This is a genomic window from Paenibacillus amylolyticus (assembly GCF_051136285.1).
GTDB lineage: Bacteria > Bacillota > Bacilli > Paenibacillales > Paenibacillaceae > Paenibacillus > Paenibacillus amylolyticus_F.
In genome coordinates this window covers 5,937,340-6,398,712 of sequence record NZ_CP194938.1, presented here as the reverse complement: position 1 = coordinate 6,398,712, position 461,373 = coordinate 5,937,340, and the positions used below count along the sequence as shown (strand labels likewise).

Below are 461,373 nucleotides of genomic sequence, written 5' to 3'. Positions count from 1 at the left end.
TTTCCGTATAGCCGCTTTCAGTGGGTCTTCCGGGATATGCACCGACAGTTGTCCACACACTTTAGCCTGACACGAAAGTCTTGTTCCATCCTCAAGCAACAGTCCCAGCTTCCGCTTCTCAGCATCCGTAGGTGGAAGCAGCGCATGCAGCTCGTCCTGCCCCACCTTCACCTTACACATCAGACATGCTGCTTTGCCATCACACCGGGTTGATATTTGAACACCTGCCCTGCGTGCGGCCTGTAAAATAGTTGTTCCCGATTGGACTTTAATCGATTTGTTCATCGGTAAAAATGTAATAACCTCTTGCATCATTGTTCCTCCCTCGCTTCTTCCGACCAAGTAAACCCAACCAGTTCTTCAACTTCTGCTCTAAAGCGGGATGTCCATATATTATGTTGACTTAAGGCCATCATTGCAGGTTGATGAGCTTCCGGCTCTTGACGAATTCGCAATGAGATTGGCACATACCGATCTTCACGTCCACGGAGCAGATTAAATAACAACTCATGCGCAAGCGGCATCAGCCGCAAGGGGTACGTATCCACCTGAGCTTCAGACGCATAGAGAGCAAGTACATGTTCGATCTGGGTACGATACCAGCTTCCACGTGCCCATACTTCAAAGCCGCCTACCAATTCCAGTGAACATGCTCCTACTTGATAATGACTCAGCAGCGAAGCATATGGCCCTGTTTTGTCTACTCCAGGCTCGTCCAGACTATTCCCCGGAGCACAGACATGCAGACTCTTGGCTGCAGCAATATCTGCATACACATCAATATCTCTAGGTGCTTGTTGCAATTCCACCCCTTGAAGCAGCAAACCGCAACTACCTCCCAATAACCAGGTATGAGGCTGACTATTCCAGGCTTTTGCCGTATCCAGCAAAGCCTTGTGTAATTCCGGATAACGCGCAGTCCAACCCTCCGTCTCATGCGGTTCCATAGGTACGCACTCCTCCCATCCGTCTTTTCATTGTGTCCGTTCTTATGATGCGCTTATGCGGATGTTCTCTCTCTCCCCTAAGGAAATCTAAGTCAGAGAAGCTATTCCACCAAAAAAACCGATGAGCATAATTAAAAAAGCAATGATCGAAAGAATGCCCCGCACGAAACCTCTTGTTTTGGCACGAGCAAATGTAATCAAAAATACAGATAATCCCATTATGAGGACGGCAACCAAAGACAGCCACATCTTGTCCATAGCGTTCATAACCCAGCAGTCTCCCCTTCAACCCGATATTCATCACGAAATTGTGACAATTGCAATTATTATAACATGAAATCGGGTGTATTTTTCCAATAAAAAGACAAAAAAGCAAGCCAGCATGTGCTGGCTAACTTTCGTTATACTCGATCCCTGTGTGAGCAGGTACGATCTATTATTTTTTCATCATCATCTTCATCAACGATTCCATATTGTTTGGATTCAGTCCGCTCTTCTTGACTGCATTCACAATATCCTGAACCGTATCCTCAGATACCGGTATTTTCGCCATAGCGGATACTTGTTTGATCAACTGGCGCAACTGAGCCTCATTCTGCATCGTTGTTGGTTTCACCGTGCTTGCCAGCTTTTTGACGGCTCCTTCAGTGATCGTTTTGCCTGTTTTTTTGTTGATGGCTTTCAGCGCTTCTTTCGAAATGTTGTTACCCATTCGTCTCCCCTCCTCCGGCAATACTCATGTGTATCATATGAGCCTGCTGCGGAAAAGGTGATAAGCTGCATCATTTAAAAACTAGGCTTTTGAAACGATATTAAAATGCTCAACTCAAGAATGCCATTGCTCCCAAGTTTCCAGCTTCATAACTTCCATCTCCGTTTTTGGGTCACGTCCCATCAAAGCTTCAACAGCATCACGCGGCTGCCGATTCTGGAACAACACATGATATAATTGATCCGCAATCGGCATCTGAACACCATATTTCTGTGATATAAAATAGGCGGCCTGTGTTGTTCGAATCCCTTCGACAACCATGCCCATAGACTGAAGTACATCATCCAGCTTCTGTCCTTGTCCCAGCATCGAACCCGCTCTCCAGTTCCGGCTATGCTGACTTGTAGCTGTTACAACCAAATCACCAATTCCCGCTAGTCCAGAAAACGTTAATGGATTCGCTCCCATCTCTACACCAATACGTGTAATCTCGGCGAGCCCGCGGGTTAACAGTGCTGCCTTCGCATTATCCCCAAACTGAAGGCCATCAGACATGCCTGCCCCAAGCGCGATGATATTTTTGAAGGCTCCCGCAAGTTCAACACCGAGCATATCCCGGTTCGTGTACACGCGAAAATAGGCATTCATAAATAATCCCTGAACTGCCTCAGCAGATGATTTATCCAGTGAAGCCACAACAACGGTTGTTGGACAGCGCTTCACCACTTCCTCCGCATGACTTGGCCCAGACAATACGACGATACGCCCTTCTTCACATTCAAGTTCTTCGGAGATGACACTAGACATCCGTTTCAGACTTTCCGTCTCAAAACCCTTGGTTGCATGAATGATCAGCATGTCAGGTTTATAAAATGGTTTAAATTGATGTGTAACCGCACGCATCGCAGACGAAGGCGCAACAATTAACACAGCTGTCGCACCTGCAACCGCAGCTTCCATATCACTGGTCGCTCGAATGCGAGGAGACAGCTCTGCACCAGGAAGATATCGTGCATTCGAATGCTGTATATTTATTTCAGCTGCCTGTTCTTCACTACGTGTCCACATTACCACATCTAGCTCGTTTGCAGCGAGTACACTGGCCAAAGCAGTTCCCCAGCTACCTGCAACCAGTACAGCAACTTTTTTAGACAACGCGCTTCCCCCCTCCAGGGTTCTTCGATCCCAGTTTATTTTCCTGTCCTTTGGCGAGCTTCGCAATGTTTGTACGATGTCTCCAGAATGCAAACAGACAAATAATCAGACTGCCCCAGAAGATACTCATGGAGTACCCCGGCAGGATCAAGATGAAAACAGGAGTCAATGCTACAAAAATTAAAGAGCCGAGCGAAACATAACGTGTCAGAACGATGGACAGAATGGCAATGACACCGGCACAGATCGCAGGCAGAAAAGCTAAGCTTGCCAATACACCAATCGCGGTAGCAATGCCTTTACCTCCACGAAAATGGAAATAAAGCGGCCAATTATGACCTGCTATGGCAGCGATACCGCTGAATGCAGCAATCCAAGGAGACCCTCCACTTAACCATATGCCAATCCATACTGCAGCAATACCTTTGATTACATCAAGCAAAAGAACTGCAATAGCTGGCCCTTTACCCAGAATACGTAACGTATTCGTTGCCCCGGCATTGCCGCTCCCATGTTGACGTATATCAATCCCCCGTATTGCTTTTGCAAGAAGAACACTAAAGCTGATCGAACCAAGCAGATAACTCAGTATGATCGCTGCGATTGATAAAATCACAAACTTCTCCCCTAACCTTCGTCGGACTTCCTCCGAGTAAATATGCGAATTGGTGTACCTTCGAAATCAAACGCTGCCCGGATTTTATTCTCCAGATAACGCTCATACGAGAAGTGCATCAACTCAGGGTCATTCACAAAGATAACCATAGTCGGCGGTTTAACCGCTACCTGAGTCACATAGTTGATTCTCATTCTCCGCCCTTTGTCGGTTGGCGGTGGATTAATCGCAACAGCATCCGATACAACATCGTTAAGCAGATGTGTCTGAACGCGCAGAGTATGCTGTTCTGCTACTCGTTGTACCACAGGCAGCAATTTTTGTAAGCGTTGTTTTGTCAATGCTGACAAAAAGACAATTGGAGCGTACGTCATAAAGAGGAAGTGATCCCGAATCTTCGTCTCAAATTCCTTCATCGTTTTATCCGTTTTCTCCACGACATCCCATTTGTTCACCACAAACATGGAGGCTTTACCCGCTTCATACGCATAACCCGCGATATGCTTGTCCTGCTCAATGATACCTTCTTCACCGTTAATGACAATCAGAACTACATCGGCACGTTCAATAGCACGCATCGCACGCATCACGCTGTATTTTTCTGTCGTTTCATATACTTTACCGCGCTTCCGCATACCCGCTGTATCAATCAGCACATAGCGTTGCCCGTCTTTTTCGAAAGGAGTGTCAATTGCATCACGGGTTGTCCCGGCTACATCACTGACAATAACACGTTCCTCGCCCAGAATTGCATTCACCAGTGAGGACTTGCCCACATTAGGTCGTCCAATCAGAGCAACACGAATTACATCCTCATCGTATGTCTCTTCCTCAAGCTCAGGTAATTTCTCCACAATCGCGTCAAGCAAATCACCGACACCTGTACCGTGACTACCAGATACCCCGATCGGATCGCCAAAACCGAAGCCGTAAAACTCATAAATGAGCTCACTACGTCCAATATTATCCACTTTATTTACAGCTACAACGATGGGTTTGCCAGAACGGTATAACATCTCTGCAACCTCTTCGTCAGCCTGCGTAATGCCAGCTTTGGCATCACACATAAATACAATAACATCCGCTTCTTCAATCGCAAGTTCTGCCTGCATGCGGATGGATTTCATTATGACGTCTTCGCCATCAATTTCGATACCACCAGTATCAATAATACTGAATGCCTTTCCGTTCCATTCACCGATTCCATAAATCCGGTCACGCGTAATGCCCGGCTTGTCTTCCACAATGGCCAGTCTGTCGCCAATAATCCGATTAAAAATGGTGGATTTACCCACGTTCGGTCGGCCGACAATTGCCACAACTGGTCTTGCCATACATCCCACTCCTCCTGTCCATACTTACGTTACTCATCATAGCAAAAAAGATATGTCTTGGCTAACGTTTCGTAACGAATTTCTCGCAATAACAACAATCGGCGAACCCGCTGGGGCTCGCCGATCTTGCTTTATTTATTCAGCAAAATATGCAGTATTTAACTAAGAACCATGCATGTATAACTTATTTGAATTTGCTGAGTTTGTCACCAAACAGTTCGCCAAGTGTAGTGCTCATACCTTGGTTGTTCATGGAAACGTTTGGATTATTGATTTCTTCACGTGGAGCGTTGTTTCTTGCTGGACGCTCTGATTTTTGTGGTTGTGCAGGAGCTTCTTCTGTTTCTTTGATGCTCAAGCTTACACGTTGCTCAGCAGGGTTCATGTCCAAGATTTTCACTTGTACTTCTTGCCCTTCTTTCAGTACTTCATGCGGAGTACCGATATGTTTGTGGGAGATTTGTGAAATGTGTACAAGTCCCTCAACACCAGGAGCGATTTCAACAAATGCACCGAAATCAACCAAACGTTTTACAACACCTGTTACGATGTCACTTGTGTTGAATTGGTCACCGGCTGTTTCCCAAGGACCTGGTTGAACAGCTTTCATGCTCAGGCTGATTTTGCCTTTTTCAGGGTCAACTTTCAGCACTTTAACATTTACTTTGTCGCCTTCAGACAGAACATCGGATGGTTTTTCAACGTGAGTCCAAGCCAGCTCGGATACGTGTACCAAACCGTCAACTCCGCCTACATCAACGAAAGCACCGAATTGAGTCAAACGTTGAACTGTACCTTCGATCACTTGACCTTCTTGCAAACCAGCCATAACTTGGATTTTGTTTGCTTCGAATTCTTGCTCCAGAACGTCTTTTTGGGAAAGGATCACTTTGTTGTTCTCACGATCGATCTCTTTCACTTTAACGCGCAGTGTGCGCCCTTTGTAGTCACTGAAGTCTTCAACGAAATGACGCTCAACCATGGAAGCCGGGATAAATCCACGAACGCCCACGTCTGCAACCAGACCGCCTTTAACAACATCGCCTACAACAACTTCGAATACGTCTTGGTCTTCAAAATGCTTTTGCAATTGCTCCCAAGCGTTCTCACTGTCAATGGCACGTTTGGACAAAACGAGCTTTTCTTTCTCGTCGTCGATGCTAAGTACTTTAGCTTCAACTTCTTGTCCAACTTCTACTGCATCAGACGCGCTGTCTACGTGGAGCGAAGACAGTTCACGAACTGGAATAACACCGTCATATTTATATCCAATGCTTACATAAGCTTGGTTATCTTCCAATTTGACGATGGTACCTTTTACAGTATCTCCTTTTTTCAAGGAAACGAATTGATCCAACTCATCTTGGGTTGCTTCTTGATTTTTCATTTCTTCCGACATGTCAAATACCCTCCTCAATTCAAAAACCCCATTATATTCAAACCTGCCTTAGCAGAGTTCAAAACACTTTCATGCGAATGCACTTCACTAGTTTTCCTCAAAAAAATGGAAACATGCACTCCCTGCAGACTGCCTTATTTACTAGGCATTCCTGTTTTCACCATTTCATTAATTTTGGACATAATTTTCTCGGTCGCTCTTTCCAAAGCATCTCCGGAAGTATCTTCCTTGAACTCGTCCAAATTAACCGGTGCGCCGTAAATTACTTTCATCTTACGAAACGGCGTGTAGTTGCCGATAATAGCAGTAGGAACAACAGTAGCACCACTGCGGAGAGCAAAACTCGCTGCTCCCTTTTTACCAATTCCCCCATCATTGTGACGGCTTCCCGCCGGGAAAATACCAAGTACTTCACCACCACGCAAAATATTGAGTGAAGTTTTGATGGATTCTTTGCTGACGCCTCCGCGTTTCACCGGGAAGGCACCTACAGCTTTGATGATTGGGCCTAATACCGGAACATCAAACAGTTCGCTTTTAGCCATGAATCTCACTTGACGGCGAATTTTGATGCCAACGGTTGGCGGATCAAAGTTACTAATATGATTGGAGCATAAAAGTACGCCGCCGTCTTTCGGGATGTTTTCCCGTCCAACTGCCTCCAGACGAAAAAGAATGGTATAAATGATCCGCAGTAATGTTTTGCAAAAGGTATAAATCATAGACTGCTCTCTCCTCTGACCATTGTGCAATAAGATACGATTTTGTCAACCACTTCATGGATATTCATCTTCGTTGTATCCAGGACAATGGCGTCCTCTGCACAACGCAGTGGGGAAACTTCCCGGTTCTCATCCAATTTGTCGCGGGTGGCAATATCTCGCTCCAGTTGCTCCAACGTCAGCCCTTCGGATGGTTCCAGTTCTTTGAAGCGGCGAAGCGCACGCTCCTGCACACTGGCAGTCATGAAGATTTTCACTTCCGCATCGGGCAATACAGTTGTTCCGATATCGCGCCCATCCATTACGACGCCCTTGCGCAAAGCCATTTGCCGCTGAGTATCCACTAATTGCGTACGCAGCCCCTCGATTTGCGCATATCGAGACACGATTCCCGTTACTTCACGGGAGCGGATTTCCGAGGTGACATCCTCCCCATTACATAACACTTTCTGTCCACCCTGATCCGGTTGTAAATCAATAACCAAATCTTGGGCTTCCTGAAGTACCTGAGTCATATCATCCGGAGATATACCTTTCCGAAGCATATGCCAAGATACTGCACGGTACATCGCGCCTGTGTCAACGTAAATGTATCCGAGTTCCTCTGCAACCAATCGGGCCACCGTGCTTTTTCCGGCACCAGCAGGTCCGTCAATTGCAACGTTCATCTTCCCGTTTTCTGATGTGTTCTGGCTAGCCAACGGGGCATTCCTCCTCAAACGATAAACCTCAATAAAAAAACAGGCATGGCCTGCATCGTGAAAATTATACCACACTCTACACATGGATGCAAAAACAGACAAATCAGCCAATGTGCTCTTTGGTGTTGGTTTGCATATGAATCGGTGTCCCCTCAAGCCGATCAATTGTTGTCATTATTTTCTTCAAATCAGGTACCAGAAGTAACAACTGGCAGAGGATAACGAGGATCAGGAGCACCCCAATGAATAGCAGCGCTCTCTGTTCTAACCGTTTAGAAAACATAAAGTAATTGTGTTCAAATCCCCGTGCATCCGAACGTTTATCCATAGCAACATTCTCCGTTTTTGCCTTACGTTGCCCAGTATAGAATCGATTTATGCTTATACACGCTTATTTCATACGATAATCCAGTTGCCGCTCAAAACAAAATTTGATCACTTTCTGACGTTCCGAATCTGTAATCTGCGAAAACTTCAGCATGCCCAGCTCACGACCTGATTCCAGTTCCTTAATACGCACCACCTCAGCCTCAAATTGCACATGATCAATGGCGCCATTGCGATAAGGAACGAGCAGCCAGCATTTCAGCTTTTGTTCTTCTTCCACTTTTAAATCAGGCTCAATGTAAATGGACAATCCACCGCCTCCAATATCTTCAGTCAGCACAACTGCACGTGTCATGTCTTCACATTGAAATGCCAATTCGAGACTGGCATGAACACGAAGGAAACTGCGGCGCTGAATTTTGGAAATCTCGTCGGGAAGCGGTTTTCGAATGCGAACCAGACGAACGACATCTTCCTCAAAACCTGTCACATAGGTGTTAAAGTAATGCCGTACACCACTCTCGTTGATATAGGATATGGACAATTCTTCTCCGAAAAAAAGTCTTTTCAAGCGACTGTTTCCCTGCTGCATCGGAACTTCAATCAGAAAACTACTTTCATCCGTATCTGCGATACGCGATTTGTATTCTTTATGTTCCTCTTTTTCGTCAGCCGATGCGATTTGGATATACAATACTTCGTTTATTTTAGGAAACAATCGGTTCACCGCCACTTATGTATTTATCTTCGTATTTTACAGGACTATTATACCATGACCTTTCTCACATGGAATAAGAAAAAACAGACCATTACCATGGTCTGTTTTCACATCTTTTTTTCTGAGTATACACGCGTTGTTATGTCGCTTCTAAGAAGTTGCATTAACCGGTTTGATCTCCTCAACGGCTTCTTCCATTCCTGTATTCGCATTAATGTAGATCCGGTAACGCGAGCCATTAATTCGTCCACCGAATTCATAACAAAGCACTTCTTTACTGTAGTCATTCTCAATCAAGGATTTGCGCACATAATTTTCCTTGAAATCGGAATTAAGTTTTTCACGCGCCTGCTCGGCCGTAAGTTTTGCTTTTGGAATCTGACGTTTGTCGTTATGCTCATACACGTAGTCGCTTGCCTGAAAGCCAGTAACTTCACCCGTATCGAGACCTACACGCACAGACATTTTTTCGGGGTATATCAATGTGTCTCCTTGCTTTCGCACATACGTAAGGTTTGCCAAATTACCGAACTCATCGTAATTGACAGCTTTCATATCCTTATATCCCTTATTTACAAGAAACTGATCCGCCTGTTTCATCGCCTCTTGGCGGGAGACTTTTTTGGCTCCAACCGTTCGAGTGTCACTGTACGAGATAAGCTTTCCGCCATTGCGTGTAAAATCCATCATCAGCTTTCCGTTTCTGGCATGTTGAACGGTCGCTGTATATGACTCCCAGTCTGTCCCTTTGCCATTCTCCTGAATCTGAATCTTGCCGCTCTCCACATCTGAAAATTTGGCAGCCTTCTCTTGAATCTGCTCTTTGGTTACAGGTAACCCGCTAAGCTTCTTCACGGAACGTTTGGTAAACATATTGGAGACAGAAGGGCCCCAATCCAGTTCAGGATACTCCTGAACCTTTTTATTTACCATTCGGAAGCCATCCACGATGGAGTTATCATTGGTTTGATCCTGAGTCGCCATAACGGTTTCAGCATCCATCCAGCGCAGACGATCGGACAATACTTTCTGCTGCACTTCCTTCAGACTACTCTTGATCTCTGAAGAATTTTGATACAGCGTCTTCAGATTACCCATTTCCTTTTTACTGAGCGGCTCGTTTGTCAAGTCACGCATGGATGCCTGGTACGCAAATTTTGAGATCCGTGAAAGGAACTCCTCCGTCTCATTGAATGGAAGCATACCCAGCGGCAGCTGATTGATTTCATTCTGCGCTTCGCTAGTAAGCCTCCATACATTCATTAACCCTTTGCGATGCATGCCTTGTGAGCTTGAATGAACAGCCAACGTGTTCCCAATCTCCGAATGTAATTTATCCATATGGAATGAGAGGTCATGAAACGCACGTTGGTATTGGTTCTCCGCCTTAATCAATATCGCATTCTTCTCCTGATTCTCCTGATAACCCCACACAAGTGCGCCGACCAGGAGAACTGCAAATATCGGAAACATGACTGAACTTAATCGTTTATACACGGTAGATTCTCCTTTCTTCTAACCACTGCCTTTATTGTGGATCGAAGAAAGACCTCTTATGCATGCGATTTCCAGTTGGAACGAAATTTGCCTTTAACTAATAAGCCTCAGCTTATATTCTGCCAGAGGTGCAAGGCATTATCTAATTTAACAGATAGCCCGTGGCCATACCTTCTTCCTCAATGTCAAATTGGTCCTTGTTATCACACAGACACTGTTTAAAGCCCGTATCAATGCGCCCTCGTTCTTTCCTGCCTCTCAACGTAAACCGTTCACCACATTGCTTGCATCTAATTTTTATTTTGATTCTTGTCATCTTACATCCCCGTTTCATATCGTCGTTCCCCGGGTATCTGTAACACACAAAAAAACACACCGGGGTCTGCGTTTAACACGCTTCATGTCCACCAGTGTGTCCGTATTTTTTATAATTTAATCTCTTCCTCTCGTTTCACGAAACGGAAGGGCGAACGGTTGTTAGCCCGTGTAATTTTGCCTATTGCTCCATACCACAGACCCGCCATCAGAGGCGCGATGAACCATAACCAGTGATTCACCATCATATTCATAATGACATCGTACAATGCATGCCAGAAAAATGGAAGTATCAGAGACAAGCTGAGATACCACCGCTTTTTCTTAGTATCATCAATAAACTTGGCCTTACCCATGTAATACCCCATAATAACAGCAAACATCGCATGGCCTGATACGGGCAGAAGGGCCCTTAGAAACATTCCTGATACGGAGGCATTGCCTGCAAAAGCATATAGCACATTTTCCACCGTTGCGAAGCCCAATGATACAGCTACGGAATATAATATCCCATCATAAGGCTCATCAAATTCGGTGTGATTATAAATAATGTGATAGATCACAAACCACTTAACAAACTCCTCAACCCCGCCCGAGATCAAGATAGATTCAAGAAGAGGGTTCTCTCCAAACCACAGCATCATACCTCGTTGAATAATCATCACGGGCAGAACAATCAGAAAACCCATAAGAAATACTCTTAAAACGATGTGAAGCGGTTCATAATCGTAGCGGTCTTTAAGATAAAAGTATGTTAACAAGGCGAGACCCGGAGCAACTGCTGCAGCTAGTAGCGAAAACAAAAGCACCGAAATTCCCTCCTCTGACTAGTGAAACGAATATTACAGAAGTTTACTCTTGACGTTTGAAGTGGGTGCAGATGACATCAATCGCTTGTTCCGGAATAACTACCTTTCCATACTCTTCCATGACTGCTGGTGTAACCGAAGAACCTTCCCCAAACTCGGCGAGCAAGGCAATCAATGCTGCATGTTTGGTGGAGTCCACATCATCCGGTTCAAAATGTAAGAACCATTTATTTTTGTAAGAATACAGTTTCCCCGCATCCGTAACATGTTGACGTAACATATGGGCGGCTTCAATCAGCACCTCAAAATCCTTAAATGCGTATACGATGGAGTCACTTTGCTCCAGTGTAACTTCCATTTCATATACTTCTTCAGGAAGATCATCTTCATGACCTGAACCATATTGTTGCGGATCATATTTTCCACGAGTAACAATGACAACCATCCCTTGAGCGGGAAGTGCGAATACTTCAACAGCCAGCGGACCTGTAGCATCAAAGCCAAGTTCAGAATAAGCCTGGTCCATCATTTCAGTGAACAGTTCATGTACCTTCGGTAACTCCTGCCACATATCTTCTTTTTGTATTCCGCGCTCGCTCAGATCGTCAAAGGTCAGGAAAATCCGTATCTTATCGTGACTTAGTCGTTCTATTTTCATACAGGATCTCCCCTTTATAAGCAAGTCTTATAACAGATTATGAAGCACAAAACAATATGTGCTGAAAATAAATCTATGTAGTTATGTTATCATTTTATACCTGTAAATGCACGAAGTAAAATCAACAAAAAAAAGAATCAATCCACATCAAATCAAGACTGTGGATGATTCTTAATGGATGATGAGGGTTATAAACCCGGTACCGTTGTATTTGTTTGACTCAAAATTTGCTCCACTTCATGTTTAACATCCGGGTTGGTCCGAATAAAATCTTTAAGCATGTTCATATTTTCTTCTTTTTCTCGTGGAGAGATCGTTCTACCGGCTTTCGCTGCCGTCTTATGGGGTTCTACATGATGATCCGGTTTGTTGCTGAAGCTATCCATACCCGGAAATGTCATCTCCATCATTTTATGTTTGGCCTGGTCAACCATGTTTCGGGACGAACCTGAAGACAACATAGGCATTCTGCCCTTAGCTAACCAAGAACTGGCTGCAACGCCAACGACAATACCCCAGAAAAAGGATGACGCCTTCATTACACCAACCTCCTTTAAGTGTTAAAATCAAAAGTAGTGTTTGCTGTAGAAGACAATCTCATTCCGTATAAATACAGGAAAGTGAGTTGAAAAAATATTGAAACATGCCATTTCATTGTTGCTCATCGTAAGTATGTCGCTGTCTGCGTGCAGTTCGCAGAACCAATCTTCACCTGAGCTTGAGGTTAGCAAAGAAGAAACTGCTGTAATCCATTCTGAGGAAAAGAACGAATCAAACGTAAGTACCGAGCCCCAGGTCGATCATGCTGAGACGGATACATTAAATCATCCGCTGGAGGAAACGAATACAGAAAAAGCTGGTTCACAGCATATTACTCCCTCCACAGATGAAACTCCAAGAGAAGTACTCGTTAAGAAAACATATCATATGAATTCGAATTATGTTATTAAACCCAATGATGAGTCCAGCCCTGCTAAAGTTGTCTTGTTAACTTTTGACGATGGGCCAAAGGACAAAAAAATGATCACATCACTTATCGATACATTGGATAAACATCATGCCAAAGCGATATTTTTCCTTAATGGTAACCGAGTGAAACGTCAACCTGAATTGTTGAAAGTGATTCATGAACGCGGACAGATTATCGGGAACCACGCTTGGGACCATGAGGATTTGAAGAAAATGTCAAGTTCAGAAGCCAAGAAACAGGTCACTGACGTTCAACAGATTGTGAAAGATACCATTGGAGAGGAACCTCGGTTTTTCAGACCACCTTTTGGTTCCGGGAATGATGCACTGAAAGATACAGTCAAAGAACAAGGCATGTTGTATATGACATGGTCCAACGGCTCGCTGGACTGGGATAAGACCACCAAAAACAAACCGGATAAAGTCATCCACAATGTTCTGGATCAGCTCCATCCTGGAAGTAATATTTTAATGCATGAATTACCTTGGACAGTCGAGGCTCTGGATGGGTTGTTAACAAAACTTGAGAACAAGGGTTATTCTTTTGTTGATCCTCGTGCAATCGAGCTGCAGACCCAATAAAAAGCCAAATAAATAACTGGCTCAGGCGATAACTGTTATACGATAAAAAAAGGGGCTGTCTCATAAGTCATAAAAAGACTCGGGATAGCCCCAGTTTTCAAATTTACACAACAAAAAGAAGCCTTTCCTTGGTAAAATGGAAGTGTCGAGCAACCACTTTAAGGAGGGCTTCTTTTGTACATTCAATATACCATGGATCAACTGTTCTTGCCAATGGATTTGGAGACAGATATCCCCGAAAATCATCTTGTGCGTGTCGTGAATGACGCAGTTAACCGCCTGAGCGACTCCATTTTCAACACCGCATATCCTGGTGGTGGCCGCCACAGCTATCATCCCAAAATGCTCACTAAAATCATCATCTACGCCTACACCCAGCGCATCTATTCTTCCCGGCAAATCGCCAAGGCAGTTCGCGAAAATATCATGTTCATGTGGCTCGCCGCACGCCAAAAACCAGATTTCCGTACCATCAATCGCTTTCGTTCCGAGCGGATGAAAGCAGTGCTCGAAACCGTGTTTGCCCATGTGCTGGAGCTGTTGGTTCAGGAGCAATACGTATCCTTGGATCACTATTTTTTAGACGGAACCAAGCTCGAAGCGAATGCGAATCGCTATACCTTTGTGTGGAAAAAAGCCGTCGTCAAGCACCAGGCCAAGCTGCAAGAAAAAGTACCTACCTTGTTTCAAGCCATCGAAGAGGCAGAAAACGAAGAGGATGCCGTCCATACCGGGGCCGACCTGCCTGAACTTGGTGAAACCTCGGCGCTCACGGCGGAAAAGCTGGAGCAAGCCGTGAAGCACTTAGAAGAAAAACTCAGCGAAAAACCCAAGGACAAAACCCTCAAAAAAGCGGTGCGCCAGTTGCGGAAGGACTTGCTGCCCCGGTTGCAAAAATATGAGCATCAGCTTCAAACTGTTGGCGAGCGAAACAGCTACAGCAAAACCGACTCGGATGCGACGTTTATGCGAATGAAAGAAGATCACATGCGAAATGGTCAATTGAAGCCTGGATACAATGTACAGATCGGAACAGAAAATCAGTTTGTTTTAGGCTACAGCGTCCACCAGCGGCCTACGGATACCAAATGTCTGAAGCCCCATCTGGATCATCTGGAAAAAATGCTAGGCTAGAAACCCAAGACCGTCATTGCCGATGCGGGGTATGGTAGTGAGGAAAATTACAGTTATCTGGAGGAAAAAAACATTCAGGGTATCGTGAAGTACGGGACATACCATAAGGAAAAAACAAGGACTTTTCAGCGAGCTATGGGTAAAGTAGACAACTGGAGTTACAACGAAACGTCAGATACGTGGACCTGTGCGGCTGGACAAACATTACATTTTCGCGTGGAACGTCAGACAGTGACAGAGAGCGGCTACCCGATTCGCACCCGTCATTACCTGAGCGAAGATTGTAGCCAGTGCCCCATGAAATCGATATGCACCAGGGCCCAAGGAGATCGGGAAATTGCCATAAGCCTGACCTACCTGCGGCAAAAAAACGAGATGCGAGAACGCCTGCGCAGCGAGGAAGGATATCGTCTTTCCGTTCGGCGCATGATCGAGCCTGAAAGTGTGTTTGGACAAATGAAAAACAATCGGGGATTCCGAAGATTCCTGCTTCGCGGCTTGCAAAAAGTAAGCCTGGAGGTCGGGTGGCTTTGCCTTGCCCATAATCTGCTCAAAAAAGCGACAATGGCGGAAAAACGTAAACGAGACCAAGCAGGATGAACCTCTGCTTGGTCTCGTTTGGACGTATCGATGTTCCTTCTCTTCACCGATGTTCTTTTTTAAAGGCTTTTGAGACAGCCCCTTTTTGCTGTAGAAACACGAAGTGTGATGAGATGTATCTCTGCGGGACAACATAACCTGAGCGGAAGATGGTTTGTACCAAACCCCCGACTTACAAGTAATTTGCCATCTCGAAAATCATCATGACTACGTTTCAAGGAGAACCAGCCGCTCCGTACGGCACGATAAGCCTTACTCAGTAATATTGGCCCCAACAATGGCAAGACCAGTTGTCCTCCATGAGTATGACCGCTTAGTACAAGGTCAACATTGAGTTCTAATCGCAGTGCTTCCAAAGGATCGTGAACCAATACGATTGTAGAACAGCTACCCTCAGCATTCTGAAGCAATAACTCTCCCTGTTTAGACCGGTAATCTAAACCAACCAACCGGATCTGTTCCATTCCCTTTTGCAAATATACAGCTTTGTCTTGAAGGAGCAGCACGTTGGAATCTTTCAACAGCTCAGACAAAGAAGTGATGCCGGCCTTTTTGTCATGATTTCCATAAACAGCAAAGGTCGGAGCCAGACTCGACAAAAGTCTCATATTATGTCTGACAATTGACCAGGAAATCCCCTCTTCAGCAAAATCGCCCCCGATGAATACCCAATCCACTCTTCCCCTCAACTTCTCTATATCTGTTGTCTTGAGCAAGCGTTCATGTGTATCTGACAAATAAACAATCGTTGCTCCATCGAATGAAGCCGGAAGATGTGAAAGTTCCACTTCATCCTCTGTTATTACAGTGGTGTGAGCCTCACGCCACATATGCAGGAAAAGCATCATGGCTCCCGCTAACATGACAAGACCTGCAGTAGCTAGCATTACCACGGTAATGGAAGGAATGTGTTTAGCGGAGGAGCTCCTTTTATCCCCCACCACACCAGACCAACCGTTAACATGAAGAAAATAAAAATGAGCGAGTTAACAAATCTTTTGCTCAATCGCAAACGCCGCGAAGGATACAATTCGGTTCGAGTGGGTAAAGAACTAGCCTCCGAAACTGAACTTTCCTTTTGATTTGCCGTTTTTTTGGAGCGACTTGGCGCTCGCTGCGGTAATACCGGACTTTCCAGTGAGGCAGCATTAGAATGCCGTTGTGACCGCGGTAACGAAACGGAAGTAATTGGCGGAATTCCTACTGTTTCGGCAGTTGCTGCCGTTTCAACAACCAGACTGGTTTGAGAAAGTGTGCGCCGCTCTCTTTTCTCTTTATTGTCCGAGTTTCGATGACGCTGGCTGCCGTATGTTTTCATCCTACTTAATGGCTGACTCATGATCCCCTCCGAAAACGTATCGCTAATCCGGATACCAGGTCAATAATAAAATGACACAGAATAGGTGCCCATAACGTACCAGACTGTAAATAGATATATCCCAAGCCATAGCTCGACACAAACACCCATCCTGTTGGAATCCAGTGGCGAAGATAACGAATGTGAATAACTGCAAATAAAATACTCGTCCAATATGGACCGATCGCATGTTGTATCGCGCCGCGGAACAAGAGTTCCTCACATACAGCTACCAAGGCAGCTATGCATACAATGTGCCAGATCGGGCGTCCGCGAAACAGTAGCTCGTTAATCCCCCCATCATCCATGCTTTCCTGAGGAATCACATGGGACAGTACCAAATCCATGATAAGCATAATAGCAGCAAGCCCCAGACCCCACCATAAAAATTGAAGATGATCAGGCAAAGCCAGAACCTCAAATAAATCCCTTTTCTGCAGCAGAATCCATACGATCCCTATGATCAAAGTTAACCCCTGAGTGAAGTATAAATTGATCAACAACAACCGTTCAGTTAATTGCTGCGGTTCTGCCTTCTTAATTTTAAACTTCGGAAATTTCTTTTTTTTCATTGCATGCGTCTGTCCTCTTGAGTTATTTGATAAGAATAAATATTTCATTGAACAATCCCATAGTATACTAAATGATAGCCAAAAAACCAATCTGGTTCAAGACCTGTCCCAAGTCCCGGGTGATTACCCCGAAACGTTACTTCATTAATGCGGTGAATTTCCTTTCATGAAACAGCTTATTTAAGCGGTTTAATCTATATACAGATTCATTTTAAAGCAGAATAAATACACGTTGGGTGTGCGTTGGCACGTTCAGATTAAAACATTTAAGCCTATTGACATGCTCATGTAAGCCATGATACATTATGAAAAAATTAGTCACGTAAAACACGATGATGGAAAAAAGACGTTGCTTTGTCTTTCAGAGAGCCGATGGTTGGTGGGAATCGGTGGCGGGCAGATGATCTTGAGCGCTCCTGAGTTATTGCATTGAAATTGGAGTAGGTGCAATCGGTTTAGACCCGTTATCCTCTTCGGTCTTCATTGACCGCTAAGACTGTCGTTGCGAAACGGCGGTGAATTAGGGTGGTACCACGACAACTCTCGTCCCTTATTGCGCAAGCAGTATGTGGATTGAGAGTTTTTTGATTATTTTCGATAAAAGAATCCTGTGGAACCATCCTTTTTGTTCACCCTACCCCTCTGCTACGACACCGCGTTGTTGGAGGGAAGAATCATTGGTTTTAAGGAACGTCTCTAGTCGGAGACCAGACCTTGACGATTATAGATATACAAACCTAAGGAGGAAGAAACCATGTACAAAGTGTTAGTATCGGATCCAATCAGTGATCTGGGAATTCAGCAGTTGGTGGATGCAAGTGATGTCGTTGTCGAGAAGAAAACCGGACTTAGTGAAGATGAACTTGTTGCCATTATCGGTGATTATGATGCTCTCCTCGTTCGTAGCCAGACCCGTGTTACTGAACGTATTATGACCGCTGGCACCAATCTTAAAGTGATTGGACGCGCAGGAGTTGGTGTGGATAATATTGAGCTGGAACCTGCTACACAACGCGGAATTATTGTAATTAATGCTCCTGACGGCAATACAATTACGACGTGTGAGCACACCTTTGCCATGATGATGGCACTCGCACGACACATTCCGCAGGCATATGCAAAAACCATTCAAGGTACATGGGATCGGAAAACCTTCCTTGGTGTGGAACTAAGAAATAAAACTCTCGGTGTACTTGGTATGGGAAGAATCGGCAGCGAGGTTGCTAAACGTGCCAAAGCATTCGGAATGGATATACTCGCTTATGACCCGTTCCTCACTGAGGAGCGTGCTGAGAAACTTCAAGTGAAGCTGGCTAGTGTTGATGATATTATCCGGAATGCGGACTTTATGACTGTTCACACTCCACTTACTCCAGAAACACGCCATATGATTTCCCGTCCTCAATTTGAAGTGATGAAAAAAGGCATGCGCATTATTAACTGTGCACGCGGCGGTGTAGTTGACGAGATGGCGCTTGTCGAAGCGATTGATGAAGGAATTGTTGCTGGCGCTGCATTCGACGTATTTGAAAGTGAGCCACCTGCAGCCGATCATCCATTCCTGAATCACCCAAGCATTATTGTTACGCCTCACTTAGGTGCATCAACTGTAGAAGCTCAGGAAAATGTAGCTATTGACGTATCTGAACAGGTTCTTCACATTCTTCGCAATGAACCGTTCAAAAATGCAGTAAATATGCCAGCTGTCGCACCAACAGTTATGAATAAACTGCAGCCATACTTTAAACTGGGTGAAACGCTGGGAAGTTTTGCAGCACAAATCACTCAAAATGCAGTACAAGAGATTCGCATTGATTATGCAGGTGATCTGTCGGAAGTGGATACATCACCACTGACTCGTTACATTGTAAAAGGGATTCTGGCTAGACATTTGGGCGGAGAAGCCAATATCGTCAATTCCATGCACCTGGCTAAAATTCGCGATCTGAATGTAGTTGTAAGCCAAACCTCGGCTACAAAAGGATTCACAAACCTGATTACCGTAACACTCGTAACAACTCAAGATGCTGAAGAACGCCGCGTGGCAGGTACACTTCTCGCAGGATACGGTGAGCGGATTGTTCGTCTTGACAAATTCCCGGTAGATATCGCGCCGGAAAGTCACCAAATTTTGATCTCACACAACGATAAACCGGGTATCATTGGACGTGTAGGTACTTTGCTTGGTCAAAATGATGTAAACATTGCATCGATGCAGGTTGGTCGTAAAATTATTGGTGGTGCTGCGATCATGATTCTGACTGTTGATAAAGAAGTTCCAAAAGATGTACTGGTTCAGCTCACAGCACTACCTGAACTGAATACAGCTGTAGAAATTGTGCTAGGTTAATACGAAGGATTTATTAAATGTTACAAAAAAGAGACGGGAACGACAATGCTCCCGTCTTTTTTACGTTCTGTGGAATTAAGGATTGTTAACTTAATTGAATAATCGTTAACGTTGCACCTGGTGGTGAAAGTACAGCCGTGGCCACAAGGCCGAAAAGCTGAAGTTGAATGTTCGAACCCGCAGTAACCGAGACGATGAATTCTGTTTGCAACTGACTCAAGGATAACGCAGGCGAGACAACACTCGCTGGAATCGCTGCGCCATTGAGCAAAACCCGAGACTGTATTAGAGCTGCAGCAGTTAAACTGATTTTGTAAGAAATAAAGTATCTTCCTGTGTTAGCCAAAGTAAACGTATCGTTAGATCCATTGACCGTAATACCTGTTCCGATGTTTTGATTGTTTGGCAATGGGATCAATGTACCGCCCAAAAGAACTAGGATCGTACCACTCGTATTTTCAGCAAAAGCTGAGGTTGCCGTTACGGACGTACCTGTGGCTCCGGTCACCCCGGTTTCACCCGTCGCACCCGTGGCTCCCGTAATGCTTACACCGGTTGCTCCTGTGACCCCGGCTGTTCCCGTGGTTCCGGTCACCCCGGTTTCACCCGTCGCACCCGTGGCTCCCGTAATGCTTACGCCGGTTGCTCCTGTGACTCCGGCTGTTCCCGTGGCTCCGGTCACGCCCGTTTCACCGGTCGCACCCGTTTCTCCCGTAATGCTTACGCCGGTTGCTCCTGTGACTCCGGCTGTTCCCGTGGCTCCGGTCACGCCCGTTTCACCCGTGGCTCCCGTAATGCTTACACCGGTTGCTCCTGTGACTCCGGCTGTTCCCGTGGCTCCGGTCACGCCCGTTTCACCGGTCGCACCCGTTTCTCCCGTAATGCTTACGCCAGTCGCTCCTGTGACTCCGGCTGTTCCCGTAGCTCCGGTCACCCCGGTTTCACCCGTGGCTCCCGTAATGCTTACACCGGTTGCTCCTGTGACGCCAGCTGTTCCCGTGGCTCCGGTCACGCCCGTTTCACCGGTCACACCCGTTTCTCCCGTAATGCTTACGCCGGTTGCTCCTGTGACTCCGGCTGTTCCCGTAGCTCCGGTCACCCCGGTTTCACCCGTGGCTCCCGTAATGCTTACGCCAGTCGCTCCTGTGACCCCAGCTGTTCCCGTAGCTCCGGTCACCCCGGTTTCACCCGTCGCACCCGTGGCTCCCGTAATGCTTACGCCAGTCGCTCCTGTGACCCCAGCTGTTCCCGTGGCTCCGGTCACGCCCGTTTCACCGGTCGCACCCGTTTCTCCCGTAATGCTTACGCCAGTCGCTCCTGTGACTCCGGCTGTTCCCGTAGCTCCGGTCACCCCGGTTTCACCCGTGGCTCCCGTAATGCTTACACCGGTTGCTCCTGTGACGCCAGCTGTTCCCGTGGCTCCGGTCACGCCCGTTTCACCGGTCACACCCGTTTCTCCCGTAATGCTTACGCCAGTAACTCCTGTGACTCCGGCTGTTCCCGTAGCTCCGGTCACGCCCGTTTCTCCTGTTGATCCTGCACCTGCAAGTAATGTGTAGTCTGGTGACGTCCCTGGCGTTCCTGTTGGCGAGGCAACATTAGTGATATACGTACTACCATTGAAAGTGATCACCTGACCTGCGGGATACGTTGGCGCCACAGCAGGATCAAAAGCCACAATGCCGGTTAAACCTATGCCTGTCGCTCCCGTGACTCCCGCTGTACCGGTTGCACCCGTCACGCCCGTTTCCCCAGTTATGCCGGTAAATCCTGTTGTACCTGTCACACCAATTGCTCCTGTTACCCCTGTGGCTCCTGCACTTGCCAATAATGTGAAGTCTGTCGAGGTTCCCGGTGTTCCTGTTGGTGAAGCCACATTAGCTACATACGTACTACCATTAAAGGTGACTACCTGACCTGCGGGATACGTTGGCGCCACAGCAGGATCAAATGCTACAATGCCCGTCAAACCTGCACCTGTTGCTCCCGTTACTCCTGCCGTACCAGTTGCACCGGTGGCTCCTGTTGCACCAGCTGCAGCGATCAACGTGTAGTCCGAAGAAGTACCAGGTGTACCAGTCGGACTAGCCACACTTGTAATATAAGTACTACCATTAAAAGTAACGACTTGACCAGCAGGATAACTCGGTGCAAGAGCAGGGTCAAAAACAACCGCTCCAGATAGCCCCACACCCGTTGCACCTGTTGCCCCCGTAGTTCCAGCTGCCAGTAAAAGAGTGTAATCTGGTGAACTTCCTGGGACACCTACCGGCCCATTCACATTGGCCACATAAAGACTGCCATTATAGCTTACTACCTGACCTTGTGCATACGATGATCCAGTCGCAGGGTCAAAGGTTGTAATGTTATTCAACCCTACACCCGGAGTGCCTGCCGGCCCTTGTACTCCCTGTGGCCCTACTGGACCAACCGGTCCAGCTGGCCCTACTGCACCTGCTGGTCCCGCAGCCCCTCTCACTCCAGGAACTCCTGGAACTCCCGGAACACCGGGAGGACCTGCTGGGCCTGTGTCCCCCCCAGCGCCCAATGCCGTTGAAGCTCTACTTAAGGAAATGGATATAGATCGAATTAATCCTACCAGACGATCCTTCACTACAGGAGGTATCTCTAAAAGCAATATTACACTTAACAAATCATCCAGTAGACTTTGCAGATTTCCCGCAAAATTAATCAGTGGGACAGGAACAACCTCAGAAGAAGCGATGGTCAGCTCTAATACAGATTGAAGTTCTGCCTTTACCCCGGCCCGGAACTCCGATTCGTTCACAAAGCTAAGTAGTTGACGTAATCCGTTCTGTAATGCAAGTATATTTGATGCACTCGGCTGACTAATTGCGGTAGGAATTGTTACACTGAGAGAGCGAAGAATAGATTCAAATTGCTCAAGTTCACTAGCAGTTATCGGAATAAATGGCGAACCTGCTCGAAAGGATCCCCCTTCTAAAAACGCTTTAATGTCAACTCTTTTTCGTCCATCGGACATGCTTGAATCACTCCTCCTTTAAAACCTACTTGTTCAATCTTATGAAGGAAGAGATCAAAAATTATCTTGGACATTTTTTACGAACGAAAAATTGATACGATGTTGTTCCACGTTGAACAAGATTAAACGGAATACTTCAACAAAAAACACCCTCCATAAGAGGGTGTTTCGGCATTTTTTGTTTGAAATCAGCCTATTTCGAAGAATCTACAGGAAATTGTAAAATAAACTCCGTGCCTTCACCAAGCACACTGTTGACATGAATCGTGCCCTGATGCGCATCCACGATGTTTTTTACGATCGCCAGACCAAGTCCTGTCCCCACGGTTTCTCCCCGAACGCGAGCTTTATCTGCTTTGTAGAAACGTTCAAAAATAAAAGGCAGGTCTGAAGTGGGAATGCCCACGCCCTGATCTTTTATACTTACCTTCGCGAAAGGAGCACGCAGGTGGGTGACAAGCTCAGCAGAAATCTTTACACTTTTACCACCAGGTGTGTGTCGGAAAGCATTATCCAGTAAATTCGTGAATACCTGCTCCAGCCTGTCTTCATCTGCCTGTTGAAGTGGGATCGTCTGTTGCTTGCATTCAAACTGAAGCTGAATCTCCTGTTCCTTTGAGCGAACCATAAATTTTCGATAGACGCGTTCAAGAAGTTCACCAAGCTCAACTTCCTTCATATTCATATCAGTATGTCCTGCATCCATACGGGCAAGATCAAGTAAATCTTTGACCAGTCTACCCATCCGCAGTGACTCATCGTGTATAACTTGGATCAGCTCTTCGCTTTCTTCCGGTGATGTTGCCATCCCGTCAAGTAACGCCTCACTGTATCCCTGCATCATCGATAACGGTGTACGAATCTCATGAGATACATTGGCAACGAAGTCACGACGCATCTTCTCCATTTTCACTTCTTCAGTAACGTCTCTCAAAACCGCAACAGCGCCCCGCACCACACTATCAGCATATAAAGGGGCCATCTGAACAGACCACACCCCTTGTTGCACATGAACATTGGAATTCTGGTCGCCACCTTGCTCCATTACCAATCTGAATAAGGGAACCAGCGGTTCCGGAACATCTCGGGACGGATTGGTAGAAGGATATCCATCCAGTCCTTCATCCTCCTGAGCCCAGTCGAGGGCGTACCAGGCCTGCATGATTTTTTCACCAGGCGGATTCGTCAAGATCACCTTACCTTCACCATCAAAAGTAATCACGGCATCCGTCATGCTTCGCAGCACACTCGCCAAATGTTCCTTCTCATGATTCAGATTTCGAATGGTATCTTCCAGTTGAACAGCCATGTGGTTAAATGTGTTCGCAAGTTCACCAATTTCGTCATTGGTACGAAGAGAAAGTCTCGTTCCATAATTCCCTTTGCGGATAGCATTGGCTGCTTGAATTAATTGCTGCATGGGCTGTGTAATTTTGGTGAACAGAAATAATGCAAAAAACGTTGTTAGACTGAATCCGACAATGCAGATATAAGTAAACAGCTTTTTGATGTCCCTGGATTCAGACTCAGCAAAGTTAGTATCAATATAGGGTAACAGAAAAAGACCCAGCGCAATAAGTACGCAACCCACAAGGCAAATAATCGTTATCCATAATTTTCCAACCAATGATCTCCAGAAAGCAAAGTTATTTCGGTACTTCCAGTTTATAACCCACACCCCACACGGTTGTTATCATCGCTGCCGATTCAGGGGACACTTTGTTCAGCTTCTCACGAAGACGCTTCACATGTGTATCCACGGTACGAAGATCACCAAAAAATTCATAATTCCATACATCTTTAAGCAGTTCTTCTCTGGAGAAAACTTTGTCAGGTGATGTTGCAAGATAATGCAGCAATTCGTATTCTTTCGGCGTTAGACTGATCTCTTCGCCACCCGCGGTCACACGGTGAGCATCATGTTCAATAACCAGATGCGGAAATACAATATTGTTGCTTGAGTTGCTTTCCTTAGAAAGGTATGCCGTTGCCGAAGAACGACGCAAAATGGCCTTCACCCGGTATATTACTTCACGCGGACTAAATGGCTTCACTACGTAGTCATCTGCGCCTACCTCAAAACCTTGCACACGATTAATCTCTTCCCCTTTTGCCGTGAGCATTAATACAGGGGTAGATTTTACCTGACGAAGTCGGGTACACACTTCAACACCATCCATGCCTGGAAGCATGACATCAAGCAAAATCAGACCATAGTCACCGGCCGTTGCTTTACGAAGTGCTGTTTCTCCATCTTCCGCTTCATCAATTTCATAACCTTCTTTTTCAAGATACATTTTAAGCAGTCTGCGGATTCTTTCTTCATCATCCACGACCAAGATACGATTCTCATGTTCTGACATGCCCACTCAAGCCCCTTTACAATACTCCTCATCACTTCTATTATGTTCGATCTTGCGAACAATATTTGAATACCCTGTTTTCGTGAAGGGTACATCATGGATTTATCGTTGTTTTGCCCACGATTTTGAATGCACTTTACTAGTCTGCTCCCGCATAGGAATGTAATCCCGCGATAATCAGATTTACGCCAACCAGTGTAAACATGACGACCAGGAACCCAAGCACGGCGAGCCATGCAGACTTCTGACCCTGCCACCCTTTGGATAAACGCAAATGCAAATACACACTATAATACAGCCATGTAATCAATGCCCATACTTCTTTGGGATCCCAGCCCCAAAAACGACTCCAGGCAATCTGTGCCCAAATCATGGCAAAAATTAAAGCTCCCAGCGTGAAAATCGGGAATCCGATCGCGATAGCTCGATAACTGATCTCATCGAGGTCATCCGCATCTATTCCATTCATCATCGGCTGTAACGCTTGTCCAAGCGGTCTGCGAACAATTAAACGAATAAGTCCATAAAGGATTAGACCCGTAAAGATAGACCAAACAACTGTATTCAATTTACGTCCTGCATTTACACCTTTCATCCAGGAAGGCGTTTCAAGTAAAGGCTCTTTCATGCCGAGAAACGGTTTAATGCTCTCTACTTCACTATTATATGGAGCAAAAATAGGAGGCATGCGATAAATCACTTTCTCTATTGTACTATTTTCCTCTCCCTTTGTGTCAATGCTGACTGTTTTCTGCGTAAACACAGCTTCATAGCCAGCTGCACGGAAGGCAAATACCGTTCCAATAAATCCGATGACTACCACTATCGTAATGAGAGTAAATTCAACCCACCCGCGCTGACGGCGAGAAGACTTGTCTTTTCCACTAAAATCAACCGTACGAAGCAGATACATGAATCCCGCGGCAAAACCTACAGCGAAAAATGCCTCACCTAAAGCTGCCAGCGTAACATGAATTTTCAACCAGATCGATTGTAATGCTGGAATCAAGGGCTGAACTTCCTGTGGAAATACGGCTGCATAAGCCATAATGATAATGGTGAGTGGAAGTGCAAACAAACCCAGCAGTGATTTCCGATAAATCGCGTACACGACAATAAATGCTACCATGATCATCATGGACAAAAAGGACATAAATTCGTACATGTTACTAACCGGAATATGACCTGCACCGATCCACCGGGTTACGAAGAAAACAAAATGCCCAGTCAATGCCACAGTAGATGCTATGAAGGCGCGTTTTCCCCAACGGTTCATATGATCCAACGGATCACGATTACTCCATTTCTTGCCCATAACGGCAACGGCATATAATAAAAATGCAGCACAATACAGAAAAAAAGATACGATAAATGCATCGCTGCTGAAATCGAGTATACTCATGCTTGGTTCCCTCCGTTATCCAACGACTTCTCATCCACTTCCAGGTTCATCTGTTTCAAAATACCGGCAACTTCTCGCCTGAAGCCGAACCAGTTTTTGTTCGTGTGCCCGCCGAGCGTAATTCGCTCATTATCGAATCGAATCCAAATCCGACGATGATGCCAATAAAAGCCCATGACAAGACCCAGCATGACAATACCAGCCCCAACCCATACAAATGGCATCGCTTTGTCCACGCGTATATTCAGGTAACTTACCGACTGTATAAGGTCAACCTTGTCCATACTGTCAACCTCCAGTTGCAAAGGAAGCTCCCCTCCTACAAGCTGACGATTGATTGCATCTTGCTGAAAACGTTGCTTGTCAATTTGTTTGGCAAAATACAAGTATTGAATTCCCTTCTCGGGAAGATCTGGCCCTTTAATATGGAAGAGAAATGCAGGTGCATTGGGTGAAGGTGATTTTGATTTGGGTTCGCCTTTATCATCCAGCGCAAAGTCCATAAACTTCTCCTTGACAGTCAATGTATAAGGACCGGCCTCAAAGGAGCGCTGCGTATCCATCATATCAATCTTTAAAGCGCCGTAAACTTCCCCAGTCTTCGTATTGACCAGATCCGGTGTGACCGAGCGTATAGTCGGCGTAAGATCATAGTCAAACTGGTATGCCTTCAGACCTTGGTAATTCAGAGGATGATTCACTCGAACATCATGTCTTGCAACCTCTTCAAGCTGAGGTTTTTTGGACAGATCCGAGCAATCTGCTGTGCATTCATATAAAACGACCTTGGTTTCAAACAACTTGGGAACCGTTTTATTCAAATTTTTGAACTGCTCCGGCACTTCATCTTCACTGTAAAACTCTACACTAAACTTTTCGTTTTTCAGATACATGGACGTGTTCGGAATTTTTTTGATTTCCCCTTCGGGAAAAGCCACATGCTCGTCCAGATTTAAACCTGGAAGTCCACGTGCGAGTACAGCGAGCAGGAAAATTATAAGTCCAATATGAATGACATAAGGACCCCAGCGGCTGAAACGCTGCTTCTCAGCAAGCAATGCATCCCCTTGTGTATGAACACGATACCCTTTCTTACGCAGCGGCGTAACCGCTTTCTTAATCCACTCTTCAGGCGCCTCATCGACGGAACCTTGATACACGAGACGTTGTCTCGTCAGGAATTGTAAATGTTTCCGAATACGCTGCTTGTTCAGCGCTTTATAAAGCGGAAGCACCCGATCCAGACTACAGATGACTAGTGAAGCTCCAATCATCACCAGTAGCGAAATAAACCACCAAGATTCATATGTATGAGATAGACCCAGAAGATAATAAATATGGCCTAACTGACCATAGGTTTCTTTGTAATAAACGGAAGGATCCATATTCAGAAACGTACTCTCTTGCGGGTAGATCGTGCCCAGCATAGAGCCAACAAGTGTAAGAACGATCATATAAACTGCAATCTTGACAGATGAAAAAAAGTTCCATATTCGATCAATAACATTCGGATTGCTGCGCTGTGAACGCCGCGCCATGCCATCATAACGCATCTCCAGCACTTCATTCGATTGAACCTCTTCTTCCAGCAGCGGCTTACCGCATGCCTCACATAATACGGTTCCTACGGGATTCTGATGACCACACTCACACTTCGTATTTTGGAACACAAGTAGACCTCCTGTCAGGGCTGCTTCGTCAGCTGTGAGATTTGAGTGTCAAGTGTGTCCAAATCCAATTGTCCGATATGAATAGTAGAGATTTTGCCCGTTTCGGACACAAAAAATGTTGTTGGCATGGGTGAGATTCCATAATCCCGAACCGAGTTCTTGTCCCGGTCTAACATAATCGGGAATTTAACGCCCACCTGCTGCACAAAATTCTCTACTGTCATCTGATCTTCTCCAACGTTGATCCCAACAAACTGAACACCTTTATCTTTCCATTTGTCAGCCTGCGCTTGAAGTGCAGGCATCTCTTTCACACAAGGTTCACACCATGTGCCCCAGAAATTGATAACCATCGCTTTCCCTTGATACTCATCAGACGTATGAACTTGACCATCCAGGCCCAGCAGTTCAAAAGAAGGGGCTTGATCCCCTTCCTTTGGCTTGCCATTCGAGCCGGATACCGATGTTGTAATCGCGTATCCGCCCAACACCAGGATCAAACACAAAATAACGATTTGCACCGTTCTTCTTGATTTCCCCATGTGCTGCTCCCCTTTAAAGTGACGATTTCATTAACTAGCCTTCTTGTTATAGAACAGAAACTGTGAACATCCTATGAACAATTATAGCGAATTTCGTCACAAATCTGCGGCGGTTTTATGAAAATTATGTGTCCTCACATTACCTTTTTTTCATTTTTTTGGCGGGTTCGGATTTTGCGAGCGTAATCAGATTGTTAACTTCCTCTTTGGTCAGGTTACGAGTAAGTCCGCGTTTCAGATTTTGCAGCAGAATACCCCCAAACGAAATCCGTTTCAGACGAGTTACTGGATGGTTAATCGCTTCGAACATACGTCTTACCTGGCGGTTCCGTCCTTCATAGATCGTAATGGAGATCACAGCTTCATTGGTAGCAGTGTCCACATCCTTGTACTCCACTTCTGCTGGAGCGGTCATACCATCCTCAAGCATAATACCGGTCTTGAGCTTCTCCAGAGCTGAACCATGTGGTACACCTTTAACCGTGGCCAGATATGTTTTAGGTACGTGATGCTTGGGATGTGTCAGCAAATGCGCAAATTCGCCATCATTGGTCAGAATGAGCAGCCCTTCTGTGTCATAATCAAGACGCCCTACCGGATAGACACGTTCCTTAACACCTTTCAGATAATCGGATACAATTTTTCGGCCTTCAGGGTCTGATGCACTTGTAATAACCCCTTTAGGTTTGTTCAGCATCAAATACACTTTTTTCTCACTGCGGATCGGCTTGCCATTTACCGTAATCATATCCTCTTCGGGGTTCGCTTTCGTACCCAGTTCGGTTACGACCTCCCCGTTAACTTCCACTTTGCCGGACAGGATCAGTTCCTCACTTTTTCGGCGGGATGCAATGCCTGCCTGTGCAATAATTTTTTGTAATCTTTCCATGTTTGTCATGTCACCTCACACTAATGATACCCATCCAACCGGGAAATCACAAGGATTATCCGATGTTTTTGTGAACAAGCAGGCTATATCGCTAATTTGTGTGTTAAAGAATTAATATTTTCTTCGTCCGGATACAAAAAAGCTTACCCCCGCAACGTCTACTTTCAATCAGACCGCGCAAAGGTAAACCTTCAACATTTCTATATATATTTCATTTTAATTTGAAACTTTGCCTGCAACCACAATCGGCTTTTTCGCCGGAGCTGCAGTTTCTTTCACAAACGTCTGCAATGTCTTTGATGTAATATAATACGTCCGTCCACCATACACAAACGTCATCATGCCGATTACCCGATTATTCTGATCAAGTACAGGTCCGCCTGAATTGCCTTGTGCCATGGCTTTAACGATGCTTCCAATGCCTTTTTTACCCGGCACATCCGCAGCCTGCGAACTAAACACCCGACTCTTGGCTATCGTGTTATATTTCGAAGGGAAATCATCATCCAAAATCACGAGATCTCCGGACGGATTTTTAGGAAATCCAATGGTGTAAACCACCTGATTATCTCTGGCATCGGCAAACTTCACCGGTTCAGCATTAATCGGTTTGTCCAGCTTCAACAAAGCCATATCCGTTACCGGATCGGTTTTGATAATTTGAGCTTTAACTGCCTGATTGAGCGCGCCAGGGCTCGCAACCGTTAATGTTCCTTTATCCGCACCAGACAGCTCAGCAAATTCCTGAACAACATGATAATTGGTTAATACTTCATCTTTGGATATTAGAATAGAAGTTCCTACATCATAATAAACCATATCCGGCTCATCTGCTTTGACCAAGCGTACGTTCACAACAGGAAAAGAATCGGCTGTGACCGCCATTTGCGCACGCAATGATTTGTCAAAGTATCCGGTAAAATGTATCGTCTGCTCAGCCTGAGCACCTGCTAACCCCGTTGAACCTGCAAGGATCGTCATGGCAAGCATACTTGTCAACCCGTAACGGAGCATTCGTTTCCAACTCTTCTGCATGTCCCACTCTCCTCCGTTATTATTCTAGCATAACTAGTATATCGGAAGGAAAGGAGCATTCGGTTAACCAAAAACGATCAAACAAATCGCCAGTGCAGCAATAAATCCAACGACGTCAGAAAACAATCCAACTTTGAGAGCATACCGCCCATTCCGTATGCCCACTGCTCCAAAATATACGGTTAGCACATATAACGTTGTATCTGTACTCCCTTGAATGGTAGATGCCATTCGGCCAATCATAGAGTCTGGGCCATATGTTTTGATCAGATCCGTGGTGAACGCAAGCGAGCCTGTCCCAGTTAGTGGACGTAAAATGCCTAACGGAAGCACTTCTCCAGGCACACCCATCCAAGAGACGAGTGGGGTGAAAAAGTGAATCACAAAATCTAAAGCCCCCGAGGCACGAAAAACACTAATGGCAACCATCATGCCCACAAGATGTGGGATGATGCTGATTGCAGTCGAGAAGCCATCCTTGGCCCCATCAACAAAGGACTCGTAAACTGGGACCTTTTTGGTAAACGCATATAATGGAACAAACGCGATAATAACCGGGATGGCCCAGACGGAAATCCAGTTAATGAAGGTTAACAAGGCTGCTCATCCTTTCATGCCAGGATTACCGCTTGGAGATATATGCGGTGATCTGCGGAGAGTTCTGTTTCGATACCAGCGATCTGCCATAATAGCAGCAAGCGTAGCAATAATCGTAGCCATCAAGGTGGTCCCTACAATCTCTGTAGCATTCGCAGAGTGATAGTTCAACCTGATCGCAATCAATGTTGTCGGAATAATTGTAATACTGGCTGTGTTCAGTGCCAGCAACGTACACATGGCTGGAGAAGCGGTCTGCTTGTCAGGATTCAGTTCCTGCAACTGTTGCATTGCCTTGATGCCCATTGGAGTAGCTGCATTCCCAAGCCCGAGCAAATTAGCGCTCATATTGGACAGTATGTAACCCATGGCGGGGTGATTTTTCGGCACATCGGGAAACAGAAATCCTACAACCGGCCCAAGCAGCTTCGCAATCCGCCCGAGTAGTCCGGCTTCTTCCGCCATTTTCATCATTCCCATCCAGAATACCAATACACTAATTAGGCCGAAACATACCGTCACCCCGGTTGCTGCACCATCAAATGCAGCCTGGGTGACCACTTCAATTTTCCCGTTCACTGCTGCAAAAACAAATCCGATCAAGATCATCATCAACCAGATCAGATTGATCACTGGAATCCCCCCCCTTTCCTTAACCTCCAAGCACAAATTTTATCAACTATATTGGATCAGGGGGATAACAGTCGGCTTAACACCGTTTTCCACGCTGAAATCCATGTCGTGGCATCTCTGAAGCTGCCCAGTGTAACATCTTCCATTTTGGGCTCTGGTGGAATGTAGCTGCCTTTGTAATACACAGGTATAGAACCGATCGTTTCGCCTTTCAATTGCATATCAATTCGCCCTGCCAGTCCAAACGAAGCATTACCTGACTGACCACTCTCGGCTATATTAGTTTGTGTACGTTTATCGCGCAGAACCAACTTTTTGGTCAGTTCGTCTTCTTCCCCCTTGGCCAGTGGGTACTTAAATCCACGCCCCGTGACAAGTTCCATATTCTGTACAGGCTGTTCCTGCCTCGCAATCTCAACCAGCGGGAAATTTTCAAAACCAAAATTCAACATCCTCGCATGATCATTCCAGTCATCGCCATCATTAAGCGTCACTGCTGCCAGTTGTTGCCTATCCCGAGTCGCCGAACTGACAAGACAGCGGAATGCCTTCTTGGTATATCCGGTTTTCACCCCATCCGCACCTTCATATAAACGAAGCATTTTGTTTTTGTTGTGCCACGAATATTCCCAGCTTTCATTGGGATTGGGAGCCGATTTATTCTCGGTTGCAACGATGCGTTTGAACACTGGGTTATGGAGTGCGTAAGCCGTTAACCTCGCCAGATCATTCGCTGTGGAGTAATGCCCCTCTGCATCAAGCCCATGTGGGTTCATAAAATGGGAATGTGTCAAACCGATTTGCTCTGCCTTTTTGTTCATGAGCAGAACAAAACCTTCCTCCGAGCCGCCGATATGTTCGGCGATGGCAGAAGCCGCATCATTGCCTGAGCGCAGCATGAGACCGTATAACATATTTTCGAGGGTCATTTCCTCACTCAACTTGAGGTACAGCGAAGATCCCTCTTTGGCAAAAGCAGACGGCGTTACCTTGACTTTTCTATCTAACTCTCCTGCTTCAATCGCAACGATGGCAGTCATAATCTTGGTCAAACTTGCAATTCGTAGCTCCTTGTCCCCATCCTTACTGTACAGAATTCGCCCAGATGTCACATCGATAAGTGATGCACTTTGCGCATGGGTAGACGGCCCAGCAATCGTTGCCTGAACGGAAGGTGTACCCATCGTTGAGAACAGCAATACAGGCATAAACATACCTAGAATAGCTTTCATTAATTTTCGCATCCACATTCCTCCGGGTCGCTTGGAATCTTGTACTATCCTATGTTCGGACAACCTGGAGTATGTCCCGCACAGATAAAAAAACAGCAAAAACCCCTCTTACACCGCAGTGTCGGAGGGATCTGTAATAACGACTCAGCTCTAACTGGCTCCATATTTCTAATGATGTTCTATATGTACTTTTTATTAGACTGATTCAACATCTTAGCTACTTTTCTCATAATTCTGGACACTCTCATCTGACTAATATCTTCCATGTCGGCTGTTTGTGTTTGGTTGAATCCGTCTACACGATGTTTCAGCACCGCAGCCTCTTGTTCACTAAGCTTACGCTTCACCGAATCAAGCACAGCATCAACGTACATTTTATCCAAAACATTCTCTTCAATATTCTCTCCACTATAGATGGTATCTATCAACGTAACCGATTGAGGATGCTGATCATCTGACCCTACAGGCTCATCCAGATACTTCACACCCTTGCCCACTTGAAGTGCCTTGTTCACTTTTTCTTCTTCTTCATCAAGTAGAACAGCAATTTCATGTGGGGCCGGAAGATATCCCATATCATGTTCCAAACGATTAATACGGTAAATTAAATCTGTGGCAGTGCGTGTTGGACGAATGATATTAGCACTATCTCTCAGAAAACAACGGATCTCTCTAACAATAGCAGTGACCGCAAATGAACTGAATTTCACACCACGAGAGATATCAAATGCTTTAACTGCTTTGAAGAATCCCATACGGCCCAATTGCAGAATATCATCTTTCTCCACACAGTGAATTTTAGTCAACATTTCAGGTTTACCAATGTACTTGTGTACGGAGTGCCAAATTAGATTTTCGTTGACTAAAATACATTCTCCAAGAAATTGCTCGTCGGACTGACAGCGTTCAATATTATGTATATCATCCATGCTGTAATATTTCTTGTTTTCTTTTAACTTACTATGAATTTGTTCCGAAAATTTCACCATCTGGATCTCCCTATTTCCGAATCTTTATATATTTACTATCAAGTACCTCACACATCTTTTTTTGAAGATGCTTATTAAATTCCTTACAATACCAAATATGTGCTTTACCTCGATCCACATAGCCTTCTCCATGAAGATTGATGTGTGTTATGATTACCTGTCCCCTTAACAAAATTATTTTCTGTACATGCTCTATACGTAGTATTTAAAACAAGGTTAAGGACTGCTTCTCAAATATGTAAGTGTTAAATCTAACGTTATTTTTCCAAAACTCTATTTAAGGCTATAAATTGCCATTATAATATTACAAAGCTTCGTATTTGTTACGAATCCCTTTCCATATTTGTGATATTCGTGCTTTGGATACTCCCTGTATGACTGCAATCTCTACAAATTCATATCCATACGTTCTAAGTTTAAAAATCTCCTTCTCTCGATCATTCAGACTCATGTTCTCCATAATATCCGTAAGAAATTCGAAGTTTTCATACGCAAAACCAGTATGTCCAAGCACTGGAGTCATAACTTTACCCGTTCCTTCTTCTCCCCCATGATCCGTAGTCATAATCTGAGCAGCGTTGACTACACTAAGATTTTTTTCAGACATGCATTTACGATACATATCCTTAATTTTGTTATCGATTAAATGATCCACAAATGTCGACATTTTAGCTTTGTCCGCATCATACTTATCCAGTGAATTCACCAGTTTGATTAAAATTTCCTGAGTAACATCTTCCTTCTCCATTCCAGCGAACGTTTTACCTCTCAACTTGTAACGACATTTCTCCTGTGCCTTGTTCAGGAACATATCCATATCCTCAATCTCAAATAACTGATCAAATCCCATAGCTGTTGTAGCAAACATCATACTTTTCCCCCATTAATAAAATAATAATAATAATAATCAGGATACCACCTTAGCTTCCTATGCATGCTTGTAAACTTAGTATTCATGTTACTCCAAAAATCTTAATAGATACGTTTAGTTCTTCAGCTATTCACATACAAACCTATCCAACACCCTCTTCCATTAGATTACATTCAGGATAACAAATACGAACTAATGTTCGCAAGTTATTTTTTTGCATTATGTTCGGCCTCATTTACATCCTATATACGAAACATCTTGATGAAGGTAAAGAGGATTAAATAAAACTAAAAAGACCAACACAGATCACACCACTGAAAAAAACAGAATGGTGGAATGTGTCGGCCTTGGTCTGACTTCTTATTTCGTTCCAATTACCGAGAGTATGGTCTACAAATGCGTAATACAATTATAGGCTTCATCAAGATTATTAATCTATCCAATCGCCATAAGGGTAGTATAAGGAAATATGTAGGATAATGTCAACAAGAAAAATACTTCCCAAGAATCCAGTTTGGTTGCACAAGCATCCTTGTAGTTCTTAAGGCATGTTTATCTCATCATTTTTCAGCAAAACTTCAATATCCTTGTTCATCTTAAAAACCGTCACTTGCTCTGTAAAGTCATGTCCGAAAAATGTGGTTTCGATGTCTTCAATTTTCAGTCCCATATGGATATAAGAGAAAACAGGATTGAAATTCTCTTTCATCAAAAGTGCAAGCTTCATTTTATACTCCGTGAAAACTTGACTTGAGTGTGATTGCATATGTTCGAGCATGAAAGCTTCGGGCTTCGTGAACTTTGCTGTAAACTTTAAAATGATGAAATGATTCATGATGGAGACCCTGGTATCTACCGGCCCGCGCTCCGTTATGTTTTTTCTGACTCTAGATGCCAGTTTGGCGAGTTCTCTTTCCAAGTCCTTTATCTCAATGTTCCCATCGCCTCCTGCCTAACCTCCCGGCCTTGTACTACCCCTGGATACATGAATCCAACCTAATTTAATCAAAAGTCCTTATGCAAGACAAGTTTCCTGTGAATCAGAGAACCAGTTTCCGCCTACCTTTACACGAAAAAGGATCAGCCCCCAGATCTAGGCTGAGTTTCGATTGTTCTTCTGGTCTCATGTCGATGCAGCATATACACAAATGGAAAGCTCAATCCGAGGGCTGAGAATCTGTTGATAAAATAAACTATCTGCCTTATTATTGTTAAGACTCCTAATCTAACCTGGTTTAGACTTGCATCATGAGGAGTTCTGCTAAGATTCGAACTGTTGGAGGGAAAATAATGGCGTACTCGCAGTCAAAGACCGAAACCGTAGCAAATCATTTAAGAACAAGATTTATGGAAGGTAATGTAGAGGGACACGAGATCGTCGTTGCCTTAATTAGTATGGTAAAAGCCGAAAAAATTGACCTGGACGAGGTAGCTCCCATTCTTCAAACTGTTTTTTTTGAACAGCCTCAAGGAATCTTGCTGGCTCTGGAAAAAGCAAGTACGCTGATCGATGATCAATTGATTGATTCCATCCTTCAGGAAGTGAACGAGTAGATTTATTTTTACATACCAACCTTAAAATTGGCGAAAGATTTATATTTTCACAAAAGGGAACTTATTCTTGTCTCATCTTCCCGTTAGTTTATTTCTCCCCCGGACTTACTCTAATCATATGGAAAGTCACTTTCAATAGAAACATATTTGAAGTCCTTCAATATCAAGAAGTAGATCAAACAGAGCTTGTAGAATCACTGGTCTTGTCAGGATTCAATCCTACGATACTTCTTCATGAAACGAATACAATTAGAGCGTTCCAGAAAATATGCAAACCCTTTGCTGATCTTCAGCTTACCGATAACGATCTTGCTACTTTTACACAACCGGATGCTCCTGCTTCTTCGTTGGAGTAGATCAAATTTAAAAAGCAGAACCACACGTCAACAATCAATGTGTGGTTCTGCTTTTTATTTGTTTGGGATTAACTTTAGAAGATAGAGTTCGTATAACGGTAAAAGGATCGGGCTTTCATCTCCAGTAGCTCCGAATCAGTTCAGTTGTACACAGAAAGGTTGATTGTACTATTGCATTCTATCACACCAAACGAGAAACGAACCATGGATTCCCACTCCGTAATCGGAACAATTGAATCTTCTTCTATTTATCTTCGATATGAACTGGAACATCCAGAGCGCATCGTAATTATACAAGATTATTACTTCCTGAAAGATGCCGCTCACTTCAACGCTTGGTTAACAAACCAAGTTGAATCTACCATAGTCCTGTGTTAGACATTTGGGCTCTGAAGCAGAATGCTTCCCTCCTTCTCGATTCACATCTTAATACCTACAGTACTGTTATTAGGATAACTCCCGAGTTGCTCAAAGCTTCTAATATTTAGGTTAGCCCGTTCACAGACTTCTGTCTCAACCAAAAAAAATCCCTCTTGCACCGCAGTGCCGGAGGGATCAGGGTCAACATTATGGCTCAGCTATACGTCGTATGATCAGGAGTATCCCGGATATCATTTTCCGTTGTTCCATGATTACGGTGACGGAACATTTCCTGAATGCGATCAAGCACATACGGTGTCGAATCAATCAGTTTTTCGAACAAATGCGTCGAATTATCAAGCGGCACGATGTGCACACCTTGTTTGCCAACGACCAGAAAAGCAATCGGACGGATGGATACACCGCCGCCGCTACCGCCACCAAACGGGGAAGCAACTTTCGCGGAATGAGCATGCTCCGTTGTGCTTGATGTACTGTTTCCTTTTCCATCACTTACGTTAAAATCACTCCCGCCTGCAGCAAAACCAAATCCCACTTTACTGATCGGCAGAATGACCGTACCATCCGGTGTCTCAACAGCATCGCCAACAATTGTATTGACATCCACCATGGCCTTGATATTTTCCATTGCAGTTTCCATTAAGCCTTGAATTGGATGATCTGACATGTGTATTCCCTCCAGTTTCAATATAAGCTATATCCGTTGACTAAAATAATTAACACAAACATGCTGTGCCAATGCGAAGTTCAACTTATATAGGATTCTGATCTAACCATATCATCTCCAAACTTTCGGAGAGTTATGTAATCCATGCACGGAATCCCGGCGTATGCAATCTCGAATCGTAACGACATGTTCGATTAAACCATCCGGAAGTTAAGTTCCTGACTTGCGAGCTTCTTTATCCACGATTTTCCTGTGCTTCTTCTTTTCCTTGAACTTGCGCCGCTGCTGATGAAGGAGCCTAAACCACATTCGCCATCCTCCCTCAACTTGCAGCACACGTGTAAGCAGCCTCACTCCTGCAGCCACAATGGCCATCACCCGAATACGCAGTTTAAAATCCAGTTCCGTTCGGAATTCCATCTCATCAGACCAAACTGGAATCACTTCAAGGTCAGGCACCGTTCTGAACCGCACTTGGTACGTTAAGAAACCAACAATCATCGACTTGATACTCCACAACCAGCCTGACAGCATCGCTGTATATGCGGCGTCTCCCACGCCAACCGCAGTAGACCAGAACAGATTCGTTATATACACACGACTTAACGTCTGTTTAACCCATACTTTCAGAGCTTCCGTTGCTCTAAGCATCACTTTAACTTCTTTTGCCCAGTTTTTTACTTTTCGTTTGTTCACCTGCTGACTTCCCAATACCTCTCCTCGGGAATGGTTCATGGACTGTTCTGTTTTAAGCAGGAAGCCTTCTTTCATATTTCGAAAAACAATGCTCGGAATCTCGTAATTCATTCGCACGAAGCCGTACAGCAGCCGAACATTGATATTCGCATAGTCATCGCTTTTATGTTTACGAAATATAATATGCACATGAACATTTGAGATGAGGACTGCGGTAATCAGCAGTGCGACGAACAAACCGATTCCTCCAAGCCAGATCCACACAGGCCTTACCTCCAAGCCCTCAATTCTTTTCATATCTAGTATGGCATTCCTTACTGGAAAAAATTCACGATCCCAATGAATTACTCCAATTTTTACCGAAGATTGCTATAGAAGTTGAGCTAAAGATAAACAAAATCACAAAAAGGACAAAGCGGATACCTCTCCACTTTGTCCCTGAAATTTCTTACCGTCGCCTAGAATTACGAGGATGAACCGGGCAAATCATCCTCTGGATCAAGCATGATATCTTGCTCCGTGTCAACCGTTTCCTCTTCAAATTCAAACGTACGCTGCACATCACTATCCCCGGTACCTGGATGCTGCATATCCAGCTTGTTGAATAATAACTGCGTTTCTTCCTCCAGATTCTCAGAATCTTCAAACAACCCTGGTTCTGGAAGATCTTTAATCGAGGCCAGTCCGAAATAATCCAGAAATGACTTCGTCGTTCCATACAAAATGGGGCGTCCAATCGCTTCCGCTCTCCCCACTTCAACAATCAGATCCTTGTTCACCAATGTATGAATCGCACGTTCGGATTTCACTCCACGAATCTCCTCGATCTCAACCCTAGTGATAGGCTGACGATAAGCGATGATAGCCAGCGTCTCCAATGCCGCTTGAGACAGTGAAGTACGTGCAGGAGAATAGGCCAGCTTCTCAAAATACGCTGCATGTTCCGGTAGCGTTCCAAGCTGAACAACACCTGCAAGTTTCATAATCTGTACGCCTCGCCCCTGCCGGGCAAATTCACCTATCATCTCCTCAATAGCATCCGTAACCAGCTCGACACGCTGATCAACAATTTCAGCAATTTGTTTGACACTCAGACCTTCTTCTCCGGACAAAAACAGCAGGCCCTCAATAATCGACTTCAATTTCGGAAAATCCATGGTTCGTTGTTTCCCCTCTCCACTCCATAACGATATCCTCAAACAAGCGCTCCTGATAACAAACAATCTGTTTCATCTTCATTAGCTCCAGCACTGCTAGAAACGTCACGACGATCTCATGTCGATAGATCTGATCATCCATCAATTTGGAGAACAGCAATCGGCCTCCAGGCCCTAATTGTTTAAGCGAACCGATGACATCTCGTATCCGGTCTTTGACCGAGATTTCGTCCCGTTTAATCCGTGTGACCGTTGTCCGCTTCTCAGCCTTCCGTAATGCTTTCTGAAACGCCGCAATGAGATCAGAGGTATGCAGACCCTGCACCGGATTGGTTTGCTCCTGGACAGGCATATAGGGGCGTAAATCCTCGGGCTCTTTGGAAAAAATAAGACTGCGCTCCCATTCACGTTCATGGAGATGCCGCGCAATTCCTTTATATTTGCGATATTCGATAAGACGTGCAATCAGTTCGGCACGCGGATCATAATCTTCATCTTCCATGTAATCATAATCCTCGAAATCCTCGATTACCGGTGGTTTGGGCAGTAAAAGTTTGCTCTTGATGGACAGCAACGTTGCTGCCATCACCAGAAATTCACTTGTAATATCCAGTTCCAGCTCCTGCATGGAATGCAGATACGCCATGTATTGATCGGTAATATCGCTGATGGGAATATCCTGGATATCAATCTCAGCCTTATCAATCAAATGCAACAATAGATCCAAAGGCCCTTCAAAAGACTCCAGTTTGTATGTAACTACCGTCACTAGACGAATCCTCCCGCCAGAAAAATAAAAACCCTGCCAGCCGTTCGAAGCCAGTCTCCCGATTTCGTCTGCGCAAAGCAGGGCACTACTATTAAATAAGCACTATTTTAGCTGTTTCGTCAAGTTCGCCATTTCAATCGCAGCTGTAGCTGCATCCCAGCCTTTGTTGCCTGCCTTCGTTCCCGCACGCTCAATGGCCTGTTCAATGTTCTCTGTAGTAACCAGTCCAAAGATGGTGGGTACGCCCGTTTTCAGGTTAATTGCCGCTACCCCTTTCGCCATCTCGTTGCAGACATAATCATAATGTGTTGTTGATCCGCGGATAACCGTTCCCAGTGTGATGATTGCATCATACTTGCCGCTTTCGGCCATTTTCTGCGCGATCAGCGGGATTTCGAAAGCTCCCGGTACCCAGGCTACATCCACTTCATTGTCCTGCACGCCGTGACGTTTGAATGCATCCAGCGCTCCGCTGAGCAACTTGCTCGTAATGAATTCATTAAAACGTCCAACAACCACGCCATATTTTAAACCTTCCGATACCAAATGTCCTTCAAAATAGTTAGGCATTATCGTCATCTCCCTGTCGATATATGATGTTACAGGTTCTGCAATGGCCCCTGTAAAATACCCAATATTTACATATCAGATACCAGCATGATTAGCTGTAATTATTGTTCATTCTGCTCGATATCATCAAACTTGAGCATATGCCCCAGTTTGGCTTGCTTGGTGTGAAGGTAAGCTGTATTATCTTCATTTTCCTTCATCTGAATGGACACACGCTCTACCACTTCCAGACCATAACCTTCCAAACCCTTGATCTTACGCGGATTATTCGTTAACAATCGAATCTGACGAACGCCAAGATCCTTCAGAATCTGAGCGCCTATACCGTAATCACGCAGATCAGCAGCAAAACCAAGTTTCAGATTGGCATCTACCGTGTCGAGACCTTCCTCTTGCAACTTGTAAGCCTTAAGTTTATTAATCAGACCGATCCCGCGGCCTTCCTGTCTCATATAAAGCAGTATGCCGTTACCCTCATCATGAATCTGTTTCAGAGCCGCATCAAACTGCGGGCCACAGTCACAGCGATGAGAGTGGAAAACGTCACCAGTCAAACATTCGGAGTGCACACGCACCAATACAGGCTTTGATCCGTCAATCTGCCCTTTGACCAAGGCAACATGTTCTTTATTGTCTACCGCATTGGTATAAGCCACCGCCTGGAATTCTCCGAAATCCGTTGGCATACGCACGGATACCTCACGCTGTACCAGCTGCTCTTTCTCATTCCGGTAACGAATCATGTCCTGAATACTGATCAGCTTCAGATCATGCTTGCGTGCAATCTCCTGCAAGTCCGGAAGTCTGGCCATGGTGCCATCTTCCTTGATCACCTCACAGATAACACCTGCGGGGTAAGAACCGCACATGATCGCCAGATCTACTGCCGCTTCCGTATGTCCAGCACGACGAAGTACACCGCCGTCTTTGGCAATCAGCGGGAACATGTGACCTGGTTTGCGAAAATCACTGCTTTTGGCATTCGAATCAATGAGGCCTTTAACTGTAATCGAGCGCTCATGTGCCGAGATGCCTGTTGTTGTATCCTTGTGATCTACAGAGACCGTGAAAGCAGTCCCGTGAAAATCTGTATTTTGCTGAACCATTGGTTTCAGATTTAATTCGTCTGCCCGCTGCTGCGTAATGGGAACGCAGACCAAACCTCTACCTTCGGTAATCATAAAATTAATGACCTCCGGTGTCGCCTTTTCTGCCAAAGCAATAAAATCGCCTTCATTCTCCCGATCTTCATCATCTACCACAATCACGGGTTTCCCCCGCATCAAATCATATATTGCTGCCTCGATTGAGTCCAGAATGGATTGTTCTGACATCAGTCCACCTCCTGTAACCATTGTTGTTATAAAAACGTTCATCAGAGACATTCATTTTCCAATTAAGCAAATCCGTGATTCGAGAGGAATTCTTCACTAATGCTGCGCGGCTTGCCTTTACTCGTTTCTGCATGGCCCTTACCGTACTGCAACAGATGGTCTACATATTTGCCCAGAATATCACACTCAATGTTGACGGTATCTCCCGTTTTTTTGATGTTCAGCACAGTTTCTCCAATCGTATGAGGAATAATCGAAACCGTGAAGGAAGTTGGAGTCGTCTGCACCACCGTGAGGCTAATCCCATCCAAAGTGACCGAACCTTTTGGAATCAAATATTGGAACAACTCACTCTCATCCGGCCTGATTTCAAATACAACCGCATTCTGATCCCGTGTGATGCTGCCAATGACCCCGGTTCCATCCACGTGTCCCTGTACAATATGACCACCAAATCTTCCACCGGACAACATGGCCCGTTCCAGATTGACTTTGCTACCAGATTGAAGCTGGCTGAGATTCGTGTGACGATATGTTTCAGGCATGACGTCCGCTGTGAAACCTCCGCCCTCCAGTGTTGTTGCTGTAAGACAAACCCCGTTAACCGCAACGCTGTCACCAATCTTGAGATCATCCATAATGACAGAAGCTCCGATGTTCAGTACCAGGGCTTCGCCTTTACGGCCAATGCGCCGGATCTGACCTACTTCTTCTACCAAACCCGTAAACATGCTGCCGCCTCCCTAATCTAAAGCTGTGTACATATCGTCTTGTTTACCTTAATTATTTATCATGCTGCACCGTCTTGGTTCCAGAGCAGTAACGTCCTATTCTGGCCAAACGGGAATGCCGCCTATACTGATATTATCTCCAACTTGTTCAATTTCCAGCTGATGCAATTGGACAGCCTGACTCATACGCTCTACGCCTTCGAATCGGAAACTTCCAGGTGTGTCATATCCACCTACAATCTTCGGAGCGATGAACATAAGCAACCGGTCTACCAGCCGCGCTTCCAGCATCGCACCATTTAATGTGCCGCCGCCTTCGAGCAGAATGGAACCAATATCCCGCTCTCCTAGCTTGCTCAGCCCATGCAGCAAATCTACGCGTGGCCCAGGGCCGCAGCGGATCACTTCAACACCATAAGCTTCAAGACGCTCTGCTGCTTCCTGGCTAGCCTCATCCGTCGTGAGTACCCATGTTGGTGCAAGACCATCCTTGACCATTTTGGAGCCAACTGGCAGACGCAGCTTGGAATCCACTACGATCCGTACCGGACTGATGCCCTCTACTTGCAAACGAGTGGTCAGCTCCGGATTATCGGCAATAACCGTATCCACGCCAACCATTATGCCTTGATGACGATGACGTAGCGCATGCACAATTTCACGAGCCGGCTCGTTGGAGATCCATTTGCTGTCTCCGCTGCGCGTCGCAATTTTGCCATCCAGCGTAGACGCCGTTTTCAGGGTAACGAAAGGCAGGCCTGTTGTAATAAACTTGATAAACTTTTCATTCATACGTCTTCCGCGTTCGCGCAAAACTCCCACTTCAACCTCAATGCCTTGTTGACGAAGCATACTGATGCCTGTGCCAGACACCTGTGGATTCGGGTCTTCACAACAAACGACGACCCGTTTAACCTTCTCATGAATCAATCGTTCACTACATGGCGGAGTTTTACCGTAATGACTGCAAGGTTCAAGCGTTACATAAACGGTGCTACCCGCTGCGTCACTTCCAGCCATGTTAAGAGCATGTACTTCTGCATGTCCTGTACCTCTCTTCAGATGACTTCCCAGGCCAACAACCCGTCCATCCTTAACGACGACACATCCCACGACAGGATTAATTCCAGTCTGTCCTTGTGACCGTTCTGCCATATCCAGTGCTAACGCCATATAAAATTCATCATTGATCATTTCCATATATTGTTCACCCCACGGTTATAATCTTGAACTAAAAAATCCCCACCGAACAATCCGTTCCGGTGGGGATGATGAGAGACTACTGTCATCTACAGGAGTGAATGTTGTACAACCATACCGACACACTTTTACCGTATAACAGGCAAGTGAAAACAAACACATACCTTGTTGGATACAACAAACAGGTAAAGAGTTTCTATATGACGGTATTATGTAACAGAAAACTTATTAAAAACAAGTCTTCCCGCACAACATCAGATCCATTGCTGAATGCTGTGCAACATCACTCCTGCGGAGTGCAGCCGCTTGGCATGCACCCACTCCTTCTCCCATCCAGACTATACTGTCGGTTCTGGAATTACACCAGATCAGCCATCTGCCACAGGCAGACAGGTCACGGACTTTGCTATATCGATGGAATCCTCGACATCATGCATCACCGCCGGTAGGGAATTACACCCTGCCCTGAAGGATCGCTTTCGTTATTAATTGGATGTTAGCACTTTAATGTCAAAAAATCAATTCATTTTTGTTTCTTTTTGTCACATACTAACTTTTAATAAGCATTTGTGTCATAAATTCTGCATTTCACACGAAACATGGATCGGATCTTAATTAGCCATACAAAGACAGATTCTAAAGGTCAGGAAAACACCAGCTTGCCATATGCTTCAAATCTTTGGCAGAGTGGAATGGAACACGATCCGGTTTTGGCTGGGAAGCAGCAGGAGTAGGCAAATCTCTGGCGACCCTTCTAACCCAGCTCGTAGAGTCGATCCCGATGGCCGAACACTGCCAGCGTTCATCTGGTCTTGGACGAACGGTCAGAATAAGTTCATCTTTTCCTGGCATCTCAGGGAACACACCCTCCAAATATTCTACGATAACACGTTTGTCCTTCACTTCATGACAGTATACGGTAACCCAGGCACCACTAAGTACTTTCACAGCATATACGTCTCCTGGTTGCACCTCACCTGTACCGGCATCTGGAGATTTTTTCGGTACCTTGGCTTTGGAACCAACACCTCGTCTGCTTTCAAACGCACCAACAACGGTCTCCATTGCTGGTGGATTCGGTTCAGGTTTGTCCTCAAGCGACACATCACTATAATCGTAATCAGCGAAAATTTTGGACAGATTGTGCTCGTTTATTCCTACAGATGAATCCCACCATGCCAAGGGAGCTTGTACTTCAACGCGGGTATTAGGTCTCTTATCGCGTTCAGCATACGAAGTGAAAGCCGTAATCATTCCTGGCTGTTCTGGTGTGTCCAGAATACCGATCAGTGCCAGCGTTTCAAGCAGATCACGATACACATATATCTTTTTGGAGGGCAGCAGTTGTGCTTTTTTGAGTGCATCCGCTGCCTTGCTGTACCGAGTTTTGGGCGGCAAATTTCGCAGTACCCTCATTACGGCGCGCAGCGTCCAACGATCGTACTCATTCGGAACAGGAAGCTCCTGCGAAGCGGCCATCTCTTTCAGAGCCAGAACATGTCCAAAAATATCTCCATCCAGCGGTGTGCCGTTTGTCATCCGCCAGTACCATTGAAGCGATGTATCCACTCCATCGTCAACGGCAACACCACAGATTTGGCACGTCGAACTGGATGGGTACGGTGTATATTCATGATCCGGCATGCTGCCTGCAATCAGTTTACCTGCAAGAAGTGAACGCCAGATCATCGGAGCTGACCATAACGAAGCCACAAAAGCCTGAGCAGCGTCCTGAAGTGTCCAACGCTCAGCCAACGCTCTCAGTTCGTTAATGGTCTTCTCATGCTGTGGACTCACAAAACGATTGGGTTCATGTCCAGCTGCCTCTAAAGCCTGCAACTGCTCAGTAGTTACATCCTCAGGCACGGTGTGTCTGGAAGCACGCAAGTCCTTGTCCCAAATCGTATTTCCACTATAAAGGTGCTTAAGTAATTTAAGCTGCTGTACATAATCCAAAGTTAACAACATCCTTTCAACATGTTGATGAAAGTAAATAAGAACAGATACACTACTCTCCATTGTGCCGTCAAACCTCATGTATTCGGTTTCAACAGTCTGCACCTAGCCAGAATAACCCAAGATCACTTGGCTCGCCAGTTTCTTTAAGCTTATTTTTGACAAGACGATCTGAGGCAATCATACAAAAAGGCTGCAAAATGCACAAAACCCCTGGTACTTCTGTAATAGAAGTATCAGGGGTTAGATAACTGTGTCTGATCTGTTGCAGTTTGAATTAAACTTCTACAACTTCAACCGTTTCCATTTTATCGCGACCTTCGAATGCATCAACAAACTCCATACCTTTGCTTACTTTACCAAATACGGTATGTTGTCCATCCAAATGTGGCTGTGGTTGGTAGCAAATATAGAACTGGCTTCCGCCCGTGTTGCGACCAGCATGTGCCATCGCCAGCGTTCCACGCTCGTGTTTGTTCGGATTGATCTCACAGTTGATTGTGTAACCAGGGCCACCTGTACCGGAACCACTAGGGCATCCGCCTTGAGCTACGAAACCCGGGATAACGCGGTGGAAAACGAGACCGTTATAAAAACCGGAGTTTGCCAGCTTTTCAAAGTTTGCTACTGTATTTGGAGCTTCTTGATCGAACAGGTCGATCACTACTTCTCCACCGTTTGCCAATTTAATTTTCGCTTGTTTCGCCATATGTAAATGACTCCTTTCAATTTTGAGCATAGTAAATTGTGACGCAACACCAAACTTGGGGTCAAGCATTACAGCACTTTTCTTAGTGTACACCGAAAAGAGCTGAATCGCAAAAGGATAAGATAAAATAGGATGAAGTTTTTAAATTTAAGTTGAATCAAAATTTAAATTTCTTCCAATCGATCTGATTAAATGCAAGTATAGTTAGAAAACAATTGTTGATAATATTAGAGAAATTAAAAGTAGCGCTCTGTTCATAAATGAGTCCAGAAACATTGATTATAACAAAAACCAGCAAATAGATTATATTAATGTGCGATTTTAGTAAATCATAATTATATTCTTCAGAAATTTTTTTTTGATTCATGATCTTTTTTATAAAAAACTTATTTAATTTAACTCCTGTTAATTGAAAGATAATTAAGAATGCTGTTACTAAAGTATATAGAAATATAGATGGGTTGACTTGAAAGTTTAGGCCGAAAAATTTAACAACTAATAATAATATGAAAAGGTATATGTATGATGTTACTATAAGAGTTGTTATTGTTGAATAGAACTTAAAAATTATCACAACTATACCAAATACTATTAACTCAGCCAAAAAAGTCATAATAATATTTCTTGTAAAATCACTATACATACTTACACCAATCAATACTCCTAAAAAAAGAACCATACATAATATTACAGCAATATTTTTAAAATTAAAATGTGCAAGAATCAAAATTAGTCCTAAAATTAAGCCTGTCGAGCCAAATACAACAACTATAATCTGCTCTAACGAGTTGTATGAATTCTCGATATTGAAATTTGAAATCGTCTGACTACTGTAGTAATAAGATAAGACAAAAATTGCTATCCCTATTAAGCTAGAAATCCCTTTAAATTTGGTTGTAGTTACTGAATTAAAAATTTGACGTTTGATATGTATCACTCCAATAAATATTTTTTCAACCGAATATTAAATATTAGCATAACAAAAAGGTGACCTAATTTCAGTCACCTTTTTGTTATGCTGGATTGTTTTTAGCGAGTAACCGGCTGCTTGCCAATACGCGCTGGAACGAGGTCATTTTGGATAATGTCTTGATACGACTCACGGCGTACGACCACATCACCTTGACCGTCTTTGACAAAAACAACAGCTGGACGACGAATCCGGTTATAATTGCTCGCCATCGAATAGTTATATGCCCCTGTGCAGGCTACGGCAAGCAAGTCCCCGCTTTCCACTTTTGGCAAGTCGAGATCCCAGATCAGCATGTCGCCACTCTCGCAACATTTTCCGGCTACAGAAACGGTTTCTGTTGCTGCTTCGTTTGCACGATTCGCCAGTACAGCTTCATACTTGGATTCGTACAGGGCTGGACGCGGGTTATCCGTCATGCCGCCATCTACGGCTACATATTTACGCACGCCTGGGATATCTTTGCTTGTTCCAACGGTGTAGAGCGTTGTACCTGCTTCACCCACGATACTACGGCCTGGCTCAACCCAGATTTCAGGCACAGCATAGCCGATTTGCGCAAAATGATTTTTCACCGCATCCGTAATAGCTTTTACGTACTCAGCCACTTCAAGAGGCGTGTCCCCGTCGATATAACGGATTCCGAATCCTCCGCCAAGGTTTACGACTTTGAATGCCACATTCAGGCGCTCGTATACACTTGCTGCAAATTCAGCAACACGTTGAACTGCCATCTGGAACCCTTCAACCTCAAAGATTTGCGAACCAATGTGAGAATGCACACCGAGCAGTACCAGATTTGACTGTTTGGATGCGAGCTCAATCGCTTCGAATGCTGTACCATTACCGATATCAAAACCGAACTTGGAATCCGTTTGCCCTGTCGAAATATATTCATGTGTATGTGCCTCAACACCTGGAGTTACGCGAAGAAGAACATTCACTTTACGATTTTTGTCCGCTGCAACCGCTTGAAGCAAATGCAACTCGTTAAAGTTGTCAACCACAAAACATCCGATCTCTGCATCAAGCGCCATTTCGATTTCTTCCAGCGTTTTGTTATTGCCGTGGAAATGAATACGATCTGCAGGGAAATCTGCTTGCAATGCTGTGAACAACTCTCCGTCAGATACGACATCCAGCGAAAGACCTTCCTCTGCTGCTAGGGCACACATCGCCATAACACAAAATGCTTTGCTCGCATACGCAACCTGGAAGCCCAGACCGGAAGCGCGGAATGCCTCCATATACTCTCTGCAGCGCTCGCGAACCAATTGCTCGTCCACAACATAGAGCGGTGTTCCGAATTGCTCTTTCATATCTGTAACGTCTACTCCACCAATTTCCAGATGACCTTGCTCATTTATTCTACTTGTACCGTGTAAATACATCGTCTGCATTCCTCACTTTTTATATACTGGAACAATTATTATTCCATTGATTTTACACCAGTATATCAAATTAAGCCGGGAGATGAATGGATTTTTCGGCACATCATTTGTGTTTTTTACTTTTTCGCAGCTCACCGTCTGGATCATCCGACATCTTGGTATTGTCACGTGTTTTGTTGAACGATGGACGTTTCTTGCTGACAAGCAATGGAACCCTAAACAAGAAGTTGCCAAATGCCTTTGCATTAAACGGTATAAATGGCCACAGATACGACGAGTTGTATGAACGGTGAATGGTCAATGCCACAATCAGCAACGTTGTTCCGACCACCAGACCAGGCACCTTAAATATTGCAACCGCAAGCAACAGCATCAATCTGACTAGTCGATTCGCCAGCCCTAACTCGTAACTCGGTGTAGCAAACATTCCAATAGCTGCAATCGCCATGTAGAGCACAACCTCATTGACAAAATACCCCGTTTTCACGGCGATATCTCCGACTAATATCGCAGCAATCAGACCCATGGCTGAAGCAAGTGGTGTCGGTGTATGAACAGCTGCCATCCGTAACAAATCCACACCCAGCTCTATGAGTAGAAACTGCAAGATAATCGGCAATTTTACATTTTCCTGTGGGCCGATAAAATCCAGTCCGATTGGTTTGAGTGAAGGCTCGATGACCATCAACATCCACAGTGGCAACAGAAACAACGAGATCAGAATGCCTGCAAAACGTACCCAGCGCAGATAGGTTCCCATAAGTGCGGTTTGCCTGTTCTCCTCCGCATGCTCGCACAAATCAAAAAATGTCGTGGGTAAGATCATCACACTGGGCGACGTATCAACAAATATGACTACTCGTCCTTCCAGCAGATGGGAGGCTGTAACGTCCGGACGTTCCGAATATCGGACGAGGGGAAACGGATTCCATCCTTTGTTGATGATCGCTTCCTCCAGCTGTTTGTCGGCAGCCGGAATACCATCGATATCGACACGTAATATTTTTTCGCGCACCGAGTCAACCTGCACCTTATCCACAATATCGTCAATATACACCACACATACATCGGTTTGTGTTCTTCGCCCAACCTGCATGATCTCAAACTTCAGTCCGGGGTCTCGTATCCTGCGACGTACCAGTGTTACATTCGTCAGTAGTGTTTCGGTAAAACCATCCCGCGAACCACGAACCACACGTTCAAGCGAAGGCTCCTCGGGGGATCGAACCGGATAACTCCGGGTATCCATAATGAGAACAGAGCGGTCTCCCTCAACAAACATGGCACTCATTCCGGTCAGTACTTTACTGATGACAGCACTCATTTTCTCCACACGTTCCACCTGGATATGGGGGATGTAACATTCGAAATAGGACTTAAGCGCATGTTCGGATATCTGATCGGGTGAAAGGTAGGTGAGCCTTTTTAACACTTCGAGCAGAATTTCGTCCTTGGCAAAACCACTTAACATCAGCAGCCCTACATGCTTGCCGCCAAGCACCATCTCCCTCAACGTAACATCAAAAGACTCACCAAGACCGAGCACTTGCTTGAGTGTATTTTTGTTATCACTCATGCGAGGGGAAATGTCATCGTTGTGCTGCCAATACTGTACGGATTCCTCAATGCTGTCGGACATCTCGTTTTGTTTTTTCTTCTGATGTCTTCTCTTCTCTTCTTCCTGCTGGATCTCATAAGCCGACTTGCGCATGATATCCTCGGTAATTCCCTCACCTTGTTCATGACCTGTTTGATCCGTATGTTTGTCCATATCCATCCTCCTTTGAACCTATCATGCCGCTTTATCTCTGGTATATAAAAAAGTCAAACAACGAACCTGTCATTTTCCCTAAAATCATCGCGAGTAGAAGCCCAAACAAGTAAGATCTCATGCCCAGCCTTTTCGCCAGAACGGGCAACACATTTAATACTTCCGTTAGCGCTGCAGCCAGCAAGCCAATAAATACACCGCAGAACAGTCCAACAATGGGACTGAGCAACATGACACCATGCATTTTCCAATGCCAGAAATCAGCCACCGTGCCCAGCAGCGAACCTCCGATGAGAGCCCCCTCGTACCAATGCGTTTTGTCATAGGACTGCGTAACTTGCGCCAGTCTGGGAATCATGTCCAGGACAAGGATGAGGGCAATAACACCACTCCCTACGGCGATCCCTCCGGCAATGCCAAGCACAATGCTGATTGCTCCGTTAAGCACGCTCATCGTCACTCAGCTCCCTGCCATTCTGCTCATGCATGCGCTCACTTTCTTCAATCACGACATATTGATCTACATTTTGCTGGTAAAGAAACATCTCCACTTCGAGCGGCGTAGGCTCCTCATTCCATTTTTTCTTGAACAGATGGTTAAAAAAAACAGCCATGCCGAAGCCGATTCCCAGGGAATAAGCGAGCTGGAATAAGTATGGATGCTCGTCCCGCTCCCCAGTCAGCATCTCCACAATGCGAATCTGTACTTCCTGCATATTCACATCTGCATGAAAATTCATAATAGTCAGAGCTGACCCAAAGAACAACAATAGCCACACCAGAATAAACAGTGATTTCGAGGCCTGACCATTACCTACGATCACCTCAACTAACGTATGCCCTGACCCCATCAATTCCACGTTGACGTCTGGCAGCAACTGCCGGATTCGGGGAATAATCTGCAAGATGTCAATGAGGATCAGGTTGCCGTCCTCCGGTCCGGGCCGCAGCAGTTCCAGCTCCAGCAGCCTGTCCTCCTGATCCTCGGATGAGGCCAGTACGTGGGCAATATCTCGCAGTTTGACTGCTCGCCCTCTCTGGATACGAATGCGGCTGCGCATGCGAACATAGACCGTTGGAGTGGGTGTCTGAGACATCCAAAGCACTCCTTTACTGCGTAATTTAGGTTAGTATTTGAAGATTGTGCAAATTTATTACATTTAAGTTGGAAAAGAGGGTTGAGGGCGGTGGGGCGCTCCGGGATGGATCGGCATCGGGCGCTGGTTATCCCCGGATTTCTGGTTCTCTCCTTTTCAAGGAGGAAATCCTGTGATAAACGCGCACGCTTCGCTCCTTTACCGATTCCATCCCTCCGCTGGCTTGCCGCCCTCTCTTTTCCAAACCAAATGTAAGAAACCTGCGGGGAGGGGCAGGGGGAAAGAGCTTGGAAGCTTATCCGCGGAAGGGAAAAGACGTAGTTTGGCAGGGGGCGCTCCGGGATGGATCGGCATCGGGCGCTGGTTATCCCCGGATTTCTGGTTCTCTCCTTTTCAAGGAGGAAATCCTGTGATAAACGCGCACGCTTCGCTCCTTTACCGATTCCGTCCCTCCGCTGGCTTGCCGCCCTCTCTTTTCCAAATCAAATGTAAGAAACCTGCGGGGAGGGGCAGGGGGAAAGAGCTTGGAAGCCTATGCACTAAAGTAAACACGATGGGGAATACTTCTCGCTTTGAGAGGAAGGGAAAAAAATCTGGGGGCGCTAGAGAGGTAGCAACTTCACTACATATCATGGATAGAACAATGAATCTTTTGATTCTTTTCATTCAAATTAAAACAATTATCAGTCCATATCCTTCTTGACTCCCTTCTCCTGTAAAAATTAAAAACGACAATTAACCCCATCGCCAACATGCGCGAAATGAGGTTGTTAGTTGTCGTTTATTGAAGAATTTACACACACAAGGATGACACTTAGCCATCGCAATACACTACATCACTGCGCGATTTGATCGCGGATGGATTGCAGTATTTTTTTCTCCAGACGTGAGACCTGCACCTGGGATATACCCAGCCTGCTAGCCACTTCGGATTGTGTTTGATCTCGATAATATCGCAGATACACGATAAGTCTTTCCCGCTCACTGAGGCCGCCGATCGCTTCATTCAGCGCGAGTTTGTCAAACCACTTCTCCTGAGATTCATCCGCGATCTGATCCATCAGTGTAATCGGATCACCATCATTTTCGAATACCGTCTCATGAATGGAGGTCGGCGGTTTGTTCGCTTCCTGGGCGAATACAACTTCCTCCGGGGTAACACCGAGTTCAGCGGCAACTTCCTTAATTGTGGGCAGTCGATCCAGATGTTTGGACAATTCGTCCCTCTTCTTGCGAACTTTATTGGCCATCTCTTTCAGCGAACGACTAACCTTCAAGGTTCCGTCATCCCGCAGGAAACGCTGAATCTCACCAATGATCATCGGTACCGCATACGTCGAGAACTTCACGTCATAACTGAGATCGAACTTGTCCACTGACTTGAGCAGGCCGATACAACCAATCTGGAACAGATCCTCCGGTTCATATCCCCTGTTCATAAAACGCTGCACGACGGACCAGACGAGTCTGATGTTGCAGTTCACCAGCGTATCCCGTGATACATGGTCACCCGACTGACTGAGCGCAATCAGCCGTTTGACCTCGGCATCGTCCAAATAGGTCTGTGAAGATGGTTTCACTTCAGCATCCATAAGAACACCAACCCCTAATTATACAATGCTTTCTTGGATTCAATCCTTTTTTTCATCTTGATGGAGGTGCCTCTGCCGGGCTCACTGCTGACTTCGAATTCATCCATAAAATTTTCCATAATCGTAAAGCCCATGCCCGACCGCTCAAGTTCGGGTTTGGAGGTATATAGCGGTTGTTTGGCCAGATCAAGATCCTCGATGCCTTCGCCGCGATCCTCTACAATAATCGTGATCATATCATCACGAATCTCGGCCTGAATGGTCACAACACCTTCCGGATTGTTATTGTATCCGTGGATGATGCTGTTCGTCACCGCTTCGGAGACAACCGTTTTCAGATCACTGAGCTCGTCCATCGTTGGATCAAGCTGAGAGATAAAAGCTGCAACGGCCACCCGCGCAAACGATTCATTCTCCGACTTGGCCGCAAATTGCAGATTCATGAAATTTGTCCCTGTTCCTTCATTCATGAGACGACCTCCAGACCTGAGAGAGCAGTTCCCTCATTTTCGTATATCGGCATGATCTTGAACAATCCCGACATTTCCAGCAAACGGTATACTGGCGGATTCACATCACAGACAACCATTTTGCCACCTTTATTTTTGATCAACTTGTATCTTCCCAAAATAACACCCAGGCCTGAGCTGTCCATAAACTGCAGGTCTTTCAAACTCAGCACCAAATGCTCACATTGTCTGCGCTGTATCGCTTCATCCATCTGCATTCGTACCATGTCAGCTGTATGGTGATCCAGCTCCCCGGATAATCGCACAATCAAAATCCCGCGGTGATGCTCCATGTCCACATTCAAGTTCACGTTTGCCCACTCTCCTCCCTGTCTTGAACAAGGATTTCTACGTTGCCAAATGCTTTTCCTGCCCCCCGACAAAACTAGAAGAAAACCCCTATTTAACTACAAAAACCGTTCGAGTCACAAGGAGAAAGGCGTATCTTGCCGCTTAGTCAAACAAGCTTGAGGTTGTACGCTTGAACAGCTTCCACCAGCCTGCTTTACCCACGTCCTGCGGAGCCTGAATGTCGAATTCTTTAATTACTTCGTTCCCTTGATAGACGACGAGTTTACCTACACTTTGACCCGCCTTGACCGGAGCTTTCAATTCTTTGGCTACAATCAGTTCATGGCGGATATCTGTTGACTTCGCACCTTTGCGCATCAAAACACTGTAGTTCTGAGCAGCATTGAGCGGAAGCTCGGCAACATCCCCTTTTTCAATCTTCAGACTACCCAGCAGATCTCCTGCTTTGTATAGTGCCTTCATGGTGTATTGACCAAAAGCATAATCAAACATCGAGGATACTTCACTGTTCCTTGTTTTCGTATTCGGCTCACCAAGCACAACCGCAACGACACGTAACCCATCTTTGGACGCCGTAGCCGACAGACAGAATTTTGCTTCGGACGTGTACCCCGTTTTCAACCCATCTGCTCCCTGATAAAAACGCACCAGCTTGTTCGTATTTACGAGCCAGAACGGCTTCTCGGAGTCTTTACGCAGGTAATCCTGGTAAGCACCCGTGTACTTCGTAATACCTTGATATTTCAGTAATTCACGGCTCATCACCGCGATATCATGTGCAGAGGAATAATGATTAGCAACCGGCAGACCGTTCGCGTTGGCAAAACGGCTATCCTTCATACCCAGTTCTTGTGCACGTTCATTCATCATCTGTACAAAAGCCTCTTCCGAGCCGCCGAGTTTTTCGGCCATAGCAACAGACGCATCATTGCCTGAAGCCATTGCGATGCCTTTTAACATATCATCCACGGTCATCTCTTCACCGGGCTCCAGAAAAATCTGTGAACCGCCCATTGAGGCCGCATACTCACTCGTTCTTACCTTATCCGTTAACTTCAGCTTGCCTGAACTAATCGCTTCCATGGTGAGCAGCATCGTCATAATTTTCGTAATACTCGCCGGAGGCAGCTGATCATGGCTGTTTTTTTCATAAATAACGGTTCCCGTATCTGCATCCATCAATATAGCCGAACGTGCTGATGGAGCCAAATCCGTTCCTCCAGCAGCTTTAGGTGCTTCCTCAGCCAAAGTCGGTGAAGCCATTAAGGGCAGCAGAATACAAATGGTCATGAACGATGCCATTATTCTTTTTTTCACTAGGTTCCCTCCTCAAATGAATAGCTCGGTGGTTATTCCTCGCATGTACTGCTAACCATTGTCGGCCCCTTCGCAGTAAATTATTCCATTCTCCACAGGTTTTCCCTAATTTTTTTTATCCAAAGAGAAGATAGATGGATATTCGTACGTATTTATCTCATCTGCAACGGGTACAAGCTGATGAGAACATTCTTTATAGGATTTACCTATGTATGTAATCGTTTATATATATTTCTCCAATGAATGATGTTGACTTATGATGTATATGTCACAATTTAAATATTTAAGGAGGAGGCATCTTCAAATGTCTTTTGATGATATGAAAGTCCATTTCATTGATGGTAGGCCAGCGGATTTAACAATATACCGAGGGAAAGTACTTCTTGTTGTGAATACAGCCAGTAAGTGTAGCTACTCTCGTCAATTTGCGACTCTTCAACAATTGTACGAAAAATACTAGCGTTATGGTTTCGAAATTCTGGCCTTTCCGTGTAACCAGTTTAATGAGAAGGAGCCAGGAGACAATTCAGAAGTAAAAGCTCACTGTGAAAATCAATTGAAGTTAACGTTCCCGTTATTTGAGAAAATAGAAGTCAGGGGGAGAAACACCCATCCCCTATATCAGTTTTTAACCTTACAAGCGCCATTCCAAGGTTTTGACATGGAAACGGCCAGCGGGAAGTGGATGAACGATTTTCTAAAGGAGAAATTTCCTGATATTCATAAGGATGACGGAATCAAGTGGAACTTCACTAAGTTTTTGATCGATCAGAGCGGTCAGGTGTGCGGAAGATTTGAAACAACCACTGAGCCATTTGAAATCGAGCCAAGTATTACCTCATTACTTACGATGTAATTGACCATGAATAAACGTACGTGTCTGGTCCTTGATCTGAAGATAATACACTCATCTCATGCGTCATATTATAAAAAAGGAACAAATCATTGAGCAAACATCATTCAATGATTTGTTCCTTATTCAATGTGTCAAACAACATCCATTCAGCTCATTCTTCTATGCCTCATTACATCTTAGGAATAACAGCCAGCACCAGGGCCAAAAAGGCTTCACGAACACGCTCTGTGGTTTCCATAACCTCGTCATGGGACAGAGGCTGATCCAGTATGCCCGCTGCCATGTTGCTAATACAAGAAATACCGAGAACTTCAATACCTGCATGACGAGCTACAATAACCTCGGATACAGTGGACATGCCGACAGCATCTGCACCCAGGGTACGAAGCATTCTGATCTCTGCTGGAGTTTCGTAGTTAGGTCCGAGCAGACCGGCGTACACACCCTCTTGCACATTAAAACCTTGAGTTGCTGCCGTATCCTTGGCAAGGGCACGCAGACGACGGCTGTAGGCTTCAGACAAGTCAGGGAAACGTACACCCAGTGCGGCATCATTTGGTCCAATTAACGGGTTTTTGCCTGTCATATTCAAATGATCCGAGATGAGCATCAAATCGCCCGCTTGATAAGATGTATTTACGCCCCCAGCTGCATTCGTTACCAGCAGGCTGCTTACGCCCAGCTCTTTCATGACACGTACCGGGAATGCAGTCAATTCGGGTCCATACCCCTCGTACATATGAAAGCGACCTTTCATCATTACAACCGGGCGGCCTTGGATGGTACCGATCAGCAATTCCCCTTCATGTCCTTCTACCGTGGACACCGGAAAATGAGGAATATCCTGGTACGCAATGCTCACGCCATTCTCAATTAGTTCGGCAAGTACGCCTAGGCCTGACCCAAGAATCAAACCTACTTCCGGCTTGATGGAGCTTTTACTTTGAATATAAGATGCCGCTTCTTTGATCATCTGTTGGTTTAGTGCTGTCATACGATGTTGTCCTCCTTGAGTAGTAACGATCCGTTCATGATTCAACAGGGGTGCACTGCCTACGCCTGTGTTTGGCGCAAAAAATCAGGCATTCAAACATGCAGCCCGCGTATGTATAACGGCGTTTTAATGGTTTTATTTTGCCCGTGGATGATGAGTCTCATAAATTTCTTTCATCGTCTTACGCCCATGCTGGCTATACTGCTGCCCTGGCTGTTCGACATGGCCAAGCATGTCCTGTACCGCACGAGTGTCGGCTCCGCTGGCAATCAGGTGGGCTGCAAATGAATGACGTAACGTATGCGGCGTAATTTCTCCCGAAATGCCCGCATCCACGGCGGATTTTTTCAGCAGCTTCCAGAATCCCTGCCGGGTTAAACGTCTGCCTGATACATTCACAAATAGTGCCTGCTCGTCCGTTCCAGCCTTGAGCAATTGATTACGGAACCCGTCCATATATACACTCGCCCAGTGAGCAGCTGGTGCACCAATCGGTAAAATGCGTTCTTTCCCCGCCCCGCCGCAACGAATGAAGCGCAAGGACGGCTGTACGTCCCGTACATCAAGTGCAATCAGCTCTGACACCCGAATACCCGTAGCGTACAAGAGCTCCAGCATGGCCCGATCTCGAACGCCTTGCGGAGAGCTGACATCAGGAGAGGCAAGCAGCAGTTCGATCTCCTCAATAGTAAGAACTTGAGGCGGTGTCTTGTCAGCCTTGGGTGCTTCCACATCAAACGTAGGGTCCTGTACAATCTCGCCACGCCGCATCAGAAAATGGAAATACGATCGCAAAGACACGATGCTGCGGGCTATCGTTGCATTCGCCCGACCATCTTGCTTAAGTTGACCCACAAACAATACAACATGCGTTCGTCTAACCTCTCCCGCTTCGCGAATACCATATTCCTTTTTCACAAATTCCACGAACTTGTCCACATCTCGCAGATAGGATTCCAGCGTGCTGCTCGACATGCCCTTATCTTCCTCCAGGTATAAAGCATAGGCGTGTATGGTTTGGTTCATGTACAACACTCCTCATCTGTCAGCAATGCCAACCGGCAGGCTGCTTCCGTATTTGCATCCCTGGCTGCCGGAGCTACTCTCCGTGCTAGCAGCTATTATTCCCCGTACCAATAGAAGAGGCGAAGCCGCTCAGCCATTGTAGGACGTGCTTCTCCCATGCCTGACCAATCCGTTTCCTGAAATACTTTAACCGCATTGCCAGTCGGCATCTGATACTGATCCACGGGTGAGATCCAGCCGTTAAACAGATCCAGTACATGATAGAACAGATAAACCAGCGCAGCAAAGAACACAATGAATCGTATCAAACGGAGCCCTCTCCGCACAGAGATAATCATTGGAATTGTCCCCTTCCCTATTCAAGTCCAGTATGGTTCTTGAAACAGGGTATGTCCGTGCATCCGGGAATATGCCTTGGCGGGCGAACCTCAAATAGGGTTCGGGACCAAAAAAGCTCCCCCGTCAAAACCGCCGGTGAGAGCTTGAAGATAGGCTATGTTATTCTTCTTCTTTGGGCTTTTGTTCATTTTTAGCTTTGCAACGATAACAAATTCCATGAAAGTCCAGTCGGTGATCTACTACCGAAAAGTTAAATTCCCGCTCCAGTCGTTCTTCAAGCGGTCCAAGCCAGTCTTCACGTATTTCATCCATACTTCCGCATTGCACGCAGATTAAGTGATGATGGTGATGCTTGGATGTATCTCCGCGCAGATCATAACGCGCTACACCGTCGCCGAAGTTGATTTTCTCTACAACATGCAGCTCACTCAGCAGTTCGAGGGTACGGTACACGGTTGCCAGACCGATTTCGGGAGCCTTTTCTTTAACGAGCATGAATACATCCTCTGCACTGAGATGATCTTCTTCATTCTCTAAAAGTACTCTTACGGTGGCTTCCCGCTGGGGCGTTAATTTATAACCTTGGGACTGTAGTTGCTGCTTAATTTTATCAATCCGTGCTTCCATTTTCTCCCTCCCCCTAGGAAATCACTGCACACTGCAACTTAACCCACTCTTTTCATTATAGGGGGAGTTCAATATTAAAGTCAACATTTTAGGACATGCAGTGCAAGCTAGGCAGGAAGCAGCATCGGCGTGACCCAGCGCATCATTGCGGGGGTAACCCAGGTTTCAAACGAAGCTACCCCAAGCAGCAGTACCGCCATCACTATCGTCAAAATAACATAGGAAGCAAACGGCCTTTGGCGGCCTGGTGCACGGTACATCAAAACACGATTACGAATGATATATAACGAGAACGTCATCGCAGCCACACTACAGATCAGCAGGATCGGAATGACGAACAGATTATGCGGCGCTACGGATACAAGTGCAAATAACAACCCTTTCCACGAATACTGTCCAACAAGGTAACCTACGGTAAAACCGATCAGCACCCCTTTCAGAAAATCCAGAACCAATATACCCGGTAAACCTACAACGGACAAGCCGAGAATAAAGATCAACCCGACCCATTTCAGATGAAGCATGGCAATATCCCAATAGGCGGTGTTGTCTGTTCCTTGCGAACTATGCTGCACCGTCATAAAGAAATTTCCCAGATAGGCTTCAAGATCCTGGCGCTGTTCCAGAGACAGAGCATTGACCATCAATGCCCCGAAGATAACACCGACGAGAAACAAGACAGCCACGAATACATATAACGAAGTTTGCCCTTTGAACGTAAAATAGGAAGAACGCATACAGGTACGAGTCCCCTTTCCGGTTATGCTGCTGAAGGAGATACTTCAAACTTTAGACTTGATCATCCTTATAATTCAGCTTATGAACCGGGGTTCGTCCGTATGACTTCTTGTCCGAATTGTTAAACCTTGCTTGTCTTGCTAGCTTTACTATTTCTGTTCTTTCACCGCAACCTTGCCGTATGTGCCTCCACCGCCAGAGGCTAACGTCAATTCACCCTTGCGAGCCGCTACGATCAGTTCGGCGAGTACCGGACCAACCACCTCGGCTAGTTGAGCTTCATCTGTACGGTGCAAGACAGCCATCTCCGTACCAAAACGATCCAAGAGTTGACGCAGTTTGGCTTTCCCAAGACCCGGAATGAACTCCAGTGGAACCTGATAATAATAGGGTGGCCGGTCTGCAGGAAGCTCCGGTTGCTCTCGGTCTGCAATAGCCAGAATACGATCCAGCACCCCCTGAACCAGTTTCTGACTGCCACAAAGCGGGCAACGCTCTGCAGAGAGATCATGTTCGTCCATAACGCTACCGCAAGCTGCACAATACGTCCGGTGATATTTACCCAGTCTTGGATTCAAGCCATAATTGGCCGCAACCCTTCTTCCTTCTTCCCCTTTAAGTGCCAGTTGAAATTCGTCAAAGGAAGGAGATGCCATGTGCAGTTCATTGTATTCTCGTCCAATTTTACCTAGCGAATGTGCATCTGAATTCGTCAGAAATGGAACCTGATCCAACTCCCGAATGTAACTCGCCATCGACGAGTCCGAGCTAAGCCCTAGCTCAATCGCATCCACAAGGCTTGTGTCCAGCACATCCGCCATACGTGGCGCTGTGCTGCCGTAAATGCCCTTGTGCGGTGTGAACACATGAGCGGGTACAATCAACCCGCCGCGTGCCTTGATCTCCGCTTGCATCTCAAGAGCAGGTACGTATACTCGCTGGGAGCTGAGGTTTACATTTTTCATATAACGTGTCATCCAGGTTGTAAAAGACTTCATTGTATCCAAATCCCGGAAGTAGGCCAGCATATGGAACTCACGCATCTCGGGCTCACGCAGCTCAATTTCGGTTCCCAGCAGAATGGTTGTATCCTGATACGCAATACCGCCACCCTCAACCTCAGACATCGTACCGTTATCCAGCAGCTCCTCAATATCTCTCTGCACAACTGGTGAATGGCAATCGATAACCCCAAGCAGATGAATCCCTTTACGGGTGGACGCCTCACGGGCAATATTCTCAAACGTTAAGTCGCGGCTACCGCTGATTTTAACTGCCTCACCACGGGACGTGCGTCCGATGTGGATATGCAGATCCGTATAACACGGCTCCCACAGCGGCGGCGTTCCCTTTTGATTTGACATGATTAAAACCGTCCTGTTGTTTTGTAAATATCCCACGCGTATACAGCCATCATCGTTTTGGCATCACTGATCCGATTCTCATCCATCAGTTTGTAGGCTTCCTCCAGCGTAATTTCGGATACTTCAAGAAATTCGTCCTCGTCCAGGGCCATATCTCCGGCTTCCAACTCTTCGGCGATATACAGGTGAATGATCTCATCCGCGAAACCTGGTGAGGTGTAGAAAGACCTCAAATGACGCAGCGACTTGGCTGTATATCCCGTTTCTTCCTTCAATTCACGGGCTGCTGCAATTTCAGGCTGTTCACCCGGGTCAAGCTTCCCAGCAGGAATTTCTACCTCGGTACGTCCCATCGCCTGACGGTACTGGTCAACAACCAGCATGCGATCTCCCCTTAACGCCAGCACCGCTACCGCTCCCGGGTGTTTGATGATCTCCCGGCTTGCCGTCTGCCCGTTTGGCAGTTTTACGGTGTCTACCTGAAGTGAGATCACTTTACCTTCAAAAATTGGCTTGGTGGATACGGTCACTTCATCAAGCTTGGGATTCGCAGGTTGCGGCGCATAGATGGATTCAGCAGATGTTCTGGATTTCATGTGTACTTCAGCTCCATTTCATTTGTGATGAGTTCAAGTGAACCGAGCTAATTTACACAGACACTCCGATGACAGAGTAAACTTTCAATCGCTGTTATCCCCAGATTTTTTGATTCTCCTTTTGCAAAGGTAAAAAATCCGGTGATTAGCATATGCTTCCGAAGCAGCTTTCTTTCAGAAAGCTTTTAGGCGAACGCTTCGCTTTTCCAGTTTTTTCTGTCCTCTCCGTTGATGTGTAAAAAATTCGTTCAATTGAACCGAGATGTATAAAACTGTGATTCAGGGCATATGGTGAGCCTATAGGAATTTTATCGTGTGTACAAGTCTAAGGTGTACTGCGAGAAACAAGGGGGACTTACCAAGTGAAAAGTTATCTCACACCTCAATCTGCATGTGTGGTCGGACAAGCCAAACAAGTACAGCTTATTCTCAAACAATGGATACGTGAATGGGGACCTGAAACCAAATTAAGCGACATGCTCGCCGGGCGGAAGGGCTAGCCCCACCGTTGTTCAAAAAGTCCGAACCCGGCGTGAACCGAATTCGGACTTTCATTTTCTTTTTTAGCCAACGCTTCGGTTACATGATAACATGACCAACTTATTTTACCTTTGCGTTTTCTTGCACAATCGCAATGACAACTTGAGACAACTTCACAATATCCGCTGCTCGAATGCGCTCTTTGGTCGTATGAATATCCTCATATCCTACAGCCAGGTTAGCCGTTGGAATGCCAAATCCGTTAAAAATATTCGCGTCACTGCCACCGCCAGAAGCAAACGTGCTTGTTTCCAGACCGATACTACGAATTGCCCGCTGCGCAAGCTGTACAACCTCATGATCGTCATGGAAGCCAAAGGCAGGATACTTGATTTCACTGCGGAACTCTGCTGTTGCGCCGAATTTTCGACATGTCGTTTCGAGTGCTTCACGCATTTGGGCAATTTGCTGCTCAATTTTCTCCTGCACAATACTGCGAGCCTCCGCATCAATCTGAACAAAGTCACATACCACGTTCAGTGCAGAGCCCCCTTGGAACTTGCCAATGTTCGCTGTCGTCTCGTTATCAATACGTCCAAGCTTCATGGCTGCAATCGCTTTGGCTGCAACCTGGATCGCACTAATTCCATCTTCCGGATTTACACCGGCATGTGCTGACTTTCCATAGATTTTCATCTGAATTTCAGCTCTTGATGGAGCAGCCACGCAGATCGTACCCACCGCTCCGTTGGAATCCAGCGCATAGCCAAATGTGGCATCGATATCCTGAGGATTCATGGCACGAGCACCTACAAGACCGGACTCCTCACCCACCGTGATCACGAACTGAATTTTACCATGCGGAATGTTGTTCTCCTGAATGACACGAATGGCTTCAAACAGGGCCGCAATGCCCGCTTTATCGTCCGCACCAAGAATCGTTGTTCCATCACTGCGAATCCATCCGTCCTCGCTTAGCTCCGGTTTGATCCCCTGCCCGGGGGTTACCGTGTCCATATGACATGTAAAGAGCATCGGCTCTACACCTTCCACTCCTGCAGCTTCCAGTGTAACGATCAGATTGCCCGCACCATGACCGGTTTTGTCCATCGTATCGTCCTCGTAGACGTGAAGGCCAAGACCCTCGAATTGTTCTTTTAACACCTTGGATATATTTTGTTCATTTTTTGTCTCACTATCAATCTGTACCAGTTCCATAAACTGCTGAATAACACGCTGCTCATTAATCATTAGACTTTCCTCCCTATCGTAGATACGGTACAATACAGATACTATGGCTTGTTCAAAAGGTCTGAAAGGAGTTCTCTCTTCATGCAAAAAAAGAAATGGTTCAAAATTGTGATCTATCTCATGCTGGCCGCCATGATTGGCTCCACCCTTTTCATTGCGCTGGAACCGTTGCTGTTTGGATAGTCACCTGACCTGAAGCCCTTCTAACGCGTTGTTTACAGCCGCTGGAGGGCTTCTTCTTCTGTACTCCAAGTCATGTCATACGGGAATATATGTTGAAAATAAGGCACGATATCCCGGGCGACCTGCTCCACTGCGTATGACTTACCCGTGATATCCTCCAAAGAGGTCACACCATACTGTTCAATTCCGCACGGTACAATTCCTTGAAACCCGGCATGCTGAATACCTGAGGTAATGTTGAAGGCAAACCCGTGACTCGTCACAAAACCACGCCGATGCTTACACCGGTTAAACTTGATGCCGATAGCAGCGATCTTCAGATCACCGATCCATACGCCTGTGTACCCTTCTTTACGACTGGATTCAACACCCTGATCCGCCAGATAATCAATCATCACCTGTTCCAGCTTGCGTAAGTAACCATGCAGATCCAGTTCCTCATCCCGACCAAGTACTAATAAAGGATAACCTACCAATTGACCCGGTCCATGATAAGTAATATCACCGCCTCGGTCAATTTGAAACAAAGAGATTCCCTGTGTTTTCAACTCTTCCTCGCTCCAAAGCAGATGCTCTGGATGATTCTGTGATCCAATCGTATAGGTTGGCGGATGCTGTAAAAGCAACATCTGTTCAGGGCCTTCGCCTTCGTCCAGTTGCTGCACAATTGATTTCTGAAGATTCCATGCCGCTTCATAATCCAGCATCGGTATGTATGCCACATTCAGCGGTTTGCCCATGTTCCCCACATCCTTCTGCCCATGGTTTAATATATGAAGATACGTCTGTATCTAGACAGCCAGAAAAGTGCACGGCCTGAGGCACATACACTTTCCCGTCTTTCTATAATAAACTTAATACACTTTCGTTTCCATGTTGTACCCTTCCAGGTTCTCTTTAACCCGTTGCAAGAATCGGCCGCAGATGACGCCATCCAGAATCCGATGATCGAGGGAAAGACACAAGTTAGCCATGGACCGAACACCGATCATATCGTTAATGACCACTGGTTTCTTCACAATAGATTCAAATGTAAGAATGGCTGCCTGTGGGTAGTTAATGATCGGTTGAGACAAGATGGAACCAAATGAACCTGTATTGTTCACCGTAAATGTACCACCCTGCATGTGATCCAGTTTCAGCGTGCCTTCACGTGTTTTGCGAGCCAGATCATCAATCTCACGAGCCAGACCTGCAATATTGCGCTGATCCGCCTGTTTGATTACCGGTGTAAGCACAGAATCCTCTGTACCAACAGCCATGGACAGGTTAATGTCCCGCTTCACGATAATTTTATCAACCGCCCATACCGAGTTCATGATGGGGTAATCTTTAATCGCATTCACGACACCCTTCATCATGAAGGAAAGATAGGTCAGGTTAATGCCCTCTTTCCGTTTGAACTCATCCTTCAGCTTGTTGCGCAGCATGACGAGATTCGTTACATCCACTTCAATCATCGTCCATGCGTGAGGGATTTCGGATACACTTTGACGCATATTCCGTGCAATTGCATTACGGACAGGGGTCACATCGATAAAGTATTCCGATCTTCCCTGTCCGCCGCCCTCCACTTCAATCTGCGGAATTTTGGGACTTTCGGTCAGATGAATACCAGAATGACGCACAGGAACCCCCACATCGGAAGCAGGAATAGTCTGCCCGGTTACACCGCTTGCAGCGACGGAACCTGTAGTTATACCTGTATCCCTGATTCCACTGAATGGTGAAGACGATGTTGACTGTACCGACTGATTGGCCGCAGCAGATGTTTGTGCAGACGCTGATGATGCACTCGCCTGACCACCTTGCGCAACATAGGCGAGTACGTCTTTACGTGTAATTCGACCGCCAGCACCTGTTCCCTGAACCTGCTGCAGATTCAGTCCATGTTCTGCTGCCAGGGACTGTACTGCAGGAGAATACCGATGACGCATCGGCTGATTCGGATCAAATGCAGCTGCACTTGAACCTTTAGCTATAGCAGGAGATTGCCCAGCATTCTGCTGAACTTGAGCTTGCTGAACTGGGTCCTCCTGATGTGCAGCAAGTGTTACCTGTTCAGCTATATCTTCATCCGAAGCAGCAACTTGCATGCGGCAGATGGCTTCACCTACAGCAATTGTTGTTCCTTCTTCCACCAAAAGATCACCCATAATGCCATCCACCGTAGATGGAATCTCGGCATTGACTTTATCCGTGATGACTTCACAGATCGGCTCGTACTGTTCCACACGGTCACCCGGTTTTTTCAACCATTTGCCTATGGTAGCCGAGACCAACGATTCCGCGAGCTGCGGCATAATGACCTCGATCCATTTCATACGTTCAGCCATTGATTTATCACTCCAAACTTTAATCTATCTTCATCTATCAATACTCTGCAAGTTCGCGCATGGCTGCTTTGGCTTTATCCTTGCTCAGCATATAAAATTTCTCCAGCGTTGGGCTGATTGGCATGGCTGGTACATCCGGACCGCACAGACGCTGAATAGGTGCATCCAGATCAAAGAGACATTCCTCACTGATGATGGCCGCCACCTCTGCACCCACACCACCGGTTTTGTTATCTTCATGTACGATGAGCACCTTGCCTGTCAACCGCGCAGAAGCGATGATCGCTTCACGGTCGAGCGGCTGTAATGTACGCAGATCCAGTACATGTGCCGTGATGCCCTCTTCCCGTTCCAACTCTTCAGCGGCTTGCATGACAAAATGCAGTGGCTGACTGTACCCGATAACTGTAATATCCGCACCTTCACGAAGCACATTGGCCTTACCAATTGGAACGATGTAATCATCCTCAGGCACATCTTCCTTGATCAGCTTGTAACATTTTTTATTTTCAAAAAAGAGTACAGGGTCCGGGTCGCGGATAGCCGCTTTAAGTAATCCTTTGGCGTCATACGCCGAGTAAGGAGCAATAATTTTAAGCCCCGGTGTACCAAAGAAAATCGATTCCGGACACTGGGAGTGGTAAAGCCCACCGAAGATACCCCCGCCGATTGGTGCACGAATAACAATTGGACAGCTCCAATCATTGTTAGAGCGATAGCGGATCTTGGCAGCTTCACTAATAATCTGATTCGTTGCCGGCAACATAAAGTCCGAATATTGCATTTCAGCAATCGGCTTCATACCGTACATGGCTGCACCAATCGCTACCCCAGCGATTGCAGATTCGGATAAAGGCGTATCCATGACACGCATTTCACCAAATTGATCCTGCAACCCTTTGGTTGTGGTGAACACGCCACCCTTTACACCTACGTCCTCACCAAGAATAAAAACATTCTCGTCCCGTTCCATCTCTTCTTTCATCGCGAGACGGATTGCATCAATATATTCCATCATAGCCATGATTACCGTCCCCCTTCTTCGCTGTCCGCATAAACATGCGTCAGTGTATCCTCAGGTTTCGGATATGGCGCGTTGTCTGCATATTCAGTTGCTTCCTTCATTTCCAGCGCAAGCTGGGAAGCCAGATCAGCATCCTGGGTTTCATCCCAGATGCCACATTCGATCAAGTAATTTTTCATGCGAAGCACGCCGTCTTTCTTCCAGTTTTCCTCAACTTCTTCCTTGGTCCGATAGGCCAGATCATTATCCGAAGTGGAGTGTGGGGACAGACGATACATCATCGCTTCAATCAGTGTTGGTCCTTCTCCTGCGATGGCACGCTGGCGCGCTTCCTTCACGGCCGCATATACCTCAAGTGCATCATTGCCATCGACACGCAATCCTGGGAAACCATAACCCAGCGCACGATCAGAGATTTTGCCAGCAAGCTGCTTGTGAATAGGAACCGATATTGCATATTGATTGTTCTCACACATGATGATAACTGGCAGCTTTTGCACACCTGCAAAGTTTGCCCCTTCGTGGAAATCGCCCTGGTTGCTCGAACCTTCACCAAATGTAACAAAAGAAACGAAATCTTTCTTCTGCATTTTGGCAGCAAGAGCGAATCCTACCGCATGAGGAACTTGTGTAGTAACCGGACTGGAGCCGGTAACGATACGCAGCTTCTTGTGACCGAAGTGACCTGGCATCTGCCGTCCACCGCTGTTCGGGTCTTCCGCCTTTGCAAATGCAGACAGCATCAGCTCACGCGGCGTCATGCCTACCGCCATAACGAAACCGTAATCGCGATAATAAGGTAAGTAAAAATCGTGATCTCGATCCAGACCAAAAGCTGCGCCGACTTGAGCAGCCTCCTGACCTACACCGGATACGTGAAAGTTAATTTTGCCAGCTCGCTGTAAGAGCAAGCACCGCTCGTCAAACTTGCGTGCAAGCAGCATGTATTTGTACATATCCAATACTTCTCCATCGCTAAGTCCCAGCTGTTGATGCCGATGAACCGCGTCTGCAGTACCTTGTGAACTCATATGAGGTACCTCCTTTTAATCAAAGCCTTTGCAAGTCCTACTACCCGATCTTATAACCTGGTACTAAGACTTGGCTTAACCTTATTATAATCCCTTTTACCCAAAAAAGGAAAGGACCTTTCTCACTAGGGGTGTCCGGCTTACATTCCAATTGCTTTTCCATCCACAGCCAGCATAGCTTCGCCCATGATTTCTGACAGTGAAGGGTGCGGATGAATGGTCTGTCCAACCTCCCATGGCGTTGCATCCAGCATCTGTGCCAATGAAGCTTCAGCAATCAGTTCCGTAACGTGGGTGCCAATCATATGTACTCCCAAAATATCATTCGTTTTGGCATCCGCAATGACCTTCACGAATCCGTCACGACTTCCGTGAATCAGGGACTTGCCGATTGCCTGGAACGGGAACTTGCCGGTTTTGATCTCGTACCCTCGTTCTTTGGCTTCCTTCTCGGTAAAACCGATACTAGCCGCTTCCGGACGTGTATATACGCAACGCGGGATACGATGTGCCTCAACCGGATGCGCGCTCTCGCCAGCAAGATGATTCACTGCCAGTATGCCTTCGTGACTTGCGGCATGTGCGAGCTGTAATCCGCCAATGCAGTCACCAATCGCATAGATATGGCCTTCCCCAGTCTGCAGATGTTTGTTGACCGCAATAAAGCCGCGTTCAACTTTTATATCCGTGTTCTCCAGTCCGATATTTTCTACGTTAGCCTGACGTCCTATAGACACGAGCATTTTTTCAGCAGTCAGCGTTTCTACCTTATCTCCCGCAAGCTGCACATCGATGTTCACGTTCTGATCTTCGGTACGGTAGCTATCCGTCATCAGTTTAGCACCAGTAAGGAAACGCACGCCACGTTTGCCCAGTAAACGCTGCATTTCTTTCGCTATATCTTCATCTTCTGCAGGGAGCACATGAGCTGCCGCCTCAACTACCGTCACACTCACGCCAAAATCATTCAGCATGGAGGCCCATTCAAGGCCGATGACTCCACCACCCACAATGAGGATTGAAGTAGGCAGCTCGTCCATGCGAAGCGCTTCATCACTGCTCATAATATATCTTCCATCCGGCTCAAGGCCCGGCAGCACACGCGGACGGGAGCCCGTAGCTATAATCAGGTTGGTTGGAACAACCGTGTCCATCTCACCATCCTCGAATTCTACCGCTACTGCTCCACTCTGCGGTGAGAAGATGGAAGGCCCGATTACACGTCCTTTGGCGTGTATAACCTCAATTTTATTTTTTTTCATCAAATACTGAACGCCCTGATGAAGTTGCTCTACAATTGCATCTTTACGTGCCTGAACTTTCGGGAACACCAAGGTTGCTCCAGTCGTCTCAATCCCATAGCTCTCGCTGTCCTGAATTTCGGCATACATCTCGGCACTCTTCAACAACGCTTTGCTCGGGATACAGCCACGATGCAGGCACGTTCCACCAAGCTTGTCCTTTTCAATAATAACGACCTTTTTTCCAAGTTGCGCGGCACGGATGGCAGCAACGTATCCTCCCGTTCCTCCGCCTAGTACAGCAACATCACATGGTATTGGCATCTCTATGTCTCCTCTATATACTCATTTTTTTGAATATATAATTTGAACTAAAGCTTTACACAGCCCACTACGATGACAGAATAACCTTTCAATCGCTGTTATCCCCAGATTTTTTGATTCCTTTTTCAAAAAGAGAAAATCTGGGGATAAGCGTATGCTTCCGATGTAGCTTTCTTTCAGAAAGCTTTTAGGCGAACACTTCGTTTTTCCAGGTTTTTTCTGTCCTCTCCGTTAATGTGTAAAAAATAGTTCAACTTATATAAATAATAATAAAATGATTGTTGGCACCTTAATATATTGCATACCCTCTATATACCATTGTACTCTCCTTGCGCAGTCAACTCAAAGTTTGACCATTCTCGCATGGACAAGTTGATACATTCCAAGCTATGATATAAGCAGGGATTCCCTGTAAGCGTAACCTTTATTTTATGTCTACTCTGGCAGAAAGGGTATAATGCTCATGAATACAAAAATAGTCTTTGCGCGATTCCTCGCGATAATTGTACTTGTCATTCCCGGATTAATGGCCATGAAGGGTTTTCTGATGATGAAAGATGCCCTGTTTCTATATTACGCTGAGCACGGTAACGACCTGGCTGCTCCCGGCTTCCAGTGGCTTTCCTTCCTGGGCGGGCTTGTGCTTTTTGCGGCAGGCATGAGTTTTCTGGGCGGCTGGATTCTGTTTCGTGACCGCAAACGTAATTATGTTGGCCCCCGTTTCCGCTCGAAAAAACAACCTGAACAGATTGAAACACCCGGAAGCAGTTCATGATTCCGGGCTTTTTATTTTTTCCATAGTATATTCATTTTGAAGATAAAAGAAGACGCGGAGTAATTTCCGCATCATTGGCAAAATTCATTCATATAAAGCATCCCGCAATTTAGTGGACATACGTGACTCTTTCGAAGAGGATTTCAGAATCGTTCTGCGCAGCGTGAGATTGCTCGCCTGCAGCCGTTCAGCTTCTGTCAACAGCTCCATAAATAAAGCCTGTGCGGCCTCATCCAGCTTGCCCTCTTTGTTCAGGTCTTCATAACGCTGCTTCAGTGTGGATAATGCTTCGTTCATTCGTAACACCTCTTTTCAGATAACTCCTTGGACTCCAACTTTCGGAACCTACATCGTAACAATCCATATAGTAACACAAACTGCTTCATATTAGTTCTGGCTCTTTCCAAAGAAGATGTGGTAATCTGTAATGGTCGCTTTTTTTGAATTCCGTATGCGAGAGGGGTAGCAACACCGTGCAAACTGGACGTATTACCGTAATTACTGGACCCATGTTCAGTGAAAAATCCGGTGAACTTATTCGCCGTTGTCAAAAACTTATTCAATTTGGCCGTAAAAAGGTCGTTGCCTACAAACCAGCCGAAGATGATCGTTTCGCTCAGGATGAGATTGTAAGCCGAATCGGCTACAGACTACCCGCCCATTCCATTCCTCGGCAATTAACGCCGGAATCCGTGCAGACAATTCTGAACCAAACCATAGATGCCGATGTTGTTGCCTTTGATGAAGTTCAATTTTTCAGCAGTGCGATCATGGAACTTGTCTCCGAACTGGCATACTGTGGCAAACATGTGATTGTTGATGGACTGAACATGGATTATCGCGGAAAAGAATTCGGATATATCGGCGGCCTGCTCGCCATGGCCGATGATATCGAGAAACTATCTGCGTTCTGCGCAGTCTGCGGCAGCCCGGATGCTGCTTTCACTCAGCGGATTGTCAACGGGGAGCCCGTTACTTTAGGTCCAGTTGTCATGATTGGTGATTCGGAGGCTTATGAGCCCCGCTGTCGATGCTGCTTTATTCCTCCTCACAAAGTGGAATGTTCGTCATAAAGCACTACCCAGTTTTACAGCAAAAGCCCATATTGGGCTTTTTTTATTGCAATAATATCATCAACATTTCCATGACTTCCACTGTTATTCAAGGAGCAGGCACAAAAAAGCACCGCTGTATGCGATGCTCTCCATATCATTTCCCGCTAGTCACGAGAAACAAAATATTTGTTGGTCATGTAATATGCGTCGCCACGAGACGTTTCAACCATTCCTTTTTTTGCATCCAGGAATACGATCTCTTTACATTTCGTGCAATACCATTTCGTACGCTTATAAGGAGATTCCGTGACGTAGGCCGTGCCGCATTTACAATCAATTTTCATCAATAGCTCGGTGGATTTATAAGCACTGGACAGACGTTCCAAGTTATCCTGCTGCTGCGTAGGCATAATCGTTTGCTGATAATCGGATAAATGATTTTGAACCTTAAAGTCTGCGACCAAGCTTGCATTTAATCCAAAAAACTCTTTGCCGATCTCTGTTACGAAGCGTCTCTCATTTCGATAACAATCGAGCCATTCAACAATCTGCTTATTTGACAGTGGAACCGTACCCTTGATACCGCTGTTTAAGGTGTAGGTCATGATGTATAAAGTATCGTCTTGTCTTCCTGAGTACATTAGAATCCTCCTTCGAATACATTTGCTAATGTACTACAAAAACGCGCATAAATCAAAGTAATGTTGTTTCGTGAGCGCATTTCTTCTTATTAAATGGGAAACATACCTCTCTCGTCCGCTAAAGACTTACAAGAACTGCATACACCTGTAACATTTCCCTGAGGAGCTGTATAATAAATAACACTTTTCACATCTTTCCTGCAAATGGAACAGTAGTTCCTCCTTTCCTTTTTTGGAGTGTAGTCCGATAGCTTCACTACGTTTTGCTGCCGTCGAAACCTTCGTAAGAAGCCCAGCCACTTCAAGTTCGCCTCACTCTTTCTTGTTCGCCTACCTTGTAGTCGTTTTTCTTGACCTGGGGAATTAAGTTACCTGTTATGTATACGATTCCAAGTTGTGCGCGCCCATCTCATATTTTATTCGACGTTTTAAGTGTTTTTCCTGTTTTAATCTCAGTACATATTAAAAAAACCGGCCAAATCTGTCCTCTCACGCTTGAGAAACAGCTGCCCAGCCGGTCTTTTTTATGATTTCATTTATAAAATGTGCCCAGTACTTCCAGATCGGATGAATGCTCGATCCGAAATGGGTAGATGAAGCCCTGCTTCAGTTTAGTAAACCTTCGCCCCCACAGATCCAGTCCGGATGTAAACTTATAGGCCTGGTATATAAATTTGGAGCAATAATTTCGCTCGATACTTAGAAGGTTCGTTTGCAAACGATAAAACTTCACCTGCTCATAATGCTCCTGAACCCATTCCGCTGCGCGAGTTCCAACCTGACAAAGCTTGGAGCGAAACACGATAAAACGATCTCCTTCATAAAAACGGGTAAGATACCATTCGAGTGTATCGGCAAAAACCGGTCCATAAGGATGTACATGATACACCTTTCCATCCAACCCAATAATACCCATGTGTCCAGCATAATAGGTTGACTCCGAGCTTGGCGTATAGACGATGTCCCCTGGCTCAAGTCTCATCGACGTCAATGCGCTGAGAGGCATGTCTTGCTGCATTCTTTTCACGGCTGAACGTTTACGACGCCCCTCTACCAATAAACGATGAAGTGCTCCGGCTGTGGCAAGATATACTTCCGACCATTTAATCCGTTTCATATTCGCGCGATGAAGCAAGCGCTGAATAAACGTAGCAGTTTTTTGCCCAGATGGTGAACTTTTTTTCATATGCTGCACTCCACTCTTGTCGAATTGTAATCTGGTTGCAGAGTCTTTGGATCCGTTTATTCAAGCTGTGAAAGCTTTCATTAGTCGTGTTAGTCTGTTATAGATTTTGATTATAATCTGTTTGGGGCTGCTCTTCAAATCAAGACTATTCTATCTTGTGCAAACCTCCCTCTTCATACCCGCATGATACAAAAAATAACCCCGGAAAATTTCCGAAGTTATCCTAAGACCTGCAATATAACTTATTCCACAACACCAAGTGCTTTATTTTTCTCTTTGAAACGACTGTTATGAGAAGAGACATAGGCTACTTTCTCTGCTTCCGGGTCCATATACAGCTTTGCACTGTTAACAGCCAGAGCAGCATCCGTAAATGTGCCGGCGATCAAATACAGCTTGCTTCCATAATCTACGAAATCACCTGCAGCAAAAATGCCAGGAATATTCGTCTGCAGCCTTTCGGTTGTGCTGACATGCCATTCTCCTAAATCTAATCCCCAATCACGAATAGGACCAAAATCACTCTTCATCCCATGATTGACGATCACTGCATCCACTTCAAGCATCTCGCTCTCTTCAGTTTCCATATGTGTAATGGTTACCTGTTCGATCATATCACCGCTCAAGCTATGAAGCTTCTCAATAGCGTAGGGCGTACGTACGTCAACTGAGGATTCTTTCATACGCAGCACGTTCCGTTCAAGTCCTCCAAAATAGTCGCGTCGATGCACTACCGTCACCTGTTCGGCCAAGCTCTCCAGCTCGTTCGCCCAATCCACAGCCGAATCTCCCCCGCCCGAAATCAGGATACGTTTGCCGCGAAAAGGCTCAAGTTCCTGCACCGTATAATGCAGATTAGACACTTCATAACGGTCCGCACCTTCAATCTCCAATTTGGCCATTTTGTAAATCCCGTATCCAATTGCCATAATGACGGTACGTGTCCAGTGCTGCTCCCCTGTAGCAGAAGTGAGTATAATGGTGCCATCCGGCCTACGTTCGAATCCTTCGATCTGTTGTTCAAATACGATTGTTGGTTCAAATGTGCGCGCTTGCTGTTCAAGCTGTCTAATCAAGTCTTCACACAAGATCGGAGTCACACCGCCAACATCCCAGATCATCTTTTCCGGATAAAAGAGCATCCGTCCGCCCAGTCTGTCACGCGCCTCAATCAATTTTGTCTTCAAATCACGCATACCGCTATAAAAAGCAGAGTACATGCCCGCCGGGCCGCCTCCGATGATCGTTACATCATAAAGTTCCAATTCTTGATTCATCTTTATAGGACCTCCATCCATTCGACCCCTAACGTCGACTATATGATATTGATTCTCATTATCGTTTAAGTCTAATGGAAATTGATTCAAATTACAATGGCTATATCATTTTCGCTCCTATATAATCTTATGTGCTTGATTCCCTCTATAATTAGCGTGCTCTGGGAGCGGCCAACAGTTTATCTACAACAAAATCGAGTTGTTTATTAATGGAATAGATATCTGAATAATAAAAGAAATCAAAATCAATTTCGATCAGACGGCCTTCTTTGACCGCCGTAATGTTACGCCATATCGGATTATCTGTTAGATTGTCTGCTCCTTCATACACGGAGCGAAACACATAGTCACCTATATATTCCGGGAGAACTTCCATCGAGATCGAAGAGCCCGCGGCGTCCGATACTACATCAATTTTGTTTTGCACTACTGTAGGAGCTTTCATTTCCAGATATTCATAGATCGCCTGAGACCCCCGACCAAATTGCTTGCTCTCCACAACGACCATCCCTTTTAGACCACCTTCAATAATGGAAATGGTTTTGTCTAATATGCCTGCATTTGCAAGAGTTTTTTTACCCTCTTCCACTTTGCTGTTAAGGTTGTTAATCAAGACTTCAGCTTCCTTCTCTTTGCCAAAAATGCTGGCTATGCTGTGAAGTCGTTCTTCTGTTGTCATTTTCTCATATGGAATATACACCGTTGGTGCAATATCTTTTAAAGTGTCATATGTCTCTTCTGAGGGAACAATAATGAGATCCGGATCAAGATCAATCACCGCTTCAGGATTCGGCTCAAACCAGGTTCCTAGTGAATTTACACCTACAAGCTCGCTCTTGTAAGCTGCGCCGCTGTATACATCTGAAGTAGCGATTGGCTTAACTCCAAGTGCAACAACATCACCTTGGAGATACAACACCACAACCCGTTTAGGATTTGCTGGAACAACAACATCTCCTTTAACCGTCGAGACGGTGCGTGTTTCATTGTCTTTGTTCGTCTGGCTTCCTGTGTCTGATGACACTGCCGTACTGCTGTTATTGGAACTGGCACCCGTTCCTTCGCCAGCTGCTGGTGTTGTTGCTGTACCTGAGGAGCAGGCTGCGAGGAGCATCGTTATGCTCAATAATGCAATCATAATCATACTTGAACCTGTTTTTCTTCTTTTCATTGGTGTAGACCCTCCGTCTATATATTGATAATGATTCTCATAATCAATATATCCCGACTTCCATCTTCGGCCAATGGACGATTCAGATATTTGCAATGGATGATCTTCTTTTCGTCCCGCTTCTCTCGTCTTCCGTTGATATAAGATCGGAGAGATTCCCACATGTTTTTTGAAGATGCGACTAAAATAATACACATCCGAATATCCCACTTCTGCTGCAATTTCACTCAGTGTTGCATCAGATCGTACAAGCAGAGTACGAGCCTTGGCGATCCGAGTCTGAATTAGATAATCAATTGGACTGTAACCCGTTTTTCGTTTAAATTGCATGGAGAAATGACGAGAACTGTAGTTAAATTGTTCAGCCAGAGAATCAAGCGTGATCTGTTCCCTGTAATGGTTCTGTATGTAACGAAGTGATTGTTTCACCGGATCAGCATGTTCTGTTTTGATCTCTTGCTCTGTTAGCTGAACCATCAATTCATGAATGAATTGGTAAAATAAACTTTTCGTATGAAGCAGATCCAGACTTCCAGACTGTACCCATGCATCTTCAATCTCATCCAGATAACGTAACAGTCTAAGCGGACTACTTGGTGTAAAGCCATATTGCAAAGAGAACGGTGCAACCTCAGACTGTGTCAATAACCACTTTTTGCGATAACTAGGAAAGGCAAGAAATGCTCTGTAATAGAGCAGAAGATATTCGAAATCTTCGTTGGCTTGGATATCCATTGAAGACCCTTTGGCCCCATGAAGCATGTAAAATCGCTCTGCCTTGTATGCTCGTCCATCCAATAGGAGGTCAGCCGACCCTCGAATCGTATATATAAAACCATTTGCCGGAAGTGTATAGGAACTCAGTTGTTCACCTGCCTCCATAACGATCCGGCGTATATCCAGAACCTTAACAGCAGCAAGATTCCAGCATTTCATCTGTTCGTCTAATTGCATCAATTACTCTCCAATCCTAGCCTCAAACGGAACAAAGGCCTTACAAGGTCATCATTCTTCCACACATCTGATAACATATGCGTAGCAGAGTTTCACTATTATACCTTATTATAAATGATAATAATTTTCATTATCAACTGTAATTTTAGAGTGGAATTGGATTTCATCTCATTAAGTGTTACGCTTATTTTGTTTCAGAGATCTTCGTAAACCACGCGGCCAATTCCTCTGTTTGATCCAATGTTGCAATCGGATCAAAGTACCACGAACGATCCGGACTCCAGATAAACACACGATCATTTTTAACCGCATCCAATGAGCTCCAGACCGGTTTGGATTTCAACTCTTCCAGTGTCAGATTATCTGCTGTTAGAATAATGTAGTCACCGGCAAATTCAGGAATCGCTTCCGATGATACTTCAACCAGTTGATCCTTCATTAAAATCTCTTTTTTATCTGCAGGAGGATTCAAACCAAGCGCATTGTAGACTGCCTGACCTCCCCGACCAAAATTATCACCAAAGGCCAACGGTCCTTTATCATAGAACTGCATGACCGACACCTCGGCTGCTGGATCAATTGCCTCACCGACGCGTTTTTTAGCATCTGCAATTCTTGCGTCATAATCGGCTAACCAGGCCTTGGATTCTTTTTCTTTATTCAGCACTTCTCCAAAGTAGGCGATCTCTTCATGGGTGTTTTTCAACTCCCCATAAGGAACAACCAAGGTAGGTGCAATTTTACTAAAGGAATCAAATAAATCAGGATTACCTGTCACAATCAAATCTGGTTCAAGTTCCAACACCTTTTCGAGAGAAATGGTTTCATATTCACCAATATTTTGCACACCCTCAAGTGATTCGATAAAATAAGGATTCTTCAGGTTCATCTCCGGTGTACCCACTGGTTTGATTCCCAGAGCAATCAGGCTTCCCAGATACAAGTCAACCACAATCCGTTTAGGTTCAGTGGGGATTGTAATATCTCCTTTAACTGTTGAGATTGTACGCGGTTCCGATTTTTTGCTTGGATTCTCCGCCGTTACTATCTTCGTTGAACTTGACGAACTGTTGCTTCCGGATGCATCTCCGCTTGAATTACTGGCAACTCCTGTAGAGCAGGCACTTAACAGTAATGTAAGACTTAGTAGAATACTCAGCAGCATTCCCGTTCTTGTCTGTCTGTTCATATTGATTGACCCTCCATGCTTATATTGATAATGATTATCACCATCAGTATAAACATACCTTCCACTTCCACCTCTGAAAATGTCATTTCGCGCCATATCTGATGTCAGATCAGGCCAATATAGGGGAGCTGAGGTCTTTTCTTTGAATTGCAAAGGAGAAAGACCTGTACGTTTCTTGAACATACGTCCCAAATAATATCCATCAGGATAACCGATGCCGGCGGCAATCTCATCCAACGTGGCGTCCGTTTGCAGCAACATCTCCTTGGCTTTGAACAAACGAAACTGAATCAGATAATCAATGGGACTGGTTCCAGTCGACTGCTTGAACTTGCGTGACAAACTTCTTGGGCTGGTGCCAATCATTTCTGCCAAAGTATGAAGCGTAAGTGGCTGGGTGTAGGAAGACTCTACAATTTCAATGACTTTGCTGACCTGATCCGTAATACTTGGATAGCGATTGGATACCCGAGGAATCTGTGATGATACCTGCTCCACAAAGGGATAGAACAAACTCTTGGCCTGAAAGTGCTGAATGGGGTTCTTTTGCTCCCACAAAAAGTACATCTGTTTCAGTTGCTCATATAAAATGGTTGGCATATTGGGTGTAAAGCCATAGTTCATTTGGAACGGATTGGTACGCTCCATTAATCTTCCCAGATCATTTCTCCCTCCACTAGGCAGGTTTGCTTTATACATCAAGTAATATAAGTGCAATCCGGATTCGCCTGCTTGTATGACCAACTTACTCCCTTTTCCTCCATGGAGAACATAAAAACGACTCACTTCATACGTTTGGCTGTCAATCGTCACTCCCGCTTCACCTTGAATGGTGAGTACAAAGGTACTTGTTGGAAATTTATATTTCATCTCTTCATATGCCTCTAATTCCATGTAACGGATATCTGTTATACTCACCGCAGCATAGTTCCAAAGGATATAATAATCATTCCACATTTTGCTAACCCATCTCCGTATACATAGATTGTGTCTGTACTCTACTCACTTATTGATAACCATTATCAATTATTATGACAAGATACGCAATACAACCGATGTAAATAGAACCATGATAAAGAGAGAAGGAAAACGAGGATATGAATTCAATCTCATCTGCAACCAAAAGTAGTTTCACTCCTTTATTTCTGAATTTAACTGTTATGGGTAGAGAGGAAATGCTTAAGCTTCTGAAGAAGCATGCTTACAGAATGCTTTTAGACCAACTTCTTCAGGTTCCTTCTGTCCTCTACGTTCTCGTATACATGTGTATTTTACTTCTAACATGGATGACTGATGGTATCATTTGCACAGATAATGCTGCCGGCAATCGCTTTACAACTTTTTTTGATCCGTGTGACCTCATCAATAATCTGATCTATGTTTTCATATTTTTGCTTCCTGTTGGTAACAACGGCGATGGATACTGACACCAGAGGAATAGGCCGCATCAGCCCGGAACGTCCTTCCCCCAGAACATATTGATTATGCCAATCATGTTCGTTGTAGAACGACTTTTTCATTTCCTCAAAACCTGAGATGACTTCTTCACTAATCTGTTGATAATCATGGTGATTCAGGATTGTAATAAAATCATCACCACCGATATGTCCAAGAAAAGCTTCAGGGAAACCAAAAAGCTTGCGAAGCAAGTTAGCTGTCGACTGAATAAGCAGATCCCCCATTTTGAAACCGTAGCTATCATTGTAGGATTTGAATTGATCGAGATCAACGTATAGTACGCTAAAATGGTCCATCTGAATCGCCTGATATAGCCGTTCGTCAATGATATGGTTTCCTGGAAGACCTGTCAGCGGGTTCATAAAAATCGCCATTTCAGCCCGCACATCAGCAACAGCAAGCAGTAAACGGCGAATACTCACAGCTCCATAAAAACTTTCCCCTGACGTGACCAGTACGAGATCATATATTTCCCCTTCATCTCGGTCCATTGCTAGAACACTGACATCTGTGATCTGTTCCGAGTAATCCAAGACCAGAGCCTGCGTGTTCATCACCAGTTCAACTGGGCGTCCCATATACAGGTTATAGCCATACTGGGTGCCAATCTGTTGAAAGAATCGAGGGCGCATCATCAATGACACACCCTTCTCCCCCATAACAGCTATACCTTCCAGACTGGGATTGGACTTGAAAAGATGATAGACAATATCACATTTTGTATCAGATTGTACTACAGGAATTGGTGCAGCAATCTCGCCTATTTGCGTAAACATACTATTCTACTCCTCTGTTCGTAGCCTCGAATCCATACTTTTAAATATATATGTAGGTCTTTGTCAATGGTCACATCGTACCACTTTCTACTTGAAAAAGCGTTAACTGGAGGTAAAAATTCATGAAATATTTCCTTTTTCTGAATTTTACTATAGGGTGCTTTCTTTATTGCTTAATGTGAAAATTTGAAAACAATCATGCAAAACTAAATTTCATCATTATGACCTTTGTTATTTCGTTATGCGAAAATACCGTCATTTACTGGATATATCTTAAATCCAATAAATAACGGTATTCGTTGGCACATATTACAGAAGTTAATCGGCTTGAAATGAACCAATTCAGATATAGGCCGCCAAAATTCATTTGGCTAGAATCGAATCTGAATTTTAAAATTTCCATTGCCGGATCACTGCTCCGGATCCTTTCAGCTAACCTTATGCTCAATTCTCAGCTTGTCAGCAACCATCGCGATGAACTCGGAGTTCGTTGGTTTCGACTTGCTGATGTTGATCGTGTAACCGAACAGGTGGCTGATGCTGTCGATGTTGCCACGTGTCCAAGCCACTTCAATGGCATGACGGATGGCACGTTCGACGCGGGACGGCGTTGTTTTGAATTTTTCAGCAATTGCCGGATAGAACGTTTTCGTAATCGCTCCCAAAATTTCGATATTGTTGTATACCATTGTAATGGCTTCGCGCAAATACTGATATCCTTTAATATGCGCTGGAACTCCGATTTCATGTATGATTGACGTGATGCTTGCATCCAAATTTTTGTGTTTGCCCATTGGTACAACATTGGACTTGTTCATAAACATAGAGGAAGAGCTGCTGCTTGTAGACATTGTTGTTTGCGTTCCAACAAGCTGACGTACCCGATTTGCTAATACTTCCATGTCAAACGGCTTAAGAATGTAATAAGAAGCCCCGAGTTGCACGGCACGCTGAGTGATGTTCTCTTGGCCGAATGCAGTAAGCATTATTACTTTAGGCTGCGGGGACAGATTCAGACCGCGCAGACGCTCCAGCACACCGAGTCCATCCAGATGAGGCATGATAATATCCAGAATCAACACATCCGGTACATCCCGAGTTTGTTCCAGCAATTGCAGTACTTCTTCACCATTGTATGCAATACCGGTTACTTCCATATCTTCCTGCTCGGATATATATTCGGCAAGCAAATTCGTAAATTCACGGTTATCATCGGCCAGCAATACCTCAATTTTTTGCAAAACGGTATCCTCCTTTTAATTAAAACCTTTTCTTTTACAATTACGTACATTTCCTTACACGTTAAATTTTCGACACGCCAAGTGAAATTCCTTCTGTCGAAAATTATTTTTCTTTATTTTTTTTTCTTGATCCTTTATAATAAATATTTTATTTCAACAAACGATATAATATGTTCACTTTCGACAAAAAAACCTTAAAGCTGTTTATCCAGCTTTAAGGTTTTTTGCTTGATCTTTTTTCATCATTACACCGGCATCCTGCAGCATCCACTCAATAAAGCATCCATAACCTGATTTCGGATCATTCACAAATACATGGGTCACTGCACCAATCAACTTCCCCTCCTGAACGATTGGGCTGCCACTCATCCCTTGAACAATGCCGCCCGTCTTATCGATCAGCTTAGGGTCTGTAATACGGAGTACAAGCCCTTTTGTCGCTGGCTCCGATTGATCGGCAACATGCACAATATTGATCGAGAAACGTTCTATCTGCTGCCCATCCACCACAGTGAGAATTTCGGCCGGCCCTTCCTTCACTTCATGTGAAAAAGCAACGGGAATGCCTTGGGAATACAAACTGTGGTCCGGGTTTTGAGACATTTTACCGAAGATGCCAAACGCCGTATTACGTTCAATATTGCCTAAGATTTTGCTTTCCTTAAGAAAATGGGCTCTTTTTTCACCCGGATCACCATTCTCACTTTTCGCAATGGATGTCACATTAGACTGTACAATTTGACCACTACCCACAACGATGGATGTTTGAGTATTCATATCCGTAATAACATGACCTAACGCCCCATATACCCCTTGATCAGGTGCATAGAAGGTAAGCGTACCAACACCAGCCGCTGAATCCCGAATGTACAATCCAAGTCTCCACGCTTTATCTTCTGCATCGTACGCTGGAGTTAACTTGGTTTTAATCGTTTCGTTGCCACGTTTTAGAACGACATCAATCCCCTGATTACGTTTGCCTGCAAGTTCGACGGCCTCGGATACACCAGCCACACCATCGAGCCGTTTGCCATCCATATGAGTGATCAAGTCACCCAATTTGATACCCGCAGCTTCACCTGGGGATTTTTGTTCATCCGGATTAGAACGTACCAGATGATGTCCAACAACCAGAATACCTGCAGATTTAACTTTAACGCCAATGGTTTGACCCCCGGGAACGACACGTAAATCAGGAATCACTTTTACATTTACGGTTTTGACAGGAATTTTCCCCCATAATTTCAAGGTTAATTTGGCATGTCCCGTCTGTTGAGGATGAAGATGCAAGGGTTGCTGCCGAGTGAGCTTCGACGCAGATTGATGATCCAGTCCAACGATATCCGGTCGATCAACGACTGCGCTTGAACCGGCAGGTACTGCCAGCCTGACGTCTGCTTGCCTGCCTGCGAATACCTGAACTTCATCAGGCAAGGAAGCATAACTTTGCATCGGCTGAATAACCTGGCTGAGTACACATAGAAAGAAAGCAAATAAAAGACCTAGCAATTTTCTCCTGAGGGGGGAATTCAATGGCTGTCACACTCCCTTTGCTTCTTTCGCTTGACGAAAGGTGGTCGCCAATTGCGTACCTTTAAGATAACCCTGCCCCCAGGCTTTTATTACTGTCAAACATTACGCCAGCCGTTCGTTTCACCCTTTTTTGGCTTCCGCCAAATTCAGCATTTCCTGTGCATGATGCAATGTTTTTTCTGTAATTTCCACACCACCAAGCATACGTGCCAATTCCTTCACTCGTCCTTCATCAGACAGCGATTCCACTTGAGTCATCGTACGTCCGTCATAAACATGCTTCTCAATCAGATACTGATGATCAGCCATACAAGCCACTTGTGGCAAGTGGGTAATGGAGAACACCTGGCACGTTGAAGACAAACGGTGAAGCTTCTCTGCAATGGATTGTGCTGCCCGGCCGCTAACCCCTGTATCCACCTCGTCAAAAATCAATACCGGAATCCGATCATGTCGAGCAAAAATACTTTTCATCGCCAGCATCATTCTGGATAATTCTCCACCCGAAGCGATTTTGCCTAATGGACGGAGTGGCTCTCCCGGGTTTGGTGAGATCAGGAATTCCGCACTGTCGGCACCATGGCGGCTTAATCGAATTCGGCGTCCATTCCATTCAATGCCTTTTGTATCTTCAGCCGGCACAATCTGAACCCGAAGTGACGTTCTCTCCATCTGTAAGTCCTTTAGTTCGCTCTCCACCTGAGCAGCCAGTTCCTCTGCACATTGCTTGCGTACTTTACTAAGCTCCTCAGCCGATTCCATCACAAGCAGCAAAAATTTATCTCGTTCTGAACGGAGCTTCTCCAATCGTTCATCCTTGTTTTCGAGCTGGTCGGTTTCATAGCTGATCTGTTCATAATAATTCATAATAAGTTCTACACTGTCCCCATATTTACGCTTCAGTCCAGAGAGAAGATTCAATCGCTGCTCGACTTCCTCTAATCTGCCAGGATTGAATTCGATGCGTTCGCGGTAATCCCGCAACTGAAACGCGGCATCCTCCAGTTGATAAAAAGCAGACTGTAATTGCTCCAGAATAGGCTGCAATCCTTTGCTGTCATATCCTGAAATATCCTCAATTCGGGATAAAGCGATACTTACCGCCTCTAACCCTCGTTGACCACTCAGCAGCTCATATGCACCAGCAACGCTGTCCATCATTTTCTCGCTATGGGATAGTTTGACCCGTTCTTCGCCGAGTAATTCATCCTCCCCGCGGGTAAGGCCAGCAGCAGCAATCTCTTCAAGTTGAAAACGATACATGTCGAGCAGCTGGTAAGCCCGCTGGCTTGACTCCTGAAGTGCGCGCAACTCTTTCTCGGCCGCGATAAATTTGTTGTATCGCTCCTGATATTCGGCTTTAACCGGACCGATGATATCGGAGCCATACGTATCCAGTAGTCCGAGATGACTTTCTGCACGCAGCAGACTCTGATGCTCATGCTGACCATGTATGTTGATCAGCTTCTCGCCCACTTCTCGTAGCATCGTTAAGTTTACAAGCTGCCCGTTAATCCGTGATGTACTTTTGCCTTGTGTGTTCAATTCACGCCGAATCACCAGATGCTCTTCAGGCTCACAATGAATACCCAGCTTTTCTAACGTGCTCCACACCGGATGACTAGGTTCCATCTCGAACAGCGCTTCCATCTCTGCCTTGTCACATCCATAACGGATCAGATCGGCTGAACTTCGTCCCCCGGCAATCAAACCGAGAGCGTCTATAATAATGGATTTACCTGCACCGGTTTCCCCGGACAACACATGAAATCCCGGATGAAAGACCACATCCACTTCTTCCACCACGGCGAGATTGCGAATCGATAACGTAACTAACATCTGCAAAAACACCTCCGGCTGATTTAAGCAATATATCCCATGATGCGCTCAATAACAGTGACACTGTTTTCTTCTGTACGGCAAATAATAAGGATGGTATCATCTCCACAGATCGTGCCCATCACTTCAGTCCACTCAATATTGTCAAGCAGTGCAGCAATGGAGTTCGCTGTTCCCGGCAAACATTTCATGACCACGAGATTGTTTGTGTGATCAATGTGAAGAAAGTTATCCACGAGAGCACGCTTGAGCTTTTGAATCGGATTATAGCGTTGATCAGTGGGCAAGGAGTACTTATATCTCCCGTCATCCATTGGAATTTTGATTAACAGGAGTTCCTTGATATCCCGAGATACTGTTGCCTGTGTAACCTGAAAACCCGATTTACGAAGCGCTTCAACCAGATCATCTTGGGTTTCTATTTCATTTTGGCTAATAATTTCACGAATCTTAATATGTCGTTGTCCTTTCATATATACCTCCATTTAAAATATATTGCAATTCAGCGGCAATTGCTCTACAGCAATGCTTTTCAATCCAGTATTTTTGCTTACTATATATTAGTCCAAGTCCTCTCCATCATACACGTCTTCCTGATAATCCATAAGCCTGATTACAATAATATCGGAATCTTCAAGGTCTACATACAGCAATCCTTCACATCCGGGATATAATAACAAATACGGAAGGAAACGATCCCTGATCGCAGGCCCGCTCAGTTCGAGCGGCTGTCTGCGACGAGATGTTTTGACCAAGTATCTGGCATCTTCCCGCTCCGCAACATAATCAATAAATAACCTGCTGTATAATACAGAATCATCCGCTTCAAAGGCTAGTGGTACTTTCATTTTCCCGCTGATCACGTCATACCCATTTGCTTCAAGCAAAGACAGGGCTGGAGAGTCTTGAATGTTCTCATTGAGCTGCAATTCTGCCAAGCTTACCGGAATGGGCCGATTCATCCAACTACGCAATCCGAAAAACAACCATACGATTAAACAGACAGCAAAAACACCAATAACGATGGTGTCATATTGACCATTCATCACGGCTCACCTCGATGACATATTCGAGATCGAACAACCGTTTTCCTTTATCCCAAAACATCTTTCCAGCGAAAAGAAACCCATCCTATGATGAGTTTCCCGTAAAAGTATGTGCGGCTTCTTTGGCCACTTGCTCTGCAAGTGCATCAAGTGAAGCCTCGTCGTTCTCTGGTTGTGTTGCCTCTGGTGCTTCCAGACGCCAGTGTGCGAGAAATTCGATATTGCCTTCCCCGCCTGTAATAGGGGAGAACGTCAGACCTTTCAAATTCAACCCGAGTTGATTCGCAAAATGTAACATCGTCTGCAAAACATCTTTGTGCACCTTTGGATCACGAACAACTCCGGATTTCCCCACTTTATCTCGCCCAGCCTCAAACTGTGGTTTAATTAACGCCACAATATCCGCAGGTTGCTGCAACAAAGCTAGCAGAGGTGGAAGTATAATACGCAAGGAAATGAAGGATACGTCAATGCTTGCAAAGTTTGGCACAGGACCATTTAAATCCTCAGGTGTGACATAACGAAAATTCGTACGTTCCATAACGGTGACCCGCTCATCATTACGTAGAGACCAGTCCAGTTGGTTATATCCAACATCAATAGCGTATACGTGGGATGCACCATGCTGAAGAGCACAATCTGTAAAACCACCGGTGGATGAACCGATATCCAGCATGACAAGATGATTCATATCCAGGCTGAAGTGACGGATTGCCTTTTCAAGCTTTAGTCCACCTCTGCCTACATAAGGATGCACCGAGCCTTTTACCTTCAGTTCAGCATCCCTGGGAATTTTCATGCCCGCTTTTTCAATCGGTTCATTATTGGCGTAAACAAGTCCAGCCATAATCGCAGCCTTTGCCTTCTCACGGCTTTCGTAGTAACCCTGTTCCACCAACAGCACATCAATTCGTTCTTTCGGGAGTGACATGTCTTTCTCCTATCCGCTAATAATTCATTACGTTTGATACCATGATTAGGAAGGGAACCGTGTTTTGGACATTCCGTATGAAGATTGAACCGCCATTTTGCGCAGTTCGGCGCATACATTCTCCACCGTAAGACCCACTTCTTCACGCTGTTCCTTGATGCTGCCATGCTCGATAAAACGATCCGGGATGCCCATCAGATGCACATGAACATCATGCATTCCTTGCTCAGCATAAAACTCCAACACCGCACTTCCCATACTTCCCGCTTGAGAGGTCTCTTCAAGTACAATCAGTTTTGTCCCCCGGACAGCCAGATCACGCAGCATTTGTTCATCTAACGGCTTGAGGAAACGTGCATTGATTACGCCAGCATTCATTCCATCACGCTTAACTGTATCTGCTACTTCCTCAGCCAGCTGAACCATCGATCCTGATGCTATAATGGCATACCCTTCTGCTGGCCGTAGCTGTTCCCAAGTTCCAATTGGAATTGGCACCAGAACATCGTCCAAAGGTACACCCACCACATTATTACGTGGGTAACGATACGCAATCGGACCTTCATTATAATCAAGCGCCGTTTTCATCATGTGGCGCAGTTCATTCTCATCTTTTGGCATCATTAGTACGATATTCGGGATGTGACGCATAAACGCAACATCGTATACCCCTTGATGTGTCTCACCGTCCGGCCCAACGAAACCTGCACGATCAATTGCAAATATCACATTTGCATTATGGCGACAGATATCATGAACGATCTGGTCATATGCACGTTGCATAAACGTAGAGTAGACGGCATAAACCGGTTTCAGCCCTTCCATTGCCAGTGCGGCGCACATTGTGGCTGCATGCTGCTCAGCAATTCCCACATCAATCATGCGATCCGGAAACTCTTTGCTGAATGGAATCAAACCTGAACCTGTAGGCATAGCAGGTGTAACGGCAACAATACGTTTATCCTGTTTGGCAAGTTCAATCAGTGTCTGACCAAACACTTCCGTATACATCGGTTTACCAACCGCTTTAAGCACTTGACCTGATTCAATTTTGTATGGCGAAATACCGTGCCACTTATGAGAATCGGCCTCAGCAGGCTGATAACCTTTGCCCTTGGTAGTGAGCACATGAACCATCACAGGACCATCTACATTGTCAGCCTGTTTGAATGCCTCAACTAATTGTGATATGTCATGACCGTCAATTGGTCCTAAATACGTAAAACCCAGTTCTTCAAAAAGAACACCGGGAACCATCATATATTTGACGCTATCCTTAATCCAACTTGCTGACTTCGCCAGACGATCACCAATGGCCGGAATCTTTTTGAGAATTCCTTCTACATCATCTTTTGCTTTCAAATAATGACGATCTGAACGAATTTTACTCAAATATTTGTGCATAGCTCCTACATTTGGTGCAATGGACATTTCATTATCATTCAAAATAACCATCAGCTTCCGCTGTTCATGACCGATATGATTCAAAGCTTCAAACGCCATACCACCCGTAAGCGCTCCATCACCAATGATCGCGATAACTTGATTATCCTCACCTTTTAGATCACGAGCGAGAGCCATACCCATAGCAGCTGACAAAGAAGTGCTGCTGTGTCCGGCTTCCCATACGTCATGTTCACTTTCGTTCCGTTTGACAAATCCGCATAATCCGTTCTGTTGGCGCAAGGTATCGAAGCGATCCATTCGCCCCGTCAGAACTTTATGCACATATGCCTGGTGCCCTACATCAAAAATCATTTTATCCGTTGGACTATTGTAGCAGTAATGCAGGGCCACCGTGAGCTCAACCACTCCTAAGTTCGGCGCAAGATGCCCACCTGTAACAGACAGCTTCTCAATTAGAAACTGCCGGATCTCTGCTGACAAAAGAGCAAGATCATCCTGGGACATCACCTTTAGATCACTGGGTTGTTTAATTTGTGGAAGCAGCACGAGAATCTCCCCGCTTTCCTAGAATGTTTGTTTATTGGATGTATATCATTTATTATGCGTAATGGATTGAATAACATTGAATCATTATACCATAAAAGAACAAGAATCATAATTTACAGCCCATTACATCCGATTACGAGTTATTCGTTCACGGATCATATCCGACGCTCTGTACTATGTATTCTTGAATGATGTGAAAAAGCTTGCGTTTTTATGACATGAAAAAGGCCATTACTATCATTACACCGCTCATTTCACATTGAATCAGCTGACTTCGTCAAATCTTAATGATCACGACTCATTAAGTAGTCGGCAATCTCCATTAACCGTGAAGCATCCTGCAATTGCGCTCGTTCAAGTGCATCTTTAGCAGATTGCGTGAGTGATTTCACCTCGGCGATTGAAGCTTCCATCCCAATAAAGTACGGATAGGTTACCTTCTGCTGATTGACGTCACTTTGCGTTTTTTTCCCCATCTTCTGCTCGTCGCCTGTCAGATCCAAAATATCATCCTGAATCTGGAATGCCAGCCCTAAGTCACGCCCGAATACTCGCAGCGCCTCAAGTTGACCTTCTGTCGCTCCACCGATTCGGGCACCTGCAAGAAGTGAAAAAACAATCAAATCGCCTGTTTTATGCAAATGAATGTACTGGAGCTGTGATAGATCCGTCATCCCCTGCTCACCTTCCATATCAGCAACCTGACCGCCAACCATACCTCTGGCCCCCGCAAGTTCTGCCAAATCCTGGGTAATAGCTAACACTGCCTCAGCACTTACCCCACTATGAAGCCCCGCCTGAACAATGCTGTAAAAAGCATGAGTCAACAGTGCATCACCTGCAAGAATGGCTGTAGCTTCGCCATAAACTTTGTGATTCGTTAATTTTCCCCTACGGTAATCATCATTATCCATAGCAGGCAGGTCATCGTGGATCAAAGAATACGTGTGAACCATCTCCACGGCGCAGGCTACCGGCATCGCAGCTGTCCGCTCCGCTCCGAAGGCTTCCGCCGCGGCAACGACCAGAAGTGGACGAAGACGTTTACCGCCGGCCATCAAGGAATACTGCATGGATTCCGTTAGCGAACGCGGCACATCCCAGTGTTCAGGAAGGATATGCTTCAGCGCTTCGGTGACTTCGCCAGTAATCTCCTGAAGATAAGCTTCGAATGATACACGGTTACTCATGAATCACACCGCTCTCATCGTCAGCCGTGCCAAATGGCTTCTTGCGAAGCTCTCCATCTTCTTCTACGATCATCTCGATCTTACGTTCCACTTGTTCCAGCTTCAGACCGCATAACTGGGAAAGTTTCATTCCGCGCTGAAACAAATCAATCGCCTGCTCCAGAGGAACATCCCCATGTTCCAGTTGACCTACGATTTCTTCCAGTGCCGCCATTGCCTCTTCAAAATTCAGTTCCGGTTCATTCGCCATGGTTGTTGTCCTCCTTCATTCCCCAGACCTGACAGTCCAGCTGTCCGTCCGCTAATTTGATCTTCACCGAGTCACCCGGCTGTACATCATTTATGGATTTGACCAGTTGCTGTTCGTGCTCATCGTAGACGAGACTGTAACCACGTGACATTACTTTCAGCGGACTAAGCGCATCAAGATGCCGAACTACTGATTTCCATTGTTGCTGCTTGCTACGCGTGATCGACCTCATCGCAAGTTCAAGCTGCTTTCGCGCCGCCGTATTATCCCGGCGAGCTGTGTTCACCTGTTCCCGAGGATTGAAGCGCTGCAAAGCTGCTCGCAACCGTTCTTGCTTTTCCACTGTCCATTTCATACGAGTATCCACACTACGTTGCAAGCGTTGATGAAGCATATCCAGTCGTTCCGTGTGCTGCATCAACGTCCTGCGCGGGTGCACCAGTACTGGCGAGCGCTGGAGACGAGTTAACCGTTCACGATGATATACAGCACGTTGCTTTAGACTGTTTTGTAACTGACGCTGTCTTCGCTCAATCTGTTCCAACAACTCAGCACGATTCGGAACAGCGAGTTCCGCTGCGGCCGTTGGCGTTGCAGCACGCAAATCGGCCGCAAAGTCTGCGATGGTAAAATCTGTTTCGTGACCAACCGCAGAGATCACCGGAATCGTCGATGCTGCAATTGCGCGAGCTACCAACTCTTCATTAAAGGCCCACAACTCTTCCAGTGAACCCCCGCCCCGGCCAACGATAAGTACATCTGCTTCCCCCATGTGGTTCAGATGATCTATCGCTTTAACGATGGATGGAGCTGCTCCCTTGCCTTGGACGAGTACAGGATATAATACAACTCTAGCCGATGGGTATCTCCGCTGGAGTGTGATCATGATGTCACGAACCGCAGCTCCTGTAGGGGACGTTATAACACCGATCGTTTGTGGATAACGCGGAATAGGTTTTTTGCGAGCAGGAGAGAACAAGCCTTCATCCTCAAGTTTCTTTTTCAGTTGTTCATAGGCCAAATACAGACTACCTATACCATCTGGCTGCATATGTGTCGCGTAAAATTGATACTGTCCGTCCCGTTCATACACCGAAACATTGCCACGCGCAATAACCCTTGCACCCTCCTTCGGTACAAAGGGTAAACGCTGATTATGGGATGCAAACATGATCGATTTAATCCGGCTGTCCTTGTCTTTTAACGTAAAATACATATGGCCGCTGGAGTGATGCGTGAAATTGGAAATCTCTCCACGCAGCCAGACGTCCGACAGAACCTGATCCGATTCCAGCTTCATCCGGATATATCGGTTCAAGTCTTTGATCGAATAGATTTTCTGATCTGCCACAGATAGATACCTAGGCCAATTCGTGAGCGCGCTTCGCGGCGATCAAGGTGTTCTTCATCAGCATTGTGATGGTCATTGGACCCACGCCACCAGGAACAGGAGTAATTGGACCAGAGACTTCTTTTACACTTTCAAAATCCACATCACCTGCGAGTTTTCCGTTATCCAAACGATTCATGCCCACATCGATAACAACAGCGCCTGGTTTTACATAATCTGCATCCACAAAATTGGCACGACCAATCGCGACGACAAGAATATCAGCCTGACGTGTAATTTCTTTCATGTTGGCCGTACGGGAGTGACACATCGTCACGGTTGCATTTTCACGCTGTAGCAGCAAGGATACCGGTTTACCTACAATGTTACTGCGACCGATAACAACTGCATGTTTACCGGACATTTCCAGTCCTGTGCGTTTAATCAGTTCGATGACACCTGCAGGTGTACATGGCAGCAAGCTGTCATCACCAATAACCAGGTTCCCTACATTGACAGGGTGAAATCCATCCACGTCCTTCTCTACAGCAATCGCATCGATAACCGCTTTTTCTTCAATATGGCCTGGCAGTGGAAGCTGCACCAGGATACCATGGATCGACTTCTGATTGTTCAGCTTGTCCACAAGAGCAAGCAAATCAGTTTGAGATGTACTTGCATCCAAACGATGCACTTCGGAATAAAACCCGAGGTCTTGACATGCTTTTTCCTTATTACGCACATAAACTTGAGATGCCGGATCTTCACCAACGAGCACAACAGCCAGACCAGGTACTACCCCCTGTTCGCTAAGCTGTTTCACTTCTGTAGTCATGCTTGCGCGGAGCTCTTGGGATACTTCTTTACCGTTAATAATAGTTGCTGTCATTGTACTCTCTCTCCCTTATATGAACATATATTAGATAAAACGATCTAGATACATTCTTACAGAAAAGCTCATCTGCCTACTCTACTTTATCGAGGACGTTCCCTTAGGATAATTTTTGCTTGATACTATCCACTTCTTGAATCATACGGCCAAGAACACCGTTGACGAACTTTCCAGACTCATCTGTACCAAAATATTTCGACAGGTCAATCGCTTCGTTAACCGATACTTTGGCCGGAACATCGTCACGGAACACCATTTCATACGTAGACAAACGTAAAATTTGACGGTCTACACGAGACAAACGGCTGAGCTGCCAGCCTTTCAAATAATCGACAAGCAAACCATCAATCGCTTCCTTATGACTCCAAGTACCTTGTACTATTTCAGTAACATAACTACGCATGACTTCTTCATCACGAATGACAACTTCTGTTTCATTATCCTCAGCCGCTTCTGTAATCAGCATGTTCACCGCTTCTGCTGCGCTTACTTCGTTCATTTCCATCTGATACAGACTTTGTACTGCAATTTCCCTCGCCAAACGTCTTTTCATGTCCTGCCTCCTGCAGCGCTCTATCCAGAGCGTCATCATGCTTATTTTAAATTCAAGAAACCACTTCATTCCCCTACCCTATACAGGATACCCATGGCTCTTTCAGATATTGCGATCTCTTTTCACAAAAAAACCTGCAAAACGTTTCCTCCGAAAATCGGGCAACTCAAACTACAGTTCTATTTTCGGAGGAAACATATTGCAGGGTTCTGATAGGTTTATTTGAACGGACGCCAACGATCCCCGAGCCATTGCCGTAACTCCCCCCAGGGAATAAACGAACCAAGCTTCTCATCGCTTCGTCTGCCAAATGTATAACCAATGAACACCAAGAGTGCAAAGAACAACATATCCCAAAAACCGATCCATACATAAAGAAATCCTAGCAGGATACCAAAGGCAACGCCAAGAATCCTTCCCTTGTAGCTATCCCAAATCTCTCTCCACAACATCAGTGAAACTCACCTCATTCCACGCGACTCTTGTAGTTAGGCGACTGGGTCACATTAGCGATATACACTGTTACAAAAGAAACCGGAATCCCTGTAATCTCCTGAACATGATCGTGTATCGCCTTTTGTAGATCCGTGGTCAGTGCCGGAATAGGTGTCTCCCCATCCACAACGGCCCGAATCTTAATTTCCAGTCCTGACTCAACCACGCGAATGCGCGCTTTGACGTCACGTACTCCACGAAAGCGGGATGTTGCCTTCAGACAGAGGTTCTCAATCGTCTCCATCGAAATCTGCACATCCCCGAACTCGGTACGTTGATCCACAGACGGCAACGAGCCGCGCTCACGCCGAATCGAGATGTAGAAAAAACGTAAACTCAGGACAAACAAAATCGCAGCTGCGACAATGGACGCAACAATGACATTTTGTTCCTGCTGGTAATTCAATTCGTATGGCAGCACACCGCTAATCAGTAAGATGACAGCTGCCGATATTGCTCCTACGCTTATGCTGTATATAAACAACAGAAGCCGATCCAGTATTTTAGCCACGAACTGCACAGCCTCCCTTGCTCACTCACATTGCTTAACTTGCTGAATGGCATAACGTTCATTACCTTGTCCAGCCGAAGTGGATAACCAAAGACCTGTCCAAGACGGGATAACCCCCGACAAGAGTGCCGGGGGAAATCTGTCTTTTTTATTTTACACGTTGCGTGTTCAGGTCGATCTCTTCCACTTTTTCAGCACTCTTGAACTGAACGTCGTGGATGTGTACATTCACTTCATTCACGTTAAGTCCTGTCATGTTCTCAATGGAGCGCTTCACGTTTTGTTGGATTTCAGTAGCAACCTGTGGCAGACGATATCCATACTCAATAATAACGGAAACGTCCACTGCAGCTTCGCGTTGACCTACTTCAACTTTAACCCCTTTTGAAAGGTTTTTGCGGCCCAGCAGTTCTGCGAATCCACCTGCGAATCCACCGCTCATTCCTGCTACTCCTTTTACTTCCACTGTTGCAAGTCCAGCGATCACTTCGATCACTTCAGGTGCGATCTGGATTTCACCGATATCCGTACGTTCAAATTCTGTCGGTAGTGTACTCATAATGTTTAACACACCTTTCGCGAGATAAGTTTGCGGCCATCCGTCAGGGCGCCGGTTCATTTTCATAAACGCTAGAACCCCTCCGGTCCGGCTTTACCGGAACTCCTGCAGCCCTCCGCTGGTGTGCGGGCTTATCCGATGCAGGAGACATGCGCTCTTATTATTCATACTATATCATTTGGGCTGCTTTATGACAAACAAGCCCAATATGACTATTAAATCTCGTTTTCCTCAAGGAATTTGATGTCAAAATCTCCGCGGATAAACGTTGGATGCTCCAGAAGTTTCTGATGGAAAGGGATCGTTGTAGAGATACCTTCAATCGCAAACTCTGCCAAAGCTCGCTTCATTTTGGCAATCGCTTCATCACGGTTTGCACCCCAGACGATCAATTTCGCAATCATGGAGTCATAGAATGGTGAAATCGTATAACCAGGATAAGCTGCGCTATCCACACGAACCCCCGGGCCGCCCGGTGCAAGATAAAAACCAATCTTGCCCGGTGCAGGCATAAAGTTACGATCAGGATCCTCAGCATTGATCCGGCATTCAATCGACCATCCATTGATGACGACGTCTTCCTGACGGAAAGAGAGCGGGTTCCCTTCGGCAACAGAGATCATTTCACAGATCAGATCCACGCCCGTTACCATTTCGGTTACCGGATGCTCAACCTGAATACGTGTGTTCATCTCCATAAAGTAGAACTCGCCATTTGGGCTAAGCAGGAATTCCAGTGTACCCGCTCCGGAGTAATTCACCGCGAGGGCAGCGCGGACAGCAGCGTCACCCATCTGGCTGCGCACTTCCTCGTTCAGCACAGGGCAAGGCGCTTCCTCAACGAGCTTCTGACGACGGCGCTGAACGGAGCAATCACGCTCACCAAGATGCACAGCATTGCCATGTTTGTCAGCCATAATTTGAATTTCAACGTGTTTCATACCAGTCAGGAATTTTTCCAGATACACACCGGCATTACCGAATGCTTTCTGAGCCTCCTGCTGCGCAGCTGTAATCTGTTTAACCAGTTGATCTTCGTCTTCAGCGATCCGAATCCCTTTACCTCCACCACCAGCGGTAGCTTTGATAATGACAGGATAACCGATATCACGGCCAATCATAATCGCTTCTTCCGTTGTTTCTACAAGGCCGTCTGATCCAGGAATTACAGGCACGCCTGCATCTTTCATGGTCTGTTTGGCTACAGCCTTGTCACCCATTTTAGTGATGGCTTCCGGTGAAGGGCCAATAAATGTAATGTTGCAGGAATCACAGATTTCCGCAAAATCAGCATTCTCGGCCAAAAAACCGTATCCCGGGTGGATGGCATCACATTCCGTCAAAGTAGCTACACTCATCAGGTTGGTAAAGTTAAGATAACTGTCCTTGGACAGCGTTGGTCCGATACAGTAAGCCTCGTCTGCCAGACGGACATGCAAGGAGTCCTTGTCCGCTTCCGAGTAAACAGCCACTGTCGATATGCCAAGCTCGCGGCAAGCACGAATAATGCGCACAGCAATCTCGCCACGATTGGCAATCAATATTTTATGAAATTTCATTTCGTTATTGTCCTCCTTCGAAGCTCATGCGGCTGCTGTTAACCAGTTATACCGTTATTCCGGTTTTACAAGGAACAGGGGTTGTCCATATTCAACAAGCTGTCCATTTTCAACCAACACCTCAACGATTTCTCCCTTGATGTCCGCATCAAGCTCGTTCATCAGCTTCATAGCTTCGATGATGCATACCGTTGTTTTCTCAACAACTTTATCACCCACGCTCACAAAAGAACCTGCTTCCGGTGAGGAAGCTCTGTAAAATGTACCTACCATCGGAGATACAATTTTATGTAAATGACTTGTTGTATCGGCTTGTGGAGCAGACTCACTCACAACTGCAGCAGCAGGTTGCACCTGTGGAGCAGCAATGACTTGCGGTTGCATAGGAGCAGCTTGTACAAACTCCGTTTTACCCGGTTTGCGGATCGATAGACGCGATCCTTCATTTTCAATTTCCAATTCCTGAACGGAACTTTCATCAACCAATTTGATCAATTCTTTAATTTCACTCAATTTAAACATTTCCATTATTCACTCCTTCGGCATCATGCCAGTCTCACTAGGACGGTCATATGGCTTTTAGTATTATATCATAATCATTAAAAATGGAAAGAGCCCGAGAGTCGAACAAGCTCCCGGGGCTTCCTTATCACATTTCTACTTACTGTTCCGTGACATATTGCACGCTAATTTTGTTCTGTGATACAGCAAGTTCCTTCATGACCAGATCCACAATGGAAACTGCCTGTTTTACGTCCAATTTATCACTCAAAACCACTACTTTATACTTATCCGCTTCCTCCTGAACGATTGCATTTGCGTACTGTTGGGAGAGCGTCTCTTCAATACCTGTAATTTTGGCCTGTTTATCTTCCAGAACTCGTAACTGCTCTGTCGCTTTTGCATTTTCTTGCGGTGTTTTACTCAGATCACCTGCAACGGTCATCAATTCCTCATATTTGCGGTTGTTACTCTCCTCACGTTGCCACTGATAATTTTGGAACTGACTGCTTGCGGACACAGCGGTATTTTGCTGTTCCATCTCTTTGAGCACTTCCTCGTCCGTCTTGGCAGCCTCGCCCCCTGTTTTCCCTTCGGTTTTCGGCGTGGTCACTGCTCCTTTTTCCGCACTATTCTCTGAATTTTTGTCGGTTTCCCCTTCTTTTGTGCCTGGCTCAGCTACAGGTGTTTTTTCAGCATTTCCTGCTTCCTGTCCTTTCGCACCCGTCGTATTTTCAGCCGGATCGGCTACACCCGAATCACCCGTTACTTCTCCGCTATTCACAACTTCGTTAATGACCAAACCCTCAGTTGGATCGACAATACCAGCCGTTTCCTTCGCTTCTCCCTGTTTCATACCATTCACTTGCTGACTATCAGCAACAGGTGGATTGATGGGACCCGAATCTTCAGTAAACAGATAATATGCGGACAAAATAACCATGAGACTCAGCATGGAGACGAGCCATATCGTTTGACGTTTGTTATTCATTTAGTACATCCTCCTCAAAATAGGGTTGACTCTGGCAACACTTTTCATGTGATCCGTCGTGAATGATTGCTTCAATCCTGTTTGCGTGGAACGACCGAGATCCGGTACGCAGCAACGTTTAAACCTTTTTCAACAGCATCTGTAATCAGGTCTTTCACAACCTTGTTCTCTGCACCTTTTGCCACGACGAGTACACCACGAATCTGCGGTTTTAGTTTTTTCGTGACAATCGGCGTCTGATTTCCTGATAATTCATACGTAATGATCTCTCCGTCACGGGTATATTGGGTCATATGTCGTTTGCCACCATTGGCATCCGTCTCTTCGGTAAGCTGCTGTGAATCTTTTACGTTCCGCTGCACCACCAGTTCTTCCGTGGAATCCACGGTGACCATCACATCAACGGTGCCTACACCAACGATATTTTCCAGCACCCCTTTGATCTTGTCTTCAAATGCAATTTCGATCGCCTGAAAAGGATTCTCCTCCAATAAATTATTCTGGATGGCTGACATGGAGGACGTTTGTTCCGGTGGTTCCCGACCGATGTTTTCGGAATCTATTTTCTTGACGTTGACAAAAGAATTAAACAACATGATGCCCACGCCGATCAGTCCCAGAATGATTAACCACCGCAAGGTTTGACTGCGCTTTGCACCACCTTCACCGCCGCCCATCCAGGTTTCCAGCTTTTTGAACCATTGTTTCATCGGATCCCCTCCTTCTCAGAGCACTTCTGCATTTTTCGTCTCAGTCACCTGAACTTGACTGGCATCAATCTTCCATTTTTCTTGTAGCAGTTTAATAATCTGTACAGCATGTTCAGACCGTGAAACACTTGTTTTCTCTGCGTCGGAATGTTCACTATCGCTGCGTGTAACAGGTGATTCGGATAAAGGATTAGCAGATAATTGATCCTCATCTGTATTCGACTGCTCACCGTTCGACTCAATCTGTACATTAGCAATTTCAATTGGATCAATCTGGATCGATGGAGCACTCCGCTGGTTTCCATCCTCTTCTGCAGGTTCTTTTGTTTCTGATATCGGATGACTATTGACAGGTTCTGCCCCTCCTGAATCCGGTTTGGATGTAGCCGGCTTACCCGCCATCTTAACCACAACTTGCTGAATGACAGGCAGTTCAACAGAAGTAGTTGCTCCAGTATCCACATCTTGTTTTTTCATTGCCAACTGCACCTCAACAGACTGGACTTTAGCGCCGATCATTTCTTCAATCTGTCCTTTCATGTTGCTTGCCACTTCCTTGGCCGTCCACTTCAAAGACTGCTGCTGCTCGCTCGCTTGCATTTGCTTCCCCTGAGCAAGTATCTGTTCTAGTGTTGCGTGGCCATCTGACGGAGCATCCATGGCTGTCATGGCTCGTTTCAGTTCGCCTACCGGATCACTTCGCAGCAGTTTGGTGATGGGGGATAATAGAGTCAGCAGGATGAGAAGGCTCAGCACAAGCTTGACGTACCGTTCCATAGAACGATTTGGAAGCAGCATATCTACAAACGTTGCGAGTAGAACGATCATGATCAGATCCTGCAGCCAACTGCTCAGCCACCCCATCCTCTCCAGCTCCTTTCTCATGGAAGCACTAACGCATCATAACGGTCAGGTTACCCGCGGTCAGCAGAATTGTAATCGCCAGGAAAAACATGAGTCCAACCGCAGCTAGCGCAGCGAATACATAAATCATGCTTTTACCAATCGCTTGCAGGCACTCTACGATCGGAGTATCTCCCAATGGCTGCATAATCGCTCCGGTCATGTTGTAGATCAAAGCTAGAGCCAGAATCTTGATGGCCGGGAAAGCACACAGGAACAATATAATAATGACGCCCGTCAGTCCGATCGCATTTTTCACAAGCAGTGATGCCGTGATGACTGTATCTGTTGCATCTGCAAACGTCCTTCCTACAACAGGCACAAAGTTTCCTGCGATGTATTTGGCTGCTTTCAAACTGACACCATCGGCAACAGATCCCGATGCGCCTTGTACTGAAATAACACCCAAAAACATCGTCAGCAATATGCCCAGCAAGGCTACGCTAATGTTGCGCAGCAAGTCTGCCATTTGTGTCAATTTGTATTTATCAGAGAGTGAACTCACCAGATGCAGTACAGCCGAGAAGAAGAGTAGCGGGAACACCAGCAGATGGATCAGTGTACTTACGAGATGAATCATGAAAATAATCAACGGATGTGTCACCGACACGGTGACGACATTTCCCATCGAAGCTAGCAATGTGAATAGAAGCGGAACCATCGCCATCATAAAGTTGATCATGCTGGATATCGCTTCTTTCGCGTACCCTATCGCCACGCTGAAGCTGTTGATAGCAAGAATGATAATGACCATATAACAGATAGAATAGGCGATTTTACTAATATTATTTTTCTCAAATGCGGTCTGTAGTGTCTCCAGAATCATACTCAGCACGGTTAACATGACGATGGTAACCAGAAGTTTGCCGTTATACAAAACCTCGTGTAGCGCATACGTACCAACCGCAGTGAACACTGATTTCAGACTGAATCCTGCATTTCCGGGAATTAACATATCCATGAAGGATGGCGTTTTTCCTTCTGGAAAAAAACCACCATATTGTTTCATCAACTGGTCCCAATATTTCTCCACCTGATCCTTCGGCAGCTGATCTGCCTGTTGCTGCATCCACTCATTTGACGGGGGACTAGCTGCAACCTGTCCAATTACAGCAAACATTAAACAAACCATCAGCACAATCATGAGACGCCAGCGCGGCTTGTCATGCAAGTATTTCATCTGTTATCCGCACGCCCTTTCTACACCGGCATCAGTTTCATGACCGTTTCGATAATGATGCTGATAATCGGGATGGCAAGTACAAGAATCAACACCTTGCCGGCCAGTTCAATCTTGGATGCGATGCTCTCTTGTCCTGAATCCCTGACAATCTGTGCACCGAACTCCGCAATGTATGCAATGCCTATAATCTTCAATACTGTTTTTAGATAGATGCTCTCCATACCGGAATTTTCAGCAAGACGTTTCAACACCTCGATCACTGCACCGATCTTGCCAATCAAGAGCATAAAGATTACAACACCGGTTGCTGCCGCGATCAGAAAAGCAAACATTGGCTTCTGTTCCTTAATCACTAGAATCAATACGGTAGCAATAAGTGCCAGACCAACAACTTGAATAATCTCCATGGGTCACCACCATCCGGCTTCATGACCATTTTTATTGAAAAAGAAATATGGATTTAATCTCCTGTAGCAGGCTGTCCAGCATCCGGACGACCATGAACAGTACAACGACAAATCCGATTACGGTCACCCAGTGAGCCATATCTTCCTTTCCCATTTGTTTCAGCACGGTATGAATCATCGCTATAATGATCCCTATGCCCGCAATTTGAAAGATTGCGTTCACTTCTAAATTCATGACCTTGGCACCTCGCTATCCCGGCTATTTCAGAAGATCAGAATGACGATTAACGCTCCGACTAGCATCCCCAGGCTGCGGCTCATTCGTTCGTATTTCACTTGGTCGGCCTGTGCGCGGGATTCCTCATGCATGAGTTGCTGAATGGCTAACGAAATATGTTTCGTCTGATCCTGACGATCACTGGTGCCAAGGCTGAAACTCAACTGCAGCATAACTTCCCGCTCGTCTGACTTCATGGCAGATCTTCCCCACGTGTGTTCTACACCGGCCTGGAGACTCTCTCGGGCAGTAAGGCCAAGTGGAGGTTCCATCTGTGCAGCTGCGTGCAAAAAAAGGGTCTTTATCGGGTCTTTGGTCTGAGCTCCCATCTTCTTCATCGCATCAGGGAGCGGTGTTAAGCCATAATTAATCTCTGTCATCAACCGCTGCAAGGCAGCAATCAATTCACGCAGCTGTCTGGGTCGCAATGCATATTGTCTGGCTTTGTAAAAACCGGCAAGTGTGCTCGCTAACATAATCAGCAGCGCGCCAAGCATATTAACCAAAGGCTTCACCTCCAGCTCCGGTTTGCTGCAGTCCGCGCATTTTACTGTCCGCCAGTCGGAAGCTCATACCTCGGCTCGTCCTTTGCAACATTACATAGCGCTGAAACATTTGCTCTGTAATCAATGTTCTCAGAGCAGGTCTTGCAGACAGTTCGGCTAGATCCCTTCCATGGGCAGTGGCAATAACGGATACCCCTGCATGCAGAGCTTCCATCACAGCTTCAGCATCCTCCGGGCGGCCAATCTCGTCCACAATCAAAACATCCGGTGACATGGAGCGAAGCATCATCATCATGCCTTCTGCCTTCGGACATCCATCCATGATGTCTGTTCGTGGACCTACATCGAAACCAGGGACACCTCTGTAACTTCCAGCAATTTCGGAACGTTCATCCACAATTGCAACTTTTAGCCGAGGACGTAAGCCTTGTTTCCATTCTTCGCCGCTAGACAGCTTATTGCCATTGCTGATCTGTCTTGCCAAATCTCGCAGTAATGTTGTCTTGCCATGCTGAGGTGGGGACAGAATCAGCGTATGCAGCACCTGTCCGCTTTTCATATCCAGCAGATATGGAAGGATTGGATCTGCAATTCCCTGCACTTCTCGTGCAACACGGACATTAAAACCGTTGATGTCCCGTAAATATTCTACACGCCCTCCGCTGAGTACCGTCCGGCCAGCAAGCCCGATTCGGTGCCCCCCCGGGATCGTGATGAATCCCTTTCGCAGCTCTTCTTCCAAGGTATAGAGCGAGTGATTGCTTATCAGATCAAGCAGTCTGTGCGTCACTTCTTTTTGAGGAACATACGCTTCCTCAGGTTTTCCTGTGGCTACGCCTTCTGATGTAAGAAAGTGATAATTGTTCCCTGCATTAATTTCCAAGGGCCTGCCTTCTCGAATACGGACTTCTTCCACTTGTTCCAATAGAGCGGGTGGCATTCTGCCCAAGATGGTTCGGATGGGTTCCGGAAAAAGATCCCTCCATTTCACTTTCATGAGTAGGCTCCTCCAACTTTATAATTCATCATGATTGCATCTCTGATCTTGTTCATATCTCAAGTTTATGCCTATACATTCATTTTATGACGCTGAAATCTATCATTTCTTCAACACGGGGGTGAGAGCCGAATTCATAGACACCTGTGATCTAGGCACCTGTCTAGGCATGCATGCATATAGTGCTTACAGACAGATTGGACTGTTCCGGTTGAGAAGCAGGTGCATCACTACCTGGGACAGAAAGGAGTTGTGGAGTGTGCGTGTCGACGTTGTAGGGAATGTGAATGAAGTGCGTACTATAGATATTGAGGGTCGGAGTGTGGTAGTGATTGATGTTTTGCGGACGACAAGTACGATTGTGACTGCCCTTGCCCATCAGGCCGCAGGTGTTATTGCTGCTGAGACTGTTCCGCAAGCCAAGCGGATGGAGGTACGGAACAGCATTCGAGGTGGTGAACGTTTTGACAAAAAAATTACCGGATTCGAGGCGGGTAATTCCCCCTATGAATATATGAGCCCTGACATTGCGCACAAAGTCATCATCTTAACCACAACAGACGGTACAAGAGCTCTGATCAAGGCATCCAGGGCCAGACATATTCTTGCCGGGGCTTTATTAAATGCAAAAGCTGTTGCTTCCGCTCTAATTGAGTTGCAACGGGATGTATTGTTATTGTGTGCAGGTGAGCAGGATGAGTTTGCATTAGAGGACGGCTTATGTGCTGGATGTATTATTGAAGAGTTGTATCGTCAGACCCGTTCTCCGCTGCAACTGAATGATCTTGGTATCATTCTTCATCAAGCCGTATCTCAATGTCAGGATCGAATTACCGATTTGGTTCGAACATCATCCAGTGCGCAAAGGCTCGATAAGCTGGGGAAAATGCATGATGTTACCTACTGTTCCCAATTAAATCTATTGGATTGCGTGCCGGAGATGCGGGGAGGGAATGAGTTAAAGCCTTACCGTAAATTACGAGGAGGTCATATGTGCAAACAGCTGTAGTTACAATAAAAGAGGTGGACTGCGGCCCAGTTGGCAACAGTACACCTCTTTATATTTATGACTATATATCTTTTATCTGCGAACTTGTGGTCCACCAATGACAGCTTGCTCTGCAGTATCCAGATCATACGCTGTATGCAGTGCTTTAATTACATCGTGAAGCTTCTCTCCATCAATAACACAGGACACCTTGATCTCGGACGTGCTGACCATCTTGATGCTCACGCCTTCACCAGAGATAACCTTAAACATTTTGGCAGCCACACCTGGATGACTCACCATACCTGCACCAACAATCGAGATTTTAACCAGGTTCTCTTCGGAAGTCACTTCACGGTAAGGCAAACGGCTGTGCAGACCTTCGATGACACGAAGTGCCTTCTCACGATCAGACAACGCAACCGAGAAGGAGAAGTCTGCTTTGCCATCCTGTACTCCGCTCTGAACGATGATATCTACATCCAGCTGCTCGGACGCCAGTTCGCCAAATACTTCAGCGAGAACACCCGGGACATCCGGCACACCCAGAATACTGATGCGAGCTACGTTTTTGTCATAGGCAATGCCACTTACTACTACCCCTTGTTCCATTGTTGCTTCCTCCTTCACAACCGTTCCTTCATTATGGTTAAAGCTTGATCTAACAATCAGAGGCACACCGGAATGCTTCGCGTACTCTACAGCACGAGGATGCAATACCGCTGCTCCCAGGTTCGCAAGCTCCAACATTTCATCGTAAGATATTTCCTTTAGTTTGCGTGCCACTTTGACGATTCTCGGATCTGTAGAATAGATACCGTCCACATCCGTGTAGATCTCACAAGCGTCAGCTTGAATGGCTGCTGCGAGCGCTACAGCTGTTGTATCCGAACCACCGCGACCCAGAGTAGTGATCTCACCATCTTCTGTCATGCCTTGGAAACCGGCAACAATAACAATATTGCCTTCAGCCAGAGCTGCATTGACACGCTCAGGACGAATATCCTGAATCCGAGCTTTACCGTGCACCGGCTCTGTTCGGAAACCGGCTTGCCATCCTGTAAAGGATACGGCCTTGCGCCCAAGTGACTGAATTGCCATGGACAGTAATGAGATCGAAATCTGTTCCCCTGTCGTTAGAAGCATATCCATTTCACGAGCAGGCAAATCACTGTTCAGCAGCTTCGCCTGATCAATCAACTCATCTGTAGTATCCCCCATGGCCGAAACCACAACGACACATTGATGTCCTTCATCCGCTTTTTCCACAACACGTCCGGCCACACGCTTCATGCGTTCTGTATCTCCGACCGAGCTGCCCCCAAATTTCATGACGTACAATGACAACGCAAATCCACTCCCTACCTTGTGCAGTATGCATCAATTGATATCATTCGTCATTATTCTCTACGAGAAATGACTTTAACCCAGTATATTACGAAAGCGCCTCTTAGGCTAATCTTTTTTCAAAAAAACCCTTTGCCATATGCATGGCAAAGGGTTTTCATTCGCACCTTCAAGCTTACAGCGAGTGAAAGTTACGCACGGGAAGAATATTTACCTTCACGTGTATCAATCAGAAGCACATCGCCTTCATTGATGAACAAAGGAACTTGTACATTCAGACCTGTTTCTACTTTTGCATTTTTAGTAGCACCTTGTGCAGTGTTACCTTTAACGCTTGGCTCAGTTTCAATAACTTTCAACTCAACGCTTGTAGGCAGGTCGATACCCAGGATTTCACCTTTGTAGCTAACGATTTTCACGTTCATGTTTTCTTTCAGGAAGTTCAATTCCCATTCCAACTGCTCACTTGTCAAAGTGAACTGATCGTAAGTTTCGTTGTCCATAAACGTGTGCTCTGAACCACTTGCATACAGATAAGATACACCACGATTTTCGATAATTGCACGGCCAATCGTTTCACCTGCACGGAATGTACGCTCAACGGTGTTACCGTTACGCAGGTTTTTCAATTTGGAACGTACGAAGGCAGCGCCTTTACCTGGTTTTACGTGTTGAAAGTCAATTACAGTGAAGATGTCTCCATCTACTTCTACGGTCAAGCCTGTTTTAAAATCGTTAACTGAAATCACAAAAAATCCCTCCTGAATATAAATAAAAATTAGCTGGTCTATTTACCCAATAACGGTGAACTTTTTGTCCGATTTCGTAAGAATATGGATACCTGTCTCGGTAATCACAACGTCATCTTCAATCCGCACGCCGCCAAGTCCATCGATATAAATCCCCGGTTCAACCGTAACCACCATGCCCGGTTTCAATACATCATCGCTAAGCTTGGACAGACGCGGAGCTTCATGAACTTCCATGCCCAGGCCGTGGCCTGTGCTGTGTCCAAATTGTTCTCCATATCCATAACCTGCAATGATATCTCGAGCAAGTGCATCCGCTTCCCGTCCGGTCATACCTGGTTTCAGGTTCTCCAGCGTATGTAACTGTGCTTCCAGTACGATGTCATAAATCTTGCGCAGCTCAGGTACAGGGTTACCCGTTGCAATCGTACGTGTCAGATCTGAACAGTATCCGTCCAGCAACGCACCAAAGTCAAACGTAATCAGTTCGTCCTGTCCAATCACCTTGCTACTTGCTACACCGTGAGGCATCGCAGAACGTTCGCCTGAAGCGACAATCGTGTCAAAAGAAGAGCTGGTCGCCCCATGCTTGCGCATGAAAAATTCCATTTCCAGATCGACTTCACGTTCAGTCATACCCGGTTTGGCAAATTGCAAAACGTGGCTGAATGTGGCATCTGCCAAATCTGCAGCTCGCTGCATTACTGCAATTTCGTCTGCATCTTTGAACATACGAAGCTGCTCAACAATGCCGGATACTGCGGTAAGTTTAACCGATTGCAACGATTCCGCATAAGAAGCATGCGTACCGAATGTGACTGAATCCTGTTCAAAGCCAACCTCGTTGATATTCGCTTTAACCAGTAAATCACGTACGGAATCCATCGGTTTTGCACCGTGTTCCACAATGTTGAAACCTTGAGCTTGTGAGGATGCCTGTGCCATATAACGGAAATCAGTAAGCAAATAAGCTTCCTGCTCTGTGATAAGCACATATCCCGCCGAGCCGGTAAATCCCGTCATATATCGACGGTTAATCGGGTTCGTAATCAGCATTGCTTTGAGTTCACGCTCAGCCATTGCCTCGCGCAACTTGTGTACTCGTTTGTTTTCCATCGGTAACCCTTCTTTCTCTCACATTCCCGGGTTTCCGGCTCAGGTTTGTTTGTCCAGATGACGCACGAGAGCCAGCAATCCCAGTTCATAGCTTACTTCGCCAAATCCGGCAATCTGCCCGATCGTTTCCGCTGCAAGTACTGAATGATGTCTGAACGCTTCGCGTGCATGAATGTTGGATAGATGAACCTCCACGGTAGGAACTTTTACGGCATTGATTGCATCACGTATAGCATAGCTGTAATGGGTAAACGCCCCGGCATTTAACATAATCCCGTCGGCCTCACCCATTGCGGCATGAATGCGGTCAATAATGTCCCCTTCATGGTTGGATTGATAAAAAGCGATGGAGACTCCCAGTTCTTCAGCCTGTCTGCGAATTTTGCCTTCAATATCCTTCAGACTAAGCGTTCCATAAATGCCCGGTTCACGTACGCCAAGCATGTTTAGGTTCGGGCCATTGATCACAATAATTCGTTTCATCGCTGCTCCACCCTCTCTGCAAATAACCATCTGCTATTTTAACACAGCCATGACCGGATTGAGAAGCTTTTTTGCGTCTAGGCGCCTACGTGCTCCGGCTCCCGCTTCCGCTCGTCGGTATACTCCATCGCTACGGTATAACCGATGAACAGTCCCCAAAGAAGAAAGAAACAAATTTCTGTGAAAATTGAATCCCATGTCAAATGGTTTAGCGTCTTCATCATACCCAGTTTGGGACCGAGCAATATAAAGAGGATGATCCACCAGACGATCCCGTACACCATTCCAGGGAACGGCCCTTTTAATTTTCGGATGGTAAAGGTATATAACAGCGAAGCAAAGATCGAAAACACGATAAAACATAACCAGCCCGTTAAATGACCTGCCGGAGTATAGATATATTTATGTTTGAAGAACGGCTCCGCCAGAAAACCGACAGGTACTACGGTAAAATGCAGCAGATGGAACAGCCAGTGGATTCCGCCCCAGATCAAACCGGCAAAGAACCCCAACTCTAGTGCAAAGGAAAACCGGTTCGTATAATAGTGAGCATCCCCCTGCTTTGGTGCGGAGCGCCGCTTCATCTCTTTATCGTCACGTTCTTGCGAGTGTTGCCCATATTTATGCTGATCTGATTTTTCTTCGTGATTATCATTCGTGGATACTTCCTCATGATTATGATCGTTCATCACTAACGTCCCCTTCTTCGCCAGATGATCTCGCAGGCATGCCAGATATTTTCTCACAGTTCTAGGCCGTAGTATGTTCAAAACAGGACAATCTTAACAGCTTCTCCTGCGGATTGGTCTCTAAACTAGAAATTGCTCTCCAAATTCGATACAATAAGGATATTAAACTGCCTTTCACTGTAAAGGCTTAGAACAGAATAGGAAGGTGAATAATTTGCCTCAACAATCCAAGCCTGTCAGCTACGGGGGGCAAGCCGTTATCGAAGGTGTAATGTTCGGCGGTAAACACGTCAATGTTACGGCTGTTCGCAGAAAAGACGGCGAAATTACGTATCTGGAAGTTCCCAAGCAAGACAAGACCTGGGTCATGAAATTGCGGCGGATTCCTTTACTGCGCGGAATTGTCAGCATTATAGATTCAAGTGTCAAAGGCAGCAAACATCTTAACTACTCTGCTGACGCTTATGCTGATGATGAACTGGAACCGGAAGAAAAATCCAAACAAGAGGAGAAGCAAGGGTCCGGCTGGAGCCTTAGCATGATTATTGGGGTAACGGCTGTTGCCATTCTGTCCTTCCTTTTTGGCAAAATTGTGTTGACGCTGCTTCCTGTCGTGATCGAGGACTTCTTATTTAAAAATGTATTCGACAATCAATTTTTGCATAATGTATTGGAAGGCATTATCAAATTAATCTTGCTACTCGCTTATCTGTGGTTAATCTCGCAGACGCCGATGATCAAACGTTTGTTTCAGTACCATGGGGCAGAGCATAAGGTCATTAGTGCATATGAGGCTGGAGAAAAGTTGACGCCGGAAAATGTTCAGAAGTACAGCAGATTGCATTACCGTTGTGGAAGCAGTTTTATCATGTTAACCGTTATTATCGGTATATTCCTGTATTCCGTGTTCACCTATGATAATTTATGGGAACGGATGGGACAGCGTCTGCTGTTGCTGCCAGTCGTGCTGGGTGTTTCGTTCGAATTACTCAAGATTACGAACTCGCTTCGTGATATTCCTGTTCTTCGTTATTTGGGGTATCCGGGCCTGTGGCTACAATTGCTTACAACAAAAGAACCAACCAACGCTCAAGTGGAAGTTTCCATTGCATCGTTTAACCGCATGCTTGAACTGGATGCCAAGCTTGCCAACGTTTCATCGACAACTGAAGTTCCTGTAGCTACATTTGATCCTGTGAAAGGGTGAATGATATGAATAAGCAGGCTATTGTATTTTGGGCATTCATTGTACTGGCTGCTCTTGGAGTCATCAGTTTTTTGACTAGAGCCTCATTGACCAGTATTCTCATCCCTCTGATTGTGTTCGGAGTGGTGTTCCTGTTGTACAAATATCCGCCTGCCCGTTGGTCGCGAAAAGCAAAGACACCAAAGATCAAACCTTCGGCTAAAACGATGGCTAAAATGAATGCACAGAATAATGTCCAGGCCAGAAAAAGCAGTTCGTCCAAGAAACGAAAGGACTATCCTTTCCAGGTGATTCAAGGCCAAAAAGGGAAAAACAACGACGAGGACATTCCCAAGTATCACTAAGTTTTCATCGTGCTGAAGGCGCTGTTCCAGTTTTACAGTAAAATAAAACCCAAAAAGCAATTCTCCTCAGCAAAGGAGAATTGCTTTTTTAGTCTTTATACTGAAATCAGCGGCGGTACATCCGCCTGTTTCTTACGAAGTTCTTTTCGCTGCTTCTCCAATTGCTCGTTATAGATCTTCGTATTCCACGTGTTGAAAAACTCCAGGCCAGAGGCAACGCCAGACCGATATAAGTTAGTACTGTCCTGAACGGAAAGATTAAACTGGGTCGGTTTAATGCCAAGCGTCGGAATCTTGACTGTACGGAACCGGTTAATCTGCTCAATGTAACGCTCATCGTGAGCGGTCAGCATTGTCTCGACAAGCGCTTGTAGCATAGTTAGCGGCCCTTTGATCCGCGTAGGCTCCACTTCGGTTTTGCCTACCATCTTGAAGCCGACTACCGGAATGATAGCACCGCCTGACTCTGAGCGTTCTCCATCAAACAACCAGAGCGGAAAATTACTAAGCAGCCCCCCATCCACGACATACACAAACTGATCCTGAAAAGCTAATCCCTTCGACATGATCGGTGATTTCCGGATAATAACCGGATCGAAAAAATAGGGAATGCTGCAGCTCATCCGTACCGCCTTGGCAACCTCAAGTTTCGTCGGTTCGATCCCAAAGCGCCGGATATCATCAGGCAGCACAAGAATGTTGCCATTAGTAATGTCGGAAGCGGTAATCAGCAACTTACCGGGTGGTAAATCGGCGAAGGTTCGTATTCCTTTTTGCGCCAGCATCTTGCTTATCCATGATTCCAGCGCTTCTCCCGAATATAGACCTTTTTTCAAAAACAGCCTTGCTGCCGGGCCGATCCAGCGGGTATTAAATATAGGTGACCGTTGCAATAGTGAAGCAAACGGCGTGCTCTCAATAATCACTTTCATCTCTTCAGCCCGATATCCCGCAGCCAGAAGCGCAGCAACAATCGAACCGGATGATGTGCCGGCAACCCGATTAAACTGCATTCCGCAGTCCTGTGCTCCCTGTACAGCCCCTGCAAGTGAGATTCCTTTCACGCCTCCACCCTCAAATACTCCGTTAATTAACATACCAAAAACCCCCGTTCTCCAGGCAGCCATGCTTGCTACTGCCACTGTATGAGAACAGGGGTTGGTCATATAACTATGATGTGATGAATAAGACAATGTTTATACGGAAACGTTAACGTGCGCCCCTACATTCCATAGTAGGCTTTCAGTCGGTCGATCAAACCCAGCGGGTTTTTGGTAAGATACTGGGAACTGAAATAGATATCTCCACCGATGGATGGATACTTCTTATTATAAGTCAATTGATCAATGATCTCTTGGGAGGTCTGCCATCCAATCTCTGGTGTGCCCAGTTTATAAGGAGAATGGCCGATGTACAGTTTTACATTGGTATTCGCTACCTCATTAACCCACCAATCTACAACCTTATCGTATCTTGCAGCACTTAGCGTCATACTCCAATACACTTGAGGTGCCACGTAGTCGATCCATCCTTGTTTGATCCATGTCCGAACATCTGCATTCATGCTGTCATATGCCGTCACGCCTGCTTTGGTGTCTGATCCCGTAAAATCATTTGCTTTGTTACGCCATACACCAAATGGACTGATCCCATACTCTACTTTCGGTTTCACTTGATGGATGCTCTGTCCAAGCTGTTGCACAAACTGATTAATATTGTCACGACGCCATGCTGCGCGGTCTGTAGTCTTTAACGTATTATACATTTTGTAGGCAGCATCATCATTGAAGGTAACATTTGATGGGTAGAAATAATCGTCCAGATGTACACCATCAACATTATACTTATTCACAACTTCCATAATGGTATCCATAATATGCTGCCTTGCTTCTGGAACACCTGGATTAATATATAATTTGCCTGATGCATTTACAATCCAATCTGGATGCAGCTTAGACACGTGGTTTGCTGCCAGATTAGTTGTTGCTGCCGAGTTGGTTGCCCGGAATGGATTGAACCAAGCATGGAATTCGAGCCCGCGCTTGTGTGCTTCCTCGATCATAAAAGCCAGTGGGTCGTAGCCAGGGTCTTTACCTTGCGTGCCTGTCAGGACACTATTCCAAGGTGCGAGGCTAGAAGGATAGATGGTGTCAGCATTTGCTCTAACTTGTACAAATACAGCATTGATACCCACATCCTTCAATTGATCCAGTTGACTCGTATACTCCTGCTTCTGTTTCTCTACATTACCTTTTGCTCCAGAAGAAGGCCAATCGCCATTAACCGTCGAAATCCAGGCTCCACGCATCTCTTGGGTTACTGGCGTTACATTCCCTCCTGGCTCTGCCGGAATTGCTGGTGTTGGTTCAGGTGTTGACGTTGTTCCATCTCCAGTATACAGATCAATCGTCTGAGCAGCCTGATTCCAGCTCACTTGAATCCCCAAATTCTCACTTACAAAACGAATGGGAACCATGACACGCCCCTGTTTTAGTTGTACAGACGCATCCAGATTAACCATTGTGTTGTCGACGGTCGCTTGCTGGCGTCCACTCGTCATCGTAATCGTTGAATCCGAATTCTGAATCGTCACCGTCCGGGTTGCCTGAGACCATAACACAGAAGCACCCAATCCTTCACTGATGACACGCAACGGCACCATCGTGACATTCACCTTTGGTAGAATGTACGGTGAAACATCCGATTCCAGACGCTGACCATCCAGAAAAATAGAAATCTCTTTCGGAGATGCCGCCTGTGCAGTCAAACCTGCTGTCTGCAGACCAAGGACAAAAATAAGCAGAAGCAATAAACCTTTACGCAATTTCATCAATACAATCCTCCAACATCATTAAATTTGCGGTAAATTCTACTAGTTTAATAGACGCTTGGGAGACCGGTTTAGTTGCGATATTGACCAATTATTGGGCGGATTTAATTAGCAAGACAAAAAAATGCTCCTCACCTTAGCACTGGGTAAGAAACATCTCTCTGTTTGTTAACGTATGAATTCAAAGTTCAAGAGTCCGTGTTGCTCATGATATCCTGAAGGTTTTTGAGATCTTGAAGGCGACTCTCATCCTGACGGAAATATTCCACAAGAGTCTCTATACAAGTAATGGAATCCCAGCTCAAATGATGCTCAATACCTTCTACATCATTGTAAATGTTCTCTTCCTGCACACCGATGGTAGTTAAAAACTGCTCCAGCAGATGATGGCGTTCCATCAACCGTTTGCCCATCTTTTTTCCTTTTGGTGTCAACACCAGTCCGCGGTACTTTTCATAGATCAGGTACTCGTCCTTGTCCAGCTTTTGGATCATCTTCGTCACGGATGAAGGATGCACTTCCAGTCCTTCAGCTATATCAGACACACGAGCATAGCCCTTTTCATCAATCAATTTGTATATACGCTCCAAATAGTCTTCCATACTGGGCGTTGGCATCTGCTTCCCTCTCTTCTCTCTGACCGGTTCTACGTACCTGGTCCCTATCTTCTAATGATACATGTTATCAATACGCATTGGCAAGTCCTGCCGAATTCAGGCCATACAGCACACAAGGATTTGGCAGGCGTGACTTCTCTTCAAACGAGGCAAACTAATTTCAGATTGTACTGAAAGGAGTGATTCTGTGAGCACAAGCGTTGCCCAGCCCCCTGTTCGAAAAGCAAAGGGTACTAAACCCTTTATTCCCGATTTGGTGTATTTTGAACCCGGAGCGCTTGAATATGATAAAGGCAAACGGATTATGGCATGGGTGACATCTCAAAATATTCCTTATCAGATGACCACATCGCACAATCGTATCACAAACCTGCCAGGAGAGACGGAACAGGAGAAATATCGAATGGCCAAACGAACTTTGGTTGTTGGCGTACGCAAAACGCTTAAATTTGACCAGTCCAAACCTTCAGCAGAGTATGCTATTCCGGTCTCAACGGGTTGCATGGGTCATTGCCATTATTGTTATCTGCAGACCACTTTGGGCGCCAAACCTTATATCCGCGTGTATGTAAACACGGAAGAGATTATTGAAGCTGCCAAAGGATACATCGAGGAACGCAAACCTGAAATCACCCGTTTCGAGGCAGCTTGTACATCCGACCCTGTTGGTCTGGAACATATTACGGAAAACCTGAGCGATCTCATTCGTTTTATGGCTGATGAGGAATACGGCCGTTTACGCTTCGTTACGAAATATCATCATGTTGATCCGCTGCTTGACATCAAGCACAATGGTCACACGCGTATCCGGTTCAGCGTCAATTCGGACTATGTTATCAAAAATTTCGAACCAGCAACTTCCCGTTTTGAAGAGCGAATTGAAGCTGCAGGCAAAATTGCCCGTGCCGGTTATCCGCTTGGTTTCATCATAGCTCCCATCATCTGGTACGATGGCTGGCAAAAAGGTTATGCGGAATTACTGCAAAAGCTGGCAGAAACCTTACCTGAAGAAGCTACCAAAGATCTTACGTTTGAGATGATCCAGCACCGTTTTACCAAAACGGCGAAAGCCACCATTGAGAAGCGATATCCTAAAACGAAGCTGGAGATGGATATTGAGAAACGAAAAATGAAATGGGGCCGCTGGGGTCAATACAAATACGTTTACAAAGATGATCAGCAGGATGCTCTGCGTGAGTTCATTACAGAACGCATTTTTGAACATTTCCCATTAGCTAAGATTGATTATTTCACCTAACTGAGGAGTGCTCCCGTTTCTCATGAGATTAAAAAGCAGGTCGCATATTCCAGAATCGTTCTGGTTTATGAGGCCTGCTTTATGTACTTTATTGAAAATTAGTCCTTCGTATTTCATCTCACATGAAATCTCACATGATTAGTGTTAAATGATCATCCACTGCGGTGTAATTTCCTGAAGCCATATGGTTATTTTGGTCATCTGATTCGTGAACAGCAATATGCCCATTAACAACATTAATGCTCCGCCAATCTTCATCATGATATTTGAATACCTTAGAATCCATCGTGTAGATCCGATGAAAAAAGCCAGAACGAAGAATGGTAGCGCAAATCCAACGGTATAACCTGTGATTAGTTTAAGCCAAGTTGATGGTTCGCTCGCAGCCAGCGCAATAATAGTTGCAAGGATTGGTCCAATACAAGGCGACCACCCAGCTGAAAAACCGATACCAAAAATAAAGGAACCTACATAACCGGCTGGTTTCCACTTCATGTCAAGTTTTCGTTCTTTCATCAAAAACTGCGGTTTGAAAATGCCTAACAGAAACAGGCCCATCAACATAATCAAAATCGCCGACAATTGACGAATCAAATCACGGTTATCGTTAAAGAATTGACCAAACAATCCTGCGCCAAGACCAAGCGAATAAAATACAACCGAGAAACCGAGAATAAACGCCAGTGTATGCGTTAACGTCTTGAACCGTACTTCACGCTGATTACGATCATCCTTCAACTGCTTCACGGTCATTCCCGTGATGTACGAGAGATACGAAGGATACAGCGGAAGACAACATGGAGATATAAAAGAAGCGAGGCCGGCTACAAAAGCCAGCCATACATTAACATCAGGCATGAGGCAATGTCTCCCTTCCTTGGGCTCACTTGCTCGTTAATCGTTAAATGTTAAACATTAGAATATCAGGCACGAAAGCCTTTTTTTGCAATCATCGTTAGAATCAACATGCCAATCAGTAGCAGCACAATCGTTGCTCCCGGCGCCAGGTTCCAGATTCCCGCCGTAACCAGTCCAATCACAACAGCAATCTCTCCGATCATGACAGACAGAATGATCGCTGATTTGAAGCTTCGAGCCAGGAGCAGACTGACGGCTACGGGAATAGTCAACAATGCAGATACCAGCAAAGCACCCACGATTTTGATCGCCGTACTGATCACTAATGCTGTCATAACCGTAATTAACATATTCAGCATTTTGACTGGCAATCCCGTCACTGCAGCTGCATCCTCTTCAAAACTCAGCAGGAAAAACTCCTTATGTAAGAAGGCCACCACAATAACAACGATCAGTGTCACGACTCCAACCAGCTTCAGATCCGTTGCATCCAGCGTGTAAATACTGCCGAACAAATAACTCATAACATCCGCGTTATACCCTTTACCCAGTGTGAAAAATAGCGAAGCCAGCGCTACGCCTCCAGACATAATAATTGCAATAGACAACTCTGCATAAGTTTTATATGCTTTACGCAGCTTTTCGATGGCAAATGACGCCAGTACCGCAAAAATCAAACCTACACCAATGGGGTACACCTCTATCAGAAAACCTAGCGCTACTCCCGCAATCGTTACATGGGACAAGGTGTCCCCGATCATCGACAGTCTCCGCAACACCAGAAAAAGTCCGATCAGCGGAGCGGTGATGCCGATAAGCAATCCGCCTGCAAGGGCACGCTGAAAAAAATCACTCCATAATATTTCCAAAACAAACACGACTCCTTCAGCCTGGTTAATCTAATGGCGTGTACAAACAAAACTAGCGAACCTGTGCGGTAGTAGTATGCTGCAGGTTAGTTTCTGCACAATCCTCGATCTCATGCGAATGACGCACATGGAAATGGATGTTGCCATTCGTGAGGGCCGCTTCCGCGCCCAGATAACTCTCCATTCGATCCATATCGTGAGACACCATCAGGAACGTCATTCGATGATGTTCATGCATGTGGGTAATCAGTTCAAAAAAACTGGCTTGTGACTCTGCATCAATCCCTACGGTAGGTTCATCCAGGATCAAGAGATCCGGGTGATTAATTAACGCACGAGCCAAAAAGACACGTTGTTGCTGACCGCCGGACAGTTGTCCAATACGTTTATGCGCAATATCCTCAATTCGCATCACCTGCATCGCATCAATGCACTGTTGCTGCCCTTGACGAGAGATACGGCGAAACATGTTCTTGTTGTTATATAAGCCAGACATGACAACTTCACGAACAGTCGCCGGGAACAGCGGATTAAACGCATTTTTTTGGGGCACGTATCCGATCCGGTTCCAATCCTTGAATCTGCGAATCGACTGTCCAAACAGCTTGATATCTCCTTGTGCAGGAGGCAGCAGTCCTACCAGCATGCGAAGCAACGTTGTTTTCCCCGCTCCGTTCGAACCGATAATCCCTACAAAATCCCGCTGCTGAACCATAAAATTGAGATTTTGAATCACACGCTGGTCCCCGTAGGAAAAAGACAGATTCTCAATCTCGATAATCGGATCATGACATAATGGCATGATTTGCTGCATGGCAAAGCCGCCCTTCGTAATAAATAAATGTACGTAAATATACTGCTGAACATTTCAAAAGTCTTCGCCGATGGGACAGCAAAGACTTCTGGATGTTTACCTTCATTCTTCTTATTTTAATGCGATCAGCAGATTTTGCAAATTTTTCTCCATCAGGGTGAAATAATCATCTTTGTTGTTAACCTGTTCTTGGGTTAAGCCCTCCACCGGGTTTAACACCATGGTTTCAACCCCTGCTTCGCTGGCAAGCGTTTTGGCTAATTTGTCCGATACAAGCTCTTCAAAGAAAATATACTTGATCCCTTCATCTTTCACCAGCTTAGCAAGCTTCACAATATCTTGCCCTGTTGGCTCAGCGTCTGGGGAGAGCCCCATGATGGCATGTTGCTTCAAACCATAATCACGTGCGAGATAACCGAACGCCTGGTGTGACACCACAATTTCCTTCTTTGGTACTGACGCCAATTCATTGGTAAAATGCTGGTCAAGTGCTTCAAGTTTTGTACGAAGCTCCTCGTAACGCTTCTCATAACCTGCCTTGTGCGCCGGGTCGACTTCCGTCAAACTATTCTTAATATTTTTTGCCATAATTAATGCAGATTTAGGGCTCACCCATGTATGAGGATCGATATGATGGTCAGCGACCTGTTCCTCGTTGCCATTCTCGTCTGCATGGTCATCTGCATGTTCCTCACCATGTCCGTGACCGTCATCCCCTTCTGCCGATAAAAGCTTGACACCTTCGCTAACCGCAACGGCTTTGACCTTGCTATCACTGTTCAGCGATTTCAGAAAGTTCGGCACCCATCCTTCCAGTCCTGCGCCATTGTATAGGAAAAGCTGTGCTTTGGACGTGTTCACGATGTCTTGACTCTTCGGTGTCCAGTCATGCGGTTCTACCCCTGTAGGCAGCAGGTTAATGACATTGGCATCCTCCCCGCCAATCGCCGCAGTGAATGCATATACCGGGTAAAATGTCGTCACTACATTCACTTTGCCTTCCACAATCTTCGCTGTATTCTCGCTGTTCTGTCCACAAGCGGACAATACCAGCAAACTGAGTATCAGCAAACCGCTCCAAAGCAGCTTCATTGTGCCCCGTTTACTGCGTTTGTTGGATCGATCCAATTGAATCTGTCTCTTCTTCTTAACCAGTGTCATGTATAATTCACTCCGCATCACTTAATCGTAATTATTACTGAAAGAATTATAGGTAACATCTCTCTGCTTGTCAAGGTCACGCCCTATTCATTCTTTCCTGAAGTCCGGAGTTCATAACAATATATGCTTGTTCTCTTGCCAACAGATCTTTTTTTTCGGCATAAAAAAAGCGGTCCGAATCACTTCGGACCACCCTTGGTTCCAACTTGTGACAATCTCTGTAAGATTGATCACCCTAATTGTGTTATCCTGCTCTTGGGAGCTGTTATTTCACTTGCGCGCCGTTAGGCATGCTGTCCGGTACGGTAGCCAAGGTTAACTGATCCCCATGCGAAGCTGCCAAGATCATACCTTGAGACAGCTCTCCACGCAGTTTTACTGGTTTGAGGTTGGTCACACAGATGACTTTACGTCCAACCATCTCTTCTGGGGAATAAAACTTCGCGATACCAGATACAACCTGACGTTGCTCATAGCCAAGATCCAGTTGCAGTTTGAGTAGCTTATCTGCCTTTTTAACAGGTTCACAAGCGATAACTTGGGCCACACGTAGTTCAACTTTGGCAAAATCATCAATACCGATCTCTTCCTTGCCTTCAGGTGCAGTTACCGGTTCTACTGCAGCCGAAGCTTCCGATCCTGCTTCTGGCTGGCTTGCATCGGGCTGTGCAGCCTTTTGTCCACCTGTCATCGCCTCTGAGATATAAGCAATCTCCTGTTCCGCATCCAGACGCGGAAAGATTGGCTCACCTTTGTGCAATGCGTTACCTGCAGGCACGATGCCCCATTGCTTCGCTGAATCCCAAGCGGTAAGTTGCCCTTCCTGGATACCCAGCTGCTCCCAGATCTTACGCGGCGCACGAGTCAGGAACGGCTGCAACAGAATGGAAGCAATACGCAAGCTTTCAATTAGATGAGACATTACGGATGCCAGTTCCTCACGTTTCGCTTCATCACGTGCCAGAGCCCATGGTTGGGTCTCGTCAATATATTTGTTACTGCGGCTAACAAATTGACTGATGGCCGTAAGCGCTACAGAAAACTGCAAGTTCTCCATCGCCTGCTCCACTTTTTCCACCGTTGCATGCCCTGCTTCTTCCAGCGAAGCATCAAACTCGGTTACATTGGAAGCAAAAGCAGGGGCTTTCCCCTCAAAGTACTTATCTACCATCGCTACGGTACGATTCAGCAGGTTGCCCAGGTCGTTCGCAAGATCGGAGTTCACACGCTCTACGAAGCTTTCCGGTGTAAATGTACCATCCGAACCAAACGGTACTTCACGCAGCAAATAGTAACGAAGGGAATCCAGACCGTAACGATCGATCAGGGTTACCGGATCTACCACATTCCCTTTGGATTTGGACATTTTGCCATCTTTCATCAGTAACCAGCCATGAGCAAATACTTTTTTCGGCAAAGGCAGATCTAGCGCCATCAGCATGATTGGCCAGTAAATTGTATGGAAACGAACAATCTCTTTACCCACCAGATGAACATCTGCAGGCCAGAACTTGTCATACAATGAAGCATCCGAAGAACCGTAGCCCAGTGCTGTAATGTAGTTGGACAACGCGTCAATCCATACGTAAACGACGTGTTTCGGATCGCCTTTAACTTTGACACCCCACTCAAAGGTTGTACGCGATACAGCCAAATCCTCAAGTCCTGGCTTGATGAAGTTGTTAATCATCTCGTTTTTGCGGGATTCCGGTTGGATAAAACCAGGGTTCTCTTCGTAATATTTCAACAAACGATCTGCGTATTTACTCATACGGAAGAAGTAGGATTCTTCTTTGACAAGTTCAACCGTGTGGCCGCTATCCGGACTTTTGGCCGAGATAATCTCACCTTGTTCATTTTTTTCTACATCCACCAGTTGTGTCTCTGTGTAATAAGTTTCATCTGGAATGCTATACCAGCCTTCGTACTCACCCTTATAGATATCACCCTGCTTCAGCAAACGGTCAAAGATATCCTGTACAACCGTTTTGTGACGCTCCTCGGTTGTACGAATGAAGTCATCATTGGAGATGTCCAGCTTGTTCCATAGTTCCTTGATACCTACTACAATCTCATCAATAAAAGCCTGTGGCGACAGACCTTTCTCTTGAGCTTTGCGCTCAATCTTCTGACCATGTTCGTCGGTACCTGTCAGATAACGCACTTCGTATCCACGTAAACGCTTGTAACGAGACATTGCATCCCCCGCTACCGTTGTATATGCATGCCCGATATGTAGCTTGTCGCTTGGATAATAAATCGGTGTTGTCAAATAAAATGTTTTTGGGTTCGTCATGAATAACTTCTCCTCCTTTAATTGCTCTCATAAATACATGCAATGACTCGAATGGTTACCTGTTCCTGATCTGAAAATGAACACAAAAAAACTCCCGCCCTGTATGGGACGAGAGTATCTCTCACGTGTTACCACCCAAATTCCCCGCATTTCTCACAAAACACAGGCTCTTCCGGTCCTTCGACCGCCCATTAACGCTGGATCACGCCTCAAGCTTACGACAATAGCGACAATTCGCTAATTGCACGCTCGAAAGAGGTTCCTCCGGGACCATTTTCCATCCTCCTCCCAGACCGGTTCTCAGCTACTCCGGCTCTCTGCACTGGGGGTGTGTCTGTACTTATCCCTTCAATGGAAAATCATATACAAAAAATATACTGAAATGCTGACCTTGTTGTCAAGTATATCGACGATCAGAGCGGAGTTTCCCGATTCCAATTACATGCCCTTTAAACACCTTGATCAGTTAATAAAAAATGAAAACCAGGCTCGTCTGCACGTTACGGTTCAGATATCACTACATTTTTCTCCACCTTGGGTGGAACCAGATCTACACCGCCTGGATGAAACGGATGACATTTGGCAATCCGTTTCGCCGTTAGCAGCGAGCCTTTAAGTGCACCATGTACTTCTATTGCCTCCATCGCATACGCCGAACAGGTAGGATAGAATCGACATGTCGGCGGTTTTAATGGAGAGATATAATCGCGGTACACCCGGATCGGAGCTTGCACAATTCTACGCGAAAGTTTCATCTTCAGTTCTTCCCGTGGCTGTGCACATGCTGGTGTGCAGATGTCTTCTTGGCTGGAGCATGTTCGGCACAGTCCTTACAGTAACCAAACACTTCAAACTTGTGATCCACGACCTGAAACTGCTCTGGCGCATCAGCAAGCTGCATCGGGCAAAAAACGATGGGATATGTCTTCTGACACTTCAGACAGATCATGTGATGATGATGGTGGCCCTCACTGCAATGCGCTCTGAATTTCACACCATCTTCAAAGATAACCTGCTCCAGCACACCCAGTTCCTGCATTACACGCAGGTTCCGATACACCGTGTCAAAGCTTAATCCGCTATAAGTCTTGCCCATATATTCGTAGACGTCCTTGGGTGTAAGATACCCTGGAGACTCGGCAAATAACCGCGCAAGTGTCTTGCGTTGGTCCGTTATACGAAGTCCCTGTGAGGACATGGTTGTTATAATCTGTTCTGTCGACAGCATGATTTAGAGCACCTCCTGTCATACAAACCTTTTGCATTTCTCATCATGCGACTTTCTTTTGGCAAAAGCTTCTGCTTCTGCTTTTTTATCTACTACTAATAATGCATGAAATGGAGATCAGAGTCAACGAGGCATAGAGCCCATTGGCATTTTGACGTAATCCTAATAAACAAAGGACCCCATAAACATGGAGTCCTTCGTTGACGATTCAAAAGATGGATCATACAGGTGACTTTTGGGGTGAACGGGTATATAAGATATAAGCTTTCACTCCAGGCCTTTCGTTGTAATTCAAAAAAAATTATTTCTCAGCCGGAAGTGGTGTAAACAGAATGTTTACCGGCAAGTTGCTGCCCGGAGCAGCAGAGAAAACAATGGTTACACTCTCACCGTAAGACCCTGTGCGGTACAGCACATTTTGTTCATTCGGTGCACTCAGGGATTGGTTGTTATTCGACAACTGTACCAACTGTCCGTTCACAAGTGCTGAACCATAATACTTGCCTCCACGAGGATTGAACGAAATCAGTGTACGCGGAGCAACATTGTTCAGCGTGATTTTGTACAGCACACCGAAGTTACCCGCGTTAGAAGCGCTTGTGAAAGCCATCGGATCTGTGCCGTCGAGATTTGGATCACTTGCATTATCTCCTAATGGGAGACGAGAAGGCTTCGTGCCGACTTCCTGATCATACGTGATGATCCGAGTAGCATTCGGATAAGTCCCTCGGTTATGGACCCCGTCGCGATCCAAAACTGGCAATGAGGACAGTACGGCCATCGGATCTTTGTTTTCTTCAATCATGACAATGTTGTAGTCAAGTGTGTAGTCACTGAAAGTATCCGAATAAAGGGAAATAACCTGTCCTTCTTTCATCGAAATATTGTTCAGTTCTGTCAGAATCAGCTTACTTTCTCCGGGCTGGATGTATACTTTCTTCTGATCTGCTCCAGTTTGCATGGATTTGAACCATTTATCAACGGACAGTTTACCCGCCACAGTAGCAAATGGAGTCGGTCCTGCAAAGCCCATATTCTGCTGCTCGAATACAGCAGTGTATGGATTATTATTGGTCGCAATCACATACATTTTCACTTTTTTTCCGGTATTGTTGACATGGTGAATCATGAAACGCGTCTGTCCAAAGGATGATTCCTTATAGACGATACCTTCCTGATTAACGGTCTCCGGGCTGTTACTGCGAATAAGCAGGCTTGGCTCATCCGTGTACGTAAATGGTACTTTCTCCATAGCAGGTACTTCCCCGCCATTGAATGTAAATTTGTCACCTACCGGTGTGAACAACTTATTGAAATCAGACAGACTGTAAAGCGTCTCGCCTGTAATATTAATTACTTTGGTATACGTGTCGCTCAGGCCATGTTTATCTGTAACAGTAAGGGATACGGTTTTGGGTCCTGGAACGAAAAATGCTAACGCATTGTTGGTCCAATCTCTTTTTTCGATCGCATCCTCATCATCTGTACTTTGGTCGACGTAGGAGATTTTTTCACCCATTTTGTATTCTTCCTTGTCCGTTGTAAACATTGCTACTGGTGGAAGATTAGGGCGATCTACCTTGATGGTAAGCGTATACGGGTTACTCCACTGGCCGCTGGCATCTTGAACGGTGTAGGATACTGTGTAAACCCCTGGCTGATCAAAGGAATCTTGACGTCCAGTCCAGCGTTCATCCACAATGGGAAGGCCATTCGGCGAGCTGTTTTTGGTCGTGTAAATCACTTGATCCCCTGCAAAAATTTCCTTTTGAACGGTAAAGCTAGCTACTGGCTTTGTATTAAGCTTCAACACAACCGTCTTCGCAGACTGATCGACAGTATATGTGATATTCAGCGCCTGTGTAATGGAAGTCAGTGGAATCATGAAGGTGTTTTTTTCTTGATAAGCTGCACCTTTCATCATTCTGGATTCACCGTTTACGGTGTACATTTTGCTGTTTGTTTTGAAACGAAGTTCGTCCGTACCACTTTGAATGATCGTCTCTTTGGTTGTATTATCATATTTCACGTTATAACCTACACGATCCACCAGAGCCCGAATGGCTACGTATGATACGCCATTTTTCACGGCCATAGGCTGTCCAGCCACATAGGTTTTTCCATCCTGAACCATCTTGTTGCTGTTCATATAAAGCGTCAGGTCTCCGCCAGATCTTACCGTTGCAGACGTTCCACCTGTCGTTGGCTGTTGAACTACAGCAGGTGTTGGTGTAGTTGTCTCCCCACCTGCCCCTTGCTCCCCATTTGCTCCTGTTTCAGGATTAACGGGTGCCGCTTCTGTTCCAGAAGGAGATGTTGTTCCCGGATTGGTCTCTATTGTGCTTTCATTGTTTGCGGGTGGTGTGTTGTTGGATGGATTGTTAGCAGAATCAGCCGCTGCTCCTGATTTCACTTCGGACTCAGCGATCGTCTGTTCTTTCTTCACAACCTCAACGGATTTCACTTTTGCGGTATTCACTTGCGTAGTTTCGCTTGATTCTGCTGCTTGTACATTCGCAGGAATAATTGCAAACGCTTGAAAAACAGCTAAAGCGGTAAGTATGGACAACTTCTTCTTCAAATTCATTCTTTGTCTTTGGCTCCTTCTGCTCCCATTTTATTAGTATCCCCTCTAAAAGTCATATGATTAGACGCTCAAAAACGGGAAAAGTTGCTAAAAATAATGAATAAGAATTGTAAACTTTTAATAGAAGTGAAAAACTATGAAAATAGTTATCTGTTAATATGAACAAGCTTTGCTGTAAACGAATACGTTCAGAAAGCTCATCTTTTGTATTCAGTATCTTTTAACAGCCTCACTCTCGAAAAAAATAAAAAAACAGTCCTTACGACACAAGGTTCGTAAAGACCGCTTGATAAATAAGTGCTTATTTCCCTGAACAAGCCATGCCTGCTGTTTCCGCACGCCCCTGCTCAATCAGGCGATATGCCCGTTCAACTTCTTCTTCGGTTGGTGAAGGCACACCATCCAGCGGATAAACTTTCCCCAGTGCCTCCCATTTGTAGATCCCCATTTGATGATAAGGAAGAATTTCGAACTTCTCAACCCCGTTTAACGTCCCAATGAAACGTCCAAGATTCAACAAGTCCTCCTCCTGATCATGAATGCCAGGTACATACACATGTCTGATCCACATTTTGCGGCCATTGTCCGACAACCACTTTGCCGTTTTTAAAGTACGTTCATTCGATTTTCCCGTCAGCTTGATATGTTTCTCATCATCAATATGTTTCAGGTCCAGCAATACAAGGTCTGTGTTATCGAGCAGCTCATGAATGCGATCCGGTTCATTGAATCCGTTGCTATCCAGTGTCGTATGAAGACCCCAGCGACGCTTTACTTCCTTGAACACCTCAGCGACAAAGTGCGCTTGCAGTGTGGGTTCACCGCCAGATATAGTAAGTCCGCCGCCAGAGCTGCGGTAGTAGGACAGGTACGGCTGAATCTCAGCCAGCACCTCCTCCAGTGTCATCTCTTTCCCACCATCCAGTGCCCAAGTGTCAGGGTTATGGCAATATTGACATTTGAGAAGGCATCCTTGCATAAAAAGCACGAAGCGGATGCCTGGGCCGTCAACCGTCCCGAAAGTTTCGAGTGAATGAATATGTCCGTTAACCATGCTGCCTCTTCCTTTCTTTTCGCATCCGCTATGCGCCTGATTTTTATTTGGAGTCAAATACCTGTCTGGATTACTGCAAAAGTGACTTACATCGAGCCGTGGAATGTACGGTTAATAACATCCAGCTGCTGCTCACGTGTCAATTTAATGAAGTTAACCGCGTAACCCGACACCCGTACCGTCAATTGCGGATATTGTTCCGGGTGATCCATCGCATCAATCAGTTGCTGACGATCAAATACGTTCACGTTCAAGTGATGCGCGTTTTGACCGAAATATCCGTCCATCATTGCTGTCAGATTGGATTTGCGTGTAGCATCTTCTTTACCCAGTGCTTTAGGCACGATGGAGAAAGTGTTGGAAATACCATCAAGGCTGTGTTCATACGGCAGTTTCGCTACAGAACCGAGGGATGCCAATGCACCTTTTTTGTCCCGTCCATGCATTGGGTTGGCTCCTGGTGCAAATGGTTCGCCTGCTTTACGTCCATCTGGTGTTGTTCCTGTTTTCTTACCGTACACGACATTGGAAGTGATCGTCAGTACCGATTGTGTTGGCACAGCGTTACGGTAGGCTTTGTGTTTGCGAATCATACTCATGAAGCTTTCCACCAGCTCTACAGCAATGCTGTCTACACTGTCATCGTTGTTGCCGTAACAAGGGAATTCACCTTCGATTTCAAAGTCAACGGCAATGCCTTGTTCATTGCGGATCGGTTTTACTTTGGCATATTTGATGGCACTGAGTGAGTCCGCTGCAACCGACAGTCCCGCAATACCGCAAGCCATCGTACGCAGAATGTCACGGTCATGAAGTGCCATTTCGATCCGCTCGTAGCTGTATTTATCATGCATGTAGTGGATCACATTAAGAGTATTCATGTACAGTTTAGCCAGCCACTCCATCATCGGTTTGAAACGTTTCATGACTTCATTGTAATCCAGCACTTCACTTGTAATGGCAGGATACTCCGGACCAACCTGTGCTCCCGATTTTTCGTCACGTCCACCGTTGATGGCGTAGAGCAACGCTTTTGCCAAGTTGGCACGTGCTCCGAAGAATTGCATCTGTTTACCGATCTTCATTGCAGATACACAGCAGGCAATACCGTAGTCATCGCCGTAGATCGGACGCATCAGATCATCGTTCTCATACTGGATGGAGCTGGTTTCAATCGATACTTTACTGCAATAATCTTTAAAGGCTTCAGGCAGCTTCGTGGACCACAATACAGTCAAGTTTGGCTCCGGTGCAGGTCCCAAGTTGTGCAGTGTGTGAAGGAAACGGAAACTGTTTTTGGTTACGCGTGTTGCACCGTTAACGGACATCCCGCCGATGGATTCAGTTACCCATGTTGGATCACCGCTGAACAATTCGTTGTAATCCGGCGTACGCAGGAATTTGACAATCCGCAGTTTCATAACAAAGTGGTCAACCAGTTCTTGAGCCTGTTCTTCTGTGAGGATGCCTTCTTGCAAATCACGCTCAATATAAATATCCAGGAATGAAGACACACGTCCAAGGGACATCGCAGCACCGTTCTGTTCTTTGATTGCTGCAAGGTAGCCGAAGTACAACCATTGGAATGCTTCTTTGGCCGTTGTTGCTGGCAATGAAATATCGAAACCGTGCATTTCACCCAGTTGTTTCAGTTCTTGCAATGCCCGAATCTGCTCGGACAACTCTTCACGCAGACGAATAACATCTTCATCAATCACGTCTACTTCCAGTGCATTAAGTTCACCTTTTTTGTTACGAATCAGGAAGTCTACCCCGTACAGAGCAACCCGGCGATAGTCACCAATGATCCGTCCACGACCGTAAGCATCTGGCAGACCCGTGATAATACCTGCTTTACGTGCTGCACGCATATCGGAAGTGTAAGCATCAAATACACCTTGGTTATGCGTTTTACGAATGTTTGTAAATATATCAATGACACCTTGAGGCATTTCGAAACCATATGCTTCACAAGCATCAATCATCATGCGAATTCCGCCGAATGGTTGAATGGAACGTTTGAATGGTGCGTCTGTTTGAACCCCGACAATCTGCTCTTTGCTTTGATCCAAATAACCTGGTTGGTGGGAAGTAATGGTCGCTGGCGTATTCACATCAACGTCAAGCACACCACCGTTATCCCGTTCTTTTTTGGTCAGATCGGATACAATATCCCACAATTCTTTGGTATTTTGGGTTGCACCTGCAAGGAACGCCTCATCACCATAGTATGGGGAAAGGTTATGTTCCAGAAAATCATTCACATTAACCGTCTTGGTCCATGTTCCTTTGGTAAAGTTTCTCCAGCCTGTTTGTTGTTTAACATCTTTTTCGATCACCGACATCATAATCCCTCCGCTATTTTGGATTTCTGGACACATTATATTGTTGCAATAGACGTATCATCGTGTGTCCAAAGCCGCGATTTATGTGAATTGTTTCACATAATCCGGAACACGTTCTCTCTACTAGGGAACCGGAACCGCGGAATGAATGTTTTTCTTATATTTTCAGTATACGTCGTGCTGCTTTCATCATCTGTGATTTTTGTCACAAAGTAAGCAATCTATGTCACTCCAGTTGGGTGTTGTCTTATTGCACGATACGAGGGTTGTTCACACTTGACCACTCCGCGGGCAGAACAACTTCAGATCGCCGTTATCCCCAGATTTTTTCGATTCACTTTTCCAAAGTGAAAATCCGGTGATAAATGCGAACGCTCCGCTTCTTCCGTCTGTCCTGCCCGCTCCGTTATCGTGTGAACCACTATTGTGCAAACAGCCGCCTCCCTCCTCCGTTCCTACCATTTTGGGGAACCATTGCTCCGCTATGCCCGGAGCAACTTCAGGATTGAAGGAGGTTCCTGAAAAACGGATGCTTCGCTCCTCCGTTTTTCTGCCCATTTTTTTGCTGCTTACGCGGGCTTCGCCTTGGCTACAGCTCCACTGGTGCGCTGTCGTGTTGTCCTCGTTCATACAAACGGCTAGAACGTTCCTGAAAAACGGACGCTTCGCTCCTCCGTTTTTCTGCCCATTTTTTTGCTGCTTACGCGGGCTTCGCCTTGGCTACAGCTACACTGGTGCGCTGTCATGTTGTCCGCGTTCATACAAACGGCTAGAACGTTCCTGAAAAACGGATGCTTCGCTCCTCCGTTTTTCTGCCCATTTTTTTTGCTGCTTACGCGGGCTTCGCCTTGGCTACAGCTCCACTGGTGCGCTGTCGTGTTGTCCTCGTTCATACAAACGGCTAGAACGTTCCTGAAAAACGGATGCTTCGCTCCTCCGTTTTTCTGCCCATTTTTTTTGCTGCTTACGCGGGCTTCGCCTTGGCTACAGCTCCACTGGTGCGCTGTCGTGTTGTCCGCGTTCACGCAAACGGCTAGAACGTTCCTGAAAAACGGATGCTTCGCTCCTCCGTTTTTCTGCCCATTTTTTTGCTGCTCACGCGGGCTTCGCCTTTGCTACAGCTTCACTGGTGCGCTGTCGTGTTGTCCGCGTTCACGCAAACGGCTAGAACGTTCCTGAAAAACGGATGCTTCGCTCCTCCGTTTTTCTGCCCATTTTTTTTGCTGCTTACGCGGGCTTCGCCTTGGCTACAGCTCCACTGGTGCGCTGTCGTGTTGTCCTCGTTCATACAAACGGCTAGAACGTTCCTGAAAAACGGATGCTTCGCTCCTCCGTTTTTCTGCCCATTTTTTTTGCTGCTTACGCGGGCTTCGCCTTGGCTACAGCTCCACTGGTGCGCTGTCGTGTTGTCCGCGTTCACGCAAACGGCTAGAACGTTCCTAAAAAATGGATGCTTCGCTCCTCCGTTTTTCTGCCCATTTTTTTGCTGCTCACGCGGGCTTCGCCTTTGCTACAGCTTCACTGGTGCGCTGTCGTGTTGTCCGCGTTCACGCAAACGGCTAGAACGTTCCTGAAAAACGGATGCTTCGCTCCTCCGTTTTTCTGCCCATTTTTTGCTGCTTTCGCGGGCTTCGCCTTTGCTACAGTTACACCGCGTTGCCGTGTTGCCATCGTTCTTGCAAACGGCTACAACGTTCCTGAAAAACGGACGCTTCGCTCCTCCGTTTCTCTGCCCACCCTGCCTCACCTCCTACGCTATTCTCTCCATGCTCACGTTCACTTCCCCTCTTTCTCACCTCCTTTCCTGTTTCTCATTTCCTTTCCCTTATCTATACGGCAATCGGGGCTCCCCAATGTGGGGAACCCCTGAATCTATTGCCTCAACCTGAAATGGTTATTTATTATTTATGCTGCTTGTTATTCAAACTTGCCGTAGAAAGCATTGCGGTACACATCGGCCAGTTCTGTTACCAGCGGCAGTTTTGGATTCGCTGTTGTACATTGGTCTTCGAAGGCACGGTCCGCCAGGTAGTCTACACGCGATTCGAAATCTTTGGCGTCAAATCCGATTTCCTGGAACGATTCCTCGATGCCCAGTTTTTTGTTAAGATCACGAATGGCTTTGATCAAGCTATTCACGCCTTCTTCGGTTGTACGTGCCGGCAATCCGAGAATACGGGCAATTTCGGCGTACCGCTCATCGGCTACAAAGTGCGAATATTTCGGGAACGATGCAAATTTCGTCGGTTTTTTCGCATTGTAACGAATTACGTGTGGCAACAGAATGGCATTGGTGCGTCCGTGTGCAGTGTGGTACTGACCGCCCCATTTGTGCGCCAAGCTATGGTTAATGCCCAGGAACGCGTTGGCAAAGGCCATACCGGCAATCGTGGAAGCATTATGCATTTTCTCACGTGCCAGTTTGTCACCTTGCAGTGACGATTGCTCCAGGTATTGGAACACCAGTTGGATCGCTTTAATCGCCAGACCATCGGTGTAGTCATTTGCCATGACGGATACATATGCTTCAATCGCGTGAGTCAGTACGTCCATACCGGTATCGGCTACTGCCGTTTTTGGCAAACTGTATACGAACTCTGGGTCTACGATTGCCACGTCCGGTGTCAGCTCGTAATCAGCCAGTGGGTATTTCGTATTGCCGTGCTCTTTATCTGTGATTACCGCAAACGATGTTACTTCTGAACCTGTACCGGATGTTGTCGGGATCGCTACGAATTTCGCTTTGACTCCAAGTTTTGGATATTTGTAGATCCGTTTACGAATATCCATGAATTTTTGTTTCAAGTTGTTAAAATCGGTGTCTGGATATTCATAGAACAACCACATCGCTTTGGCAGCATCCATTGGTGATCCGCCGCCAAGTGCGATAATACAGTCTGGCTGGAAACGTTCCATCATGGCTTTACCACGGTCTACTGTTGTTGTTGATGGATCTGGCTCAACTTCAGAGAACACTTCAATTGCTACAGGTGTTTGACGTTGACGCAGATAATGCTCTACTTTTTCAACATATCCGAGTTTGACCATCACCGCGTCTGTAATAATCGCTACACGAGTAATATCCGGCATTTTGGCAAGGTATTGTGTTGCCCCTTTTTCGAAGTAGACTTTGTTCGGCACTTTGAACCATTGCATATTCACGGTACGGCGAGCCACCCTTTTCACATTGATTAGGTTCACAGCAGTTACGTTAGAAGATGTTGAGTTACGTCCGTACGATCCACAACCCAGAGTCAATGACGGCATGTTGGTATTATAGATATCCCCGATGGCGCCATGTGTGGATGGTGAGTTCACGATAATCCGTCCCGTTTGCAAGCGATCCGCAAATTGGTTAATTACTTCCTCATTGTTGGAGTGAATAACGGAGGAGTGACCCATTCCGCCAAAAGCAACCACTTCTGCTGCACGCTCGATACCATCTTTTGCAGATTTCACTTTGTAACATGCCAGCACCGGACTCAGTTTCTCGGCGGACAATGGGAATTTGGTGCCTACGCCTTCAATCTCGGCTACCAGAATTTTAGTGCCTGCCGGTACTTCAATGCCGCACATTTTTGCAATGTTCACAGCGGACTGACCTACGATGGATGGATTAACCGCACATTTCTCTGCGTTGATTGCACCTGCAGTCAATTTGACGGCTTCCTCTTTGTTTACAAAGTAACAACCGTTTGTGATCATTTTCTTTTTCACTTGGTCGAAGATCGGTTCTTCAATAATGACCGCTTGTTCGGATGCACAGATCATACCGTTATCGAAGGATTTCGACAGGATCAAATCCGTTACAGCCTGATTGATATCTGCGCTTTTTTCGATAAAGCAAGGCACGTTCCCTGGCCCTACACCCAGTGCCGGTTTACCGCAGCTGTACGCTGCCCGTACCATCGCTGATCCGCCTGTCGCCAGGATGAGAGCAACATCATTGTGGTTCATCAGTGCGTTGGTACGATCCATGGATGGGTCATCAATCCATTGGATACAGTCGGCTGGAGCACCGTTTTTCACAGCAGCTTCATGCAAGATTTTCGCTGCTTCGCGGCTACAGTTCTGTGCAGAAGGGTGGAAGCCAAAGATAATCGGGTTACGCGTTTTAATCGCAATCAGTGCTTTAAACATCGTTGTGGATGTCGGGTTGGTTACCGGTGTGATCCCCATGATAATCCCAACTGGCTCCGCAATTTTCTGGAAGCTGTCGTACTCATTGTCTTCAATAACGCCTACTGTTTTTTCGTATTTAATGCTGTTATAAACATACTCTGTCGCGAATATATTTTTAATAATTTTATCTTCATACACACCGCGTCCCGTTTCTTCTACAGCCATCTTGGCGAGCATCATATGTTTATCCAGTCCCGCAAGCGCCATAGCCTGCACAATCCGGTCAATCTGCTCCTGATCCATGGACATGAATGCTGCGTGTGCTTTGTTCGCTTTGTCAATCAACGTTTGAATATACTGACCTGCTGTCGGTTCTTTTGTTGGGGCGACTTCATTCTTTACAGCCATCTCCCTCATCCTCCTAAAGGTTCGTATTGGTTTGTCTCTCTTCTTTACATCCACATCGTATCATGGGGAAAATATATATTATGTGATTTTTTTCACAAAGTATAAAAAATTTTAGTTAAGTTTTTAACATCCCTTTTTAGACAGTAAATCTCGTTCTATTTAAAATAGTAGATCAACAGCCTCATCCTTCCCCTGTAAAAGTGAATTTAATCACAATGTTTGGAATTTCGCCATTTTTAAAGGCTTTCCATGCCCCTCAAACGGTAAGTTTAGGTATATACTGAACTTAAAAATTGAACCACCGCAATTTGTACCGTACCTCCACACGGCCGAGATGACCAGATCAGGATGGCACAGTTTGCGGCAAACCTCGGGGGCAACTTGTAGCTAGACTTGCCTGACCGGGGAGACAAAGGGGAGATCAACGTATGGGAGAACTAACAAACGTACTGGAAAAACGCGGAAACACTAACTGCTTCTCAGAAGTGAATTTTAATCATCTGCTCGTGACGATGAAAGACCGAACTTACCCGGAAGGAACACATCTGTACTGGGAAGGTGACGTCTCTGACAAACTTTATTATATGAAACGGGGACGTGCCCAGATCACCAAATCGACCGATGAGGGTAAGGAACTGATTATGTACATGTACCAGTCGGGCGACATGATTGGTCAGGCTGATCCGTTCTTCGGTTCCAGGCACAGCTTCTCGGCGGAAGTTCTGGAGGATAGCGAGATTGGTGTGCTGGAACACAAGGACTTGGAAATGCTGATCTGTCAGCATTGTGACTTTGCGATTGATTTTATGAAATGGATGGGCATTCACCATCGTTTGACCCAAACCAAATTCCGGGATCTGATGTTGTACGGCAAACCTGGGGCACTCTGTTCTACCCTGATCCGGCTGTCTAATTCCTATGGAGAAGCGCATGGAGACCATGTGATCATTCATAAAAAAATTACCCACACGGACTTGTCCAATATGATTGGAGCTACCCGTGAAAGTGTAAACCGCATGCTCAGCGATCTTCGCAAAAAAGATGCGATCGAGTATGATAACGGCATGATTGTCATTAAAGACCTGAAGATGTTGCAAGGGATCTGTCACTGCGAACTATGCCCAAATGAAATCTGCCGCATCTGAGGTCAAACCGCCTCCAGACTATAATCGTGTCGTGCAAGCAACTTGCACAACTGACTTAAAAAGATATCCTTACACGTAAAAAAAAGCCCAAATGTACTGAATCAGCATTGGGCTTTTTGTGCTTTATTTATATGCTCAAGATGCATTAATTAGCTCAAGCTTCACTGCATCACGAGGACTTAATTTCATATCCAATCCGTTCTCCATTAACTCTTTCTCATTCACCTTGATCACCCAACGTTCGTTCATACGGGGCATTACGTTCTCGACTGCAACAACAAATTTGTTATTCTCCGACAACCGCACAACCCCGCTGGATTTTAATACGTCACGAACAGTACACTCCTGCACATAAATACCAGCATATTGCCGATTTAAATTCGGTTTGATGCTGCCTCCGCTCACCTTAAGCAGGGTTGTCTGATATGCGACACCTTCTCCCCCGCTGTCAGCAGCTTTGACGTATATAATAACCTCATCTTTGGCGTGAAGCTCGGTACCCCAATTTTCCGGTTTAATATCCTTACCATTTAACTTTACTGCCCAGGTCAGAGATGAATCAAGAGAAACCTCACCCACCGACTGTATCCGTTTGCCATCTGCGGTTAAATCAACCAGGCCGCTGTTTAGCAAAGCTTTCCTGAGCGTCAATCCTTCACTGAAATCCCGTTTGATGGACTTAGTAGCATCGGGTAAAAAGGTGCTGCCATCAATGGCAACGGTAATCGTATTGGCTGAATCTTTCTCTGAGACAACCGGTTGTTCGGAAGGCTGTATCTCTCTGGTACACCCCGTCAAAATGACAAGAATTAATAAACATAGACCTATGTAACCGGGAATTTTCTTCATCATGTAGGTAACACCACCCTGCGTAAAATCATTCACCATGTTGTCCATACCCTTTATTATGGCACATTCTTCGATAAAAAACAGTGTCAAAGCCGTTACTTTTACCCGTTTCCTTGCTTGAGCACCTATTGATCAAAAAAGGAGAGCCTGCAAGTGGGCCCTCCTGTTCAAGCCTTAGTATCCTTTTTGTCTAAACCATTATTGAACAAAAGCTTGCATATAGGTACGGCCTCCGTCGCCGTCCTTCACATACGGATTGAGTCCAAACGTTTGGTTGTCTGATACAAAAACACCAGTAAGCAAACGACCTTCGAGCAATGCACCGTCTACCTGTACGCAGCAGGAGGGAGCATCCACGTATTCCTGATATATCGGAATATGACCGTATGGCTGATGGATTTTGAACAGTTTGCCCTGCTCATGTAGTGGCCGATCCGAAAAATACGTTGGTACAATATACCGTGCGATAACATCCAGTTCATCCGCTGTATAGAATGGCTCATCACCAAGCCAAGGTGCGAACATGCGGATTTTTTCATATTGTGACCAGACGACAGCTTGAATGAGCATCTCGATCTGAACCAACTTACCGTTACCTGCCTTCAGACAAATTCGGTCGTTGTACGTTTGTTGTTTTACATGCGATACACGATCTGGTAACCGCAGCTCACAGCCGATACATTTCCAGCCACTGGGCGCTTGAATCCACTTCTGCAGCACCGCCGGAGACGATCCTGAGCCAGCGCTGTTCAACAAAAAATCCTCTAATTGAAGCGGGTGATCACTACCCGAATGTGAATCTGCTGAACGTTTGAACAGTTCCGCCGTTTTCTGATAGATCAGATGTACCTGAATGGATGCGCTCTCAAGTTCTGCAATATCTTTTTTGCCGTAGCGTATTTCACGGGATAAGCTTTCTTCTCTCATGACAAGTGGCCTCCTTCGCTCCGGCCTTCTGCGGCCATTTTCTATAGATTATACTACATCTCATGACAACATGTGCACAGGAAGCAAGGAAAAGTAACAAGTAAACCGCCCCAGAAGACAAAAAACTCCTGATTTCATAGGAAATCAAGAGTTTTTGTGATTACTGCAAGCCGAATACGCCTGGGTTTATTCCACCCAATGCTCCGCCCAGTCTTGAATCTGATTCATAACAGGCTGCAATGCCTTGCCCTTCTCGGTGAGCTCATATTCGATTCGAACCGGCGTTTCCGGATATACATGACGCACCAGAATGCCTTCACTCTCCAGGTCCTTCATCCGTTCAGATAACATTTTGTCACTCATGGACGGTATCAGATTAGAGATGTCCTTGAATCGCTTTGAACCACTCATCAACGTTTGAATAATCAAACCGTTCCAACGCTTGCCCAAAAAAGAAAACGCCGTCTCAAATCGCGGACACATCCGGATATCTTGATCTTCCACTTTCATCACCTCTTTTAGAGATCACTCTACTTACGTTTTGTTAGTATATTTCATAATAACACATTTGGGCTTCAAAGAAAATGCCTGCCGCAAAAAACTTCAAATTATAGATTCAAGAGTTGCAACTAAGCGTTATATATTCAGTATACAACACGTCATGGCAGGTAACCATACGAAATATCGTTTAACAACTAATATCATTATATTACCCAAAAAGAACCCTTCTACCACAGTCAGACGACCTGGAGAAGGGTTCCCGATATTACTTAATTACGAATTTGTCCATGAGCGAAGCTACAGCTGCTGCCGTTTAGACCAGCACGCCACCAATTGGTCTTACAGGTTCACTCTTGCCATATTGTGGCTTCGAGCTACGGGCAGGGTAGGCCCATTTTACAGCGTTGCTGATCACTTTCAAAATTTCCGGCTTGTAATAAGTCGGGTACGTCTCGTGACCGGGACGGAAATAAAAGATTTTACCTTCGCCGCGACGGAATGTGCATCCACTACGGAAAACCTCTCCGCCCTGGAAGTTACTCACGAACACCAGCTCATCCGGTACAGGAATATCGAAGAATTCACCGTACATCTCTTCTTTTTCCAATACAATCTTACTGTCGATCCCTTCGGCAATCGGGTGGGATGGATTGACACACCATACGATCTCTTGCTCATCGGCTACACGCCACTTGAGATCACAGCTTGTGCCCATTAGCGCCTTGAATGGCTTCGAGAAATGACCCGAATGAAGCACAATCATGCCCATACCATCCAACACGCGCTGTGTTACCTTCTGTACAATCTCATCCCTAACGCGATCATGTGCCATATGTCCCCACCATATAAGTACATCTGTGGAATTCAGCACCTCATCACTCAAACCGTGTTCAGGCTGATCCAGTGTAGCTGTACGAATCGCAAATCCCTCGCCGCCAAGTCCATCAGCAAGCGCACGGTGCAGACCGTCCGGATAAACTTCCTTGACTTCATCATGTATTTTTTCATGGACAAATTCATTCCAAATGGTGACGTTAATCATAATCAATTTCCCCCTAGTATGGCTCTAAACCCACCACATATCGCCCAGCGGTTCCTCAATCAATACTTGCTGGAGATTTTGTACGGCTTTAGAGAATCCTTCTTCAACCGACATCAGACCGTCTTCATGTTCAATACTCACAACATAATCATATCCAACCAGACGCAAGGCACTCATAATGTCTGCCCATGTTTTGTTATCATGTCCGTAACCCACAGAGCGGAACTGCCAAGCCCGATCCAGCATGTTGGTATAGTCTTGCATATCTGTTACACCGTGTTTGTTCACGTTTACCGGATCAATCGTTGTATCTTTGGCATGGAAGTGATGGATTGCATTTTCCCGACCCAAAATGTGAATCGCCTGTACCGGGTCAATGCCTTGCCACCACATGTGGCTTGGGTCAAGGTTCGCACCAATGACTTCGCCTGCAGCTTCACGCAGTCTCAGCAAGGTTGCTGGCGTATGCACGGAGAAGCCACCATGTAGCTCCAGACCTACTTTTACGTTACGATCCGCAGCAAATTTGCCCCACTCCGTCCAGTAAGGGATCACTTTGTTTTCCCATTGCCATTTCAAGATTTCCTGAAAATCATTCGGCCAAGGCGCAACAGGCCAGTTCGGATACTTCGCATCCTCGTGGTCTCCCGGACAGCCGGAGAATGTATTAACAACAGGCACTTCCAGCTTTTCAGCCAGCTCTACCGATTTTACAAAATCATCATGGAAGCCCTTTGCAATGTCTTTTTGCGGGTGCAACGGGTTACCGTGGCAGCTCAGAGCGCTGATCGTCAGACCGCGGGATTCTACTGCATTTTTGAAATTTTTAAGTGCTGTAGGATTGCTTAACAATTCATCTGGTTTACAGTGAGCGTTCCCTGGATGTCCACCTGTTCCGATCTCTACTGCTTTGAGTCCCTTGGAAGCTACATAATCAAGGGCATCCTCCAATTTACGTCCACCGAATAGTACCAAAAATACGCCGAGTTTCAAGTGCAATTCCTCCCTGATTTAGATAGTGTATGATTGCTGTGTTTTGCTCTCCTATACATGTTGAACTAAAGATCTTTACACGGAGCACTTCGATGAAAGAATAACCTTTCAATCGCTGTTATCCCCAGATTTTTTGAATCCCTTTTTATAAGGGGAAAATCCGGTGATAAAGGCGAAGTATATGCTTCCGATGCAGCTTTCCTTCAGAAAGCTTTTAGCTCCGCTTTTCCAGGTTTTTTCTGTCCTCTCCGTTAACGTGTAAATAAAATGTTCAAACTATATAGTTTATCAAACCTGTCGCTGTTCCGTTCTCATGCTTGTTTAGTTATTGTGGAAAAACAAGCATGATTCTATCCCGAAAATTAAATGTGGCCACTAATGGATATCCAGACCTGAAACGCCATTAGTGAGATTCAACTGCCTCGTTTTCAGACTGGGTTGTTACAACGGTGTCATAAGTGCTCTCTAGATGAATGTGCTTGCCTTCGAGTGAAGAACGCTGAAACGCATGCATGGCCTCAAGCACATGATATGCCAGCTTACCGCTTGCTTTGTGCTCACGTCCGGCACGAATGGACTCCACCATCTCGGTCACACCGATACCTCTCTCGTTGTGCCCACTTTCAAAATCCGGCTTGACCGTCTCCCATGTGTCTTGACCATAACGGCGAAGCTTCACTTCACCATTAAAGAAGTTGGGATCAGGTACACTGAGCGTACCTTCCGTACCATAGATTTCGATACGTGGCAGATCCGAAGCCCCGCGGATATCAAAGCTTGTAATCATCGTCACGATGGCACCATCTGCAAAATCAATGGTTCCAGCCAAATGGGTCGGTGTTTCAACACGAAGCGTGGTCCCCTCTTTGGCGCCTGAGCCGATCTTGCGATCCGCGATCTGAATACCTGCAGATGCACTGATCCTGCGAATTGGACCAAGTAATGTAATCAGAGCCGTCAAATAATACGGTCCCATATCAAACATCGGCCCGCCCCCTGCTGCATAGAAAAACTCTGGATCAGGGTGCCATGCCTCAGGCCCTCCACCCATGAAAAAGGACGTTGCCGCAATCGGCTTGCCAATCAAGCCTTCTTCAATCGCTTTACGAGCAGTCTGGATGCCTGAACCCAGGAACGTATCCGGCGCAGAGCCAACGTACAGTCCTTTTTCCTCGGCAAACTCAACTACTTTTCGTCCATCTTCCAGTGAAATAGCCAGCGGCTTTTCAGCATACACATGCTTGCCTGCCTCCAAAGCAGCCAGATCGGTAATCGCGTGACTGCCAGGAACCGTCAGGTTCAGCACAAGCTCAATCTCCTCATGTTGTAACAACTCATCTACATTGTAAACGTTTGCGATATTAAATTCATCTGCCCGTTCCTGAGCACGCTCACGGATCAAGTCAGCGACCGCCACAATTTCGATATACGGATTCGTTTTGAAATTTTCCAAGTAAATTGCACTGATATTACCGCATCCAATGATGCCTGCTTTCATTTTCTTCACAATGATGCTCATCTCCTTACGCGCATGTAAGAGTCATGTTCAGCTGTTTAAAATGCTTGTTGTAACCATTGTTCGTTTATGTTGCTTAACACTAAGTCTATGGTATTCTGTTTACGCTTCAATTAAAATGAATAATATGATTGAAACATGAACTATCTGGTCATAATTTTGAAATCACACAAGGAGTACACTTATGCCTACAGACTTTTCCTGCCAAGTTCTTACAGCTGGATTTTCATTCCATCGTAAACCTTATAGTATGGTTCAACTGGACGGGGTGAAGAATTACCTGATGCGACTGCAAACGGATGGACGGTGCCGTGCTCGTATCGATGGATCCATGTCGATGGTGGACGCAGGAGATTTGCTTCTTTTTGACCCGGATGAGCCTTATGAACTGAGAATAGACAATGAGTACAATCCTATGGGGGAGCGGCTTGTCGAGAGTGGGGACTATCATATTTTCTTCAACGGTTCCTGGGTGGATGAATGGTGGACACGCCATAAACGGCCTACTCGCATCAAGGTTGAGTTGTCCGAGAGCCTGTTAACCTTGTTCAGGCAGCTGACTCTGGAGCAGCGTCGCCTGTCCAATCCTTATCCTGAGATTTCAAGTTACTACATGCGTATTCTGTGTCTTGAAGTGGATCGATTGTTATCGGAGCACCCAACCAATACAAAAACAAATTATGTGGCTCACGAAATTAAAAATTATATTGAGGAAAATGCTTCTTCACTGTTTAAACTGGACGATGTGGCAACACATCTGGGGATCAGCGTCTCGCGTGGGGTGCATCTCTTTAAAGAAACATTCGGCAAAAGTATCATGCAATATACGCTGGATGTGCGGCTTAATATGGCTAGAGAACGGATTATTTTCAGTCCGATGACTCTGGAACAGGTCGCTGAATCCTCAGGCTTTAACAATTATACATACTTCCATCGAGTATTCCGCTCCCGGTTCGGCATGTCTCCGAAGGAATTTCGCCTGATTCACCGGGAACAGATGTAACGGTATCCTTGATGTGAGAAGTATAATCTCGAATCTAATAATAATCAGTTCCATGTATATACCGTATTGGTAATGCAATAGTATATCACATGAAACTATTTGCGCGCGGCGATGGCCTCGGATACTACCATGGCGAGGTCTTCGTTGCCAAACATAGAAAGCACACCAAGCACCGTATCGTCCGGAATATCTCCGGCTTCTTCTTTGGATACAATCAGCTTCTGTACTTGTTGTAAACGCTCATTGCTGTGCTGATCCGGGTACGCTTGCCGGTACATCTCTTCGGGGTCAAGTTCGTTGTTCACACACCACTGGGCAAAGACCAGAATCATCATCTCTTCTTCCTGCTTGTATGTCTCAATGACGGCTTCCTCAATCTGTTTGTTGCGTTCCTTCTGATACTCATCCATGCGGTTCCGCACTCCTTTACCTGATTAAACTAACTTGCCTTATATAAAATGAACCCTGAAACTTATTCGAAAATAGACTGTACTTCTCTAATGTTACTTGAATTTACTCCTTAATCAGCCGTTCAGCCAGCTCATGGCTGTCCATCACATAACTTGCACTGATCTGGCAATCATCCGATGTATCCAGACATGCAAGGAAATGATCTACAGCTCCGGCAAAACCTCTGCGTGCCAGCACCGTTTCCCAGCTTCCAAATGTCTCTTTTGTTTCCAAGTTTCCCTGTTCTGCATAGAAAACCGTATCCATATTCACAACTTCTACCGATCTTCCCCCGCCGTGCATCTCTACCTTCTCCAGATCCACACCTGCGGCACGAATCATTTCAAATCGGGCGAGCGCAGTCTTCCCTTGCTTGACCGTTCCAGCCGCATGCATCAATCGGCCCTGATCATCTTGGCGAAGCCAATTGTGCACCAGTTGCACATCGTTATCTGCGTACCATAACATCAGATCTAGCATATGGATGAGATCATCATAGATCGTCTCGGCAGCCGGGCGATCCTGTATGCTTGTGCGGTGTTTGGTCAGGCTGAGTGTTTCGTAACCCTTTCCGCCCTGCATCCATTCTTTTGCTTTTTGATACATCGGTGCGAACCTGCGGTTGAATCCGACAGCGAGCAGCAGCCCCTGTGCCTCTGCAAATGCAGTCATCTCTTCCGATTCCCGAAGTGTGTAGGATAATGGTTTATCTACATAAACCGCCAGCCCCTGTTCCAAGCACGCCATTACAATCTCAAAATGAGCTTCCGTTGCTGTATGTACAAATACCGCATCCAGTTCCCAGGACAGCAGCTCTTTCAGGTCGGTTGTGCCTCGTTTAATTCGATATGCCTGCCCAATCTCCTTTACCGGTTCAGGTGACCGGTTCATGATACCAACAATATCTACAAGCGGATGAGCAGATAACAGTGGCAAATATACTTTACGTGCGATTCCTCCGAGTCCGATAATGGCAATTCGGGTACGCTTGATCGTTTCCATAATGAGCATTCCACCTTCAACTAAATTCATTCTTCAGCCTGATTTCGAAATCCGACCTATGACTTTCCACGTCCTATAGTGTAACCTCTCCGTCTCTAACTTGCCAGTGATCCGCGGTAAAGGTTGTCTGCATTGTTCACAGGATGGCCTGGCGTGGTAAACTTATGAAGGACAGCAAAACCGGATGAGACTTGGTGTCATCCAAGGGTCTGAACCGAAAGGAGCGTTTGACTTTTGCGAAAATGGTTATGGCTCCTCGTTTATGTTTTACTTGCCGGAGTCACGTTTATTTACAGATATGAACTGCTGGCATGGGCCGATGACCATCAGTCCATCCCGCTTTTACTTGCCATGGCGACGCTGTTCGCCCTCGTACCTGTCATTCCATACAAGATCGTTATTATCGCTTTTGGGTACAGTTACGGAATAATCATGGCGGCCTGGATTTGCTGGCTCGGCACAACGCTGGCGGCAATGCTTGTCTATGCCGGGGCAAGAACCATTTTCCGGGAACAGGCTCGGGGCTATCTTGAACGTATTCGTGGGTTGAATCGTTTTACCGCCTGGATGGAGGCACACCCATTCACGGGCGTCATGACGATGCGTTTGCTACCCGTTGTGCCTCAGATGGCCGTTAATATCTATGCAGGTATAACATTCACCCCCTTCTGGGTGTTCATGGCCGCGACAGCGATTGGCAAAATGCCCGCAATCTTTGTATTTGCCTACGCAGGTGCACAAGCTGGATCATCGATCTGGCTGAGTTTGGGGATACTGGGCGGATATATGATTTTTATGGCCGTGATCCTCTTATTGTTCCGTTACCGGTCACGTAAAAAAGCCTGAGTAATGGCTGGCCTTCTCCAGTCTGATTCATGCTTGCTACGTGGTCCCGCTTGGTTGACTTGACCATTCGGGATATAATAGAAGAGTAAGTCAAAACTTTATATTTCAAAATTTAAATATAACGAGGATTGCTGGAGCGCATCTTCGAATTTGAGCGAATGTTTTGGGGTATGTATACAAGCGAAGCAGCGCAATAGTTCGAGTGCAAGCGCCAGATCTTCGTCAGAAATGGAGTGAAAATCGCATGGAACAACAATCATTGGACAAAGCAACATTTGCAGGTGGATGCTTCTGGTGTATGGTATCCCCTTTTGAAGAACTGCCCGGTATTCATAAGATCGTTTCGGGTTATACAGGTGGACATACCGAGAATCCAACCTATGAGGAAGTCTGCTCGGAAACGACAGGTCATGTGGAGGCGGTACAGATCACATTTGATCCCTCCATTTTCCCTTATGAGAAACTGGTCGAGCTCTTCTGGCAGCAGGTTGACCCGACCGATGCAGGCGGACAGTTCCATGACCGCGGATCATCATATCAAACAGCGATCTTCTATCACAATGAAGAACAGCGCAAGATCGCTGAAGCTTCCAAAGCTGCGCTGGAGCAGAGCGGGCGTTTTGACAAACCCATCTTTACTCCGATCCTGCCAGCCAAACCGTTCTATGATGCAGAAGAGCATCACCAGAATTATCATCGCAAGAACCCTGCTCATTACAAACGTTACAGCAAAGGTTCAGGCCGACAGGACTTTATTGAGCGTAACTGGTCGGGTAACGTGGACAAAAGCGGGCTGAAGGAGCGTCTGACTCCGCTTCAATATGAGGTAACACAGAACAATGCCACGGAGCCTGCGTTTCATAATGAGTTCTGGGATCATCATGGCGATGGCATCTATGTAGATATCGTATCCGGGGAGCCCTTGTTCAGCTCCACTGACAAATACGATTCCGGCTGCGGCTGGCCAAGCTTCACACGTCCGCTTCGGGACTACAATGTGAAGGAAAAGACGGATCTAAGCCATTTCATGATTCGTACCGAAGTACGAAGCCGTGAGGGAGATTCCCATCTCGGACACCTGTTTAATGATGGCCCTGCTGAAGCTGGTGGTATGCGTTATTGCATCAACTCTGCGGCACTTCGTTTTGTACCGAAAGAGGATTTGCAAAAAGAAGGCTACGGCGAGTACACCGTCCTTTTTCAATAAGAGTAATTCAAAAAAGAGCAGTGGGATGATGTTCCCGCTGCTCTTTTTATATACATCCTTATCTAAATAAAATGCAGAGTTCCCATAGTCAAACACTTACGTTACGGGGGTCCTGCATCATGGATGAGGCTAAGATGCTTAATGCTGTGGCCTCCTCTACACGCAGACTTATGTTCTTGTTACACATTATAATCACTCATTACACGGGTGATCTGCTCCGTGATCCGGTTATACTGCTGATGAATGAAGAAGTGATCCCCCGGATAGACACTTAGCGTACAGCTCCCCTTCGTTACTTGCTTCCATGCATGCATGTGTTCCATGGGAATCGAGTCGTCAGCCCCGGCAAGAACGGTTATATCTGTATTTAGCGGTTCTCTCGTCCGTGCCCAGTGGTAGCCCTCCACGATCTGCAGATCTGATCTGAGCAAAGGAACAAAGATTTCTGCTAATTCTTTATTTTCAAATACTTCTCGTGACATGCCGCCAAGTTGAAGCATTTCCTGTACAAACTTATCGTGAGGCAATGCATGTAGTTCTTTTTTATGTCTTGTTATATGCGGAGCCTTTCTCGCGGCCACAAAAAGATGCGCTGGATCTCTGCCCTGCTTTTCCTTGATATAATGAGCCAGTTCATAAGCAATAAGACTTCCCATACTATATCCAAATAAAACGATCTTCTCCTCGAACAAGTGGGACGGAATTGATAAATACGCATCCTCCACAGCCTGTTCCATGGATGTGTACAGAGGTTCATTCATTCTTCGGCCTCTCCCGGACAATTCAACCGGATGTAACTGAATATGAGAAGGAAGGTTATTACGCCAGCGGTAATACATCATGGATGAACCCCCGGCATAAGGAAAGCAGATGAGATGTATACAATTCATGAACTTCCTCCAATTTTCTAGTCTACGGCCTGATGTGCAACTTCCGAATTCAAGGTGTTCACAGGAGTATTTTGTTTACTGCCAAATTGAATTCTCATACCTGGAAGAATACTCAGTATCATCACGGTAACCGAGATGATATAGACGATAAATAAGGATGTACTATTCATAATTACACCCGCCATGGAAGAACCGAGGAGCATGGCTCCCATAAATAATGGGGTGATGGTACCATTAACCCTCCCAATCAAGCGCTCATCAATCTGGGTAACTAAATATGTGGAGATAATGACGTTGATAAAAGCAAGACTAATGGAACTCAGGAAACTTATGACCAGAGTCAGCCAGAACCAACTGGATAATACCTCGCCCATGGTAGTTACTACCAGACACATTACACCTACTATAAGTGTTAGTGTTTGATTCAATTTGCCACTGAAAGCAGCAGCAATTCCTCCACCGATTAAAAGTCCCAATCCAGATACACCAGACAAAAACTGTAACGACGTCTGTTCCAATCCCAAACGTTCAGTGATCAGAAATATTTCTAGTGGGCTGATGAGACCTGAGGAGAGTCCTACACAAATGAATACCAAACTGAGCATTTTTAATGAACGGGATTGCCCGACATATTGCCAGCCCTCCTTGATATCCGCTAGTAATGAAGTGTCCGTTTCCTGCTGAGCTGAATCCTTCGGCAGAAACGTAAGAAGAATAGCAGAAGTTATAAACAAAATAAGTAATGCATACATTGAAGTTTGAATCCCCATAACGGTATATATAAAAGTTCCGACGATAGGGCCGAGAATCAGGAAAAGTGATTGACCACTCTGTGTAATGGCAATTGCGGACTGCACATGCTCTTCCTCTACATTACGCTTTACAATTTTAACTGATGATGGCTGTGAAAACTGACTAACGATAGAGGATACAAAAGTGGCAACATATAGAATCTGCCAATAACCGGAAGATAAAACGGCAATGATCATAACAATCGATAGTGCACTAAGGATGTCACCTAGTATCATTGTACGTTTAGGATTCCAACGATCAGCAAGTGCACCGCCAATGATGGAGAAAACGAAAATGGGCGCATATTCAAGTACAGTAATTAGTGAGACCGCTATCGGATTGCCCTGAGTTTGGTCCATAACATAATAAAGGATTGCCATATTCCGTATCCATATAGCCAGATTCTGCAGTAGATCAGACCCCGTGACAATAAGAAAAGCTTTGTTCCTGAATAATGTGCTCATTCTCCATCTCCCTTTAAACCGACTGTCCGGTTTATTAATTTTCAAAAGAAAAACTGATTATACATCAGCTTTTCATGGTTGAAGTTGTTGGATGCCCACTAACATACTGGCAATCCCTTTTTTGTAGAGACGTCTGATATCGTTCAGATCCTTCTCATAATAAAGGGTGCTTAATCCGTTAAAAAGACCGTTAATAATGTGCATTAAATCCTGTGGATCCTCCGGTTTCAATTCGCCATCCTCAATACCTTTTGAAATGATCCGCTCATACGTCATATAAGGAATACGGATCAGAGACAGCATCTCATCGAGCATCTCTTGACTGACCACCTGCCCTGAGACAAACTCGTTAATTGAATGATTGAGCGGATTCGCCAAATCGTCAACATAATGATCTGCAAGGCCATATAGTTTATCTACGGATGTCTCATACTGATGTTCCTTTTCGAGCCATGAATCCATCCACTCTTCGTTATTGAGTTTGATGAGATACATGAAAAGTTCTTCCTTACTTTTGAAATGATAGTATATACTGCCTTTACTTCGATTGTTAATCGTACATATGTCCTCCATGGAGGTTGCACCATATCCCTTTTGAGCAAATAACTCTTTTGTATTACGAGCAATATCTTTCTTGATCTGAGCGACATCTTTTCTCCGTTTGACTTCGATTGAAGACCCCTCCATAAAAAGACTGACCATTCAGTCTAATAGTATCACACCCAAAATTTTCCGTCAATGCACTTTATGTATGTCCCCTCTTACATATCTCATATTTTTCTAAGATTTGCAAGAGGGGAGGTTAGGAAAAAATAAAATTATTATTAATCCGTTATTTTTTACTTCTCATCTTCTTCTTTGAAGGCGTCACTTAATTCCTGTCTAATCGTCTCAGGCAGCTTTTCTGTTGCTTCCACCAATTCATTGATCTCTTGAGGCACCTCTTCGTCCCTTACAACTCCGAATTTGAAAAATTTGTTCATCTTTTTCTCCTCCTATGAATGGTTTATATTAGTGTATCACAGAATCTCTCCAATGGTTGATTTGATTCAGTTCATCAATAAGAATATGAGGCTTCTCCAAAATATGTTCGAATAATTTACGATACTGATTGGTAAACTGCTCCATTTCTTCCCGGCTGAAACTTTTTACACGATAGTCAAAATGGATACTGAAATGTTCTTCAGTTTTTTGAGCGGTAACATAGACCTCATACTCACTGAACTTCCATTCATACTTGAATGGAGTGATCTGAATTTCAGAAGTTTCTACAGAGCGATCAACAAAATTATTCATGTTAAACATAGTATCAAACAACAATTGTTCATCGGGTTCAGAAGAGTAGCCTGCATCTTCAAGCATTCTTTCAAATGGATAATTCTGATGATCAAATGCCTGCAATTGGTTAGCCTGAATCTTAAGGAGATATTCATAATACGTATCGGCTGTTGATATTATATTTCGCAAGGGAATTGAATTAATAAATAAACCAACCGTGTCCTGTAATTCAGGTCTACTTCTGCCAAATGCATACGTTCCAACAATCATATCCGTTCTCTCCGTCTTCTGATGCAACGTAAGCAGATATACCGAAAATAAAATAGCATAATCCGTTAAACTTGAATCATGGAGTTTTTCTCTAAGTTGTTCGAGATGACTAGCAGGTAGCTTTACAACTATCTGATCTCCCTCATAAGAAGTGATGTCCTCTTGATTTATAGGCTTGCCTCTTACCGTAAACGGATGGTAGCCCTGAAGTGTTTCCTTCCAAAAGATTTGAGATTCGGCATATCCTCCCCGATCAAGTCTCTCTTTTTGCCAAACAGCATAATCTTTATATTGTAACTGAACAAGAGGAAGTGTTGTCCCCTGATAGAGTTGAACCAATTCATTCATCAAAATGCCCACGGATGTGCCATCAGATATGGCGTGATGCATATCCATCAGAAGCACATGATCCTCTTCTCCCATTTGCAGAAGCTTCGCACGAAGAAGTGGTGGTAGCTTTGTATCGAACGGTTGAATGAAAGATTCCATAATACGTATTCTTTCCGACTCTGACTCAACCTTTTCCTGAATCAGATCAAAATGAGTGCTTTTGTGAATACACTGGACAACTCGTCCTCCCTCTTTGTGCAAAGAGGTACGAAGAGCTTCATGGCGTTCTATTAGAGTCCTAAAGCTATGCTCCAGCCGCTCCGCCTGAAGTCTTCCATTGATACGAAATGCCATTGGCATATTCCAATGATTATTACCCTCGCTTGCTTCATAACCGTAAGCTTGATAAGGCGTTGCAGGATAGATGCGCTGTTCAGGTGCAGGCTGAATACGCTCATATTTATCATGATAAAAATTTGCTCCTTGCTGCTGAATATAAGCGGACAACATCTTAATTGTCGGATACTTAAATACATCCTGCAGATCTATCCGGATATGAAGCTGCTCTTGTATAAGCGTATTTAACATCATGGCTTTCAGTGAATGTCCACCATGTTCAAAGAAATGATCCTCTGTACCTGCACGCTCAATACCCAGTACCTCTGCCCAGATTAATGCTAACTCCTGTTCAAGTGTATTTTGAGGCGCACAATAACCAGTTGTCAGTTGATTGCTTGGTTCCGGCAAGGCTTTGCGATCTATTTTTCCATTGGAGTTACGCGGCAGATTACTCAAAAATTCAAATCTAGACGGGATCATATACTGTGGAAACATTGAACTTAACTCTTGCCTGATATGAGCCAATTGTTCCTTTCCAGCCTGTTGCTCCCGCTGCATTACAACGTAGGCCACAAGGTAGGAATGACCTTGTGTGTCCCGTTTGGGAACAACTACAGACTCTCGCACTTCAGGTAGTGATATCAAGCGATCCTCAATTTCCGAAAGTTCAATGCGATTTCCACGAATTTTGACTTGCTGATCCAGACGATCCAGATACTCCAAATTCCCATCAGGCAACCATCTGACCAAATCACCAGTACGATAAATAATCTCTCCAGGTGTAATAACACTTTCAATAAATCGTTCTGATGTCAGGACAGGCTGATTGAGATATCCCAAAGCCAGGCCATCTCCACCAATATAGAGTTCCCCCGGAACACCAATCGGCTGTCGTTGTCCCCAACGGTTAAGCACGTAAACTTTGGTATTGTGAACTGGGCGCCCAATAGGTACATTTCGTCTATCTCTTAGTGTTTCATCCACAGTATAGGTTGCAGCAAAGACGGTCGTTTCTGTAGGTCCGTATCCGTTAGCCAATCGGTGTGGACCCAGATAATCCAGAGCCTTTAGAACATGACTTCGTGAAGCTGCTTCGCCGCCGAAAAACAGTTTGCGAACATGTTTCAGACAAGTCACATCATAATCTACAAGGGTATTGAACAGTGAAGCTGTCATAAAAGCAGAGGAAATCCGCTCTTTAATCAGCGTTCTGCCAAGTTCGGCTGTGTGTACAACGTCCTCCATGGGAATCAGTATCAGGACAGCACCATTGAGCAAAGCACCAAATATTTCATAGGTAGATCCATCGAATGCATAGTTAGACAACTGCAACACCCGATCTTCCGGCCCCATATCCATGAACCCATTATTAACACTTGTTCTCATGATATTCCGATGCGTAGTCACGACTCCTTTGGGTGCACCAGTCGATCCAGATGTATACATGACATAGGCAGGCGAATCAGCCGTCCAGGTCTGAACCTGATCTGACACAGCCTGCTCCTTAACCTCTTCACTCCATAAATGTTCGTCAAGCATTATCGTTGGACCCTGAAAATCAGATATGCCCAGATTAGCTTCAGCTATCAATAGTTGGGCTTGGCTATCTTTCAACATGTAAGCTAACCTATCTTCCGGAAATGTTGGATCAAGCGGCACATATGCGGCTCCCACCTTCAAAATCCCCATAATGGAGACGATCATACCTATAGAACGATTAGCCAGTAATCCTACCACTTCACCCGGGACGATTCCCTTCAGTCTGAGTAGCTCTGCAATCTGATTGGCCTTTATCTCCAACTCGCCATAGGTTATCACCTCTGAACCCATCACAACGGATGGACGGTCCCCATATCGCAGCACTTGCTTGTCAAACCTTTGAGATATCGTTTCTTCCCTCGGGTAGTCTACCATCTCTCCTTCGAAACTTGCCAGGTGCAGTCTTTCCTCTGGAGTACATATCTCAATCTGCATGACTTGCTCATAAGGACGAATCACCATTTGCTGCAGGATATGTTCATAATGATGCATCATGCGCTCAATCGTTTCAGAAGAGAAGAGATTTTCATTATACTCAACAGTCAGGCTTATGCCTCCGGCGTGCTCAACACTTCCCCATGTCATATCGAACTTCGGCTCACTGGATCCAGAAGGTACCTGACGGACGGAGATCGAACTCGTTTCAGGTGAGGAGTGCTCCATGTTCTGCAATACAAACATCGTATCAAATAGCGGATGTCGGTTCAGTTCTCTTGGCAATGCCAGTTGTTCAATCAGCTCCTCCAGAGCATATATCCCGTGTTCGTAGCCCTGCATCAACTGGGCATGAACTTGTTGAATATAATTCTGAACTTCTTTCTCTCCCACTGGCCTCAATCTCAATGCCAACGTATTTACAAACATGCCAACTATGGATGCAGTATCCGCATGTTCCCGTCCGGCTGTAGGGACACCGATAACGATATCCTCCTGTCCGGCATATTTGGACAACAGGATGGAATAGCCTGCCAACATTACCGTATACAACGTTGTTTTGTACTCTTCTGCCTGAATCCGAAGCTGCTTAGTCAGTTCTTCATTAAGCTGAATTTCTACCCGTGCCCCAGTAGCTCTATGGGTTCTACCATAAGAATCATCATAAGGTAGATTTAACATCGAAAGTTCACCTTGGAATTGATCTAACCAGAATTCCCCACTACTTTGATAGCTTCCCGCCTTCTTATATTCCTGTTCCCAGACAGCATACTCCTTGTACTGAACTGAAAGCGGCTCAAACTTTTGTTGTTCATACAACTGAAACAGTTCAGTGAAGATAATACTGGTCGATGTGCCATCAGAAACAATGTGGTGAGTATCTACAACCAAAATATGCCTTTCTGATGAAGTACTTAACAAGCCTGCACGAATAAGCGACTTGTGAGCTTTCAGATTGAAGGGACGAACGAACGAATGAACATACGTCTCTATATCAACTTTTCCCTTCCCTTCAGCAAATGTATACTCCATCCCCCATTCCAGATCTCCCGCAGGCCATATACGCTGTCTCAGATCACCTTGAACAAGTTCAAAAGACGTACGCAACGCTTCATGTCTATGGATCAGGGAAATAAAAGCTTCCTCGAGTCGGTCAGCAAAGAGGCGACCTTCAATTTCAAATATCATTGGCATATTGTAACTGGTGCTCTGCTGATCCATATGTTGAATGAAAAATAATCTCTTCTGCGCTGACGATGCGGGATAGGTATCTTGAACCGCCACAGGTTGCAAAGCTGCATAACGATGGAATCTGGTAGCTTTCTGAATAAATTTGGACTGATCCATCACGGAAGTGTAGGTAAACACATCTTGTACCGTCAACTTTACATCAAAAGCTTTATGAATCTGGGCAATAAGGGACATAGCCTTGAGAGAATGTCCTCCAAGTTCAAAGAAATGGTCGTGAATACCTACTTTTGATAAACCCAGAACACTACTCCAAATCTCAACTAATTCAGCTTCGAGCGAATTGGTTGGTGCAACATAACTTTCGGATACAAGGGGCTGCGGCTTCGGAAGCATCCTTTTATCCACTTTGCCATTACTTGTGAGTGGAAAAGAGTCAAGCAAGGTATATGTGGAAGGCACCATATAATCTGGAAGAACGTGAAGCAACTGTTCCCGAATAATTCCCACCAGCCGAGGTTTGGATGTCGAATGAGGAACGATATATGCTGAGAGAAAGGAGTGACCTTGTTCATCCCGTCCAGATGTTACCATCGCCTCTTTAACTTCCGGCAGAACCAGAAGTCTGCCTTCGATCTCTGTCAGCTCTACTCGATTGCCACGAATTTTGACCTGTTGATCCAAACGGTCCAGGAATTCCAAGTTTCCATCAGGTAGCCACTTCACCAAATCCCCTGTACGATAGAGTTTTGTTCCTGATTTCAGCGGACTCTCGCCAAACCGCTCTGCCGTCAACACTGGTTGATTCAGATAACCCTGTGCCAATCCTTCTCCCCCGATATAAAGTTCTCCGGGTACCCCAACTGGCTGTCTCTTTCCCCACGGATTAAGCACATATACCTGTGTATTGTGAACCGGACTGCCTATTGGCACATTGCTTCTGTCCCGCATACTCTCATCCACCGAGAATGTTGTTGCAAAAACAGTCGTCTCCGTTGGACCGTAACAATTAATAATGCGATGGGGACCCAGATAATCCAACGCTTTCAGGACATGTTTTCTGGAGCCTGGCTCCCCACCGAAAAATAGTCTTCGCATATGTTTTAGACAACTCATGTCGTAGTCTACGAGCGTATTGAACAATGCTGTCGTCATGAAGACAGTTGTAATTCGCTGTTCATCCAATGTACGAGCAAGTTCTGTAATATGCAGCATATCCTCTCTGGGAATCAAGATTAGCGCTGAACCATTCAACAAGGCTCCGAAAATGTCATAAGTCGATCCGTCAAAAGCATAATTGGACAATTGAAGAACCCGATCCGTAGGCATCATGTCAATAAACCCGTTTTGGATACTATTCTTCATAATGTTGCGATGTGTCGTTACGACTCCTTTGGGCTTCCCGGTTGAACCCGAAGTATACATCACATAAGCTGCATGATCCGGACGGATTTCTCGCTCTTCCCCAAGCTCTTCATTAAGAGTTTCACTCCAGCACTGTTCATTTAAGACCATCGTTTTCCCTGAGAATCCTGAAACTGCTCGACCTTGTTCAGCAATGAGCAATTCGGCCTGGCTATCTTCAAGCATAAAGACAAGGCGCTCTTGCGGAAAGCCCGGATCAAGTGGAACATACGTGGCTCCGGATTTCAAAATACCGAGAATGGACACGATCATTCCCATAGAGCGATCCGTTAACAATCCGACTCTGTCTCCCGGACGAACTCCTTCGTGTTTTAACGTTTCAGCCATTCGTTTAACATTCATACCCAGTTCACTATAGGTCATGCTCAGGGAGCCCATGATCAACGCAGGACGATCTGCATGCTGTCTCACTTGTTTTTCAAACCGCACGGGTATTGTTTCTTCTCTTGGATATTCGACAACTTGTCCTTCATTCTTCTCAAAGTACAGGGTTTCTTCCAATGTACACAATTCAATATCGTTGAGGGTCCGATGGATATCGTTGACCATCTGTTCAAGAATATTCGCATAATGGGAAGACACTTGTTGAATCCTGGCATGGGAAAATAAGCCGGTATTATATTCAATCGTCATGGAGATGTCTTCTTTCAACTCATGTCCAGCCCAAGTCATCTCAAACTTGGATCGCCCTGTTGTTGTCTCCATCTGATTAATAGTAAGCTGATCCGCCTTTAGCTGAGTCATGTTCATGTTCTGTAGTACAAATAATGTTTCAAAAAGGGGATGACGACTCGGCTCCCTGACCATTTGCAGATGATCCAGCAGCTCTTCAAGTGGGTACAGCGCATAATTGGAGCAATCCAGTACACGTTGCTTTAATGAAGCCAAGTACTCTGCAACCGTAAGTTCCGGCATGATTTTGCTGCGCAAAGGTAAGGTTTTAACAAACATCCCCACCATGGAAGCCGTTTCGGCATGATCTCTGCCTGCGATCGGTGTACCCACAATGATATCTTCCTGTCCGCTATATTTGGATAGCAGAATGTAATATGCAGCTAACAGCAGTACATACAAGGTTGTATCGTGGCTCGCCGCCAGTTCGGTCAAGCGCTTGGCAAGAACGTCACCCAGCAGGAATGTATGTTGTGCTCCTTCATAGCGCTGTACTCGTGGACGCACGTACTCCAGAGGGAAGTCCAATATCGGCAGCTCACCCTCATACAATCGATGCCAATAATCTCGAGCAACACTGTAGGCTTCCGTTGATTGCTGTAGCTGCTCATAGGCAGCGTAATCTTTATACTGTTTATGCAGAAGCGGTAGCTCTTCATCTTCATATAATCTGAATAACTCATCGTACATAATCGCTGTTGATATCCCATCCGATACGATATGGTGAACATCCAGCAATAATAGATGCTGTGTATCCGATTGCTTGCGGATATACGCTCTAAACAAGCTAGGAGCTGACAAATCAAAAGGAATAATACATGATGCAACCCATGACGCCTCATCATGATCGATAGACCCGTATTGTAATGTGCCATTATTTACTTCTGTCAGATCCAGTTTCCAGTCCAGTTCGCCCAGCGCGTGTACCTGTTGTCTAACCTGATCATCTTCCAACAGAAAAGAAGTTCGTAAGGACTCATGACGCTCAATCAACTGAAGCAGAGCATTTTCGAGTCGTTCCATACTCAGATGACCTTCGATTCGTAAAACCATCGGCATATTATAACTGGTACCCATATTTTCATTTTGCTGAATAATATACAATCTTCTCTGAGCAGAAGTCACATTATAACTTGTATCCTGATTCACAGTAGGCAGGGAGACATAACTGTGAAGCTTATCGTGCCCTTGAATAAGCATTGCCTGCTCCCGAATGGTAGAATGGCTGAAGATATCTTGAAGACTTAGCTTTACATCAAACATCTGATGTATTTTGGCCACCATGGTCATCGCTTTAAGCGAGTGTCCTCCAAGATCGAGAAAGGATTCCAGCATGCCTGGATAATCCTTCCCGAGAACTTCGGACCAGATATGCTGCAACTGTTCTTCATACGGGTTTTCAGGCTGTATGACCTCCACTGTATTCCATTTAGCCGAAGGCTTGGGAAGATTAGCATGATCCACCTTACCATTGGATGTCATCGGTATGGTGTCCACAATGAGAATAAATGCAGGAATCATATATTCCGGAAGTGACTGTCTCAATTCACTCTTCCACTTAGAAACCAGATCGGAGCTGTCCATCTTCTTCATCACAAGATCTTCGGGTACTACATATGCACAAAGAAGAGAACCTTCGCCACGCTCCTCTTTACGTGCCACTAACACTGCTTCATTTACGGATGGGATTTCTTTCAATTTGGTTTCAATCTCGCCAAGCTCGATCCGATTGCCTCGAATTTTGATCTGATTGTCCATTCTTGCCAAGTACTCCAGTTGACCATCCTCTCTCCAAACTACCAAATCCCCTGTCCGATATATCATTTCTCCAGGGACAAATGGATCTGGAACAAAGCGTTCTTCCGTTAAATCAGGCTGGTTCAAGTATCCTTTCGATACACCTTCCCCACCGATGTACAGTTCACCCGGAATCCCTATAGGCTGCAATTGGCTCCACCGATTAAGCACATATAGTCTTGTATTGTTTATCGGAAGTCCGATGGGAACCCGAGAATATTGATACAAGCTGTTTTCGACCGAATACGTCGCTGCAAAAACAGTCGTTTCTGTTGGTCCATACGCATTCACTATACGATGCTCGCCCAAGTAATCCAGTGCTTTCAGTACATGCTTAATCGATGCGTTCTCGCCACCAAAGAACAATTTCCTTACATGCTTGAAGCACGTAACATCATAGTCAACCATGGTATTAAATAACGTCGTCGTCATAAAAGCAGATGTGATTTGTTCTTCATCCATCGTTCTCGCTAGCTCGGCAGCGTCGAGTAAAGTATGTTTGGTAATCAATAGAAGTGTTGAACCATTTAATAGTGCCCCAAAAATCTCATAGGTTGAGCCATCGAATGCATAATTGGATACTTGGAGTACCCGATCGGTAGCGGACAGTTCACTGTAGCCATTGTGAATAGCCGTCTTAATAATATTTCGATGACTGGTCATCACTCCTTTGGGCTTACCTGTCGAGCCTGAAGTATACATCACATACGCTGTCGCTTCCGATGGGATCGCTGGCAATTTCCAATTCCTGATTTGTCCCCTCGTCCTTGCTGCCTCTTGAAGTATTGCTTCAAGTACCAAATGCTGTGCAGTACTCCCGGTCATGGTCAACTCATTGGCTGTGATCAGCCAATTGGCATTGCTGTCTTCCACAATGAAGCGCTTGCGCTCTTCAGGAAAAGAAGGGTCAATAGGGACATACATAGCACCTGTCTTGAGAATCCCGAAAATAGCTATGATCATTCCCATAGAACGGTCAGTCAATAGACCCACCACATCTCCTTGCTTCATTCCTTTTTCCATCAGTACCCGTGCATATTGGTCTGTTACTTCGTTAAATTCCTTGTATGTTAGACTCTGATCCTCATTAATAACCGCAATCTGATCAGGAGTTCGGGCAGCCTGCTCCTGCATTACTGATGAAATGCTGGATTGACGCGGATATTCTGCCTGTGTTTCATTGCAAGTTAGCATGGCGGATTTCTCTTCGTTCGTTAACAAATGGATTTCCTTCAGCCTCATGGAGCAGACGTTCCCCATTTGCACAAGGATGTTTTTGTAGTGATCAATCATCTTCAGTATGGTAGATTTTTTGTAGATGGAGGAAGCATACTCCACTGTCCAGTTCAAACCATGGCGATCCTCCTGACATCCCCATGTCATATCGAATTTGGCATAATTCCAGTCCCACTCCGCTGCAGTAAAGGTAGTTCCCGTCAGTTGGATTGGTGGAATATCCATATTTTGCAGTACAAAAAGGGTATCAAACAACGGATGTCGACTTAGATCTCTGGACAGTTGAAGATGCTCAAGGAGATCCTCAAGAGGGAACTCTCCATGCTCTTGTGCCTCAACAAAATTGGACTTCAGCCGACCTATGAATTCATCCACTGTGAGTTCACCTGGCACCTCATTACGTAGGGCCAGCGTATTGACGAACATGCCAACCATAGGCTGAACATCTTCGTGATACCTTCCTGCAATTGGTGATCCGACCACAATATCCTCTTCTCCAGTATACTTGGATAACATGATATTATAGGCAGCAAGCAAGACCACATATAATGTGGTTTTGTGCTTAGCAGCAAGGCTTTTCAACCGATTCGTGAGCTCCGTTTCAAGTTGAAATGAGATCGAATACCCCTCATAAGATCGAACCGAAGGTCTGATATAATCGGGTACAATCTCCGTGCTCGGAAGTTCATCTTTGAATTGGGCACACCAGTATTTTCGATTTTCCTCATATCTCTGACTCGTCCGCTCATTTTGTTCATATACGGAGTAGTCTTTATAATGTAGGTTTACAGGTGACAGCTCTTCTCCCTCATATAATTGGGTCAGTTCCTTATAAATAATTCCGGTGGATACACCATCAGACACGATGTGATGAGTATCAATGAACAAGAAACTATGATTGGATGTAACTTCAGCAAGAGCTGCACGGATCAGCGGACTGGTTGATAGATCAAATGGCTGTACAAATTTCTCAAGATATGAAGCAATCATCGTTTTTTGTCTATTCAGAACATCAGTGCCGTAATTCGTTGCCCCTTGTTGCTCTTGCATCTCATAGTTAATTAAACTCCAGCTTAGTTCCGAGGGTTCCAGAATATGTTGCCGCAAGTGTTCACCAGACCAGATGAAACGTGTTCTGAGAATCTCGTGCCGTCGTATAAGCTGTATGAAGGCCTTCTCAAGCTTAGCCCGGTTAACCTTACCTTCAATCTTCAGTACCATCGGCATATTGTAGCTGGTCTCTAATGGAGCCAGCTGTTGTGCAATGTAGACTCTTTTTTGCGATGCGGACACTGGGTACGATTCTTGTACTTCCACGGCAGGAATAGCCTTATATACACTTTTGCGAGAATTTTCTATGCATAGTGACATTTCCCGTAGTAGTGCTGCACGGAATACTTCATGCAAAGAAAGTTTTACGTCCATCTCTTTATGTATTTTGGCTACCAGCATCATAGCTTTTAACGAATGGCCCCCAAGCTCAAAAAAGTGATCTCCGGCACTTGGTTTGATGCCCAATACGTCTTCCCAGATCTGGGCCAGCTTCTGTTCGGTTTCTCCAGACAATGGCAGATTTTTGTTTTGATCCATCACCTTAGGAAGCGGTAGGTTTTTTCGATCGATTTTGCCGTTAGAATTAAGCGGAAATACCCGAAGAATCTGGAATGTAGCAGGAATCATATACTCAGGTAAACGGGTTTTCAACGCCAACTTCCATTCCTGAATTTGCTTATCCTGCTCTGCATGAGCCTCTGCATATTGAATAGGGATGATATATGCACTTAAGTTAGAACTTCCCTGGGAATCCCGCCATGTCGTAACAAGAACATCTTCCACTCCGGGAAGAGCTCTCATCTTCCCCTGCACCTCTCCCAGCTCAATGCGGTGACCCCTGATTTTGACCTGATGATCCTTCCGCCCCACAAATTCCAAATTCCCATCAGGCAGACGTTTAACCAAATCTCCGGTTTTATACATTTTCTCACCGGGAGCATGCGGGTTATCAACAAAGCGTTCTCGCATCAACTCTGGAGCATTCAGGTAACTAGCCAAACCTTCACCGCCAATGTATAACTCTCCCATCACACCGACAGGCATTGGATTATGTTTGGAGTTCATGACATAAGCAGTGGTGTTATGAATTGGTTTGCCTATGGGTGCCACATCAGGCTGTGTAACCGGATAATATGTTGCATACACCGTCGTTTCTGTTGGCCCATACATGTGTAATAACCGTTCTGGTCCCAAAACATCTAATGCCTTATTCAGATGCCGGATTGAAGCTTGCTCCCCCCCAAACAAAAGATGCCTTACCTTACTGAGACAGTTCGGGTCCCAGTCTACCAGCGTGTTGAATAACGCAGTTGTCATAAAAGCGACCGAAATCTCTTCCTCGGCGAACATATCAGCAAGCGCAGCTACACTCTGCATCTTTTCTTCAGTAGTAAGTACGAGCGTTGAGCCATTTAACAATGCCCCGTATATGTCGAAGGTTGCCCCATCAAAAGCATAATTCGAAATTTGCAGAATCCGATCTTTGGAGTTCAATTCCACATAGCCATTATTTCGCACGGTCTTGATAATATTTTGATGGGTTGTAACCACACCCTTAGGTTTTCCAGTAGAACCTGAAGTATAGATAATGTAAGCGGCATCCCGTGGACCTGACAGGAAATCAACCTCTTGGTATTGGTTCGTCCTGGATGAACGTTCATGCACCATCCACTTGTCCAAGGTTAAGATCTCTCCCTCAAAATGGGGCAATTCTAATTCAGTGAACCGAAGCAGGAATCGTGCACCACTATCGTGAAGCATATGGGTCAATCTTTCGGCCGGAAATGTGGGGTCAAGTGGAATATAGGCGGCACCAGCCCGAATAATAGCCAACATACCTGCAATCATCTCCATAGATTTCCCCGCAACCAGCCCTACCCTGTCTCCTGGCTGAATGCCATGCCATTGTATAGCTTTGGCCCAATCTTCAACCAGAGCATGAAGTTCTGCATAAGTCCATGTCTGGTGTGCTAATTGAATGGCTGGATGATCAGGATATAACTCGACCTGTTGAATAAATAATTCTGAAATGGACTGATCCCTCGGATAGTCTGCTGTGGTCTCGTTCCCTTTCACCAGCATGCTGTTTTCTTCCGGGGTTAGGATCCGAATATCTGCAACACTTATTTCCGGTTCTTGCGCAATTAATAGACAGGCTTGCTTCAGGTGAACAAACAATCGTTTAATAAAAGAATCCGAATATACCTGCTCGTTGTAATTGATCTTGACCCGGATCTCTTCACCTGGGCCTATGGAAATGTTCAGATCATAATTGGTATGTTCATATGCTTCAATAGAGGTAATATCAAATCCAAGTTCAAACTGTTTGGTATCAAACATGCTGGTACTGGACGGGTAGTTTTCATACACCATGATATGGTTAAAAAGCTGACCATTCTGACCCGCCTCCGCTTGCACTTCAGCGAGAGAAAGATAGCTAAATTCCTCAGACAGAATGGCATTTTGATGTGTATCTTTCAGTAATTGGGCAAACGATTGTTTCTCTTCCGACGTTATTCTTACGGGCACAGCGTTAATGAACAAACCTACAATTTTCTCCACATTTGGTATGGTAGCCGACCTTCCAGATACTACAGTTCCAAAAACCACATCGTCAGAATTGCTATAGTATTGAAGTACTACTCCCCACAACGTCTGAAAAAGACTGCTCATCGTGACCTGATATTTACGGCTAACATCCATTAATTGCTCAGTCAGCACCTTGCCCAAATTAAACGTTATCTCCTGAATTGATGATGGTTCCGCCGAATCCGAAGTTATTTCCACAGGGAAGTCCGCTCCCTGCTCATAACCAGAGAGATAATTCTTCCAATAGGTTCTGGCCTCGATCTCCTGCTGCTCACCCAACCATTTAATATATCTTTTATAGGGAATGACACGATCCAGTTGTGCAGGTGTTCCATGAATCTCCTGCTTGTAGAGGGAGAACCACTCCTGGAAAATGATCCCCAGGCACCATCCGTCAATTAGAATATGATGATTGCTCCAGATTAGCGTATATGCTGCCGGGCCAGTTTGGATCATTTGCAGGCGTAACAGGAGATCTTTGGACAAGTCAAAAGACCGCTGGCGATCTTCTTCCGCTATCTGCCGGATCATCTTCCTCTGCTCGTTCGGATCAGGCTCAGTCAATTGAATGTATTCCAATTCAACTTTTCTGTTTCGTAACACGATTTGTCTTGGCTTGTTGATTTTGTCGTGAATAAAGATTGTCCGAAGCGTATCGTATCTCTCGATAACTTTGTTCATGGAGCGTTCCAGTGCTTTAACATCGACGAACCCATCAATCGTAAAAATCATTTGCTCGAAATATACGTCTCCCTGGTCGTAAAGCGAATGAAACAGCAATGCTTCTTGCATTGGAGATAATGGATAAATATCAGCAATTTCCGGTTTGTTCATCATCCCTTATGTCCTCCCCTTAAATCTATAGATAGCCGAAGGAGCCCCGGAGATCCCCTTTTCATTCTCAGAAATCTCCGGAATGCTCACAGCTTGCCAATGATATCCGAGATATCATCAAGCTCGTCCAACGTGAGGTCTGCATCGCTAAAGTCGCTCGGTGTAAATTCCTCGGCTTCACGAGTCAGGCAATGTACAATCAATCTCTCCAGATTCGAGCCGTAGCGGGCTACTTGCTCCATAGCTTCTCTCTCATCCATTCTTGAAGGATCATAACGAAGGATCAGTTGGAATTTCCCCTGATCGACAACACAGTTCCACTCTTCGAAATGCGACATTCTGTTAAGTGGACTGATCAATTCTCCCATAGGCATAGGTGACATGGTGAACGACTCGCCTTGTGTATCTCCTCCGAATTGCCCCAGATAATTAAAGACGATATCGGGATTACACGCCCCCCCTTCAAAAGTGAACCCGGTAGTCAGATATTTCAGGATTGAATACCCGCTCCCCTTGCCGGGAATGCCACGAAGCATTTCTTTCGTATGACGCAGCGCTTCACTAAGTTCTTCATGAGTTGTACGGAGAAGTACAGGATAGATCGCGGTAAACCAACCTACGGTCCTTGTGGTATCCACATGGTCCAGTATTCCTTCTCTCCCGTGTCCTTCAAGATCGATAACAATGTCTTTTGCATACGTCATGGAAAGAGCCGTCAACAGAATATCCATGACTTCGGTGTGATACGCACGATGAACTTCAGTCAATAGCTGGCGTGTTCTGTATGGTTCCAGTTCCATAGTCACTGTCTTGCTTTGTTTGAGTAAACCAGGTTTATCATGACGATCGCCAAGTTGTAGCGCTTTCTGATTTAGCTTGCGCCAGTAGGCATGTTGACGCTTCATCTCTTCCGCTGTGGCTACGTTCTGAAGTTCACGACTCCAGAAGGCATAGGAATCCGTCTTCTCAGGCAACTTCACCGTCTTGTCACCCAGGAGAATAGCCTGATACATACAGTGGAAATCTTCCAGCAGAATTCGCCATGATACGCCGTCAATAATAAGGTGATGCATTGCAATAAGCAGATGGTCACCTTCAGGTGTTCTGAACAAACCAAGCTGAATTAAGTCATGTCTCAGGTTCACCCTGGATTGAATCGCTGTAGCAAGACATTCTAGGTGGGCATCGTCCCAGTCAGCTTCTACTTCATGTATTTCCACAGGGAAATCCTTATCCTTGTCTATTGAGGAAACACGCTGTACCACACCATCGGGTTGGATATCGAATCGGATACGTAATGCATCGTGGTGTTCACAAAGTTTATGGAAGACCTCTTTTACCGTGTCCGTATCCCACCCTTCTGGATTGTATAACATCATCGATTGATTCCAATGATCCATGTTGCTGTAACCTTGTGCAAAGAACCATTGTTGAATTGGCGTGAGAGGGATGTCTCCTTCAATGAGTTCTAGTTGCTCTTTCCTCATTTCCATAGGTTCCAAAAACTCGGCACACTCCGCAATTGTCGGATACAGCATTAAATGCTTGACCTGTAGTCTGAGCTGATAACGAGCGAGTCTTGATGCGATCTGTATGGATTTAATGGAATCCCCTCCGAGGACAAAGTAGTTGTCATCGATTCCCACACGTTCCACACCCAGTATTTCTGACCAGACTTGGGCCAATATTTGTTCTTCTTGAGTTACAGGTGGACGATAATCCCCTTTTATGCTGTTCAGATCCGGTGCCGGGAGAGCTCCTCGATCCAACTTGCCGTTACGCGTTACCGGGAGCTTGGCAATCGGTACAAAATACGACGGCACCATATATTCGGGCAAACTGTGCTGAACATATTTTCTGAGCTCTTGTTCTTGGAATCCTTCGGATGAAACGATATAAGCACACAGATAATGTCCTGTATCGTCCTGTCGAGGAACAACGACCGCTTCCTGTACGTCAGAATGCTGTATCAGCCTAGACTCAATCTCTCCCGGTTCAATTCGGTGCCCGCGAATTTTGACCTGATGATCGATCCGTGTAAGAAATTCAATATAGCCATCAGGCATCCATCGAACTCTGTCCCCTGTCCGATACATTCGTTCACCAGGACAGAAGGGATCTTCCAGAAACCTTCTCTGCGTCAGATCCGCATCCCCGACATATTTCTCTGCTACACCCTCACCGGAAATGTACAGTTCACCAGCTATACCGACAGGTAAAAGATGGCCTTGCGCATCGAGTACATAGGCTTTTGTATTATGAATGGGTCTTCCAATAGGAACCGAGCCATGACCTGCCAAATTACGCCCAACATTATATGTCGTCGCAAAAACGGTTGTTTCGGTTGGACCATACCCGTTCGCGATCCGATCATCTCCAAGATATTGATGAGCTTGCATGACATGCGATTTAGAAAGTGCCTCTCCTCCGACAAATAATCGATGCACATGTTGCAGACAGGTTACATCATGATCAACTAGCGCATTAAACAGTACACTGGTTACAAAGGCAGATGTAATCCGTTGCTCCTTCATGATGGAGGAAAGCTTGTTGATATCCAGCATGTCTTCTCTACTGATCAGTACAAGCGTTGCCCCGTTTAATAATGAACCGAAAATCTCATAAGTTGATCCGTCAAAGGCATAGTTGGAGAGCTGTAACATTCGATCCTCTTCACGGATATCAATAAATCCATTATTCATTGCAGTCTTTATAACATTTCGGTGTGTAGTGACCACACCTTTCGGTAATCCGGTCGATCCCGAAGTATACATAATGTACGCTGGCAGGGTCGCTTCATCCGGTAATGTCGTTGAACTACTTTCGTATTGAACAGACAATGTGTTCTTCTCTAATTGGCTTCGACTGGATTCTTCCAGTGGAACCACAAACCCTTTGAACCCAGGGAGAGGTCTATCCGATGGAGCAACGAGCATACTTGCATGACAGTGCTCCAACATATAGATCATTCTCTCTTGTGGATAGGATGGATCCAGCGGAACATATACGCCTCCTGCTCGCAAGATTCCCAAAATCGACACAATCATGTCAATCGAACGGTCTGCCAACAATCCGACAGCATCTCCACGGCGTAAGCCGCTCTGCTCAAGATAACTTGCAAGCTTACAGACCTTCTGGTTAAGCTCCTGATAAGTTAACGTCTCCCCATAAAAGTGCAACGCCGTTTGATTCGGACGAAGCAACGCTTGGGTTTCAAACAACTGGCTAATCGTACGATCACGCGGATACTCTGCGTAAGTGGTATTGAACCGCCCCAATATCTCCTGCTCTTCCGAGGGAGTAATCAGCCTGATCTCGTCCAGTAATATGTCTGGAGAGGTAGACATTTGCCTTAACACATGCTCATAATGAAGCGCCATATTTTCCATCTGAGAATGTTCGTAAAGATCTGTCGCATATTCTATGGTCAGTTTAAGAGATTTCTGATTCTCGTGAACTACCCAAGTCATATCGAATTTAGAAGTGTTACTCGTCCAATCCAGAGGTTCAATATTCAACTCTTGCAGTTCTACCGTTCGGGGTTTGGCATCTTGTAGAACAAACATGGTGTCAAATAACGGATTGCGCTCTGGATCTCTTGTGATTTGCAGCTTCTCAATAAGTTCATTCAATGGGTACTCTCCATGTTCATAAGCCAGCAACGTGTCCCTGCGTACATGACCGATCCACTCGTGAATCCGAAGATCACCACACAATTCTTGTCTCAGCGCCAAAGTGTTCACGAACATGCCTGTAACGGAAGAGATATCCGTATGTGTTCTTCCCGCAAATGGAATGCCCACAACAATATCTTTTTCCCCCGTGTACTTGGACAGCAGAATGTTATACGCTGCCAACATCACCATGAAGAGCGTGGCATCTGTCTGTTGCGCTAACTGTTTCACTGCACTACTCAGCTCAACACTCAGTTCAAACGTATGGGAAGAACCTGTGAATTGTCGCCTGCTTGGGCGACGCCCCTCTGTGAGGATGTCCAATACGGTGATGTCTTTCTCGTACCGCTTGAGCCAGTAATTTTCACTCGTCAGGTAGGACGACTTATTCTTTTGTTCATTCATCCACACGGTGTAATCCTTATATTGAACTGTCATCCCATCAAGAGAATGTCCCTGATAGAGCTGGATCAAATCCTGATACAGAATTCCGGTCGTCACTCCGTCCGACACAATGTGATGTATGTCCACGACCAGCACATATTCTCTGTCTGAAAGTGTACATAAGCCTGCTCTCATAAGCGGTGCACATCCAAGATCGAAGGGACGGACAAATGTGCCAATATACCGAGCAATTTGTTCATCTCTCTCAAGAACTGCAAAAGTTTCAGGTTCGGCTCTGTGTTCCAGTTTCCAATGCATGTCTTTCAGTTCATGAATGAGCTGTCGCAGTTCACCATCAACCATTCTGAAGGAGGTTCTTAGCGATTCATGCCGACGAATAAGTCCTTTAAGCGCAAGCTCTAACCGGATCACATCGGGTTTCCCGTTTATCCTCAGTACCATGGGCATGTTGTAACTTGTGCCGGTATCCTCAAACTGTTCCACCAAATATAATCTCTTCTGTGCCGACGATACGGGATAATCCTCTTGCTCATTGACACGCGGGATACGAGCATGATTCTGCTTATCCCCTTGGTCAATCGATGAAGCCATCTGTTTCAGCGTTGGAGCATCAAATAAATCCGGCATGCTTAATTTGATGCCCCATTTCTCCTGCACTTTCGCTATGAGTACCATTGCTTTTAGTGAATGACCACCCACTTCAAAAAAATGATCATGCAAGCCCGCTTGTGTAAGGTCCAGAACCTCAGTCCACAATTGCGCCAGTTCCTTCTCCGTATGTGTTGATGGAGCCACATAATTTGAAGACAATCTTGCAATGTCGGGTTTAGGCAGCGCTTTTCGGTCCAGCTTCCCATTCCGTGTAAGCGGTAAGGATGAGAGCTCGATGAATACAGATGGAATCATATACTCAGGAAGTGTTTCTTTTAAAATTTTTCTCCAGTTTTCGGCTTGATGTTCGTTTTTCATTTCAGGTTGGGCAAGTACATTTGCAGAGTCAATTACAACGTACGCCACCAACATGGAATGCCCCTGGTCATCCCGATGTGCGGTAACTACAGTTTCGTTAACCTCTTGTAGAGCAAGGATGTGATCCTCAATCTCTGCCAGCTCAATCCGATTTCCACGGATTTTCACTTGCTGATCCAATCTTCCCAGATATTCTATGGTGCCATCCTTTAACCACCTTACGAGGTCTCCTGTGCGATAGATTCTATCTTCCCCTTGCATGTGCCAGGCTAAAAACCTCTCTTCCGTCAATTCCGGTTGTCCCAAATATCCGGCAGCCAGACCCTCGCCTCCGATGTACAATTCTCCAGGAACCCCCACGGGTTGGGGCTGGCCCCATGTATTCAATATATAGAGCCTTGTATTATGAATAGCTCGGCCAATGGGAACACGCCCGGTTTCCCTTATGCTCTCATCAATAGAGTACGTTGCTGCAAATACGGTCGTCTCGGTCGGACCATAACCATTTACAATCCGATGTCCTCCCAACACATCCAGCGCTTTAATGACATGCTTCACCGAGGCAGCTTCTCCCCCAATAAACAGTTTCCTCATACCACGCAGGCTGTGTACGTCATAATCAACTACCGTGTTGAACAGAGAGGTTGTCATGAAGAGACTCGTGATCCTCTCTTGTCTTAATGTGCGTGTAAGATACGACACATCATAAACGTGTTGATTAGGCATTAACACGAGCGTTGCTCCATTAAGAAGTGCTCCAAAGATTTCATACGTGGCGCCGTCAAATGCATAATTGGACAACTGTAACATCCGATCCTCTCGCCCAATTTCAACAAATCCGTTATTGATACAGGTTTTCACTACATTGCGGTGACTGGTTACCACACCCTTGGGCATTCCGGTAGAACCCGAGGTGTACATGATATAGACTGGCTGCTCTGCTGAATATGAGATTGATGTGTAACTCGTGCTCCCCTCTGCATAAACTTGTGGTTCGAGCAGTGGGATGATTGTTCCCGTGTAGGAGTCAAGGGTCTGATGCTGCTCCATGATGAGCCACTGCGCTCCACTGTCCCGTAAAATGTAAGTTAGTCGCTCTTCCGGGAATTGGGGATCGAGGGGGACATACGCTCCTCCTGCTTTTAATATCGCCAGAATGGCAATGATCATCTCCGGTTTACGATGCGTTAACAGTCCAACATAGTCACCAGACTTAATTCCACGTCGTTTGAGTAATGCCGCCATCCGGTTTACACGTTCGTTCAGTTGTCCATAAGTCACCATCTCTGTACCGTACAAGAGTGCCTCGTGTTCAGGTTGCTCTGATACCATGAATTCAAATGCATCCGTAACCGTCCAGTCTCTTGGATATTCAGCATCGGTTTTATTAAGCTCTCTAAAATACTGTTTTTCTAGCGGGGTAAGCAGCTCCAGCTCCCGAAGTTTCGTATCCATGCTGTTTAATAGTTGTTCCAGCAAATGAACATAATGACGAGTCATTTGTTCGATGGTAACCCGATCCCATAGATCTGAACTGTATTCAACCTCAGCCACGAATTCATCCCCATCTTCATGCCATACCCAGGACATATCGAATTTGGCCTGCTGTCCATGCCAATCCAACTTGCGAACAGATATATCCTGAAGCGTTTTGACAGGAAGCGTCATATCCTGCAGTACAAACAATGTGTCAAATAAGGGATTTCGGTTAGGTTGAAAAGAAAAATGAAGTTTGTCCAATAGATCACTGAGAGAACATATGCCTCGTTCATTTACTGCCAGCATATATTTTTTGACATGCTGGATATAATCACCGACCGTCAGATCAGCAGCCAGATTAAGCTTCAAAGGCAGCGTGTTTACAAACATCCCCACAATGGGCTCCACATCTACATGTTCTCTTCCAGCAATCGGTACCCCTACGGTGATGTCTTCATCCCCCGTATATTTAGATAACATCAGGCCATACACTGATAAAAGAAGGATGAATGGAGTAGCGCCGTAACCGGCAGCTGTTCTTTTCAACTCCTGTACCTTTTTACTTGGCAAACCAAATGTATAGGATTCCCCATTGTACGATCTGATGGCAGGGCGTGCACGATCCATTGGAAGTTCTGCCGAACTCTCAAATTCTGAGTACTGATCCAACCAGAACTGCTGTGCTTCCTCATAGGTACGACTCATCTGCTGTTTCTGTTTCCACATTACATAATCCTTGTAATGGACACGTATCGGATCAAGTTCCCGTACCTGATAAAGATCAAACAGTTCATCATATATCAGTTGAGTAGACACCCCGTCAGAAACAATGTGATGTGTATCCAGCGCCAATACATACCGTTCCTTATCAATTTCAATCACACTAGCCCTGATCAGCGGTGCTTCTGCCAAATCAAACGGCTTAATCCAAGTGGACATTACGCCAGACATTGAATATGTTTCAGTTCCATCCAATTCCTTGATCGAGGACTCCAATGAATCCATAGTCCACCTTTCAAGCCTCCATTCCACTTCTTCTATTGAATGAATGCGTTGAACTAATTCGCTATTTTCCATATCAAATGAAGTCCGTAGGATTTCATGGCGTGCGATGAGCCGTCTAAAACATGCTTCCAGACGAGCTATGTCTAATGCTCCTGATATTTCAAATAACATTGGCATGTTATAACTTGTTCCACTGTTTTCATACTGCTGGGCGTAGTAGATTTGCTTCTGAACTGATGTCACAGGATATGATTGCATCACTGGAGCCGGATCGATGGCTCTATACTGATTTCGAGCGGCCCTCTGGATCCATCCAGCCATGTCCCGAAGAATGGGGGTCTGGAATACATCCAGCAAGGTAAGTCTGACATCAAATTCCTGGTGAATCTTGCCTACTAGTAACATGGCTTTCAGAGAGTGTCCACCCAATTCAAAGAAATGATCCTGTATTCCTATCTTCTTAATACCTAGAACGCTTTCCCATATTTCAATCAAGCCCTGTTGGACTGGATTCTCTGCTGGAACATATTGCTGCCCTCGTACAATTGTCGGCTTCGGAAGTTTCTTCCGATCAATCTTTCCATTCGAAGTAAGCGGTATCTCATTCAAAATAGAGAAGAGGGTTGGGACCATATATTCAGGCATTTGTTGCTTGAGTTCCTGCTTCCACATCGTTACCAGTTCTTGAAAAGACTGCTTCGCTTCTCCATCCTGAAATAAAATGTATGCGTATAGGTAGGAGTGACCCTGATCATCACGATCTGCCATCACTATCGCCTCATGGATACCTGACAGTTTACGCAGGCGTCCCTCTACCTCCCCTAGTTCAATCCGATTGCCACGAATCTTCACTTGATGGTCTATTCGATCAATGAATTCCAGATTTCCATCTGGCAGCCATTTAACCAAATCTCCAGTCCGATATAGACGTTCTCCCGAAACAAATGGGCTAGTTATAAATTTGTCACGAGTGAGCTCCGGTTGTCCCAAATATCCTTGGGCAAGTCCTTGTCCACCTATATACAACTCGCCAGGAATACCAACAGGTAGTCGCTTGCCTTCCTGGTTCAGCACATACACTTTTGTGTTATTCGTTGGCTGACCAATTGGGATGTAATCACCAGAAACGATGGAGTAAAATGTGGCAAATACCGTTGTTTCTGTCGGGCCATATACATGTATAAGTCTATGCTTACCAAGCAGATCAACGGCCTTTTTGACATGTGTTCCGGATACTTTCTCACCGCCAAAGAGAATTTTCCTAGTTGTGTTCAAGCATGCTGGATCCAGATCTACCAGCGTGTTAAATAGGGCCGTTGTCATGAAAGCAATCGTGATATGTTGTTCGCGAACGGCCTTGGCGAGAGCATTCCCATCCAACACCTCTTCCCGTTTCAACAACACAAGTTCAGCACCGTGTAACAGGGCACCATAGATATCGAAAGTTGATCCGTCAAACGCATAATTAGATATCTGTAGCAGACGGTCCTCAGGGGTGATATCTACGTATCCATTATGAATTACCGTCTTGATCACATTGCGGTGTGTCGTGATTACTCCTTTTGGAGTGCCGGTGGAACCAGAGGTGTACATGACATATAAGGGATCTTCCGGGCCAGGAGACCGGTCATCTCCACTGTTATTCATATGATTTCGGTCAAGAACCGGATTCCGATTGGACTCTTGTGCCCAAACATTTTCATTAAAAATCAGAACTTCTCCCTCATAGTGAGGGATCTGATCAGGATGATCTGCAATCAACCACCTTGCCCCGCTATCCTTCAACATGAATGCTTTCCTGTCCGCAGGGAAGCTCGGATCAATAGGGACATACGCCCCACCGCTCTTGACGATGGCGAGCATTGCAACAATGACCTCAATGGAGCGGTCCATGATTAACCCGACACATTGCCCAGCCTGAACATTCTGTGAAATAAGGTATTGTGCAAGACGATTCACACGATCATTTAGCTCCCCATACGTAACACGGTACCCACCCATCTCGACAGCCGGACTCTCGCTACCGAGCTCAACCTGCTGTTCAAACAGCTCAACAACGGAAGCATCTTGAGGATAATCTGCAGTGCTGTTATTCCATACATCTATCTGTGCCATATCAGATTCGGTTACAAGCTCCAGTTCCCCGATTTTCAGTTCTGGAAACGCCACAATCTGATTCAGTAAATTTACATAATGCTTTAACATCCGTTTTATGGTATGTGATTCCCACAGATCCGTTCGGTATTCAACAGATAACGTCATAGCCTCTTCCGAATATGTGCAGACCCATGTCATGTCAAATTTTGATGTATGATGATCCCACTCGGCATACTGGACCTCAAGCCCTGGTATATGCTTCTCTGCTGTTACATGATCCTGTAGCATAAACATTGTATCGAACAATGGATGTCGACTGGAATCAAACGGCAGCGACAAGCGATCTATCAGGTCTTCCAGTGGGTATCGGCCGAATTGATATGCTGCCAGCGTAATTTCTCTCATTTTCTCCAGATATATGCTTACCGTCAGTTCTGCTTTGGGTTCACTTCGAAGTGCCAGCGTATTAGCGAACATGCCTACCATTCGTTCATGCTGGATGGTATCTCTGCATGTGAAAGGAGTGCCAACTATAACATCTTCTGCCGCTGAATATTTGGACAACAGAATCTGATAGGAGGCCATCATTAGCATAAATAAGGTTTGTTGATTGGTCTTGGCCGCTTCTTTTAATTGACTCACAAGAACAGGATCTAACGTTACATTCACCCGACTTCCCTCAAATCTGCGGATCGGCGAGCGCAGTTGGTCTGTTGGTATTTCAAGAACCGGGACTTCGGCTTGGTACAAGGACAACCAGTGCTCCTGACTTTTGCTGTATGCCTCTTGTTGAAGATATTTCTCCTGTTCCCAGACCGCATAGTCCTTGTACTGCACGCTCATGTCCGAAAGAGTCTGCCCCTGATATAACCGAACCCAGTCCGATATTAGAATCTCTATTGATCGTGCATCCGAAATGATATGGTGCAGGTCAAGCAATAGCACATGACTCTCCTCATTCATCCGAAGTAAACCTCTTCGGAACAAAGGAGCTTCTCCCAGATCAAATGGCTGGATGAATTGTTCAGCAAACAACTGGATAGCCGATTCTTCCGTCTCTGCTAATGCAGCTTCTTCGAGGCGCAACGATTCAAGAAATATCTGATCAGGTCTGTGAATACGTTGTCGCAGTTCACCATGGTGTAACTCAAATGAAGTTCTCAATGTCTCATGTCTCTGAATCAGCATCTGCATTGATTTCTCCAAGGCGTTTACATCCAGCTTGCCATTTAATCGGAGCAGAAAAGGCATGTTGTAGCTTACAGCTGCATTTTCCATTTGCTGAACAATGTACATCCGTTGTTGAATGGAAGACGCCGGATACGTGTCTCTGTAGGGTACAGGCACAAGTTCCTCACCAGGCTTGTCTGTCGAGCGTGCTGTCATGATCCACATGGCCATCTCCCGAATCGTAGGCATGATGAATACATCCTGTAGTGAAACCTTTACGCCGGTTTCCTTCTGCACTCTAGCCACAAGCATCATAGCTTTAAGTGAATGCCCTCCGATTTCGAAGAAATGCTCCTCTACTCCCACGCTTTGTATATCCAGAATCTCTTCCCAGATATGTGCTAATTTCTCTTCAAATACATTAGCCGGAGCAACGAAATGGTTGGTCTGTCTTCTCGTCGGCTTGGGAAGTGCCTTCCGATCGAGCTTACCGTTCAGTGTCATGGGGAAGTTTTCCAGTGTAACGAACGTATTGGGAATCATATATTCAGGCAAGGTCTGCCTCAACTCTTTTTTCCAGTGCAACACAGGAGTTTTGTTATCACTTGGGACGATATACGCGCATAAATAGGTATGTCCCTGCTCATCCTTCTCTGTCATGACCACAGCATCCTGAATCGATTCAATCCTGGACAACCTGCTCTCAATTTCGCCAAGTTCAATCCGATTTCCACGAATCTTCACTTGCTGATCCAATCTTCCCATATACTCGAGATTTCCATCCGGCAACCAGCGAACGAGATCGCCTGTTTTGTACATTCTTTCTCCAGAAAAACCGATTACAAAACGTTCTTCGGTTAACTCAGCCTGATGCTGGTAACCTGACGCAAGTCCATCACCGGAAATATACAACTCGCCGGGTACTCCAACAGGTTGAAGTTGTCCCTTTCGATTCATTACATGAGCCTGGGTATTGTGAACAGGTCTTCCGATGGGAACTGTTTTATAATGTAGCAAATGTTGATTGACCAGATAAGTCGCTGCAAAAACGGTCGTTTCGGTTGGACCATATCCGTTAGCAATCCGGTCATTCCCCAGAATCTGCAGAGCCTTCTCCACATGCTTTTTGGATCCAGCCTCTCCGCCAAAGAAAAGCCTTCTCACATGTTTCAAACATTGAACATCCCACTCCACAACGGCATTAAAAAGTACAGCGGTCATAAAAGCTGAAGTGATTCGTTCATGCTCCAGCGTATCAGCAAGCTCCGATACGTTGAGGACTTTTTCTTTGGGAATCAGTACAAGTGTAGCTCCGTTTAGTAAAGCACCGAATATTTCATATGTTGAACCATCGAATGCATAGTTGGAGAGCTGTAACATCCGGTCCGTCTCATGAATATCCATAAAACCGTTATTGATTACGGTCTTCACAATATTACGATGTGTCGTTTGCACACCCTTCGGTTTACCTGTAGACCCTGATGTATACATGATATAGGCTACATCTTCAGCAGATCTGTGGCATTTCGTGAATATGTCCACAGCTTGCCGCTCGCAGTCACTATGCAACTGTTCTTGCTGGATCAGATTGATCTGCTTGCCTTCATAGCCACTGATGAACAGATCCTTTTCAGCGATAAGTACAGCCACATCACTATCTGAAAGCATCGTACGAATTCGCTCAGTCGGGAACTCTGGATCCAGCGGAACATAGGTACATCCTGCTTTCAAAATGCCGAAAATGGTCGTTATCATCTCTATGGATCGCCTTGAAATAAGTCCAATATTTTGTCCGGGTTCAACGCCAGACTCAAGCAACTGAATGGCAAACTGATCCACTCGCTTACCGAATTCTCGGTACGATAACTTCTCCTCCCCCATGATAATTGCGGTTCGCTCAGATTGCTGTATGACCTGCTGCTCGAGCAGTTCCACAACGGTTGCCTCATAAGGATATTCGGCAGTTGTATCATTGTAAGTTTCGAGTAACTTGAGTTCTTCCTCCGTGATAATATCGGCTGTATCGATCTTCTGTTCAGGTTTGGTAAGCAAGCAACCAAGAACTCTTAGATATACCTCAAGCAGCCGATCTGTGAATGCTGTTGGATAAGATGACACCATTTTGACGGACAACTCACCCAGAGTTACTGAAATACTGAAATCAAGGAGTGTGTTTGTTTTCTCATAGCTATAAGACTTAAATTCAAACATTCCTTGTTCCACAGACTCATACACATGAAAATCAATATAGTTAAAGGCGATATCAAATAGCGGATTTTCTCGGCTGCTTTGCTCCCCAATTGCATTTAGAATCTGAACAAGGGACAATCGGCCATATTTTTTGAGTGCGGCTTGTTTACGATACACATCTTGAGTAATGTCTCCCCAATTCACTAGAGAGTCAAATTGCGTGCGCATAGGAACAGTATTTAGGAAACAGCCCAATATGCGTGCGCCATCCTCATGGACAGGACGTCCATTTTCGACAAGCCCGATCAGGATATCATCCTCATAGGACAACATATATAATGAAGTGACGAATGCAGACAGACACAAGGATTTAACCGTAACACGCTGATTACGTGCCGCTTCTTTTAACTGGGTGTACAGTTCCGATGGAAGGAGAGTCACGCTTGAGTTGGCTACTGAATTGCCATGATGAATCTCGGACTGTTCCGGGAATGAGTATTTTCGATAATCCAGCAGTTCTTCACGCCAATACTTCATAATGGACGTATTTCTAGATTGGGCCATCTGATCTATAACATAATCTTTGTAGCTCGTTTTTAACGGATCAGGCACTGACTTCCCCTCCTTTGAGAGCACCGTACAAGTTCAGTAATTCCGACATGAAGACGGCAACGCTCCATCCATCCAGAATGGCATGATGAAAGATCCACCCCACATATGACTCCTCCGTGGAATTGAAAATCACCAGACGCCAGAGTGGAGCATGCTCGATATCAAATGGTCGCTTCCGATCAAGCTCCATATAATTCCGAATTTCCTGTTCTATTGATTCACTATCCCGATGATCCAGCACGACCTCCTGAATTTCAAAATCTATACGTTCACAACTATATTGGACAGGTACGGGAAAATCAGAAATATTAAAACCAGTCCGCAGAATGGGATGCCTGCTTATGAGTTCATTCATAACAGTTTGAAGATTCAGCACCTGAATTCGATGCCCATGAATCTGATATATAAACTGATCGTGATATACGCCCAGCCCTTCATTCTTCATGTAATGGAACACCATTCCCTGCTGAATATCGCTCATGGGGTACACATCTTCCACATTGGAGGGTAACAAGGCTCGTAATGTCGGGTTCGCAAGCCACTCTGTACGCATCTGTAATAACTCCATCTCTATCTCTTTCCGGACGTTATCGGGTGCATGAAGAGTACTACGATGTCTAGCCAATTTGCGAATCGTTGGATAATCATACACATCAGAAATTTGGATATGTAGTCCAAGCTCTCTGTTCATTCGGCTGATCAGTTCAATGACACGAATGGAGTCTCCGCCAAGCTCAAAGTAGTCACACTCTACACCCATATTGCGGTTATCCAGCATTTCCTGCCAGATGTTCAGCATCTGCCATTCCAGTTCATGGCTTGGCATAACCAAATCGGTAACATCTGTTGGAGTCACACTGTTGCTAGGAGCGGGAAGTGCTCTAATATCGACTTTGTTGCTCAGTGTCATTGGCAGAGTCTTCATTTGAGTATAATGAGCAGGCAGCATATACTGTGGCAGATGTTGAGACAGTCTTGTTCGTAAATCTTTGCTCTGCTGAAGTCGATCAGAGACGTAATATGCACAGAGAACACTCTCTCCTGTATCCCCTTCCCTGACCGTTACAACCGCTTGCTGTACTCCATCGATTTCCAGAAGTCTGGATTCGATCTCACCAAGCTCGATTCGGAAACCCCTGATCTTCACTTGATGATCGATCCTTCCCAAATATTCAAGTTCGCCATTCATCTGCCAGCGTGCGAGATCTCCAGTTCGATATAACCGCTGTGAGGCGGCAAAGGGATGGGGAACAAACCGTTCAGCGGTCAGTTCTTCTCGGTTCAGATATCCCCTGGCCAAGCCTTCACCACCAACATAAATCTCCCCTTCCACACCAATCGGAACCAGTTCCCGCTGTTCATCGAGAATATAAATTTGAAGCGTAGGGATGGGTTTTCCAATGTTGCTTGTTTTGCCTTGGATATCATCCCATTCCATTTCCTTATATGTCACATGAACCGTTGTTTCCGTAATGCCATACATATTAATGAGTTGAGTTTGAGGATATTTCTTCTTCCATTCCAGTAGTTGTATAGGTTGAAGAGCTTCTCCCCCAAAAATCACCTTTCGAACAGCCAGCGGTGTATGCAAGTCTGACTGTACTTCCAATTTAGCGATTCGGTAAAAGGCCGTCGGAGTTTGGTTCAAAATGGTGACCTGTTCATTCTGCAGTAACGATAAGAATTGTGCTGGCTCTCTTGTTACATTCAGAGGAACTATAATCAATCTGGCACCATACAATAACGCCCCATACATCTCCCACACCGAAAAATCAAAACAGAATGAATGAAACAGTGTCCACACATCTTCTTGAGTGAAGTCAAACAAGTTTCGGTCATTAAAAAGCAGCCTGACCACATTGGAATGTTCAATCATAACCCCTTTGGGTGTGCCCGTTGATCCTGAGGTGTAGATGATGTATGCCAAATCCGATGGTTGATTCACTTGTTTCGGATTAGTTGCGTAGATGCCTTCCATTCCATCGTCATCCAGTAGATCGGGAACGATTGTTTTAATTGACACTTCTTCAGGCAGATACTCCTGCTCTTCCGTGATACAGAATTGTGCTTTACTATCTTCAAGCATGTATTGAATACGTTCTTTGGGGTACTCGGGATCAATCGGCATATAAGCTCCACCTGCCTTAAGCACGGCAAGAATGCTGATAACCATTCCAGGTGAACGTGAAAACAAAATGCCTACAACCTGATTTGGTTTCACACCTTGCTGTCGAAGCAATATCGCCAAAAGGTTGGCCTTACTATTTAATGAGGCATATGTCATCTCTGTATGTTCATAACGTAAGGCAATTCGTGCACTGCAACGTTCCGCCTGTTCCTCAAACAAACTGACGAGTGTTGCTTCTAACGGGTATGTGGTCTTCGTATCATTGAATTGCTCCAGAAGCATATGCCTCTCGGTATCAGGCATTGTATTCAGACTCGACAGCTTAATGCTCAACAACCCCTTCCAGCATGGTGATATAGAATTCAAGAAGCCTCTCGATGGTCTCCATTCGGTACACATCCGTGTTGTATTCCATACGCAGCTTAAGAATATCTGACTCCTCATATACATGTAGAATCAAGTCATACTTGGATGTACTTCCTGCTTCAATCATCAACTGTACAGATAAGTTCTCAAGCTGATAGTGGTGTGTGAATTCATTTTGCAATGTAAACATGACTTGAAAACCCGGTGTTAATCCTGGTGCCATATGATACGAAAGGTCAGGTAGCAGCATTTCTATAGGTACTTCCTGATGTTGATAAGCATCCAAGGATATATCTTTAACCTGTTGCAGCAGATCATCAAACGTCATATTTTCACTAAACTCGACGGGTAAAATAACGGTATTTGCTACAAATCCAATGAGCTTCTCCACCTCGGCACGGGTCCTGTTGGACATTACGGTACCAATAGGGATATAGGGCTGTCTGGTAAAACGATGGATTAGGTAGCCGTACACCGCGAATAAGAGCATAAAGAGTGTAACCCCTGACCGGTTTGCCTTCGCTAATGTCCGGGAGGTTAATCGGGAGTCTACGATGCGTTCGAGCGTATTTCCTTTGTACGTTCTAACCTCAGGATATGGAAAATCATAAGGTACTTGTATGATGGGTAATGTTCGGTTTAGCTTACTGGTCCAGTGGTCTTTTAGTTCCCACAGGGCAGAATCACTGCCCTGCTCCATGGAAGATTGCCACAGCACATAATCGGAGTAGGATACAGAAGATGGCGTTAACATTTGATGTGAATCTTCCAACCCCGATTTATACAATTGAAGCAACTCGTTGGTGAAAATCTCTACTGACCAGCCATCAGAGATAATGTGATGCATGGATACAATCAGGATATGTTTGTCCGGGCCGCAATCAATCAGGCACAACCGGAGACATGCATCGTTCACAAGGTCAAACCGCAAGTTTGCTTCCTGATCAATCTCCATCCTAATTCCAACATGTCTTTCATGTTCCTGTAGCTGGGAAAGATCTACCCGTCTAATTTCTATCTCAGAACCTGGCTCCTTAACATATTGATAAGGTTCCCCATCTTGAATACCATAACGGACACGCAAAGCCTCATGCCTCGTAATCAGTGCTTGTACAGCATTCTGAAGTTTGTATATATGAAAAACACCCGTAAAGTGAATTGAAAATGTATTGGTATAAAAGGCGCTCTCTGGAGCAATCATGTGCAGGACCCATTGACTTTTTTGTTTCATGGTAAGCGGGAGTTTCTCCGTCCGTTGCTGCTGTACCGGGATAGGAGTATGGTTATTTAAAGGTTCCGCATTCTGCAATTCCTGAAGAATTCCGTTGATGGTTGCATGTCTGAAAAAACGCTGTATCGGAATACGCACCCTATACTCGGAAGCAATCATCGCGAGTAGACGAGTCATGCGAAGGGAGTCGCCACCTAATTGAAAAAAATCATCATGGTTGGTCACCTGGGTCAATCCCAAGACGGATTGAAATGCCTTTTTAAGAAATGGATAGTAATCAGAAGAAAGTGACGCTCCTTCACCTATATGAGGTTGTCTATACACTTCAATTCGGTCAAGAAGTACATTATGTTTCTTTACATATTCACGTACTTTGGTGTACACCAGAGCCTCATGGCAATGATCCTTCTCTGATGTGTAGTGAATAATGCAGCACTTGTCCTGCTGGATCTGTGCTTCTCCGGAATCCTCTTCTACCGACTGTACACAAGCATCCTGTTCACCAGAAGTTGCTGCAACCTCTTCTTCCATCATCTTTTGAGCCTGTTGACGTTCATGCAGCATACACTCTATTTGGTTGAGCTTTTCGTCAAATTGGCCATCCAGTAGTAAATCTACAAGTTGTAGTCGCTGGATTTTACCTGTAGGTGTACGCGGGAATTCCCTTTTGCTCACCGGAACGATATACCTTGGATTTACGCCAAACTGTCTCGATATGTTACCTCTCATCTCCTGAATGACGAATATATCTAATCCTTCATCGTCATTCCGAGGTGAATAAAATAACAACAGCTGGTCATTGCCGGACTCTCCACCAGAAATTCCTGCTGCTGCCACGTAATCAGCATCAACACCGTATACTTGCTTCATCACGGCTTCAATTTCATAGTTGTAAAGATTTTTTCCGTTCATGATCAGCACATCTTTTTCTCTGCCTGTTAATGTCAACATTCCACCTTTAACAAAACCGAGATCACCGGATTCGAACCACCCATCGTCAGTCAATGCGTTGTTAGTCGCTTCCTTGTTTTTGAAGTATTCCGTTATGATTGAATCTCCCTTGAGCTGAACTTTTCCCACATGAGCTTCGGGAAGCGGAACATTACAATCATTTACTATACGCAGACTTACTCCGGGGATTACCTCTCCAATCTCGACAAAAGCTATTGTTTCTTCCGTATTGGAGGAATCTGAAAAGATTAATTTTCGATCCAATGATCCCTTCACAATATGCTGAATTCCACCGGTCTCGGAACGATCAAACGTTCTGCTGAAGCAGAGACTGCCCGAAAACTCGGTCATGCCATATGCAGGAACAATGCTATTAGCGTTAAGTCCAAGTGGAACTAACTGATGTAAGAATTCTTTGCCTGTGTGAGCTGAGATCGGCTGACCTACGTTCAATATGGTTCGAATCGATGACAAGTCCCCTGACCTGGCATGGATGGCTTGATGCTGATTCAGCTGTGCATAGGCAAAATTAGGAGCCCAGGTGAATGTGACTTGATGCTCCTCTATATCTTCCAGCCATGAAGTGGGAGAGTTTAAAAAACGCTCAACAGAACTTAACACTTGCTCACTACCCAACACAACTCCGAGGATATGATTGGTTAACAATCCACCAGCATGATAGAGAGGCATCCAATTCAAGGTGATCTCTTCAGAAGTCAGGCCCAAATGTTGTTTGATACCTATAATATTCGCAAGGATCTGGCGATTTTGATACCGGACACACTTCGGAGTACCTGTTGTTCCTGATGTAAAGAGGGTAAGGACAGGGTCATGGGGCGCACTACTGTGCCTATTCGGGGAACGGTCATGCTGCGATAGCTCGTTTACCGAAATTACTGTTCCTTCACGTTTGCCCTCCTCCTCAAAAATTCCAGCGGAATCTCCTACAATGAGCGGATAATCCAATAACTCCCACACCTGCTTCAGCTTGTGGTGATCCACGTGATCGGTTGGCAAATGAAGAGCTGGCTTCAGTGGCGCCGGGTTCATACCGCCAAGTATACAAGCCCAGATTGCAGCTACGAAGTGATCTATACGTTCAATTTGCAAAATGACAGAGTCCCCCGGTTGGACACCTTGTTGACTTAGCCCTTGAAGAATGCTTTCAGCATTCTGTGACAAATCCAAATAATCTGATATTCGGACTTCCCCATTTTCCATCTTATAATGTAATTTTTTCTTTGGATGATTCCTTACGGTCAGATCAAAGGCCTCAGCAAGCGTCCGGGGATGTCCCGAATAGTCAAGTGTTTTTCCGATCAGGATTGCTGGTTCCCCAGCCGATAGATTGGATTGTGAATCCCACAGTTTCGGTCTCTGACCATATTTGAAATGTTCCTGCGTCTTTAATGCGGCAGAAGCAGTGGCTGGGATATTACGTTCATTCCAAGTGCCATAAGAGGTCGTTGCCCGCATGGATATTGAAAGTTGTTGATCTGGAAGCTCATTTCTTAAATAACGTTGGAGGTTAGTATGAAATGACATTTGAACGTTTTCTCCTTTCACTGCCCTGAGGTAACGGTGAGTTCCTGTAACGAATGGTCCAGACTTTCCTGTGAAATTTTAACGGGGACCCACCCACGGACACTATTAATAAGCCATATACTTGTTGCTTCGATTAGGTCCCTGTACGTTAATACCTTTTCTTCAAGAACTCCGTCATTCAGGAGCTGATTTCGGAATGTACCTGCTAATAATCCGCTACCTCTTGGTGGTGTGTATTTTTTACCTTGTTGCTCAATGACAACATTTCCTGTTGTGAATTCAGTAAGTTTCCTATGCTCATTCCACAGAAGAACATCATAAGCATCTCCGCATGCCATGCGATGAACATCGTACATGTCCCGATACGTTGTCTTGTGATATAAGAAGCGCTGATTGGACAAAATTGGTGATTTCGCGAGAGCTACCGTCTGTGTTTCTCTTCGTTCTATAAGCAGTGTGCTCTCAACCGAAATTTCTCCCAATGGAGATAACAACACTCTGACCTTATGCAGGCCGGTTGCATGTTCGCTGGCATAAGCCGTCAGTTGGTTCTGAATAGCCTCTTTATTCGCCCGAAAGTTAAAATAGGACGCAGAATCCATCATCCGGTCAAGATGACTTCCCAAGAGGGAATACTGCCCATTCTCCAATCGAAGCGATTCCAATAATTCAAAATATGGCTTTTGTTCCGTTAACATCAACGCTTTAGTTTTGGCCTCTGCATATTCATCCGAAGCTGTCGAATCCCAAGTGATACCTCCGCCCACACCATATTCAGCCTGATTCCGCTGATGATCAATCCACACTGTCCGAATCGCTACATTAAAAACGGATGAACCATCCGGACTTAACATACCAATCGATCCGCAATAGATCTCTCTTGGTGTATCTTCCAGCTCATAAATTAAATCCATTGTGCTGATTTTTGGTGCCCCAGTGATAGAACCACAGGGGAAAAGTGCTGTGAACAAGTCCTCCAACTGTATGTGGGACCTTGTCTTTGCTGTAACAGTAGAGGTCATTTGAAACAATGTATAATATTTCTCAATATCAAAAAGTCTCGGTACATGAACACTTCCCGTCTCGGCAATAACACTAAGATCATTCCGGAGTAAATCTGTAATCATCACATTTTCAGCCCGATTTTTCGGAGAATGATGCAGCCACTCGGCCAATTCGTCATCCTGTTCCTGGTGAAGCCCCCGTTTCACTGTTCCTTTCATCGGACGAGTCTCCAGCTGATTACCATTCTTTTTAAAGAATAATTCAGGTGAAGCACTCAACACACTGATATCACCGAGTTGCAGCATGGCTGAGTAATCTGCCTGTTGTGCATCACATAACTTTGTATAATAAGCGTAAGGGGCACCCTCATATTCCGCTCGAAGACGCATCGTATAATTAACCTGATAGGTGTCTCCCCGCGCGATGGCTTCGTGAATTTTATGTATATTTTGATGATAAGTCTTCTCTGTAACCGTTGGTTCCCATCCTGAGATCTGATATTCATCAGATGAGGATGTATAGCCTGTATCATACCCTTCAAAAACACCAAACCATATCAGCGGTAAAACCACATCTGAATGAACTCGAAAAGCGGGATCGAAAGCCGGGGCAGCTTCGTAAGACACATAACCTACTGCATAATATCCTTTATCAACAGCGTCCTGAATTTTCCTCAAAGCCGGTTTTACCTCTTCAATGGATGTTGCCTTAATGACTTCAACAGGATTTGTGAAAATTTTACGTTGTTTACAGCGATCCTCGTCTACAAAATCAAATAAGATGTACGGATTCGCACCGGATTGATTCATTCAAGAATACCTCCTTGAGAAGTTAGTTTAGAGCGTAACGTAACTGGAGTCGGATTCTGTCTTTTGGTAAGAGCAGTTCTGCAGAAAGTTAGCCAGAATCTGTTTACCGGATGGCGTAATGATGGATTCCGGATGGAACTGCACACCTTCTATACTCCATTTCTTATGGCGAAGTCCCATCACTTCCCCCTCGCTGGACCATGCCGTAACTTCCAATTCTTCGGGCAGATCAGGATTGACAATAAGCGAATGGTATCTTGCCACATTCAGAACGGCCGGCATCCCTTTGAACAATGTTTTACCATCATGCGAGATATCCGAGGTCTTACCGTGCATCAGATGCCTGGCTGATTCCACTTTCCCTCCAAACGCCTGCGCAATCGCTTGATGGCCAAGACATACACCAAGAATCGGAATTTTCCCAGCAAAATATCGTATCACTTCAAGAGAAACTCCGGCATTAGACGGATTGGATGGACCTGGAGAAATCACGATATAATCCGGCGATATCTCTTCCAACTTTTGCACCGTAATCGTATTATTACGATACACGTTTACGCTCTCACCCAAATCAGCGAAGTACTGCACAAGGTTATACGTGAAAGAATCAAAATTATCAATCATGACGATCATGAGCAGGTATCCCTCCAGTATGAAATAAAAATTCAGAAAAGGATGACTTACGAGATAGAAGACTGACTATTCGGTCTGACAAATGGCGTACATAGTTGATTCTAGTTCAGTCAAGAATGCCAGGCATGGGGATCCCAAAAAAACAGACTGTTCGGTTTAATTAAGTTCATTGTTTGTGTTATAAACAAAATAATATTCACTACAGCTTAATGAAATCTAATCAGAGGGTTGATACCTTGGAATAAGTGACTTGTAAAGGAGAAGCAAAGAGAACGACGTCTGGTTGCCTTTTTGTGGTAAAAAATGGGAGTTATCTGAAGCGTTACAGCAGGTAGAAGGTAATTTTTATCATATGTTGGGAATTAAAGTGAAAACACATTTCTATTTCATAATAACCCATATTAAATAAGTATACCACCATTGTTTTAAATATTTTGCACTTTAATAACCTATTATGTAAATTTTCAATACAAAATAAGTCTTTTTGTCTTTTTTTACGATTCACTTTGAGCCGGAATTCAAAAAAAGCTGGCCCTCATCATTGTACGGTGACATCCCTGATAAGCCAGCTCTATCATCACATCATACTTACAATCCAACCGATCCAGTAGGCCAGAGGAATCAACAGTAGCTGCGCCAACAGTGTGCCAAAAAGGCGGGAAATTAACATGCAGCCATAAATCTGGTTCATACGATTAAGCCGAATCTCACCGCGTAAGGATCGGTCACTAAGCAGTGAGATTCGCGGATCAACCAAAATCGTAAGTAAAATGGTCGCCATTCCGTTAATCAATCCCGTCGATTGGGATGCAGCTACAGCCTGTCCCGGATACAGATAAGCTGCGTATAAACTGGATAAAACACCTGTGGTATAGATCGCAGTCACCGCTACATTGAGCAGCATCAACCGTCTTGGCATGCCGTGTTGTACCAAACGTTTGGCCATCTCCCAGGATGGCGGAGTGATGTAATACGTTGCATTGCGAATCTTACTCCGCTTCAGTAGTTGCCGAACCATACCAGGAATGGAACCAGCGGCTTCAAAATGCACAACCATTCTCGATGAGAGTTTGACCATTGTCGGGAAACAGAGTATAGCTAATGCCGTTCCTGCGGTTGCCGCACCCATTAACCAGTGCAGCTGTGCCGCAAAGTGTGGGTTAGCTCCACGTGTTGCGGAATCAACCAGACTGCCAATCATAGGGCCCTGTGCCATATTGGAAGTGCGAGAGACCAGCAGCAAAATGCCTGCAAGTGATATTGCCAATGCAATTCGACGAGTACGCAATCCCCCTAGACGAAGCGCATATGACAAGCTATCCGTTGCATGGATCAGCATAGTGAATACCATCGGAAAAGCGAGACTTAGACTGAACATATGTACGTTCTCCTTTATATTGGTTCTAATGTTTGATTTTATCCAATTCGATCATCACGTATTATACGCCTTGTGCTCACGGAAATACAGAACAGAGGCTGTATCCTTCAAAGTCGATTCGACCAATCTCGAATGATGTTTAAGTGCCTCTGTCGTTCATCTGTAGCGGATTCGATGGAATTGTCAGTTAGAGCGTTAATTACTTTTACTGCATAATCGCTGCTTACCAAAGCATGACCTCTCATATGTCCCGTAGCTATAGCTTGTGCAAATGAACGAGCAGCCCATCTACTTATGTCCGTTGTGGATTCTTTAGCCAGTTCATTGACCACAAATCCGACTTTCCTTAAATCAAAAGCTCGAATCTTGCCATCAATCCGCTGCTGCAATGTTTGTATTCCTAGGTTGATTCGCGGGTCATCTGTTAAATGGTCATCCAGATGCACTAAGCAAGGGGATGCCACTTCTAAAGCCCACTTGGCAAGAAGGCTGTGTGGTATTTGTTCCAGAGCCTGTTCCATTGTATTTCTTAAATCCAAATTGTCTGTAATTTTAATTTTGGGCGCACTTGGTTTAAAATTTTCCTGTTCTTTTTTAATATTCTGTTCATGTATATTCCAGGAATACTGCTCTTGTTTCATCTTAAAACGCACCCCTTCTCTTCGATTACAACATACATATATATATTCGATAATAAACATCATCGTTTTTCTTGGAAGTGGTTTCGTTTACCCGATTTCCCTGAGGGTAATATACTACTAACCCATACGATCCAGGAGGGACAACCTATGCCATGGAATAAACATGATTACCCCGTATCGATGAAAAACTTGAAACCGCGCATCCGGCATAAAGCCATTGAAATCGCCAACGCTCTGCTCGAAGAAAGTTATGAGGAAGGACGGGCAATTGCCATTGCAACAGCTAAAGCCGAAGAATGGGATGAAAATCATCCTGATGACAAGGCATCAGGTTCCGATGCATCTTCTGCCACATCTTCTATGGAAAATAGTAAAGGTACTACCAGCTCGGACACCTCTTCCAAAGAGAGGCGCCACTCTGAACCCGTCTCTTCGTCCAAAAGTCATAATAACATTCATGTGGTGCCCGCAGAATCGGGCTGGGCTATTAAACAAGAAGGCACATCCGATTATCATTCCACCTATAATACGAAAGCGGATGCTGTGGATGCAGCCAAAGCGTGGAGCAACAAACAACATATTCGAGCCATTATTCATAATCAGGATGGACAAATTGCCCGTTCTCTTAAATCATAATGTTCTGCTCTTTTGTTCATGAGCATCCTTTGGTTACCCAGCTTTCCATATGTAGAACAAAAAATCCCTCTTGCTGCGGATATGCAGACAAAAGGGATTTCCTCTCCAAATCAAAGCTTGCTTCAAACCAGTCAAAGCTTGATAAAGCCCGAATACTTTTTACGCCATATAAGCCATGGGTTATTCTGAATTGCATACTCAATGCGTTACGCCTTGTGCCACGGAAGTCCGTGTTGTAGCCACATTGACCGCTTTGGCGGCAACGGACGGGATCGGCAATTTCACAGCCGAGGTCGTAACAACCGTACCGCGAGCCGGTACACTGACCACATACGTAATCATTTTGCTGGCAATCCATACAGCCAGAATTGTATATAAAGTTTCTTTTACCGGAAGAAAGAAAAGGGACAATCCCAGAACGAACGCATCACTGACAAAGAAAACCGTTCCCAGCTTCCATCCCTTCCAGCGGCTAACGAGCACAGCGAGAATATCATCTCCACCTGTCGCTCCACCAAAACGAAGCACAATTCCCGCACCGATCCCGGTCAATACACCGGACAGCACCGCAGGAATCCACAGGTTTCCGTTAAAATTCATCACCAATGTGGAGTATCGCTCAAAGCCGTCGTAAAATAGGGAAAATGCACCCACACCAAGCATCGCTTGAATCATGAATTTCCAGCCTTTAATGAACCAGGCCAGGATCATGACAGGAATGTCGAGCAGCAACATGCCGATCGCCGGCGATAAACCCGTTGCATATTTTCCGAGCAGGGCCAGACCGACAAATCCGCCCTCCGATAAATGATTCTGAAAGTTAATGTGATAATAAGCAAATGCCAAAATAAATGTACCAAGCAGCATAATCGCAAACTTGATCGCTTCTGTCTTAACATGTTGTAAGGTTAACGATGTTCTCTTCATACAGGTTCCCTCGCAGTTTGTAGTTGGTTTTTTAGACCGACCGTACCCTGCAAAAGGTAAGCCTGGAAGAAATCATCGTGTACGTCCTTCGAATATTCATCCCAATCCCCTCTTTCGCAGAGTCAGCCGTTTTTTTGAACCGGTTGGTTTACTCTACAAGGGGCGCTATGTGTATGAGAGATCGTAACGTTTCCAGATTGTCCTTGGGGAGATTGTCCTTCGGGGACTCATGGTATCCTGATCCTTTCTGTGTGTTGTGGTTAGCTGTGCTTAGTTAAATTGAAAAATAAATGATGCGGAAAGTTGAACAGGTCACTTTACACTTGCCACTCCGATTGCAGTACCCACTTTCGATCGCTGTTATCCCCGGATTTTTTTGATTCCTTTTTTTAAAAGGGAACATCCTGTGATAAACGCGAACGCTTCGCTTCTACAGTTGGGTTCTGCACTCTTCGTTATTGTGTAAAAAGGACAACCAACTTACAGCATTGCAAATTTAATTCAATTTAAACACCAAAGCTAACTTTCTTGTACTTCTATTATATAACACCAATGGGACCGGGTCTAAACAAGCAACCCAGCAAAAACACGCATAAAGCAGCCTCTGGACTGCTCCAGCCGTCATACAGGCACACGGGCATAAGCAATGCTTACAAATGGTGCTACCTGCTCCTTTATTCTATGACCGAAGCCTCCAAATATAACAGTGCAGTCACCCAACTGTGACAATTACGGGCCTTTTTTTATTTTTTGCTCGTTAGTAAAGGAATCCTTTGCCTGATGCACATACACTATAACAAACGGTATCGACAAATCAAATTCAAACGTTTCCAGACTTACTCTTCTTTTTATGGTATAATATAACAATTGAATCCCATTACCGTTTAAGCGAGGCGGATTGATGAAAACGTTAAAGCCAAGAGTCTTTATTGGCTGCTCGCTGGAAGCGAAGCCGATTGCAGCCGCTGTACACGAAAACTTGCGTTTTTCAGCCGAAGTCACCCCGTGGTATTCGGGGGTATTTAATCCAAGCAGCTATACTATGGACGATCTGGAAGCCGAGGTACGCACAACGGACTTTGCCATTTTTATCTTCCATCCGGATGACATATCCAAAATTCGCGGAAAGTACTACGCATCGGTTCGGGATAATACAATGCTTGAAATGGGTCTATTCATGGGCCGTCTGGGACGAAAACGTATTTTTTTCATTCTTCCTGAGGATATTACAGACATCAAGGATGCTACAAAAATCGAAGGACTGCGGATGCCTACCGATCTGTTGGGGCTGAATCCGCTGGTATATGAGATTCGTTCTGACGGAAAGTGGGCTCCAGCCGTATCCGTGGCCTGCTCCAAGATTGCGGACAGCATCGAAGAACAAGGACGCTGGAGTGATCCTGAAGCCGAGCGTATCATCGAGAATCATAAACGCTCTGAAGATCAAGCCCGCCTACAGTTATTCAAACTGCTGCGTTTCTTTAGGGAATTACTGCGCACACGCAAAGCAGATGACCAGATGTTAGAACGCATGAGCGATGCACTGCGAAGTGCCTTTGTCTCGTGTCCACCATTCACTGTCCGTGGTACAGCGATCTATCGTACAGATGGTAATGGTTATATTGAGCAATTATGTGGTAATGTTGGAGAACCAGGCAGAAAATACAACTTGTCCGCGAATGATGACAAACCGCCGGATGATCCTAAACGTATTCTCGTTGTCGATTCATATCAGGAAAACAAAATCAAAGTTAATCTGTACGACGATTACCTTGAGAAAGAGTACCTGCTATGCTATCCTGTAGCCAAGAGGTATGTAATTACCGTTCACATTATTGGTCATATTGAAGCGGATGAGGCGGTATTTCAGCACATTGACTTGCAAAATCGTCAACTGTTTAACGCCATCAACGATCTGTTAGGAGGCGAACCGGAATGAAACCGGAAATGAAAAAAATAAGCAAGCGCTGGGGCAGCGAGAAGAAAGTCCGCCTTAGTTCTGCGCCTGATTCATCACGACCGGTTCCGGAACCAAAGGAAGAGGAACGTTTCCACAAACCGGCTGTACCGCTCATTACGATAGGCCCTTCACTCAAGGGCAAGGAGCGACCTTACAAGGTCATTTTAGAAAAAGAGGCGTATTACGAGAAACCTCAATATCTTGCTTAATTTTGGTAACAAATTCACTGAACTATAGCTTCAGCAGAGGACTATAGTATCATCAGACTTTTCACTTGATTTCTATAATTGGTGTATAACCATTCCATTCATATTGCCGCTGTAACGGCAACGTGTTGATCAGGCCCCGCCACCACGGCTGGGCTTTTTTGTTTCTTTTTTACATACCGTTTGACCAAGTAGTCTGTTGCTTCTGACCTTAGGTTTCCTGCAAAACCCATAAATTATACCTAAATTTTGGTTCAAGCTTGTCCGTTTTTACTGACACACACTACGCCTCAAACCTTGACCACCGCTGCAACCTATAAATACTTCACCACACCTATCACATCACACATTCTGTACCGCGAATCGTAAATTTCTTTATTGCTATCTATCCGGTTCTCCATCCGTAAACTCCCCGCCGCAAAGCCTTCTAACCTTATACTGCTCCGCAAAAAAAGGAATACCCTATCTTCTCACAAGTTCTATTTCCATTATTTCTCGGTTGTATAACGGTTCTCTATTGCATATATTGATTATAATATAGGAACACATGTTCTGTAAACATTTAATTCCAATTATAGGTTAAGGAAGTGAACGTATGGCATCCTCTTCTACTTCCGCCCCCTCTCCTTCGGATGAAGATCATCGCCTGATCAAAGGAATGGTTGTGCGCACGCTTTTGCTCGATGTACTGGAACGGGATATTCGAACACTGGATACACTGCTCCTGAAAATGCCTGAGGTCTATATTCTGTCCCTCACCCGCATTCAGAATCAAGTTCTTAAGGAAATGCTGGAGATACGCAAACAGATGAGAAACCGCGGAGTGAAAGTTCTGGAGGAGACACGGGGAAAGGATGGCATTGAAACCGTTTATCTGTGCAGGGGATACGGACAGCGGTTCTATATGCTCTGGACATTTGCACGCAATGAGGTCAAAAAAGAGCTGAGTCGTCATCTGCAGATGGATCTGACACAAACCTGATTAACACAATCGATTTGATTGCTGCTCCAAGGTTGAAATTGCATTTGGATGGGTTTCCTGAACGGCTTGACCATAGTCGGCTTTGTTCATTAAGATGGAGAAGACATATCCCACCATTCCCATCCGGGAAACGGATATGCCCTCAACGTCTGTTCAATCAAGGAGCTGTACTTTATGGATATAAGTTCAAATTCACATTTACCTTCACTTATGAAAAATAATACAAAGTCACATCCGCTCGTAGCAGCAAATGTGACTGAGCTGATCGGTCAGACCCCCGCGGTTCGGCTCAGCCGGCTCACAGGCACTGACTCCGCAGACGTGTTCGTCAAGCTGGAGTATTTCAATCCAAGCGGCAGCGTCAAGGATCGTGCGGCCTACAACTTAATCACGCAGGCTGAACGAGATGGATTGTTACAGCCTGGAGCAACCATTATCGAACCGACCAGCGGCAATACCGGGATTGGACTCGCGATGAATGCCGCGGCCAAAGGATACAAAGCGATCCTGATCATGCCGGACAACATGTCCAAGGAACGTATCAACATATTGAAGGCTTATGGTGCTGAGGTTGTACTTACACCTGCGGCGGAGCGGATGCCTGGAGCTATTCGCAAAGCGAAGGAGCTCCAGGTCGATCTGCCGGGCAGCTTTATTCCTCAGCAGTTTGAGAATCAGGCGAATCCGGATATCCACCGGATCACGACGGCGCCCGAGATTATGCAGCAGATGGATGGCAGGTTAGACGCCTTCATCGCTACAGCCGGAACCGGCGGCACGATCACCGGAACGGGCGAAGAACTGCGCAAGCAGCTTCCCGCCCTCCGCATCTACGCGGTGGAGCCGCAAGGTTCCCCGGTGCTGTCCGGCGGCGAGCCCGGACAGCACAAGCTCGTCGGTACAAGTCCGGGCTTCATCCCGGACATCTTGAATACCGACGTGTGGGACGCCATCATCCAGGTGTCCGATGAGGACGCACTGGATACGATGCGGCAGCTTGCTGCCCGGGAAGGGCTGCTGCTCGGCCCTTCCTCTGGCGCTTCAGTGTGGGCCGCCCTTCGCATCGCGAAGGAACTGGGGCCAGGGCACCGAGTGCTCTGCATTGCGCCGGATACCGGGGAACGGTATCTGAGCATGGGTATTTTTTAATAAAGAGGCAGGGCACAGAACTAACAACGCTGAATAACACCAAAAGTCCTTGCTCCCCTACGAATGTTTAATCCGCAGAGAACAAGGACTTTGTGAAGCCAAATATCACTTTTGGAAAAAATGTGAAAACATGAAGAAGGACATTCGCTATCCTCTATAACATCCAGCACCCATTAGTGTGTCAGGGTTGTCCATTCCACACCTTCAGGAAGCAGAGCCGCAATGCGGTCTTTGGCTTCCTTTTTGGTATACAGTGATTCATCCAGAATGGCTGCAGAACCGGAATCCGTGCTTGTCCGAATCAGACGTCCAAGACCTTGTTTCACACGCAAGAGCATATACGGAAGATCGATCTCTTCGTATGGTGCTGACGACGCACTGCGTTTTGCATTGAAGACAGGGTCCTGTGGTGGATACGGGAGCGACCAGATCATCACGTTGGATAACGAGGGTCCTGGAACGTCCAGACCTTCCCACAGATTGACAGAGCACAGCACACTTTCCTCATCCTGCTGGAACGCTGCGATCAGATCACTGATCTCTCTGTCTCCCTCGTACATAAAGCGTAATCCTTCTGCTTCAGGCACTTGAACGACGTCCTGCTTGAACGCGCGTAGTTCTTCCATTGTACGGAACAGAATCAGTGCACGACCGCCACTCTCCTGAAGCAGAGCAACTGCGTCACGAAGCCTATTTTCGTTCTCCGCTTGACCCGGTGCGGCTTGTTCGGTAATCTTCATCTGCATTTTGTCCGCATAGTCATAAGGAGAAGCGACCGAGAACGATACAAAATCGTCGATCCCCAGACTGTCCGCCACATAACGGAATGAACTATCCACAGACAGCGTTGCCGAGGAAAATACAATGGGAATGCCAGTGTTGAACACACGCTCGTTCAGAATTTCTTTTACCGTACGTGGCATGATCGACAACGTGGTCTCTTCCTCGCTCTCTTCCGCCCAACAGATGTAACCATCTTCCTTGCGGAACAGAGACAATGCCGTCTGAATCATATCGAGATGTTCTTCCACAACACGCATCTGATACCCATCCAGCGAGAATAATCCACTCTCGAATACCAGCTCTTCGCCAATTGCATCCAGCACACTGTTCAACCGTTCGATCTCTTGCAACAGCGGCGCTTCTACCCGAACTTCCTTCCGCTCCGAGCCGGGAATCGCCACCGTATACGTATCCAGCAGGCGGAACAATCGCTCACTGCTCTCGATTGCTTCATCTACACGCTCGGCAAGGGTTTCACGAATCTCACCTTCGAGCAGACGTGTGACCAGTTCCTCGAAAATACGGTGTTTCAGTTTGTAGCTCAGTGCGTTCAGGGCTGCTTCTTCCAGCAAATGTCCTTCATCAAATACAACCGAGCTGTGATCCGGAAGCAGGGGAAGTTGGCCCTCGCGTTTGCGCGCATCATAGGTCCAGACATGCTCCATGTAGTAATCATGGGAACAGATGATGATGTCTTTTGAACGACGGTAATGGTCACGCGATAGCGTCAGGCCGCAGCGTTGACGTTTTGGACAAACAAAACAATCCTGAAACGGGTCCCAGTTGATTTTATTCCACTGACGATCATTCAGATGTGGATACTGTTTGCGGTCACCATACGGATGGAAAGCCTGAAGTGTACCCGGCGTGTTCACAAAATCCGGCAGACTCTCATGCACTTCTTCAATAACAGGGGCATCTTCATCCGCAAATCGCATCGCACTTAATTTGTTCAGACAGACGTATTGGTCCGGTGACTTACCCAGACGTGCGTCCACTTCCAAGTCCAGATGTGCAGCCAGCTTCGCAATATCTCCGCCGGGCTTCACAAGCTGTTCAATCAAGGACTCATCGGCACAGGCGATCACTGCCGGTTTGCCCGTATAACGTGCATAACAGACCGCGTAGAGCAGATAGACTAACGTCTTGCCTGTTCCGACACCGGCCTCCGCCATAATGGTCTTTTTATCTCCATAGGCCCGTTCGAGCTGGTACGCCATAAAAATCTGTTCATCCCGTACCTCGAAGCCGGACTCTGGCAAAATATCGTAAAAAACATCGGCAACCCATTCCCCGAGACGGGATACAAAAGGTTCAGCCGGATCATATGCAAAAGGGTAACGTTGTGTAGACAATCCTGGGTCAGCCTCCATTCTTAGACAAAGCGGTCCAATTTCAATTTCCCGTTCCAAAAAGGCCGCAGGCAAAATTTAATTATCGCATGTGATGAGGTAGGTGACAAGCTTTTTTTCACTGTACTAATTCATAAAGCTTGCATGAAGGCAAAATATACTCAAATCTAGCATTAGAAAGGGAAGTTTACTATATATCATTCTGCACCAGAAGAGTATTCCCCAGACATTATATAAGAGTCCCTCTACCCTTTTGCAATATGACGAAGTTCATTTCGGTGGATCAAGGGTATGTCTCATGTTTTTTGGTTGGAAAAAAGGAGCTTTCTACGTTCATTTCGGAGGATTGATCGTTAAATGGAGACTATCAACTGATGAGAGGATTATATGCTGCCTATAGATCAGACTGCGTTTGAAGGTTCAATGCCTGATGCACTCGGCCCTGAAGTTCATGTGATCAAATGATTATTGATGATAACGTTTACAACATTTACCATCAATGTGTACCACACGAATTCCATATCCCATCTGACCAAGGAGGTCTACGTAATGAAATTATTCCCATCCACATCTACTCATGTCCATGCACGAACTGAACGTTCACTGAAATCGAAAATGGCCCATCTCTGTCTGAGCGCCACGCTCCCTCTATTAATAATTGGGGGCGGATCGGCTGGTGCTGCCGAACTGATGGAGAGCAGCTTGCAAAATCCCTCGGAATCAGTGGCGACTTCTAATATCACACTTGCTGCGGGTGATCTGTATGTATCTCCTGGCGGCTCTGCCAGCAGTCCAGGAACCATCAACAGTCCGACGTCACTGGCTAACGCGCTGACTCAGATCGCACCGGGTAAAACGATCTATCTGCGCGGTGGTACCTACAGTTTCTCGGAGACGATAACGATCGAGCGTGGCAACAGCGGCACCTCCTCACAACGTAAAAATCTGGTCGCCTACGGATCGGAAAAACCGGTCTTTGATTTCTCCTCTCAGACCTTCGCGTCCACCAGCCGTGGGCTACAGATGTTTGGTGACTACTGGCTCGTCAAGGGACTTGAGGTGAAGGGTGCGGGCGATAACGGTATCTTCATCGGAGGCAGCTACAACCGTCTTGAACAGATCGAAGCTCACCATAACCGGGATACCGGCATTCAGATCGGGCGTTATGCCTCCACTGCTGCCAAGAGCGAATGGCCTTCATATAACGAAGTCATTCGTTCCTACTCTCACAACAACTATGATCCGGATGACGGCGAAGATGCCGACGGTTTTGCCGCAAAGTTGACGGTAGGTCCAGGGAACGTCTTTGACGGCTGCATTGCCGCCTATAACGTGGATGATGGCTGGGATCTCTATAGCAAAACGGACACAGGCGCCATCGGTGTCGTCACGATCCGTAACAGCATTGCGTACGCCAACGGCGCCACCGCAGACGGAACCTCTACTTCAAACAGTGACGGTAATGGCTTCAAGCTGGGTGGCGAGAAAATTGCCGTGAATCACATTGTCGAGAACAGCATTGCATTTAATAACAAAAAGCATGGCTTTACCTATAACAGCAATCCGGGTTCGATCCAGATGACCAACAACACCTCATGGAACAATGGACAAAGCAACTTTGCCTTTGATAAAGGCACCCATATCTTCACCAACAACCTGTCCTTCCAGGGCGGCGCCAGCGACAAAACCAGCGGAACCGATGTCAGCAGCACCAACGTCTGGTGGAAAAACAAAAAAAGCGTCAACGACAAAGGCCTTCTCGCTAGCGCAGCCGACTTTGTCTCCCTCGTGCCTTCGGTAACGCGTAACGCGGACGGAACGCCTTTCCTGGGCAATTTCCTCAAGCTTGCGGGTGGCAGTGATCTGGTAGGGTCAGGTACGCCAGCGGGTAAGAATATTGGGGCGCGGTAGGTGTGTGAATAAGTAAAAAAATAAATAAATAAAAGCAAAATCCCCTTCCCCATGCCAGCCGATTGCTGGTTATGGAGAAGGGGTATTTTTATTTGCTATGCATTGTCCACTGGCTCGTAAGGTAGAAAGGTACTCACGGTTTGGCTAACACCTCAATCATAAGTCTGCCGCATGTACGAAAGCCCTGTTCAAACGCCGCTTCTACATACATAGATGTAGATTGTCCAATCAAGTCGATCAGTTGCTCCAAGGCATCGTATTCTGTATCTGGAAGCTTTGTTTTGTAGTTTTGCATGATATCCGATATTTGGTTGTTAATCTCGTAATACTCTGCCTGTTCAGGATGAATCGACTCGTCCAACCGTAGGTTCCCGTGAAACAAATCTTCGATCAGGTTTGACATGTTATCCTTCATGGTAAGGTCACCTCAGGAGAATTATACATCAAGGAATGAGGTGGGATGAGGATTTAGTGGAAAATCCGCTATCAATGTTTTCTTTAAACAGAGTACAAGGGGCCTCTATCTCTGTGTAGCCTATCGACTCGAAATAAAGTATGAACATGGAAAGTGAATATTTCTAACGCTGTATTAAAAAATGTGTGATGTCTGTGTCAGCTTAGTTGTATCTTGCTCAGCAGCGCAAACGGTATCAAACGTTCGATTATTGAAGGATCGTTTGTCCTGGCCGAAGGCACAAAGGATAATTTCAGTAAAGTAGGACTATCCCCCTTCCTCAATAAGACTTTTTCTGGTGACGGATTTTGCGCTGCCGGAATGTTGTTTTCTGCGCTTAGGTGGATAAAATGCCCGGTGCCAGAGAATAATGACCAAAAGAGCTTTTCCCAATTCACATCACTAAGGAGCGAATAACATGAAGCAGATACACAGCGATATTAATCCTGCGGACTGGCCGGCCATCTTCTATGTTCCCCACGCCGATGACGATGCAATCGGGTACGCTGGCGCCATCGCAGAGCACAAAGCAGTCGGCCGACCGGTTTATGTCGTTTTGGTGGCCAGCGGGCATAACGACGGACTACTGAAAATCATGAAGGGCGAAACAACTTGTCGCCTTGGCGGCAGACCCGGTTTTGAAAACCACCCTAAAAAACATGACTTCACAGCCATGTCATCATACGACATCCACAACTTCAGGAAGCAAGAGTTCGAGCGTTCCGTCACCAATATATTGGGAGCGGATAAAGTTTACTACGCCGGAGACAGTGGAGACTGCATTTTTGACGGTTTGTTTTACACCAATTACAATGCCGCCGTCCAAATGGTCAGAAGCACGATTCAACTCATGGCGCAATATTATCCGAACGCATCCCATAAATTCGTTAGCGGTCCGACGGACAAATACCCAACTGATAAAAGAACCGTGCTAAATGTAACCCATAAAGCGGTTTACGAAGCGGCCGTCCAATGCTGCATCGGCGAGCCTTACATTAAAGATGTTCGCTTTTACCGGGTATATTCCTACTGGGACAACCGGAACCCGCTGCATAGCCATACGGACTTCATTTTTCATAACGAAGCCGCGTGGCAGGACAAAAAACGGGAGGCTCTGAACTGTTACAAGGATTACAATCCTGCGTTGCAACGCTACGCACTGGGATACCACAGCGTCCCCGAGTTGATCGACAGCGCTTACGAAAGCACCAAGACCTATATCGACCTGTTTCCCGAGGAAATAACCCTCTATGAAAAGCCCGTCGCCTTACAGGCCCATGAGGGCCTGTATATGAGGCATCCTTATCAGCACGGCCTGATCTACTCAAACGGCAATTGGATTGAAGACGAGCAGGAGTTTTTACCCATATGGCATTCCGAATTCATTGACGGATCCGGCAAAAAAGATCGGGTTGTACTCGCCGCCGTTGGGAAAGTAAACAAATCCAACTATTTGTCTATTGTCGAAACGGGGGACAACAAGGGGGCCATCCGATATAGTTCCAAGCCGGAGCCGTTCACCGTCTATCCGGTCGGATTCAATAAAATTGCCCTTTTGGCCTCCAATGGTCTGTTCCTACGTGCCTATAAATCCAATGAGGCGTACCCAGCAAAAGCGGACAGCGCAAAAATAGATGTATGGGAAACGTACACACTGATGAGCAGGCATTCCGGATGCGGTATTTCCAGCGTTTCGGCCAACGGAAAGCTTTACGTTTTTACGCGGGAAGCGGATCAAAGTTTGATCTATAGAATATGGGATGGTGTAAACTGGACAGAATGGAAGACCCTTGGAAATGATTTCAAATCGGGGCCAAAAGCAATCGTTCAAAAGAACCCCAGATATGGAGATATTCTTACCGTATTTGCCTGTCACGAGGATGGAACGCTCCAGTATCGTTCACTTGTCGATTCACATTGGTCGGAAAAATGGCTGTCTACCGAATTGGAAATCACATCGCAGCCGGAAGTTATTTTATACAACAACACGCCACATATCTTTGCCCGGGGGAAAGCGCCGGAAAGATATACAATGCACATCTGGCTCGATCAAAAGTGGGAGAGCGAAAATCTTGACGCCGGAGAAAACGACAAGCGCATCATCTCAGGCATCAAGGCGATTTCATATGGAGAAAACTCAGGCTTTATGATTTACGCCAAACTGAAGGACGAAAATTACAGCTGGTGTTGCAGACATTGGTTAGACAGTTGGTATGGCTGGTTCCCGCTAACCGACATGCAAAGCACAGCGGATCCTGATATCGCATCGCCTCCCGAAATCATATTATTGAACGGTGCAACCAATATTTTTGTCAGAGGGGCCGACAGTTTTTTATGGCGTTACCACATCTATGATCAGAACTTGGGTGGGTGGGAGCAAACGGATTGGAAAATTTCTTCCGCTCCCAAGGCCGTGATGAACGGCAGCCAAATCTGCATTTTTGCGCAGAAGGCTGACAGTATGGATTTGGAATGTCGGTTATGGACAGGCTCAGGCTGGTCCGTCAAACCAATGACTGCGGGCTCCCCTGTCTCATCAGAACCCGAAGCCGTAATCCATGATAATGCTCTTCACTGCTTTGTAAGAGGTGAAGATTCTGATGTCCTGAAAAATGAAATCAAGAGCGGGTTATACCATGCTTACGAACTGGACGACGGTTTTCAATTCGAGTTTCTCGGAGAACAGATCATTTAAGGTAATCTTCACGGCGACTCGCGCGACCTCCGCCAAATCATCCCACTCCGGTACCTCTACCAGCGACGAAAATCAAAAAGGCAGTCCAGACTCTCGTTAATCATTTGTCCGGATTGCCTTTTTCTTTTCCGTGCCATAACGCCTTGCTCCGGGAACCCGGCTTACGTGCGAATTTTTCTCCCACGCCCATGCTCTTCCAACGAAAGTAAATATCCACGGTATCCATGCCCACTATTAATTTCTACTTTTCTTCCTTCTATCTTAAAAGTACGTTTTAACGCTATCACCTTCCCCCTTGATTCCAATTGGCTTTAATCTCACTTCGCCGATATCAAGAGGCTGGCCCGTAACGCCATGTCCTTATTATCGTTTCCCTTCCTCGCTTCAACCGCTTCCAAGCTCTTCTTCATCCTAGCCGCAGCCGGATGTGAGGCTGGCAAATGAAACGGTCCCTTACGACATGTCTTAATCCCGCGTACCATCTGAAACGCCATCAATTTCTGGCTAACTTCAGAGAAGTCAGCATGATCTGAGCATACTTATCGGGAACACCATTCTCGTTTACTGGCATCCACATCAGCCGACCATAGATATGACTTGTGCCATCCGGTAGCCTTTGTCCTCCGAACCCGCATCACTTGCTGAGCTCTTCATCATTGCTGCCTCACCAACAGCACCAATAACACCGCCCAGACTCCCTTTCTCCGCATCTGCATTCTCAAACCGTGTCGCAAATATCCTTCAACTCTTTTGAAGTATACACCATACTCTCCAGTGCTTTCCGTAGTACAGGTCGTGACCTTGCAAAATCATCATAAAAGCGCTCCTGTGTCACACCCATCCACATGGCTTGAAGGAACATAATCTGCCTGGAGAGATTATCTTGAATATGCTCCAATTGCTGCCTGGCCTGATCCACCTGATTCGATACGTGATGTAGCTGCTCAGGTGTTACTTTGATTGTACTCATCCGTTTTCACCGCTTATTTTATGTAGGATATACCTATGTTAGCAGAAGTTTAATGGCATTTTCATCAGGCTAACTTACTGATTTCAATTCATGAATCCACTCTCTAATATGTTACTCATCCATACTACAGTCCTACATCCTAACGGGAACTTTGTTTCCGTTCAGATCAAGGCTAATGACCGCAGCTATCTAGTCCTTCGCGAGTTTTGTATGCCAAAGATAGTCCAATGTCAGGGTTCAAAGTGCTCTCATGTGATGTCAAAACACTTCATAAGTTGGTTTTTTCCATTTACCAGCCTCCAAGCTTATCTTGACAGACTTATTAATACTCAGGTATTTCTCTAAGAAGACCTAATTTCTCAACAAATCTAACGCCTCATCCAACATCTCATTTGCATTTGCACTTACAGCTTTGAACTGCAATATAACATTTTTGCAAATCATCTTCTGCTGCTCGCTTAATTTATCCGCCACTTTTTCAAATAATAGAAATGACTGCAACCTCACTTCCAAATTGGCATCTCCAATTAATGCCACAATGATCTCAATATAAGCCTCATATTGCATATCTTCCATTGCGTATAACAAAGTGCCCCTGCTCTTTCTCATCTCAGCGTTGGACAGAGCCTCAATTAGCGGACAAACCGCTCTGTTATCTCCAATATCTTTTAGTGCAATCGCCACTTCATTTCTGACAAGAGTATTCTGGCTTTCGACCAAAATATCAATTAGAAACTCTACTGAAGATTGATCTCTTTTTTCTCCCAATTCAGCAATCCGAGTCATTGCTTCCTCAAACCACTCTTCATCTAATAATTTCTTGATGGTAGCGTGTATTGGATACAACCTCCCTTATAAAAAATACTAGAATCTATTTAAAGGATTTTAATTGTCTTCTCCCAATTATGAAACTTATGACCTTCAACTTATTTAAACCTTTCTAAGTCATGATAAGGATTAGAAATATACAACTCTTTCAGGACAATTTTGAATAATCACAATAACATTCCTGCTTCTACTCGATCAGGTAACATCTTGACATCCATAACGTTTGTTCACTCCCTTTCTAAAGATATATGGTCCTCTTTGACTCCGATTCAGAATCGCTTATCTCAATTTAGAAATGGAAGAGTGATTTTTTCAGCATCAGATGTCTACATTAAAAGCATTCGACGTTGATTTTTTGGTGCGTTTCGTGCTACCCTCATTTTCACCACACCCAATACTTGGTGCCATTTGTACTTATAAAACGGTATAACCATGTCTCAAAGTTACAGCCTAAACTCTTGAAATCTTCAAATGATGAAGTGCTGTTTCCTGCAAACATATAGTTTTTCTCCCCGTTAGAGTAAGCGTTACAGTCTATCATTACAGTATCATCCGATATATAAGCTATTTCCAAATAACCCCTGCGACTGTTTACGTTAGTATACAAGTACTCTACTTGATCTAGTGGAAAGAGCTTTTTTTCTCCTCCATAGATCTCATGATTAAATAAACTACAGCCATTAGAGTATTTCAGAAAATCAAGATAATCCAACGGAATTTTCTGTCCTGTAGATGCTTCAAACCGATCGATTTCGCCATCACCTACTGGTTGACCAAATGTACAACTGTATCGTCCTACATTACCTTCTCGATCTTGTAAGTACAGATAACCACCAGACAATTCTAACTTTCTCTTCAGGCCGTTCAATGTATTTTGGACTAACGACAATATAACCACTCTCCCTCATATGCATAAGCGGATACTTGATTTCTCGCATCCGCTTATGACTTGTATTTTAGAACATAATACTGTTAATTGTTATTTCATTGCTGTATTTAACATCTAGTTACCAAATTGCAGTTCATCTCAGATGTTTTGTAGTGTATTCGTGTCTCTTATTATCCACTAAAAACGGACTATATAGTCCCTCCACCAAGCATTTACAACGTAAACATGAAAATTAGTAGGGATAGGAATCAAGTTACTAAATTCGTTTGTTCCACCGAACTCACGCGGCCTAATATGATGAATATTTATTTCTGCCCCCGACCAATTATATCCGTTCCTCGGATAAAGCTCACTATATTTTTTGATATAGTTTGCTCTATCCGTACTTGAGTCCCATTCAATGGAGGGGGTTTTTGCCCACGTTGTGGTCGATGGTTCTGTCATAACTTTCTGTGAGACAGGATCTTTGTAATATGGATAAATCATTGCCTTTATGTTCAGTAAAGTTTGCCTTGTTTGAGCAACATTCGACAATTTGTTATACTTTCGACCAAAAAAATCATACACGTTTAGTTTAAGTTCAGTGAAGTAAAATCCTGTTTTTGAGATTTTAAAGGTATAAGAAACCTCTTTACCAACCTTTACACCTAAGAGACCCTTCAACTGAATAGTAACTCCCTTTGAGAACGTTCCACTGCCCCTCGAATTTCCTCTAAACAAGTTAAAGTCAAAGATAATTTTATTTGGTTTTTTACCTGTGATTGCTATGATTTTTGAGCGAACTTCTACTTGAGAATTACCCTCAATAGGGATTTGAATTAAATTCACAAGTACAGTTCCTGATTGCCCCCCCTTAATTCTTGCCATAGATCTGGCTGTCTCTATATTTTCTATACCCTTTCCCACTTCTACTACATTTGTCACTTCACTCACTTCATCAAATGTAAAGAGATAATTTGTTTCTAAAATTTGATTCTGATTCCCGTCTTCAGGTATCTCTAAATTTTCACTATTAACATGTTTTATGAGATTTTCATTAGCATCCTCAGTCCCAATAACCTCAGCTTCACTAGATCCATTTTCCTGTCCATTGAAGACTCGATACATGCCACCGTATGTCACAGGTTGATCTGAAGTGGTAGTAACTACAACTTCCTTACCGCCCAAGATCAACGGTTCAATTGTAGTAGCTATTCTACGATTGGATTCCATCCCATCAGCGTTGTACACAACATAATCAAACACCCGCTGCTCACTACTAGATGCATCATTTCTAATCCTTTTAGTATCTGAGGTTAAGTTGGTGAAAGCATAGCTCTCACCTTTGTTCAGCGTTACACGCAGAAATGCTGGTTCCTGGCTATCTACTACAGAAAAATCATCTGTATATTCGAATAATACGGGTTGACTCCCTACGACGGTAACAATAGCTTCACCGCCAGATGGAATATTAGCGAGACTACCATTGTTATTGAATTTGTCACTGTATACTTTGCCATCTGATTTATACACAACCACGTCATACAGAGATCCTACCGACTTCGCATTACTACGGATCGGATTACTAAGTGAACCTCCGTTATGGAATTTCACCGATTGTCCCGGTTCAACCGTAATCTTACTCAAGGCTTCATTAGGCCGATCCTCTATATCAAAAATCGTATAAATGGCACCCATTGTAACAGGTTGTGCGGATACACCGGTAACTACGGCTTTATTCCCATAAAAAACAACCGGAGCTGTTGAGGTTGATTTTCTGGTGCTACGCTCCGTACCATCGGGGTAATAAGTTACATAGTCGAATAAACGAGATTTGTTATTAGATGAAGCATCACTGTCGAGATATTCTTGACTTTTACCATTGTTCCAGAAAGTCACACTCTCTCCTTGATTCAAGGTTACACGGTGATGGGAAGGTTCCATGCTATATTCAAAGGAAAAATCATCGGTGTAACTGAATTCAATCGGAACTTGCCCTGCCACGGATACAATGGCATAACCTTGGGATCGAATAATCGGATTGACATTTTTGTTAAAACCGTCAGAATGCACAATATTTTCCGAGGTATACAGTGTGTAATCAAAAACAGCTCCGTTGGCGCTGCTCGCATTGTTTTTAACCGGGTTGGCTAATGATCCATTATTCCGGAAAATAACAGATTCACCTGGATATACAGTCACTCTTGTTATCGCATCTCCACCAGCTCTCTGAACATCGAAAGTTCTGTATGGCACACCGTATGTCACAGGTGATGATGTTACCAATGTCACCACAGCTGTTCTGCCCGCAGCGATCGTCGGTTTTATGGATGAATTCGTTCCGGACGTACTTTCTGTACCATCAGGAAGATAAACGACATAATCATGTTTATCTTTACTGGTTCCGTTGCTCTGAAGCGCATCCGATTTAGAACTAATATTCGTAAATTGATAACTCTCTCCTTGATTCAACGTTACTCGCGTATACGCCGGCTCGTCACTCCAGTCACCCGTGTATACTTCATAGGGAAAACCAACACTAACAGGCTGTGAACCTGCACCTGTAATAATAACTTCGTTTCCTCCAGCAACTGAAGGCTTGCCTGTAGTTTGGAAATTTGAACTTACAAGACTACCATCTTCTTTGTAAACAGCGTAGTCTATCTTCTTGTCCTGAGCTGTAGAAGTGTCAGCATTTAAAACTCTTGCCTGTGATCCTTCATTGAAGAAGCGGTAATTTTCCCCTTTATATAAGATGACTCGGTGCAGCGCAGGATTAGCAGACACACTATAGGAAAATTCCGGTCGCATCGTAACGGTAAAAGGGTTCTCACCGCTTGATGTTAGTACAGCAGTATATCCTGCACCTACATTCAGGTTCCCGGCAGAATTCAAGTTATCACTCGCTATGCTTCCATCGGATTTATAAACTGCATAATCGTATGCACTTCCCCTTGAGGCTCCTGCATTAGTAATTAGAGTCCTCAAAGCACTCCCGGTATTGGTGAATGTGTATGATTCTCCCGGATTCATGACTAATGTTTCGTTCGCCAACGCTGCTGCTTGGGTAGTGAACACTGGCTCTCCATATGTATCATCCGTCACCGTAAATGGGTCTTCCTCTTTCATATTTTCTTCATCTTCATTTACATCTTCAGGTTCTTCATAGAAATCTGGGTCCCAACCCTCTACATCCCCCTGTTCTAACAGCACAGCATCCTCCGCAGAACGGTTAGGATCATCACCTGTGCTTTCGGACGTTATTATTGAAGCTGATGGATCTGAAAGTGCATAACCGCTAGTCGGAAGCATGGTTCCAATGGCCAACCATAAAGCCAGAAAAATAATAAAGCCTTTTCGCAAATTCATGAAGTTTCTTTTCCTCCTTTATTTTCATCTTCCAGTTCATCCCTTAAAAGAGATAAAGATGGTCGAATTATAAGTATCGTCATTTCCCTTAATTTAGGTAATAGTAAAATAGTCCTCAATTATAGGGACTTTTTTCCTTTTGAGGGTGTGAAAAATAAAAAAAGCCGCCAAATGGCGACTCTTTGATGGAATAAAACAGATTGTTACTCTCTACATATTAAATTAGCTTCACTACTACTTTTCCTCTGAATAGATAAACACATAAGTACTCTCATCCGACTTCTCTTCCGAGAAAACAAACTCTAACCGATCGAACCCCTTAATATCCTGCACATCGGTAATCTTACGCTCTGCCATGTATCGTACCATCTCACCTCTAGCCATTTTGGCGCGGGTTGCCTTTTCAACCAACTTCCCGCCAACCATCTGTCCGAATACACATGTGATAAAGCGGGTCTCCTCTTTTAGAAAAGGGGTGATGTTCTTGCTATACTCTTTGGAAGCCAGATTGAGAATGCAGTTACTTTCCGCTTGAAGCTGATCTGCCAGCTTGCTGCCCCAGAATTGATAGAGTGATTTGAACCCTGGGCCTTGCAGCTTGCCTTGCATCTCCAACCGATAAGGGGTAACCCCATCCAAAGGCCGCAACATGCCATAAAAACCGGATAATATGCGTACATGCTGCTCCAGATACGCCAGTTCCTCATGTTGAAAAACACCTGGCGCCATATATTGATACTGAATACCCTCATACGAATAGATAGCTGGCGTCAGATTTGTCTTCACATTCATGTTCTCAATCCGCTGCACATTCTGTTCGGCGATAGCATCGTTACATTTCCAGAGCGCTTTGAGCTCGTCATAGGATAAGGTTTGAAGCAGACTTAATAACTGTTCTGATTCATTTATAAATTGCGGTATCGCGGCGCTAGCCATCAGATCGGTATCAACCTTCATCTTTTTGGCCGGTGATATAATAATCCTCATCGTTCTAATCCATCCTTAATCTACCGTTGTTTTGTCGTTATTCATTGTACAGGATCGGATAGGTAAATCCAATGTCAGCTTCACTAAATCCACATGGCACCTATGAAAAGACCCAAAAATGAACAAGTCCGCCCCATATTGGACCGACTTGTTCATTAGAATTCAACACCTTCAATAGTTGAAAAGTAAGGTGTGCATTTCAAACCGCTAATTAGGGAGACACGCTACCCGCGCCGCTATTTTGCTCTGTTTTGGTCGTCGGCAATTGAATCATTGGTGTATTTGATCCACTTACATATGGAAGAGCTCCATCCCATTTCTTGATGGTTTCATATTCAACGAGTTGACTGGATAAGGATTGTTGCAGCTCTTTATTGGCTTTAGCCTGACCTTCTGCTTCGATCAACAGTTTGTCTGCATTACCTTGCGCTTCCACGCGCTTGCGATCTGCTTCTTTCTTGGCGATCTCAAGCTCAGTCGTTTTACGTTCCAGTTCTTGAGACGCTTCGACACGCTTATCGATGGCTTCCTGAGTCTTGGCATCAGGTTGAGGAACACCTACAGTAACGTTAGATACAATAAAACCTAACTCCTTAACATCATCAGAGAAACGTTGTTGCACGTCTACACCTGCTTCAGATGACTTTTCGCCATAAACATCAATGACTGTAAACTTGGAAATCCCTTTACGGGCTGCGTCACGGAAACGTGTTTTGAGATATGTATCCTCAATTTCTTGAATGCTAATTGGCCCAAATGTATTAAAGATAGAAGATACCTTACTTGGTTCGACTTGATAGTTATAAGCAAAATCGATGGTGATGTTCTTTCCATCAGAGGTAGCAATCTGAATATCTCTGTATTCAACCGTTTGAATTCGGATCGGATATTTCGTTACTTTATCAAACGCTCCAACGAGCTTCCACCCTTGACTCAGTGTACTATCTTTTACCCCTCCATTGGGTGAATAGACAACCCCGACATATCCATTCGGAATTCGTGTTAAAAAGAAGGTCATCAGTACGACTCCCAAGATAATAACCAAGGCAACCGCGATCGCTCCTACCCTAAATGTCTTTGAATTTTTCATCATCATTCTCCTCTTGTTTGAATTTATTGTATTTCTTCAGAATTCTACTACCTATTTTATTGAATAGCGGGAACATTAATGACCATAGAATAAATGCTAGGATAAAGATTATAATGACCCCCCCAATAAATGGCATATTCGTCCTCCCTTCTATGGATGTAAACCAAAGCACAAATTTATAATTAACAACTAATTATACCCTTCTTTATATATACTTTGTAAATTTATATTTGGTTTCATGGATTTCCAATACCACTTATATATATGTCCCGCATAGCCTAAATATAAATAAACCCCGGTAGCACATCTGCATTCAGCAGCGCACAGCCGGGGTTCATCATTACTATTATTTTTAGCAGTGTTACATTACATATCTCAACTTACACTTATCTCGTAAAATCATGCTGCCCAATGGTCAGTAGTGTCGGTCTGCTCTTGCTCCACTCCGACGTGGCAATCTTCGGATTGTAATAAAACAGTGCACCATGTGTTGGATCAGCGCCATTGAGCGCCTGGCGTGCAGCCTTAATGGATGTCGCGGTTGGCTTCAGATTAAACTGACCATCGTCGACAGCGGTGAACTGACCTTTTTGAAAGATGACTTCGGAGATGGATGACGGGAATTCTCCCGATTGCACCCGATTTAAGACAACGGCCCCCACAGCGACCTGTCCTTCAAAAGATTCCCCGCGCGCTTCCCCATGGATCAGCTTCGCCAGTTGACGCAGTGTTTCTCCTTCGGCTTTGACCTTTTGGTTCAGTCTGTTCAGCGTCGCAGGCCCTGCTACACCATCGGCACTTAATCCCTGCGCTTGCTGGAATTCACGAACGGCGTTCTGAGTAATCGAACCATAATAACCTGTCACACCAGCATCAAAATATCCTAGGTCACTCAATTGCTCTTGCAGTTGCACCACATGTTCACTGCGAATGCCCTGCTCCAGCTTTTGTGCCCCTGCTGAAGGGGCAGCAACGGTAAGTCCAAGCGTCACTGCACAGGCGCCAAGAAGCATGCTGACCCGACCTGCTCTTTTACCATTCTTTCTACCCCTGCGATGGGTGACTTTACGACTCACGGTGATAGGCTCCATCATGTCGAGGCTTGTACGCAAATCATTCGGATCAGAATACCCATATATGATATTCATCCCTGACTCTTCATCAACTCTCACCATTTCGTACACGCTATGCTGTTCACTCGTCATATGCATTTCACTCTTTGTATTTTTATCCATCATTTCCTTAAACCTCCAATTTTCTGAATCCTCACATTTGGACATCCCGAGTGTCATTATAGGATATTCAAAATGTTCAGTCTATCGGACCGATGGAGCATGAAAAAATGAGTCCTGCACATATCAAAAAGAGGCATGAGCCCATGGTCGTATCAGGGTCACACCTCTTCTTATATCAACCTTGTATCGCTTGTCCAACCCCCTTTTCCGTAGGCAGGCAGACCCGTATAAAAGTTGCGCTAAAATTTTGTAACGATTATTCGGCGAGTTCCTGCCCTTTCGTTTCCCGACCCCAGAACAGCACAGCAGCTGCTCCAATAAGGATGGTTACGAAGAAAATGGTGAAAATCAAGCTGATGGGAACTGCCTTCTGAACTAACATCCCCACCATTAATGGTGCAAGTACGCCGCCGATTCGGCCTACCGATGTAGCCAGTCCAACACCTGTGGAACGCACGGAAGTCGGATACAATTCCGGACTGTAGGCGTACAATCCACCCCAGGCACCCAAATTGAAGAACGACAGACAGATTCCTGCGGCTAAAATGGTTGCTTCCGTCGTTGCCAATCCAAAGGCAATCGCACTGAACGCAGTCAAGGTAAGGTACACGACAAGTACGAACTTCCGGCCATAACGTTCAATGAAGTACGCAGCAGTAAAATAACCCGGTAGCTGTGCGATCGTCATGATCAGCACGTATTGGAAACTTTTGACCAACGTAAAACCTTTCGCCATCACAACAGATGGCAACCACAAGAACATGCCGTAATACGAGAATATAACGGTGAACCATAGAATCCACAGCATCAATGTCGTGCGGCGATGTGGAGCAGACCAGACCGTGGCAACCTTCTCGCGAAACGTGATTTTATGCAACTTCGTGTGATTCTTGTAACGCGGTGGATCTTGAATGGCACGGCGCAGATACAGTGCGTAGAATGCTGGTAGCGCACCAATCGCAAATGCAATTCTCCATCCATACTCTGGAATGACAAAATTGGCAATCAGCGCTGATACAATCCAGCCCCCTGCCCAGAAACTTTCCAATAAAACAACCGCGCGTCCACGTTCTGCTGTAGGCATCGATTCCGACACTAGCGTAGATGCTACGGGCAATTCGCCGCCAAGACCGATCCCTGCAACGAGGCGCAGTGCACACAACACGGCAAAACCAGTCGCCAGTGCAGATAGACCGCTTGCAATCGTGAAGATCAGCAACGTCCACATCAGAATCGCTTTTCGTCCGAAACGGTCTGCGAGTGCACCTGCAAGCAAGGCACCAAGCGCCATGCCTATGGAGTTGATACTCGTCAGCACACCGACTTGTCCGGGGCTAAGGCTCCATTCCTTCGCAAGTGCAGCCACGATAAAGGAGATCATGCCAACCTCCATCGCATCAAACAGCCAACTCATGCCGGCACTGAACAGCAGCTTACGCTGCTTGGGATTCCGCAACACTTCCAGTTTGCTCATCAGATTAATAGCTCCCTTGATCTCTATGTAGTCATTCTGACACTAAACCATTATTATGCAGAATGAACCAGAAATCAATGTAAAATACAACGTCACGCTAATTTACAACGAATATAAAACGAACTCGGTTTTGCGAACGATCCTTCAGTTGTCTTCTCCCCACTCATCCTTTGAGTGAACCTGCGGTAAGACCTGCGACAAAATAACGCTGCAGCAACAGGAATAGCACAATCATCGGGATTGCTGTGACGAGAACACCGGTGAGCATCATCGGATAATTCGTCACGTACTCGCCGCGGAATTGCATCAGGGCAAGTGGCAAGGTCAGCTTGGACTTGCTGGTAAGCATAAGCATCGGAATGAGCAAGTCATTCCAAACCATCACCAGCAAGAACGTTGCGGTTGCCGCCAGCGAAGGTGCAGCCAGTGGCAGTGCAATCCGGGTGAAAAGTCTCCATTCATTGGCCCCATCCATACTACCCGCTTCCAAAATTTCTGAATTCAGCATACGCATGAAGCCCGTCAGCATGAACACAGAGACGGGCATCAACATGGCGGCGGATACGATAATCAGACCCGTCAGGCTGTCCGACCACCCCAGCGTACGTGTAAGGGAATAGATCGGCAACATGCTGACCTGGGAAGGTACGATCAAACCTGTTACAAACAGTGCAAACACGATTTTACCTACGCTGCCGCCCCAGCGGACAATCGCATAAGCAATCATGCTGCTGAGCAACAGCTCAATCGCTACTGTGCCCAGCGTTACAATCATACTGTTCCCGAAGTATTGCCACATCGGCTGATTACGGAATAAACCGGTCACATTGTCCCACGTAAACGGCTCCGGCCAGCTGAATGGACTGGTGAAGAAGTTGCTGCTTGTTTTGAACGAAGATACAAATACAAAATACAGCGGCACAAGGATCAGCAACGCGTACACGAACAGGATCAGCCGATTGAACCATTTTAAAATCACTAAACTCCCTCCTTCCTCAGCACTTCAAGTTCATCCGATATCTAAAATTAAAATTCGTCCGTAGATTAATAGTTTACCCGGTCAGCACGCAGCGCTTTGAACTGCAAAAGCGTAAGCAGCGCGAGCAGCACCAGGAAGATCATGGAACCGGCAGAAGCCAGACCGAACGAATAGCTGCCAAAGGCCGTATGATAAATATATGTGGTCAAAATTTCAGTGGCGTAGTTCGGGCCTCCGTCCGTCATGGTGAAAATGAGATCAAACGCCTTGAACGACTGGATGGTCGTATAGGCCACCACAATCGTAGCCGAAGGAGCCAGCAGCGGCCAGGTCACGGTACGGAATACCTGCCATTTGCTGCCGCCGTCCATGCGAGCCGCTTCGTACAGTTCTGCCGGAATCCCTTGCAGACCTGCGATGAACACAATCATCATCTGTCCTGCATGAGCCCAGACCTGCACCGCTGCAATCGAGAAGATCGCAATCTTCGGATCACCGATCCAGTTACGAGCGATGCTGCTCATGCCCGCCTCGTTTAATCCGTAATTAATCAGTCCAATGGATGGATCATACATGAAGGCCCAGATCAGACCGACCGATACCGACGACAGAATCGCCGGCAGGAAATACAACGCCCGAAGCACGACTCGTGTCTTGGTGTTGCGTACCAGAAGCAGGGCCAGAACGAGCGAAATAAAGGTTTGTGCAATCACAACCGTGAACATAAACTCCACGTTATTGCCGAAGGCTTTGCGAAATACGATGCTGCTGAGACTGTCCTTGTAATTATCCAGCCCTACAAATGCATACGACGGGGATACCCCGTCCCAATCCGTAAAGGAGTAGAACAGCCCCGTCAATGTAGGAAATACGAACAATCCAACGTACAGCAGCAATCCGGGTAACAGAAACAGGGATAGCTGAATACGGTTTTTCATCGTTTATTTCCCGATATGCTGATCAATGATCGCTTGTGCCTGCTGTGCTGCTTCTTCTGGCGAAGTACCGCTTAGCACGGCTTGAATGGAATTGGTAACCGCCTTCTGGTTATCTCCGTTCAGGATGGTGAACCGTGGCTGGAACACGGTCTTTTTGTTCGCCCATTCTCCCGCAACCTGAAGCTCTGGTGTATCATACTTCACGTCGTTCACCGTTACATTCTGTCCTGTCTGGTTAGCGTACGCGCTAGCTACATCCGGTTTGCTCAGGAATTCAAGGAATTTCTTCGCTTCTTCCGGGTGTTTCGACTTGCTGTTTACCGCAAGCATGAACGTGGTGGTGTGCACCCCTTCATATTTCGCCTGATCGGCACTTACCGTGATCGGTGCGAGCAACTTTTGCTCCAGATTCGGGTTTTGCTGTTTGTTCTGAGCAAGTTGATACGATCCACTTGCAAGCATTGCTGCTTTTTCCTGAATAAACAGTGCACCTGCTGCCGGGTCTTTCGTACCCAGTGCATCTTGCTGGAAGTATCCTTTATCGTTCAGTTCCTTAATTTGCGTCAATGTTTTTACCCAGAACTCATCTGTCAGTTTAGCTTCGCCTGCTTCAACTTTGGTAAAAATGTCGTCACTCGGCGCATTATTCATCACCATCGTATTCATGAATTGGCCCGGGCCAATGTCCGCTCCGGCAAAGGCAATCGGAATGATGCCATTGTCTTTCAGCTTCTGGCACAGGGCCAGGAACCCTTCCCAATCCTTGGGTGGGGTGAGGCCGTACTTTTCAAACAGTTTGACGTTATAGATTGGATCGTTATATACAAGTTGGTACGGAATCGCATATTGCTTGCCATCATGCTGTCCGGCTTCAATCAGTTTCGGATTATAAGCCGACAGGAACGATGATCCCGTCAGATCCGTGAATAGTCCGGCTTTGGTGAACGCTTGGAACTGAGCACCAGGGAAGGACGCAAACACATCACCCGTGGAGCCGTCGCTGATTTTGGATTGCACTGTGGATTGATATTGATCCGAAGGGAGCGTCTGCATCTCCACATGGATGTTCGGATTTTCTTTTTCAAACGCATCAATCGTCTTGTTGAATGCTTCGGAATCTTCGCCACGCCAGTGCACGAAGCTAATGGTCACTTTGCCTGAACCGGAGGAGCCGTTCTCTCCGGACGCCGCCTTATCTCCACCGCCGCAAGCGGACAGCAGGATGGACATCAGCAGCATACTGACAAGCGGCAGAATCATTTTTTTATTTTTTTTCATGAAAGACGACCTCCTAAGTTGGCAGTAATAGAATGCTTCTGTCTTGTTTTCCATTTCTCACGGATGATGGGCATCACCGTCTTGCCGAAGATTTCAGCTTCTTCCAGATGAGGATAACCGGACAGAATGAATGTCGTTACGCCCAGCTCTCCGTATTCCATCAAACGCTCTGCCACCTGCTCCGCTGTACCCACGATGAGGATGGCTCCGCCGGAGCGTACCACCGATAAACCTGTCCAGAGGTTCGGCCCAACGACAAACTGCTGTTTTTCGGACAGTTCTCGCAATTCATTCTGTCTGCGCTGGTTGGTGGCATCCGTCTCGGCAAAAGCTGCTTTGGCCTTTTCTATCGCTTCCGGCGATACTTTACTGATGATCTCCCATGCTGCTGCCCATGCCTCTTCTTCCGTGTCCCGAATGAGCACCTGAGCACGCATACCGTAACGGAGCTGACGATCTTGGCCTGTCTCCTCTTTTACCTGCTCTCGAATGACCTCGATCTCTTCGATCTGCTCCTGAATCCAGTCATGCGGCTCGCCCCACATCAGGAACGTATCCGCATGTTCAACGGCTACTCGCTTGGCAATCGGAGAACTTCCTCCAAGATAGAACGGTGGATACGGATTCTGTACCGTCTCCGGCATACCTACCGGGCCGTTGAAGTTGTAATATTGGCCGTTGAATTCAGGATTCGGATCACTGGATGCGTCTGCACCTGATTGTGCACCACTTCCGGCGAACTCTGTCAGATTCAGTCCCGTCGATTGTGTCCACGAACGCTTCATGACTTCCATATACTCGCTTGCGCGAACATACCGTTCATCATGCGCATGTGCCAGCGGATCACCCAGTTCTTCCAGATCTCGAACCGAACTGCCTGTAACCACGTTAATCATGGCGCGACCGCCAGAGAGCTGATCCAGTGCTGCACCCATACGAGCCGCGAGTACCGGTGTAACCAGACCTGGGCGAATCGCTACAAGGGGACGCAATGTCTTGGTGTGACTCATTACTGCCGAGCCGACCACCCACGCGTCCAGACAGGCTCCCCCTGTCGGAATGAGTACAAATTCGAATCCGGCCGTCTCCGCCGTCTGTGCCACCTGTACCAGATAATCCAGACTTGGCTCACGTTCCGGCGCTACACCTACATACTTCCCATCTCCAGCCGTTGGTAAAAACCATCCAAACTTCATGTCTTCTTGTTCGCTCACCATCGTCATTCCCTTCTATGGATAAATAAAGTCTCATGTTGAAAATCAAGTCACGTTCGAGCACATTAGACGCTCCGGTTCCGAATCGTTCTTTCAACCGCTGTTATCCTTGGATTTTTTTGATTCCCTATTTCAAAGGTAAACATCCAATGATAAAGGCGGACGCTTCGCTTCTTCAGAATCGATTTCGTCCCCTGCGCTACGTCGTGCTTGTTCACTTTATATCTTTCAAAAATCGCTTTATTTCTTTACATTTGTAAGAAGATATAATCACAAATACCGATTAATTAACTTGGTTTAATAGGTATGGACATCATATCAATTGATTCGTCTGTGATCAATGTCATTTCGCGGTAATTTATTTTTGTCATTTTGTGGTCATTTATGAAGCAAAGATGAAAGCCTTCTTGAATTTACACAAAACACACCTGTATAATAGGTTATAAATGAATCTTTTAGAAGATATCGACGATACTTATATAATAAAGAGGTGTTCCTGGTGACCGAGCTTGAGCGCATGAAGGAGGACCACCACGAGTTTTTGGATATTCTATTCTTCACTCCGTCTGAATTCGAGAAAGCCGGCGGTGCCTGGCCTATCCGCATTGGCCGTAATCTGGCCAAAAGCAACTATCATATTGGCCCTCGGACTACGCCTTATCATTATTTGTTATTTGTACTGGAGGGTGAGGGCACTTTCATTCAGAACGGACAGCAGTATCCTCTGCGAGCCAGAGATGCCTTCTGTCTGTTTCCGCATGTGACACATGAGTATTGGACAGCTCCCGAGCAACCATTGCAAAAAATATTCATCGCCTTTGACGGAGCATATGCCGCCGAACTGCTCTCGCGAATCGGATTGAGTCCTGACAACCCTTATCGTTCAGGTGTACTCACGCCCGAGACAGCTAGCAGTATGAGGTCATTCATGGAGGATGTTCGCAAAACGCAGGACAGTGCCAGTGATTTGGGGCGACTGATCCGGTTTCTCAGCCTTTTCGACCGCATTGCGCATTCTCCGGCTACCAAAGAGTTGCAACCGGATGTAGCCACCCCTTGGCTTCAGAAAGGTAAAGAGTACATTGAACTTCATTTTGCAGGCGGTATCTCGGTGGAAGGTGTGTCCGCCCATGCAGGGGTGGATCGCACCCACTTTACCAAACAGTTTCGCAAAGCCTACGGCTTGTCCCCAGTGCAATATATTCAGCAGCTCAAAATGAAACAAGCCAAGCTCCTGCTGGTACAGACCACGCTGAGTTTAACGGAGGTGGCTCATTCCGTGGGTTACCCGGACTTATTTTCGTTCTCCAAAGCTTTTAAAAAGCAAGTCGGTCTACCTCCCAACCGTTATCGCACAACGACAACGGATCAGTAGATTGATGAGTTTAGTTGGTTAAGAGAACCGGCGCGCTAACGGAACACTTTCCTATTCTCAAGCGCAAAAATAACCTGAATAAGGCAAGCCCCTTCACTATGCGAGTGATCGGGATTTGCCTTATTCAGGTTTTCTATGTTAGATGAGCTAGAATCAGTATCTGCTGTCTCTGACGAGTCGAAATGTTTTTTTCATAGATCACAAGTTAAATTACGAAAAAATCTCATCTTGCACTTCCTAAAACTTATTTCCAACCTATGTAACTTATGTACCCGTTGTTACGTTAATTCTAATGAATATATCAAAGGAGTGATTAATCATGCGTCTTTCCAAGTTTTTAGTGGTGACTGTGCTAACTTTGGCCATAGCTAGTTTTGGTTCCTCCGTAAACGCTGCTTCTTCCCCCACTTCCGGCTCAACTGTGAACATCAAATCCAATGTGTTGGATGAAAAATCATTTACAGGTCTGATCATCCAGGGTCACACCTACGTTGATCTTGACGGATTCGTGAGCTGCCTTCCGTTCCAGATCAATTCCAAAGCATTATCTTTCCAATCGGAAACTAAAACGTTCAGAGTTCTCAATGAAGACTTTGCAATTCCTACCCCAGAATTACAGTTCAAGGTTGGAAGTGATACATTCCAGCACAATGATGAGTCATTTCAAATGAATAACTCCGTTCTTTTGATTCAAAACCGCATTTATTTTCCCTTAAAGGATATCGTTTCAATCTACGACATTAACGTTTCTTATGACTCGCAGACGAAAACGATACAAGTGAGTAAGTAGTTCCATTATAATTACAATTAAACAGCGCTACTTAGGTAACACCTTGCCGAATCGGCAAATAATAGACAAAGGGAGACCCCTTTTATCTAATCGGAGACTCCAGATGTTTAGGATTATCGCCCGAATAACTGTACTGCTCAATGTGCCCGTCCTTGAAAATGATGTAATGATACTTATTATTAGGATCATCAGCGAATGTTACGGAAGCACCGTAAGGAGCCTCTGAGCTTGTAAAGGAATAGTTCCCCGTTGTATCTATAATTTCCTCAGGTGTATACCCTTTTTGTTGAATTAAGTAGGCCCTCACTTTCTCTTCAGCATCATTCATTTTGATCGGATTACCAAATAAACTGAAGTAGCCCCATCCTGATAGAATTACAACAATCGCAAGTATAGAAAGTAAACTGATTTTCACTTTTTTGGTCATTTAAATCCCTCCGCATCATAAGAGTGAAACTAGAAACAATTCACATTAAAGCCCCCAAAAAAGGGAGCTTTAATGTGAATACAAGTAACATTTAAAGTATTAGAAATTACTTCCCCAAGAACCCGCCAATGTGAAGCCTTTTTCATTCAAAAAATGATATGGCCCGTAAATACCACTCCAAAATGGCCCATGTCCATCAATGGATACTCCCCCACCAAAATAATAAGCATCCCAAGCTATTTTAGAGCAATACGTTTCTTTCTCGTAAGATCCAATTGTGTTTATCAATCCGTATTCTACCACATTTCTATAATTTGTATAATAGGAAGCAGCCCATGCACCAGCTTTGCTAGCTACACCTGAACTTGTGTAACGCATAATTTTTGTGTTTTGGTTCCTACTTTTCCATTCAGAAATTGAGATTTTCTCTAGTGGCTTGCGGTAACCACTGATTGATACAACACTTCCCCCAGCATCCGTTACAATGCCAGCGTGCCCTGTCAAACCTTTTGAACTGGTGCTGTTGGTTACTAGTACATCCCCAACACGAATAGGAGTTGATGTTCCTGGATAATACTCATCTGGTATTGTAAATATCCCTACTGATTCATCTTTTTGTTCTGTAATAACTGTATTATTACTTTTGAAATCTGAAGCTCGAGATTCAACACTTTGTTGTTCGGCATATGTAGTTGTTTCTGCACTAGCCTATTTAGTTTCAATAAACCATAAATAAAATAATCGTAATACATCTTTTCAATCATTCAATACAGGGCTCAAGTCTTGATTAACACTTTTACAGAGAACTTAAATCCCCTCTTTTGACCTATGTCCTATTCCATTCTAATCCAGTGGATAGATATTGGACGATACTTAAAACGCAAACCTTAGCCATACAATCTATCTTCGATTTAGTTACAAGAATATTAGACTGACCTGATTGGACTAGACTCTTAGAGATTGAAGTAGTCCGAATCAACCTTTTTGGGTATGTTTGTAACCAGTATAATTCGAAATGTCATTAATAACATATTAATTGTTATAGGTAAAAAAACTCCTGAGTGCGAGATTTAACTCCTCGCACTCAGGAGAGAAAGCTTTCATCATTTTATGATTTCTCACAATCTATTATATACTTCTCATCTGTGCGTCTGCTCAATCAGTCTTCCCGGGCGACTCCTCTTTCGATTCCCCGGTCTTGCGGGCAAGCGGAATGCCGTTTTGCTTCGCATACCAGGCCTCATAATGATGCACAGCCACACCTGCAAACGATGAATGCGGAGCGCCCAGCTTGAACACCTTCTGCATCTCTTCATCCATATTGCTAAGTGGTTTGCGGAAAAAGGTCAGATGATCCCCCTCGTGTGTATCCGCGAGTTCTGCACCAATCCAGACCTTCTTGCCCAAATCATCGGCTTCGGCCAGCTCTTCCTTGGACAAATCATACATCTGCTGTCCGCTATCCCGATAAGCCATAATCGCCACCGCATCAAAACGGGAAATAACCCAGCGACTTAATGTTTCTTTGCCTCCCGCCGATTGACGGGCATCGAGCCAGAATGGAATCGCTGCACTCATATGCAGGTCTGCAGCCTTGCCGGCTTCCGTCCAGACCTCCATATTGTTCTGCCACTCGGTAATGACACTGCTCTCCTCGTTCTTCCAGCGTTTTAGCTGGTACGGCTCGACGTCGAGTTGAATGCCTTCAAAGCGTTCATTCTTGGCAGATGATGCATTGTATGCCCGAACCCGTTCAATGAAAGCAAGTCCCTCTGCCCGCTTTTCCCGGTAAGCCCAGTCCGCATGACCGTTAAGGGCATGCACTTTGATCTCGGCATTGGTCGCAGCCGCAATGAACTTGCGATAAGCTGTATCAGGTACCTCATCCTGGATTTGCAGGAAAATGGTATCCACGCCCTGTTCCTTGGAGAACGCGATAATCTCAGGTGTCTGCTTCGTAATGATGGACGTATCCCACAGCCAGGTTGCCTTGTGTTCCTCGTGAGAAAACCATTTAAACAACCAGGGCAGTAGCAGCAGGCAGAACACCACAGCCACAATAGCCCACTTAGCCTTACCTGCCAACATGCCCTGTCTTCTCATAAGTTGTCTCAGACGAGAACCGCTTCACTTTGCTCCAGCACGGGATGCTGTACCGAGTGACCGATCTTGTAAATGTGTGAATGATTGTACGTACGGAATGCATTACGTGTATCCAGAATAGGTACACCCAGTTCCGCAATATCATAATAAGGCAAGTCGCTGTGGTTGGTGATCAGCACGATGCAATCATACGTTTTGAACTGCTCCAGATTAAAGGCCTCGCTGTGCACGGTTTCGCCATGTTTGTCTTTAAATGATTCTGCATGCGGGTCATAATAGTTAACGTTTGCGCCACTTTCCTTGAACAGCTCATATACTTCCAGTCCTGGTGATTCACGCAGATCGGCAATATTCGGTTTGTATGACATGCCGAGCAGCAGAATGTTCGATTTGCGAACAGACTTCGCGTATTCATTCAGGATCGTTGACGTTTTATTCAGTACATAGTACGGCATATTGTCATTAGTGGATTGCGCCAGTTCAATGAATTTACTATAAAAACGGAATCCTTTGGCCTTCCATGACAGATACATCGGGTCGAGCGGGATGCAGTGTCCGCCAATGCCTGGACCTGGATAGAATGGCATGAAGCCAAACGGTTTTGTTGCAGCCGCGTCAATAACCTCCCAAATATCGATACCCATGCGGTCACACATCATCGCCATTTCATTCACGAAGGCAATGTTGACACTGCGGAATGTGTTTTCCAGCAGTTTGGACATTTCCGCTACTTTAGGTGAAGATACCGGAACTACAGTCTCTACATATTTGCTGTACAGCGCTGTGCCCAGCTTCAAGCAGGCTTCGGTAGTACCGCCAATCACTTTCGGTGTATTATATGTGGTGAAACGGCCGTTAGACGGGTCTACTCGTTCAGGCGAGAAGCAAAGGAAATAGTCTTTGCCTGCCTCATGTCCGATCTTGTCCAGTTCTTGCTGGATCAGTTCTTCCGTTGTACCTGGATACGTCGTGCTTTCCAGTGTGATCAGCATGCCTGGTTTCATATGCAGCTTAATCTGATCTACAACCGTCTCGATGTAAGAGGTATCCGGGTCCTGGTTTTCGCTGAGCGGCGTCGGTACGCAGATACTCAGTGCATCAATGACACGCAGCATGCTGTAGTCCGTGGTGGGCTGGAAACGGCCGCTTTGCATTACTTTTTTCAATTCGTCGGACGAAATATCGTGAATATAGGAATCTCCATTGTAGATGCTGTCGACTTTGGAAGCATCCAGATCGATACCAATGACGGTAAATCCTTGGTTGACCATCTCCACCGCAAGGGGAAGGCCAACGTAACCGAGGCCGACAACGCCCAGTACCGCTTCTTTATTTTCGATCGCGTTCAGTAAAGTGTGAAATTGTTGATTCTCCATGATATTCCCTCCGCGCAATATATTTGATGTTAAAGTGTAAAAAAATAGTTCAGATCATATAGATGTAGTTGTAACTGTACTCCTTGTGACTCTAATTCTGATCATCTTCTAGTGCAGGCAGCGTCTGATCCGGGCGTCCAGCTCCACAGGAGAGAACGGCTTCGTCATATAATCGTCTACCCCGCTGCGGAAACACTGGCTGATCGTCTGTTCCACCCGCTGTTCAGTCAATACGACGATTTTCGGCGGTTGCTCCATCTCCAGCTTCTGGATATGGTGAATGAATGGAAGCCCATCGATGCCATACAGATTCAGCTCGGTCAGCACCAAGTCAGGTGTTACTTTTTCGATCAGGTCTAGTGCAGCAAGTCCATCCACCGCTTCATAGGTTTCATATCCTTGCATTTTCAGACGCAGCTGCAAAAATTCACGAACCGTCGGATCGTTATCCACGATCAAAATCCGTTCCGGATCATCCGCAGTATTCTCCAATGTGTAGATATGAATCTCCGATGAATCCACAAGCTTCGAAGATTCGGCCATATGCTGAATTGTTGCCTTCGAAGGGCGCTCCCCCGGCGGGAAACTGGCCAGCGTGATCTGCGGATCAGCACCAGGAAGACTCTCCTGCAGCTCCTGCTTGATGCGAAGTCCTTCATAGTGAACCTCATCCAGCGAAAGCCCTGGAAGAAGCACGGCCATTGCCTGTGTATGACTATCCTCCCACACCTGGAATGACGGATATCCCGCTTGCTCCAGATGTGTCCTGACCTGCTGCTCCGGCTGAACCTGCCCTGCACAGTGAATGAACATTAAACCACAAGCTTCGGCACCCGTTTCCTTCAATCCCTGTTCTACGTTGCGGTATACATTAACGGCAGCCTCACGCTGCAATGTCGCCGTATTTGGCATGTTCTTTTCCACCCTTCTATAATGTTGTTACTATTAAGCCGCCTTGCTGGCGTCCTTGGATTCCTCAGACCAGCTTTGACGTGTCATCGTGCCCCATGAATTGTTGTTTTGCAAAAACTGAATGTGTCCCTGCAATCTCCACAGCACACCGAGTTGATGATACCCCACAAATTTCAGAGCGGAGTAGACAAGCATTTTGACCAGATCGGAGAGCTTGTTGTACCGTTTGAAAGCAATCTCCTCCAGAATCAAAGCCCCTACACTCAGCAGATATCCACTCACGAAGTTCAGCAATCCAAACAGAACGAGAACTGGCCATTGAGTCATGTCCAGAAGCACATATCCTGCCAGAGCCAAAAGTCCGGTAATTCGGAAGTACGGATTCAATGCTTCAAAAATAACGTTATATGGCATGGTAATCATACCCATCACCTTGTATTTCGGGTTGAACAACATACCGCGATTCTCCAGCATGTTTTTCAAATTCCCGCGGCCCCAGCGTTTGCGCTGGCTGGACAGAATGCGGTAAGAATCCGGCGCCTGTGTCCAGCAAACGGCCTCAGGACAGAAGGCGACGCGGTATTTCAGTTTATTTTCCAGCATATAGCGGTGAAGCTTGATAATGATGTTCATGTCCTCACCCGGATACCCATCGCGGTATCCGCCTACAGCAATAACTGCATCCTTACGAAACATACCGAATGCACCGGAGACGATGATCAGACCGTTCATATGACTCCAGCCAATTCGTCCGCCGAGGAAAGCTTTCAAATACTCGATAGATTGGAACATTGGCCAAATCTTACGTGGCAAGGATACGTCCTGTACTGCCCCGTTTTCGATTTTGCAACCATTGGCAATGCGGACATCCCCGCCGATCGCCACGGTTTCTTCCGGATTCTCCATATACATGCGTGCCATGCGGATCAGGGCGTCCTTCTCCAGAAGTGAATCGGCATCGATGGAAGAGATTAGCGGATAATGGGACAAGTTGATCCCTGCGTTGAGGGAATCGGCCTTACCGCCATTTTCCTTATCGATCACATACAGATCCGGGAAGTCCGGGTTATGATAGATACCACGAATGGTCTTACAGGCAATTTTCCCGCGAATCTGCGTATTCGGTACCAGTTTCAGTCGGTATTCCTCTAACAGCACCTTTAAGGTGGAATCGCTGGAGCCATCATTCACTACAATGACTTCATACGTTGGATAGTTCAGTGTCATCAGGCAGTTTACATTTTCAATAATCGTCAGTTCTTCGTTGTACGCTGGCACCAGCAAGGACACCGAAGGTACCAGTTCCGAGCCGGATAACGTATTGTACTTCGAGTAGTGTGACCTCCGGAAGATCGTCCAGATATTACGGAATGATAAGGCCAGTATGGAAAAATAAAGCGTATTAACAAACACCACATAATAGATGGCGACCATACCATAGATGAGCAATAGATCTCTAAGCAGTGTAATCCCCTCCTACTGTTGCAACGCCTGCACGTTTTTTAGGTGTACGGTTCTCACCGCGTACAGAGCCAAAATAACGTTCGTACAACAGTCTTTGTTTGTTATGTGCAATCATCTGTTCTACCGCTTTCGGGTCGGTTACGGATTGCTGCATCATGCTCTCAATCTGTTGCATCGCAATCTCGCGCTCCGCACCTGTTCCTTGCACAGCTACCTGACACAATGCTTCGAATCCCGGTTCACCCAGCTTACTCAAGCTTTCCGCACTGTTGTAGCGGACTCTCCAGTCTTCATCACGAAGTGCCTTGCGAAGCAACGGAATGCTGCCTGAAGCATGCTTCGAGCCAAGCGCCTGTACCACTTCCGCGCGGACTTCCGGGTCCGAATCCTGAATCAGCTTCAGAATCGTCTCATCCTTGAGCGCCGGACTTGCACTGAGATACAGCTTCACCGCTTCGGCACGTACATCCTGATGCTCTGCTCCAACGAGTCTGTGCAGTGCAGGCATTACTTCTGGCACCGCTTGTCCCCACATGGCCACAAGTCCGACTTTGACAAAATCAGGGTTGCGATCCTCCAGCAGCTCAAGGAGAATGCGGCTTGTATCCAGGTTAGCTTCCAGCAAAATATCCGCGGCCAGATGATGAATCGATTTTCCTTTGGTCAAAAGCAGTGCAAGCATGTCTTTCAGCTCGCCATGCCGGGTTGTGCATCTCGCAATCGAACGTCCAATCATGATGGCCATCGGACCCGGCTTCTCATCCTTGAGCAGTTCCATTAAACCTGGAACTGCTTCGGGACAGCGCATGCCTCCCAGACGATATGCTGCATCAATCTGACGTCCGTAACGCAGGCGGCTCAGCTCTTTCAGATCGTGTTCGACAAACCCGGCCTCGCGGCACAATTCGATCAGCTTGTCACGATACTCTCCCTTGAACTGTTCAATCCATTCAATCAGCTTGTCCTGAATAACCCGGCGTTCTAGCGGCGCCAGCTTTCCTGGCGGCAGCTTAAGTGGACTGTTCTCCGTCAATGCGGTCTGCAAATACGTGAAATAGTCCCGTTGCTTCATTTCATACAAAGCGGTTTTTCGTCGTTTGCCGTTGTGGGACATTTTCATGGCAAACAGAACGATGACGCCTACAATCACAAGTGCAATGCAGGCGATCAAAAACCAATAGGCCAAAGCTAAACTCTGGAACATGTGAAAAAGTCCTCCTTTTATACTCGCTTATGATGTTCTATGCTGTTGGTTCCATCAAGGGATTCGCTAATTTAGCCCACCTATATCCCTTGCTAAATCTTATTTATTCAATCTGAAAACTAGGCATTTTTTCGTAACTCTGCCGCATTTTCTCATAACTTAGCTTCAGTCTCTCGCTATACTTAACTTGCTCCCAAGGTTTCCAGCTGTAGACGGGTAAAGTTTTTAAATCCAGCGTGGTTTGCTCGCCTCCAGGCCATGATACCTGTTTCGTGGAACGATTGGTCAGCCACGGGATCAAAGTAATACCTTCAACCGTAGTTGTAGAAAACTCACGTCCGTTTTTCAACGGTCCGTACTGGATCGCCTGCAAAGAGCTCGGATCACCAAAACCAAGTAACATCCACGGAATTCGCATCTCCACCTGATTGCCGTTATATTGCCAGGCTGTTAACGAATCGGTGTCTGTCTGTCCTGGAGCTGTCGTGCCTCGCTTCAACGTGCCGACGTTCTCCGCCATGAATGGATGCGCCGAACGTGTATCCGGCGGGGTCATCTTCAGATTGACAGCCAGTTCCCATGGATGGAACGGATCGGCTGACTTCAATTGCTCGGCTGGGATCATGTTATACCCGTCCTTGCCATACAGACGATGGTTAAAATCATAGTCCTTCGCAATCTGTACCTGAGACTCGTTATCCTTGCCCAGTGTAATGACCGTTTCCAGGCCATCACTTAGCGTTTTGCCTGGCAGTATGTTGCTTGGCTGACTGCCTCCGGCAAGGGTGTCTGTTCCAATACGAAGCACCGTCTCCTCGGGGTCAAATGGTTGATCAAGCGTCAGGCCCACATACAGGTAAGCTTCATCATGGATCATTTTCATTTCCTGGATACCACTCACTTGCCCTTGCCAGACCTTGACATCTTCTTTCTTCAGCTTGTCCCAGTCATCCAGCTTGCCATCAATGGTCAGTTGTTCCTGTTTCCCTGGGTCCATGGCGAGCAAACCAAACATCTTCTCATTCGTCAGAACGTTTAGCCAGTACGCCCGGCGATCTGCCGGAATTTCCAGCGGCATCGTGTTCCAGGTCTTTTTAAACCACTCATCCTGCCACATAAACAGAATCGCTCCCGCGTAGCCTTCATCATAGATATCCTGCGTCAGCGAAGCATCGATGTCTCCCTGCTGTACCTCGTTATGCCCGCCTTGATTTCGACCACCCATGCCCAGATGAGAAATACCAAGTGAGGACGGCACACCATACTCTGTAATCATTACAGGCATATCGGAAAACTCGGCTTTGAGTTTGTGCAGATAGCTTTTGTACGTGTTGTACTCGCCCTTTTCATCCTTGACGGTTTGCAGTGTCTTATCAACGTGGAACAGATCCGGATAATACGGGTACACGTGGTAGGCAGCAAAATAACCTCCATCCCATGCTTCTGGCAAAATATGCCGTGCATCCACACTGACGAGATCCTCTTCATAAAGCGGCTCTCCCGGATGATCCAGCACATCGGTTGTGACCCAGTTGGTGAACGTCATCGGATGTTCCCATCCATACTTTTTCTCCTGAACCGCCGTATAGTCCAGCAGTTCTGCCAGCCAGTTTTCGAACGGTGAAGCCTCTGCGCTCCCGGAAAAATGAACACCTTTGTACTGCGGCGCATCTGCATGCACCTTGTTGGTGTTGTCCACCATCGCCGGGTCCCACTCGGTACCTACATGCCAGGCCATCAAGTATTTCCCTGCATTCGTTTTATATTTGCCGCTGGATTCTCCATTCTTGGCAGGAATGTCGGCATCCCCATACACGGCGGATACGGCCTTTTCTATCTCCTGCTTGAACCTCTGTTCGATATGATCGGCGTAGGCATCCCGCTTCTCGATCAATTCCTCCTCAGGTGACCATATGCCTTGTATAAAATATAACGGTTGCTCCCGGCCACGATTATAATCGACCAGTGCGGAGTAAAAAATAGGCTGGTGGACGGTGTAGACCCGAATCACATTCGCGCCCAAATCCTGAATCTGCTCAAACCAGCGAAGGTAATCTTCCTCGGTGAGCGGAAACTCTCCCGGGTAATGCCCTGGTGATGTCGCTCCCAGGTTCACCCCTTTGACGAACATTTCCTTCCACGTTCCATCCGGCCCATACTGCATGAACCGGTCTCTGTCGGTCTTGAATTTCATCTCCGTACCGTTCTCCGCTGTATACGTAACAAGCTTTGGCTGCATGTAATGCCATCCGGCAAGTAAACCACCCGTCAGCACTACCGCTCCTGTCAAAGCTGTCAGTAACCAGCGTCTTCGTCGTTGTCTGCTCATGACTTCTGATTGCTCACCTCTCTAGTATGCATCCTGCTCCCCATGATTCAGGTTCATGTATTTAGAATGAACCCGTACAGGAAACATACGATCATTCCGCTTCGGATGTCCGCTTGGTAGAGATGTCAGCGGTGTAGTTCTCACTATAGCGCTAAGCCTCTGCATTGTAACTAGGCTGATGGAAGCAAACATGATATGGAACGTTCTGCCCATACACGGCCAGTTGCACCATCAGTCAGCACACCAAGGCAGCTGTTCCGTTTGCGGTCTTTTTACATTCATGATCTGCCGTAAAGCACAGATAAATGCACTGCTGTTCCTGCACAACTTCGCTTGATATTGTTATGTGCAACGCGGATGCAGGCACCTTTCCCCCGAAAAACATATACCCCATTAAACGCGATTATAATTTTAAAGTTGCGCGTTTTTTACAGTATTAACCATAAAGATTACAAAATTGATACTATAGTCCGATAACGCATCAATGAAAATCCGCGTCACATCAAGGTTTTCTGAAAAGTGCTGAAAATGAAAAAAGGACATCAGTCCCCCTATATAGGACTCTGTCCATGAACAACTCTTTTACAAAAATCAAAATGAACTACTGGTCATCACCCGTAGGTCACAGATCTCTCACATTAAATGTAAAAAGGTATATCTTATTTCCTAATTATTGACTCTAATCGGGCAATCGTATAATTGTGTCCAATTTGCAAAATAATTCCGGTTGCCGCATTTGAAATTGTCCTATATGCTTATAAAACAAGAACACTTGTTCCATACTGTAAATAAACTGTAAATGAACAGCTCTCTGCAAGGATTAGACGACAGGAGCAGCATCAAGAATTGCAGATAAGGAGAGGAAACATCATGCCCCGCCAAGACAGACGTGTCATCATGCTGGCAGACTGCCAGTCGTTCTATGCCAGTGTGGAGAAGTCTGCACATCCCGAGTACAAGGATCGCCCCCTCGTTGTAGCCGGCGACCCGGCCAGGCGTTCGGGTATTATTCTGGCAGCGTGTCCTCTCGCCAAGTCCTATGGTATTACAACCGCAGAACGGCTGGGCGAGGCGCTTGCCAAATGTCCTGATGTCGTCGTTATTCGCCCAAGAATGGCCGAATACATTCGTGTATCCCTTCATATTACACGTATCCTTCAGTCCTATACCGATCTGGTCGAGCCCTACAGCATTGACGAGCAATTTCTCGATGTCACCGGAAGCCTGGATCTGTTCGGCAGTCCCGAAACCATTGCACGCAGCATTCAGTCCCGGGTCATGGATGAAACGGGCGTTTACATTCGGATCGGGATCAGCGATACCAAGGTCGTCAGTAAAATGGCCTGTGACCTGTATGCCAAAAAAGTCCCCGGAGGTATCTATACCCTGCCACGGAAAGATGTGCCCTCCACAATCTGGGAAAAACCTGTACGTGATATGTTCATGGTTGGTTCACGTATGGCACAGCATCTCTACAAGATGGGCGTTCATACGATTGGTGATCTGGCGAATACACCGCTGTCCCGGCTCAAAGAGCGCTGGGGTGTGAACGGTGAAGTGTTATGGCGTATCGCACGCGGTATGGATGATTCTCCCGTGAAACCCGGGACATATACCCACCAGCAGCAAGGCATCGGACATCAGATGACACTACCTCGGGATTACGAGACCTGGGAAGAAATCAAAGTTGTGCTGTTGGAGCTGGCAGAGCTGGTCAGCCGGCGTTCCAGGGACAAATCACTCATGGGGCATGTTGTTTCGGTCGGATGTCGCGGACAGGATTACGATCGGCCAACCGGCTTCTCCCGTCAGATGAAGGTGAATGAACCGACCAACATTACGGATGAAGTATATGATGCGGCGGCAGCTCTGTTCCTGCGCCATTGGGACGGACTACCCATAAGGCGTATCCATGTGTCCCTCAGTGGACTTGTGCCCGATTCAGAAGTACAGCTGTCCTGGTTTGACGACCGCGAACGCAAGAGAGAGCTGGAACGAGCCACGGATGATATCAAGCGCAAGTTCGGGGATACCGCCATCATGCGCGCATCGTCCCTCTGCTCATCTGCACAGGCACAGGAACGTTCTCACAAAATTGGAGGTCACTATAAATGAGTAAAAAATTACAGCAAAACGGACTTTTTGAATCCTCACGCATGATGCTTCCTGAACATCGGGAAGCTTATATTCTTCACCAGGAGCAGCTTGCTCCTCGCACTCGTCCCTCCCTGGATGCTCAGGCCGCAGATGAAATGTCCCGGTTGCTTAGTAACTCTATGGTACTTGGCGACCGTGTTACCATTACCCTGTTCCATGAGCATGACGATGTTTGTTTTACCGGACGTGTGCTTAGACTGGATCGCCCTGCCCGTACGCTCAGATTACTAACCGATGACGGAAGTCGGGATCTTCAGATGAATCTCATTACAGGTGTAACACCAGCAGGTGAATGGATGGATGAGTGAGATTGTGAATTTAGTATAGTAAATGAGCATTTCTTCACATCCTTATATTGTGGAAACTCCATGATAGATGCAGCAGCTTTACGTGGTACAGGACTGAATCCCTACGATTATTCTAGGGTAATACAAAAGCAGTCGATAAAACCGATGTTCGTGCACCCCGCCTCGTTCAAAAGAAGCAAAATGCCCGTAATCTGATTCATCCACTGCTTAGAATGGTAACTATTACGTTGCTTTTTTAATATCAGAAGAAACTCCAGTCAAACTCTTTGGACAGACGCTCCAGCAAGTGAACGCCAGCGAGGCTATTGCCTTTACGATTGAGTGCCGGTCCAACCACACCGATGCCGAATTGTCCCGGAACCAGCGTCAGAATACCACCGGAAACACCGCTTTTGGCAGGCAAACCAACCTCGATGGCGAATTCACCAGAAGCATTGTACATCCCGCAGGTGGTCATAAAGGTTTTGGCAATCTGCACATAACGACGGGGAATAAGTTCTTCGCCTGTAATCGGATCGGTTCCATCGTAAGCAAGAACAAGCGCCATGCGAGCCAGGTCAGCACAGGTCACTTCAATGGAGCAATGGCGGAAATACACCGCAAGCACATCTTCTACATCATCTTTGATGACACCGTTATGTTTCAGAAAATAGGCGAGGGAGCGGTTCAGGTGACCACTTTCCGATTCGGAGCGAAAAACATCTTCGTTATAACCCAGTCGTTCATTGTGGGCTAATTTGCGGAAAAATTCGAGAATACGGCGGGACTTCTCTTCCTTACAGTCACCACCGACGAGAGAGGATACGGTAATCGCACCCGCATTAATGAGGGGATTAAATGGAATGCCTGGTTCAACCAGTTCCAGCTTGATCATGGAGTCATAATCATCACCGGTTGGTTCTTTTCCTACATTAAAAAAGACCGCTTCTTCTCCATGATCCATCAGGGCTAGAATCAGGGTGAACACTTTGGAGATACTTTGCATCGTAAAAGGAACACCGCAATCCCCGGCGGACACATGGTTTCCTTCAGCGTCCATAATATGTATACCCAGATCATCCTGCGATGCTTTGACCAGTTCCGGAATATAGGAAGCTACTTTTCCCTGTCCCGTATGCAGTCGGCTGGTCTCCAGCCACTCCGGCAACAGGGCATTCAGTCGTTCCATCGTTGAATCACTCATATGTCATCTCCTCCACTTTGATCTATAGAAGTATCCCACACGAGATACTAGCCCTGCAATACAACACAACGCTGTACTCACACAAGACACCTTATACTCCTTATTCTATCCTATGCATTACCCTGTGGTACGTGAAGTTACACGAATTTCTACCGGGAAAACAAAAAAAGCTGCTAGAGTGACAGCTTTTATGGGGACTTTGTTCTATTCTCTGAATCAGGTCGTTCGTGGATCACGATGGGGACTGTCCCTTCATTTTTCCAAATTCCATGAATCATATTTCAGTCTTGTTTCCTCGCTGGTTAACAAAATCTTCTGCTCTTTCAGCCATAAGCTCCGAATCAATATTGCTAATGCCAATTCTGGCAAGTTTGTGCACGACCTGACTCGCGGATTGTGCATTTTCAATAATGATATTTACGGCTTCATCAGCATCATCAACAACGCGAATATAACGTTTAAATTCCTCTTCTGTCATATTTTTCGTACCGACAAAAAGTGAATAAAGCAAACCCATCACTGGCATGTGCAGCCTTTCATCCGGGGTTTCTGAATTTGTCCAGAACTGGCTGTCAAGAAACAGCATTGAAGTAATTGGAGCCTTATTATACGCGTCATTCTCACGGTAATAGACTTGAGCAGCGTCCTGGAACACTTCCTGGATTGTGCCTCCCCGCCCCTCCGAAAAAATGATACCGCATGAAGCCAGTGTAAGAAGCACATCTTCCCGTATACTGTTGAGGAAGTATTTCGCAACGTGGGTAGCAAACGGAGTAAACGGCTCGTGGCCATAATGCCAGGTCGGCAGTGCCAAACTGTAATTGAGTGGGCTGAGTTGATCCTTGAGTTCATTTGCTATTTCCCATGCGGGAAGCATCCACCTATGGAGCTTACTTAACAATTCTTCATTAAAGGTCTGCCCATCTTTACCGATAATATTGCTCATGTTTTGCGGGAATTCAGCGAACGGTTCCTTTTCCAAACGATTCATTGCAGATTCAAGGCAGTCTGCTGACCGTCCAGCGTGAAGAGCACCAAGATGTGTTGCTTCCATACAACCAGGTCCGCCACCGCTAACGACAATAAAACCCGATTCTGATAGCTTCTGGGCAATTCGTGCTACTTTACGATAAGTTTCGCTTCCACGTTTCTCGCGATGTCCTCCCATAATTGCAACAGGACGACGGCCTGCCTGTAACTCCGTTGCCAGAAATCCGTTCATTTCGCGAACAACGGATGTATCATGCACAGCCTCCATCATCGCAGCATAAGGATCTGAGACGGTTGTACCTCCTTGTTGATGAAAATATGTAAAACACCGAAAATCTGGCGTGACTAATAGACTCCGTGCATCATCCGCATGAAAACCCTTAAGCAACTCAAATGGAGTATAAAGCTTATCATGAATAGGGTTAAACGGAGGATGCGTAATCCATTCCAATGATTTTATCATATGCTCTCCTTTTACATGTAATTTAGGGGCCGCTCTATCTTATATAGATTGCACAGAAAAAAGCCGCTTTATAAGCGGCTACAGTATATACTTTATCTCTGAAAAGGTTAAGAATAGCCATTAGTCATTCAAAGCACATGTTTTACCATGTACTTTCATGTGTATCTAACGTCTTTATCTGTTAGGACTCAGATTCAATTCCAGAATCTCCCCAGGCAGTCCATCATAGTCCCCCACCCAAGTCGATTCAAAGTTCTGTCTAAGCAAAATCTGACGGGATGCCGCATTGGAAGGATCAATAACGGCATATAAAACCTCAATACCTGCAGCCTGAGCCTGAATAATCAGGCGGGACGCAATCGCTGTCCCCTGACCTTTGCCCCAATGCTCCGGCAGAATCATATATCCCATCTCTGCCCGGCTTGGATTATCTTCATCCAGATCTGCCCGGCTTGGATTATCTTCATCCAGAATCAATTTGGCGTAGGCCACACCTCCATCATCCTGCGTGGTCACCCGATAGTGCCCACATATCGAACGAAGGTTATAATCTATCATGGAATCGAACTGTGTTCTCGCTTCCGCCTCCGGAATCGCACGCTCGGTAATCTGCTTCATGACGTCCTCATTGGAAACGAGTGCATAATAATGTTCAAAGTCCGGTTCTGTGTATTTTACAAAGTTCATGAATATGCCTCCTTGGGATAGATCATTTCAATGTAATCGTGTAGCAGTTGTGCATCGTGATACCACGTCATCGAAGCGCAGTTTGTCTTCGATTCACCTTGATTATAACAGAAGCAAAGGTATCAATGCACATATCGGGATTTACGTCAGCATGGTTACGTATGTACTACACTCGACAGCGAGGCTTTGGGCATTGGTGGAGCTCTTTCAAAAAGCAAAAAACGGCCTCATCTGAGACCGCCTGCCATGAATCTGATCTTGGTTTTGTATTTGTTGTTGGCCCAATGCGAAGTCCAATCGCAACGTCTCTGGGATGTTATGATACATATCTGCGGACCTGTACAACGGATAAACTACAACCTAGCTAGCCCGGGAAGACGGGTTAAGCTGCATCTGTTTTTTATGGGAATCACGTGCCCGCAGGCTCGTACCCGGAGGTGTGATGATCAGTGCCATCAGCAGTGATACCGCACAGAGTACAGCGATAACAATAAAGGTGAGATGGAATCCACCCAGCAGCGCGCTGATGAATGATCCCGCCAGAGCACCCAATCCAAACCCTTGGTAGATGACGCCATAGTTTTTGCTTTGATTTTTCAAACCGAAGTAATCAGCCACAATCGCTGGGAACACGGTAATGTTACCGCCGAAGCAGAAGGCAATGGCTGCTACACAAGCGAAGAAGATTCCAAAGTTCAGCGGCACCAGACTCAGCGTCATGACCGCTACGGCTGTAACCAGGAGCGCTCCGGCGATGACCTTCATCCGTCCTACTTTATCCGACAACGCACCCAGAATAATACGGCCCGCCGTGTTACAAATCGCAACCATCGCTACCGCATTCGCAGCCGTTGCTACATTAAGACCTACGAGCTGCACGCCAATATCTTTAACAATGCCGATCAGATAGAGACCGCTCATACAAGCCGTGAAGAAAATACCGAAGAGCATATATGCTTCTTTCGTGCGAAGCATTTCTTTAACTGTATACTCATGACGAACTTCTGCTGTTTTCACACCAGAACCCTCTTTGACACTTGCCGGAGACTGCTCCCGAACCACCGCTTCTCGGATCAGGAATGATCCGGCAACAACCAGTGCAAGCACGATAATCCCCCAGTACATAAAGGCTTGCGCCGGACCAACCGCACCAATCAGGGCGGAGTTCACATATTTGAACAACAGACTGCCCGTACCGAAGGCACCCACCGAGATACCCGATATCAGTCCTTTACGTTCAGGGAACCACTTGATCAGGTTGGACAAAGACGTGATATATGCCGTACCGTCCGCAAACCCGACCACAAAACCAGCCAGCAGATACAGCAGCGTTAACGAGCTAACCTGTGAACTCAGGATAAGTCCTACCCCCAGCACAATCCCGGCTACACGGATCAGGCGCCGGAGACCCCAGCGCTCCTGCAATCGTCCTGCAAACAACGTAGCAAATGCCAAAGCAAAACTCGTAATCGAAAAAGTTATCGCGACCGAGCTGACGTCCCATCCGAAACGATCAGACAGCGGTTGATTAAATAAACTCCAGGTGTAGATAGTGCCAAGCCCCATTTGTACAATAATCGTACCCAGTACAATAAGCCAGCGGTTCATTTTTATTGATGATGTCGTTGTTGAATTAGATGCTGATGAAGCGGATGAAATAGCTGCTTTCATCGTAATCTCCCCTTTGCGATGTCTGTAACATGTTGAACATTCTCTTGTACCGTTAAAGGTAAGGTACTTGAATGCGTTCACAAGACCATCATACATGAAAGGGGATTCATCAAACCGTTCTGAGCATGAGTTGCATCAGATGCGGAATGAAATGCCGTTATATGCGCATGAGCTGCCTGAATTCTTTGACCTTGCCACGACTGACTGGCACTTCAGCTTCCAGATCACGCAGACGGAGCAGATACGTATTGTTAAACCAAGGCACAATCTCACGAATTTGAGAAAGGTTAACGAGATAGGAACGATGGCAGCGGAAGAAAGTATCCTGCGGCAAGCGGCTGTGAAAATCCGATATGCTGACCGGCATCGTGAACTCCCCATTTTTGGTATACACTTTGGTGACTTTCTCCTGAGCCTCTGCATAATAGATATCCGCCGAATCCGTCACAATGATGTTATCGTTACGTAACAGATTGATCCGTGTTCCCGTCAGATGATCCGCCGCCTGTGATGGAGAATTAGAAGATATCGGTCGTTGCTCCAGTCCTTGCTGGGTCTGCGGTATGCCAGACCGAATCTGATCTTGTCTTTGGGTATATCCTTGTTCCACTCCAAGTCCATGTGCCGATTCATATCCTTGTACACGTCGATATGCCTGATCTTCCCCTTGTAGATCCCCAAGCATGCTCTCACTTTGCTCCTGATCCCGCTTGAAGGTCAGTTCCAGCTTGTGTAGCATGGTTGCGATCCGTTTCTCGTCATAGGGCTTCAAAATATAATCAAAGGCTTCCAGTTCAAAAGCCTCAGCCGCGTGCTCCTTATACGCAGTCGTAAATACAATGTAAGGTTTACGTGCAAATTTGCCAATATGGTGCGCCAGCATCATGCCATCCAGCGAAGGAATGTTAATATCGAGAAAAAGCACATCCACTTCCTGCTCCTGTAAAAACTTGAGTACATCCAGACCATCTTCCAGACAATCCACAACCTGAATCTGGCTATGCTCCTGAATCAGATAACTCAGTTCCTCACTTGCCGGAATTTCGTCTTCTACAATCAACGCTCTCATCCTTCTGTTGTCTATCGCCCGCAACATTCCTTCATCTAACGCTTTCATCGCTCCATCATCACCTTGTTATGACATCTCCTTTGGGTACATCAAATAAAATCTCGGTCCCTTGCTCCAGTCTTGTAATCGTTAGTCCTTGTCCGTATATCAGTTTCACGCGCCGATGCACGTTATACAGTCCAATCTGGTTGCCCGGCATGCGGTCATGGTAGACCTTTTCAATAATATCGGCGTTGATGCCTGCTCCTGTATCACTCACGCTAATACGCACGAAATCAGGATGATCCTGTACCCGAATCCGCACGGTTCCGGGACCCTTGACCTTCAGAATGCCATGAATAATCGCGTTTTCCACAAGCGGCTGAATGACCAGGCTTGGAATATGCACTGCCACTTCATCAATCTCGTAGATAACCGTGAGTCTGCTGCCGAAGCGCGCTTTTTCAATCTCGACATAGTTGCGGACTTGCTCCAGTTCCTTATGAATATCAATTAACTCATCCGACAGCTCCAGATTGTAGCGCATGTAACCTGAGAGGTTAACAATCAGTTCTCGCGCACGATCAGGCTTTGTACGTATAGACGAAGCGATGGCATTTAACGCATTGAACAGAAAGTGAGGATGAATCGTCGTCTGTAGTGCACGTAGTTCCGCTTTATTCGCCGCAGCTTTAATCTCCTCTACGCGAGATACCTCCATCTGGGTGGAGATAATCTGGGAGAGTCCTACCGCCATCGTTTGTAGTGGATACGTAATTTTATAGGCTTTGCGATAATAGATTTTGAGTGCACCCGTCACATCGCCCCGTTCTTTGAGCGGTATAATCAGCAGCGAGTGGATATCCGGGGTTTTCTCATCCGTTACATCATTACTTATCGTAATTTCCCCGCTGGATATCGTCTTCTTTGTCATTTCACTAATAATTTCATTGCCAATATGATAGCGTTCCTCACCAAAACCAACATAAGCCAAAACATTCCGGGTATCCGTAATTGCTACCGCATCGGCCTGGATATCCTCTTGAATGATTTTGCATATTTTACGGAGCGATTCCTCGTCAATCGAGCGGAAGTAAGGCAGTGTTTTATTCGCAATCTCCAAAGCCAACTTGGCCTGACGACCTGCAATTAATTCCTTTTCCCCCTCCACACTCTGCACCAAAAGTATGATCAGACCAATGTTCACCTCACCCAGAATCATTGGCAATGCAATCTTGGAAACAATATCTGCTCCCAGAGGATCAGGATACGAGTAAAGAAGAATCAGCAGCATCGTGAGCGCTTCAATAATCATGCCTGCCCCGATACCGATGATCCAGCGTTTGGATTTGGGGGTGTATTTGTGAATGTAACCTGACACCAAACCCGCCAGAATACTTGTAATGAGGCATGGAATGGCAGTAATACCATCCATATCAATCAGATACCGATGCAACCCCGAGACCATGCCCGTAATAATGCCAACAGGTGCCCCAAATAATATGCCACCCGACAGAACCGCAATAATCCGCACATTGACGAGTGATCCTTCAACGTTAATTCCTGTATATGTACCAAAGATGGCAAACGCACAGAATAGCACGGTCAAGGCCGTGTATTCCTGCCATCTTAATTTGCCCTTTTGCAGAATCTGCCTGAACCGCGGCACCCGCGACAGAAAAAACAGAAATATAATCAGCAGCGCCGCCCGCTCAAACAACCCCAGCAGCATCGTAAACATTTCCAAACCATCTTCCTCCACATCTATCTGAAAAAATAACAATAACAGCGTCAGAAAACCTTCTTCCATCCCGCGCTGCGCGACATTGTATCCACACTACTCGTATGCAACAGTTTACCCTTCCCCTTGGAGGAAAGCAAAGGATATCCTGTGAAAAATAAAAAAGGCATTTCATCAAGTCACACATGACTGATGTCTCTTCTGACATGACCATTCTCTCTTAAAAGTAATATTCAATAAACTCTTAGCTCCGAAAAGAAATGTGGTATAATAAGGAAACTAATATTCGTTATATGAAGATACTGATACTACTCAACTTCTCCCAAGAAAGGTGTCCATACATGCTTGCAATTCTGCTCCTTGGTTCACTTCTATTGTTTAGTCTTATATTCTATATCTTAAAGTTCGTCTCCAGACGATCCAAAAATGCTGAACGATCCACAGGACGAATACTACAGGTCGTTTTATGTATTTCCATTCCGGTTTTGGTTATACAAGATTACATACTTGCAGAACTACCTCATAACGGAATTATCATCGCCACATTAATCGCGATATGGTTTGCAACTATGAACCCAGACCATGCATCAGTGTCCAAGAAGGCCAACCGAAAATCCGGTTGACCTCGTTCAACTGCGTTTGGATCAGCTATTAGTTGATCCAAACATTCGTCTGATAAAATAACTTGGTGTACAGCTCCAGGCGTGGCAATAACTATTGATCAAATTACTGCCGTACGGAGAATATGTCTTGTCGTCGGGATTATACAGCTCCCAGAACGTATCCGCTCCACCCTTTAACATACCGCCCCAGTATGTTCGAATCTGCGCTAAGGCCTCTTCTTTTTTTCCACACTGCAGCAGCGACTCCACATAATGGTGCATCATATAAGGCGTGTTCATTTGAATTGCTTCGTTATGATTCATTAGTCGTTGCAGCAATGGCCATGCCGCATCCGCATCCACCACTTCAGCCAGAATCATCCAGACCTGCGATGCCCATGATACCTGCCGCTCCCCACCACTAATGAAGAACCCTTGTTCCTCATCCCATAAAAATTGAAGGGCAGCCTGTTCGGCCTGCTGAACCTGCATTTGAATTTGCTTTTCCTCCACAGGCAGCCCCAGTTCCCGGGCGATCCATTGCCCTCTTTTCATGCCGTAGATCAGTATCGCCTGTGCACCTGCCTGTTTGTTCAACTGCTCATGCCAATCGAGGAAGCAATACCATGTGTCATCATCCTGCACAATGCCGCGTGCATCCAGCCTTAACAAGGCAATGTTGATCTGTTCTTTGGCAACAGGCCATAACACCTCAAGTGTCTCCCGATCCTTCGTTGCTTCGTAGTAGTCCCATAATGTAGTAATAAAAAATAGGGCATAGTCATACAAGTAGATGTCATCTACATAAGGCTCCGGTTTTTCGTACAGACACGCACCTACTTGCCCGCCTTCCAGCCTTGATCCGGCAAATAGATATAAACAGCGCTTCACCAGATCATTACAGCCAAATGTCTCATAATTGACCAAGGCTTGCAAACGCAGATCACCAATCCACAACCGTCGATCCCGCTTCGGCCCATCCTCAAATACCGTTTGCATACAATCACGAAGAGTACGAATCGATACCAGATCAAGCTGTGTGAGCTCCTCATCGATGTTTTCCGGCAATGGCGATACAGCATCCATTGATGCAGAAGTCACCGTTGTACAATAGATATCCTTGATTTGAATATCATACCGAATGGATGTGTCCAGTACTTCAATCTTCAGATAACGAAAGGCATATCGACGGTTCAATGTAACTGTTCCCGGCAGTACATCTACATTAAGCACCTCATCCTGCAACCAGGAACGACTAAGCCACCCCTCATATGTGGAAAAGTCTTCTGCAACCTCACATGGCATCTCGCCAAATGTCAATTTTAATCTTAAAGGTGCATCTGCATTGCTTCGGACGTTCAGCAGTGACAGCGTTACATAACCGACGAGATGCTGGCCAAAATCCAGTGTTATCTCGTCTCCCTTGCGCAGCGTTTGCTCGGACAAAACGGAAGCCGGACCTATCGTCTCCATTCGCCACCCCTGAAAAGCCTGTGAATCTGAAATGGAACGAACAAGATACTTTGGATATACTGTTTGTTCGTGAAGCTTCGGAATGCATTGTTGCGCCTGATCCATCCATGATTCGTTTATGATATGTTGACTCATCCTACGTTCACTTACAATCTTTTCACTCATGTCCTGATTCTCCTCCTTAACCTTTAACCGCACCAACCGTCATACCGCCAACAAAGTACTTTTGTAAAAATAAAAAGACCAGCAGCAGCGGCAGTGCACACAGGAAGCAGGCTGCGAACAATACATTCCATTGCGTCGGGTTTTGCTGATCTCCCATAAATCCAAGCATCGCCAGAGGTAAGGGCGATTGCCCGGCTCCGGAAATAAAAATCATATTAAAAAAGTAATCGTTCCAGATCCATACCCCCTGCGTAATAATAACGGACACCGTTACGGGAATAAGAAGCGGAAAAACAACTGTCCAGAAGCGTTGCAATAATCCGGCACCATCAATATGTGCAGCCTCCTCTACCTCTTCTGGCACACCACTGCGAATAAAGCCGGTATACAGGAAGGTGGAAAACGGCAAGCTGCAGGTTATAAACATAAAGATCGGAGTATACTGGTTCGTCGGAATATGCAACGCATTAATCATCTGTACAATAGGGATCAACACCATCTGAGCAGGCACCACGAGCCCGGACAGAAAAAATAAATACATAAACTTGCTGAGCCTTGTTTTCAGCCGGGCCATCGGATATGAAGCCATCGCCGCAAACAGAACGACAAAGATGACCGATACCCCAGTTAACACAACGCTGTTCCATAGAGCCTCCAGAAAATGCATGAGCTCGTAGGCCGCTTTGTAACTTGCCAGAGATACACCCTGAAACAGAACCAGCGGGTTCGTATTGTCTTTCGGATCACGCAGTGAAGTTGAAAAAGCAATGATGAGCGGAATCAGATTCAGCGCCATAATCAGTATGACCGCCAGCTGCACAACGCCTTTCCCCATCCATCGACGAAGAATCATGCCGACACCTCCCGCTTGTTCATCTTCAGTACAAACAGAGCAGTAATGATAATAATGACAGCAAACGATATGACACCAAGCGCAGAGGCCTTGCCAAAGAGCTGCTCGGTAAATGCCATTTTATAGACCGAAAAGATTAACGTATTTGTTGCTGTACCTGGCCCACCATTGGTCATAATAAACGGGAAGTCAAACGCTTTAAGCCCATTAATCAGACTGAGCGTTACATTAATCGTGATGGCTGTAGCCAAAAGAGGAATCTTCACATGCCTGAACAGTCGCCACGGACCACACCCGTCAATCCGTCCAGCCTCTAACAGATCATTCGGGACCGTTTGCAGACCCGCGAGGAAAATAATCATGGTTGTGCCAATCGTTTTCCAGATTTCGACCAAAATGATCGAATAGAGTGCAGTAGAAAAATCGCCGAGGAAATTGAGTTCATTTGCAATACCCAGTTTATCCAGAAAGGAAGAGATCAGTCCGTAATCCGGCATATATACATAACTCCAGAGAAAGCCCACAACGATTGCGCTGAATAACGTAGGAAGGTAGGCCAAAGAACGGTAGATTCCGGTTCCTCTTATTTTCATATTTAATAGCAAAGCCATGGCCAGACCGATGATATTGCCTGCAAGGACGGTAACTAATGTATAGATCAATGTATTCTTGAGAGATACACCGAGTATATCACCTTGAAACAACTCCTTGTAATTATCCAGCCCGATATAACTGTAAACCTGAGCATAGCCATTGTAGTCCGTTATGCTGTACTGAAATAACCGCAGGATCGGAAAAATCCAGAAGGTCAGGTAAAACAGTAACGCCGGTACCGCGAACCAGTACATGGACTTTTTCATGACAGTCGAGTTCATCTTGCTCCATCCTTTCCAAAAAGACCGAAGCCGGGAAAGCAGCCTCGAACGTCCTTCCCCGTGCAACGGATCGCCTGTATTGAATCTATTTTTCACAGCTCTCTGAATCTAGTTTTTCCACAACTCTCTGAATTTGCTTTCCATGGCGCCAGCTACCTCTTCAGGTGTTGTTTTTTGCCCAGCGATAATCTCTGCAAACTTGGCTTGCATCACATCGGATACGCCCGCAGGCCACATCTGATTGCTGAAATATACGGAATTGCCGGTTTGCTGATAGTTGTCGTTCACTTCCTTGAACAATTCCTTCTCCAAGCTCACGCCCTTGTACACACTGATAGAGCTGTTGGAAGCAACAAACGCTTTGAATAGCTCGGATTGTCCGTCAAACAGATAATTCAGCACTTGCTTCGCTGCATCGAGATTGGCCGATTTTGCGTTGAGCGCATAACCTGCTGATGTTGCACCAGATACATAGACCGGCTTGCCGGAATCATTGCCTGGAAGGGAAGCGAAGCCACGAGTGAAATCAGCCGCACCTTTGGAGGTCATGGAAGCATAATCCCATGTGCCAGTGAGGGTCATAGCGGCTTTACCGTCAATAAACAGCTGTGCAGATTGAGCGCTGCCAATACCCAGTGAGTTCTTCACCACATAGTTTTTGTCATACAGCTCTTTATATTTGGAGATCGTTTGAACCCACGTAGCATCAGTCAGTGACTTCTCACCTTTTTGCAGCTTGACATCAAAATCCATGTCATCCGGGTATACCGTATTAGCTGCGATCTGGTACATTCCGAACTGGATCACCCAAGGATCTTTGTCGCCCATCGCAATCGGCGTAATGCCTGCATCTTTCAGCTTCTGGCACAAATCTAGGAACGAAGGCCAGTCTTTCGGAAATTCGGAGTAACCGACTAGTTGCAACAACTCCTTGTTGTAATAAGCGCCCAGAAAAGCGATACCGCCCGATACGCCGTATGGCCTGCCGTCAACAGACATATCATCCTTTGCCCCTTGACTGATGTTATCCCAGAAGTTCAAATCAGACAGGTCAGCGGCAAATCCGGCTTTGGCAAAATCAATGACTCCGCCTGCTGAATTTTTCGGGAAAATCCAGAAAATATCGGGACCCTGGCCTGCAGCAAGCTTCGTCCGCACTGAGGTATTGTACTGATCATCAGGCAGCTTCTGTACCTCCAGATTAATGTTCGGGAATTTTTCTTTCACCAGACGGGGCAGCGTTTCAAGTTCGAAGTCTTCTCCTTCCGAAGCTTTGTTTCCCGAGAGCATCATCGTCAACGTAATGGGTTTGACTGAACCATCGCTACCCTCTCTGTTATTGTCGGAGCTGCTCTGCTCTTGGCCCGTAGAACTGCATGCGCTCAGAAACGTCAGCAGCAGCACTAAAGTCAAAGCCCACAGCCGTTTTCTATTTTTCATCTTGTCATTCCCCCGATTCATGTTTATTCTTGCTTTGTGCACATTCTCATCATACGGTGGGTCTCAGTACATTTGCTTTAGCTTGTTTGGTGCACTATTTTTAGATTTGACATTCGCAGGGGGAGCACTTATGATTCTGTTCAACATCAAAACCAAACTGTTTCTGGTTCTCGTTCTGGTGTCCATAGTACCTATCATCGTTGTATCGGTCAGTTCCTACCGGAGTTATACGAAGCTGGTGAATGAGCAAACGTCACTGGTAACGTCCACAACCATCGGCAATTCGGTCAAAAGCATGGAAGAGATTCTGCAGAACATCGACCGGATCTCGATCACCATTCTTCAGCAGTCTTCCAATGCAACCGCTTACAGTGCCGTTAGCGATGAATTAATGAAGCTGAACGATACGAATGATCAGTATGAGATTTTTATGATACGCAGCAAATTGAAGCTCATCTTCGAAAATATTTTGCTCGGATATAATTACATTAATGGTCTGTATCTCTTCACACCGGACGGGAAATGGATCAGTTATGGCAGCAGCGGCACGGATTTACGTCTGGACTACATTGCTCTTCAGGATCAATGGTATCTCGACACCATTCAGCGTAAAGGCGATTTATATGTGGGCGAGGTTGGGGTTAAACCCTACATCATTAATGCCAAGCAGTCGATTGGTTTTTCAAGGGCTCTCTACGACCCGAACAATCACGAGTTCCTCGGGGTGTTTATGCTGGATTGCAGTATGAATATTTTTGATGGATTGAAACGCAACCCTGCTCCCAGTCTATCGAACCTGTATTTGGCGGATAATCAAGGAAAAATTCTGTACTCTACCGATGGACAACAGATCGGACACCCGCTTGCTGCCAATCTTGCATCAGCCATAGAGCATGTTAACAGCAACTCACAATATAAAGTCATTCAGGATAAGATCATGACCGTCATGCAAAAAGTACCCGGACATCCCTGGAATGTCATTGCGAACATTTCACTGGAACGGCTGTACGAGCAGTACAATATCTCACAGAAGCTGCTGCTGTATGTCGCTATAAGCTGTGCCGTGATCTTTCTGCTCCTGTCCTTTTTCTTGTCCAACCTGATTACCAAGCCGATTATTGAATTAACCAAAATGATGCGCAAAACCAAATCACATCCATTTGTGAAGATCAAACCGCAACGAAGCAAACAAGTTGACGAGATCGGGATTCTCTATCATGAATTTAATAAAATGATGAGGGATATTGATACCCACATTCGGGAGAGTTACCAGAACAAAATTCTGACATTGGATTCACAGATGAAAGCGCTCGAGGCACAGATCAATTCTCACTTTCTGTACAATACACTGGAGTCGATCAACAGTATCGCAGAGATTGAGGAAGTCGAAAGCATTGTCGTGATGACCAAGTCACTCGGTGATATGTTCCGCTACAGCATCAAAACAGATAGTGAACGCGTAACCGTCAGCGAGGAGCTTCAGCATGTGGAAAATTATATGGCCATCCAGCAGATCCGGTACGGTGACAAAATCAACTTCAAGCTTCTTGTCGATTCTGAAGTCCGAAGCTGTCACATGTTGAAGCTGCTGCTGCAGCCGCTCGTGGAAAATGCAATCTATCACGGATTGGAGAACAAACGCGGGAAAGGCTCCATCACCATTACCGGCAAGGTTCAAGCGGAACGGATCGTTTTTGAAGTATGCGATGATGGCGTAGGCATGTCACCCGAACAGGTGGATGAGCTGAGGCAGTTGCTGTCACAGCCGCCTGAGTTCATTTCTGTCGGTCAAAGGCTCAAACAGAGCATTGGCATTAAAAACGTGCATTCACGAATTGTTCTGTATTATGGTGACGGGTACGGACTGACTTTCTACAGTGAAGTTCATCAAGGAACCCGAATTACCGTGGAGATTCCAAGTCTTTGAGAGTAGAGGTGACCGCTTATGTATACGTTTATCGTTGTGGACGACGAACCTTTGATCCGCAAAGGTCTGTTAAAAAAACTGGAGACCTCAGAGCATTCCCTGATGCTGCTGGGTGAAGCGGACAATGGCGCCGATGCGCTGGAACTGATTGAATCCTCCAGACCTGACATTGTTTTTACGGATATGCGCATGCCCGAGATGGACGGGAAATGGTTAATTCGGACCGTAGGCCAGCGTTATCCTCATATCAAACTTATTGTGATCAGCGGGCATACCGATTTTGATTACATGCAGGAGGCCATCTCGGCCAAAGTGGTGAATTACTTGCTCAAACCATTCAGCCGGGACGAAGTTCAACATGCCTTGCAACAAGCGATTGTAACGCTGGAGCAGGAGCGCTCTCTGAAGCAGGAGGTTGTGCAGCTGACCGTGGAGACAGAACAGATGAAAATCGATGCTGACCATCAAGCATTTATCCATTATGTACTGCATTCCCATACGCCTGCGAGGCGCCCTCTATTTCGTTCCCGCGAATTCGCGGCCATTCTGGAAGCCGAGCAGCTGGTTTTTATGACGATCTATAGTCCTGAGCCCTATACGGCTGGACATCTTCCTTCTTTTCCGCAAAGCCTGTGTATTCCGCATCCCCAATCGGACCATCTTCTGTTTCTGCTCATGTATGATCAGGGATGTGCAGTGAGCGAACTACAGGAGCGTGCCATCCAAAATGCGGGACGTATTCTGGCTGATACAGCAGCAGCGGAATGTTGCATCGGAGTCAGTCTGCCTCTATCCGATATAAGCGATGTCCGTGAAGCTCATCATCAAACCATTTTGGCTCTCGATAAACGCTCCATTACCGATTTCGGCAAATATTACACGTATACAGTGGAGAACATCCCGTTGTCCTCCCTACGCTGGGGCCGGTCACATGAATTGCTGTTTTTCATGGAAAGTGGCAGCGTGTCCAAAGTTAAAGAGCTGGTCGCTGATTTCTTTGCCTTTTTCATCCGGCAGCCCGATGCTTTACTCTCCCATCTGAAGGAACAATGCCGAGAAATCGTGGGTGAAACGAAGCAGCTGCTGCAACATTATTTACAAAGTGGCAGCGGCGGCAATGCTTCCTCCAGTCTCGAGGCTGTGCTCGACATTTCATTCGATATGGAATCCATACGCCATTATATGGACAAGGTGCTGTCAGGAACAGCGCTGCTGCTTCAAGAATATAACCCATACCGATCCGATCAGGTCATCGACAACGTCAAACATTATATCGACCACCACTATGCCAAAGATTTAACGCTGGAATGGGTTTCCTCCCTGTTTTATCTGAATCCGAGCTATCTCAGCTTCCTGTTCAAAGAAAAACACGGCGAGAACTTTACCGATTACATCAACCGCCTGCGCATTGAACAGGCCAAAGTCACCCTGATCAGCACCGACGACAAAATCTACCGCATCGCCAAGCAACTCGGTTACGACAATCCCAAATACTTTTTCCGTGTATTCAAAAAAATGACCGGTTTAACTCCCGAGGAATATCGGAAACAGCACAAAAGGAATAATATCAAAGAACCAGGACATGGATAATGGCCTGGTTCTTTGTTCAGTAGAGGGCAGCTTCAGCCTCTTGAATGTAATGTGGCCTTTCAAAAAAGCTTAGTTACACTAGAGAGGAGAGGGCAGAGCCAAGCTGAAGAAGCGAAGCTAAAAGCTTTCTGAAAGAAAGCTTCGTAAGCATCATCTTGCCTTTATCACCGGATTTTATCCTCAGAGAGGATAATTCCAAAAATCCGGGGATAACAGCGCTCGGAAGATGGTACTGCACTCGGAGTGCCCCATGTAAACCCCTGTCTTTTTTGAAGTAACACCACTACATTCAACTTTACCTAAACATGCCCCACAACTTGATTAAATGAAACGTGTTGTTCGGATCAATCTTCTGTGCGATGACAAAAGCAACAAATTGCTCTTCCTGTGCAGGTGAGAAATTCTCATTCATAATGACAGCCGAGGATTTGATCAGCCTGCGCACCTTTGCTTTATCCTGCAGATCAGCCTTGGTCACACCATCGATCAACTTTTTAATCCGCTCTTTGACCGCAGGATTTTTCATCTTAAGTTTGATCCGCTCCACCAGCTGCGGACTGATTCCATATTTTTGGTAACCCAAAACGTACAGCACCTCCCAAGAAATGAACTCACTTCTTATTCATATGTTAGGAGGGCTTGGTCACTTGTCACTTTTTACAAAACATGCCTTAAAACCAACGTAGCACATCCAAATTGCATGTCGTGTCGTACAGCTTAATCCATCAGATCACCCTTGAATACCTGCTCTTGCTGGAGAAATTCACGCAACGGCGTGTAGTCAACAGAAGTCCAGAACGTGGCATCTGCAATCAATGCGGACACATCATCCCGGGCCTGTTCCAACACAGCAAAATCCGCTACCATATCGGCTAGACGGAATTCAGGTAATCCGCTCTGCTTGGTGCCAAAGAAATCACCCGGTCCCCGCAGATCCAAATCACGACGCGATACCTCGAATCCATCCTCGGTTTCGGTCATGACCTTCATGCGTTCCTGCCCAACTTCCGTCTTCGGATCAGCAATTAACACACAATACGACGCATGTGCACCCCGTCCAACACGACCTCGAAGCTGATGCAACTGGGACAAACCAAAACGATCCGCGTCCATAATAACCATGAGTGTGGCGTTGGGCACATCGACCCCGACTTCTACCACCGTGGTGGATACCAGCAACTGAATGTCATTACTGTAGAATTCTCGCATCATTTCTTCTTTTTCCGCAGCCGTCATACGTCCATGCAACAACCCCACTTTGTATTTCGGGAAATTCTGCTGCATCTGCACATGCAGATCAATCGCATTTTGCACATCAAGCTTCTCCGATTCTTCGATCAGCGGGCAGATCAGATAGGCTTGACGGCCCTGATCTACCTCTCTTGAGATAAAACCGAGCACCCGCTCCATCATGTCATGTTTCACCCAATACGTAGATATCGGAATCCGTCCTTTTGGCCGCTCTGATATCGTCGATACCTCAATATCACCAAAAGCCGTGATCGCAAGTGTCCGCGGGATCGGCGTAGCCGTCATCGTTAATACATCCGGATTATACCCTTTACGTCTCAAAACGCTGCGCTGATTCACCCCGAAGCGATGCTGCTCGTCCGTAACCACAAGACCCAGCTCCCGGAAGAAAACATCTTCCTGGATCAGGGCGTGTGTACCCACTACAATATCCAGCATGCCCATCTGCAATGAGGCGACCAAATCTTTACGTTTGCGCCCGTTCACACTACCGGTTAACAGGCCTACCGTTACACCAAACGGTTCGAACAGTTTCTGCAAGGAACGCATATGCTGTTCTGCCAAAATCTCGGTCGGCACCATCAGTGCCCCCTGAAAGCCGGATCGCACCGTCGTATAGAGAGCGATAGCTGCAATCACTGTTTTACCAGAACCTACATCGCCTTGCAGCAACCGATTCATCGCATAGGGAGAACGCATATCATGCAAGATTTCAAGTTCAACCTTCTTCTGCGCATCCGTCAACTCAAACGGCAAACTGCGTACAAATTCTCGAATCGTCGTATTGTCCGTGGTGTGAACCATACCATCCAGCCGATTCCGATTCAGTGCACGAAATGCCTGCATTTTAAGCTGGAACAGAAATAACTCCTCATAAACCATCCGCTGTCTCGCTCGCTGGCCTTCCTGATTGTCCTGCGGACGATGAATACCGGCAATGGCCTGCTTGCGCGCCATCAGATTATATTTTTTAATAAGTGCTAGTGGCAAAATCTCGGGGATCATATCACCATATTGAATTAATCCTTGGTTAATCGTCTTGCGTATCCACTGCTGCGTTACCTTGCCCGTGACGGAATAAACGGGTTGCAATGTACCTGAACGCCCATCTCCTTTATCGGGGAATTCCGAGTCGGACACGGTAAGCTGCATGCGCTTTTGTTCCCATTTACCTGTCAGCACAATTTCCCGGTTAGGTGTGAGCTGGTCTTTGAGAAAATGACGGTTGAACCACGTCGCCGTAATCATCCACTCTTCCGTCATCATCTTACAGGTCAGGCGTGACTTTTTGCCGTACCGTTGTAACACCGGAATGCCCATTACCTGTCCCTGGATCGTAATTTTGTCTCCATCCTTAACCTCACTAAGCGAACGCAGACGATAATCTTCATAACGAAACGGATAATACTCCAGCAAGTCTTTCACACTAGAGATGCCAAAGGCGTGAAGCTCTCCCTCTTTGAGAGCACTCACGCCGTTAATTTGCTTCACTGATATTTCTTCCAAGTTCATGTCTAATCCCTCATTCCGGAACAGGCCACATAAAGATGGCAATAACACCGGGCCCTACATGACTGCCGATGACGGCCCCAATATTGGTATAGATCACTTCATTCAGCGTAAAATGACCCTTTAGCTGTTCCGCACAAGCTACTGCTGACGGCGGGTCAGCCGTATGACCAACCGCCAGATTAACCCGTTTGCCGGCCAGATCCTTCTGGAACAGTTCAATAATACGTGCCATTGCCTTTTTATGACCTCTGACTTTCTCTACTGCGTAGATTACGCCTTCTTCATCGATAGAAAGGATCGGTTTAATGTTAAGCAGCGTTCCCAAAATGGCCGAGGCTTTACCAATCCGGCCACCTTTCTGCAGATACTCCAGCGTATCGACCAGAAAAAACAGCTTGCGAGACTGCTGCATGGCTTCTACAGCAGCTACAATCTCAGCAGGGGACTTGCCCTGTTCAGCTAGTTCTGCCGCTTGTACCACCATTAAACCATACCCGTACGAGGCCGATTTTGAATCCAGCACGGTAATATCACCTTCATGTTCAAGCAGTGACTTACCAAGCATGGCTGATTGATATGTTCCGCTCATGCCTGATGACAGATGGATCGATACAATCGGTCTTTCCGAATTCTCATCAAGCAACGTCTGGTACACGTTCATGAAATCAGTGGGAGAAGGCTGTGAAGTCGTAGGCAACACAGCGCTCTTACTTAATTTCTCATAGAATTGCTTCGGCGTCAGTTCAATACCATCGGCATACGTTTCTTCCCCGAACAACAGACGCAAGGGAACAACATGTATACCGTATTTTTGAATCAATTCCTCTGGAATATCGGCCGTACTGTCCGTTACAATCGCAACCTTGTGGCTCACAAGCTCTCCTCCTCTTCGCTAAAGTGCTATGAGTGTATGTTCAAAGAGTTAAAATTCAACACGGTAAAACCCGATACTCTTTGAACAACATCTACTAGGACTCCACAGAGAACAGATAATAATAAACCGGTTGTCCTCCCTGATGTACCTCGACCTCAGCATCAGGATATTGTTCTTCCAGCCATGCAGCAAGAGCAGCAGTAACTTCAGCGTCAGCCTCTTCCCCTTCAAGGATTGTCACCACTTCATCTCCACTCTCCAGCATTTGTTTCAGCAGACCCTCACATGCATTAAGCATACCCTCATCTGTCGCAACAATCTTGGAGTTATGGATACCGATGTAATGACCAGCCTTAATATCCAGTTCATCATACTGGGTATCGCGAACGGCATGAGTCACTTGACCGGACTGAACGCGGCTAATGGCCTCCAGCATTTGTTCACGATTCGTTTCTGCAGACTCATCCTCCTGGAAAGCAAACGCCGCTGCCATTCCTTGTGGAATTGTCTTGCTTGGAATAACGATGATACGACGCTCATCCTCCAGCAGTTCCCTGGCCTGTTCAGCAGCCAGCACAATATTGGAGTTATTCGGCAAAATAAATACTTGATCAGCCGAAATCGAACGAACGGCTTTTACAAAGTCTTCTGTGCTTGGATTCATCGTCTGCCCACCAGACATAACCACATCTACACCCAGGCTTTTGAATATTTCCGCAATGCCATCACCGGAAGAAACGGCGATAAAACCATAAGGCGCCATTTCATCTGCAGGGAGCACCGCTTCTTCAACTGTGCTTGTCTTCTCATGCGGAATTTCAGCAAAAAGATCCGGTGAAGGTGCAATATCCATTCCTGCACTCAGCAGATCACGGTGCTGTTCACGCATATTGAGAATATGAATCTGTGTAATCTCGCCATACTTTAGAGCCAGATTCAATACATCACCAGGTGTCTTGGAATGCACATGCACCTTGATGACTTCATCGTCTGCAATTATAATGACAGAATCTCCATTTTTTGACAACGATTTCCGGAACAATTCTTCATCAAAAGCTGCTCCTGCATTCTCACCAAGTTCACGATTGATGAAAAACTCCATATCGTACAAAAATTCAATATCTTCCGTTTCCAATCGGGCCTGAGCTGACAAAGGCATTTCTGGAGCGATCACCTGTGCCATCTTCGTTGCAACAGGTTCAATTGCAGGCGTTTTCACCATTGTCGCTGCAGACGAAACAGAGTCTTTTTGCAGAGAAGCGTGTGAGCCACCTTCACCTTTAAGCAGTACTTCCATAAAGCCTTCGTAAATATATACAAGCCCCTGACCACCCGAATCCACCACACCAACCTGTTTTAAGACAGGTAGCATTTCTGGAGTCATCGCCAGTGCTTCTTTTGCTTTTAACAAAACCTCATTCATTAATTCAGTGATATCATTCGTCCGTCTTGCGTAGTAGCTGGCATGTTTGGCAGCTTCTTTAGCTACGGTAAGAATGGTTCCCTCCACCGGTTTCACAACAGCTTTGTAAGCTGCGTCAACACCATTTTGCAGGGCTGCTGCGAATTGAATCGTATTCAATTCTTCATAAGGAGCTGCTGAACGGCTGAAACCACGGAACAATTGGGATAAAATAACCCCTGAGTTTCCGCGCGCGCCCATAAGCAAGCCCTTGGATAATATTCCGGCAGCTTCTCCGATCGATGCAGAGCTCTTTCTTTTAATCTCTGCAACGCCAGCAGTCATTGTCAAATTCATGTTTGTTCCCGTGTCGCCATCCGGCACAGGGAAAACATTCAGGGAATTGACATGTTCTGCATGCTGCCCTAGTTGTTCCGCTCCGGCAATAACCATAGCGGTGAAATCTGTTCCATTTAAAGAACGTATACTCAAGTGAGAATTCCCCTTCCTAGCTTGATACACGAACACCTTGCACCAAGAATCATTTTGGTCTGTTCATGCGCTAACGCGGCTGCGTTATTCTTCGTCCATACCTTGTCCGGCACAGGCATACAATACAACATGTCCGCCGGATTAACGGTCTGGGCGGCCGGGCTACCAATATCCTGCATTCTCTGCAACCCATTATGCGGGCATAGGGATATGCACCGGTATCAGAAGCCGACATGAATGCCGCATGGAGACTGGTGCCAATGATGGAATGCCGCATCTCACAGCGTTGCCAAAAAAGTGAACCTCCAACCTCTACGTACGGTTTTTTCTCCGGCATCCCGCGGCAACAGCCTGTTCATGGCTGTACTATGGACTATTCAACATTGTACTATATTAGACAAGAGAAATAAATAAAGTTTTTGGATCAGTTGACGAAGCTTTTTTGAATATGATATTATATTTAAGTATTGTTTTATGCAGGTTAAGTAATGGAAATGATCCGGCCATGCCGGCTTGAACAACCCATTAGCTACTGAAGCCTGATCTCAGGATCAGGAAAGAACAATGAAGTCCTTATGGAATGGCGTTCGTCTCTCCGAAGGCATTGGTTATTTTAGGATAGGAGGTGTAATCTATGTCTCGCAAATGTTATGTGACAGGTAAGAAACCGGGCACCGGTAACCACGTATCCCACGCTAACAACCGTAACCGTCGTTCTTGGGGCGTAAACGTTCAGAAGGTTCGTATTCTCGTGAACGGCAAACCAAAACGTGTATACGTAAGCACCCGTGCACTGAAAGCCGGTAAAGTGACTCGCGTATAATCACGCAAAGCTACTATAAATCGGGTAAGCAAAAAGCACCTTGTTCCTTGCAGGTGCTTTTTTGGTTTTCAAAAAGCACAGCCACAATTCATGATACACACAGGAATGGCCGCCGCATGGCACATCATGCAGATCCGGTTCTCCAGATGAGCCTTGAGCCAAAGCGGCGGTATTCGCTTAACTGTGCTGCAGATCAAATCAGTGCTTTTGAAACGTATTCAGAATTGCTTTTACAAACCCTCCCAAAAACTTCGGCAGTTTGAATGTGTAAAATTTCATACTTCACCCTCCCCATCATGCTCATGCATCCGCCGTATCCTATGCTTCAGGCCTTTTTCACCCAAACACGACAAAAAAGGCTACATGAGAAACCTGCTCATGTAACCATATTTATGCGAGAACTGTTGTCCCTATTCCACAATGACAAGCCCGAAGATCAACGCATTTACGTTTGGGCAGGAATGTATTGATAGACCGCGATCATGAAAACACTCATGAGATAATAAAGTATGCTGAATACGACAAAAGTAATCCGATGTCCCTTGCGATCGAACTTGCGGAAATACATAATGACCACCCCAACCCCGATTAATGACGTGAGCGCATTGAATGGAGCCTGAAGAACTGCAAACAGTGCAAGCACCAGACCTGTGACAAGACTCCCCATCATGGTCCACAGCGTCTCTTTGAGAGTCATGAGGTTAACCCTCGTAGCTGCTGCGAATCTCGGCAATTGCTGTGGCGCGATCTTCGCGTCCAAATACAGCACTACCAGCAACCAGAACGTCAGCACCAGCTTCCACAACGAGCGGAGCCGTATCGGCAGCAATACCGCCGTCTACCTCGATATGTACGTCAGGACGCCCTCTCTCATTCAGCCATGTACGAATCTGCTTGATTTTGTTCATCGTGCCAGAAATAAATGCTTGTCCACCGAAACCTGGATTTACGGTCATGACGAGAACCAGATCTACATCATCCAATACTTCCTCAATTGCACTAGCCGGAGTACCTGGGTTAATAGCAACCCCTGCCATGATCCCCTGCTCTTTAATCAGATGAATCACACGGTGCAGATGCACGCATGCTTCTGCATGAACCGTAATCACTGCTGCGCCGGCTTTTGCAAAATCTTCTACGTACCGCTCCGGATTCTCGATCATCAAATGAACGTCCAGCGGCAGTGTTGTATGAGGCGTAATAGCCTTTACAATAGCAGGACCAAGCGTAATATTAGGCACGAAGTGACCGTCCATTACGTCAACATGAATCCAGTCTCCGCCTGCCGCTTGTGCTTCGGCAACTTCTGCGCCCAGTTTGGCAAAGTCAGCTGATAATATGGATGGGGCAATTTTAATCATGTTAATACCTCCGCTTCTTATCTTTCATTTCCGTAAGGAACTGTACATAATGCTGATATCGACTTTCGGAGATCAGACCTTCCTCCTTGACTGCAAGCACTCGGCAACCAGGTTCATGTGTATGCGTGCACCCACGGAACTTGCACTGATCAGCAAACTCGGCAAACTCCCGAAAACAAGTGGATAATTCCTCGACGCCAATCTCCAAAAAGTCCAACTGGCTAAATCCTGGTGTATCCGCAACGAATCCGCCATTATCCAGTGGAATAAGCTCCACATGTCTGGTGGTGTGTTTCCCGCGTCCCAGACGCATGCTGATTGCACTTGTTTCCAGCGTGAGTCCTGGCATGAGCGCGTTCAGCATGGAAGACTTGCCTACACCGGATTGACCGGAGAATACGCTGATCTTGCCCTCAAGACGTTCTCTGAGCAGCTCGCTGCCTTCTCCAGTTCGCGAACTGGTCGAAATAACCTCATAACCAATCCGTTCGTACATCGCCTTCACTTCAGCTACAACGTTCCGATCCTTAGCTTCCGGGTCAATGAGATCCTGTTTCGTCAGCACGATAAGAGCATCCAGTCCAGCTTGCTCAATATGCACGAGAAACTTGTCTAGCAGATTCAGGTTCATATCAGGCTCTTTGACCGAAAACAGCAGAACAGCCAAGCTGACATTGGCTACCGGCGGACGAATTAATTCGGTCTGGCGCTTATGAATTTCGTCTACTGTTCCTTCCCCATTCTCCGTCAGCATGTAACTTACATGATCGCCAACAAGCGGAGAAGTGCCTCTTTTGCGAAAGATCCCTCTGGCTCTGCATTGAACGGCGGAACCTTCAACCGAAGGAACCCCGTTGTCTTCCACCGGCATGACATAGTAGTAACCACTTAATGCTTTAACGATGATACCTTCTGGCACAGCTCCGTCCCCTCCTTCAGATCACTCAGATTCTTTCCCTACGTCAGCATAAGCCGTCCTTATGGACGGCCTGATGCGTTGATAACTCCTTTTTTCTTATCCTCTTTATGCTTGCCCGACCCTTTATCCGTCTTCATTGCCGAGGTGTCGCCCTCCTGATTATCCCCTTCCCCGTCAACCGGAGTAGAGCCAGGGTCACTTTCCCCGCCGTTATCCACACCACCGTTGTCACCATTCCCCGGATCAGGAGTATTCGCTGGTGGAGCTTGTGTGTTCTGTTCGGGATCAATGGAAGGCACATTCACTGTACCATTCTTCGCTTCACTGTAAGAAACAACATAGGTATCCAGGAATTTGCCGTCACGATAAACGGACACCGCACCATTCTCATTAGGTGCAAGCACAAGCGGAATTGTCAGGACTTGAGCGGAATTGATGGTACGTGTACCCCACTCTTGATTTTTGCCGCGTGCATCTTCATAAGTGATACGGATTTTACTGTTCTTCCCTGCTTCTTTTGGTGATACGTTGATATTAAAAGGATACTCCAGAGCCTGATCCGGATATCCTGTACTGATAAAGATCGTAATCTTGTCGCCAGGATTCACATCAGTTCCAGCTTCCACAGGCCATTGCTGGGTAACTTTTCCCTTTTCTACAGTATAACTGGATTCCTCCTGTACCTGTCCAAGCACAAGTCCCTTCTCTTTCAGCATCTGTTCCGCTTCACTGCGCGTATGATTTTTCAGATCAGGCATTTTGACCGTTTCAGTACCCTTGCTTACAGTTAACTCGATTGCTACAATTTCAGGATCAAATTCTTCATTTACGCCAGGCGTCTGGGAAATAACTGAACCTGAAGGCACTTCATTGGAGAACTCATCCTTACGCTTGATTTGGTCTTCTTTTATACCAAGCCCCGTTAACCTTTTAACCGCTTCAGAATAAGGATCCTGCTTGACATCAATCATTTTCACCATTTCTTTTTCCGCGCCAACGCTCAGCTGTATTTCGGTACCTTTTTTAACTACATCGCCTGCATTCCTGCTTTGATCGAAGACAGTGCCGGGTTGCACGTTTTCTTTGTACATTCGAATAACGTCATTACTTATAACCAGACCCTCCGCCTCTAACATTTGACGGGCTTTTTCTTCTGTCTGATTGACCACATTAGGCACCGTTACCTCAGGCACAACAAGCATGCCTTTGACGTACCATACAACCGCAACCATGGCGATCAGAATAAGAACCGTTGATGAAATGATCAGCGCCGGTTTTTTCCAGTTTTTCTTCTTCGGTTTACCCGAGTTTCCTGCTTCATCGTTTTCCATTACAGGCAACGTTCCGGTAGACGTCATACCACGCGGTTCCGGTTTGATAGCCGGCATAACCCGAGTCTGATCGATGTCGTCTTCATCCGGAAAATCAACCTTGGACTCATTGCGGCGTTCTGGCATGAGACATGTTTCCAGATCATTCTGCATTTCTTTGGCCGATTGATAGCGCTCCTGCGGATTTTTGCGCATCGATTTCAGAATGACATTTTCCACACTTTGCGGAATCAACGGATTGAATTTGCGTGGTTCATCAAACTCTTCCTGCAGATGTTTCAAAGCTACACTGATTGGACTCTCCCCCAAAAAAGGAAGCTGTCCGGTAAGCATTTGATAAAGTACAATTCCTAGAGAATATAAGTCCGACTTCTCCCCAGTCACAATACCCTTGGCATGCTCTGGCGAGAAATAATGCACCGAACCCACGACAGAGCCAGTCTGCGTGATCGTTGTAGAGGTCACCGCACGGGCGATACCAAAATCCGTTACTTTGACACGGCCATTTCGGCCAATTAATATATTATGCGGTTTAATATCCCGATGAATAATCTGATTATGGTGCGCGTGATCCAGTGCATCCGCGATCTGGGAAGCAATGTGTACCGCTTCGTCGACCTGCAAAGGCGCACGTTCCTTAATAATTTCATTTAAATTTTTGCCTTCAACGTACTCCATGACAATATAATGAACTTCATCTTCCTGACCCACATCATAGATGCTGACTACATTCGGATGGGAGAGCGAGGCCGCTGACTGTGCCTCTCTACGGAAACGACGAATAAACTCTTCATCATGCACGAATTGCTGTCTAAGCACTTTAATCGCTACATTTCGGTTTAAGAGCAGATCCTGGGCTTTGTATACAAGAGCCATGCCGCCGCCGCCAACACGCTCAATAACTTCATAGCGTCCGCCTAGCTGGTGCCCAATCATGACTCACACCCCGTTTCCGTTTGTATCTCGTCTTGCTGCTGAGGCTCAAATAAAGCCACCGTGATGTTATCATCTCCACCGGCAAGCAATGCCAACTGAAGCAGTCGATCAGCGCGATCTTCCAGTGCAAGTTCAAGATTGCCCGCAACCTGAATAATCTGCTCATTACTGACCAGGTTACTGAGTCCGTCACTGCAGAGAAGCAGTACTTCGCCTTCTTCCAACCGCACGGTATCCATATCAACCTTCACTTCAGCATCCGTGCCAAGCGCACGGGTAAGTACGTTTCGACGTGGATGATGAGATACGTCTTCTTTGCTAATCTGACCATTTTTGTACAATTCATTCACCAGTGTATGGTCTTCGGTCAACTGGAATACTTCCTTGCCTACAATTTTATAAGCACGGCTGTCCCCAATATGTCCAATTACACCTTCTGCATCATTTAATAAGGCTGCGACAACCGTCGTTCCCATATTATGATACTTATCATCTGTAGATGCTGTGCGGAATATGACTTCATTCGCATGAAGAATCGCATCGCTAAGCGCAGCGGACAGCGATGCATGAGACAAACCTGGCTCAAGTGTAGCCAGATCCTGCACCAGCGTCTCCACTGCAAGGCGACTTGCCGTATCCCCAGCAAGATGTCCGCCCATGCCGTCTGCAACGATTCCCAGAATATATCCTGTATCGAGATTACGAATCCAGGCTGAATCTTCATTCACCGAACGTACTCGTCCGATATGGCTCACATGAACTGTTTTGATCAAAACGCTCTCACCTCAACTCCATATGCTTTGCACGAAGCTGGCCGCAAGCGGCAGCAATATCATGTCCCTGTTCACGGCGAATCGTTACATTAACTCCTTGTTCCGAGAGTATTCTCTGGAAGTTAAAGATATCACTTCTTGATGTTCTAACATATTTGCGCTCAGGCACATGGTTAACCGGGATCAGATTGACATGGCATAACATGCTTTTGAGCACACTTGCCAGTTCTGCCGCATGCTCTGGCTGGTCGTTTACACCGCCAATCAATGCATATTCAAACGTAATTCTCCGGCCTGTCTTCGCCAGATAATAACGAAGAGATTCCATCACATCATCAAACGGGAAACGACGGTTAACCGGCATCAATTTTGAACGAAGAGCATCATTCGGCGCGTGTATTGAAATCGCGAGATTAATCTGCGTGTCTTCATCAGCAAACTTGTAGATGTTCGGCACGATTCCACTCGTAGACACGGTAATGTGGCGCTGACCAATATTCAAGCCTTTTTCGTGAATCATAATCCGCAGAAATGCCATTGTCGCTTCATAATTTTCAAATGGCTCACCTGAACCCATGATAACAATACTGCTGACACGTTCGTTACGCTCATCCAGAATTTTCTGAGCCTGTACAACCTGAGCAACGATCTCTCCTGCTGTCAGGTTACGTTTGAGACCGCCAAGCGTGGATGCACAGAATGTACAACCAATGCGGCAACCAACCTGTGTCGTTACACAGATGCTGTTCCCGTAGTTATGCTTCATAATAACTGTTTCAATGGCATGATCATCATGCAGACCAAAGAGGAATTTTACCGTTCCATCCTTGGACTCAAACTTGGTGATTTCCTTGAGGGTTACGAATTCAAACTGCTCTACCAATTTCTCACGCAGAGCTTTGGATAGATTCGTCATTTCACTAAAATCATTCACACGTTTCACATAAATCCAGTCAAAGATCTGACCGCCGCGAAACGCAGGTTCCCCGTTTTCCACAGCCCATTGCTGCAACTGCTCCAGGGTAAAATCGTATATAAAAGGTTTCATTTTGTTGTCAACACCTATTCCTTTTTTCTTTTCATTTGCTTTCAAACGTTTTACTGCATTCGTCCTATTCTATCACAAACGGCACTTTACATCCATGTATACCCTTGAGACCTGTTCTTCATGCATTATAACACCTCGTTCTAACCATCGCACCCTGGCATCGTTTTATAGACTGATTATAACCGCGCGGCCCCTCACAAAGAAATCCGCCGAGGTTTTCCTCGGCGGCCTTCCTTCCGTGCTCTATTAAAAGGTTAATCTGCGCTTCTTGTCAACCTTGCAATGTAAAAACCATCACTGTGAGCATACTGCGGCAGAATCTGAATACCACCATTCGCTGCCTTCCAGTTCTCGGTTTCCGGCTGTGACCACGTGGACGACTCGATAGCCTGATACTCCGGGTGACGAGATAAAAAATCCGCAATCATACCCTCGTTCTCTGCTGCTTCGATCGTACAAGTGCTGTATACCAAAATCCCACCTGGTTTAAGCAATGGTGCAACACCATCTAAAAGCTCACGCTGCAAGATGGAGATGTCTTCAATATCCGAAGCCGATTTGGTCCATTTCACGTCTGGCTTACGGCGAATCACGCCAAGACCCGAACACGGTGCATCCAGCAAAATCCGGTCAAATGAAGATTCCTCATAACGCTTGTTTAAATCAAGTGCATCACCGGTTACCGCGTCAATACAGCTAAGCCCGAGACGTTCTGCTTGATCCAGAATAAGCTCGCGTTTATGAACATGGACATCATTAGCTACAATGTGCCCCCTGTCTCGCATTTTCTCCGCCATATGAGCAGTCTTGCCGCCTGGAGCTGCACAGCAGTCCAGTACATTCTGTCCCTCTTCAGGTGCTACAGCTTCGGCGACCAGCATGGAGCTTTCGTCCTGCACGGAGAAGAACCCGTCCCGATACCAGGACGTAAGAGCCATATTGCCGCCACTTCGAACCAAAATACCATCTGGGCTAAGAAGGGAAGCTTCAACAATAGCACCCGTGTCTGCCATCTCCTCCATCAGTTTGTTACGTGTTGTCATTGTCGTGTTCACACGTACACTTACTGCTGGTGGTTCATTATTGGCTCGACAGATCGCTTCGGTTGTCTCTTCTCCGTATTGAGCAATCCACCGCTCCACCATCCACAACGGGTGTGAATGCTCCAGCGAAATCCGTTCAGCCGCCGGTAGATGTGAAGGAATATGCAGTTGCTCCTTATTTCGAATCATATTCCGCAGCACGCCATTAACCATACCGGAGATTCCCTGATGACCAAGCTTTTTCGCCAGGTTCACCGCTTCACTGACAACGGCATGTTCCGGAATTCGATCCAGGTAGATCAATTGATAAGCACTGATCCGAAGCAAACTGCGCACCCAGGGCTGTAATTTCGCTGTTCCTTTGGCAACAAAACGTTCCAAATAATAATCCAACGTATTTTGTCTTGCAATCGTTCCGTAGACCAGTTCTGTAGCAAGTCCTGCATCCGCAGAACTAAGCTCTGTCTCTTGGAGCCTGCGGTTTAATTCCAGATTGCTGTAAGCTCCATCCTGCTCAACCGCACTCAGTACCTTGACAGCGAGTGCACGAGCAGATGTTTTCGGTTTCTGTACACGAGCATGATTCTGGCTCACCTTGGCTGAAGAAGTCGACACCTTGCTGTTTCCTGTACGCCGGCCTTGGTTGCCAGAAGAACCCTTGCCAGGCTGACGACGATTAGGGTTATTTCCCGCGTTACCGTTGCCTGCTGCCTCACGTTCTTTCCCTGAGGAATGTCCTGATTTTGGAGTCGTCATCGCAGCACCGTACCAGGTTTCAATGTTCCACCGCGCGCAAAGTCAGCAGCATGCATTACTTTTTTGCCGGCAGGCTGTACTTCGGTCAGCCACAAAGAACCATCGCCTGTCTTTATTTCAATGCCTGATTTATTCAATTGCAACACCGTTCCCGGTTCTGCTTGTCCATCATTTGAAGAGGATGAATACTCTGCCTTCACCTGATCTGGATTCGTTACTGACCAAATTTTAAAGACCTGCTCTTCCCACATCGTAAATGCACCCGAGAAGGGCACCAGTCCTCTTATCTGGTTGAACAATTCACGAGATGTGCGACTCCAATCAAGCTTTTCATCTTCACGGGTCAAGTTACGAGCATACGTAGCCTGCTCATCATCCTGTGGCACAGCTGTCGTTTGTCCTGCGATCAGACGTGGCATTTCAGCCTGAAGCAGCTTGGAACCAGCCTCGCTCAGTTTGACAAACATCGTACCAGATGTATCTTCATCCGTAATGGGCACTTCCACACGAGAGATCATATCCCCGGTATCCAGACCTTCTGCCATATACATCAACGTGACTCCTGTGACTGATTCTCCGTTAATGATAGAGCGCTGTATCGGAGCTCCTCCGCGGTATTTGGGCAAAAGAGATCCGTGCACGTTCACGCAGCCTCGAACCGGCATATCCAGCACCGCTTTGGGAAGAATCTGTCCAAATGCGGCTGTAACAATCAGGTCTGGCTTCCACTCTGCAAGGTGGGCTACCGCTTCCGGATCCCGAAGTTTGACAGGTTGAAACACCGGCAGACCATAGCGTTCAGCTGCGGCCTTAACCGGTGTAGGTGTAAGTACTTTTTTACGTCCTTGCGGTTTATCTGGCTGGGTTACTACGCCTACCACATGGTAACCTTCCGCCATCAACATATCCAGCGAAGGAACGGCAAATTCAGGTGTTCCCATAAAGACAATATTCAAATCGATCACTCCTTAATTGCGACGCGGTCCCGTTTGCTCCGGGGCAATTTCATATACTTTTTCAGCAATATCTGTAAAGAGCACGCCATCCAAATGGTCAATTTCATGCTGGAATGCACGTGACAGCAGACCACTACCTGTAATAATCAACTCTTTGCCTTCACGATCCAGACCTTTAACGGTAACCGTCTCGAAACGACGAACATCACCATTAATTCCAGGAATACTCAGACAACCTTCGGGTCCGAACTGTTCTCCTTCACTGGAAATAATCTCTGGGTTAATCATTTTGATCAGCCCTTGCTCATCTCCTGCATCAATCACAATCAAACGTTTCAGAATGCCGACTTGCGGAGCGGCAAGACCTACCCCTTCTGCGTCGTACATTGTGTCTGCCATATCATCAAGCAACTTCTGTACATTAGGTGTAACTTTGGTAACTTCCTTGGCCCTTTTGTGAAGCACCTCATCTGGTTCTTTAACGATAATACGAATCGACATGTTGTAAGCACCTTCCTAATTCTCATCATAGTTTCACGATAATAATCTCTATTTCGTTGTTCATATTAATCTATGTTTATACCGCTTGTTCACATCCACATTTATCGCATCAAAATGCTGTAAAATGTCTACATTAACATCTGCGGATCTACATCAAGGCTAATAAGCAACTTTTGGGCCTGAACATCATCGTCCATGTGACGGGCTGTTGCCAGAGCCAAGCCAATGGCGTCCACATCCCCACGCCATTTTATCATACATTGGAATCGGTATCTATTCTTGATCCGCGGAATAGGGGAAGCTACAGGACCAAGCACATCAAAGGCTTCGTTGCTGAAACGATCCAGACTGCCCAGCCACCCGGCAGCGTTCGCCTTCTCTTTCAGCAATCGAGTATAGTTTTCAGCTAGTCGGATCAGTACCGGAAGCTGTTCATGAGAGAAAGTCACCAGAATCAGGCGGCAGTATGGTGGATATTGCAAATTTCTACGATGCAACAGTTCTTCTCTTACAAAAGATACGTAGTCATGCTGGCTTGCATGTCCAATGGAGTAATGTTCGGGCGTATAGGACTGCACAAATACCTCACCCGGCAATTGATGACGCCCCGCCCGACCTGCCACTTGTGTAAGCAGTTGGAATGTTTTTTCAGCAGCACGGAAATCCGGCAGATTCAATGCTGAATCAGCGGTGATGACTCCGACCAGAGTGACATCCGGAAAATCGAGCCCTTTGGCAACCATCTGGGTTCCAAGCAGCACATCCGCCTTTTTCTCCCGAAACTGTTTTAACAGCTTCTCATGTGAGCCTTTTTCCGTCGTCGTATCTACATCCATGCGAATCACCCGAATTCCAGGGAAGAGCTTGGCCAATTCTTCCTCGACCCGCTGTGTTCCTGTGCCGAAGTACCTTATATGCTCGCTTCCGCAATCCGGACATGTTTCGGGTGCCGCTTCAGCATATCCGCAATAATGACAGCGTAAATTGTTGGAACGTTGGTGATATGTTAAAGAGATATCACATTCAGGACAACCCGCTACATATCCGCAGCTACGGCACATAACAAAGGTTGAATATCCCCGGCGATTAAGTAATAGCACCGTCTGTTCCCCGCGCTCTATACGTTCTTCCAACCCTTTGTGCAGCGCCCTGCTGAACATGGAACGATTCCCATCCTTCAATTCTTCACGCATATCGATGATACGGACATCCGGCAGTTTGTTCCCAAGCGCCCTTGTAGGCATCTCTAACAAAAGCGGTGCAAAATCATCGTTGCTTTGCGAACGTGCAGCATAGTAACTCTCCAGCGAAGGTGTAGCTGAACCGAGAACCACCACAGCTTGATGCTGCTGTGCTCTTTTGACAGCCACATCACGCGCATGGTATTTAGGCGTCTCTTCCTGTTTATACGAAGTTTCGTGTTCTTCATCCATAATAATCAGCCCTAGCCGGCTGAATGGAGCAAATACAGCTGAACGCGCACCAATCGCCACCTTCACCTGACCTTCACGGATTTTGCGCCATTCATCGTAACGTTCGCCGCCGGAAAGACGACTGTGCATGACCGCGACCTGGTCGCCAAAACGTCCCTTGAAACGCTCCACCATCTGCGGGGTTAGTGCGATCTCAGGTACCAGTACAATAGCCTGTCTGTCTTGATTGATGCACTGTTGAATGGTCTGCAGATAAACTTCTGTTTTACCACTTCCGGTAACACCATTCAATAAAAAGACACCATGACGCCGTTCCTGCAAACGTCCATTAATACTACCAAAAACCCGTTGTTGCTCGTCTGTCAATTCCAGCGGCTCTGTCGGTTTAAAACGTCTTCCCTGATACGGATCGCGGAAAACTTCCACGTCCTCTGTCACAACCAAGCCTTTTTCCTCAAGCCCTTTGATCGTTGCTGCCGAGACCTGCAAAGTAGACAGTACTTCCTTTAAAGGCATGGGTAAGAGATCTTTCATCTCCAGCAAAAAAGAAAGAATCTCCTTCTGCCGTTGCGCCTTTGCCGGGAATGAGGACAGTGCTTCTTCCGCAGCAGTGATATCCACAGCCAGATTCACGGATTTCATCGTTTTTTTATTCAGCTTGTCCTTAATCGCCTGACTTTCCAAAAGCACACCGGTCAGCAACAGCTTTTTGATCAAGGCTGCATGGTTCGGGTACTTACGGCTTAATTGTTGCAGGGGCACCTGTCCCCTGCTTTTGACAAAACGGATAATATCCTGCTGAACCTTCTCGGTAGTCGATTCCTCTCCCCACACAAACAACACTTCTTCGCTTGAGGACTTACCGTCAGCATGTGCATCCAGCGCTTCTCCCAGCGAAATATATCGCTCGGCTTTTCCTTTCAGCGCCGTTGGCACCATCACTTGCAAGGACAAAATCCGATTGCTGGCATATCGCTCGCTCATCCATTCTGCCAGCTCCACCAGATCCTTCGACAACGGCGGCACAATGTCCAGCAGCTCCTGAATGGGCTTCATCTTAAACGATTCTTCTCCGGTACGCGGAACCAGATCCACGACGAACCCTTGTACTGTGCGATGCCCAAAAGGAACACCTACCCTGCTCCCGACCTCAATCCATTCCTTCATGGAATCGGGTATCAGATAATCAAAAGGCCGGTCGGTCTGCTTCACAGGCACATCGACAATGACCTTAGCAATCTCCATCTCCTAATTCCTCCCGGCAATGCGCTCCGCCGCAATTCGGAGCAAGCGATGAGCCACATCTTCCTTGGACATCAGCTCAAGCTCCTCTACCAACCCTTCACGGTCATAGATATGCACCGCGTTGGTGTCTGTTCCAAATCCTGCCCCCGAACGGGTGACATCATTGGCTACGATCAGATCACAATTTTTCCGTTCCAGTTTCTCACGAGCATACATCTCAAGCGACTGAGTCTCAGCGGCAAAACCAATCAAAAATTGATGTGTCTTCCGCTTCCCCAGCGTCTCCAGAATATCTATATTTTTCACAAGTTCGAGCGACAGAGTGTCGCCTTTCTTCTTGATTTTCTCCACGTAAACTTCCTTCGGACGATAATCAGCCACAGCGGCTGCCTTAATGACGATATCTGCATCGTCCCATTCCCGGGATACCGCTTCATACATGTCCTGTGCGGACTGCACGGGTATGATCTCTACATTTTCGGGAGGCTGTGCCTGGGTATTTCCCATAACAAGCTTCACATCCGCCCCTAGGTCACGCGCAGCAGCGGCGATGGCAAATCCCATTTTTCCAGATGAATCATTCGTAATATAACGAACCGGATCAATGCGTTCAACCGTACCGCCAGCGGTAACTACCACTTTCTTTCCATGTAACATTATTGCCTGATTTGTTCCCTGCACTTCGATCCGAGTTTGTTCTGAAGACTTCACCTTGGAAGACTCGCGCTGCTCAAAGAAACGCTCCACCACATCCACGATCGTCTCCGGTTCTTCCAGACGCCCCTTGCCGACATAACCGCAAGCAAGTAGGCCTTCGCCTGGTTCGATCATTAACGTGCCGCGTTCAGCAAGCAGATTCATATTGTGCTGCACCGCCGGATGATCATACATATGTACATTCATAGCAGGTGCAATCATCACGGGTGCAGTGGTTGCTAGTAGCGTTGTTGTGAGCATATCGTCCGCCATACCGTGTGCCATTTTGGCGATTACATTCGCTGTTGCAGGAGCTACCAACACCAGATCAGCCAGATCTGCGAGATTAATATGGGAGACAACTGCCGGCTCACGTTCATCAAATGTGTCTGTATACACTGCATTTCGGGTCAACGTTTGCAGCGTTAATTCGGTAATAAACTGTGTTGCCGAAGCGGTCATAATGACATGTACATCCGCTCCCTTTTGCACCAGTTTGCTGCATAATGTCGCTGCTTTGTAAGCCGCTATGCCTCCTGTTACGCCAAGCACGATTTTTTTACCGTTCAACATGTTCCTATCCCCCGATAATGTTAAGACATCTATACAAGTCAATATAATAGTTCATGAATCTGATAAAATGGCTTATTTGTAAAAAAATAACAACCTCGCGGTTGTCAAAATAATTCGGCTTTCGCCGTATGCAGTTAAAGAGCAGCCCAGGGGGCTTACTCTTCTTCTTCGTCCTGCCCTTTGATCACAATGAGATGATCACTATAAATCTCTTCCAAAGCAACGCCAACCTGTTTATGAGATTTTGCGTTTCTCAGCTCTGTTTTTTCGCCTTCACGAAGCTGTCTAGCCCGGCGGGATGCAGCAACAACCAGGGAATACTTACTGTCAACTTTGTTCATCATTTCATCAATCGAAGGATACAACATATTACAGAACACCTCTTTGCTTTAGTATAATCACAAGTTGCCGCCGGACAGAACCTATATGTTGCGTGTCTTCGTGTACTGGCAGCAGTCCAGACTGAACCTCAACCTTAACATAATATGACAACAGCCCCATTAATATCGCTGTACGCGGCGGCAAAAGGGATTATTTATTTATTGATCTTACAATGTTCGGCTATAATGATGCTTTCTATTCGCTTGCAAGCCAAATCAATCTCATCATTCACCACAGCATAATCATACTGTTCCAGCAGATTGATCTCGTCCACCGCAACGGACATCCGGTGATCAATTGTCGCCTGACTTTCCGTGCCGCGGCCTTGAATACGATCTTTCAGCTCGTCCAAAGAAGGTGGAAGCAAGAAGACAAAAATCCCCTCCGGGAATTTCTCCTTCACTTTAAGTGCACCCTGAACCTCAATCTCCAAAATGATATCGCGGCCTTCGTTGAGTGTTCTCTCCACAAAATCACGTGGAGTCCCGTAATAATTGCCAACATACTCAGCATGTTCCAGCAGCTGATCCTCGGCAATCATCTTCAAAAACTCATCATGCGAGTGGAAGAAATAGTTCACTCCATGCTCTTCCCCCAGACGTGGCTGACGAGTCGTTGCTGATACCGAATAAGTCAGATTTGGAACCCGTTTGCGCAATGCGCTGCATACTGTACCCTTCCCGACCCCAGATGGGCCGGACAACACTATCAGTAATCCCTTAGACATATTACACTCCATTTTATTCGTCGTTATCATCATCTTTCGAAGAAAGACGATGGGCGACCGTTTCAGGCTGAACAGCAGACAGAATAACGTGATCACTATCCGTAATAATTACGGCACGTGTACGTCTTCCGTAGGTTGCATCAATCAGCATGTGACGATCTCTGGCCTCTTGTATAATTCTCTTGATCGGCGCCGATTCCGGACTCACGATGGATATAATCCGGTTCGCCGATACGATGTTACCGAATCCAATGTTAATGAGTTTGATTGCCATAATCAGGTTCTTCCCCCTATACATGCGACTCTTCTGTCGAAATTTGGCCGTTCATTCGATGTTCGCCGCTTGCTCACGAATCTTCTCCAGCTCCGCCTTCATCTCGACAACACGGTTCACCAGAGCCAAGTGGTTGGCTTTTGATCCAATCGTATTCACTTCACGATTCATCTCCTGAATCAAGAAGTCCAACTTGCGGCCTACCGGCTCCTCACTCTTTAGCAACGCTCTGCATTGGCCAAAGTGGCTGAGTAGACGCGTAAGCTCCTCTTCAATGTTGGAACGATCGGCAAAGACTGCGATTTCCATACCCAATTTATGCTCATCAAAAGGGAAAGAGCCGTCTTCCTGCAACTCCATAAGACGCTGTCTCAGCTTGTTGCGGTAATCACTTACAACCGTTGGTGCAAGTACAAGCATCTCGGTGTGCAGCGACTCCAGACGGGTGATCCGCCGTTCCAGATCACTGGCCAGATGAAGACCTTCGCGAGCGCGCATCTGCTCCAGACTGGAGAGTGCTTCGTTCAATCCGTCCTGCAGAACTTGCTCCCATTCGTCTTTTTGTTCCTCCGGAAGAGAACTTGTCCCATCCGGCTGAACCATGACATCTGGCAGCCCCAGTATATCCATAATACTCGGTTTGCCCTGCATTCCAAATCGAGACTCAAGCTGCTCCGCAGCCTGCAGATAGGCCCTGACCACCTGCTCATTCAGAACAGCGGGGAGAGCCTGGTCTTCCTCTTTTTCTTTCATTACATAAACATCAATCCGCCCACGCTTCAAGCGGCTCTGTACGATCTTTCTCAAACCATCTTCATAATACGCCCACTCTCTAGGCAGACGCATCATCACTTCGCAATAACGATGATTGACTGATTTGATCTCCAATTGTACCTTATAGCCGCCAAAATGAAAGGCGGATTGACCGTATCCGGTCATACTGAATGACATCGGCATCACATCCGTTTTACTATTGTAATTGATTATCAGGGTTGAAACAAGTAGGACATTGCTGCTCCGATTTCTCCCAGACATATTGAGTCAGTTCAGCAGTCATGCCATAGAACATAAACGGAGTCATCAGATAGATGCCCTTGAAGTGCTCTGTCGCTACATCCAGCAGCTCTTTTGCAATCTTCACTCCCATAGCACGTCCCTCTTCGCCTTCCAGTCCTGCCATGCGGGATCGCACCTCATCGGAAAGCTGGATACCCGGAACCTCATTGTGCAGGTACTCCGCGTTTCGGCCGCTTGCGAGCGGCATAATCCCGACAAAAATAGGAATGTCCAGATGTTTGGTCGCCTCACGCATCGCAACGATTAATGTGGGATCATATACGGGTTGTGTCATAATATAGTCTGCACCGGAGGCAATTTTCTTCTCAAGGCGTTGTACGGCTTTGTCCAGATGTTTCACATTTGGATTAAATGCAGCTCCAATGACGAATCCAGCTTTCTGTTTCAGCGGCTTACCCGAAAAAGCTACACCATCATTTAGCTGTTTGATCATTCGTATGATTTCAAACGATGTCAGGTCGTACACCGAGCTGGAACCAGGCAGGTCACCAAACCTTGCAGGGTCGCCCGTTACAGCAAGTACATGGTTAATGCCCAGCGCATCAAATCCCATCATATGGGACTGGGTTCCGATCAGGTTACGGTCACGGCAGGCGATGTGCACAAGCGCCCGAAGGCCTGTGCGATCCTGCACCAGATGTCCAAGCGCCATATTACTCATGCGCGTTACAGCCAAGGAATTGTCGGCGAGCGTCAGGGCATCCGCGCCTGCTGCCTTCAGCGTTTCGGCACCCTTCATAAATTTGGCAACATCCAGATCACGCGGGGGATCAAGCTCTACAATGACCGTGTGACGCTGTTTGACCAGATCAACAATCGTTGGCTGGCCTCCGCGTCCTGCGCGTTCATCCACGTTCTCATGAAGCACGATACGTGGCGTAGTTTCTGCAGGATCAGGTTCAGCAATAGGCAAGACTATATACTCTGCGAGCGCTTGTTTAATCGCAGTGATATGGTCAGGCGTTGTACCGCAACAACCGCCAATGATACGCGCACCAAGATCTGCGAACTGTACTGCTGTTTGACCAAAGTATTCCGGTGTTGCACCATAACGGAACTCACCATCCACATAATCCGCTGCACCCGCATTCGGATATACGGACATTGGAACACCGACGCGTCCAGATACTGTCTCCATCGCGCGCATGATTCCATTCGGACCGGATCTGCAATTGAAACCGATAACGTCCGCACCCTGTTCGCGCATGATACGAAATGCTTCCGGCATCGTGAATCCATCCAGCGTATGGCCTACGTCCTCTACCGCAAATTGTCCAATCACAGGCAGGTCGCTCAGCTTACGGGCCTGCAGAAGCGCGATATCCATCTCTTCGATATCATAGAAGGTTTCAAGCAGTATACCGTCCACACCTTCGTCCAGCAATGCAAAAATCTGCTGTTGATAGAAGCGTTTCAATTCACTAGTAGACACATTTGTACGTTTGCCACCGCGAATCGAACCTACTGCACCAATAACGTATCCTTCTGCACCTGCTACTCCTTTCGCGATGCGTACGCCAGCACGGTTCACATCTTCCACCTTGGACTCCAGTCCGAACTTGGACAACTTGTCAAAATTCGCCGAGTACGTGTTCGTCTCGAATATGTCTGTACCCGCATCGCGGTAACGGCGATGTACATCAGCCACAACTTCAGGTGAAGTCAAGTTCAACTCTTCATAGGAAATCCCCACCGGAAACCCCATTTGATATAGAAATGTGCCCATGGCCCCATCACCAACTAGAACACGTTGCTTCATCGCTGTACGTAAATCTGCCTTCATCCCATTTCCCCCCGCCTGACTGTGATCATTTCATACTAATGTAACACAAAAAACCTAAAAAAACGAAGAAAAACACAGGTATTTGCTGTATGTCCAGCACCAGTAGACATCCGGCTATTCAAGCTGTGAATTCGTCCTTTATAGCCGGACAACTTGTATGCTTTGGATAAAAAAAGAGGCCCGGCAGGCCTCTTCTGTATTACCGTCTTCACTTATTTATGAAGTAACTCCTTTGAAAACAACTTCTGCCGGACCCGTCATATAAACGTGGTTATCCGCCTCGTTCCACTCGATATTCAGATCGCCGCCTTTGAGGCTGATCACAGCTGTACGATCCGTATGACCATTCAGTACAGAGGATACCAGTGTTGCACAAGCCCCTGTTCCGCAGGCCAGTGTAGGTCCAGCCCCACGCTCCCATACACGCATGTCTACATATCCACGGTCACGTACCGTTGCAAATTCAACATTGATCTTTTTCGGGAACATCGGATGCACCTCAAGTAATGGCCCCCATGTTGTTAGATCAAAGTTCACCGCATCATCGACATAGATGACCGCATGAGGATTCCCCATAGATACGGCTGTAAATTTGAATGCATGTCCATTCGCTTCAATGTTATGATTGACCACTGGATTCGCATCTACCGTTGTAGGCACTTGAAGGCCATCCAGAATTGGCTCGCCCATGTCTACCCGAACCGTTTCCACTTTACCGTCCTTGAGATTAAGCGTCACAGGCTGAACACCTGCACCAATCGTTTCAATCGTAATCTGCTCGCGGTCAACATGCCCGTGGTCGTATACATACTTGGACACGCAACGAATGGCGTTACCGCACTGCTCCGCTTCCGAACCATCCGAATTCATGATGCGCATCTGAAAATCCGCCTTCTCCGAAGGCAGTATATAAACCAGGCCATCTGCTCCGATGCCAAAGAACCGATTGCACCATTTTACTGCAAGTTCAGCAGCATCTGCTGGAAGCTGTTTTTCACCAAATACAACGATAAAATCGTTGCCTAGTCCGTGCATTTTCGTAAATTCCATAATCTTGCCCACTCCTTTTGGCAGTCTGCTGCCAAAGCTTTATTGTTTATTTATAGCTAATCTTCATATCATATATACAAAAATGCTACCCTGCAAAATATCAAAGCTTTCGCTTCGAATCATTTTGAGGATAGCATACCGAAACAGGTTAGTAAAAGCTATTGATTTTATGCTGAAAACTTTGTACTTTTCGGTACGAAGCGTCCAGGACCACCCATGCGGCGACGATTGCGGCGTCCACCCCAGACACTGCCAGCGCCCATAAGGAAGGTTGGAATACCAGCAGCTACGATACAAATGGCCCATTCACGCAGACCGAGAGGTACAGTTTTGAAGATTGGCTGAAGTGCCTCTACGTACATTACCACCAGCATCAGCACAACCGATGAGATGACCGCAAGAACCAGATATTTGTTCTGCAGAGGATTCCGATGAAAAATCGAACGCGAACTTCGGCAGTCAAACACATGTATCAACTGAGCAAGAACCAATGTTGCAAAAGCAACAGACTGAGCCTTGATAAGCTGTCCCGGATGATCCGGGGCGGCCTGAAGTGTGAGCCAGAAGGCACCAAGCGTACATAGTCCGATTAATACACCACGGCTAATAATTTTCCACCCTAGTCTGCGGGCAAAAATATTCTCCTTTGCACCGCGTGGCTTGTGTTCCATCAAATCTTTTTCCGGCTGATCTACCCCGAGTGCCATCGCTGGCAAACCATCCGTCACGAGATTCACCCACAGAATCTGGATTGGCACGAGTGGAAGCGGCAAACCCATCATCATCGCAAAAAACATAGTCAAAATCTCGCCAACATTCGAGGCCAGCAAATAACGAATAAACTTGCGAATGTTCTCATAAATGTTACGTCCTTCTTCAATGGCTGCCACAATAGTGGAGAAGTTATCATCACTCAAAATGAGGGAGGATGCTTCCTTTGTCACATCTGTACCGGTAATGCCCATCGCGATCCCGATATCGGATGCCTTGATCGCAGGCGCATCATTAACCCCGTCACCAGTCATCGCCACAACGTGTCCTTTGCGCTGAAGCGATTTGACGATACGCAGTTTGTGCTCAGGTGATACCCTGGAGAACACATAGATATCGTTCACCTGTTTATCCAGTTGCTCGTCCGTCATGCCTGCCAACTGCTGCCCGCTTAGCGATGCTCCGCCGCGGGGGAGGATGCCCAGCTGATGAGCGATAGCTTCAGCCGTTGTTCCATGATCCCCTGTGATCATCACCGTGCGTATGCCTGCCTTGCGGCATGTCGCAATGGCATCACGAACTTCACGTCGAGGCGGGTCGATCATACCTGCCAGACCTACAAAGACAAGCTGACTTTCTGCTGCATGCTCGTCAGCAACACGTTCCTTCGGCTTGACTTCGCGATAAGCCATGCCGAGCACCCGCAAGGCGTTACCCGCCATGCTTTCGTTAGCTGCCATCACTTTCTGGCGCAAGGTTCCAGTGAACGGAACCACTTTACCTTCCCATAAAATGTAACTGCAATGCTCGATCAGTACATCAGGTGCTCCTTTTGTATAAATCATACGCCCGCCTTGATGTTTGACCATCACTGACATGCGTTTACGCTCGGAGTCAAACGGAAATTCCTGCTCCCGGTCATATAATTCCTTGAGACCAGACGGAGTAAGACCCATTTTGGAGGCCATAGCCACCAGCGCCCCCTCTGTCGGATCCCCTTTTAACTCCCAGAGCACTTGGCTGGCACTGACCTGTTCTTCCTCCTGCTCACCTTTCTTCTGACCTTTTTTGCTGTCTTTTTTGGACTCCTTGCTCTTTTTTTTGCTGTCTGGATCGTTCAGAACGGTCTCCACAATGCTGGCATTATTACAAAGGGCACTAATCTGTAACATTCTTCGAAGTGACTGGTCATTTTTCAGTTCTATGATTCGATCATTTTCCAGCATATGGCCTTCCGGCGCATAACCATCTCCGGTCACCTTAACACTGCGCCCTTCCAGCCACACATGTGTTACCGTCATTTTGTTCTGCGTGAGTGTACCTGTCTTATCCGAGCAGATCACAGAAGCACAACCTAATGTTTCCACAGACGGTAGTTTGCGCACAATCGCTTTCCGTTTAATCATTCGCTGAACACCCAGCGCCAGCGCAATCGTAACGATAGCCGGCAAGCCCTCCGGGATGGCCGCCACGGCGAGGCTGACACCTGCCAGGAACATGCCTACCGCGGGTTGTCCATGCAAGATACCTGCGACTACCACCATTACGGTCAATCCCAGCGCGACAAAGATCAGAATTTTGCCTAACTGTTCCAGTCTGTGTTGCAGCGGAGTTTCCTGCTCCTCCGTATTCTGGATAAGATCGGCAATTTTGCCCATCTCCGTGTTCATACCCGTCCGAATGACAACCCCCTTGGCTGTTCCCCTGGTGACCATGGTGCCCATAAAACCGATATTTTTCTGATCTCCTAGAGGTACATCTTCACTGGCTATGGGTCTGCAATATTTGCTGACGGGCACGGACTCTCCGGTTAATGCTGATTCCTCTACATCCAGACTGTTGGTTTCCAGCCAGCGCACATCAGCGGGAATTCGGTCACCACTTTCCACCATGATAATATCTCCCGGTACTAATTGGTTGGCAGCAAGATGTACTTCCTGTCCAGACCTGAGCACTTTGGCGGCTGGAGCCGAGAGCTGTTTAAGTGCACGAAGAGAACGTTCCGCCCGGAACTCCTGTACAAATCCCAAAATGGCGTTCAGCATAATAATAGCCACAATCGTTACCGCGTCCAGATACTCTCCAAGCAAACCGGATACCAGCGTTGCTCCCATGAGTACTAACACCATGAAGTCCTTAAACTGATTCAGCAGTAGAGTAATCGGTGATATCCGCTTTCCCTCACTCAATTCATTCGAACCGGCAATCTTCCGTTTCTCAGCCACCACTTCGTCCGTCAACCCTTCTTGCGGGCTCACGCCGAGAGTTTCACGAAGCTCTTCGTCGTTCAGTTGATGCCACTTGGTATGTTCCATGCTCCAAAATTCCCTCCCAGTCTTATTTCATCTGCAATGCACACTCACCTCTTCACCGGCAGGCTGTTAGGGCAGGCTGTACACTGTGCCGGACAAACTACCTGCTCTATATGTATTCGGACAGGTCCGTGAATAGCACCCGGAAGGTGAATCCTTTCCCTGGTGGGCAGAATAAGCTAAAATAAAGGTCTGCGAAGATTACTGAGCCATTCGTATGTGAATTAATCATTTTGCATGAACTCATGCAGATGTTCGATAGAGAGGAAGTGGACAATATGGCACTTGACGGTATCGTAACCCGAGCCATCGTACATGAGTTACAAGGCTGTATCGGAGGACGCATCAGCAAAATTCATCAGCCTAACGGCCATGATGTGGTGCTCACCCTGCGGGCCCAGCGCGGCAACAGCAAATTACTGGTCTCGGCAAGCCCGACGTATCCACGTGTACATTTTACAGAGAAAAGTTTTTTGAATCCGACAGAGGCACCGATGTTTTGCATGCTGATGCGCAAGCATTGCGAAGGGGCAATCATTGAAAATATCCGTCAGATCGGAATGGAACGTATCATTCATATCGATGTACGTCAGCGGGACGAGCTTGGGGATGTTTCGGCCAAACGTATCATCATCGAACTCATGGGGCGTCACAGCAATATCATTTTGCTTGACCCTGCGACAGATGCTATTATGGACGGTATCCACCATGTCACACCATCCATAAGCAGCTACCGCGTGATCATGCCAGGTTTCTCATATACTGCGCCGCCTGAACAGCATAAAAGCAATCCGCTCGAGGTATCCAAAACCGAGTTTGGACATCTGTTTGCAACAGCTGTGGATACAGACAAAAGTGAAGATGAGACCGCGACAGAAGTTGAATCAGACTCAAAAACAGCAATAGAAACAAGAGCCGATGCTTCACGCTGGCTGGTCAATGCATTTAGTGGTATGAGCCCGCTGATTGCAGGGGAAATTGCATCCCGGACAGCTTCTGACTCCGATCGTATTGAAGCGGAAACACTCTGGACTGCTTTTGAATCGGTGCTGGAGCCTGTCAAAGATCAGCTGTACACCCCTGTAACAGGACTGAACGCCAAAGGGAGAATGGTCTTTGCTGCCATACGACTGCAGAGCATTCAGGATCAGGAAAAAACGTATGATACCATGAGCAAATGCATGGAAGAATACTACGGGGATAAGGCCGAACGTGATACGGTTAAACAAAGAGTCAGCGATCTGCTCCGATTCTTGCAGAATGAGCGCAATAAAAATATTAAAAAGCTTGATAACCTCAACAAGGACTTGCTTGATGCAGACGATGCGGACAAGTACCGATTGTGGGGTGAGCTGTTATTCGCTTCCCTGCACTTGGTCAACAAGGGTGACAAGAGTGTAGAGCTTATTAACTTTTACGATGAGAATCAGGCCAACATTACTATTCAGCTCGATCCGCTGCTCACACCATCTGATAATGCGCAGCGTTATTTCAAACGTTATAACAAATACAAGAACAGTCTGGCTGTCATTCACGAGCAGCTCGGCAAAACAAAAGATGAAATTGCTTATCTCGACAACCTGCTTCAACAGCTGTCCATCGCCTCCATGAATGATATCGAAGAGATTCGGGACGAGCTTGTACAGCAGGGTTACCTGCGTGATCGGAACAAAAAAGGCAAGAAAAAAAAGAAAAACGACCGTCCAACGGTGCATCAATTCACTTCGTCGGAAGGCATTGACATCCTGGTCGGCAAAAACAATCTGCAGAACGAATATGTAACTAACCGTCTGGCGTCTGCTAATGATACATGGCTGCATACCAAAGACATTCCAGGTTCACATGTCGTCATTCGCAGCACTGATTTTGGTGAAGCTACGCTGGAGGAAGCGGCACAACTGGCAGCTTATTTCAGTCAAGCGAAAGAATCCAGTAGCGTGCCTGTGGACTACACGTATATACGTCATGTACGCAAACCAAGCGGTGCAAAGCCCGGATTTGTCATTTATGACCACCAGAAAACCCTGTTTGTTACGCCAAATGACGATTTGATCAAGAGTCTGCCCTCTACCATCAAAAATGGATAAAGCTCTTATCTAACTAGGATGAGATGTAAAAGTAATAATACCAAAAAACCTTTTCCAGAAAACTGAAAAAGGTTTTTTGGTATGGTGTTATCTTTTTTCTGCATGATCAGAAGTGACGCTTAACTTATTTATTTCATTTTCGTTTGAATATAAATTCGTTAAATAAAAATGAAGGATGTGTATCATGACCACACATATTAGAGAACTCACCCCAATGATTTGAAACCACTGACTGCATTAATGTATGACTATGTCGCGGGATTTTACAACAGTAATTATTTGAACAGCTTGGAGCTAAACGTGGCGACTGGGTTAACTATTCCATCACATCTTATTGAAAGCTGCATGATTCTGTATGATGTTACCTCTTGCTGAGCGCAGCTGCCTGCAACCTATCAAGCACATCAACCGTTACAGTCTTGCTACCGAGATCACCGTGAAAAACAACACCTTGCCGTTCACCATGGTAATCTGACCCACCTGTCTCAATAAGATCATATTCCTTCGCCATCTCAGCATACTTACGTTCCTCTTCAGGGCCGTGATCCGAGTGAAATACTTCTATACCGTCCGGAAGGGAGTCTGTGATAATTCGGCGTACCAATTCGTCATCGTTATAGAGACCAGGGTGGGCAATAACGGCGGCTCCCCCCGCTGCTCTGATCCAATCACATGCATCCTTCGGCGCAACTCGGGGTACAGAAACAAAACCCGGCTTACCTTCAGCAAGATAACGATCGAATGCATCTCGCATATCCACAGCGTATCCCTTCTTCACCAACACGTCAGCCATATGAGGTCTGCCAATACTTTCATCCGGCTCTAGCGGCCGTCCCAGCTCATCTAGTACCTCTTGCCAGCTTATATCAAGCCCAAGTTCCTGGAGCTTTCCAATAATCAGATGATTGCGCTCATCTCGCGCTTCTCTTAATCCGCGCAACCGTTGCAGGAATCGCTCATCCTCCGTATTCACATAATAGCCCAGCACATGAATATCTTTGCCACCAGCCCGAGTGCTGATCTCAACACCGGCAACCACATCAATATCGTACTCTTTCCCCGCTAGCTGCGCTTCCGCTACACCAGCTACGGTATCATGATCCGTCAAGGCAACCGCAGATAGTCCTTTTTGCTTGGCAAGCTTCACGTTATCAGCCGGCGGCTGCATTCCATCGGAGGCCTGACTATGGGTATGAAGATCACAACGTCCTTGGTTTTGATTCACGTACAACAGCTCCTTTTTTTGCAAAAGTGGATTATCCCGTTAACTCTGATGTTCATACTCAGGCCCGCAATCCACCAAAATAATCATCTATTATTGGCATTACCTGCTATTCTGCCTTGCCTGACTTGTGTTCAAGCTCATGTTGCTCCTGTTGACGGAGATAGTTCAGAAACGCGACGGCTGACAAAGGCAACAAAGAAGACTTTAGATGAATTGCGTAAAACTGCCGCTTGAATTCCAGCCCACGAATATCCACAATGTGAACTAACCCCAAAGCAAGCTCATGCTGAACAGAAGAAGGAGACAGCATTGTGATGCCCACGCCCGCCTCCACAGCCGATTTGACGGCCCCTGTACTTCCTAATTCCATGACCACATTCATGTCACTCGGGTCGATTTTTTTCTTCTGCAGTTGATCTTCCATGACTTGACGAGTACCTGATCCTTGCTCACGCAGCACAAACGGGTAATTCATAACCTCTTCCAGATTCACTTTACCTCGTCCAGCCAGATCATGCCCTGCCGGTACAATCAGCTTCAGCTCATCCTGCATTACAGGTTCAACAATCATATCCGGGTGATTAACCGGCGCTTCAATTAACCCAAAGTTCAACTGGTGCTTCAAAATCTCATCCATGATCTGAGTTGTATTCATCACTTTCATCACAATTGAGATATCCGGATATTGACGTGCAAAAGGACCAAGCATGCGTGGCAACACATATTCTCCGATGGTCAGGCTTGCCCCCAATTGTAATCTTCCTTGCAGTTTCTCCGTAAAAGCAGACATCGCTTCATCTGTCTGTCTGATCAGTTCTACACTTCGTTTGGCGTGAGGCAGTAACGTCCGGCCGGCCTCCGACAATTCTATTTTTTTGGTGGAACGATGCAACAGCTTGGTCCCGAAGTAGTCCTCCAGCGACTGGATCTGCATCGTCACGGCCGGTTGTGTCATATGTAATGCCTGCGCAGCTGCGGAAAAACTCCCCTTCTCCGCTACCGTATAAAAAATGTGCAGTTGGTGAAAATTCATATCTTCGCCCCTCTTCAATTACGCTTTCTATATTGTATCCGATTTCCAGTCTGGCAACAAAAAAAAGCATGCAGCTTGTCTGCATGCGGTAGTACATAAAATGTTACATAAAATCTATGATTGCAATCTTGAATCTGTTCAATCATCTATGCTTACGGCTATTTTTGACCAGCGTCATTCTTCTGGAGTGCCTCAGCCAAGAATAATATGACTTCAGATCTCTCAGTTCAATCGTCTCCGACATACGTCCCAAAAATGTGACTACAATCATCTTGTGCAGTGGATTGCCTGTAATATCATATTCTCCTTCAAGCTCGGAAAACTCGGCAACCACAACCAGATCATCATCAATCAAGTACACGTCCTGTTCATTACGGTAATACGGCGTTACCCGGTCCTGCTTCAGACACTCCCATAACCAGGCCGCAATATGATCATCATCATTACGTGCAGGCTCAATACGGTCTGCATACCGCATCTTTGCATGATGGGTAATGACGATGTCAGCCACTTTCTTGTCTCCGAGAGCCACAAAAAACGGCTCGTAGGTGCTCCAACGTTGCATCACCTTATCACGCATGGGAATCACTCTCCACCAGATAGGACTTTCTATCTATTTATTACCAAATATATTACAACATTAGTCCCGTAACCTCAAGGCGTAAGTTTAACTTTTTTCGTAAAAGTATAATTTCGCTTTTGTTCAAGAAAAGAGCGACCCGCTGGGCCCCTCCTATGTTTTCCCGCTATACTCCGTAAAAGCTTGTTTTGTCCAACGTTTTGCTCGCATACTCCGTTTTAATCTCGTTTCGATAGGAACGTTCAATCTTGCGCACATAGGAAAGCCTCTTCACGTTTTTCATCGTATCATCAGCTCGCTCTGCATTAACATACATGACTACATAATGCATACGGCGGGAGATATAATGCACGGTACCATATTTTTCGAGATTGCGTGCCGCTTTCAAATCACTAACCCAAATGATAAATCCTGTTCTTTCCGCAAACACCATCGTTCCCCGCCCTTCTATGGATGGAGACCGGCCCTCGAAAGGCCCGGTCTGTTCAAAGTCTAAAATACTATGATGTGGCTAGCTTCAGCTTTAGCTGCATCCACATTTACCACCGCTGCCACAGCCGCCTTTGGGATTCGGATCATTACTTGGCACCTTGATGGTGGTCGATACAGCAAAAGCAATCGTTTCCGACATCTGAAACAACATCTCATCCAGTGCTTGCTCAGCCTGTTTAAAACGAATCACCGCTTCAAAGGACTCAAGCTCCTTCTCCAGTTCTTTCACCTGATCCTTAGCTGCGTGAAAATCTGGATGAAAGTGGCCAAAACGCTGTGTTTCTTCAAACAGCTCTTTCTTGGCATTTAATCTCCGGATCCCCTGCTGAATCTCGGGACTTGTCTCAACTTGCTGCTTCCAATATAAATAATCCGATACTTCGGCAGATTGGTTAATCATGTCGCCCAGTTCATATGCGCCCGTTAACACTTGGGCCATATCGACCGTGTTTATTTCCGCTACGCTCATGAATTATTCATCCTATCTATATATAAAGTTCTACTTAACGTAGACTACTTCATCATAGCATATCCATGAATAGTTAAGAAGAGTTTTTCCTGTAATTGCAAACTGGGAAACTGTTAAAATTCGGTTTTGATTTCATTTTCACATTGAAAACCATCAGACTAGACATCTTCCGGCAGAAGAAGACGCATTGTATCCCAACGATCAGGGATGAACGTTCGCCATTCTGTATGAGATGTGTGTTCGTCGGAATTCAGAATGCACCACCCCTCCAGCGTCCACTGCTCATGCCCCTCCACCTGATGCGGAATCAGAACAAACGTCTCCTCTCCCTCTCGAATCCCCAATTTGACCTGCCATTCGATGGCTTGGGCTGCAATCTGACGTGCAGTGGACATGTGGTATCTCCTCCAATCTCTGTGCCACGTCTCCGGTACATCCGCTTTTCTCTGGTTCCAGGCCGCTTTTCCATTAACATCATGATCCCAATCAGATTCCACATCCTCGTGATCTTCTGTCATCCCTGGCGTAGGATGTACTTGAATTAATCCCGGAATTTCAGAATTGTAGAATAAAGATGGGGACACCTGCACCGAATTCTCCTCCTTCTGCTTTTCCGGTTTACCGGAGTTATCAAGGGTTTCTGCATCCCAAGCCAAAGGAAGGGACAACTTGCGATCCGGCATAACCTCACTAGCTCTTGCCCAATTTTTCAACGCAGCAAGGACATGCCCTGGCAACTCCCCCTGCCCATGCCTCTCTAAGAAATCTGCGATGGATTCCCACTTGACTCCACTGGCGACTGCTGTCTCCATCCGTTCTTTACACAACCGATAGATGGACATCTGGTCTCGTGTAACCCGCTCACTGTAAAGTTCCAGTCTCCAGCAGACTTCAGCGGATACATCCGGCGGCACCATCACTTCAAAGTCGGGCTGCACATAAAATCGGCTAAACTCTCTCTCTTCCTGCTCAAGCATCGAGTCTGATTGATTAACCCAGTCCCTATCTTTAATCAAGAACTCGCCCGGGTGGATCAGCCAACGAAACGCCAGTTCCCCATTCTCATCCTCACCAACCTCACCAAACCCCCAGCCTGCCAGAGCAAACAGCCAACTTCTAACCCCTGCATTCTCTTGCCATTTCAGCACTCGGCACCATTGATTCTTACCGGGCGCCAGTAGTGCGAGCTGATAGCGAAAATGCTGCAACTCTGATCCTGCTGCCACGTATCGATCCATGCACACTTGAAAAATTTCAACATGCATCGCAGTCCATGACAGCTTGATCCACTGTTGAAACTTATCTTGCCTGATCTCAAACCCCCGATCCGTTTTCTGCACCAAGTGTAAGCAAAGCAGTAAATCTAGTAGGATGATCACATGCACCGGATATAATTCCTTATGATCATAAGTGATCTCCAAGTCTTCAAAATCATCTTGAGACAATATCGTTAATGCGCTTAACTTTAGTATGCTTCTCTTATGTATGGTGCCTTTGCCCGTTAGAGGCAGCCCCTCTCTTTGAATCCAGGCAAGCAAATGAAGCAGTTCTCCAGCGATATGTGGTTTCCCTTCCTTAAAAACATGCCGAACAGATCCGACCACCGCTTCTACAACACAGCCAATGCGACCTGAGTAGATCAGAGTTAACATGGCATGGTGACTTTTAGGGATATAAAAGGAGCGTTCTCCCCAGCTTTTATATACAGATTTGATCCATTGTTTACGGCGAAGCATGGCAAAAGCAAGTTTGGCTTCCGCTCCACTTAACCCTTCCTTAGCCCACTCTTCCGAAGGCAGGAGAGAAGAGAATGTTTGACCCGCATATTTGTGAAAAAGAGCCCCCAGAACCCGCTGCTCCGCTAACGTAAGCGCAGACCACCCCTCCAGTTCAGTCATCATCATTCTCGATTGCATCACTTTTTCCATTCCTAACTCCAGGTCAGACATCTCCATTCGCCCCTCCTTATCTGCAACATGTTAATGTATCGTATCCTGCTCATGCACAATGTCATACTCATAGCCCTGCTCTACCAAAAACATCTGACGATTTAACGCAAAGTCCTGTTCTTTGCTGTTTTCCGAAACCAAGGCATAGAAATAAGCTTTGTTCTCACCTGCTTTCGGTCGCAAAATTCGGCCTAACCTCTGGGCTTCCTCTTGCCTTGAACCGAAGCTGCCAGAGATTTCAAGCGCTACCGCCGCATCCGGCAAATCAACGGCAAAATTGGCGACCTTGGATACAACAATTGTACGAATTTCGCCCTTTCGAAAAGCAGAAAACCACTGAACACGCTCCTGTTGTGACATCGCTCCAGAGATTAAAGGTGCATCAATTTCCCGGGCAATCATCTCAAGCTGATCAAGATATTGTCCAATGACAAGGGTCGGCAAGTTTTGATGGCGTTCCAGTAAACGCTTGATCACCTTTAATTTTGCCGGATTTTCAGCTGCCAGACGAAATTGATGTTTACCCTCGGCCTGTACGTAGGTCGATCTTAATTCAGGCGAAAATGGCACCCTTACTTCCTGGCACTTCACCTCAGCAATCCAGCCTTGCTGCTCCAGCTCTTTCCAGGGCATATCATATAATTTGGGTCCGATCAGTGAAAACACATCCTGTTCACATCCGTCTTCACGGATAAGTGTTGCTGTTAAGCCCAAACGACGCGTCGCCTGAATATCTGCTGTAGCCCGGAATACAGGTGCAGGCAGTAAATGTACTTCATCATAGATGATGAGCCCCCACTTTCGTTCCTGCAAAAGATGAATGTGCGTGAACTCCGCATCTTTGGACTTACGATGAGTCAAAATTTGATAGGTTGCCACCGTCACCGGTTTCACCTGTTTTTTCTGACCCGAATATTCTCCAATCTGTTCTGCAGTTATCGTTGTTTTATCCTGAATTTCTTGGATCCACTGCCGAACAGACGTTGTATTGGACGTTAAAATAAGACATTCACATTGCAGCTGTTCCAGCACAGCCATGCCAATAATTGTTTTGCCTGCTCCACAGGGCAGAACGAGCAGTCCACTACCGCCAATCCCTTCACCACCTGCAAAAGCATCGACTGCCTTCTGCTGATAAGCACGAAGTTCAAATCCACCTTGTTCATTCCCACGGTATGTACTGTCTTTGCATGAACCGGACTGCCAGCCAAATGAAAGCTCACTCCCTTTCCGATACCCGGCATAATCCAATACGGGATAACCAAGACGTGTCAGTTCCCTTTTCAATAAACCTCGCTTTTCCCCTGACAACACAAACTCATGTGCGTTGGTTCGTTCCATGCGAAAAGCAGAAATCGATTTGATGTCGCTCAGATCATCTAACGTTTGCTGATCTTCGCTAGTTAGGCGCATTCTGACATGGTCTGGATCGGCATGCAACTTTAATTTGCCGTATTGATCCATAATCCTGTTTACATCCTGCGTCAGAGCCGAAGGTACATACCAGCGTGATACCCGTTCCAGACTGGCAATTACCCGTTCCGAATTCCAGCCCAATGCAGCCGCATTCCATAGCGACAATGGCGTAATACGATAAGTATGAAACGCTGTCGGTGTCTTCACGAGTTCGGCGTACATACCAAGCTCTGCTCTTGCTGTTTCGAACCCGGGATGACCCACTTCGAGCAATACTGTGAAGTCACGCTGCACAATGCAGGCACCCGTCTGATTGAACGTCTCCATCATTTCCACATCCATTCCTGATTCACATCATTGAACCCAATAATTTACCCGTACGCCCCGATTATATTCATAAATTACATTAATACAGTAGAGTAGGAAACTGAAATTTCATCGGAGGGCGTAGACCCTCTTTTTACTTTTCCAGCTCCCCCTCATCAAACCGTACGTGAGGTTTTCCCTCATACGGCTTTCCGATGCTCTTCTTCCTGTGGCATTACGGATTTTTTTTTTTTTTTTTTTTCATCCAGCCAGTTTCTTTAGTCCTGCCAGTTCAGCCGTTGTTGCTGCCTGCCGGGACTTGCTGTGCTTATGGCGTCGGTTTCGTTTTTTGTTCCAGAACAGGGTTAGTCGTCTTCGGATATACCAGTCGATTTTATTCAGAAACTTGGTCGCAAAGACATCCAGTCCATAGTAGTTCTTCCAGCCCTGTATTTTCGGGTTGAGTTCTAGGATCATCTGGTTCATCGTCCAATACAGACGATTCCTCGGCTCGGTGATTTCTTTGACTCTTTGCCTCATGGTCTTCATCGCTTTTCTTGTTGGATAGCTGCGCAAGACATAGGCTTCTTTGTTCCCTTTCAGCTTCTTCGGTATTTTCCGGTGATGCATCCCCAGAAAGTCGAACCCTTCCTGGTCTCCCCACAGGTTCAGCACCTTTGACTTCTCCTTGTTCATCTCCAGCTCGAGTTTTCCGAACACGGCCTTCAACACGTGGATGGCCTGCATGGCTTGTTCTTTGGTTTTGCACAGGATCACCAGGTCATCGGCGTAGCGCACCAGGGTTCCGATTTCTGTACACTTCTTTTCCCAGATCGCATCCAGGTAGTTCAGGTAGATGTTCGCCAACAGCGGGCTAATGACCCCGCCCTGTGGCGATCCAATCTCGGTAGGGTACCACTGTCCATCTTTCATGAATCCTGCTTTTAGCCATTGACGAATCAGCTTTAACATCCGCTTGTCGCTGACGCGCTGCTGTACCAATTGCATCAGCTTTTCATGAGGGATGTTGTCAAAGTATCCTCGAATATCGATGTCTACCACCCAGTACACACCTTTCCTTACCGCTCGCCGGATATGGCGAATCGCATCATGCGCACTTCGCTTCGGACGAAATCCATAGGAGAACGCCTTGAAGTCTGCTTCGAATAGGGGTTCCAACACCATTTTGGCTGCCATCTGCACGACCCGATCCGCAATCACGGGGATACCCAGCGGGCGAGTCTTCCCATCTGGCTTTGGAATCTCTTTCCGTCTTGCAGGCTGGGGCTGGTAGGTTCCCGTTTTCAGCTTATTTCTCAGTTCCTCCACAAAGCGCCCGGCTCCATATGTCTGAACGATGGTGTCCAGTGTCACTCCATCGACACCACCACTCCCCCCACTCGCTTTGACCTGTTTCCATGCTTCCCAAAGAACATCCTCTCGATAAACCTTGTCATATAATGCATGAAACCGGCGCCTCGGATGCTCCTTGGCCGCCAGGTATAGTACGTTTTGAAGTTGTCGAGCTTTGACTTTGGTGTAGTTAGCCTTTTGGGCATTCACTGACTCTTACCTCCTTCAGTACATGAACAAAAGCAGGGGTCCTTCCCTTCATGAGGTTGTGTTGTCCTCATTTCCACGGTACTATGTCCCCCTCCGACTCCCTTCCCGCAGCTTCCCATTTCGCCTTTCCAGCTTATAGGTCAGCTCTTTACGAAAAAAAACTTCGTGCGGGGGAGGGTCTCCCTAGTTCCAGACCCAACTTTCTCCACATGCCGCTCCCCTTACACCGGAGGGTTCTTCCGCGCTGCACTTCCAAGGGCTTCACGCGTTCCATGGCCTTCGCCCAATGTCTCAGGACTCGGCTCCCTCTTGTCCTAAAAAAAAGGTTCTTTTTAACGATGCGGCAGGATTCACTTCATGTTACAGCCTGTGGATTTGCTCGCACTTCCTTACGAAGTTACTTTGTCACGGAGCTTCAACCTTAGGATTTCTCCACCAGTTGCCCGTCAGCTACGAGGCGACTTGGCTCTTACCTCGACCGGACTTTCACCGGCTAGTTGTGTCTAGCTTGGCTAGGCGCGCAAACAAAAAAAAGCACCCTGTCCATACCTCGGTATGTTCAGGATGCCCAACTATGATTCTCAGCATTCGGTTGTGTAACCCTTCGTCATTGCAACAAACAGTTTCACGCCCGTCTGCATCGCATCTTCGTCAAAATCAAACATCGGATGATGATGTGGATACACTGCATTTTTCTCCGGATTGCCTGCACCGACAAACATGAAACACCCCGGAACCTTTTGCAAATAATACGCAAAGTCCTCGGCTGGCATCAGCATTGGAGAATTTTGCACCCGCTCTGCACCAAACAATGCCGTGGCTTCATTGAAAAAGCGTGCCGTCTCTTGTGCATCATTTACCACAGGCGGATATCCCATGATGTATTTCACTTGCGTTTCTGCCCCATATGCAGCTCCTGTCTGAGCCACCATGGTAAGTACACGTTCCTTCATTCCGGTTCGCGTTTCCTCATCGAATGTGCGCACCGTCCCGCTGAGCTTGCATTGCTCTGCAATCACATTTTGCGCAGAACCGGCTTGCATCGTCCCAATGGTTAGTACCGCGGGACGTAATGGGTCAACCGAGCGACTGACTATTGTCTGAAGCTGCATTACAAGTGCGGAACCCGCAACCACACTGTCCACTGTAGCTTGCGGCATGCCGCCGTGACCGCCTTTTCCTTTGATATCAATGTAAAAGTCATCTGCCGCAGCCATCATAGGCCCTGCTGTGCTTGCAACCACACCAACAGGAAGAGGCGTCCATAGATGTATGCCATAAATAACGTCTACACCTTCGAGTGCTCCGTCTGCTATGACCTGAACCGCACCGCCTGGAAGCAATTCTTCCGCTGGCTGGAACAGAAAACGGATCTCTCCCCGAACCTCCTGCTTATGCCGACTAAAATACAGTGCCGTTCCGAGCAACATAGAAATATGTCCATCATGACCACAGGCATGCATCGCCCCAGCTTGTTGGGAGGCATATTCTACATCTTTCTCGTCCTGGATTGGCAAGGCGTCCATATCCGCCCGAAGCATCACAACAGGCCCAGGCCTGTCCCCGCGAAGTATCCCTATAACTCCGTGACCGCCTACATGACGTTTGACCTCAATACCAAAGCTCTCCAGCATATCCGCTACAAAAGAGGATGTTTTCTCCTCATGAAAGGAAACCTCAGGATTGCGATGAAGGTGACGCCGCCATTCCACCATGTGGATCTGCAGATCTTCCCACCATATATTATTTGTCATATCATCCCATCCTTTCGATCATCAGCAGGGCTTGTTCACAGCCCCAAACCTTCCTCTTCAAACCTATTGCTGTATATTGTAACAGAATTGCATGAAAACCGATACGAAAGGCCTTCGGAAAGCTTGCACGGGAAGGGGAAACATACTATCATGAACTAGAGAAACACACGAGGATTATACTCGGAAGCTTATGAGGAGGATCAAACGCTTATGATTTTTGAGAATACAGGCTTGGATGGCTTGAAAAGCGACTTGGCATACCTGGATGAGAGCGCCGAGAAAGTCGGATTTGTCCGGTGGCAATGGGAGTACTACCGTGCTACATATGACTACAAAATCGAAGATGAACAAACCAACTCAGAATACTTTGTACGCATTAATACGCGCGCGGTAGAAGGCAAACTGGAGAAACCCGATACGGTTCTGGCCGTTGAAGCCGTTTATCTGGGCAAAGCTACTTTTCCGCATGGACTTGATTATGACTCTTCCGTTCCGCAGCCAGTCGTGAAGCTGGCCACCCAAAAATTGCAGCAGCTCAAAGAACTGCTCGAAGCTTAGGCGGGCCATATCATGAAACAACAAACGGCCCAGACGAAAACGAAGAGAGGCACGCCGGATTTTCAACTGCTAATCCTCACTTTATTGTTGGTGGGCTTTGGACTGGTGATGGTATTCAGCTCCAGTTCCAGCATCGCAATCGCAAGCGAAAGATTTAACAACGATGCCCTTTACTTCACGAAAAAACAACTTGTGTGGGCGATTATCGGTCTATTTGGCATGTTTTTTGCCATGAACATCCGTTTTAACAAGTACAAAAAGCTTTATGCACCCTTTTTCCTGTTCACAACCGCACTGCTCTTACTTGTGTTGGTGACTGGTAAAGTGCTAAACGGTGCTAAAAGCTGGATTCATCTCTTTGGATTCAGTCTACAGCCCGCAGAGTTCGCCAAGATTGCAATCATTTTATATCTCTCTGCACTTATCACCAAAAAAGGCGAACGATTCCGTGATTTCAAGACCGGATATTTCCCTGTCCTGTTTATCGTTGGATTCATTGCAGGATTGATTATGCTCCAACCCGACTTCGGTACTTGTTTCATTCTGGTGTCTACTTGTGGTCTTGTCATATACGCGGGTGGGGCCAACATGAAGCATATCCTAGGTTCTATACTATTGGTTGCACTTGGTGGTGCACTTGCTTTTGGAGCGAATGCCTTATTTTCCTCCATGTCTCCTTCAGATAGCTCAAGTTCAGCTGTCTCTGTTACAGAAGTCAAGCAGAACTATAAAATTGGACGAATTCAAGCTTTCTTGGACCCTTTATCAGATCCCACGGACGGAAGTCTTAACCTTTACCGTTCTCTTGTAGCCATTGGTGACGGCGGTATTACAGGTTCAGGGATTGGACAAGGTACGATGAAGTTACATTATTTGCCTAATGCCTACAATGACTTTATTTTTTCCGTTATTGGAGAAGAGCTCGGTTTCATTGGAAGTGCACTGTTCTTGCTCATATATCTGTACTTTATCTGGCGAGGCATTATTGTCTCACTGCGTTGTCCCGATCCTTTCGGAACATTGGTTGGTATAGGTATCATGGGATTGATCGCGATTCAGGCCTTTATTAATATTGGGGGGGTCACTCAAACGATACCGGTAACCGGGGTTACACTTCCGTTCATCAGTTATGGGGGGACTTCACTCTTTGTCATGATGGTTGCGATGGGCATAGTGCTGAGCATTTCACGCACTAACAATCTGGAAGCCATCAAGGAAGAGAAAACCAAATCGGTGACGGTGCAGACACGCACATCTCCTGCGCTGCGTTCCCGCGATTCCATTCGTCGGGTTCGCTAATTAAAAAAAGACTTTGCATCATGTGGATGCAAAGTCTTTTTCTTTTTCTTTTTCTTTTTCCCATCATGTAGTCTAAAGATTTACAGATCGTCGCCTCTGAATGATACTCCTTCGACCTTCACGTTGACTTCAACTACACGTAATCCAGTCATCGTCTCTACCGCTTCTCTTACATTCTGCTGAAGCATACGGGAAACTTCATGAATCGGGGTTTCGTACAGGACGATGATGCGCAGATCAATGGCTGCTTCCAGCTGGCCGACCTCCACGCCTACGCCCTTCTGCACGTTTTTACCACTGAGACGTTTCGCCCAGCCCTCTGACAAACCTCCAGACATTGCAGCGATTCCAGGCGTTTCCATTGCAGCCATTCCGGCAATTTTCGCAACCACGTCATCGGCAATCCGGATGTTTCCGCTCTCCATTTGAAGTTGTTCTGCCATGCCACATCCTCCTCCACTTCGTTAATCGTATTTTAAATCCTTTCCACCCTAAAAAGCAAATTTAACTGTAAAAGATGCGTTTACAACCTGCCTCCATTTGGTTATATTGAATATGAAATTAATCGCATAGATACATAACGTAAATTTCAAAACAAAATAAGTGAATAACCGAGGTGTTTTTTGTGAGAAACCGGATTTCATCCTTTTTGCTGATTGCATTTTTTGCGCTCAGTGCCATCGCCCACTACATGAAATGGGATTCGATTCTACAGTTCGTGATAGCTGCCATTTCGGTTGTTTTTGTGGCGGGTTTTTTAGGTAAAGCAACTGAAAATGTAGCCCACTATGCCGGACAACGACTAGGCGGATTCCTGAATGCCACCTTCGGTAACGCAGCCGAATTAATCATTGCAATCTTTCTCGTAAAAGAGGGCTTGTTCGACATGGTCAAAGCCAGTCTGACCGGATCTATTATCGGTAATCTGCTGCTTGTACTGGGGCTCAGCATCTTTGCCGGAGGATTGAAGTTTAAAATCCAGAATTACAACGTTTCGCTTGCAGGGCTGAATGGCTCTCTGATGATCGTAGCCATCATTGCCTTATTCGTCCCGGCCGTATTCCTGAACACCCATTCCATTACACAGCGGGATACCAATACACTCAGTCTTATTGTTGCCGGATTGCTTATCGCGGCTTATATTGCCTGGCTGTTATTCTCAATGGTCACACACAAGAGTTACCTCGCGGAGGTAACAGATGATAAGGATGAGGAACTCCCCCATGAGCATGCTCCAGCGTGGTCGAAGAAAAAGTCGATCCTCTATCTCGTTATCGCAACAGTCATGGTTGCTTTTGTCAGTGAATGGCTGGTTGGCACACTCGAAGTATTCACTTCGGAGTTCGGACTGAGCGAGCTGTTTGTTGGTGCGTTCCTGGTCGCTATCATTGGAAACGCAGCCGAACACAGCGCAGCTATCATGCTTGCAATGAAAAACAAGATCGGAGCCGCTGTAGAAATTGCCGTTGGCAGCAGTTTGCAGATTGCGCTGTTTGTAGCCCCGGTGCTGATCTTTGTCAGTTACTTCACGGGCCGTACGATGGATATCGTGTTTACCACCATAGAGCTGGTGGCCATCGGTGTATCCGTATTTATTGCCAAGTCGATCACACAAGATGGCTCCACGAACTGGTACGAAGGTCTGCTCCTGCTCGTTGTGTATATTATTCTGGGCGTTTCGTTCTTCTTGGTATAACGGAACCTTTGATCTATCGGTATACTGATTTTGCTTACATCAAAAGACAGCCGAGGGATTTACTTTCCTGCGGCCGTCTTTTTTACTCCTACTTCAACATCAGACCATACGTCTTCACATACAAAAAAAAGCATGCAACGGAATCTGCATGCCTTCTATCCTGACCCGCGCGATTGCAGGCTATTGCTCATTCTTTTTGTTCAAGGCTTCATATAAAATCGCCAAATTCCGCTCAAGCGCGCTAACCATCTGCTTACCTGTACCTTCTGGAAGGAGTCCTGCACGAACCGCAAAATCAACTTCCTTGGAGAACCCATACATCTGTGTATCCAATACTTCCTCATAGAGAGGGCAGTAGCGGGTAGCCAGATTCTCCATCTGTACTTCAATAAGCTTCTGTATTTTATCTGCATCTTCTTGAAGAAGACTGATTGCTTTCAGGTTCAGCTGGTCCTGCAGATCAGATGAAGTCATGCATTATTTCCCCCCTATGTCCCAAAAATCGCGTAAAGACGTTCTACCTCTAATATTAGACGAAATGGAGAGCTAATACAAGAACCTGACCAAAATAACCACACAATCTGTGAGCTCTATTACAGCCTTTTCTTCCATCTCTAAATTCATTGAAAGAGGCATTATATCCAACCATGATTAAAAACACCCCTGCCAAAAGGCAGGGGTGTTTCTCAACTACAGTTATTCAGATGCGATGTTTACATTCAGGCCATGCTTTGAAAATACTTCTGACATAGCTGCCTTCGCTTCATCTGCATCAGGGCCATGAACATGCAGTTCATAACTGTGCGTGCTAATTAGCGTTGTAAACAACCCAAGAATACTTTTTACGTCGATATACTTGTTCTCTGAATGAAGCACGATTGAAGAAGTAAACTTGCCTGCTGTTTGAGCAATTTCCACTACAGCCGCGTTATTACTCGACATAGGAATCCCTCCGTCTTTTCACTTTTTGTATCATCTATTAATTACCACTACATGATACCGTGAATCCGCTTTCCTAGCAACTGCAAAATGAAGTTCCTATTTCAACTGGTCCGGATTCAGACATTCCAGCTCAGGAATGACAAAGATGCCGTCTTTACGAATCAGCACATCATCGAAATAAATCTCGCCGCCGCCGTAGTCTGGACGCTGAATCAAAACGAGATCCCAGTGAATGGATGAACGGTTACCGTTATCTGTTTCTTCATATGCCTGACCTGGCGTAAAGTGCAGGCTTCCTGCAATTTTTTCATCAAACAGAATATCTTTCATCGGGTGTAAAATGTACGGATTGAAACCAATCGCAAATTCACCGATATGACGTGCACCTTCATCTGAGTCCAGAATTTCATTCAGACGTTTTGTATCATTGCTGGATGCTTCCACAATTTTGCCGTCCTTGAATGTGAATTTAATTTTCTCAAAAGTAATTCCGTTATACAGCGTTGGTGTGTTATAACTGATCGTTCCGTTAACAGAGTTGCGTACAGGCGCACTGTATACTTCACCATCCGGAATATTTTTTTGACCCGAGCACTTCTCTGCACCAATATCTTTAATGGAGAAACTCAGATCTGTTCCAGGTCCGGTAATCCGTACTTTATCCGTACGTTTCATCAGATTGGCAAGTGAATCTTGCGCTCTGTCCATTTTCGCATAATCCATGTTACATACATCAAAGTAGAAGTCTTCAAATGCTTCCGTGCTGGTATTCGCTAGCTGTGCCATACTTGCGTTGGGGTAACGAAGCACAACCCATTTCGTATGTTTAACACGCTGCTCGCTATGTACCGGATGAGAATACAGAGAATTGTACAGCTTCATTTTTTCTTCTGGTACATCGGACAGATCGTTCACGTTCTCTCCGGCACGAATACCGATATAACAATCCATTTGTTTCATTCGTTTCAGATCAATCTCTGCCCACGTTTTCATCATCTCTTCCGTGGCATTTTGCAGCATCACGCGCTGAACCGTTCGATCCGTCAATTGTACAAAAACGTTACCGCCTCTTTTGCCGACTTCTTCAATAATGGCATTAATCAGATCACGTTCTGTTCCGATCATCTCAACCAATACATTCTCGCCGGGTCGTACATCAACAGAATAACCTACCAGGTTAGCTGCGAGTTTCTGAATTCTTGGGTCCTTCATTTTGAATAAATCCTCCTGTCAAATTGCCATCAGTGAATTGAACAACGGTAAATTACGTTAACTATTGTAGCACGCACCAGGCATCCCGTCAGCAGGCAGTCACAGGTTTTGTTTATTGATATGATTTAAAGTTCACATCGGTTACTAGAGCCTCTACATTACTTCGACTGTTGCTATCCATGTATTTCACCTGGCTTTCAGAGGAAAGTCGTATCGGCAAGCTGGTTTTGCGATCAACAGTCAGATGATAAACCGTGTTTACCTCAGCCTTTTGGATTAACTGCTGCATCGTATCCTCTCCCTGCTGCCACACCTTGCGCAACTCCTGCTCCAGTTCCTTCTTGCCCGTGCCTTTCACTTGATTAGCCTTATGCATATATTCCGCCCGAATGGAATGCATCTCATCCGTCAGTTGACTTGCTGCCCAGGCCTTGGCGTCCTCTGGCATAAGCTCAATTCGCAGTATTTGTGTCTGACGTCCAGACCCATATTCCGATTGAATCGTTTTTTTCATACTGTCGATTTTCTCTAATTGCGCAATGGGGTTATAACGAGATAATGATCCGCGTAAAGGCTCATGCTGTGCCGTCAGAGCAGTCCATTGACCTTTCTTCCGTTCAAAAGAAGCACTGAACCCGCTGGGTTGACCATTATTTTTCACCGCATTCAGATTCATTCCTGAACCCGCTGCGGTCACCGCACCTGGTAAGCGAGTCTGTAAAGTCAACCGGTCGTGATCTTCCAGCTTGCCTTCAAATTTGAATTGGTTTTCAAACATTCCGCTGTTCTCCCGTCTTAACCCGGCCTGACCCTCAAATGTTAAAGTCTCTTTCCCGGCCATACCCGATAATGCCAGAGAAAATATTTCTTCCGGCGTCCGATCATGCTGGAGCATCCCGCAACCTGGAACCATTGCGAGCACGAGACACAAAATTAACGATAAAGTAATCTTAGGCTGGCGGTTCAGCATATCCATTCCACCTTTCAGTCAGTTTCTCCATAGATTGCCCTTACGATATGCGCTTATACTCCATTCATTTCGACTTGACGAACCTTCGGATGTTTATCCATATACCCGCGTGCAAAAAATAAAAAAAAGAGAAACGATTCCGCAAGCGGAATGTTTCTCTCTTAACGTGTACCTTCCTGGTCCTCTATAACAATTCGATTACGGCCCCCGTTTTTGGCACGGTACAGTGCCATATCTGCACGGTAGAACAGGGACTCCACACTTACTTTCTCATCCATCCAGTTCCATTCAGCGATACCACTCGACACGGTTACAGAAGGACGGGTCTCCGCCTCAACTCGTGTCCGGATCCGTTCCGCATAAACCAGCGCTTGGTGAATCCCGATTTGAGGCATGTAGATGGCCAGTTCTTCACCGCCCCACCTTGCGCAGATATCCTCGTCTCGAACCGAACTTGTGACAATGTCACTCACTTGTTTTAATACCTGATCCCCTGTCTGGTGACCAAAAGTATCATTCACCTGTTTAAACTGATCAATATCAACAACAACCAGTGAACCACAGTAATCATGGGCCTGACGTTCATGAATAATGTTATCCAGATAATGCCTTACATACAGTCCAGTTAACATGTCCAGATTCGCCATTCGGCGCACCTCGGCATGCAGGGTCGCATTGGTTAGAGCAAGACCAAGGTGAATCGATAACATTTGCAACAGCCTGTAGTTCTCATAAGAGAAGAAATGCTCCCGCACATGGGCAAGCAAAATAGCACTCTTTACCTGGCCGTCCACTCTGATCGGGGCTGCAATCAAAGACATCGCGCCAGTCAGTTCCATGAAACTGGAAGTTACCTTATCAAACTGCGTATAGTCAGATATGATTAACGGTTCTTCGGTCTGATACATATAACCCGCAATTCCGGAATCCACTGGATACGTTCGATGACGTATGTCTTTAACATTGGTAGACATCACCTCAAACCTGTTTGTACTGTCATCCAACTGCAAAATGCAACAGAAATCGGCTTGAAATATGTGCTTGAGCTCCTGCTCGGACAACAGATAGATCTCCATTAATTGCAAGCTTTTATTAAGACGCTGTGTCAGATCATTGATTACACGAAGTTCCTGGATCAACATATGGGATTGTTCATGGAGTTTCGCATTTTCAAAGGCTGTGCCGGCTGTATCCGCCATCATCGCAATCAGCTGCAGATCGGAATCCTCCATCAATTCTTCATTCATTTCGATATGAAAAACACCATATATGCCCTGCTTACCTTTGAGCGGCAAACCAACTTCAATGATTCGTCTGTCCAACTCATTAGACCGGGAGACGATCAATTTGCCTTCCATAAATGAGCGAACACAGATATCTTCCCCCCGTTCCTGAATAAGAAGCGGCTTAATCCGGGGATTGAAGCTTCTCTGATCCTGAGACATATATAGCATAATGTGTGTAGAAGGGTAGAGATAATCCATACTGACAAATACCTCGTCCAGTATCGCCCCGACATCCATCTTGTCATGCATCCGTTGTACAATCTGAAAAAGAATGGATCTTCGGTGTTCCTCCCGCGCTGTTTGTTCATGTGTATGCAGCAAGTCCGTCATAAATATGTATTCAAATCTTCGGTAAAAGCAGGTACGGTAATGCAATGCCTCAGATCGAACCACAGCTTCTGACGTTTCGGATCGGTGAGATTCAAAGACCAGAGCAATGAACACAGCAAACATATCTTTATTAATTCTTGAAAACAGAGGCTCGGCAATCAGCAGATACTCCCCGCGCTTGCTGATCCCGCTTTTGGACAAAGTCTGCCCCTTTTCAGCACATTCCAATACCATCAAACGTACATTGATATCTGAATCCGAATTATGGCTGGAATCCCCTCCCATACACTCTCCATCCGTATCCCATACACTGTATACAGCAAACGGCACAGACTGTACAGAAGCTTTCTGGGTTGTCCAATCTTGGTAGGCTTGTCCTAACAAACTGCTTAAATATGAGAAGTCAAAAGGTGTGATATCCATTCTTTGCATCCACAACGCATGGTCATCATGAGATGGAAGTTCTGTAAACGATGTGGAATCGCCCGCACTTCGCGATTTCAGACTAGCAGGTAAACTTCTTAGATGTTCCAACATGTCAGGCGCTCCTTTGCACCGTTTTTGCATCCTGGGAGGATGCATTAATCTGCATTGATTATCGCAAATCTGCAAAATATTAGCTAAACCTTGATACGTAAGATTGTTTAAAGTTAAGATACCATCTATTTTACTCTGTTTTAATCTTTTTTGCATCCATATTTCAGAAAATCGTCCCATTATTTTAGGCCTAATGACCTATCGACAAATTTAGACGTTTTTCTGGATTTATGTATTACTTGACTTTGCTTCTTTCAGAATGTAGAATAAATTGTTGATGAAGACTACTAAAACGGTCTTTAAATTTGGGCATTACCGGTTGTGTCACCCTCATTCTTTTTGTTGCTTTCAGGACAGCGGCTGAACTTTCCTGATCGTTCTATGCGAGGCCAAGCCCGCATCAACAAATTGGAGCGCAAACAGAGCCCTATTATGAACTTTAACTAAAAAGGAGCTACTTTAAACATGGCACGTTACACTGGTCCTAAATTTAAATTAAGCCGTCGCCTCGGCATTTCCCTGAGCGGAACAGGCAAAGAATTGAAACGCCCTTTCCCTCCAGGTCAGCACGGAGCTAACCAACGCAGAAAAATGAGCAACTACGGTATGCAGTTGCAAGAAAAACAAAAATTGCGCCACATGTACGGTTTGGGTGAGAAACAATTCCGCACATTGTTCTCCAAAGCGCAAAAAATGCAAGGTATTGCCGGTGAGAACTTCATGTTCTTGCTTGAGTGCCGCCTTGACAACCTCGTTTACCGTCTTGGCTTTGCTAACTCCCGCGCTGGAGCGCGTCAATTGGTAGCACACGGTCATGTAACTGTAAACGGCAAAAAAGTCGATATCGCTTCTTACCAAGTAAGCACTGGCGATGTAATCGGCTTGCGTGAAAGAAGCCGCGGTTTGTCTTCCGTTAAGGAAGCTTTGGCAAACCGTTCGCATCTTCCAGCATACGTTGAGTTCAACGAAGCAGCTGTAGAAGGTAAATTCATTCGCTTGCCTGAGCGTGCTGAATTGTCCCAAGACATCGATGAAAAACAAATCGTCGAGTTCTACAACCGTTAATCGTTGGATTACAACAAAAAAAAGCTGCCCGGGATTTTCCCGGCAGCTTTTTTTTGTTGTTTTTCTTCCTAAATATCTTCATTATTAGCCACTACATAACGATAATATGATTAGTCCCTTTTAGAGGCAAAAAGGTCGCAGCAAGCAAAAAAAGAAATTGAGTGTAAATAGAACGACATCATAGGGGGCTGCACATGCAATTTTTAAGAAATAGTAAGCTCGCCGTGAAGCTGGGATTACTGCTCGGTTTAGTACTCCTCTGCTCCATTGGCGCATTAATTTCCTTCAACACCAAAGCCATCTACGATAAAAGCCTGCAATATGGCGAAGCGGTTGCGGAACGGTCGGCAAATGTGGCTACGAATGAGTTTATGACAGACATTAACCAGGTAAAAAACACATTGGACAGCTTGAGTACTGCCTTGCTTGATGCTTCAAAAAGCGGATCGCTGAACCGTCAGGACATCGTCCGTCTTTTGGAGAAATATTTGAAAAAGGACGAGAAGGTTTTTGGATTCTATACAGGATGGGAACCTAATGCCTTTGACGGCAAAGATGCTGAACATGTTAATAAAGATAAGTATGACGACGCTACTGGCCGCTTTGTCCCTTACGTTATCCGAGACGGTAACACGCTGCACTTTGAACCTCTCACCACTTATGAGGGGAACAGTGAGACCAGTAAATACTATCAGCAGCCAAAAGCAACCAAAAAGGTTTATTGGTCAGAGCCCACCACATATAAAGTGGCTGGTAAAGAAACCTTGCTCGTTTCCATCGTTCTACCTTTGCTTGATGAAAACAATACATTTTTGGGTATCGTAGGGGCCGACTTTACCATTGAACGATTCCAGCAAAATATCGCATCACTGAATCCCGACCAGGGGTATGCCATGCTGATTACAAACGCAGGGCACATTGCCGCTCACGGTTCCAGGCCAGAACTAACCAAAGAAAATGCTGAAATTTCCGCCAGTACCCAAACGCTTATCCAGCGTATTCAGTCAGATGAAACCGGCTTCTACGCTACGGTTGACAGTAATAAAGCAGAATTATTTATTGCCGAATCCGCAAGGCTTCAAGGATCCGATTCGAGCTGGCATCTGGTATCCGCTTTGCCAAAAAACCATATTCTCCAGCCCTTCTATGAAAGCTTGAAATGGTCTGTGTTCATCGCTGTGCTGGCGGTGTTGTTACTGGCAAGCGTCGTAACGTACACGATCATCTCCATTGTTAAGCAGCTAAACAGAGTTAACGTTGTAGCTGGCCAGCTCGCTGAAGGCGATCTAACTCAAAAGTTGACCGTGAAATCTAAGGATGAGTTTGGAGTCATGGCTGTTCACATGAATGAGATGATGAATACACTTCGACATACGATCTCCGTTATATCCGAACACGCCTTATCGGTGGGCTCAACTTCGCAGCAATTAACGGCCGGCGCGGAGGATACCAGCAAAGCCGCCGAACAGATGGCACTTACGGGACTGGAAGTTGCGAACAAGGCCGAGAAGCAGGTGCAAGAGTTACAGCACTCCTCTCGTTCGATGAATGAGATTACAGCAGGTATTGGAAGAATAGCCGAAGCTGCTGCTGAAGTAAGTCATGCATCCAGATCTGTGACCGAACGGACTTCATCTGGTACAGACAAGATGCAGGCTGCTATGGTTATGGTTGATCGTGCAAATTCATCTGTACAATCATCCATGACCGCGCTGGAACATTTTCAACAGCGCTCAGAAGAGATTGGACGTATTACAAGCATAATTACCGAAGTAAGTCGTCAAACCAACCTTCTCGCCCTTAATGCTTCTATAGAAGCCTCACGAGCAGGTGAACATGGACGTGGTTTCGGTGTCGTCGCTGCCGAGATTCGCAATTTAGCGGAACAATCCCGGCAATCAGCTGCCGATATTGCAGTGCTGATTCAGTCGGTACAACAAGAGGTTCATGCTATCGTGGCAATGATGGAGAAAGGAAACGCTGAAGTTATTCATATTGCCGATGTGATGAACGAGAGTAGTAAACTTTTCTTATCCATCTCTTCACAGATCGCCGATGTGAACGAGCAGATCGAGCAAGTCTCCTCGATTGCCAGACAGATGTCAGGCGAGTCTCAACAGGTTGATTCATCGCTTGAGCAGCTTAAAACCATCGGTCATGAAACGGCAAATCATGCAAGCCAGGTTGCATCAGCATCTGAGAAGCAGCTGGCATCGATGGAAGAAATCACTGCAGCCTCTGCTTCGCTGGCACATCTCACGCAGGAATTGTTAGAATTGATTCAGCGCTTCAGAACTTGAAGAAGATAACGTTGTAAACTCTTCTCATTTATAAACTGTTCTATCAACATTTACAGGCTGGCCTACTCTCATGCAGGGCTAGCCTGTTTTCTTTGTTTTTCAACTCATGAAATGTCCACCGTTATCACATGCTATATATCATAATCCATGCCAGATTGGCAAATTTCGACCATTACTTGTATTTCTCAGGCATGCAAACGGGTCTTTTTATGCTATAATTAGTGCTGTTAAAAGGAGGAAGACACTGAATGGTTGATGTTACTAAGAAAAAGCCTGAAGAACAGCCTGTACGCAAACGCAGCTTTGCCCGCAGACTGGGCAGCTTCGTTATGTGGATGGTTGTCCTAGGATTTATGGGCGCACTATTCGCGGGCGGTGCTCTAATGGGTTACGTCAGCTCTATTGTAAAAGACGAACCTGTCCGTTCAAGGGCCCTGATTGAACAAAAAGTCAGCGAAAACTCCATCACAGGCTTTGCTTACTTTTCTGACGGCAGTCCGATTGGTCAACTGCGTACGGAAGAAGACCGGCGTCCAGTCACCTTTGACCAGATCCCAAAAAGGGTTATTGATGCTGTTATTTCGATTGAAGACAATCATTTTTACGAACATAAAGGTGTGGACATGAGCGGAACACTGCGTGCCGTGAAACAGAAAGTACTGAAAGAATCAGTACAAACGGGCGGCAGTACGCTTACACAGCAGCTCGCAAGACGGGTATTTCTTAATCTGGATCGCACGGAGGATCGCAAAGTAAAGGAGATCCTGTTATCCCTTCGACTGGAACGTTTTCTGACTAAAGACGAGATTATGACAGCCTACCTGAATAAGGTGCCTTTTGGCAATGGCTCCAGCGGTTACAACGTTTACGGAATTAAAGCAGCCGCTAAGGGACTGTTTAATATCAATGATCTCGAAAAAATAAACATAGCTCAAGCTGCTTATTTGGTTGGATTACCTCAGTCGCCCTCTTCCTACTCCGCCTTTAATGGTAAAGGGGAATTTGTAGAGGACAAATTTGATCGCGCAATCAATCGCCAGCGTCTTGTACTTCGCCGGATGCTGGAACTTGGAAAAATTACACAATCGGAGTATAACAACGCTTTAGCCTTTGATATCAAAAGCACGCTCGCTCCGAAAACCATTAAAGCTTACAACACTTATCCATACCTTATGATGGAAACGGAACGTCAAGCGGCACAGATTATCATGCAGCACCTGACTGCGGACAAAACGAAAACAACAGGTAATAGTACAGATGCTCAGCCATCCCGGAAGGAAAATAGCGCACTGCTGGAAGAAGCTCAGACACAGCTGCGCACAGGCGGTTATCGCGTCTATACAACGATTAACAAAAATATTTACAAAACGATGCGCACCATTGCCGAAGATAATAGTAATTTCTCTGCGGATGATCCTGTCAAAGGAAAAGAGCAGACAGCAGCCATATTGATTAATCATAAAACAGGAGCAATCCTCGGCATGATTGAAGGCCGGAGCTTCCAGGATGAGCAGATGAACTATGCAACGCAGATGATCCGTCAGCCGGGTTCAACAATGAAACCTATTGCCGCCTATCTGCCAGCTCTGGAGGAAGGTCTTGTTCAACCCGCCTCTATAATTGATGATTCACCAATCATTCTAAAAGACGGTTCTAGCGGATACCATATCGCGAAGAACGCAAATAACCGCTACCAAGGTCTGGTAACGGCTCGCAGAGCATTGAATTACTCACTGAACATACCAGCCCTGAAACTTTTCAATGAAGAGGTTGGAATCGACAAAGCTTGGACTTTTGCAAAAAAGCTTGGCATTACAACGATTCAGAAGCAAGATTATCAAGCCCAGACTGGTGTCCTCGGTGGACTTCAATATGGTGTGACCGTGGAAGAACTGACGAGTGCCTACGGTGCGATTGCCAATAAAGGGGTATACAATGATTCCTACATGATTAGTAAAATTGTTGATTCCAAAGGCAATATTGTATATACACACGACAGCGAGCCGGTACAGGCCTTTTCAGAGCAGACGGCCTATCTGATGACCGATATGCTACGTACCGTTATATCTGAAGGGACAGCCGATAAAGTACGAGAAAACTACAAGTACAGATCAAGCATCCCGATTGTTGGTAAAACAGGTTCGACCCAAAACTACGCCGATGTCTGGTTTGAAGGTTACACACCAGATGTTACGCTCGGTGTATGGGTTGGTTATAAACAGCCCATTAATACACTGGAGAATAAATCACAGCGTAAACGCGCTCAGCAACTCTGGGCTAAAATTATGAATGAAGTGATAGAAACCAAGAAGGATCTGTTTGTCACGAACTCATTCCAAAAACCTTCCGGTATCGAAACACGGACAGTATCCGCATACAGTGGCAAGTTGCCAACATCCTTGACTGATAAATTTGTTACTGACATTTTTAATAGCAAATTTATTCCGAAGGAACGCGATGATGCTGTCGCTAAATCAAAATATATTACGTACAATGGTGTAAACTACATTCCGCGTGACGAAACACCTGCGGATATGTTGAAGGAAAAGACGGTCATCAAGCGTAAAAAACCAATCTCGGATCTCATTAAAGAATTGCAGAATGCATTCAAACGTATGAGTCGTCACGAGTCGCTTGCATACTACTTGCCGGAAGATGCTGCCGCGGATTTACCGACCGAGGTTGATCCACGCACCGATAACGGCAAAGCACCAGATGCACCTGGCAATGTTCGTCTCTCCATTTCAGGGGAGCGGGCATCCATTACATTTAATGCTACACCTGAAAGTGATGTAGTCGGGTATCGTCTCTATCGTTCAGTCGGTGGTGCCGGGTTCCAGAATCAAGGTCAAGTCGTGCTCTCAGGTGAGTCCAGATCCTTCTCAGCGTACGCAACAGCAGGCGGTAACTTCGCATTTTATGTCACTGCTGTTGACGTTGCAGGCAAGGAATCTGCACCAAGTGCAATTGTAAACAGCGCAGGTGCTACTGGGCCAGATACGGAAGTGAAACAGCCTATTGAGGTACCAGGTACGGTGGTAACTCCTGGAGAGACAGTCAGTGACAACAGTACACCGACGACGGCTCCAAGCACACCAGGCCAAGTGAGTGTCTCAACACTCTCAAAAGGACTTCGAATTCAGTGGGCGCCGAACTCGGAAGCCGACGGCGTGCAAAACTACGCTGTCTTTTATAGCGAGACAGGTTCGGAACCTTACACCAAGATTGGAACCACATCAGGTACAAGTATGGTTTATGGTGTACCATCATCAACCAGTGGCTGGTTCAAAGTATCTGCCAGCAACAGCGTTGGAGAATCCTCACCTTCGGCAGCGATACACTATGAGCCTTAAAGCTGTCTGACAGTATCGCATCATCTAGCAGCATACAAAAAAGCCGCATGTTCAGTAATTACACTGAACATTGCGGCTTTTTTTGTATTCGGTGATCAGTCTTCAATCGTGGATAAGTCACCTGTCGGCAGATCAAGCTCCCATGCCTTCAACACACGACGCATAATTTTGCCCGAGCGTGTCTTGGGCAGCTTCTCCTTGAATTCGATCTCACGTGGTGCAGCGTGAGCGGACAAGCCTTCTTTTACAAACCGATAGATCTCTTCCTTCAGCTCAGGCGTGGCTTCATAGCCTTCACGTAGCGCGACAAAAGCCTTGATGATCTCTCCCCGTGTCACATCCGGTTTGCCAATAACGCCCGCCTCAGCAACTGCTGGATGCTCTACCAGCTTGCTCTCCACTTCAAACGGTCCGATCCGCTCGCCGGAGGAGTTGATGACATCATCAATACGTCCCTGGAACCAGAAATAGCCGTCCTCATCCATGTACGCCGAATCCCCTGATACATACCAGCCCGTTAGTCTGAAGTACTCTTCATACTTGGCTGGATTGTTCCAGATCTTCGCCATCATCGACGGCCAAGGGGTACGAATGGCCAGGTTGCCCATGCTGTACGGCGGCAGCTCCTGTCCACGATCATCAATGATAGCTGCTTCTACACCCGGCAGAGGACGTCCCATCGAACCCGGCTTAATTGGCATACCTGGATAGTTACAGATTAACTGTGCTCCCGTTTCCGTCATCCACCATGTATCGTGAATCCGTTGACCGTAAGCCTTCCAGCCCCAACGTACCACCTCCGGATTCAACGGTTCGCCTACCGACATTACATGACGCAAGCTGCTCAGATCATGCTGGGCAATCGTCTCGTCCCCTGCGCCCATCAGCATACGGAATGCCGTTGGAGCACTATACCATACGCTCACCTTGTTTTTCTCAATCGTACTATACCAGTCCTGTGGACTGAAACGACCGCCACGGATCACATTGGTTACCCCATTCAGCCATGGGGCGAAAATTCCGTACGAAGTACCTGTTACCCAGCCGGGATCGGCGGTGCACCAGTACACATCATTTTCTCGTAGATCGAGGACTACCTTGCCTGTATAATAATGCTGAATCATGGCATTCTGAACGTGGTATACCCCTTTGGGTTTCCCCGTAGAGCCCGAAGTATAATGAATAAGCAATCCGTCTTCACGCGTCAGCCACTCTACCTCCATATCATCCGAAGCCGCCGACATCTCAGCATCAAAATCAATCAGTCCTGCTTCAGACTGTGGACCACCGCCGACAACAAAGATATGCCTCAGCTCAGGCAATTCGGAACGTTTGATCCGTCCCAGAAGCTCTGGCGTGGTCACAAGCGCTACAGCACCGCTGTCCTCCAGCCGATCCTTCACTGCCGTTTCCATAAAAGCCTCAAATAAAGGGCCAGCTACGGCGCCCACCTTCAGAATACCCAACAAACTGAAATACAGTTCAGGACTTCGCGGCATAAAAATAAAGACACGATCTCCTTTGGCTACGCCATATTTACGCAGAACATTACCAAATCGACTCGACTGCTCGCTCAGATCTGCAAAAGTATAGGCTTCTTCACGAGAAGCGTCGCTGTACAGCAATGCCGTCTTACCGCCTCTTCCTTCCAGGACATGGCGATCAATCGCCTCATGTGCCATATTCACTTTTCCGCTGGCGTGCCACGTAAAGTGCCTTTCTACCGTTTCCCAATCGAACTGGTTTCTGGCTTCCGTATAATCGCCCAGATTCGATTCAGACACCACCGTTTGCAGCATCTCATTATGTGCTTGACTCATGCTTGCCAGCCTCCTTCAACTCGACATTTCGATTCCCTTCAGGGTTCATTCGTATTGCCTTGGTGTTGACTGAACTTCCAGTTAGCGCTTACATTAGTAGAGAGAACTTCTCATCATGTACGTTGCCTGACCCAAACGATGCATTCAAACGGTGTTGAATTGTGAACATTTTTTGTCAACGCAATTATAGCAAATTGAAACAAACATCGTCTACGGCTTTTCAATTTTTCGTTTTTTTGCTATAAGTAGGGGGAGAGAGGGGAATGAACCGTGGAGCATATCAAGGAGTATCATATGCGTTCCATTTTCAAGTCCGGCCACCGAATTACGATTGAGGGTCCCGTGCCCGCGGAGCAGATGATGCAAATGGCTTTACATGCCGATCTGGATGCCTTTCGGCGCCCAGCAGAGCAACAGGAAGCTCTTGCTGAGATTGCTGCCTTGCCAGAAGGAAGAGTTATTATCGCCCATGAAAATGAGATGATCATCGGATACGTCACTTTTCACTACGCCGATGAATGCGAACGATGGTCCGAAGGCAATATGACAGACCTGATCGAGCTTGGAGCCATCGAAGTTGCAGACGACTATCGCTCCCTTGGGGTTGGCCGTGAAATGCTGCTTACCGCAATGGAGGACAAGTACATGGAAAACTACATTATTTTCACGACAGAGTATTATTGGCATTGGGACTTGAAAGGCAGCGGACTGACCGTATGGGATTACCGCAAAATGATGGAACGTCTCATGCAGAACATTGATATGACCTGGTACGCCACAGATGATCCCGAAATCTGCTCCCATCCCGCAAATTGCCTCATGGTTCGGATTGGCAGTCAAGTACCCATGACTTCGGAAGAACAGTTTGATCGTGTCCGCTTCCGTCATCGATTTATGTACTAAAGAAAATGTTGAAATTCGAATACATAAAAAACCGCCTTGCAGAACGTTCTCCATCTCGAATGGAAATCGACCTGTGAGGCGGTTTATTGATTTATTGACTTTATGGGATCGATACGTGTTTCAGATCACATATGTTCCAGCATGTGCTCAACAATACGGTGGGAACGCTGTGAAGACTGTACGGTAAACTCGGCAAAATTCACATGTGCAGAACCGTCTGCCTTGTCAGACATACTGCGTAACACTACAAAAGGCACACGATTCATATAACACACTTGAGCAACTGCGGCACCTTCCATCTCCGCACAAGCTCCGTCCATCTCAGTGTAGAGCATGTTGACAGTCTCTTTGCTGGCAATGAACTGATCCCCTGACAACACCTTACCAATCCGGTAATGAGCTCCTTGTGCCTTACACGCTTCTTCAGCGAACGAAATTAATGCAGGCTCCGCCGGAAATGCTGATGTCTCCTGGTACGGTATCACTCCACGTTCGAATCCTAGCGGGGTTACGTCCATGTCATGCTGCACACATACAGAGGAGATCACCATGTCACCAATGTTCAGTTCTGGATGAACCGCTCCGGCTACACCTGTAAAAATCACCCGGTTCACCTGAAAACGGTCGATCAGAATCTGCGTAGTTACCGCCGCATTCACTTTCCCTACGCCTGACTTGCACACCACAATCCGCTTGCCCAGCCACTCACCTGCGACATACGTTATGCCTGTTTGTTTCACCGTTTCATGCTGTTTCATACCTTGAAGCAGAAGCTCTACTTCCTCGTCCATAGCGCCCATGATCCCTATTGTTTCACGCATTGTTGTATCCTCCCTGTTATCATCCTGCATATGAGATCAAGTTCAAGTCATTGCCAAAAGTCATTTTCAGCACAAAAGCCCCGTTTCCGGAGCTTCTGCACAATCAAACATTATGTAGAGAGAATGCCTTCTCCCTTTCTCTTACTTCACGAAATAATGGATTACCCCGCGTGACTTACGGACAGACGAAGAATGGTCTCATGCGGCAAGATTACTCTTGGATTCTCCACATTCTCTTTCTTCATCAGTTTGGTCAGCAAACGCATCGCTACCGCGCCCAGATCGTACATCGGCTGAGCCACTGTTGTTAACTGCGGGCGTACCATGGAAGCCATACGAATGTTATCCACGCTAATGATGGAGAAATCATCCGGTACTTTCAGACCATCATCCTGAATGCTGTGAATCGCGCCAATCGCCATTTCATCTGTTGCAGCAAAGATGGCTGTGGGCTTTTTCTTGAGTCCAAGGAAATACTTCATCGCTTCCACACCGGATTCATAACGATAGTTACCGATACGCACCAGATCCTCCTGGTATTCGATGCCTGCCGATTCCAGCGCTTTCTTGTACCCTTGGAAACGCGCAAAACCGTTTGCTGGATCTTGCAGCGTACCACTGATCATTGCAATTTCCTTGTGACCGTGGCGAATCAGCGTGCTGACTGCATCAAATGCTGCAGCCTCATGGTCAATATCAACAGAAGGGAATGTACCCTTCTCATCACTTGTTGCACACAATACGATTGGCACTGCTGCAGACTGGAATGCCTGAATGTGTTCATCGGTTACAGTTCCGCCCATGAAGAGCAATCCGTCTACTTGTTTCTCAAGCAGGGTATTAATAACACGGATTTCTTTTTCCTTCTTCTTATCTGCATTACACAAAATGATATTGTAATGATACATGTTCGCGATATCTTCAATTCCGCGAGCAATCTCTGCAAAGGTTGAGTTCGAAATGTCCGGAATAACGACTCCAACCGTAGTTGTCTTTTTGCTCGCCAGACCACGGGCTACCGCATTCGGACGATATCCCAGCCGTTCGATTGCTTCGTATACTTTTTTCCGCGTCTGCGGTTTGACATTAGGGTTATTGTTAACTACCCGTGATACCGTTGCCATGGACACTCCAGCTTCACGTGCCACATCATAAATGGTTACCGTCACAGTACTTCGCTCCATTACCAGTAAATTTTCATTCCATTTTCATTAAGATTTATATTACGACAAATTATTGCATTAATCAATTAAAATAGGCTCTAGGACTCACTTAAAGTGCTAGCAAGCGTCCCGCTGGTAATCTCTGAATGAGAAGTATGCCATACCGGCATTCCTTTTTTAATCAGAATAACTTGGGGAGATTCGTGCTTAACACCCAACCTCTCAGCTGCTTCGTTAGATACCGGGCGGTCCTCTACCACGTAGATGATGCCGTATTTCACGCTTTCATCCGGAGAGTTATGCAAATAATCATTCATCTCCTGATAAGCATGTGCGCTGATCGGACAGCGGGTACTATGCTTGAACAGAAGCAAGGGTTGATCCTCCGTCGCCTGCACTGCGGAGTTTAGCTGTTCAATACTTGTCATTTTAGTCATGTCAGCCATTCGTTATACATCCCCCTTAATAAGCGATACCGCCATGTTGAGCGTTTTCACTCTTCGATATCTTAACAAAAAGTGAGCAAAAAATCCAATTTTCATGAAAACAAGCATTCTGCACGTCAAAACTAGACGGCATTTGAGAAATGCGCCTGCCATACAAAGCCGGACAACTGTGCAAGTCTACGCTCGGTATCTTCGATCCACGCCTTGTCCTCCGCTTTATGCGCGTAGCCCATAATATCCAAGAGTAGATTGATTCGTCCCTCCACAGCCTCTGTCATTCGATATTCCATCTCCTGATCCGTTGCATCCGGCCAGGCAAGGAACTGCTCATGTAACAGGTCGGCCAATTCGTTCTGTTCCCCGAAGGAGACATCCTGCTTCACCGGCTGTTCTCCCAGTTTATTGATACATTCTGTCAAATCCGGTTTGACCGGCTGTAGTACCTCATATGATACACAGTCTGTACATGTAAAGACAGGTACATTTCGAATTTCTACCTTTTTGGCGTATACGACTGTTCTTAATTCCAATTCCATTACATGTCCACATCTGCACGACTTTCGCACAACCATCACCTCATTCGTTCTCTGCTCTCTATGTATGTACCATTCGACCTATTTCCGCCTAAATCCTGCTGTAAACTAAAGATTGCACAAATTACCACTGTCCCCATATGAAGGCTGTCGATTGCAGGCTGGTATTGATTCGTAAACGTTTTATCCATATACGTGGTGACCAGCTTGCATGAAGCCATACAGCGAATCTGGTACAATATAAGACACGATCTGCCAAATTTATTGTAGAAGGAGAGCTGACATATGAGATTAACAGGTCAAAAGGTCATCGCACTGGTCGATGAGGAGTTTGAGGATCTTGAGCTGTGGTATCCCGTGTATCGCGTGCGCGAAGAAGGTGCCGAAGTACATCTGGCGGGCGAGCAAAAAGGAAAAACATATATCGGTAAATATGGCGTTCCCGCTACGGCTGAGTACAATTTCGATGAGCTGCGCAGCTCCGATTATGATGGAATACTGGTGCCAGGCGGCTGGGCTCCAGATAAATTAAGGCGTTATCCCAAAGTGCTGGAACTTGTGCAGGAAATGCATAGAGACGGCAAGCCGATCGGGCAGATTTGTCATGCAGGATGGGTGCTTATCTCTGCCAAAATTCTGGATGGGATTACGGTTACGTCTACACCAGGTATTCGAGATGATATGGAAAACGCAGGTGCGATCTGGAAAGATGAAGCGGTAGTTGTGGACGGACACATCATCTCCGCTCGTCGCCCTCCAGATCTTCCACCGTACGGCAAAGCATTCTGTGATGCACTTGCTGCAAAAGCTGATAAATAAAAAAGAGCATACAAACAGGATCAATCAAAAAAACCGCCGTGCAATGACATGCTCAGCGGTTTTTTTGATATCTTTTGGAAAAAGTCGTACAAAAGTGAATATATTAATTTAAAGGTAATATACGTCTACTAATGATGCAATTTCGTTTAAGATGCGTTTGATCCGCTCTGGTCATCAGGACTACCGCCTGCATCGTTGAAGCTCTGCAAACGCTGCTCAATATCAGCGCTCGTTCGCAGAGTAAAGCACTTACGCGCTTCCTCTTTAGCTTCTGCAGCTGTTGTATTCAAGACTCGATGCTTCACGCGTAGCAAGGATTGCGGAGACATGCTTAGATGACGAATCCCCAGTTCCAGCCACAATGGAATGGAGCGCTCGTCCCCCGCCATCTCACCACAGACACTCACATCAATGCCTGCCGTATGCGCCGCATCTACAGTAGCCCGAAGCATCCGCAGCACAGCCGGATGATACGGATGATACATATGAGCAATCTGTTCATTCATTCGGTCTACCGCCAGTACATACTGTACCAGATCGTTCGTTCCGATACTGAAGAAATCCGCTTCTTCTGCAAGTAAATCAGCAATCATGACGGCTGCGGGAACCTCAATCATGATGCCCACCTGAATGTTTGCATCATATGGCAAGCCTCGCTCATCGAGATCAGCCATCGCTTCCCGAAGGATCTCGTTGGCTTGTTGCAACTCCTCAACCGAGGAGATCATCGGATACATAATCTTTACATTACCTGCTGCGCTTGCACGAAGGATAGCGGTAAGCTGAGTTTTGAACAAATCCGTACGATCCAAACTGATTCGAATGGCTCGATAACCCAGAAACGGATTATCTTCTTCTGGTAATTCAAAGTAATCGAGCTCTTTGTCGCCCCCAATGTCGAGTGTGCGAATGACAACCGCCTGTCCAGCTGTTTTCTCGGCAACAAGCCGGTACACCTCATACTGTTCTTGCTCTCCGGGGAAGGTCGCACGATCCATATACAGGAATTCGGTTCGGAATAAACCTACACCCTTGGCTCCGTGTTTCAAAGCCAGATCAAGCTCCTTCACGGAACTGATGTTGGAAGCAAGCTTCAGCACAGCTCCGTCCTTGGTCACCGCGTCTACCGTGGCAAGTACTTGCAGCTGTTCTTTTTTCTTCAACTCTTTGTTGCGGAGCATTGTGTATCGTTCAATGGTTTTGCGATCCGGATCTATAAATACTAACCCATTATCGCCATCCACAACCAGCATGTCTCCCGTCTCTACCGGCATACCAAGACTCGCTTCCAGTCCGGAAACGAGAGGAATCCCGAGTGCACGCGCCATAATAGCAGAGTGTGACGTCTTACCACCGATCAGCGTAACAATCCCCAGAACGTAGCTTGGATTCATATGCGCCAGCTGCGAGGGTGACAATTCTTTGGCAACGAGAATATACGGCTGGGTATCTGAAGGTAGTGTAATCTCAGGGGCACCCAGCAGATGTTTAAGGAGGCGGTTGCCGACATCCTTGATGTCGATTGCCCTCTCCTTCATATATTCGTCTTCCAGCAGGTCAAACATGGTGACAAAATGGTCTATCGCTTCTTTTACCGCCACCTCTGCCGCCTTGTACTGACGTTCAATAATGCCACGGATTTCGTTCATGAATACCGGATCTTCCAGAATAGCAAGATGTGCATCAAAGATGCTGGATTCCTCCGGGCCCACAACTTCTTTGAACTCATTTTTGATAAATTCGATCTCATCCTTCGATGTCCGTATACCCTCGTACAGCCGTTCGAATTCCTGGGCGAGATCCACCGAATCCATTTTCTGGTCGGGTAGATCCCATTCCCAGCTGGGCAGGACAAATGCTTTGCCGATGGCGATGCCTGCAGCTCCATTGATGCCTTGTATCTTCATTCTACCCCTCCAACGTTCCTGTCATAGAGCACCACGGACATAACGGATGCCTGACCTTTCTTCACTTGCTTGAATGGAGCAAAGCTCCATGATTTCACACGATCCGGGTTTGTAATGACCATCGGGGTCGTGAGTGACGCGGCCTGTTCACGTAATACGGCCAGATCGAATTTGATAAGCAATTGTCCAGGCTCTACCGTATCACCTTCTTGCACAAATGCCTCAAAATGCCCTTTCAGCTGTGAGGTATCGATCCCGATATGGAGCAAGACCTCCAGCCCCTCCCGTGTGGAAATACCAAGGGCGTGCATCGTTGGATACAAATGCATAATCGTTCCAAAGACAGGCGATACCAGCTCTCCTCGCTCGGGCACAAAAGCTACACCGTCTCCAACCAGCTTGGCTGCAAAAATCTGATCCGGTACTTCCTCAATCGGAAGCATTTTACCCTGCACCGGTGCAGCGAATAATACCTGTTGTAAATCCCGTTCAAGCAGCTTTGCAATCTCTTCCCGAATCAGTTCGGAATAGGTGCCAAATACCACCTGCACGTTGCCTCCACCTAGCTTGATCAGTCCAGCCGATCCTAAATTCTTCATTGCGCCTGTATCGATCAATCGATCATCGTGAACCGTCAGACGCAGGCGTGTAATACATGCCTCCACCTGCACGATGTTGCTTTTCCCACCCAATGCTTCCAAAACCAACGGGGCTTGATAAGGGATATTTCCAACCCAATCTTCGAGCATAGATCCTTCTTCCCGTCCAGGTGTCGGTATCTTGAACGTACGAATCGCCCAACGGAACAGGAAATAATAGACCAGCCCATATAGTATGCCAATCGGAATGAGCTTCCAAGCATTCTCAGACAAATGAAAATTGAGTATGTAATCAATTATACCGGCCGAGTATGAGAATCCGTGCCGTATATCCAGCCAGTAACTAAGCCACATGGCCAGCCCGGACATCACTGCATGTACGATAAACAGATACGGCGCCGCAAAAAGAAAAGCAAACTCGATTTGCTCCGACACCCCTGTTAAAAAACAGACCAACGCAGAAGTTAGAAATGTTTTTCTTATTTTGGGCTTCAGATCTTCCCTGGCCTCCTGAATAATCGCAAGCGCAATCGCAGGAATAGCAAACATCATAATGGGAAAGAGTCCAGCCATGAAAAACCCAGCAGTCGGATCACCTGCAAAAAATCGCGGTAAGTCCCCTTGCACGATGTTGCCGCTCGACGTTTCGTAGGTCCCTAACTGGAACCAGAATACATTATTCAGCAAATGGTGAAGCCCAAAGGCAACCAGCACCCTGTACAACACACCGTAGATGAACAATCCGAAACCGCCAAGGCTATACTCCCATGTTGCAATGAAATTCAGGCCATGCTGAAGAACCGGAGCAATCCATAACATGAAGCAGGAGAACAGGGCCGAGCAAAGCCCAACAATAAGTAAAACAAATCTCGAACCGCCAAAAAACTGTAAGATTTCGGGCAATTTGATGCTTTTGAACCGATTATGCATTCCACCGGCTAATGCACCGAGTATAATTCCGATTAATGAAGCAGGCTGCACCGTGCCATCTCCGAAATTTCGGGTGACCTGATCATAGATAACGATTCCAGCCAGCGCTGCGAGTCCAGCTTGACCGGCCTGGTTGGAGAGTCCCAGCGCCACGCCGACAGCGAACAAATACGGCAAAAAATAAAAAATACCGTGTCCGGCCACGGTAGACACTTCGCCAATCATTCCCATTCCCCAGGCGTTCCAGGGCAGACTGCCCACACTGAGCAAAATAGCAGCAGCGGGCAGGACCATTGTAGGCAGCATAACCGCTCTTCCGAGCTGCTGCAAGGATCCGAGCCAATTCATGGCGACCTCTCCTTTCTATCCTAGATGGTAAGCTTTACACCGCATTTTGTCAAAGTAAAAAGGGGAAGGAAATCACCCCAGATGAGTTCTATACGAAGTTAAAAACTTGTTAACGAATAGCCATCAGTTTAGTTCCAGTTACATATATTGTTCCATCCTTTGAAATAAGCCATTGATTGTCTAAGTTATGATTAATGGTTATTTTCCAGTTCACTTTAGATGTGGCCAATTTCATTGACACCAGACAGTTTACATTTTGAGCAGAATTTTTATATAAATAGATCAGATTCCCGTTACGATCAATGATCGGTTCACTCGTAAAAGTCGTTAGGTTCTCATTGTCAAACGTCGTTACTTTCTTACTCTTTGCATGATAAATATTTGTGCCAAATAAGACGTCACCTTGCTTGCTGATTGAGGGTCCTTGTAAGTTATTCGTACTTCGCAGGGCACCTTTGACGGTATTCTTTAGCTTACCTTGCGCATCAAAGATATTAAGTTTATCGTCTCCGACAACATAAATCTGATCATTATCATAAATCGGACTCTGAAGGTTCTGCCCCGTATACGGCGTGCTCGATATCTTCTTTCCCTCTTGGTTATACTGTATTAGTTCACCCGCTGTCTCTGTCCCTCCCTGCTTCAAATCACCCAGAGCGGAAACAGTCAAAAAAATTCGATCCTTAGCAAAAATAGGGGTGGAAACGATAAGATACGGGGTTAGATTTATTTGTGTTCTTAGAAGACTGTTAAACTTTTCACTGCCATCTATACGAACACCAAGCAGTCGTTTCTCTTCTTTTATATCTTCTCCCTCACTTACGGAATTGTTGTTATGTATATTTTCAACATGCGAAGCCGTAAAAATAATGACTCCATCCTTATTCACGTCAACATTATGATTAGTGATGTAGTTCTTGTACCTCTTTTCCCAAATCCGTTTACCTTCTAAGGTATAATTCGAGATGCTCATCATTCCCAAATCTTCAGGCCCCCTGCCTTCGTCGGGAATATCATCCCCAAGGATAACCAGGGAGTTGTCATTGTACAGATACACGTCTGATATGTTATTAATATGTTCCAGCTTTGTAGACCATTTCACTTTTCCTTGAGGTGTCACAGCAGTCAATAAAGGAGGCCCTGAAAAATGGGAAATAACATAAAGAACACCTTTGGAATCCACTACCAGCTGTTTCACCTCATCTTTGAAGTCCAACCCCCATTTCACTTCTGGCTTCTTGGCAGGCGCAGCGTAAAGCGATTGTCTTGTCCACACATCCGTTGCATAAATAGCTTTATTGGCAGCAGAAACGGGAGTCTCTAGTCGGAGAGTTACTGCACACCCAACAACAAGAAACAGAATGACTGCCTTTTTAAGACACCATCTCATCTGTATTTCATCCTCCTTATACTTCCATTCCATCTTACTACGTTCAACAGGAAAAATCCCGTGTCTCTGGAAGAGCACGGGATTCTCGTTTAAGTCGTACACTGGAGTAATGCTGCCTCGACAGCAGTAAGGCTCTTAGCCGCGGCCAGCGCCGCGAAGAACGATGGAATCTTCTACCTTGATACAACGATTGGTGACTGCAGTCATGCCGTTCTCTGCCGCAATCTGGACAGCCTCATCGTTATGAATGCCAAGTTGAAGCCATAATACATTGGCTTTGATCGCAGCGGCTTCACGAGCGACTTCCGCGCAAAACTCCTCACGCCTGAAAACATTAACAATATCCACAGGTTCGGGGATATCTGCGAGTGTGGCATATACCTTCTCACCAAGAATCTCTCCCTGTGCTTGCGGATTAACAGGGATGATACGATATCCTCTGCTCTGCATAGCTTCCGCGACCATATACGAGGTACGGTCCGATTTGTCCGATAAGCCGACAACAGCGATGTTGCCTGCTTTGCGCAAGATGTGTCCAATTTCTTCTCGAGTAGGGTTGTTAAATTCCATGTTCAAGCACCATCCTTTTCTGCTTAACGTGTTAATTTACTCTTTTACCCACTGAACCGAAGCGCCAAGCGCCTGCAAATGATCAAAATATTGCGGATATGACTTGGCTACATGGTGTGCATCGCGAATACGGAGAGGTTGTTTGGACCGCAGACCCACGACAGTAAGCGCCATAATGACACGGTGATCATAGTGAGCATTAATCTCTACGCCGCCCTCAACACCTTCAGGACGCCCGTGTACGATAATCTCTGCTTGACGCTCCTCCACATTCGCTCCGGCCTTCCGCAGTTCATTCAAATAATCCGTAATTCGGTCACATTCCTTGTAACGCAGGTTCTCTACATTATAAAACCGTGACGTGCCTTCCGCAAACACTGCTGCCGCTACCATGGCCAATACGGCGTCCGTAGCCGCATCTCCGTCGAATTCAATCGCCTTTAATCTGCCATTTCCTTGAACGTGAACTACGTCATTTTCATGGGTGAGTGGCACTTCCATCATACGCAGCACATCAACGATGGCACGCTCCCCTTGCTTGCTCTGCTCCATCAGTCTAAGAATCTTCACATCAGATTGGGTAACCGCTGCGGCAGCTAGTACGGCGGCCGAGCCAGGGTAATCCCCCTGCACGGTGTACGTTGTAGGCTTGTAAGCCTGTCCGCCAGGAACACGGAATGACATGTAGTCGTCACTTGCATGAATGATGATACCTGCTTGTGCAAGAACCTCCAGCGTCTGCCCAATGACCACTTTTGATTTCAAATCATTCAGAACCTCAATTGTACTGTCTTCAGCAAGCAACGGTGTCACAAACAGCAATGCGCTCAAATACTGGGAACTCACCGAGCCGGACACACGAATATGTCCACCCTTCGCATGACCGCCTCTGATCGTAATCGGCAGACGCCCTTGCTGATGCTCTACCTGTACACCCATTTGACCAAGCGCATCAATCAGATCGTCATGCGGCCGTTTACCAAGAGAATCCGGGTACGTGTTTACAAATGTGACCTCAGGGCATAGTGCCGTTACGCCCATCAGAAAACGAAGCACAGCACCAGCATTCCCAACGTTTAATTCACGTACATTATGCGGGTTACTTCCAAAGCCTTGAATGACAATTTTGCTGTCGTCCTCTTCGAGCACAGCACCCAGATCACGAATACATCTGCGCATCGCATCACTATCCTCACTATGTGCCGGAAAATGAATCGTACTTGTTCCTTCCGCCAGCGCAGCGGCCAGCAAGTAACGCGTTGTATAGTTTTTGGAGGACAAAGCTCCGATTTCCCCGTTCAGATTAGGGGTAGGGTTAACAATAACGTCCATGGATGATATTCTCCTTTTATTGATTGTAATGGTGAAGCTGCATAAATAGTATTCGTGACTGCGTATAGCCAAATTGACATCCCCTGTATCCCTTGGGTATCATTAGAGACGTTAAGTCCATATAGAAAAGAGGACCTGAATATGACACAAATCGCTGAAATCCAACCATCCGAGCTGCGCCGCCGTCTTCAAGCGGGAGAGAAGCTGCAGATGATAGACGTCCGTGAGGACGAAGAGGTCGCACAAGGCATGATTGATGGTGCCAAACACATTCCACTGGGACAGATTCCAGATCGCTTGTCCGAGATCGACAAATCAGGTGAGATCATTATCATCTGTCGTAGCGGTTATCGGAGTGAGCGGGCTTGTGAATATCTGCAACAGCTCGGATACGACGGCTCTACCAACTTGGTCGGCGGCATGCTGCAGTGGCAGCAGGAAGACTAAAACAGGGCTATTGTACAAGCTGGTGAACCCTACTGAGTGTTACACTTCAACGGGTTCCACCCTTACACCCTACCATTTCCAAAACGGGCCATATGGCTCGTTTTTTTAATAGGTTCTGCTCCCTACTCTAATCCATATAAATTGAAGCCATCGACAGCATCGCGTGTCATCATGACTGTTCAACTTATATCTCTCACTTCTTCGACGATCACAAGCTTAGACGCGGTAATGCGCTAAAATTAAACGAGTCACTTCGGCCGCAGACAACGCAGTTGTATCCACCGTGTAATGCGCAAACCGATATGCATCTTTGCGTTCTTCCATAATTGTTCGAATCCGTTCCTCCGCATTACCTGCCAGGAGTGGACGGTTCTCACAGCTGCTCACACGTTCCACAATGACCTCAGGGTCGGCCGTAAGGGCAACCACCCAGCCATTCGCTGACATCGCCTCACAATTATCCGGACGAAGTACAACGCCGCCTCCAGTTGCAATAACTTGTCCATTGTTCTCAAGTACCGAGCACAACATCCGGTTCTCTACATTACGGAAATGCGCCTCTCCTTTGCCCGAAAACAATTCCGGAATGGTACAGCCTTCCTCCTGTTCAACCGCGGCATCCACATCAATTAATCGGTATCCCAGCTCGCGAGAAAGCATCTCGGCAACGGTTGACTTGCCCGTTCCCATCATGCCGATGAGAATAATATTTTTAGACTTGCTCAAGGTGTACACTCCTTTAATTCAAGCATTTCGTGAGCACTTTTGTCCTATCATAACACAGCCCTGCGAACGGGGGAAGGCCAATAAAGAGGGACCTGGTGGTCCCCGGTATGATCCGGTCCTCCAAGTCCCTCATGACATTCTTTTATCCGAAGATTACTCCATCCAGTTGTGGTGGAAGCTGCCTTCTTTGTCTACACGTTTGAATGTGTGTGCGCCGAAGTAGTCGCGTTGTGCCTGCAGCAGGTTCGCTGGCAAACGCTCTGTGCGGTAGCTGTCGTAGTAGGACAATGCGCTCGAGAAACCAGGTACCGGAATACCTTGTTTCACCGCAGCCGCCACCACTTCACGCCATGCATCCTGGTAAGTTTCCACGATGTTTTGGAAGTACGGATCAAGCAGCAGGTTTTTCAGGGCTGCGTCTTTGTCGTATGCTTCCTTGATGTTTTGCAGGAACTGTGAACGGATGATGCAGCCACCGCGGAAGATCATCGCGATGTTGCCGTATTTCAGATCCCAGCCGTACTCGTCGGATGCGGCACGCATCTGTGCGAAGCCTTGGGCGTAGGATACGATCTTACTTGCGAACAGCGCTTTGCGCACGCTCTCGATGAACGCTTTTTTGTCGCCGGAGAATGCCTCTGCCTTAGGTCCGTTCAGGATTTTGCTTGCAGCGATTCGCTCATCTTTCATGGCAGACAAGAAACGGGAGAATACGGATTCCGTAATCATGGACAAGGGTACGCCGAGATCCAGTGCGCTTTGGCTTGTCCATTTGCCTGTTCCTTTTTGTCCAGCGGCATCCAGAATGACATCAACCATCGGTTTGCCCGTTTCCGGATCATATTTGGAGAAGATATCCGCGGTGATCTCGATCAGGTAACTGTCAAGCTCCCCTTGGTTCCATTCGGTGAAGATTTCATGCAATTCCTCTACGGATACGTTCAGTACCGATTTCAGCAAGTGGTACGCTTCTCCGATCAATTGCATATCACCGTACTCAATGCCGTTATGTACCATTTTCACGTAGTGTCCCGCACCGTCTGGTCCGATATATGTACAACATGGGTCGTCACCGACTTTGGCCGAAATTGCCGTGAGGATCGGTTCTACCAGTTTATAAGCACTTTCTTGTCCACCTGGCATAATGGAAGGGCCTTTCAACGCGCCTTCTTCACCGCCGGATACCCCTGTACCAATAAAGCGAATACCCTTGTCTTCCAGCTCTTTGCTGCGACGAACGGTGTCAGGGAAATAGGCATTACCGCCATCAATAATAATATCTCCTTGATCCAAGTGAGGAAGCAATTGCTCAATCGTTGCATCGGTTGCTTTACCCGCTTGTACCATGATCAAAATTTTGCGTGGTGATTCCAGGGAAGCTACGAACTCTTCAACAGAGAACGTTCCGATCAGGTTTTTACCCTCTGCTTCTTTCAGAAGATCATGTGTTTTCTCAGGCGAACGGTTAAATACCGATACTGAAAATCCTCTACTTTCAATATTAAAGGCCAAATTTTTCCCCATGACTGCCAGGCCAATTACGCCGATTTGTTGTTTTGTCATCTGGTCCTCCATCCTTTACTCCAATTAATTTTATTGAAAAAAATCTCAACAATATACTCATTTTAACGGTTTTATGTGTGAAAGTGAACCCCGCACCCCCGCCGGACAGCGAGAAAACACCGGAATCGACTCAGGTGTTCATTGTATTTTCATAAATACGTTATTATAGTAAGATCAACGAATCAATCTGAATGGAGGAGCGTGCAGATGACACTTGAGCAGCTTTCGAATGAAGAACGTTTTGCGCTGGATATTCAAAGGACATATCTTTTGGGAACCTATATGAATGAATGGGGCCTGCCTGAGAGCAGAATGATACTTTCCAAAACGGAGCGAAACATTCATGTGGAAATTTACTATTTCCCTGCAACAATACAGTCCGGTATCTCCCGATTTGTCACTATTGGTTTGTCTCAAGCAACCCGTCCTTCCGGGGAACAAGTCGCCGCAGAGTGGATGCTGGCACTGCAATCGGATTTAGGCGGTGCAACTGCGGATCGTGTCAACAGCTATTTTGCGGATATTATTACACATCATATCGAACATGCACCGAATTCCGATATCCCGCGTGTGATGAAATCAAGTACCTTGGCACCGACAGACTGGAATGCGACCGCTCTATTAATTGACGAATTGCGAGGAGAAAACGAAGCCCTCGAAAACATATATACAGGCCATGAGACGGTGCCTCTATTATGGGTCATCCCAATCACTGTAACTGAAGCCGATCTAATTCTGGAACAAGGAATTGAGCAATTTGATACTCATGTGGAGAATTCCGAGGATTCTATTATTGATCCTAGGCGTCCTTAGACGAATGGAAGAATAAACGCTCTGACGATTCGGGATTCAAACCAAACAACAGAGTCTCTCTGCACTGCACATCAAAGGGCTGCCCCTAGTCTGTTAATAACCTTCGGGAACAGCCCTCTTCAATAAAAACGATGCTCAAACACAGTTTACCTCATCCTTCCAGCATCAGCAGATGTCCGGACAACCGCTGCAGTGCTTCACGGCAGGTATTAGCCTTCTCTGTGTTACTAATCTGTATCGCATGATGCAGTCGTTCCAGCACATCATCAATCTCCATACGCAGCAGCATAAGCCGCTCTTCACCTTCACGCGAGAGGAACATCTCTTCCATCTCTTCCGCGGTTGGCGCAGGTTCTTTTTGGAAAATGACCCGTTGCTTGAATCCTGACACTTCCACCAGACGAATCACTTCACCAAACAAAATATTCTCCACCGTCATCTGCTGATCCTTGAAGCGTTTCACCACGGCATGCCCGCGTGTATCGCCAATCAGCTTCTCCAGCCACTCTGCAAGCTTGGCATCCTTGATCAGATAATCTCCTGTCATTTTATAATTCCCGCTGCGCGTCTGTTGAAAACGGAGCTTTACCAGCTTACGTCCGGTGCGGACTGACAGGATAAAGAAGGATTCGTCCTCGCTCCAATATAGTGAATACCCCTCACGAATTAGGTCTTTGATTAGATTTTGGATATGCCGACGGTTGAACCGCAGCTCCAGATTGCAATATTCAACTTCATAACTCTTGTTCACGGCACTCCCTCCATCTGTACCGGATCTGCTCCGGCCTCATGTTTCAAGCGCTTGTGTTACATCGGCTTACCCTATTTTATACTTCATTTTATGTAAGGGTACTTGGTTATTTGACTATTTTTCACGGAATACGAATCCGATTTGTAGCTTTCCGCAGATGCCCAAGGGCAAGCCCCTAGATATTCACGGTATAATAGTCATTTTCATAAATGGACAAGTGTCGAAATTATGATTATTGTAATGCATCTCATACAATAACACTTTATTTGCACTAAATGACGGTTGCCGGCAACACAACAAATCAAAAGGAGGCCCATCACCCTGAGCAGATCAGGTTTAATGGACCTCCTTTTTTGAATGTACGAGTTACCTCGTTCTTCCTCTATCCTGCTGGTGCAGTTCGGAATGGCTTGCGTGCCAAAACAAAGTGAACAACAGCGAGACCGGCCATTACAAGAGCGCTGGCGATAAACGGAGCCGGGTGACTCACATGATCCCACAACAATCCCGACACAATCGGACCTACAACCATGCCCGACCCTTGCAGCGTTAGAAAAAAACCCCAGATTGCCCCGCGCTCCCCTTCGGGAATCAAGGTTGCAACAAAAGCATTCCATGCTGGCAGAATCATGGCATAACTTACGCCGACAAGCATTACGATGCCAAAAACAACAGGAATGGCTGTCACTGTTGAGAAAATAAACAGGCTGACTGCCGCCATCAGAAATCCGATGTTCAGGAATGGCTTCGTTCCAAACCTATCCACCAGCTTACCTACTGGCAACAATGCAATGACCGTAATACCTCCTCCTGCAATGAGCAATAAGCTATACAGGTTAGGTGAAATATTCAGATCGGTTCGTGTATACAGTGTAATGACGGGACTCAGCAGACCGATCACGAATGATTGCATGAACAGCGCAGGATAGACGAGCGGATTGACATTCAGTGTGCTGCGCACCCGATGTAATGTACGCTTAACGCTCTGTTGCAGGCGAATAAACGGTGTAAGCAGGTTCGGCTTGGCTGGATACTTCTGTTTTGCGGTTTCTCCACCCTCTCCAGCGACTCCCTTTTCTGCGTTCTGCCCTCCCTCGATCACAACACGGCCCGGAAGAATCATAGCAACGAGAATGACCAGAATTGCACATCCCATGAGGACAAGGAAGATCGTGCGGTAATCATGACCCGTTCGTTCCAGCAGCCAGTTCATGCCGACAGGTCCAAGTCCTGTGCCTCCCAAAGCTGCCATCTCCAGTGCGCCCATCGCCGTACCGTTTTTGTTCTGGGGACCTGACATCGCAGTTACTCCCGTCATTGCACACGGCCATAGCGGTGATGTACCGATTCCGAGGATCAGACAAGCCATAGACAGCCCAACAGCACTTTTGAGAAAAAGTATCATGATAACGGCAATTAACGTACAGATCAGAGCCGTTACCATCGTGGCGCGAAATCCGATGCGTTCTGCCGCCCAGCCTGAGGGGGCTCTGAACAGATTATCTCCCAGATACTGAAGAGCAAATGCCACGCCAATGACGCCAGCAGAGAGCCCCAGAATATTATCCATATATACGGGGAGAACGGCGACCAGCAGTGCCCCTTTGATGATCTCCACCAGGAAAAGTGTCAGCCACATCGCGATAAAAAAAGGCGATCTCAATATCTTGGCTGGTTTGATGTCGGTTTGCATTCTTTTTCCCCTTTCAAGGTTCATTTACCGTTCCTCTACACTTAGTGTAACCGTGGAGATGACGACCAAATCGCACCAATTCAAAAATTTGTCGTTCATACCGCTTGCATTCAGTGCTTATTTTGCTATACTCATCTTTGTTTACCAATTTACTTAGGAAGGGTTGTGACAGCACTGATGAATCACCACCGTACGCCGCTGTTTACCGCTTTGAAAAATCACGCGGCACTCAATCCCGTACAGTTTCATATTCCGGGACATAAAAAAGGATTGGGAGCGGATACCGAATTCCGTGAATTTATTGGCGATAACGCCTTCTCCATAGATTTGATCAACATCGCACCACTCGATGACCTGCATCAGCCTACAGCCGTTATCCAGGAAGCACAGATACTTGCTGCAGATGCCTTTGGAGCCGATTATTCCTACTTTAGTGTACAGGGTACAAGCAGTGCAATCATGACAATGATTCTGTCAGTTTGCAGTCCGGGAGACAAAATTATCGTACCGCGCAATGTGCACAAATCGATTTTGTCTGCCATCATTTTCTCAGGAGCGAAGCCGGTATTCGTCTCTCCTGCACAGGATGTCAATCTTGGGATTGATCACGGCGTGACGATTCAGTCGATCCGGCGCGCTCTTGAACGTCACCCGGATGCCAAAGCCTTACTAGTCATCAATCCAACCTATTATGGTGTATGTACAGACCTCAAGGCCATTGTAGATCTGGCTCACAGCTACCAGGTGCCTGTTCTTGTGGATGAGGCACACGGGGTGCTTATTCATTTCCATGAGGATCTGCCACTGTCCGCAATGGCCGCTGGGGCCGATATGGCTGCTACAAGTGTTCACAAGCTTGGTGGCTCGATGACACAGAGTTCCGTGCTGAATCTGAACACCAAGAACGGGTTCGTCAATCCACAGCGCGTACAGACCATTCTGAGCCTGCTGACATCGACATCTACCTCATACGTATTGCTTGCATCGCTGGACACCTCCAGACGCAATCTAGCCCTGCATGGTCATGAAATTGCGCAGAAGGCGATTGATCTTGCTGAGTTTGCACGACGTACGATCAATGATATGGATGGATTATACTGTTTCGGAGAAGAACTGTTAGGTACAGAAGCAACCTTCAATTATGACCCGACGAAAGTCACGATTCATGTGCGCCATCTGGGAATCACAGGTTATGAGACCGAAAACTGGTTGCGTGAGCATTATAATATCGAAGTTGAACTTAGCGACATGTACAATATCTTGTGCCTCATCACGCCAGGTGATACGGACGAAAGCGTGAATATTTTGCTCAACGCACTCCAGGATCTTGCTCGCACTTATTATCAAGTCAATCCGGCGCATGAACTGGTTGTCAAAGTTCCAGATATCCCACAGCTGATGCTGACGCCGCGTGATGCCTTTTACGGGGATACCGAGGTCATTCCTTTCAAGGAATCCGCTGGACGCATTATCTCGGAATTCATCTATGTGTACCCGCCAGGTATTCCGATTCTGCTTCCGGGCGAGGTTATTACGCAAGAAAACATCGACTATATCATTGATCATGTTGAGGTCGGGCTGCCGGTTAAAGGACCAGAAGACCGTAGCGTAACAAACGTCAAAGTCATCGTGGAAGCTGACGCTATTTTCTAAGAACGGCATTTAGCCAGGATAGACCGTGAAAGAAACACGAAACGAAAGAAAACGTGAAGATAAAGATCGAACAGTGAAGGATCAGGTTTAACACCTGGTCCTTTTTGATTTGCATTTTCCCTGACTCGACTCTATGTGCCCGCAAGCCAGAATAGCCAAACAAACAACAAAAGACCCCCTGAAATTCAAGGAGTCCTCATGTTATGTTCCAGAAGATCGACTATTCTTGGGAAGCAACCAATTCGTTGTATGCCGCTTCAACACGGTTCCACTCTGCTTCGTCTTCAATATTGTAGAGCACCATTTCCTCGTCTTCTTCTTCCATACGCAGGATGATGCCGTCAGCTTCAGGATTGTTGCGTTCGAGCAAGAGTGCATAAACGTGATCTTGCACGTCAAACGTCTCTACCAAAACCATTTCCACGTCTTGACCATTCTCGTCAGTCAGTGTGAGAAGGATCTCTTCGTGTTCATGATCGTGATCATGGTCGTTACCGCAACCGCAGTTATCTCCATGCTCGTGTTTGTGATCGCTCATTGTAATACCTCGCTTCATCATTAGAAAATGTGTAACCTTGCATATCGTAACATGTTCACAGAGCCAGGTCAATTTACCAATCAGCGTTCACTTTGCCTTTAATCGTTCAGCGCTGTAATGATTTTTTCGGCAACGAGAACATAATTGCTGTTTGCATTTTCTTTAATATGAAAGCCGATCTGGTACTTGCCCGCACGACTAAAATCATAAGTGAAATCATACGTACGGAACCAGAAGTTATCCTTCTGTGTTGTCAGATCCTGTGCCTGAATATCCTTCACCTGACCACTCGGGTCCGTTATTGTGACTTTCACGGCAGAGACATCTGTTGTCAGACTGTCTACCTGTGAGAACACATTGAATTTCAATTTTCCCACATTGACGTTCCCAAACACAGTGTCTCCCTTGAAGAGAAAAATATGTACATTCGGCTTGATTACGGTTACTCGCTTGTTACTGTTATCCCAAAGAGCAACGCCCCCTGCCTCACGAACGGGTACATAAGTTGTTCCATTAATCAAATAACCACCGTCAGACGCTTCCTTGCCGTTAATGAGTACGCGAATCTTCTCGTTCACAGAGTCCGCAAACAATAAAGACCCGCCCAGCAAGGAGAATACCATGACACATAGCAGCACTCTTTTCCATTTCATTCCGTCAATATACCCTCCCCTGCTGTTAGTATGTTTGTACATTTATACTGCGAACGCCTCTACAAAGTTGCGCTGATTTTCATCATTTTTCATTTTTTATCCAAAATATTTACCACGCTTTGGGAAACACAAAAAAAGGCTAGCCTGTTATCAGGATAGCCTAATATGTTACTTCGTATATATACGTAATTAGACGAAGTGTCACGAAGATACGTGGCGGGTGAGGATACAGGGAACCCCTTTGCCAACTGCTCCGCCCTCTCTCATTCGTGCGGCATATTCCGTACCTCGTGAGCAAGGTGTCTTGCAGCGCTCACACACATCAGATGTAACGAGCTTCATCGATACACGCATCTTGTCACTTTTTAACGCGGGAGCCTTTTTTCCTTTTGCCTTTGCCATCCCGGATTCCCCATTTCCCATATTGCTGACTGAACACTGCATCATATGGGGAAACGCCCAGTGGTGTGACTACCTAAAACACATATTTAAACAATAGGAAAATCACGAGGAAAACACCCACAATAATCAGCAAGTTGCTGATTTCCCACCAAATTCCTCTTCCGCCACCAGAGATCAGTTGCTTGGAATGTTCCTCATGACGCTGCTGATGTGTGTATGATTCCGATAAGTCCGGCGGCTTGTTATAATCTTTAAAATCCATTCATGATGCACCTCTCTCTCGGTGAACTCAATTGACTTATAGAATTGCTTCAGTTCGATAAATTTTCACTTTTATGAATATTTACGGCGATATCCACCCAAAGTTTCAACATTATTACATTTATTGAATGATAGAGTTTACCTCAACCCCATTCCATCGAAGATAAAGTTTCAACGCGAAGCAAGTATATGTAAAAAGGGGCTGTCCCAAAAGTCATGTTATGATTTTTCAGCCCCCACTTTAGACAGGAGTTCAAGCAAGAGAGAAGCCTTCAAACCCACTTTAGCGGTGGTTTTGAAGGCTTTTCCGTTCAACGTTTGGGACTGGCTTATCCGTCGGTACCCTTTTGGGACAGCTCCTTTGTCTATTGCATTTATTTTATTCGACGGATTGTAATATGAAGTGCGACACCTACTGGAAATAAATAAAAAATGGCCCATGGCCGGATTCGTGTAGAATGAAGGTTCCTACACCACATTCACACAAGGAGAATCCACCATGAGCTACACACATCTTAGCATAATTGAGCGCAGCAAGCTAGAAATCCTCCATCGGCAGGGGAGAAGTACCCGAGCGATTGCCAAAGAACTTGGCAGACATCATTCCACCATTAGCCGGGAACTCCGCCGAAATACAGTAGAACACCCCTACGCCGTGGAGAACGCTCAAGAGGGCTATGTCCAGCGCCGTAAGGCCTCCGTTTCCGCAGGGAAGTGGAATTCAGAACTGGCGAGTCGCATTGAAGATAAGCTCCACGCAACCTGGTCTCCAGAGCAGATCGTAGAGCGATTGCGTCAGGAGGGTCAATCCATGGTATGTTTTAAAACGATCTATCGTTGGCTTTATACCGGCCGTCTGGTGAAAGGTGTGCTTGCCATCCTCAGACACAAAGGGAAACGGCAGAAGCCAGCAGAGACACGCGGCAAGTTTGCTGTGGGCAAGCCCATCTCTCAACGTCCGAAAGAGGTTCGTCACCGGGAGACCTTCGGCCATTGGGAACTGGATACGGTGGTTTCAGGTCGTGGGAAAAGCAAGGGCTGCGTAGCCACGTTCATCGAACGAAAGACCCGCTTGTATACCGCGATTCGTATGCCTGATCGTACTGCGTTGTCCATGGAGATTGCCTTTGGAGTAGCGGCTTCGCAGTATCCTGCCCGAGCGTTTCAAACCGCTACCGCGGACCGTGGCAAGGAATTCGCCTGTTACACCAGCCTGGAAGCCGTTCATGGCGTGCAGGTATATTTTGCAGATCCCTATTCCTCCTGGCAACGCGGCTCGAATGAAAATGCCAATGGCCTCCTGCGAGAGTTTTTTCCCAAAGGGACCGATTTTGCCCAAATCACGGATGAGGCTCTAGAAAACGCTCTGGACTTGATCAATCACAGACCACGTAAATGCCTGAGCTGGAGAACCGCTCACGAATCCTTTTCAGAGGAACTGTCGCACTTGGCTTGACAATCCGTCATTCTAAAAGGAACGTTAAGAATCCTGTTTGCTTAGGCCTGCTCCACTTTAACGTTAACATTACCTTTGATTGCTTTGGAATAAGGGCAGTATTCATGGGCAAGTTTCACAAATTTTTGTGCCGTTTCTTCATCCAGGCCCAAAATTTTCACTTCAAGCTCGATATCCAGCTTCACGCCACCATCTGCCGGGTCAGCTACCAACGCGACAGTTGCAGATACCGTGCTGCGTTCGATCGTTACATTGTGCTTTTTCAATTGAAATTCCAACGCAGAGTTAAAACATGCACTGTACCCTGCTGCAAACAGTTGCTCCGGGTTGGTAGCTGTAGTCACTTGACCTCCAAGTTCAGGGGGTGTAGCTACATCCATCATAAATACGTTATCCGGGGATTGTACGATCCCTTGGCGTCCACCTGTATTAATAACTGTCGTTTCATATAGAGTTTTCATATTAAAATTCTCCTCTTCCGATTTAAAGTTTGTTATATGGTTTGAACATGTTTTCTTTTAACTTGTTTACAAATTGATTGTACACAATTTAATTACCTTTGTAAATATTTTTTTGAAATAAACAAATGAAATAAAAAAAGAGCCACCTTGTAAGGTAACTCTATATATTGATATTAGCCAAAAGCATGCATGCGTTCATGCTCAAATATTGCTCATATATTTAGCAACGAAGCACAGTCCGGCAACTGAATTCTATTTGGATGTTTCAGTTTGCTCCGTTTTTGGGGTCTTCTGTTGATTTCCCGCATTGCGATCAAAACCTTGACCACGGAATCCGCCCTTCATGCCGTTTCCTTTGAGGTTATCCTCTAATTTGGTTAGATCAACCAAGGATGCATCAATGAGCGTATTCGTGCTCGCTTTTTGTCCCTCCGTAGTCGAAGGGATCGTTCCCTCAAGCTGTCCTTGAATGCTCTCTGCACGCAGTGTACCCAATTTAGTCAATTCAGCAACAGCCTCTTTATACTTTTCATATGTCACAAACGCAGTAGCATCATTTTTAACATAACCCGTAATCAGATTGTTTAATGTTTGTACCGTTTGCTCAAATTTCCCGTTTGCAAAATAACCGTCTACGATCTCCTGTAAGTATTCATGGTACTTCGCCTTGTACTCAGGTACCTCCAGTAACTTGCTTAGGATCGGCCGCTCTTCCATCGTCACACCTGATAAAGGAGTATCAATGGCAAGATTGACCACATCGGATGCGGAACCTGCCTGGAAGCCACCAAAAGCCATATTGTAATCCCATGGCAGCATACTAATCTTCCCGTTATTTTCATATAAATAATAGTTATGCCCCATATTGGAGGTGTAGCTATCCATATTCACCACCACGTTATGAGCTGCAAAATATTTGAGCACAGCATCGACATCCACATATTGCTCAAGATTGGTACCAGCATTCAAGTTTTTGAGCGCTTCAATCACACGTTGTTCATCTTCTTTCGTCGTTTTGGTCTTTGCATTATCAAAAATGCCAGAATAACTGGACACTTTATCATCCGTATACACTAAGGACACGCCGTTCGTGCCGCCATTCATTCCACCGCCTCTGCCGAATCCGCGCCCCCCCTCTCGGCGAGTGTTGGCAGTCTGAGAGTTGGCATCGCCTGTTCCTGCACCTGTATCACTCGGTGGTTCCATACCTTCAGGAGGCTGAAAGTCTCCCATCTCGCCAGCATTCCCTTCTGCTCGCGGGTTCCCCATTCCCATTGGGATTCCCATTCCACCCGCTCCCATATTGTCATCGTTATTGGGTTTGTAGATTTCCCCTTCGCCATTCTTCGCACGTGCCAGATATCCGCTGTCTATGTCTTCAACAGCCAGATATAAGCCCCACGCCTTTCCGTTGACGTTAATGTTAGCAAAAGTAAACAGCGGTGCATCAACTCCGATATAACTCATGATGTCATAGCTCAGATACTCTTTCATATAACTGGCATCAGAAATCATATTATTCACGACCATTTTATCGAGCCCATTCCATGTTTGACCTTTCACGAATTTATCAAACTTGATTTTGAAACTATACCGATCAGTTGTGTCGTCCCCTGCCACTTGTCTCAAACTGGAGTTTCCTTTGGCTCGAATGCCTACGTTTTCTATGGTTGTCCCGTTAATCGTTACATTTGCTTTTTTATAGTTTTCCTCTGTCGCTGTGTCCAGCATTTCTCGCCAGGCATCCTCATCCACATCAATGGAAAAAGACATCACTTCCGTTTTATTAAAGTTTTGTGCATAATTCACCGTTTGTGTCTGATCTTCTGTGGATGGGTTCTCTGTAGTTGTAGTTGTTGTTTGCAAGGTTCCATTCTCATTGCTACAAGCCGCTAATAACATCGAAGCAATCACTGTAGTTGTCATAACATTTCGCCATTTGTTGTTCATCATTCCGTTTCCCACCTTATTTCTCTTTTAAGATCCTGTTACAGAGAAGTTTAAAAGAGAAACCTTAAATGAAACTGAACAGATTGAATCCATCCCGATTGAAACCTGATGTCCATCTTCAAAAGTATTTTCACTTTCCTGCTTCTTTCCAATCAAAAAAGAGCCGCCTTCTAGAGCGACTCTTCATAAACATTTCTTTTTTTTGCTTCTATTTTATTGTAAAAAGTATCATTCGACTTTTTTGCTAGTTTTCAACTTACCGTTGCGATCCAACTCATAGTATTGGTAAAGATCATTGGAGATCATTAAAGATTCCTGACTCTTCGTCATAAAAGACTCTGTTGCCTTGGCGCTGAGATGATCATCATTCCAATAGTAATGAATCATGAGCCGATTCTGATTATATGGATGTTTAATGACATATGCTCCGGAATGTCCTGCTGTTTTCATGACATCTTTCCAGGCTAAACCGATACCATTTGCCCGAACATTAATGTTTGTTTTCAAAGCTTGAACAATACCATTCGACTTCGCATTACCAACAAGAATGAGGTTACTGCTGCCTATCTCACGTTTCAGCTTTTGCTTCAACTGTTTTCGATCCCGGACTACATCGTATTTAATGCCAAATACATCAAAAATTTGAGTTAACTGGCTGGTCGCTTGTTCCTGTTGTTTCGCTGCTGCTTTGCTCACCTGATCTCCAAGTACAATCGTTAATGGTTCCCCTCGAAAAGACTTTTCCATTAAACGAATCATCACTTCGTAAGGCAAATTGGGAATGTTGTTTACCACTGCCTCATATTGCGGCTGATAGGCATCGTGCATATATGCTGCAAGTTCCTTCTCAGACATTTGATACTCCTGCTTAAGCTCAAAATCAGGCTGAATCAGCGCCTTCTCCATCTCCTGACGCTGTTCTTTACCAAGCACATCCTCAATAGTATCAAGTAATCCATTTACCGTGGCATTTTGGTTGACAAAACGATGAAAATATTCCTTCATAAATGCATCAAATTTTTGTTCACCAACAGAGCGGTATAATTGATAAATGGCCTGACGACCCTTTTGGTAAAATAAATAATTAGCCATTTCTCCTACTTGTTCATTCGTTGAAGCAATGGGTAGATCAATAGGTGACGGATCGAGCTGAATCGATCTGAATCCCCCTAGCTTATCTCCTTGCTTCTCCAAAAAATACACCATGGAAAAGTCGGCAAAAGCTTCATCCAGAAATGATTCCGTTTCTGAATTGTTACCGATTAAAGCATGGAACCACTGATGTGCAATCTCATGCACAAATGTCGAATCATCCTTGGGCAATCTAGCTGGTTCACGCTGCGGCATCTGTATTAATCTTGAATATTCGACGCCAAAGCCATCCACATGAGTCTCGATGACACGAAATTCGGGATACGGATATTTACCATATTTCTCACTGTAAAATGCGATGACTTTAAATGCATAATCAATGTATTTGTCCACCGCAGCTTTTTTGGCAGGATCATCACCCGAATAAAAATATTCCACGGTAAGACCATTACGCGTCTCACGTTCTACCTTTAGATTAGGGCCAGCAAAAAAAACAAACTCTCTCGTGTTCCCGGCATACGACGTAACCACTTTTCGTCCATGTTCAACACTTTTTGGGGAGGATAACTCACCCGGCATGACCACTTCATATGACTCAGGCACATTAAGCTCCACATTAAAATCGGATGAGGTGTAGAAATCACTCTCGAATGAAGTGCTATACGGTGTCTTATTCCATTGATGTGTATTCTCATCATAAACAGACATCACTGGAAACCAGTGTGCTCCGTTGATTTGATCCTTGTAGTAAGATATTCGCTGCATGCCATAAGGAATATCGAGCCGATAATCCACTTGGAAGGTAATCGACTGACCTGGTTGCAAAGGTGTCTTCAATTGCACGCTTAAAGCTTGATTTTTGTTATTGAAAAGAAGCTTCTCTTCTTGCTGTTTCACTTCCAGAATATCAATGCCTCCCAGGAAATCTGCCGCTTTCTTTTCTGGTTGTTCTTTAGCTATTTGCTCATTCTGATCTTGATACATAATCGTTTGTGTTGCTTTGGATCGATTAGCATCGGCATAGGTATGCATAACTAACTCTTTAAGCGGATCTTTGCTCGTATTCCGGTAGGTCACTGCCTGGCTTCCCTGTATGGTCATGTCTTTTTCATCCAGACGCGCTTTGATCTGATATTGGATCGGGGATTGCTCCTGAGACATCGCTTGTGGTATGCTAGAGGTTTGTTGCATATTGGAAGCTACTCGTGCCGTCTCCCAATCAGCAGTCTGGATAGATGAATTCCATTGGGCAGCATGAGTCGTATGAACCAACGGGGATGCCGCAAGTGTCACCACGAGTGTACTCAGCATAACCTTTTTGATAATATTAGTAGGTTTGATTTTAAGAGTGTGCATGCTCTCTCTCCTTTTGCTCTATGTTCTTCACATACAACAATAAGAGATCAACCTTACGTTAAATTTAGTTTTGATTTAAATTTTGTTTAAAAATAAGAAAAGAAGTCCTGCTGTGTGCAAGACTTCTCACATCTGATCTGAGTGAGCTCAAACCACCCTATCCTGTCAACTCCCAGCATATTTACTTTCACTCGATGAATGTCCCAAGAATGCTTTAAGTCTACCCTTGATCTCTACTGAGATTTTCTCTTTGCTGACGTAAACAACATCAATCAGTGTACTTAACATCATTTTCTTCTTTTCTGTCGACGCTTCATCAAAAACATCTTGCCAAACCGGAATATTTTTTTTAGTGTTTCCAACTCAGACAATTCAATCTTTTTTAGAGGATAGTATTCTTTCAGTTTCATTGATCTCATTGGTAGTTTGCATAATCTCCGATTCCTTCTTCTCAATAAGATCATTAAGCATCTTTGGTTTGAAGGCACTTTTGCCAATAATTGATTTAGGGACTTCGGCGTTAAGAACGGATAACTCATTATAATGTTCTTCAAGTACTGACTGTAGCCTCTTCATTTTTTTCTCTTCCTCATTTGATATTCTCTTTTTGATTAAGTCCATTTTTGAACTTAAATCTATTGTTTCGAGTTGATTTAAGTAACTATTTACTTGCTTCATTACTTGTCTCCCAACCTTCTTAGATGAGAAAATAGGATTAATTTTTCCCATAAATTAAGAGACAAAGCAAAAAAACAGCCATGTAATGGCTGTCTCGCTTGTAAATTATTGCTTTCTGTATAGGACGAGTGGGGATCGAACCCACGACCCTTACCCTGTCAAGATAATGCTCTCCCGCTGAGCTATCGCCCTTCATTAATACATTAAATATAGTTACAATTAATAATTCAATATGCTCCCTCATATATAAATCAAACTCCAATGAAGTAACAATATCATACCAAGTAAATGCGTTCATTGTCAATTATTAATTTTGTAATAAATTGTCTGGATTTGAGCAGAATAATGGAAAGATTACCATTTTGGGAAACGAGGTGAATTCAAGTGAAATACGCCGTTCAATATCTTATTAGCCAATGCGAGCATTGTCAGACTAAACAATTTCTTTTCAGAAAGCTGACTTGGCTGATCGTATGCGCAATTCTTCTCCCCACAATAACCGGCTGCACGTTGCAGCGGAATGAACATACGGTGCAGTTCCAGCAGCAGTTGGATGAACAGAACGAATTGCTCCCTGTCTGGATGGATGTATATTCCAAATCTGTTGTGCATGATGTCTATTCTCCTCATGGGAATGCCGAGATTTTACCTTGACAGCAAGAAGCAGCATGAAACCCAGCGCTGTCTGCAGTCTTACTCTTCTTCATCCCATTTGCGAGAGTATGCCTTCTTGGTGACATAGTATAACAATGCGATCATGCCCGCCGACAAGAGCAATGTAATCGTCATAACAGCCGCCATTCCCATGACTATTCCTCCTCCATAGTCCCAATATGTACCAAACTTAACTATACAGGAAAAGCATTTTTTTGTATAATGCAGTCTGAACTTGCCGCACATGGAGCAGAAAGAAGGAATCAAATTTGGCAGCTGAGATTAGTTATGTCACGACAGAAGAAGAATTAAAGCAAGCGCTTGAGATTCGCCGTCAGGTTTTTGTCATTGAGCAGCAAGTACCTGCAGAGCTTGAAATTGATCAATATGATATTATCAGTCCGGATGTGCATCATGTGTTACTTCATACCGATGGTCAGGCTGTTGCCACAGGCCGTCTGATCTATTACAGCAAAGATACGGCCAAAATGCAGCGGATCGCTGTACTGGAATCTTATCGTTCATTTGGTTATGGACGTGTGCTTCTGTTAGCAATGGAGGAACTCGCCCGTGAGCTTGGATTAACTTACTCCCTGCTGGATGCCCAGTGTCAGGCTCAGAAATTTTACGATAAACTCGGCTATGAAGTGATTTCGGAAGAACCTTTTTATGATGCCGATATTCTGCACGTTCGTATGAGAAAAAGTCTGTAGTCTCGTTGCACAGCTCTACATCGGTTCAACTGAATCCTGATAAAAATATGCATCTCGTGCATACTTCTGGCTAATTCGGAAAGGCTAAAGGGGGTAAACCCATTCCCATTTGGTCATAGAAGGAGAGTGTGACATGATGGATCAGACAACACGCGAGACATTCACAGCGGTGCAGAAAAATGGTGACGGTGACCTTACGGCCTTCCAGACATCTTCAGGCCGTATTTTGGATTACCAACAGGCCCTGAACGAAGTGCAGACCGGCCAAATCGCTGGTGTTAATGTATTCAAAGGCAAGGATGGAGAAATGTATATTCGTGGCGATGCCGATGGTGACCCGACCAACAACCTTGACCAGCTTCCGAATTTCTAAAAAGACTTGCTAAATACAGCGCCAACCTACCAGGGTTGGCGTTTTTGCTTTACCTTTTGCCCGAGTTTTCGGCGCTTTGTCTTGCTCTAATACTTATTTAATAATCGGTAAAATATTTTACTGCACTACCCGCAGGCTGGGCTTTTCGTACAGGACTTGGTTGTTGCTCCCATGCCTGCAAAATCTGTATCCTTTCCATTGTGGATGAGTCATGCCAGGTAATATGCCCTCTCTGCTCCAGTTCCAGCAGTGACTCCCGAATGTGCGCTGGACTGCGCCCTGTCTTGGTTTCCAGCTCATCCATACGTGGAATCCGTCGTTGCTGACCTGCATAGTTGACGAGAATGCGCAGAATTTTACGTTCAAAGTCGTTCAGCATACTTCATCTCTCCCTTCCGATTCCGATCGGTCACAGGGAGCCATGCCAATATATTTTGCTCCAGAAAGGTTCGCGGTGCCCCCTCCTTACCATCCGATGCTCGAATCATTCCGCCCCGCACACTGTTAACTCGAATCTGCCGCTGCGTAATCTGTCCCGCACGATCCATGTACACAAGCTCCACCAACTGGCCAACATATTTCCCTAGCATGATCATCCCTCCAATAAGAACATTTGTTTGTATTCACTATTATATGCGAACATAAGTTCTTTATTCAATAACAAAAAAAGGAATTTAAAATAAAAAAACCAGACATGCTCCGCGCAAGACGGAAGTCTGGTTCTTCAATTGATTAGTGACGATCCGATTTGGTGAATTCCACTGTTTTTAACTGTTGCGTATTTGGATTAAAATCCACATTGACATAAACGGCAAATTGCTTGCCATCTTTGGCACGAACCCACAGCTTGAACTGCTCTCTCGACTGGTTAGCGGTAAGCGACGAACGACCAATATGTTTGTAATCCAGGATGTCAACGTTGTACTTCGTTTGGGTTTCCTTTACAGCTATGATGCCCCACTTCGCATAATCCGGAATGCTGCCGCTGGTTGCCGAAACGGTAGTTGTGACGCCCGTAAAACCAAGCATAAGCGTTAATATGGTAAGCATAAGCACTCTCATGCATCTCACTCCTTGGGACCAATGTATTGCTGATATCGTGCCCTTTGGAATTACATTTTACACCCACATTCGAAAAATCCAGACAGCCGGCCATAGCCAAAATGGAACAATCTGCATCAGCTTATCCAGCGGCTCAGCCTCAGAAGTAGAACGAAAGCTCATTCCCCAGTCTCCGGAGAGAAAATCATGCTGCGCTTGGAGCTCTTTACTTGGTTCCAAACCGTACTTCTGCATAAGTAATTGCCTTGTTTGCTCATCTACCTGAACATCATTCCCTACACCATTTGCTGTCGCCTGCGCACTGCTTATGTATATTAGAATCACCATTAAACCTACAATGCGTAACCATCGAAATCTCATCTCTACTTCTTCCTTTCTGCCTTGATTCCATTATGAATGATCGGCATTCAAAGCTTTGCATAACTTGTCTGATTGTACATAAAAATTGTGGAATTGGAAATACCATATCAATAAGAAACAAGTCATTTCCGCCAAAATCAGAGCCTCATTGGCACATGACTCCTTAGACCCAATTTATAGATTATTTGTTTTAAAAATCCACAATTTGTGTAATGGGCTTTGACCGAGCAAACTGTCACAACGTCCACCCGAGTCCATCTTCACCCACATTCGAGGAGGTTATATCTGTATGTTCAAACGTCTGGATGAAATTCTGATTGAGATCCCCAACGTCGAAAAGCCAGATCCCAATGCAGCAGCAGCCATACAGGAATTGCTTGGTGGTAAATTCGGAGAAATGTCTACCCTGAACAACTACCTCTACCAATCCTTTAATTTTCGTTCCAAAGAAAAACTAAAACCGTTCTACGACCTCGTCATGAGTATTACGGCCGAAGAATTAGGACATGTTGAATTGGTGTCACATGGGATTAACCACTGTCTCAGAGGATCAACGGAATATAAAGAACCTGATCAGACGCCGCTAGGCTCCGTCAAGGATGCTCGGCTGTCGTATCATTTCCTGGCAGGTGCACAAGGCGCGATGCCTTTTGATTCGATGGGCAATCCGTGGACAGGCGCCAATGTCTTCAACAGTGGCAATCTGGTGGAAGATCTGCTGCATAACTTCTTTCTCGAATGTGGAGCACGTACCCACAAAATGAAAGTATACGAAATGACCGATCATCCCGCGGCTCGCGAAGTCGTCGGTTTCCTGCTCGTACGCGGCGGTGTGCACGTTGTGGCCTATGCCAAAGCGATTGAAATTGCAACGGGTGTCAATGTGACCAAGCTGATCCCTATCCCTTCTCTGGATAACAAAGCCTTCAACGAGGCTCGTAAATACGAAGAAAAAGGCGTTCACACCAAGTTGTACACTTACAGCGACAAAGACTTCAATGCCATCGACCAGATCTGGAAAGGCACACACCCCGAAGATGGACAACCGCTGGAAGTCATTCAGGGTATCCCGCAAGGTTTCCCGATTCCGGAAGCTCCGGCAGTGGAGGAGGAATTTGCTCCAGGCATCTCACAAGAGGACTTCAAGGAGATTGCACGTCGTCTGAAAATGGCGGGGAATATTGCGGATTAAGGAGGCAAGAGTTCGGCTGAGTGTTTAGAATGTTGTTTTCCTAAATAAATTGTAAATTCTAATGCTGTTAGCTCTAAGTATGATTAAAGCCCTCACCCAACTGCTTGAACACAGAGAAGGTTTGAGGGCTTTGTTATAAACAATTTTATGTTCATTTTATGATGCAAAATGAGTATGTTGTGTGTTCAGGTTTCCCAAGAATTTAGCTGTAAAAGTAAACCTGATCTCCGCTCACATAGGTAAGCCTAGTTAAACTCCAACACCGATTCCTCACGCTGACTCATGACTTCAATCAGTATGTTAGCTCCTAGACGAAAACCTTGTACAAAAGCAGCTTCCGTATGCATCCCCTCACATCTGCCGCACAAGTCAAATAACTGTTCAAGCTCAAGAAATTCATTCTCGCTTAAACGATTCTTCCACTGCTCTGTCAGAGTTGCAATCTGCCGCCCTAACGCTTGGTATTCAGGATGTGTCGGCATCATCATCTCATCCGGGCGAAGTCGTCCGTTATAAAGTGCTTCCAATATCAAGTTCATGTGTATCCTCCTGTAAATTAATTCGCACCTCACTTGAATGAGCGTTCTGCACATGGTAGGATATTTATGCAGTCGCTCATTCATAGTGATTGCGGGATATGAAGCAGCGTTGTTCTTTGTGGGACGAGCGCTGCTTCTTTTTTATTTTGGAGCTCTTCGTAAATCTTTTCAATCCCTTTGCGAACAATAGCAGATCGGTTCGTATTCAACTTCTCAGCCGCAACATCAAGGTTGCTCAGAATTTCCTCATCGACACGGATTTCAATCGTTTTGCTCTTCGGGTTATCAGATTTAGGACGCCCCATCTTTTTGGAGGACATTGCTCCACCTCCTTTTTGTCCTGACAATCATATATTATCGTAAGGACAAAAAGTCAATATAGTTGTAAAACTTATGTTCGTTTCGACTTAGATCGATCTCTAATGTACTGGAAAGCTTTCTCATGCTGACTTGAAAAATTAAAAAGAACCCATCTGATAACCGAATGGGCTCACGTTTAAGTTTCTAGAGAAAGTGAAACAATTTCTTGAGAATCTGGGGGACAAGGGACCAGATCATTCTGATCAAGGAAATTTCTACTTGCAGTCCAGAACGATCATGTCCACTACTTTATCTTGTTAAGATAAGATAACCTCATCCATTTCCTCTAACAATTCGTCTTCAGTATGACGTTCAATTATTTTTACTAAGTTAGGTTAAGATACGTGGACAATCTGAAGGTAATAATGAGATTAACCCAATCTGCATAAAATACTCCATTTCCAGATTAGGATTCTAACTTTACTAGAACCCATCAAAAACAAATATTCAATTAAATCCACTCTCAATATTGATACTATGCAACATAAATAGTTGGTTCAATATCTTGGACTTAACTCCGCCTATGAATAAAAAAACCCTGAAGGGCTAGATGGCGTCTTCAAGGTTGTTGTTAAATGTGCTTTAAATAGAATTCCGAATTTATACATTAGATTACACAAATAAAATATAATTTCTTGTTAATCAACTCTATTTAATAAATAAATTATAATCTCATCCATTTCCTCTAACAACTCATCTTCAGTAGGATGTTTTAAAAGTCGTTCTAAATCTTCTTTCAGCATAACCACATACTTAGAAGGTAATCTGCTAATTAGTCCTGTCAACATAAAATATTCCCAAGTAGAGTCTCTTGTTTTAAAAACATTTTTTATATGAGGAATCAATTCTTCTCCAAATCTTAAAAGTAAATCTTCAACTGATTTTGCAATCGGCCAATTCCCGTCCTGTATCCATTCTAATAGCTCTGGTATAATTACTTTTAATTCGTTATTACTTAGCATGCCAAGCTCTTTCACAGATTCTATGTCGAACTTATCCCTAGGCAACATTTTTTTTATATCCATGATCGTCCCTCTTTCTGTTTTTTTGAAATAGATAATCAATTTTCAATTAAAATGCTCTTTAGAATCAATGTTAGATAATATGGATTATTTTTAGCGTCTTCTCTAGAAGCCATCCATAGTTGGTGCTCATAAGGATCTATTGCCCTTATAGAAACATGCCCGGTTATTTTATTATCAATCTTTGCACGCATAACCCCTGTTGCATTAACAGCTTCAAGTGTCGTCATTGCGAACTGTTTACTACTTGGTTTAAGAAACATTGATAAACCTTTTGTATCAACAACCCTTGGAGTAAGATTTACATTTGTTTTAGAACCATTTCTAAAAATAAATGTTTGATTTTTAGGAGGGGTTTTAGTGCCAGCAGTTGATGTCTCAAAACTAACTGCCCCTGCAATTCCTAACATTTGAAAGAATGCGTTTAAAACCGGGCCGATGCTACCTGCATTAGGAGCAGCAACTACCATATTTCGATCAAGATTAAAAATCTGTATTTCTTTAGCGCTCGCAACAGCCTTCTCTTTCATTTTATTATATATCTTAATTAATTCATTATAAGATTTACCTACATGTGCATTTACTATACTATCCGGTACATATCTTGATGAGTTTTTGAGATCATCACACCCCCCAGAATGTCCGTATTTCCCATTAATTGATTGGCAGTAATTTCCTGTTGGGTCTACATACCTTACTGGATTATTGCTCACGTACGTATACAAATTCAAGCTCAGTGGATCAGCTTGCTTTCCTTCATACGTATCCTCGTTAATAAACCTACCTGTACTCGGATCGTACCATCTCGCCCGTAAATACTGCAACTGCGTCGTATCATCCCATAGTTCACCAGAGTATAAGAACGGATTGTGGACTTTCTCTTCTTTCGACTCCAGATTACCCCATACGTCATACTGATACTTGTTCAGTAATACGCCATTGACATCCCGCAGCTCGGTAATATCTCCGTGCCCATTGCTCTGAACATACGCTTTGCTACCATCTTCATAGACAATCGCTTCCAGCTTGGCACCGCGAATATAGTTCGCTTTGAGTTCTAGCGTACCGTTGCGCACTTCGGCTTCGGCAATGATCTGAGCGCCATCATCGTAGTAGTAACGCGTAGTTATACCATTCTCTGTACGCTCGACAAGCAGGTTATCACCGTTGTACTGGTATCCCACTTTTGCCGTGTCAGTAGTGACTTGAGTCAATCGATCACGGTTATCGTATTGATACTCGCTGGTCACCGCGTTAACTTCCTTGTCGGACTGCATCGTCAGGCGGTTACCTTGTTTATCGTACGTGTACTGCTCGTTATTACCACTTGCTGTTACAATTCGATCCAACTGATCATACGTAAAGTCGTCCTGTACGCCGTTCTGAATACGCTTTGTTATATTTTTGTTACTATCATAACTGTATTTATACCAAACGACTGTATCTTGACCACGATCTTGCTCTAGCTTCATCAGATCCAGACCGTTATACGTCCTAAAGGTACTCACATTATTTAGAGACTGGGACGAATTCAACAATCCATTCGAATAATAATTGTCGCGAGCATCAGGTGCATCTTTAGTTGTACCAACCGAAGTCATTCTGTTCATTACATCATACGTGGTGTAAACGGTGTTGCCAAATGGCCCTTTCATCTCGGTCTGGTTACCATTGAGATCATACGTGAACTCAGTAGTCAACCCATCCGGATAAGTCATTTTTGTCAATTGCTCCGTTGCAGGGTCATATTGATAGCTCGTCGTACCCGTACGGTCAGTCATGCTCGTGCGTTTACCCACGACATCGACAGCGAAGCTAATCGTTTCGTCCGAGCTTACTTTACGGAGCAAGTTACCGCGCTGGTCATACGCATAGGTGAATGTATTACCATTGCGATCCACATATTTCGTCAGGTTACCGCCAGGTGTATAGTAACTTTTCGTTGTGTTGCCTGACTTATCCTTCGTCTGAATCCGGCGATTCAGCTGATCATACGTGTTCTCTTTGATGTTACCTGCTGGATCAATCGTCTGGAGCAGATTACCAGCTAGGTCATAGCTGTATTGCGTCTGTTCTCCATTGGCGCTGGTCACTTGACGAAGCTGACCCATGACATCATAACGGAATGCCGTCACATTGCCATTACCATCGGTTTGCTCCAGCGTTTGACCACTGATGTTGTCGTATTTATTTTTTCCGAGTGTACGGAGTACCTCATCCAGCTGCGTTTTCTCTTCCGTTTGGATGGCTTTGCCCCACTTATCATAGGTTGCAATCTGCATGTAGCCTTCGGCATCCGTACTGGTTGCTGTGCGAGCGACATCATCGTATTTCATCGCTGTGGACGTACCATCTGCTCCAGTTGTCATTACTACACGGCTCCAGTTGTCATACTTATTCCGTGTGCGATTCCCCAGTGCATCATCTGCCCAGGCCGCTCGGCCATACGGGTCATACCCGGTACGCTGAGACACCACATAGTTGTCTCCTGAGAAATAACCATTCTCGATGGCCTGGCCTAGCGAATTCCATTTCTGTAACCGTTGCTGGCCAAGTTCATCCGTGACTTTGATCGTATTATTGATGTCATCATAGTCTGCACGAAGCGTGGTTCCGTCCGTTTGTGTTACTTCGATAGTACGGCCAATCGCATCCACACGATACTTGGTTGTACGCTGCTCTGCGTCCGTGGATGAGATTAAACTACCCGTAGTCGTATCATATTCAGATGATGTGCTTACTGGTGTTGTTTGACCATCCACATCGGTCACTATCATGCTCAGACGGGTTGGAAATGCATTTTGATAACGACCATCATATTCGAGTGTCGCATTTCGTTCCTGTTTGCCATCCGAGATACGCTGAGTTAACAGGTTACCATATGCATCGTAAGTGTAGTCAGCCTGTGTCAACAGTTCACCACTGGCACTATCTTTACGATTTACGATTTGCTTGACATTACCGACATCATCCCGTGTAAGTGCTGTATATCTCTTGTTGGTCGCGTCCACCATGTCGGTAGCACTCGTTAACCAGTGTCTAGTCTCATCATACGTACTGCTCGTGGTGCGTCCTGTTGCATCCGTTACCGAGGTGATATTACCGTAGTCATCCAACTGTACGGTCGTCGTTAATACATCTTTGGCCTGGTTATCCGTTACGGTCGTTACCGTTGGTGTTGGTGCAGCATAACTACGCCCTTTGACGGTTTTACCATAGGTATTCGTTGTGGTTTGGGTCTTACCCTCTGCACTAACAATACTTCCATCCAGATAGTACTGGGCTGGTGTGTCATTGTTAATAAAATCTTTACGGTAGTTATATTTTGTGTCACGCGTGTTGAATATCTAATTTATGTAAATTTATTTTGCTGAAACACCGAACTTAAAAAATGTTCATGTTGCATCACCAGTCGCCATTCGACGGGTAATTGTTCCGTAAGAAACAAGCGAAAAAAACGAATAAATGAAAGCTGCACATGCTTAGGTACGTTCATTTTTGCCGACTCAAAGAGACTTTTGAGGATCACATAAGCGATTAAAGCTCCGTACAACTGACCATAAACGGCGTTTTCCGTGGTTCCAAATAAGGTAGGCACATTCAGATTTTGCTTGATCCAACGGAAAAAGACTTCGATTTCCCAGCGAGCTTTATACATTTGTGCAATTTGCTCACCGCTGACCTCCATTAAATCGGTAGCCACTCGAATTCTCGACCCTCGTAATCCTTAAACATCACCACCCAGTGACGTTCCTGGCTACGATTTTGGGGCGTACCTAGCTGGCATGAGATGTCCCGGATCACATTAGATGCCTCTGATGGATGTCTGCGGAGAGAGCGTGGCTCGTGCAAATTGACGTTATCTCGGAGCCTGACTACATAAGACTGCTTGCTCGTTTTGAAGCGATCCAGTCGCTCCAGTTTTCCATAGGCGCGATCCATGATCATAATGAAATCGGGATGCACAAGCTGATCTGAAATGGGTCCATCATGAACCGATCCCGTCGTTTCTTCGACCTTTTCAGGGACATGTTGCGTTTCTCGCAGTGCTACATGAAGTTTAATTCCTGCTTTCTTGCCATGGTATGGCGCCCACGGCAGACGAGTTTCCCCTACCGTAACCGTGGTTGAATCCAGCAAGAGCAGCTCTTTGGGAAAAGCAAGCTGCCGGCGAAAACGGCGATTCTTTTGAGAAACCAAACGATGAAATAACTCTTTTAACACCGAATAAGGCACTTCGGCCGCTTTCGTCGAAATGCGTGAATAATGAGCTGATTTAAGCCCTGCCGATTGGGCCAAGTCCGCCCCACTTCGGTAACTTTTCCACCGATGTACAGCGGAAAGTGTCCAAAACTCGAGTAACCAATGAACTGAAAATTGGCGTGATGTATCCTCATATCCTGCATTCTTAGCAGCCTGTGCTACTGTTTCGGGTGAGAGAAGGGATTGAAGAAACGAGAGAAATCGGTTAGAATTTTTCATGGAACCGCCACCTTTCGGAGTTTGTAGGGGTACAAACATTTTACCGAGGTTGCGGTTCTTTTTCTACCTTTTATTGGTTATTCAACACGCGTGACAAATTACAAAATGTTGGTTTACAAAAAGGGCTTAAAAACTCCCCCTCCAATTAACGAAATAATAGTCTCCTAATTTATTGGAACATGATAATTTGTATTAAGTACTTGGAAGCTAGTACTTCTGCCTTTATTTGTCTTATACATTTACAAATATGTACATTTAAAAACCTTGAGGGGTGACATCCCTCAAGGCTATAAGATTAATTGTTTTTCAGTTTACTTCGTAACATATATTCCATATATGCCTCCTGTATCTTCTCTTTACAAATCTCTTTCCACATTTCCTTTAACTCGACGATCTCACTTTCTGAATATGCTTCAGGCTCCATGTCTCCTCCAAAACCCATCCATGAATCAATATCTGGCACTTCACCTGATTCACCAGCATATGCAATTTCAAAAGGTGCATCTGTGTGAGCAACAAACGGACAGTCATTTTCCATACAATGATAACCTGGCTGTCCAGCTCCACATTTACAAAAAGAAGGAATGTCGCCATATTCTATTCCATCTTCCATTCCGTAAAGACAATAAACCTCAAGTAACAGATGAACAAAAGCCAAACATATTCCCCCTGTTATCACTTATTTTTTATAATGTTTTAAATCAACATCAGATATTTCAATCTTTCCGTTAATTTCTTTGTAAATTATCCTTCCTTGGCCACGACCTCCACCTATACCTTTTAAATCAGCAGCCCAAAATCCTTTCATAGTATTTTTTAATGCATGCACATGTAGTCCCCTAAAATCTCCTGTAGCTAAGCCTGTAACTGCTGTATCAAAAAATTTCTTTTGCTCTGGAGAAAGTTTATCTACCTGCTTCATTGCCTTTGATGATTCAACAACAGTTTTCAAGGAACAATTTGTATTATGAACCCAAATCCCTAAATCCGTCACATAATAGGTATGGAAGTCCTGAACTGTAAAGTTATATACCGTTACTGGTTTGTCGAGCTGAACAAACTCCACTTTTTCAATCGTTCGATTAGTTCCATCAGCCTTTTGAAGCTTGTCACCAACGTGAAGTTCATCAGCAAAAACCCAACCTCTGCCTTCTACCCAAAACGGATGATTGTTCGTTGTCTCAATGAGTTGTTCTCCCACATGCAACTTAATGATATCATCACGTTGATTGCGATATAAAGCAGTTACTTCTTTATAAGCCAAATCTCCATCAGAGTCATATTCCGACTTCGCAAGAACTTGATCTCCAACTTCAACGTCTTCGATATTTTTCTCTCCTTCGGCAGTCAATACCTTGGTTCCTGCAATAAAGCAGTTACAAGAATTGAACTTTCCGCTAAGAACGTTGGAAGAAGCCCCTTTTATCGATCCTACAAAAAATAGCGCTGCGAGGTTGCCCATATCAACTTGTCCGTAAGTTCGAGCTTCATTATCGGCTCCATATACCGCCAATTTAGCCATCTTACGATACAAATCTCGAGTATTTGCATCAAAGATCAAACCAGCTTTTTTCTGCTCAATATGGATGGTTAATGTACCAATATCGTAAGCAAATTGATCCACATTATTGTACGAACCATTTTGAAGTTTGTTGTAAATAAAATTTCGTAACTTCGTTTCGACCGGATCGCCATCACACGTCGTTGCACCTTCGCATTGTTTATTCCCTGTGGGATCGACATAGCGCAACGGATTGTTAAGCACATACGTATACAAATTTTGAGTCAGCGGATCATCGAGTTCGCCGTTATACGCATCCTCATTCAGGAACCGACCTTCAGCAGGATTGTACCAACGTGCTCTCAAATATTGCAGTTCAGTCGTGTCATCCCATAGCTCACCCGCATATCGGAACGGGTTGTGTACTTTCTCTTCTTTGGACTGTATATTTCCCCAAATATCGTACACGTAGCGGTTGAGGACCTCTCCGTTTACATCACGAAGCTCTGTCACATCCCCATGTCCGTTCACTTGCACATATGCCTTACTGCTATCTGCATACTGGATTGCTTCCAGTTTCTCTCCTCGAATATAACTGGCTTTCAGTGATGGGGTCCCATTGCTTACTTCGGCTTCCGCAATAATTTGTGCACGATCATCGTAGTAATAACGCGTAGTTTTGCCATGTTCCAATCGTTCAACTAAGAGATTATCGCCATTATACGTGTAACCAACCTGTTTGTCGCCTTTTTGCGCATTCGTCAAGCGATTTCTCAGATCATACGTATAGGAAGTATCTGAAATGTTAGATTCCGCTTCGGATGCCAGAGTCAAGCGGTTGCCCTGTTTGTCGTATTGATAGGCCTCGTTGTTCACACTTGAGCTCAAAACCCGATCCAAATTGTCGTACGTAAATGTATCCTTGGAATCCACCTGATTGAGTGACACTATGTTTTTATTATTATCATAAAGATAGCCATAGTTTTGCAGTGTCACTTCATTTCTCTTTTGTGATAGTTCGATCAAATCAAGACCATTATATTGCTTTGCATAGCGCACACCATTCTGTAATGTCGCTTCTTTGCTTAATCCATTCAAGTAGTAGCTGTACTGCGCATCTAAACGATCTGGCGTTGTACCTACAGATGTTAGACGGTTCATCGTGTCATAACCATAGTAGACTGTTATTCCAAACGGATTGGTCATCGATGTCCGATTCCCGTTCAAATCATACGTAAAGGCTGTAACCATGCCGTCTGGATAGCTAATTTGAGTGAGCTGTTCGGTTGCAGGATCGTACTGGTAGGTCGTTGTTCCGGTCTGATCCACCATGCTTGTACGTTTGCCTACGAGATCCACGATATATCGAATTGTTTCTTCCGAGCTACTCTTGCTCACCAGATTACCACGAGCATCATAGGCATACGTAAAGGTATTCCCATTACGATCTACAAATTGGCTCAGGCTGCTGTCTGGGTTATAGAGACTCCGTGTAGACTGTCCTAACTTGTCCGTGCTTTGAATCCGGCGTCCCATTTCATCATAACGATGTTTTTTAACTTGACCAGCGGCATCCGTGGTTTGGATAAGATTCCCTACACGATCATACGTGTATGTCGTTTGTTCCGCGTTAGGGCTGGTTACCTTGGTGAGCCTAGAGAGAATATCATACGTATAGCGCTTCGTATTCCCATTCCCATCTGTTTGCTCTAGCAAGTTACCACTAATGACATCATAGCTATTTTTCTCTAAAGTACGCCATGAATTCTCTTGTTGAGTTTTCTCTTGCACCTGCAAAAGGTTGCCCCACATATCAGAGGTTTGAGTACGAGCGTATCCTTCGGCATCGGTTGTCGTTGCACTACGTGCTGCATCATTATACTGCGCGTTGATGGCAACACCATCGGCTCCGGTTGTAGAAATGATACGGTTCCAACTATCATACTGTACTCGAGTCCGATTCCCTAACGCATCTTCAGACCATATGGTACGTCCATAAGGGTCGTATCCTGTACGGCTAGCGACAACGTAGTTTCCTCCAGAATAATACCCAGACTCGATTTGTTGCCCGAGTGCATTCCATTGGGTTACGCGTTGCTGCCCGGTTTCATCAGTAACCGTGATTTTATTGCCGATATCATCGTAATTGGCACGCAACACACTTCCATCTGTTTGAACGACTTCAATGGTTCGACCCAGAGCATCCTGCTGATAACGAATGGTCCGGCCTTCCGCATCGGTTGAACTAATTAATTGTCCCGTTGCTGGACTATATTGAGCTCCTGTTGATACGTTACTTAACTTCCCGTCGACGTCTGTCACAGCTATACTTGTTCGGGTTGGATATGCTTGCTGGTACCTACTATCATACTCCACGGTAGTTACTTGATCCTGTGTATCATTAGCAATGCGTTGGGTCAGAACGTTGCCATAGGTATCGTAGGTATAGTTCGATTGGTGCAAGAGCTCGCCACTATTACTTCCCTGCCGACTGACAATGCCGGTAATATCCCCTTGCTCATTACGCGTGAGCGTTGTAACTTTTTTATTGCTCTGATCCACCATTTCAGTGACGCCAGTCAGCCATTGACGTGTACCGTCATATGTACTGGTTACTGTTTTACCAGTTGCATCTGTCATTGATGTCACGTTGCCATAATCGTCGTATTGTAAGGTAGTGGTCAAGGAATCGTTTGTTTTATTATCCTTAACTGTAGTTACTGTAGGTACAGTGACCGGAAAGGATCTGTTTTTTACGGTTTTGCCATACGTATACGTTGACGTCTCCACACGCCCTTCAGCACTAACAACGGTTCGGTCTCTATAAAACGCGATTGGTGTGTCATTATTCACAAATACTTTACGATACGTTGATTGACTTTCAGTCAATCCGCTACTAATTATTGAGCTAAACGTAGCATTTTGACCATAGCTTGCACCTAGATCGGATGTATAACTTAGGGTTTGTCGATTGTAGTCCTCCACTTTCCCATTTTCGTATACGATTTGGTCTTTACGGGTCAGTACACGGTATGCTTCATTTAGTGAGTCTGCTCCAATGTAACGACGCACTGGTGCATTTTCGTATTCATATACCGTTTTGGCTCCAGTTGTATGTTGTATTCCAGTTAACAAGGCATAGGGGTTAGCGATAGCTCGTTCCGGGCTAAAACCGAGCAGATTAAATTTGGCATCAGCCAGTTTATAAGCATAGGTCGTCTTGCGTCCAAGCGGATCAATGACAGAATCGAGCAATTCTACACCGTTTTTTATTTGTTTGTTATAGGTGACCGTACGCTCTCCTTGGGTGATCGTCACGGTAGATGGCGTGTATACGATTTTAATCGTATTGCCAAGTGCATCCTTCACCGTCGTTAGCAGCTTACTTTGATAGGATGAATTCAATTCGTAGAAGAATTGGATATCATTTTTACGGGAATCGGATAGCTGAAGCAACCGTCCATCTGCACTGAAATACTGTTTACTTAATCCATCTGTCGAAACAATGACTTGCGCAGATACATCATTTCCCACCGAAACTGTCGTATCCGGTCTAATGGTGATTCCTTCCCACTCATAACCTTTAAGCGTATTACCTACAATTTCGTAGCGGCCTCCATCTGTCATGACTGCGTACGATTTGTTATTTTCCGTTTCGATATAAGGTAATTTCCAAGACCATCCTTTACCGAGTGGTGCCCGTTTATCTGTAGCAGCGGGAACGGTTTTGTTAAAGTATGTCACATCAAAATTACTACCTACTTGATAAGCTCTTATCTCCGCTGATGGATTAGAGGCCAAGTAATAATTATAACTTCTGTCCTCCATTGAAGCAGAGATATCCATTCCGGGACTACCATTGACATTGTTTTTTAAATCATTTACCGCGATCCAGTCAGGTGTACCATCCGTGAATAAAGCGATGCTTTCAGCCGGTCCTTCCGTGATTTCCTGCTCCACCCAAGGCTGCTCTCGCACAGAATAGGCATAACGATACTGATATGGAGCCTTTCCTGCAATCCAAGAATCATAACGTTGTTGGGAATATTGCCCCGGTTTAACGACACTTCCAATATAGGATTGGGAATAAATTCGCGTGTCTGACTCTGGGATCGATACAGAACCGTTGTAACGAGCTTCCCATGTTTTAGTACATACATAGTTCGCTACCGATTTATCTGGTGATGGACAAGCTTTCGTAGCCGTCACCGAGGAACGGGTTAGCGTAATGGTTTTGCCCTCAACGGTCGCTGTTTTCGTATCTGGACATGGGTTACCTGAACCTGTCTGAGTCCAGACACCTTTGGAGTCATATTTTCCTGGAATGGAGTTCGTGCACGTCTGTGTTGGAGCAGTAATTGTACGTGCAGGCTGATATTGGCCAGAAATGACCTGAGCACTGCCTGATTTGTTTAGTGTACCGCTAAATCCACCACTGTTATAGCTTATACTTGAAGGTAAACTGTTCAGGCTTCCACTACGTGTTTGTTGCTCGGTACGGCTTTCTGATGGATTCCAAAATGCAATTTGTGTACTTGCTGCTTTGCGAGCCTCAGCTTCTGTTGTATACGTACCTTGCAGTACAGTGGGTGTTTCCACAACGATCGTGTCATTATCTTTTATTCCATCGCCATTATAGTCTTCCTGAGCCCACTTGTTGAGTTTGTATTTGACATAATATTTAGTAATGATTTTTTTCTTCACTGCCTGATAGCTGAGAAAATAATTGTAGACCGGATACTCATATGTATTCGTTCCCACGGCCGGATCATAAAACTGGGCTGCATTCGAGTTATATTGCCTTTCTAATGAAAATGACATTCCTGCACGTCCAGGCAATGAGGCATCGACATGCTCCAACATCAGACCACCGCTCATGGTCGAAATGGTTTCTCCGTTTTCACCTACGGTATAAGGAGCCTCGTTAAACGACTTTTTACTATAGACTGGTGCTTTTTCAGCGATATGCTTCCCTGGATCTGGGATACTCGTTTGTGCTGCAAGTGGTTTTACATCCGATTTAGATTTTTTCTTCGTTGGTGAAGATGACTCCGATTGCTTTTCATTTTTTACAGAGGTATCTTTGGCCTCTTTTGCCAATCCTTTTGCAGGATCAGATTTGGATATTTTTTCTGAGATATTCTTTGGTTCTGATTTTGATTCCATCGACGTAGGAGATGTACTGTCTGCGCTTCCTTGTGATGATGGTGTTTCCTTGGATTCAGCAGCCGGCTTTCCTTCGAGATTAGAGGTGTTTTCGCTTGAAGGTGCTGTCGGTTCTTGACCTACATCCTGATTTGTTTGAGGTGCATTTTTATCATCGGTTGTCGTTTCTGTGGGGAGTGCTGTTTCTTCAGACTCTTTTTCACCTTCTGATTGATCATCTGGTTCTACCTGCTCTTTTCCCTCATCCTCAGCGCTTTTTTCTTCCTCTTCTTTCGGTTCGTTTTCTTTCTCAAGGTCGGTATCTGGCGGGGCAGTCAGTTCCTCTTCCACCGCAAACGTTTCATACCGCTGCAAGATGCTGGACTGATCAGCTTCCACACCCGTGATTGGTGTTTCCTCCGCTACAGCGGAATCTGTATAAACATCACTCGTGACCGTAGCAGATTCGTTAACTTCCTGCGGACGAATAGCTTGCAAGGCTTCATCAAATCCAATCTGTTCGTCTCTAGCTTTATATAAAGCACTAATGACTTCATTCAACGTATAACCCTGATTCAGGTAACCTTGGATAAAGTCTTCCGTTCTATCAAACTGCTCTGCAATTAGAGAAAGAGACTCCAACGGAGAAGGATTTTGTCCTTCAGTAACCTCTTGGTCGTTTTGCTCTTCTGCGTATGTAGTCGCCGGTATCCAGTTTCCGAAAAGACCTAGCACGACTGAAAAGATAAGAATAATATTCATAAACTTCTTCATTTTAGAATGTTTCAACTAAGTTTCGCTCCGTTCAATAAGTAGTAGCTACAGTGTGTTAATCGTTTATGGATTGACTACCGTTGTTTTTTTCAAATTTCCATTTTTGTCGTATTCATAACTTATTTTCTTGCCGGATTCGAAGAGGATGCTTTTAAGCTGGCCTGAAGAATTATAGACGTAAGTATATTTTCCAATCCCTCTCTTTTTCACCGTATTACTTGCTTCCGATTCTTGACCCGACGTATCTTTTGCTTTGATATAAAAGATGTATTCTTTCGTTGCATCGAGGTTATTAATAACATACGTTTTCTCTTTGGTACTACCAATCATCACGTTGTTCTGGTAGATGTTGAATCCATCTTCAAGCTCATTTTTTGCCTTAGGTTGATCCCATGACAATTGAACAGAAGAAGAGTTTACGACTTTAAGTTTAAGGTTTTCAGGCTTATTGATCAGTACAACGACTTTGGGTTGATCGTTAATCGTTATAAGCTGAGGAGAGATTAATTTTTTCCCAGCATTGTACTCTGACAGCGATCTTATTTCCTGCCCCCAAATATAGATCTGAGAAGATTTACTAACCGCCCCACTGATGGGTCCTTGCCCAGCTGCTACAGAGTCCACTTCCGATAAACCAGGTACTTTAAGCGGTAATAAGCGTTCCGAAGTTGTACCATCACCTAACTGACCACTTGCATTATTCCCCCAAGCCCAAACGGTTCCATCTTGTTTCAGAGCAAGAACATGTGATCGTCCTAAGGCAAGTTGTTTAACTTTACCCAATTCATCATTAATTGCTGGAAACTTTCTAGATTCTTTGGTTCCATCTCCTAATTGTCCATTGCTATTGCTACCCCACATCCATACAGCGTCGTTTACGTCAATCGCCGCTACGTTACTGCTGAAATTGGAATAGATATGCTTGATCTTTGTTGGAATGTCAATCCGGACAGGAACAAAACTTTCATTAGTGCTCCCATTACCTAATTCATAAGAAGCATTAGATCCCCACCCCCATAACGTACCGTCCTCTTGAATTGCCAATGTGGTTTGACCTACAATAGCGATCTCAGTGACTTTATCTAAATTAGGGACAAGTGTGGGTTCCTTACGTGCATCGCGATCTCCCAGTCCTAATTGTCCGTAAAAACCCACTCCCCATGTCCAAACGGTTCCCTCCGTAGTTAGAACTGCATAATAATTACTTCCCTCAACTACCATTTTCACGTTATTTAGTGAAGAAAAAATTGAATCCAAATTAGAGGAAGAATTTCGCCAGTTTAATACTTTACCATTCTTCGTAATACCATAACTGCTGAATCGCCCAGTCGAAATGCCAACCATATCTTTTGCTGAAGGAATAGCTTTTAGATCGTCAAATACTGAATCAGAATCCCTTCCTAATTGTCCATTATTCTGTCCAGCTGACCATATGGTTCCATCCCTACCCAACACCAAGAAATGCTGAGTTCCTATGGATATCTGATTAACTGCCTTATCAGCTTTGCTTTCCTCTGCTTGAATGGTGCTTGTAACACCCATAGTCAAAATCAAACTTAGAGAAATTAATAATTTAACTGCTACTTTAATTTTCATTATTTAGAATGTTCACCCTTACTATAATATTGTCATTTAATTTCCATAATGCGAAACCTTCACCTCACACCGATCAGCCATACTCCTTTTCATTTAATAGTTGTTGAATAGCTTTATCATTATCGTTTATTCGTCTCCAATAAGAAATAGGCTTATTTTGTATTTTATTGTCTATTTTTGTCGAACGAAACCCTGATTTAATATATAAAATCTTATATATGTATAATTGTCCAATTATGATTGGTTTTTTATAAATCTAATAATTTAATACAACACATATAATAATCATTCATATGATATGTGCTATATATAAAATCGAGTTATTTTAGACAATGGTTTCAAAATAAAAATATCCTTTACACAGATAATTTCTGGTAAAGGATCGCTTTTTAGAATAGTTACAATTAAATCCATTTCAGATTTAAAAAAACTAATTTGACATAGTACCATATGATATATGCATCATCTCGCTATCTTCCAACAATAAATCATTGCACATTTAAGTTGAATAACACTTGAAATAATAATCTATCCATCACCTCCTTTTTCCACGCCACCAATACCTTCCCCACACGCCTAACACACCACACAACAGCAGCGCACAATATGCCCAGGCAAACAGCATGGCAAGCCCTAACCCGATGTTAGCATCCAGATGTTCGTCCGTAATGGAGGTATAAAAAGCAAAAGCAAGTGGCACGGCACCAATAATAAAAAGTCCCGTAAACCAGCCAACCAAGTTCCGGGAGCTATAGCCTTTATTTTGCCCCATCAAATGACGAATCCCTACAAATAACAACCATAATATCAAAATAAAACCTAGACAGGTGAGTAGTATTTTAGTCAGATCTGACATGTCCATTGCCTCCCAACGCTCCATTTTCTCCAGATGATATGCATGAAAGCCCTTAATCATGTACCTGTTGTAGCGATCATACACTCCAACCTTAGCCTTGCCCATCATTACCCATTTCGGTGCCATGTGATCATACTTTTCCCTCCTTCCAAAATAAAAAAAGACCACCGCCCCGACTCCTTCCAAGTCATGAACGGTGGCTAACGTATATACTCCTGTGTACTACGTATTCCCAAACGTTTAAGCAACTAACTATGCCTACGCACCAAACTGCGCATGGTGCAGACGACTGTAAACGCCGCCTGAAGCGAGCAGTTCCTCATGACGTCCCTGCTCGGTGATACCTTGCTCGGCCACGACCACGATGCGGTCTGCATTTTTGATCGTCGCCAGCCTGTGTGCAATAACAAGCGTGGTACGGCCTTCGGACAGTTCCGCAAGCGATTGCTGAATCGCGGCTTCCGTCTCCGTATCCAGTGCAGAGGTCGCTTCATCCAGAATCAGAATCGGCGGGTTTTTCAGGAACATTCGAGCAATGGATAACCGCTGCTTCTGTCCACCGGACAGCTTCACGCCGCGCTCCCCAATAAGTGTATCCAGTCCTTCCGGCATCGACAGAATCAGAGACTCCATCTGGGCCCGACGAGCGGCCATCCAGATTTCTTCTTCCGATGCATTCAGCTTGCCGTACGCAATATTTTCCCGAATCGTACCATCGAAGAGGAACACATCCTGTTGCACAATCCCGATATGACCACGTAAGGAGTCCAGCGTCATGTGCTGAATGTCCTGACCATCAATGGTGATGCGCCCTTCCAGCACATCATAGAATCGCGGCAGCAGACTGCAGAGCGTTGTTTTTCCGGCACCCGACGGACCGACCAGAGCCACCGTTTCACCGGCACGGACATGTAGATCAATCCCTTGAAGTACAGGCTCCTGATCTGAATAACCGAAGGTCACTTGCTCATAACGAATATCCCCGCGCAGATGGGATACCGCTACGGCATCAGCACGGTCTTTGACATCTGGCTCCATATCGAGCAGATCGGTATATCTTTTGAAACCCGCAATGCCTTTGGGATACGTCTCGATGACCGAATTAATCTTCTGAATCGGTGTCAGGAACACATTCGACAACATGATAAAGGCGATAAACTGACCATAAGACATACTGCCATTAATAACAAACCACGTACCGCATACGAGAACAAACAAGGATACGAGCTTCATCAGCATGTAACTGATGGAAGAGTTCCACGCCATAATCTTGTACGCAATCAGCTTGGTTTGACGGAAACGACCGTTGTTTACAGCAAACTGTGTTTTCTCATGCTCTTCGTTAGCAAAAGCCTGAACGACACGAATGCCTGTAATGTTGTTCTCCACACGAGCATTGAAATCAGCGATATCCCCAAACATTCGGCTGAAGGCCTTGGACATTTTGCTACCAAAATACAAGGATAGGTAAATAATCAGCGGCACAATGATAAACGTCAGAATCGCCAGATCCCCGTTAATGTTCATCATGATCGTGAAAGCACCCACCAGTGTCATCACGGCAATAAATACGTCCTCCGGACCATGGTGAGCAATCTCTCCGATATCCATCAGATCATTTGTCATGCGGGATACAAGATGTCCTGTCTTCGTATTATCAAAGTACCGGAAGGATAACTTCTGTACATGGTTGAACAGATTTTTACGCATATCCGTCTCGATATTGATCCCCAGCTTATGCCCCCAATAAGTGACTATGTAATTCAGGAACGAATTCAGCAGGTAAATACCCAACAGTCCCAGACACGCCCATAAAATCCAGTCCCATCGTCCACCCGGCAGCAGATCATCCACAACCCGGTTCACAGCCAGCGGAAAAGCCAGCTCCAGCAGCGCGACCAGAATCGCACATGTAAAATCTAGAATAAACAGTTTTTTGTACGGCCTGTAATAGGCAAAAAAACGACGAAGCATGAAGCCAGTTCCCCCTTACGGCAATCCTCCATCTAATTTGATGATTACCTTTTATTTCGTCCTGCTTAAGAGATACAGGAAGTATGGAGCGCCCAGAATGGCAACCAGAATCCCAGCCGGGATCTCCGAAGGCTGCAAGATAACACGACCGAGCGTGTCCGCAACCAATACGAGTAAAGATCCGACCAATGCAGATGCAGGCAGTAAAAACTGATGTTTTGGCCCGACCAGACGGCGTGCCAAGTGAGGCCCGACCAGGCCGACAAAACCGATACCACCACTCACAGACACACATACGCCCGCAAGAATTGCAGCGGTAGCAAGCAAAATCATTCGTTCACGCTCTACAGGAGCACCGAGTCCGCTTGCGGTCTGATCACCAAGATTTAATACATTCAACACTCGCGCCTTCGCCAGCACTAACGGCACAAGTACAATAATAAACGGTAGCAGAGCCATAACGAATTTCCAATTGGAACCCCAAATGCTACCCGCCAGCCAAGTGGCTACAAATTGATATTTCTCCGGACTAAGTCGCAGAGTTAACACGATCATAGCTGAGCTGATACCAGCGGCGATCCCGATGCCCGTGAGCAGCATACGCGTCGGCAAGATACCTTCCCCTTTTTTGTAGGAGAGAATATAGATCAGAAATGCCGCGAAGCCTGCACCAATTAGAGCAAGGATTGGAAGCAGAAAGATTGGAGCTGCTGTCGTCGTTGGAAAAAAGGAAACAAACAGCATGACCATAAGCCCCGCCCCTGCATTAATACCAAGAATCCCCGGATCGGCGAGCGCGTTGCGTGATACCCCTTGCAGGATACAGCCCGACAATGCCAGACCTGCTCCGATCAGAACGGCAATCACGATGCGAGGCAACCGGAATTCAAACAGGATCAGCTCTTGCTTCGGTGTGCCGCTACCAAACAGTGTCCGTAAAACCTCCAGCGGTGAAAGCTTGGTAAACCCGGTATTCATACTGATAATAAAAGCTGTAATAATTAAAAGACCGAGCACAATAAGAACAACGATACCTTTCGTTTTCTTTTTGCGCTCTGCGCCACCCATAGTTGAGGAACTCATGTTACAGCGTCCTCCTTTCTTTCCGCGCCAGATACAGGAAGAACGGCACCCCGATGAGGGCAACCAGTGCACCAATAGGCGTCTCGTAAGGCGGGTTAATCATACGTGCGGCCAGATCCGAAAATACAAGTAACAGACTGCCCATTACAGCAGAGCAAGGAATAATCCAGCGATAGTCAACCCCGACCAGCTTCCGTGTCAGATGGGGGATGATCAGACCGACAAACCCAACTGCACCCACCACAGATACAGCAGTTCCCGCCAGAATGAGTACCACAATCAGACCCATCAGTTTAATCAAACCTGTACGTTGTCCCAGTCCAACTGCAATGTCCTCGCCAAGGCTGAGCAGTGTGATCGAACGCGAGATAATCAAAGCAACGATGAGCGCTCCGAGCACCCAAGGAAACATCACTTCAAGTTGAGACCACTTTGTTCCGGCTACCCCTCCGGCAGTCCAGAAGGCTAGGTCTTGTCCAATTCTGAAGTAGAGCGCAATGCCCTCACTAAGTGCAGACAGCATGGCCGATACTGCGGCTCCAGCCAGCACCAGGCGCAGCGGCGTCAGACCTGATCTGGATGCCGCACCGAAACCATACACAAGCAGCACACCAAGTCCCGCTCCCAGGAATGAATACATAATGATGTACATATACGGCAAGCCTGGGAAAAAAGCAAAGCAGATTGCCAGCGCAAATCCAGCTCCAGCGTTCAGACCGAGCAGTCCCGAATCGGCGAGCGGATTCCGGGTCATCCCCTGCATAATCGCACCTGCAACAGCGAAGCAAGCACCTACCATCGCTCCGCCAAGGATACGCGGCAGGCGAATCTCCCATATGATCTGATGAGGTGTCAGGTCAGGGTTGAAATTAAATACCGCCTGCCAGACCACACCGAGCTGAATATCCGCAGCGCCAAATGAAATGGACAATGCCATCCCCAGAGCAAGCAACAGGATTCCGCCTGTGAGAATGAGTGTAGCCGTCCAAGGGCGCGTGTGGATTTTCGCTGTAGGTGACTCCGTATTCGAATGTGTGGATGAACTGTTCGAGTTCATACTTGCCCACCTGCGTTATGAATGAAGCCTGCTAACCTTATGTACATAACAATCACCTCTCCAAAAGTACCACTTCTATTGATATTGATTCTCATTCCCATAGAACATTGTAAGGCAATCCTTCCCGTCTGGCAATGGACAAAAAGGACAACTTTCTTGCAGATATGAATATTTCCGCATGAATATGCACGAAAAAAGACCATACAGGGCTTCAATCTCCTGCATGGCTTTCACTTTTAACATTTGGATTAGTCTAATCTGAACCTGATCTGATGCCGCTATTCGCTTAATGTGCCCGTACAGTCATCAATGAAGCGAGTACATCCGGAAAATCGGTGATGATGCCTTGTACTCCCATATCAATCATCATCTGCATCTCGCCAGGATCATTTACGGTAAAGGGATAGGTGACTATACCTTGGGCAAGAGCTGCGGCTACTTCCTCTTTTGCCACCGCCAGCTTGTAAGGATGAAGAGCCGACGCCTCCAGTTTGGCTGCATAATCATGAGGACGATACAACTTCTCCATATATAAAAGTGCTGTACGAATGTCCGGCGCGATGCGCTTGCATTTGACGAGCGAGGCATGGTTGAAGCTGGACAGGACAACCTGCTGTTCCATTTTCCACTCCCGAATCATCTGAACGACCTTCTCTTCCATCCCTTTGTATGGCACAATACCATTTTTCAACTCCAGATTGAGCAAAATTCTCTTGCCATGCACGAGGTTAAATAATATCTCCAGCGAAGGGATAGACTCTCCGGCAAAATCTGCATGGAACCACGAGCCTGCATCGAGCGTGCGCAAGGTATCATAAGTGCAATCTTTAACCCAGCCCACCCTTCCCGCTGTCCGTTGTAATGTTTCATCATGGATCAACACCAATCGGCCATCGGCTGACATCTGCACATCCGTCTCGATTCCCGTTGCACCAAGCTCCAGAGCTCGCTCAAAAGCACTCATCGTATTTTCCGGGCATGTAGCAGATGCACCTCGGTGGGCAATGATTTCGATTTTGTTCAATTCAGCCCCTCCTGCATTCAAAGTGGATTCTATGAACCTCACTATATACTCCGTTTGTCATACGTGTGTTAAGAGAGCGTTTAATTGCATACTGGCTTGTTCATTCAACACATACTCTAACATTTAAAGGGCTGGGGATTCACTCATTTTTGCGAACTCAATCTAAAAACCAACATAATATAATATCAGTCGTAGACAACTGCACTCCGCTGTAAGGAGGTTGCCCTTTGAAACCAATGAAAACACGAACAAGGAAGCACTTGATCTCTTCCAGTTCTTGTTCTGCCCAAAAGCCTTCATCCCACCGTTTATCTAAGAACAGATCAGAACCCGGACCTAAATTCAGTACGCTAAAACCTCCAGGATCAAGACCATCTATTCCGCGAGCTTCTGTTCGAGGACTCTCTATACCTGACAGAACGAGTAATCAGTCCAGCGTCGTCGAACCCAAACAGAATACACTTGATCAACTGGCCTTTGTTGCGGCCATCCTTGCACTGATCGCTTCCGCTATTGGACTATATATTGCCTGGAAAACACTTATTCTGCCCAGCGGTAGTACGGAGATCATCGTATAGTTTTTGATATCTGGCTCTATCTCATTGCTATGGGATGGAGATCTTTTTTTAGGTACAAGCAAAAAAACCGTTCCCCGGAAACGCCGACAGTCGCCGGCGTCTCTTTGGAAAGGCCATTTTTCGAATGATAGCCTGAGACAGCATACATCCGTTATAGAATGGTCTGAATTACAGTACGAACGTGCGGGAGATGATAACCAGCAGGATAAACAATACCAGGATTGCGCCTGTTGATGTCCATACTCCACCACCGAAACCTCCACAATAGCCGTAACCTGCTCCTTTGAGATCGCTCATGAGTGACACTCCCCTCTTCATCAAAGTACACTATAGACTATGTCCGCAAGCGTTATTTGCTTGGGCAAATGAAGAAGTTTTTCACTTGAAGCAGGGAGGTACAGATTTCAGTTTCTTTGGCTTTTACTTTCCGTTCAGCTCAGACCATTTCTGAGTTAATTCCTTAGGGATGTAGGCAGCCATCTGAGCAAGCAGTTCAGCCGGATCAGACTCGAGACTCCACAAACTGAGATGTGATGTGTTGGAGAAGCCCTCATGCACACTATGCTCGACCATTTTCATGAGCGGTTCGTAATATCCGTTAACATTCAAGAGACCTACAGGCTTGCGATGAATACCGATCTGGGCCCAGCACAGTACCTCGAACAATTCTTCAAACGTGCCCATCCCGCCCGGAAGTGCGATAAATCCATCTGATAACTGTGCCATCGTTGCCTTCCGTTCATGCATCGTACCCACTTCAATCATCTGAGTGAGTCCTGCGTGAACCACCTCACCTCGGAACAATCCTGTAGGCATAACACCAATCACTTCTCCGCCCTCTGCTAGAGCAGCATCCGCGACTGCACCCATCAAGCCCATGCGAGAGCCACCATAGACCAGAGCATATCCGCTGTTTGCAATCTGTTTACCCAACCGGGCAGCGTGCTCAATATAATCGGGATGGTTACCCGGGTTAGAACCTGCAAAAACACATATCCGTTTCACGTGGTTTCACTCCTTCTTGAGATCTATCTCTTTAGTATACAGCACAAATGTGATTGCTATGTTACAGCACGTTAACAGAACACAAGCATGGCATTTTAAAAGGATTTAAGAGCATTTATTTTATAGCCTGTTTACGCTGCTTTCATGTGCCTCTCGGTCAAAAAACAAAAAAATACCCAGCCGTTTGCAGCCGGCCGGGTTCCCAGATCCATACACATTAATTTAGAAGGGGTTGTTACTACCTACTATAAGGTCGAAACATTAATGCTGTATGATCGCAGTATGAAATACATATTAAATTTCAACCAGACTATCGTATACCGCGCCTTGCACGCACCACAAACATATGCTTGTCTTTGCGCAGTAACCGGCCGTCTTCAAGTTCCACCTGATCTTCATCATGTCTTACAATCGTGGTGGATAACACCACAATTTTGGCTCGCCTCCAGATCATAATCTGTGACTTGAAATAGATCGCATTTTCAAACTGGATTGCCTTTTTCATGACATATCCGATCTTATGCACTTCAGAACGTGCCTTCTTCAAAGGCAGGCTTTCTTCAGGAAGAGGTTTGATCATTGCAATATTGTCAAACGATACCTTGATCCGTTTCGGCCCGATTCGAACACATTCCGTTTCTTCATCCCACTCCACCAGCGTTCCCTTCAGAGGCTCGCGGATTCCTGTTGCCCGGTATACTGCCACTTTTCGTCCAATCCAATGTCGCAATGTGCTCGCCTCCACTCTATCTAGTTTTCAGGTATTGTCCAATCGATCGGTTTAATACCTTGGGAGACGAGAAATTCATTCGCTTTGGAAAAAGGACGGCTTCCCAGAAAGCCGCGATGTGCAGCCAAAGGACTCGGATGTGTCGATTCCAGCACCAGATGTTTGTCTCTGTTAATAAAAGCACCCTTCTTCTGAGCGTGACTTCCCCATAACATGTACACCATAGGTTCTGGACGTTCATTCAGCTCACGAATGACGGCATCCGTGAACGTCTGCCAACCCAATGCCTGATGTGAATTAGGCTGACTCTCCCTCACCGTCAGAACAGCGTTTAACAGTAACACACCTTGCTCCGCCCAATGAATAAGTGAACCATGCTTTGGAACAGGCACACCTAGATCGGCCTGAAGTTCCTTGTATATATTTTTCAGTGAAGGCGGTACGCGCACACCCGGTCTGACCGAGAAGCTTAATCCGTGAGCCTGACCCGCCCCGTGATAAGGATCTTGACCGATAATGACGGCTTTCACCTGATGATATGGAGTAAACTTCAAGGCCGAGAACAAATCCTCCTTGGGAGGGTATACGGTTTGTGTTTTGTACTCGGCAGCGAGCGCATAACGGATCTTGTTAAAGTACTCGGATTCGGTCTCCTTCTGCAACACCTCGTCCCAATCATTTCCGAACATAATGTATAGACTCCTTTCCCCTGATGAATGCATATCCGTAAAGCCCGATTGGATGGGCTCTTCCCTGCAAGAGTCACATGTCCCACGACTCGTAGACTATCCATCATTTTAACATAACCGCAGTCGACAGACCAGAAGTGTGCGAGGAAGAAAAAGAACACGAAAAGGGGACGAAACAGAATTCGCTCTGCTCCGCCCCTTGATATGCATCTGTTTATACATCTGTATGCGCTTGTGTAAGTCAGCTTCTGTGTTTTTGATGCATCGTGCATCTTATAAACCTAGAGCCACTAGACGTGTACAGGTACCTTTTCTCCCGGCTTTTGATCCACTTTTTGTTCTATCAGAACCCGGCTAATTCTACTCAAGCCTTCTTTCACTATCGAACGGGGACAAGCCAGATTCAAACGAATGCAGCCTTCGCCGTTCGCCACAAACATCCCCCCGTCTTCCAGCAGTACACCCGCTTGCTCTGCGAAGAACAGAGGCAGGCTGACATTCTGCGGTGCATATGGCGTAATATCAATCCAGGCCAGGTATGTGGCGTCAGGTATATGAAAGACAGCGAGTGGAAGGTGCTGCTTCACATATTCTTCAACATACGCAAAGTTGTCATCCAGATAACTTCTTAGCTGTTTCAGCCATTCATCACCATGTTCATAGGCCGCTTGTGTCGCCGCGATACTCAGCGGATTTTTAAATCCATAATGGCGTGCCTGCCAGATTTCCCTCAGACCCTTGTTCGGAATGATGACATTGGAGAACATGAGCCCGGCCATGTTAAACGTTTTGCTTGGAGACATACAGGTGATTATTCGATCCGTATCCGGGAAAAGTTTGGCGAGCGGGGTATGCGTTTTTCCCGTACGCAGCAGATCACAATGAATTTCATCCGAAATCAGCCATACGTCATTGGTCAGACAGATTTCGCCTACACGCTCCAGTTCTTCCGTGCTCCAGACGCGTCCAGACGGATTATGCGGGTTACAGAAAATGCATACACGGACCTTCTCATCTCTGGCCTTCGCTTCAAAATCCTCAAAGTCAATCGTATAGTATCCCTCGTCATTCAACATGTCCGAGCACACCAGCTCAAGCTGGTTATGATCCGCTGCCGATTTGAAGAATCCATAGGATGGCGTCAGGATCAACACTTTTTCGTCCGGCTTACAGATATATTCCACAAGTTCATAGAGCGCGGGAATAATGCCATTGGACGTCTCCAGATGTTCCTTGGGGAAAGACCAGTTATAATATCGCTTCATCCAGTTCGAAACTGCCTCGTAATACGCCGGGTCAAACACTTGAGAGTACCCCATAATCCGGCGGTCCAGACGTTCTTTCACGGCATCCAAAATCTCGGGTGGTGTGGCGAAATCCATATCGGCAATCCACATGCGAATGAACTCCTCATCCTGGAATGGAAATTCCATCTCACTTGTTGCGTTGAAAATATATTGGCGGAAACCATCCGTATTCATGGCATTCGTTCCGGTACGGTCAATGATCTCATCAAAATTATAGGACATGTTATTTTTGCTCATCTTGGTCATGGGGATTAGCTCCTCTGTCTTCTCGTATTAGCATTATCGGTTCATTACTTCTCCCCCTATTGTTCCATGCCGCTGGAGTTGCATCAAATGCAAGAGGTTATACTCAGAAGAAACAAAATTCTTTACATGTTTCCTCAGAATAGTCTTTTTGAAGAAAAAATGATATATTTCTGATAGGTCTTGGCTTTTAAGAAAGACTTTCATCTCATTCAACTATTCTCACGAAACACTCTTGTTACTTCAACCGGATAAGGAGCACCCCAATGAACAACATCAACCAGGAAGTGGGCAAAAAAATAAAAAACTTCCGCAAATGGCGCGGGCTCACCGTACAACAGCTGGCAGACCAGATTTTCAAGAGTAAAGGTACTCTTTCCAAATATGAAAGCGGTGATATTACACTGGATCTCGTCACACTGCACCAGATTGCAGATGCGCTGAACATCCAGGTGGAGCAGCTGCTTTACAAAGAACCGAGGCATGCGTCTCCGCTGATGAATACGGTTCAGTCCAGCTTTTTCAAAAACTCAACCCGCTTCTATTCGTACTTCTACGACGGTCGGAACAATAGTCTTATTCGCTGCGTTATTGATATGATGGCTCAATCGGATGCTAACCGCTATCGCACGGTGATGTATATGAATGTGAAGGATTTTGAGAATTATCAGGAATGTGAAAATATGTACTGGGGTCACACTGAGCATTACGATACGCTGACTACATTGATTCTGAAAAATCAGGCCACGCCGCTGGAAAATCTGTATATTAATATTTTGGCGTCGTTCCAGGAATCGGAGAAAAAATGGGGACTGATGGCTGGAGTCTCATTCAGACCCTTCATGCCCATTGCGCTAAAAATGCTCTTCTCCCGCACACCGCTACCCGAAACGCCAGAGCTCTACAATGAGCTGAAAATATCCAAAGAAGATCTGCGTACGCTCAAAATTTACAACATGCTTGCGGTAACGTGATCGGTGATCCTTGCATAAAAAAGACCCTTACGGGAGCTGTACAACCCAGCCCCACGCAAGTGTCTCTTCAATTGGTTTATTAGAATCATTTATTAACGTTTATTGAGCAAGTTTCACACTACGTACCGCTTTTTAATGTTTGATCAAATCCAGCGTTTCATCGAACTGCTGCTTCTGCTCCTCGACCTTATGCTCGTTTCCAATGACGCAGCGTTGCTTCTGCTCCAGAATCGCAGAGATCAATCCGGCAAAGCCGATAATATCGCTCTCCTTCGTGCCAAGCACCTCATCCCGTTCCTTTTGCAGATCAGCCTCCGTCACATGGGACAAGTAACATTCCAGCGAGAATGATCCTTCACTGTACGGGGTTCTTGGCGTATCCAGATCCTGAATCGCACCGATGATATACCGTGTCATCTCCCGTTCATCTGCACGGAAATCGGTCAGATATTGCGGAATCTCCTCATATACTTTGTAGGTTTTATCCAGATTCGGATCACGGTAAGAGGCCAGATAACTGTCTCCATTTCGTCTGAACCCGGACATACAGCCGTAAGCACCACCTTTGGCACGGATATTATTCCACAGGTAATCCAGTGACAAGATGCCTTGTAATACACGTAATGAACCTGTATAGGCGTAACCTTTGTCGATATAGTTCCCGGTTTGAACCACATACTGAACCTCTGAAGAAGAGCGGAAACCTTCGTTATGTGTCGCAGGCGTAAACGTGAAGGCTTCCTTCGCAACTTCATGTGTAAACAGCTTGGCTTTCAGGTCGGACACCTGTTCTTCCAGACCTTCGTATCCTTTGTCGTCCGCAGTGTAACTGACAAGCAGGTTCTCCGGTCTGAATATATAACCCATCAGCTCTTGCAGGCTGGAGGACAGCTGTTCTTTTTTCGCATCAAAGTTTGCCTGTACATCCTCAAGCCACTGATAGTACGCAATTCCGCTAACGGATTCTCTGAAATCGGCAACGGCCGAATGTTTCGAGGACGATCTGGCAACCCCTGCAGAATGACCACTGTTGATCAGATTGCGCTGCAAGTTACCTTTGACCTGAGAAATAATCTCGAAAAGCCGCTTGGAGTTGTCAAAACGGGACGTAAATACAATCTCCTTCATCATATCAAAAGCAAATTCGAGTTTGTCATAAAGCACTTTCGCTGTAAACTCAAACGTTGCTTTGAAATCTTGATGCTGGTGTGCATTCACATAAGAACCAACCCCGCTATTGATTCCGCCGGAATGGATATGAATTTCATTCGATAACTCGTTAAACGAGTAGTTTTGGGTGTCTACGTATCCGAGTACATTTTTCAACAATCCCACATAAGGCAACAGACGGCGCGGCACTTCCTTGATATCAAATAACAGTCTCAGATAACCAATGCCATTGGTATACAAATTATGATGCAGTATCGTTGTACCATCCAAGTTGTTCAAGGTCTGGTGGAGCTTCGATGCCTTCGTATCAATATCCTCAATGGACAACGTTGGAATCACCTGCTGCTGTTCCTTGGTGGAAGGTGTGTTCTGGTACTCGGCAAGCGCTTCAGTACGCTTAATCATGTCTTGCACTTCTTCCGGACTAAGTCCGGCCTGTATCGACTTCAGACGTGACTTCAGCGCTTCTTCCTTACGTGCGTTCAAACCTTTGTCCGGGGTCAACGCAACAAATGACGTATGTGTATTTTGTAAAAGGTACTTCTCGATGAGCTGTTCGAAATAGCCCTGCTTCATTTTGGTGCGAAGTTCTGCAAATACATCATTCGCCTCCAGATGTGTAAAAGGTGCCTCTTTATCATACAACCAGCTTTGCAGCGAGGAGAATCCGTAGATCAACCCTTTCGGCATACGGCCGAAGTCCGCTTCCCGATGATTGAACTCGTACGAGTTAATGCCGGCAAGCAATGCTTTCGGATCAAAACCTTCTTTGACAACACGCTCCAGCACTTCTTGGATCGTTCCAAGGAAGTCATCCTTGCTGGACAGGTTGCTCTTCTTAAGTCCCACAGTGAACACGGGTTGATACAAGCTATCATCGTAGGAACCGTAAACGTCCTTAGCAATACCTTTATCCAGCAAGGCTTGCTTCAGCACAGCTCCCGGCGCATTGAGCAATGCATATAACAGAATCTGAAAAGCAATGTTTAATTCCTTGTCCAGACTTGTGCCAATCACCGCATTATAGGTCAAAAAGCTGTTGTCCAGTTCAGATTCCGTGCTTCCCGCAGAGTACGACTTTACCGTATCTACCCGTGCAGGGAATGCCGGTTGCAGCTTGATTTCCGAGTCGATCTCGATACGATCATAGTTGTTCAGGTAGTTTTCATCCAGCCATTGCAGCTTCTCTTCCATTTCCATATCCCCGTATAGATAGATGTAACTGTTGGACGGATGGTAGTACCGTTTGTGGAAATCGAGCAGCCCTTCATAGGTCAGATCCAGAATGGCCTCCGGGAATCCGCCAGACTCACAGGAGTACGTTGTGTCCGGGAAAAGAGAGTTCAGAACCTCTCGTCTCACCATCCGCTCCGGCGAAGAAAAAGCCCCTTTCATCTCGTTATATACAACGCCGTTGTATGTCAATTCGTCCTCTGCAGAAGTCAGATTGTAATTCCAGCCCTCTTGCAGAAATATTTTTTCATTCTCATAAATGTTTGTATTTAATACCGCATCCAGATACACATCCATCAAGTTATGAAAATCATGCTCGTTGCGACTGGCAATCGGATAGATTGTCTTGTCGGGATACGTCATTGCGTTGAGAAATGTATTCAGTGAACCCTTGAGCAGCTCCACAAAGGAATCCTTGGCCGGGAACTTTTTCGATCCGCAGAGCACAGAGTGTTCCAGGATATGAGCTACCCCTGTATCATCTTCGGGAGGTGTACGGAAACCGATGCTGAACACCTTGTTATCATCGCTATTGGACAGCAGTACGATGTGAGCACCCGATTTCTGATGTTCCAGCAGGTACGCATCGGATTTCAGTTCTTCGATTCTGCGCTCTTGTAACACCTTATATGGCTTAAGCTGTTTCAACATAAACTTGAGTCCTCCGTCCATTCAATTGTTGTGTTGGTTTGTATAGTTCCCTTGTGGAACTTAATCCCTCAACAAGGGAAAGGTAATATATGCCTATCGATAGTATACACCATTGTGACCTCTCTTCATAAAAGGAAGGTCGAATCCACTTTCTGATATGTATTATGTGGGGGTTGTGTTTATGAACTGCACTTGAGATGTACAAAATTCTAATAAAATCTGTTGATAGTTGTATCGGGGATAGACGACTTTGAGGGTGTAATGAGCCGATCCAGTACACGTCTCATGCTTACCACGACGGCCACAACGGAAACTAAAAAAACTAACGCCGGTGGAGTACCGACGCCAGTTTGCAGCCTAGGGTCTTTTTATAATGTCTATTAAATGGAGTCTTGACCATTATGCCAACAGTGTTTTTAAATTTGAATAACTATATTCCAGAATAATCCTGAGCCGTAAGTTCCCGATCATCAACCGTTCTATAAAAGCAGGATGGAGACCATTCCCAAAACGGTTGGCCGTTAGCCATAATAAGATAAATCAACCAGCTTGTAAAATTCATGCCCAAAAAGTCAAACTCGTGACTTGATCCACCCTTAAATAAATACAAATCTTCACGACTAGTATCAATGTAAATGGTGTTGCCCAAATATGCTCCAATTGGAAAAAGTTCTGGTGAAATGTCAGGCGAATATAAGGTAGCGTCCGCATCAACCTCAGCAAGCGAATATATATGTTTAGAGTCACCATGACCAAGGTCAAATAACTTTGCCCCATTGTGTAATCTCAAAAATGATACATAATCTTCTGGTAACTTTATTCCATACTTACTCTCTATTGCTTCAATATCTCTACTATCAGCACCTACATTAAACGTGAAAGTCGCGGTTTGTATTGAACCATCATCAAGTTGTATCTTCATATCTTCAATGTTGTATAAGCGAGATAATAATGTTTTCAACGGTTCATTCACGGACTCAGAATTATTCATACCAACATTCTCCTTTACTTATATCCAGCAAAAAAGCTAGTGTAGAGTTTGTGTATATTCTTTGGCATTGGTATCAGGTTTGCGGGATCATTAGTACCACCAAATTCTCTAGGTTTGATATGATGCACATCTTTCCCTGTCCAATCAAAATTACTTAATCTATAAGTCTTCTCATACCAATCTCTAAATGTATTAAGTTGTGAAGTTCTCCGCGCTCATCTCCAAGAAGAACGGATATATCAAAATTCTCTTTATTGGAATCAAGAAAATTTAAAAACTCCGTCATATCCCAAAGATCTGCTGATGAGAAAGTAATATCCTCTTGATCAGCCTCAGCAATCTGTTTTTTAAACGCTTCTTTCGCCGAAACTAACTTAACCTCAAAGTAATTAAATCTAACATAGTTTCTCGCCATCAAAATGCCTCCTTTTATTATCCTACAATATTCAACAAAAGGAAGAATTTTCCTGAAAATTCACATCTTTTTACCCAAGACAAAAGCACTACTCATCACCAAACAGGAACATATGTTCTATTATAATCTCATTTATTGAATTTGTAAATAGAATTATTATCAAAAATACTATGCCATAACACATTATTTTCATCAGCGAACGCCAATTGACCATAAACGTTATTGGTAATTAAAATCAACCTAGAATTTACATTAACTGGACCATTAGAAATCAAACTTGTTCCAACGGCGAACCTAATCCCTGTATCGTGAATTATAACCAGACCAACACTGTTTGCTGCAACCAAATAAGGTATGTCACTATTTGAAAGCACAACGTTGTTGTACATGTTTTTCACAAGTCCGCCCAAACCGTAATTTCTAAGTAAGTAGTTATCTAAAGTAGGCATTACGTCACCCCTTTACCACTGATGTTATAGAATGTATTTGTGGCTTTAGAAAATAAATTTATAAGTTTCACCCGCTTAAACAAGAAAAGGAATTGCGCTCTTGTCGTATGGTTTTACTTTGTAATTCGAAATCACTCCTATTACGGCAAAACTCACATTAATGTTTTTTTGTCAACATTACCACTATTTCAAATGTTCTTTGCCTTGATGATTGTTGTTGTGCCATTTGGTACTGCATAAACCGTAGTGCCAGTTGTTGAAGCTACACCTTTGGCTAACCTTTTGGATACTACCGCTATCTATATCGCCCTCGATAAATACAATTTACTAAATTTTGTATATATGCGTATTAGCGCTAGTCTGCGCAGTGTTCGCTTTAGTTGTGGCATCTAACGCCGCGGCCGATATTGCCGCCGCTCGCGCATCATTAACCGCTTTTGGTGTGGCTGCTTTGGTATCGCTACTTGATTCAATAGCATTGGAGAGTTGCACAATCCCCTTTTCTGTAAGTGATGCATCTGGAACATCAGTTTCTCTAACCAATTGGCGAAGCTCTTCCACATCTTCACGAGTTGCAACACCCTCATCAATCTTCTCAAAGATCGCATTAATACCAACTCTGCTTACGCCTTCATTCCCCAATGGTAAGGGAAGCTTCAATCGATTCGTTTCAATAGGCATGATTAATTCCTCCATTTAGTTGTTATTAGGTCTATACGATATGGTTCCGAAGAAGTTAAATCGTCTGAAAGAAAGCATAAAAATAGCGCACCACTTGGATACGCCTATTACAAGATATTCACGTTTTGCTCCATATCACCCTCAGCCAGTGTAGCCCCTCAGACTTTTCGAGAAAGAGGGAGCCTCTGAGGAAATAAAAAAAATGCTTAATTCCCGTAAATTCATTTTTACATTAAAAGACATAAAAAAAGATCACATCTAACTTGTTTAACAAGTCAAATGTGATCTTTTTTTAAGATGCCGAGGACCGGGATCGAACCGGTACGGTAGTCACCTACCGCAGGATTTTAAGCTGTTTTCGCTTGTATATCCGCATTCCTACGCTATTTTATCGTTAAATATGCGTCCAAACACACGAGGACCCACCGTTCATTTAATCGTTGTGTTACCGTTTTTGACCTCCCGCTTCTGTGCGTTTGGCTTATCGTTATTATACTGTAAATTATGGTCGCTGGCAAGCGTAGATGCTACGTTGCGTTTGCGTTTATTCCGCGCTATACTAAGAACAAACGTTCTTAAACGGAGGCCTCCCGCAAATGATCGATATCACCTCGGAAGACCGCGCGCTAATCAAATCGCATATTATACTGCCGCGTATCTTGACCGCATTCGAACGTGACATCGCGCTAATCAACGCAACGCTAAAGACGCCGGGACCGTACGTCGACGTCATAGCGGAGTCCCAACGCAAACTCACCGCAGACATATACGAAATCCGCAAGCAGTTCCGGACACGCGACATTAAAGTCTACGAAGAGGTAACGGAGCGGGACGGCGTGGTTGCGCGCTACAAATGTCGCGGATATGAAGCGGAATTCCGCATGTTAAACTCATTCCTTGCCGCTGAAGCTAACGTGATTATGCGGCAGTATCTTGGCGCTCCTCCGCTTGCATAACGAAGAAAAAGCGCCCACCTCCGGAGAGATGAGCGCTGGGTATTGCGTTATGAAGTTACGAGCCGCCCGTCTGCCGTGCGTGTGACGCGCGTTTTACATTTCGGGCATTTAAGGCTACCATCCATCAAGCGGAACTCTTTACCGCAGTGTGGGCAGCTTATCTTTTCTGCGCGGAAATATTTAATATTCGTCCATATTGCGATAACTGGCGCAAGTACGACGATACCAACGATAAACATTACTAGGAACATCGTTATCCCTCCGTATTATGTATGCGCGGCGTCCCACGCTGTTATATTTTAGTATACGTCATAAGTCGCAGTTACGCCGCAATTATTTACGCCTCGTCGCTCCGCTTCTTCAACGGTTTAGCCCCGATGTCATACAGCTTACACGCAGCGAGTCCCGTCATGATCCCCGTCATAATCCCATCAGCCACCGAATCTACCGGAATGTAGAAGAGACCCGCGCCTAATCCGAGCACCATCGATAACAGCGGAATCCACTTCGCCGCCACGTACAACTTCGCAAACTCACCGATCGCAATAATCACCACAACCACTACGCCAATTTCGTACATATTATACGCCCTCCTTTGTAATAGTCACCGTTTTAGTCTTCGCGTCCCACGTTACCTTCGCGCCTAAAGCTTCCGCCACTGCCCGCGCCGGTGTATACGTAGTCCCTCCGTCAAGCACGCCATCCGTTACTTTCTTACCGTTAACAACTACGCTTACGATTACGTCTTTCTTCACGTTCGCGTCCGCCACCTTTTCGTTTAGTTTCGCCTGTACCGCCGCTTTAAACAGGCCCCAACCGGTCCACGCTCCACCATCGTACATTAAGCGCGGACATATCTTACCGGACCAATCGTAATGACGGCGCAGTCGATCAACGCCCCATCCGCGCTCTTTTAACATTGACGCGACCAAGCCGGCCGCATTGTCGAGCGTCTTTGCGTAGTTACCAGATTCGCAGATTTCGATACCGATTGACGTACGGTTGCCGGAAGATGCGCCGCTGCCGTCACCGGAATGCCACGCGTTCTCATTCAGTGGGATACACTCGACAACCTCGCGCTCATCTACAACGATATGGAACGAAGCCTGGCGCGCATTCGACGGATTCGTCAGCCAGGCGCGTTCGTTAGCTGCGGAGCTCTTTTCGTTCCCCGTATTGTGTATCGTAATTGTTGTCGCGTTCATAGCGTTGGCTGGCCGCCGATTAAACGCGGTGCCTTTCGGAATATAATCTTTGCGATAGTTCACGTTATCGCTCTCCTTTCATTACGGACTTAATCTCCGTCACATCAATCGCAAGCCCATCGTATTGAGACGCAAGCTTCTCGAATCGCGCGGTCAAGTCCTCCGCCAAGCGCATAAGGCGTTCCTCTCTCCGCAGCGCGTCCGAATACATTTGATCCTCGCGGTCTTTGGCCGCCGCCAACATCCGTTCTTCACGCGCGCGCCCATCGTCCTGTATCCGCGCCATCTGACGCCAGAGTAAGAAGCCGGCCACGACGAATAGGACCGCGAACAGGCCCTCTTTAATCGCGCTATTAAATATCGCTTGCTCCATCGTCGGTCTCCTCGCTTTCTAACGCAGCCAGCGCCGATCCGATCTCGATATCAAGTGCGCGGAGTATGTCCGCCTGGCCGTCCGGATGATACGCAAGGACTGTGGATATGACTGCGGTTAGTTCCGGCACAGGTTGCGCCAGGTCTACGGTACATTCGAGTAGTGTGCGTGATTTCATTTGCGCGTTTCCTCCGTTTCTGTACAACGCAAAAAGACCGCCCATATTCGGACGGCCTTGCGTTAGTTTATTCGTTTATTTCAGCGCGGCGAGTGCGGAGTTTATATCCGCTATCTCTTTTTCGTATTCCGCGATTCTTGCGTTATATTCGTCCAGTTGTTTCCGCTTAGTTTCGGCGAACTCTTTGTTTCCTGAGTCCGTAGCTTTTTTTATTTCGGCCTCTATCTCTGACTTACCGGCAAGATTAGGCTTAAGCAGGTTGTCAGTATAAAAGCTAAGCTGTTGAGTTAAGAACTCTTTAGTCTTGCCTTCGTAATCATTAGCGATGGGCTCGCCCGCAACCGGAGCCTCAGTCGTTGTAACTGTAATAGTTTTCCCTTCCACTTTTATATCCGCTCCTAACGCCTCAGATATTCCGCGAACAGGTACGTTAGCCTTCCCGTCAATAACCGCTCCTTTATCCGCAAGCTTCTGCCCATTAACAATAACAGTGTATTCTCCGGACACTTTTTTACCGATGATCGACTTAACGCTGTCCGCAAAAGCGCCGGCAGATGTCGAAAGAACGAATCCGATCAATATACCGCCGGCAATGTATGCTGCTTTTTTCATGATTAACCCCTCCGCGAGTTGGTATTTGGTTCGTTTTTCCTATAATACCACTACGCGGCTGAGGTTGTGAAGGTTCCACCGTTTGGCGGCCAGTTCTGGTTGGCATTGTTACCGTGGTTGTGTGTTCCGATGTTTACGGTGTGTGTATGACCTGATGGAGATTTACCGTTCACGGCCACCCAAAGCGAGTCTAGTTGAGACTGTAGTCCTTGTACCTGGGAGATCGTAAGGTTAAGCCCCGTCACTGTACTCCTAAATTCCGCAGGCCCTTCGATAATAGGTGCGCCCGCTAAGCGAATCGGATTTCCGGTATTGTTCGATCCGATCGTTATGTTACGGCTGAATATCGTCATAACACCGCTGGCCTGATACGTATTGATCTCGCCGACCGATGATCCGTTCGTATCCCGGAAGATAAGCGCGGCTGCCGTTGAGTCATCGGTCGTAGCGATTTGTATCCGGATTCTGCCCGACGCGTCATACGACCGGAATCCCTGTACGTCCAACTCAACGCGCCGTCCGCTTGCTGCCGTTCGGATGAGCGAGCCTGTTATTGTACCGCCGACCGTCGTACTGCCTTCCGCGTACATATTACCCGCCGTGTCAACCGTAAACTTTCCGCTACCGACATTAATTGACGATCCGACGATCGCGCCATTCGTAAAATTGGACGAAAATATATTCGCACTGTTCGCGGTCAGCCTGTTCGCCGTTACGTTACCTTGAAAGTCCACACGGAAAGGCGCGGAGTTAAAGTTCGCGTGACCGGCCGACATCCCCGCCGTTTGATTTAGCAGAATGATGTTATTACCGCTTCCTACGCTTAACGACGAGAAGTTACCGATCTGTCCTATAATCCGCTCGCCCACGATTCCGTCCGCTGTAATTGCCGCACGTATCGTATTCCACCCGTCTGTAGATACGCCAAGTCCTGCGGAGGTTAAGCGCACCTGGCGAAGTGGATTAGTCTTATCCCGCGCAAGGATTCCGCCTTCCGGTGGGTACACGATTTCCGTCTTCGAATTGTTAATATCCGCGATCGCCTGTTTCGCAAACGCCTCGAACACGTCCGTCCGGATCGTCCCGTTGCTTATCAGGTTGCTGACGATATTCTTCGATTTCTCCAAGTCCGCAATAATGTCGGTCATGTCCCGCAGCATCACGTTCGTAATCGTAACCTGCGAATGCTTATCGTGCGTGTACGGATACTCGATCAGCTCCGTTATCCGCGCGGTTATGCCGTCCATGCCAAGCGCTGGATCAACGCATTTAACCGTATCGCCGAGGCCGGGCGCAGGCTCCGCGCTGTCTAACTTGTGAATGTCCGCAGCCGATACCGTAATTTCCAGCGCAGGCACCTCTTGCTCGCGGAGAGCCTTGCGCTGTGCTTCGAGTAGCTCCGTATATGACGTGATGTTTTGTTCGATGATTTCTCCGTCATAGAACTGGTTAACGTCGGTCGCCCAATACGCGGCGTACGGCGATATCAAGTAATTGACCGTGAGATTGCCGCCGACGATTGCGCCCGGTACCGACTCCAATAGCGCACGCTCATCCGCAGTCAACAACGACGCAGGCTGTCCGATTAATGTCCGCCCGTCTTTCATCTGCGCAAACATCCGTGTGACTAGCGTATTAGCATCGTCATTAAACGTGGACGCTACGATATTCTTACGGATACGATATTGCAGACCGAGATCCTGTCCGATCTTTTTCCGCAAATGTATAACGTAGTTGTCCGGCTCTATCTCCGCGCCATACATGGATACGACGGAGTTCAGCGCTTCAAGTGCGGTGCCACGGCCGAAGTCCTTAACGTCGAATAGCGGAAACGTATCGTCGATCGAGAACGTGTATTTGCCTCCGGTTGCCGCGCTAATCGCCGTTGTGAGCTGCGAAATGTGTACGCCGAATGCCTCGGAGAGATACGACGCGTACGGGTATTTATAATCCGCGAGTTTAAATAGAACATGTGAGCAATTGATACGCGCGGTTAACTTGCGGCCGTCACGTACACGGCTCCGGTTGTTGATAACGTAATATTGGCCGCGCTCATCTCGAACGTGGCCTTTGAGTACGATTTTATCGAGGTAATCAGCGGAAGTCATCGGTACCGTAAACGATAACGAGTAATCCGAGTTGACGCGCCGTGTCCGCTGAATGTCGTCCGCGTCTACGAGGATGCCGATCCGCTTCCGGTTCTTATCAAACGATTCGAGGTATTTTCGCGTCAAACTTACGCCTCCTTTCCGCGTTAATAGAGATACTTGTCACGATGCGTTATGCGTGTTCGGACGTTGCGTGCCGCCTCTCCGTCACTGTACGTCAGCTTATTCGCGCTATATACGAGATCGAAGAAATCGCCGGTCATTAGGTGCAGCGCGCTCTCTCCGTTAATTGTTATCGTCTGCCGCTTCGTATCAATAACGATAACGTCGCCCGGCTTGAAATCGCCCGTTATTCCGATTTCGTTAATATGCGCGTAGGTTACGTTAACAACGAAGTCTGTCGCCGTAGTAATGGACGCGCCAAAAAGACGCTCGCGGACTAATTGCGCAAGCATCTCTGTAGCGGTCGTAATATGCGCGTTCATCGCCATTTCGCGGATGAACGCGGAAGTTAAGTCCGTCGCGCTTTCGAACGTGACTGTGACGGGAAACTCTACGTTAATGCGCGAGTTCAATTCCGTCGCCGATTCGATAGTTACGGTGAATAGCGCGTCGATCGAAAACGAACGGTTGAATGGCGCACGGTTAAAGGGGGCGCGATTAAACATCGGAACCCCCGCCCACCGTCTCCGCGTATTCATCCTCCGTGATCCAACCGTTGGCGAGCGCGCGGTCGATGTCCGCTTTAGTATACGTGGTCGATGCGTACTCTTTTACCGGCGCGACATAGGCGGTCATGATCTCCGGAAATGTCTTCGTGCCGTGGCGATAGATTGCGGTGGAGTAGGCGATTTTTAGCGAGTTAATGATTGCGGCTGACATTACGCAGCACCTCCGTTAGCTATCGTTTCCCATAAGTCGATCACGGCGAGATTAAGCGCGGCTGTTTCCGCTTCCGCAGTCGTAAGCTTACGTTTCAAACCGTCTACTTCGTCCGATATGTCAGGTGTCGGCTCATCATAATCCCCGTCAATTTCGAACGCGGAAAAATCAGACACCCAGCGGAATGCGAACACTTCCATGTCTCCGTTGTAACCGATAATACTATCCGCTGTTTTAACGATTCGTTCGGCTTCAAACGTTTCACCAAAAACTTCTAGTTTCCTCATGATCTGATCAGCCCCCCAACGCTTGTGATCTCGGCTGTGGTTCCTGTTGGTTGTGTGCCGGCCTTAATGATAGTTGATGCACCAGTTGCGTACAGCACAGTAGTGTTACCCGATCCGGTGTTGGAAAGAGAAAATATCGTGGAGGATGTCGCCGCTTGAATAGCTACATTCTTATTGGATATAGTGCAATTTGACATTTGCACACTTGAATTAGCTGTTGTTACTCCTACACTTGTAGATACCTCAGTCAATGTTACTGAGGACATGTTTAATAAATCTACCAACAAAACTGAAATAGCTGGATCTCCTCCCGAAAGCACTGACAAATATGATAAATATACAATGGGCAAATTGATGCTATTTAACGCAACTAGTCCAGTGATAATAGCACCGCCACTACTTGGTCCGGTGATTCTAAACCAGCCGGTACCCATTTTGTTTTTGGCCACTACATTTTCGGTGTAATTCCCGGCAGCTAGATTTATGGTAATGCCATTGTTCATAATGTCAGGAATCAGCGATACTGCTTTGTTGATTGTCTTAAAAGCCTGTGATGCCGATAACCCATCATTATTGTCATCACCTGTAGATGCATTGACATAGTAGGTGATAACAGTGGTTGTTAGATCAATACCTGATGATGCCGCCAACCAATTCGATCCGTCATAATACTCCAACTTTCCAGACCTTACACGCATTCCGTGGGCTTCACTAGATGCAGCGTTAATATTAGCGTGGCTATTGAGAGCTGTTTGGGCGGCTGTCTGTGCCGCATTTGCCTTGGTAGTGGCATCTGATGCCGCTGCCGATATAGCCGCCACACGCGCATCATTAACCGCCTTCTCCGTCGCCGCTACCGTACTCCGCGTTCCGTCCGCCGAATCCGAAAGCTGCACGATACCCTTCTGCGCAGTCGTCCCGTCCGGTATGACAATATTACTTACGCGTGTATCCAAGTCCGCAATATTAGCGCGCCCCGCCTCGTAATCGTAAGCCGTGTGATTCCGCGCCGCCAGAGAGCCAGCCGCCCACCCTTTCGCAGTCCCTTCGAATCCTCGCGTACATCCGGTGAGCGTGTTGCCGGTCTTTCCTGTATACAAGATCGTCTCCGCAGTCTCATCGCCACCCACCGTTACCAAGTTCGGAGCAGCAGGCAGTTTAGACGCATCAAGAACGTCAATACTCGTATCCGTTGCGTTAATATCCGAGGCGAGTTCCGTTGACGGTGAATTGACCGCCGCCGCATACATAGGCAATTGCGCCATCTAATCTACTCCCTTCTCCACCTTAATTCGTAAATTTAACGGATGTGCCGCCCGCCAGAAACTTCGGCTTATCCCCCGCTTGGATTGTGCGCGGGTTGTCTACCGCTTTTGACCAAAGTAGATCTCCGCCTGTTAACGCGCTACGTAAGCCGACGTGTGTGATGAGGCCCCAGTCCGCAGTCGCAACGGGAAACTCGATATCGGCCGCGCTCTTAACCGTTTGCTGTCCGGACTCTAGTGCAGGCGCCGCGAACGTAATCGGAATACGTGCGTAAGAGCCGCCGGTTACTTCCGAGCCGGTGTCGGCCGGAGTTGGATCAGACTTGTATAGCGCGAGGTAAATCGTAGTGGGCGCGGTATACGGGATGTTGCGCAATACGTGATTAAAAACGGATTCCGACAACTTATTCGAAATATTCAAAGTAACGCCTCCTAAATGGTATATTCGTTCGTGATGCGGAAGCCGCGAATCGTAACCGTGCCTGTATTCGTCAGCGTAATAACCGGCTGTGCATTAACGTCGGCCGCCGAGTTGACCGCTATCGTTTCGGGCGATTGCGTGATCTCAACTTCCGTCACCTTTTCCGCCCCGGTCGGCCACGGATCATTCATTTTGAGCGCAACGTTAATTTCGCGGCTGCCCGTAGATCCAAGCGCAAGCGTTCCGTTATATACAGCGCGGTAATACTTGCCCGGCATATCGCTAAACTCAATCGTCAGCTCGCCGCGTTTAGCGTTGAAAATACGTGCGAGTTGCGCTAATGTCGTATGAAACTGCACGCCAGGTGACGTAATAAACAGCGTCAGATCAATCGTTCGCGCTCCGTACGTACTGCCGAAATCAAGTACGCCGTCCGTGTCTGCAAGCTTAACGGTGTATTCGTCAGACTCCGGTAAAACAGGAAGACGCCGATCGAGGAGATCAGCGCCGATAGACGATAGCCATACGTTATTCACTTTTACATCCGGTTTCATCGTTTCTTCACCCCTTGCGTCTGCAGACGTTGAGCTACGCGGGCACGCTCGTCATACAACGTTTCAGTGTCCGCGCGATCCGTAAGAGTGACGCCGTTAACGGACATATCGATCTGGTTGACGACTTGCGTAGGTTGCGCGGATGTCTCCGAAGGGCCTGTCGCAATCATGCGAAAGAGGTTTCCGATTTGCGCGTCATTCAGAATCATTTCGCCAGCGTGCGCGATTACCGGAACTGCGGAGCCTGCCGCGCCTTGAACGATGCCGCCGACTTTAAACTGCTGTAGCTTGCCGGTGTCTTTGTCGATACCGTAGAGCTTGCGCAGCTCCTCGTTACGGGACGTTAGGCGCGCCATATCAGCTGGATCACCCTTCGCTTTAGCCGCCGCCCATGCGTCTTTATTTGCGTTATACTCCGTGAGGTCTGCGTTAGAGCTGCTGCCCGCGCTTGGAACTCCGGTACTGAGCGTCGACATCTTCGCGTTGTACTGCGATACAAACGAGTCCAATGACGCGAGAATGGTCGCGTTAGCTTCCGCGTTGGCATTCGTACGGAACTCGGATATCGCCGATTCGATAAATTTGACGTCGTCGGCGTGGTTTTCGAACGCATCTTTGAGCGCGTCATACTGGCGCTGTGTCTCCGTTTTCTCCGTCTCAAAGCCGGTCAACCGCGTATCCTTCTCGTCCTGCAGCGCTTGTTTCTGCGCTTCGAGATCACGTTTACGGAGTTCGCGGGCGTGTTCGAGATCCATCCGTTCGACCTCTTTGATAAGGTCTTCGCGCTCTTGGATGCCGTCTGGACCAACCGCTGACGCCAGTTTAGCAATGCGCGCAATCTTCTCCGCACGCTGCGTCTCATAGTCCGCGTCTGAATTAAACTCCGCCTCAGCCGCAATCAAGCGGTTAAGCGCCTCTATCTTCGCGTCCTGAGCGCTAACATACGTTTTCTTCCGTTCCTCAATCGCAGCGAGGTCGGCTTTGAGCGCAGCGTCTACGTTGGACTTCTCTTTTTTCATGAGATTGTCCGCCAGCTTCTGCGTTTCCGTGACGAGCTTCTTGCGGAGGTTATATATCTGATCCTCCGCCTTTTCGTAATACTCCGAATCCTTTTCGTGGCGGTCACGTACTTGCGTCCATGCTGTGATTTTCATTTGCGCTATTTCGAGTTCAGAGGCGCCCGCTTCTTCCATACGTCGTTCCTCTTTCGTGATCCGCTTTTCGGAGTCCTTATACGCGTCGGCTACCGCCTTTTCATCCGCTTTCGCTAAGTCCTTCCGCGCTTGGTAGACTTGTTCGTCCGCCTTCTTGTACTCTTCGGAATCCTTCTTGTAGCGATCCCTTACGCGAGTCCAAGCGGCTAATTTTGACGTAGCCATTTCAACTTCGGATTTGTTGGCGTCTTCCATGCGGCGCTGGTCCTTATCGATCCAAGTTGCGGAGAAATCGTAGCGAGCCTTAACGCTATCCTCCTGCAACCGTTTAAGCTGCAAGTTTAATGTGCGCGCATCCTCGACCGTTTCCTTAAGGTGTTGCGCGTGAGCCTTACGCAACTTTTCGTACGCTTTGATTTGCTGATCCGCAGACCAATCGTACATGTCTGCTTGATAACGGATGGTTGCGAGGTCAGCGTTGTACGCTTTATCGCGGAGTTCCTTCGCAATCTCTGCGGGCGACTTCTCTTTCTTGGCTTTCGCAGACTTCGTCTTCTTCTCTTTTTCCTCGCGTAGAGCAATTCCGGAGCCACCCTTCGCAGGAGCAAACGCTTTGCCTGACGTTAGCGAGTCCTTAGCGCGCGCAATATCTAGTACCGCCTGTTGTGCCTTAGTCTGGTTTTCGTAAAGTCCGTCAAGGACCGTACTCTCGTTATTAGCCAGGCGCTCAAACGCAGGATTCACGTTGACGCCGCCGATTGCTGTTACGTTCTGTTTAATCGGGCCGGTCTTTGCGCCAGCGACCGCGCTCATCGCTTTCGCCAAGCTTTCGTAGTTACTGATCTGTGCGGTAATAGACGCGAGGTTAGCCTCCGCCATCGCCTTCATATTTGAAACATAAGCGTTGACCGCCTGCGCAGATTGATCGATAAACGACCGTTCAGCCGCGATATGGTCGCCGATAATGTCAACGTTCTTAATCCGGATACGACCAGATTCGTCCATCTCGCGGTTCAAGTCCGGATACTTCTTTCGTAGCTGATCGACGGTGCTCGCGAGTTCCTGCTTTTGCGCATCGTCCAATTTCTGCGCGGACGAAAGCTGATTGTACCGATCCAATAACGCTTCGGACGCTTCAACTTGGCGATACTTGGCCGCGATATCTTGGATTTCAGCTTCCTTCATTTTCAGGAGAGCCGGCGTAGAGTCTTCGATCGTACGGTTAAGACGACCCAGCATAGCAGTTGCGTCCTCTACTCCGTCGTAGCCCATCGACCGTAACTTATCGTCCATTTCCGCGAGTTGATCGTTAATTTCCAGCATCTCGGTTAATAGCGCGGGAGTTCCGAGTCCGTCCGATTGGAGCGCTTCGATTTCGTTTAAACGCGCTTGTAACTTTGCGCGCTCCTCCAATTCCGTGTTAAGAGCGGTGGTTTGCTCCTGCAGCGCCTTAACCTCCGCAACTGAGCGGTCAAGCGGGGACTGCGAAAGTGTTTCGTTAAGTGAGCGTTGCGCTTCGTCATGCTTCTTAACTGCGTCGGCTGCTTCGCTGTTACTGGATACGAGTGCGGTTACTCCCGCCGCAACTAACCCGAGTACAACGGAGAGCGACAACAAAACCGGATTGGTGACGGTAAGCAGTTTTAGCGCAAGAGACAACGCGCCTATAGCCGCCGCCAAACCGAGCGCCCCCGTAGTTGCCGCAGCAAACGCGATAATAGCATTTTGCAATACCGGGTCCATACTGTTAAATCCGAGCAGAAGCGCGGAAATCCCCTCCGCAACCGAACGGATAACCGGAGCAAACTTATCGCCTACCGTAATGCCTACCGCTTCGAGCGCCGATTGTAACTCTTGGATCGCGCCATTTAACGTGTCCATTTGCGTATCTGCGATCTGCGCTGCTGTTCCTCCCGCGTTATTAAGCGACTCAGTAAACGCATTGAGTTCGCCTTCGCCCGCTTTAATCAGCGTTAAGAAACCGGATGCTGCTTCTTGGCCTGCGACAATGGATGCCGCCTGTGCGCGTTGGGCTTCCGTTAATTTACCGAATCCGGTTTCGAATTGTCCGATGATGTTCGCGAAAGGTAGGAAGTTACCGGCCGCATCCGTAACGTTTACGCCGAGTTGCTTCATGACGAACGCTACTTCTTTCGTTGGGCTTGCTAGACGTAGCATGATTGCGCGGAGCTGCGTACCCGCCATTTCGCCCTGAATACCTGCGTCAGACAATTTCGCAACGGCTGCGGATGTCTCTTCAACGCTTACCCCGAGATTAGCCGCGATTGGGGCTACGTATTTCATCGCGTAACCAAGCTGTTCAATATTCGTATTCGAGTTCGTCATCGTCTTCGCCATCACGTCCACTACGCCGCTAGTCTGCTCCGCCTTAAGTTGAAATCCCGTAAGGATATTCGATGCGATATCCGCAGTACGCGCTAGTTCCATCTGACCGGCTGCCGCGAGATTGAGTACGCCGGGCATTGCCGCCATGATTTCGTTTGTCTTAAATCCCGCTTGCGCCAAGAATGCCTGGGCGTCTGCCGCTTGGCTCGACGTAAATACCGTAGTCGCACCGAGCTCTATCGCTTGCTGACGTAACCTTGCGAACTCTTCCGCTGTCGCACCGCTAATCGCTTTAACCTTCGCCATCGACTGCTCGAATGTTGCCGCGGTCTGAACAGACTTCGTAATGATCATGGCCATCGCGCCGCCGAGAGCAGCATACGCAAGTCCGAGCTGTTGTAGCTCTCCTTTTACGCCACCAGCCGCTTTCCCATTACGCTCCAACTCCGCCGTCACTTTCGCAATATCTCGATCACTCGCGCCCATCCGTTTAAGCTCCGCCGTCACCGTTTCCAGCTCGCGGCGGAGTACGTCAGGATTCGCACGTTTAAGCGCCTGTTCAATAGTCGCCGCTCCGGACGAACTCATGCCCATAGCGCGCAGGTTATCGCCCATCTCCTTGAAATTCGCAGATGATAGCGCGGCAACTTTACCGGAGCTTGCGATTACGTCTTCCATCGCCCATATCTTCTTCGCGGTAGAATCCGACGCTTGCGTTAGCTTTAATAGCGCGCCTTCCGTACTCACGATCTGCGCTTCGAGCTTGCTTTTCCGCGAGCTGTCGAAAGTAGTCGCGTAAGACGCCTTTAACTCCGCTAGTTTCTTCCGCTGCGTCTCAATCCGCGCGTTTACGTTGTCGAGTACCGGAGTCAGTTGCGCGATTTTATTACGGGCGTCACTGATCCGTTCGACTTCGGTCGCGGCTTGGCGGCCTGCTGCGCCTAGTTCCGCTGTCTTAACCTTGGCGGCCGCAATGCCCGCGCTATATCTCGATACGTCTAGTTCTAACTTCGCGCGGATACCTCCGACGTCTACCGTACTAATCGTAATCACCCTCTCGTTAACTGTCTCCGCATGGCCTCGAATCCCGATTCGTCAAACTCCGCCTTGGTCGCCGTGCTGAATCCGGCCTGATCTCGTAAGCCGCCGATGAGCTTTTTCATGTCGTCGCCGGTCGAGTGCTGAACGGACAATGTCGTGAGCCAATCCTGCGCGTCAACCTTCCGCTTAGCTTCAAGCGCGGTAAAAATGTCCATGACGAAATAGCCCGTTTCGAACTCGACCTGCGTTTTACCGAGACGAACCGCGCATTCTATGAAAAACTCGTCAACTGTTACGTTTCTTGCAGATCCGTCGGTTGTACCGCGCCCAGTCCCGCCAGAGCCAGGACGCCCCGCCCGTTTTTTAGCAAGTCACCGAAGTTATTCGCTTTTGCGACCGCACCGTAAAACGCGACGAGCTCGTCAAGGCTCGCGTTCTGCTCGATGTACTCCTCGTCAATGCCCGTTAGCACGGCCGTCACGCGTACGATGTCGTCAAAGGAATCCCGGACAGCGGCAACGAAATAAGGCGCTCTGTCTTCGGGAGCTGCCGTCATTACGCTCACGAGGAGTTGCGGTACTGCGTGGATTGAATCGAATAGCTCGCGCCATTGTGCAATCGTGATCTTGCGCGGCGTAACCGTTTTGCTGCCGATCTTGTATTTGTTCGCGTTGATAAATCGCAATCTCATCGCCTCCGTAAATTAAAAGAGGCCCCGAAGGACCTCGTATATTTCTGCGCGTTATTAAGGTGTAGCTGTGATTGTTTCGTCGCCTAGAATCGCAACTACGCCGTCTTCGTCCGGAGTCGAACGCAGCGTAACGTTGGTGATCCGCTCGTTATCGTTGTCGTACGCGTAGGACAGGTCCGTTTCCGAGTAGGCTTTAGGCATCGTAATCCAGAAATTCGGATCATTACGTTTAGCCAGCGGCTTGATAACGGCTTTCTTCGCGGAATCGATCAAGTTCAGGCCGACGCCCGTTTTAATCTCAATTTTCGAATCGGTACCGTCAGTTACGACGCTTGCGCCCGACATGATCTTCGGAATAACAGACAGCTCGTATTCCGCGAACGGGATAGTTACGCTGACGTTACGTCCTGTGATCCGTTTACCTACGACAGTCTCACCGGTTTGATCCGTGAGTTGGTCGCGGTATGTTGTCTCCGTTGTAAAAGATACGCCGCCGATCGTAGTTTCGAACGTGATCATGCTCGCACCTTCTCCGTATTCAACGATGGCCGGGCCGAGCTCGATTTTGGAAAAGTCTTGTGCCATTAGTTGGTTCCTCCTTGTTTTTGGACAACGCAAAAAGGCCGCCCGCTATGGACCGCCTTAGATCGTCGTCAATGTGAAATTGAGTGAGTACATCGTTCGTTCATTCGCGTCTTTGCCGAGGTAGATCGGCGCGGACTGATTCGCCATGCACTTAACTACGCGAGTCGCCCCGAAGTTAAACTCGGACTTGCCCGCTATCTCTTCGTAAATGGCCGACGCAATCTGATCCGCTTTGCTTGCGGACTTGGCGCGTACTAACACCTGCACCGCCGGCCTCCGTTTACTCGTCCATTCGCTCGGCGCATATCCAGCGCCCAGCCGCACATAAGCGCAATCGTCCGGATTGTTTGCGGCGAACTCGTTAGCAACGTAAGTGTACGGGACCGCCCCGCGCAGATAAGCGGTAATCTCAGGCACCGTGATTGAAGCGCCCATATTACGTCAGCCCCTTTCGGATAGCGTCCGCAATCATCCGCTTGTACTCGTCCGCGTGCTGAGTGAGCGGGTCTTCGAGATATTTCGGCTTGGTGCCGGGCGTCGTCGGATTCTTAAACGCGGCCATCTCGTGGACGATTAGCGCATAGTTAACACGGTCGCCACTTTTGCCCGTTTCAGTTGCGGAGTAAAACACCTCGCCGGTAATCTTCGTTGGCGTAACCTCTACGTTCTTGCCGGACGTTTCCCGCAACGTTCCGAACTCCAACGGAGCTTCTTCACGTGATCGGAAAAGTAAATCATCTGTCGCGTCATGCATTCCGCGTACTGCCGCATTGGTTGCGCTAATTTCTGCCGCGCCTAATCCGGCAAACAACGTCTTTGTATCGAACTCAAACGCCATTATACGTGCACCTCCGTTAAAATCGGCTTACCGTTGATCCACCGTTTTACGCTCATCGAAATGGGTGTGTACGTTATCGTCCGATCATTCTCGTCGGTGTACGTAAATTTGTCCGAGATTGATATGCGCGGAAGCTTATCGAATAGGAACGAGCCGACGCTTGCGACCTCTTCTCCGCGCCCATTCCGAACGAGTTTGACGCCTTCGGAAAAGCGGCATTTCTCTTCGTAGTCAGGTCCATAGATCGGCTCGTTATAGTCGGGATCGTAACCGAGATATGGCGATATGACGACGGTCTGACGCATCTGGATAAACGCCATTACAACGTCACCCACTTCGTCGTCTTGCGTCCGATCTTAACGCCATTCTCCGCGCCAATAATATCGAGAGCTGCGTCTGGTATCCACGCCTCTTCGCCGCTTTTTGCCCAGTCCTTAAACGTAAAATTAGCGACGCCGGTAACGCCGAATGACGCAACTCCGTGCTGCTGTAACCGGTTCGTATCGTTAAATGCCGTTGCGAGTGCGTTAGCAAATTCGTACACTGCTGCGTCAGGTATCTTATACTTCGGGTATTTGTTCGTCAGCACGAACGATGCGCGCGTAACAATTCGTTGTTTTTTCGCGTCTTCTGCTTCCGCCCAGTCCTCGATATCGATACAATTCGCGTTAATATAGTCGTCTGCGTCCGTTACTGTAATTGCCATCCGTTACACCTCCGTTTATTTTGCGGAGGACGTAGCGTTAGCTTTGCGCTTAGTAGGCGCGGGAGCTTTAGCGGCTTTGTCGTCTACTTGCGCAAGTTCCTCCGGTTTATTTCCGCTATCATTCCGAATAACGTCCGGCATAGTTTCTAGTACCGCGATCACTCTTTCGTCGTCAGTCGTCAGTGTTCCGCTGGAAAACGAATACCGACTGCCTTCAACGTAGAAGGAGAGCTCGCGGTACTTCGATTGAAATACCGCCATTTACTCAACTCCTTTTTAATTACTTCTTAGCGCCTTTGATAAGTGCATGTGCCGCCTCTTGGTGCAGCTCTAGAGTGTATTCTCCGACGATTTGACCTTGATAGTAGTCACCTTTTTTACCAAGATACTCGTGTGCGAAATCGCGACCATTGAGCGCCTTAAGTGAGATTCTGTTTTTGTCCAAGATCAGTGCTTCATCTGCGCCGAGGTTGTCGTTGATGGAAACGTTAAACTCTCCGAAGTCTGTGATCAGGCGATTTACTACTGTGCCGCGCGTCTCATCACCGTTGTTGATTCTTACGATATTGTCGCTGAATTTACCAACCTTGCGCTTTTGTGTTGCAGGAACAACGATTTCGTAATTTCCGCCTGTAGCGAATCCACCTTTGGTGTAGATTGACTGCAAAGAGTCGTTGATAACGTCCATCGTCAAGTCGCTGCCGTTAAGGTTCGTTACGTTGGATTTAAGCATATTGCGGATACCGTCCATCTGACGTACAACTCCGTTTTCATAACGGACGCCTCCGATGAACGCTTTTTCCGTCTGCAGTGCCAGCTCCAGCAATTTTTTAGCTTTCTCGTACTCATATAGATCATCGATGCCGTAACTTGCTACTGCAGCGGCAGTTCCGGAGATTTCCACAGTCTCGTCGAATATTTGCGTGATGTTGGACTTTCTCACGCGAGGTTTGTATCTGCTGTTTCTTGCGTCTGCTCCTTCCGCACCCTCGACGAACTGGACTTCGATTGTTGCATTAGCGCTAATTGCCGCGGCGTCTGTGCCAGCATATCCTCGCATCACTGCCAATTTCTTAGCCGTCACGTCTACGCCAGTAACCAGCAGCAACTCATCGCCAACCTTAACTACTTGATTTGCGCGGAACGGCTCAGTGTCAGCAACGGTTAGCTCAACTGCTGCTGCGTCTACGGCTCCGGAAACCTTACTCTCATCCGCAAACATGGAATCTTCAAACCAGATATGTTCTACCTGGCTAACCGGATTGCTGAATCCCAACATAGCGATCAGTGGTGTTTGATACGCGTTAAGCAGGAGCAATTGATCTGTTACGGACTCGCGTTTACCGATTAGTTCACCAGACAAAATTTTAGACATACAAAATACCTCCGTTTAATTGTTTTTGTGTACAAAAATAGACGCCCTCAATTGGGACGCCTGAGTTTACAGCCCTAAGTCTCTCTTCAACTTCGCGTACGCGGCTTGATCCTCTATTCGACCACTCTTCCTCGCTTTGCTTGCGGCCTCGGCAAGCATCTGCTCTTTTGTTTTCTCCGGCTTTTGATCTCCGCCTGACGGATCGCCGATAGTCTTCGGCTCTTTCTTCGGCTGCTCGACCATATACGGATTATCTTCAATCAGCGCCTTAACCGCGTCCTCTAGCCCTTTTACGTTGCCTTCATCGTCAACCTCTACCGCGGATAGATCGACGAGTTTAAGCGCAGATTTCAAGGCTTCAGGTCGCAGTTTAAGCTCGCGGGCAACGTCCCGGAACTCCGCATTAATAAGGCGCTGGTTTGCGGCTGATACGGTCTTACTTAGCTCGGCTTTTGCGTCCTCTGCGGCTTGAATTGCGGCAGCTTTCTCCGCTTCTAACCGCTCAGATACGGACATTTCCGCTTTCTGCCGTTCCTCGTCCGCGCTCTTTAGCTTAGCGAGCTCGGCCTTGATGTCGTCATAGTCTCCGTACTTCTTGCGCTCTCTTGCCAGTCGATCCGTCACTGCTCGGTCCATATCCTCCTGCGTAAATGTCTTCGTTGGCTGCGAATCAACCGGTTGGTCCTGCGGAGTTGGTTCCGGATTAGTGTCGCCTTCTGCAAAAAGTTGCAAATTCATCGGATACTTAACGTTGTTCATATCGTTTCCTCCCGCGTTTTAGCGCCGCGTAGCGCATAGTATCCGTCAGTTTAACGACTTATCGTAGGTCGTGGCGTTATTAGCCGAGTACATTGTTCGGATTTCTAATCGGACTCAGTACGTGTCTACAGCGCGGATGAAAGATTTCTCTGCGCGGCAGGTCGCCCACATACGTATAATCTCCGGGAGCGTCCGGTGTTAATTTGACGATGCGTCCTTCGTAATTGCGGCACGCATCTTTTGCGCCATGACTCGATATCTGCGCGTAATAGACTCCGCGTCCAATCGCCTCATTCATCGTTGCGTCTCGGTGAGCCGACAGCATCTTCGTTCGAACCACCATCTCGACATAATTTTGAGGGACCCAGCGCCGCCCCGCGCTATCAATAATGCCGGTATCCGTCGCCTGACCGAGCGTTTGTTTAATCCGCGCTAATATATCGGCATTAATCGTACGTCGACCGTTGATCCCGGCGGCCATATTAGCGCGGAATGATTCTGCGGTTGCTTGACGCACGGCCATGCGAACTCGGCGGTCGATGTTTTGGGTAACCGCAAGCAAATCCGCCTGAGTGTCCGTAATGGCCGACGCCACAAGCTCGCGATTGATTCGGTTAAACTTAACAATTTTCTCCGCCTCGACTAGCGTACTTGCAACACCGAGCTCGACGATTGCCCGCGCTACTCCGTCCGTTGTTGCTTTCGGAATATACTCCGCAACCCAGGCGCCCGACTCCGTGTTAAGATCACGCAAAATAGCCGCTACTTCGGCGAGTGCGGCCTTTGCATGTGCGCGGGATATGTCGGATATATCTAAGCGCGCTAATTCCGTGGCTATTGCGAGGATGGCGCGCTTGTATGCGGTGACCAGAACGTTGATATCGCGGTCATAATTCGGATCGGGTATGCGCGCTGTCATTAAGCTACAACCTCGTTAAATACAGAGCCGTCGACTGTTCCGCTCACGCGCTTTTCGTCGTCGTCGATGCGGCGTATTGTCTCTTCGGCCTCAGCGTCGGTCACTCCGTCAAGGTCCTTAATCGCGTCTGTTACGGACCAAGTCGGCTTAGCACCAGTTCGGATACTCGCAACCTCTGCGGCTTCTTTCTCGTTACGCGGGATGCCATCGCGCCATCCAATCGTCGGATAAACGGCTTCATATGGAGCAAACTCTTCAACGCCATCATTAGCGAAATTTTCGAGCACCATCGCTTTCCATAACGAGTTTCTAACCGCGCGGTCAACGTGAGTCCGAATACGCTCGACTTTTTTAAGAATCGGCATGAAACGCGCTTTTATTGCCGCGCCGTCTGTGTGTGACGTTCCTGTTCCACCGCTGTCCGACGTAATCGTCGTACCGAATAGCCACTGCGGTGTCTCCGCCATCTGATAGACGAGTCCGAGTAAATAGTCCAGCTCCTTAAACGCGCCGTCAAGTTGCGAGTTCCACGTCATATATCCCGGAGTCACATCGTCTTTTTCGAGCGGAATGTATATACCGCCTCCGACGCGAACTGTCTCACTTCCATCATCGTTAATATCCGGTCCATACGCGGTCGGATCGCTATGTTTCCACAGGATATAGTCGATTTGTACGAGGCGGTCATTGATCGCGGAAAGGATACTCTCCATCTTCTCAACCGTAGAGATTCCAGACCAATGATCATCCGTTGTTTTATGCGGGATATGGTCAACGTTAAGGTGCGCCGTACCCGTTTCCTCGACGTCAGCTTCGCGACCAGTCGGTACTTGTTCGCCTACAATGTAAATCGGAATAGGAACGCCTTCTGACGTGTCAACTCCGTTTTCGATCAGCTTGTAGCGTTCATATACGATATAGCCCGGGATGTGGCGCTCAACGTTCAAATACGGAGTCTCTTTCGTGGGAACTCCGCGAATGTACGACATGATTCCGCGGGTTTGCTCCACTTCCCATTCCACCCACGCTATATTAACGGCCTTGAACCGCTTCTTTGACCCACGCGCCAGCTCCGGAAATACAATCGACGGATCGACCGTCTCGATAATCGGCTCCGGCTTCGTCGGGGGCGGAGTCAAGTTAAGCTGTAGAGTCTCGGTAAAATCATCACGAAATCCATAACGCGTCTTAATAAACGAATCTCCGCGGTATCCTCCACCGATTGTTGTTTCGTGGATCATCTGGTTAAGGTCGTTTTCTTCAACGATCGAGTCAATTCGCGCCTGTTCCGCTGACTTCGGACCTTTACCGCTGTTGTACGTCGGCCTCTCTCCGATTAGCAGATCGGCGGGCTTTGTTACGAGGACGTCCACGATATTCACCGCAATAAACAGCGTCTTAAGCTGCGCGGCGTGCGGCGTATCCCTTAATAACGAAGATGCTCGGTCGTAAATTTCCGGGTGTCGTCCTGCGAATATTTTGCGGCCGCGCTCATATTTAGCTAATCGCCGTATTTCCGTTTGTGGCGGATATTGAGCGCTGGGGTAAAACAACTTCGTTTCCTTCACCGTATAAAATTCGGTCAATTTGCGTCCTCCTTTCCGTTACATTCCCCGCGGCTTCTTGCGGAGTTTCTTACGTCCTGTTTTCGCAATACTCACGGCCATTTCTGCCGCGTCAATAACGTCATCATGCGATCCTGTTCCGTAGTACTCGAACTGTTCAAGCAATAACGCATGCCGCTTCGAAAATTGAATAGCGCCACTCTCGATATCCGGGAGTAACGCTTCAATCCGCAGCTCTTTGCGGCTTCGTTGGTGTATTTCCTTAACGCGAGTTCCTGCCGGATATCCCGCAGCTCTCAACGCCTCTTTTAGCTTCTGCACGAAGAACTCCTGCGCAGCCTGCGCCTCTGCCGCGATTCCTACTGGCTGATACCGCATGACCTTTTCGACGATAACGCGGATAAACTCGTCAGGCTTAACGCGTTCCCCATACGCATCGATTACGTACTTCGTTCCGGTCTTCTTATGGCGCGCGATCGTAACAATAGCGGAATAATCGCCGCGCTGTTTACCCATCGCAAAGTCGACGCCCATATAGACGTCCGACTCCCGCAAGATTGCGTCAAGCTCCATCTTTCCGTCCCAATACGTAAATGACTCCGGATTAAATACCATCGATTCTTCGTCGACCGGATTGTTTTGATACTCCGTGTTAAACGCCTTCGATCCGTTGTCCCACTTGAATTTCATCAGGCGCCATATCGGCTGTGCTTCCGGCCACAGTACGATAGCACCGCGGTCCATTTCCGCGCGATTCATCTCGTATAGTTCGAGCGCATCCTTAGCGCGCGCTTCTTTCGGTCGGTCCGGGTCTTTATATACGAGCCGGCACGCTTCCCACAGGTCCATACGCTCAGGCCAATCGATAACGGCGCGGTAGATTTTCGATTTGAAGTCCGCGCGATTATAAAGCACATCAACGAGGAGCGCTTCGTGGTGGACGGTCGTTCCCATGTAAACGAAGGCCGTCCGCTTACCCTTCGGATCACCGAGCGGTACGACGGTCTGTGCAAACCAATCGCGGAGCTTCTTACGCAAGTCCGGCGTTGATGCGTTACCGCCTGGTCGCGCATCTTCCAAGTCGTCACATACGATTAAGTCCGGCCGTACACCGTTCCAGTTACGTCCACGGAGCGCCTGTCCCGTTGATGCAGCCTCGACTTTTGTAAGCAGCTTCTTCGTACCATCCTCACGGGGCTCCCACGCAATAAACTCCGAGCTATTGTCCTTCGGATTCTCTTGTTGCTTCGGCGATAACAAGGGGCCGAAGTCTGCGCGTAGTTTAACGTTGCTTTTAAGTTGCATCGCGATCCAATCTAGGTTACCGGAGCTGACCGTTGGTGTATCCGATATGATAATTTCGTATTTGCGCTTCCTGTACGCAATCTCACGCAATGGGAAGCCCTTGGATAAATACGTTGATTTCGCGTGAGAACGGGGCGCCGCCACTGCGACCTTATCGTTTGTCGTATCGTTGGAGACATCGTCCATAATCACGGCAATCTCGCGGTGAAATATAGGCGCTAAGTCTGCGTCCGTGATGTCGAAGCCGTCCCAGTTTCCGTCGTTGCCAGGATTCCGCGCTTCTGAAAAGTACTCTAGCGCAAATTCGATCAGATCCGTTTCGCAACGGTGTATACGTTCCAGCCGCTCATACTCCACAAGCTGTGCGTCAATCTCCGCTGCGTCATCCGCTGAAAGGTCGGCGATATCTACGCCCTCTAACACGTCTAAGAGCGCGGACAACTCGTTTAACTTAGCGCCGCGCTCCTCTCTGCCGATCCATTTTCCGTTAGTCCATGCGATAGATACCGCCTCCTTTCGTAGTTACGTTGAAATCGCGTGTAATTAGCGTGTTTAGGCGCTGACCCTAACGGATACACTCCGAACGGGTGAAAAGCGCTAATTACACGGGAATTTTACGTATTTCTAGCGATAGAAGCATTCGCCCACATTACCGCCTCTTCTAGTTTCGTACTTGCGAGTGATTTCTCGCGCGAGTTCGGAGCCATCTCGTCAATCAAATACGCCAGCTCCTTCGCTTTCGAACGAATTGCTTCGTATTTCTCCGGTTGTCCTGGTTGCGGTGAGTGATATCGATAGTTATTTTCGATAGTTGCGTTCATTGTTCGTTCTCCCTCCGTAAAGTCCAAAGTTAAATTTTGATACGCGGATTGTAAATTTACCTGACCCGGCCGCCCGCGACGGGGGGCCTTGGGGGTCACGCCGACACCGCCGCCCCTCTTCGCAACCACTCCGTTTATACATCCGCGTTGCATAATCGTAATAATCCCGTTTAATCACGGATATGCACGGACATGTGCACAAAAGTCAGATTCTGAACACAAGTCCGCTCCGCAAACCCGCGCCCCGCCTACGTTTGTGACCGCTGCATAAACGCGCCTTATACATCGCATATGCATTTCCAGTTATTAACGCGTACAACCCGCATTCCTACGCGGATTATGCCCTTTAGTAGCTGGAAGGTTATGCGCCTATTTCCCGGAGTGTACCGCGCCTATTATACGGGCAATATACAGCGGAAAATAAGCGTTATGCATAAACCGTCGTACTGTAACGTAGTGAAGCGTTGAGGGATCGAAAAGTTTCGGGGAGGCTGCGTAGGAAGGGCGCGTTGTAGGTTATTCGGACCCATACGAAAGCATCCGAAGTCCCACCGCGCATCTTCCTTCATATAGTACCGCACCTACTCCGCCATTTCGGATCTCACCTTCGCGGCCTCTATCCGTGCCTTCAACGCAACCAGATCCGTTCCTTCGCCATCCTTCGTTTCCACTTCAATCTTGTCCGTCAACATACCGCTAATCTGTAGCGCTAACTTCGCCATAGCCGCATTGCCATCCCGTATAGCTATCGTGGATAACGAGTCGACCAACTCCGGTAACTTAGCGCTGTTCTCACGCACAATAGCACGCTTGAACTCCGCTTCGAACGACGCATCCTTACGCCAGTTCTCTAGTGTGCGCGCTGTTACTCCGCATATAGATGCGATCTCTTCGTATGTCTTACCGCCTTTGCGTGGCTTAGCGAGCCATTCAATCGCGATGAACTGTTCAGACGTTAATTGCTTCGCCATTATTACGTCCTCCTTCCGTGTATTTAACGCTAATAACGCGCCATCCTACGCTCAGGCATGGCGTAAGATAGACGCGCTAATATTACGGATATACTGCGTATTCTGCGAGCGGATAACGAATGAGAGTAGCGCTCCCTTTACTTCCGCCTCTAACGCAATACCAGAAGATACCGTCGTGATATTCGATATTATCTACGTTAAGATTACGTTCCTTTGCGATCTCTCTAACGCCTGTCCTACGCGCTAGTTCTGCGTGTAAATCACGCGTACTTACCGTTGATAAATTCTGCTTTATGTCGTCCGTAGTCAACGCCATTACATAACGTCCGTCTTCGAGTTTTACGTGCATTACTTACGCCTCCAATCGTTAATATCATCGATCCACATTACGATAATAAACAGCGCGTATACATACGGGTTAATCGCAGTAACCGCCAAGTCTTTCGTTACAGTTACGAAGTCATTGCGCTCTCTAATTGCAATCGGAATATAGTACACTAATACGACTAGTACTAACGCAATATGAACGCCTAACAATACGAATAGTACGTTTAACATACGTTCTCCCTCCGCTCACTTAGCGTTCGCTTAACGTAAGTGAACCCGCGTTATTTTGTAGTGCGTGAGATACTTCAAAAGCTTGACTGCGGCCGGCGGCCTTGCCACCCTCGCCTGTCGGCTCAGGGACATATAATTGATTACGCGTTATTCCTTATGCTTAATGATCCCGCGAGGTTTAGTTTGCGAAGCAAAATCAACCGAAGCGGTAGGTGTATGACCTCGATTGGTATTGTTTTCGTCACATAGGTTCGTGAATTAACCCTTACGGAATGCGCGGTTGTTTCGCTCTTCTTTATAAGATAAGAAGGAATTTCGAGCACAAAAACGAGGAAACGGAAATAAACCCGCGCCCAGCAACGGATTCAGCCGATTTCCTCGCTATTTTCGACGTGCAAAAAAGGTATCGTATCTACCCCAAAACGTGCAAAAAAGGTATCGTATTTTATGCGGCCTCGAAACGTTGAGCTGCGAATAGTGTCCGCAATGTCCCGTCAGGCTCGCCAGCTTTACGATAAAACACGTATGGGTTCAGCACCGTAAGAGTCTCGCGATCGTCTCCGTCACCTCGTACCCACTCGCCAGTAACACCAGCCTTACGCAATCTCCGCAAAGCATCCCGCGTCTTAGTCTCGCTCATATCGACGATTGATGCGATTTGCTTCTCGCTCAGGAACCGGACGTCCTCCGGCGTGCTTGCGAATGCGTCCGAACAAATAACGTTCGTATCGTAGTGGACTTGCGGAAGCAACTTGTATACGAAGCCGAGATCCGCCGCTGTAAGCTTAACGCGTCTGAGCGTCGTAAAGAACGTCTTAATCAGCGCGTCGACTTCGGTGCCGGCCTTATCGCGGAAATGGTAACGCTCGTTGATCGAATACGTTCCGCCAGTCTCGAAGATAATGCTACGCGTCTGCAGCTCGTCAACAACTACGAGCGCTGTACGTCTGGACACGCTCCAAATACGTGCGATATCCGTGATTTTAAGCGGTTTTGGATCGCGGCCAGGATTAACGAGGCGTCCCGTTTTGTACTCGATATGCGGCTGTAAAAGCAGTATGTATCCGCAGTATTTGTTCGATAGGTTACGTGTAACTTCCGTCATGTTATGCATATGTGAAAACGAGAAATGGCGCTGATCCTGGTCGCGCTGTTTCCGCCTCTTGTGCGCTTCGATTTGCTCCAACGTCTGGAACTTAAATACGCGGCCTAACTCGTCCTTAGCGTAGCCGTTACGTCCAACTGGCGTAAGGTTTCCTGAAGGACTGGCGCTTCTAATTGCGGTAACTTTCGCTTTTAGCGTTCTACTCACTCGCAGCCACCTCCTTATTCAAGCGACTGTTGGAGATTATTTCGGACATCCTACGAAAGTCATCCTCTGTAGGCGTAGAAATCAAAACACCGCAGTCTATACCGAAGTCCTTAACGACGACCCCGGTCTGAGTGTCGGTAATTTGCGTATGTAAACCGCACTTACTCACCGCCTTTTGCGCCTCTTCAAGCTCGCGCAATGCCTGCGTAGCCTTCTTAGCCTCGCGTTGAATCGCCTTAAGTCCGGTTAATGCCTCGGATACATCTACGTTGATGCGCGCGCTGATTTCGTTAATAGCCGCCATAATCACGTCACTCCTTCGGTTAATTTCGTTCCCCAAACGGGATATGCCGCCTATGGAAGCGCGGCCTTCATTTACGTAGGTAACTGAACGGGTAAAATGTAAGGTAGTTTGAAGGATTTTCCGTTAATTTGACGAATATATATTTTCGTAAAGGAGGCGAGGATCATACGCAATTTACGTACAAATACGGAGCTACTGGCCGCCGCTCTATTCCAGGTCCGCGTAATTATCCGTGAACAGAACGGCCAGATTGCGGATTACGGCGGCGTGATCGAACGTTACGGCGGTAATAGCGTTAAGATAGGAGGTACATATTACGTGCGCGGAGTTTACGAATTTGAGGCGGAGGTTTTACGATGATTGAAAAATACGAAGTTGGAGCGCCATTTCCGAAAGATAACGAAGCGCCCGGAGTCGAGCGTTGTGCCTCGCGTTTGACCAGCGCAAGCTTTGACGTTTTGTACTACATAAATAGCGCGACAAACCGCGAAATTAGGACGTTCAGGGACACGTTACTGCGATTACACGTATGGATTTACGAGGATATTCCGTTTATTGCCGTATCTTACCTCGGCGAAGACTGGACTTATGACGTAACACTGACGGTAGCTACCCGAGACATGAAAGACGTCGCATTGACGTTTATAAGCGGAGAAGGAAACGTAGTTACGCTATGCTTGATTGACGCGCAGACTAACGTTATTCGCGCGGTAAGGACGTTAGGACTGCCGGAAGACGCGATGAAGGCGATTAAGGACGCGGGCCAGGCGCAGCTAGAGCGCTACGAAGATGAATCTGAGGTACTTGCGGTTGTTAACGCCGTCTATGAACGGATGAGTACCGTCGATGTCATTGCGCGCGGGACAGTTTACGAGTTTAAACGGAAATAAAGACGAAAAAGGGCCGGATTATCTCCGGCTCACTTTTCAAACGAGTATATCCCACTTAGCGCGAATTACCTCATCCGCAGATTTCGGGTTATCCGATAGGTAGTGATAGTAAGATAAGATATTCGTGATCGCTTCCTTGAGGTCTGAGTATACCTCTCTCTTATAATCGCTAGACTTTTCATGCTCATAAGTTTGGTAAATATACCCACTGTTATCCTGTTTAACTTCTTCGATATAGTAATTGTGAAGCCAGAAACCTCTACGAAGATTAGTGTAAAATGATGTAACTACGTATTCAACGTCTATCCCTAACTCACTAAGTTCTTTGCTTATTTCTTCTGCTTGATCGATAGAACGAGTAAGCTGATCGCGATGCTCTGCTTCTACCTCTTCTTCTGAGGTCGCCCACATGCTTATCTCGCTGGTATCCAGTTTCTTACCGCTGAGTATTCGGTTTCTCTCTTCTATTTCAAATCCCCGTATATTTTCCCATACGCGCATCTTTCCGTATACATCTACACTAATACCCATAACGTTCTCCCTAAAGTCCGGCGCCTTCTCACGCCCGCAACTCGTTATTTCGACGAATATCTCACGTATTCCTGTCTGCGCAACCACCCTTCGGAGATCAACGCTCCTTTTCATCCGACACCGCCGTTTTTACCTCGACCCACCCGCCGCCAGCTACGCGAATATAACTCCGTCCACCCTCACGTTTACCTGCCGCAAACAACCGCTTATTCATCCGCTAATACCTCCTTACGCGCGTCGTTTAGATTACGTATCTTCGTCATTTTCTGTGTGGTTGTGTAGTCCGCCTGGTTAACGATTGAATCAACGATACCGATAAAGGTCGCGGAGATAAGCGAAAATCGATCCGCGTCGTCTGGACCATATTTATAAACGTGCTGTAGCAAAATCGATGCGTATGCCTCCTTACTCATTTGCGCGGCACCTCCCGAAAGTATTCGTTAATCTGGCGATCAAGCAGCGTATGGCCGCGGATGATCCAACGCGTCTCGCCTGTGTACGCGGCTGGCGTTGTCATGCGGGCGACTGCGAAGGTGCCGCGCTGGAATCCGAACTTGGCGAGAGGCTTGACGCAGAATACGCGTTTGGCCGGCGTATTAGCGTTGCCCGTGCCGGCACAACCGTAGCGGCCGGAACCGTCGCAGCGTTCGCATTTTACGTCACTCCTCATCCTGACACTTCTCCGGCAGAGGGATGCCCTGTCTTATAAGTGCCTCCTCATTCCTTTTAAGGAGACTGAGACGTGACTTGTCAATTGCTTTCATGTCGCTCTCTTTCTTTCCTCCTAGTAAGAGTCTTAACCTTTTAATTTCAGAGTAGCGATACTCCACCTCTTTTTCTTTTTGCATTTCCTTTCGAGTATTTTCTATAAGATTGAATATTTCTACTGACTTATACCCTTCGCATTGGAAACAAATACCATTACGAACATGCTCATACCCGTTTTTGTATCCCTTTCCTTTGCAATAAGGACAGGGTTTATATTTATTACCTTTGTATTCAATCAGTGACATAAGACAACACCTCGCAGTTTATTAGACTAGGCATCGGATCGTTCAACCTTTTGTCCCTTAGGGTCTTAAATGACTAGCGACGCCGGTTCTTTCCTCAAAAGAGTACCTCGGGTTACATAAGCCCTTCGTTCCGGAGATTACCGCCGTTGAGTTCCTCTGCCTCAGTCTCAATTGGCACGTTTAACGTTCCAACTGTTATCAGTATATTATGTCCCGTTTAACGTGTCAACACATTTCGGCACTTTTAACGTGACAAATTTTACGATATACTAAACGTAGGAGGTGGCAATTCAATGTCCACGTATAAAGTCCGCCTCAAACTCGACGAGCTACTTAAAGAGCGCGGCATAGGCGATCGCGAGTTCGGACGCATGACCGGAATACGACGTACGTCTGTCGGAGAAATGCGCGCCAACAAGACGCTGCGGCTACCGCTTGACAATCTCGCGATAATGTGCGAAGTTCTTGGCGTAGAGATAACGGATGTACTCGAATTAGAAAAAGAGCCGCGCGATTAAGCTGCGGCCTTTTCTTCGTATAGAGGCGGAATAACAACCGTAATTATCTCCGTCTCATTAACTGCGCCCATCTCGGTAGCCCAGCGTTTGCCGATGCCGACGCAATTAACGAAAGGCTCAGTAAGCTCGCCGCCATTTTCGTAGAGATTGTACGTTTTAACTTCTCCCGGCGACGTATCACGCTTGTACTGCGCTTTTCGTTCGCGATTCTTCTTACGCGCCAGTTTCTCAACGAAAGTATTATCGCTACTCGTACGGTGACGACGCTCAGGCTTAGCGCGGTTAACTCCTGCGACGTCATAGGCATCCGCCAGTACATCCTCGTACTCATTACTGCGGCGTCTGTCCTCTTGGTGAAGGGACATAATCGGATATTCTTCGCGCGTCATCTTATCCGGGTGCATATCCGTTAATTCTTCACGGAGGATCAAGTTAGTCAGACGCTCAAGCGCATCAACATCCGGACGCTCTCCGTTAGCGTCAATGTACGAATCGGTTAACGCCTCAACCGCGGCCATACGTTCACCGCGATCCTCGATATTCGCCTCCGACAACTCCGTGATTACCTCGTGAAACGCCCATTTATAGTTCTCCATTAAACCGCCTCCAGTTCGTTATCTTCCGTGTATTCAACGCTAACCTCTCCGTATTCCCAACGCTTGTAAACCGCGGCCATTTTCTCCGCTGCTGCTTCGATTAACTGCGTAACAGCTTCGCGGGAAACGCCCATCTGGCGCGCCGCCTCCGCCTGTGTAACGTCTATTCCGTATACGAACGCAATGGCTTCCGTCTGGCGATCCGTCAAGCCGGCGCTGTTAATTGCGCTATGCAAATCGACGAGAATGTCGCAGGCGGCGTAATCACCGCGAAAGCGTGCGGAGCTGATCCGGTGACGATCGCGGAGAAGCGCCTTAACACCGGCCGCGTCGTTGAGCGAGTATTTAACGTTGTAGCTGCGCGAACCCTTTTCGATATCGACTTTAACGTGTCCCATATTACGCCGCCTCCTTTTCGCTTTGGGTTACTGGACGCCAGATAACTACAACTGATGGAAACGGAGCTGAGTTCGTTGCATCGCCAAATTTCAAACGACCTTTCACGAATCTTAACTCCGCCTTTCCATAGCAATATTCATGAAACCATTTAGTATCTGTTCGAGCGGGCAGGAGGCCGACTACTGTAGCTCCATTAAGTGAGGACTCATATGCTTTTCGCACCCACTCCCCAATTGTTCTTCCGTAAGGAGGGTTCATCCAACATACTCCGCGCCAATCTTGAGCAAGACCGTCCATCTCAGGAGTGAAGAATATTGAGCACTTGTGGTTCTCCGGCAACGCGCACACGTCAGTCTCAAAGGTAAACTCAGAGTTCAACTCGTTGAAAAAGTCTTGTGGAGTTGCGTGTAAGTCTGTCTTGGAAGAAAACATAACGTCACTGTTGAACATATACTGAATCCGCTCCCTTTTAACGATGAGAAGGCGCAGACCAAGCGGATAATCTCGCGTTAACAAGATACCACCGAGCCCGCCGCTCCTCTATCGTGAATTTTTCGAATACTTACGTTTTCATACGGTTGACCGCGTTATCCCCAACTCGTTCTCTACGTACTGTTCCTCGCAAAATCCGTCGTGTGTCTTCGCACCGCTTGCGTAAGATGTAACGGAATGGATGCCGCGCTCAATCGGTTCGCCGCAGTAGGCGCAGTAAATGCTCACCTGCGGCTCACATCCGATTCCACCGATCTCCACGCGTTCATCTGGCGGCTGGAAGCGGTCAAAGAAGTCCGCGCCGTTCATTACGCGACCTCCGGTAAGGATTGATTCTCCGACGCTAGAGCTACGTTAAGTTGCTCCGCTAGCGCGACTCCGATGAGGTACGATACCCGGCTCGCCACTCCGTTGCCGACGATGCGGTATTGCGCTGATAGCGAGATTGAGTCCGGAAGCACGTACGTGTCTGGCACGGACTGGATGCGTAGGCACTCACGGACGGTGAATCTGCGCGGCTGCTGTGGATGTACGTAGTTAATGTCCCACCGCGTGTCTACGGTGTAACTAACATCGTCCATATCTTTTCTTCGCGTTCTGCTCTCGAAACCTGCATACTCCCCTATAGGTTTTAAATTATTGTTCTCAGTGTTGTCAGGCTCCGGTAAATCCCCGATTACATCACGTAGAACCTGCGTTCGAAAATCTTCCGGTCGCGGCTCAGGAAACTCAAACGTTAATCCGATATCATTACGAACGCCTACGATAAACACACGCTCTCTCTCTTTTGGGCGACCCCGTAATCCCACGCGTTAACCAGGCGCCAGGATACGCTATATCCGATCTCTTCGAATTTAGCGATTAACGCGTCGAACGTTGGGCGGTGCTTCTTCGTAAGCAGACCTTTTACGTTCTCGAATACGAATGCTTTCGGTTGTTTCCGCGCAATAATATCGAGATACGTCCATACGAGTTTACCGCGTTCCCCTCCTTCGCCGGCGCCCGTTCCCGCAACGCTATAATCTTGACATGGCGGACCGCCTGCGAATATGTCCGCGTCAGGGATTTGCGCTTGAATATCGCCGCTTGTAATATCGCCGCAGACAACGTAATCACCGAGATTGTACGCGTAAGCTTGTGCCGCGCGCTTATCGAAGTCGTTAGCGAATGTAATGTCGTAGCCGGCCGCTTTGAGTCCGACAGCCATCAGACCGCCACCACAAAAGAACTCGGCGACCGTAAGGCCGTTCGGAGGTAATTGCGGAGTAACGTTGTAATTTCGGATGGGAACCGACTCCTCTCGTTTTCCTTGCGGGTACATTAAACCGTTCGGGGCACCTTTCGCCCACTGCGTCAAAACCGCTGTACAAGGCTTTTCCATCGTGGCTATCCGATGTTTGCCTCTGTAAGCATCGTACCCTCCCGCTTCGAGCTTAGTAGCGACGTGTTCGCTTAACGGCTTCGGATCGTGGTTATGCGTTTCGTCCGCCTCCTCTACGTCTAATTTTCCGGGATGTAACTGACACGTTGCCTTTGCGTTAGGAGACGCCAGCACCGTTAATGCCGGCTCATCCCACGCAAGTCTACGAAGATACATCGTTTGGCCTCCGCCTGAGTTAAGCGCGCCCTTCATAAACGCGACTTGATCTTCGCGAGGGAGCGCCTTCCAATTACCGCCGGGCGGTATCTTATGCGCAAATGGGCGCTCATCATTGCGCAAGCCGTATCCGTTATGATTCGGGATTATCGGTGTCATCGCGTCCACCTCCTTATTCTTCCGCTTCTGCAGCGGCGTCCGATCGTCATACTCGCGCCCGTCTAATGCGTCAATCCGTCCGTTTACGTAACCGGCTTCGTATCCTTTACGCCACTCTTCTGCGATGTTAAGTGTAGTTTCCGACTCCTTCATGAGGCGTCACTTCCGGAGAGTTGACGTACGATCTCGTCAATTTGGCGGTAGAGGTGCGCGAGGTCGCCGTCGTTCGTCACCGTGAAGTCCGCCGCGTAGTCTTCAAGCGCCGTCTCCGTGCCGTGCGTAAGGTCGCGGAGGTTAAAGCGGTCGCCTGACGCAACTGCGCGTTGGATGCGGAGGGCTTCCGGTGCTTCGACGCGGATGAGGACATAGCCGGCGGATTTCAAGCGCTCAGCCTCGTTTAACTGGCGTGTGTCAGTGATGACCGCGGGAACGTTATCTGGATCGCTGAATGATAACCTATGCGCGTCAACGTTCTCGAAGCAAGCGTCTATCCACACATCCTCTCCGTAGTACTCCCGCATGAGCTGACCGTGCATTTGGTAGCCGACGCGAGGTTTAGGTTCTCGTGGGATCTCCGGATAGCGTCGGTGGAAATCACGCTTGAGTTCGTCTCCGAATGCGAACGCGGTGTATCCGTACTTTGACGCGAGGTAACGGGCAGCTTCGTCCTTACCTGCGCGTAATTTGCCCGCCAAAGCGATGTTAGATAGCGTACTCATTCCGCAGTCACCTCGCTTTCCAGACGCAATTCGAACGAGTCTATCACGGAGTTCATGTTCGTCTGTGACCGTGATGTGCGGGTGCCTTGCGTAAGATTCTCCGCGTAGAAGGTTGTTACGTAGACACCGCCACCGGGTGCGCCCGCCATCGCCTTCATTACGGTGCTGAAACGGACTCGATCGCCGACGCGCCAGTCTGCGAATGTCTCGGCGCGCGTCTTGCGGTTGATTGCGGTGATTAAGAAAACTTCGCTGTGCAATCGGATCATATTACGCCACCTCCTTCCGCGGCTCTGCGCTGTCTGATTCGCGGGAGTCGTCGATGATTTTACATTCGCAAATGTACGCCCAACCTCCGCCTTCGAACGTAAGTCCTTCCTCTGACGATGAGTAACCGCTAGGTCTAACCGCATCAACTACGCGTCCCTTACGCTCCATACGGTCGGTCTCATCTACGACATCCCCAACGCGTATTTCCGTAGGCTGAGGCGCGCTAACGTACTCTTCCGGAATCTCCAAGCCGAGCGCACGTCTCAACGCAATCGCACGTCCGATATGCGAGTTGAATACGTCGCCTGGCGCACATTTTGCGATGCCGCGCGTAATATGTCCGCGACAGTCACTACGAATGATTGTGACCACCGTACGTTTATCGCGGTTAACAACGTACTCAACCGTATGCATCGGACTGTAATCTGTTGAGCGGCCTGTATGCGGCCAGAAGCTTACGAAATCGTTCGGAACCTTAGTTCCCGCAAACTTCCGCAAGTCCGCCAAGTCCTCCTTCGCACGCTTAACGATGTCATCGCGGATTTCTTGCGGAGACTTAACCCGCGTTAACTTAGCTGTTCCGCTAGATACCGGAGGATCAAGCGCAATACGTGATATCTCCGCCACATCTTCGTCAGTAACATCCGCAGTCCCCAACGCCGCCACACGTTTCTCAAGCGCAGCCACTCGCCCCGTCAACTTCGCGATGATTTCCGCCGCTTGGTCAGGCGCGGGCTTGGCGGAGAGAGGGGCGGGAGTGGGCGCGTCTACCGGTTCGAGTACGCGGTAGTCTACGCTATCAATGTTCCATTGTCCGCCACCGCGGTAGTCCTCGTTCTCCGTAAGATCAGCTAATACTCCACGGTCTTTGATACGTTTCACTTTCGCGATATCGCCGGTTTTGTAGTAGCGGCCACTAGCCGAGTTTCCTCCGAGCATACTTACGACAATAACGCGCTCGCCTACCGCGGCTTTCCGATCGACCATGCGGAAGCGTGCGGCTTTTCCGTCGCCATTAGGCGTATTGATGTGGAGGGTGTCGGACGGTTCGAGCGCGAGGTAATCCGCATCCTTAACCATCCACCAGTCGCTCTTGTCAAGATATTGCGCTTGATTTGACCCGGACATTCGAACGATTTCTCCGATGCTAAACCGATGACTGCTCGTATTATCGACAACTTTAACGAGTTCATCAACGCTCGCCTTCCGTTTAACCTCGCGATATTCACGTTCAACGACGCGTCCTGCACCGCTCAAGCTTTCGTCTTTCAATACGGTAATGTTTGCGTTCATATAATCCGCTCCCTTATCGTTTAGTTTTCGATTTTAACGCGTACTTTCTGGCGGCCAAACTCGCGCGCTTCTTTCTCTGACGCGACTAATACGTCAAGCTTGCGGCCTTTTATTGCGCCACCTTTGTCTGCGGATATCCCTGCGATTTCCTCACCGTCATCCGTCCGGATGATTAAGCGCGTGCCAAGCGCTATAACTTTCGGATCAGTCGCGACGATGACGCGTCCTTTATACGTAGTCGTTTCGCTGACGTCGAGTCCGGACGCAGTGATTCCCGTACAACCTTCCGCGCAAAAAGCTGTGTATGCGGTCGCTTCGTACGTTTGCCAAACGTCGTCTTGCGCCTTACTCTCCGCCTGTTCCTTCGCAGATTTGCCTGTTACCTGCGAAGAGACTGCGGATGGTTGTGGCGGCTCCGGCTCGTTCGGCGGGACACCGTTGATTGCGCTGATTCCTACTGATATAGCTACGATGATTTGCGCGATAGTATTTAGCGAGATTAATCCGCCTCCTGTCCGCCGAAATGTGCATCAATCTTAGCGATGAGAGATGCGCGGGCTTCGGCCGGCGTGATCTTAGTTAACGCGGCAGGCGAGAACCATTCGTACTTTTCGGTTAAGATACACTCGCCGCGGAGTACATACGTGTCTCTAGCCGCGTCAAAGTATTCGATAAATACGATGTCGCCTACGTAAAAATCGTCGACTGACATTGTATCCGTAACCCGCGCGTAATCTCCGACTTTCAAACGCGATTCCTCGGCGAGTTGCGCTTCGAGTTGCGCGATTTCAGCCGTGAGCGTTGCGAGTTGGGTGCGCTTGGATGCGAGACTTTCGGACAGAGACGGAACCTTGCGGAACAGCGTGTCGTCATCGCTGTCATAGCGCCAGTAGTCGCCGGTTGCAACTTCGTATTCCAAGTCGGAATCTAAAACGTCATAAGTGCCGATGATAGACAGCGAGTAACCGCGGTCGTGACGCACAATATCTCCCGCAACTGCCGCGACGCTTTCGTGCTGAGCTTCGTAATACTCACCGTTGTACTCGATGAAACCTTCGCCGCGCTCCTTAACTCCGATTAACTGCGCCATCTAATCCGCTCCTTTTCGTTGTTATATGTCGTAATCGTACGAACTAACCTCGCGTATCTCCCCGATCAGTAGCGTCCGTTCCCGCGTATTAACGTTCACATATTCCGCCATGATTTCGCCGTGCAGTACGTCGTCCTTCGTCTTGGCCGCGATAATTACGCCGGTGACTTCGCCAGCTCGCGCCAGGTCTGCATAGCGTTCGAGTAGCGTGATGACGGCGGCCTGTGCGATTGATTCTGGAGTTGGGCGCGGTACGAACGGGAGGACTTCGGCGAGTTGGCGTTGGTCATCCGTTTTGACTTCGTTTGTCATCCGCAGACACCTCCGATAACCATTTCTCCTCTAAACGAGAAACCCACTCAGAGTCATTGTAATAACGATTTACTGCGTAACTGATAGACGCGGGAGTTCTCACCAGGCTAGCCGCATGAAACTCCTCGTTTACGTTCTCTGCAATAACGCGTAAAGGAACCTGCTCGTCGTACTCGCGCTCGATGTACTCCAACTCAAGATACGAGTAAGGAACACGATTACTCATTCCGCTCCCTCCTCTACATCGATATATTCGTCTGTTATCCCAGCTACAACGCGTTCGTTAACTACCACAAACTCTGCGACTTTAAAAGTGGAGTCTTGGCACGAAAAATACCGCGATATCTTCTTAGCCTCTTTCTCCGCGCGCTCCGACGATACATACGTCCTGATTGCGCGTTCCTTCCGATAAGGACGGCCGTTGATTAAGATTACGTAGATGGATTCGCTCATTTACGCGTCCTCCTTTTTCGTATTAGACCGCGACCGGCGCTTTAATTCCCGGATGCGGATCGTAACCTTCAAGCGTAATATCTTCGAATGTGAACGCGTCGATATCGGTGATTTCCGGATTCAGGCGAAGAGTCGGCAACGGTCTATAGTCGCGGCCTAGTTGTGTCTCTACTTGCGTTAAGTGATTCGAGTAAAGATGCGCGTCACCTAACGTATGGACGAACTCTCCGACTTCCAGTCCAGTAACTTGCGCAATCATATGTGTCAGAAGCGCGTAGCTCGCGATATTGAACGGTACGCCTAGGAATACGTCGGCCGAGCGCTGGTACAACTGACACGAGAGCTTTCCGTTAGCTACGTAGAACTGAAACGCGAAGTGACACGGTGGGAGCGCCATTTGCGGAAGCTCTCCGACATTCCACGCGGATACTATTAGGCGGCGGCTGTCCGGATTCGTGCGAATTTGTTCGATTACGTCCGCAATCTGATCCTTGTATATGGGCTGCGTACGGTCAAAATATGCGGGAACGTCGCGCGGAACGTTGACAGTTTCGTACTCTTCCGTTGGCCAGAAACGCCATTGCCTGCCGTAAACAGGACCAAGTTCACCGTTATCGTCAGCCCATTCGTCCCAAATGCTTACGCCATTATCGCGCAAATACTGAACGTTAGTGTTACCGCTCAAGAACCAGAGTAGTTCGTGCGCGACCGACCTCCAATGTACGCGTTTAGTCGTAATTAGCGGGAATCCTTCCGCGAGATTAAACCGCATTTGGTAACCGAAAGTGGATAACGTTCCTGTTCCGGTTCGGTCCGATTTCTCAACGCCATTAGCGATAATGTGTCGGAGTAGATCGTGATACTGTTTCAATTCGCGTCATCTCCCTTCCGTGTAATAGTCGCTTGGATTCCGCCGATCAGTATAAGCGGCAACCATAATAGCGCGAGTATAATCAAGAACATGCGCTGCATTTGTGGCGACCTTTCTAGTTCGCGCATTCCTTCGTCATCCGGGTCAATCACGCCCCACTTAGCGAAGGCCATTGCGATTAACATACCTAGCGAGAGGTAAACGCTGATTACGATCATGTGCGACCTCCTATTGTATAATCGTCCGGACTAGTAGCCCGATCCAAACCGTCGTACAGTATGCGGTGATGATTGCGTAGGTATATTTCGATAACTGCCGTTTGATCAAATTGCGTTCACTCTGCTACTGCCGAATCCGCCATCTCCGCGCTCCGTATCGTCAAGCTCCGCGACCTCTTCGAAGGATGCGCGGGATACTGCGGCGAGTACGCCTTGAGCGATGCGGTCACCTTTTCGGATGATATACGCACCTTCCGGAAGAAATCCGCGAACAGGCGCATGTGTCGGTTTACCTTCGATATCTAGCGCATACCCAGCGGCCGCGTCCCATACTGGAGCAATGTTATCGATAAGTACCGCAACCTCTCCGCGATAATCCCCGTCAATGGTTCCCGGCGAATTAGCTACGCGAAGCTTCGTCTTAAACGTAACTCCCGAACGCGGCCGGATCTGAACCTCGTAGCCTAGCGGAATCTGCACCGCGAATCCCAATGGAACCTTTGCCGTCTCGCCCGGCGCAATGATTACGTCCTCCACCGCCACCAAATCGAAGCCGGCGGCCATTTCCGTTGCATACTGCGGAATCTTAGCGTCCGGATGCAGGCGCTTGAATTTTACGTCAATTGCGTTCACTCGGCGTCCTCCTCTTCGTCCATCAATTCCCACGCGTAACCATAACCGACCCAATTGTCTACGCCAGCCGCTTCGAGCGCGCCGAGAAATTCGCTATCCTTAACCAAACGCTCATAATCCGACTTTGCGATAGTTACCGTTTCTTCCATACGATCACTCCTTCGTTAAATTAGTGTGTATACCGCGATTAATCCCGCGACCACTACTGCAATCGCCGCCCAGTCACGCGTAGCCTGTTCGCGTTCGATGCGTTCGGCTGGCGCGGGCTTGACGCTGTAACCGGTCGGCGTGCGTTCGAATTTATACGCCATATCGATCAACCTCCGTTATATTCGCACCAGCATTGCGGACACATATCGTTTTCCTCCGCCCAGGTACCGACTTCAACTTCGACCCATTCGTAGCAACCTTCGCATTCAAATCCGCGCACATCTTCGTCCATGTTAACGTCTCCTTTCGTGTTCACCACGCGAGCTCATCGGCATGTTGCGCCAATTGGCCGCGGAAGTTACGTGTTAATTCGCATACATTTGCGTAAGGCTCATCGCGAAAGTGTTCGATATACGGCGCGAATCCGGACTTGCTTGCGTCGGGGAGATCACATTGTAACGTGTGTCCGATGACGATAACGCTGCAGTCATCGTGGACTCTCGTTAATAACTTTTTCAACTCACCGCGCGTCATATTCTGCGCCTCATCGAGTATCACCGTTTTCCCTTTAATGTTGATGCCGCGAGCGAATACGTGTGACATCGGATATACCCAGTGATCGCCACGCTTCATAGCCGCAAAGTCTTCCGGATTAAATATCGCTTTCTCCGGACTCTCGCCGATCTCAGCCAGCGCATCGGTTAGCGGAGTGATATACGCGGCTTCCTTTTCGCGCTGCGTTCCCGGCCGGAATCCCATGCGGCCCTCTTCGACCGGCGAGAATACGTACACTAGCGGCTTGCCGATCAACTTCGCGGCAGCTACGGCGAGCGTCGTTTTCCCCGTGCCGGACTTCGCGTTAACGAACGTGATGCGGTTATCGAAAATGCTATCGACATATATGCGTTGCTCAGGCGTTAACTTTTCGCGGAATCCGAAAAACATCGTATCTTTGGGTAGCGGCATGGCTTGCGGCCTCCTTAACGTTATTTGTTAACTTCTGACTCGACGAAGAATGCAAGAGCTAACGTGATGAACGCGATTGCGGAGATGAAGTTATCCGCGTCCCAACCGAAGCAAACTGCGATGAACAGCGCAAGATAATATAGCGCAAGTAACTTCCCAATCATTCGCTCACCTCCCGTTCCTCAATTACGTAAATCGCTCCACGCTGATCGATGACTTCGTACTTAGCCGCGTCGATAACGTGGCCTGGGCGGAGAGTGACTTCGTGGCGGACCGGTTGGTTTGCGGCAGCGAATGCGAATAATCCGACTAACATCATGAGGCCGCCGAGGACGAGCGGAGGTGTTTCGACTGCGGTTATTCCTGCGATTAGAACGACTAAGCCGACTATGCACGCGATTACTCCGATAACAATGAGTACAACGTCAGTCCCGCCGCCGTACGTATGCAACACGTCCATTTACGCGTCCACCTCCTCGATTACGATTTGACTCGCGCCGACCTCTCGCAAGCTAATTTCCGTTGTTAAACGCTGTCCTTCCGGCCGCCATACGAGTATTTGCGCATCGCCTAGGAGAGGTGAACGTATGAGCGCGGTAACTAATTCGTCTTTGGTCACGCGGCTTCACGCCCCTCTTCGTAGTCTGCGTCAGTGTCGTCGATGACTGCGCAGTTTTTTACCTCCGAGTTGTATCCGTTGGTAAATACGTAGGCATTACCGTTCATTATGGTACGATCAACGATGCGAGTCGTACCGATATGCGCACCGCTTACCTTACGGATGATGGCACCAGGTACCGCCTTCTCCGGCTTCGGCGCATTCACAAACGCACCTGTCAACGTCAGGCCGAGCGCACGTTCAGCCGCGATTGCCTTGCCGATGTCTGCGTTAAATACGTCGTCTGGCGCGGCCTTTGCGATGCCTACTGCGGCTGGCTTCTTACCACTCGGATAATTACCGGTTCGAGCTAACGCCGTTACCGTTCGTTTATCGCGGTTAACGTGAAACTCAATGCGGTAAAATCGGTCTTGGAACGGCGTACCTTTCGGAAGATCATCGTCAAGCGACCGCCCAATCCGCCCCAACTCCGCTACCCTTTCGCGAGCCATTTCGATAACCTTGGCGCGTGTCAGTTGCGGCTCGCTAACGCTCTCCCCTACGGTCGGCTCCGCGCTATCAACCGGATCGATCTCCGCCAAGTAGCTGCGTACGGCGCCGGCATTGTCGCGGATGAATTGCGCGAAGAGGTCCGGGAGAGATGCGGTGAGTGGCGCAGGAGTTGCGATAGGTTCGAGGACTACGTATTCATCGGGTCCCGCGATCATGATACCGTCCGGATTATCAACCCGTTTCTCTACCGGAAAGTATGCGAAACCGTTCAAATCGACGCGAGTTACGTGCAGTACGTCACCATTGCGATAGTGACCGAAAGTGGTACGCTCCTTAACGATCTTGATGCGCTCACCTGCGTTGGCTTTGCGGGATACTTCGCGAAATGTAACTGCGTTAGACGTTTGAGTTGCGTTGGACATCGTATCATCTCCGTTTCGTTTGGGTAGGCGCTGCGGTGCGTGATGTTTGCGCCTTATACTAATCTTAACAACTAGAAAATCGATCCCGCACACTTTTCGCAGATAAATAAAACAAAAAAAACGGAGCAGCCCGCAGGCCCTCCGTTACAAGTCGTCAAATCCGTTATCTTCCGATACTTTCCCGTAGTTACGCGATTTCCCTTCGAAGAAATCCGTCTTAGTTGCGTTGAGCGCGTCGTCAGAAAACGGCTTAATCCACGGCATGCAGTTAACGTCCACGCCTTCATACGCCTTTTCCATTCCGAGTAGGCGCAGGCGTTTATTCGCGGTGTACTTGATGTAGTCGCCGAGTTCCGCCAGATCGATTCCGCGTACGTCAGCCAGCGTATAGTGCGCCCAGTTCGTTTCGAGTTCGACGGCGCGGTCGATCGTTGCATATACGTAATCGCGATTAGCCTGCGTATCGAGCTCCGGGAAGTCTGCGAGAAGCTGCTTGAACACTTCCGCGAAGAAATAGCAATGCTGGTTCTCGTCGCGTTGAATGTACGACACCATCTGTGAGGTTGCCATCATCTTTTGGCCGCGCGCCAGGTTATAGAAGAACGCGAATGTACTGTAGAAGAAGATGCCTTCGAGGATCAGGTCCGCAACCATCGCTTTAAAGAACGTATGTGGCGACGGATTATCGCGAAACTCCTGGTAAATGTCCGCAATAAACGTATTCCGTTCGAGCAGTACCGGATCATGCTTCCAGTATTCGAATATCTCGCGCTGCTCCTGATCGGAAACTAGCGATGACAATACGTACGAATACGATTGGTTGTGGACGACTTCTTGCTGCGCGATGATTGCGGAAATGGCTTCGAGCGAGCTGTCCGTAAAGTAGCGCTTGACATCGCCAACGAACGCAGTCTGCATCGAGTCCAGCACGGCGAGCAGCGAAATGTTTATCTTAAACGTCCGCCGTTCTTCCGGATCGAGTTGCGCGAATTGCTGTGCGTCCTTGCTCATCGGAATTTCGTCCGCGATCCAGTGATTGAGCAGCAGCACTTTGTACAGTTTATACATATGTGGCATACGGATATCGTTCCAGTTTAAAATACCGGAGTTTTCCCCTTCGATGACGCGCGTTGATTTATTCGGCGCCTCTACGTTAAATATGCGTTGAATTTTCAACTAATCACGCTCCCTATTCGTATATGTTAAATTAGGACGCACAGCTCTCGCACTCGGCTAAAGTCAGCGCGCGGCTCCGTACATAATACGTACTTTTCAGCCCGCTTCTCCACGCGTCCATGTGTAATGCAAGGAACGCGGTCGCCTTAATGTCCGGCGTAACGTAAAGGTTGAACGATTGCCCCTGGTCGATATGACGTTGCCTAGCGGCCGCCATACGGATAGACGCGTGCTGATCTACGAGGAAGGCGGTCTTGTAATACCATATCGTCTTCTCGCTTAAGTCCGGAGCCGGATTCGCAATCTTATACGTCGTCTTCTCTTCGTATGACAGCAGCTCGTAAATCGGATCGATACTCGCGGTCGAGCCCGCAATAATAGACGTTGATCCATTCGGAGCGATCGCGAACATCCATGCGTTACGTACGCCGTGCTGGACGACTTGTAACGTTAAAGCCGCCCACTCTTCGTCAACGTATCCGCGCTTAGTAAAGTACTCGCCGCTGTGCCAATCGGAGCCTTCAAACGCAGGATATGCGCCTTTCTCCTTCGCCAGGTCTACGCTGGCCTTGATCGCTAGATAGCTAATCCGCTCATATAACGCGTCATTATATGCGACGGCCTCATCGGATTCCCAGCGGATACCTTCAAGCGCGAGTAAGTGGTGCAAACCGAATGTACCGAGTCCGACCGCGCGATACGTCTTATTCGTATGCTGCGCCTGCAGTATTTCGATGTTGTTGATATCGATTACGTTATCGAGCATACGCATTTGAATCGGAATTAGGCGGTCGAGTACACCGTGCGGAACGGCCCGCGCTAAGTGAATCGAGTTTAAGTTACATACGACAAAATCGCCCGGCACCTTCGTAATTACAATGCGCGCCTGTCCGTCTTTCGTTACGAGTTCTTCCGTTTCCACTACGGTCGGCGACTGATTCTGCATGATCTCCGTACACAAGTTCGAACTGTAAATCATTCCGCGGTGACTATTCGGATTCGCGCGGTTGACCGTATCACGATAGAACATGTAAGGCGTGCCCGTTTCGAGCTGCGATTTCATAATCCGCTTCATGATATCGATCGCCGGGACGGTTATACGCGGCAACAACGGATGTGCGACGGCCTCGGCGTATTTATCGCGGAATGAACCAGCGCCGAACTCCTCGTCGTAGAAATCTTCGAGCCCTAACGCGCGACCGTCCGCGTCTGTCCATCCGAGAGTATTACGCACCTCATGCGGACAGAATAGCGACCAATCTCCGCGCGCATCGACGGTTTCCATGAATAAGTCCGGCAGACATACGCCGTGGAAGATATCGTGCGCACGCATCCGCTCGTCACCGTTGTTCAATTTGAGGTCGAGGAACGCGAGAATATCCTTGTGGAATACGTCGAGATAGACGGCGATTGCGCCTTTCCGCGTGCCGAGTTGATCTACGCTGACGGCCGTATTATTGAGCTGGCGAATCCACGGAATGACGCCGCTTGACGTGTTCTTGTGTCCGCGAATGTCCGATCCTCTTGCGCGTACTTTTCCGAGGTAAACCCCACCTGGATTTTCCGCTAGATTCGCTACGTCCAGCGCGCCTGTTACGGCTGCTTACGGTCACCCGTAAGAGAAGACCATATCACGATCTGCAAACGCAGACCCCTCGCTTTTCGGACGCCGATCGCTTGCGCCCTACTCTACTCCCTTACGCACTAGGCGTGGTTTCGATGGTCGTTAGGCATTTAGACCTTTAATCAACATACTTGTAGTCGGGATAGTCATCTGATCTGACTCTTTTGTAGAAGGTTCCAGCAGAAATACCCACGTATTCACATGCTTCCTTAACAGTATCGAAATATTCTCCGAGAACGATGACTTTTCTGGCGGAAGGATTTTTTCCTCCGGCGAGCCTTCCTCGGTTTTTACTACCTATGAGGCGTTTAGTTTCATCTGAATGGTGCTTTCCGAAGAATCCGTTGTCTTCTCCGTAATTTGCGCATTTTTCAGATAATACCTTTAGAGTCTCCTCAGAGTGTGTTCGACCGTAGAACGGATTGTTCTCGCCATTCATGTTGCGTGATTCAATCATCTCTCGCCACCTAGAAATGTCTCCGGAGTACATCCAATCCCACGGCATTTTAGAATAATGAACATGGTCTTCTCCTTTGCTTACTCCAGTTTCAGCAGACCAAGACTTGTTATATAAAATACCGGTGGGTTTATACATTTCGATAAATTCCTGTTCTAAGGTTTTAGCAAGACGTAGATCCTCTACCTCATCCCCTGTTTCGAACATTTGAACGGTGTGCACATCAAAGTTATTCTCCCCATACTTGTTCCAACTATTTTGTAGATGTGTGCAATGGTGTTGGCCTAGTAGAAGCAAGCTTCGATGTCTCTTCCACCTCTGGACGATATCAAACGTTCTGCCTACATAAAATTTCCCGTTAGTTTTGTTAATTATTTTATAAACACATTGCATGGCGGCACTCCCTTTCGAAGTATTTCCGACATACAAGTATGTTGAGGTCATTTAGCACGGGATTATCTCATAAGAGAACTCCCCCGTTTAACGAGGTTTTCGACGATCATTGCTGATCGAAGGCACTAAGGTTAGTTAATGCCGCCACCCATTTTGCTAAGTCGCGCCACATCCGTATTTGAATCGAAGATACCTTCGAGCGAATCGTCAACGGTATCGATGAAGCATGACGATAGCTGGCCGCCGGTAGCCTTGCCCGCGTTAGATAGCGTAGGAGTCGCCGCCGTCATATATAGGTTAGACATCGCCCAATACGCCTCTTTAACGAGCTCCACACGCTTACCCGCCGGTTCTTGGTGCATTAGGAACATCGCGATAATCATATAGCGTTCTTGCGGCAGTTCCATCACGCGCCCATCGAAGTCATGCGTAAGATAACGTTCAGCCAACGTAAGCAGTCCGATGTAATCGAATAGTAAATCGCGCGTCGGATCGATCTCTGCGCCGAGCTCTTCGATTTGCTCACGCGTATATGCTTCCGTAAGTTCCGTACGATACAGACCCCGCGCCACCATATCGGTAACTAGCGGATAGAAGCCGCCGTACGGGCGATCGGCATACGATTTGTATCGGCGATTATGCGCGGCTTTCTTGTACAGTGACGTAAGCAGACCGCGAGCCGCTGCGTATTTCCATTCCGGTTCCTCCTTCGTTACGAGTTCGAGCGCGCTCATAATGAACGCCTGGCTCACGTCTTCTCCGCTTACGGAAGATTGGCGGAGCTTTGCGTTAACTCCGCGCAGTAGAATCGTTTTGTCTACGCCTATGAGTCCGGCGAGGATGCGGTCGGCGTACGTAGATAAGCGCGTCGGGTCAAACGTAAGGGTACGGTTATTAGGCTTCGTTACTGTCTGCGGTGTCATTATTCGAAATCATCTCCGTTTCATATAGTTGTTTCGCGTTGGCAAGTCTCCGTTCGTACTTTTCCGCAAGCCCTCGGTAGACCATAACGGACCGTTCGAGAGCTGCGATTTCCTGGCGTTGATGTTCGGCGAGGCGTGCGGATAATTCGCTGCTCATTCGAAATCTGCGTCAGTATACGTACCGAGACGCGGTGGGTGGGCGTAATTCCGCTCGTCGCAATAGGCTTCGTACGCCTCATCCGTCAGTCTTTTGCGCTCAACCTTCGCGAAATTATACTGCGTCATTAAGTCGTATAGCCTATCCGGAATCTCGTGCTCATCGTTGCAGTGGACATCTTGCTCCAACCTTCCGTTAACATAGAATCCGGTACTCGCGTCATATCCCGTATCAACCACCGTAAGAATGTCCGTTTTCATGCCGCATCAGCCTCCGTATCAATTAAATTCTCGCGCATCAAGTACGTTAAAATAACAGCACATGCATCCGAGTCGTCGTTACCGTCTTTAAACGGATAGTCGTCTGGCAGACGGAGTAATCTACGTACACCGTTAGCTACTTCCTTCTTATCAGCGCGCCCACTCCCACCTACCGCCTTCTTTACGGTTGTTGGCGTCAGATGCTCGCCCTTCTTGAACTTCGCGGCTTCGTATCCAAATACGTTCAATGCGCGATCGGCGGCTGTCCACGAGTTAAACACCGCCCGAGTAGCGTCCTTGTTCTTGCCTGACGTAAAATCCTCGCGTAGTACGATATCGAACGGCATGTATTCGTAGACGTTCTGCGCAATAAACGATTCGACTACGACGGAGCGAGCCGCGTGATTAATGTTGGTGTCCGTTGCGACTGAGCCTGTGTATACGAGCGTCGGGATGCGTTCCTTAACGTCGATTACCGCGAGGCCGGGAGACAGCGACAAGTCGAGGCCGAGGTAACGTTTAGGCCGCTCTTTGGGTTTCGCTATGATCATCGCCTCCTGACGTATATCCTTGGATAAATAGCGCGAGGATGATCAGCGCAACGCCTAACTTGGTTAGCCACGTATACTCGCTGTCCGCGAGTATACCGATCCACAAGAACAATCCGCATAGCGTGGCGGAGGTAAGCCCTACGCACACAATTCCGAGGAGGATTCGGTTAAATACGTTCATATTTACGCAACCTCCTTCGCTTGGCTCTCCGCCTCTTCCGCCCTAATACGCTCGATATCCGCAAGCGCCTCCGCCGGCCCACGCTTCTGCCAATCCGGTAATCCCGACCGCTGAACCGCCGCCACTTTACGTCTAAGCGCGTCGAGTTCTTCGTCAGATAAGGACAGCGCGATCGTCCGTTTAAAATCGTTGAATCTCCACTTACCAAGATCCGTCGCAGGCGGTTCGCCTTTATCCGCGGCGTCTAAGATTCCCACAAAGTGTCCGAGCAAGTCTTCGCGCATCTCATCCGTAATGTACAGGCCAAAAGCGGCGATATCCGGATTCTTTTCGAACTCTGCCGGCGTCATATCCCACGCTTTCCGCGCACCGTTAACGTAGAGGATTACGTAGAAGTCAACGTCGTACATAACGGAGTAGCTGACGCATTGTTTAACATGACCTTCTTCCGGACCGTTGCGCATACTGTAACCGGACGTTTTCGCATACGTAGTCTGCTTGCTCTTAACTTCAAGACCGACGCGTACTTCACGGCCAAGCTCCGGAATCCACACGCGCATAACTCCGTCCGAGGTTCCGAAGAGGGCGAACGTTTGACCCGCGTGCTCAACGATCTTGGACATCTTCGCGAAGTCCTCGAACATCGGCTCGCCTCGTTCATTGCGATCGAATACAAACGGAGGATTCTCGCCAGCATACCGCGCATAATGTTTCTCCGCGAAGAGGATATCGCGTTGGATAATATCCCCGATGGACGTACCAATGCGAGTCTGGCGCCCCTGATTCGGTTGACGTCCGCGTGATTCCTTTTTAGCTCCGCGTACCTTTTCGTATAGACCGCGCGGATCTGAATCGGCGGCTGACGGAGAGAAATACGGAATGTTACGCGGCGGCCATACTTTGCGTGATTTGTCCGTGAGGATATCGGCGTACAACTGATGAATCTGCGCGTCGAGTGCGTCGTCGTACACTTCTGGCGCGGAATGGACTTCGTTCAGGAATACCGTAAATTGCTCCGCGATTCTATTTGCGATTAGTTGGTTATCCGTAATTTAAACCGCCTCCTTAGTATAATTCGTGTGTATACGTATAGATTCCGAGCTCACCATCTTTGGTTACGTACGCAATCGCGTAGCACATAATGCGATAACCGGGACTGTCAAAGCCTCCGCAGTAATCGTACGTGCACGGTATTTCTAAAGTGCGCTTAATGAAGTCTACCGCGTATACTATTGACTCCTCGGCGCCGCTGTCCGGATCAGCTTGCGCCACTTCGATAGCTTCCGTTATTTTCGCCTCAACTTGCGCTTTGTCCGCGTTCATCTACGCAACCTCCTTCGTTTGTTTCCGCTCAATCGTACGCACAATCGCGCCAGGCGGCGTATAAGTCAGTGGCCGCTCCGGGCTGTCTACGACGACATTGCGGTATGTGATTCCGTTAACTTCCGCCTTCTCCTTGAGTACCGCATAAAGCTGCAGCGTAGCCTCCACGTCATTCATTGCGCGATGATGTCCGTTAAGCGCGATTCCGTAACGTTCACATGTCGGCGCTAGGCTTGCGTTCTCGTCCGGATCGATTAGGCGGGACATGGCGCGAGTGCATGCGAATCCATGCGGATAAGTTATTACGTCTCCAAGCGGGTGGTTGGCCGCAATGAATCGAAGATCAAACGGGATATTATGTGCGATAACTGCGGCCTCACCGACGAAAGCTAACAGCGCGCCTATTGCTGACCAAACAGAAGGAGCGCCGCGCAAATCCTCCGCCTTAATTCCGGTCAGCTCCGTGATGAACTCCGGAATCTCAACCGCTTCGCCATTTACATCCGGCAGCGCAACATACGTCTGGAAACGTCCAATCTCGCGGATGTAACCGCCCGGCCCAACTTCCGCACGGATGGCGGCGATTTCCGTGATGTGATCAGTGTGCGGATCGAGTCCGGTTGTTTCGATGTCAAGTACGGTGACGATTTCGTTCTCCATTTACGCAGCCTCCTTTTGTTTGAACCAGTCTTCCGGCGTCACGCCTTTGCCCCAACGCGTCATAATCGCGATATCCGTTCCGTTAGCGACGGTTCCCCATGCGTAGGATTGCGTCATGATTCGTTCTATAACCACGATATCTTCACGCGTAAAGTCTTCCGGAATCTCGAATACGAGCTCGTCATGGATCGTTCCCCAAAGCGCCCACCCTTCGCGTTTCTCGCATTCTTCATGCGCACGTATCATCGTTACCTTCGTCTGTATTGCGGAGCTTCCTTGAACGCGTGCATTCGTTCCCTGACGCATCGCGCGGTTAATACGTGAGTTATGCTTGCGGTGCTCTTCGTATTTGGCGTCATTCCATTTGCCGAACGGGATTTCTTTCCGCTTGAGCTTTCCGTCAGGCAGGCGGCGTTTCCGTTGTTGTTTATCCGCCCACACAAATCCGTATTTGGCAACGTCCTCTTCGTTCGCTTTTAGCCAAGCGCTAAGCTTCGGCATTCCGCTGAACAACTCTTCTTTAAACGCAGTCGCTTCCGGCTTCTTCAGTCCGAGCATATCCGCGAGTGAAAAGTCGCTCATTCCGTATAATGTCGCCAGCCATACGACCTTCATCGCTTTACGTTCAGGCGTATCCTCTCCGCTCGGCAGCTTATTAACTTCGTGATAAGGGCGCTTGTAGTACATACTCGCCATATTAGCGTAAGGATCGATTCCCTTTTCAAAGGCTTCGATTAGGACGGGCTCGCCGGATAGGTACGCGGTACACCGAATCTCCTGCGCTTTAAAGTCCGCAGATACGAGTACCTTGCCCGGAGGAGCAACGAACATCTTTCGCGCATCCTCCGGCTGGTTTTGAACATTGAACTGATTGGAATCCGCAGCCTCTTCGTCTTTTCCGGAACTAAAGCGTCCCGTAACGGTGCCGATCGGATTAAAGCGCGAGTGCCAACGCCTAGTCGTCGGATTCTGCTTCGTTGGAAGCGCGTCGATATAAGTGCCGCTTAACTTCGTGATCTTCCGGTATTCCAGGAGATCCGCGATAACTTCGAAATCACGCGCCATTGGCTTAAGCGTCTTCTTCGCATCCATATTCGGGAGTTCCTTACCGATCACCTTGGACAGCGCGGCTTTCATTTGCGGTCCGGAGTTGAGATTAAGTTCCGCGTCTCCTTCGTGATGTTTCGATAGGACTTCGATGAGCTTGGCGTGGAGCACTTTTGCCCGCGCTCCTAATTGCTCTCCGTACTCTTTCGCGAAGTCCAAATCGAGAATATATCCGTTGGCCTCCATTTCGACGATTACGTATAGAAGCGGAACCTCGACCGTTCGGAAGTATTCGAGAACCGTCGGAATCTTCGTGAAGTGTTCGTATTGGAACTGATATAACTGCCACGTCAAATCCGTATCCTTGCCGGCATATGCCAGCGCAATGTCGAGCGTAATCTCGTTGAACGGCGTCTTTCCGAATAACTCCGCGAAGGTATCCGACTCAACTCCGAGATACTTCGGCGCCAGGTCTTTCAATCGGAATGACGGTTCGTTTTCGTTTAATAGGTGCATCGCGACCATCGTATCCCACGTAAGTCCGCGAAGATCGGAGCCGTGTCGCCTAAACATCGCGATATCAAACACCGCGTTATGGAGAACCTTGCCGATGCCTTCGTCGTATAAAAACCATCGCAATTCGGATAATACGTAATCACGCGAAAGTTGATCGCCTTCATCGTGCATAACCGGAATATAAACGTGCATGCCTTTTTCGCGTAATGGCGGAACACTTACGGATGGCAACGTTAGGGAAATCCCGACAATGACGTCAGTATAAACGTCTACGCCCGTTGTCTCCGTATCGACCGCTACTTCCGTTTCCTCCCGTAACCTTTCGTTCAGCCGCGCCAACAGCTTCTCGTTCGTAATGAGGAAATAATTGCGCGGAGTATTTTCGACCATTTCGCGTAACGTTTTTTCCCGTAACATCACGCGCAGATCGCCGTATATTCGTAGAGCTTCCGCTTTGCTGAACCGCTTGCCGACGCCGGACTGATGTCTGCCTGTTACACCCGTCTCCATGGCGTTCTTAACCGCAAGCAATTTCTCGGTATCCGAATCGCTATTCTTCATCGCAAGTATTCGTACCCACGCGTCCTCTATAGTCTCCTGCGCCGCCTTCTTCCGCTTAGTTGCGTCGACCACCCGTTCGGCTGCTCCATCATCTGGCGCAGGCGGCCGTAAGTTTAGCGTTAGTTTCGGTGTTATAGCGCTCACTCCTCTCCCGTTATTTGCGTGAAGCTTGCGGTTACGCGGCGTCCACCTCCCGGTCGAAGCGTTGCTCTACCGGTACGATGAGCGTAACTGTATCGCCTTTGTCCATAAATGCGCCGTAGTATTCGGTTCCGAACGCGTGGGCTGTCCGTTGGGACCTCCGCCCGGTCTTACTCACTTCGCTCGCTTACGTTAGGCTGCCGCTGTCACTAATTCGCGATTAAGCGCTAACGAAAGCTCCACCCAACGCTCACTAGCGCGTGCCTCGGCGCACCAGTACTCTCCGCATAATCGGTTCTCGAACATGAATACGCGCGGCATTTCGCCATCGACGGCCCAGACGCCAATTATTAGATCAGCATCGGATAAGTCGTACGTTGTTCCGTTCCCTTTCCGCGCATAAACTACGAGGTCGCCGCCGCGATCCATACGCTGGCGAACGGTTTTCACCTGGATCTTAGCGTAGTCACCCGTTAATGGATCACGCGCCAGGATATCGTAAGCTTCGTCCGTCTCCGCCTTGTGTACGGTCCATCCGTTAGCTAACAGCGCAAGACGCGCCGCCAGCTCCGAATACTTTCCGGTAATTTCCGTTACGTGTGCGATATTAATCACGCTCCTTTCTGCCCTTATCGTCAATTACGTAAGAATCGGCAGCAACGTAGAACTTTGAAAATCCGCTAGTGCGTAAGCTGTTTACGTATCCTTCTACGTCCTGTTCGTTGACTCGATAACATTCGCGCTCTTTACCTGGAGCGGTAGCTATTAGCCATCGTTTGTTATTCAACTATTAGTCCTCCCTTTCCGGTACGAAGACGATCTCAATATCGCCCTCGTCCGCTGGCAATTCCGCCGCACCAAACGCTGTGTATTGCGTAGGCTCAACGCTCATTACGATGTCTGTCATAAACAGACCGTGTTCGTGCGAGAGCTCCGTTATAAACTTCGCGAGGTTCTTGCCGGCTTGCGGTAACTTGCGAACGTCATGAACGTTGAGCATTACGGTGAGCTTGCGTGTTTCCGGACCCGCTACGTTGTTTACGTCCATACCTCCGCCTCCTTAACGTTTAATTAGAACGGAAGATCATCGTCGCTGATATCGATTGGCGCGCCATTATCGGATGGAGCTGGCGCGTTGTTAGCGCTACTTGCACCGATCGAGAGTCCGAGGCGTCCGATATCAAAGCCCGCGATTACGAGGTTCTTCGTTTGTTCCTCTTCGTCAGCTACGTACAAGCACGTTTCGAAATCCGCGAAGTCAAACGGTTCGTCTCCGATCTTGGCGAAGTTAGCGCGTTCCTCATCCGTCAAGTCGCGGTCCATTTTAACGATGGCGTTGAGCGATACGACAGCCGCGGTGCCTGCGCCTTTCTTAGCGAGCTTGAACGTGATTACGTCCAAGTCGTCTACGTTGTCTTCGATGACGGATTTCAGCGTCTGTTCCTGTTTAGGCGATAGATCAACCACGATGTCTTTGCCTGTCGTCAAGTCGTAGAATGCGCGGAGATAACGCTTCTTACCTTTGTACAGGTACGCTTCATCCGTGATTACTTTTACCGCGTCTTCACTTGCGCCTGCCTCTTTCGCTGCGTTTGCTTCCGCGTACAGTAACTCGGACGCTTTGTCCCATACCGTGTGGCCACCGGTGATATAACCTTTAGCGTTACGAGCTGCGGGGGTTTTCGGTACGAACGTGTTTACTTTGTTGAAGATGCTGTAACCGTAGTACTCCGCGACATTGTTAATCGACTTGACGCCAACTTTGAAGAGACTTCCGGACTTAAACGATGTCATCGGACTTTCCTTCGCGCCTCCATTGTCCGTACCTGCTGCTACAGCCTCTGCGCCAACCTTCGTAAACATCGACATTCGATCACGTTCCTTTTCGGTTTATTTTCGGGTCGCGATTCCCACGCCCGCTGTACGGTACTAAACGTTAATACCGCGCAGCCGACGCAGGCAATGTCGGCCTTATTCGTACGCACACATATAATAGGAAACGATACGGTTCAAACGTAAGCCACTACGCTCTTCATAACGTTCGTTTTCTCGCGTTGTACCAGTAAAATCTCGCGTTCCAGCGCCTTCAATTCGGACTCAATCTCTTTAATCCGCGCAGTCATCTCGGCAACCACGCGGGACGACTCGGATTTAACGCGGCGCAACCCGGCCTGCGAGCGCTCCACGGTTAGCTCCGCCTTGCGTACATTAATCCGTTTAACCTCGCGCTTTTCCTTGCGTTCAGCAGCCTTCATAGCGCGGATGATTAGCCGCTCGATCGGATTGCGGACGGACTCATGCGCCTTGTGTTGCGGATAAAGCGTGATCACCGTATCTTCCGTCGGATGTACGATGAATACTGTGCGGCGGTACGAAAACATGCGCGCCGGTTTTCCGTCCTCGTCGATGACGTGTTCGGATACAAGCGAAGACTTGCGCAACAAGTCCATTACGTACACTGGCGCCTTGCTGCGGTCGACGCCGAAATGCTCAACCGCGCGGTCACAAGCGTGAGGTCTAACGAAAATCTTACCGATAAAGTGCGTACCGGCCTGCGGATCGATAGCGTACATGACGGTCATTACGCGATCACCCGGCCTCTCCGCAAGTGGCGTGCGTCAATATAATCGGCGGCGTCTTCGTATTCGCGGATCGATCCGTTATACCAGACGTCAGGATGGCGGCGAGATTGCGGAATGGAAATGTTAAGAAAACGTGAAACTTCGTTGTTAGATGAACGTATATTTAACATGTGAGCGCGTTTCATACGGCGCACCTCCGGGTATAATATAGTTAGATAGCGTTGACAAGCGTTATCAATCCGTGGTAACATGCTAATTGTGAGTTGGTCATGTTACCAAAGATTTACAACATACATATCTTTTTCGTATTGGTTAATTGTTAAAAAAGTGTGATATACTCTTAACGAACAAGGTCGGGCTTCGTGCCTGAAACTCCGACCGAGTTCTTTAGAGGTTAAACGGCTAAGTATTCGTTAATATCTCCGAAACGATTAGCGTCGTATCCGCGAGATAACTTGCGAAGCTTGCGTTTAACAAACTCGTGATGCATTCCTAGCGCTTTAGCGAGCGCCGTGATGGAATCGTGTTGCGGAAACTGCGATACAATTAGCGTTGTATCGTGGTCGACCTGGGTAGGGTCAGTTAGGGAGACGATCAGTTGGCGCTGGTCGTCTTCTTTTTTGCGTAGCTGACTTAACACTTCTTCTTCGAGATTATACTCGTCTCTGACTTCGGATGTTGGCGCATCCTCATCACCGGTGGACTCCGTACCTAAGATACATAAATTATGGTATTTCCTTACTGATTTGATATGGTTCAGCATTCCGTTCTTTAGTGCGGTTGAGAGCATTCTACCGAAATCCCACTGTTCATATTCAAGGTCCAAGTGCTTTGGACTTCTAGTTAGTTTGAGTACGGCAGTGTCAAAAATTTCGTCGGCATCGTGCTCATCTCCATAACCGCTCCTGATAACACGGGTTCGGTGTGCTCTACTAAACACGTTACGCGCCTCTCTGTACAGTTCATTGAAGGTTTCCTCGCAAGGATTGCTTCTATGTGCAACGGCTCGATTATTAAGTTTTGTCAGGTCCATGTTTTATCTCCCTTCGGCTTATACTCATATTAACAATTGAAAAAAGAGGTTCGCACACTTTTTGAAGAAAAATATGTTAAAATGTTTTGTGTAACCTTTGTAGCAAGTTGGAGGCAATGTTTTATGGAGCTCTATCCAGGAGAATGCCGCCTCCAATACTTACTCGACCGTGCAGGTATGTCTCAAGCTGAACTTTCAAGACGTACGGGACTTAGCCCACAATACATAAACGGGCTAATAAAGGAACGTTGGACAAAAGGGCTTATGAAGCTTGATAAAGCGAGGTTAATCTGTGCTGTACTAAAGATTGACAATCCTTTTGAACTTTATGAGTGGAGAGCAGAGAAGCCTGAATGATTGAGCTGTATTTGCGGCGTACGTCGGACTAGCCTCCGCGTACCCGCTTTTATACGCACTAGTGCGTACTTCCTGATATTACATCATATGACGATATGTGTCGATACTATGTTGCGCCATTATGAAAAGATTTCTTCGCGTGGCAGATTTAACCGCTCGCCTCAACGCAATCTCATCGCGCACATCGTTCGCATCCTTCGCACCTTCCGGCCACCTAACGTCGTACAACTCGCAATATCCGCGCATCTTAGCCGCAACCTCTTCCCGCAACTTCTCGCCAGCCGCGTCATTATCCGTCCCGATCACGATTTCCTGAGCGGGCGACATCCGCAACATTTCCGCCTGGCTATCCGTAAACGTAGAGCCACCGACCGCAATCGCAGGATATCCGTTACTCCACAAGTACATCGCGTCAGTCTCGGACTCAACGATAATTACGCGTCTTATTCCGCGCAAGTAAACGAGATGGATGCCGTAGATCATATTACGTACAGGCGCGCCACCTTTCGCATAAAAAAACACTTTCGACCAGGTTACCCGCCACTTTGCGTTAATAGGCGCGCCGCTCGGATCGTGCCACGGCATGACGGCCGCATTCTTATGCGAGTCAAATCCGCAGTCAAACATGCGCTGAGTCTCTGCACTTATCCCGCGCTCAGTAAGATACGGAACGGCGTCGGCTTTGTGCGCGGAGATATCGATCGGCTTCGGTCGCTCAGCGGTTGTCGGCTTTATTTTGATGCGCAGCTTAGGCGGGCCGTCCTCGGTAATCTCTCCGGTCGTCAACTCTTCCCGCGCCTCTTCATACGTAATGTTACGAAGGAACGCGTATAGTTTAATCGGACCGCCGCGGGCATAGTCCGGATTATTAGCGCCTGAGTCGCGCCAGCAACCGAAGTCGGGTGAGTCCGGATCGATAATAACGCTGAATGACGGAATCTTATCATCGCGTAGACCAAACGGTGATGATGCGTTGAGACGTCCGCGAGTATTCGGTTGTACATTGCGCCAATCGTGCGTGTCGAGTGCGGCAAGGAACGTGTCAACGTTTATGACATTGCTGATAAATTTGTCCTCCTTTCGGTTGAACACTTATGCAAAACGTGATATAGTGGATAAAAATACCGATTCACGTTTCGTGTATCCTCATCCTAATACACGTTTCGTGAAGAGTCAAGGAGAAGTTTACATGAGTTACGAAGAAATTGTTGCCCGGAACGTCCGACATCTTATTGAACAGAACAACGTAGAACAGAAGGAACTTTCTGCCGCGCTCGGCATTACACCGCAGAGCCTCAACAACTATCTTTCGGGAACCCGTAAGTTTCCTATCGGATTAATCCCGGTAGTCGCGGACTATTTCAACGTGTCGATCGACTTTTTATACGGCCGCGAAGCATAAGCGGTAATCAAAAACCGCTCACGCTCGCAAACTGTTCCGCCTGCCCTTGCGTATCTAACTCGCGCACCACGCCGTAGTTCGGCAAGTATACGATTTCAACACGCGTATCCTCGCCGCCATTCCGCCCCTTCTTGATCCATACCGCGCCGCGCCCTTCCTTATACAACGTATCTACGCCGAGTAGGTTCGTAGCGTCTTCAAGTATCGCCTTCGTCTTCTTAACTTCCGCTCGCTTAGGAGCAACCAATTCGCGCTCTCCGTCCGCGTTCTCTTCGTCTTTAACTTCGTCCGCTTGCGTTACGACGTGTACGACGGTCTTTAGTCTGCCTGCCATTCTCCGCAGCTTCTTCGATGTTTCCGCAACGTCACCGCCAGCCGTCCGCGATGTGTTCGCCGCGAAGTCCATCAAATATATCGGATCGACTACGACAACATCCGCATCCACTTCGGTTATATCCGTTTCCAGATTAGCAATTCCACGGTTTATGAAACCTTCGCTATCAGTTGCGCGGAGTAGGATTTTGCCTGGAATGATCTCGTTAAGCGACGCGACAAACTGTTCTAGTCCGCGTTCGTAAGCGTCGTCCAACTTACCCATGAGCATCCGCTTGTTATCGAAGCCCACCGTGTAGTCAACGCCGTCAATCCGTGCAACTGTGCCACTAACTCTCGCGGAGATGGACGAGTACGCCCGCGCCATCCATTCGAACGTGCTCATTTCGAGTATCCACAGTAGGACAATCGCACCCTGGAACGCGGATTCTAACGCCTCCTCCATTACGATAACGGATTTTCCGCGTCCAGACCGCCCGTACCATGCGTACATGTTTCCGGAAAGGTAGCCGCCGATCGCTTCGTTAATGGAGTCGAATTTGCTGGTCCATATCTTAAATGATGTGCCGGATTTACGTGCGCGATACTCATCCAAAAACTGCTCGCCAGACGTGGAAATATCCGTAATATTCGGAACACCTGTTCGTGTTTCCATTTTAATCCGCTCAGCCTTTGCGGTCAAGCTATTTAAAAACGCCTCGGTCGTTAACGTCTCGTAAGACCGCGTAAACTCCGGACTGTTAATATATTCCGCAAACTCTCGCTTGCCGACCGCGTCTTTTAGCTGCCCTGCCAGGTACTCGTAAGAATCCGTAACCTCCGGGATATACGTAATTTGCGGATTGTTCGATACGAATGTCGCTACTGATGGCGCGGAACCTCCGTTTGACTCTGCGTAACTGACTACGAAGTCATACGCGGCCTGTTCGATGCGCGAAGGAAAGTCCGAACGCTTAACGTTATACTTTGCGATGGCTTGCGTTGATCCATCGTCAATGATCTTGGACAAAAGTTGCTGACCAATAACTGCCATGTAACCTACACCTCCTGTTGTACACCTTGTACGTATTTGTCGTCAAACCGCGTTTTAGGACAATTTTACCTATTGACAACGTTTTGACATTCGACATATATCCCAAATTACGTAATTAATTGGACACATTTAGGAAATAAATTTCGTAAAGTGTGATTTATAACACCGATGTCAAGTCGCATTTTGTCGAACAATTGTCGTCCATAAAAGTTGACTTTTTCACAACTTCCGAATACTCCCGTTTTCTTTGTTTTACGTTTTTATGCTCTTCTTAACCCGCGGTGACTTTTTCCGACAAACTCGCGCTCAATACAGCGGTCGCGTATCCGGTCGATCAGACGCGGAGTTGTTTCGCGTAACACCGTGCCTAGGTCTTTCAGCGCAACGTTGCTCGTATACACCGTTACCAATCCGCTCGTCACGCGATAGTTAATCACGCTATGCAAGTCGCTGCGGAAACCTTCCGTATCTTCGCGCACTCCGATATCGTCAAGTACCGCAAACGGGGCGGCCTTCGCGTGCTGCATTTGCGCGTAGTATTGGCGTGCTGCAGGCTCCGCAATGTCCTCCGGTACTTTGGGTCGGTTGAACTCCGTATAGAGCGTCTGCCACGCGTTTACATCGAGAAAATATGCCGGCCGATCCAACGCTTGCCTGTTGCGCTGGATAGATCCGATATAGTGACGTACGATGTATTCGCCGATTATTGCGGCAGCCGTCGTAGTCTTACCGGTTCCTGGCCCCGCGCTATAAAAGTACAGCGATTTGATCGGTTCCGCCGGCGACTCTTCGAATTGGCGAACGAACGTCTTAACGTACTCCTCCATCGCGCGATAAATCGACGCCTGCTCCGTCCGTGCGGGCGAGTTAGCTAACGTTAAGCCGCGGTAGTCTGACGGTAGGTTTGCCGCGCCTACACGTCCGCCGGCTCCGTTTAAGCCGTGCGTTGCGATATATGATCCGCATAGCTTCGTACATTGCGCGGAATCAGCTAACGAACAGTGCTGCGCTAGTATGCAGTTTTTAGTGTTGGACAATTGCGTTCCTCCTTCCGTTAGTTCGGTAATACAATACCGAATATCACGCAACCTTCCGGTACGTACGCAGGCTCGTCAAGCACGTACGAAATTCGTCTTAACACGGAATGCCCGCTATACTCTCCGGTATTTGGATCAAACTCGCGCAAATTTACGTAATCTCCCTCCGTGTAAGGTCGGTCACTCTTTCGCACCTCGAACGTCTTTCGTCCGGAAGCTACCGCGTCATAATACGGTTGTACAAGTTTAAGATCGTGCGTCATTTTCCACGCCCCCTTCCGCTCGGCCTCCGTCATGCCGGCGTTATTCATCGATGCGTAATGGGCGCCAACCCACTTTACATCGAGCTGATCCGGAGTGTAGCGGCGGCCTGCGTTTGATGTAACGGTAAATCCTTGCGCGCTAGCTTGTGCTGCTTCGAGGATAGTCATGCGCGTTCGCCTACCAATCCGGGGTTATCCCAACGATTCCCGATGACTTCATAAGTTCGATATTCCGGCCATTCGTCGTATCTCTGCCCGTTCACAAAGCCATAACCGCCTGTCTTATCTTCTATTACATATGACAAATCGTGATCGTTGAACTTTACTATTCCGGTGTACCTGCCTTCGTCAACTGTCACAATATCTCCCTCGTAAATTTCATTTCCATTCTTATCCTTTAGTCCGATGTACTGCATGATACCCTCTTGGGTCAGTAGATCGCTGATTGGAGCATACTCTTCAAATGCTAACGAATCACCACTAATCATCTGCTGTTCCTCTTCGTCCCACATTCTGAATTTAATCTCACGCATATCTCCGCTTCCTCCCTAATGTAACGTATTTGAATCGGAATAACGTCCACTCTGCGCCTGTTTTACGGATGATTTTCGTACGATTATAGAAGACGCGTTAAAATAAATCGATAATCTCATCGTCAGTCAATACGTTGTTATCTGCACCATTACCGCAATATTCCGCCTGTTTATCCGCTCTCGCCTGTTCCGCTAAAACTTGCGGCATGATCCGTGGCAAAAGATACGCGATCAGGAATCCCGCCGTCAATTGCGGATACTGCGGCGTCGGCCTATACTCGCGGAAGGCTCTCGTAATGGACTCACGTAGGGCGGCCGCTCCGTAATCGGTGAGTGCGCGTTTGAGTACGCCTTGTTCGAAACCGTAGCCGCGCATCGGGATATAAACGGTAACTCCGTAATGCTCGCGGTTCAAGTCGGCGAACATCGTCTGCAGCGTAAGAACGTTCCAGTGTTCGAGCGAGAGGTTGCGCCAGTCCTTGCGCTGGTCTGCGGTGATCTTCGGTTTAGGTGTCTTAGGCGGCTTTTTAGCGCGTGGCATCGGCGGTCACCTCCGTATTGAGTTTCCGTACATGCTCACGCGCACCGAGGATAACGTAATCCGTTCCGCTAGACAGCCGCGTTTGTTGGATTCTTCCGTCATCTAGCGCGGATACTAGCGCCTTGAGCCAGCGGCGAGACTCCGTTACATCTACGAATTCGGACGGGGATGCGTCTAACGCTTCCTTCGCAATCCGCGCCATTTGAGAACGCGGCATCATCGCATGTTTACGGTCGTCAAACTGATCGAGTACTGCGCGTAATCGTTCAATCTCCAGCGCAAGTTCATCCGCTTGCATTTCGTAATGACAACGTTTGTCTTCCTCTGCAGCTAATTCCGCCTCAGCCGCGATCGCTCTGCGGATAGCTTCCGGCCAACCTTCGCGTGACTCTGTCGCAAACCTTGCTTCGTCTAAATCCGCGAAGTCGGCGCTAACATACCACTCGCCCTCTTCGTAGTCAAAGTTCATCAATACTGCCGGACGTGGGTCGATTCCGCTTTCGCCTTCTCCGTAACGCCACGGACCGGGAGTCGTCACCTCGCATAGCGCTAAGTCAGCGTGTAAATCTCGTTTCATTCGTTGACACCTCCGATTATAAGTGGACTAGCGTATTTTGGTAAAACGCCATATTCGGCGATTAAATGTCCGAAAAGTGTGACATGCTCTCGAACAACTTCCGCGTTCTTCGTAATACTAGCTCTAGCGCAGATTTACGTTATTTAATTCGCCGCCTCCATTACGCGTTCACTCCTTCGATTTTGACGCCGAGCATCGCGACCGCATAACGTATTCCGTCCGCCATTCCTATGATATATTCGGTGATTGATCCGTTGCGCCATACGTACTCCTTCCGAAGCTCAACGTACCGAGGATCTTCCGGAGCCTTATCGCGCCCATACCCGTTTACTAGCGCGGCCAGCAACGTATCGAACGGAATGGACGATAGGATTTCGTTGTATACCGGAACCGACGTGTGACCTTGCGCCACTCGCGTCATCTCCTGATTCGTTACGCCAGCTTTGCGCATGTTCTCGATCAAGTCCGCAACCTCTGCGGGAATAGTCGGTTTCACTACGTTACTCATTCGCGCCACCCTCTCCGTTTTGTTTGCGATAATATTCGATGATATCGTCGATTGTTTCGAATGTTGGTGCGTTATTCATACGTTAATCCTCCTTAGCTCGCGAGTAATCGCTCAATGTATGCGACTCCCTTCGCGGTTACCATTGTTACAGGCAGCGTAAATTTAACTTCGTCGCTACCCTTTACCGTCTGCTTCACCGTGAAATAGCCGCCACTAACGAAGCGCTGATACGGTTTATTCCCGTTCATCAATACGTCCCGAGCACGCAGTTCAGCGTACAGCCTATTACGTCCCCATCCGAGAGACTTCGCAACGTCGCCCATCGTCTGAAGTCCGTCCGCGGAAATGAACGTATCGAACGCTTCAACTTTCGGAGCCTGCTCCGTTACCTTTTCCGCAAGCAGCAATCGCTCCGTCTCAATGCGCTCCGTTTCTTCGCGCTCCTGAATCCAACGTTTGGCCCGCGCAATGGGATCGTCGATCGCATAAGAAGGCGTGGAGAGCTGCTGGAGTTGCTGACGCATGTGATTAAACTGTCTGATATATGCTTCTTTAAATCGCGCGGCTTCCCGACCTGTGTACCCCATCGCTAGAAAGGTAAAACCGTCTTGTGTGAGGACGTATTTGGGTTTGGCTCTGCCTCTTGAGTCCTCATAGGAGATGAGTCCAAAATTGGATTCATTAAATTCCTCGCTACAATCAAGCTCTCGAATATCCCTTAGAACTTTAGCATGATCTTTCCCGAACACGTCCGCCACCGTCAAACTATCCGTCAATACCCGGCCGTTATCGATGAATACTAGTTGCTGTTCCGTTATCACACGTATCCCTCCCGTAATTTAACCGTGATATTATCGCCTTTCGTCCGTACCCTACCGAATACCCTCCGCCTATCTCTACGCGCCTAAACTGACGCTAAACTCAGGCGATAAGCCAGCGTTAATCGCCGCAATAATCTCCGCCGTCGTCTCGCGGAAAGCTACGATCATTTGCGCCAGGTCACGCGCACCGGACTCCGCGACTGTACGCATCCTTACGCTGTCAATGAGCGCGGTCAGGCCGGTGGTTGTCAGCGGATAGAACGCAACTTCGTCCCAACGTTCGCGGATCGGCGGTGGCTCAGCGCCTTCAATCGGTTTGTATCCGGGCGCCTTCGTAGGATCGACGATCTTGCGCTGCAGGACGATGAAGTTGCGGTCGTCCGTTTTGAGTGCGTAATTTGCCGTGATTTTAACGTTGTTTAACATGCGGAAACACCTCCGGTAGATTATGAGTCATAGCGTAGTAATCGTAGGCTATTAGGCCGGCGAGAATCAGCGAAACGACTACGTAAATGACGATAATTACGTTCATGCGTTTCATAGGCGGCCGTCCCACGCTTGGAATGCATCGATGGCGGCGGACTTGCGTTGGGCTTGCGCCTCCCAATCCGATAAAAACTTCTTCGCGATCCCAACGTAATCAGGGCGAGACGAGTCGTATACGCTGCGGCCGTTGATATAGCATTTGAGAAGTAGGAATCGATCCCCGCGCCACCAACGCTTGCTTTGCGAGTACAACCGGCAGGCAACGTAATCCTCGCCATATTCACGAATCCTTTCGTCGATCGTAACGCGATACTCCGTGCCGTCTTCGGCAATGACGGGAAATTTCGTGAGTTTGCGGTTGTTAGACATAACGTGATTCCTCCGTTTCTTTTATAAGTGCGTATGTGCTCGCGATTCACTTCGTTCACACTCGCCGTCGCCTTTGGCTCCGTATCATTTACCGCGCGGATAAATAAATATGCTAATCTAATTCGTCCCGCGAGGTTTAGTTTGCGAAGCAAAATCAACTGAGCGGTAATGTTTAATCTAGTTATAAAGATGGTTCTAGTTAATAACTGGTTCTACTTAGTGTGACGTTAAAACCGTGTTAGCTTCAAGCTGTGTGATGCGAACGTCACCTGGTTTCTTAGCTACATTGAGGACGGGTAGAAATTCCTTAATCACGAAAGTCTCGTAGATGTCACGCTCATAAGGATCATCTACGTGGAATCCCCTCACATGAGTTAGGAGGTGGGCATAAAGAGTTGTAGCTCCTCCTGCACCGCGAATATGCTGTTCTATTCGATTGAACAACTTGGAGCTCTTTCCTGCGTAAACGTGGTAATCACTGCTCGTAAAGATGTAAATTCCTCCGCGCGATTTATCTATGTCTCCTAATAATCTACCGAGGAGGGTTCTTCTGGCTTTGTAGTAATCCTCACTTATGGTTGCAATGCCGTTTTGTACATGCGTGTACTCACTCTTTGTCTGCACAAACCTACGCATATCGCCTAGGTCTATATCAAAGTCAAAACGAGGTAACTCGATATTTATCAATTCGCGTCCTCCTTAATTGTCGAATATCCTCAAGCCGCTGATCGGCATGATTTTGTATACGGTATTCTCCCACTTCTTACTATCCGGATGGCGCGTCCGCTCTCGTAACATTAGCGGCTGACCTTTCCAGCGGTAGTCTGCAAGTGCCTTAACGCGTCTTCCCGCTGTCTCCCGCGCTATTCCGAGGCTATTAGCGATCTGCCATTGCGTAGGATAGCACGTACCGTCAGCGCCCATGTACGATGCCAGCACGATAAGCGTCTGCAGACGTTCCGGTCCGAGGTCGGCGATCATTCCGGAGCGTACGGCTTCAACATAGAACTTTACGAAGATGCGCGTTTCGGTTGCGCCGGATGTTACGGAGTATTCCGTTTGAGATTCAATGGAAACTAAGCGTTGAGTTTCGGTTGATTGCGTCATTATGCTGCGTCCTCCTTTCGTGTAGTATCGTTTGCGTTTATAAACGCCTCCATATCGTCCACTAAATCACGTCTGCCTGCGCGCTCCAAAGCACTATATAACGTTGATACGTGCAGTATTTCTGCAATTCCGTACGTAAATGGCTCTCGTTTTCCCAGCGCGTAGTAAACGGTCATTGCGTCAACTTTCCTCGCGTACTTATCCGCAGTTCGCGACCTCGTATCGTAAATCGTACTAGCGCTCAGTTTCGCATCTAACCACTGCGCGCCGTTAACGATAAAGTCCGGAATGCAATCGTCTATCTTTACGTGGTGCTCAACGTCTGTATAAATCGCGCGTAGGATAACGCCTAACTTGCGTTCGAAAGCGTGCCCATAACTTGCGCTCTTTCTGCCGCCAAAATTACGATCAAGCGCAAAGTCATACGATACTCGGTAAGCCTTTAGAAAAGCGGAGTAAGTTCCGTAATGCTTCCGCAAATATCCGTACAACTTCGGATAGGTTTCGCGCAGGACAGCCGTAGGAAGATGATCGAGCGGATATTGCTCACGGTAAAATTCGTCTAGTGCGTCTATCTCCGTTTGCTTGCGGTAAGGCTGCGTGAGTCTTCGGTAGGTAACGTCGTCTAATTCGTACATTTCGCGAACATAAGATGCGTTAGGCGTTTCGACCACTTCGTAATTATCCGTTATTTCGAAACAACCGAATAACTCCGTTTCGCTCGGCTTTCCAATCGCCCCGCCTATTCCGTATTCCATGAGCGCTTGTTTATAACTACCGAATACCCGCTCCGCCTGTTTGCGAATAGCTCTGCATTCTCGCTGCGCTAACTCTTTTGAAATACGCGTAACATCAATGCCTGCGTCTATAAGCGCGTCAATCCGTTTGAACACTCGCTCCTTGTCGTTCATGACTCCGCCTCCTCTCCGATTTGCTGTATACCCGTATTAACAACCCTTTCGCCTTCTTCGCACACTTTTACGTAAAAAATAACGCACATCTCCGAAGAGACATGCGTCAGTGTTTATCGTTTAATTTTCGTGTTACGTTTCGCTTTAGGCTTCGACAGCAGCCGGTCGATCGGACTTGCCTTCGCGTGCTCCGCTTTTAAGTCGTTATTTACCAGAGCCACGTATCTGCGCGTCATCTCCATAGAAGAGTGGCCGAGTGATTGCTGTACCGCAAATGAGTTAGCGCCATTACGTAAGAACTCCAGAGCGAAAACATGCCGCAAGTCATACGGACGAATATGTACGCCGATTTTCTTACAATATATCTCCATACGGTCGCCCCAGGTGTGCCGGTTGAGCGGCCGCCCCTCGTACGAACAGAATATCGGAACCTCCGGACCCCACTCGTCATCCCGTACGCCGAGCAACTTCCGCATGGACTTCGTTGTCATATCCGATAAAGGAAGCGTCCGCGCATTTCTATTCTTCGCAAACTGCGCCGGTATGTGGACTTCCTTCAATGATAACTTAAAGTCCTGCGGTACCAAGCTTAGCGCCTCCGACGGCCGAATGCCGGTATCCAACGTCAGAACGATCAACGTATAGTCGCGGAGGCCGACGAATGTGCGTTGGTCTGGCGCGGCAAGTAACGCCTGCAGAACCTCCGTCTCGACCGCCACCGCCCGATTACCCGTTTTACGTTTCTTCATATTCTCAAGCGGATTGATCGACAAGTAACCTTCCGCCACGCTGTACTTTAGGAATGCGCGGATATAGACCAAGCGGTTATTAAACGTTGCCGGCGCCATCTCTGCGGAAAAATGTTCGAGGCACGCCTTTTTTAGCGCAGCCTCCGTCTTCCATGCGTTAGGGAACCGTTTGAATATCAATTCCACCGCGTTAGTGTAATCCGTTAATGTCTGCGGTCCAACTCCGTCATCCAGCCGCTTATGCGCTAGAAACTCCGTCAATACTTCCGACCAGTCTGGCCGCTTGCTTCCGTAACTCTTCTTAATTTCGCGTAATCGCGCCAATGCAAAAAGCACCCCTTCCGTTAGGTGAACGGTAGGATGCTCCGATGTGTTTGCGCGAATCCTGTGTACCTGCGAATTGCCTCGCTTCAAGTACGCAGGACCCATCGCATTTTGACGCTCATTTAACGTTGTGTTTGCGGGGTAAAACCGCGTGATGCCGAGGACCGGGATCGAACCGGTACGGTAGTCACCTACCGCAGGATTTTAAGTCCTGTGCGTCTGCCAATTCCGCCACCCCGGCGTATGTAATATTTTCTTGGCGACAAGAAATATCTTACCATGAACATATTAATAATGCAACCCTTTTCTCAAAAAATGAAACAGGCACTGCAAGCATAAGCTCACAGTGCCTAGAAAGTCCGAGTTGCGGTCCCGGACTTCCGGTAAACCATCTATATTAAGGGAGGTGTGAGATAAGAATACCTCCCCAACATTAAAGGAACCTAAAATCAGCCTTAAATTAAACTAAAAAAGCAAAATGGGCTTCACACGCGCCGCTTGCTCCTCGCTACATTCCACAATGACCAGAATGTGACCTTGCAGCAGCCAGTCCTCATAATGGCGTGCATCCTCTTCCGGAATCCCTGCTTCTGTTAGCGTTAAGACCAGATCATCGGTCTCACTTCCAATCTCATTACCAGCTAATCTACGCACCGCTTTACCGATAGAAGCGGTTTGATTCATTCGTTTTCCCAGCCCAGCTAATATGCCTTTCAGTGCTCCAAGCGCTCCATCCGTTCCAGCACCTTTCAGCGGCTTGGGTAACCCCGTCTTCTCGCTGATCGTCTCCAGATCGATCTGTTCCTTGGCTACCGCCCCCAAATATTGATCTTGGATACCTTCCTTCTTCAACGCATTCAACAGGATAATCGCCTCGTGCTCCGAACGAGCAAGCCCAACAAACAGTTTTGTCATGTGGTTCCCCTCCTCTTCCTCATACCTTATATAACCCCGCAGCATATTTTCAGTAACGTCATTCCCACTCACTAAGTCAATTCACCTAGAATAGCTTGAAAATTTCTCTACTGGAAATCTATACCTAGTTCTGATAGACTAGATAAAGAAGACAAATTAACCATTGAAAACTTCGACACATTGATGAATATCTTATAATCAGGAGCAATGACTTATGAAAAATGAGGTAGAAATTGCCATTCGGCGCAATCAACAGATTCTGGTTCGGAATACAATCGGACAGACCGTAACCGGCTTCCCGGAGCGTTCAGCAGACAGCTCCATTCTCTCTTTGCGCACCGTGCAGGGAAATGTGTGGATTCCATTTGATGAAGTCGAACATGTCACTCGTCTTTTAACCCTTCGCTCTCACCATCTGGGAACCATGCAACTCGTGTAGACATTGAACTTGTCATCCTGCATTTACAGTCTCTTTCATGGATTGAGAACATGTGGATGTGCGCTGATCGATAAAGATAAGCTATGTGTAGGAAATCTACCTTTTCTACTTGAGCCAACTTATATTTAAAAAACCAGACGTCACTAACGTCTGGTTTTTCTTATACTGTTTGTTTTTTATACTTTCCATAATCAAAAATAACTTCCCTCTGTATCCTTCTATTGCTACAACCCATGTTATTTCACGACAAATTTAACACGCGTACCATCCGGATATGTACTTAGCTGATTGCCTACCCATGAGCCTGCACCGCGATTATCTTTTGGCGTAATGTACTGGATATCCGCACCCTTGCCGCCTTCTGCACACATCGCCATAGGCCACTCATCCCGATCCTTTCCTTTTTTGACCGGCACACCTTTTAGTGACAGCTCCCTGTTTCCTTCAGCACCCTTCCGGTCGATCGTACAGACATCCGTATGTCCTGCCTGGAGCGCTTTCCGGATGTGGTTTGCTGTTTCTGGATACCGATCTGCAGGAAAAGTGATTGTATGATCTACACTCTTGTCAGTTGCTTTGAACGGAGAAGGGATGTCCAGCGGCCACTCTCCTCCTGCCCAAGCGTACAGAGCAATCAGTAGCATGCCAACCAACGTCAGCATTTTCCCTTTAAATTGCCGGTTCGCTCGTTTGCCTCTTCTGCTGCGTCTCTTACTCATGATGTGCCTCCCCCATGTAACACTAACATCTCTAACATTATAACAGAACACCAGTTCGTAAAACAATCCATTCCACAACAAAAAAGCAGCCAGATCCATTCCGGCTGCTGCCCTGCACTGTCTTATCCTGCGTTAAAAATACTCTGCTCACTTCCAAAAGGTACCGTCACATGAAACTCCGTTCCTTTTCCTTCAGCACTATCCACACTGATGCTGCCGTTCATTAATTCCAACAGCTCTTTGCAAATCGTTAACCCAAGTCCACTTCCCCCGAACCTTCTTGCATGTGAAATATCGGATTGAGTAAAGGCATCAAACAGTTGGCTGATCTGATGAGAGGGGATGCCGATCCCTGTGTCCCGTACAGAGAACGTCAACATGGTCTTTTCATGTGATCGCTGCTGGACATCCACTCGAAGTTGCACTTCCCCTTGCTCCGTAAACTTGACGGCATTACTCAACAAATTATCCAGCACTTGACGTAATCTTAGTGGATCGCCCCACAACACATCAGGAATACTCAAATCTGCATGACAAAATATACGGATATGTTTATTCACGGCTGCCAGCTCATGTGTCTTCACAATTTGCTGAATCAGCTTTAATGGCTGGAACTCGATATGCTCCACTCCCATTTTGCCTCTGCCGAGCTTCGCCATATCCAGACTGTTGTTTACAATGTGCAGGAGCGCTTCTCCAGATTGACGTGCCAGTTCCAGATATTCTTTTTGCTCTTCGGTAATATCGCCCATTCCCGCAAGCTCAATCATGCCCATGATACCATTTAGCGGTGTACGAAGCTCATGGTTTAACTTACCGATGAATTCCAGCTGTCCTCTGCTGGTTTTCTCAGCCATTGACGCAGCAAGCTTCAGTTGCTCTTCGGCAAACTTCCGTTCAGTGATATCATACTGAATACCAACAAAGTACAAGCAATCACCTGATTCATTAAAAATGGGATCAATATTGAGTTCATTCCAGAACTTCTGACCACTTTTTGTGTAATTTAGAATCTCAACTTTAGTTGATTGTTGCTTTCTCAAGGCTTCTCGAATATTTGAAACGGTTTCGGGATTGGTATCCGTCCCCTGTAGAAATCGGCAATTCCGTCCAATCGATTCTTCGTGCGTGTATCCGGTCAGCCGAGTAAAATGTTCGTTTACGTACATGAGCGGAAACTCAGGCGAGGTAGCGTCAACTACCGTAACGGAGGATTTTAATTTCGAGATGATAAACTCCCATTGCATCGGGAGTTGATTATTTGGACTCATGCCTGTCTCCTCCATCTCACATCTTTAACTCCAGATGGTATGTGTTGATATTAAAAAATCTATTATATTGTACCACAGTTATTCAATCCGTGTAGTTCTTGGGTAATAGTTCTTAATCATACTAATCCTTATCCATTCACATAACCTGCCTGCCATTCAGAGATACACCAATAATTGAATTGATCATCATCGTCAGTATACGGATTGTATTCATTTTTTCCAGACGCAGACCTTAAAGGCGGGGCCGTTAATGGTTACGAGGAAGGAAGATCGACGATGGAAATCCTCTTTTTTATATTTATGGTGTTATGTATAATCAATCTGTGTTTTCCCAAGTTTGGCTGGTATCTTCGATACGGCTGGATCATGCAAGGGGAGACGGAACCTAGCAAGTCCTACATGACTATGGTTCGAATGTCCAGTCTGTTTATGCTACTGATTGCTTTTACTCTTGCCATGGCATAATACAATAACAAGCTTGAAAGCAAGACCAGTTGCTCCCTGTGCAGCTGGTCTTTGACGTGCACTGACGGAAATATGATAACTTTATTTGTGGTCTTACTGTAACATGAGCCGTAAGATAAATGATATCGGTATCGTTACAGAAAGGACAGATTGGTATGAACATCGCATTTTATCCATTCTGGGCTGCCAGAACACTGCTCTCACTTATACAAGTGATCTTAATCACAACCTTGACCTGCCTTATATACAGTCAGACTGAATGGATTGGCCATGCACTGCTGTTTCTGTGCTTTTACGGGTTAGCCCATACTGCAGCAAGATTCGCATTCGATTTTCTGATGAGACGCTTTACGTTATCCAGACTAATGATCGGTGTTCCTTTGACCAAAATACTGCTGCTCGTCGGCATCGCATTCTCCCTGCCACACCTGACAGTACATATTACACTTATGTTTACAGGTACTGTACTATTCTCTGCAATTATTCGCTGGGAGTCCCTGTCTTTGGAGACACTCCAGCCACGACTGGTTAAAGGCGAAGATATAACGAAAGCAAACAGTCTGCTCTCTTTTTCAAATTATACAGTAACAGGCATCGGACTAATCATGACAGTAATTACAATCCTGTATGTGGGGCCTGCACAGGCAATTTGGGCAGCTGTAGCCCTCTCACTCGCTGCACTGGCTCTGATCGTGACTGTTCTTCACCTGATTCACAGCCTCTCCAACACTTCAATCAGTCTGAATACCAGACGACCCTTGCACAAATAAAAAAGACGAGCATATCAAACTGCCCGTCTCAGGCTGCTTCTCCGGAAGCAGCTTGTTCGTATTTCTTTTCCCACATGTATCTACTTCTCAAGCTTGTCTAATCCAATCGGTAATCGGTTAGCGGTTTGCCCTTCTTGTAGTACAAATTCGGGGATAATATATTGAAAAAAATGTGTACATCCGGCAGTTCAGCCTTCTCCAAAATGGACTGCATGGATGCTGCAATTCGATCATGTATCTCCTGGTCACGCTGAAACATCAAAATCTCTATGGATGCCGGGGAAGGTGTCAGGGCCTGTACATCATAACGTTCTGCTTTCATTCTTTCCTGCGGAATATGAGTGATCAAGGCCATCTGTTCGGTAATTTGAGGTACAACTTCCTCCAGTTTAGAACCTGTGAATCCTTTAAATCGTATAAACGGCATTGCTATCCCTTCAATCTCTGTTAGTAGTCTCTTATGTGATTTTAAGCACATTGTTTTCACTTGTCAAATGTCATTCATGTCATATTACGCTCTGGAAATAAGAGCAAAGCCCCACCAAAGTCTTGGTGGAGCTGACTGCCTGCACGCCAGATCGTTATCTTACAGCCAGAAAGATTTTGTAATGATGACGAGCAGAATGAAAAGAACGAGGATTGCACTAGTGGAAGTCCAAGCTCCGCCGAATCCACCAACATTGCCACAACCGTATCCCACTTGACTCATTTGATTGGCCTCCTTTGAATTTCAAGGTATGCCATAACATATGCGTATTTCCCGCTAGTGACCGGGCGAATGTGCACGTCTGATCGCCCAATCCTCGGGGAGTTGACTGATGAACAACAATAGTGTGCTTGGACTCTGTAACAAAACCGAATCACACCTCGTTATATACCGGGTTGTTATATAGAACTCATTCGAGACCTTTCAGAAACGACGCAGCCTCTTCATGCTCCGGATCTATTTCAAGTACACGGCGAGCGTAGGCAAGTGCTTCCTGTTCTTGTTCCAGTTCATAACAGCACACAGCCAGATCATATAATAGCGTGGTCTGATGTGTATCCAGGTCAGCGGTCAGTGATCTCTCCAGGAACAACTTGGCATCTTCATACATAAACATCTCCAGCATCAGCTGCCCTGAAACAAAAGCCACCTGATTCCGATGTTCCATAGCATAATAGGAAGACCACATCAACCTGATCCCGGATTGAAGGTCGAACATCTCCTCATCGCTTGCATCGGATAGAAGATCATTAAACCTGGAGGACGCAAGAATCAGAAACTCGGCATCGTATCCGCCCAATCGCCAGAAAGCCAGTAGCTGTTTCAGCTCCATCTGATCCACTTTAGGGTCTATCCATTCCTTCAGGGTAAAGAAATCGTCTGGACCAAACCGCTCCACAAAGCGGTGATAGGCCATCCTTGTATTCACATAACTCATGGGTGCATCCAACTTTAAAATCATGCCCACGTTCAGATCCTTATAGTGATGTGCAGTAAAGTATGAAGCAGCTCCCTGCTGTTCCAGCACATATTTTAACGCATGATAATTCGCGGACAACGAGAAACTGCCGTGAAGCGCGAATTCAGGTGGCTCTGCATATTTCCAGTAATCCAGCCGATGATCCCCTTTATCCGCAGTAATCAGCACATATCCTGAGCGGGACAGCTTGCTCAATCGTTCGAGACACTCCAGACCTGCAGTCGGAAGTAGAATATGTGAATCCTCTAACTCCGCCTTGTATAAGGCAATTAATTCAGGGTATACATAGGTCTCTTCACTGTATTCGGGGGCGGGACGATATTTATATTGCAGGTTCATATTTTCAAGCATCTCGGCAGGGTTCTGCTCAGCTTCATGTTTCGGAAGTTCAACAAGCAGATCACATTCGTATACCTGCCCCTCCCCAATGTAAATCAAGTCCTGCGGAATACTATCAAAAAAATAGTTGGCAATGAGTAGCAAAGGCTGATGTAAATCTCCTTGCCCGATCACCGTGCCAGACATCAGAAGATGTAACTCTTTGTCCTGCATCGCATCAAAACGTGCAAAGTCCAACAGTCCCTGTTTAATATATTCCTGCATGGACATATGCTCTTTCCATCCCAATACATTCTCCATAACCAGGTCAGTCATCACATAACGGAAAGGCGGCAGCTCTATACCCGCGATTTCCTTCAATGCACACAGTTTGTTCAACACCTGATGAGCTAATCTGCCTCCACCTGCACCAAGTTCAACAATGTTTATCATTTCATCCTGCTCGCCTCTGACTGACAAGTCCTGCAAAAAGCCAAAAATCATCTCCGCATACGCTGTCGCAATCAACGGATTACTCGTAATATATTGCGGTACCTGGCGATCCTCCCAGGCTTGCGGTCCCATTTGTTCGTAATAGGCTCTCTGCCAGTCCCAGATCGGCGCTTCGCTGAACCGAAAACGCTGGCTTTCTTTCTCTATCATCGCTGTATTAAACCCGCTTTCTATCTGTTTATTCAGGAATGGATTATGTCTCATCATATGTAAAAAGACTATTATATCATATTGCATGCACCTGCTACTCTTATTCATACTTCCCCAGATGTATGACGACATTCACATCGTCTTCTATCCATAAAAAAAGCCTGCTTCGCAGAGAAGCAGGCTTAGAGTACAGATGCTTGGCAGGACAAACGCCGGCATCTCTCTTTCTATCAAAACCATATACTGATTAGTCCGAGTACAAGGACCCTTCAAAGTTCTCAGGGCCGACACGAATTGTACCCAGCAAGTTGGAGCTGATAAACGCCGTATACGTCAATTGAGGTGTAATGGGCGGGTTAAAGTCACTGGCCGAGAATGTGATAACCTGAGGTGCCAGTACACTTAAACTGAATGTAGACGTAGCGGAATAGATAACCGGATCGGTTGACAGCGTTCCCCTTACAACGGTAATCGTAACACCTACAAGAGCTAACGGCAGCTGCACTGTCACGGTTCCCGTGAACTGCACACGTGGATTGGCCCCGATGTTATCTGTGATCAGACCAATCTGACCAAACAATTGCGGTGTATTAATTACAAGGATCGGGATCGCAATGGAGTTCGCCAAGCTCGCATTCTGCGACGTTCTTGCATCAATAAATTGACTCATGAAATCTACCTCCTATGTGTTGGAATAGGATAGTATATGTAAGAATCGTAATCTGGCATGGACATACATACCTTTAGCGAAAAAAAGTCATATGACTAGAAAGAGACTCGCAGCAAATCTGCTTCCAACCGCCCTGTAAACTATGAATTATTGTATATGAGTAGAGTAGGAAACTGAAATTTCATCGGAGGGCGTAGACCCTCTTTTTACTTTTCCAGCTCCCCCTCATCAAACCGTACGTGAGGTTTTCCCTCATACGGCTTTCCGATGCTCTTCTTCCTGTGGCATTACGGATTTTTTTTTTTTTTTTTTTCATCCAGCCAGTTTCTTTAGTCCTGCCAGTTCAGCCGTTGTTGCTGCCTGCCGGGACTTGCTGTGCTTATGGCGTCGGTTTCGTTTTTTGTTCCAGAACAGGGTTAGTCGTCTTCGGATATACCAGTCGATTTTATTCAGAAACTTGGTCGCAAAGACATCCAGTCCATAGTAGTTCTTCCAGCCCTGTATTTTCGGGTTGAGTTCTAGGATCATCTGGTTCATCGTCCAATACAGACGATTCCTCGGCTCGGTGATTTCTTTGACTCTTTGCCTCATGGTCTTCATCGCTTTTCTTGTTGGATAGCTGCGCAAGACATAGGCTTCTTTGTTCCCTTTCAGCTTCTTCGGTATTTTCCGGTGATGCATCCCCAGAAAGTCGAACCCTTCCTGGTCTCCCCACAGGTTCAGCACCTTTGACTTCTCCTTGTTCATCTCCAGCTCGAGTTTTCCGAACACGGCCTTCAACACGTGGATGGCCTGCATGGCTTGTTCTTTGGTTTTGCACAGGATCACCAGGTCATCGGCGTAGCGCACCAGGGTTCCGATTTCTGTACACTTCTTTTCCCAGATCGCATCCAGGTAGTTCAGGTAGATGTTCGCCAACAGCGGGCTAATGACCCCGCCCTGTGGCGATCCAATCTCGGTAGGGTACCACTGTCCATCTTTCATGAATCCTGCTTTTAGCCATTGACGAATCAGCTTTAACATCCGCTTGTCGTTGACGCGCTGCTGTACCAATTGCATCAGCTTTTCATGAGGGATGTTGTCAAAGTATCCTCGAATATCGATGTCTACCACCCAGTACACACCTTTCCTTACCGCTCGCCGGATATGGCGAATCGCATCATGCGCACTTCGCTTCGGACGAAATCCATAGGAGAACGCCTTGAAGTCTGCTTCGAATAGGGGTTCCAACACCATTTTGGCTGCCATCTGTACGACCCGATCCGCAATCACGGGGATACCCAGCGGGCGAGTCTTCCCATCTGGCTTTGGAATCTCTTTCCGTCTTGCAGGCTGGGGCTGGTAGGTTCCCGTTTTCAGCTTATTTCTCAGTTCCTCCACAAAGCGCCCGGCTCCATATGTCTGAACGATGGTGTCCAGTGTCACTCCATCGACACCACCACTCCCCCCACTCGCTTTGACCTGTTTCCATGCTTCCCAAAGAACATCCTCTCGATAAACCTTGTCATATAATGCATGAAACCGGCGCCTCGGATGCTCCTTGGCCGCCAGGTATAGTACGTTTTGAAGTTGTCGAGCTTTGACTTTGGTGTAGTTAGCCTTTTGGGCATTCACTGACTCTTACCTCCTTCAGTACATGAACAAAAGCAGGGGTCCTTCCCTTCATGAGGTTGTGTTGTCCTCATTTCCACGGTACTATGTCCCCCTCCGACTCCCTTCCCGCAGCTTCCCATTTCGCCTTTCCAGCTTATAGGTCAGCTCTTTACGAAAAAAAAAAACTTCGTGCGGGGGAGGGTCTCCCTAGTTCCAGACCCAACTTTCTCCACATGCCGCTCCCCTTACACCGGAGGGTTCTTCCGCGCTGCACTTCCAAGGGCTTCACGCGTTCCATGGCCTTCGCCCAATGTCTCAGGACTCGGCTCCCTCTTGTCCTAAAAAAAAAAAGGTTCTTTTTAACGATGCGGCAGGATTCACTTCATGTTACAGCCTGTGGATTTGCTCGCACTTCCTTACGAAGTTACTTTGTCACGGAGCTTCAACCTTAGGATTTCTCCACCAGTTGCCCGTCAGCTACGAGGCGACTTGGCTCTTACCTCGACCGGACTTTCACCGGCTAGTTGTGTCTAGCTTGGCTAGGCGCGCAAACAGAAAAAAACCCTTGCATCGCAAGGGTTCTGAAATATGGGCCCTACAGGACTCGAACCTGTGACCAATCGGTTATGAGCCGACCGCTCTAACCAACTGAGCTAAGGGCCCTAAACAAATAATGTATAACAGTGCAGATGATCGCTGTAAACCATCCAGTAAAGCAATATTGCGGGGGCAGGATTTGAACCTGCGGCCTTCGGGTTATGAGCCCGACGAGCTACCGGGCTGCTCCACCCCGCGTCGTTAATAATAATAAACAGCGACTTAATTAATATACACTATTAGTCCAATACAAGTCAAGGGGTAATGTTAGGGAATGAATCGCACACCGTAACGCCCTTTCCGTGAGCGATACACTTCAACTTCTTCGGGCTCGTTATGCCCGTAAATCCAGCCATCCTGCTCCAGTCTTTTCGCCAAGCAGCCTGCTTGAAATTTCGTTGAATACAGCTTGCTGAAATATATCCATTTCATCCTGCTCGTCCTTTCCAAAGGGTCATGTACTGCTGCTAATTGTAGAATACCCCAATTTCGTAAAAATAGCCGCCAGAGATGATAAAATCTCCAGCGGCTCGTTTTTAGTGTAAACATGATGCAAAATCGGAAGTTGACCAACGTGTTCATACGTGATCAGTATAACTTATTGGAATGTCGCTTTAGGGTCTTTTTTCAACTTCGCAAGCATCTCGTTCCCTTTGGCTGCCCATTCACCCAGTGCTTCTTTCGGTGTCTTTTTGTTTTCCAGCACCTGATTAAAGTATTCCATGCCTTTATCGGCTACTTGATACAATCCAGGCGTCTTCTGATACATTTTATCGAGATTCGTATTGGTTGGCGGTACCGGCTTCAAGGTGTAGAACGCCTGAATGTTGTAATCCAGACCGTCTTTGGGCTTGATAAAGCTTTTCCGCGATACCAATTCATAGCTGCTGCGTGCCTTGATCTTCGCCCAATCCTCGCTGTTCATATACTTGATCAGTTCCCAGGCATCATCCGGGTTCTGAGCTGAACTGTTAATCGCCATCAAGCTGCTCAGGTAGATGTTGCCTCCAATCTCAGGAGCTTCTGGATGAACGGGAGGGGTAACCACATCCCATTCTACTTTCGTAAAATCTTTCATTTTATCTGCATTTTTATTGGCATCAATTAATTGATTAATGTAATTGTAATCTCCAATTGCCATAGCCGTTTTACCACTCAGGAACAAGTCGCTTTGAAGAGGGTTGTAACGTCCTTCCGATTGCTGATCCTGTGGCTCGTCACCTTTCGGGATGACTTTATCAATCGCCAGCTTGCTGACAGTACTCCACACTTTCTCCCACTGTGGAGAGTCCACTGTCATTTTCTCTGCCTTATCGTCAAAAACTTTCAGCTGCAGTGAATTATAATACTGCTGCATGGAGTAATACGGGGAGCCGCCGTTATAGGTAGTGAACGACATTCCAAAGACATGGTCTTTGCCTTCTCCCTTGGTCAGGCGAGTCGCCAGATTAAAGATATCGTCCCACGTCATATTGTCGGTTGGTGGTTCAACACCCGCTTTTTCAAACATACCTTTATTATAGAACAAAGCAGAGGAAGAGAATGTAGGGGTGAGCGCATAGATGTTCTGATCACCCAGATCCTTGATTCCCTCGAGCACACTTGGCACGATATCGCTGGTGTCAAATTTGTCTTCCTGCATCAATGGATCCAGTTGTTTAACCATGTTCTCCTGAATTAACGACTTGATCGTGGAGGTATCCGCTACAATGACATCAACCGGATTGTCTCCCGTCATAATTTTCTTCAAGCTCTCCATTGTATCTGGTGCTTCTTTTGCTTCTTCCGAATTGCCAAAGCCATACATGCTGCCCTGGTCAATCGCAGGCACGATTTCAACCGTGACATTTTTGTGCGTAAGCTCAAAAGCATCCGTAAATTGCTGACGGAAGTAGCTGTCATCCTGTCCACCCCAGAGTGTAGCTACACGTAGCACACGCTGTTCATTATCTTTATTCTCACTAGCCGTACATCCCGCAATAAGTGGTAATGCCAGTGTTGCTGTTGCCACGATGGCCAGCACACGTTTTCCCCACAACCTGTTCTTCATCTCCCATTTCCCCCTCTTAAATTATCTTGGCGGTGTAATAACAATACGTTCACCGTCAAATTCCAATGTAGCTCGGCTATCGATGGACAAAGCCTCCAGGTACTCCTTGGGCACCTGAAGCCTCCCTGCACGATCAATAATGACAAAAGCTTCATGAACGTCAGGAGAACCTGCTTCAGAGAGTCCCTCATCATCGTCCAGATTTGGATTTCGTTTCACAAATTCAGTGCTCGTTAAGCCATCCCGAATCGCAACGATCCGATCAACCTTGCCAGCAAGCGTCAAGTCATGGGTAACGATGACAATCGTTACACCGAGTTCCTTATTCATTTTGCGAAAAATGTTCATGATCGTATCACATGTCTCAGAATCGACGGAACCGGTTGGTTCGTCCGCCAGCAGAATCTTTGGCCGATTGGACAAGGAGATTGCAATCGCTACACGCTGCTGTTCCCCGCCCGACAGCTGATGCAGTTTGTTATGCATCCGATCTTTCAAGCCGACCCATTCCAGCAGTTGCATAGCATAAGCACGATCACGTTTGCCACCCAGAATCATCGGCGTTTCCACATTCTCCAGCGCAGTGAGGTAAGGCAGCAGGTTTCGTCCGTTGTTTTGCCAGATAAATCCGACTGTATGGCGTTTGTATTCCACCAGTTGAGCATCCGTCATTTTCAGCAAATCCCAGTCTCCAACAACCGCTGTACCAGCAGTAGGACGATCCAGGCCTCCCAGGATATTAAGCAGTGTTGATTTTCCGCTACCGCTGTTGCCGATGATCGCCATCATTTCCCCTTGATTGACGGTCAGATTGAGACCTTGAAGGGCAACGACTTCCACATCACTGGATTTAAAAATTTTGACAAGTCCTTCGCATTGGATCACGTTTACCTCTCCTCTCCCATTTTGACCGCCTGATGAACCCTCAGCCTGCGAATCTGCCAGAGCAACATCGATGCTCCAATAATCAGCATCACCACGGTTACACCGTACAGTTGCAGCATATCCTGCTGTTCAAAGACGATACGGAATGGCGGAACCTGCGCAGACACATTATCGGTCGTTTGCAGAAACGGCAGGAAGAGTCTGCTTGAAACCTGACCAATACTGATCCCCAGCAGGATCGAAAGCCCAGCCGTGAATACCTGCTCCAGCAATAACATACCGCTGAGCTGTGCTCTGGATAGACCCATAGCTCGCAGGACACCGAACTGTACCACACGTCCCGAGAGGTTAAAGAACCAGTACAGCACGTAACCAATTAACGAGATAATCACCGATACAAGGAAACCCAAACTCAGAATGCCGAATACTCCGCCTCTGGATGGATGTTTGCCCTGTGTGACGAGCTCGGTTCGCACATCACGAACAGAGGATAGTTCAATGCCTTCTGCTGCAAGTTTCTCCATTAATGGAGCGACCTTGGCATCCGGTTTCATTTTTAACCATACCTCGTAAGGGATTAGCGGCACCTGATCATAGATATAATCCAGATTAGCCACAAAGAATGGCATCTGATCCGGGTATTGCGAAGGCCAGTATGGAATAATGCCAAAAACAACAAATTCAATCGCTTGACCCTGTACACCAATGGAAACTGAGTCTCCCGTTTTGAGCTTGAACTTGTCAGCAAATTTCGAGGAGATCAGAACAGCACCTTCATATTTACCAAGCAAATCAAGATACTTGTAAGGGTGTGCGGGGAACAAATCGTTACGGAACCAGGCAACCTTGGCGAAGTCCACATTATCAATGCCGACTAACATCCCTTGTCCACCGGATTTACCCGAGACAATAATGTTGCCCTTCGTTTGCAGCACCCGTGCAGCATGCTCCACACCGTTTAATTGACGGAACACTTCAAATGGTGGCTCAGAGTATATGATTTTGGTTGGCTGCGATGAACCGCCCCCACCTCCACCACCAGGAGCTCCTCCACCGCCATTTCCTCCACCACCGGCACCTCCGCCGCCTCCACCGCCTCCACCTTGCTGCCCGCTGCCTTGTTGGCCTCCGCCGCCCTGTCCAGAACCTCCTGGCTTAACCTCCGGGGTTCCTTCCCATACCGTTTGCATAATAACATCCGAGCCATAACGGTAAAGCGTGCGTTCCGTTGAATTCAAATCAATGGTTCGAGCTGCAGCCGAGTTATATACCCCAAGGCCGAGTGTCAACACTAATAGAATCATGAGCGGATAATAGGATGATGACGAACGTGACAACTGAGTCAGCGTCAGATACAACGGAACCGGCAGCAGCTTGCGACCGATCAACTGAATCAATTTCAGAATCCAAGGGAACAAACGCAGGAAAAACAGTCCAAGCGCAAAGATCGCAAGCGCAGGTACAAAGAACAGAAACGGCTGTACCTGTAACTGATCCGTTGTCATTCCCGTCTGGAACGTCAGCATCTGACGTTCATAAAACAGATAGTAGCCATAACCAGCCAGACCGAGCAGTCCGACATCGAGGAACCAACGTTGCCACAGCGGTGCACGATCTGTACGTGCCTGACGCCGTTTCGCAGAAACAATCGTTGCTCGTGCATACGTAATCGCCGGAATCAGCGATGCAATAATGGCAACCAGCACAGCTACTACTCCGAGCATAATGGCTTCTTTGGAGACTCCAATCGGAATAGACTTCCGATCTACAAAGGATAAGAATCCACTGGCAGAGCCGATACTCTTAGCCATGAACCATCCCAGAAGCGGTCCAGTAACCAATGCAATTGCACCCAGGAAAATCCCTTCAAGCAAATAAAGCGAGAAGATCTGACGAGCTGATGCTCCGCGGCTGCGCAGCACCGCAATGTCACTTTCCTGCTTTTGCAGTGATTGTCTGGCATTCATCGCGATAAAATAAAAGACCATCGCAATCATCGGTGCAGCGAGCGTAAACAGCATCGTCTGCAGCTGCAGACTCTGACTGCGGAACTGCTTGAGCAGATCACCAAAGGTAATATCCACTTTGGTATCTTTCAGTCGCTGATACAGATCAATATCCAGCCGTTCCAGCATAGAACTGAGGCCCGACAGCTGGCTCGTTTGAACCTCTTTCAGATCAAAGGCGTAGTACCAACGCGAGTTCTGAAGCGGAATGCCCTTCTCTTTGAGTATTACGTCATTAAAAACAGAATCATTCACATAAAGTCCATTCATCATGCCATCGAAGCCTTGAACCCAATAAGGACTGTTCGGATTATCGGCTTTGAAGGAACCTGTAATTTTCACACGTAACGTGATATCCAGACCACTGTAGATCGGGTATTCCAAAATATCACCTACATGCAGATCATTCCGGTACATTCCTTCTTCCAGCATCACGGCTTCAATGATGTCACCTTTGACCTGATTGCCAGGTTTGACACCCGCCGAGTAATTCACCTGAGCATCCAGCCCACTCATCGTACCTAGTGTCATACTTCGCGCGCGGCTTGCATCCACTTTGGTAGGATCTTCAGGAGTGACCTCTGTACTGCGAATGGATCTCGAATTAACATACGTATGGAATGGAAACCCAATGTCGCGGGGAACATCCTCACGAATGTAGCGATCCACTTCATCAAGTCCTCTTGTATCGGTCTTTACACCCCCGGGTGCCTGGTAACTCATCAACAGCGATCCCGCTGGTAAACCCTCACTGTTATCCTGTAGCGTCTGCGCGACAACCCGTTTCAACGCACCATCGGCATACATTGGAATACTGACGGTGAACGCTACCGCCACAATCAAGCCAATCAATGTGCTGAAGGTCATCCAGCGCGTGTTCCACATTTTGCGGAACAGCAGCCGAAGCAATGGCAGCCCCATTAGCGTCCCACAACTTTCTGACCAACTGTCAGACCTTTCAGAATCTCAACATCGGTCGATGTCTGTTGTCCAACCTGAACGTCCACTTCACGCTTGCTGCCATCATTCTCGATCACCTGTACATAGGTTCTGGAGCCGATGGAGCGCAGAGCAGATACAGGAATGACAATTGCGTTCTCCGTGCGCTGGGTTACGATGGAAACAGTTAAAGGCGTACCACGTTCTACATTGCTCGGCATCTTCGCCAGAGTAACAAGGACATACTGATCAAGTGTTTCCTTCGGTGGAGGTGTGCCTCCTTGACCTTGGCCTGAACCATTGCCATTATTGTTACTTGAAGCATTAGCCGTAGGCATTGCTTTAATTTTGCCAGCCACTTTGCCGGCACCGTTAATGTCAACTTCAGCCTTCATGCCAGACGTAAATTTCTCGAGGTCTTCCTTGGCAAATGTAGCCGCCACAACCAGATTGGACGTATCCGCAATCGTCGCAATCGGGTCATACGCTTTGACCGCTGCACCCTTTTCCACCTGAACCGCAATAACGGTACCCCCGAACGGAGCCGTCAACGTGGATTGACCCAATTTTTCCTCCAGATCTGCAAGCTCCTGACGAAGTTCTTCAAAAGCTATGGTTGCTTCTTCAAACTCCACCGGATCCATCTCATCCTTCTTCCGCAATGTTTCCTTCATCTGCACTTCCGATTTTCGAATCTGGAGCCGCTTGCCGCGAATCTCCTTCTCCACACTTGCTACGTCGAGTACAGCGAGCACCTGCCCTTTCTTCACTTTGTCACCCGTTTTTACATTCAAATCTTTGATGTGCATGCCATCCAGCGTAAAATACACCTTTTCTTCACGCTGACTCATCATCTTACCGCTGCCACTGACTTTCTTCTCCAGCGTCTCCGTACGAACTTCGTATTCCGGTTTTTTGGAGATTGTAGGTGCCGTAATCGGTGGAAGCACTTCTTCCTCCGATTCTGCCGGCAGTAATGAACAGCCTGACATCGTTGCAACCACTATTGCACCAAGTACAATAAGTGCTGTGCGTTTCCCCCTCTTCGGAACGGCACCTTTACTTGATAAATCTGCCGTCCGCCATTTCATAAACATGGTCCGCAACCTCCAGAATTGTAGGATCGTGTGTAGTCATACATATGGTTACTTGTTCTACTTCAATGATATTGCGGAACACAGCCATAACCTGTGCACCCATCTTCGAGTCCAGCTCCGCCGTTGGCTCATCCGCAAGCAACAAACGGGGCCGGTGTGCAATCGCTTTAGCAATGGCCACCCGTTGCTGTTCCCCCCCGGACATTTCAAAAGGCCGGTGCTTCACTCGTTTGGTCAGTCCAACCAAATCCAGACAATGACCTACTCTTTCCTTCCATTCCGACCGCGGTACATCCGCCATCCGGAGTGAAAGCTCTACATTTTCCCATGCAGATAATAAGGGCATGAGTGCATACGCCTGGAAAATAAACCCGATCTCCTTGCGCCGCAGAGCCGTTCGCCGCTGATCTCCCCAATCCTGAAGGGGCTGGCCGGAGAATAAGATCTCTCCACTGGAAGGCTGGTCAAGCCCGCCAAGCATGTTCAGCAATGTTGTTTTACCTGAACCTGACCTACCTTTCAGCATAACAAGCTGTTGCGGCTTTACTTCCATATCAATGCCTTTGAGCACATGAATGATACGACTGCCTGTCTGAAAGCTGCGATGAACGTTACGTACCTCCAACACAGGTCCATCATATGGAGGAAGCAGTTCCTTCTTCGGCTTTGTTTTAACCTGCTGCGGTGGCTCCTCTGAAACTACCGCAACTGCAGTCTCTTCCTGGACAGATGACTCATCCGACATGACAGTTTCGGTGGCTTGAGCATCGGGCTGTGGTATGTATGAAGATTCTACCGATACAGCGCTTTCCTCCAGCCCAGAATGCTCCTGCTCGTGTTCATCGCCCGATTGGCTCTTGGCAGGTCCTTTCCTTGAGAATAACTTTTTCATGCCAGCAATCACGCTCATCCTCTCTTAATATGCCGCGCATTTCCTTCATGCGCCCTAAAACTAGAAATCTGTTCCATGCTACACTGAATTATAAACGACTGCTCTCCACTAAAAGTTACAAGCTTTTTACAACGTCAGTGTGAAAAAGTTAATATTTTGATGAACATAACAAAAAAGCATCCCAACATACGGGATGCCTCTTGTTATTCGATTGTTTTGCCGTCCTTACAGCAATCATTACAATTTTGATACCGTTTGCCAGACAGCAGTCTAACATATGCCGAATGTATTATTTACCAAATGAAGAAGGATCTTCACGCCATGATTGCAGCAGTGCAAAGTCACTCTCCTGAATCGTTCCCTGAGCCAAAGCCACGTCCATCAGCGCGGTATAATTGGACAGAGTTTGTAGGGGGATGCCCGCCTCTTCGAATGCTTTCACACCTTTATCCAGTTGATAGCTGAAAATAGCAAGAACCGCGAGCGGTGTTGCCCCTGCTGCGCGTACAGCTTCTGCCGCTTTAATCGAACTTCCGCCGGTTGAAATCAGATCTTCGATCACGACTACTTTCTGCCCTTCGCTGATTAATCCTTCGATCAGATTTTCCTTGCCATGCCCCTTCGCTTTATCCCGGATGTAAGCCATCGGCAGATTCAGCTTCTGAGCTACCCATGCTGCGTGCGGAATGCCTGCCGTTGCTGTACCTGCGATCACTTCGGCATCTGGATACTGGTCACGAATGATGGCCGCAAATGCTTCAGCAATATCATTCCGAATCTCTGGATAAGACATCGTTAGCCGATTATCGCAATAGATTGGCGATTTGATACCGGATGTCCATGTAAATGGCTGCTGCGGACGCAGTGCCACTGCTTTGATTTTCAACAGTTGAGAAGCAATATGGTTTGGGATTTGGCTAAGTTCGATCATACGTTCAACATCTCCTTCAAAATGGTTTCTGCCGCTTCACGCGGATTGGGTGCACCGGTTATGGGTCTGCCAACTACGATGTAATGGCTTCCTCTGCTGATTGCTTCGCCTGGTGTCAGGACACGTGTCTGGTCACCAAGACCACTACCTGCCGGACGAATGCCCGGGGTTACTGTGTGAAAATCTCTACCACACGCTGCCCGAATCGCTGGCACTTCCAGCGGAGAAGCTACCACACCATCCAGCCCGGACTCCTGAGCCAGTCCGGCATAACGAACAACCGCTTGCTCTACACTCCCAGGAATGCCAATTTCGTTATTCATCGTCTCTACGCTGGTGCTGGTCAATTGTGTTACAGCGATAATCTGGGGTCTGTTCAGCGAAGGATCGGCTGCAAGTGCTGCTTCCGCGCCTTCACACGCCGCACGCATCATGCTGCTTCCGCCTGCCGCATGTACATTAAACATATCCACCCCAAGCCGTGTGATACTTTCGGCTCCGCCGCGCACTGTATTCGGAATATCATGCATTTTCACATCGAGGAACACCGAGTAACCTCTCGCTTTCAGCTCTCGAATGAAGTCCGGACCTGCTGCATAGAACAGCTGCATGCCGACCTTGAGATAACAAGGAATGCCCTCGAGAGCTTGTACCAACTTCTGAGCCTCATCCGCTTCAGGATAATCGAGTGCAACCATCAGACGTCCAGCCATTTCATTGAAATTCGGGTGATTCATAACCCAGCGCCCCTTCCGCATGCTCATTTTTCTGTTTTTGCCCGATATAAAGGACATCCCGTCAGCCCGCAGGCTAACTGATGTCCTTTTATCAGTGAGTATTTATTTTATAAAGGCAGGCATTGCTTCCGAGGAGAAGTTGATCGTTTGCAGCATGATCAACAGCGCACGAATGGTATCCAGGGAAGTCATACATACCACACCATTCTCTACCGCTTCACGGCGGATACGGAAACCATCACGCTGTGGCGTTTTACCCTTAGTCAGGGTATTGAACACAAAGTTCGCTTCACCACTACGGATCATATCGAGAATGTTAGGTGAGCCTTCGCTCAATTTGTTCACAACTGTTACTGGAATGTTAGCCGCTTGAAGCGCAGCTGCTGTTCCGCCAGTTGCCATAATTTTGTAGCCAAGTCTGTAGAAACCTTCAAGCAAAGGTACAGCTTCGTCTTTGTCTTTATCTGCTACAGTAACAACGATTGCTCCAGTAGCCGGAATTTTCATTCCCGCTCCGATCAGACCTTTGAACAGAGCTTTTGCATAGTTCGGGTCACGTCCCATAACCTCACCTGTCGATTTCATCTCAGGTCCGAGGGTTGGTTCAACGCGGCGCAGCTTCGCGAAGGAGAACACAGGCACTTTCACCGATACATGATCCGTCTCAGGCCACAGACCATCGACATAACCCAAGTCTTTCAGTTTCACACCCAGGATGGCTTGTGTTGCCAGGTTTGCCATCGGAATACTTGTTACTTTGCTCAGGAAAGGTACGGTACGGGATGAACGCGGGTTAACCTCAATAACGTATACCTGACCGTCGTGTATAACAAACTGGATGTTCACCAGTCCGATCGTTTTCAGTTCCTTGGCGATTTTAATCGTAATCTCGACAATTTTTTCTTTCAGATCTGCCGACAGGTGCTGTGGTGGATACACCGCGATAGAGTCTCCAGAGTGTACCCCTGCGCGTTCGATATGCTCCATGATTCCTGGGACCAGTACCGTTTCACCGTCACAGATGGCATCCACTTCAACCTCTTTACCCAGCATATAACGGTCGATAAGTACCGGATGCTCCGGATTGATTTTCACCGCTTGCTCCATGTAAGTCAAGAGTTCTGCATCGGAGTAAACAATCTCCATCGCTCGACCGCCCAGGACGTATGAAGGACGAACCAGAACCGGGTAACCCAGACCTTGTGCCGTTTCAACTGCATCGTCTACAGAAATAACGGTTTTACCTTTTGGCTGTGCAATCTCCAGACGAGAGAGCAAACGCTCGAACTTTTTGCGATCTTCTGCTTCATCAATGCTTTCCAGATCCGTTCCGAGGATGGTTACTCCTGCATTACGTAGCGGTGCTGCCAGATTGATCGCCGTTTGACCACCAAACTGTACGATGACTCCTACGGGTTGCTCCTGCTCAATGACGTTCATCACATCTTCGAAGAACAGCGGTTCGAAGTACAAGCGGTCAGAAGTGTTAAAGTCTGTTGATACGGTCTCCGGGTTATTGTTGATAATAACCGCTTCGTAACCTGCTTTTTGCAGAGCCCATACGGCATGTACTGTAGAGTAGTCGAACTCGATGCCTTGGCCGATCCGGATCGGGCCGGAACCCAGCACCACGACTTTTTTCTTGTCCGAAGGAATGACTTCATTCTCTGTTTCATATGTCGAGTAGTAGTATGGCGTTGTTGCTTCAAACTCGGCCGCACAGGTATCTACCATTTTGTAGACTGGACGCAGGTTTTCATCTTCACGACGTGCTCTGATTTCGGCTTCGGTAGTCAACGTCCCTCCAGGCTGACCTTCGGCACGCAGCTCAGCGATAGCACGGTCCGTAAAGCCAAGGCGTTTCGCTTGATAGAGCGTTTCGGAAGTCAATTCGGATTCTGCACGAATACGGTCCTCGAACTTAATGAGCCCTTCAATTTTATCTAGGAACCACCAGTCAATCTGGGTCAGATCCTGCAATTGTTGCAGAGTGTAGCCTCTACGGAATGCTTCCGCAATAAGGAACATACGCTCATCGTCCGCTTTCATAAGGCGTTCGTTCAGCGTGGTTTCATCCAGTAATTCCGCACCTTTCAGATAGAGACGGTGTACACCGATCTCGAGGGAACGAACCGCTTTGTGGATAGACTCTTCAAACGTACGTCCGATAGCCATCACTTCACCTGTTGCTTTCATCTGTGTACCCAGCTTGCGGTTTGCAGATGTAAACTTGTCGAACGGCCAACGTGGAATTTTACTTACGATATAGTCCAGTGTTGGCTCAAAGCAAGCGTATGTTTGCCCTGTAACCGGGTTAACGATCTCATCCAGTGTATAACCCATCGCTATTTTGGCAGCCATCTTCGCAATTGGATAACCTGTTGCTTTGGATGCCAGCGCAGATGAACGGCTTACACGAGGGTTAACCTCAATGACGTAATATTGGAAGCTGTGTGGATCAAGTGCGAACTGTACGTTACATCCTCCCTCAATGTTCAGGGCACGGATGATTTTCAGGGAAGCTGAACGCAGCATTTGATATTCACGGTCAGACAACGTCTGGCTCGGTGCCACAACGATACTGTCACCTGTATGAACACCTACCGGGTCAAAGTTTTCCATGTTGCAGACCACGATGCAGTTATCGTTCTTGTCACGCATAACCTCATACTCGACTTCTTTCATGCCGGCGATGCTCTTCTCCACCAGACATTGACCAATCGGACTGTAACGAATTCCGGCTGCTACTGTTTCACGAAGTTCTTCTTCATTCGCGCAGATTCCGCCGCCTGTTCCGCCCAGTGTGTAGGCAGGACGCACGATGATTGGATAACCAATCTCACCAGCAAATTGCAGGGATTCTTCCAGTGTTGTAACGATAACACTTTCTGGTACAGGCTGTTCCAGCTCCCGCATCAGATCACGGAACAGATCGCGGTCTTCCGCTTTTTCGATGGAAGTCAGTTGTGTTCCGAGCAATTTTACGTTTTCGCGCTCAAGTACTCCCGCACGTGCGAGTTCTACAGCCATGTTCAGACCTGTCTGACCGCCCAGCGTTGGCAGCAAGCCGTCTGGACGTTCCTGACGAATGATTTGTGTTACAAAATCAAGCGTAATTGGCTCAATGTAGACTTTATCCGCCATATTGGTGTCCGTCATGATTGTCGCAGGGTTGCTGTTAATGAGTACAACTTCCACGCCTTCTTCTTTCAGTGCCTGACAAGCTTGCGTACCGGCATAGTCGAACTCGGCCGCCTGACCGATGACAATGGGGCCGGAACCAATCACCAGGATTTTTTTGAGATCTTTGTTAATCGGCATGTTATTGCGCTCCTTTCACTGCGGCTGCCAATGCGGCTTGACGCGGCTTTTGCGGGTTAGTGATCTTGTGCTCGCGAATCATCTCGATGAAACGGTCAAACAGGTAGCTGTTATCATATGGCCCTGGCGCTGCTTCCGGGTGATACTGTACGGAGAAGGCAGGATATGTTTTATGTTTCAGACCTTCGATGGTCTTGTCATTATTGTTGATATGTGTAACTTCGAGATCCGTGCTTTTCACAGACTCTTCGTTTACAGTGTAACCGTGATTCTGGGATGTGATGAAGCAACGTCCGCTCTCCAGTTCTTTGACCGGGTGATTTCCTCCGCGGTGTCCAAACTTGAGTTTTTCTGTGTCAGCTCCTGCTGCCAGTGCAAACAACTGGTGACCTAGACAGATACCGAAGATCGGATACTCACCGAGCAACTCGCTGATCATTTTTACGGCATGCGGTACGTCTTTCGGGTCCCCAGGGCCGTTGGACAACTGGATGCCATCCGGGTTCAGGCGACGAATCTCGTCAGCTGTTACGTTATGAGGTACAACAACCACGTCACAGTTGCGTTTGCTCAGTTCACGCAAAATTCCTGTTTTTGCACCGTAGTCAACCAGTACGATACGTTCTGCTGTTCCAGGGCTGTTGTACACATGCTCTGTAGACGTCATAGGCACCTGGTTACGCAATTGCTCAATCGTAGTGTCCCCCATCATCTCCAGCAGTTCTTCGACAGGCTTCGATCCTGTTGTGAGAATTCCCTTCATTGTACCGTGGTGACGAATCCGACGAGTCAACATCCGTGTATCAATCTCACTGATGCCTACGATGCCGTATTCTTTCAGCAGATTATCCACGCTGTACTCTGCACGCCAGTTGCTCGGCGTTGGCTCATGGCGTCGCACTACGAAACCGTGCACGTACGGACGAATCGACTCAAAGTCATCCCTTGTAATCCCGTAGTTACCAATCAATGGATACGTCATTGTTACGATCTGGCCACAGTATGAAGGATCTGAAAGCACCTCTTGATAGCCTGTAATTCCCGTATTAAAAACGACCTCTCCTGTCGTTTCACCTTCCGCACCAAATGCTTTTCCGGTGAACAGCGTGCCGTCTTCCAACAATAATCTTGCCTGTCCCTGCATCCCATTTCACTCCCTCTGTGTTTATCAAAGTTAAATGGCCTTGGGTTGAACGTGGAGTTACGTTAGCGTGGGACTTCGTGGACAGAAAACCCTGCGATCGCTGTTATCCCCGGATTACTATGGTTCCATTTTTCAAATGGGGTAATCCGGTGATAAAGGCGAGCGCTTTGCTTCTTCGGGTCCTTTCTGTCCACTTCGCAGCTAAGGTGGTGCTCAAAGTTCAAAAAGTACATTTAACTATGTTTGTTTTGTATGTTGGGCTCTCGGCATCATTTTGCCTTGAGTTTGTTTAAAGAAAAGAAATTACTGTTTACTCCGGTATTTCAATGAAAATTTTATGTTATAAGTACTAATGTACGTCGTTAACAATGTGTTACGTCAGCATGGTGCTGTTTTATTGCTGTAACGTGTTATGCCACACGCTTTTGCCATCCACCCAAGTCTGTACCGGCCAGCCTTTCAGCTTCCAGCCTGTGAACGGTGTGTTTCTGCCCTTTGTTGCAAACGTTGCAGGGTCAACAGCCTTTTCCTGATTCAGATCGATCATCGTCAGATCGGCAGGGGCTCCTGTTTCCAGTTTGCCGGTATCCAGTCTGAATACGCGAGCTGGATCAGCTGTCATGCGTTTTACCAGGAAGTCTAAGGTCCACAATCCTGTTTCAACAAACTTGGTATAGAGCAGTGGAAAGGCTGTTTCGAATCCAACGATGCCGAATGGAGCGAGCTCCATACCTTTTGCCTTCTCATCTTCACTGTGCGGTGCATGATCAGTCACGATCATATCAAGCGTTCCATCCAGCAATCCTTCGATACATGCTTGCACATCGCGTGGTGAGCGCAGTGGCGGGTTCATTTTCCAATTCGCATCCATGCCCGGAATGTCTTCATCTGACAGTACCAAGTGATGCGGACATACCTCAGCGGTAACCTTGATGCCGATTGATTTAGCCAGGCGAATCAGGCGAACCGATTGTTCAGTGCTGACGTGACACACATGGTAATGTACCCCTGTTGCTTCTGCAAGCAGAATATCGCGCCCTACGTGAATCGCTTCGGACTCGTTCGGGATACCTTTGATACCATGGCGTTTGGAGAATTCACCTTCCGTAACATATCCGCCAACAACCAGAGAATCATCTTCACAGTGGGCAATCACAGGCATATCCATGCTGGCTGCAAGGCTCATGGCGTCCTTCATCATCTGCGCGTTCTGCACACCTACACCGTCGTCCGTGAAGCCGATAGCGCCTGCTGCTTTTAATGCGGCAAAGTCGGTCAGTTCACGGCCCAGTTCGTTTTTGGTAATCGCCGCATAGGGCAACACCTTAACCAGATCCGCTTCCTTTGCTTTGTTCAGTACCAGTTCCACAATCTCAGGCGTATCAGTTACCGGTCTTGTATTAGGCATGCAGGCAATGGTTGTAAAACCACCTTGTGCAGCTGATCGAGCTCCTGTTTCGATTGTCTCTTTATGTTCGAACCCAGGCTCGCGTAAATGCACGTGCATATCGATTAATCCAGGGATAACCAGCTTACCCGATGCATCCGTTACCTGCTCTGCTGACTTCTCGGCGTTCCGTACGATTTCATCTTCCGGGTCAGCGATCGTTTTAATTTTACCGTCTTCTATAAGAATGCTTTTCCGTTCAAGTTCCCCTTTTTGATTCAAGACGTTTGCGTTCTTTATCACCTGTACCATAATTGACCTCCGCTTCGGTTCTGTCCAGCAGGTTGAATCCGCTAGATAAATTGTTTATCGTCTACTCTGTATATTGGTCTGCAAGAACACCGTCTCGTCAGCCTATGACTCTATGCTAGATCCTGTTACTGCTTCATCGCACGTTCCATGACGGCCATGCGGATCGGAACACCGTTTGCCATCTGCGGGAAAATTCGTGATGCTTCACTCTCAACAACCGCATCGTCCACTTCAACGTTACGATTCACAGGAGCAGGGTGCATAATAATTGTACTTGGCTTCAGGCGTGACGCCCGTTCTTCCGTCAATCCGTAGTGTTCGCGATAATCCTCAGCTGAAGTGATCAGGCCGTGTTGATGACGTTCCAATTGAACCCGGAGCATCATGACTACATCAGCATCCAGCGCTTCTTCAAGACCTACATAAGGTGCGTGCTGTTCAAGTTCTGGCGCCTGCATCGTTGGCGGTGCGCAGAAGCGCACATCCGCTCCAAACTTTTGCAGTGCCCACAAGTTGGAGCGTGCTACCCGGCTGTGTAAAATATCTCCAATGATCGAAACACGCAAGCCTTTCAGTTCACCAAACGCCTTCCGCATCGTGTAAAGATCAAGGAGCGCCTGCGTTGGATGCTCATTATTGCCATCCCCCGCATTGACTAGTGGCACACTCACTTTCTGAGCCAGTTGCTGCAGAACACCAGCCGGTTTCAAGCGAATAACACCTGCATCAATCCCCATAGATTCAAGTGTTCGCACCGTATCGTAGATCGATTCTCCCTTTTCTACACTTGATGCAGCTGCCGTGAAGTTCAAGACCTGAGCGCCCAGACGTTTCTCTGCCATTTCAAATGAGAACCGCGTGCGCGTGCTGTTCTCGAAGAACATATTCGCTACAAAGTGTGATTCCAGGATCGGAACCAATTTTTCCTTCTGTCCTTCCCAGTGAGCTGCGCGGTTCAAAATGGACTCGATCTCGTCACGGCTAAGGTCTTTCAATCCAAGCAAGCTCCGGTCTCTCAACGCTGACTGTGTAATCATCATGCCTGCTCCCCTCGGTTCTGTATAATTTTGACTTCATCCTGTCCGTCCGTTTCCATGAGTGCAACCTCAATCTCCTCTGATTTGGAAGTCGGCACGTTTTTGCCGATAAAATCAGGTCGGATTGGAAGTTCCCGGTGTCCACGGTCTGCGAGAACAGCGAGCTGTATGTTCTGTGGTCTCCCGCAGTCCATAAGCGCATCCATTGCAGCCCGTATCGTGCGCCCGGTGTACAGCACATCATCGAACAAAATCACTTTTTTGTTATGAATGGAAAGTGATTCAGGTGTCATAATCAACAGTTTCTTGCGATTCATCTGGTTATTATCCAGACGATCATCACGATAAGGAGTTACATCCAGTTCTCCCCAGGGAACTTTGGCGCCTTCAATCTCTTCAATCTTCGCGGCGATTCGTTCGGCCAGGTACACTCCTCGTGTACGAATCCCGACCAGCACACAATCGTCGATTCCTTTGTTCTTCTCCAAAATTTCGTGGGCAATCCTTGTCAATGCTCGGCGGATCGCCGTTTCATCCATAATGACATGTGTTTCTGTGCTCATGCGTTCAGCCTCCTCAGGATTTTCCTTCGAAACCATGGCCCCGTGACGAGGAGAACAAAAAAGACTCCTTGCCGTGTTTATTGGCAAGGAGTCTCCGAACTTCAGACGTCGCTGAAGAAAGTTTACTCTCGGGATGCATC

General features: G+C 46.6%; 429 protein-coding genes, 4 tRNA genes, 5 pseudogenes, 1 riboswitch and 1 other annotated feature (1 of these 440 only partly in view). Of the genes and pseudogenes, 58 read left to right on the top strand and 380 right to left on the bottom strand.

Translation table 11 applies throughout. From position 1 onward, the window contains the following. From ACR8BL_RS27905 to ACR8BL_RS27830, 16 genes are all read right to left on the bottom strand, one after another. Positions 1–312: the 5' portion of a 2Fe-2S iron-sulfur cluster-binding protein gene (locus tag ACR8BL_RS27905; RefSeq protein ID WP_434752951.1), read on the bottom strand. Its footprint begins 42 nt before the window's first position; only the first 312 of its 354 coding nucleotides appear in the window; its start codon is at positions 310–312; its stop codon lies beyond the left edge, outside the window. After that, entirely contained in the window at positions 312–947 is a 636-nt protein-coding gene (locus tag ACR8BL_RS27900; protein WP_434750541.1) for a hypothetical protein, read from the bottom strand. The genes ACR8BL_RS27905 and ACR8BL_RS27900 overlap by 1 nt, the downstream gene beginning before the upstream one ends. Before the next feature lie 87 nt (positions 948–1,034). Continuing rightward, a complete protein-coding gene (locus ACR8BL_RS27895) occupies positions 1,035–1,214 on the bottom strand; it encodes a DUF2768 family protein (RefSeq protein WP_434750540.1) in 180 nt (59 codons plus the stop codon). Between the two features lie 169 nt (positions 1,215–1,383). After that, positions 1,384–1,659 (bottom strand): stage VI sporulation protein F, encoded by a 276-nt coding sequence (locus tag ACR8BL_RS27890; protein WP_434750539.1) that lies wholly within the window; start codon positions 1,657–1,659, stop codon positions 1,384–1,386. A gap of 114 nt (positions 1,660–1,773) precedes the next feature. Further along, the gene (locus tag ACR8BL_RS27885) at positions 1,774–2,814 is read right to left on the bottom strand and encodes an NAD(P)H-dependent glycerol-3-phosphate dehydrogenase (RefSeq protein ID WP_434750538.1); all 1,041 of its coding nucleotides are present in this window, start codon (positions 2,812–2,814) and stop codon (positions 1,774–1,776) included. Beyond that, positions 2,807–3,430, bottom strand: a complete 624-nt coding sequence (plsY, locus tag ACR8BL_RS27880) for a glycerol-3-phosphate 1-O-acyltransferase PlsY (RefSeq protein ID WP_434750537.1) — start codon at positions 3,428–3,430, stop codon at positions 2,807–2,809. The genes ACR8BL_RS27885 and plsY overlap by 8 nt, the downstream gene beginning before the upstream one ends. 11 nt (positions 3,431–3,441) lie before the next feature. Continuing rightward, complete coding sequence (gene der, locus ACR8BL_RS27875; protein WP_434750536.1) at positions 3,442–4,764, bottom strand: ribosome biogenesis GTPase Der; 1,323 nt, start codon at positions 4,762–4,764, stop codon at positions 3,442–3,444. Positions 4,765–4,948: 184 nt separating this feature from the next. Then, positions 4,949–6,163 carry a 30S ribosomal protein S1 gene (rpsA, locus tag ACR8BL_RS27870; protein WP_434750535.1) on the bottom strand — a complete coding sequence of 405 codons (1,215 nt, stop codon included), beginning with the start codon at positions 6,161–6,163 and terminating at the stop codon, positions 4,949–4,951. Positions 6,164–6,297: 134 nt separating this feature from the next. Beyond that, the gene (locus ACR8BL_RS27865) at positions 6,298–6,885 is read right to left on the bottom strand and encodes a lysophospholipid acyltransferase family protein (RefSeq protein ID WP_434750534.1); all 588 of its coding nucleotides are present in this window, start codon (positions 6,883–6,885) and stop codon (positions 6,298–6,300) included. Then, a complete protein-coding gene (gene cmk, locus ACR8BL_RS27860; protein WP_434750533.1) occupies positions 6,882–7,586 on the bottom strand; it encodes a (d)CMP kinase in 705 nt (234 codons plus the stop codon). Before cmk ends, ACR8BL_RS27865 begins: the two co-directional genes overlap by 4 nt. A gap of 103 nt (positions 7,587–7,689) precedes the next feature. Beyond that, positions 7,690–7,914, bottom strand: a complete 225-nt coding sequence (locus ACR8BL_RS27855; RefSeq protein ID WP_434750532.1) for a hypothetical protein — start codon at positions 7,912–7,914, stop codon at positions 7,690–7,692. A gap of 63 nt (positions 7,915–7,977) precedes the next feature. Next, positions 7,978–8,631: a flagellar brake protein gene (locus ACR8BL_RS27850; RefSeq protein WP_434756499.1), complete on the bottom strand. Its 654-nt coding sequence runs from the start codon at positions 8,629–8,631 to the stop codon at positions 7,978–7,980. Between the two features lie 150 nt (positions 8,632–8,781). Further along, complete coding sequence (gene ypeB, locus ACR8BL_RS27845) at positions 8,782–10,128, bottom strand: germination protein YpeB (protein ID WP_434750531.1); 1,347 nt, start codon at positions 10,126–10,128, stop codon at positions 8,782–8,784. A gap of 425 nt (positions 10,129–10,553) precedes the next feature. Next, positions 10,554–11,252 (bottom strand): glutamic-type intramembrane protease PrsW, encoded by a 699-nt coding sequence (gene prsW, locus ACR8BL_RS27840; RefSeq protein ID WP_434750530.1) that lies wholly within the window; start codon positions 11,250–11,252, stop codon positions 10,554–10,556. Between the two features lie 43 nt (positions 11,253–11,295). Continuing rightward, a complete protein-coding gene (locus tag ACR8BL_RS27835) occupies positions 11,296–11,910 on the bottom strand; it encodes a genetic competence negative regulator (protein WP_434750529.1) in 615 nt (204 codons plus the stop codon). 188 nt (positions 11,911–12,098) lie between these two features. After that, positions 12,099–12,449, bottom strand: a complete 351-nt coding sequence (locus tag ACR8BL_RS27830) for a hypothetical protein (RefSeq protein ID WP_434750528.1) — start codon at positions 12,447–12,449, stop codon at positions 12,099–12,101. Between the two features lie 94 nt (positions 12,450–12,543). Between ACR8BL_RS27830 and ACR8BL_RS27825 the strand changes: the two genes are divergently transcribed. Next, positions 12,544–13,461, top strand: coding sequence for a polysaccharide deacetylase family protein (locus ACR8BL_RS27825; RefSeq protein ID WP_434758363.1), 918 nt, complete (start codon positions 12,544–12,546; stop codon positions 13,459–13,461). A 174-nt stretch (positions 13,462–13,635) separates the two neighbouring features. Then, positions 13,636–15,195, top strand: a pseudogene (locus ACR8BL_RS27820) (IS1182 family transposase). Positions 15,196–15,254: 59 nt separating this feature from the next. On the opposite strand, the gene ACR8BL_RS27815 reads toward ACR8BL_RS27820, so the two are convergent. Genes ACR8BL_RS27815 through ACR8BL_RS27805 form a run of 3 tightly spaced genes read right to left on the bottom strand, consistent with a single transcriptional unit; the run spans position 15,255 to position 17,124 of the window. Further along, the gene (locus tag ACR8BL_RS27815; protein ID WP_434752949.1) at positions 15,255–16,082 is read right to left on the bottom strand and encodes a metallophosphoesterase; all 828 of its coding nucleotides are present in this window, start codon (positions 16,080–16,082) and stop codon (positions 15,255–15,257) included. After that, positions 16,082–16,534: a hypothetical protein gene (locus tag ACR8BL_RS27810; protein ID WP_434750527.1), complete on the bottom strand. Its 453-nt coding sequence runs from the start codon at positions 16,532–16,534 to the stop codon at positions 16,082–16,084. The genes ACR8BL_RS27815 and ACR8BL_RS27810 overlap by 1 nt, the downstream gene beginning before the upstream one ends. After that, entirely contained in the window at positions 16,531–17,124 is a 594-nt protein-coding gene (locus ACR8BL_RS27805; protein ID WP_434750526.1) for a CPBP family glutamic-type intramembrane protease, read from the bottom strand. The genes ACR8BL_RS27810 and ACR8BL_RS27805 overlap by 4 nt, the downstream gene beginning before the upstream one ends. A 323-nt stretch (positions 17,125–17,447) precedes the next feature. Then, positions 17,448–17,678 (top strand) — a binding site (T-box leader). 200 nt (positions 17,679–17,878) lie between these two features. On the opposite strand from ACR8BL_RS27805, the gene serA reads away from it, so the two are divergent. Then, positions 17,879–19,474, top strand: a complete 1,596-nt coding sequence (gene serA / locus ACR8BL_RS27800) for a phosphoglycerate dehydrogenase (protein ID WP_434750525.1) — start codon at positions 17,879–17,881, stop codon at positions 19,472–19,474. 85 nt (positions 19,475–19,559) lie between these two features. Here serA and ACR8BL_RS27795 read toward each other — a convergent pair whose 3' ends face one another. The 14 genes from ACR8BL_RS27795 to ACR8BL_RS27730 form a co-directional block, all read right to left on the bottom strand. After that, on the bottom strand, positions 19,560–22,478 hold the full coding sequence (locus ACR8BL_RS27795; protein WP_434750524.1) for a BclA C-terminal domain-containing protein: 2,919 nt from the start codon (positions 22,476–22,478) through the stop codon (positions 19,560–19,562). Positions 22,479–22,671: 193 nt separating this feature from the next. After that, on the bottom strand, positions 22,672–24,069 hold the full coding sequence (locus tag ACR8BL_RS27790; protein WP_434750523.1) for an ATP-binding protein: 1,398 nt from the start codon (positions 24,067–24,069) through the stop codon (positions 22,672–22,674). A gap of 55 nt (positions 24,070–24,124) precedes the next feature. Beyond that, a complete protein-coding gene (locus tag ACR8BL_RS27785; RefSeq protein ID WP_110894386.1) occupies positions 24,125–24,841 on the bottom strand; it encodes a response regulator transcription factor in 717 nt (238 codons plus the stop codon). Positions 24,842–24,980: 139 nt separating this feature from the next. Next, complete coding sequence (gene ccsA, locus ACR8BL_RS27780; protein ID WP_434750522.1) at positions 24,981–26,243, bottom strand: cytochrome c biogenesis protein CcsA; 1,263 nt, start codon at positions 26,241–26,243, stop codon at positions 24,981–24,983. Next, positions 26,240–27,913 (bottom strand): cytochrome c biogenesis protein ResB, encoded by a 1,674-nt coding sequence (gene resB / locus ACR8BL_RS27775; RefSeq protein WP_434750521.1) that lies wholly within the window; start codon positions 27,911–27,913, stop codon positions 26,240–26,242. Before resB ends, ccsA begins: the two co-directional genes overlap by 4 nt. 14 nt (positions 27,914–27,927) lie before the next feature. Further along, the gene (locus ACR8BL_RS27770; protein ID WP_434750520.1) at positions 27,928–28,455 is read right to left on the bottom strand and encodes a redoxin family protein; all 528 of its coding nucleotides are present in this window, start codon (positions 28,453–28,455) and stop codon (positions 27,928–27,930) included. Positions 28,456–28,594: 139 nt separating this feature from the next. After that, positions 28,595–29,344, bottom strand: a complete 750-nt coding sequence (locus ACR8BL_RS27765) for a pseudouridine synthase (protein WP_434750519.1) — start codon at positions 29,342–29,344, stop codon at positions 28,595–28,597. 216 nt (positions 29,345–29,560) lie between these two features. Beyond that, positions 29,561–30,379 (bottom strand): S1 family peptidase, encoded by an 819-nt coding sequence (locus ACR8BL_RS27760; RefSeq protein ID WP_434756497.1) that lies wholly within the window; start codon positions 30,377–30,379, stop codon positions 29,561–29,563. A 63-nt stretch (positions 30,380–30,442) separates the two neighbouring features. After that, the gene (locus ACR8BL_RS27755; RefSeq protein WP_434750517.1) at positions 30,443–30,976 is read right to left on the bottom strand and encodes a spore maturation protein; all 534 of its coding nucleotides are present in this window, start codon (positions 30,974–30,976) and stop codon (positions 30,443–30,445) included. A 6-nt stretch (positions 30,977–30,982) separates the two neighbouring features. Beyond that, positions 30,983–31,609 carry a nucleoside recognition domain-containing protein gene (locus tag ACR8BL_RS27750; protein WP_434750516.1) on the bottom strand — a complete coding sequence of 209 codons (627 nt, stop codon included), beginning with the start codon at positions 31,607–31,609 and terminating at the stop codon, positions 30,983–30,985. Between the two features lie 56 nt (positions 31,610–31,665). After that, the gene (locus ACR8BL_RS27745) at positions 31,666–32,853 is read right to left on the bottom strand and encodes a D-alanyl-D-alanine carboxypeptidase family protein (protein ID WP_434750515.1); all 1,188 of its coding nucleotides are present in this window, start codon (positions 32,851–32,853) and stop codon (positions 31,666–31,668) included. Positions 32,854–33,020: 167 nt separating this feature from the next. Then, positions 33,021–33,830 carry a sigma-70 family RNA polymerase sigma factor gene (locus ACR8BL_RS27740; protein WP_434750514.1) on the bottom strand — a complete coding sequence of 270 codons (810 nt, stop codon included), beginning with the start codon at positions 33,828–33,830 and terminating at the stop codon, positions 33,021–33,023. A gap of 304 nt (positions 33,831–34,134) precedes the next feature. Beyond that, positions 34,135–34,701, bottom strand: a complete 567-nt coding sequence (locus tag ACR8BL_RS27735) for a sigma-70 family RNA polymerase sigma factor (protein ID WP_434750513.1) — start codon at positions 34,699–34,701, stop codon at positions 34,135–34,137. A gap of 541 nt (positions 34,702–35,242) precedes the next feature. After that, positions 35,243–35,620: a Na-translocating system protein MpsC family protein gene (locus tag ACR8BL_RS27730; RefSeq protein ID WP_434750512.1), complete on the bottom strand. Its 378-nt coding sequence runs from the start codon at positions 35,618–35,620 to the stop codon at positions 35,243–35,245. A 371-nt stretch (positions 35,621–35,991) separates the two neighbouring features. On the opposite strand from ACR8BL_RS27730, the gene ACR8BL_RS27725 reads away from it, so the two are divergent. Then, positions 35,992–36,255 (top strand): hypothetical protein, encoded by a 264-nt coding sequence (locus tag ACR8BL_RS27725; protein WP_434750511.1) that lies wholly within the window; start codon positions 35,992–35,994, stop codon positions 36,253–36,255. 930 nt (positions 36,256–37,185) lie between these two features. On the opposite strand, the gene ytfJ is transcribed toward ACR8BL_RS27725, so the two are convergent. From ytfJ to ACR8BL_RS27635, 18 genes are all read right to left on the bottom strand, one after another. After that, on the bottom strand, positions 37,186–37,659 hold the full coding sequence (gene ytfJ / locus ACR8BL_RS27720) for a GerW family sporulation protein (RefSeq protein WP_434750510.1): 474 nt from the start codon (positions 37,657–37,659) through the stop codon (positions 37,186–37,188). A 210-nt stretch (positions 37,660–37,869) separates the two neighbouring features. Further along, a complete protein-coding gene (locus ACR8BL_RS27715) occupies positions 37,870–38,652 on the bottom strand; it encodes a DUF2953 domain-containing protein (protein WP_434750509.1) in 783 nt (260 codons plus the stop codon). A gap of 167 nt (positions 38,653–38,819) precedes the next feature. Next, complete coding sequence (gene scpB, locus ACR8BL_RS27710) at positions 38,820–39,512, bottom strand: SMC-Scp complex subunit ScpB (protein ID WP_434750508.1); 693 nt, start codon at positions 39,510–39,512, stop codon at positions 38,820–38,822. Then, complete coding sequence (locus tag ACR8BL_RS27705) at positions 39,481–40,281, bottom strand: segregation and condensation protein A (RefSeq protein ID WP_434750507.1); 801 nt, start codon at positions 40,279–40,281, stop codon at positions 39,481–39,483. The genes scpB and ACR8BL_RS27705 overlap by 32 nt, the downstream gene beginning before the upstream one ends. Positions 40,282–40,383: 102 nt before the next feature. Next, positions 40,384–40,851, bottom strand: a complete 468-nt coding sequence (gene ribH / locus ACR8BL_RS27700; RefSeq protein WP_272037329.1) for a 6,7-dimethyl-8-ribityllumazine synthase — start codon at positions 40,849–40,851, stop codon at positions 40,384–40,386. Positions 40,852–40,952: 101 nt separating this feature from the next. Next, entirely contained in the window at positions 40,953–42,185 is a 1,233-nt protein-coding gene (locus ACR8BL_RS27695; RefSeq protein ID WP_434750506.1) for a bifunctional 3,4-dihydroxy-2-butanone-4-phosphate synthase/GTP cyclohydrolase II, read from the bottom strand. A gap of 62 nt (positions 42,186–42,247) precedes the next feature. Beyond that, positions 42,248–42,916, bottom strand: coding sequence for a riboflavin synthase (gene ribE, locus ACR8BL_RS27690; protein ID WP_434750505.1), 669 nt, complete (start codon positions 42,914–42,916; stop codon positions 42,248–42,250). 96 nt (positions 42,917–43,012) lie between these two features. Continuing rightward, a complete protein-coding gene (gene ribD, locus ACR8BL_RS27685; protein ID WP_434750504.1) occupies positions 43,013–44,116 on the bottom strand; it encodes a bifunctional diaminohydroxyphosphoribosylaminopyrimidine deaminase/5-amino-6-(5-phosphoribosylamino)uracil reductase RibD in 1,104 nt (367 codons plus the stop codon). Between the two features lie 317 nt (positions 44,117–44,433). Then, a riboswitch (FMN riboswitch) is annotated at positions 44,434–44,593 on the bottom strand. A gap of 159 nt (positions 44,594–44,752) precedes the next feature. After that, positions 44,753–46,072 carry a hypothetical protein gene (locus ACR8BL_RS27680; RefSeq protein WP_434750503.1) on the bottom strand — a complete coding sequence of 440 codons (1,320 nt, stop codon included), beginning with the start codon at positions 46,070–46,072 and terminating at the stop codon, positions 44,753–44,755. Positions 46,073–46,349: 277 nt separating this feature from the next. Further along, positions 46,350–46,781 carry a peptidylprolyl isomerase gene (locus ACR8BL_RS27675; RefSeq protein WP_434750502.1) on the bottom strand — a complete coding sequence of 144 codons (432 nt, stop codon included), beginning with the start codon at positions 46,779–46,781 and terminating at the stop codon, positions 46,350–46,352. 1,029 nt (positions 46,782–47,810) lie between these two features. After that, positions 47,811–49,142, bottom strand: a complete 1,332-nt coding sequence (lysA, locus tag ACR8BL_RS27670; protein ID WP_434750501.1) for a diaminopimelate decarboxylase — start codon at positions 49,140–49,142, stop codon at positions 47,811–47,813. Between the two features lie 103 nt (positions 49,143–49,245). Continuing rightward, a complete protein-coding gene (locus ACR8BL_RS27665; protein ID WP_434750500.1) occupies positions 49,246–50,919 on the bottom strand; it encodes a spore germination protein in 1,674 nt (557 codons plus the stop codon). 25 nt (positions 50,920–50,944) lie between these two features. Next, positions 50,945–51,367: a stage V sporulation protein AB gene (locus tag ACR8BL_RS27660; RefSeq protein WP_111269610.1), complete on the bottom strand. Its 423-nt coding sequence runs from the start codon at positions 51,365–51,367 to the stop codon at positions 50,945–50,947. Beyond that, entirely contained in the window at positions 51,354–52,010 is a 657-nt protein-coding gene (locus tag ACR8BL_RS27655; RefSeq protein ID WP_434750499.1) for a stage V sporulation protein AA, read from the bottom strand. The genes ACR8BL_RS27660 and ACR8BL_RS27655 overlap by 14 nt, the downstream gene beginning before the upstream one ends. 836 nt (positions 52,011–52,846) lie before the next feature. Beyond that, complete coding sequence (gene sigF / locus ACR8BL_RS27650; RefSeq protein ID WP_434750498.1) at positions 52,847–53,602, bottom strand: RNA polymerase sporulation sigma factor SigF; 756 nt, start codon at positions 53,600–53,602, stop codon at positions 52,847–52,849. A 14-nt stretch (positions 53,603–53,616) separates the two neighbouring features. Next, complete coding sequence (gene spoIIAB, locus ACR8BL_RS27645; RefSeq protein WP_434750497.1) at positions 53,617–54,072, bottom strand: anti-sigma F factor; 456 nt, start codon at positions 54,070–54,072, stop codon at positions 53,617–53,619. Next, entirely contained in the window at positions 54,069–54,422 is a 354-nt protein-coding gene (gene spoIIAA, locus ACR8BL_RS27640; protein WP_342551759.1) for an anti-sigma F factor antagonist, read from the bottom strand. Before spoIIAA ends, spoIIAB begins: the two co-directional genes overlap by 4 nt. A 142-nt stretch (positions 54,423–54,564) precedes the next feature. Further along, complete coding sequence (locus ACR8BL_RS27635) at positions 54,565–55,686, bottom strand: D-alanyl-D-alanine carboxypeptidase family protein (RefSeq protein ID WP_434753275.1); 1,122 nt, start codon at positions 55,684–55,686, stop codon at positions 54,565–54,567. 358 nt (positions 55,687–56,044) lie between these two features. Here ACR8BL_RS27635 and ACR8BL_RS27630 point away from each other — a divergent pair. Continuing rightward, positions 56,045–56,596, top strand: a pseudogene (locus ACR8BL_RS27630) (glutathione peroxidase). Positions 56,597–56,765: 169 nt separating this feature from the next. Here the strand turns inward: ACR8BL_RS27630 and ACR8BL_RS27625 are convergent. The 7 genes from ACR8BL_RS27625 to ACR8BL_RS27595 all read right to left on the bottom strand — a co-directional run bounded on the left by ACR8BL_RS27625 (position 56,766) and on the right by ACR8BL_RS27595 (position 62,280). Further along, the gene (locus ACR8BL_RS27625; protein ID WP_434750496.1) at positions 56,766–57,590 is read right to left on the bottom strand and encodes a purine-nucleoside phosphorylase; all 825 of its coding nucleotides are present in this window, start codon (positions 57,588–57,590) and stop codon (positions 56,766–56,768) included. 135 nt (positions 57,591–57,725) lie between these two features. Then, positions 57,726–58,616, bottom strand: a complete 891-nt coding sequence (locus ACR8BL_RS27620) for a tyrosine recombinase (protein ID WP_434750495.1) — start codon at positions 58,614–58,616, stop codon at positions 57,726–57,728. Between the two features lie 95 nt (positions 58,617–58,711). Further along, on the bottom strand, positions 58,712–58,954 hold the full coding sequence (locus ACR8BL_RS27615) for a DUF4227 family protein (RefSeq protein WP_434758298.1): 243 nt from the start codon (positions 58,952–58,954) through the stop codon (positions 58,712–58,714). A gap of 160 nt (positions 58,955–59,114) precedes the next feature. Then, positions 59,115–59,582 (bottom strand): Fur family transcriptional regulator, encoded by a 468-nt coding sequence (locus ACR8BL_RS27610; RefSeq protein WP_434750493.1) that lies wholly within the window; start codon positions 59,580–59,582, stop codon positions 59,115–59,117. 107 nt (positions 59,583–59,689) lie between these two features. Then, a complete protein-coding gene (spoIIM, locus tag ACR8BL_RS27605; protein WP_434750492.1) occupies positions 59,690–60,319 on the bottom strand; it encodes a stage II sporulation protein M in 630 nt (209 codons plus the stop codon). A 150-nt stretch (positions 60,320–60,469) separates the two neighbouring features. Further along, a complete protein-coding gene (locus ACR8BL_RS27600) occupies positions 60,470–61,684 on the bottom strand; it encodes an endonuclease Q family protein (protein ID WP_434750491.1) in 1,215 nt (404 codons plus the stop codon). Between the two features lie 2 nt (positions 61,685–61,686). Further along, positions 61,687–62,280 (bottom strand): NUDIX hydrolase, encoded by a 594-nt coding sequence (locus ACR8BL_RS27595; RefSeq protein ID WP_434750490.1) that lies wholly within the window; start codon positions 62,278–62,280, stop codon positions 61,687–61,689. Positions 62,281–62,642: 362 nt separating this feature from the next. On the opposite strand from ACR8BL_RS27595, the gene ACR8BL_RS27590 reads away from it, so the two are divergent. Continuing rightward, entirely contained in the window at positions 62,643–62,780 is a 138-nt protein-coding gene (locus ACR8BL_RS27590; protein ID WP_434750489.1) for a Z-ring formation inhibitor MciZ, read from the top strand. Positions 62,781–62,880: 100 nt separating this feature from the next. Here ACR8BL_RS27590 and ACR8BL_RS27585 read toward each other — a convergent pair whose 3' ends face one another. Beyond that, a complete protein-coding gene (locus ACR8BL_RS27585) occupies positions 62,881–64,011 on the bottom strand; it encodes a M20/M25/M40 family metallo-hydrolase (protein WP_434750488.1) in 1,131 nt (376 codons plus the stop codon). 81 nt (positions 64,012–64,092) lie between these two features. Here ACR8BL_RS27585 and prli42 point away from each other — a divergent pair, with 81 nt between their 5' ends. After that, a complete protein-coding gene (prli42, locus tag ACR8BL_RS27580) occupies positions 64,093–64,194 on the top strand; it encodes a stressosome-associated protein Prli42 (protein ID WP_434750487.1) in 102 nt (33 codons plus the stop codon). Positions 64,195–64,226: 32 nt separating this feature from the next. Here prli42 and lipB read toward each other — a convergent pair whose 3' ends face one another. The 5 genes from lipB to lpdA form a co-directional block, all read right to left on the bottom strand. Beyond that, positions 64,227–64,934: a lipoyl(octanoyl) transferase LipB gene (lipB, locus tag ACR8BL_RS27575; protein WP_434750486.1), complete on the bottom strand. Its 708-nt coding sequence runs from the start codon at positions 64,932–64,934 to the stop codon at positions 64,227–64,229. Positions 64,935–65,048: 114 nt separating this feature from the next. Continuing rightward, a complete protein-coding gene (locus ACR8BL_RS27570; protein ID WP_434750485.1) occupies positions 65,049–66,530 on the bottom strand; it encodes a dihydrolipoamide acetyltransferase family protein in 1,482 nt (493 codons plus the stop codon). Between the two features lie 37 nt (positions 66,531–66,567). Further along, entirely contained in the window at positions 66,568–67,554 is a 987-nt protein-coding gene (locus ACR8BL_RS27565; protein ID WP_434750484.1) for an alpha-ketoacid dehydrogenase subunit beta, read from the bottom strand. Positions 67,555–67,556: 2 nt separating this feature from the next. Next, positions 67,557–68,585 (bottom strand): thiamine pyrophosphate-dependent dehydrogenase E1 component subunit alpha, encoded by a 1,029-nt coding sequence (locus tag ACR8BL_RS27560; protein WP_434750483.1) that lies wholly within the window; start codon positions 68,583–68,585, stop codon positions 67,557–67,559. A 140-nt stretch (positions 68,586–68,725) separates the two neighbouring features. Beyond that, positions 68,726–70,150 carry a dihydrolipoyl dehydrogenase gene (gene lpdA / locus ACR8BL_RS27555; RefSeq protein ID WP_434750482.1) on the bottom strand — a complete coding sequence of 475 codons (1,425 nt, stop codon included), beginning with the start codon at positions 70,148–70,150 and terminating at the stop codon, positions 68,726–68,728. 457 nt (positions 70,151–70,607) lie between these two features. Between lpdA and ACR8BL_RS27550 the strand changes: the two genes are divergently transcribed. Beyond that, the gene (locus tag ACR8BL_RS27550; RefSeq protein ID WP_434750481.1) at positions 70,608–70,925 is read left to right on the top strand and encodes a DUF2627 domain-containing protein; all 318 of its coding nucleotides are present in this window, start codon (positions 70,608–70,610) and stop codon (positions 70,923–70,925) included. Between the two features lie 84 nt (positions 70,926–71,009). On the opposite strand, the gene ACR8BL_RS27545 is transcribed toward ACR8BL_RS27550, so the two are convergent. After that, positions 71,010–71,222, bottom strand: coding sequence for a hypothetical protein (locus ACR8BL_RS27545; RefSeq protein ID WP_434750480.1), 213 nt, complete (start codon positions 71,220–71,222; stop codon positions 71,010–71,012). 176 nt (positions 71,223–71,398) lie between these two features. Between ACR8BL_RS27545 and ACR8BL_RS27540 the strand changes: the two genes are divergently transcribed. After that, on the top strand, positions 71,399–71,998 hold the full coding sequence (locus tag ACR8BL_RS27540) for a thymidine kinase (RefSeq protein ID WP_434750479.1): 600 nt from the start codon (positions 71,399–71,401) through the stop codon (positions 71,996–71,998). Between the two features lie 146 nt (positions 71,999–72,144). Here the strand turns inward: ACR8BL_RS27540 and ACR8BL_RS27535 are convergent, their stop codons facing one another. From ACR8BL_RS27535 to spoIIIAA, 31 genes are all read right to left on the bottom strand, one after another. Then, on the bottom strand, positions 72,145–72,621 hold the full coding sequence (locus ACR8BL_RS27535) for a hypothetical protein (RefSeq protein ID WP_434750478.1): 477 nt from the start codon (positions 72,619–72,621) through the stop codon (positions 72,145–72,147). Between the two features lie 532 nt (positions 72,622–73,153). Beyond that, the gene (locus ACR8BL_RS27530) at positions 73,154–73,807 is read right to left on the bottom strand and encodes a hypothetical protein (protein WP_434750477.1); all 654 of its coding nucleotides are present in this window, start codon (positions 73,805–73,807) and stop codon (positions 73,154–73,156) included. 242 nt (positions 73,808–74,049) lie between these two features. Then, positions 74,050–75,084, bottom strand: a complete 1,035-nt coding sequence (locus ACR8BL_RS27525; RefSeq protein ID WP_434750476.1) for an NAD(P)/FAD-dependent oxidoreductase — start codon at positions 75,082–75,084, stop codon at positions 74,050–74,052. A gap of 151 nt (positions 75,085–75,235) precedes the next feature. Further along, positions 75,236–77,209, bottom strand: a complete 1,974-nt coding sequence (locus tag ACR8BL_RS27520; RefSeq protein ID WP_434750475.1) for an AraC family transcriptional regulator — start codon at positions 77,207–77,209, stop codon at positions 75,236–75,238. Between the two features lie 184 nt (positions 77,210–77,393). Continuing rightward, a complete protein-coding gene (locus ACR8BL_RS27515) occupies positions 77,394–79,316 on the bottom strand; it encodes an ABC transporter substrate-binding protein (protein WP_434756496.1) in 1,923 nt (640 codons plus the stop codon). Positions 79,317–79,675: 359 nt separating this feature from the next. Beyond that, on the bottom strand, positions 79,676–80,632 hold the full coding sequence (locus tag ACR8BL_RS27510; RefSeq protein WP_434750473.1) for a GGDEF domain-containing protein: 957 nt from the start codon (positions 80,630–80,632) through the stop codon (positions 79,676–79,678). A gap of 428 nt (positions 80,633–81,060) precedes the next feature. After that, positions 81,061–81,873: a sporulation transcription factor Spo0A gene (gene spo0A / locus ACR8BL_RS27505; protein ID WP_434758297.1), complete on the bottom strand. Its 813-nt coding sequence runs from the start codon at positions 81,871–81,873 to the stop codon at positions 81,061–81,063. Positions 81,874–82,077: 204 nt separating this feature from the next. After that, complete coding sequence (gene spoIVB / locus ACR8BL_RS27500; protein ID WP_434750471.1) at positions 82,078–83,406, bottom strand: SpoIVB peptidase; 1,329 nt, start codon at positions 83,404–83,406, stop codon at positions 82,078–82,080. Between the two features lie 120 nt (positions 83,407–83,526). Beyond that, positions 83,527–85,245: a DNA repair protein RecN gene (gene recN / locus ACR8BL_RS27495; protein WP_434750470.1), complete on the bottom strand. Its 1,719-nt coding sequence runs from the start codon at positions 85,243–85,245 to the stop codon at positions 83,527–83,529. Positions 85,246–85,268: 23 nt separating this feature from the next. Beyond that, positions 85,269–85,718 carry a transcriptional regulator AhrC/ArgR gene (gene ahrC, locus ACR8BL_RS27490; protein WP_434750469.1) on the bottom strand — a complete coding sequence of 150 codons (450 nt, stop codon included), beginning with the start codon at positions 85,716–85,718 and terminating at the stop codon, positions 85,269–85,271. Positions 85,719–85,805: 87 nt separating this feature from the next. Beyond that, positions 85,806–86,291 carry a hypothetical protein gene (locus ACR8BL_RS27485; protein ID WP_434750468.1) on the bottom strand — a complete coding sequence of 162 codons (486 nt, stop codon included), beginning with the start codon at positions 86,289–86,291 and terminating at the stop codon, positions 85,806–85,808. A gap of 85 nt (positions 86,292–86,376) precedes the next feature. Next, the gene (locus ACR8BL_RS27480) at positions 86,377–87,222 is read right to left on the bottom strand and encodes a TlyA family RNA methyltransferase (protein ID WP_434750467.1); all 846 of its coding nucleotides are present in this window, start codon (positions 87,220–87,222) and stop codon (positions 86,377–86,379) included. A 45-nt stretch (positions 87,223–87,267) separates the two neighbouring features. Further along, complete coding sequence (gene dxs / locus ACR8BL_RS27475) at positions 87,268–89,175, bottom strand: 1-deoxy-D-xylulose-5-phosphate synthase (RefSeq protein WP_434750466.1); 1,908 nt, start codon at positions 89,173–89,175, stop codon at positions 87,268–87,270. Between the two features lie 284 nt (positions 89,176–89,459). After that, positions 89,460–90,365, bottom strand: a complete 906-nt coding sequence (locus tag ACR8BL_RS27470; protein ID WP_434750465.1) for a polyprenyl synthetase family protein — start codon at positions 90,363–90,365, stop codon at positions 89,460–89,462. Next, complete coding sequence (gene xseB / locus ACR8BL_RS27465; protein WP_434750464.1) at positions 90,358–90,615, bottom strand: exodeoxyribonuclease VII small subunit; 258 nt, start codon at positions 90,613–90,615, stop codon at positions 90,358–90,360. Before xseB ends, ACR8BL_RS27470 begins: the two co-directional genes overlap by 8 nt. Further along, a complete protein-coding gene (gene xseA / locus ACR8BL_RS27460) occupies positions 90,605–91,966 on the bottom strand; it encodes an exodeoxyribonuclease VII large subunit (protein WP_434758296.1) in 1,362 nt (453 codons plus the stop codon). Before xseA ends, xseB begins: the two co-directional genes overlap by 11 nt. A 10-nt stretch (positions 91,967–91,976) precedes the next feature. Beyond that, positions 91,977–92,834, bottom strand: coding sequence for a bifunctional methylenetetrahydrofolate dehydrogenase/methenyltetrahydrofolate cyclohydrolase FolD (folD, locus tag ACR8BL_RS27455; protein ID WP_434750462.1), 858 nt, complete (start codon positions 92,832–92,834; stop codon positions 91,977–91,979). A 103-nt stretch (positions 92,835–92,937) separates the two neighbouring features. Beyond that, on the bottom strand, positions 92,938–93,390 hold the full coding sequence (gene nusB / locus ACR8BL_RS27450) for a transcription antitermination factor NusB (RefSeq protein ID WP_434750461.1): 453 nt from the start codon (positions 93,388–93,390) through the stop codon (positions 92,938–92,940). Between the two features lie 218 nt (positions 93,391–93,608). Continuing rightward, positions 93,609–93,842 (bottom strand): DUF2273 domain-containing protein, encoded by a 234-nt coding sequence (locus tag ACR8BL_RS27445; RefSeq protein WP_434750460.1) that lies wholly within the window; start codon positions 93,840–93,842, stop codon positions 93,609–93,611. 14 nt (positions 93,843–93,856) lie between these two features. Continuing rightward, complete coding sequence (gene amaP / locus ACR8BL_RS27440; protein ID WP_090922517.1) at positions 93,857–94,396, bottom strand: alkaline shock response membrane anchor protein AmaP; 540 nt, start codon at positions 94,394–94,396, stop codon at positions 93,857–93,859. 148 nt (positions 94,397–94,544) lie between these two features. After that, positions 94,545–94,955 (bottom strand): Asp23/Gls24 family envelope stress response protein, encoded by a 411-nt coding sequence (locus ACR8BL_RS27435; RefSeq protein ID WP_090922519.1) that lies wholly within the window; start codon positions 94,953–94,955, stop codon positions 94,545–94,547. Between the two features lie 215 nt (positions 94,956–95,170). After that, complete coding sequence (gene accC, locus ACR8BL_RS27430) at positions 95,171–96,514, bottom strand: acetyl-CoA carboxylase biotin carboxylase subunit (protein WP_434750459.1); 1,344 nt, start codon at positions 96,512–96,514, stop codon at positions 95,171–95,173. Positions 96,515–96,568: 54 nt separating this feature from the next. Continuing rightward, a complete protein-coding gene (accB, locus tag ACR8BL_RS27425) occupies positions 96,569–97,036 on the bottom strand; it encodes an acetyl-CoA carboxylase biotin carboxyl carrier protein (protein ID WP_434753274.1) in 468 nt (155 codons plus the stop codon). Between the two features lie 139 nt (positions 97,037–97,175). Then, on the bottom strand, positions 97,176–98,006 hold the full coding sequence (locus tag ACR8BL_RS27420; RefSeq protein ID WP_434750458.1) for a SpoIIIAH-like family protein: 831 nt from the start codon (positions 98,004–98,006) through the stop codon (positions 97,176–97,178). Positions 98,007–98,077: 71 nt separating this feature from the next. Continuing rightward, a complete protein-coding gene (spoIIIAG, locus tag ACR8BL_RS27415; RefSeq protein WP_434750457.1) occupies positions 98,078–98,716 on the bottom strand; it encodes a stage III sporulation protein AG in 639 nt (212 codons plus the stop codon). A 15-nt stretch (positions 98,717–98,731) separates the two neighbouring features. Further along, positions 98,732–99,580, bottom strand: a complete 849-nt coding sequence (gene spoIIIAF / locus ACR8BL_RS27410) for a stage III sporulation protein AF (protein ID WP_434750456.1) — start codon at positions 99,578–99,580, stop codon at positions 98,732–98,734. A gap of 28 nt (positions 99,581–99,608) precedes the next feature. Further along, positions 99,609–100,763, bottom strand: coding sequence for a stage III sporulation protein AE (gene spoIIIAE, locus ACR8BL_RS27405; protein WP_434753273.1), 1,155 nt, complete (start codon positions 100,761–100,763; stop codon positions 99,609–99,611). A gap of 56 nt (positions 100,764–100,819) precedes the next feature. Continuing rightward, the gene (gene spoIIIAD / locus ACR8BL_RS27400; RefSeq protein ID WP_434750455.1) at positions 100,820–101,209 is read right to left on the bottom strand and encodes a stage III sporulation protein AD; all 390 of its coding nucleotides are present in this window, start codon (positions 101,207–101,209) and stop codon (positions 100,820–100,822) included. A gap of 31 nt (positions 101,210–101,240) precedes the next feature. Then, positions 101,241–101,444 (bottom strand): stage III sporulation protein AC, encoded by a 204-nt coding sequence (gene spoIIIAC, locus ACR8BL_RS27395; protein ID WP_017687585.1) that lies wholly within the window; start codon positions 101,442–101,444, stop codon positions 101,241–101,243. A 29-nt stretch (positions 101,445–101,473) separates the two neighbouring features. Further along, positions 101,474–101,992 carry a stage III sporulation protein SpoIIIAB gene (spoIIIAB, locus tag ACR8BL_RS27390; RefSeq protein WP_434750454.1) on the bottom strand — a complete coding sequence of 173 codons (519 nt, stop codon included), beginning with the start codon at positions 101,990–101,992 and terminating at the stop codon, positions 101,474–101,476. Next, positions 101,985–102,989, bottom strand: coding sequence for a stage III sporulation protein AA (gene spoIIIAA, locus ACR8BL_RS27385; RefSeq protein WP_434750453.1), 1,005 nt, complete (start codon positions 102,987–102,989; stop codon positions 101,985–101,987). The genes spoIIIAB and spoIIIAA overlap by 8 nt, the downstream gene beginning before the upstream one ends. A 259-nt stretch (positions 102,990–103,248) precedes the next feature. Here spoIIIAA and ACR8BL_RS27380 point away from each other — a divergent pair, with 259 nt between their 5' ends. Beyond that, complete coding sequence (locus tag ACR8BL_RS27380) at positions 103,249–103,998, top strand: 2-phosphosulfolactate phosphatase (RefSeq protein ID WP_434750452.1); 750 nt, start codon at positions 103,249–103,251, stop codon at positions 103,996–103,998. Positions 103,999–104,070: 72 nt separating this feature from the next. Here the strand turns inward: ACR8BL_RS27380 and ACR8BL_RS27375 are convergent, their stop codons facing one another. From ACR8BL_RS27375 to ACR8BL_RS27355, 5 genes are all read right to left on the bottom strand, one after another. Beyond that, positions 104,071–105,324, bottom strand: a complete 1,254-nt coding sequence (locus tag ACR8BL_RS27375; protein WP_434750451.1) for an aspartate kinase — start codon at positions 105,322–105,324, stop codon at positions 104,071–104,073. 191 nt (positions 105,325–105,515) lie between these two features. After that, positions 105,516–106,073: an elongation factor P gene (gene efp, locus ACR8BL_RS27370; protein WP_434750450.1), complete on the bottom strand. Its 558-nt coding sequence runs from the start codon at positions 106,071–106,073 to the stop codon at positions 105,516–105,518. Positions 106,074–106,115: 42 nt separating this feature from the next. Beyond that, a complete protein-coding gene (locus tag ACR8BL_RS27365) occupies positions 106,116–107,189 on the bottom strand; it encodes a M24 family metallopeptidase (protein ID WP_434750449.1) in 1,074 nt (357 codons plus the stop codon). A gap of 39 nt (positions 107,190–107,228) precedes the next feature. Beyond that, positions 107,229–107,672 carry a type II 3-dehydroquinate dehydratase gene (gene aroQ, locus ACR8BL_RS27360; protein WP_434750448.1) on the bottom strand — a complete coding sequence of 148 codons (444 nt, stop codon included), beginning with the start codon at positions 107,670–107,672 and terminating at the stop codon, positions 107,229–107,231. Positions 107,673–107,749: 77 nt separating this feature from the next. Beyond that, positions 107,750–108,256: a YqhR family membrane protein gene (locus ACR8BL_RS27355; RefSeq protein WP_434753272.1), complete on the bottom strand. Its 507-nt coding sequence runs from the start codon at positions 108,254–108,256 to the stop codon at positions 107,750–107,752. Between the two features lie 319 nt (positions 108,257–108,575). Here ACR8BL_RS27355 and ACR8BL_RS27350 point away from each other — a divergent pair, with 319 nt between their 5' ends. Both ACR8BL_RS27350 and ACR8BL_RS27345 read left to right on the top strand, forming a co-directional pair. Next, positions 108,576–109,568 carry a DUF1385 domain-containing protein gene (locus tag ACR8BL_RS27350; protein WP_434750447.1) on the top strand — a complete coding sequence of 331 codons (993 nt, stop codon included), beginning with the start codon at positions 108,576–108,578 and terminating at the stop codon, positions 109,566–109,568. 5 nt (positions 109,569–109,573) lie between these two features. After that, on the top strand, positions 109,574–109,912 hold the full coding sequence (locus ACR8BL_RS27345; RefSeq protein WP_434750446.1) for a hypothetical protein: 339 nt from the start codon (positions 109,574–109,576) through the stop codon (positions 109,910–109,912). 95 nt (positions 109,913–110,007) lie between these two features. On the opposite strand, the gene ACR8BL_RS27340 is transcribed toward ACR8BL_RS27345, so the two are convergent. The 3 genes from ACR8BL_RS27340 to mntR form a co-directional block, all read right to left on the bottom strand. Then, a complete protein-coding gene (locus ACR8BL_RS27340) occupies positions 110,008–111,009 on the bottom strand; it encodes a patatin-like phospholipase family protein (RefSeq protein ID WP_434750445.1) in 1,002 nt (333 codons plus the stop codon). A gap of 125 nt (positions 111,010–111,134) precedes the next feature. Continuing rightward, positions 111,135–112,742, bottom strand: a complete 1,608-nt coding sequence (locus ACR8BL_RS27335) for a family 10 glycosylhydrolase (RefSeq protein ID WP_434750444.1) — start codon at positions 112,740–112,742, stop codon at positions 111,135–111,137. Positions 112,743–112,930: 188 nt separating this feature from the next. Continuing rightward, positions 112,931–113,359, bottom strand: coding sequence for a transcriptional regulator MntR (gene mntR, locus ACR8BL_RS27330; protein WP_434750443.1), 429 nt, complete (start codon positions 113,357–113,359; stop codon positions 112,931–112,933). Positions 113,360–113,546: 187 nt separating this feature from the next. Between mntR and splB the strand changes: the two genes are divergently transcribed. Continuing rightward, complete coding sequence (gene splB / locus ACR8BL_RS27325; RefSeq protein WP_434750442.1) at positions 113,547–114,617, top strand: spore photoproduct lyase; 1,071 nt, start codon at positions 113,547–113,549, stop codon at positions 114,615–114,617. Positions 114,618–114,761: 144 nt separating this feature from the next. Here splB and ACR8BL_RS27320 read toward each other — a convergent pair whose 3' ends face one another. The 12 genes from ACR8BL_RS27320 to adhE all read right to left on the bottom strand — a co-directional run bounded on the left by ACR8BL_RS27320 (position 114,762) and on the right by adhE (position 132,359). Next, positions 114,762–115,475, bottom strand: a complete 714-nt coding sequence (locus ACR8BL_RS27320; RefSeq protein WP_434750441.1) for a cytochrome c biogenesis CcdA family protein — start codon at positions 115,473–115,475, stop codon at positions 114,762–114,764. A 65-nt stretch (positions 115,476–115,540) separates the two neighbouring features. Then, positions 115,541–116,344: a metal ABC transporter permease gene (locus ACR8BL_RS27315; RefSeq protein WP_434750440.1), complete on the bottom strand. Its 804-nt coding sequence runs from the start codon at positions 116,342–116,344 to the stop codon at positions 115,541–115,543. Positions 116,345–116,396: 52 nt separating this feature from the next. Further along, entirely contained in the window at positions 116,397–117,146 is a 750-nt protein-coding gene (locus ACR8BL_RS27310; RefSeq protein WP_434758295.1) for a metal ABC transporter ATP-binding protein, read from the bottom strand. A gap of 123 nt (positions 117,147–117,269) precedes the next feature. Continuing rightward, on the bottom strand, positions 117,270–118,319 hold the full coding sequence (locus tag ACR8BL_RS27305) for a metal ABC transporter solute-binding protein, Zn/Mn family (protein WP_434750438.1): 1,050 nt from the start codon (positions 118,317–118,319) through the stop codon (positions 117,270–117,272). Between the two features lie 265 nt (positions 118,320–118,584). Then, positions 118,585–120,615, bottom strand: coding sequence for a methionine--tRNA ligase (gene metG, locus ACR8BL_RS27300; RefSeq protein WP_434750437.1), 2,031 nt, complete (start codon positions 120,613–120,615; stop codon positions 118,585–118,587). 500 nt (positions 120,616–121,115) lie between these two features. Next, on the bottom strand, positions 121,116–121,370 hold the full coding sequence (yidD, locus tag ACR8BL_RS27295; RefSeq protein WP_434750436.1) for a membrane protein insertion efficiency factor YidD: 255 nt from the start codon (positions 121,368–121,370) through the stop codon (positions 121,116–121,118). A 2-nt stretch (positions 121,371–121,372) separates the two neighbouring features. After that, complete coding sequence (locus ACR8BL_RS27290) at positions 121,373–121,843, bottom strand: Fur family transcriptional regulator (RefSeq protein WP_434750435.1); 471 nt, start codon at positions 121,841–121,843, stop codon at positions 121,373–121,375. Positions 121,844–122,144: 301 nt separating this feature from the next. After that, entirely contained in the window at positions 122,145–124,430 is a 2,286-nt protein-coding gene (locus ACR8BL_RS27285) for a stalk domain-containing protein (protein WP_434750434.1), read from the bottom strand. Between the two features lie 301 nt (positions 124,431–124,731). Then, a complete protein-coding gene (gene pflA / locus ACR8BL_RS27280; protein WP_434758294.1) occupies positions 124,732–125,484 on the bottom strand; it encodes a pyruvate formate-lyase-activating protein in 753 nt (250 codons plus the stop codon). 86 nt (positions 125,485–125,570) lie between these two features. Continuing rightward, positions 125,571–127,829 (bottom strand): formate C-acetyltransferase, encoded by a 2,259-nt coding sequence (gene pflB, locus ACR8BL_RS27275; protein ID WP_434753271.1) that lies wholly within the window; start codon positions 127,827–127,829, stop codon positions 125,571–125,573. A gap of 270 nt (positions 127,830–128,099) precedes the next feature. Continuing rightward, positions 128,100–128,459 (bottom strand): hypothetical protein, encoded by a 360-nt coding sequence (locus tag ACR8BL_RS27270; protein WP_434750433.1) that lies wholly within the window; start codon positions 128,457–128,459, stop codon positions 128,100–128,102. Between the two features lie 1,287 nt (positions 128,460–129,746). Then, the gene (gene adhE / locus ACR8BL_RS27265) at positions 129,747–132,359 is read right to left on the bottom strand and encodes a bifunctional acetaldehyde-CoA/alcohol dehydrogenase (RefSeq protein WP_434750432.1); all 2,613 of its coding nucleotides are present in this window, start codon (positions 132,357–132,359) and stop codon (positions 129,747–129,749) included. A gap of 428 nt (positions 132,360–132,787) precedes the next feature. Between adhE and ACR8BL_RS27260 the strand changes: the two genes are divergently transcribed. After that, a complete protein-coding gene (locus tag ACR8BL_RS27260; protein WP_434750431.1) occupies positions 132,788–133,504 on the top strand; it encodes a Crp/Fnr family transcriptional regulator in 717 nt (238 codons plus the stop codon). 135 nt (positions 133,505–133,639) lie between these two features. On the opposite strand, the gene ACR8BL_RS27255 is transcribed toward ACR8BL_RS27260, so the two are convergent. The 6 genes from ACR8BL_RS27255 to ACR8BL_RS27230 all read right to left on the bottom strand — a co-directional run bounded on the left by ACR8BL_RS27255 (position 133,640) and on the right by ACR8BL_RS27230 (position 139,323). Continuing rightward, complete coding sequence (locus ACR8BL_RS27255; protein WP_434750430.1) at positions 133,640–134,356, bottom strand: hypothetical protein; 717 nt, start codon at positions 134,354–134,356, stop codon at positions 133,640–133,642. Positions 134,357–134,551: 195 nt separating this feature from the next. Continuing rightward, positions 134,552–135,280, bottom strand: coding sequence for a hypothetical protein (locus ACR8BL_RS27250; RefSeq protein WP_434750429.1), 729 nt, complete (start codon positions 135,278–135,280; stop codon positions 134,552–134,554). Between the two features lie 186 nt (positions 135,281–135,466). Beyond that, a complete protein-coding gene (locus tag ACR8BL_RS27245) occupies positions 135,467–135,790 on the bottom strand; it encodes a winged helix-turn-helix transcriptional regulator (RefSeq protein WP_434753270.1) in 324 nt (107 codons plus the stop codon). 304 nt (positions 135,791–136,094) lie between these two features. Then, complete coding sequence (locus ACR8BL_RS27240; RefSeq protein WP_434750428.1) at positions 136,095–136,823, bottom strand: ThuA domain-containing protein; 729 nt, start codon at positions 136,821–136,823, stop codon at positions 136,095–136,097. A gap of 24 nt (positions 136,824–136,847) precedes the next feature. Then, a complete protein-coding gene (locus tag ACR8BL_RS27235; RefSeq protein ID WP_090922589.1) occupies positions 136,848–137,816 on the bottom strand; it encodes a sugar phosphate isomerase/epimerase family protein in 969 nt (322 codons plus the stop codon). 403 nt (positions 137,817–138,219) lie between these two features. Further along, positions 138,220–139,323, bottom strand: coding sequence for a Gfo/Idh/MocA family protein (locus tag ACR8BL_RS27230; protein ID WP_434750427.1), 1,104 nt, complete (start codon positions 139,321–139,323; stop codon positions 138,220–138,222). Positions 139,324–139,516: 193 nt separating this feature from the next. Between ACR8BL_RS27230 and ACR8BL_RS27225 the strand changes: the two genes are divergently transcribed. Further along, positions 139,517–140,335, top strand: coding sequence for an AraC family transcriptional regulator (locus ACR8BL_RS27225; protein ID WP_434750426.1), 819 nt, complete (start codon positions 139,517–139,519; stop codon positions 140,333–140,335). A gap of 95 nt (positions 140,336–140,430) precedes the next feature. Here ACR8BL_RS27225 and ACR8BL_RS27220 read toward each other — a convergent pair whose 3' ends face one another. Further along, positions 140,431–140,745: a hypothetical protein gene (locus ACR8BL_RS27220; RefSeq protein ID WP_434750425.1), complete on the bottom strand. Its 315-nt coding sequence runs from the start codon at positions 140,743–140,745 to the stop codon at positions 140,431–140,433. 103 nt (positions 140,746–140,848) lie between these two features. Beyond that, positions 140,849–141,787, bottom strand: a complete 939-nt coding sequence (locus tag ACR8BL_RS27215) for a Gfo/Idh/MocA family protein (protein ID WP_434750424.1) — start codon at positions 141,785–141,787, stop codon at positions 140,849–140,851. A gap of 234 nt (positions 141,788–142,021) precedes the next feature. On the opposite strand from ACR8BL_RS27215, the gene ACR8BL_RS27210 reads away from it, so the two are divergent. Both ACR8BL_RS27210 and msrA read left to right on the top strand, forming a co-directional pair. Further along, on the top strand, positions 142,022–142,633 hold the full coding sequence (locus tag ACR8BL_RS27210) for a TVP38/TMEM64 family protein (protein ID WP_434750423.1): 612 nt from the start codon (positions 142,022–142,024) through the stop codon (positions 142,631–142,633). A 244-nt stretch (positions 142,634–142,877) separates the two neighbouring features. Beyond that, entirely contained in the window at positions 142,878–143,840 is a 963-nt protein-coding gene (gene msrA, locus ACR8BL_RS27205) for a peptide-methionine (S)-S-oxide reductase MsrA (RefSeq protein WP_434750422.1), read from the top strand. A 179-nt stretch (positions 143,841–144,019) separates the two neighbouring features. Here the strand turns inward: msrA and ACR8BL_RS27200 are convergent, their stop codons facing one another. The 12 genes from ACR8BL_RS27200 to ACR8BL_RS27145 all read right to left on the bottom strand — a co-directional run bounded on the left by ACR8BL_RS27200 (position 144,020) and on the right by ACR8BL_RS27145 (position 185,259). After that, entirely contained in the window at positions 144,020–144,730 is a 711-nt protein-coding gene (locus ACR8BL_RS27200; RefSeq protein ID WP_434750421.1) for a thioesterase II family protein, read from the bottom strand. A 17-nt stretch (positions 144,731–144,747) separates the two neighbouring features. Next, on the bottom strand, positions 144,748–145,986 hold the full coding sequence (locus tag ACR8BL_RS27195; protein ID WP_434750420.1) for an MFS transporter: 1,239 nt from the start codon (positions 145,984–145,986) through the stop codon (positions 144,748–144,750). Positions 145,987–146,058: 72 nt separating this feature from the next. After that, positions 146,059–146,673 carry a TetR family transcriptional regulator C-terminal domain-containing protein gene (locus ACR8BL_RS27190; RefSeq protein ID WP_434756494.1) on the bottom strand — a complete coding sequence of 205 codons (615 nt, stop codon included), beginning with the start codon at positions 146,671–146,673 and terminating at the stop codon, positions 146,059–146,061. Positions 146,674–146,825: 152 nt separating this feature from the next. Next, positions 146,826–146,969: a hypothetical protein gene (locus ACR8BL_RS27185; protein WP_434750418.1), complete on the bottom strand. Its 144-nt coding sequence runs from the start codon at positions 146,967–146,969 to the stop codon at positions 146,826–146,828. A gap of 28 nt (positions 146,970–146,997) precedes the next feature. Beyond that, a complete protein-coding gene (locus ACR8BL_RS27180) occupies positions 146,998–160,974 on the bottom strand; it encodes an amino acid adenylation domain-containing protein (RefSeq protein WP_434750417.1) in 13,977 nt (4,658 codons plus the stop codon). Between the two features lie 83 nt (positions 160,975–161,057). Further along, positions 161,058–174,572, bottom strand: coding sequence for an amino acid adenylation domain-containing protein (locus ACR8BL_RS27175; protein ID WP_434758293.1), 13,515 nt, complete (start codon positions 174,570–174,572; stop codon positions 161,058–161,060). Continuing rightward, a complete protein-coding gene (locus tag ACR8BL_RS27170) occupies positions 174,565–177,003 on the bottom strand; it encodes a non-ribosomal peptide synthetase (RefSeq protein ID WP_434758292.1) in 2,439 nt (812 codons plus the stop codon). The genes ACR8BL_RS27175 and ACR8BL_RS27170 overlap by 8 nt, the downstream gene beginning before the upstream one ends. A 19-nt stretch (positions 177,004–177,022) precedes the next feature. After that, positions 177,023–180,793, bottom strand: a complete 3,771-nt coding sequence (locus ACR8BL_RS27165) for a condensation domain-containing protein (RefSeq protein WP_434750413.1) — start codon at positions 180,791–180,793, stop codon at positions 177,023–177,025. Between the two features lie 17 nt (positions 180,794–180,810). Next, on the bottom strand, positions 180,811–182,607 hold the full coding sequence (gene pabB, locus ACR8BL_RS27160; RefSeq protein ID WP_434750412.1) for an aminodeoxychorismate synthase component I: 1,797 nt from the start codon (positions 182,605–182,607) through the stop codon (positions 180,811–180,813). 27 nt (positions 182,608–182,634) lie between these two features. Then, the gene (locus ACR8BL_RS27155) at positions 182,635–183,240 is read right to left on the bottom strand and encodes an anthranilate synthase component II (RefSeq protein WP_434750411.1); all 606 of its coding nucleotides are present in this window, start codon (positions 183,238–183,240) and stop codon (positions 182,635–182,637) included. 577 nt (positions 183,241–183,817) lie between these two features. Beyond that, a complete protein-coding gene (locus ACR8BL_RS27150) occupies positions 183,818–184,618 on the bottom strand; it encodes a lipid II flippase family protein (protein ID WP_434750410.1) in 801 nt (266 codons plus the stop codon). Positions 184,619–184,725: 107 nt separating this feature from the next. Next, entirely contained in the window at positions 184,726–185,259 is a 534-nt protein-coding gene (locus ACR8BL_RS27145; protein WP_434750409.1) for a putative immunity protein, read from the bottom strand. A 147-nt stretch (positions 185,260–185,406) separates the two neighbouring features. On the opposite strand from ACR8BL_RS27145, the gene ACR8BL_RS27140 reads away from it, so the two are divergent. Continuing rightward, positions 185,407–185,895, top strand: coding sequence for a DUF2188 domain-containing protein (locus tag ACR8BL_RS27140; RefSeq protein WP_434750408.1), 489 nt, complete (start codon positions 185,407–185,409; stop codon positions 185,893–185,895). 198 nt (positions 185,896–186,093) lie between these two features. Here ACR8BL_RS27140 and ACR8BL_RS27135 read toward each other — a convergent pair whose 3' ends face one another. Next, positions 186,094–186,822 carry a YitT family protein gene (locus tag ACR8BL_RS27135; protein WP_434750407.1) on the bottom strand — a complete coding sequence of 243 codons (729 nt, stop codon included), beginning with the start codon at positions 186,820–186,822 and terminating at the stop codon, positions 186,094–186,096. Between the two features lie 901 nt (positions 186,823–187,723). On the opposite strand from ACR8BL_RS27135, the gene ACR8BL_RS27130 reads away from it, so the two are divergent. The 4 genes from ACR8BL_RS27130 (at position 187,724) to cysK (ending at position 191,119) form a co-directional block, all read left to right on the top strand. Further along, entirely contained in the window at positions 187,724–188,761 is a 1,038-nt protein-coding gene (locus tag ACR8BL_RS27130; RefSeq protein WP_434750406.1) for a nucleotide-binding protein, read from the top strand. Then, positions 188,758–188,991, top strand: coding sequence for a hypothetical protein (locus tag ACR8BL_RS27125; RefSeq protein ID WP_434750405.1), 234 nt, complete (start codon positions 188,758–188,760; stop codon positions 188,989–188,991). The genes ACR8BL_RS27130 and ACR8BL_RS27125 overlap by 4 nt, the downstream gene beginning before the upstream one ends. Positions 188,992–189,583: 592 nt before the next feature. After that, positions 189,584–189,970 carry a hypothetical protein gene (locus ACR8BL_RS27120; protein ID WP_434750404.1) on the top strand — a complete coding sequence of 129 codons (387 nt, stop codon included), beginning with the start codon at positions 189,584–189,586 and terminating at the stop codon, positions 189,968–189,970. A gap of 210 nt (positions 189,971–190,180) precedes the next feature. After that, a complete protein-coding gene (gene cysK, locus ACR8BL_RS27115; protein WP_434756746.1) occupies positions 190,181–191,119 on the top strand; it encodes a cysteine synthase A in 939 nt (312 codons plus the stop codon). 173 nt (positions 191,120–191,292) lie between these two features. Here cysK and ACR8BL_RS27110 read toward each other — a convergent pair whose 3' ends face one another. Beyond that, positions 191,293–193,275, bottom strand: a complete 1,983-nt coding sequence (locus ACR8BL_RS27110; protein WP_434750403.1) for an ATP-dependent DNA helicase — start codon at positions 193,273–193,275, stop codon at positions 191,293–191,295. Positions 193,276–193,944: 669 nt separating this feature from the next. Between ACR8BL_RS27110 and ACR8BL_RS27105 the strand changes: the two genes are divergently transcribed. After that, positions 193,945–195,165 (top strand): right-handed parallel beta-helix repeat-containing protein, encoded by a 1,221-nt coding sequence (locus tag ACR8BL_RS27105; RefSeq protein WP_434753268.1) that lies wholly within the window; start codon positions 193,945–193,947, stop codon positions 195,163–195,165. Between the two features lie 133 nt (positions 195,166–195,298). Here ACR8BL_RS27105 and ACR8BL_RS27100 read toward each other — a convergent pair whose 3' ends face one another. Next, entirely contained in the window at positions 195,299–195,580 is a 282-nt protein-coding gene (locus ACR8BL_RS27100; RefSeq protein ID WP_434750402.1) for a DUF6809 family protein, read from the bottom strand. A 457-nt stretch (positions 195,581–196,037) separates the two neighbouring features. Here ACR8BL_RS27100 and ACR8BL_RS27095 point away from each other — a divergent pair, with 457 nt between their 5' ends. Further along, on the top strand, positions 196,038–198,314 hold the full coding sequence (locus tag ACR8BL_RS27095) for a PIG-L family deacetylase (protein ID WP_434750401.1): 2,277 nt from the start codon (positions 196,038–196,040) through the stop codon (positions 198,312–198,314). Between the two features lie 100 nt (positions 198,315–198,414). On the opposite strand, the gene ACR8BL_RS27090 is transcribed toward ACR8BL_RS27095, so the two are convergent. From ACR8BL_RS27090 to ACR8BL_RS27030, 13 genes are all read right to left on the bottom strand, one after another. Beyond that, complete coding sequence (locus ACR8BL_RS27090; RefSeq protein ID WP_434750400.1) at positions 198,415–198,540, bottom strand: hypothetical protein; 126 nt, start codon at positions 198,538–198,540, stop codon at positions 198,415–198,417. 492 nt (positions 198,541–199,032) lie between these two features. Continuing rightward, on the bottom strand, positions 199,033–199,284 hold the full coding sequence (locus ACR8BL_RS27085; RefSeq protein WP_434750399.1) for a WXG100 family type VII secretion target: 252 nt from the start codon (positions 199,282–199,284) through the stop codon (positions 199,033–199,035). A gap of 351 nt (positions 199,285–199,635) precedes the next feature. Continuing rightward, positions 199,636–200,130, bottom strand: a complete 495-nt coding sequence (locus ACR8BL_RS27080; protein ID WP_434750398.1) for a HEAT repeat domain-containing protein — start codon at positions 200,128–200,130, stop codon at positions 199,636–199,638. 364 nt (positions 200,131–200,494) lie between these two features. Next, a complete protein-coding gene (locus tag ACR8BL_RS27075) occupies positions 200,495–201,001 on the bottom strand; it encodes an SMI1/KNR4 family protein (RefSeq protein ID WP_434750397.1) in 507 nt (168 codons plus the stop codon). 177 nt (positions 201,002–201,178) lie between these two features. After that, positions 201,179–204,349 carry an HNH endonuclease signature motif containing protein gene (locus ACR8BL_RS27070; protein WP_434758291.1) on the bottom strand — a complete coding sequence of 1,057 codons (3,171 nt, stop codon included), beginning with the start codon at positions 204,347–204,349 and terminating at the stop codon, positions 201,179–201,181. 234 nt (positions 204,350–204,583) lie between these two features. After that, positions 204,584–205,336: a peroxide stress protein YaaA gene (gene yaaA / locus ACR8BL_RS27065; RefSeq protein WP_434750394.1), complete on the bottom strand. Its 753-nt coding sequence runs from the start codon at positions 205,334–205,336 to the stop codon at positions 204,584–204,586. Positions 205,337–205,547: 211 nt separating this feature from the next. Then, positions 205,548–206,426, bottom strand: coding sequence for an SPFH domain-containing protein (locus ACR8BL_RS27060; protein ID WP_434750393.1), 879 nt, complete (start codon positions 206,424–206,426; stop codon positions 205,548–205,550). A gap of 386 nt (positions 206,427–206,812) precedes the next feature. Next, positions 206,813–207,439 (bottom strand): cell wall hydrolase, encoded by a 627-nt coding sequence (locus ACR8BL_RS27055; protein ID WP_434753267.1) that lies wholly within the window; start codon positions 207,437–207,439, stop codon positions 206,813–206,815. Between the two features lie 478 nt (positions 207,440–207,917). Next, positions 207,918–209,135 (bottom strand): MFS transporter, encoded by a 1,218-nt coding sequence (locus tag ACR8BL_RS27050; RefSeq protein WP_434750392.1) that lies wholly within the window; start codon positions 209,133–209,135, stop codon positions 207,918–207,920. 163 nt (positions 209,136–209,298) lie between these two features. Further along, on the bottom strand, positions 209,299–210,114 hold the full coding sequence (locus ACR8BL_RS27045; protein ID WP_434750391.1) for a carbohydrate ABC transporter permease: 816 nt from the start codon (positions 210,112–210,114) through the stop codon (positions 209,299–209,301). A gap of 65 nt (positions 210,115–210,179) precedes the next feature. After that, complete coding sequence (locus ACR8BL_RS27040; RefSeq protein WP_434750390.1) at positions 210,180–211,052, bottom strand: carbohydrate ABC transporter permease; 873 nt, start codon at positions 211,050–211,052, stop codon at positions 210,180–210,182. Positions 211,053–211,055: 3 nt separating this feature from the next. Continuing rightward, positions 211,056–212,330, bottom strand: coding sequence for an ABC transporter substrate-binding protein (locus ACR8BL_RS27035; protein WP_434750389.1), 1,275 nt, complete (start codon positions 212,328–212,330; stop codon positions 211,056–211,058). Further along, entirely contained in the window at positions 212,327–213,547 is a 1,221-nt protein-coding gene (locus tag ACR8BL_RS27030; protein ID WP_434750388.1) for an LLM class flavin-dependent oxidoreductase, read from the bottom strand. The genes ACR8BL_RS27035 and ACR8BL_RS27030 overlap by 4 nt, the downstream gene beginning before the upstream one ends. 496 nt (positions 213,548–214,043) lie before the next feature. On the opposite strand from ACR8BL_RS27030, the gene ACR8BL_RS27025 reads away from it, so the two are divergent. Together ACR8BL_RS27025 and ACR8BL_RS27020 are read left to right on the top strand one after the other, a co-directional pair. Further along, complete coding sequence (locus tag ACR8BL_RS27025; RefSeq protein ID WP_434750387.1) at positions 214,044–214,919, top strand: AraC family transcriptional regulator; 876 nt, start codon at positions 214,044–214,046, stop codon at positions 214,917–214,919. A 319-nt stretch (positions 214,920–215,238) separates the two neighbouring features. Next, positions 215,239–215,709 (top strand): stalk domain-containing protein, encoded by a 471-nt coding sequence (locus tag ACR8BL_RS27020; RefSeq protein ID WP_434750386.1) that lies wholly within the window; start codon positions 215,239–215,241, stop codon positions 215,707–215,709. 82 nt (positions 215,710–215,791) lie between these two features. On the opposite strand, the gene ACR8BL_RS27015 is transcribed toward ACR8BL_RS27020, so the two are convergent. The 8 genes from ACR8BL_RS27015 to ACR8BL_RS26980 all read right to left on the bottom strand — a co-directional run bounded on the left by ACR8BL_RS27015 (position 215,792) and on the right by ACR8BL_RS26980 (position 225,524). Beyond that, entirely contained in the window at positions 215,792–216,136 is a 345-nt protein-coding gene (locus ACR8BL_RS27015) for a DUF3139 domain-containing protein (RefSeq protein ID WP_434750385.1), read from the bottom strand. A 99-nt stretch (positions 216,137–216,235) separates the two neighbouring features. Beyond that, on the bottom strand, positions 216,236–216,640 hold the full coding sequence (locus ACR8BL_RS27010; protein WP_434750384.1) for a hypothetical protein: 405 nt from the start codon (positions 216,638–216,640) through the stop codon (positions 216,236–216,238). A gap of 651 nt (positions 216,641–217,291) precedes the next feature. Beyond that, positions 217,292–218,239 carry a hypothetical protein gene (locus ACR8BL_RS27005; RefSeq protein WP_434750383.1) on the bottom strand — a complete coding sequence of 316 codons (948 nt, stop codon included), beginning with the start codon at positions 218,237–218,239 and terminating at the stop codon, positions 217,292–217,294. Positions 218,240–218,247: 8 nt separating this feature from the next. Beyond that, positions 218,248–219,615 carry a nucleotide sugar dehydrogenase gene (locus tag ACR8BL_RS27000; protein WP_434750382.1) on the bottom strand — a complete coding sequence of 456 codons (1,368 nt, stop codon included), beginning with the start codon at positions 219,613–219,615 and terminating at the stop codon, positions 218,248–218,250. A gap of 108 nt (positions 219,616–219,723) precedes the next feature. Then, the gene (locus tag ACR8BL_RS26995) at positions 219,724–220,527 is read right to left on the bottom strand and encodes a response regulator transcription factor (protein WP_434750381.1); all 804 of its coding nucleotides are present in this window, start codon (positions 220,525–220,527) and stop codon (positions 219,724–219,726) included. Between the two features lie 33 nt (positions 220,528–220,560). Beyond that, the gene (locus ACR8BL_RS26990) at positions 220,561–221,961 is read right to left on the bottom strand and encodes a glycosyltransferase family 2 protein (protein ID WP_434753266.1); all 1,401 of its coding nucleotides are present in this window, start codon (positions 221,959–221,961) and stop codon (positions 220,561–220,563) included. 22 nt (positions 221,962–221,983) lie between these two features. Further along, positions 221,984–223,195 (bottom strand): HEAT repeat domain-containing protein, encoded by a 1,212-nt coding sequence (locus tag ACR8BL_RS26985; RefSeq protein WP_434750380.1) that lies wholly within the window; start codon positions 223,193–223,195, stop codon positions 221,984–221,986. A gap of 103 nt (positions 223,196–223,298) precedes the next feature. Continuing rightward, complete coding sequence (locus ACR8BL_RS26980) at positions 223,299–225,524, bottom strand: hypothetical protein (protein ID WP_434750379.1); 2,226 nt, start codon at positions 225,522–225,524, stop codon at positions 223,299–223,301. A gap of 870 nt (positions 225,525–226,394) precedes the next feature. Between ACR8BL_RS26980 and ACR8BL_RS26975 the strand changes: the two genes are divergently transcribed. Both ACR8BL_RS26975 and ACR8BL_RS26970 read left to right on the top strand, forming a co-directional pair. Continuing rightward, on the top strand, positions 226,395–227,639 hold the full coding sequence (locus ACR8BL_RS26975; protein ID WP_434750378.1) for a DNA polymerase IV: 1,245 nt from the start codon (positions 226,395–226,397) through the stop codon (positions 227,637–227,639). Beyond that, positions 227,636–227,989, top strand: a complete 354-nt coding sequence (locus ACR8BL_RS26970) for a YolD-like family protein (RefSeq protein WP_434750377.1) — start codon at positions 227,636–227,638, stop codon at positions 227,987–227,989. Before ACR8BL_RS26975 ends, ACR8BL_RS26970 begins: the two co-directional genes overlap by 4 nt. Before the next feature lie 241 nt (positions 227,990–228,230). Here the strand turns inward: ACR8BL_RS26970 and glsA are convergent, their stop codons facing one another. From glsA to ACR8BL_RS26920, 10 genes are all read right to left on the bottom strand, one after another. Then, positions 228,231–229,172 (bottom strand): glutaminase A, encoded by a 942-nt coding sequence (glsA, locus tag ACR8BL_RS26965; RefSeq protein ID WP_434750376.1) that lies wholly within the window; start codon positions 229,170–229,172, stop codon positions 228,231–228,233. Positions 229,173–229,446: 274 nt separating this feature from the next. Beyond that, positions 229,447–230,625 carry an LOG family protein gene (locus ACR8BL_RS26960; protein WP_434750375.1) on the bottom strand — a complete coding sequence of 393 codons (1,179 nt, stop codon included), beginning with the start codon at positions 230,623–230,625 and terminating at the stop codon, positions 229,447–229,449. A 174-nt stretch (positions 230,626–230,799) separates the two neighbouring features. Then, complete coding sequence (locus ACR8BL_RS26955) at positions 230,800–231,312, bottom strand: GNAT family N-acetyltransferase (RefSeq protein WP_434750374.1); 513 nt, start codon at positions 231,310–231,312, stop codon at positions 230,800–230,802. A 360-nt stretch (positions 231,313–231,672) separates the two neighbouring features. Further along, on the bottom strand, positions 231,673–232,920 hold the full coding sequence (locus ACR8BL_RS26950) for an L-lactate MFS transporter (RefSeq protein ID WP_434753265.1): 1,248 nt from the start codon (positions 232,918–232,920) through the stop codon (positions 231,673–231,675). A gap of 220 nt (positions 232,921–233,140) precedes the next feature. Next, the gene (locus tag ACR8BL_RS26945; protein WP_434750373.1) at positions 233,141–234,052 is read right to left on the bottom strand and encodes a LytR/AlgR family response regulator transcription factor; all 912 of its coding nucleotides are present in this window, start codon (positions 234,050–234,052) and stop codon (positions 233,141–233,143) included. Positions 234,053–234,110: 58 nt separating this feature from the next. Next, complete coding sequence (locus ACR8BL_RS26940; protein WP_434753264.1) at positions 234,111–235,763, bottom strand: LytS/YhcK type 5TM receptor domain-containing protein; 1,653 nt, start codon at positions 235,761–235,763, stop codon at positions 234,111–234,113. A 653-nt stretch (positions 235,764–236,416) separates the two neighbouring features. Continuing rightward, positions 236,417–238,012 carry a sugar hydrolase gene (locus ACR8BL_RS26935; RefSeq protein WP_434750372.1) on the bottom strand — a complete coding sequence of 532 codons (1,596 nt, stop codon included), beginning with the start codon at positions 238,010–238,012 and terminating at the stop codon, positions 236,417–236,419. 16 nt (positions 238,013–238,028) lie between these two features. After that, on the bottom strand, positions 238,029–238,865 hold the full coding sequence (locus tag ACR8BL_RS26930) for a carbohydrate ABC transporter permease (protein ID WP_434750371.1): 837 nt from the start codon (positions 238,863–238,865) through the stop codon (positions 238,029–238,031). After that, positions 238,862–239,740 (bottom strand): carbohydrate ABC transporter permease, encoded by an 879-nt coding sequence (locus ACR8BL_RS26925; RefSeq protein ID WP_434750370.1) that lies wholly within the window; start codon positions 239,738–239,740, stop codon positions 238,862–238,864. Before ACR8BL_RS26925 ends, ACR8BL_RS26930 begins: the two co-directional genes overlap by 4 nt. 108 nt (positions 239,741–239,848) lie before the next feature. Then, the gene (locus ACR8BL_RS26920) at positions 239,849–241,180 is read right to left on the bottom strand and encodes an ABC transporter substrate-binding protein (protein ID WP_434750369.1); all 1,332 of its coding nucleotides are present in this window, start codon (positions 241,178–241,180) and stop codon (positions 239,849–239,851) included. A gap of 130 nt (positions 241,181–241,310) precedes the next feature. On the opposite strand from ACR8BL_RS26920, the gene ACR8BL_RS26915 reads away from it, so the two are divergent. Together ACR8BL_RS26915 and ACR8BL_RS26910 are read left to right on the top strand one after the other, a co-directional pair. Beyond that, entirely contained in the window at positions 241,311–243,107 is a 1,797-nt protein-coding gene (locus tag ACR8BL_RS26915) for a sensor histidine kinase (protein WP_434750368.1), read from the top strand. An 18-nt stretch (positions 243,108–243,125) separates the two neighbouring features. Next, complete coding sequence (locus ACR8BL_RS26910; RefSeq protein WP_434750367.1) at positions 243,126–244,697, top strand: response regulator transcription factor; 1,572 nt, start codon at positions 243,126–243,128, stop codon at positions 244,695–244,697. Between the two features lie 295 nt (positions 244,698–244,992). Here the strand turns inward: ACR8BL_RS26910 and ACR8BL_RS26905 are convergent, their stop codons facing one another. The 5 genes from ACR8BL_RS26905 to ACR8BL_RS26885 form a co-directional block, all read right to left on the bottom strand. After that, entirely contained in the window at positions 244,993–245,280 is a 288-nt protein-coding gene (locus tag ACR8BL_RS26905; RefSeq protein WP_434750366.1) for a stage VI sporulation protein F, read from the bottom strand. 134 nt (positions 245,281–245,414) lie between these two features. Beyond that, complete coding sequence (recG, locus tag ACR8BL_RS26900) at positions 245,415–247,460, bottom strand: ATP-dependent DNA helicase RecG (RefSeq protein WP_434750365.1); 2,046 nt, start codon at positions 247,458–247,460, stop codon at positions 245,415–245,417. A 10-nt stretch (positions 247,461–247,470) separates the two neighbouring features. After that, entirely contained in the window at positions 247,471–248,334 is an 864-nt protein-coding gene (locus tag ACR8BL_RS26895) for a DegV family protein (protein ID WP_434750364.1), read from the bottom strand. A gap of 94 nt (positions 248,335–248,428) precedes the next feature. Beyond that, the gene (locus ACR8BL_RS26890) at positions 248,429–250,228 is read right to left on the bottom strand and encodes a DAK2 domain-containing protein (RefSeq protein ID WP_434756487.1); all 1,800 of its coding nucleotides are present in this window, start codon (positions 250,226–250,228) and stop codon (positions 248,429–248,431) included. Further along, positions 250,225–250,416 carry a hypothetical protein gene (locus ACR8BL_RS26885; RefSeq protein ID WP_434758290.1) on the bottom strand — a complete coding sequence of 64 codons (192 nt, stop codon included), beginning with the start codon at positions 250,414–250,416 and terminating at the stop codon, positions 250,225–250,227. The genes ACR8BL_RS26890 and ACR8BL_RS26885 overlap by 4 nt, the downstream gene beginning before the upstream one ends. A 446-nt stretch (positions 250,417–250,862) precedes the next feature. Here ACR8BL_RS26885 and rpmB point away from each other — a divergent pair, with 446 nt between their 5' ends. Beyond that, the gene (gene rpmB / locus ACR8BL_RS26880; RefSeq protein WP_024631107.1) at positions 250,863–251,051 is read left to right on the top strand and encodes a 50S ribosomal protein L28; all 189 of its coding nucleotides are present in this window, start codon (positions 250,863–250,865) and stop codon (positions 251,049–251,051) included. A gap of 198 nt (positions 251,052–251,249) precedes the next feature. Here the strand turns inward: rpmB and spoVM are convergent, their stop codons facing one another. From spoVM to ACR8BL_RS26785, 19 genes are all read right to left on the bottom strand, one after another. Next, positions 251,250–251,330, bottom strand: coding sequence for a stage V sporulation protein SpoVM (gene spoVM, locus ACR8BL_RS26875; protein ID WP_017687458.1), 81 nt, complete (start codon positions 251,328–251,330; stop codon positions 251,250–251,252). A gap of 166 nt (positions 251,331–251,496) precedes the next feature. After that, a complete protein-coding gene (locus ACR8BL_RS26870; protein ID WP_434750362.1) occupies positions 251,497–251,748 on the bottom strand; it encodes a hypothetical protein in 252 nt (83 codons plus the stop codon). Between the two features lie 4 nt (positions 251,749–251,752). Next, positions 251,753–252,412, bottom strand: a complete 660-nt coding sequence (gene rpe / locus ACR8BL_RS26865; protein ID WP_434750361.1) for a ribulose-phosphate 3-epimerase — start codon at positions 252,410–252,412, stop codon at positions 251,753–251,755. Between the two features lies 1 nt (position 252,413). Next, on the bottom strand, positions 252,414–253,331 hold the full coding sequence (gene rsgA, locus ACR8BL_RS26860) for a ribosome small subunit-dependent GTPase A (protein ID WP_434750360.1): 918 nt from the start codon (positions 253,329–253,331) through the stop codon (positions 252,414–252,416). A gap of 59 nt (positions 253,332–253,390) precedes the next feature. Continuing rightward, the gene (pknB, locus tag ACR8BL_RS26855; RefSeq protein ID WP_434750359.1) at positions 253,391–255,598 is read right to left on the bottom strand and encodes a Stk1 family PASTA domain-containing Ser/Thr kinase; all 2,208 of its coding nucleotides are present in this window, start codon (positions 255,596–255,598) and stop codon (positions 253,391–253,393) included. Continuing rightward, positions 255,595–256,371 (bottom strand): Stp1/IreP family PP2C-type Ser/Thr phosphatase, encoded by a 777-nt coding sequence (locus ACR8BL_RS26850; protein ID WP_434750358.1) that lies wholly within the window; start codon positions 256,369–256,371, stop codon positions 255,595–255,597. The genes pknB and ACR8BL_RS26850 overlap by 4 nt, the downstream gene beginning before the upstream one ends. Positions 256,372–256,378: 7 nt before the next feature. After that, the gene (gene rlmN, locus ACR8BL_RS26845) at positions 256,379–257,419 is read right to left on the bottom strand and encodes a 23S rRNA (adenine(2503)-C(2))-methyltransferase RlmN (RefSeq protein WP_434750357.1); all 1,041 of its coding nucleotides are present in this window, start codon (positions 257,417–257,419) and stop codon (positions 256,379–256,381) included. A 254-nt stretch (positions 257,420–257,673) separates the two neighbouring features. Further along, positions 257,674–259,218 carry a 16S rRNA (cytosine(967)-C(5))-methyltransferase RsmB gene (rsmB, locus tag ACR8BL_RS26840; protein ID WP_434750356.1) on the bottom strand — a complete coding sequence of 515 codons (1,545 nt, stop codon included), beginning with the start codon at positions 259,216–259,218 and terminating at the stop codon, positions 257,674–257,676. After that, positions 259,215–260,174 carry a methionyl-tRNA formyltransferase gene (fmt, locus tag ACR8BL_RS26835; protein WP_434753263.1) on the bottom strand — a complete coding sequence of 320 codons (960 nt, stop codon included), beginning with the start codon at positions 260,172–260,174 and terminating at the stop codon, positions 259,215–259,217. Before fmt ends, rsmB begins: the two co-directional genes overlap by 4 nt. 12 nt (positions 260,175–260,186) lie before the next feature. After that, entirely contained in the window at positions 260,187–260,675 is a 489-nt protein-coding gene (def, locus tag ACR8BL_RS26830) for a peptide deformylase (protein ID WP_342551934.1), read from the bottom strand. Positions 260,676–260,803: 128 nt separating this feature from the next. Further along, positions 260,804–263,353, bottom strand: coding sequence for a primosomal protein N' (gene priA / locus ACR8BL_RS26825; RefSeq protein ID WP_434750355.1), 2,550 nt, complete (start codon positions 263,351–263,353; stop codon positions 260,804–260,806). 3 nt (positions 263,354–263,356) lie between these two features. Beyond that, on the bottom strand, positions 263,357–264,622 hold the full coding sequence (gene coaBC, locus ACR8BL_RS26820; RefSeq protein ID WP_434750354.1) for a bifunctional phosphopantothenoylcysteine decarboxylase/phosphopantothenate--cysteine ligase CoaBC: 1,266 nt from the start codon (positions 264,620–264,622) through the stop codon (positions 263,357–263,359). Positions 264,623–264,777: 155 nt separating this feature from the next. Continuing rightward, the gene (rpoZ, locus tag ACR8BL_RS26815) at positions 264,778–264,990 is read right to left on the bottom strand and encodes a DNA-directed RNA polymerase subunit omega (RefSeq protein WP_434750353.1); all 213 of its coding nucleotides are present in this window, start codon (positions 264,988–264,990) and stop codon (positions 264,778–264,780) included. 167 nt (positions 264,991–265,157) lie between these two features. Beyond that, positions 265,158–265,730, bottom strand: a complete 573-nt coding sequence (gene gmk, locus ACR8BL_RS26810; RefSeq protein ID WP_434750352.1) for a guanylate kinase — start codon at positions 265,728–265,730, stop codon at positions 265,158–265,160. 13 nt (positions 265,731–265,743) lie between these two features. Continuing rightward, complete coding sequence (remA, locus tag ACR8BL_RS26805) at positions 265,744–266,004, bottom strand: extracellular matrix/biofilm regulator RemA (RefSeq protein ID WP_006209218.1); 261 nt, start codon at positions 266,002–266,004, stop codon at positions 265,744–265,746. Positions 266,005–266,055: 51 nt separating this feature from the next. Next, positions 266,056–266,955, bottom strand: a complete 900-nt coding sequence (locus ACR8BL_RS26800; protein WP_434750351.1) for a YicC/YloC family endoribonuclease — start codon at positions 266,953–266,955, stop codon at positions 266,056–266,058. Between the two features lie 19 nt (positions 266,956–266,974). Beyond that, a complete protein-coding gene (locus ACR8BL_RS26795) occupies positions 266,975–268,864 on the bottom strand; it encodes a bifunctional homocysteine S-methyltransferase/methylenetetrahydrofolate reductase (RefSeq protein WP_434750350.1) in 1,890 nt (629 codons plus the stop codon). A 216-nt stretch (positions 268,865–269,080) separates the two neighbouring features. Further along, positions 269,081–269,914 (bottom strand): diaminopimelate epimerase, encoded by an 834-nt coding sequence (gene dapF, locus ACR8BL_RS26790; RefSeq protein ID WP_434750349.1) that lies wholly within the window; start codon positions 269,912–269,914, stop codon positions 269,081–269,083. A 167-nt stretch (positions 269,915–270,081) separates the two neighbouring features. Further along, a complete protein-coding gene (locus ACR8BL_RS26785; protein ID WP_434750348.1) occupies positions 270,082–272,940 on the bottom strand; it encodes a calcium-translocating P-type ATPase, SERCA-type in 2,859 nt (952 codons plus the stop codon). 275 nt (positions 272,941–273,215) lie between these two features. Between ACR8BL_RS26785 and ACR8BL_RS26780 the strand changes: the two genes are divergently transcribed. Next, positions 273,216–275,024, top strand: coding sequence for an Rqc2 family fibronectin-binding protein (locus ACR8BL_RS26780; protein WP_434753262.1), 1,809 nt, complete (start codon positions 273,216–273,218; stop codon positions 275,022–275,024). Positions 275,025–275,385: 361 nt separating this feature from the next. Here ACR8BL_RS26780 and ACR8BL_RS26775 read toward each other — a convergent pair whose 3' ends face one another. From ACR8BL_RS26775 to ACR8BL_RS26735, 9 genes are all read right to left on the bottom strand, one after another. Next, positions 275,386–276,249 carry a PHP domain-containing protein gene (locus ACR8BL_RS26775; protein WP_434758289.1) on the bottom strand — a complete coding sequence of 288 codons (864 nt, stop codon included), beginning with the start codon at positions 276,247–276,249 and terminating at the stop codon, positions 275,386–275,388. Positions 276,250–276,355: 106 nt separating this feature from the next. Continuing rightward, on the bottom strand, positions 276,356–277,282 hold the full coding sequence (locus tag ACR8BL_RS26770) for a selenium metabolism-associated LysR family transcriptional regulator (protein WP_434750346.1): 927 nt from the start codon (positions 277,280–277,282) through the stop codon (positions 276,356–276,358). Positions 277,283–277,424: 142 nt separating this feature from the next. Beyond that, positions 277,425–277,862: a hypothetical protein gene (locus ACR8BL_RS26765; RefSeq protein ID WP_434750345.1), complete on the bottom strand. Its 438-nt coding sequence runs from the start codon at positions 277,860–277,862 to the stop codon at positions 277,425–277,427. Positions 277,863–278,028: 166 nt separating this feature from the next. Next, positions 278,029–278,292, bottom strand: coding sequence for a YlbG family protein (locus tag ACR8BL_RS26760; RefSeq protein WP_434753261.1), 264 nt, complete (start codon positions 278,290–278,292; stop codon positions 278,029–278,031). 93 nt (positions 278,293–278,385) lie between these two features. Next, positions 278,386–278,823 (bottom strand): YlbF family regulator, encoded by a 438-nt coding sequence (locus ACR8BL_RS26755; RefSeq protein ID WP_434750344.1) that lies wholly within the window; start codon positions 278,821–278,823, stop codon positions 278,386–278,388. 158 nt (positions 278,824–278,981) lie between these two features. Then, positions 278,982–280,778: a helicase-associated domain-containing protein gene (locus ACR8BL_RS26750; protein WP_434750343.1), complete on the bottom strand. Its 1,797-nt coding sequence runs from the start codon at positions 280,776–280,778 to the stop codon at positions 278,982–278,984. Between the two features lie 24 nt (positions 280,779–280,802). Then, a complete protein-coding gene (locus tag ACR8BL_RS26745) occupies positions 280,803–282,518 on the bottom strand; it encodes a DNA repair helicase XPB (RefSeq protein WP_434750342.1) in 1,716 nt (571 codons plus the stop codon). Positions 282,519–282,755: 237 nt separating this feature from the next. Beyond that, positions 282,756–284,057 (bottom strand): group II intron reverse transcriptase/maturase, encoded by a 1,302-nt coding sequence (gene ltrA / locus ACR8BL_RS26740; RefSeq protein WP_434749086.1) that lies wholly within the window; start codon positions 284,055–284,057, stop codon positions 282,756–282,758. Between the two features lie 581 nt (positions 284,058–284,638). Beyond that, positions 284,639–285,811, bottom strand: coding sequence for a M20 metallopeptidase family protein (locus ACR8BL_RS26735; protein WP_434750341.1), 1,173 nt, complete (start codon positions 285,809–285,811; stop codon positions 284,639–284,641). Positions 285,812–286,021: 210 nt separating this feature from the next. Here ACR8BL_RS26735 and ACR8BL_RS26730 point away from each other — a divergent pair, with 210 nt between their 5' ends. Then, positions 286,022–286,369 (top strand): YugN family protein, encoded by a 348-nt coding sequence (locus tag ACR8BL_RS26730; RefSeq protein WP_090923657.1) that lies wholly within the window; start codon positions 286,022–286,024, stop codon positions 286,367–286,369. A 12-nt stretch (positions 286,370–286,381) separates the two neighbouring features. Beyond that, positions 286,382–287,668: a putative lipid II flippase FtsW gene (gene ftsW / locus ACR8BL_RS26725; protein WP_434750340.1), complete on the top strand. Its 1,287-nt coding sequence runs from the start codon at positions 286,382–286,384 to the stop codon at positions 287,666–287,668. 80 nt (positions 287,669–287,748) lie between these two features. Here the strand turns inward: ftsW and ACR8BL_RS26720 are convergent, their stop codons facing one another. Beyond that, positions 287,749–288,111, bottom strand: coding sequence for an Asp23/Gls24 family envelope stress response protein (locus tag ACR8BL_RS26720; protein WP_434750339.1), 363 nt, complete (start codon positions 288,109–288,111; stop codon positions 287,749–287,751). A 182-nt stretch (positions 288,112–288,293) separates the two neighbouring features. Here ACR8BL_RS26720 and cax point away from each other — a divergent pair, with 182 nt between their 5' ends. Then, on the top strand, positions 288,294–289,364 hold the full coding sequence (cax, locus tag ACR8BL_RS26715; RefSeq protein ID WP_434750338.1) for a calcium/proton exchanger: 1,071 nt from the start codon (positions 288,294–288,296) through the stop codon (positions 289,362–289,364). A gap of 180 nt (positions 289,365–289,544) precedes the next feature. Here cax and ACR8BL_RS26710 read toward each other — a convergent pair whose 3' ends face one another. The 5 genes from ACR8BL_RS26710 to ACR8BL_RS26690 form a co-directional block, all read right to left on the bottom strand. Then, on the bottom strand, positions 289,545–289,838 hold the full coding sequence (locus ACR8BL_RS26710) for a YlaN family protein (protein ID WP_111271074.1): 294 nt from the start codon (positions 289,836–289,838) through the stop codon (positions 289,545–289,547). 222 nt (positions 289,839–290,060) lie between these two features. After that, positions 290,061–290,306 carry an HPr family phosphocarrier protein gene (locus ACR8BL_RS26705; protein WP_434750337.1) on the bottom strand — a complete coding sequence of 82 codons (246 nt, stop codon included), beginning with the start codon at positions 290,304–290,306 and terminating at the stop codon, positions 290,061–290,063. Positions 290,307–290,402: 96 nt separating this feature from the next. After that, positions 290,403–291,518, bottom strand: coding sequence for an aminopeptidase (locus ACR8BL_RS26700; RefSeq protein ID WP_434758288.1), 1,116 nt, complete (start codon positions 291,516–291,518; stop codon positions 290,403–290,405). Between the two features lie 112 nt (positions 291,519–291,630). Continuing rightward, positions 291,631–292,488, bottom strand: coding sequence for a hypothetical protein (locus ACR8BL_RS26695; RefSeq protein ID WP_434750336.1), 858 nt, complete (start codon positions 292,486–292,488; stop codon positions 291,631–291,633). A 161-nt stretch (positions 292,489–292,649) separates the two neighbouring features. Next, positions 292,650–294,641: a GGDEF domain-containing protein gene (locus tag ACR8BL_RS26690; RefSeq protein ID WP_434750335.1), complete on the bottom strand. Its 1,992-nt coding sequence runs from the start codon at positions 294,639–294,641 to the stop codon at positions 292,650–292,652. A gap of 465 nt (positions 294,642–295,106) precedes the next feature. On the opposite strand from ACR8BL_RS26690, the gene rpsD reads away from it, so the two are divergent. The 3 genes from rpsD (at position 295,107) to ACR8BL_RS26675 (ending at position 301,359) form a co-directional block, all read left to right on the top strand. Beyond that, positions 295,107–295,706 (top strand): 30S ribosomal protein S4, encoded by a 600-nt coding sequence (gene rpsD, locus ACR8BL_RS26685; protein ID WP_434750334.1) that lies wholly within the window; start codon positions 295,107–295,109, stop codon positions 295,704–295,706. 194 nt (positions 295,707–295,900) lie between these two features. Further along, positions 295,901–298,006, top strand: coding sequence for a methyl-accepting chemotaxis protein (locus ACR8BL_RS26680; RefSeq protein ID WP_434750333.1), 2,106 nt, complete (start codon positions 295,901–295,903; stop codon positions 298,004–298,006). Positions 298,007–298,254: 248 nt separating this feature from the next. Continuing rightward, entirely contained in the window at positions 298,255–301,359 is a 3,105-nt protein-coding gene (locus ACR8BL_RS26675) for a transglycosylase domain-containing protein (protein WP_434758287.1), read from the top strand. Between the two features lie 95 nt (positions 301,360–301,454). On the opposite strand, the gene acsA is transcribed toward ACR8BL_RS26675, so the two are convergent. Continuing rightward, on the bottom strand, positions 301,455–303,179 hold the full coding sequence (acsA, locus tag ACR8BL_RS26670; RefSeq protein ID WP_434750332.1) for an acetate--CoA ligase: 1,725 nt from the start codon (positions 303,177–303,179) through the stop codon (positions 301,455–301,457). Between the two features lie 270 nt (positions 303,180–303,449). Here acsA and ACR8BL_RS26665 point away from each other — a divergent pair, with 270 nt between their 5' ends. Then, positions 303,450–304,082, top strand: a complete 633-nt coding sequence (locus tag ACR8BL_RS26665) for a GNAT family N-acetyltransferase (RefSeq protein WP_434750331.1) — start codon at positions 303,450–303,452, stop codon at positions 304,080–304,082. Between the two features lie 125 nt (positions 304,083–304,207). Here ACR8BL_RS26665 and ACR8BL_RS26660 read toward each other — a convergent pair whose 3' ends face one another. The 4 genes from ACR8BL_RS26660 to ACR8BL_RS26645 all read right to left on the bottom strand — a co-directional run bounded on the left by ACR8BL_RS26660 (position 304,208) and on the right by ACR8BL_RS26645 (position 307,048). Further along, positions 304,208–304,903, bottom strand: a complete 696-nt coding sequence (locus ACR8BL_RS26660) for a 5'-methylthioadenosine/adenosylhomocysteine nucleosidase (RefSeq protein ID WP_434750330.1) — start codon at positions 304,901–304,903, stop codon at positions 304,208–304,210. Positions 304,904–305,064: 161 nt separating this feature from the next. Then, positions 305,065–306,072, bottom strand: a complete 1,008-nt coding sequence (ccpA, locus tag ACR8BL_RS26655; RefSeq protein ID WP_434750329.1) for a catabolite control protein A — start codon at positions 306,070–306,072, stop codon at positions 305,065–305,067. 92 nt (positions 306,073–306,164) lie between these two features. Beyond that, the gene (gene ytxJ / locus ACR8BL_RS26650; protein WP_434750328.1) at positions 306,165–306,512 is read right to left on the bottom strand and encodes a bacillithiol system redox-active protein YtxJ; all 348 of its coding nucleotides are present in this window, start codon (positions 306,510–306,512) and stop codon (positions 306,165–306,167) included. Positions 306,513–306,634: 122 nt separating this feature from the next. Further along, complete coding sequence (locus ACR8BL_RS26645) at positions 306,635–307,048, bottom strand: hypothetical protein (RefSeq protein WP_434750327.1); 414 nt, start codon at positions 307,046–307,048, stop codon at positions 306,635–306,637. A 282-nt stretch (positions 307,049–307,330) separates the two neighbouring features. Here ACR8BL_RS26645 and ACR8BL_RS26640 point away from each other — a divergent pair, with 282 nt between their 5' ends. After that, positions 307,331–307,864, top strand: a complete 534-nt coding sequence (locus ACR8BL_RS26640) for a type 1 glutamine amidotransferase domain-containing protein (RefSeq protein WP_434750326.1) — start codon at positions 307,331–307,333, stop codon at positions 307,862–307,864. Positions 307,865–308,010: 146 nt separating this feature from the next. Here ACR8BL_RS26640 and ptsP read toward each other — a convergent pair whose 3' ends face one another. From ptsP to aroA, 5 genes are all read right to left on the bottom strand, one after another. Beyond that, the gene (gene ptsP, locus ACR8BL_RS26635) at positions 308,011–309,771 is read right to left on the bottom strand and encodes a phosphoenolpyruvate--protein phosphotransferase (protein ID WP_434756484.1); all 1,761 of its coding nucleotides are present in this window, start codon (positions 309,769–309,771) and stop codon (positions 308,011–308,013) included. Then, a complete protein-coding gene (locus ACR8BL_RS26630; protein ID WP_434750325.1) occupies positions 309,768–311,648 on the bottom strand; it encodes a glucose PTS transporter subunit IIA in 1,881 nt (626 codons plus the stop codon). The genes ptsP and ACR8BL_RS26630 overlap by 4 nt, the downstream gene beginning before the upstream one ends. A gap of 109 nt (positions 311,649–311,757) precedes the next feature. After that, positions 311,758–313,071: a hypothetical protein gene (locus tag ACR8BL_RS26625; protein ID WP_434750324.1), complete on the bottom strand. Its 1,314-nt coding sequence runs from the start codon at positions 313,069–313,071 to the stop codon at positions 311,758–311,760. 102 nt (positions 313,072–313,173) lie between these two features. Further along, a complete protein-coding gene (locus ACR8BL_RS26620) occupies positions 313,174–313,608 on the bottom strand; it encodes a CoA-binding protein (protein ID WP_434750323.1) in 435 nt (144 codons plus the stop codon). Between the two features lie 36 nt (positions 313,609–313,644). After that, a complete protein-coding gene (gene aroA / locus ACR8BL_RS26615; RefSeq protein ID WP_434750322.1) occupies positions 313,645–314,940 on the bottom strand; it encodes a 3-phosphoshikimate 1-carboxyvinyltransferase in 1,296 nt (431 codons plus the stop codon). Between the two features lie 141 nt (positions 314,941–315,081). On the opposite strand from aroA, the gene ACR8BL_RS26610 reads away from it, so the two are divergent. After that, positions 315,082–315,387, top strand: coding sequence for a rhodanese-like domain-containing protein (locus ACR8BL_RS26610; RefSeq protein WP_434750321.1), 306 nt, complete (start codon positions 315,082–315,084; stop codon positions 315,385–315,387). Positions 315,388–315,603: 216 nt separating this feature from the next. Here the strand turns inward: ACR8BL_RS26610 and ACR8BL_RS26605 are convergent, their stop codons facing one another. Both ACR8BL_RS26605 and gndA read right to left on the bottom strand, forming a co-directional pair. Then, entirely contained in the window at positions 315,604–316,113 is a 510-nt protein-coding gene (locus ACR8BL_RS26605; RefSeq protein ID WP_434750320.1) for a shikimate kinase, read from the bottom strand. Between the two features lie 153 nt (positions 316,114–316,266). Then, a complete protein-coding gene (gene gndA, locus ACR8BL_RS26600) occupies positions 316,267–317,676 on the bottom strand; it encodes an NADP-dependent phosphogluconate dehydrogenase (RefSeq protein WP_434750319.1) in 1,410 nt (469 codons plus the stop codon). 207 nt (positions 317,677–317,883) lie between these two features. Between gndA and ACR8BL_RS26595 the strand changes: the two genes are divergently transcribed. Further along, the gene (locus ACR8BL_RS26595) at positions 317,884–318,489 is read left to right on the top strand and encodes a suppressor of fused domain protein (RefSeq protein WP_434750318.1); all 606 of its coding nucleotides are present in this window, start codon (positions 317,884–317,886) and stop codon (positions 318,487–318,489) included. A 151-nt stretch (positions 318,490–318,640) separates the two neighbouring features. Here the strand turns inward: ACR8BL_RS26595 and ACR8BL_RS26590 are convergent, their stop codons facing one another. Next, positions 318,641–319,240 (bottom strand): hypothetical protein, encoded by a 600-nt coding sequence (locus tag ACR8BL_RS26590; RefSeq protein WP_434750317.1) that lies wholly within the window; start codon positions 319,238–319,240, stop codon positions 318,641–318,643. Between the two features lie 382 nt (positions 319,241–319,622). Beyond that, positions 319,623–320,933, bottom strand: a complete 1,311-nt coding sequence (locus tag ACR8BL_RS26585; protein WP_434750316.1) for an MFS transporter — start codon at positions 320,931–320,933, stop codon at positions 319,623–319,625. Positions 320,934–321,110: 177 nt separating this feature from the next. Between ACR8BL_RS26585 and ACR8BL_RS26580 the strand changes: the two genes are divergently transcribed. Further along, a complete protein-coding gene (locus ACR8BL_RS26580; protein ID WP_434753260.1) occupies positions 321,111–322,586 on the top strand; it encodes an aminotransferase class I/II-fold pyridoxal phosphate-dependent enzyme in 1,476 nt (491 codons plus the stop codon). Positions 322,587–322,806: 220 nt separating this feature from the next. On the opposite strand, the gene ACR8BL_RS26575 is transcribed toward ACR8BL_RS26580, so the two are convergent. The 4 genes from ACR8BL_RS26575 to ACR8BL_RS26560 form a co-directional block, all read right to left on the bottom strand. After that, entirely contained in the window at positions 322,807–323,124 is a 318-nt protein-coding gene (locus ACR8BL_RS26575; protein WP_434750315.1) for a DUF1292 domain-containing protein, read from the bottom strand. Between the two features lie 98 nt (positions 323,125–323,222). Beyond that, positions 323,223–323,777 (bottom strand): copper amine oxidase, encoded by a 555-nt coding sequence (locus tag ACR8BL_RS26570; RefSeq protein WP_434750314.1) that lies wholly within the window; start codon positions 323,775–323,777, stop codon positions 323,223–323,225. A gap of 201 nt (positions 323,778–323,978) precedes the next feature. Beyond that, complete coding sequence (locus ACR8BL_RS26565) at positions 323,979–324,179, bottom strand: hypothetical protein (protein ID WP_154983409.1); 201 nt, start codon at positions 324,177–324,179, stop codon at positions 323,979–323,981. A gap of 73 nt (positions 324,180–324,252) precedes the next feature. Further along, positions 324,253–324,441: a hypothetical protein gene (locus ACR8BL_RS26560; protein WP_434750313.1), complete on the bottom strand. Its 189-nt coding sequence runs from the start codon at positions 324,439–324,441 to the stop codon at positions 324,253–324,255. 498 nt (positions 324,442–324,939) lie between these two features. Here ACR8BL_RS26560 and ACR8BL_RS26555 point away from each other — a divergent pair, with 498 nt between their 5' ends. Next, positions 324,940–325,896 carry an IS30 family transposase gene (locus ACR8BL_RS26555; RefSeq protein ID WP_221791739.1) on the top strand — a complete coding sequence of 319 codons (957 nt, stop codon included), beginning with the start codon at positions 324,940–324,942 and terminating at the stop codon, positions 325,894–325,896. A 41-nt stretch (positions 325,897–325,937) separates the two neighbouring features. Here the strand turns inward: ACR8BL_RS26555 and ACR8BL_RS26550 are convergent, their stop codons facing one another. The 6 genes from ACR8BL_RS26550 to ACR8BL_RS26525 form a co-directional block, all read right to left on the bottom strand. Continuing rightward, positions 325,938–326,357 carry an organic hydroperoxide resistance protein gene (locus ACR8BL_RS26550; protein WP_434750312.1) on the bottom strand — a complete coding sequence of 140 codons (420 nt, stop codon included), beginning with the start codon at positions 326,355–326,357 and terminating at the stop codon, positions 325,938–325,940. A gap of 252 nt (positions 326,358–326,609) precedes the next feature. Beyond that, a complete protein-coding gene (locus ACR8BL_RS26545; protein ID WP_434750311.1) occupies positions 326,610–328,310 on the bottom strand; it encodes a CotH kinase family protein in 1,701 nt (566 codons plus the stop codon). 225 nt (positions 328,311–328,535) lie between these two features. Next, positions 328,536–330,755, bottom strand: coding sequence for a M1 family metallopeptidase (locus tag ACR8BL_RS26540; RefSeq protein WP_434750310.1), 2,220 nt, complete (start codon positions 330,753–330,755; stop codon positions 328,536–328,538). Between the two features lie 372 nt (positions 330,756–331,127). Then, positions 331,128–331,433: a hypothetical protein gene (locus ACR8BL_RS26535; RefSeq protein WP_434750309.1), complete on the bottom strand. Its 306-nt coding sequence runs from the start codon at positions 331,431–331,433 to the stop codon at positions 331,128–331,130. A 120-nt stretch (positions 331,434–331,553) separates the two neighbouring features. Further along, a tRNA-Val gene (locus ACR8BL_RS26530) sits at positions 331,554–331,625 on the bottom strand. A 162-nt stretch (positions 331,626–331,787) separates the two neighbouring features. Continuing rightward, positions 331,788–332,045, bottom strand: coding sequence for a hypothetical protein (locus tag ACR8BL_RS26525; protein WP_434750308.1), 258 nt, complete (start codon positions 332,043–332,045; stop codon positions 331,788–331,790). Between the two features lie 311 nt (positions 332,046–332,356). On the opposite strand from ACR8BL_RS26525, the gene ACR8BL_RS26520 reads away from it, so the two are divergent. Both ACR8BL_RS26520 and ACR8BL_RS26515 read left to right on the top strand, forming a co-directional pair. Then, a complete protein-coding gene (locus ACR8BL_RS26520) occupies positions 332,357–332,800 on the top strand; it encodes a GNAT family N-acetyltransferase (RefSeq protein WP_434750307.1) in 444 nt (147 codons plus the stop codon). 136 nt (positions 332,801–332,936) lie between these two features. Then, positions 332,937–333,173, top strand: a complete 237-nt coding sequence (locus tag ACR8BL_RS26515; RefSeq protein ID WP_434753259.1) for a DUF3892 domain-containing protein — start codon at positions 332,937–332,939, stop codon at positions 333,171–333,173. 97 nt (positions 333,174–333,270) lie between these two features. Here the strand turns inward: ACR8BL_RS26515 and ACR8BL_RS26510 are convergent, their stop codons facing one another. The 4 genes from ACR8BL_RS26510 to ACR8BL_RS26495 form a co-directional block, all read right to left on the bottom strand. Next, positions 333,271–333,552 carry a hypothetical protein gene (locus tag ACR8BL_RS26510; protein ID WP_434750306.1) on the bottom strand — a complete coding sequence of 94 codons (282 nt, stop codon included), beginning with the start codon at positions 333,550–333,552 and terminating at the stop codon, positions 333,271–333,273. Beyond that, complete coding sequence (locus tag ACR8BL_RS26505; RefSeq protein WP_434750305.1) at positions 333,536–333,763, bottom strand: hypothetical protein; 228 nt, start codon at positions 333,761–333,763, stop codon at positions 333,536–333,538. The genes ACR8BL_RS26510 and ACR8BL_RS26505 overlap by 17 nt, the downstream gene beginning before the upstream one ends. A 142-nt stretch (positions 333,764–333,905) precedes the next feature. Further along, positions 333,906–334,235 carry a DUF3889 domain-containing protein gene (locus ACR8BL_RS26500; RefSeq protein WP_434750304.1) on the bottom strand — a complete coding sequence of 110 codons (330 nt, stop codon included), beginning with the start codon at positions 334,233–334,235 and terminating at the stop codon, positions 333,906–333,908. A gap of 57 nt (positions 334,236–334,292) precedes the next feature. Further along, on the bottom strand, positions 334,293–334,595 hold the full coding sequence (locus ACR8BL_RS26495) for a hypothetical protein (protein ID WP_434750303.1): 303 nt from the start codon (positions 334,593–334,595) through the stop codon (positions 334,293–334,295). Between the two features lie 289 nt (positions 334,596–334,884). On the opposite strand from ACR8BL_RS26495, the gene ACR8BL_RS26490 reads away from it, so the two are divergent. Beyond that, entirely contained in the window at positions 334,885–335,787 is a 903-nt protein-coding gene (locus ACR8BL_RS26490; RefSeq protein WP_434750302.1) for a manganese catalase family protein, read from the top strand. A gap of 245 nt (positions 335,788–336,032) precedes the next feature. Here the strand turns inward: ACR8BL_RS26490 and ACR8BL_RS26485 are convergent, their stop codons facing one another. From ACR8BL_RS26485 to ACR8BL_RS26420, 14 genes are all read right to left on the bottom strand, one after another. Then, positions 336,033–336,326, bottom strand: a complete 294-nt coding sequence (locus tag ACR8BL_RS26485) for a DUF6809 family protein (RefSeq protein WP_434750301.1) — start codon at positions 336,324–336,326, stop codon at positions 336,033–336,035. A gap of 80 nt (positions 336,327–336,406) precedes the next feature. Then, complete coding sequence (locus ACR8BL_RS26480; protein WP_434750300.1) at positions 336,407–336,646, bottom strand: CopG family transcriptional regulator; 240 nt, start codon at positions 336,644–336,646, stop codon at positions 336,407–336,409. Between the two features lie 678 nt (positions 336,647–337,324). Beyond that, positions 337,325–337,711 (bottom strand): DUF5071 domain-containing protein, encoded by a 387-nt coding sequence (locus tag ACR8BL_RS26475; protein WP_434750299.1) that lies wholly within the window; start codon positions 337,709–337,711, stop codon positions 337,325–337,327. 35 nt (positions 337,712–337,746) lie between these two features. Continuing rightward, positions 337,747–340,824 carry an RHS repeat-associated core domain-containing protein gene (locus ACR8BL_RS26470; protein ID WP_434750298.1) on the bottom strand — a complete coding sequence of 1,026 codons (3,078 nt, stop codon included), beginning with the start codon at positions 340,822–340,824 and terminating at the stop codon, positions 337,747–337,749. 236 nt (positions 340,825–341,060) lie between these two features. Then, positions 341,061–341,411, bottom strand: coding sequence for a transposase (locus ACR8BL_RS26465; protein WP_434750297.1), 351 nt, complete (start codon positions 341,409–341,411; stop codon positions 341,061–341,063). Next, positions 341,396–342,190, bottom strand: coding sequence for an IS4 family transposase (locus ACR8BL_RS26460; protein ID WP_434750296.1), 795 nt, complete (start codon positions 342,188–342,190; stop codon positions 341,396–341,398). Before ACR8BL_RS26460 ends, ACR8BL_RS26465 begins: the two co-directional genes overlap by 16 nt. A 295-nt stretch (positions 342,191–342,485) precedes the next feature. Next, positions 342,486–342,848, bottom strand: coding sequence for a hypothetical protein (locus tag ACR8BL_RS26455; RefSeq protein WP_434750295.1), 363 nt, complete (start codon positions 342,846–342,848; stop codon positions 342,486–342,488). Positions 342,849–342,869: 21 nt separating this feature from the next. Further along, the gene (locus ACR8BL_RS26450; protein ID WP_434750294.1) at positions 342,870–349,610 is read right to left on the bottom strand and encodes a polymorphic toxin-type HINT domain-containing protein; all 6,741 of its coding nucleotides are present in this window, start codon (positions 349,608–349,610) and stop codon (positions 342,870–342,872) included. 63 nt (positions 349,611–349,673) lie between these two features. Then, entirely contained in the window at positions 349,674–351,206 is a 1,533-nt protein-coding gene (locus tag ACR8BL_RS26445) for a fibronectin type III domain-containing protein (RefSeq protein ID WP_434758286.1), read from the bottom strand. A gap of 535 nt (positions 351,207–351,741) precedes the next feature. Then, positions 351,742–352,188: a hypothetical protein gene (locus ACR8BL_RS26440; RefSeq protein ID WP_434750292.1), complete on the bottom strand. Its 447-nt coding sequence runs from the start codon at positions 352,186–352,188 to the stop codon at positions 351,742–351,744. A 132-nt stretch (positions 352,189–352,320) separates the two neighbouring features. Then, on the bottom strand, positions 352,321–354,036 hold the full coding sequence (locus ACR8BL_RS26435; protein WP_434750291.1) for an ABC transporter ATP-binding protein: 1,716 nt from the start codon (positions 354,034–354,036) through the stop codon (positions 352,321–352,323). Positions 354,037–354,087: 51 nt separating this feature from the next. After that, positions 354,088–355,119, bottom strand: coding sequence for a FecCD family ABC transporter permease (locus tag ACR8BL_RS26430; RefSeq protein ID WP_434750290.1), 1,032 nt, complete (start codon positions 355,117–355,119; stop codon positions 354,088–354,090). Position 355,120: 1 nt separating this feature from the next. Further along, positions 355,121–356,176 (bottom strand): FecCD family ABC transporter permease, encoded by a 1,056-nt coding sequence (locus tag ACR8BL_RS26425; protein ID WP_434750289.1) that lies wholly within the window; start codon positions 356,174–356,176, stop codon positions 355,121–355,123. Between the two features lie 286 nt (positions 356,177–356,462). Beyond that, positions 356,463–357,200, bottom strand: a complete 738-nt coding sequence (locus ACR8BL_RS26420; protein WP_434750288.1) for a glycerophosphodiester phosphodiesterase — start codon at positions 357,198–357,200, stop codon at positions 356,463–356,465. 227 nt (positions 357,201–357,427) lie between these two features. On the opposite strand from ACR8BL_RS26420, the gene ACR8BL_RS26415 reads away from it, so the two are divergent. Beyond that, positions 357,428–357,778 (top strand): hypothetical protein, encoded by a 351-nt coding sequence (locus tag ACR8BL_RS26415; protein WP_434750287.1) that lies wholly within the window; start codon positions 357,428–357,430, stop codon positions 357,776–357,778. A 168-nt stretch (positions 357,779–357,946) separates the two neighbouring features. Here the strand turns inward: ACR8BL_RS26415 and ACR8BL_RS26410 are convergent, their stop codons facing one another. The 5 genes from ACR8BL_RS26410 to ACR8BL_RS26390 form a co-directional block, all read right to left on the bottom strand. Continuing rightward, positions 357,947–358,075, bottom strand: coding sequence for a hypothetical protein (locus ACR8BL_RS26410; protein WP_260510917.1), 129 nt, complete (start codon positions 358,073–358,075; stop codon positions 357,947–357,949). Between the two features lie 123 nt (positions 358,076–358,198). Further along, positions 358,199–358,783: a TIGR00730 family Rossman fold protein gene (locus tag ACR8BL_RS26405; RefSeq protein WP_434750286.1), complete on the bottom strand. Its 585-nt coding sequence runs from the start codon at positions 358,781–358,783 to the stop codon at positions 358,199–358,201. A gap of 310 nt (positions 358,784–359,093) precedes the next feature. Further along, the gene (locus ACR8BL_RS26400; protein WP_434750285.1) at positions 359,094–359,513 is read right to left on the bottom strand and encodes a hypothetical protein; all 420 of its coding nucleotides are present in this window, start codon (positions 359,511–359,513) and stop codon (positions 359,094–359,096) included. Between the two features lie 20 nt (positions 359,514–359,533). Further along, a complete protein-coding gene (gene ung / locus ACR8BL_RS26395) occupies positions 359,534–360,202 on the bottom strand; it encodes a uracil-DNA glycosylase (RefSeq protein ID WP_434750284.1) in 669 nt (222 codons plus the stop codon). A gap of 290 nt (positions 360,203–360,492) precedes the next feature. Beyond that, the gene (locus ACR8BL_RS26390; RefSeq protein WP_434756742.1) at positions 360,493–361,731 is read right to left on the bottom strand and encodes a MalY/PatB family protein; all 1,239 of its coding nucleotides are present in this window, start codon (positions 361,729–361,731) and stop codon (positions 360,493–360,495) included. 287 nt (positions 361,732–362,018) lie between these two features. Between ACR8BL_RS26390 and ACR8BL_RS26385 the strand changes: the two genes are divergently transcribed. Next, positions 362,019–362,726: a helix-turn-helix domain-containing protein gene (locus ACR8BL_RS26385; RefSeq protein WP_216517284.1), complete on the top strand. Its 708-nt coding sequence runs from the start codon at positions 362,019–362,021 to the stop codon at positions 362,724–362,726. 132 nt (positions 362,727–362,858) lie between these two features. On the opposite strand, the gene ACR8BL_RS26380 is transcribed toward ACR8BL_RS26385, so the two are convergent. From ACR8BL_RS26380 to ACR8BL_RS26355, 6 genes and pseudogenes are all read right to left on the bottom strand, one after another. Then, positions 362,859–365,780, bottom strand: coding sequence for an insulinase family protein (locus tag ACR8BL_RS26380; RefSeq protein WP_434750281.1), 2,922 nt, complete (start codon positions 365,778–365,780; stop codon positions 362,859–362,861). A gap of 430 nt (positions 365,781–366,210) precedes the next feature. Further along, positions 366,211–366,771 carry an SMI1/KNR4 family protein gene (locus ACR8BL_RS26375; RefSeq protein WP_434750280.1) on the bottom strand — a complete coding sequence of 187 codons (561 nt, stop codon included), beginning with the start codon at positions 366,769–366,771 and terminating at the stop codon, positions 366,211–366,213. Positions 366,772–366,785: 14 nt separating this feature from the next. After that, a pseudogene (locus ACR8BL_RS26370) lies at positions 366,786–366,908 on the bottom strand (HNH endonuclease signature motif containing protein); the annotation flags it as partial. A 17-nt stretch (positions 366,909–366,925) separates the two neighbouring features. Then, complete coding sequence (locus tag ACR8BL_RS26365) at positions 366,926–367,186, bottom strand: hypothetical protein (protein ID WP_434750279.1); 261 nt, start codon at positions 367,184–367,186, stop codon at positions 366,926–366,928. A gap of 128 nt (positions 367,187–367,314) precedes the next feature. Then, the gene (locus tag ACR8BL_RS26360; protein ID WP_434750278.1) at positions 367,315–367,635 is read right to left on the bottom strand and encodes a hypothetical protein; all 321 of its coding nucleotides are present in this window, start codon (positions 367,633–367,635) and stop codon (positions 367,315–367,317) included. Between the two features lie 327 nt (positions 367,636–367,962). Next, a complete protein-coding gene (locus ACR8BL_RS26355; protein WP_434750277.1) occupies positions 367,963–368,316 on the bottom strand; it encodes a tail fiber protein in 354 nt (117 codons plus the stop codon). A 596-nt stretch (positions 368,317–368,912) separates the two neighbouring features. Between ACR8BL_RS26355 and ACR8BL_RS26350 the strand changes: the two genes are divergently transcribed. Next, a complete protein-coding gene (locus tag ACR8BL_RS26350) occupies positions 368,913–369,272 on the top strand; it encodes a hypothetical protein (protein WP_434750276.1) in 360 nt (119 codons plus the stop codon). A 47-nt stretch (positions 369,273–369,319) separates the two neighbouring features. On the opposite strand, the gene ACR8BL_RS26345 is transcribed toward ACR8BL_RS26350, so the two are convergent. The 33 genes from ACR8BL_RS26345 to ACR8BL_RS26185 form a co-directional block, all read right to left on the bottom strand. Then, complete coding sequence (locus ACR8BL_RS26345) at positions 369,320–369,523, bottom strand: DUF2614 family zinc ribbon-containing protein (protein WP_434750275.1); 204 nt, start codon at positions 369,521–369,523, stop codon at positions 369,320–369,322. An 86-nt stretch (positions 369,524–369,609) separates the two neighbouring features. After that, a complete protein-coding gene (locus ACR8BL_RS26340) occupies positions 369,610–369,852 on the bottom strand; it encodes a hypothetical protein (RefSeq protein ID WP_434750274.1) in 243 nt (80 codons plus the stop codon). Between the two features lies 1 nt (position 369,853). Further along, on the bottom strand, positions 369,854–370,540 hold the full coding sequence (locus tag ACR8BL_RS26335; protein ID WP_434750273.1) for an N-acetylmuramoyl-L-alanine amidase: 687 nt from the start codon (positions 370,538–370,540) through the stop codon (positions 369,854–369,856). Between the two features lies 1 nt (position 370,541). Next, positions 370,542–370,763 (bottom strand): hypothetical protein, encoded by a 222-nt coding sequence (locus tag ACR8BL_RS26330; protein WP_434750272.1) that lies wholly within the window; start codon positions 370,761–370,763, stop codon positions 370,542–370,544. Between the two features lie 67 nt (positions 370,764–370,830). Continuing rightward, on the bottom strand, positions 370,831–371,028 hold the full coding sequence (locus ACR8BL_RS26325) for a hypothetical protein (protein WP_434750271.1): 198 nt from the start codon (positions 371,026–371,028) through the stop codon (positions 370,831–370,833). 75 nt (positions 371,029–371,103) lie between these two features. After that, positions 371,104–371,640 carry a stalk domain-containing protein gene (locus tag ACR8BL_RS26320; protein WP_434750270.1) on the bottom strand — a complete coding sequence of 179 codons (537 nt, stop codon included), beginning with the start codon at positions 371,638–371,640 and terminating at the stop codon, positions 371,104–371,106. 50 nt (positions 371,641–371,690) lie between these two features. Further along, complete coding sequence (locus tag ACR8BL_RS26315) at positions 371,691–373,874, bottom strand: phage tail protein (protein WP_434750269.1); 2,184 nt, start codon at positions 373,872–373,874, stop codon at positions 371,691–371,693. A 20-nt stretch (positions 373,875–373,894) separates the two neighbouring features. After that, positions 373,895–374,416: a phage distal tail protein gene (locus ACR8BL_RS26310; protein ID WP_434750268.1), complete on the bottom strand. Its 522-nt coding sequence runs from the start codon at positions 374,414–374,416 to the stop codon at positions 373,895–373,897. Then, on the bottom strand, positions 374,409–374,630 hold the full coding sequence (locus tag ACR8BL_RS26305; RefSeq protein WP_434750267.1) for a hypothetical protein: 222 nt from the start codon (positions 374,628–374,630) through the stop codon (positions 374,409–374,411). The genes ACR8BL_RS26310 and ACR8BL_RS26305 overlap by 8 nt, the downstream gene beginning before the upstream one ends. Next, positions 374,630–374,917 (bottom strand): hypothetical protein, encoded by a 288-nt coding sequence (locus ACR8BL_RS26300; RefSeq protein ID WP_434750266.1) that lies wholly within the window; start codon positions 374,915–374,917, stop codon positions 374,630–374,632. The genes ACR8BL_RS26305 and ACR8BL_RS26300 overlap by 1 nt, the downstream gene beginning before the upstream one ends. Beyond that, entirely contained in the window at positions 374,914–376,182 is a 1,269-nt protein-coding gene (locus tag ACR8BL_RS26295) for a tail fiber protein (protein WP_434750265.1), read from the bottom strand. Before ACR8BL_RS26295 ends, ACR8BL_RS26300 begins: the two co-directional genes overlap by 4 nt. 22 nt (positions 376,183–376,204) lie before the next feature. Next, entirely contained in the window at positions 376,205–376,603 is a 399-nt protein-coding gene (locus tag ACR8BL_RS26290) for a phage tail fiber protein (protein ID WP_434750264.1), read from the bottom strand. An 11-nt stretch (positions 376,604–376,614) separates the two neighbouring features. After that, positions 376,615–377,157 carry a phage tail domain-containing protein gene (locus ACR8BL_RS26285; RefSeq protein ID WP_434750263.1) on the bottom strand — a complete coding sequence of 181 codons (543 nt, stop codon included), beginning with the start codon at positions 377,155–377,157 and terminating at the stop codon, positions 376,615–376,617. Then, entirely contained in the window at positions 377,154–381,710 is a 4,557-nt protein-coding gene (locus ACR8BL_RS26280; RefSeq protein WP_434750262.1) for a phage tail tape measure protein, read from the bottom strand. The genes ACR8BL_RS26285 and ACR8BL_RS26280 overlap by 4 nt, the downstream gene beginning before the upstream one ends. Then, positions 381,707–381,913 (bottom strand): hypothetical protein, encoded by a 207-nt coding sequence (locus tag ACR8BL_RS26275; protein WP_434750261.1) that lies wholly within the window; start codon positions 381,911–381,913, stop codon positions 381,707–381,709. The genes ACR8BL_RS26280 and ACR8BL_RS26275 overlap by 4 nt, the downstream gene beginning before the upstream one ends. 77 nt (positions 381,914–381,990) lie before the next feature. Then, complete coding sequence (locus ACR8BL_RS26270) at positions 381,991–382,383, bottom strand: hypothetical protein (RefSeq protein WP_434750260.1); 393 nt, start codon at positions 382,381–382,383, stop codon at positions 381,991–381,993. A gap of 60 nt (positions 382,384–382,443) precedes the next feature. After that, positions 382,444–382,974, bottom strand: coding sequence for a hypothetical protein (locus ACR8BL_RS26265; RefSeq protein WP_434750259.1), 531 nt, complete (start codon positions 382,972–382,974; stop codon positions 382,444–382,446). Between the two features lie 57 nt (positions 382,975–383,031). Next, positions 383,032–383,409: a minor capsid protein gene (locus tag ACR8BL_RS26260; RefSeq protein WP_434750258.1), complete on the bottom strand. Its 378-nt coding sequence runs from the start codon at positions 383,407–383,409 to the stop codon at positions 383,032–383,034. A gap of 1 nt (position 383,410) precedes the next feature. Continuing rightward, entirely contained in the window at positions 383,411–383,812 is a 402-nt protein-coding gene (locus ACR8BL_RS26255; protein ID WP_434750257.1) for a hypothetical protein, read from the bottom strand. After that, positions 383,812–384,132, bottom strand: coding sequence for a hypothetical protein (locus ACR8BL_RS26250; protein ID WP_434750256.1), 321 nt, complete (start codon positions 384,130–384,132; stop codon positions 383,812–383,814). The genes ACR8BL_RS26255 and ACR8BL_RS26250 overlap by 1 nt, the downstream gene beginning before the upstream one ends. Continuing rightward, on the bottom strand, positions 384,132–384,518 hold the full coding sequence (locus ACR8BL_RS26245; RefSeq protein WP_434750255.1) for a hypothetical protein: 387 nt from the start codon (positions 384,516–384,518) through the stop codon (positions 384,132–384,134). The genes ACR8BL_RS26250 and ACR8BL_RS26245 overlap by 1 nt, the downstream gene beginning before the upstream one ends. A 15-nt stretch (positions 384,519–384,533) precedes the next feature. Continuing rightward, complete coding sequence (locus ACR8BL_RS26240; RefSeq protein WP_434750254.1) at positions 384,534–384,779, bottom strand: hypothetical protein; 246 nt, start codon at positions 384,777–384,779, stop codon at positions 384,534–384,536. Positions 384,780–384,798: 19 nt separating this feature from the next. Then, positions 384,799–385,881, bottom strand: coding sequence for an SU10 major capsid protein (locus ACR8BL_RS26235; RefSeq protein ID WP_434758285.1), 1,083 nt, complete (start codon positions 385,879–385,881; stop codon positions 384,799–384,801). A 78-nt stretch (positions 385,882–385,959) separates the two neighbouring features. Next, positions 385,960–386,529, bottom strand: coding sequence for a scaffolding protein (locus tag ACR8BL_RS26230; RefSeq protein WP_434758284.1), 570 nt, complete (start codon positions 386,527–386,529; stop codon positions 385,960–385,962). A 202-nt stretch (positions 386,530–386,731) separates the two neighbouring features. Further along, complete coding sequence (locus ACR8BL_RS26225) at positions 386,732–387,571, bottom strand: phage minor capsid protein (RefSeq protein ID WP_434750251.1); 840 nt, start codon at positions 387,569–387,571, stop codon at positions 386,732–386,734. Next, positions 387,571–388,953 (bottom strand): portal protein, encoded by a 1,383-nt coding sequence (locus tag ACR8BL_RS26220; protein WP_434756480.1) that lies wholly within the window; start codon positions 388,951–388,953, stop codon positions 387,571–387,573. The genes ACR8BL_RS26225 and ACR8BL_RS26220 overlap by 1 nt, the downstream gene beginning before the upstream one ends. A 222-nt stretch (positions 388,954–389,175) precedes the next feature. Beyond that, positions 389,176–390,864 (bottom strand): phage terminase large subunit, encoded by a 1,689-nt coding sequence (gene terL, locus ACR8BL_RS26215; protein WP_434758283.1) that lies wholly within the window; start codon positions 390,862–390,864, stop codon positions 389,176–389,178. A 191-nt stretch (positions 390,865–391,055) separates the two neighbouring features. Further along, positions 391,056–391,262 carry an Acb2/Tad1 domain-containing protein gene (locus tag ACR8BL_RS26210; protein ID WP_434750248.1) on the bottom strand — a complete coding sequence of 69 codons (207 nt, stop codon included), beginning with the start codon at positions 391,260–391,262 and terminating at the stop codon, positions 391,056–391,058. A 581-nt stretch (positions 391,263–391,843) separates the two neighbouring features. Continuing rightward, positions 391,844–392,233 carry a phBC6A51 family helix-turn-helix protein gene (locus ACR8BL_RS26205; RefSeq protein WP_434750247.1) on the bottom strand — a complete coding sequence of 130 codons (390 nt, stop codon included), beginning with the start codon at positions 392,231–392,233 and terminating at the stop codon, positions 391,844–391,846. A gap of 82 nt (positions 392,234–392,315) precedes the next feature. Next, positions 392,316–392,582 (bottom strand): hypothetical protein, encoded by a 267-nt coding sequence (locus ACR8BL_RS26200; protein ID WP_434750246.1) that lies wholly within the window; start codon positions 392,580–392,582, stop codon positions 392,316–392,318. After that, a complete protein-coding gene (locus ACR8BL_RS26195; protein WP_434750245.1) occupies positions 392,582–392,791 on the bottom strand; it encodes a hypothetical protein in 210 nt (69 codons plus the stop codon). Before ACR8BL_RS26195 ends, ACR8BL_RS26200 begins: the two co-directional genes overlap by 1 nt. Before the next feature lie 445 nt (positions 392,792–393,236). Next, complete coding sequence (locus tag ACR8BL_RS26190; protein ID WP_434750244.1) at positions 393,237–394,103, bottom strand: hypothetical protein; 867 nt, start codon at positions 394,101–394,103, stop codon at positions 393,237–393,239. Then, complete coding sequence (locus ACR8BL_RS26185) at positions 394,096–394,407, bottom strand: hypothetical protein (RefSeq protein WP_434750243.1); 312 nt, start codon at positions 394,405–394,407, stop codon at positions 394,096–394,098. Before ACR8BL_RS26185 ends, ACR8BL_RS26190 begins: the two co-directional genes overlap by 8 nt. Positions 394,408–394,865: 458 nt before the next feature. On the opposite strand from ACR8BL_RS26185, the gene ACR8BL_RS26180 reads away from it, so the two are divergent. Beyond that, positions 394,866–395,297 carry a hypothetical protein gene (locus ACR8BL_RS26180; protein WP_434758282.1) on the top strand — a complete coding sequence of 144 codons (432 nt, stop codon included), beginning with the start codon at positions 394,866–394,868 and terminating at the stop codon, positions 395,295–395,297. 36 nt (positions 395,298–395,333) lie between these two features. On the opposite strand, the gene ACR8BL_RS26175 is transcribed toward ACR8BL_RS26180, so the two are convergent. The 4 genes from ACR8BL_RS26175 to ACR8BL_RS26160 form a co-directional block, all read right to left on the bottom strand. Further along, the gene (locus tag ACR8BL_RS26175) at positions 395,334–395,942 is read right to left on the bottom strand and encodes a hypothetical protein (protein WP_434750241.1); all 609 of its coding nucleotides are present in this window, start codon (positions 395,940–395,942) and stop codon (positions 395,334–395,336) included. Positions 395,943–396,034: 92 nt separating this feature from the next. Next, positions 396,035–396,241: a hypothetical protein gene (locus ACR8BL_RS26170; RefSeq protein ID WP_434750240.1), complete on the bottom strand. Its 207-nt coding sequence runs from the start codon at positions 396,239–396,241 to the stop codon at positions 396,035–396,037. Next, on the bottom strand, positions 396,238–396,498 hold the full coding sequence (locus ACR8BL_RS26165) for a hypothetical protein (protein WP_434750239.1): 261 nt from the start codon (positions 396,496–396,498) through the stop codon (positions 396,238–396,240). The genes ACR8BL_RS26170 and ACR8BL_RS26165 overlap by 4 nt, the downstream gene beginning before the upstream one ends. After that, entirely contained in the window at positions 396,488–396,841 is a 354-nt protein-coding gene (locus ACR8BL_RS26160; RefSeq protein WP_434750238.1) for a hypothetical protein, read from the bottom strand. Before ACR8BL_RS26160 ends, ACR8BL_RS26165 begins: the two co-directional genes overlap by 11 nt. Positions 396,842–397,134: 293 nt before the next feature. Between ACR8BL_RS26160 and ACR8BL_RS26155 the strand changes: the two genes are divergently transcribed. Further along, the gene (locus tag ACR8BL_RS26155) at positions 397,135–397,359 is read left to right on the top strand and encodes a helix-turn-helix domain-containing protein (RefSeq protein ID WP_434750237.1); all 225 of its coding nucleotides are present in this window, start codon (positions 397,135–397,137) and stop codon (positions 397,357–397,359) included. Here the strand turns inward: ACR8BL_RS26155 and ACR8BL_RS26150 are convergent. The 10 genes from ACR8BL_RS26150 to ACR8BL_RS26105 form a co-directional block, all read right to left on the bottom strand. Continuing rightward, positions 397,356–397,955, bottom strand: a complete 600-nt coding sequence (locus tag ACR8BL_RS26150; protein ID WP_434750236.1) for a hypothetical protein — start codon at positions 397,953–397,955, stop codon at positions 397,356–397,358. The genes ACR8BL_RS26155 and ACR8BL_RS26150 overlap by 4 nt on opposite strands. After that, positions 397,955–398,353, bottom strand: coding sequence for a sigma factor-like helix-turn-helix DNA-binding protein (locus tag ACR8BL_RS26145; protein ID WP_434750235.1), 399 nt, complete (start codon positions 398,351–398,353; stop codon positions 397,955–397,957). The genes ACR8BL_RS26150 and ACR8BL_RS26145 overlap by 1 nt, the downstream gene beginning before the upstream one ends. 1 nt (position 398,354) lies before the next feature. Beyond that, positions 398,355–398,786, bottom strand: coding sequence for a DNA N-6-adenine-methyltransferase (locus ACR8BL_RS26140; protein WP_434758362.1), 432 nt, complete (start codon positions 398,784–398,786; stop codon positions 398,355–398,357). A gap of 138 nt (positions 398,787–398,924) precedes the next feature. Further along, complete coding sequence (locus ACR8BL_RS26135; protein WP_434750233.1) at positions 398,925–399,155, bottom strand: hypothetical protein; 231 nt, start codon at positions 399,153–399,155, stop codon at positions 398,925–398,927. Beyond that, complete coding sequence (locus tag ACR8BL_RS26130) at positions 399,155–399,619, bottom strand: DNA cytosine methyltransferase (protein ID WP_434750232.1); 465 nt, start codon at positions 399,617–399,619, stop codon at positions 399,155–399,157. The genes ACR8BL_RS26135 and ACR8BL_RS26130 overlap by 1 nt, the downstream gene beginning before the upstream one ends. Next, entirely contained in the window at positions 399,607–400,755 is a 1,149-nt protein-coding gene (locus ACR8BL_RS26125) for a DNA cytosine methyltransferase (RefSeq protein WP_434750231.1), read from the bottom strand. Before ACR8BL_RS26125 ends, ACR8BL_RS26130 begins: the two co-directional genes overlap by 13 nt. Next, positions 400,752–401,321, bottom strand: a complete 570-nt coding sequence (locus ACR8BL_RS26120; RefSeq protein ID WP_434750230.1) for a hypothetical protein — start codon at positions 401,319–401,321, stop codon at positions 400,752–400,754. Before ACR8BL_RS26120 ends, ACR8BL_RS26125 begins: the two co-directional genes overlap by 4 nt. Beyond that, on the bottom strand, positions 401,318–401,590 hold the full coding sequence (locus ACR8BL_RS26115; RefSeq protein WP_434750229.1) for a hypothetical protein: 273 nt from the start codon (positions 401,588–401,590) through the stop codon (positions 401,318–401,320). The genes ACR8BL_RS26120 and ACR8BL_RS26115 overlap by 4 nt, the downstream gene beginning before the upstream one ends. Before the next feature lies 1 nt (position 401,591). Further along, entirely contained in the window at positions 401,592–402,884 is a 1,293-nt protein-coding gene (locus ACR8BL_RS26110; protein WP_434750228.1) for a hypothetical protein, read from the bottom strand. A gap of 20 nt (positions 402,885–402,904) precedes the next feature. Continuing rightward, a complete protein-coding gene (locus ACR8BL_RS26105) occupies positions 402,905–403,102 on the bottom strand; it encodes a 3D domain-containing protein (RefSeq protein ID WP_434753258.1) in 198 nt (65 codons plus the stop codon). An 86-nt stretch (positions 403,103–403,188) separates the two neighbouring features. Here ACR8BL_RS26105 and ACR8BL_RS26100 point away from each other — a divergent pair, with 86 nt between their 5' ends. After that, a complete protein-coding gene (locus tag ACR8BL_RS26100; RefSeq protein ID WP_434750227.1) occupies positions 403,189–403,326 on the top strand; it encodes a hypothetical protein in 138 nt (45 codons plus the stop codon). Positions 403,327–403,383: 57 nt separating this feature from the next. On the opposite strand, the gene ACR8BL_RS26095 is transcribed toward ACR8BL_RS26100, so the two are convergent. From ACR8BL_RS26095 to ACR8BL_RS25940, 32 genes and pseudogenes are all read right to left on the bottom strand, one after another. Beyond that, positions 403,384–403,974: a hypothetical protein gene (locus tag ACR8BL_RS26095; protein WP_434750226.1), complete on the bottom strand. Its 591-nt coding sequence runs from the start codon at positions 403,972–403,974 to the stop codon at positions 403,384–403,386. Between the two features lie 21 nt (positions 403,975–403,995). Next, positions 403,996–404,286: a hypothetical protein gene (locus ACR8BL_RS26090; RefSeq protein ID WP_434750225.1), complete on the bottom strand. Its 291-nt coding sequence runs from the start codon at positions 404,284–404,286 to the stop codon at positions 403,996–403,998. Beyond that, positions 404,261–404,512: a hypothetical protein gene (locus tag ACR8BL_RS26085; protein ID WP_434750224.1), complete on the bottom strand. Its 252-nt coding sequence runs from the start codon at positions 404,510–404,512 to the stop codon at positions 404,261–404,263. Before ACR8BL_RS26085 ends, ACR8BL_RS26090 begins: the two co-directional genes overlap by 26 nt. Further along, positions 404,509–404,739 carry a hypothetical protein gene (locus ACR8BL_RS26080; RefSeq protein ID WP_434750223.1) on the bottom strand — a complete coding sequence of 77 codons (231 nt, stop codon included), beginning with the start codon at positions 404,737–404,739 and terminating at the stop codon, positions 404,509–404,511. Before ACR8BL_RS26080 ends, ACR8BL_RS26085 begins: the two co-directional genes overlap by 4 nt. Before the next feature lie 22 nt (positions 404,740–404,761). Next, complete coding sequence (locus tag ACR8BL_RS26075; protein ID WP_434750222.1) at positions 404,762–405,610, bottom strand: thymidylate synthase; 849 nt, start codon at positions 405,608–405,610, stop codon at positions 404,762–404,764. Beyond that, positions 405,607–405,828 (bottom strand): hypothetical protein, encoded by a 222-nt coding sequence (locus tag ACR8BL_RS26070; RefSeq protein WP_434756478.1) that lies wholly within the window; start codon positions 405,826–405,828, stop codon positions 405,607–405,609. Before ACR8BL_RS26070 ends, ACR8BL_RS26075 begins: the two co-directional genes overlap by 4 nt. Before the next feature lie 105 nt (positions 405,829–405,933). Further along, positions 405,934–406,452 (bottom strand): dUTP diphosphatase, encoded by a 519-nt coding sequence (locus ACR8BL_RS26065; RefSeq protein WP_434753257.1) that lies wholly within the window; start codon positions 406,450–406,452, stop codon positions 405,934–405,936. A gap of 5 nt (positions 406,453–406,457) precedes the next feature. After that, positions 406,458–406,610, bottom strand: a complete 153-nt coding sequence (locus ACR8BL_RS26060) for a hypothetical protein (RefSeq protein ID WP_434750221.1) — start codon at positions 406,608–406,610, stop codon at positions 406,458–406,460. Positions 406,611–406,625: 15 nt separating this feature from the next. Further along, positions 406,626–406,772, bottom strand: a complete 147-nt coding sequence (locus ACR8BL_RS26055; RefSeq protein ID WP_434750220.1) for a hypothetical protein — start codon at positions 406,770–406,772, stop codon at positions 406,626–406,628. A gap of 5 nt (positions 406,773–406,777) precedes the next feature. Then, positions 406,778–406,903: a hypothetical protein gene (locus ACR8BL_RS26050; RefSeq protein ID WP_434750219.1), complete on the bottom strand. Its 126-nt coding sequence runs from the start codon at positions 406,901–406,903 to the stop codon at positions 406,778–406,780. A 20-nt stretch (positions 406,904–406,923) separates the two neighbouring features. Then, complete coding sequence (locus ACR8BL_RS26045; protein ID WP_434750218.1) at positions 406,924–407,577, bottom strand: PhoH family protein; 654 nt, start codon at positions 407,575–407,577, stop codon at positions 406,924–406,926. 20 nt (positions 407,578–407,597) lie between these two features. Continuing rightward, complete coding sequence (locus ACR8BL_RS26040; protein ID WP_434750217.1) at positions 407,598–407,741, bottom strand: hypothetical protein; 144 nt, start codon at positions 407,739–407,741, stop codon at positions 407,598–407,600. Beyond that, positions 407,738–408,037: a hypothetical protein gene (locus ACR8BL_RS26035; RefSeq protein ID WP_434750216.1), complete on the bottom strand. Its 300-nt coding sequence runs from the start codon at positions 408,035–408,037 to the stop codon at positions 407,738–407,740. The genes ACR8BL_RS26040 and ACR8BL_RS26035 overlap by 4 nt, the downstream gene beginning before the upstream one ends. Positions 408,038–408,192: 155 nt before the next feature. Beyond that, entirely contained in the window at positions 408,193–408,687 is a 495-nt protein-coding gene (locus ACR8BL_RS26030; RefSeq protein ID WP_434750215.1) for a hypothetical protein, read from the bottom strand. Between the two features lie 567 nt (positions 408,688–409,254). Further along, positions 409,255–410,286, bottom strand: a complete 1,032-nt coding sequence (locus ACR8BL_RS26025; RefSeq protein WP_434750214.1) for a ribonucleotide-diphosphate reductase subunit beta — start codon at positions 410,284–410,286, stop codon at positions 409,255–409,257. Between the two features lie 31 nt (positions 410,287–410,317). Beyond that, a pseudogene (locus ACR8BL_RS26020) lies at positions 410,318–411,841 on the bottom strand (ribonucleoside-diphosphate reductase subunit alpha); the annotation flags it as partial. Between the two features lie 187 nt (positions 411,842–412,028). Then, positions 412,029–412,760, bottom strand: a complete 732-nt coding sequence (locus ACR8BL_RS26015) for an NUMOD3 domain-containing DNA-binding protein (protein ID WP_434750213.1) — start codon at positions 412,758–412,760, stop codon at positions 412,029–412,031. Between the two features lie 137 nt (positions 412,761–412,897). After that, positions 412,898–413,683: pseudogene (locus tag ACR8BL_RS26010) on the bottom strand (ribonucleotide reductase N-terminal alpha domain-containing protein); the annotation flags it as partial. Between the two features lie 153 nt (positions 413,684–413,836). After that, a complete protein-coding gene (locus ACR8BL_RS26005) occupies positions 413,837–414,100 on the bottom strand; it encodes a hypothetical protein (protein ID WP_434750212.1) in 264 nt (87 codons plus the stop codon). Then, entirely contained in the window at positions 414,097–414,651 is a 555-nt protein-coding gene (locus ACR8BL_RS26000; RefSeq protein WP_434750211.1) for a crossover junction endodeoxyribonuclease RuvC, read from the bottom strand. The genes ACR8BL_RS26005 and ACR8BL_RS26000 overlap by 4 nt, the downstream gene beginning before the upstream one ends. Beyond that, complete coding sequence (locus tag ACR8BL_RS25995) at positions 414,620–414,832, bottom strand: hypothetical protein (protein WP_434750210.1); 213 nt, start codon at positions 414,830–414,832, stop codon at positions 414,620–414,622. Before ACR8BL_RS25995 ends, ACR8BL_RS26000 begins: the two co-directional genes overlap by 32 nt. Positions 414,833–414,834: 2 nt before the next feature. After that, positions 414,835–415,767 carry a hypothetical protein gene (locus tag ACR8BL_RS25990; protein WP_434750209.1) on the bottom strand — a complete coding sequence of 311 codons (933 nt, stop codon included), beginning with the start codon at positions 415,765–415,767 and terminating at the stop codon, positions 414,835–414,837. A gap of 130 nt (positions 415,768–415,897) precedes the next feature. Beyond that, the gene (locus tag ACR8BL_RS25985) at positions 415,898–416,155 is read right to left on the bottom strand and encodes a hypothetical protein (RefSeq protein ID WP_434750208.1); all 258 of its coding nucleotides are present in this window, start codon (positions 416,153–416,155) and stop codon (positions 415,898–415,900) included. Next, positions 416,156–416,815: a 3'-5' exonuclease gene (locus tag ACR8BL_RS25980; RefSeq protein ID WP_434750207.1), complete on the bottom strand. Its 660-nt coding sequence runs from the start codon at positions 416,813–416,815 to the stop codon at positions 416,156–416,158. Beyond that, on the bottom strand, positions 416,816–418,768 hold the full coding sequence (locus ACR8BL_RS25975) for a DNA polymerase (protein WP_434753256.1): 1,953 nt from the start codon (positions 418,766–418,768) through the stop codon (positions 416,816–416,818). Between the two features lie 504 nt (positions 418,769–419,272). Then, complete coding sequence (locus ACR8BL_RS25970; RefSeq protein ID WP_434750206.1) at positions 419,273–419,719, bottom strand: hypothetical protein; 447 nt, start codon at positions 419,717–419,719, stop codon at positions 419,273–419,275. Then, on the bottom strand, positions 419,688–419,867 hold the full coding sequence (locus ACR8BL_RS25965) for a hypothetical protein (protein WP_434750205.1): 180 nt from the start codon (positions 419,865–419,867) through the stop codon (positions 419,688–419,690). Before ACR8BL_RS25965 ends, ACR8BL_RS25970 begins: the two co-directional genes overlap by 32 nt. Positions 419,868–419,870: 3 nt before the next feature. Next, complete coding sequence (locus tag ACR8BL_RS25960; protein ID WP_434750204.1) at positions 419,871–420,128, bottom strand: hypothetical protein; 258 nt, start codon at positions 420,126–420,128, stop codon at positions 419,871–419,873. A gap of 23 nt (positions 420,129–420,151) precedes the next feature. After that, positions 420,152–420,949: a hypothetical protein gene (locus tag ACR8BL_RS25955; RefSeq protein ID WP_434750203.1), complete on the bottom strand. Its 798-nt coding sequence runs from the start codon at positions 420,947–420,949 to the stop codon at positions 420,152–420,154. Between the two features lie 140 nt (positions 420,950–421,089). After that, entirely contained in the window at positions 421,090–421,653 is a 564-nt protein-coding gene (locus tag ACR8BL_RS25950) for a hypothetical protein (protein WP_434758281.1), read from the bottom strand. An 8-nt stretch (positions 421,654–421,661) separates the two neighbouring features. Then, on the bottom strand, positions 421,662–421,847 hold the full coding sequence (locus ACR8BL_RS25945) for a hypothetical protein (RefSeq protein ID WP_434750201.1): 186 nt from the start codon (positions 421,845–421,847) through the stop codon (positions 421,662–421,664). Positions 421,848–422,056: 209 nt separating this feature from the next. Continuing rightward, positions 422,057–422,695: a hypothetical protein gene (locus tag ACR8BL_RS25940; protein WP_434750200.1), complete on the bottom strand. Its 639-nt coding sequence runs from the start codon at positions 422,693–422,695 to the stop codon at positions 422,057–422,059. A gap of 36 nt (positions 422,696–422,731) precedes the next feature. Here ACR8BL_RS25940 and ACR8BL_RS25935 point away from each other — a divergent pair, with 36 nt between their 5' ends. Beyond that, positions 422,732–423,052 carry a helix-turn-helix domain-containing protein gene (locus ACR8BL_RS25935; RefSeq protein ID WP_434756476.1) on the top strand — a complete coding sequence of 107 codons (321 nt, stop codon included), beginning with the start codon at positions 422,732–422,734 and terminating at the stop codon, positions 423,050–423,052. Between the two features lie 78 nt (positions 423,053–423,130). On the opposite strand, the gene ACR8BL_RS25930 is transcribed toward ACR8BL_RS25935, so the two are convergent. Continuing rightward, on the bottom strand, positions 423,131–423,637 hold the full coding sequence (locus ACR8BL_RS25930) for a toprim domain-containing protein (RefSeq protein ID WP_434750199.1): 507 nt from the start codon (positions 423,635–423,637) through the stop codon (positions 423,131–423,133). Between the two features lie 604 nt (positions 423,638–424,241). On the opposite strand from ACR8BL_RS25930, the gene ACR8BL_RS25925 reads away from it, so the two are divergent. Beyond that, positions 424,242–424,454: a helix-turn-helix domain-containing protein gene (locus ACR8BL_RS25925; RefSeq protein WP_340028940.1), complete on the top strand. Its 213-nt coding sequence runs from the start codon at positions 424,242–424,244 to the stop codon at positions 424,452–424,454. Positions 424,455–424,461: 7 nt separating this feature from the next. Here ACR8BL_RS25925 and ACR8BL_RS25920 read toward each other — a convergent pair whose 3' ends face one another. The 16 genes from ACR8BL_RS25920 to ACR8BL_RS25845 form a co-directional block, all read right to left on the bottom strand. Next, complete coding sequence (locus tag ACR8BL_RS25920) at positions 424,462–425,820, bottom strand: DnaB-like helicase C-terminal domain-containing protein (RefSeq protein ID WP_434750198.1); 1,359 nt, start codon at positions 425,818–425,820, stop codon at positions 424,462–424,464. A 260-nt stretch (positions 425,821–426,080) separates the two neighbouring features. Then, positions 426,081–426,857 (bottom strand): DNA replication protein, encoded by a 777-nt coding sequence (locus tag ACR8BL_RS25915; RefSeq protein ID WP_434758280.1) that lies wholly within the window; start codon positions 426,855–426,857, stop codon positions 426,081–426,083. A gap of 17 nt (positions 426,858–426,874) precedes the next feature. Beyond that, positions 426,875–427,288 (bottom strand): DUF3850 domain-containing protein, encoded by a 414-nt coding sequence (locus tag ACR8BL_RS25910; protein WP_434750196.1) that lies wholly within the window; start codon positions 427,286–427,288, stop codon positions 426,875–426,877. Then, positions 427,285–427,653, bottom strand: a complete 369-nt coding sequence (locus ACR8BL_RS25905) for a YopX family protein (protein WP_434750195.1) — start codon at positions 427,651–427,653, stop codon at positions 427,285–427,287. Before ACR8BL_RS25905 ends, ACR8BL_RS25910 begins: the two co-directional genes overlap by 4 nt. Positions 427,654–427,750: 97 nt before the next feature. Then, positions 427,751–428,194 (bottom strand): hypothetical protein, encoded by a 444-nt coding sequence (locus tag ACR8BL_RS25900; RefSeq protein WP_434750194.1) that lies wholly within the window; start codon positions 428,192–428,194, stop codon positions 427,751–427,753. Continuing rightward, positions 428,181–428,732, bottom strand: a complete 552-nt coding sequence (locus ACR8BL_RS25895) for a hypothetical protein (RefSeq protein WP_434750193.1) — start codon at positions 428,730–428,732, stop codon at positions 428,181–428,183. Before ACR8BL_RS25895 ends, ACR8BL_RS25900 begins: the two co-directional genes overlap by 14 nt. 199 nt (positions 428,733–428,931) lie before the next feature. Continuing rightward, positions 428,932–429,279, bottom strand: a complete 348-nt coding sequence (locus ACR8BL_RS25890) for a hypothetical protein (RefSeq protein WP_434750192.1) — start codon at positions 429,277–429,279, stop codon at positions 428,932–428,934. 92 nt (positions 429,280–429,371) lie between these two features. Then, on the bottom strand, positions 429,372–430,100 hold the full coding sequence (locus ACR8BL_RS25885) for a Rha family transcriptional regulator (RefSeq protein ID WP_434750191.1): 729 nt from the start codon (positions 430,098–430,100) through the stop codon (positions 429,372–429,374). Between the two features lie 75 nt (positions 430,101–430,175). After that, positions 430,176–430,526, bottom strand: coding sequence for a hypothetical protein (locus ACR8BL_RS25880; protein ID WP_434750190.1), 351 nt, complete (start codon positions 430,524–430,526; stop codon positions 430,176–430,178). Positions 430,527–430,637: 111 nt separating this feature from the next. Next, positions 430,638–430,955 (bottom strand): hypothetical protein, encoded by a 318-nt coding sequence (locus ACR8BL_RS25875; RefSeq protein ID WP_434750189.1) that lies wholly within the window; start codon positions 430,953–430,955, stop codon positions 430,638–430,640. 216 nt (positions 430,956–431,171) lie between these two features. Beyond that, complete coding sequence (locus tag ACR8BL_RS25870; RefSeq protein ID WP_434750188.1) at positions 431,172–431,642, bottom strand: GIY-YIG nuclease family protein; 471 nt, start codon at positions 431,640–431,642, stop codon at positions 431,172–431,174. Positions 431,643–431,654: 12 nt separating this feature from the next. Continuing rightward, positions 431,655–431,936: a helix-turn-helix domain-containing protein gene (locus ACR8BL_RS25865; protein ID WP_434750187.1), complete on the bottom strand. Its 282-nt coding sequence runs from the start codon at positions 431,934–431,936 to the stop codon at positions 431,655–431,657. Positions 431,937–432,061: 125 nt separating this feature from the next. After that, entirely contained in the window at positions 432,062–432,973 is a 912-nt protein-coding gene (locus ACR8BL_RS25860; protein ID WP_434750186.1) for a hypothetical protein, read from the bottom strand. Positions 432,974–433,086: 113 nt separating this feature from the next. Beyond that, positions 433,087–434,046 (bottom strand): tyrosine-type recombinase/integrase, encoded by a 960-nt coding sequence (locus tag ACR8BL_RS25855; RefSeq protein WP_434750185.1) that lies wholly within the window; start codon positions 434,044–434,046, stop codon positions 433,087–433,089. A 155-nt stretch (positions 434,047–434,201) separates the two neighbouring features. Continuing rightward, a tRNA-Leu gene (locus ACR8BL_RS25850) sits at positions 434,202–434,287 on the bottom strand. Positions 434,288–434,511: 224 nt separating this feature from the next. Beyond that, positions 434,512–434,961: a hypothetical protein gene (locus ACR8BL_RS25845; protein WP_434750184.1), complete on the bottom strand. Its 450-nt coding sequence runs from the start codon at positions 434,959–434,961 to the stop codon at positions 434,512–434,514. A gap of 214 nt (positions 434,962–435,175) precedes the next feature. Between ACR8BL_RS25845 and ACR8BL_RS25840 the strand changes: the two genes are divergently transcribed. Then, complete coding sequence (locus tag ACR8BL_RS25840; RefSeq protein ID WP_434750183.1) at positions 435,176–435,400, top strand: hypothetical protein; 225 nt, start codon at positions 435,176–435,178, stop codon at positions 435,398–435,400. Between the two features lie 236 nt (positions 435,401–435,636). Here the strand turns inward: ACR8BL_RS25840 and ACR8BL_RS25835 are convergent, their stop codons facing one another. Both ACR8BL_RS25835 and ACR8BL_RS25830 read right to left on the bottom strand, forming a co-directional pair. After that, complete coding sequence (locus ACR8BL_RS25835; RefSeq protein ID WP_434750182.1) at positions 435,637–436,119, bottom strand: NucA/NucB deoxyribonuclease domain-containing protein; 483 nt, start codon at positions 436,117–436,119, stop codon at positions 435,637–435,639. Positions 436,120–436,241: 122 nt separating this feature from the next. After that, on the bottom strand, positions 436,242–437,390 hold the full coding sequence (locus ACR8BL_RS25830) for an ATP-binding protein (protein ID WP_434750181.1): 1,149 nt from the start codon (positions 437,388–437,390) through the stop codon (positions 436,242–436,244). 276 nt (positions 437,391–437,666) lie between these two features. Here ACR8BL_RS25830 and ACR8BL_RS25825 point away from each other — a divergent pair, with 276 nt between their 5' ends. Together ACR8BL_RS25825 and ACR8BL_RS25820 are read left to right on the top strand one after the other, a co-directional pair. Next, a complete protein-coding gene (locus tag ACR8BL_RS25825) occupies positions 437,667–437,855 on the top strand; it encodes a DUF6199 family natural product biosynthesis protein (RefSeq protein WP_434750180.1) in 189 nt (62 codons plus the stop codon). A gap of 155 nt (positions 437,856–438,010) precedes the next feature. Continuing rightward, complete coding sequence (locus tag ACR8BL_RS25820; protein WP_434750179.1) at positions 438,011–438,625, top strand: hypothetical protein; 615 nt, start codon at positions 438,011–438,013, stop codon at positions 438,623–438,625. Positions 438,626–438,722: 97 nt separating this feature from the next. On the opposite strand, the gene ACR8BL_RS25815 is transcribed toward ACR8BL_RS25820, so the two are convergent. The 20 genes from ACR8BL_RS25815 to pyrR form a co-directional block, all read right to left on the bottom strand. Then, a complete protein-coding gene (locus ACR8BL_RS25815) occupies positions 438,723–439,052 on the bottom strand; it encodes a DUF1904 family protein (RefSeq protein WP_434750178.1) in 330 nt (109 codons plus the stop codon). A 159-nt stretch (positions 439,053–439,211) separates the two neighbouring features. Further along, a complete protein-coding gene (locus ACR8BL_RS25810) occupies positions 439,212–439,334 on the bottom strand; it encodes a YjcZ family sporulation protein (protein WP_342552018.1) in 123 nt (40 codons plus the stop codon). Between the two features lie 187 nt (positions 439,335–439,521). Continuing rightward, positions 439,522–441,072 (bottom strand): tetratricopeptide repeat protein, encoded by a 1,551-nt coding sequence (locus ACR8BL_RS25805; RefSeq protein WP_434753254.1) that lies wholly within the window; start codon positions 441,070–441,072, stop codon positions 439,522–439,524. Between the two features lie 247 nt (positions 441,073–441,319). After that, complete coding sequence (locus ACR8BL_RS25800; RefSeq protein ID WP_434750177.1) at positions 441,320–441,742, bottom strand: hypothetical protein; 423 nt, start codon at positions 441,740–441,742, stop codon at positions 441,320–441,322. 312 nt (positions 441,743–442,054) lie between these two features. Next, the gene (gene ltrA, locus ACR8BL_RS25795; protein ID WP_434750176.1) at positions 442,055–443,356 is read right to left on the bottom strand and encodes a group II intron reverse transcriptase/maturase; all 1,302 of its coding nucleotides are present in this window, start codon (positions 443,354–443,356) and stop codon (positions 442,055–442,057) included. 568 nt (positions 443,357–443,924) lie between these two features. Continuing rightward, positions 443,925–443,998: transfer RNA gene (locus ACR8BL_RS25790), tRNA-Ile, on the bottom strand. A 58-nt stretch (positions 443,999–444,056) separates the two neighbouring features. Beyond that, a tRNA-Met gene (locus ACR8BL_RS25785) sits at positions 444,057–444,130 on the bottom strand. 69 nt (positions 444,131–444,199) lie between these two features. Further along, entirely contained in the window at positions 444,200–444,364 is a 165-nt protein-coding gene (locus ACR8BL_RS25780; RefSeq protein ID WP_434750175.1) for a hypothetical protein, read from the bottom strand. A gap of 166 nt (positions 444,365–444,530) precedes the next feature. Further along, positions 444,531–445,982: an ABC transporter substrate-binding protein gene (locus ACR8BL_RS25775; protein ID WP_434756474.1), complete on the bottom strand. Its 1,452-nt coding sequence runs from the start codon at positions 445,980–445,982 to the stop codon at positions 444,531–444,533. A 21-nt stretch (positions 445,983–446,003) separates the two neighbouring features. Continuing rightward, the gene (locus ACR8BL_RS25770) at positions 446,004–446,867 is read right to left on the bottom strand and encodes an ABC transporter ATP-binding protein (RefSeq protein WP_434750172.1); all 864 of its coding nucleotides are present in this window, start codon (positions 446,865–446,867) and stop codon (positions 446,004–446,006) included. A 2-nt stretch (positions 446,868–446,869) separates the two neighbouring features. After that, positions 446,870–449,794, bottom strand: a complete 2,925-nt coding sequence (locus ACR8BL_RS25765; protein WP_434750171.1) for an ABC transporter permease — start codon at positions 449,792–449,794, stop codon at positions 446,870–446,872. Continuing rightward, positions 449,794–450,909 carry an efflux RND transporter periplasmic adaptor subunit gene (locus ACR8BL_RS25760; protein ID WP_434750170.1) on the bottom strand — a complete coding sequence of 372 codons (1,116 nt, stop codon included), beginning with the start codon at positions 450,907–450,909 and terminating at the stop codon, positions 449,794–449,796. Before ACR8BL_RS25760 ends, ACR8BL_RS25765 begins: the two co-directional genes overlap by 1 nt. Continuing rightward, on the bottom strand, positions 450,872–451,819 hold the full coding sequence (locus tag ACR8BL_RS25755; RefSeq protein ID WP_434750169.1) for an ABC transporter ATP-binding protein: 948 nt from the start codon (positions 451,817–451,819) through the stop codon (positions 450,872–450,874). The genes ACR8BL_RS25760 and ACR8BL_RS25755 overlap by 38 nt, the downstream gene beginning before the upstream one ends. Positions 451,820–452,090: 271 nt before the next feature. Continuing rightward, positions 452,091–452,732 carry an orotate phosphoribosyltransferase gene (pyrE, locus tag ACR8BL_RS25750; protein WP_123062502.1) on the bottom strand — a complete coding sequence of 214 codons (642 nt, stop codon included), beginning with the start codon at positions 452,730–452,732 and terminating at the stop codon, positions 452,091–452,093. Beyond that, on the bottom strand, positions 452,729–453,469 hold the full coding sequence (gene pyrF, locus ACR8BL_RS25745; RefSeq protein WP_434750168.1) for an orotidine-5'-phosphate decarboxylase: 741 nt from the start codon (positions 453,467–453,469) through the stop codon (positions 452,729–452,731). The genes pyrE and pyrF overlap by 4 nt, the downstream gene beginning before the upstream one ends. Before the next feature lie 102 nt (positions 453,470–453,571). Beyond that, entirely contained in the window at positions 453,572–456,790 is a 3,219-nt protein-coding gene (gene carB, locus ACR8BL_RS25740) for a carbamoyl-phosphate synthase large subunit (protein ID WP_434750167.1), read from the bottom strand. 1 nt (position 456,791) lies between these two features. Beyond that, on the bottom strand, positions 456,792–457,934 hold the full coding sequence (gene carA, locus ACR8BL_RS25735) for a glutamine-hydrolyzing carbamoyl-phosphate synthase small subunit (RefSeq protein ID WP_434750166.1): 1,143 nt from the start codon (positions 457,932–457,934) through the stop codon (positions 456,792–456,794). Positions 457,935–458,328: 394 nt separating this feature from the next. Next, entirely contained in the window at positions 458,329–459,633 is a 1,305-nt protein-coding gene (locus ACR8BL_RS25730; protein WP_434750165.1) for a dihydroorotase, read from the bottom strand. A gap of 125 nt (positions 459,634–459,758) precedes the next feature. Next, positions 459,759–460,673 carry an aspartate carbamoyltransferase catalytic subunit gene (locus tag ACR8BL_RS25725; RefSeq protein WP_434750164.1) on the bottom strand — a complete coding sequence of 305 codons (915 nt, stop codon included), beginning with the start codon at positions 460,671–460,673 and terminating at the stop codon, positions 459,759–459,761. Further along, a complete protein-coding gene (gene pyrR, locus ACR8BL_RS25720) occupies positions 460,670–461,233 on the bottom strand; it encodes a bifunctional pyr operon transcriptional regulator/uracil phosphoribosyltransferase PyrR (protein WP_434750163.1) in 564 nt (187 codons plus the stop codon). The genes ACR8BL_RS25725 and pyrR overlap by 4 nt, the downstream gene beginning before the upstream one ends. Between the last annotated feature and the right edge of the window lie 140 nt (positions 461,234–461,373).

Coding starts and splice junctions, on each gene's coding strand:
- ACR8BL_RS27900 (WP_434750541.1), bottom strand. CDS start 947: ATGGAACCGCATGAGACGGAGGGTTGGACTGCGCGTTATCCGGAATTA.
- ACR8BL_RS27895 (WP_434750540.1), bottom strand. CDS start 1,214: ATGAACGCTATGGACAAGATGTGGCTGTCTTTGGTTGCCGTCCTCATA.
- ACR8BL_RS27890 (WP_434750539.1), bottom strand. CDS start 1,659: ATGGGTAACAACATTTCGAAAGAAGCGCTGAAAGCCATCAACAAAAAA.
- der (WP_434750536.1), bottom strand. CDS start 4,764: ATGGCAAGACCAGTTGTGGCAATTGTCGGCCGACCGAACGTGGGTAAA.
- rpsA (WP_434750535.1), bottom strand. CDS start 6,163: ATGTCGGAAGAAATGAAAAATCAAGAAGCAACCCAAGATGAGTTGGAT.
- ACR8BL_RS27865 (WP_434750534.1), bottom strand. CDS start 6,885: ATGATTTATACCTTTTGCAAAACATTACTGCGGATCATTTATACCATT.
- ACR8BL_RS27855 (WP_434750532.1), bottom strand. CDS start 7,914: ATGGATAAACGTTCGGATGCACGGGGATTTGAACACAATTACTTTATG.
- ACR8BL_RS27835 (WP_434750529.1), bottom strand. CDS start 11,910: ATGAAAATAGAACGACTAAGTCACGATAAGATACGGATTTTCCTGACC.
- ACR8BL_RS27830 (WP_434750528.1), bottom strand. CDS start 12,449: ATGAAGGCGTCATCCTTTTTCTGGGGTATTGTCGTTGGCGTTGCAGCC.
- ACR8BL_RS27815 (WP_434752949.1), bottom strand. CDS start 16,082: ATGCTAGCTACTGCAGGTCTTGTCATGTTAGCGGGAGCCATGATGCTT.
- ACR8BL_RS27810 (WP_434750527.1), bottom strand. CDS start 16,534: ATGAGTCAGCCATTAAGTAGGATGAAAACATACGGCAGCCAGCGTCAT.
- ACR8BL_RS27805 (WP_434750526.1), bottom strand. CDS start 17,124: ATGAAAAAAAAGAAATTTCCGAAGTTTAAAATTAAGAAGGCAGAACCG.
- serA (WP_434750525.1), top strand. CDS start 17,879: ATGTACAAAGTGTTAGTATCGGATCCAATCAGTGATCTGGGAATTCAG.
- ACR8BL_RS27795 (WP_434750524.1), bottom strand. CDS start 22,478: ATGTCCGATGGACGAAAAAGAGTTGACATTAAAGCGTTTTTAGAAGGG.
- ACR8BL_RS27785 (WP_110894386.1), bottom strand. CDS start 24,841: ATGTCAGAACATGAGAATCGTATCTTGGTCGTGGATGATGAAGAAAGA.
- ccsA (WP_434750522.1), bottom strand. CDS start 26,243: ATGAGTATACTCGATTTCAGCAGCGATGCATTTATCGTATCTTTTTTT.
- ACR8BL_RS27770 (WP_434750520.1), bottom strand. CDS start 28,455: ATGGGGAAATCAAGAAGAACGGTGCAAATCGTTATTTTGTGTTTGATC.
- ACR8BL_RS27765 (WP_434750519.1), bottom strand. CDS start 29,344: ATGGAAAGATTACAAAAAATTATTGCACAGGCAGGCATTGCATCCCGC.
- ACR8BL_RS27760 (WP_434756497.1), bottom strand. CDS start 30,379: ATGCAGAAGAGTTGGAAACGAATGCTCCGTTACGGGTTGACAAGTATG.
- ACR8BL_RS27745 (WP_434750515.1), bottom strand. CDS start 32,853: ATGCGAAAATTAATGAAAGCTATTCTAGGTATGTTTATGCCTGTATTG.
- ACR8BL_RS27740 (WP_434750514.1), bottom strand. CDS start 33,830: ATGGTGAAATTTTCGGAACAAATTCATAGTAAGTTAAAAGAAAACAAG.
- ACR8BL_RS27735 (WP_434750513.1), bottom strand. CDS start 34,701: ATGATGTTTGCTACAACAGCTATGGGATTTGATCAGTTATTTGAGATT.
- ACR8BL_RS27725 (WP_434750511.1), top strand. CDS start 35,992: ATGGCGTACTCGCAGTCAAAGACCGAAACCGTAGCAAATCATTTAAGA.
- ytfJ (WP_434750510.1), bottom strand. CDS start 37,659: ATGTCAGATCATCCAATTCAAGGCTTAATGGAAACTGCAATGGAAAAT.
- ACR8BL_RS27715 (WP_434750509.1), bottom strand. CDS start 38,652: ATGAAAAGAATTGAGGGCTTGGAGGTAAGGCCTGTGTGGATCTGGCTT.
- scpB (WP_434750508.1), bottom strand. CDS start 39,512: ATGGATTTTCCGAAATTGAAGTCGATTATTGAGGGCCTGCTGTTTTTG.
- ribH (WP_272037329.1), bottom strand. CDS start 40,851: ATGCCTAACTATTTTGAAGGACATTTGGTATCGGAAGGTTTAAAATAT.
- ACR8BL_RS27695 (WP_434750506.1), bottom strand. CDS start 42,185: ATGTCAGAACAATCCATTCTGGACTCAATCGAGGCAGCAATATATGAT.
- ribE (WP_434750505.1), bottom strand. CDS start 42,916: ATGTTTACGGGTTTGGTAGAAGAAGTAGGTCAGATCCGGCGCATTGGC.
- ribD (WP_434750504.1), bottom strand. CDS start 44,116: ATGGAAATGATCAATGATGAATTTTATATGGCGTTAGCACTGGATATG.
- ACR8BL_RS27675 (WP_434750502.1), bottom strand. CDS start 46,781: ATGGCGAAACAAGCGAAAATTAAATTGGCAAACGGTGGAGAAGTAGTG.
- lysA (WP_434750501.1), bottom strand. CDS start 49,142: ATGTATTTACACGGTACAAGTAGAATAAATGAGCAAGGTCATCTGGAA.
- ACR8BL_RS27665 (WP_434750500.1), bottom strand. CDS start 50,919: ATGGATATGGACAAACATACGGATCAAACAGGTCATGAACAAGGTGAG.
- ACR8BL_RS27660 (WP_111269610.1), bottom strand. CDS start 51,367: ATGAGCGTGCTTAACGGAGCAATCAGCATTGTGCTTGGCATTGCCGGA.
- ACR8BL_RS27655 (WP_434750499.1), bottom strand. CDS start 52,010: ATGTCTCAGACACCCACTCCAACGGTCTATGTTCGCATGCGCAGCCGC.
- sigF (WP_434750498.1), bottom strand. CDS start 53,602: ATGGATGCTGAAGTGAAACCATCTTCACAGACCTATTTGGACGATGCC.
- spoIIAB (WP_434750497.1), bottom strand. CDS start 54,072: ATGAATGAAGGAACAGGGACAAATTTCATGAATCTGCAATTTGCGGCC.
- ACR8BL_RS27635 (WP_434753275.1), bottom strand. CDS start 55,686: ATGGCTTCACCGACTTTGGCTGAGGAAGCACCTAAAGCTGCTGGAGGA.
- ACR8BL_RS27625 (WP_434750496.1), bottom strand. CDS start 57,590: ATGACAGCACTAAACCAACAGATGATCAAAGAAGCGGCATCTTATATT.
- ACR8BL_RS27620 (WP_434750495.1), bottom strand. CDS start 58,616: ATGAACCAAACCATACACGCCTATGCTTTATACCTGGAGGAAGATAAG.
- ACR8BL_RS27615 (WP_434758298.1), bottom strand. CDS start 58,954: ATGATTATCTCTGTGCGGAGAGGGCTCCGTTTGATACGATTCATTGTG.
- ACR8BL_RS27610 (WP_434750493.1), bottom strand. CDS start 59,582: ATGGAAGCACGGATTGATAAAATTAAGCAGCAACTACAGTCCCAAGGT.
- spoIIM (WP_434750492.1), bottom strand. CDS start 60,319: ATGCGTTCTTCCTATTTTACGTTCAAAGGGCAAACTTCGTTATATGTA.
- ACR8BL_RS27600 (WP_434750491.1), bottom strand. CDS start 61,684: ATGTCAAATCAAAAGGGAACGCCGCCGCTGTGGGAGCCGTGTTATACG.
- ACR8BL_RS27595 (WP_434750490.1), bottom strand. CDS start 62,280: ATGAAATCCAGAACATCTGCTGAATCCATCTATGCGCCGCAACCTGCG.
- ACR8BL_RS27585 (WP_434750488.1), bottom strand. CDS start 64,011: ATGATTAATGAGCAGCGTGTTATTCAGCAGTTTATGGAACTGGTACAG.
- prli42 (WP_434750487.1), top strand. CDS start 64,093: ATGCAAAAAAAGAAATGGTTCAAAATTGTGATCTATCTCATGCTGGCC.
- lipB (WP_434750486.1), bottom strand. CDS start 64,934: ATGGGCAAACCGCTGAATGTGGCATACATACCGATGCTGGATTATGAA.
- ACR8BL_RS27570 (WP_434750485.1), bottom strand. CDS start 66,530: ATGGCTGAACGTATGAAATGGATCGAGGTCATTATGCCGCAGCTCGCG.
- ACR8BL_RS27565 (WP_434750484.1), bottom strand. CDS start 67,554: ATGGCTATGATGGAATATATTGATGCAATCCGTCTCGCGATGAAAGAA.
- ACR8BL_RS27560 (WP_434750483.1), bottom strand. CDS start 68,585: ATGAGTTCACAAGGTACTGCAGACGCGGTTCATCGGCATCAACAGCTG.
- lpdA (WP_434750482.1), bottom strand. CDS start 70,150: ATGCCAATACCATGTGATGTTGCTGTACTAGGCGGAGGAACGGGAGGA.
- ACR8BL_RS27550 (WP_434750481.1), top strand. CDS start 70,608: ATGCTCATGAATACAAAAATAGTCTTTGCGCGATTCCTCGCGATAATT.
- ACR8BL_RS27545 (WP_434750480.1), bottom strand. CDS start 71,222: ATGAACGAAGCATTATCCACACTGAAGCAGCGTTATGAAGACCTGAAC.
- ACR8BL_RS27535 (WP_434750478.1), bottom strand. CDS start 72,621: ATGTACTCAGGAAGACAAGACGATACTTTATACATCATGACCTACACC.
- ACR8BL_RS27530 (WP_434750477.1), bottom strand. CDS start 73,807: ATGAAAAAAAGTTCACCATCTGGGCAAAAAACTGCTACGTTTATTCAG.
- ACR8BL_RS27525 (WP_434750476.1), bottom strand. CDS start 75,084: ATGAATCAAGAATTGGAACTTTATGATGTAACGATCATCGGAGGCGGC.
- ACR8BL_RS27520 (WP_434750475.1), bottom strand. CDS start 77,209: ATGCAATTAGACGAACAGATGAAATGCTGGAATCTTGCTGCTGTTAAG.
- ACR8BL_RS27510 (WP_434750473.1), bottom strand. CDS start 80,632: ATGTTTACGCAAATAGGCGAGATTGCTGCACCAATTCCTGTAGTACAA.
- recN (WP_434750470.1), bottom strand. CDS start 85,245: ATGTTAGTTACGTTATCGATTCGCAATCTCGCCGTGGTGGAAGAAGTG.
- ahrC (WP_434750469.1), bottom strand. CDS start 85,718: ATGAAAGGACAACGACATATTAAGATTCGTGAAATTATTAGCCAAAAT.
- ACR8BL_RS27485 (WP_434750468.1), bottom strand. CDS start 86,291: ATGAATGGTCAATATGACACCATCGTTATTGGTGTTTTTGCTGTCTGT.
- ACR8BL_RS27480 (WP_434750467.1), bottom strand. CDS start 87,222: ATGTCACTCCCGAAAGAACGAATTGATGTGCTGTTGGTGGAACAGGGT.
- ACR8BL_RS27470 (WP_434750465.1), bottom strand. CDS start 90,365: ATGAGTAACCGTGTATCATTCGAAGCTTATCTTCAGGAGATTACTGGC.
- xseB (WP_434750464.1), bottom strand. CDS start 90,615: ATGGCGAATGAACCGGAACTGAATTTTGAAGAGGCAATGGCGGCACTG.
- folD (WP_434750462.1), bottom strand. CDS start 92,834: ATGACAGCAACTATTATTAACGGTAAAGAAGTATCCCAAGAGCTCCGC.
- nusB (WP_434750461.1), bottom strand. CDS start 93,390: ATGAAAAGACGTTTGGCGAGGGAAATTGCAGTACAAAGTCTGTATCAG.
- ACR8BL_RS27445 (WP_434750460.1), bottom strand. CDS start 93,842: ATGTTGTGGAGAGAGATTTGGGATAGCTACAAGGGAAGGATTCTTGGC.
- ACR8BL_RS27435 (WP_090922519.1), bottom strand. CDS start 94,955: ATGAGTACACTACCGACAGAATTTGAACGTACGGATATCGGTGAAATC.
- accC (WP_434750459.1), bottom strand. CDS start 96,514: ATGAAATTTCATAAAATATTGATTGCCAATCGTGGCGAGATTGCTGTG.
- accB (WP_434753274.1), bottom strand. CDS start 97,036: ATGTTTAAATTGAGTGAAATTAAAGAATTGATCAAATTGGTTGATGAA.
- ACR8BL_RS27420 (WP_434750458.1), bottom strand. CDS start 98,006: ATGAATAACAAACGTCAAACGATATGGCTCGTCTCCATGCTGAGTCTC.
- spoIIIAG (WP_434750457.1), bottom strand. CDS start 98,716: ATGAAACAATGGTTCAAAAAGCTGGAAACCTGGATGGGCGGCGGTGAA.
- spoIIIAF (WP_434750456.1), bottom strand. CDS start 99,580: ATGGGGTGGCTGAGCAGTTGGCTGCAGGATCTGATCATGATCGTTCTA.
- spoIIIAE (WP_434753273.1), bottom strand. CDS start 100,763: ATGATTGTGCTGATGGTTTGTTTAATGTTTGCTGTAATTGGACAGGTT.
- spoIIIAD (WP_434750455.1), bottom strand. CDS start 101,209: ATGGAGATTATTCAAGTTGTTGGTCTGGCACTTATTGCTACCGTATTG.
- spoIIIAC (WP_017687585.1), bottom strand. CDS start 101,444: ATGAATTTAGAAGTGAACGCAATCTTTCAAATTGCGGGCATAGGGATC.
- spoIIIAA (WP_434750453.1), bottom strand. CDS start 102,989: ATGAAAGTGAAATGGAGGGATCTTTTTCCGGAACCCATCCGAACCATC.
- ACR8BL_RS27365 (WP_434750449.1), bottom strand. CDS start 107,189: ATGGAAAACAAACGAGTACACAAGTTGCGCGAGGCAATGGCTGAGCGT.
- aroQ (WP_434750448.1), bottom strand. CDS start 107,672: ATGAAACGAATTATTGTGATCAATGGCCCGAACCTAAACATGCTTGGC.
- ACR8BL_RS27355 (WP_434753272.1), bottom strand. CDS start 108,256: ATGAAGCGGCGCTCCGCACCAAAGCAGGGGGATGCTCACTATTATACG.
- ACR8BL_RS27345 (WP_434750446.1), top strand. CDS start 109,574: ATGAATAAGCAGGCTATTGTATTTTGGGCATTCATTGTACTGGCTGCT.
- ACR8BL_RS27340 (WP_434750445.1), bottom strand. CDS start 111,009: ATGTTAATTAACGGAGTATTTGAGGGTGGAGGCGTGAAAGGAATCTCA.
- ACR8BL_RS27335 (WP_434750444.1), bottom strand. CDS start 112,742: ATGAAATTGCGTAAAGGTTTATTGCTTCTGCTTATTTTTGTCCTTGGT.
- mntR (WP_434750443.1), bottom strand. CDS start 113,359: ATGCCAACGCCCAGTATGGAAGACTATTTGGAGCGTATATACAAATTG.
- ACR8BL_RS27320 (WP_434750441.1), bottom strand. CDS start 115,475: ATGCCTGATGTTAATGTATGGCTGGCTTTTGTAGCCGGCCTCGCTTCT.
- ACR8BL_RS27310 (WP_434758295.1), bottom strand. CDS start 117,146: ATGCCATTATGTCATGATCCGATTATCGAGATTGAGAATCTGTCTTTT.
- ACR8BL_RS27305 (WP_434750438.1), bottom strand. CDS start 118,319: ATGACACTGGTTAAGAAGAAGAGACAGATTCAATTGGATCGATCCAAC.
- metG (WP_434750437.1), bottom strand. CDS start 120,615: ATGACGAACCCAAAAACATTTTATTTGACAACACCGATTTATTATCCA.
- yidD (WP_434750436.1), bottom strand. CDS start 121,370: ATGAAACTTTCGCGTAGAATTGTGCAAGCTCCGATCCGGGTGTACCGC.
- ACR8BL_RS27290 (WP_434750435.1), bottom strand. CDS start 121,843: ATGCTGTCGACAGAACAGATTATAACAACCATGTCCTCACAGGGACTT.
- ACR8BL_RS27285 (WP_434750434.1), bottom strand. CDS start 124,430: ATGAATTTGAAGAAGAAGTTGTCCATACTTACCGCTTTAGCTGTTTTT.
- pflA (WP_434758294.1), bottom strand. CDS start 125,484: ATGGTTAACGGACATATTCATTCACTCGAAACTTTCGGGACGGTTGAC.
- pflB (WP_434753271.1), bottom strand. CDS start 127,829: ATGTCGGTGATCGAAAAAGATGTTAAACAACAAACAGGCTGGAGAAAC.
- ACR8BL_RS27270 (WP_434750433.1), bottom strand. CDS start 128,459: ATGAACGAGGACAACACGACAGCGCACCAGTGGAGCTGTAGCCAAGGC.
- adhE (WP_434750432.1), bottom strand. CDS start 132,359: ATGGCTGTAAAGAATGAAGTCGCCCCAACAAAAGAACCGACAGCAGGT.
- ACR8BL_RS27260 (WP_434750431.1), top strand. CDS start 132,788: ATGGGAGAACTAACAAACGTACTGGAAAAACGCGGAAACACTAACTGC.
- ACR8BL_RS27255 (WP_434750430.1), bottom strand. CDS start 134,356: ATGATGAAGAAAATTCCCGGTTACATAGGTCTATGTTTATTAATTCTT.
- ACR8BL_RS27250 (WP_434750429.1), bottom strand. CDS start 135,280: ATGAGAGAAGAAAGCTTATCCCGTGAAATACGCTACGGCAAAAAAGAT.
- ACR8BL_RS27245 (WP_434753270.1), bottom strand. CDS start 135,790: ATGAAAGTGGAAGATCAAGATATCCGGATGTGTCCGCGATTTGAGACG.
- ACR8BL_RS27240 (WP_434750428.1), bottom strand. CDS start 136,823: ATGATTAACGTCACCATTTGGAATGAATTTGTCCATGAAAAAATACAT.
- ACR8BL_RS27225 (WP_434750426.1), top strand. CDS start 139,517: ATGCCTACAGACTTTTCCTGCCAAGTTCTTACAGCTGGATTTTCATTC.
- ACR8BL_RS27220 (WP_434750425.1), bottom strand. CDS start 140,745: ATGGATGAGTATCAGAAGGAACGCAACAAACAGATTGAGGAAGCCGTC.
- ACR8BL_RS27215 (WP_434750424.1), bottom strand. CDS start 141,787: ATGGAAACGATCAAGCGTACCCGAATTGCCATTATCGGACTCGGAGGA.
- msrA (WP_434750422.1), top strand. CDS start 142,878: ATGGAACAACAATCATTGGACAAAGCAACATTTGCAGGTGGATGCTTC.
- ACR8BL_RS27200 (WP_434750421.1), bottom strand. CDS start 144,730: ATGAATTGTATACATCTCATCTGCTTTCCTTATGCCGGGGGTTCATCC.
- ACR8BL_RS27195 (WP_434750420.1), bottom strand. CDS start 145,986: ATGAGCACATTATTCAGGAACAAAGCTTTTCTTATTGTCACGGGGTCT.
- ACR8BL_RS27190 (WP_434756494.1), bottom strand. CDS start 146,673: ATGGAGGGGTCTTCAATCGAAGTCAAACGGAGAAAAGATGTCGCTCAG.
- ACR8BL_RS27185 (WP_434750418.1), bottom strand. CDS start 146,969: ATGAACAAATTTTTCAAATTCGGAGTTGTAAGGGACGAAGAGGTGCCT.
- ACR8BL_RS27180 (WP_434750417.1), bottom strand. CDS start 160,974: ATGATGAACAAACCGGAAATTGCTGATATTTATCCATTATCTCCAATG.
- ACR8BL_RS27170 (WP_434758292.1), bottom strand. CDS start 177,003: ATGCCTGATACCGAGAGGCATATGCTTCTGGAGCAATTCAATGATACG.
- ACR8BL_RS27165 (WP_434750413.1), bottom strand. CDS start 180,793: ATGTCATTTCATACTAACCTCCAACGTTATTTAAGAAATGAGCTTCCA.
- pabB (WP_434750412.1), bottom strand. CDS start 182,607: ATGAATCAATCCGGTGCGAATCCGTACATCTTATTTGATTTTGTAGAC.
- ACR8BL_RS27155 (WP_434750411.1), bottom strand. CDS start 183,240: ATGATCGTCATGATTGATAATTTTGATTCTTTCACGTATAACCTTGTG.
- ACR8BL_RS27150 (WP_434750410.1), bottom strand. CDS start 184,618: ATGTTCAGTCTAAGTCTCGCTTTTCCGATGGTATTCACTATGCTGATC.
- ACR8BL_RS27145 (WP_434750409.1), bottom strand. CDS start 185,259: ATGAAACAAGAGCAGTATTCCTGGAATATACATGAACAGAATATTAAA.
- ACR8BL_RS27140 (WP_434750408.1), top strand. CDS start 185,407: ATGCCATGGAATAAACATGATTACCCCGTATCGATGAAAAACTTGAAA.
- ACR8BL_RS27135 (WP_434750407.1), bottom strand. CDS start 186,822: ATGAAGAGAACATCGTTAACCTTACAACATGTTAAGACAGAAGCGATC.
- ACR8BL_RS27130 (WP_434750406.1), top strand. CDS start 187,724: ATGAAAACGTTAAAGCCAAGAGTCTTTATTGGCTGCTCGCTGGAAGCG.
- ACR8BL_RS27125 (WP_434750405.1), top strand. CDS start 188,758: ATGAAACCGGAAATGAAAAAAATAAGCAAGCGCTGGGGCAGCGAGAAG.
- ACR8BL_RS27120 (WP_434750404.1), top strand. CDS start 189,584: ATGGCATCCTCTTCTACTTCCGCCCCCTCTCCTTCGGATGAAGATCAT.
- cysK (WP_434756746.1), top strand. CDS start 190,181: ATGAAAAATAATACAAAGTCACATCCGCTCGTAGCAGCAAATGTGACT.
- ACR8BL_RS27110 (WP_434750403.1), bottom strand. CDS start 193,275: ATGGAGGCTGACCCAGGATTGTCTACACAACGTTACCCTTTTGCATAT.
- ACR8BL_RS27105 (WP_434753268.1), top strand. CDS start 193,945: ATGGAGAGCAGCTTGCAAAATCCCTCGGAATCAGTGGCGACTTCTAAT.
- ACR8BL_RS27100 (WP_434750402.1), bottom strand. CDS start 195,580: ATGAAGGATAACATGTCAAACCTGATCGAAGATTTGTTTCACGGGAAC.
- ACR8BL_RS27095 (WP_434750401.1), top strand. CDS start 196,038: ATGAAGCAGATACACAGCGATATTAATCCTGCGGACTGGCCGGCCATC.
- ACR8BL_RS27090 (WP_434750400.1), bottom strand. CDS start 198,540: ATGGATACCGTGGATATTTACTTTCGTTGGAAGAGCATGGGCGTGGGA.
- ACR8BL_RS27085 (WP_434750399.1), bottom strand. CDS start 199,284: ATGAGTACAATCAAAGTAACACCTGAGCAGCTACATCACGTATCGAAT.
- ACR8BL_RS27070 (WP_434758291.1), bottom strand. CDS start 204,349: ATGAATTTGCGAAAAGGCTTTATTATTTTTCTGGCTTTATGGTTGGCC.
- yaaA (WP_434750394.1), bottom strand. CDS start 205,336: ATGAGGATTATTATATCACCGGCCAAAAAGATGAAGGTTGATACCGAT.
- ACR8BL_RS27060 (WP_434750393.1), bottom strand. CDS start 206,426: ATGAAAAATTCAAAGACATTTAGGGTAGGAGCGATCGCGGTTGCCTTG.
- ACR8BL_RS27055 (WP_434753267.1), bottom strand. CDS start 207,439: ATGCTTCTTGGCGCCTGTGCAGTGACGCTTGGACTTACCGTTGCTGCC.
- ACR8BL_RS27050 (WP_434750392.1), bottom strand. CDS start 209,135: ATGAGCAAACTGGAAGTGTTGCGGAATCCCAAGCAGCGTAAGCTGCTG.
- ACR8BL_RS27040 (WP_434750390.1), bottom strand. CDS start 211,052: ATGAAAAACCGTATTCAGCTATCCCTGTTTCTGTTACCCGGATTGCTG.
- ACR8BL_RS27035 (WP_434750389.1), bottom strand. CDS start 212,330: ATGAAAAAAAATAAAAAAATGATTCTGCCGCTTGTCAGTATGCTGCTG.
- ACR8BL_RS27030 (WP_434750388.1), bottom strand. CDS start 213,547: ATGGTGAGCGAACAAGAAGACATGAAGTTTGGATGGTTTTTACCAACG.
- ACR8BL_RS27020 (WP_434750386.1), top strand. CDS start 215,239: ATGCGTCTTTCCAAGTTTTTAGTGGTGACTGTGCTAACTTTGGCCATA.
- ACR8BL_RS27015 (WP_434750385.1), bottom strand. CDS start 216,136: ATGACCAAAAAAGTGAAAATCAGTTTACTTTCTATACTTGCGATTGTT.
- ACR8BL_RS27005 (WP_434750383.1), bottom strand. CDS start 218,239: ATGAGAAGACAGGGCATGTTGGCAGGTAAGGCTAAGTGGGCTATTGTG.
- ACR8BL_RS27000 (WP_434750382.1), bottom strand. CDS start 219,615: ATGGAGAATCAACAATTTCACACTTTACTGAACGCGATCGAAAATAAA.
- ACR8BL_RS26995 (WP_434750381.1), bottom strand. CDS start 220,527: ATGCCAAATACGGCGACATTGCAGCGTGAGGCTGCCGTTAATGTATAC.
- ACR8BL_RS26990 (WP_434753266.1), bottom strand. CDS start 221,961: ATGGTCGCCATCTATTATGTGGTGTTTGTTAATACGCTTTATTTTTCC.
- ACR8BL_RS26985 (WP_434750380.1), bottom strand. CDS start 223,195: ATGTTCCAGAGTTTAGCTTTGGCCTATTGGTTTTTGATCGCCTGCATT.
- ACR8BL_RS26980 (WP_434750379.1), bottom strand. CDS start 225,524: ATGAGCAGACAACGACGAAGACGCTGGTTACTGACAGCTTTGACAGGA.
- ACR8BL_RS26975 (WP_434750378.1), top strand. CDS start 226,395: ATGCCCCGCCAAGACAGACGTGTCATCATGCTGGCAGACTGCCAGTCG.
- ACR8BL_RS26970 (WP_434750377.1), top strand. CDS start 227,636: ATGAGTAAAAAATTACAGCAAAACGGACTTTTTGAATCCTCACGCATG.
- glsA (WP_434750376.1), bottom strand. CDS start 229,172: ATGAGTGATTCAACGATGGAACGACTGAATGCCCTGTTGCCGGAGTGG.
- ACR8BL_RS26960 (WP_434750375.1), bottom strand. CDS start 230,625: ATGATAAAATCATTGGAATGGATTACGCATCCTCCGTTTAACCCTATT.
- ACR8BL_RS26955 (WP_434750374.1), bottom strand. CDS start 231,312: ATGAACTTTGTAAAATACACAGAACCGGACTTTGAACATTATTATGCA.
- ACR8BL_RS26950 (WP_434753265.1), bottom strand. CDS start 232,920: ATGAACCGCTGGCTTATTGTACTGGGTACGATTATTGTACAAATGGGG.
- ACR8BL_RS26945 (WP_434750373.1), bottom strand. CDS start 234,052: ATGAGAGCGTTGATTGTAGAAGACGAAATTCCGGCAAGTGAGGAACTG.
- ACR8BL_RS26940 (WP_434753264.1), bottom strand. CDS start 235,763: ATGCTGCTGGGGTTGTTTGAGCGGGCGGCGCTGCTGATTATATTTCTG.
- ACR8BL_RS26935 (WP_434750372.1), bottom strand. CDS start 238,012: ATGAGTGAAAAGATTGTAAGTGAACGTAGGATGAGTCAACATATCATA.
- ACR8BL_RS26930 (WP_434750371.1), bottom strand. CDS start 238,865: ATGATTCTTCGTCGATGGATGGGGAAAGGCGTTGTGCAGCTGGCGGTC.
- ACR8BL_RS26925 (WP_434750370.1), bottom strand. CDS start 239,740: ATGAACTCGACTGTCATGAAAAAGTCCATGTACTGGTTCGCGGTACCG.
- ACR8BL_RS26920 (WP_434750369.1), bottom strand. CDS start 241,180: ATGAAAAATAGAAAACGGCTGTGGGCTTTGACTTTAGTGCTGCTGCTG.
- ACR8BL_RS26915 (WP_434750368.1), top strand. CDS start 241,311: ATGATTCTGTTCAACATCAAAACCAAACTGTTTCTGGTTCTCGTTCTG.
- ACR8BL_RS26910 (WP_434750367.1), top strand. CDS start 243,126: ATGTATACGTTTATCGTTGTGGACGACGAACCTTTGATCCGCAAAGGT.
- recG (WP_434750365.1), bottom strand. CDS start 247,460: ATGAACTTGGAAGAAATATCAGTGAAGCAAATTAACGGCGTGAGTGCT.
- rpmB (WP_024631107.1), top strand. CDS start 250,863: ATGTCTCGCAAATGTTATGTGACAGGTAAGAAACCGGGCACCGGTAAC.
- spoVM (WP_017687458.1), bottom strand. CDS start 251,330: ATGAAATTTTACACATTCAAACTGCCGAAGTTTTTGGGAGGGTTTGTA.
- ACR8BL_RS26870 (WP_434750362.1), bottom strand. CDS start 251,748: ATGACTCTCAAAGAGACGCTGTGGACCATGATGGGGAGTCTTGTCACA.
- rpe (WP_434750361.1), bottom strand. CDS start 252,412: ATGATTAAAATTGCCCCATCCATATTATCAGCTGACTTTGCCAAACTG.
- pknB (WP_434750359.1), bottom strand. CDS start 255,598: ATGATTGGGCACCAGCTAGGCGGACGCTATGAAGTTATTGAGCGTGTT.
- rlmN (WP_434750357.1), bottom strand. CDS start 257,419: ATGAAACCTTTTATATACGATTTTACCCTGGAGCAGTTGCAGCAATGG.
- rsmB (WP_434750356.1), bottom strand. CDS start 259,218: ATGACGACTCCAAAATCAGGACATTCCTCAGGGAAAGAACGTGAGGCA.
- def (WP_342551934.1), bottom strand. CDS start 260,675: ATGTCGATTCGTATTATCGTTAAAGAACCAGATGAGGTGCTTCACAAA.
- priA (WP_434750355.1), bottom strand. CDS start 263,353: ATGGAGATTGCTAAGGTCATTGTCGATGTGCCTGTGAAGCAGACCGAC.
- coaBC (WP_434750354.1), bottom strand. CDS start 264,622: ATGTTGAACGGTAAAAAAATCGTGCTTGGCGTAACAGGAGGCATAGCG.
- rpoZ (WP_434750353.1), bottom strand. CDS start 264,990: ATGTTGTATCCTTCGATTGATGAAATGATGAACAAAGTTGACAGTAAG.
- gmk (WP_434750352.1), bottom strand. CDS start 265,730: ATGTCTAAGGGATTACTGATAGTGTTGTCCGGCCCATCTGGGGTCGGG.
- remA (WP_006209218.1), bottom strand. CDS start 266,004: ATGGCAATCAAACTCATTAACATTGGATTCGGTAACATCGTATCGGCG.
- ACR8BL_RS26800 (WP_434750351.1), bottom strand. CDS start 266,955: ATGTCATTCAGTATGACCGGATACGGTCAATCCGCCTTTCATTTTGGC.
- ACR8BL_RS26795 (WP_434750350.1), bottom strand. CDS start 268,864: ATGAAGGCAGATTTACGTACAGCGATGAAGCAACGTGTTCTAGTTGGT.
- dapF (WP_434750349.1), bottom strand. CDS start 269,914: ATGGAATTTACGAAAATGCACGGACTAGGCAACGATTTTATCGTTGTA.
- ACR8BL_RS26785 (WP_434750348.1), bottom strand. CDS start 272,940: ATGGAACATACCAAGTGGCATCAACTGAACGACGAAGAGCTTCGTGAA.
- ACR8BL_RS26780 (WP_434753262.1), top strand. CDS start 273,216: ATGGCACTTGACGGTATCGTAACCCGAGCCATCGTACATGAGTTACAA.
- ACR8BL_RS26770 (WP_434750346.1), bottom strand. CDS start 277,282: ATGAATTTTCACCAACTGCACATTTTTTATACGGTAGCGGAGAAGGGG.
- ACR8BL_RS26765 (WP_434750345.1), bottom strand. CDS start 277,862: ATGCGTGATAAGGTGATGCAACGTTGGAGCACCTACGAGCCGTTTTTT.
- ACR8BL_RS26755 (WP_434750344.1), bottom strand. CDS start 278,823: ATGAGCGTAGCGGAAATAAACACGGTCGATATGGCCCAAGTGTTAACG.
- ACR8BL_RS26750 (WP_434750343.1), bottom strand. CDS start 280,778: ATGGAGATGTCTGACCTGGAGTTAGGAATGGAAAAAGTGATGCAATCG.
- ACR8BL_RS26745 (WP_434750342.1), bottom strand. CDS start 282,518: ATGATGGAGACGTTCAATCAGACGGGTGCCTGCATTGTGCAGCGTGAC.
- ACR8BL_RS26735 (WP_434750341.1), bottom strand. CDS start 285,811: ATGACAAATAATATATGGTGGGAAGATCTGCAGATCCACATGGTGGAA.
- ACR8BL_RS26730 (WP_090923657.1), top strand. CDS start 286,022: ATGATTTTTGAGAATACAGGCTTGGATGGCTTGAAAAGCGACTTGGCA.
- ftsW (WP_434750340.1), top strand. CDS start 286,382: ATGAAACAACAAACGGCCCAGACGAAAACGAAGAGAGGCACGCCGGAT.
- ACR8BL_RS26720 (WP_434750339.1), bottom strand. CDS start 288,111: ATGGCAGAACAACTTCAAATGGAGAGCGGAAACATCCGGATTGCCGAT.
- ACR8BL_RS26710 (WP_111271074.1), bottom strand. CDS start 289,838: ATGACTTCATCTGATCTGCAGGACCAGCTGAACCTGAAAGCAATCAGT.
- ACR8BL_RS26705 (WP_434750337.1), bottom strand. CDS start 290,306: ATGTCGAGTAATAACGCGGCTGTAGTGGAAATTGCTCAAACAGCAGGC.
- ACR8BL_RS26700 (WP_434758288.1), bottom strand. CDS start 291,518: ATGAAGGACCCAAGAATTCAGAAACTCGCAGCTAACCTGGTAGGTTAT.
- ACR8BL_RS26695 (WP_434750336.1), bottom strand. CDS start 292,488: ATGCTGAACCGCCAGCCTAAGATTACTTTATCGTTAATTTTGTGTCTC.
- ACR8BL_RS26690 (WP_434750335.1), bottom strand. CDS start 294,641: ATGTTGGAACATCTAAGAAGTTTACCTGCTAGTCTGAAATCGCGAAGT.
- rpsD (WP_434750334.1), top strand. CDS start 295,107: ATGGCACGTTACACTGGTCCTAAATTTAAATTAAGCCGTCGCCTCGGC.
- ACR8BL_RS26680 (WP_434750333.1), top strand. CDS start 295,901: ATGCAATTTTTAAGAAATAGTAAGCTCGCCGTGAAGCTGGGATTACTG.
- ACR8BL_RS26675 (WP_434758287.1), top strand. CDS start 298,255: ATGGTTGATGTTACTAAGAAAAAGCCTGAAGAACAGCCTGTACGCAAA.
- acsA (WP_434750332.1), bottom strand. CDS start 303,179: ATGAGTCAAGCACATAATGAGATGCTGCAAACGGTGGTGTCTGAATCG.
- ACR8BL_RS26660 (WP_434750330.1), bottom strand. CDS start 304,903: ATGCGTGAAACAATAGGGATCATGGGCGCTATGGACGAGGAAGTAGAG.
- ytxJ (WP_434750328.1), bottom strand. CDS start 306,512: ATGGCTGACATGACTAAAATGACAAGTATTGAACAGCTAAACTCCGCA.
- ACR8BL_RS26645 (WP_434750327.1), bottom strand. CDS start 307,048: ATGGAATTGGAATTAAGAACAGTCGTATACGCCAAAAAGGTAGAAATT.
- ACR8BL_RS26640 (WP_434750326.1), top strand. CDS start 307,331: ATGAGATTAACAGGTCAAAAGGTCATCGCACTGGTCGATGAGGAGTTT.
- ptsP (WP_434756484.1), bottom strand. CDS start 309,771: ATGAAGATACAAGGCATCAATGGAGCTGCAGGCATCGCCATCGGCAAA.
- ACR8BL_RS26630 (WP_434750325.1), bottom strand. CDS start 311,648: ATGAATTGGCTCGGATCCTTGCAGCAGCTCGGAAGAGCGGTTATGCTG.
- ACR8BL_RS26625 (WP_434750324.1), bottom strand. CDS start 313,071: ATGGAATGGAAGTATAAGGAGGATGAAATACAGATGAGATGGTGTCTT.
- ACR8BL_RS26620 (WP_434750323.1), bottom strand. CDS start 313,608: ATGGAATTTAACAACCCTACTCGAGAAGAAATTGGACACATCTTGCGC.
- aroA (WP_434750322.1), bottom strand. CDS start 314,940: ATGGACGTTATTGTTAACCCTACCCCTAATCTGAACGGGGAAATCGGA.
- ACR8BL_RS26610 (WP_434750321.1), top strand. CDS start 315,082: ATGACACAAATCGCTGAAATCCAACCATCCGAGCTGCGCCGCCGTCTT.
- gndA (WP_434750319.1), bottom strand. CDS start 317,676: ATGACAAAACAACAAATCGGCGTAATTGGCCTGGCAGTCATGGGGAAA.
- ACR8BL_RS26595 (WP_434750318.1), top strand. CDS start 317,884: ATGACACTTGAGCAGCTTTCGAATGAAGAACGTTTTGCGCTGGATATT.
- ACR8BL_RS26585 (WP_434750316.1), bottom strand. CDS start 320,933: ATGCAAACCGACATCAAACCAGCCAAGATATTGAGATCGCCTTTTTTT.
- ACR8BL_RS26580 (WP_434753260.1), top strand. CDS start 321,111: ATGAATCACCACCGTACGCCGCTGTTTACCGCTTTGAAAAATCACGCG.
- ACR8BL_RS26575 (WP_434750315.1), bottom strand. CDS start 323,124: ATGAGCGATCACAAACACGAGCATGGAGATAACTGCGGTTGCGGTAAC.
- ACR8BL_RS26570 (WP_434750314.1), bottom strand. CDS start 323,777: ATGAAATGGAAAAGAGTGCTGCTATGTGTCATGGTATTCTCCTTGCTG.
- ACR8BL_RS26565 (WP_154983409.1), bottom strand. CDS start 324,179: ATGGCAAAGGCAAAAGGAAAAAAGGCTCCCGCGTTAAAAAGTGACAAG.
- ACR8BL_RS26560 (WP_434750313.1), bottom strand. CDS start 324,441: ATGGATTTTAAAGATTATAACAAGCCGCCGGACTTATCGGAATCATAC.
- ACR8BL_RS26555 (WP_221791739.1), top strand. CDS start 324,940: ATGAGCTACACACATCTTAGCATAATTGAGCGCAGCAAGCTAGAAATC.
- ACR8BL_RS26550 (WP_434750312.1), bottom strand. CDS start 326,357: ATGAAAACTCTATATGAAACGACAGTTATTAATACAGGTGGACGCCAA.
- ACR8BL_RS26545 (WP_434750311.1), bottom strand. CDS start 328,310: ATGATGAACAACAAATGGCGAAATGTTATGACAACTACAGTGATTGCT.
- ACR8BL_RS26540 (WP_434750310.1), bottom strand. CDS start 330,755: ATGCACACTCTTAAAATCAAACCTACTAATATTATCAAAAAGGTTATG.
- ACR8BL_RS26535 (WP_434750309.1), bottom strand. CDS start 331,433: ATGAAGCAAGTAAATAGTTACTTAAATCAACTCGAAACAATAGATTTA.
- ACR8BL_RS26525 (WP_434750308.1), bottom strand. CDS start 332,045: ATGCACAACAGATTTGGAATATACATCCATCCAGACAGGGAGCAATTC.
- ACR8BL_RS26515 (WP_434753259.1), top strand. CDS start 332,937: ATGGATCAGACAACACGCGAGACATTCACAGCGGTGCAGAAAAATGGT.
- ACR8BL_RS26510 (WP_434750306.1), bottom strand. CDS start 333,552: ATGCTGAACGACTTTGAACGTAAAATTCTGCGCATTCTCGTCAACTAT.
- ACR8BL_RS26505 (WP_434750305.1), bottom strand. CDS start 333,763: ATGCTAGGGAAATATGTTGGCCAGTTGGTGGAGCTTGTGTACATGGAT.
- ACR8BL_RS26500 (WP_434750304.1), bottom strand. CDS start 334,235: ATGAGAGTGCTTATGCTTACCATATTAACGCTTATGCTTGGTTTTACG.
- ACR8BL_RS26495 (WP_434750303.1), bottom strand. CDS start 334,595: ATGAGATTTCGATGGTTACGCATTGTAGGTTTAATGGTGATTCTAATA.
- ACR8BL_RS26490 (WP_434750302.1), top strand. CDS start 334,885: ATGTTCAAACGTCTGGATGAAATTCTGATTGAGATCCCCAACGTCGAA.
- ACR8BL_RS26485 (WP_434750301.1), bottom strand. CDS start 336,326: ATGAACTTGATATTGGAAGCACTTTATAACGGACGACTTCGCCCGGAT.
- ACR8BL_RS26480 (WP_434750300.1), bottom strand. CDS start 336,646: ATGTCCTCCAAAAAGATGGGGCGTCCTAAATCTGATAACCCGAAGAGC.
- ACR8BL_RS26475 (WP_434750299.1), bottom strand. CDS start 337,711: ATGGATATAAAAAAAATGTTGCCTAGGGATAAGTTCGACATAGAATCT.
- ACR8BL_RS26460 (WP_434750296.1), bottom strand. CDS start 342,190: ATGAAAAATTCTAACCGATTTCTCTCGTTTCTTCAATCCCTTCTCTCA.
- ACR8BL_RS26450 (WP_434750294.1), bottom strand. CDS start 349,610: ATGAAGAAGTTTATGAATATTATTCTTATCTTTTCAGTCGTGCTAGGT.
- ACR8BL_RS26445 (WP_434758286.1), bottom strand. CDS start 351,206: ATGAAAATTAAAGTAGCAGTTAAATTATTAATTTCTCTAAGTTTGATT.
- ACR8BL_RS26440 (WP_434750292.1), bottom strand. CDS start 352,188: ATGGCACCGAAATGGGTAATGATGGGCAAGGCTAAGGTTGGAGTGTAT.
- ACR8BL_RS26435 (WP_434750291.1), bottom strand. CDS start 354,036: ATGCTTCGTCGTTTTTTTGCCTATTACAGGCCGTACAAAAAACTGTTT.
- ACR8BL_RS26430 (WP_434750290.1), bottom strand. CDS start 355,119: ATGAGTTCCTCAACTATGGGTGGCGCAGAGCGCAAAAAGAAAACGAAA.
- ACR8BL_RS26425 (WP_434750289.1), bottom strand. CDS start 356,176: ATGAACTCGAACAGTTCATCCACACATTCGAATACGGAGTCACCTACA.
- ACR8BL_RS26410 (WP_260510917.1), bottom strand. CDS start 358,075: ATGAGCGATCTCAAAGGAGCAGGTTACGGCTATTGTGGAGGTTTCGGT.
- ung (WP_434750284.1), bottom strand. CDS start 360,202: ATGTTCGGAAATGATTGGGACGAGGTGTTGCAGAAGGAGACCGAATCC.
- ACR8BL_RS26390 (WP_434756742.1), bottom strand. CDS start 361,731: ATGTCCTATAATTTTGATGAGATCATTGACCGTACCGGAACGAATGCC.
- ACR8BL_RS26385 (WP_216517284.1), top strand. CDS start 362,019: ATGAACAACATCAACCAGGAAGTGGGCAAAAAAATAAAAAACTTCCGC.
- ACR8BL_RS26380 (WP_434750281.1), bottom strand. CDS start 365,780: ATGTTGAAACAGCTTAAGCCATATAAGGTGTTACAAGAGCGCAGAATC.
- ACR8BL_RS26375 (WP_434750280.1), bottom strand. CDS start 366,771: ATGAATAATTCTGAGTCCGTGAATGAACCGTTGAAAACATTATTATCT.
- ACR8BL_RS26365 (WP_434750279.1), bottom strand. CDS start 367,186: ATGGCGAGAAACTATGTTAGATTTAATTACTTTGAGGTTAAGTTAGTT.
- ACR8BL_RS26360 (WP_434750278.1), bottom strand. CDS start 367,635: ATGCCTACTTTAGATAACTACTTACTTAGAAATTACGGTTTGGGCGGA.
- ACR8BL_RS26355 (WP_434750277.1), bottom strand. CDS start 368,316: ATGCCTATTGAAACGAATCGATTGAAGCTTCCCTTACCATTGGGGAAT.
- ACR8BL_RS26350 (WP_434750276.1), top strand. CDS start 368,913: ATGATCGATATCACCTCGGAAGACCGCGCGCTAATCAAATCGCATATT.
- ACR8BL_RS26345 (WP_434750275.1), bottom strand. CDS start 369,523: ATGTTCCTAGTAATGTTTATCGTTGGTATCGTCGTACTTGCGCCAGTT.
- ACR8BL_RS26340 (WP_434750274.1), bottom strand. CDS start 369,852: ATGTACGAAATTGGCGTAGTGGTTGTGGTGATTATTGCGATCGGTGAG.
- ACR8BL_RS26330 (WP_434750272.1), bottom strand. CDS start 370,763: ATGGCGCGGATACAGGACGATGGGCGCGCGCGTGAAGAACGGATGTTG.
- ACR8BL_RS26325 (WP_434750271.1), bottom strand. CDS start 371,028: ATGAAATCACGCACACTACTCGAATGTACCGTAGACCTGGCGCAACCT.
- ACR8BL_RS26320 (WP_434750270.1), bottom strand. CDS start 371,640: ATGAAAAAAGCAGCATACATTGCCGGCGGTATATTGATCGGATTCGTT.
- ACR8BL_RS26310 (WP_434750268.1), bottom strand. CDS start 374,416: ATGTTTAATCGCGCCCCCTTTAACCGTGCGCCATTCAACCGTTCGTTT.
- ACR8BL_RS26305 (WP_434750267.1), bottom strand. CDS start 374,630: ATGTCAGCCGCAATCATTAACTCGCTAAAAATCGCCTACTCCACCGCA.
- ACR8BL_RS26300 (WP_434750266.1), bottom strand. CDS start 374,917: ATGAGGAAACTAGAAGTTTTTGGTGAAACGTTTGAAGCCGAACGAATC.
- ACR8BL_RS26295 (WP_434750265.1), bottom strand. CDS start 376,182: ATGGCGCAATTGCCTATGTATGCGGCGGCGGTCAATTCACCGTCAACG.
- ACR8BL_RS26285 (WP_434750263.1), bottom strand. CDS start 377,157: ATGAAACCGGATGTAAAAGTGAATAACGTATGGCTATCGTCTATCGGC.
- ACR8BL_RS26275 (WP_434750261.1), bottom strand. CDS start 381,913: ATGGACATTTTTACCGCGCTTGAAGCTAAGCGGAAGGTTGACGCGCAG.
- ACR8BL_RS26265 (WP_434750259.1), bottom strand. CDS start 382,974: ATGGCACAAGACTTTTCCAAAATCGAGCTCGGCCCGGCCATCGTTGAA.
- ACR8BL_RS26260 (WP_434750258.1), bottom strand. CDS start 383,409: ATGGGCGCTTCAATCACGGTGCCTGAGATTACCGCTTATCTGCGCGGG.
- ACR8BL_RS26255 (WP_434750257.1), bottom strand. CDS start 383,812: ATGGCGTTTGAGTTCGATACAAAGACGTTGTTTGCCGGATTAGGCGCG.
- ACR8BL_RS26250 (WP_434750256.1), bottom strand. CDS start 384,132: ATGGCGTTTATCCAGATGCGTCAGACCGTCGTCATATCGCCATATCTC.
- ACR8BL_RS26245 (WP_434750255.1), bottom strand. CDS start 384,518: ATGGCAATTACAGTAACGGACGCAGACGACTATATTAACGCGAATTGT.
- ACR8BL_RS26240 (WP_434750254.1), bottom strand. CDS start 384,779: ATGGCGGTATTTCAATCGAAGTACCGCGAGCTCTCCTTCTACGTTGAA.
- ACR8BL_RS26230 (WP_434758284.1), bottom strand. CDS start 386,529: ATGGACCGAGCAGTGACGGATCGACTGGCAAGAGAGCGCAAGAAGTAC.
- ACR8BL_RS26225 (WP_434750251.1), bottom strand. CDS start 387,571: ATGACAGCGCGCATACCCGATCCGAATTATGACCGCGATATCAACGTT.
- ACR8BL_RS26210 (WP_434750248.1), bottom strand. CDS start 391,262: ATGAACGCAACTATCGAAAATAACTATCGATATCACTCACCGCAACCA.
- ACR8BL_RS26205 (WP_434750247.1), bottom strand. CDS start 392,233: ATGGCGAAGCAATTAACGTCTGAACAGTTCATCGCGATTGAATGGCTC.
- ACR8BL_RS26200 (WP_434750246.1), bottom strand. CDS start 392,582: ATGCACGTAAAACTCGAAGACGGACGTTATGTAATGGCGTTGACTACG.
- ACR8BL_RS26195 (WP_434750245.1), bottom strand. CDS start 392,791: ATGTTAAACGTACTATTCGTATTGTTAGGCGTTCATATTGCGTTAGTA.
- ACR8BL_RS26185 (WP_434750243.1), bottom strand. CDS start 394,407: ATGGCGGCTATTAACGAAATCAGCGCGCGCATCAACGTAGATGTATCC.
- ACR8BL_RS26175 (WP_434750241.1), bottom strand. CDS start 395,942: ATGAAAAGGAGCGTTGATCTCCGAAGGGTGGTTGCGCAGACAGGAATA.
- ACR8BL_RS26170 (WP_434750240.1), bottom strand. CDS start 396,241: ATGAGTAAGGAGGCATACGCATCGATTTTGCTACAGCACGTTTATAAA.
- ACR8BL_RS26165 (WP_434750239.1), bottom strand. CDS start 396,498: ATGAGGAGTGACGTAAAATGCGAACGCTGCGACGGTTCCGGCCGCTAC.
- ACR8BL_RS26160 (WP_434750238.1), bottom strand. CDS start 396,841: ATGTCACTGATTGAATACAAAGGTAATAAATATAAACCCTGTCCTTAT.
- ACR8BL_RS26155 (WP_434750237.1), top strand. CDS start 397,135: ATGTCCACGTATAAAGTCCGCCTCAAACTCGACGAGCTACTTAAAGAG.
- ACR8BL_RS26150 (WP_434750236.1), bottom strand. CDS start 397,955: ATGGAGAACTATAAATGGGCGTTTCACGAGGTAATCACGGAGTTGTCG.
- ACR8BL_RS26145 (WP_434750235.1), bottom strand. CDS start 398,353: ATGGGACACGTTAAAGTCGATATCGAAAAGGGTTCGCGCAGCTACAAC.
- ACR8BL_RS26140 (WP_434758362.1), bottom strand. CDS start 398,786: ATGTTTTCTTCCAAGACAGACTTACACGCAACTCCACAAGACTTTTTC.
- ACR8BL_RS26135 (WP_434750233.1), bottom strand. CDS start 399,155: ATGAACGGCGCGGACTTCTTTGACCGCTTCCAGCCGCCAGATGAACGC.
- ACR8BL_RS26125 (WP_434750231.1), bottom strand. CDS start 400,755: ATGAAGGAGTCGGAAACTACACTTAACATCGCAGAAGAGTGGCGTAAA.
- ACR8BL_RS26120 (WP_434750230.1), bottom strand. CDS start 401,321: ATGAGTACGCTATCTAACATCGCTTTGGCGGGCAAATTACGCGCAGGT.
- ACR8BL_RS26115 (WP_434750229.1), bottom strand. CDS start 401,590: ATGATCCGATTGCACAGCGAAGTTTTCTTAATCACCGCAATCAACCGC.
- ACR8BL_RS26110 (WP_434750228.1), bottom strand. CDS start 402,884: ATGAACGCAAACATTACCGTATTGAAAGACGAAAGCTTGAGCGGTGCA.
- ACR8BL_RS26100 (WP_434750227.1), top strand. CDS start 403,189: ATGCGGTCGCTTCGTACGTTTGCCAAACGTCGTCTTGCGCCTTACTCT.
- ACR8BL_RS26095 (WP_434750226.1), bottom strand. CDS start 403,974: ATGGCGCAGTTAATCGGAGTTAAGGAGCGCGGCGAAGGTTTCATCGAG.
- ACR8BL_RS26090 (WP_434750225.1), bottom strand. CDS start 404,286: ATGACAAACGAAGTCAAAACGGATGACCAACGCCAACTCGCCGAAGTC.
- ACR8BL_RS26085 (WP_434750224.1), bottom strand. CDS start 404,512: ATGAGTAATCGTGTTCCTTACTCGTATCTTGAGTTGGAGTACATCGAG.
- ACR8BL_RS26080 (WP_434750223.1), bottom strand. CDS start 404,739: ATGAGCGAATCCATCTACGTAATCTTAATCAACGGCCGTCCTTATCGG.
- ACR8BL_RS26070 (WP_434756478.1), bottom strand. CDS start 405,828: ATGATCGTAATCAGCGTTTACCTCTCGCTAGGTATGTTAATCGCAATG.
- ACR8BL_RS26060 (WP_434750221.1), bottom strand. CDS start 406,610: ATGGAAGAAACGGTAACTATCGCAAAGTCGGATTATGAGCGTTTGGTT.
- ACR8BL_RS26055 (WP_434750220.1), bottom strand. CDS start 406,772: ATGGCGTATAAATTCGAACGCACGCCGACCGGTTACAGCGTCAAGCCC.
- ACR8BL_RS26050 (WP_434750219.1), bottom strand. CDS start 406,903: ATGGACGAAGATGTGCGCGGATTTGAATGCGAAGGTTGCTACGAATGG.
- ACR8BL_RS26045 (WP_434750218.1), bottom strand. CDS start 407,577: ATGCCGCTACCCAAAGATACGATGTTTTTCGGATTCCGCGAAAAGTTA.
- ACR8BL_RS26040 (WP_434750217.1), bottom strand. CDS start 407,741: ATGATTGGGAAGTTACTTGCGCTATATTATCTTGCGCTGTTCATCGCA.
- ACR8BL_RS26035 (WP_434750216.1), bottom strand. CDS start 408,037: ATGGACGTGTTGCATACGTACGGCGGCGGGACTGACGTTGTACTCATT.
- ACR8BL_RS26030 (WP_434750215.1), bottom strand. CDS start 408,687: ATGGCTCGCGAAAGGGTAGCGGAGTTGGGGCGGATTGGGCGGTCGCTT.
- ACR8BL_RS26015 (WP_434750213.1), bottom strand. CDS start 412,760: ATGCAATGTGTTTATAAAATAATTAACAAAACTAACGGGAAATTTTAT.
- ACR8BL_RS26005 (WP_434750212.1), bottom strand. CDS start 414,100: ATGAAAACGGACATTCTTACGGTGGTTGATACGGGATATGACGCGAGT.
- ACR8BL_RS26000 (WP_434750211.1), bottom strand. CDS start 414,651: ATGATCATAGCGAAACCCAAAGAGCGGCCTAAACGTTACCTCGGCCTC.
- ACR8BL_RS25995 (WP_434750210.1), bottom strand. CDS start 414,832: ATGAACGTATTTAACCGAATCCTCCTCGGAATTGTGTGCGTAGGGCTT.
- ACR8BL_RS25985 (WP_434750208.1), bottom strand. CDS start 416,155: ATGAACGCGGACAAAGCGCAAGTTGAGGCGAAAATAACGGAAGCTATC.
- ACR8BL_RS25980 (WP_434750207.1), bottom strand. CDS start 416,815: ATGGAGAACGAAATCGTCACCGTACTTGACATCGAAACAACCGGACTC.
- ACR8BL_RS25975 (WP_434753256.1), bottom strand. CDS start 418,768: ATGGTCGAAAATACTCCGCGCAATTATTTCCTCATTACGAACGAGAAG.
- ACR8BL_RS25960 (WP_434750204.1), bottom strand. CDS start 420,128: ATGGACGTAAACAACGTAGCGGGTCCGGAAACACGCAAGCTCACCGTA.
- ACR8BL_RS25955 (WP_434750203.1), bottom strand. CDS start 420,949: ATGTCGATGTTTACGAAGGTTGGCGCAGAGGCTGTAGCAGCAGGTACG.
- ACR8BL_RS25950 (WP_434758281.1), bottom strand. CDS start 421,653: ATGTACGCTATCGATCCGCAGGCCGGTACGCACTTTATCGGTAAGATT.
- ACR8BL_RS25945 (WP_434750201.1), bottom strand. CDS start 421,847: ATGAAACGCGCTCACATGTTAAATATACGTTCATCTAACAACGAAGTT.
- ACR8BL_RS25940 (WP_434750200.1), bottom strand. CDS start 422,695: ATGGACCTGACAAAACTTAATAATCGAGCCGTTGCACATAGAAGCAAT.
- ACR8BL_RS25930 (WP_434750199.1), bottom strand. CDS start 423,637: ATGCCGTGGCACGATCCGAGCGGCGCGCCTATTAACGCAAAGTGGCGG.
- ACR8BL_RS25925 (WP_340028940.1), top strand. CDS start 424,242: ATGAGTTACGAAGAAATTGTTGCCCGGAACGTCCGACATCTTATTGAA.
- ACR8BL_RS25920 (WP_434750198.1), bottom strand. CDS start 425,820: ATGGCAGTTATTGGTCAGCAACTTTTGTCCAAGATCATTGACGATGGA.
- ACR8BL_RS25910 (WP_434750196.1), bottom strand. CDS start 427,288: ATGACTATCCTCGAAGCAGCACAAGCTAGCGCGCAAGGATTTACCGTT.
- ACR8BL_RS25905 (WP_434750195.1), bottom strand. CDS start 427,653: ATGCGTGAGATTAAATTCAGAATGTGGGACGAAGAGGAACAGCAGATG.
- ACR8BL_RS25900 (WP_434750194.1), bottom strand. CDS start 428,194: ATGCCACGCGCTAAAAAGCCGCCTAAGACACCTAAACCGAAGATCACC.
- ACR8BL_RS25890 (WP_434750192.1), bottom strand. CDS start 429,279: ATGAGTAACGTAGTGAAACCGACTATTCCCGCAGAGGTTGCGGACTTG.
- ACR8BL_RS25880 (WP_434750190.1), bottom strand. CDS start 430,526: ATGTTAAACAACGTTAAAATCACGGCAAATTACGCACTCAAAACGGAC.
- ACR8BL_RS25875 (WP_434750189.1), bottom strand. CDS start 430,955: ATGTCTAACAACCGCAAACTCACGAAATTTCCCGTCATTGCCGAAGAC.
- ACR8BL_RS25865 (WP_434750187.1), bottom strand. CDS start 431,936: ATGATCGCCGACCTCGGACCGGAACGTCTGCAGACGCTTATCGTGCTG.
- ACR8BL_RS25860 (WP_434750186.1), bottom strand. CDS start 432,973: ATGAACGACAAGGAGCGAGTGTTCAAACGGATTGACGCGCTTATAGAC.
- ACR8BL_RS25845 (WP_434750184.1), bottom strand. CDS start 434,961: ATGACAAAACTGTTTGTTGGGCTTGCTCGTTCGGAGCACGAGGCGATT.
- ACR8BL_RS25840 (WP_434750183.1), top strand. CDS start 435,176: ATGAAAAATGAGGTAGAAATTGCCATTCGGCGCAATCAACAGATTCTG.
- ACR8BL_RS25835 (WP_434750182.1), bottom strand. CDS start 436,119: ATGAGTAAGAGACGCAGCAGAAGAGGCAAACGAGCGAACCGGCAATTT.
- ACR8BL_RS25830 (WP_434750181.1), bottom strand. CDS start 437,390: ATGAGTCCAAATAATCAACTCCCGATGCAATGGGAGTTTATCATCTCG.
- ACR8BL_RS25825 (WP_434750180.1), top strand. CDS start 437,667: ATGGAAATCCTCTTTTTTATATTTATGGTGTTATGTATAATCAATCTG.
- ACR8BL_RS25820 (WP_434750179.1), top strand. CDS start 438,011: ATGAACATCGCATTTTATCCATTCTGGGCTGCCAGAACACTGCTCTCA.
- ACR8BL_RS25815 (WP_434750178.1), bottom strand. CDS start 439,052: ATGCCGTTTATACGATTTAAAGGATTCACAGGTTCTAAACTGGAGGAA.
- ACR8BL_RS25810 (WP_342552018.1), bottom strand. CDS start 439,334: ATGAGTCAAGTGGGATACGGTTGTGGCAATGTTGGTGGATTCGGCGGA.
- ACR8BL_RS25805 (WP_434753254.1), bottom strand. CDS start 441,072: ATGATAGAGAAAGAAAGCCAGCGTTTTCGGTTCAGCGAAGCGCCGATC.
- ACR8BL_RS25800 (WP_434750177.1), bottom strand. CDS start 441,742: ATGAGTCAATTTATTGATGCAAGAACGTCGCAGAATGCGAGCTTGGCG.
- ACR8BL_RS25780 (WP_434750175.1), bottom strand. CDS start 444,364: ATGAAATGGATATATTTCAGCAAGCTGTATTCAACGAAATTTCAAGCA.
- ACR8BL_RS25775 (WP_434756474.1), bottom strand. CDS start 445,982: ATGAAGAACAGGTTGTGGGGAAAACGTGTGCTGGCCATCGTGGCAACA.
- ACR8BL_RS25765 (WP_434750171.1), bottom strand. CDS start 449,794: ATGGGGCTGCCATTGCTTCGGCTGCTGTTCCGCAAAATGTGGAACACG.
- ACR8BL_RS25760 (WP_434750170.1), bottom strand. CDS start 450,909: ATGTTTATGAAATGGCGGACGGCAGATTTATCAAGTAAAGGTGCCGTT.
- ACR8BL_RS25755 (WP_434750169.1), bottom strand. CDS start 451,819: ATGAGCGTGATTGCTGGCATGAAAAAGTTATTCTCAAGGAAAGGACCT.
- pyrE (WP_123062502.1), bottom strand. CDS start 452,732: ATGATCGAACTTAGCCAAATCCCAAACCATATTGCTTCTCAACTGTTG.
- pyrF (WP_434750168.1), bottom strand. CDS start 453,469: ATGAATCACCCGAATTTCAATGAAATGGCTGGACGTCTGATGGTTGCA.
- carB (WP_434750167.1), bottom strand. CDS start 456,790: ATGCCGATTAACAAAGATCTCAAAAAAATCCTGGTGATTGGTTCCGGC.
- carA (WP_434750166.1), bottom strand. CDS start 457,934: ATGCAGGGACAGGCAAGATTATTGTTGGAAGACGGCACGCTGTTCACC.
- ACR8BL_RS25730 (WP_434750165.1), bottom strand. CDS start 459,633: ATGGTACAGGTGATAAAGAACGCAAACGTCTTGAATCAAAAAGGGGAA.
- ACR8BL_RS25725 (WP_434750164.1), bottom strand. CDS start 460,673: ATGATGATTACACAGTCAGCGTTGAGAGACCGGAGCTTGCTTGGATTG.
- pyrR (WP_434750163.1), bottom strand. CDS start 461,233: ATGAGCACAGAAACACATGTCATTATGGATGAAACGGCGATCCGCCGA.